Here is a 444616-nt window from a genome sequence, read left to right as displayed (position 1 = left end):
CAGCGGCGCCAGTTCGTAGCGGTAGCGCACCTGGAAGGCCAGGTTGCGCACGCTGAAGTCGGCGATGGCGTCGTCCACGGCGACGGCGTGCCCGGCCGGATCGAAGCGCCAGCCCTGGCGCAGGCGCGCGTCGATCGCGATCGCCTCCAGCTTCACGCGCAGCTCCTGGCGCGCATCGATCGCCCAGTCCAGGCCCGCGATCAGCTTGGCCTCCTTGCCGGAGAACGCGCCCACCAGGTCGCCACGGTCCGGGCCTTGCCAGATCAGCCAGTCCGGGCGGGTGGTCAGCACGCCGCCGAGGTCGAGGCTGAAGGCGTCGCTGACGAAATAGGTGACGCCGTACCAGCTGGCGCTGCCGAGCCTGTCGTTTCCGTCCAGGCCGCCGGTGAACACTTCCAGCTCCACGCCATGCGACCAGCGTCCCTTGCGCGGGCGCCGGTACTCGTAATAGGCGTTGAAGTTGGCCGGCAGGCGCACGTTGCCGCGTCCGCGCAGCAGGGTGTCGTTGACGCCGGCGCTGTTGAGGTTCACCTGCGCGTACTCGCTGCTGCCGTCGCGCAGCTGGCCGTCGCGGCTGATGCGCAGCTGGTCGTTGAGCAGGTCGCCGTGGTTGTTGCGGTTGGTGCTCACGCGCCAGCGCCAGTCGGTGGAGGCGTAGCGCGACGTGTCCGGCAGGTCGGTGGTGCGGTGCGAGGCCTGCCAGTGCAGGTAGTTCACGCTGTTGCGCGCCAGGTAGCCGGCATCGTTGATCTCGAGGTCGTTGCCGAAATGCATGGCGATCCACTGCTGGCGCCAGCCGCGGTCCATCTCGTAGTCCGCCCACACGCTGGCGCCGATGTCGCTCGTGCGTCCGCCGGCGTCGTCGATGCGGCTGCCGAACACGCGGCTGCGCAGGTTCCAGCGCGGCGTCGGCCGCCAGTTGTGGTCGACGCCCAGCACCGTCGCCTCGCGGCCGAGGAACGGCCTGTCGACGCGCGTCAGCATCAGGCCCAAGTCCTGCATCTCGAAATCGCGCACCAGGCGCAGCGCATGGAAGCTGCGCCCCGCTTCGCCCGCCTCGTCGGCGGAAAACAGCCCGTACTTCAGCCCGCCGACGCTGCCGTTGAGCTTGATCGCGGCGGCGATGTCGCTGGCGCCGCGGCCGTCGTCGGCCGGCCCGCCGACGCGGCGCGTGTACAGCAGCTGGCTGAAGTCCGACGGCGTGGTGTATTCGAAGATGCCCTGGTTCTCGGTGAAGAACGGGCGCTTGTCGCTGACGAAGGTCTCGGTGGCGCTGAAGTTCACCACCAGGTCGTCGCTCTCGACCTGGCCGAAATCCGGATTGACCGTGGCCGAGAGCTGGAAGCGGCCGTTCGGCTTCCAGAACAGGTCGGCGCCGGCGTTGCCGTGGCCCGCGTCGCCGACGTTGTCGTACAGCGCAGAGACGTAGGGCGTGACCGCCAGCAGCGACTGGTCGTACGCCGGCACCGTGACCGGCGCGAACTCGGACAGGAAGCGCGGGCGCTCGAAGCTGGCGACGGGCCAGGCCATGCGCTCGCCGGTCGATCCGACCACGCGCGCGAGGAAGATCCGCAGCTCGCGCTCGCCCCCGCCCGCGTCGGGCATCGGTGCGGTGTGCCAGGGGATCAGCAGCTCAACGCTCCAGCCCGTGTCGTCCTCCGACACGGCATGGCGCCAGAGACCGTCCCAGTCGTTGTTGAACTGGTTCTGGTTGGTGATGATCTCGTCGGCCACGCCGCCGCTGGAGGCGACGGTGAAGGCATAGCCGGTGCGGCCGCCGCCCTCGAAATCGACGAAGACGTTGACCCGGTCGACCTGCTCGTCGAAATCGCGGCGCACCTTCTGGCGCGTGCGCGGCACGCCCGGCGGCTGGGTATTGCGGAAGGCGACGGCCAGGCCCTCGGGGGTGGCCAGGATCCAGGCTTCGGTGCGCAGTGAACCGGGTTCGCCGGTCAGCGGCTGGACCTTGCGGAAATCGGCGACCTGGCGCGCGCCGGCCCATTCGTCCGGCTCGATGCGGCCGTCGATCTCGACCGCCGCCGCCGGCGCGCCGAACGCGGCCAGCACCAGGAGCCACCACCGCCAATCCCTGCGCCGCGCCATGCCACCCCCGCCCTTCTCCGTGGCGCACAGGCTAGGAATGCGCGCCGCCGCCGGCGCGTCCCATCGGTCATGGCAACCTTTTCGCTGCCGGCCGCATCCCGGCCCGGCGGATCAGCGCTTGCGCTTGGGCTGCAGCATCGTCCCGGTGCACTTCTTCGAGCCGCAGCGGCAGCCCCACAGCTTCTTCAGCTTCGGGGTGTGCGGCTCGTCCAGGGTGATGCCGTAGTTGTAGGTGAGTTCCTCGCCCGGCTTGATGTCGCGGATCGCGTGGATGAACACCTTGTCCTTCTCGCGCCGGTCTTTGGGATCCTCTTCCACCTCCGACTCGCAGTTCGGATCGCAGCTGTGGTTGATCCAGCGCGCGACGTTGCCGCGCTTGTTGGCATCGATCACGTACTCGTCGTTGAGCGTGAACAGGAAGGTGTGGCCGTCCTCGTCCTCCTCCCCATATTCCTCGTCCACCTCGGCATGGGTCCGCAGCGTGCCCTGGTAACGGATGATGCGCTCCCCCTTCCTGATCAGCTCGGTGGCGAATACGCCGTTGCCATGGATCGGGGAGAGGCGGGCTTCGATCTTCTTGTTGGGCATCTCGGGGACAGGGTCGTGGAGCGGTGGGACCGGCATTGTGGCACGAGCGGCACGGTGCACCCGTGCGCCCGCTCCGCCGCGGGTGCCGGAAGTCACCATGACCGATGGGCCGGCACGCGCCTGGCGCGTCCTGTCGGCGCGCCGCGCGTCGTTGGAATGCGCACATCCACAGCCCTGCCCGCCCATGCGCCCGTTTCCGATCCTGCTGCTTGCCCTGACCACCGCCATCGCCGCCAGCGGCTGCCAGGACAGCGCCGCCGCCCCCGCCGCTCCCGGGACGCCCGCCGCGGCGGTCGATCCCCTCGTCGCCGAAGGCGAATACCTGGTGCGCATCGGCGGCTGCAACGACTGCCACACCGCCGGCTACGTCGAGCGCGCCGGGGAGATGCCCCAGGCCGAATGGCTGACCGGTTCGCCGCTGGGCTACTCCGGCCCCTGGGGCACCACCTACCCCACCAACCTGCGGCTGAGCCTCGGCGCGCTCGGCGAGTCCGAGTGGCTCACCTACAGCGCCAACCTGCACACCCGCCCGCCGATGCCCGATTTCATGCTGCGGCAGATGCGCGAGCAGGACCGGCGCGCGATCTACCGCTTCATCCGCTCGCTCGGCCCTGCCGGCGAGCCCGCGACCGCCGCGCTGCCGCCCGGCCAGACGCCGCCGCCGCCCTACTTCGGACTCGTCCTGCCGGAGGGCTGAGCGCCAGCCGTCGGTTCACCACGGCCAGAGGCCGGTCCAGCGCGAAGCCAAGGCCAAGGCGAACGCGCTCCAGGCGGCGCCCTTGAGCCCGCGGGCCGCCCGCCACAGCAGGAACACCGCGCCAACCACCAGTGCCGCCCTGAACAGGCGGCCATCGTGCGCCGCCGTGGCGGCATGGCCCTGGATCGTCTGCATGTTTCCGTCTCCTTCGCGTCCCCGGCGGACAGCGCCAGCTTCGCGCAGGCAGGCCGGGCGCGGCAGTCGCGGCTGTCAGCGCCGGATCCTGACAGCCGTCACTCCTGAACATCCAGCAGTCCGGGGTTTGAGCCGGGCCGCGCCAAAGCGTACAATTTTGGTCCCCATTTCAGGGCCAGGACCGGAATGCTGCGCGTCACCAAGCTCACCGACTACGCCACCGTGGTGCTGACCGTGCTCGCCGCGCGGCCGGCCGACGTGCTGAGCGCGAGCGAGCTGGCCGAGCGCGCAGGCCTGGAGGTGCCCACGGTGAGCAAGCTGCTCAAGCCGCTGGCCCAGGCCGGCCTGGTCGAGGGCTTCCGCGGCGCCCGCGGCGGCTACCGGCTGGCGCGTCCGGCCTCGGCGATCAGCCTGGTCGAGATCGTCGAGGCGATGGAAGGCCCGTTGGCGATGACCGAGTGCAGCCTCGACCACGGCGAGTGCGGCATTTCCGGCCACTGCGGCGTGCGCGGCAACTGGCGCCGGATCAACGACGTGGTCCACGCCGCGCTGCGCGACGTCAGCCTGGCCCAGATGCTCGGCGACGGCCCGGTGCCCGCCCCCTCCCCCCAACCTTCCGGCCGGCGCATCGACGCGCGCCTGGCCAACGCATAACCGTACAGGCAGCCATATGGCCACCCAACTCGAAGACGCCCCCGTCGCCAACCGGGAAATCCACGAACAGCTCGGCCGTCGCTACGACGCCGGCTTCGTCACCGACATCGAGTCCGACTCGCTGCCGCCGGGCCTGGACGAGGACGTCGTCCGCGCCCTGTCGGCCAAGAAAGGCGAGCCGGCGTGGATGACCGAGTGGCGGCTGGCCGCCTACCGCCACTGGCTGACCATGCCGGTGCCGCACTGGGCCAAGCTGAAGATCGCGCCGATCGATTTCCAGGCGATCAGCTACTACTCGGCGCCCAAGGGCCCGAAGTACAAGTCCTTCGACGAAGTGCCGAAGGAACTGCTGGACACCTACGACAAGCTCGGCGTGCCGCTGCACGAGCGCGCCAGGCTCGCCGGCGTGGCGGTGGACGCCGTATTCGACTCGGTCTCGGTCGGCACCACCTTCCGCAAGGAGCTGGCCGAGAAGGGCATCATCTTCTGCTCGATGTCCGAGGCCATCCAGGACCATCCGGACCTGGTGCAGCGCTACCTCGGCACCGTGGTGCCGGTGGGCGACAACTACTTCGCCGCACTCAATTCGGCGGTGTTCTCCGACGGCTCGTTCGTGTTCATCCCCAGGGGCGTGCGCTGCCCGATGGAGCTGTCCACCTACTTCCGCATCAACGCCGGCCACACCGGCCAGTTCGAGCGCACCCTGATCGTCTGCGAGGAATCGGCCCAGGTGTCCTACCTGGAAGGCTGCACCGCGCCGATGCGCGACGAGAACCAGCTGCACGCGGCGGTGGTCGAGCTGGTGGCGCTGGACGACGCCGAGATCAAGTACTCGACCGTGCAGAACTGGTACCCGGGCGACGAAAACGGCGTCGGCGGCATCTACAACTTCGTGACCAAGCGGGCCGAGTGCCGCGGCGCGCGCAGCAAGGTCGTGTGGGCGCAGGTCGAGACCGGTTCGGCGATCACCTGGAAGTACCCCTCCTGCGTGCTGCTGGGCGACGATTCCTCGGGCGAGTTCCATTCGGTGGCGCTCACCCACCATCGCCAGCAGGCCGACACCGGCACCAAGATGATCCACGTCGGCAAGCGCACCAAGAGCAAGATCGTCAGCAAGGGCATCAGCGCCGGCCACGGCCAGAACACCTACCGCGGCCTGGTCAAGATCGCCGCGGGCGCCGAAGGCGCGCGCAACTACACCCAGTGCGACAGCCTGCTGATCGGCAAGAAGTGCGGTGCGCACACCTTCCCCTATATCGAGGTGAAGAACCCCGGCGCGACCGTCGAGCACGAGGCCACCACCTCGAAGATCAGCGACGACCAGATGTTCTACTGCCGCGCGCGCGGCATCTCCGAGGAGGACGCGGTGAGCCTGATCGTCGACGGCTTCTGCAAGCGGGTCTTCCGCGAGCTGCCGATGGAATTCGCGGTCGAGGCCAAGAAGCTGCTGGATGTGTCGCTGGAAGGCTCGGTCGGATGAGGTGGCTGGCCACCGTGGTGGCGTTCCTGCCTGCCGGATGCGCGTCGGTCGGCCCTCCGACCTGGACCGGCGCCCCGCCCGTGACCGGGACGCTCCACCACGCCGGCGCTCCCATCGCCGGCACGAGGGTACGTCTCGTGGGCGGCCTGGACGCAGCGACGGCCGAAGCCGTCACCGATGCCGAAGGCCGCTTTTCCATCGGGCCGCTCGGCAAGAAAGGGCACGCCGCCCACGTGGGATTTTCCGGTATCGGCGAATCGGTCGCCCGCTGGAAGATCGAGTTCCAGCGGGAAGGCCGATGGCTGACCGGCTGGGAATCCAGCGGCGGGATCGGCTACGCGCCACGGGACACCGTGGAGGCGGACTGCGATACCGCCCGCCCGGCGTCCGCTTCCGACATCGCCGGCCGCGGAACCGACGGAGCGGGCTTCTGCCGGCTCGCCCTGGCCGCACACTGATTCGAACCACACTCGCGGCGGGCCAAGACCTGCCCATGGACTCCTGAACATGCTCAAGATCGACAATCTCCACGCCACCGTGGGCGACCGCGAAATCCTCAAGGGCCTGTCGCTCGACGTGCGCCCCGGCCAGGTCCACGCCGTCATGGGCCCCAACGGGGCCGGCAAGTCCACGCTCGGCAACATCCTCGCCGGCCGCGACGGCTACGAGGTCACCGCAGGCAGCATCGAGTTCGACGGCAAGCCGCTGCTGGAACTGGAGCCGGAAGAGCGCGCCGCAGCCGGCGTGTTCCTCGCCTTCCAGTATCCGGTCGAGATCCCGGGGGTGAACAACACCTACTTCCTGCGCAGCGCGCTCAACGCGCAGCGCAAGGCGCGCGGCGAGGCCGAACTCGACTCGATGCAGTTCCTCAAGCTGGTGCGCGAGAAGCTCTCGGTGCTGCACCTGGACGACAAGCTGCTGCACCGCGGCGTCAACGAGGGCTTCTCCGGCGGCGAGAAGAAGCGCAACGAGATCTTCCAGCTGGCCGTGCTCGAGCCCAAGCTCGCGATCCTGGACGAGACCGATTCGGGCCTGGACATCGACGCGCTCAAGCACGTCGCCGACGGCGTCAACGCGCTGCGCTCGCCCGAGCGTTCGTTCGTGGTGATCACCCACTACCAGCGCCTGCTCGACTACATCAAGCCGGACGTGGTGCACGTGCTGGCCGACGGCCGCATCGTCGAGACCGGCGGTCCCGAACTGGCGCTCGAGCTGGAACAGCACGGCTACGCCTGGATCGCGGACCGCGTGGCCCCGGGAGCCGGCGCGTGACCAGCCCCCTGCTCGATTCCCTGGCCAGCGCCTTCGAGGGCGACGCCACCCGCCGCGAGGCGCTCGATGCGGTGCTGCGCGACGGCCTGCCCGGCCCGCGCAGTGAAAGCTGGAAGTACACCTCGCTGCGCGCGCTCGAGCGGCGCCATTTCGCGCCTGCCGCCACGCAAGCGGCCGCCATCGACGCTGCCGCGCTCGAGGCGATCCCGGGGCCGCGCCTGGTCTTCGTCAACGGCCGCCACGACGCGGCGCTGTCGCGCCTGGACGGCCTGCCCGGGGGCGTCGAGCTGGTGGCGGCCGAACGCGAAGCCGCCTACGAGGACGTGCCGCCGGCCGACGCCGTGTTCGCCCGCCTCAACGCGGCGCTGGCCCACGGCGGGCTGCGCCTGAAGGTCGCCGCCGGCGTGGACGTGCCCGCGCCCGTCCACCTGGTCTTCGTCGGCGCGCCTGCCGACGCGGACCTCGCCTGGCACCTGCGCCACCAGATCGTGCTCGCGGAGGGCGCGACCCTGCGCGTGCTCGAGCACCATCTCGCCGCGGGCGGCCACCGCCACCTCGACAACAGCGTGCTGGCGATCGACGTGGCCCCGCGCGCGACCCTGCTGCATGCGCGCGTCCAGCATGCCGGCGAGGGCGCGAGCCTGTTCCTGCGCACCGATGCGCGGCTGGCCGAGGAGGCGAAGTACCGCCGCATCGACCTCGAGCTCGGCGGCGCGCTGTCGCGCCACGAGCTCAACGTGCGCCTGGAGGGCGACCGTGCCGAACTGACCGCCAATGGCGTGCTGCTGGCCGCCGGCCGCAGCCACCTCGATACCCGCCTCGGCATCGAGCACGCCGCGCGCGACACCCGCTGCGAACTGCTGTGGCGCGGCGTCGGTGCAGGGCGCGGCCGCGCGGTGTTCCACGGCGGCATCACCATCGAAGCCGGTGCCGACGGCACCGACGCGCGGCTGTCGAACAAGAACCTGCTGCTCTCGTCCACCGCCGAGATCGACACCCAGCCGGTCCTGGTGATCCACGCCGACGAGGTACAGGCCGCGCATGGCGCCACCGTCGGCCAGCTCGACGCCAACGCCCTGTTCTACCTGCGCTCGCGCGGGCTGCCGGCCGGCGAGGCGCGCCAGCTGCTCACCGTGGCGTTCTGCCGCGAACCGCTGGCGGCGATCTCCGACGAGGCCGTGCGCGATGCGCTGGTGGCCCACATCGACCGTGCGCTGGACGCGCTGGGAGCCTGAGGTGGGCAGCGCCGTCACCCGACCCGACGCGGCCACGCCCGACTGGGCCCGCATCCGCGCCGACTTCCCGCTGCTGCAGCGGCAGGTGCACGGCAAGCCGCTGGTGTACCTCGACAACGCCAACACCGGGCAGAAGCCGGCCGGGGTGATCGAGGCGGTCGATGCGTTCTACCGGCGGCACAACGCCAACGTCAGCCGCGCCGTGCACGCGCTGGGCACCGAGGCCACCGAGGCCTACGAGGCCTCGCGCGCCGCGCTGGCGCGCTTCATCGGCACGCGTGGCGACGAGGTCGTGCTGTGCAGCGGCACCACATTCGCCATCAACCTGGTGGCCTATTCCTGGGCGCTGCCGCGGCTCAAGGCCGGCGACGTGATCCTGGTCTCGCGCATGGAGCACCACGCCAACATCGTGCCCTGGCAGCTCGTCGCCGAGCGCACCGGCGCGTCCGTGCGCGTGGCCGAGATCACCCCCGACGGCGCGCTCGACCTGGACGCGCTGCAGCGGGCGATGACGCCTGAGGTGAAGCTGCTGGCGGTGGCGCACGTGTCCAACGTGCTCGGCACGGTCAACCCGGTGCGCGAGATCTGCCGGGAGGCGCGCCGGCGCGGGATCGTCACCGTGGTCGACGGTTCGCAGGCGGTGCCGCACATGGCGGTGGACGTCGCGTCGATCGGCTGCGACTTCTACGCCTTCACCGGCCACAAGATGTGCGGGCCCACCGGCACCGGGGTGCTCTGGGGCCGGCGCGAACACCTGTTGGCGATGCCGCCGTTCCTGGGCGGCGGCGAGATGATCCGCGAGGTCAGTTTCGACGGCACCGTGTTCAACGACCCGCCGCACCGGTTCGAGGCGGGGACGCCCAACATCGCCGGCTTCGCCGGCCTGCGCGCGGCGGTGGACTACCTGCAGGGAATCGGCCTGGACGCGATCCAGGCCCGCGAGGCCGAACTGCTGGCGCACCTGACCTCGGTGCTCGACGCGGCCGGCGGCGTGCGCATCATCGGCCGGGCGCCGCACAAGGCGGCGGTGGTCTCGTTCCTGGTCGAGGGCGCGCACGCGCACGACCTGGCCACCCTGCTCGATCTGGAGGGCGTCGCGGTGCGTTCGGGCCAGCACTGCGCACACCCGCTGCTGCAGTTCTACGGCGTGGCCGCGACCTGCCGCGCTTCGGTCGCCTTCTACAACAGCCACGACGAGATCGACGCCTTCGCAGCGGCGCTGCACAAGGTCCGCCGGCTGCTGGGCTGATCGCGCCGCTTCTACAATGCGCGCATGACGCCCGACTTCCGCCCCGCCACCGAAGACGACATCCCCGCCCTGGTGGCCCTGGTGACTTCCGCCTACCGCGGCGAGGCCAGCCGCGCCGGCTGGACCACCGAGGCCGATCTGCTGGAAGGCGCTCGCATCGACCCCGAAGTGCTGCGCGCCGACATCGCCAGGCCGCGCAGCCTGGTCCTCGTGGCGCCCGACGCGGGCGGGCTGATCGCCTGCGCCCACGTGGCCGACGACGGCGACGCCGCCTACTTCGGCATGTTCGCCGTGCGCCCCGGCCTGCAGGGCAAGGGCCTGGGCGCGCGCCTGCTCGCCGAATGCGAGCGGGCGGCGCGGGAACAGTGGGGACTGCCGGCCATGCGCATGACCGTGATCGACGTGCGCGACGAGCTGATCGCCTGGTACCAGCGTCGCGGCTACCGCCGCACCGGCATCCTCAAGCCCTTCCCCTACGGCGACGAACGCTTCGGCATCCCGCTGCGCGACGACCTGCGCTTCGAGGTGCTGGAAAAGCCGCTGGCGGGAGCGGCCGCATGAGCGGCACCTGGACCTACGTCTGCGCCACGGCCGAGCTGTTGCCCGGCGAGATGCGCACCGCCTTCGACGAGGTGACCGGCGCCGGGATCGTGGTGTTCAACCTCGACGGCGACCTCTACGCGCTCGAGGACAAGTGCAGCCACGAGGACTTCGAACTCTCGTCCGGCGACTTCGATCCCGGCGAGGGCAGCGTGGTGTGCGTGCTGCACGGTGCCCGCTTCGACGTGCGCGAGGGACGTCCGCTGTGCGCTCCGGCCTACGAACCGGTGGCCAGGTTCCCGGTGAAGACCGAGGCCGGCGGGGTCTGGGCCCGCGACGACCGCGACTGAAGCCCTCGCCCGGACAGATTGTCCCGACCGGCCCGGCAGAACGCAGTTGAGATTGCGTTTGAGATCGATTCTCGTTTAACATTTTCACGTCGGGCGCCCTTGCCGCCCTCGTGGATCCGTCCGATGCGCCCCGCGCACTCCATCGCCCCTCCGTCATGCGATGCCGGCCCGCCGGGCCAGGCCCCGCCCCGCCGCTAGCCGCGATCCCCGCCCTTCCTCCCCGCGTCCGGCCCGGCCGCCAGCCAATCGCGCCCGCCCCGCCGTCCAGGTCGCCCCACGCCTGCACACGAGCCCCATGACCCCGAATTCCCTGCGCGCCCTGCTGCGCCGTTCGCCCCTCGCCTGCGCCCTCACCCTGGGCCTCGCCGCTCCCGCCCTGGCCGCCCCGGCGCCCGCCCCCGCGCCCGATCCGGTGGACTTCGACGCGGTGGTGGTCACCGCCGCCGGCTTCGAGCAGAAGGTCACCGACGCGCCCGCCAGCATCAGCGTGGTCACCCGGGAGGAACTGGCCAGGCGGCCCTACATGACCCTGCTCGACGCGGTGCGCGACCTGGAGGGCGTGGACATCGGCGAGACCCGCGACAAGACCGGCCAGGGCTCGATCTCGATGCGCGGCATGGGTTCGGATTACACCCTGATCCTGATCGACGGCCGCCGCCAGAACAACCACGGCGACATCTACCCCAACAACTTCGGCGGCAACCAGTTCAACCACATTCCGCCGCTGGACGCGATCGAGCGCATCGAAGTGATCCGCGGCCCGATGTCCACGCTCTACGGCGCCGATGCGATGGGCGGCGTGATCAACATCATCACCAAGCGCGTCCTCGATGCCTGGACGGGCTCGGCGACCGTCGGCCGCACCTTCGAGACCCGCAGCGAGTTCGGCGACGACGCCACCGCCGACGTGTTTGCGACCGGGCCGCTGGTGCCCGGCAGGCTGGGCCTGGCCGTCCGCGGCAGCTGGTACGAGCGCGACGCGTCCAACCCGCGCTACGACGACGTGGTCGACCCGGCCGGCGAATCGCATTCGCGCGCGCTCGGTTTCGGCGCCGGCGGCAAGACCGTGGACAACACCAACAAGGCCGCCGGCCTCACCCTGACCTGGACGCCGGACGACCGCCAGACGATCAGCTTCGCCTACGACGGCTCCCGCCAGGAGTACGACAACTCGATCAAGATCAACGACCAGGGCGTCGAGGAATACCCGGTTGGCACCGTCGACAACTACGGCGCGGTGCTGCGCGTGGGCAACAGCGGCCGCATCGAGCCGCGCGCCGGCTACGCCCCCAGCCAGGAATTCACCCGCGACGCGTGGTCGCTGACCCACGAGGGCGGCTGGGAGCGCGCCACCAGCTTCGTCTCGCTCTCGCGCGTGGAAACGCGCAACGAAGGCCGCACCCTGCCCTTCACCGTGGACGAGCGCCAGCAGCTGCAGCAGCTCTGGAACACCGCCTGCACCGGCCTCGGCGGCAGCGTGGGCGGGAACGGCTATTGCGCCCCTGGCAGCACCGGCGCCTTCCCCAACTCGAACGCGTGGAACAACCAGTCCGAAGCGGCCAAGCTCGCCCTGTTGCGCGAGTACCTGGACGATGCGCAGTACCAGCAGCTGCTGGGCTTCCTGCCGCGTCCGGCGCGCACCCTGGAAAGCGCGCAGTACACCCTCGATGCCAAGGTCGACATCCCGTTCGAGGCGGCCGGCCAGCACGTGGCGGTGGTCGGCGCGCAGCTGATCCGCGGCGAGCTCACCGACGGCGTGTTCGGCATGGAGTCCGGCCGGCCCGGCGGCGTGCAGGACCATGACATGTACTCGGTGTTCGTCGAGGACACGTGGACGGTGTTCGCGCCGCTGTCGATCACCGGTGGCCTGCGCTACGACGACCACAAGGTGTTCGGCAACCACGTCAGCCCGCGCCTGTACGGCGTGTACGACCTCGACGAGCGCTGGACGGTCAAGGGCGGCGTGAGCACCGGCTTCAAGACGCCCAAGACCACCCAGCTCTACGACGGCGTGGTCGGCTTCGGCGGCCAGGGCACGACCCCCATGTTCGGCAACCCCGACCTGCAGCCCGAGACCAGCACCAGCATGGAGCTGGCGGTGTACTGGCGCCATGCCGCCGGCCACGACTTCAACGCCACCCTGTTCCACAACACCTTCGACGACAAGATCACCTCGCAGCCCTGCGGCACGGGCACCGCCCAGGCCTGCAGCGCCAGCGGCGAGTACGCCGAGCTGGGCTACGCCAACAGCACGCGCACGGTGAACATCGACAAGGCGGTGATCCAGGGCGCCGAGGTCGCCTCGCGCTGGCAGCTGGCCGACAGCCTCGGCCTGCGCCTGAACTACACCTTCACCGACAGCGAGCAGAAGAGCGGCGTCGACGCCGGCCTGCCGCTTACCGACACCGCGCGGCACATGGCCAACGCCACCCTGGACTGGCGCGCCAGCGAGCGCTTCAACCTGTTCCTGACCGCGCAGGCGCATTCGAAGCGCTATGCCGACCAGCATCCGGTCACCGGCCAGTCGCGCTACTACCGCGACTTCGCCGTGCTGCACCTGGGCGCGTCCTGGGCGGTCGCCGGGTCGGTGACCCTCAACGCGCGCGTCAACAACCTGCTCGACCGCGACTTCACCACCTACGATACGGAGTTCAGCGACCTCAATGCCGACGGGGTCTACGAGGACGGCACCAACGAGGTGCTGTACTTCGACCACTACAACAACAAGGACAAGGCCCGCAGCGTCTGGCTGAGCGTCAACGTCGACTTCTGACCCGTCCCCGCACCGAAGCCCGCAGCATGTCGCCACGATCCGCTTCGACACCCGACCTGGGCCGCCAGCAGCGGCGCGGCTTCTGGCTGCGCACGCTGCACCAGTGGCACTGGATCAGCTCGGCCGTCTGCATGGTCGGGATGCTGCTGTTCGCGGTGACCGGCATCACCCTCAACCACGCCGCGAAGATCGAGGGCGAGCCGCGCGTGGACAACCGCGTCGCGACCCTGCCCGCGCCCCTGCTGCGGGCGCTGGCGGGCGGGCCGGACCAGGGCAGTGCGCCGCTGCAGCGCGAGGTGGCGGACTGGCTGTCGAACGCGCTCGACGCATCGATCGGCCGCCGCGAGGCCGAGTGGTCCGAGAGCGAGGTCTACCTGTCGATGCCCGGCCCGGGCCACGATGCCTGGCTGAGCATCGACCGCGGCAGCGGCGAGGTGGAGTACGAGCGCACCGACCGTGGCGCGATCTCCTACCTCAACGACCTGCACAAGGGTCGCAACACCGGGCCGGCCTGGGGCTGGTTCATCGATATCTTCGCCCTGGCCTGCGTGGTGTTCACCATCACCGGCCTGCTGCTGCTGCAGATGCACGCGCGCCAGCGCCCCACGACCTGGCCCTGGGTGGGCCTGGGCCTGCTGGTGCCGGTGCTGCTGGCGCTGCTGTTCATCCACTGATTCCGACACCACGAGGTTCGCCATGCGCATCCAGCTGACCGTCGCCCTGGGCAGCCTGCTCGCCCTTCCGGCCCAGGCCGCGGACGTCACCGTTTCGGTGCAGATCCCGCAGCTGAAGGTGGCCGAGTACCACCGTCCCTACGTCGCCGTGTTCGTCGAAGGCGCGGGCGGCCAGCACGCGGCCAACCTCGCCGTGTGGTACCTGAGCAAGGACACCAGCGAAGGCCACGGCACCAAGTGGCTGCCCGACCTGCGCCAGTGGTGGCGCAAGTCCGGACGCGCGCTGAAGGTGCCGGTGGATGGCGTGACCGGGCCCACCCGGCCTGCGGGCACGCACGAGCTGGGCTTCGACGATTCGCATCCGGAGCTGGCGAAGCTGGCGCCCGGGCAGTACACGCTGGTGGTCGAGGCGGTGCGCGAGGTCGGCGGGCGCGAACTGCTCAAGATCCCCTTCACCTGGCCGGTAACCGCGCCGCAAGCGGGCCGCGCCCAGGGCAGCAGCGAACTCGGCGCGGTGTCGCTGCGCCTCACGCCCTGAGCGTGGCCCCTTTCCGATTCCCCAGGAGCATTCCGATGAAGCGTCTCTCCCTGCTCGCCCTTGCCGCCGCTGCGCTGCTGCCGCTGGCCGCGTCCGCGCACAAGCAATGGATCATCCCCTCGCAGGCCGTGGTCAACGGCAACGACGTGTGGGTGACCTTCGACGCCGCGGTGTCCAACCAGCTGTTCTTCCCCGACCACGTGCCGATGCGCCTGGACAACGTCACCGCGACCGTGCCGGACGGCAGCAAGGTCGAGCTGAAGAACGGAAGCACCGGCAAGTACCGCAGCACCTTCGACGTGCAGCTGGCGCAGGCCGGCACCTACCGCATCGCCAACGTCAACGCCGGGTTGTCGGTGCGCTGGGACACGCCGGAGAGTCTCGCCGCCAAGGCGCGGGCGGAGGCCGAGGGCAAGCCGGCGAGCGGCCCCGGCGCGCCGCCGGAGACGCGCGGCGGCTTCCTGCGCAGCGCCACCGCCGAAGATCTCAAGACCAAGGTGCCTGCCAATGCGCAGAACCTCGAGGTCACCCAGACCGTGGGCCGGGTGGAAACCTTCGTCACCAACGGTGCGCCGGACGAGGGCGCGCTCGCACCGACCGGCCAGGGCATCGAGCTGGTCCCGGTGACCCATTTCAACGACCTGTTCGCGGGCGAGGAAGCCAGCTTCCGCGTGCTGGTCGATGGCCAGCCCGCCGGGGGCCTGGAGTTCGAAATCGTGCGCGGCGGCACCCGCTACCGCAACGCGCAGGACGAGATCATGGCGACCACCGGTGCCGACGGGCTGCTGCGCGTCACCTGGCCGGAGCCGGGCCTCTACTGGCTCGAAACCAGCGTGCAGGACGACAGGCCCTCGGCCGCCGAGGCGACGCGGCGACGGCTGTCCTACGTCGCCACCATGGAAGTCCTGCCGCAGTAATGCCTGCGGCGTTTCCCGCCGCGGCGTGCGCCGCGTGAGCGCGCCCTCCGCCGTGGATGGCGCGTCGGCGCCGCACACGCTGTACGGCGCGACCATGGGCACGCGCTGGCGCGTGGACCTGGTCGCGCCGCGCGCGTTCGCGCTCGATCCGCTGCATGCGGCGGTGCAGGCGCGCCTGGACGCGATCGTGGCGCAGATGAGCAGCTGGGAGCCGGATTCGGACCTCTCGCGGTTCAACCGCGCGGCGGCCGGCACCTGGCATCGGCTGCAGGACGACTTTTACCGGGTGATGGCCTGCGCGCTGCAGGTCGCGCAGGCCAGCGACGGCGCGTTCGATCCCGCGATCGGCCGGCTCGTTGCGGCCTGGGGGTTCGGCGCACAGGCAGGCGCACGACAGGCGCCCGGGCCAGGGGCAATGGCGCGGGCGCGCGAGGCTTCCGGTTGGCGCCGGTTGGCGCTGCGCCAGCAGGCGCGCGAGCTGCTGCAACCTGGCGGCGTCGCGCTGGACCTGTCGGCGATCGCCAAGGGCCACGGCGTCGATGCGATCGTCGAACTGCTGCAGGCGCGCGGGATCGACGCGGCGCTGGTCGAAGTCGGCGGCGAGCTGCGTGGCTTCGGCCGCAAGCCGGACGGAACGCCCTGGCGGGTGCTGGTCGAGAGCGGCCACGACGACGACGCCGAGCCTTGCGTGGTCACGCTGGATGACGCGGCGATCGCCACCTCGGGCCCGTACTGGCAGCACTACGCGGCGGGCGGGCGCATCGTGTCGCACACCATCGATCCGCGCAGCGGCCTGCCCGTGGCCGATCCGCCCGCCGCCACCAGCGTGCTGGCGCCCAGCGCGATGCTGGCCGATGCCTGGTCGACTGCGCTGGCGGTGATGGGCCTGGAGGGCGGCCTCGCCTTCGCTCAGGCTCAGGGCTTCGCGGTGCGCATGCTGCCCGCCGGCCGCGGCGCGCAGCCGCGCACCAGCGCCGCCTTCGATACGCGGCTCGCGACATGACGACGCCCGCGCATCCGCCGCGCTGGCGCGCCTGGCTGGGCAATGCCGCCGTCCTGGCGCTGCTGCTGGCCGGCGCGCTGGCGCTGCTGCCCCTGCACGGCGAGGCGTGGTGGCCCGCCGCGCCGCGGCCGCGCGAGTGGTGGACCGCCGCGGGCAGCCTCGTGGCCTATCTCGCCGGCTCGGGCTGGCTGCTGTGGCGCTACCGCACGCGTGCCACGGGGCCAGTGCAGGACCCCAGCGAAGCGCTGCCGTGGCTGGTGGTACATGCCAGCCAGACCGGCTTTGCCACGGAGCTGGCCGGGCAGACGGCGTCCTCGCTGCGGGCGGCAGGCGCGCGGGTCGCGCTGCTGCCGCTGTCGGCGGTCGACGATGCGCTGCTCGCGCGCACGGAGCGCGCCCTGTTCATCGTCAGCACGACCGGCGAAGGCGACGCGCCCGATCCCGCCGCTGCCTTCGTGCGCGCATCGATGTCGCGCCAGCCCGCGCTGGGCGCCCTCCGCTACGCCGTGCTCGCGCTGGGCGACCGCGGCTATGCACGGTTCTGCGCCTTCGGGCACCAGCTCGAGCAGTGGCTGCGAGGCTGCGGCGCGGGCGCGATGTTCGACCTCACCGAAGTCGACAACGGCGATCCGGGCGCGCTGCGCCACTGGCAGCACCATCTGGCCCTGGCTGCCGGCGCGGAGGCGATGCCGGACTGGACGCCGCCGCGCTACGATCGCTGGACGCTGGCCGCGCGCCAGCTGCTCAACCCCGGCAGCCTGGGCGGGCCTGCCTTCCATCTTGCGCTGCAGCCGCCCGCCGGCAGCATCCCGACCTGGGACGCCGGCGACATCGCCGAGATCGGGCCGCGCAACGCGGCGGGCGAGGTCGACGCCGTGCTGGCGGCCCTGGGCCTCGACGGCGCGGCCACGGTCCACGTGGACGACCAGGCGTTCCCGCTGCGCGAGGCGCTGGCGCGCAGCCATCTGCCGGCAGGCGACGCGCGCTTCGCCGGTCCGCAGGCACTCGCGGACACCCTGCGGCCGCTGCCGCACCGCGAATACTCCATCGCCTCCCTGCCCGGCGACGGCGTGCTGGAACTGCTGGTCCGGCAGATGCCGCGCGAAGACGGCCGTCCCGGCCTCGGCAGCGGCTGGCTGTGCCTGCACGCGGGCATCGGCGAGACGATCGACCTGCGCATCCGCGCCAATCCCAACTTCCATCCACCGGCTGGGGACATGCCGCTGCTGCTGGTCGGCAACGGGACCGGCATCGCCGGCCTGCGCGCCCATCTCAAGGCGCGCGAGCGCGCCGGTGCGCGCCGCAACTGGCTGCTGTTCGGCGAACGCCAGCCGCATTGCGACGGATTCTTCGCCGGCGACATCGCGCGCTGGCGCGAGTCCGCGCTGCTCGAGCGGGTCGACCTGGCCTGGTCGCGCGACGGCGCCGGTCCGCGCTACGTGCAGGACGCACTGCGCATGGCTGCGCCGGCGGTGCGCGACTGGGTCGAGGCCGGCGCAAGCATCCTGGTCTGCGGCAGCCTGGCCGGGATGGCGCCGGGCGTGGACGCGGCCCTGCGCGAGGCGCTGGGCGGGGACCGGCTGGAAGCGCTGCGCGTCGAGGGACGCTATCGCCGGGACGTGTACTGAGCGCGGCTGCAGGCGTTCCTGCGCGTCAGTCGGCCACCTCGTCGATCCGCACCAGCAGCACTTCACCGCCGCCCTCGATCACGTAGCGGCTGCGCGCACCGTCGCTGCCCAGCAGGGCGGTGTCGCCCTGGCCCAGGCTCGCGGCCGCATTGCCGCCATCGACATGCGCATGGCCACCGAGCACATGCACCACCCAGGTCGAGCCGGGATCGACGAAGCTGAGCATCGCGCCGGCCAGCGGGCGATGCCAGAGCTGCGCAGTGGCCACATCGCGGCGCCACATCAGGTTGAAGACCTCGCAGTGGCCCCGCGGTTCGCCCGAGACGTCGCGCGCGCCGTCGAAGCGCAGGCGCTGGTGCGGCGGCAGCAGCACCACGCTCTCGCCATCGTCGAAACGCAGGCGCAGGCCCTCGCCGCGCAGCAGCACCAGCTCGCGCTGCACACCGGGGAAGGTCGAGAACCCGGCATCCCCGTCGAGTTCGGCGATCGAGATGCGCCAGCGCCAGGCGTCGGCCCGTGGTTCGGCGTGGATCTCGCGGGTCCAGCCCAGCTGGTTCTTCCAGCGCAGGCGGCGGTACTCGTGGGCGGGGAGCAGGCGCAGGCATGGCGTCATGCCCGAAGTGTAGCGATGCCGCGCCGCAGCCTTGGGGCAGCGCAGGCGCGCCCGGGGTGTCGCAGGAGAGGCGGGCGACGCGGCTTGCGATCCGTCGCCAGACGACCCGTGTCGACCGCAGGCGACGCCGCCGCCATTTGCAGGGAAGTCGCCCGCCCGGGCCATCCTGGCGCGGAACGGGCGACGGGTACGTCCCTGTGGCGGCCTCCGGCCGGTCCCCGGAGCAATCCGTGCTCCCGTCGCCGGCACGCGTCCCTGCGCGCCGGCCGACTGGGGTCAGCGGGTCTGCGCGGTGGCCCGGCCCGCGGCGGCGCCGGCCGCCGGCTTGGACGCGGCAGGCGCGGAGACGACGATGCGGTCGCGGTTCTGCTCCACCGTGCGCAGGCCGATACCCTTCACCTCGGCCAACTGCTCGGGACTGCGGAACGGACCGTTGGCCTTGCGGTGGGCGACGATGGCCTCGGCCTTGGCGGCGCCGACGTTGTGCAGCACGCGGTCCAGCGTGGCCGCGTCGGCGGTATTGATGTTGACCTTCTCGGCGGCCAGCGCGGTGCCGGCCAGCAGCAGCGACAGCGCGAGCGTCGAGCACAGGGCCTTGAACTTGTTCATCTCGGATCTCCTGAAAGTGAAGTCGGTTTCCTTGCCGCCGGCGCGTCCTGCGCTGCCGGTGGTGACAGTCTCCCGATGCGCGGCCCGCGGGGTCATCGCCGCAGGCGCCGCGCGCGCGCAGGGCTATCCCGCGCGTCCGGGTGGGAAAACCCCTACACGCCGCGCGCGATAGAATTGGCGGTTTCCGCACACGGAACCCGCACGATGGACGCCAGCAGGATCGACCGCTACGTCGGCGCGAAGTGGGACGACGAGATCGTCCCGCAGCTCGTCGAATACATCCGCATCCCCAACAAGTCGCCGATGTTCGACGCCGACTGGGAGAAGAACGGCTACATGGCCGAGGCCGTGAAGCTGATGGAATCCTGGGCGCGCGCGCAGGCGATCCCGGGCATGCAGGTCGAGGTGGTGCAGCTGGAAGGCCGCACGCCGCTGATCTACATCGAGATCCCGGCCGCGAACGGCGGCAGCGACGACGACTGCGTGCTGCTCTACGGCCATCTCGACAAGCAGCCGGAGATGACCGGCTGGGACGACGACCTCGGCCCCTGGAAGCCGGTGCTGCGCGACGACAAGCTGTACGGCCGCGGCGGCGCCGACGACGGCTACGCGATCTACGGCTCGCTCACCGCCGTGATGGCGCTGCAGGAGCAGCAGCTGCCGCACGCGCGTTGCGTCGTGCTGATCGAGGCCTGCGAGGAGTCCGGCAGCTACGACCTGCCCGCCTACGTCGACCACCTGGCCGACCGCATCGGCCAGCCCTCGCTGGTGGTCTGCCTGGATTCGGGCTGCGGCAACTACGACCAGCTGTGGTGCACCACCTCGCTGCGCGGCCTGGCCGGCGGCAACCTCACGGTGAAGGTGCTGGAGGAAGGCGTGCACTCGGGCGACGCCTCGGGCGTGGTGCCGTCGAGCTTCCGCCTGCTGCGCCAGCTGCTGTCGCGCATCGAGGACCCGGAGACCGGCCGCATCCTGATCGAGGGCCTGCACGCCGAGATCCCCGCCGAACGCCTGCAGCAGGCGCGTCGCGCGGCCGAGGTGCTGGATACCGCGATCTACGACAAGTTCCCGCTGGTGCCCGGCCTGCGGCCGATGGCCGACGACCTGTCGGAGCTGGTGCTCAATCGCACCTGGCGCCCGGCGCTGTCGGTAACCGGCGTGGGCGGCATCCCGCCGCTGGATTCGGCCGGCAACGTGCTGCGCCCGCATTCGGCGGTCAAGCTGTCGCTGCGACTGCCGCCCACCGTGGACGGCAAGACCGCCGGCGACCTGCTGCAGGCCGAACTGCTGCGCGATCCGCCCAATGGCGCCGAGGTCACCCTGGCGCTGGAAAAGGCCGCGACCGGCTGGAACGCGCCGGCGCTGTCGCCCTGGCTGGAGCGCGCGATCGACGCGGCCAGCCGGGAGTTCTTCGGCCAGCCGGCGATGTACATGGGCGAAGGCGGCTCGATCCCGTTCATGGGCATGCTGGGCGAGAAGTTCCCCGGCGCGCAGTTCATGATCACCGGCGTTCTGGGCCCGCACTCCAACGCGCACGGCCCCAACGAGTTCCTGCACATCCCGATGGGCAAGAAGGTCACCGCCTCGGTGGCGCGGGTGATCGCCGAGCACCACCTCGCCAGCCAGCGCGGCGAGACCAGCGGCGCGGCCGTCGCTCCCGACAGCGGCACCCGCCACGGGGCCCACGGCTGCTGCTGAGCCGCGGCCACTCCCGAACCGGACGGCGCCCTCGCGGCGCCGTTTCCGTTTCCGGCGCCTGCATCGGGTCTTGGCAGGGCGGCGCGTGCCTGCGACATTGCGCGGCACACCTCGATCCCGGGATACGCGCATGGAACTGTTCGGCAGCAGCAACTGGCTCTACATCATCTTCATCGGCCTGATCGTCGGCCTGCTCGCGCGCCTGCTCAAGCCGGGCCGCGACCGCATGGGCATCATCCTGACGATCGTGCTGGGCATTGCCGGCGCACTGTTCGCGGGCTGGATCGGCCGGCTGCTGGGCTGGTATGCCGATGGCCAGGCGGCCGGCTTCATCGCCTCGACCCTTGGCGCGATCGTGCTGCTGGTGATCGTGGGCGCGCTGCGCAAGCGGCGCTGATCGCAAGCCCGTGCAGGTCGGCCGCGGCAATGCGGCCGGCCCGCGCACCCTGTGCAGACCTGCGGCCTGCAGGCCATCCGGAAGCATCGGGGCCGGGAGCGCAATCGCCGTCAAACCACGCCAATCGGCACCTGACGGTGGCGACGCTTCCGGCCAGCGTCAATCCAGCAGGCGCGCGATCACCTGTTCGGCCAGCGCCGCCGGCTCGGCCGACTGCGTGTCGAGCACCAGTTCCGGCGCTTCCGGGCGCTCGTAGGGCGAGTCGATCCCGGTGAAGTTCGGCAGCTCGCCGCGCCGCGCCTTGGCGTACAGCCCCTTCACGTCGCGCCGCTCGGCCTCGGCCAGCGGCGTATCGACGAACACCTCGAGGAACTCTCCTTCCGCGAACAGCGCGCGCGCGGCGCGGCGTTCGGCCCGGAACGGCGAGATGAAGCTCACCAGCACGATCAGGCCGGCATCGGTCATCAGCCTGGCCACTTCCGACACGCGGCGCAGGTTTTCCACCCGGTCCTCGTCGGTGAAGCCGAGGTCGCGGTTGAGGCCGTGGCGCACGTTGTCGCCGTCGAGCAGGTAGGTGTGCAGGCCGCGCGCGACCAGGCCGCGTTCGACCAGGTTGGCGATGGTCGACTTGCCGGCGCCCGACAGGCCGGTGAACCAGACGCAGCGCGGCTGCTGGCCCTTGAGCGCGGCGCGCGCCTTGCGGTCCACGTCCAGCGCCTGCCAGTGGATGTTGTCGGCGCGGCGCAGGCCGTGGCGGATCATGCCCGCGCCCACCGTCGCGCGGGTCAGCGCATCGACCAGGATGAAGCCACCCAGCGCGCGGTTCTCCGCATACGGCGCGTAGGCCACCACGGCGTCGAGCGACAGCACCAGCTCGCCGATCTCGTTGAACTCCAGCCGCTTGGCGGCCAGCGGCTGCAGGGTTTCGGGATCGTGGCGCGACTTGAGCTCGCTGACCCGCGTGCCGACCGTGCGCGTGCCGAGCTTGAGCTGGTAGCGGCGGCCCGGCAGTAGCGGCGCCTCGTCGAACCAGAGCACGTCGGCGACGAACTGGTCGCTGTGCGCCAGCGGAGCCTCGCCACCGGCGAGCACATGGCCGCGTCCGGCATCGACCTCGTCGGCCAGCTGCACCGCGACGGCCGCACCGGTCGCGGCGCTGTCGACGGGCACGCCGCCGAGACTGATCGCGGCGATGCGGCTGGACGTTCCCGCCGGCTCGACGCGCACGCTGTCGCCGACGCGCAACGTACCGGCGGCCAAGGTGCCCGCCAGCCAGCGCCCGCCCGCGGCATCGCGCAGCACCGACTGCAGCGGCAGGCGTGCCGGCTGCGCCGGGTCCGGCGCGGCGACCTGCACGCGTTGCAGATGCTCGAGCACGCTCGGCCCGGCATACCAGCCGATCGCCGGCGAGCGCGTGGTGACGTTGTCGCCCACCGCCGCCGCGACCGGGATCGCGACCACGTCCGGCACGTCCAGCCGCGCGGCATGGTCGCGGAAGCGCGCGGCGATGTCGTCGAACACCGACTGGTCGTAGCCGACCCGGTCCATCTTGTTCACCGCCAGCAGCACGTGGCGCACGCGGAACAGCGACAGGATGGCGAGGTGGCGGAAGGTCTGCGGCAGCAGGCCCTTGGTGGCATCGACCAGCACGATGGCGAGGTCCGCCACCGATGCACCGGTCGCCATGTTGCGGGTGTACTGGACGTGGCCGGGGCAGTCGGCGATGAGGAACCGCCGGCGCGCGGTCTGCAGGTGGCGCCAGGCCACGTCGATGGTGATGCCCTGCTCGCGTTCGGCGTCGAGGCCGTCAAGCAGCAGCGCGTAGTCGATCTCGCCGCCGCGGGTGCCGTGGGTGCTGCTGGCGCGGGCCAGCGCGGCGCGCTCGTCGTCGGGGACGCGGCCCGCCTCGTGCAGCAGTCGCCCGATCAGGGTGCTCTTGCCGTCGTCGACGCTGCCGCAGGCGATCAGGCGCAGGAAATCCGGCGCTTGCGCGGGTCCCTGCATGCCCTGCGCGGCCCGGGACGTGGCGGCGTCGGCGAACGCCTCGTCTCGCCGGTACAGGTCGCTGGCCACGCTGTTCATCGGATCTGTGTCTCCAGTGTTGCTGGCCGCTTGCGGGCCGGACCGGGCGCGTGCCGTGGGCCGCGCCGGTATCGGTCAGAAGTAGCCTTCGCGCTTCTTCTTTTCCATCGAGTCGCCATCGGCATGGTCGATCAGCCGGCCTGCGCGCTCGGACAGGGCGCTGGTTTCCATCTCCGCGATCACGGCGTCGAGATCGGCTGCGTCGGACTCCACCGCGCCGGTGAGCGGATAGCAGCCCAGCGTGCGGAAGCGCACGCGGCGCTGCTCCACGCGCTCGCCGTCGCGCAGCACGAAGCGCTCGTCGTCGACCATGATCCAGGTGCCGTCGCGCCGCACCACCGGACGTTCGGCGGCGAAGTACAGCGGCACCACGTCGATGCCCTCGCGGCGGATGTAATGCCACACGTCGAGTTCGGTCCAGTTCGACAGCGGGAACACCCGCACGCTTTCGCCTTCGCCGACGCGCGCGTTGTACAGGTTCCACAGCTCCGGTCGCTGGCGACGCGGGTCCCAGCGGTGCTTCGCGTCGCGGAAGGAGAACACGCGCTCCTTGGCGCGCGACTTCTCTTCGTCGCGGCGTGCGCCGCCGATCGCCGCGTCGTAGCCGCCGGCCTCCAGCGCCTGCTTGAGCGCGAGCGTTTTCATCACCTCGGTGTGGACGCTGGCGCCATGGCTGAACGGACCGACGCCGTCGCGAACACCGTCCGGATTGATATGCACCCGCAGCTCGATCCCGGTCTCGGCGGCGCGGCGGTCGCGGAAGGCGATCATCTCGCGGAACTTCCAGGTGGTGTCCACGTGCAGCAGCGGGATCGGCGGCAGCGCGGGCGCGAAGGCCTTCAGTAACAGGTGCAACAGCACCGAGCTGTCCTTGCCGATCGAGTACAGCAGCACCGGGTTGCGGCACTCGGCCGCCACCTCGCGGAGGATGTGCAGGCTCTCGGCCTCGAGCCGGTCGAGGTCGGCGGCGGCGGCGGGCGCTGGCTGGGGGAGTTCCATGTCGGCGCCGATTGTAGCCACGCACCTCCCCGCTGCCGTAAATCACCTCAGGGCATGACTGCATAACCGGCCATCCTTTCCGGGCGCGTGGACGCGCGCCTAGCCTTGGCGCACAGTCACCAGGAACCACGACGAGGATGTCCGCACCCGCCGCACTGCCTGCGCTGCCGTTCCCCCAGGAGACGGCCGATGCGCTGTTCCGCCTCACCCAGGGGCTGGAGCCGGCGGGGCTGTGGTGGCTGTCCGGCTATGCCGCCGGCCTGGCCAGCCGGGGGGCCGCCGCGTCCGCACCCGGTGCGGCCCCACGCGCCGAGGCCGCCGAAGGCGCACGCCTGACCATCCTCTACGGCAGCCAGACCGGCAATGCACGGCGCGCGGCCGAGGCTTTGCTCGCGCAGGTGCAGGCGGCGGGCCTGCCCGCGCGGCTGGTCCGCGCCGACGCCTATGCCACCCGCGAACTCGCCGGCGAGCGCCTGCTCTACGTGGTGATCAGCACCCAGGGCGAGGGCGATCCGCCGGACGATGCGATCGGTTTCGTCGAATTCCTGCAGGGCCGGCGTGCGCCAAAACTGCCCGAGCTGCGCTACGCCGTGCTCGGCCTGGGCGACACCAGCTATGCCGACTTCTGCGGGATCGCCCGCCGGATCGACGCGCGCCTGGCCGAACTCGGCGCCCAGCGCGTGGCCGAGCCGGCGCTGGCCGACCTCGACATCGACACCGTGGCGGCGCCGTGGCGCGAGTCCGCCCTGGCGCAGGCGCGCGAACACCTGAAGCCTGCCGCCTCCCCCGCCGCGCACGTGGCCACGGTGACGCCACTGCGCCCGGCCGCCAGCTGGTCGCACGAGCGCCCGTTCCCGGCCGAGGTGCTGGCCAACCAGGGCCTGTCCGGCCGCGAGTTCCGCGGCACCGGCTTCCGTCGCTATGGCGTGGTCGACAAGGACGTGCGCCACCTCGAGCTGTCGCTGGAAGGTTCCGCGCTGGCCTATGAGCCGGGCGACGCGCTCGGCATCCGCCATCGCAATCCCGAGGCACTGGTGGCGCCGGTACTGGAAGCCGCGCGGCTGGACGGCGACGCGCGCGTCGAACTCGAGGGCGAGACCCTGCCCCTGTCCGAATGGCTCGCCACGCGGCGCGAACTGACCCGCCTGTCGCGCCCGACCCTGGCGGCGCTCGCCGAACGGTCCGGCGCCGACGAACTGCGCCGCCTGCTCGAGCCCACCAGCCCGGACTTCGCCGCCCTGCTCGCCGACCACCAGCTGGTCGACGTGCTGCGCCGCTGGCCGGCGGACTGGGACGCGCAGGCGCTGCTGGCCGCGCTGCGTCCGCAGGCGCAGCGCCTGTACTCGATCGCCTCCAGCCGCAAGCGCGTGGGCGAGGAAGCGCACCTGACGCTGGACGTCGTGGCCTACCACGCGCACGGCCACCCCCACCTCGGCGCCGCCAGCGGCTTCCTGTCCGCGCTCGACGAGGGCGCGCAGGTACCGGTCTACATCGAGCCCAACGAGCGCTTCCGCGTCCCGGCCGACGGCGCGCGCGACATCATCATGATCGGCCCGGGCACCGGCGTCGCTCCGTTCCGCGGCTTCGTGCAGGAGCGGGCGGAGACCGGCGCCGGCGGCCGCAACTGGCTGTTCTTCGGCGCACGCCATTTCAACACGGGTTTCCTTTACCAGGTCGAGTGGCAGGACGCCCTGCAGCGCAAGGAACTGCATCGCCTCGACCTGGCCTTCTCCCGCGACCAGGAGCGCAAGGTCTACGTGCAGGACCGCCTGCGCGAGCAGGGCCGCGACCTGTACGACTGGCTCGAGGGCGGCGCGCACCTGTACGTCTGCGGCGCCATCGCGATGGGCAAGGACGTGCATGCGGCACTGCTGGACATCGTCGCCCGGCAGCGCGGCGGCGACGCCGACGCGGCCACCGAATACCTCGGCCGGCTGCAGGCCGAAGGCCGCTATGCGCGCGACGTGTACTGACGCGCCGGGCCGCTTCCGCCCTTCCGCCCAGGTCCGCGCGCCGGACCGGGCACCGACTTTCCCGGGTTGCACCAGACCATGAGCCATCCCTCCGTCGAAGACATCAAGACCGCCAGCCGCGGACTGCGCGGCACCCTGGTCGAGGGCCTGGCCGACCCGGTGACCGGGTCGCTGTCGTTCGAGGACCAGCGCCTGGTCAAGTTCCACGGCAGCTATCAGCAGGACGACCGCGACCTGCGCGACGAACGCCGCCGCCAGAAACTGGAGCCCGCGCACCAGTTCATGATCCGCATCCGCGCGCCGGGCGGCGTGTTCACGCCGGAGCAATGGCTCAAGCTCGACGCCATCGCCACCACCTGGGCCAACCACTCGCTGCGCGTCACCACCCGCCAGACATTCCAGTTCCATGGCGTGATCAAGCGCGAGCTCAAGGCCACGATGCAGGCGATCCATGGCGCGGCGCTCGACACGATCTCGGCCTGCGGCGACGTCAACCGCAACGTGCTGGCCGCCGCCAATCCGCTGCTCTCGCGCCTGCACGCGCAGGTGCACGAATGGGCGCAGCAGCTGTCCGAGGCGTTCCTGCCGCGCACCCGCGCCTACTACGAGATCTGGCTCGACCATGAGAAGCTGGCCGACAGCGGCCGGGAAGAGGATCCGCTTTACGGCACGGCCTACCTGCCGCGCAAGTTCAAGATGGCCGTCGCGGTGCCACCGCTCAACGACGTGGACGTGTTCGCCAACGATTTCGGACTGATCGCGATCGTCGACGAGGCCGGCGACCTGGCCGGCTTCAACGTCGCCATCGGCGGCGGCATGGGCGCCAGCCACGGGGATCCGAAAACGTATCCGCGCCTGGCCGACGTGATCGGCTTCGTGACGCCCGACCAGGCGATCGACATCGCGCGGGCCGCCATCACCGTGCAGCGCGACCTCGGCGACCGCGTCGAGCGCAAGCACGCGCGCTTCAAGTACACCATCGACGACCACGGGCTCGAGGCCATCGTCGCGCAGATGGAGCAGCGCGCGGGATTCCGGCTCGCGCCGGCGCGGCCGTTCCGCTTCGACCACAATGGCGACCGCTTCGGCTGGACCGCCGGCGAGGACGGGCGCTGGCACCTCACCCTGTCCCTGCCGGCCGGCCGCATCGCCGACCTGCCCGGCCAGCCGTTGCTCACCGGGCTGCGCGAGATCGCGCGCGTCCACCAGGGCGAGTTCCGGCTGACCGCCACCCAGAACCTGGTCATCGCCGGCGTGCCGGCCGCCGAGCGGCCGCGCATCGACGCGCTGGTGGCGGAGTACGCGCTCGATGCGGTCAACCGCGCGCCGACCGCGCTGGCCCGCACGGCGGTGGCCTGCGTGGCCCTGCCTACCTGCGCGCTGGCGATGGCCGAGGCCGAACGCTACCTTCCCGACCTCACCGCGAAGCTGCAGCCGCTGCTCGAGGCCCATGGCCTGGCGGAAGCGCCGATCCTGCTGCGCATTTCCGGCTGCCCCAACGGCTGCTCGCGTCCTTACCTGGGCGAAATCGCGCTCGTGGGCAAGGCGCCAGGCCGCTACAACCTGATGCTCGGCGCCGACCATCGCGGCCAGCGCCTGAACACGCTCTACCGCGAGAACATCACCGAGCCCGAGATCCTCGCCGCGCTCGATCCGCTGCTGGGCGCCTACGCCGCCTCGCGCCGCGAGGGCGAGGGTTTCGGCGATTTCCTGCTGCGCACGGGCGTGGTCGACATTCCCGGGAAGGATCGGCGGCACGCGCCGATCGACAGCCTGCTCATGGAAGAACCCGCATGAACCTGCCCACGCCCGCCAACGCGGCCGAATCCCCCGGGGCCCTGGCCGAACTCAACCGCTGGCTCGGCGCACGCCGCGCCGAGGAACGCCTGGAATGGGCGCTGCACACCCTGCCCGGCGAGCACGCCCTGTCCTCGAGCTTCGGCGCGCAGGCGGCGGTCTCGCTGCACATGGCCACCAGCCAGCGCGCCGACCTGCCGGTGATCGTGATCGACACCGGCTACCTGTTCCCGGAGACCTACCGCTTCATCGACCAACTGACCGAACGCCTGGCGCTCAACCTCAAGGTCTACCGCCCGCAGATCGGCATCGCCTGGATGGAAGCGCGCATGGGCCGCATCTGGGAAGAAGGCGTGGACGGCATCACCCGCTACAACCGCCTGCGCAAGGTCGAGCCCATGCAGCGGGCGCTGCAGGAACTGCGGGTGGGCACCTGGATCGCCGGCCTGCGCCGCAGCCAGAGCCGCAGCCGCGCCGGCATCGACTTCCTCGAACGCAAGGACGGGCGCTGGAAGCTGCATCCCATCGCCGACTGGAGCGACCGCGACGTCGGCCAGTACCTGTCCCGCCACGGCCTGCCCTACCACCCGCTGTGGGACCAGGGCTATGTCTCGATCGGCGACGTGCATACCACGCGCCCGCTTTCGGCCGTGGACAGCGTGGAGGACACCCGCTTTTTCGGGCTCAAGCGCGAGTGCGGACTCCATTTCGAGAGCGAACCCGCGCCTTCGAACTAGGGCGCGGACAGATCCAGCCCGCAAAAAAAAACGGACCGGGGCATGCCCCGGTCCGTCGCGTCGCTCGTTGCGCACCGCCCCCGTCAGGGGACGATCCGCCAGGCCAGGTCGGCGACGCGCGTCATCGCCTGCTGGGTGGCGCTGTTGCCGGACTTCCAGATCACGTTGCGACCATCGGTCGAATGCCGCCACAGGATGTCGGAGCGGCCGTCGCCATCGTAATCGCCCACTGCGGCCACGACCCAGCGTAGGTTCACGGACGTGACCGCCTGGCGGGTGGCGCTGTTGCCGCCGAGCCAGATGGTGTTGGCGCCCGAACCGGTGTTGCGCCAGAGGATGTCATCGACGCCGTCGCCGTTGAAGTCGCCGACGCCCACCACACGCCAGGTACGATCGGACACGGTGGCGATGTCCTGGCGGTTGCTGGCGCTGCCGCTACCGCTGCGCCAGATCGTGTTCTTGCCGGTTGTCGAGCTGCGCCACAGGATGTCGGCCCGGCCATCGCCGTTGAAGTCGCCAACGCCCACCACGTCCCAGCCCCCGCCGGTGACGGCGGTGACGTTGACCTGGGAGTTGCCGCGCCCGGCGAGCCAGATCACGTTCCTGCCGGTATCGTTGCGGCGCCACAGGATGTCCGACACGCCGTCGCCGTTGAAGTCGCCGACCCCTGCCACGCGCCAGTTGAGGTTGGTGACCGCGGTGACCGACTGCTGGTCCGAATACGAGGCCGAACGCCAGATCGTATTGGCGCCGGTGGAGGCGTTGCGCCAGAGCACGTCCGCCTTGCCGTCATTGTTGAAGTCGCCGACGCCCACGACGCGCCAGGCCTGGCTGGCGACGGCGGTCATGGCCTGCTGCGTGGCGTAGTTGGCGGACTTCCAGACCAGGTTGCGGCCGTTGCTGGAGTTGCGGAACAGCACGTCCGACTTGCCGTCCCCGTCCACGTCGCTCTTGACGCCGCGCAGCGGCACCACAGTGGCGCGGAACTGCGAAATGATCGGCATCGTCTGGTTCATGCTGCGTACGTTGTCGGCAGCCGAATTGCCCGTCGCCCGCCCACTGAAGCGGACCGCGGGGTTGGCGAAGTGCGGTGCCTCGATCTGGGTGCCGCTGGCCGGGTAGGCCATGATCGTGAAGAAACCGGTCGACGACGTCTCACGGTAGCCGTACGAATAGGGATGCACGCCGGCGTCGTCAGCATTCTCCTCGTCGTGCGCCTGGCCCATCAGGTGGCCCAGCTCATGCGCCAGGGAGTACTGGCTGCAGAAGTAGGTGTTGTTATCACTCTCGTCGCGGTCGGAGCCGTCGCTGACCACGGCATAGCCGAAGGCCTCGTCGTCCGCGTCGATCGCCGTGTTGTTCATGCCGAGCAGCCAGGCGATGCCGCAGCCGTCCTGCTCGGGCTCGCGGTAGCGGCGCACGAACGCGACCAGGTCCGCGCCGTACTCGTTGCGCGCGGCGCGCAGCGCGTTGAAGGCGGAGTTGGGCGTGATCGGCTGCTGCGTATCGACGTTGTAGCCGGTGAGTTGCTGGAGCGCGTCGCGGTTGCGGGTGGTATCGGCATAGTTGACCGACATGGCGTGGACCACGCGCAGGCGCATGTTCACGCCGCTGTTGACGTAGGCGGCGTTCGCCGCAGCGGCGAGGTTGCTGACCAGGGTGACCGCGGCCGCCTGGCTGCCGAGCTCGCTGGCGATGGTGCTCGAATATCCCAGCAGCACGTCGACCACGGCGAGCGCCTTGGCCGGCGGGGCATCGGCGGTGCCTGCCTTCGCCGCCAGCTGGCGCGATGCGGCCGCCGCGAGCGCACGGCTCTCGGGCGGCATCAGGACGTCGGTGCCCTCCTTCGGGCGACCGCCGTTGGCGGCCACCAGGCGCGGGTCGGTCTCCACCATCCACGCACCGCTGCGGTCGGTGCGCACGCGATACTGGGCATCGCCCCGCGCGATCGAACCGAACACCGCTTTCTCGCCGAAGGTCAGGACGGCACTGGCGCCGTCCTCGCTGCGTCCGATCCAGCTCCAGTTGCCGTCGGGCTGTTCCTCATGGCGCTCGTAGCGCAGGTCCAAAGCCTGGCCATCCGGCGTATTGACGACCATGCGGCCACCGCCGATCGCGTTGAGTGCGTGCTCTTCGCTGATCGAGACCGGATGCCATGTATATGCACCTTCCTTGCGTGCCTTGCGGACCCCGCCATAGGCCAGCAGTTCGCCGCGATCGGGCAGCGAAGCGAAGCTGGAGGTCGAGCCCCGGGTGGCGGCGAGCGACGCTGCGGTCGGCGCGGCGTCCGGGCCGTTCGCGGTGGTGTCCCCGGGGTTGTCCGCAGGAGCAACGCCCGACTCGGAGGTGCAGCCGGCCATGCCGGCAATCAGCATCAGGCCCAGCAGGTGTTTACGCATGTCGCGATTCCAAAGATGAGTGAGGCCCCGCCCCCTGCGGAGGGTTTTGCAGCATAAGCCAGCATCGGCCCGGACCGGAAGCCGACCGGCCGCTACGGGGACAAGGCAACCCCTGCCGACCCGGCCCGGGGCCAGCCCTCAAGTGTCTGAAATGCCTTGCCGCGCTACGCCCGCGCGTCGCAAATACGCCTGGAAAGCGGCTAAACAGCGACTGAAGCTGGATCAAGCGGCCAGCGGAACGCCCGTACGCCGCTGCAGATCGTCCCGCGTGACGCCCGGCGCGAGTTCATGAACGCGCAGGCCGGAGGCTGTGACGTCGAACACGCCCAGATCGGTAATGATGCGGCTGACCACGCCAACCCCGGTCAGTGGCAGGGTGCACTCCGGCAGGATCTTGTGCTCGCCATTCTTCGCCGTATGTTCCATCAGCACGACCACCCGCTTGACCCCGGCCACCAGGTCCATCGCTCCGCCCATGCCCTTGACCATCTTGCCGGGCACCATCCAGTTGGCCAGGTCGCCCTTGTCGGTGACCTGCATCGCGCCGAGGATGGCCAGGTCGATGTGGCCGCCCCGGATCATGGCGAAGGAGTCATGGCTGCCGAAGTAGCTGGCACCCTGGCGCGCGGTGACGGTCTGCTTGCCGGCGTTGATCAGGTCGGGATCGACCTCGTCCTCGGCCGGGAACGGGCCGATGCCCAGCAGGCCGTTCTCCGACTGCAGCCACACGTCCACGCCGTCGGGGATGTAGTTGGCCACCAGGGTCGGCAGGCCGATGCCGAGGTTGACGTAGGCGCCGTCGGTGAGTTCCTGCGCGGCGCGCTGCGCCATCTGGTCGCGGGTCCAGGCCATCACTTGTTCTCCTGACGCACGGTGCGCTGCTCGATGCGCTTCTCGGGGGTGGGGTTGAGCACGATGCGGTCGACGTAGATACCGGGCAGGTGCACGTGGTCGGGGTCGATGCTGCCGGTCGGCACGATCTCCTCCACCTCGACCACGCAGACCTTGCCGGCCATGGCGCAGGCCGGGTTGAAGTTGCGCGCGGTCCTGCGGAAAACCAGGTTGCCGGCCTCGTCCGCCTTCCAGGCCTTGACCAGCGAGACGTCGGCCACCAGCGCGGTCTCCATCACGTACCAGTGTTCGCCGAACTGGCGCGTCTCCTTGCCCTCGGCCACCACGGTGCCGTAGCCGGTGCGGGTGAAGAAGGCCGGGATGCCGGCGCCGCCGGCGCGCAGCCGCTCGGCCAGGGTGCCCTGCGGGTTGAACTCCAGCTCCAGTTCCCCGCCCAGGAACTGGCGCTCGAACTCCTTGTTCTCGCCCACGTAGGACGAGACCATCTTGCGGATCTGCCGGGTCTCCAGCAGCTGGCCGAGACCGAAGCCGTCCACGCCGGCATTGTTGGAAATCACGGTCAGGTCGCGTACGCCCGAATCGCGCAGCGCCGCGATCAGCGCCTCGGGGATACCGCACAGGCCGAACCCGCCGACCGCCAGGGTCTGGCCATCGGCCACCAGGCCGTGCAGGGCGGTGCGGGCATCGGGAAATCGCTTGGATGTGGCCATGTCTGCCTCGGATACGCGAATCCCGGGATTCTACCCAGCCCACCGATGCGTGGCGGCCTGTACCTTCGGGCAGGTCGCGGCGGACACCGAAGCAACGGCCGCACGGGCACTTGCGCGTCCCGCTCGCCGCACCGGAGCGGGACGGGTAAAATCCCGCTTCTGCGTCTCGCGCCTGCCATCAAGTTCCATTTTCCCGGGAGTTCCCTGCAAGATGAAGATCCTCGTCGCCTACAAGCGCGTGGTGGACTACAACGTCCGCATCCAGGTCAAGCCGGACGGGTCCGGCGTGGTCACCGAGGGCGTGAAGCTCTCCGCCAACCCGTTCGATGAAATCGCGCTCGAGGAAGCGCTGCGGCTGCGCGACAAGGGCATCGCCACCGAGGTTGTCGTGGCCACCATCGCTCCGGCCGACGCTGCCGCGCACCTGCGCAACGGCCTGGCCATGGGCGCCAACCGCGCCATCCACGTGGTCTGCGACCAGGCCATCCAGCCGCTGACCGCCGCCCGCACCCTGCTCAAGCTGGTCGAGAAGGAGCAGCCGGACCTGGTGATCCTCGGCAAGCAGGCGATCGACGACGACGCCAACCAGACCGGCCAGATGCTGGCCACGCTGTGGGGCCGCCCGCAGGCGACCTTCGCCTCCAAGCTCGACGTGGCCGACGGCAAGGCGACCGTGGTGCGCGAGGTCGATGCCGGCCTCGAGACGCTGGAGGTCGACCTGCCGGCGGTGGTGACCACCGACCTGCGCCTGAACGAGCCGCGCTTCATCAAGCTGCCCGACATCATGAAGGCCAAGAGCAAGCCGATGGAGACGGTCCAGTTCGCCGATCTCGGCGTGGAGTCGGGCGATTTCCTGGAGACCACCACCTACGCCCCGCCCGCCGGGCGCAGCAAGGGCGTGATGGTCAAGGACGCGGCCGAACTGGTCGCCGCACTCAAGCAGAAGGGGTTGCTGTAATGGCCAAGGTTCTCGTCATCGCCGAACACCTGGACGGCAGGCTCAACGCGTCCACCGCGCGCACGGTAAGCGCCGCGCAGGCGCTGTCCGCCGACGCCATCGACGTCGCCGTGCTCGCCGCCGATCCGGCCGCGGTGGCCGCCGAGGCCGCGAAGATCGCGGGCGTGGCCCGCGTGCTGGCGGTGGCCAACGCCGCCAACGCGCAGCCGGTCGCCCAGGTACTCGCGCCGCAGGTGGCGAAGCTGGCCGACGGCTACAGCCACGTGTTCGTGCCAAGCACTACCTTCGGCAAGGACCTGGCGCCCTGCGTCGCCGCGCTGCTCGGCGTCGCCCAGGTGTCGGACCTGATGACGGTCGAGGGCAGCCACGAGTTCAAGCGCCCGATCTACGCCGGCAACGCCATCGTCACCGTCCGCGCCCCGGCCGACCGCACCGTGGTGGCGACCGTGCGCACCGCCTCGTGGCCGGAAGCGGCGACTGGCGGCAGCGCCCCGGTCGAAACCGTGTCGGTGGACGTGGCCCTGCCGACCCATACCCGCCACCTCGGCCTGGCCGCCGCCAAGTCCGACCGCCCCGACCTGCAGAGCGCGCGTCGCGTGGTCTCCGGCGGCCGCGGCGTGGGGTCCAAGGAAAACTTCGAGGTCATCTACAAGCTCGCCGACCGCCTCGGCGCGGCAGTGGGCGCCTCGCGCGCGGCGGTCGACGCGGGCTATGTGCCGAACGAACTGCAGGTCGGCCAGACCGGCAAGATCATCGCCCCCGAGCTGTACGTCGCGGTGGGCATTTCCGGCGCGATCCAGCACCTGACCGGCATCAAGGACGCCGGCACGATCGTGGCAATCAACAAAGACGGCGACGCGCCGATTTTCGAGATCGCGGATATCGGGCTGGTCGGCGACCTGTTCACGCTGCTGCCGGAGATCGAGGCGGCGCTTGGCTAGGACGACGCGACCGGCGCCATTGCAATGACCCGCAAGGTGATGCTGGCGTTCGGCACCAGGCCGGAGGCCATCAAGATGGCCCCGGTCGTCTCGGCGCTGCGCGCGCAGCCCGGCCTGGAGGTGCAGGTCGCCGTGACCGCGCAGCACCGGCACATGCTCGACCAGGTCCTGGACCTGTTCGGCATCGTGCCGGACGAGGACCTGGACGTGATGACGCCGTCGCAGTCGCTGCCCGACCTGTTCGCCAGGATCCTGGTGGGCATGAGCGGCGTGCTCGCCCGCCGCCGGCCGGACATGGTGCTGGTCCATGGCGACACCAGCACCACGCTCGCCGCCGCGCTGGCCGCCTTCTACGCACGGATCCCCGTGGCACACGTCGAAGCCGGCCTGCGCACCGGCGACCTGCAGGCGCCCTGGCCTGAGGAGGCCAACCGGCGCCTGACCGCGCCGCTGGCCGCCCTGCACTTTCCGCCGACGCCACGCGCGCGCGACAACCTGCTCGGCGAAGGCATCCCCGCAGACCGGATCCACGTCACCGGCAATACCGTGATCGACGCGCTGCACGAGGTTGCGGCGCGGATCCGGGCCGACGCCGCCCTGCGCGACGCGCTGGATGCGCAGCTGCCCGTCCTGGATCCGGGCCGCCCGATGGTGCTGGTCACCGGCCACCGCCGCGAGAACTTCGGCACCGGCATGGAGGACATCTGCGGCGCGCTGGCCGAGATCGCCGACGCGCGAGATGTGCAGGTGGTCTATCCCGTGCACCTCAACCCCAGCGTGCAGGAGCCGGTGCGGCGCCTGCTGGGCGCCCACCCGCGCATCCACCTGGTCGAGCCGCTCGACTACCTGCCGTTCGTGCGGCTGATGGACCGCGCCCACCTGATCCTCACCGACTCGGGCGGCATCCAGGAGGAGGCGCCGTCGCTGGGCAAGCCGGTGCTGGTGATGCGCACCACCACCGAGCGTCCGGAAGCCGTCGACGCCGGCACCGTGCGACTGGTCGGCGCTGACCGCGGCAGGATCGTGGCCGAGACGCTGCGGCTGCTGGATGAACCGGGTGCGCACGCTGCCATGGCGGCGGCGCACAACCCGTATGGGGACGGGCGGGCAGCGTCGCGGATCGCGCAGGTCGTCGGCGCTCAGTTCAGCTGAAGGGTCCGTGCGCCGCCTCAACGGCGGCTGTCTGCACCGATTTGCATGCAAATCGTCGCCTGGACGCTTGTGCGAAAATCGCGCGTTTTCCCGACCCGATCCCCTTGGAGTGACCTGAATGAATACCTGGAGCCGCCTCGCCGGCATGGCTGTCCTTGGCGCGGCCCTGATCGCATGCTCCCACCAAGAGTCGCCAACAGCCGTCACCGAGCAGCCGGTCACCGGCACTCAGGAAGCTCCCGACGCTGCCGCCCGAGCCTCGCGACTGGAAAAGCCCTTGGCCAAGGGCGTTCGTCTTGGTTTCAGCCACCATCTGCGCCGCGACCGCATAGAGGAAACCAGGCCGGGCGTTTTCCGCCGTCGCGTACTGCTCGAGTATCTGGCGCTTGATCAGCAACAGGCGGCAAGCGCTCTCATCGCCGACATGTCCGAGGGAGGCTACAAAGTCGTGTCGGAGCGCGTGGACGACCAGGGCCGTATTCGCCTGACCTTCCAGAAGGGCAAACGGAAGATCTCTGCTCATGTGCGCAATGGCGGCAAGGTGGAGCACGAGGCCGCGAAGGGCACGATTCTCGTAAGCATTCCAGCGAAGGCCCCCAAGCCGAAGACCGCCTGAAGCCTTCCGCTCTGCATCGAGCGCATCCCTGATTGATTCCAAGGTTTCGAACCCACTGCCGGATCCGGCTGGCGGCACGGCTGCCCCGGGCTGCCGCTCGGGGTCGCCATGCTGGATTCCCCGGCTGCAGGCATCTGGCGGACACATCCGACCCGTGCGACATGCGCTCCGTCCTGTCCGAATGGGCGGAGAGCGACGACACGGGGCCATGTCGCAAGCGCCGCTCGCATATAATGCGCCGCCGCAATCCACGGAAAATCCGCCATGTCCCTGACCGTCCGCATCGACGATCGCGTCAGCGTCGCCAACGACGCGCCATTCGTGCTGTTCGGCGGCCTGAATGTCCTCGAGGATCTCGAGTCGACGCTCTCGGCAGCGGCCCACTACGTCGATGTCACCGACAGGCTCGGCATTCCGTTCGTGTTCAAGGCCTCGTTCGACAAGGCCAACCGTTCGTCGATCCACTCCTACCGCGGCGTCGGGCTCGAGGAAGGGCTGCGAATCTTCCAGGAGGTCAAGGGACGCTTCGGCGTGCCGGTGATCACTGACGTGCACGAGCCTGCACAGGCGGCGCCGGTGGCCGAGGTCGTGGACGTGCTGCAGCTTCCTGCCTTCCTTGCGCGGCAGACCGACCTGGTGGAGGCGATCGCGCGCACCGGGCGTGCGGTCAACGTCAAGAAGCCGCAGTTCCTCAGCCCGACGCAGATGAAGAACATCGCCGAGAAGATCCGCGAGGCCGGCAACGAGCGGATCATCCTGTGCGAGCGCGGCAGCCAGTTCGGCTACGACAACCTCACCGTCGACATGCTCGGCTTCCGCGAGATGATCGAGTGCACCGGCGGGCTGCCCGCGATCTTCGACGTCACCCACAGCCTGCAGCGCCGCGACGCCGGCGCCGAGGCATCCGGCGGCCGTCGCCGCCAGGTCGCCGAGCTGGCCCGCGCCGGCATGGCGGTCGGCCTGGCAGGACTGTTCCTGGAGGCGCATCCGGATCCCGACCGCGCGCGCTGCGATGGGCCCAGCGCCCTGCCGCTGGCGGCACTGGAACCGTTCCTGGCCCAGATCAAGGCGATCGACGACCTGGTGAAGGGCTTCGCCCCACTGCGGATCAGCTGAGGTGCCCAGCCAGTACGAGGGGCCGATCCGGCTTGTGCTGTTCGACGTCGACGGCGTCCTGACCGATGGCACGCTGCTGGTCGACGGGCAGGGCGAACTGGTCAAGCCCTTCAACGTGCGCGACGGCCTCGCGGTCGGATTGCTTCGCGCGCACGGCATCCTGAGCGGGGTGCTCTCGGGCAAGTCCAGCGCGCCGCTGGACTATCGCATCGCCCAGCTGCGCTTCGACGTCGCAGTCACCGGGCGCCTGGAGAAGCGCGAGGCCTATTCCGCGATCAAGCGCGAGCACGGGCTTGAGGACTCGCAGATCGCCTACGTCGGCGACGATGTCGTCGATCTCCCTTTGGCCGGGCTGGTGGGTCGGTTCTATGCTCCGGCCGATGCGCATCCGCTGGTGCTCGCGCGCGCGGACCACGTGGTCGCCGCCCGCGGTGGCCATGGCGTGGCCCGTGAGGTCGCCGAGCACCTGCTGCATGCCGGTGGCCTCGACCTGGAAGCGGCCTACCGTCCGCTGATCGGCCAGTGGGATCGCGTGCATGCCGCACAGTAGCCCCACCCTGCGGGTCGTCGTCCCCGCCCGCTTCGCCTCTTCGAGGCTGCCGGGCAAGCCGTTGCTCGACCTCGCCGGCAAGCCGATGGTCGTGCGGGTGCACGAGGCCGTGCGTTTCGCCCTGCCCGAAGCCGACGTCGTGGTGGCGGTGGATGACCAGCGCGTACTGGATGCATTGGCCGGACACGGCATCCAGGCGGCGATGACCGACCCGGGCCACGAGTCCGGCACCGATCGCGCCGCGGAGGTCGCGCGCACGCTCGGATGGGCCGGCACCGACACGATCTGCAACGTGCAGGGCGACGAGCCGCTGGTGCCCCGGGACATGCTGCGCGCCTTTGCCGGCTTCTGCGCTGCCCGGGCCAGCCTGTCGATGGCGACCATCGCGGTGCCGGTGGGCGCGGTCGCCGAGGTCCACGATCCCAACGTGGTGAAGCTGACGCTGGATGCGGACAACCGGGCGATCGCGTTCTCGCGTGCGCCGATGCCTTTCCACCGCGACCTGCCGCCTGCGCAGTGGCCGCCGGGCGACTACCTGCGCCACGTCGGCATCTACGCCTACCGCAACGACGTCCTCCAGCAGCTGACGGGCACCCCGCCCTGCTTTCTGGAGCGGATCGAGAAACTCGAGCAGCTGCGCGCGCTCTGGCTGGGAATCCCCATCCATGTGATGCGCTGGCACCAGTCGCCGCCCCACGGCGTCGACACGCCTGCCGACGCCGCCCGCGTCACGGCGCTGTTCGTAGGGATGACACAGTGAGTGCAGAAGCCAATCGCGCCATCGACCACCGCGCCTCTGCGCTGCGCGTATTCGCCATCGAGGCCGAGGCCATCCGCAACCTCGCAGACCAGATCGACGAGGACTTCGCCCGCTCGGTGGAACGGATCCTGCAATCGCACGGCCGCACCATCGTCTGCGGGATGGGCAAGTCCGGCATCATCGGCCGCAAGATCGCCGCCACCCTTGCCAGCACAGGCACGCCAAGCTTCTTCATGCACCCGGGCGAGGCCTACCACGGCGACCTGGGCATGGTCGCGGTCGACGACACGTTCGTGGCCATTTCCTTTTCCGGTGAGACCGACGAAGTCGTCAAGCTGTTGCCATTCCTCAAGGACAACGGCAACTTCATCGTCGCGATCACGGGGAACCCCGATTCTACATTGGCTACGTCGGCGGACTGCCACCTCAACGTACATGTCAACGAGGAGGCCTGCACCTTGCGCCTTGCACCGACCTCGTCCACGACCGCAACGCTGGCAATGGGCGACGCGCTCGCCGTGGCCCTGATGGATGCGCGTGGATTCAAGCCTGAGAATTTCGCCCGCTTCCATCCCGGCGGCTCTCTCGGTCGGCGACTGTTGAGTCGCGTGGAGCACGAGATGGCCACCGATCTTCCGGTCGCTCAATCGAATGCAACCGTAATGGAGATTATCGCCGCGATCACGCGGTCAAGACTCGGCCTCGTAGTGGTTTGCCACGAAGGGCGGTGGGCGATCATTACCGATGGAGATGTCCGCAGGGCCGTCGAACGCCATGGGCAGGGAGTATTCGCCTGCGTTGCCACCGACCTCATGTCTCGTGACCCAGCGCAAGTCGCCGTCGGCACCAGGGTCGAGGATGCGCTGCTGTTGATGGAAAGACGTCGCATCTCCGCCCTTCTCGTGTTCGACGCAGACAAGTTGGTAGGCATCTTCAAGAAATAGACCCATCCAGCAGGCATCCGCTGCCGCCATCCGCTGCCGCCCGCCCCTGCGTGGCGGCCGCCCGCGCGGCGATGCCGGGCAGTCGCCCAAGCTGCTCGTATTCGGACACGACCCATCGCATTCGTGCAGTCGCGAACGCGACCGGAGGAGTGCGACCAAGGCGGGATCAGCCCGGTCCCGCCGCTCGAGTCAGCCACAAGGCCATCTCGCGAACGCGCTCTTCGCTAGTACAATCGGGATCGTACTGTCTCGATATCGCGCCGATGAAATCGATCCACTTCAACCTCGATCCGACCATCAACTACGGCGACCTGCAGGACACGATAGTGTCGACCGTAACGGATAAGCTTGTCGAGGCCCCATGGTCTTCGAGCGTCGGCGAGGTCAAGTCGGATTCGGTGAACGTCAGTCTGTTCATCCGGAGCCCGGCCCAGGTGTTCCTGGGCCACAGCCTGGCGGACCGGAACTACCTGTGGGCGAGAGACGACGAAGGGAAGCGTCTGGTGAACCGCTTCCAGGCAGTGCTCGTCCCGGGCAGGTGGATGAAGAATCGCCTGCTGCACAGTCCCAGCATCCGGCTCAAGGCAGACCAGGTGATCTGCGTCGGCTCACCCCGAATCGACCGGCTCAGAGCCCTTTCCGCGACCATGGCTCGCGCTCCGAGTGGCGGGCAGCTCAAGGTCCTTTGGGCGCCCACCTACAGTAAGCGCAACGGCGCCTCCGTATCCAGCCACCCGGAGTTCGAATCCCATCTGGCTGCACTGGCCGAGGAGTTCGACGTCGCCTCACTCCTGCACCCACGCCAGAGGTCGGACAAGCGCGCGGCGGTCGACGAACTTCTCTGGGCCGATGTCGTGATCTCGGATACCAGTTCCATCATCTATGAGGCATGGGCGCTGGGCAAGCCGGTCGTCTTCCCCAGCTGGCTGACCTTCGATCGCGTGCTCGATCGTTACCCGAAATCAGCGGAGGCGCACATCTATGCGACGGGAATCGGCTACCACGCCGGCAGTTTCGAGGAGTTAAGGGACATTCTGAGAGGAGGACCGTCCATAGGCGATGACGTAGATCGCTTCATGGATGAGTACCTGGACAACTACCGGAGCGGCAACGCCAGCACCAAGGCCGCGAATGCCCTGCTGTCCCTGGCCGGCGTCGACTTGGCTCACCAGACCCTCAAGGCGCTCAAAGAGGCGATCGACTCGGTTGAGCAGGCCGACCCGGCAACTTCAACCAAGCTGACACCTGCTTCCGACAGGCAGGCCCTTGTAGACCGGTGTGATGACCTGATCCGCCGCCCGGGTTGCGATTCAGCAATGCTCGAGGAGCTGGGCGAGCTGCTGATTGGCCTCAAACAGTACGATGCGGCGGAGCGCGCATACCGCGAACTTCTCAATCGCGACTGGACGGCGGCGCGCGGGCACGTTCATCTCGCGAAGGTGCTCGGCTTGCAGTCCAAGTGGTGGCAGGCCGCCGACTCCCTCGTGGTCGCCACCACCCTGGATTCGACTCATGCCGACTGGTTCTTCCAGCTGGGCGATGCGCAGGAACGGATGGGTCGTTTCGAGGGGGCTATCGAGGCGTATCGCGCAGCGATAGCCATTGACCCGGGTGAGCCTCACTGGCATTACCGGCTGGGATACATGCTGGAGCGTGCCGGACGTACTGCGCAAGCCGACATCGCCTATGGCGAAGCGATCCGTCGCGATGGAAGCGCGGACGCCACCCAGTTCGGGATCGGGGTGTTCCATCAGAAGCGCGGACTGTGGGAAGCTGCGCTGCGCGCGTACGAGATGAAGCTGGAACAGTCGCCCCTCGTTGCCGCCTTGCACTATCGCACCGGCATGGCGAATGACCGGCTGTACCGTTGGCAGCAGGCGGCACAGCATTATCGGAACGCGATCGCGCTCGAAACGCGGAAGGCGAACCCGCAGTGGCATTATCGGCTGGGATTCGTCCTGGAGCGCCAGGGTTGCTGGCAGGACGCGGCGGACGCTTACCGCGCCGCGGTCGCGCTCAGCGCGAAGCACACCGCCTACTGGCACTATCGCCTGGGCTATGTGCTGGAGCAGGCGAAGGCATTCGAGGCCGCATGCGGCGCATATGTGCGGACCCGTCTTGAGCCGGGACTCCGCTCCGTACACGCCCTCACCTTGCCGAAGGTCGGGACGGGGAGCGCCGGATGGCTCAACGCGCAGGATGAGGAGCACGCCGCCATCCAGCGCTACCTCTCGGGATTCAGTGCATCAGGCCTGCTGGCAAGGATCATCGAGAAAGACGCCACCAGTGCGCTGGATCACTTCCGGCTGGCGGAAAGCCTCGAGCGCGAGGAAAAGTGGGAAGCGGCCGCTGACGCGTATCGGCATGGGTTGCTCCGATGCAGCGACCATGTTTCGAGCAGATACTTCCGCCTTGGCTATGTATTGTTCCGGGCAGGTCGCCATGAACAGGCCTGCGCAGCATTCAGAAGCACCAGAGTGCTGCAAAGGGCCCATGGCATGTCGGAGGAGCCTCTGCAGAAGGACGAGGGGCTGCGCCTGGCAGCAAGCTACGTCGAGTACAGCGAATGCCTGCCGGTCGACGACAAGGCAATCCTGTATGAAAGCTTCAACGGCAGCTCCATGTCCTGCAATCCCCTCGCCATCTTCAAGCGGCTTGTGGAGCACCCGGACTTCCGGGACTACCTGCACATCTGGGTGCTCAACGACACGTCGCGCATCCAGGAGAGTTACCGCCGGCTTCCGAACGTGGTGTTCGTCGCAAAGCCATCGGACGGATATCTGCGCCACCTCGCGACGGCGAAGCACCTGATCAACAACAGCGGGTTTCCCCCTTACTTCATTCGTCGACCCGAGCAGCGTTACCTCGCCACCTGGCACGGCACGCCACTGAAGACCCTGGGGAAAGAGCAGAAGTACAAGTTCTACGACCACAAGCGGACGCAGCGCAACTTCGTCCAGTCCACGCACATCATCAGCCCCAACAGGCACACCACCGATATTCAGCTGGACAGCTACGACATCCGCCCGCTTTTCACGGGCCTGTTCGCGGAGACCGGCTACCCTCGCGTGGACCTGACGCTCAACGCTGACGACGCGCAGAAGGCACGCATCATGAAGCGGATGGGCCTCTCGGCGGACCGCCCCGTGGTTCTGTACGCTCCAACGTGGCGTGGAACCCTGGATCAGGTTTCCTTCGACACCTCGCGCCTGGAACAGGACCTCGCCGAACTGTCCAAGCTCGATTGCCAGCTGGTCTTTCGCGGGCACAGCCTGCTAGAACGCGTGATGACGCATGACGACGTTCCTGGCCAGGTGGTGCCGGCCGATATCGACACCAATGAGCTCCTTTCGGTCGTCGACGTCCTGATCACCGATTACTCCAGCGTCTTCTTCGACTACCTCGCCACCGGGAAGCCGATCCTGTACTACATCTACGACCTCGAAGAGTACGAGGAAGAGCGGGGCCTCTACTTCGACATGGAGGAGATGCCTGGAGCCAAGTGCCGCACCATCGAGGACCTCTCCTCGGCACTGACCCTTGCCATTGCGGGCAAGGGCATGGACTCCGAGCACTTCCGGCGTAGCCAAGCCGCTTACAGCCCGCACGACGACGGCAATGCCACTTCCCGCGTCATCGACTTCTTCTTCAACGACGCGAGCACCCACCTCGTTGATTTCCGCGAGGCAGATCGCACGACGGTCGTGCTGAATGGCGGTTCTTTCCAGCCCAACGGGATCACGACGTCTTTCGTCAACCTGGTCAAGAGCATCGACCGGAGCAGATATGACGTCGTCCTCGGCTTTTCCCCGAACTCCGTCGAGGGTTCCAACGGCAACCTGGCCCAGTTCCGCAAGTTGCCCAAGGATATCTACGCCGTTCCCCGCTACGGCAACATGCCGATGACGCTCGAGGAGCGCTGGATCAGGAAGCATCACAACGACGGGAGCATCAGGCTCGAGCCAGAGATGCGGGCAATCCTGGAACGTTCATACGAACGCGAGTTCGTACGCATCTTCGGCCGCAAGCGCTACGACGTGGCGGCCGCCTTCTCGGGCTACGATGCCTTCTGGGCTTCCATTCTGCTGATGGGCCGAGGTGCCAAACGCAAGGTGATCTACTTGCATAACGACATGTATTCCGAACACACCGCCAAGTTCCCTGAGCTCCAGTTGATCTTCGACGCGTACAAGTACGCGGACGCGCTGGTTTCGGTCTCGGAACAGACGTGCACCCACAACCGGGAGCAGCTTGCAGACAGGTTCGCCCTGGACCGGGACAAATTTGTCCATTGCGACAACCTGATCAATCCGGAAGAGATCCTGGACAGATCGTCACTTCCGCTCGAGGTGGAAGGCGATGAGTCCCTGTTCGATGGCGCCAGCCCGGTTCTGGTCAACATCGCACGTCTTTCCGTGGAGAAAGATCACGAGAAACTGATCAGGGCATTTGCCGAGTTCCGTAAACAACAGCCCCATGCCCGACTGCTGATCCTCGGGTCGGGGCCGCTCGAACAGCATCTTCGGCGCGTAGTGATCGAGTGCGGGCTGGGAGACAGCGTGCGGCTGTTGGGTTACCGGATCAATCCGTATCCCTATCTTCGGCGGGCGCACTGTTTTGTCCTGTCGTCCAACCACGAGGGGCAGCCGATGACCCTGCTTGAGGCTTTGGTACTCGGCAAACCCATCATTGCTACGGACATCGTAGGCAACAGGAGCGTGTTGCATGGGCGACCCGGCATGCTGGTGGACAACTCGATCGAGGGCCTTGCGGACGGCATGCGCCGCCTGGCGACCGGCCCCGTGCAAACAGGTGGTTTCGACTGGTCCGGGTATCAGCAGAACGCGATCAATGCGTTCTATGAGAAGGTGACCGGGATCGGACCCGCGCCCGCGAGCATCTGATTGTCCTGTTGCCATGGAACCCACAGTAGGTCGGCCGACCGGCCCTGAAGCCCAACCACCGCCCGCCCATCCATCCGCCTGCCGCACACTCACTCCTTTGGTGACCATATGAATCGATTGATCTGGATCTCCCCCCTGGTGCTTCTCACGCTCGTCGCATGCCAGCCCGCGCCTCAAACGCCCGCAGAAGCTCCCGCGCAAACCCCCCAAGCCCAGACCGTCGACGCTCCACTCGAACAGCTGGCAACGCCATCCCACATCAGGAAGCTGGAGCGCGCGCTTCCGCTTCGCGTCGGGTTGGACATGCCGTTCGAGTTCCGCGGCAGCAGGAGCTACAAGGCCGAGGACGGGACGGCCAGGAAGAATGCTTCGATCGAGTTCTTCCGTGGTGATGCGTTGACGGTCCAGCAAGACATCAGGCGGGCACTGTTGCGGGCCGGCTACACGGCCGGCAGCGAGCCGACCGAGCTCAAGAAGAATCGCTACTCGACCACCTACACCGGCGACAACCTGCCCACCCTGGAGGTTGTCAGCAACTCCAACCGCACCGTGAAGCGGAAGAACAAGGATGCCGTCGGCGTCGTTCGCTTCGACTGGCCGGAATGACCAACCGGTGCCGCGCGCAGCCATGCGTCCGCCCAGGTCCCCAGCCATTACGCCTGCATCTGGGTTTTCCGTCTGGAGCAGGCAATGCTGGTGATTGCCCACCGCGGCGGCGGCGGACTGAGAGTCGAGAACACGCTCGCGGCATTCGGTAACGCAATACGCCTCGGAGCGGCGGGGGCCGAGCTGGATGTCAGGTTGAGCGCTGACGGTGAGGTTGTCGTCCACCACGATGCTTGCTTGAATCCAGCGTACTGCCGGTATCGCGGCAGGTGGGTATCAAGAACCGACCGGAAGCGGATTGCCGACCTTGCTTACGCCGAGCTCCGCGAGTGCGACATCGGGAGACGTCGGACAGGTACAAGGTACGCGGACAAGTTCGACCTTGTCCAAGACGTTGACGGGGAAAGGATTCCCCTGCTCCGGGACGTGGTCCGACTGGTCAAGTCGGAGTCGGACCGATTCTTTCTGGTCATCGAGATCAAGACGCCAGTGCTGCAGGCTGCCTCGCAACCATGGCGAACCCTCGTCGACAAGACACTTGCGATTGTCGAGACAGAGGGCCTCGGCGACCGGTTCACACTTTGTTCTTTCGACTGGGGCGCCCTTACGTACGCCATGGCCCAGCGTCCCGGCACAACCACCTGGTTCACGACGCAACCCCTTAGTTGGTACGGGGATGCGCCCGCGTCCGAAGTCGATCTTCAGCCGGTGACGGCCTCGCTCATCAAGCTGCGCACAAAGTACCGCATGGGCTCGGCCCCCTGGTTTGGTGGTTACGATCCTCGCGATTTCTCCGATGGATACGCAGAGGCCATCGCGGCCGCCGGAGGCCACGCCTGGTTCATGTACCACCGCGACTATTCCAGTGAGCATGCCTCCGCGCTGCTCCGGCATGGGATGGGAGGATGTGCATGGTCAGTCAACCTGCGGGACCCTGACGAGGTCCGAAGGGTGGCCTCCTTGGGAGCCGACGCCATCTGCCTGGATTATCCCGGGTCGTACACCGCCTGATCCTCCAGGCGCCTGTCCTACCATCGGCACACGACTGCAGCTCCGGCCCGCCCCGGATACTGGCTGGCAGGAGTGGACCAGGCAGCCAGGCGGAAGCCGCGCGGGTTCCTTCCGTGCCCGGCTCACCGGCGCAACAGGTTTCGCGCCGGCGCCTAGCTCCAGATCAGGTCGAGAACCCGCTCGCGGAACGCAATGTTGCGGTCCCGGGAGTCGCCAAGCGCCTCATCGAAGCGCACTGCCTTGCCGGACGCACCCTTCACGCCCTCGACGGTAGCTGGCCTGAACTTCAGGCTCATGAACTTGCTGCCGAACGGCACCATCGCGACCTTGCGGCCCAGAAGCGTTGCCCAGTAGGCGCCATGATACGAACTCGTCACGACGGTCGATCCTGATGCCAAGTGATCAAGGGCCCGGAAGAGATCGAGACCGCTCATGTTGTCTGCATAAGGCGCGCCCATCGCAGCCGCCTCGGCCGAGAGGTCTCCAAGCTTCCGATGCCCATAGACGACCAGCTCATGGACAGGCTCCGGTATGGAGTCGAAGTACGGATGCATACACGACACGCACGGGACATAGTCCAACCCGGAGCCCTTGACGTAATCGCGGCATCCATAGAGGGCGTACCCCGAACGCAGCCGGTAATGCACATCCGCAGGCACTGGCTTGATCTCCTTGCGGGTCGTATAACCCACCCCCCAGGCGACCAGTTTCGATTTGGGATAAAGCTTCCTGACGTCCGGCGCACGCCTCGAAACCGCACCGCCACCCAGCACGACGCAGTCAGGCTCCATATCCAGCGGCGGATCGGTCAGACTGGCCTTCCTCAGCGCGATATCCAGATCGCAACCGACGTTGAAGTAATCCAGGGGATGGCAGTAGTTGTCACCCAGGTTCGCATTGCCCCTGATATGCAAACCGAGAATTTCCTTCTTCATTGCTGGCAAGCCTGCTCTTTGGATTGGATGGCCGAAACATGCGTCCCCGGCATCAGGGCAACGCATGGCGCGCGGCCAGCTCAGAAACATACGCCTCGTTCGACAGCCCAAGCACGTTCCGCAATACGTCGTCGGCATCCACGGACCCGTTCTCCAGCAATCTTCGCAGGAAAGACAGGTTCGTGATCGCATCGTGATAGATGAACGTATGCGGGTCCAAACTGCTTCTTCGGGCGAGATACCTTTCCGAGTGCGGCGTGAGCCACAGGTTCATATTGAACAACTTCACGTGTCCCACCTCGAACCTCAGCATGTCCAGCAGCGCACGCTGCACCGCATTTCCGTGCGACTTGAAGAAGATTGAGTTGGATCTTCTGTACTGGTTTCGAAACAGGCACTCCCGGGACGAGCTGTCGAGCGGGAACTCTGCGCAGTCCTGGAGCACTGCCACCCGCGTGCCGCCCAGTCCGTCGCCTTTGGATTCGACGAGTTTACGGAAAGCGGGGTTCGTGTAGTACGAGACGTCAGTGCGCGAGCCGTGCTTCGAGGTGTCATACCGGGACGAAGAGGTATGGTTGAACCGGACCACCACATCAAAGCCGTCGATCTCCGGCCCACTGTCCAGATGACTGTCCACGGGGCCGACAATCGCCACCGACCTTCCATGAAGATAGCGCTGGAACTCCCCGTCGTTGCGGTCGTCAACGGTAGGCAGAGACACCTTGCGGTAGCGTTCACGCCCCGCATCGAGCAAGGCCAGGCCTCGCATAGCAGGCCTCACCGCTCTCGCGACGTCGCCGGGGAGCTGCTTGTATATCGAGCCAAGCCTGCCGACCAGGCCTTTGCTCCCGTCCTCCGCTACCGCGCCAGCCATGAGCAGGAAGCCGCCCTTGTCCAGCTTCCCTTCTGACGTAACGACCTTCGCCAAGACCCTGTCGGCCGCGATGCGCCTGCACCGGTGGGCGGTACGGAAGTGCATTCCCAGCAAGAGAAGGTTCTGAAGCACAAAACAATGCCAGCAATCCAGCCCGCCAGCGAAAGCAGAATCCTCCTGAGCTTCCACGAACCGGTCGAGCGCACCGACCGCATCAAGAAAGCCGGTGGATCGAACCGACTCCAGGTTCTTCGCTTTCGACCCGGGCGGCAGCACGGAGGTGATTGTCTCGAGCAAGGTCACCAGTTCGGACGCTGGCCCGCCGCCCTCCCGTACGACAGCCCTCAGGTCGGAGCACAGGTGCTCCACGTCCCCCCCTGTAACACAGTCTGCTCGAAACACTAGAAGGAACCTCGCACCAGATAGGACAGATGATTTCGCCCTTGCCGGGCACGGCGACGATCAGAGCCGAAGCGAGTGAAGCAGGAGCGCGACCACCGCGCTATTCAGGGCGAACCACACTTCACCGCCCCCCCGTGCACCACCGATGTCTACGGTCATGGATTCCCCGGATCTCTGGCAAGCCATTCATCAAGGGCATCTGAAACCTTCCACTCCATGACCACCAGATGCCTGGCGCGGGGGTTGGCGGGCTTCTTGCCCACGTCCGAACGGAACTCGACGGTGATGGTGGGATGGCCCTTTCTCCTGAACTTGAGCTTGGTGCCTTTCCTGCTCGCTTCCGGGTCCCCCGAAACCCTGTAGCCCCCGACGTGCATCAATCTCTCGATATCTTCGATGGCTTGGCCCTGCTCGCGATCCAGGACCTCGAGCGCCACCCTCCGTCGCAGGTGGCCCTTCCTCTTCGTCACGTGGAAGCGGTCTTCCCGCAGGTGGTAGTCCGGGGGCAGACGCAATCCTGCAGGGAGGGGGTTGTAGCCGGCTTCGCTCGAAGCGGCGCCTGGGAGGCCCGAGGCGTCCACCGGGCCATCCTGCACGGCACAAGCGGCAAGCGCCATAGCCAGGACGGATATCAGCATTCTAGACATTTCCGCACATTCCTCAGCGGTTCGACCAAACACCGGGCAAGAGGCAACTCATTCACCCGTCTCGACGCCAAAAACCCATTCGAAGTCCTTCCGGAAGACCTTGTAGATTCGCATGGCGCCGAAATCATTCACATGATCGTCATCCCGGTACACGATCACGCCATCCTGCAGCGGGCTGCAGACCCCTTCGTAGCAGAGTGCATTTCGGGGATCGATCAGCCGCACGTTGGGCCGATTGCCAATGGCAAGTTCAAGCCTGCGAACGTAGTCGGCGCTCCTGCGCTCGTAGTCGTACTGTCCGGAACCGCAGACCTTCGCCACGTCCTTGCGATAGCGCTGTGCCCGCATGACGCAGGCAGTGGGGTTCTCGACCGCCATCACCGGCACCGCCCCGATGACGAGGATGCGCTTGGCGCCGACCTTCTGGAGGTCGTCAAGGGTGCGGCGGAGGCTGCGGATGTAGAGCTCGGCCTGATTTTCCGGGATCGATCTTCTGTTGCTGGAGATGGTCGGGTAATTGCTCCAGAACGCGCTGACAATGGCAAAGTCGGGAGCGAGCTTCCCGTCCTCCAGAACCTGCCATGCCTTGCGCTTCTGCTTGCGGCAGGTCGTGTCCGTCGCCGTCTTGCCTACCCAGTGGCGTACCACGCCGCGCATCGGATTGCATCCAGCGCGGAAATAGGTCGCCAGATACGTGTCATGTTCCATGGCGGCACGCCGCACGAGCACGGCACGCATCGCGCGCGCATGGGAGTCGCCCAGCAGCACCCCGACCTGTCTGGGCTTTCCGCCCACCGCGCTGCGCATGTGCCGATCGCATGCAGCCTTCTTGAACGAGTGCAGGCTGCATGCGCCCCCCTTGCTCCCCTTGCCGCGCCAGTACGCCGCGGGAACCTTCTCGGCCGCCGACTTCGCCACGGTCCTGGATACCAGTGCGCCAGCCGCCACGATGGCGGCGCAGGCGAGCAATCCAGCCGCGATCACCCGCAGGCCCGCCACCCGGGTCAGCGGCTGCCAATGGATCCGGGCCGGCGTCTCGAGCCAGCGGTAGGTCAGGTACGCCAGTCCCAGCGAGCCGACGACCGCGACCATGCCCAGCGCCAGGGGGAGCTGGTCGAAGTTGTAGATGCGCGTGAAGACGATGGCAGGCCAATGCCACAGGTACCAGGAATAGGACAACAGTCCGATCCATACCATCGGCTTCACTGACAGCAGGCGCGCCGTCCCCATCTGCGGCGCGACGACTCCGGCACCGATCAGCAGCGCTGCGCCCACCACGGGCAACGCCGCGTTGTAGGAGGGGAAGCTGGTCTGGTGGCTGAATCCGAACACGGCGGCGAGGACCGCCGCCAGCCCCACCCAGCCGAGTGCTGCCACTAGGCGTGACGGCAGCCTGCGCAGCCAAGGCAGCGCGGCATAGGTCATGCCGCCGATCACGAATTCCCAGGCGCGCAGAGGCATGAGGTAGAAGGCGTAGTTCTTCTCGCCTCCGGACGTATATCGCACGCAGACATACAACGAACCTGCGAGGACCGCCGTACCCAGCAGCCAACCGGCCACCACCCGTATCCGGCCGGGACGCGCGACCATCCAGAACAGGCCCACCAGCAGCGGCGTGACGAGGTAGAACTGCTCCTCCACCGACAGCGACCACAGGTGCAGCAGCGGCTTGGATTCCGCGGCGGTGTCGAAATAGCCCTCGAGCGAGAGGAAATGATGGTTGACCAGCATCATCCCCGAGTACATCGCCTGCTCGCCGACCGCCTTGAACTCGTCGGACGTGACCAGGAAGTAGAGCGAGGCCAGCAGCGTGGTCGCGACCACGAGCAGGTACGGCGGCAGGATGCGGACCACACGCCGCGCCCAGAACTCTCGATACCGGAACGTGCCCCGGGTGCGTTGCTCGACGATGTGGCCGATGATCAGGAAGCCGGAGATGACGAAGAACACGTCGACGCCGACATAGCCTCCGGACAGCCACGACAGGCCGCCGTGGTACAGCACCACCGACAGCACCGCGATGGCCCGCAGGCCGTCGACGGCGGGGTGGTAATTGGAGACTCCTCGCGCGTTGACCATCACTGTTCCTGTAACGAAGCGACCTGCGCGACCTGCACGGACATGGAACGAACCTGGACAATTCAGCCAACCCCGACCCCCATGACAGCGTCGATCACACCTGCTTGTTTTTTCCCTTCCTGGCTGGCTTGCGCCGCTTGGGATCGGCCTGCAGCACGACCGCTTCCGGCTCGAAACGCTCGATCCCACCGCGCTCGATCATGCCGGCCAGCTCCTCGCAGAAGCGCGCGGGCCGGTCGAACCCCATGCGGGCGAGCGCGGCCGGCGAGTAGTTCCACCACTCCAGCCTCACCAACTCGCTCCCCACCTCCTCCGGCAACCGGTACTTCAGGATCCTCGCCGGATTCCCGCCGACCACGGCATAGGGCGGCACGTCCTTCGTGACCAGCGCACCGGCAGCAATGACCGCGCCGTGGCCGATGCGGATGCCCATCGCCAGCGTCGCATCCCGCCCGATCCACACATCGTGTCCGATGACGGGATACGGCTTTCCGCCGTGGGCCTTCCACGGGTACGGCGTTACGCCCTCGGCCATCATGAAGTCGCTGACCAGCGGATTCGTCGGCCGGAAGGTGATGATGGACGTGGTGACCAGGTCGAGCGGGTGGTGCGAGTCCAGCAGCGTCAGGCCGCTGGAGATCGAGCAATAGCGTCCGACCGTCATCGACTCGTGCAGGGGCGAGTAGGAATACGAGAACGCGCCGATGCTGTAGAGGCCCGACGACTTGCCTCCGCCGATGCTGCCCTTGAACCGGCCGCCGTACAGACCCGTGTACGCTTCGATCCGCACCTCGTGGCCAAGCGGATAGTCCTTGCCCAGGCGCGCCCAGCCGTACTTGCCCTTCTCGGGCGGCGGCGACCGGCGCTTGAACAGGATTTTCCGCCGCCACAATTCGGCGGCCAGCTCTTCGGTGATGATCATCGACGAACCGTCCCCGGACGGGTAGCCGCCGCGCAGGCAGACCGCTTGCCGCGGAGGGAGGGTCGGTTCGGGGAGGTGTCGGTCCCAGTCCTGCGGGTCATATCGGCCGGCGCCTGTGCAAAGGCGGCATTGTAACCAACGCCGCCACCCGGCCCGGCGAGGCCAGCGGCCGCGCGGTGGAATCAGCCCGCCTGCCCGCGATGAAGTCCCTCCAGCACGCGCGCCAGCTTCGCGCCGAGGGAGCGCCAGGAGTGCTGCTCGACGGCTTCGGGATCGAGCTCGAAGGACCGGGACAGCCCCCCCTCGCGCTTGCACTGCAACAGCGATTCGAGCGCGGCCGCGATCGCGGCTTGCTGGTTGGGAACGGTCAGCCCGCGCCGCTGGGCCTGGAGCAGTTCGGCCGCCGAATCGCCTTGCGCGTCACCCAGGTGCAGGATCGGGCGCCCGGCTCCAAGGTATTCGTAGAACTTCCCCGGGATGTGGACCGGGTCGCTGTTGGCCACATTGACGAGCACATCGGCGGCGCGCTGCATTGCGGCCGCCTGGGCCTGGGTCACGAAGCCCGCCAGTCTCAGGGCTTGCGGATGACGGGCCGCGGCCTCCAGCAGCCACTGCGGCGGCGTCCGGGTGGCAACCGTGAGTCTTGCACCTGGCAGGGACGCGACCGCTTCGACCACCGGCATGCCGTTGCGGAACGCGTAGAAGCTGCCGGTATAGACCAGTTCGAGCAGTGCGGGGTCGAAGGCCACCGGAAGCTCGACCTCGCCAGAGGCATTTCCCGGCGGATCGAAGCCCTGGCTCAGGACGCTTACGCGGGAGTCCGCCAGCGGATAGCGGGAGCGCAGCAGCGTGCGGGCCGCTTCGGTGGTGACCAGCACGTGGTCGGCATTGCGGCATGTCCACGACTCGATGCGGCCGGCAAGCCGCCGCCAGCGTGCGGGTGTATAGAACGACAGGACGGGATCGCCCATGTCGACCAGCCATGGGTAGCCGGCCTCCTTCGCAAGCCGCCCCAGGCGAAGCGTGGTCGCCGGTTCGTGCGAGCTGATCACGATGTCCGGCTGCAGTTGCGCCAGGAGTTCGCGGAGCCGGGACCGCGCTGGCAGCTCCCACTGCCCTTCCGCATCGGGAAAGGTGAAATTGCCCGCCAACCGGTCCAGCCGGGTCAGCACGCGGCCTGCCAGCCTGCCCTTCCAGTTGACCAGAGGCTCCAGCGAGGCGAGTCCGCCTTCGCCCAGGGCCAGCTGCCCGCTGGCGTCCGGAACGGGCATGGCCAGCTCCTGTCCCTGGCAGAGCGCCAGCGGCGCGCGGCGCAGGATGGAAAAGAACCCCGTCGCAGCCCCGCCCGGCGAACGGTACACACGCACGCCGGCAGGTACCGGAAGCGGTCGCGGCTCCTCGCCCCTGACCACCGAGAGCACGTCCACTTCGAACCCATGGCCGACCAGTTCCCGGGTCAATCGCGCCCAACGCAACGACTGGGGCGAGGGTGCCGGTGGAAACTCGTACGCGAGCAGCAGCACCTTCATGATCGACGCATTCAGCTGGCGGCAAGGGCGGCGATTCTCGCATCACCGGGGCGGCTCCGATAGCGGCGAGCGCGCCCTCAAGGCGCCCGTCGCCGTGGCGCTGGTCAGCGCCGGACGACCCGGCGCGACGCTGCCCGGTTGTCGGGGTGGCCGACCGCGACGGGGCGGGCCGGAAAGGCGTTTGCCCAGCCCGCCGCACCCCCACCCTGAACCCATCGCGGACCGGCACTGCGTGGCCGGATGCCCGGCCGGAACCCTCGGTTATGATCGGCCACTTCCTCCCCCACCAGGCCCTCGCGAATGACTGCCAAGCCCCTCCTCCTGGTTCCACTTGCCCTGCTCCTGGCTGCCTGCCAGGAGCGCCCAGCCACCGGGCAGCCGGCCCAGGACGCGCAGGCGGCCGCCGCGCCGTCCGAGCCGCCGGCACCGGCCACCCCCGCCAGGCCTTTCGAGGCGGCCCTGCCCGCGGGCGTCACCCTGAGCTTCCGGCACCACGCCCGCTCGACGAAGACGGTGCAGGACAAGGAGGGCGCGTCCTGGGAGAGATACACCATGGAATTCCTCGGCTCGACGCCGAAGGACGCCACCCTCGCGCTGATGGACGACATGCGCCGGGCCGGCTTCGAGGCGGGCAAGCCGAAGAAGCGCAAGGGCGGGTATCGCGTCCGGTTCTCCCGCGAAGGTTACGGCGAGGCCATTGCGATCGTGCGGCCGGCGGAGCGGGACAAGCTGCGGCACCCCGAAGCGGCCGGCGTGGTCCAGCTGGCGTTCCCGGCAGCGGCCGGGACCGTCGCGGCAGAGTAGATCCGGTAGCGCTGGTTCAACCACCCACAACAGGAGGTGCAGGTCGTGACACCAGATTCCGGTAATCCACTCGCCACCGCGGACGCAATCGGCGCCGCGCTCGACCAGTGGCTGGGCAGGTCCAAGGGCGGCTACGACTTCTGGAAGATCGCCAGGCTGATGTCTTCGGTCGATACGGCGAAGTACTTCGAGACGCACATGCTGACCACGCCGCTGTACGCCTCGCGTGCGAAGTTCCACGAAGCGATCTTCCCGAAGCGCACCATCCCCGGCCTCGTCCTCGAGTTCGGGGTCGCCGGCGGCCGCAGCATCAACCGCCTCGCCAAGCTGTTTCCGCAGGAAACCGTCTACGGATTCGACAGTTTCGAAGGCCTCCCCGAGGCGTGGCGCCCCGACTACCAGAAGTCGCACTTCGCGCAGGCCCTGCCGGCCGTCCGCGACAACGTGGAGCTGGTCGTGGGCTGGTTCAACGAGACCCTGCCCGCCTTCCTCGACGCACATCAGGGCGACATCTCCCTGCTCCACGTCGACTGCGACCTCTACTCCTCGACCAGGACGATCTTCGAGTTGCTCGCCCCGCGCATCAAGCCCGGCACCCTGATCGTGTTCGACGAATACTTCAATTACCCGGGCTGGCGCGAGCACGAGCACAAGGCGTTCATGGAGTTCCTGGCGGACAACGGACTGGAGCACGAATACCTGGGCGCGGTCCGCTGCAACAAGCAGGTCGCCGCGCGCATCCGGTAATCCCGATGCCCCGCCCCGGCGCCTTCCCGGGCGTCGGCGGGGTGCTTCCCGCCAGCGCCAGCATCGGACGAAGCCGTGGCTAGGCGCGTTGCGCGAGTTCGGTCAGGAGCTCCGCGGTCCGTTGCGCACTGCAGCCGGTGTACTCGGGCGCCAGGTAGTCCTGCAGGAACGACAGGGTGGCCGGACAGATGCCGGCACCGCCCGAAATCATGTCCATCAGCTCGCCGGGGGAAGACGGATGCAGCCCGATGCCCTCGCTGAAGATGTGCCGTTCCGCGCTGCCTGCCGGCAGGTAGGTCAGGATCGGGTCCCGGATCACCCAGTCGGGGAAAATCACCGGTTTGCCCAGCGCCCAGGCCTCGTACACCATCGTTCCGAAATCAGAGATGACGTAGTCGGCCCACAGCAGCTTGTCGACGGTCGGCACCTTGTCCCGCCGGTTGCGGGGGTGCAGCGACACCTGCACGTCGAACTCCTGCTCGAGCAGTGCGAGGTGCGGTTCGAAACCCGGAAAGGACGAGAGCGAGACCTGCTCGTCGCCCCGCCGCGCGTAGTCGTGCGTGGGCGCCCAGAGCACCCGCGGGCGGCGTCCGTCGCGGGGTTCCGGCGAGCGCTGCGCCTGCAACTCGAGCAGGGTGTCGAGGCGCGGCCAGCCAACGGCGTGCACCTGGTCGGCCGCCAGGTCCAGGCGCTTGCTCGCGACCAGGCGCCGCTTCAGCCACTGCCCCGGCACGAACACATGCTTGAGCCCGTTGGCGATGCGCTGCCCTCGCTCGTCCTTGCGGAAGAAATAGTTCTTGTCGGCGACGCCGTGCGACATCACCACATCCGCCGGCTGGTGGATGAACAGTGTGAAGTTGAGACTCCCGGTGCGCGCGACGCCTTCGGTCTGCGTGAAGCCGTCCGGCAGCCGCGCCTGGATCAGCCCCAGGATCTGGGACTGGACTTCGGCGTAGTTCCTGCTGGAGGTCCTGACGAAATTGATGGGCATGGGCGATCGGCTCGATGCGGCAGGACGTGGCTCAGCTGGAGCCAGCCAGCTTCACCCGGAAGCCGCCGTTGATCGCCTTCTCGCCGATCTGCTCCTTCAGCGAAGTGGTGCTGATGCCCTCCGTGCGCGGGAGGTACACCACCTGGCAGTGCTCCTCCAGGAAGTCGAAGCGCCCGCTCCAGTCGTGGCCCATGCCGAAGATCGCGATGCCGTGCGTGCGGATGTCGTCGACCTTCTGCTCCCAGGTTTCCTCGGGAATGACCGCATCGACGCAGCGCAGGGCGCTGACGATCCGGGCCCGATCCGCGAACGGCATCGAGCAGATCTTCTCCTTGCGCATGTTGAACTCGTCCGTCGATACGGCCACCGTCAGGTGGTCGCCGAGCTTGCGCAGGCGCTCGAGCAGGTTGAGGTGGCCGATGTGGAACAGGTCGAACGTTCCGTAGGTGATGACTCGCTTCACTGCAGTGGTTCTCCGTTGGCCTGCGCTGCGGGTTCGGGTGGCGGGAGGAGGCGGGCCATCCGGGCCTGCGCGGCTTCCACCGCCATCCTGAATTCGACCGAGACCGGGCCCAGGGCGGTGAGCCCGGACCAGACCTTCTCGAACAGCTCCACGCTGCCGGTGTGGTAATAGTCGAGCAGCATCCGGTAGTAGTACCAGAGCGTCTCGTTGCGGTCGGTGACCGACATGTTGGGAGTATCGCAGAAGGTCTCGAAGTCGGTGACCGGCGTGCGCCAGTCGCCGTAGTTCTCGGTCAGGTAGGTGTCCGTGTCGTGGGGCACCAGGAACCGCTCGCCGAGGAACTCGGTCTCCACCAGTTGGAAGGGGCTGTTCCACCACCGCGTCTTCTGCCCCTCGTGGTACAGCCGCCCGTCCTCCTCCCAGTGGAAGAACACGTCGATCATCACGCCGTTGCTGTGCTTCACCCGCAGGATCCGCTCGGTGATGATCGGCAGCAGCATGAAATGGCCGGTGCCGCTGAGCGCGCCACGGACGCGTTCGAAGTCGTAGTGGTCCATGACGCCCACGTCCACGTCCTTGTCGTGGCCGAGGATGCCGCCCTCGCGCACGCAGCCGAGCAGCGTGCCGCTGATGAGGAAGAACTCCACGCCGGCCGCGGACAGGTCTTCGCGCAGGTCCAGCAGCGCGCGGCGCGCCGCATCGGTCCAGTCCTCGCGAAACGGCTTCTTCCGCTCGGCGGGCTTGAGGATGCGCGAGCCGATGATGAAGCGGCGCTGGATCGCGTAGAGCGCCTCTTCGTGCTGGTCGAGGTCGCGCGCGGCGATCGAATAGTGGAACAGCGAATGCAGCGCGCGATAACCGTTGAACGCGAAGCTGGGCAGCAGCAGGTCCTTGAACTGCCGCAGCGCCTCGGGCCCATTTACCGTCTTGCGCAGGCTGGCGAGCTGGCGGTCGGTGAGTGGACGGGTCGGCCGGTCGGCCGGGAACAGGCGCAGGAAGAACTCGCGGGCCTCGTCGCAGCGTCCAGCCGCCGTCAGCAGGTCCACCTTCATCAGCGCCATCTCGGCCAGGTAGCTGTTGCGTCCCTTCCTGGCGGGCATGTGCAGCAGGGCCCGCTCGACGGCGGCCAGGGCGCCGGCATGGTCGGCGGTGAAGACGCCCAGTTGCGCGCGGCGGCGCAGGGTGCTCCAGCGCACCCCGTAGATCGCATCGAGTTCGTCCAGGTACGCCAGCGCCTCGCGTCCCCGGCCCAGCGCCACCAGGGCGTCGCACCGCGCCAGGCGCGCCCGGAAGACGGAGCGGTCGCGCGGCTCGCGCGCTTCCTCGGTCTCCTCGAGCGCCCCGACCTGGTCGAGGACGTCCTGGTAGCGCCGCTCGGCCAGCGCCATCGAGATCTCGACATAGGCCGCGGCGGTGGCTTCGGTTTCGCTGCCGATCGCCTCGACCTCCACCTCGGGCGCGACCGGCGGGCCGAACAGGCCGATCCGGACCGCCGCTTTCCTCAGCACCTGCTTGATCGGCTCCGGCAGTGGCCGCAGCAGCTGACCCAGCGAGATGATGAATCGTTCTTTGAGGCGCACCAGGCGGTTCTCCGTGACGTCCCGCGCCCACCGGCGCGGGACGGTGGGCAAAGCGGGTCATTATAGGGATGCCCGGACGGGCGGCGTGAGCCTCAGCCGGCGGGCGCGGCGCCCGTTTCGCCGGCGGCCAGCCGCCGCAGCGCAGCCGCGATGGCCGCGGCCGAGTTCCCGGCGCGGTAGTTGTCCACGTACGCCGCCATGAATTTCACCACGTCCGGGGTGATCACCGGCCCTGCCTCGAGGATGTCGAGCATGTCCTCGAGCGACTCGGGGTGGTAGCCGATCCGGTTGTCGAAAATGTGGGCCTCGGCCGACCGCGGCAGGTACTGCTGGATCCGGTCGCCCAGGATCCAGCGGGGGAACAGGACCGGCTTGCCCAGCGCCCAGGCCTCGTACACGAGCGTGCCGAAGTCCGACACCACGAAGTCGGCCTCCAGCAGCTTCTCCAAGGTCGGCCGCTTGTCCACGCGGTTGCGCGGATGCAGCGAGACCTCCACGTCGAACCGCTTCGACAGGGCCGGCAGGTGGCGGCCGAAGTCCGGGTAGGACGAGGTCGAGCGTTCCTCGGCACCACGCTTGACCGCGTCGTGCGTCGGCGCCCACAGCAGGACCTTGCGTCCGCGGGTCTGCGGCCGCGGCATCGCGCGCAGCTGGTCGATCCGCGGCCAGCCGACCGTGATCACCTGGTCCTCGCCCAACTCGAGCTTGCTGCTCTTGAGGATGCGCTTGCGCAGCCAGCGTCCCGGCACCAGGACCGCCTTGAGACGGTTTGCAAAGCGCTGCCCGTCCGGATCGCGGATCCAGAAGTAGTTCTTGTCCGCAACGCCGTGCGACATCACCACGTCGGCCCGGTCGCGGATGAACAGCGAGAAGTTCAGGGCGCCGTCCACGTAGCGTCCCCGGGAGTATTCCCCGGCATCCAGTTCGGCCTGGACCAGCGAGAACAGGCTCTCCTGGACCTCACTGTAGTTGGCCGACGTGTTGAGTACGAAATTGATCTTCATCGGGACTTGGACCAGATCGCCAGCATGCCGTTCCCCGCGCCTAGATCATCGCCTCGGCGTCGACGTCGGCGATTCCACCGACCCGGCGCGAACGCGAGCCGATCTCCTCGTCCGATACCTGCCAGGTGTGGAAACCTTCCTGCGCGCTGCGGAACCGCACGAAGTTGAAGCCATCCATCGCAAGCACGTCGATGCCTGCTTCGTAACAACGGCGGATGAAGTCGGAATCGGACCCGCCCCGGCGCTTCTCGGAAAACTCAACGCGGTCCAGCACCCGGGTACGACCGCCGATGGTCCCGCCCGCCACGAGGGCGGAGGCGGAGCGCGCCGCGTCGTGCACCACGTTCTGCAGGTCGCCCCAGATGGGATCCCACATCAGCGAGTCGCTGGACTCAAGGTAGTTGAACATGGGCGGCTTGCCGAACAGGTCGAAATCGCCGACCAGCTGGTAGGCCATCACATCGCTGAGGTAGCCGGGGCCGTACATGTCGTCGTCGTCCATCTTGGTCCAGTACGGCGCGTCGGTCCTGGACACGGCGAAGTTCAGGCACGCGCCCAGGCTGCGGTTCCGGGCCGCGGCGTGGATGCTGACCGTGTCTCCCCCGAGGGCGCGCCGGAGAGCCGAGACATCCGCGCGGTCGTCGTTTACCACGACGACCAGTTCCTTGTTCGGATAACGGTCGCGGTGGAACCGCGCGACGCAGGCCGGCAGCAGGTCGGGCCGCATGGTGACGAGCAGGCACGCGATCCGCGGCTGCCCGGGGAGGAAGGACGCAGGGAGCGACAGATCGTCGGCCATGCGCTGGAGACGATGGGCGTAGGTATGCGCAGCCATCAGTTCGCGCCACGCCCGGTGGCGGGCCTGGGCCGCGGCCAGCGGATCTCCGAGCAGCGCGGCCAGGTGCCCGAGCACGTTGCCCTCGGCCCCGGACAGGAACCCGAACACAGGTTCGCCGCCATCGGCCCAGGCCACTAGGCTCCCGCCGGCGGCCGCGCGCATCATCCTGGCGGTGGCGCGCCAATGCCCGGCCAGGGGCCGGCGCGCGAAGATCTCGCCTCCGACGAGCCGGTCGAGGATGCGCTTTTCCCGCTCGTCCAGGCAGCCGATGACCTGCTCTTCGAACTCCGCGCAATCGCCCAGGCGGACGTTGGTGAAATCCCATTCGGTTTCGCAGACCAGCAGGCCGGACTCCCGTGCGGCGCGGAGCGCGCCGAGCTCCGGCAGCGCGCCCTGGAGGTCCCACCATCCGTCGAACAGAAGCCGGTCGCCCAGTACCTTGCGGTAATCGAGCAGGTCCAGGGTGCGCACGGGGTGGTGCAGCCGGGGTTGGATCGCGGGCGGCAGCCATTGCGCGCGCGCTTCGGGCCAGCGTGCCGAGACCTGCCCGTGCATGTCCCGGTCGGCCACGTACACCGCATCGGCATGCCCGATCAGCCAGGCGAACCGGTCGAGGTTGCCCGGCACCTCCCTGATCCACAAGACGAGGGGGACGCCCATGCGCCGGCAGCGGTCGACCAGCGGCAGGAAGCGCTCTCGGTTGCCGGGGCTGTCCAGCAGCGGATAGCCCGCTGGGCCGGCTTCCGGGCGCCATGCCGTCTCGACCAGCAGGAACAGGATGCGCTCTGGCGTGACCAGCGCCTCGGCGTTCGACGGGTCGACGCACTCGACCCGCGCGTCGAAGGACAGCTCCTCGAGCAGCTCGCGGCTTCCGATATAGCCGATGGCGCGCGCCTCGCGCGTCCGGGGCACCGCCACCTCGCCGGCCGGAAGCCGGATCCCGTCCGGCAGCGCCTCGTCCGCGGGCAGGCGCAGGATCCTGCAGGGAGAGTTGAGCGCCTCGAGGGTATCCCCCCGCTCCCAACACATCCACGGCGGCAGCGGCTGTACGCCACTCGGCGCGGGCGGCACCTCGGGTTCCTCGGCGGCCGGTGGTTCCGGGGGCCGCGCGCCCTGCAGCCGCGCGGACATCCAGCGGATGGGAGCGGTGATCTTCCACGACCGGCTCTGCAGCAGCGCGTCGCGCTCGGCAGCCACCGCTTCGCAGCGCGAGGACACGGCGGCAAGCTCGGCCTCCAACCCTCGCACCCGGACACGCAGCTCTTCCGCAATGCCGGCCTCCCGGGATGCGCGCCGCTTCCGGCTCGCGTCATCGCCACGGCCACGCGCCGGCGCTCCGTCCCCAGCGGGCACGTCCCCGGTCACTGGGGCCGCCCCGACCCTTCCGCGAGCGGATCGCGACTGACTGCCGCCTTCCTGCGGCGGCGGACCGGCGCCGGCGCTTCCGTCGCGATCTCAGGCATCGCGGGGCCTTCCTCCCCCCGCGGGTCGTTCGCCTTCCCGGCCATGTCCAGCAGCGCCTTCCGCGCGTCCCGGGCGGCCAGCTTCGCGCGATGCCAGGCCTTGCGGGCCCGCTTGAATCGCGCCCTGGCCTCGCGAAGGCCTGCGTCCGGCGCGTCGGCCGATCCGGGCTCGCCGAATGCAGCGCCGTCGGCGGCTGCAACCAGTTCCGCCCGCGCCGCCAGCGCGGCGCGCTTGGCGCGCCAGCTCCGCTTGCGCGCGGCGCGGTACCGGGCCGCGGCGAGCGTCCGCGGGTCCGGCGTATCCGTTGCAGCGGTCTCGACCGCGATCCCGGTCGGCTGCGCGGCCAACGACTGGGCCGCCAGCCGCGCACGCCGCCTCTTCCTGCGCTCGGCTTTTTTCCTGCGCGCCTTCGTCCGCGCGCGTTCGCCCGCCTCCGAGCGCGGGTACAGCCGCTGGTACTCGGCCAGCACTTCCGACACGCTGCCGTCGAGCACGAGGCGCCCCTGGTCCACCAGCAGGGCGCGGTTGCACAACTTCTGAAGCAACGACTCGTTGTGGCTGGCGACCACCACGATCTTGCTACCGTCCACGCGATCGGTCATGCGCTGGCGCGCCTTGCGGACGAACTGCGCATCGCCGGCGCCGAACCATTCGTCGAGCAGGACGATGTCGGTCTGCACCGCCGTGGACAGCGCGAATCCAAGGCGGACACGCTGTCCGCTGGACAGCGTCAGGAGCCGGCGATTGGATACGCCGCGCAATCCGGAGAACTCGAGCACCGGCTCGATCAGGCCCTTGATGTCCGCCGACGGAATCCCCATCGCCGTCGCGCGCAGGAAGATGTTCTCCATGATCGTGGCCTCCGGATTGAAGCCCACGCCGATGCTCAGCAGCGCCTGCTTGGTGCCGACGCTCTCGACCGTGCCGCTGGTTGGTTCGAACGCGCCCGCCAGCACGCGCAGCAGGGTGCTCTTGCCTGCCCCGTTCCTGCCCACCAGCGCGATCCGCTCGCCTTCGTGGACGTCGAAGCTGACGTCGTCGAGGATTGTCGCGAACCGGCGCTTGGGCACCGACATCGCGGCCCCGAACAGCGTACCGAGCCACGACGAGGCCATCTTGTCCGGCTGGACGAAGTAGGGAACGACCAGCGAGAGGTTCCGGACCGAAATGGAGGCCGGCGCGCCGCCCGCGTCAAATCCAGATAGGGACATAGCGGGAATACTGCCGGCTGAGGAACATGGCGAACAACCACCCCACCACCGTCATGATCCCGACGTAAAGGAGGGAGTGGAGTCCGGGCATCTCGCCGTAAAGCGGTTGCCTGACGATTTCGAGGATATGGAACGCGGGGTTGAGGCGCACGATGATCCCGCCCACGCTGTCGGGCGGATACCGGTCGCCTTCCCAGATGATGGGCGTGAACAGGAATCCCACCATCAGGATGGTGTTCAGCACCTGGCCGACGTCCGGCGAGCGGGCGCCGAGGATGCCCAAGCTGTAGCCCACCCAGACCAGGTTGAGCAACACCAGCGGGATGGTCACCAGCAGGCTGAAGATCGCGTATGCGGGCACCGCCGGCGACCAGATCAGCACGCCGACCATGCCGATCATGGCGAAGGCGAAGTAGAACAGCGACTTCGCGATCGTGGTCAGGATGTAGTCGGTCAACCGGGTATTGCCATCGAGGATGAAGGCCTTGTTGCTCCGGTACACGCCCACGGTGTCGTTGAGCACCATCACCATCAGCCGCCATACCGCGTAGCCCATGCCCAGGTGGACCATGTAGCTGGCCAGGTCGCGGTTGAAGATGCGTGCGTAGAGCGGGCCGGTGATGAAGGTGAACATCATCACGGGCGCGAGCAGCCACAGCAGGCCAAGCCGCGTGCGCCGGTACCGGGTCACGATGTCGAGCCAACTGGAATAGGCCCAGAATTCCGGGCGCCTGAGGCTCTGGCCAAGCTGGGAAAGCAGGGAATTCTTCTTTCGTGCGAGCGCGGCCCGGGCCTGGGCTGCCGGCAGGCCGGTGCTCACGACAGTGCGCACCGGAGGTCGCTCCGCAGGTCGTCCAGGCTCTCCACCCCCACGCTCAACCGCACCAGGTCGTCCCCGATGCCAAGGCGCGCTCGCGTCTCCGCCGGCACCGAGGCATGCGTCATCACCGCGGGATGGTTGACCAGGCTTTCCACGCCGCCCAGCGACTCGGCCAGGGTGAACAGCTGCGTGCGCTCGCAGAAGCGCTTGGCCGCCTCGAAACCGCCCTTGAGGCGGAACGAAAGCATGCCGCCGAAGCCGTCCATCTGGCGGCTGGCCAGCGCGTGCTGCGGATGCGACGACAGCCCGGGATAGATCACGTCGCGAACCGCCTCATGGCCCTGCAGGAATTCCGCGATCGCCTGCGCGTTCCCGCAGTGCGCCTGCATGCGCAGGTGCAGGGTCTTGAGGCCGCGCAGGGCGAGGAAGCTGTCGAACGGCCCCTGCACCGCGCCGGCCGAGTTCTGCAGGAAGGCCACGCGTTCGGCAACGTCGGCGTCGTCGCCTACCACGACCATGCCGCCGACCATGTCGGAGTGGCCGTTGAGGTACTTGGTCGCCGAATGCATGACGATGTCGGCGCCGTGCTCGAGCGGACGCTGCAGGATCGGCGAGGCGAAGGTGTTGTCCACCACCACAAGCGCGCCGCGGCGATGCGCGATCTCCGCGATCGCCGAGATGTCGACGATCTTGAGCAGCGGGTTGGTCGGCGTCTCGATCCAGACCAGCTTCGTCTTCGGCGTGAGCGCGGCTTCGAAGGCAGCCGGGTCGGTCATGTCGACGAAGCTGAAGTCCAGCCCGGCGCTGCGCCGGCGCACGCGCTCGAACAGGCGGAAGCTGCCGCCGTAGAGGTCGTCCATCGCCACCACATGGTCGCCGCTGTCGAGCAGTTCCAGCAGGGTGGCCGTGGCGGCCATGCCCGAGGCGAAGGCGAAGCCGCGGCTGCCGCCTTCCAGCCCCGCCACGCAGCGCTCGTAGGCGAAGCGGGTCGGGTTGTGGGTGCGCGAGTACTCGAAGCCCTGGTGCACGCCCGGGCTGGACTGGGCGTAGGTGCTGGTGGCGTAGATCGGCGGCATCACCGCGCCGGTCGACGGGTCGGGCGCCTGGCCGGCGTGGATCGCCTTCGTGCCGAGCCCCCAGCCGGCTGCATCGACCGCCTCGTTGGGCTCCGTCATCCTGTCGTCCATCACAAATTCGGGCCGGCGATTCTAGCATCTGGCCCCGAGGCCCATCCGCCGCGACGGGCCTCCTGTTCAGTCCCGCCGTCGCCCCCGCGCGGTGCTTCTACCGTGTGGGCGTTCCGGCCCGTGAAGACCGGCCGGATCTCGCCCGGCGGGCGACGCGGTTACTGTACCCGCCGCCGCAGCCAGTTCAGCAGGTCGATCCGGGTGATCAGGCCGAGGAACTTCTCCCCGTCCACCACGATCGCCACGTGCCCGCGGTCGAACACCGGCAGCAGCGACTCCACCGGCGACTTCACGTCGAGGATGTCGAGCTTGCGCACCATCGCGGTGGACACCGGGTCGCGGAACCGAGACTCGTCGCCGTACACGTGCAGCAGCACGTCGGACTCGTCGAGGATGCCGACGATGCTGTCGCCGTCCATCACCGGCAGCTGCGAGATCTCGTACAGCTTCATCCGCTGGTAGGCGGTGACCAGCAGATCGTTCGGGGCCAGCACCACGGTGTCGCGCTGCGAGTACGGGCGCAGGATCAGGTCGCGCAGGTCGCCGTGCTGCTCGCGCTCGAGGAAGCCGTTGTCCAGCATCCAGTAGTCGTTGTAGAGCTTGGACAGGTACTTGTTGCCGGTGTCGCAGACGAACACCAGCACCTTCTTCGGGACGGTCTGCTCGCGGCAGTAGCGCAGCGCCGCCGCCAGCAGGGTGCCGGTGGAGGAGCCGCCGAAAATGCCCTCGGTGCGCAGCAGCTCGCGCGCGGCCAGGAAGCTTTCCTTGTCCGGGATGGCGTAGGCCTTCTTCACCCGGCTGAAATCGGAGATCGACGGCAGGAAGTCCTCGCCGATGCCCTCCACCATCCAGCTGCCCGACTTCTCGCTGAGCGTGCCCTCGTTGATGTATTCGGCCAGGATCGAACCCACCGGATCGGCCAGCACCATTTCCACGTCCGGGGCGTGCTCGGCGAAGCAGCGCGACAGCCCGCTCATGGTGCCGGAGCTGCCGCAGCCGAACACGATCGCGTCCAGCCCGCCGACCTCGGCCATCTGCCGCAGGATCTCCGGGCCGGTGCCGTGCTCGTGCGCCGCCGGGTTGTCGGGATTGCCGAACTGGTTGATGAAATAGGCCCCGGGCGTTTCCGCGGCGATGCGCGCGGCGAGGTCCTGGTAGTACTCCGGATGGCCCTTGGCCACGTCCGAGCGGGTCAGCACCACCTCGGCACCCATCGCCTTGAGGTTGAAGATCTTCTCGCGGCTCATCTTGTCCGGCACCACGAGGACCAGCCGGTAGCCCTTCTGCTGGGCCACCAGCGCCAGGCCGATGCCGGTGTTGCCGGCCGTGCCTTCCACCAGGGTGGCGCCCGGCTTGAGTTCCCCGCGCGCCTCGGCCGCCTCGATCATCTTCAGGCCGATCCGGTCCTTGATCGAACCGCCCGGATTCTGGCTTTCGAGCTTGAAGTAGAGCTCGCAGGGACCCGCATCCAGGCGCTGGGCCTTGACGATGGGGGTGTCGGCGATGAGTTCGAGTACGGAGGAGTGGATCGTCATGCGGATCGCTGTCCCGGGAAAGCAGCGATTATCGCATCGGCCGGCGCCGGCCGCCGGGGCGGCCGCGGGAGACAGTCCACGGGCGGCGGCGACCGACGAGGATGGCCGCCGCCGCCCGTGACTTCCAAAACGGATCAGTGCTTGAGCTGGTCGTAGAGCCGGGTCAGGCGGTCCTTCGCGGCAAGCTTCTCACGCTTCATCTGCGACAGGGTGGTCTCGTCGATCGGGAGCACGCCGAGTTCGGCATCGAGCACTTTCTTGTCCAGTTCCTTGTGGCGCTGGTAAAGCTGCTTGAACTCGGGGTGGCCCTTGATCAGCTTGTCGAGTTCCGCCTGCGGTTGCCCTTCGAACATGGAAATCCTCCTGCGAACATGCGAACGCCCCGGCCGGTCGGGCACGGGGCGTCGTCGGGGGTACGGACCGGACGCAGGGCGGATCCCGCCACCACGCCCCACCGGCGGCCTGCATTGCCGGGGGTGGGCGCCTGGTGCGGGATCGGCTCGGTCATCGGTCTGGCTCGGTCGCCAGACGGCGGGGAGAAAAAGCTGCCGTCTGGGTATCCGACCCTACTCCTCCCCGAAAGGGGGGACAAGAGCTGCCCGGGCTGCTGCCCACGGACGTCGTCACGAAATCGCGCGCCGGTCCCGGAAAGGTTCAGGGAAGTGGATGCATGGCGGCCAACACGGCTCACGCAGCGATTACAAATCCTTGATTTAAGACGAAATCCCGGCGCCAGCCGCGGCTACGGGGTGTCGCCCGACGACTCCAGGCTGCGCAGCAGTTCCTCTTCCTGGCGCTTGAGCTCGGCAGCGCGCTCGCGCGCCGCCCGCAGGCGCGCGGCTTCCCGCGAGGACACGCCCTGGAGGACGGTTTCGGCCTCCTGGCGGGCCAGGGCCTCGGCCTCGGCCGCCTCGCGCAGGCGGGCGGCCTCCTCGGCCTGGATCTGGGCTTCGATGCGCAGGCGCTCGGCCTCCTGCCGGGCCCGTGCGGCCTCGCGCCGGCTGGCCTCGAGCAGCAGGTCGGCGCGCTCGCGTTCGAGCCGCTCGATCTCGCGACGGGCCAGTTCGGTCTCCACCGCCACCTCGGCAGTCTCGACCCGCCAGCGCGCCACCTCGAGCGCGGCCGGGCGGGCGCGGCTGCGCGCCGTGGCCAGCTCCTGCAGCGCCTGGCGCGCCTGCAGGCGCTCGAGCGACGCCAGTGCGTTGCGCGACGGATCGGCGTCGATGGCGACCAGGCGCTGGCCGAGGCCGGCGGCCTCGGGATCCTCGGCGCCGCGGCTCTGGGCCTGCGCGACCGGCAGGGCCAGCAGCAACAGCGACAGGCAGGCGAAGCTGCGCAGGGGGGCGGTCACAGGCTGTCCTCCATGCCCAGCCGCTGCCGCAGCGTGGCGACCTCGGCCCGGCGCTGTTCGAGTTCGGCGCGCACGGTGGCCTCGCGGCTGCGCGCGGTGGCGAGATCGGCGAGCGCGGCCGAGCGCAGCGCCAGCTCGCGGGCGTCGGCTTCGCGGCGCGAGGCCATCGCGGCCTGCGCCTGGGTCAACAGGTCGCCGGCGCGCGCCAGTTCCTCCGCCGCGTACTGGTCGGCGTCGGCATCGGATGCGCGCGAGACGGCCTGCCGCGCGGCGGCCAGTTCGCCGGTCGGCGGCGGCGTCGACGCGCAAGCCGTGAGCGCCAGCACGCATCCGCACACCAGTGCCTGCGCCGTGGTCCTGAAGTATGCGAAGCTTGTCGCCATAAGGGGGGCCGTGCCGTCTACGGGGGTGCGCGGCCATTGTCGACAGCCTTCGCCCGATGCGCAACGGTCGGGCCAGGCCATTGGGGATCGGTACATGGACATCGGCTATTTCCTGAAGCTGATGGCGGAAAAGAACGCGTCTGACATGTTCCTCACCACCGGCGCGCCGGTGTACATCAAGGTCGAGGGCAAGCTCTATCCGCTGGGCAACACCGGCCTGCCCCCCGGCATGGTCAAGAAGATCGCCTACTCGCTGATGGACGAGGGCCAGGTCCCGCAGTTCGAGCGCGACCTCGAGCTCAACATGGCGATCTCGCTGCAGGACTCCGGGCGCTTCCGCGTCAACGTGTTCAAGCAGCGCGGCGAAGTGGGCATGGTGATCCGCGCGATCCGCAGCACGATCCCCACCATCGAGGAGCTGCAACTGCCGCAGGTGCTCAAGGACATCATCATGGCCCCGCGCGGCCTGGTGCTGATCGTGGGCTCCACCGGCTCGGGCAAGTCGACCTCGCTGGCCTCGATGATCGACTACCGCAACAGCACGACCTCGGGGCACATCCTCACCATCGAGGACCCGATCGAGTACCTGCACAAGCACAAGAAGTCGATCGTCAACCAGCGCGAGGTCGGGCTCGACACGCACGCCTTCCACAACGCGCTGAAGAACGCGATGCGCGAGGCGCCGGACGTCATCCTGATCGGCGAGATCCTGGACGCGACCACGATGGAGGCGGCGATCGCCTTCGCCGAGACCGGGCACCTGTGCCTGGCCACGCTGCACTCCAACAACGCCGACCAGACCATCGAGCGCATCCTCAACTTCTTCCCCGAGGCCGCGCACAAGAACGTGCTCATGAACCTCGCGCTCAACCTGCGCGCGGTGATCTCGCAGCGCCTGGTGGTGGGCGTCGACGGCCGCCGCCTGCCGGCGACCGAGGTGCTGATCAACACCCCGATGATCCGTGACCTGCTGCGCCGCGGCCAGGTGCACGAGATCAAGCAGGCGATGGAGGAGTCGCTCGAGGACGGCATCGAGAGCTTCGACCAGTGCCTGTTCCGGCTCTACAAGGAAGGCCGGATCGAGCGCGAGACCGCGCTGCGCGCCGCCGACTCGCGCGAGGGCCTGGACCTCAAGTTCCGCCTCTCCGAAGGCGGCACCGGCGAGCACGACCCCTACGCGGACGTGTTCGGCACCGGCTGAGGGCGGCGCGCCGTCAGGCCTGCAGCGGGGCGTCGGGCTGGCGGTCGGGCGCCGCGTCGCGGAACGCCGGCAGTTCCATGCAGGCCCGTTCGACGGCCACGATGGTCGGATAGCGCGCCATGTCCACGCCGAAACGGCGGGCGTTGTAGACCTGCGGCACCAGGCAGCAGTCGGCGATGGTCGGCAGGAAGCCGTCGCAGAAGGTGCCCGTGGCCGGGTGCCCGTCCAGCAGCGCCTCGAAGGCGTCGAAGCCTTCCATGATCCAGTGCCGCGTCCATGCGTCGCGCTCGGCCTGGGGCACGTTCCACTCGCCCTCGAAGTAGCGCATCACCCGCAGGTTGTTGAGCGGATGCACGTCGGTGGCCACCATCTGCGCCAAGGCGCGCACGCGCTGGCGCTCGCGCGAGGTCGCCGGCAGCAGCGGCGGCTCGGGCCACATCTCGTCGATGTATTCGAGAATCGCCAGCGACTGGCGGAACAGGCGCTGCCCGTGCTGCAGCACCGGCACGAGCTTCTGCGGGTTGGTCGCGGCGAAGGCCGGCGTGAGCTGCTCGCCGCCGTCGCGCAGCAGGTGCACCGGCATCGTCTCGTAGGCCAGGCCCTTCAGGTTGAGGCCGATGCGCACGCGATAGGCCGCGCTCGATCGCCAGTAGGAATACAGCCGCAGTTCTTCGCTCACCCAGCCCGCCCCCTGTCACAGTCCACGATGCACGCCGCCTGCGCCGCGCGCCGGCCATCGGCGCGGCTCCCCCGCACGGCCACCGCACGCATCATGCACGCACGGCGGGCATCGCGTCAGCCCCCGCGTCAGGCCGCGGCGTAGCGCTCGATGCGCTGCTCGATGGCGCCGAAGATGCTGCGCCCCTCCCGGTCGAGCATCTCGATGCGCACGCTGTCGCCGAACGACAGGAACGGGGTGACCGGCTTGCCCGTCTCGAGCGCTTCGACGGTCCGCTTTTCCGCGAAGCAGGACGCGCCGAGCGACGTGTCCTGGTTGGCGATGGTCCCCGAACCAACGAGAGTTCCGGCGGAAAGCGGACGCGTCTTCGCCGCGTGCGCCACCAGCTGGGCGAAGTCGAACTGCATGTCCACGCCCGCCTCCGGCGCGCCGAACCACTCGCCGTTGACATGGGTCAGCAGCGGCAGGTGCAGCTTGTTGCCGCGCCAGGCCTCGCCCAGCTCGTCCGGGGTGACGAACACCGGCGACAGCGCCGATCGCGGCTTGGACTGGAGGAAACCGAAGCCCTTGGCCAGTTCGGCCGGGACCAGGTTGCGCAGGCTGACGTCGTTGACCAGGCCCACCAGCTGGATATGGCCGGCGGCCTGCTCGGGCGTGGCGGCCATCGGCACGTCGCCGGTCACCACCACGATCTCGGCTTCGAGGTCGATGCCGTAGTCCTCGCTGGACACGCGTACGGGGTCGCGCGGCCCGAGGAAGCCGGCGCTCGTGGCCTGGTACATCAGCGGATCGGTGTAGAAGCTCTCCGGCACCTCGGCGCCCCGCGCGCGGCGCACGCGCTCGACGTGCGGCAGGTAGGCGCTGCCGTCGACGAACTCATAGGCGCGCGGCAGCGGCGCGGCCAGCGCGTTGGCGTCGAGGTCGAACACGCCGTCGGCATCGCCGCTCTCCAGCGACTGGGCCAGGGCGTTGAGCCGCGGCGCGGCGTTGTCCCAGTCTTCCAGTGCACGCTGCAGGGTCGGCGCGATGCCGGCGGCGCGGACCGCGCGCGTCAGGTCGCGGGAGACGACGACCAGGGTGCCGTCGCGGCCGCCTTCCTTGAGTGAACCGAGTTTCATGCCTGCTCCGGGCCGGGAATCATGATTTCAATTGTAACCAGCCGTCGGGCCGGATCGCGCGAGCCGCGCCATTTCAGTCGTCGCCCTGGAAGGCGCCGGCGCGGAAGGTCAGCACCAGGGTGTCGCGATGTCCGGGTGCGCCCTCGCTGGCGGGCTGGATGGGCGTGGACTCGTGGATCACCCGCGCATCGTCCAGGAACAGCATCGACCAGGGCTCGAGCAGGGTGAAGCGCTGGCCGTCCGGGCCATCGGCCTGGAACACGCGGGTCTCGCCGCCCTTGATGCGATGGCGGTCGACGAGGATCACGGCGACGAAGTCCACGCCGTCGCGGTGGGCGCCCTCCGGCGTCGGCCGGCCGATGCCGTCGCTGGTATCGATGCGGAACTGGTGGGCCTCGATGTACCAGGGTTGCGCGCCGCGCAGCGCCGAACACCATTGACCCAGTCCGCGCAGCAGCGGCGTCCAGGCGGGCGAGGCGATCGTCGCCGCGGCGATCGGTTCGAACATGCGCAGCATGCCGCCGTGCAGCGCGTTGTAGTCGAGGGATTGCCAGTGCGGCCGGTGCGGGGCCTGGCGCACCTGGTCGCCGTCGACCACGAAGCAGGAATGCCGGCGGCTGCGGTAGCGCCCGCCGTCGCGCAGGTAGGTGTCGGGCGGCAGGTCGTCCCAGCCCGGCGCGAGTGCCGCCAGGTCGTCCGGCCGCGCATGCGCCAGCGAAGCCAGCACGGCGGGAGGCAGCACCGCGAAGCCGCGGGCGCGCACGTCGTCCAGGGCGCCGCGCGCGTCGGACAGGGGCGGAAGGAAGGGGGGCGTCATCGGCGGATTCTAGCGTGCGGCAACCGCTGCCCCGCGGTCCGCCGCCGGCTCACGCGAGAACCCCGGCGCTGCAGCGCCGTCGCGCCTCGTCTCCCCCGCAGGGCGCACACCGCCGCCGGCATCCGCCACAAACGAAAAGACCCGCCTTGCGGCAGGTCTTTCGTGGAACTGGCAGCCCCGGATGGATTCGAACCACCGAATGCCTGAGTCAGAGTCAGGTGCCTTACCGCTTGGCGACGGGGCTATGGAGCGGATTGTAACGCCATCGCGGGGCGATGGCGTCACCAGTGCATTAACGCTTGGAGAACTGCGTGGCGCGGCGTGCCTTGTGCAGGCCGACCTTCTTGCGCTCGACCTCGCGGGCATCGCGGGTCACGAAGCCGGCCTTGCGCAGCTCGGTCTTGAGCGACGCGTCGTACTCGACCAGGGCGCGGGCAATGCCCAAGCGGATCGCACCGGCCTGGCCGGTGGTGCCGCCGCCGGTGGCGGTGACGAGGATGTCGAAGTTCTCGGTGTTCTTGGTCAGCTCCAGCGGCTGGCGCACGATCATGCGCGCGGTCTCGCGGCCGAAGAACTCGTCCAGCGGACGGCCGTTGACGGTGATGTTGCCGCTGCCCTTGCGCAGGAACACGCGGGCGGTGGAGGACTTGCGACGGCCGGTGCCGTAGTTCTGGGTGGTAGCCATCGTTTAGATATCCAGGGGCTGGGGCTGCTGGGCGGCGTGGGGGTGCTCGGCACCCTTGTACACCTTGAGCTTGCGGTACATGGTGCGGCCCAGGGGGCCCTTGGGCAGCATGCCCTTCACCGCGATCTCGATCACGCGCTCGGGATGGCGCTCCAGCGCCTGGGCCAGGGTCTCGGTCTTGAGGTTGCCGATGTGGCCGGTGAAGCGGTGATAGAGCTTGTCCGTCATCTTCTTGCCGGTCACGGCGATCTTCTCGGCGTTGATCACCACGAGGTAATCGCCGGTATCGACGTGCGGGGTGTAGACGGGCTTGTGCTTGCCGCGCAGGCGGCGCGCGAGTTCGGAACTCAGGCGGCCCAGCGTCTTGCCGGTGGCGTCGACGAGATACCAGTCGCGCTGGACGGTCTCGGACTTGGCGGTGAAGGTCTTCATCTAAAATGACTCCGGGCGGGTGCCTGGTCGGGCTGATTCCGGGAGCCGGAACTTCGCCTCGCGTTGTAGGGGATGAAACACAGAAGCGGAATTCTAGCCCGCTAACCGGCCACGCGCAAGCCGCCCCCCTCGCCTGCTGGCGCCGCGGCCGCCCAGGGGCCACCATGCAAGCCCCGCCCGGCCCCACCCGGAGACCCCATGCCCGACACGCTTCCCGCCGTCCTGCCCGCCCCGCCCCGCAGCGCGCCGCGCCGGCTCAATCCTCTCGACCGGGTCCTGGTCGAAGCCCAGCGCGCGCTCGAGACGGTCCTGGGCCAGCCCCCCGCCAGCCGCCCCAACCCCGCCGGCGATACGGCCGACGCCGCGCTTTCGCCCGGCGAACGCCGCCACGCCGCGGGCCTGATGCGGATCAACCACGTCGGCGAGGTCTGCGCACAGGGCCTGTACTTCGGCCAGGCCGCGGTGGCGCGCGAAGAATCCACCCGGGCGCACCTGCTGGAGGCCGCTCAGGAGGAAACCGACCACCTGGCCTGGTGCGCCGACCGCCTGCGCGAACTCGACAGCCGCCCCAGCGTGTTCAACCCGTTCTGGTACGGCGGCAGCTACGCGCTCGGCCTGCTGGCCGGGCTGCGCGGGGACGGCTGGAACCTGGGTTTCGTGGTCGAGACCGAGCGCCAGGTCGAGGCCCACCTGGACGAGCACCTGCAGGACCTGCCCGCGGCCGACCGCCGCAGCCGCGAGATCCTCGCCCAGATGAAGACCGACGAAGCGCGGCATGCGCTCGAGGCCGAGATGGCGGGCGCGCGGATCCTGCCGCCGCCGATCCCGACCCTGATGGCGGTTGCCTCGAAGCTGATGAAGACGGTGGCCTACCGGCTCTAGCCGGCCGGCACCGCCGGTATACGGGAAAGGCCCCGCGTTGCGGGGCCTTCCTGCATCGGCATCTGCCGCTTCCGCTGCCGCCGGCGCCGCTCAGTCGAGCAGGTTGCGGCCGTGGTAGAGCTCCTCGATCTCGCGCTTGAGCCGCGCCTCGATCTTCATCCGCTCCTTGAACGAGAGGTTGCGCGCCTTCTCCTCGAACAGGTACTGGTCGAGGTCGAAGTCCTTCAGGTGCATCTTCGTGTGGAAGATGTTTTCCTGGTAGACGTTGACGTCGAGCATCTCGTAGCGCGAGCGGATGTTCTTGGCCAGGTAGTCCTGGATCGAGTTGATCTTGTGGTCGATGAAGTGCTTCTTCCCCTTGATGTCGCGGGTGAAGCCGCGCACCCGGTAGTCCATCACCACGATGTCGGACTCGAGGCTCTCGATCAGGTAGTTCAGCGCCTTCAGCGGCGAGATCACGCCACAGGTCGACACGTCGATGTCGGCGCGGAAGGTCGCGATGCCGTTGTCCGGATGGGTTTCCGGATAGGTGTGCACCGTGATGTGGGACTTGTCCAGGTGCGCGACCACGGCGTCGGAGATCACGTCCCGGCCGGCGTCCTTCTTGTCGATCACCGGCTCCTCGGAAATGAGGATGGTCACCGACGCGCCCTGCGGATCGTAGTCCTGGCGGGCGATGTTGAGGATGTTGGCGCCGATGATCTCGGCCACATCCGTCAGGATCTGGGTCAGCCGGTCCGCATCGTACTGTTCGTCGATGTACTCGATATAGCGGCGGCGCTCGTCCTCCGACGCCGCGTAGCACACGTCATAGATGTTGAAGGACAGAGACTTGGTGAGGTTGTTGAAGCCCTGGAGCTTCAGGCGAGGCAGTGGTTTGACCACGTCGGACGGTCCCCGGTCGGGCGGACGAAGGGCGGAATTATGGGGCAAAGCGGGTGATCGTGGGGGCAAGGCGTTTGCTCGCCGGGCACGGACGGCCTAATCTCGGCGCTTCCCCCGTTCCCCCCTGCATGAACCCAAGCCCTGTGGCCCTCATCAGCAGCTATCGCCGCCCCGCCCACCCGATGGCGCCGTCCCCCGCGACCATCGAACGCTTCCTCGCCCATTGCCACCGGAGGCGCTATCCGCCGCGGACGGAGGTGTTCCGGCCGGGCGATCCGGCCGGGACGCTCTATTACGTCATCAGCGGCTCGGTCAGCATCATCACCGAGGAGGACGACGGCCGGGAGCTGGTGCTCGGTTACTTCGGCAACGGTGAATTCGTGGGCGAAATGGGCCTGTTCATCGAAACCGACGTACGCGAGGTGATCCTGCGCACCCGCGTGCCGACCGAACTGGCCGAGATCAGCTACGAGCGTCTGTACCAGCTGTTCGACGGCACCCTGGCCAACGACGCCACCTCGATCATGTACGCGATCGGGGCCCAGCTCTCGCGCCGGCTGCTGGACACCAGCCGCAAGGCCGGGCGGCTGGCCTTCCTCGACGTCACCGACCGCATCACCCGCACCCTGCACGACCTGACCCGCGAGCCGGAGGCCATGAGCCACCCCGAGGGCACCCAGCTGCGCGTGTCCCGGCAGGAGCTGGCGCGCCTGGTCGGCTGCTCGCGCGAGATGGCCGGACGGGTGCTCAAGAAGCTGCAGGCGGACGGCAAGCTGCACGCCCGCGGCAAGACCATCGTCCTCTACGGCACCCGATGAGCGGCGGCCCGTTCGCGCTCCGGGGCGACCTGCCGGACGCCGACCTGCGCAGCGCGGACCTGATCGACGCCGACGACGTCGCCGCCCTGCTGTGCGAGCTGGGCTATCCCTGCGACACCGACGATGCGCTGCGCCGGATCCGCGCGATCCTGGACAACGACCGGCAGGCGCTGGTGGTCGCGCGCGTGGACGGGGCAGTGGCCGGCCTGGTCGCGCTCGACTTCATGTACTACCTGCCGCTGGACACCATCACCTGCCGGATCACGGCCCTGGTGGTGAGCGCCACCGCACGCGGCCAGGGCCTCGGCCGCCAGCTGCTACGCGAGGCCGAGCGCCGCGCCCGTCGCGGCGGCGCGGCGCGGCTGGAGCTCACCAGCGGCTCGCAGCGCACCGAGGCGCACGCCTTCTACCGCGCCTGCGGCTTCAGCGACGGCACCGTCCGCTTCGTCAAGCGCCTGGGCGACGCCTGACCGCCGTCATGCGGCGGTGGCCACCGGCTCGCCGCCGCGATCGCGGCAGCCCCAGTTGAGGATCGGAGTCCCCGGCGCCAGCCGCTGCCGGAACATCGCCTCGCTGCCGCGCTTGGGATTGACCACCACCGGAGACTTCGCCGCCAGCAGCAGCGGCAGGTCGGCGCTGGAGTCCGAATAGGCGATGTCGATCTCGCCCAGGCCCTGCTCGCGCAGCATCCGCATCTTCTCCTCGGCATGGCAGTGGCGCACCGCCACGATCGCACCCAGGCGCGGACCGACCCGGGTGCCGATCACCGGCACCGCTTCGTGGGCGACGAAGGCCAGGATCGCGCGCGCCAGCTCCGGCGGCGCGCCGGTGGCGATCACCACGCGGTCGCCGGCCTCGCGATGCCGGTGCAGCACCGCCAGCGCCACCGGTAGCAGGCGCTGGCGGATCTGCGCCTCGTGTCCGGCCACGTACTGGTCGATGGCGCGGTCCAGCGTGCGCGGCCCGGGCATGCCGACCGTGCCGATCCAGACGTAACCCGAAATGCCGTAGCGGCGCGTGGGCAGCCAGGCCACCATCGGCCCCAGCACCGGCGTCGCCAGCAGCGCCAGCGCGGTGCGCCACCAGCTGCGGCGGATCAGCCAGGCGAACAGGTGGCTGCCCGAATCGCCGTCGTAAAGCGTGTGGTCGAAGTCGAAGACGACCAGCGGCCGCACGGGATCGGGCGCCGCGCTCATGCCGGAAAGAACAGGCCGCGCAGCGCCAGGCCCGGATCGGGCGCGCGCATGAAGGCCTCGCCCACCAGGAAAGCCTCCACGCCCGCGGCGCGCATGCGCGCGACGTCGGCGGCGGTGTGGATGCCGCTCTCGGTGACCAGGCGCCGGTCGCGCGGCACCGCGTCACGGAGCGACAGGGTGTTCTCGAGCGAGACCTCGAACGTGCGCAGGCTGCGGTTGTTGATGCCCAGCAGCGGCGCCGGCACCTGGATGGCACGCTCGAGTTCGTCGATGTCGTGCACCTCCACCAGCACGTCGAGGCCGACCGCCATCGCCGTGCCGCACAGCTCGGCCAGCTGGCCGTCGGAGAGCGCGGCCACGATCAGCAGGATGCAGTCGGCGCCCAGCGCGCGCGCCTCGTAGACCTGGTAGGGATCGATGGTGAAGTCCTTGCGCAGCACCGGCAGCGCGCAGGCGGCGCGGGCCTCCTGCAGGTAGGCGTCGGCGCCCTGGAAGAAGTCCACGTCGGTCAGCACCGACAGGCAGGCCGCGCCGCCGGCCTCGTAGCTGCGTGCGATCTGCGCGGGCTGGAAGTCGGGGCGGATCACGCCCTTGGACGGACTGGCCTTCTTGACCTCGGCGATCACGGCTGGCGCGCCGGCGGCGATCTTCGCCTCGACGGCGCCGGCAAATCCGCGCGCGGGCGGCATGTCCGCGGCCAGGGCACGCACCTGCGCCAGCGGGCGGGCCGCGGCGCGCGCAGCGACCTCCTCGGCCTTGCGTACCAGGATCTTCTGCAGGATGTCGTCGCGGCGCGGGAGCGCCGGGCGCAACAGGTGGTTCAAGACGTGGTTCCTCGTGTTCGCCGGCCGTGGCCGGCTCGCGCCGGCCTCCCGGCAGCAGGGACACATGATCGCAGGATCGCGCCACCTGGCGCGAATCCGCAGTGGTTCAGCGGGCCGGACCGGCCTCGCCGCCGTCGCGGTCCCAGCCGTAGGCGCGCTCCACGCGCGCCACCCGCAGCTCGAAGTGCCGGTACCACTCGGCACGTCCGCGCTCGCGGGCCGCGGCGTGCTCGGCATGCCGGCGCCAGGCCAGGATCGCCTCCTCGCTCTCCCAGTAGGCCACGGTAATGCCGAAGCCGCCGGCGCCGCGCGTGGACTCGACGCCGAGGAAACCCGGCTGCCTGCGCGCCAGCTCCACCATCCGTTCGGCGGTTTCGCCGTAGCCGTCGTCGACGCCGGTGCGCCGGGCGCTGAAGATCACCGCGTAGTACGGCGGTGGCGGCAGTCGGGCGAACATGGACTCCATCGCGGTCTCCTGGCTGCTGCGCGGAGGGTGCTCCGCGCGTGGACCTCAGGCCGTGGCGTCGGCCAGCCTCCGGGTGGCGGCGACGAAGGCCTCGAGCTTGCGCAAGGCCGCGCCGGAGGCGATCGCCGCGCGCGCCGCCCCGATGCCGTCGGCGATCGACTCCGCCACGCCGGCCACGTACAGCGCCGCGCCGGCATTGAGCGCCACAATCTCCAGCGGCAGCCCGGCTTCGCCGCGCAGCGCGCCGAGCAGCATCCGCTTCGACTCGGCGGCGTCGGCCACGCGCAGGTTGCGGCTGGCCGCCATCGAGATGCCGAAATCCTCCGGATGGATCTCGTACTCGCGCACCACGCCGTCGCGCAGCTCGCCCACCAGGGTGCCGGCGCCCAGCGAAATCTCGTCCATGCCGTCGCGGCCCCACACCACCAGCGCGCGCTTGGTGCCCAGCTCCTTCAGCACGCGCACCTGGATGCCGACCAGGTCGGGGTGGAACACGCCCATCAGCACACTGGGCGCGCCGGCGGGATTGGTGAGCGGGCCGAGGATGTTGAAGATCGTGCGCACGCCCATCTCGCGCCGCACCGGCGCGACCGCCTTCATCGCCGGGTGGTGGACGGGCGCGAACATGAAGCCGGCGCCGACCTCGTCGATGCAGCGCGCCACCTGCTCCGGCTGCAGTTCGATCGCCGCGCCCAGCGCCTCCAGCGCGTCGGCGCTGCCGGATTTCGAGGACACGCTGCGGTTGCCGTGCTTGGCCACGCGCGCGCCGGCGGCGGCGGCCACGAACATGCTGGCGGTGGAGATGTTGAAGGTATGCGAACCGTCGCCGCCGGTGCCGACGATGTCGACCAGGCGGCTGCGGTCGGGCACCTCGACCGCGCGCGAGAGCTCGCGCATCACCTTGGCGGCCGCGGCGATCTCGTCCACCGTCTCCTTCTTCACCCGCAGGCCGGTGAGGATGGCGGCCGTCATCACCGGCGAGACGTCGCCGCGCATGATCTGGCGCATCAGGTCGATCATCTCGTCGTGGAAGATCTCGCGGTGCTCGATCGTGCGCTGCAGGGCTTCCTGGGGGGTGATGGTCATGCGGGCGGATCCGTGTTCGTCGTGGCGGGAGCGCGGGCCTCAGCGCTCGAGGAAGTTCTTGAGCAGGGCGTGGCCGTGCTCGGTGAGGATCGATTCGGGGTGGAACTGCACGCCCTCGACCGGGTGCTCGCGGTGGCGCAGGCCCATGATCTCCTCGATCGTGCCGTCCTCGTGTTCGGTCCAGGCGGTGACCTCGAGGCAGGGGGGCAGCGAATCGCGCTCGACCACCAGCGAGTGGTAGCGCGTGGCCTCGTAGCCGTCGGGCAGGCAGGCGAACACGCCCTTGCCCGCGTGGCGGATCGGGGACGTCTTGCCGTGCATGATCCGGCCCGCGCGCACCACCTTCCCGCCATAGGCCTGGCCGATGCTCTGGTGGCCGAGGCAGACGCCAAGGATCGGAATACGCGGACCCAGCGCCTCGATCACGCCGACCGACACACCCGCCTCGTTGGGCGTGCAGGGACCGGGCGAAATCACGATGCGTTCCGGTGCCAGCGCATCGATCTGCGCCACGCTCAGCTCGTCGTTGCGCACCACCTTCACCTCCGCCCCCAGCGCCTGCAGGTACTGGACGAGGTTCCAGGTGAAGCTGTCGTAGTTGTCGATCATCAACAGCATGGGTCACTCCGCCAGCAGGAAGATGGCGTAAAGATGTTCGGCGAGATTGATGGTGCCGACCTCGATGGATTCGGGCGTGATCCGGCTGCCGGTCACGGTGATGCTGTCCACTGCCGACGGATCGTCGAAGACGACCGGTGGTTCGGCGGGGTCCGCAGGCACGCCCGCGACACGCCGATCCGCGCTGGGCCAGTGCCCGGCCTGGATGCCGTAGGCGAAGCTCGGCGCCACGTCGGAGACGCTGTACAGGCTGCGGATCCGGGTGCCGTAGCTCTTCGCCAGCAGTTCGCCGGTCTCCCGGGTCTGCCGCATCGCCTCGGCCTTGAGTTCGGCGCGCAGGGCGTCCGCACCCGAGTACGCCGGCACGATGCCGTCGAGCTGCACCGCTTCGCCCGCCGGCAGCTCGGCCAGGAACAGGCGCGTGCTGTCGGCATCGGGGAAGGTCACGCGCAACTGCCGCGAGGCACGCGTGCCCTTGAACACCTGCTTGTCGTCTTCGTACTCGTGGTGCGGCCCGAGCGAGAACACGGTCGCGTCGACCGAGCCTGCGATCGCCCGACTGCCCTTGAGCGAGGCCACGAGCCGGGCGAGATTGGCCTGCACCTGCTCGCGCGCAAGCTCCGGGCGCATGTCGGTCGCCGAAAGCGTGATCGTCACGGTGAAGCGGTCCGGCACCACGTCGCGGTTGGCCGAACCCTTGACCAGCAGGTGCGGCAGCGACGGGAGCGCATTGACCTGCGCCATCACGGGCACCGCCCACAGCAGTGACAGCAATGCGAACATCCTGATGCGCATCATGATCCTCCTTGAGACTTGGGCACGCCAGCCGCGACGGAGCGCATGGCCTACAACCCCTTCGCCGCCTGCGCCACCGCGCGGAACAGCGCGCGGCCCTTGTTCATGGTCTCGTCCCACTCCTTCGCGGGATCGGAGTCGAACACGATGCCGGCGCCGGCCTGCACGTGCAGGCGGCCGTCCTGGATCACGGCGGTGCGGATCGCGATCGCGGTGTCGGCGTCCCCATGCCAGCTGATGTAGCCGATGGCGCCGGCGTAGACGTTGCGCTTGATCGGCTCCAGCTCGCGGATGATCTCCAGCGCGCGGATCTTCGGCGCGCCGCTGACCGTGCCTGCCGGAAAGGTGGCGCGCAGCACGTCGGCATAGCTCAGCCCCGGCTTCAGCCGCCCGGTGACTTCGCTGACGATGTGCATCACGTGGCTGTAGCGCTCGATCACGAAGCGCTCGCCGACCTCGACGCTGCCCGGCTCGGACACATGGCCGACGTCGTTGCGGCCGAGGTCGATCAGCATCAGGTGCTCGGCGCGCTCCTTGGGATCGGCCAGCAGTTCGGCTTCCAGCGCCAGGTCTTCGTCGTGCGTGGCGCCGCGCGGACGGGTGCCGGCGATCGGGCGCACGGTGACCTCGCCGTCCTGCAGGCGCACCAGGATCTCGGGCGAGGAGCCGACCACCTGGGTGCCGCCGACATCGAGGAAATACATGTAGGGCGAGGGATTCATCGCCCGCAGCGCGCGGTACACGTCCACCGGGCGTGCGTCGAACGGCACGCTCATGCGCTGCGACAGCACGACCTGGAAGGCGTCGCCCGCGGCGATGTATTCCTGCGCCTTCGCCACCGCGGCGACGAAGCCCTCGCGGGTGAAGCCGGACTCGAAATGCGCCTCGTCCAGCGCTTCGGGCCGCAGCGTTTCCGGATAACCCGCGCCGCCGTGGCGCAGGCGGTGCGCGAGCGCGTCGAGGCGGCGATTGGCGCGCGCCCAGGCCCGCGGCTCGCGCGGATCGGCGTGCACGATCAGGTAGAGCCGGCCCTTGAGGTTGTCGAACACCGCGACTTCCTCGCTGAGCATCAGCAGGATGTCGGGCGTGCCGAGTTCGTCGCGGTTGCCGCCCTCGCGCAGGCGCGTCTCGATGTATTCGATGCACTCGAAGCCGAACCAGCCGACCAGGCCGCCGGTAAACACCGGCAGGCCCTGCAGGCGCGGCACCGAATGCTCGGCGCGCAGGCGCTCGACCTCGGCGAAGGGATCGGCGACCTCGCGCGTTTCCACCACCTCGCCATGCTCGCTGACCGAGAGCGTGTGGCCGCGGAAGGCGTACACGCGCGTGGCCGGCAGGCCGATGATCGAGTAACGGCCGAAGCGCTCGCCGCCCTCGACCGATTCGAACAGGTAGGTATGGGGCCCGTCGGCGAGCTTCAGGTAGACCGACAGCGGTGTATCGAGGTCGGACAGGACCTCGCGGACGACGGGGATGCGGGTATGGCCTTCAGCGGCCGACTGGCGGAATTCGTCTTGCGAGGTCACGCGGCATTTCCTCGGTGTGCATGCGGGCGGTTGCGACGGCGGCTGCAGGCCACCATCGCCAGCCTTCGCCGGCAGCAAGGAAATGCGGGAATGCGGACGCGCCCATGGGTCTAATGTAGCGGCTTTGCCGCTAGGGCGCGAGACGTGGTTGCGACAGCAACGGACAGTCGGCAGGCAGGTGCATGTCGAGCCGGCCGGGGACGCAGTCGATGCGGAAGGCGGTCGCCGCCAGCGGCTCGCCGTCGAGATTGAGCGCCATCGGCGCCGCCGCCTCGATCTCGACCCAGGGCAGGCGCGCCCGGCGCGCGACGCGGTCGAGTGCGGCGACCTTGCCGTCCTTGACCACGGTGCCGAGCGTGGCGGCCACCTCGCCCGAGAGCTCGGGCACGATGCTGAGGTCGAGCAGGCCGTCGTCGGCGATCGCGTCCGGGCACAGCAGCTGGCCGCCCCCGGCCTGGCGGCCGTTGCCGATGCCCAGCGCGATGAAGTCGCCCTCCCAGTCGAAGTCCGGACCCCGCACGCGTGCGCGGATCGGCTCGATCCGGCCGAGTTTCGCCAGCCCCGTCAGTACGTAGGCCAGGCCGCCGAGCAGCTTCTTCATGCCCTCGGGCGTTTCCACGGTGACCTGGGTACCGAAGCCGCCGCTGGCGAGGTTGGCGACCCAGTGGCTCCCGCCGCCCGCCTCGACGCGCAGCAGGTCCAGCGCGCGCGGCGGGACGGCCGCGACCAGGTCGAGTGCCGCCAGCGGATCGTCCGGAATGCCGGCCGCGGTGGAGAAGTCGTTGGCGGTCCCCATCGGCACCAGGCCGAGCGAGGGGCGGTTGCCTGCGGGAAGCTCGCGACGGGCGAGCGCGGTCGCGACCTCGCTCAGGGTGCCGTCTCCACCCGCCGCGATGAGCACGCCGACGCCGTCGTCCAGCGCCTCGGCCACGATGCGGTCGGCGTCACCGGCCTCCCAGGTCACGCGCACGTCGAGGCGCTGGCCGCGCTGGCGCAGCGCCTGCACCGCCTCGCGCAGGGGTTCGTCGCCGGCGGACTTGCCGTTGAGGATGAGGCGCCAGTGGGCTGGGGGCATCGGATGGATTCTCACGCAGGGAAGCCGCGCAGGCTGCGGATGATCGATGCGGGCCGTGGAGGGAGGCGTGAATGGACCGGGGCGCGGACGGCAGGTCCCGCTGTCACAGCCCGGTCACGCGCGAGCCGCAGGATGCGAGTCCATGGCAGGGAGGACGGGCGGGGGCAGGATGGCCCCCATGGCGGGGCGGCGGACCGGCCGCCACGAGGCGGGTCCGTCGCCGGATGGCGGCGTCAGGCCAGGGGGGCGTCCGAGAGGACCACGCCGTCTTCATCCGCGGACAGCCACTGGCCCGGCGCGATCACCAGGCCACCAAAGGCGACCGGCACGTCGCGCAGGCCCTGGCCGAGCTTGTCGGTCTTCATCGGGCAGGTGCCCAGCGCCTTGACCCCGAGGTCCAGCGTCGCGATCGCGGCGCTGTCGCGGATCGCGCCATGCACCAGCACCCCGCTCCAGCCGTTCGCCGCCGCTTTCCCGGCCAGCATGTCGCCCAGCATCGCGCGGCCCAGCGAGCCGCCGCCGTCGATCACCAGCACGCGGCCCTCGCCGGGCTCGGCCACCGCCACGCGCACCAGCGAGTTGTCCTCCAGCGCCTTGACCGTGCTGACGATGCCGGAGAAGGCGTGCCGCCCGCCGTAGTCGCGCAGCGGCAGCGCCAGCACCCGGACGCGGTCCTCGAACCGGTCGCAGAGGTCGCAGGTGTTCATGGGCGCGCCTTCGCGATCTCGTCGCGCATCTGCGCGACCACCGCCGCGTAGTCGGGCTTGCCGAAGATGGCGCTGCCGGCGACGAAGGTGTCGGCGCCGGCAGCGGCGATCTCGCGGATGTTGTCCGGCTTCACCCCGCCGTCGATCTCCAGCCGGATCGGCTTGCCGGTGGCGTCGATGCGCTCGCGCACGCGGCGCAGCTTGTCCAGCGCGGACGGGATGAAGGCCTGGCCGCCGAAGCCGGGGTTGACCGACATCAGCAGCACCAGGTCGAGTTCCTCGAGCACGTAGTCCAGCACGTCCACCGGCGTGGCCGGGTTGAGCACCAGGCCGGCCTGGCAGCCCTCGGCCTTGATCAGCTGGATGGTGCGGTGCACGTGTTTCGATGCTTCCGGGTGGAAGCTGATCAGGCTGGCGCCGGCCCTGGCGAAGTCCGGGACGATGCGGTCCACCGGCTCGACCATCAGGTGCACGTCGATCGGCGCGGTCACGCCGTGCCTGCGCAGCGCCTCGCACACCAGTGGCCCGATGGTGAGGTTGGGCACGTAATGGTTGTCCATCACGTCGAAATGCACCCAGTCCGCGCCGGCGGCGAGCACCGCATCGACCTCTTCGCCGAGGCGGGCGAAGTTGGCCGAGAGGATGGACGGGGCGATGACCGGAGACTGCATGGGGTAGTCCTGCTGTCGGCCGGAGCCTGCCCGCCGGCCGGATCGGGATGGGCTCAGCGCCGGCGGCGCCGCTGGCGGATGCGGTCGTAGGCGGCGTTGATCTCGCGCGAGCGGCGCTCGGCCTGCTCGCGCAGTTCAGGCGCCGCGCCGGCGAGCTTGTCGGGGTGGTACTGCGACATCAGCCGCCGGTAGGCCTGGTCGATCTCCTCGTCGCTGGCGTCCTGGTCCAGGCCCAGCGCGCGGTAGGCGGCCCCGCCACGGCGCCCGCCGATCCAGCCCGAGTCGAAGGCATGGCCGATCAGCAGCCCGATCAGCCCGCCCCCGGGGTGGCGCAGCAGCAGCCAGCCGGCGATGAAGCCGAGCAGTTTTCCGTACCAGCGGTTCATGCCCGCCAGTGTACCGCCCGGGAGTACACCGCCGGGGAATTGGCACTACACTTGCCGGCCCGCCCGAAGGCCACACCTCCTTGGCGACGACCCTGCTGCAAAGCGAACTGCCCGGCCTGACCCTCCGCCACCGCGGCAAGGTGCGCGACGTCTTCGACCTGCCCGACGACCGGCTGCTGATCGTGGCCACCGACCGCCTCAGCGCGTTCGACGTGGTCCTGCCCGACCCGATCCCCGGCAAGGGCGAGATGCTCTGCCAGATCAGCAATTTCTGGTTCGAGCAGACCGCCGGCCTGGTGCCCAACCACCTCACCGGCATCGACGTGGCCTCGGTGCTGCCCGCGGGCGTGGATCCAGCGCTGTACGCGCGTCGCGCCGTGGTGACGAAGAAGCTGCGGCCGGTGCCGATCGAGGCGATCGCGCGCGGCTACATCATCGGCAGCGGCTGGAAGGACTACCAGCGCACGGGCCGGGTCAGCGGCATCGCCCTGCCCGATGGCCTGCGCCAGGCCGAGCAGCTGCGCGAGCCGATCTTCACCCCCTCGACCAAGGCCGCGGTCGGCGACCACGACGAGAACATCGACTTCGACACCGCGGTCAAGCTGGCCGGCGCCGACCTTGCCGAGCAGGTGCGCGACGCCACCCTGCGCCTGTACAAGCACGCCGCGGCCTACGCGGCCGAGCGCGGCATCCTGCTGGCCGACACCAAGTTCGAGTTCGGCACCGACGCCGATGGCCGCCTGTACGTGATGGACGAGATGCTCACGCCCGACTCCTCGCGCTACTGGCCGGCCGACGAGTACGAGGTGGGTACCAGCCCGCCGAGCTACGACAAGCAGATCGTGCGCGACTACCTGGAGACGCTGGACTGGGGCAAGACCGCCCCCGGCCCGCGCCTGCCCCCGGAAGTGATCGAGCGCACCCGCGCGCGCTACGCCGAGGCGCTGCAGAAGCTGGCCGGCATCTCGATCGACTGATCGTAGCCGGCGGCGGGCGTATGCTCGCTCCGTCCGGACCGGATGCCGCCGGAGGAGACCCGCCATGCACATCCCCGCCGAAGACCAGGCCGCGCGCCCCATCGACCACTGGTTCGCCAGCTATTCGGCCGACCATCGCAACGATACCAACCAGCGCATCCACGTGTTCGCGGTGCCGCTGATCCTGTGGAGCGTGATCGCTCTGCTGTGGTGCATCCCGGTGCCGGTCGACAGCGGCTTCCGCGCCGGGCTGTGGGCGGGCCTGGCCTGCTTCGCCGCATGGATGTTCTATTTCCGTGCCTCGCGTCCGATCGGTTTCGGGATGCTCGCGGTATTCGTGGCGATGCTGTGGACGAGCTTCTGGATCGAACGCCTGCAGGGCACGCGCTTCCTGCTGGGCCTTGCGATCGTGGTGTTCGTGCTGGCGTGGATCGCGCAGTTCGTCGGCCACAGCAAGCTGTTCGAGGGAAAGAAGCCGAGCTTCTTCACCGATCTGCGCTACCTGCTGATCGGTCCGGCCTGGGTGCTGTCCAAGCTCTACCGCCGGATCGGCCTGCGCTGGTGATGCCGTGACCGCGGGCGCGGGCCTGCGCGGGCGCGACCTGGCGCTGGCGCTGCTGATCTGCCTGTGCTGGGCGGTCAACTTCCTGACCTCGGCGCACGCGCTGCAGGAGATCCCGCCGTTCCTGTTCACCGCGCTGCGCATGGGCATCGTGGTGCTGCTGCTGGCCGCGTTCATGCGCCCGCCGCCGCGCAGCCAGTGGCCGCGGCTGTGCGGCATCGCGCTGTTCACCGGCGTGCTGCACTTCGGCACCAGTTTCCTGGCGCTGCGGCTGGCGGGCAACCTGTCCTCGCCAGCCATCGTCACCCAGACCTACGTGCCGATGGCGATGCTGCTGGCCTGGTGGTGGCTGGGCGAGCGTTTCGCCTGGCGCACCGCGCTGGGCATCACCCTGAGCTTCGCCGGGGTGATGGTGCTGGGCTTCGACCCGATGGTGTTCGACCGGCCGCTGGCCCTGGTGGTGATGCTGTTCTCCTCGCTGATGGTCGCCATCGGCACGGTGCTGATGCGGCGGCTCAGCGGCATCGGCATGGTCGACCAGCAGGGCTGGACCGCGGCGCTGAGCCTGCCGCCGCTGCTGGTGGTGAGCGCCATTGCCGAACCGGGCGGGTTCGCCGCGCTGCGCGAGGCGAGCTGGATCGGCTGGGGCGGCGCGCTGTACGCGGCGGTGTTCGCTTCCCTGCTTGGCCACGGCCTGTTCTTCCGGCTGGTGCAGCGCCACCCGGTGGCCCAGGTCACGCCCTACCTGCTGATGACGCCGGTGCTGGCGGTGCTGCTGGGCATCGTGTTCTGGGGCGACCGCCCGGGCCCGGCCCTGTGGATCGGCGGCGCGATGGTGCTGGGCGGGGTGTTGATCATCGCGATCCGCAACCTGCAGAAAGCGCGCCCGGTGCCCGAAGTCACGCCGGAGGTGTGAGCATCGCGGCGTCGGGACGGAAGGCGCGCGGCGCGTAGCCGAAGTCGCGCCGCGCCGGCGCATCGTCGAACGCCAGGTCCTGACGCATGCGCGCGAGCGCGGCGTCGCTGAAGCCCGCAGCCAGGCCGGCCATCCGCGCTGGCGCAAGCAGGGCGCGGAACAGCGCCGGCGGCAGGGTCCACAACCGCGGGGTCCCGGGCAGCGCTGCCAGCACGCGCGCCACCATCTCGCGATAAGGCAGGGTCTCGCCGCCGGGCACGGCATAGGCGCGTCCGTGCGTGGCCGGCGCATCGAGGCAGGCCATGGCCGCGTCGGCCAGGTCGTCCACGTGCACCGGCTGGCGCAGGCCCCGCGCATCGCCCGGCAGCGCGAACCCGTGCAGTCGTCGCGCCAGCGCGGCGATGCGGGTGAGCGTGGCATCGCGCCCGGCGCCATACACCAGGGTCGGACGCAGCACCGTGGCGCCGACGCCGCGCGCCGCGGCCGCCGCGAACAGCTGCTCCTCGGCCGCCCGCAGACGCCCCGCCACGTCGCGCTCGGCGGGATCGGTCGAATCCTGCTTGACCTCGACGCTGGTCGAGCCGAACGCGACCACCCGACCGCATTGGGGGGCGGAACGCGCGAACCACTGCGCGAAGCCGTCGAGCGGGCCGCAGCTGAGGATCGTTTCCACCGCGGCGGGCAGCGGGCCCGTCGCGGCGAGTTCGCCGCGCCGCCACTCCACGCCGGGCAGTTCGGGCTGCGGTTCGCGCGACAGCGCCAGCACCCGCCAGCCGGCCGCGGGCAGCCGCGCCAGCAGCGGCCGGCCGATCTGGCCGCTGCCGCCGAACACCAGGGCAAGCGGCGGTTCGCCGGAGGAGCGGAGCGGCGGCATGGAGGGCGGCGAGGACATGCGGCAAGGATACGGGCCGCCGTCGATCGCGCGACGCCCTCGGCCTTCAGCGTTCCGCGGACACGTGGGGACCGCACCCGCCGGCTCGCCGGGAGCGTCGGTTAAACTCGGCGGCCGACCGCGGTTTTCACGCCGCGGCCGACCCGCCCATCCCGGATACCCGATGCTGCTACTGCTCCTGGCACTGCCCTTCGTGGCGGCGCTGGCCATCGCCATGGCCCGCGGCGCCTCCCGCCGTACCGTCGCCTGGCTCGCCGCCGCGGCGCCGGTGCTCGGGCTGGGCATGCTGGGATGGCTGACGCCGGCGGTGATGGCGGGCTCGGAGCTGCGCGAGATCGTGTCCTGGCTGCCCCAGGGCGGGCTGGCGCTGGGGCTGCACCTGGACGGCCTGGCCTGGATGTTCGCCGGCCTGGTGCTGGGCATCGGCGCGCTGATCGTGCTGTACGCGCACTACTACCTGGCCGAAGAAGACAGCGCGCGCCGCTTCTTCGGCTGCCTGATGCTGTTCATGGGCGCCATGCTGGGCGTGGTGCTGGCGCACAACCTGCTGGTGCTGGTGGTGTTCTGGGAACTGACCAGCATCAGCTCGTTCCTGCTGATCGGCTTCTGGACCGGCCGCCAGGACGCGCGCCAGGGCGCGCGCATGGCGCTGACCATCACCGGCATGGGCGGGCTGGCCCTGCTCGGCGGCGTGCTGCTGATCGGGCGCGTGGTGGGCAGCTACGAACTGGACGCGGTACTGGCCGGCGGCGACGCGATCCGCGCCAGCGCCCTGTACCCGGCGATCCTGGGCCTGGTGCTGGCCGGCGTTTTCACCAAGAGCGCGCAGTTCCCGCTGCACTTCTGGCTGCCGCAGGCGATGGCGGCGCCGACCCCGGTCTCGGCCTACCTGCATTCGGCGACGATGGTGAAGGCCGGCGTGTTCCTGCTCGCGCGCCTGCACCCGGCGCTGGCCGGGACCGACCTGTTCTTCTACGTGGTCACCACCGTCGGCGCGGTCACCCTGCTGATCGGCGCCTGGTACGCGATCTTCCAGCACGACCTCAAGGGCCTGCTGGCCTACTCGACCATCTCGCACCTGGGCCTGATCACCCTGCTGTTCGGCCTGTCCACGCCGATGGCGGTGGTCGCGGGCGTGTTCCACATCCTCAACCACGCCACGTTCAAGGCCTCGCTGTTCATGGCCGCGGGCATCATCGACCACGAATGCGGCACCCGCGACCTGCGGCGGCTGGGCAACCTGCGCAAATACATGCCCTACACCGCCGCGCTGGCGATCGTGGCCTCGCTGGCGATGGCCGGCATCCCGCTGCTCAACGGCTTCCTGTCCAAGGAGATGTTCTTCGCCGAGGCGCTGGAGGCCGGCGAACAGAGCGCATTCCGCGTCGCGATCAGCATCGCGGCGCTGCTGTACGGCGTGTTCGGCGTGGCCTACAGCCTGCGCTTCGTGCACGACGCCTTCCTCGGCCGCGGGCCGCGCGCGTTGCCGGTCGAGCCGCACGAACCGCCGGTGTGGATGCAGGTGCCGGTCGCGATCCTGGTGGCGCTGTGCCTGGCGGTGGGCATCCTGCCGGGGCTGGTGATCGAGCCGGTGCTGAAGACGGCCGTGGCCGGCACCCTGGGCGAGGCGGCGCCGGAGTTCTCGCTGGCGGTCTGGCACGGCTGGAACCTGCCGCTGGTGATGAGCATCGCCGGCGTGCTGGGCGGGCTGCTGTTCTACTTCGCGCTGCGGCGGCTGTTCGCCCTGCACGACGCGATGCTGCGCACCTGGGGCCGGCACCTGTACCACGTCAACGTCGAGAAGCTGTTCAACGCCGCCTGGGCATTCACCGCGCGTGTAGCCGCGGGTGGCATCCGCCGCAGCCTGTTCTGGATGATCGTGGTGGTGCTGGTGGTGGGCTCGGCGCCCTTCATCGGACAGGAGGCTTCGCTGCTCGGCGACCTGCCCGCGCCGCAGCCCATGCCGGCCCTGGGCTGGGTGCTGTGGGCGGTCCTGGTGGCCTCGACCCTGGCCACCGTGGCCTGGCACGGCAAGCGCCTGACCGCGTTGATCGTGATCGGCGCGACCGGGCTGATGGTCAGCGTCGCGTTCGCGATGCTGTCCGCGCCCGACCTGGCGCTGACCCAGCTGCTGGTCGAGATGGTGACCATCGCGCTGATGATGATGGCGCTCAACTACCTGCCCAAGCAGTCCAAGCAGGCGCGCACGCCGTTCCGTCGCTGGCGCGACGCACTGATCTCGATCGTCGCCGGCGTCGGCGTGGCCGGCCTGGCCTACGCGATGCTGGTGCGCACGCCCGACGGCGCGGTCTCGGCCGAGATGCTCGCGCGCTCGCTGCCCGAGGCCTACGGCGCCAACGTGGTCAACGTGATCCTGGTCGATTTCCGCGGGTTCGACACCTTCGGCGAGATCACCGTGTTCGCCGTCGCCGCGCTGGTGGTGCACGCGATGCTGCGCTTCGCGCGGATGCGGCCGGACGAGGTGATGCCCGGCCCGCCGGTGCAGCTGCCGATCCCGGCCGACCTGACCCAGCTGCTGTTCCCGCTGGCGCTGACGGTGTCGATCTACCTGTTCCTGCGCGGCCACAACGCGCCCGGCGGCGGCTTCATCGCCGGCCTGGCGATCGCGGTGCCGGTGCTGATCAAGTACGTGCTGCAGGGCGCGCGCGCGGTCGAGGCCACGTTCGGCTTCGACTACGTGCGCGGCATCTCGATCGGCCTGCTGCTCGCCGCCGCCGGCGGCCTGGGTTCGCTGCTGTTCGGCCTGCCGTTCCTGACCAGTGGCCACGTCGACCTGCACCTGCCGGTGATCGGCAGCCTGCCGCTGGCCAGCGCCCTGGTCTTCGACACCGGCGTGTACGTGGTGGTGTTCGCCGGCGCGCTGCTGATCCTCTCGACGATGGGCACGGTCCGGCGTCGCACCCTGGCCGCGGAGGAAGCTGCCTGATGGAATTCGCACTGGCCAGCGGCATCGGCGTCCTGGTCGCGGCCGGGGTGTACCTGCTGCTGCGCGCCCGTACCTTCGACGTGATCCTCGGCCTGACCCTGCTGTCCTATGCCACCAACCTGCTGATCTTCGCGTCCGGGCGGATGGTGGTCGGCAAGCCGCCGGTGCTGCGCGCGCTGGTCGAGCCGGTGCGCGCCAACTACGCCGACCCGCTGCCGCAGGCGCTGGTGCTGACCGCGATCGTGATCGCCTTCGCCATGACCGCGGTGGTCGTCGTGGTGGCGATGCGCAACCACGCCGACCTGCGCAGCGACCACGTCGACGGCCGTGAACCCGAGCGCAAGCCCGATGCCGGACCGGAAGACGAGCGGAGCCGCGACGCATGATCCAGCACCTGGTCCTGGCGCCGATCGTGCTGCCGCTGGTCACCGGCGCGATCCTGCTGATGCTCGAGCGCCGCCACGACGTGCGCGTGCTGCGCAGCGGTGCGTGGATCGGCCTGGCGCTGCTGCTGGCCGCGGCGGTGGCACTGGTCGCGCGCGCCGACGGCGGCGGCATCGAGGCGTACCTGCTCGGCGACTGGCCCTCGCGGCTGGGCATCGCGTTGATGCTCGACCGGCTCAGCGCGCTGATGGTGCTGACCACGACCCTGCTGGCGATTCCCGCGCTGCTGTACGCCTGCGCCGGCTGGGACCGGCGCGCGCTGCATTTCCACGCGCTGTTCCAGATCCAGCTGGCCGGGCTCAACGGCGCTTTCCTGACCGGCGATATCTTCAACCTGTTCGTGTTCTTCGAGGTGATGCTGATCGCCTCCTACGGCCTGCTGCTGTCGGGCGCGCGCGGCGAGCGGATCGCCGCCGGCATGCACTACGTGGTGTTCAACATCGCCGCCTCGACGCTGTTCCTGATCGCGCTGGGCCTGCTGTACGGCATGCTCGGCTCGCTCAACATGGCCGAGCTGGCGGTGCGCGTGGCCGCGGTGGCGCCGGAGGACGTCGCCCTGGTGCGGGTCACGCTGGGCCTGCTGCTGGTGGTGTTCTGCGCCAAGGCCGCCCTGCTGCCGATGTACCTGTGGCTGCCGGAAACCTACGCGCGTGCGCCGGCCGCGGTGGCCGCGCTGTTCGTGATCATGACCAAGGTGGGCCTGTACGCGCTGCTGCGCACCGGCTCGCTCTGGTTCGGCGACATGGCCGGCCCGTTCGAGGGCTTCGCCCGCGGGCCGCTGCTGGTGCTGGGCATGGCGACGATGCTGCTCGGCAGTCTCGGCGTGGTCGGCGCGCTGCGGCTGCGCATCGCCGCGGCCTACCTGGTGCTGATGTCGGCCGGCACGCTGTTCGTGGCGTTCGCGCTGGCGCAGCCGGGCACCATCGCCGCCGGCCTGTACTACCTGCCGCAGAGCTGCTTCGCCGCGGCGGCGCTGTTCCTGGTCGCGCACATCGTGCAGCGCCAGCGCGGCCGCGCCGGCGACCGCGTGCTGCCGACCGGCCTGGCGCTGCCGCTGCAGACCGGGCTGCTGTTCATGGTGACCGCGCTGGCGCTGGTCGGCCTGCCGCCGCTGTCGGGCTTCATCGGCAAGTTCCTGATGCTGGCCGCGGTGCCCGCCGGAGACATCGGCTGGGTTTATTTCAGCGTGCTGGCGAGCAGCCTGCTGGCGCTGGTGGGCCTGAGCCGAAGCGGTTCGCGCCTGTTCTGGCGTACCGTGGAGGACCAGCGCGACACCGACTCGGTCGACGGCCAGCCCCGCGTGACCCGGATGGAGTTCGCAGCGACCGCGCTGCTGCTGGCCTTGGTCGTGGCGATGAGCGTATTCCCCGCGCCGGTGCTGCGCTATACCACGGCCACCGCCGAACAGCTGCTCGCCCCCGCCGACTACGTGCGCGAGGTGCGCGCCACCACGCCGCAGGTGCGCGCGCCATGAGGAACCGGACATGATCGCCCGCATCTTCCCCTCGGTGCCGCAGAGCATCACGGTCTTCGTCTTCTGGCTGCTGATGGCCGAGGACGCCAGCCCGGGCACCCTGGTGCTGGCCGCATTCCTGGCCTGGCTGATGCCGCAGATCGCCGCGCGGCTGGAACGCGAGTTCGCGCGCATCGGCGAGGCGCGGATCCTGCTGCCCTTGGGCGCCAAGCTGCTGTGGGACGTGGTGGTGGCGAACATCACCGTCGCCCGCCAGGTGCTGGGTCCGGAAGACCGGCTGAAGCCGGGCTTCATCTGGATCCCGCTGGAGCTGACCAACATCCACGGCATCTCGGCCCTGACCAGCGTCATCACCCTCACGCCGGGCACGCTCACGGCCGAGCTGTCGGCCGACCGCAGTCACCTGCTGGTGCACTGCCTGCACGTGGAGGATCCGGAGCAGATGATTCGCGAGATCAAGCAACGCTACGAGGCGCCGCTGCGCCGGGTGTTCCCATGATCGACCTGATGAACCTGGTCATCAGCGGCGCGATGGTGGTGGTCGGCTGCGCCATGCTGCTGGCGCTGTGGCGGCTGGTGCGCGGGCCGACCGCCCCCGACCGCATCCTCGCGCTCGACACCCTGTACGTGGCCACCATCGCCGAGGTGGTGCTGCTGGGCATGCTCGACGAGACCGAAGTCTATTTCGAGATCGCGCTGATCATCGCCATGCTCGGCTTCTTCGGCACCGTGGTGCTGAGCAAGTACGTCATCCGCCGGGACATCGTCGAATGAGGCTCGCGGTCGACATCGCCACCCTGTTCCTGCTGGTGGTGGGCTGCTTCTTCGTGTTCCTGGGCAGCTTCGCCCTGGTCAAGCTGTCGAGCTTCTTCCACCGCATCCACGGCCCGACCAAGGCCAGCACCCTGGGCGTAGGCTGCATCCTGGCCGCCTCGGTGCTGCACCGTGCGATCCACGGCACCGGCCTGCATCCGCGGGAACTGCTGATCACCGTGTTCCTGTTCCTGACCGCGCCGGTCGCCGCGCACCTGATGTCGCGCGCGGCGCTGTCGCTGATGGACCGGCGGCCCGAGGCGCCGTGCAGCGGTACCGAACCGGAAGGCCACATCCGCGACGACGCCGACGAGCGCGCCGAGCAGCAGGCGCGCGAGCGCGCCGAAGGCCGCGACGACGGCTAGGCCAGCGCCAGCTCCAGCCCGGCCCAGCCCAGGAACGCCAGCAGCAGCACCGCGCCCTCGGCGCGGCTGACCTGCAGCCCGCCGCGCAGCATCGGCAGCAGCAGGGCGGCGAACACCAGCGCCGCCGGCAGCTCCAGCCGCAGGAACGAGGCCGGCACCGGCACGTCGCGCACCAGCGCCATGCCGCCCACGACCAGCATCAGGTTGACCAGGCTGGCGCCGATGACGTGGCCGGCGACGAGATCGCCCTGCCCGCGCCGGGCCGCCGCGATGGCGGCCGCGACCTCCGGCAGTGCCGTGCCGATCGCCACCGGCAGCAGGCCCACCAGGAGCGAGTCCATGCCCAGCGCCGGGCGCAGGTCGAGCGCGCCCTGCACCACCCAGCGCGCGCCGAACCACAGCAGCGCCACCGCCACCGCCAGCCGCGCCAGGTCGAGCGGCGCCGGCAGGCGGCTTTCGGCGAAGCCGGCGAATTCACCGCGCAGTTCGGGCTGGCGGCGGCCGAAGATCCAGGCGAAGACCAGCACCGCGACGAAGGCCAGCACGAGCACCGCACCGTCGAGTCGCGTGAGCCGGCCGTCCTGTGCCAGCAGGATGGTGGCCAGGGTGCCGACCACCAGGCACACCAGCAGCGAGGGCAGCGCCTTCCAGCGGATCAGCAGCGGCGCGCACAGCGCCGCGGCGCCGAGCGTCAGCCCGAGGTTGGCGATATTGCTGCCCACCGCGTTGCCCAGCGCCAGCGCGTGGTCGCCGACCGCCATCGCGCGCAGGTTGACCGCCAGTTCCGGCAGCGAGGTGGCGAAGGCCACCAGCACCAGGCCGGTGGTGAAGGGCGAGATGCCCGTCCGCCGCGCGAGGCCCGACGCGGCCTTGACCAGCGAGTCGCCGCCCAGGGCGAGCAGGACGATCCCTGCCGAGAAGTAGAACAGCGCACCGGTCATCGTCACGCCCCAGCCCGGGAAATCCCCGGATTATGCCGCAGCCGCGTGCGCGGTCAGGAACAGCCTTCCACGTAGTCCACCTGCGGCGGCAGGCCCACGCGCCATTCGTCCACGCGGCCGCTGCCGTCGAGCTCGAGCACCAGCACGCCGGGCGCGCCGTCGGGCGCGGTCACGCGCAGCACCCGCCCGTCGGGATCGTACTTGTGCGGCTGCTCCTCGATGCGACCGTCGTACAGCGCGCGCACTTGGCCGACGTCCATGCCCACGCGCGCGCCGCCGGGTGCGGCAACGTCGGCATCGCGCACGTCGATGCGCACGAAGCGGTCGCCCTCGATCATGAAGGCGGTGCGGTAGCCCCCCGGCCCCAGCGGCTGCGGGATCAGGTAATGGCAGCCACCGGGCTCCGACGGCTGCGCATCGCCGAGGTCGCCACCCCAGGCCTGGCGGACTGCTTCGGCGCTGGCGCCGAATGCGGCCGGGCCGAAGCCTGCGAAGCCGATCGTGCCGTCGGCGGGACGGTCGACCCGCAGCGAGCCGGTTGCCTGGCCGTCGCCCTGCACGGGCGCGGAGGCCGCGTCGCGGTTACTAGACGGCGGCGCCTGCGCCGCGGGCGGCGCCACATCCGCTGCGTCGGCGTCGGTGCCGTCGCGCGGCGCTCCGCAGGCGCACAGTGCGGTCGCGAGAACGGCCAGGAGGGCGGGCTGCAGCAGGTGCATGGCGGATTCCGGACATGGGACAGGCGCCGAGCCTGCCACGGCGTCCGTTAGCGCGATGCCGACATCGGCCTGGGTCCGCACGCTGCCGGCGGTCGCCTCAGGCGGGCGGAGTGAAGTGCTTCTGCAGCCCGGCCCAGCAGGCCTGGTAGTCGCGCTGGCGATGCGCGGCCTCGGCCGCCTGCCGGCTCGGCTTGAGCACCGAGCGCGTCTCGAACATGAAGGCCATGGTGTCGACGATCACGTCCGGCTTCGACAGGTCGGCGGCCGAGGCCTTCTCGAACGTCGCCGCATCCGGGCCGTGCCCGGTCATGCAGTTGTGCAGCGAGCAGCCGCCGGGCGCGAAGCCGTCGGCCTTGGCGTCGTATACGCCGTGGACCAGGCCCATGAACTCGCTGGCCACGTTGCGGTGGAACCACGGCGGGCGGAAGGTGTCCTGCTGCACCAGCCAGCGCGGCGGGAAGATCGCCAGGTCCATGTTGCCCACCCCCGGCGTATCGGTCGGCGAGGTCAGCACCAGGAAAATACTCGGGTCGGGATGGTCGAAGCTGATCGAACCGATCGTGTTGAAACGCCGCAGGTCGTACTTGTAGGGCGCGTAGTTGCCGTGCCAGGCCACCACGTCCAGCGGCGAATGGCCGATGGGCGCGTGCCAGAGATGGCCGTTGAACTTGGCGATCAGCTCGAAGCCGCCTTCCAGGTCCTCGTATGCGGCCACCGGCGAGAGGAAATCGCGCGGGTTGGCCAGGCCGTTGGAGCCGATCGGCCCCAGGTCGGGCAGGCGCAGCAACGCGCCGAAGTTCTCGCAGACGTAGCCGCGCGAAGGGCCGTCGGGCAGTTCGACGCGGAAGCGCACGCCGCGCGGCACCACCGCGATCTCCTGCGGTTCCACCGCCAGCAGACCGAGCTCGGTGGCGATGCGCAGGCGGCCCTGCTGCGGCACGATCAGCAGCTCGCCGTCGGCGCTGTAGAAGTAGCGCCCGCGCATCGAGGTGTTGGCCGCGTACAGGTGGATGCCCACGCCCGCATGCGCATCGCTGCCGCCGTTGCCGGCGACGGTGTACATGCCTTCGACGAAGTCGGTGGGCGCCTCCGGCAGCGGCAGCGGGTTCCAGCGCATCTGGTCGGGCGACACCGGCGCCTCGCCGAAGCGGTCGTGGAAGCGCGGCTGAGCGAAGGGCTCGAAGCGCCCGTGCATCGCCGCCGGGCGGATGCGGTACAGCCAGCTGCGGCGGTTTTCGCTGCGCGGCGCGGTGAACGCGGTGCCGGTCAGTTGCTCGGCATAGAGCCCGTGCGCCACCTTCTGCGGCGAATTGCGTCCGACCGGCAGGGTGCCGGGGATCGCCTCGGTGGCGAACTCGTTGCCGAAGCCCGACAGGTATCCGTCCACGATGGTCTCCCGGAAAAGGACTGGTGTCGCCGGCCCGGCGCGGTCGTCCACCGCGCCTGCCCCGCCATGATTGTCGCCTTGCGCGTGCGTTCGCGGCCAGCCGCCAAGACGATGCGTGGCGGCCGGTGCGCGGTCAGAGCACGCCGCGCTTCATCTGGTCGCGTTCGATGCTCTCGAACAGGGCCTGGAAGTTGCCCTCGCCGAAGCCCTCGTTGCCCTTGCGCTGGATGATCTCGAAGAAGATCGGGCCGAGCGCGTTCTGGGTGAAGATCTGCAGCAGCTTGCGCTGCTTGGTCTCCGGGTCGGCGTCGATCAGGATGCGGTTGCGGCGCAGGCGGTCGACGTCCTCGCCGTGGTCGGGGATGCGCTGGTCGATCACGTCGAAGTAGGTGTCGGGCGTGTCGAGGAACTCGATCCCCGCCTCGCGCATCTTCTCCACCGTCGCGTAGATGTCGTCGGTGAAGCAGGCGATGTGCTGGATGCCCTCGCCATGGTACGTGTCCAGGTACTCGTTGATCTGGCTCTTCGGGTCGCTCGACTCGTTGAGGGGGATGCGCACCATGCCGTCCGGCGCGGTCATCGCCTTGGACAGCAGGCCGGTCTTGGCGCCCTTGATGTCGAAGTAGCGGATCTCGCGGAAGTTGAACAGGCGCTCGTAGTAGTCCGACCACTTGGCCATGTTCCCCTGGTAGAGGTTGTGGGTCAGGTGGTCGATGAAGGTCAGGCCGAAGCCGCGCGGCATCAGCTCGGCGCCCGGCAGGATCTCGTAGTCCGGGTCGTGGATGGTGCCGTGCGCGTCGTAGCGGTCGACCAGGTACAGCATGCAGCCGCCGATGCCCTTGATCACCGGCGCGGCGACAGCCTTGGTGAGTTCGTCGGCCGGGTCGAATTCCTCGGCGCCGTTCTTCAGCGCCTGCACGCGCACCCATTCGGCCAGCTTGCTGAAGCGGATCGCGAAGCCGCAGGCGCTGGGCCCGTGCTGGGCGGCGAAGCGCGCGGCGAACGAGTCCGGATCCTCGTTGATCAGGAAGGTGCAGTCGCCCTGGCGGTAGGTGGTGATCGGGCGCCTGCGATGGCGCGCCACCTCGACGAAGCCCAGCTTGCGGAAGTAGTCGTGCAGGTGGCCCGCCTGCCCGGCGGGGGCGGCATACTCGACGAACTCGAACCCGTCGATTCCCATCGGGTTCTCGAACGTGGTCACCTGCATACCGGCCTGGGCCGGGGTTGCGGTTTGTGACTGCGCTGTCATTGTGATAATCCTCTCGCGGGGGGAGGGCACAGGGCCTGTGGGTCGGTCGCCCATCTTACAGTTTCAGGCGCAACCAACAGCAAGGTGCAGTGCATCATGTCCGACCAGCCCGTCTCACAGGAACATGCGAACCTCGATCTAGAGCGGTTCCTGCCCTACCGGCTCAGCGTGCTGTCCAACCGGGTCAGCAACGCCATCTCCAGCGAATACCACCGCCGCTTCGGCCTGGCGATCACCGAATGGCGGGTGATGGCGGTCCTGGGCCGTTTCCCCGGACTGTCGGCGCGCGAGGTCACCGAGCGCACCGCGATGGACAAGGTGGCCGTCAGCCGCGCGGTCGCACGCCTGCTCGAGCGCGAACTGGTGCGCCGCGAGATCCACGGCGACGACCGCCGCCGTTCGGTGCTGACCCTGTCCGAGGCCGGCTATTCGGTCTACGACGAAGTCGCGCCGATGACCCTGACCTGCGAGCGCCACCTGCTCGAACCGTTGTCCGAGGACGAGCGCGCCACCCTGTCGCGGCTGATCGACAAGCTGGCCGGCGACGGCATGGACGCGATGCTCCGTCACATCTGAGCGGAGCCTGCGGCAGGCCCCACCGGCCTGCCGCGATCCCGGTCGTTCCGCCCTACTCCGGCTTGCTGCCCGAGCGGTACTCCAGGCCGTGCGCGCCGGGCCCGGACTCGGCCCGCCACAGCAGCCACGAAAACAGCAGTCCCAGCGCCGCCAGCACGGTGTAGAACCACATGCCCGGCGCGTAACCGGCGGGATTCTCCGGACCCGCGGCAAACGCGGTGTTGAACCGCCCCACCGCCAGCGGCACCAGGGCCACGCCGATCTGCTGGCACAGGGTCATCATCGAATAGGCCGCGCCCAGCCGGCTCTCGCGCACGATGTAGGCCACCGCGGGCCACATCACCGCCGGGATCAGCGAGAACACGCCGCCCAGCAGCAGCATCACCAGCAGCAGGGTCAGCGGCACCTGGGCGCCGCCGGCGAACGGCAGCGCGATGTCCGGCCCCGGCGGCGCATAGGTCACCAGCAGGAACAGCGGCAGCATCACCAGCGAGCCCACCGCCATGAACAGCGAGCGCCGCCCCACCCGGTCCACCCACAGCCCGAACAGCGGCGTGACCACGATCGCCGCCACCGGCAGCAGGCTGCTGAGCATGCCGGCCGTCTCACGCGCCAGGCCGTGCGCCTGCTGGAAATAGTCGATCGCGAACGCGCGGAACGGGAACACCGTGGCGTAGAACACCACGCACAGGCCGACGATGTACCAGTACGAAGCGCTGAAGGCGTACATGCCCTTCAGCTCCAGCCTGTCGGTGGCATCGGCCTGGCCGAGGTTCACGCGCCCTTCCAGCCGCGACTCGGTCATCCAGTACAGCATCGCCGCGGTCACGCCGACCGCGGCCACGCCGGTGGCCAGCCACAGCGGGTCCTGCCAGTTGGCGTACAGCGGGCTGGCGAACGAGGTCGACCAGTCGGCCGAGGCCGAGCCCAGGCGCGCGATCGACAGGTTGATGCCGAAGGCGAACGACAGCTCCTTGCCCTTGAACCACTTGGCCAGCACCGCGGTCGCGGCCACGATCAGCGGCTCGGCGCCGATGCCCAGCAGGAAGCGCCCGGCCAGCATCGTCTCGAAGCGCGCGGTCGAGGCCATCAGCGCCGCCGCCGCCAGGCAGATCGCCGCGAACAGCGTGATCGCGCGCTTGGTACCCCAGCGGTCGATCACGTATCCGCCGATCAGCAGCACCACCACCGCGGCGACGCTGTAGGCGCTGAAGATCATGCTGATCTGGTCGTAGGTGAAGCCCTCCTGCTCGCGCAGCAGGTCCACCACCGGCCCGAAGGCGTCGTAGACGTAGTAATTGCCGAACATCGCCACGCTGACCAGGACCAGGGCCAGCCAGCGTTGTGCGGGCGACGGGCGCGGCAGCGCGCGGGAAACGGAGTCGGTCATCGGGACAGGCTCGGGGAAGGCGCGCGGCCGGCCCGGTCGGGCACGGCCGCTGCAGGGAAGGCCCGCGCGCGCGGCGCGGGCCGCGGCATCACTTCACGCCGTGCATCAGGCGCTGGATCAGCGGCGCGATCAGGAACAGCACCACGCCCGCGCCCAGCAGCGCCCAGAAGCCGAAGGTGTAGCCGGCGTGCGCGGATTCGACGGTCATGCCGCCCTCGCCGCTGACGCTGGAGGCGAAGATGCCCGACAGATTGTTGCCGATCGCGATCGACAGGAACCAGCCGCCCATCGCCAGGCCGGTGAGCTTGGCCGGGGCCAGCTTGGTGGTCATCGACAGGCCGATCGGCGACAGGCACAGCTCGCCCACCGACTGGATGACGTAGACCATGAACAGGGTCCAGAACGGGATCTTGAGCGAGGCAGGATCCACCAGGCTCGACAGCGCGAACATCAGCAGCAGGAACGCCAGGCCGTTGAAGATCAGGCCCAGGCCGAACTTGCGCGGGATCGACGGATTGGCGCTGCCCATCTTCACCCACAGCCAGGCGATGACCGGGGCCAGGGTGATGATCGCGATCGAGTTGACCGACTGGAACCAGCCCACCGGGAAGATCCAGCCGCCGAAATCGCGGTTGACGATGTTCTGCGCCAGGAAGTTGAACGAGCTGCCGGCCTGCTCGAAGAACATCCAGAACAGCACGTTGAAGCCGAAGATGATCAGCATCGCGATCACCATGTCGCGCTGCCTGGAGCCCTCGCGGATGCCCTCGACCAGCAGCATGATCGCCGGCACGATGAACAGCGCGAGCAGGATCCAGTTCAGCAGTCCGGCATCGATGGTCAGCAGGAAGTAAATCAGCGGGATCGCCACCACCGCGCCCGCGGCCACCATCAGCACGCGGCCGAGTCCGGGCGCATCGGCCGGCGCCGCGCCGATGCCCTTGAGCTGGGCGCGGCCGAACCAGAACCACACCAGGCTCAGCACCATGCCGATGCCGGCGGCGATGAACACGACCTTGTAGGCCGGCATGTCCGGGTTGCCGCCGAACATGCGCTCGGCCAGCCAGCCGGTCAGGATGGGCGCGATGAAGGCGCCCATGTTGATGCCCATGTAGAAGATGGTGAACCCGGAATCGCGGCGCGCGTCGCCGGTGGCGTAGAGCTTGCCGACCAGGGTCGAAATGATCGGCTTGAACAGGCCATTGCCGACGATCACCGTGGCCAGGCCGACCTTCAGCCAGGGCTCGCTGGGCACCATGATCATGAACAGGCCCGCGGCCATGAACACCGCGCCGAGCAGGATCGCGCGCTGGTAGCCGATCAGCTTGTCGGCCACGTAGCCGCCGAAGATGGCCGCCGCGTACACCAGCGCCAGGTAGGCGCCGTAGAGCTCGCTGGCCGGCGCCTCGCCGGCGGCGTCGCCGCCATAGAACTGGGCGACGATGTACAGCGCCAGCGCCCAGCGCATGCCGTAGAACGCGAAGCGCTCCCAGAACTCGGTCATGAACAGCATCCACAGCGGACGCGGGTGCCCCATCACCTGGGCGAACTCGGGGATGCCCGTGCCGGAACGCGGCTGCTCCATGCCCGGACCTGCGGGCTCGACGCGGTTGGAATTCATGCGGTGGGACTCCCCCGGATTGACTGGATGGATCGTTGCCCGCCCGCAGCCGCCGGCGCCGCGGCGCCTACGGCCACGCGCAGGCGGGTCGTTTCAGGCGCAACGTTAGCCGCTGGCGGCCCCCTTTGGGAACCCGCGGGAGCCTCGGGCCCCGGTCAGGCGCAGCCCGGCCGGGGCCGGACCCGGCCTCAGCCGGCCGGGTAGTCGTAGCTGGCGCCGATGCCCAGGGGAATGCCCAGCGCCCAGAAGCCCAGCAGGAATCCGCTCCAGACCACGAGCAGGGTGATGGAATACGGCAGCATCAGCGCCAGCAGCGTGCCGATGCCGCTGGACTTCACATAGCGCTGGCAGAACACCACGATCAGGGGGAAATACGGCAGCAGCGGGGTGATGATGTTGGTGCTCGAGTCGCCCACGCGATAGGCCGCCTGGGTCAGGTCGGGCGAGATGCCCAGCTGCATCAGCATCGGCACCATGATCGCGCCGATCAGCGCCCACTTCGCCGACGCCGACCCCACCAGCAGGTTGACCAGTCCCGACAGCAGCACGATGCCCACCAGGGTCACGCCAGTCGGCATGCCCAGCGCCTGCAGTGCGTTGGCTCCCTTGATCGCCAGCAGCGCGCCGAGATTGCTCTGCCCGAAGGCATAGATGAACTGCGCTGCGAAGAAGGCCATGACGATGTAGTACCCCATCCCGCTCATCGCCTTGCTCATCCCCTGGATGATGTCGCGATGGCTCTTCACGGAGCCCGCGGCATAGCCGTAGACCACGCCGGGCACCAGGAACAGGATGAAGATCAGCGGAACGATCGACTGCATCAGCGGCGCGGTTGCCACCAGCAGTTCGCCGGCGCCAGCCGGCGCTCCGGCCGGGGCACGCCACGCCGAACCCGGGGGGAGTGCAGTCAGCACGAGCAGCGTCGAGAGGACCAGCATGGAAGCCACCGCCAGCAGCAGTCCCCGGCGCTCGTTCGGCTGCAACGCTTCCATGGCCGGCATGTCCGCCGCGTCCCCGTCCACCGCGGTGCCGCGCAACCGCGGCTCGATCACGCGGTCGGTCAGGAACCAGCCGACCAGGATGATCAGGCCGGCCGATGCGGTGGTGAACACGTAGTTGTTGAGCGGATTGACCACCACGCCCGGATCGATCAGGCGTGCCGCCTCCTGGGTCAATCCGGACAGCAGCGGATCGAGGCTCGACGGAATGAAGGTGGCCGAGAAGCCGCCGGACACGCCGGCGAATGCGGCCGCGATGCCGGCCAGCGGATGGCGCCCCGCGGCATAGAAGATCACCGCACCGAGCGGGATCACCAGCACGTAGCCGGCATCCACCGCGACGTGGCTGAAGATGCCGACCGCGATCAGCATCGGCGTCAGCAGCATCCGCGGCGTGACGGACAGGATGGCGCGCAGCGCGGCGTTGATGAATCCGGTGTGCTCGGCCACCCCGAGGCCCAGCATCGCCACCAGCACCACGCCCAGCGGAGCGAAGTTGACGAAGGTGCGCACCATGTCGGCCATGAACATGGTGAAGCTCATGCCGGCCAGCAGGTTGCGGATCTGGATCGGGTCGCCGCTGCGCGGATCGAGCTCGCTGAAGCTGACGTTGGCCAGCAGCGCCGACACGCCCCAGACCGCCAGCATGAGCAGCAGGAACAGCACCGCCGGGTCGGGCAGGCGGTTGCCGACCCGTTCGACGGCGTCGAGGAACCGGGTCACGACGCTGCGTGTTCCGCTGGCGGGCGCGCTGCCTGGCTGGTTCATGCGATGGGGTCCCTGTCTGGATGGCTGCGGCGCATCCTAGTGCATTTCCGGCAGGCCGACCCGCCGCGGGCCCGCTACATGCGCCGTTCCGGCCACAGGTACGCGCGGTCGTCGAAGCTGCGGCACCAGTGCGGGCGATAGACCACCACCAGCGCCATCACCGTGCCGGCGAAGAAGGCCTCGGCGAACATCAGCATCGGCGTGGCCACGAGATACGCGGCCAGGGCCCGACCGCCCAGCAGCGCGGTCACCGCCGCCTTGGCCAGCATCGAGGCCGCCATGGCCAGGGCACCGGCGGCGAAGGCATTGAGCATGATGTAGGTGAACACGTTGCGCGGCAGCCAGGTTCGCGCCGCCCACGACACCAGCGCGGTCACCGCCACCGGCAACGCGCCGGTGGCGAGGAAATCCATCGCCCAGCCCTGCCAAGCCGCGCCCAGCAGCAGGCCGGCCAGGCTGACCAGGGCCATCGCCCAGCAGGCGGTGCTGGCGCCGAACATCAGCGTAGCGATGGTCGCGCCGAGGAAGTGCAGCATCACGCCCTGCAGCGCGGCGGTGTTGAACCAGCGCATCGCCGCCAGCGCCAGCGTGGCCAGCACCAGCACCCGCCGCCCTTCCTCGTCCAGGCTGGCGGCGTGGTGCCGCAGCGACGGCAGCGCGCGCGCCAGCACCAGCGTCGCCACCAGCCACGCCGGCCACAGCGTCCAGCCCGGCAGCGTGGCGTCCATGCTCCGCGCTCAGCGCCCCGGCCCGATGCTGGTGCGCACGTCGAACAGCTCGGGGAAGAAGGTCAGCTCCAGCGCCTGCTTCAGGAATCCCACGCCCGAGGAGCCGCCGGTGCCGCGCTTGAAGCCGATGATGCGCATCACCGTACGCATGTGGCGGAAGCGCCACAGCTGGAACTGCGTCTCCAGGTCCACCAGGTCCTCGCTCAGCGCGTACTCGCGCCAGTAGCGGCCGGTGTCCTCGTAGATCGCCTCGAACACCGGCAGCAGCGCCTCGTCGCGCACGTGCGGTCGCGCCCAGTCGCGCTGCAGGTGCTGGTGCGGCACCGCATGCCCCCAGCGCGCCAGGTACATCAGGAATTCGTCGTACAGGCCCGGCGCCTCCAGTGCCTCGCGCAGCCGCGCCTGGCCGGCCGGGTCGTGCGCGAACACCTTGAGCATCGAGGCGTTCTTGTTGCCCAGCAGGAACTCCACCATCCGGTACTGCAGCGACTGGAAGCCCGACGACGGCCCCAGCACGTCGCGGAACTCCATGTATTCCGAAGGCGTGAGCGTCTCCAGCACCGACCACTGCTCGGTCAGCTGGCGCAGCACCTGCTTGCAGCGTGCGATCACCTTCTGGCACTGCCAGACCTGGTCGCGGCGCAGGAAGCCGATCGCCGCGCCCAGCTCGTGGATGATCAGCTTCAGCCACAACTCCGAGACCTGGTGCTGGACGATGAACAGCATTTCGTCGTGGTGGGCCGGGTCGCTCAGCGGCTGCTGCGCGTCGAGCAGGCGGTCCAGGCGCAGGTATCCGCCGTAGGTGATCCTGCCGTCGAGGTCGGTGTGGATGCCGTCCTCCAGCGGGCGTTCGTTCTTGTCGATGGCCATCGGGCGAGGGTAACGCATCGCCGCTGCGGGGCGTCATGCAGCCGACACCGGGACGGTGCACAATCGGCGCCAGCCAGGGGGGCCGGCCACCCGTTCCGCGAGGGACGGACATCGAGGGAGTGAGTCCGTGGTCAATCGACTGCTTGCCCGGCTGTTGCCGGCGCTGGTCCTGTGCGGCGTGCTGTGCGCCCCTTCCCTGCACGCCCAGGTCGTGGTCAGCCAGGTCTATGGCGGCGGCGGCAACAGCGGTGCGCCCTACAACGCCGACTACGTCGAGCTGTTCAACCGCGGCAGCGAGGCCGTGCCGCTGGGCGGACTGTCCGTGCAGTACGCCAGCGCCACCGGCACCGGCAACCTCGGCGCCGGCAGCAGCCAGATCGTGGTCCTGCCCGCGGTCACGCTCGAGCCCGGGCGCTACTTCCTCGTCGGCATGGCCGGCGGCGCCAACGGCGCGCCCCTGCCCGCGCCCGATGCCGGCGGCACCATCAACATGTCCGGTAGCGCGGGCAAGGTCGCCCTCGTGGCGTCGACGTCGACGCTGGGCTGCAACGGCGGCAGCACGCCGTGCACGCCCGAGCAGCTGGCGCTGATCGTCGACCTGGTCGGCTTCGGCAACGCCAACTTCTTCGAAGGTGGCGGCGCCGCGCCCACGCTCAACAACGCCAGCGCGGCGTTCCGCGCCGACGGCGGCTGCACCGACAGCAACAGCAATGCCACCGACTTCGCGAGCGCCGCGCCCGCGCCGCGCAACGGCGCCACGCCGCCCGCGCCCTGCGGGGGCGGGGGCACGCCGTTCGCCAGCATCTCCGACACCAGCGCCGCGGAGGGCGACACCGGCACCACGCCGTTCTTCTTCACCATCAGCCTCAGCCAGCCGGCCGGGGAAGGCGGCGCCAGCATCGACTGGGCCACCGCCGACGGGGCCGCCACCGTCGCGGACGGGGACTACCAGGCCGCCTCCGGCACCGCCACGATCGCCGAGGGCGAGACCTCGGTGACGATCGGCGTCGCGGTCGCGGGCGACACCGCCAACGAACCGGACGAGAGCTTCAGCGTCGAGCTGTCCAACGCGGTCGGCGCCGAACTGGCCGACGCCCAGGGCATCGGCACCATCCTCAACGACGACGTCAGCACGGTCGCCATCTTCGCGATCCAGGGCAGCGGCCAGTTCTCGCCGTACAACGGCATGGCAGTCGCCACCACCGGCATCGTGACCGGCCGCAAGAACAACGGCTTCTTCCTGCAGAGCGCGCCGGGCGAGGACGACGGCGATCCGGCAACCTCGGAAGGCGTGTTCGTGTTCACCTCGACAACGCCGCCGGAATCCGCTGCCGTCGGCAACCGCGTGCTGGTGCAGGGCACGGTCGACGAGTACATCCCCGCGGCCGACCCGCACCAGCTGCCCCTGACCGAGCTCGTCGGCGCCAGCGTGGTGGCGCTGTCGGCAGGCAACGCCCTGCCGGCGCCCGTGGCCCTGACCCTGGACCTGCCCGCCGCCAACGGCGGACTCGACCAGCTCGAACACCTCGAGGGCATGCGCGTGATGGTGCCCAGCGCCACCGTGGTCGCGCCCACCGGCGGCAATGTCAACGAAACCCAGGCCACGGCGACCAGCAATGGCCGCTTCGCCGTGGTCGTCACCGGCACGCCGCGGCCGTTCCGCGAACCCGGCATCCCGGTGCCCAACCCAGACCCGCTCGGCAGTTCGGCCACCGACATCCCGCGCTGGGATTTCAATCCCGAACTGGTCGCGGTCAACAGCACCACCATTGGCGCGCCCCCCGCCGAGGTCGCCGCCGGCTGCCTGGTGATTGGCGGTTCGCTGGTCGGCCCGCTCGACTACACCTTCCGCCGCTACACGATCTATCCCGAAGGCGCGCTGGAGGTGGACTGCAGCGACGCCGGCCTGCCGCGTCCCGCGCCGCTCCCTGCGCCGGACGAGGCCAGCTTTGCCACCTGGAACCTCGAGCGCTTCTTCGACGCCGTCAACGATCCGGCCATCGGCGAGCCGGTCCTCACCGCCGCCGCGTTCGAGCGGCGCCTGGCCAAGGCCTCGCTGGCGATCCGCAACTACCTGCACGCGCCGGACGTGCTCGGCGTGACCGAGGTCGAGAACCTGTCCACGCTGCAGGCGCTGGCTGCGCGCATCAACGCCGACGCCGTCGCCGCCGGCGATCCGGACCCCGGCTACGACGCGCACCTGCTGGAAGGCAACGACGTCGGCGGCATCGATGTCGGCTTCCTGGTCAAGGGCGCGGAGGTAACCGCCGGCACGCCCCGCGTGGAGGTGCTGGACGTGGTCCAGCACGGCGCGACCGAGACGCTGCAAAACCCGGACGGGAGCAGCAGCCTGCTCAACGACCGCCCGCCGCTCTCGCTCGACGGCATCGTGCGCTTCGCCGACGGACGCAGCTGGCCATTCACCGCGGTCGTGGTGCACCAGCGCTCGCTCAACGACGTCGACAGCGACGAGGCGGGCAGCAGCGGCTGGCTCACCCTCGGCCAGCGCGTACGCGCCAAGCGGCAGGCCCAGGCCGATTCGCTGGCCGCGCTGGTGCAGGGCATGCAGGCGGCCGATCCGGCGCGCCGGATCATGGTGATGGGCGATTTCAACGCCTTCGAGTTCAACGACGGGCTGGTCGACGCGCTGGGCACGGTCACCGGCCTGCCCGCGCCCGACCCGACCACCGCGGTGGACGGCGACGGCAACGACCTGGTCGAGCCGGACCTGTACAACCTGACGCTGCTGGCCGATCCGGACCAGCGCTACTCGTTCGTGTTCGACTACCAGGCGCAGACGCTCGACCACGTGCTGGTGAATGCCGCGCTGGTGGACGCGCCCGACGTCGCCGGGCTCGAACTCGCGCACGCACGCATCGCGGCCGACTTCCCGGAAACCGCGCGCAACGACGACGCCTCGCCGGCGCGCCTGACCGACCACGACCCCACCCTGCTGCGGGTACGGCTGGCGGCGCTGCGCTTTGCCGACCTCGCACTCCAAGTCGAGGCGTTGGCGCCGACGGTCGATGCCGGCGCGGTGGCCGAATTCTCGGCCGTGCTCGCCAACGCAGGCCCGGACGCGGCGGAGTTCCCCGGGGTCGGCTTCGCCTTCGATGCCGCCCTGCCCGACCTTGCCGTGTCCGCGCCCGCGGGCTGGACCTGCGACGCGCCCGCCCTCGCCGGCGACAGCACCACCGTGGCCTGCAGCGCGCCGACGCTGGCGTCGCAGGACGAGGCGGTGTTCGCCCTGGCCGCCGCCGCGCCGGCGGCGCGGACCGGCGAAGCGCTGGCTGTCGCGGCCGCAGCCACGGCGCAGACCGAGGATCCGGATCCGGCCAACAACGACGCCGAGGCCGCCGTGCTGGTCGAGGACCCGCTGGCCGGCGTGCCGGAGCTGGTCAACGGCGCGGCCGTCGGCGGCCTGTCGGGCGCGGCAGGGGACGCGCGGGTGTACCGGATCGAGGTGCCTGCCGGCGCGCGCAACCTGCGCGTGCTCAGCTACGGCGGCAGCGGCGACGTCGCCCTGCTGATGGCGAACGGGCGGATCCCGACCGGCGACGACTTCGACGCCCGCTCGCAGCGCCCGGGCAACAACGAGACCATCGCGATCGCCGTGCCCGCGCCGGGCACCTGGTTCATCCGGGTGGAAGGCGTGCGTGCGTTCGCGAACGTCTCGCTGAGGGCCACGTTCAGCCCGTGAACCCCGCTCCCGGGCGCCGCCACCCGGCGGTGCCCGGGCCGCGGGCCGCGTGCGGCCGCGCATTGCCGCAATGCGCAACGGTTTCCTACGAAAGCACCTTTATCATCCCGTGTCCGACTGTTGACCGGATGGATTGAATGACCGTTGCCGCACGCTTCGAGATCGAGTACCTGCAATACCTCGACCCGGACGGACAGCTGGTCGCCGAACTGCCGCAGGACCTGCCTTCGAAGGATGAGCTGCTGGCGCTGTTCCGGCAGATGCTGTTCCTGCGCACCTTCGACGGCAAGGCCGTGGCGCTGCAGCGCACCGGCAAGCTGGGCACCTACGCACCCTGCCTGGGCCACGAGGCCACCCAGGTGGGGATCGGCGCGGCGATGCGCCCCGAGGACGTGCTGGCGCCGAGCTATCGCGAATACGGCGCGCAGATCATGCGCGGCGTGCAGCTGCGCGAGATCCTGCTGTACTGGGGCGGCGACGAGCGCGGCAACGACTACGCCAACGAGCCGGCGCGCCACGATTTCCCGTGGTGCGTGCCGATCGCCACGCAGTGCCTACACGCGGCCGGCGCCGCGCTGGCGTTCAAGCTGCGCGGCGAGAAGCGCGTGGCGGTGACCTGCTGCGGCGACGGCGGCAGCTCCAAGACCGATACCTACGCGGCGATCAACTCGGCCGGCGCCTACGCGCTGCCCTTCGTCCAGTGCATCATCAATAACGGCTGGGCGATCTCGGTCCCGCGCAGCGCCCAGACCGGCGCGGAGACGCTGGCGCAGAAGGGCCTGGCCGGCGGCCTGTACTGCCTGCAGGTGGACGGCAACGACCTGTTCGCCGTGCTCGAGGGCATGCGCCGGGTGATGGAGCGCGCGCGCAATGGCGAAGGCGGCAGCGTGATCGAGTTCCTCACCTACCGCCTGCACGACCACACCACCGCCGACGATGCGCGCCGCTACCGCGACGAGGCCGAGGTCAGGGACGCGTGGACGCGCGACCCGATGACCCGCCTGCGCAAGTGGCTCACCGCCCAGGGGCTGTGGGACGAGGCGCAGGAGAAGGACTGGATCGCCGAGTGCACGCAGCGCGTGGACGTGGAGATCAACGCCTACCTCGAAACGAAGACGCAGCCGCCCGAAGCCATGTTCGATTACCTGTACGCCGACCCGCCGCCCGACATCCTGGCGCAGCGCGCGCGGCTGCTGGCGCTGGAGGGACGGGCATGAAGGCCGAAGCCAGCCCCGTGATGACCGACGCCGCCGCCAATGCCAAGCCCATCACCCTGATCGAGGCGGTGACCCAGGCCCTGGCCTGGGAGATGCGCCACGACGACTCGGTGGTGGTGCTGGGCGAGGACGTGGGCGTGAACGGCGGCGTGTTCCGCGCCACCGCCGGGCTGCAGGCGCAGTTCGGCCCGGAGCGCGTGCTCGACACGCCGCTGGACGAGACCACCATCGCCGGCCTCACCGTCGGCATGGCGGCGATGGGCATGAAGCCGGTGGCCGAGGCGCAGTTCGACGGTTTCGTGTATCCGATGCTCGACCACGTCATCTGCCACGCCGCGCGCTTCCGCTACCGCACGCGCGGCCGGCTCACCTGCCCGATGGTGCTGCGCGTGCCCTGGGGCGGCGGCATCCGCGCGCCCGAGCACCACAGCGAGGCCAACGAAGCGCTGTTCACCAACGTCCCCGGCCTGCGCGTGGTGCTGCCGTCCTCGCCGGCGCGCGCCTACGGCATGCTGCTGGCGGCGATCCGCGAGCCGGACCCGGTGATCTACTTCGAACCCAAGCGCATCTACCGCCAGTACAAGGAGCTGGTCCCCGACGACGGCGAGGCGCTGCCGCTGGACGTGTGCTACGTGCTGCGCGACGGCAGCGACGTCACCCTGGTGACCTGGGGCGCGCAGGTGAAGGAGGCGCTGGAAGCGGCCGAGCAACTGGCCGCCGAAGGCATCAGCGCCGAGGTCATCGACGTGGCTACGCTCAAGCCGCTGGATTTCGCGACCATCGCCGAATCGGTGGCCAAGACGGGGCGTTGCGTGATCGTGCACGAGGCGCCGCGCACCGCGGGCTTCGGCGCCGAGATCGCGGCGCGGCTGGCGGAGGAGTCGATGTTCGACCTGGTCGCGCCGGTCGAGCGCGTTACCGGCTACGACACCCACATGCCGCTGTTCCGGCTGGAGATGAAGTACATGCCGGCAACCGCGCGCGTGGTCGAGGCGGCGAAGCGGACGCTGGCACACTCCTGAGTCGCGCCGGCCGACGGCGCACTCGCGGTCTGATGGGGCGGCGCGGTTGGCGCCGCCATCCACGTTGCACGGCGGGCCACGGCCCGCCCACAGGAAAGCGCACATGGGCGACAAGAAGGTATTCCAGCTCCCCGATCTCGGCGAAGGCCTGCCCGACGCCACCATCGTCGAGTGGTACGTGAAGGAAGGCGACACCATCCGCCTGGACGACAACCTGGTCTCGATGGAGACCGCCAAGGCGGTGGTCGACGTGCCTTCGCCCGTCTCGGGCAAGGTGCTGCGGCTGGCCGGCGGCGCCGGGGACGTGATCGTCACCGGCGCGATGCTGGCCGAGTTCGAGATCGATCCCTCGCAGCCGCAGCGCGCCGAAGGCCAGGACACCGGGCACCACCACGGCGCGCCGGCGGCCAGGGGCGTGGGCGCGGAAGATCCCGCCTCCGACGCGCGCGTGGTGGCTTCCAGCGATGGCGGCGCGATCCGCGACGACGGCGTGCCGCCGCCGGAGGACAAGTCCGAACCGGGTGGCGAACGCGCCGACAGCGGGACTGTCGTCGGCGCGATGCAAGCCTCCGACGCCGTGCTCAGCGAAGGGGCCGTGTCGGTGGGTGGGGTGAAGGCCATGCCGGCGGTGCGCGCGATGGCGCGCAAGCTGCAGGTCGACCTGTCGCGCGTGCGCGGCAGCGGGCCGGACGGCGTGGTGACGATGGCGGACGTGAAGCAGGCGGCGGCGGGTGGTTCCGCGGCGGCGGCGGGCCCCCATCCCAACCCTCCCCCGCCTGCGGGGGAGGGAGCCGGCCAGGCACGCCCACAGGCTTCTCCCCCTCTCCCGCCGGCGGGGGAGGGCCGGGGTGGCGGCCCTGCGGCAGCCGCGCAACGCGAAGCCGCAGAGCGCACGGCCATGTCGGCCTCGGGCCGCCCCATGCGCACCCGGCCGCCGTCGGTCTCCGCCAGCGGCCAGCCCGAGCAGCTCAAGGGCGTGCGCCGCAACATGGCCCGGGTCATGGCGGACGCCCACGCCAAGGTGGTCCCCACCACCCTGGTCGACGACGCCGACATCCACGCCTGGCAACCGGGCAACGACGTCACGGTGCGCCTGGTCCGCGCGATCTGCGCCGCGGCCCGCGCCGTGCCCGCGCTCAACGCCTGGTTCGACGGCGACAGGCTGGTGCGCACCCTGCATCCGCACGTCGACATCGGCATCGCGGTCGACACCGACGACGGCCTGTTCGTGCCCGCGCTGCGCAACGCCGACCTGCTCGACGCCGAGGGCGTGCGCGGCGGCATCAACCGCCTGCGCGGGCAGGTGGCCGACCGCAGCATCCCGGCCTCCGAGCTGTCGGGCTACACCATCTCGCTGTCGAACTTCGGCATGTTCGCCGGCCGCTACGCCACGCCGGTCGTGGTGCCGCCGTGCGTGGCGATCGTCGGCGCCGGCCGCGGCCGCCACCAGATCACGCCGGTGATCGGCGGCTTCGAGTCGCACCGGGTGATCCCGCTGTCGCTCACCTTCGACCATCGCGCCTGCACCGGCGGCGAGGCGGCACGCTTCCTCAAGGCCATGCTCGACGATCTCGCGCTGCCGGGCTGAGGCATCGGCACCACTGCCTCGCGCGACAGGAGGATCCATGCACCGCAGCCGCCTTGCCGGGTTCATGATCGACTGTCGCGAAGGCAGGCTGGAAGACGCCGCCGCGTTCTGGAGCAGTGCGCTCGACCTGCCGATCGTCGACCCCGACGAAGGGGGCGGCGGCCGCTATGCGGTGCTGGGCGCGGGCCCGGGTGGCCTGCACGTGGAAGTGCAGATGGTCGAGCACCCGCCGCGCGTGCACCTGGACATCGAAGCCGACGACATCGACGCCGAGGCCGCGCGGCTGGAAGCGCTGGGCGCGCGTCGCATCGAATGCGTACGCGGGCGCTGGTGGGTCATGGAGGCGCCCACCGGCCACCGCTTCTGCGTGGTGCCCCTGCGCGATCCCGAGCGTCGCGCCACGCCCACCACCTGGCATTGCCCGCCTCCGCCGCCCCCACCGGAGCCATCCGCATGAGCCACCACAGCCGCCTGAGCACCTTCGTGCTGGACTGCAACGCCGACGAACTCGCGCCGCACGTCGAGTTCTGGAGCCGAGCGCTGGGCAAGCCGGTCGACGTCCTCGACGAAGACGGAGACGGCAGGTACGCCCGGCTGCACACCGAAGAGGACGAGCCGGTCCTGCTGCTGCAGAAGGTCTCGCACCCGCCGCGCATCCACTTGGACATCGAGACCGACGACGTCGAGGCCGAGGTCGAGCGCCTGGTCGCGCTGGGCGCGCGCCGGATCGAGCAGGTCCACACCTGGGTGGTGATGGAAGCGCCCAGTGGCCACCGCTTCTGCGTGGTGCGCCAGCAGCGCAAGCCGTTCGGCCCGCACCTCAACCGCTGGGACTAGGGCCGCTTCGGCGCCGCCCCGGTCCGCGCGGCGTCGCTGCGCGCACGCACCTGCCCGAACTCCGAGTCCGCGTCCCACGTCGGCCAGTGCGTGCCGTCGGCGATCTCGCGGCCGAGCGCGTACAGCAGGTCGACGTCCTGCGCCTGGCCGCTCGCGTCCCAGTCCGGCGACCAGCGGTCGCAGGGACGGTGGTAGCAGTCGGCGAAATAGCGCTCGCGCAGGGCCTGGCCGCTGGCGACGCCGCCGTCGATGCGGTCCAGGCCGGCGCCGACGGTGACCGCCGGCACGCCCGCGCGCGCAAACGCGAAGTGGTCGGCGCGGTAGAAGAAGCCCGACTCCAGGTTGGGATCGGGCGAATAGGCGCGGCCGTTGGCCTCGGCCACGCGCCGCAGGTCGCGCTCCAGCGAGACGCGACCCCTGCCCCAGGCGGCGATATCGCGGGTCGGACCATCCGGGCTCAGCATCTCGATGTTCAGTACCGCGGCGGTGGTCTCGAGCGGCGCCAGCGGATTGGCCACGTAGTAGCTCGCCCCCTGGAGGCCCTTTTCCTCGGCGGTGAGCGCGACGAACATCAGGCTGCGCCGCGTGCGCGGCGCCTGCGCATGCATCCGCGCCAGCTCCAGCACCGCGGCCACGCCGGTGGCGTTGTCGATCGCGCCGTGGCGGACCGGATCCCCGCTCGAATCGGGCTCGCCGAGGCCGTAGGCGTCCCAGTGCGCCGAATAGATCACCGTCTCGTCCGGCGCACCCTCGCCATCGAGCCGGCCGATCACGTTGCGCGTGACCACCTCGTCGCGCACCACGTCGAACGACGCCGACAGCCGCGCGTCGCCCAGCGCCACCGGCGTGAAGTCGCGGGTCTGCGCACGCGACTTTTCGCGCTCGAAGTCGAGCCCGGCGGCGGCGAACAGCGATTCGGCCAGGCCGCGCTGCATCCAGCCGCGCAGCAGGGTGTGGTAGCTGGCCGCGTCCTCGCGCGGGATGTCGAACAGCGGCGAGAGTCCCGAACTGCGCACCGTGCCCCAGCCGTAGGCCGCCGGTGCGGTCTCGTGCACGATCAGCGCGCCGGTCGCGCCGCGGCGCGCGAGTTCCTCGTACTTGTAGGTCCAGCGGCCGTGGTAGGTCACCGCGCGGCCGTCGAAGGCGCCGGGTTCCTCGGTCTCGAAGTCCGGGTCGTTGACCAGCACCACCGCGATCCTGCCGGCCAGGTCCACGTCCTTGTAATCGTCCCAGCCGCGCTCGGGCGCGCTGATGCCGTAGCCGACGAAGACCAGCGGTGCCTGCTCCACCTCGACGCGATCCACCGGGCTCAGCGACTGCAGCGTGAGGTCGTCGCCGTTGACCAGCTCGCGCTCGGCCCCGGCGACGTGCAGGACCGCGCGCACCGGGCCATTCACCTGCGCGCGCACCAGCGGCACCGGCTGGATCCAGCCGCCATCCTCGCCGCCCGGCGCCACGCCCGCCTTGCGGAACTCCTCGACCAGGTACTCGACCGTGCGCTCTTCGCCCGGCGTTGCCGGCGCGCGGCCCTCGAAGGCATCCGAGGCCAGCACCTCGACGTGGCGCAGCAGCGCCTCGGCGCTGGCGGCCGGTGTCGCGGCCAGCGCGGGCAGCGCGGCGAGGGACAACGCAAAGGCGAGCACGCAATGCAGTGGCTTCATGCTGACGTCGCTCCGGACAAGAACCTGCCGCCAGTCTAGGCGAGCGGTGGCACGGACGCTCAGGCCTGGCGGGCAAGCCGGTCCAGCCACGCGCACAGGCCCTGCGCGTTGATCTCGATGTCGCCGCCCAGCACGGCATCCACGCGCGTCTCGGCGTCGTCCACGCCGTGCGCGATGGCGCGCTCGATGAACAGCGCGCGCATGCGCCCGGCGATGCGCGCATGGCGATCGGGCTGGCCGGCCGCGTCGCGCGCGATCTCCGCCAGCCGGTCGACCAGTTCCACCAGCGACTCGCCCAGGCGTGCGCAGTCCTCGACCACGGCGTAGTGGGCGATGCGGATGGCGGCCGGATCCTCGGCCACCAGGCGCCGGATCGAAGCCTTCATCTGCCCGGGATCGAACTGCACCGGCGAGGTGGTCGGCACGGCGAAAGCGCCATTGCCGTTGTCGAATTCCCGATAGGACAGGCCGAAGGCGTCGCCGGCGAACCAGCTGCGCGAGGCGGCGTCCCACACGCTGTAGTGATGCAAGGCGTGGCCCGGCGTGTCGGCGCAGCGCAGCGGCCGCCCGGCCAGATCCACAACGTGGCCATCGTCGGCCACCACCACGCGCTCGGCCTCCACCGGCAGCATGCCGGCATGGTCGCGCGCGAACATCGCCTCGCCGTACACCGCGCGTGCGCTGGCGATCAGCTTCGATGGATCGATCATGTGCTGCGCGCCGCGCGGATGCACCACCAGCCTGGCATTGGGCAACGCGCGCATCAGCGGCCCCGCGCCGCCGGCATGGTCCAGGTGCACGTGGGTGACCAGCAGCCAGTCCACCGCCTCCCGCGCCACGCCGGCCGCGTCGATGGCCTCGAGCACGCGCCCGGCGCAGGTCGCGGTACCGCAATCGACCAGGGCGGCGCGGCCGCCGTCGCCGTGCACCAGCCAGGCCGCACACAGTCCCGGCCGGATGTAGCCGGTGTCGATCAGGGTGATGCCATGCCGGTCCATCGCGGCCTGCCTCAGCGCCGGCGGCGGAACAGCAGGTGGCGCACCGCGAACGCGAGGCCCAGTGCGGCCAGGAACACGCCGTAGCCCAGCGCCGTGGCCAGGATTTGCGGCCACAGCCGACCGTAACTGGCGTCGGCGTTGTCGAGCGACCAGTACACGCTCCACAGGAACGCGCCGACCGACAGCAGCAGGGTCGCCAGGTCGTACAGCACGCGCGCCGCGTTGCGCGGCTGGCGCGGGAACAGCCAGTACAGCGTGGCCAGGATCGCGAACCAGGGCAGGAACAGGATCAGGGTGAGGTTGAGTTCGACCAGCGGGTTCATGCCTGCACCGCCTTGGCCGCGGCCTTTTCCGCGTCGGCGGCGGCCAGCGCGTCGAGCGCGGCCTGCACCACGTCGGCGTCCACGCCCTCGCCCAGGGTCGCCGGCGCCTGCGCCAGCGTCAGTTCGCCGCGGCGCAGGCCAGCGATGGCCTGCCCGGCGTCGCGCGGCGCGTCGAAGGCCTGGCTCTGCAGCAGCACGCGGTCGCCTTCCACCAGCTTGAAATAGAACTTGCCGTCGGCCTCGCGATACTGCTTGAACGCGGCCAGCGGCGGTTTCTCCACCGCCTCGACCTCCATCGCACCCAGCTGCACCTTCGACAGGTCGCGCAGGCCCACCGCCTCGCGCAGCTGCGACAGCAGCGGGGTGGCGTAGCGTTCGCGCAGGCGGCGCGCGCCATCGCGCAGGGTGTCCTCGATGTCGCCGGGACGCGCGACGAGGTCGAGATAGCGGTCGCGCAGCGGCGCGATCTCGCGCTCGACCAGGTCGAACAGGCGCTGCTTGGCGTCGCCCCAGCCGATCCCGTCGGCGAAGGCCTGCGCGAACGCGGCCGATTCCTCGGCGGTGGCGAAGGCCTGGTACAGCTGGAACAGCGCCGAGCCCTCGGTCTGTTTGGGCTCCCCCGGCGCGCGCGAATCGGTGACGATCGAGAACACCAGCTTCTTCAGTTCAGCCGGCGGCACGAACATCGGGATGGTGTTGCCGTAGCTCTTGCTCATCTTGCGGCCGTCCAGTCCGGGCAGCGTGGCCACGTGCTCCTCGATCGCGGCCTCGGGCAGGGTGAACCACTCGCGTCCGTAAACGTGGTTGAAGCGCTGGCCGAAGTCGCGCGCCATCTCGATGTGCTGCACCTGGTCGCGGCCCACCGGCACGCGGTGCGCGTTGAACAGCAGGATGTCGGCGGCCATCAGCACGGGGTACATGAACAGGCCCGCGGTCACGCCGGCGTCTTCGTCCTCGCCCTCCGCGCGGTTGCGGTCGACCGCCGCCTTGTAGGCGTGGGCGCGGTTGAGGATGCCCTTGCCGGCCACGCAGGTCAGGTACCAGGTCAGCTCGGTGATCTCGGGCACGTCGCTCTGGCGGTAGAACCACACGCTCGCCGGATCCAGCCCGCAGGCCAGCCAGGCGGCGGCGATTTCCAGCGTCGAACGCTGGGTGCGCGCGGGGTCCTGGGCCTTGATCAGGCTGTGCAGGTCGGCCAGGAAATAGAAACTCTCCACGCCCTGGGCGCGGCTCGCGGCGACCGCCGGGCGGATCGCGCCGACGTAGTTGCCCAGGTGGGGCGTCCCCGAAGTGGTGATGCCGGTAAGGACGCGGACGGAAGCTGGCGACATTGCGGGAGGCACGGCGGAAAACAGAATGCGAGTTTAACCGTTGCCGCGGCGATGCCCCCGCGCGTCACCCCGGAGCCGGCCTGCGGACGTTGATGTCTCCGGCAACCACGGAGAATCCGCCATGTCCCGCCACCTCGCCCTGCTCCTCCTCGCGTTCGTCGCCGCAGCCTGGGCCCTGCCGGCCGCCGCTTCGCCCCTGGTCCGTCTCGAGATCGTCGACCGCGACAGCGGCCGCTGGCTCGAGCAGTACCCGCGCCGGGACGACACCTGGGTCGCCGGCACGCCCGGGCACCGCTACGCGGTGCGCCTGACCAATACCAGCGGCGAGCGGGTGCTGGTGGTGCTGTCGGTCGATGGGGTCAACGCCGTGACCGGACAGACCGCCGATCCCTCGCAGGCCGGCTACGTGCTCGCGCCCTGGCAGAGCACGGAGATCGCCGGCTGGCGCAAGTCGCACCAGGACGTGGCGCAGTTCGTGTTCACAGCACTGCCCGACAGCTACGCCGCGCGCACCGGGCGGCCCGACCACGTCGGCACCATCGGCATCGCCGCCTTCCGCGAGCGCAGGCCGTACACCCCGCCATCGCCCCCGATCGCACGCGAGGCCGCCCAGGCGAAGTCGCGTGCGGCAGCGCCCGCTTCCGGGACGGCCGACGCCACGACCGCCATGGCGCAGCGCATCGGCACCGGACATGGCGAGCGCGAATGGTCGCCGGCCGGCCAGACCACGTTCGACCGGGATGCGCGCCCGGCGCAGGTCACGCAGCTGCGCTACGACGCACCGGCGGCACTGGCGGCGCGCGGCATCCTTCCGCCGCAGCCGCGCTGGAGCCAGCGTCGGCCGCAGGCGTTCCCGGGCCGCTTCGTCCCCGATCCGCCGGGCCGCTGGCGCTGATGCCCCATCGCGCAACGCAAAAGAAGAGGGCCGGCAGACGCCGGCCCTCCGGTTCGCGGCGTCGGGGAGGGACGGGCCGCGAAACTGCTGGCGGATGACTCAGCCCAGGGTGCGCTCGAAATCGCGCACTTCCTGCTCGGCGCGCTCGCGCTCCCAGCCGTAGCGCTCCTGCAGCTTGCCGGCAAGGTACTTGCTGTCGCCTTCGGCCACGTCGAAGACGTCGTCGGTCAGGTCACCCCACCGCGCCTGCGCCTGGCCCTTGAGCTGGGTCCACTTTCCGGAAATGATGTCCTTGTTCATCGCTTTGATCCTCTCGGTCTGACGGAAGATCGACGCATCGCGTCGACGGGATCGAGCATGCACGCCTGTCGATCACGGGCCGATCAAGGACCCGTCAATCGGGGTTCACAACGATGAGCACGACCTGCGCAGGCATTCAGCCGACGCCACCCGGGAAAGAAAAGGCCGGCGTTTCCGCCGGCCTCTCCATCCCCTCGACGCGCGGGTTCAGCGCGGATCGGTGGCGCCGGTGTCCTTGGCCGCATCCTCGATCTTGTCGCCGACCTTTTCGACGTCCTGGCCGAAGCCCTTGGTGGTGTTGCACGCCGACAGCGTGCCGACCGAGAACATGGCAATCAGCATGAGGGCCATCAAACGCTTCATCTGCAGTCTCCTGGAGTAGTGCGCGCGCGGCCTTCCGCGCTCGTCCACGCCATCACACCGCCGGAGCCGTGAAAGATGCGTTGAATGGCAGCCTGCGCGCCGTGCCCGTTCATCGAGGTGGATGCGGCGTCAAGCCGACTCAGTCGCGCATCAGCGTCGACTTGCCGAACAGGCTTTCGACCAGGTCCACCGCCAGCTCCGCGGTGCTGTTGCGGTCGTCCAGCGCCGGATTGACCTCGACCACGTCCAGCGAACCGAGGAACCCGGTGTCGGCGATCATCTCCATGATCAGCTGCGCCTCGCGGTAGTTCACCCCGCCCGGAATCGGCGTGCCGGTACCGGGCGCGATCGACGGATCGAGGATGTCGACGTCGAAGCTCACGTGCAGGTGGGTGCTCTCGTCCAGCCCCATCAGCACCTGCTGCATGGTCTGGCGCATCCCGACCTCGTCGATGTAGCGCATGTCGTAGATGTCCAGCCCGTGCTCCTTGACCAGGCGCTTCTCGTCCTGGTCCACCGAGCGGATGCCGATCTGGCGCACCTGGTCCGGCACCAGGGCCGGCACGTGGCCGCCCATGCGGACCAGCGGCTCGGGACCGATGCCGCACAGGCAGGCGACCGGCATGCCGTGGATGTTGCCCGAGGGGGTGATCGCGCTGGTGTTGAAGTCGGTATGCGCGTCGAGCCACAGCACCCGGAGGGACTTGCCGTTGCGACGGCAGTGGTCGGCCACCGCGGCGACCGAGCCCACCGCCAGGCAATGGTCCCCGCCGAGCATCAGCGGCATGCGACCCTCGGCGAGGATCGCGGACGAGGCGTCGAACACCGCCCGGTTCCATGCCACGACTTCGTCGAGGTGCCGGTAGCCGTCGCGGGGCGGCAGCCACGGGTTCTTCGGTCCGGCGACGTCGCCGGTGTCGCGCACGTCCACGCCTCGCGCGGCCAGGGCCTCCGCCAGGCGCGCCACGCGCAGGGCCTCTGGGCCCATCGAGGCGCCACGCGCGCCTGCGCCCACGTCGGTGGGCACGCCGAAGATCGAAACCGGGGGATAGTGTCGCGCCATGGCCGACGGTTGCTCCTGCAAGGGTCTGGCGGGAGTCTAGGGCACCGCGCGCGCCATGGGCGGGTCCGCACCGGCGGGGGGGATGGGCCGGGCCGGGAAAGTGGTGCCGCTTGTCCGAATCGAACGGACGACCTACGGTTTACAAGACCGTTGCTCTACCAACTGAGCTAAAGCGGCGAAGTCGGCGTCGGCGCGATCGCGCGACGCTGGCGGCATTCTAGCCTGCGCCCAGCCCCGCGCATTCCACCGTTTCGCTGCGCGCCGCGCCGCTGGCGCGCCGGGCTTCGGCGATGTCCGCGCCCGCGGGCAGTGCGGCGTCGACCCAGTAGCGGCTGGCGCCCGGGTCGCCCAGGGGCTCGGCCACCGCGGGGAAACCGGCGTCCGCGAGCGTCTGCCGATGGCGCCGCGCCGCGGCCTCGCTGCCGAACCTGCCCAGGGCGATGTCGACCCTGCCGTCGTCCGCGGCCGGCATCAGGTAGTGGTCGCGGAATCCGGCTTCGACCAGCCGCGCGAGCGTGGCGGACGCGGCGTCGCGGTCGGGCAGCGCGCGCAGCAGCACCTGCCAGCCGCGCGCCCCGGGCTGCACCTGGCGGATCGACAGCGCGCGCGCCAGCGGCGCGAGCCGTGCCCTCGCCTCCGCGACGGCGTCGGCATCGGCGAAGGGCCCGAAGCCGCGGCAGACCAGGGCCGTGCCGGCAGCGTCCGCCGCGGGAGCCTCCGCCACCGGAGCTTGCCCTGCGGCGCCGGGGACCGGTGCGGCCGGGGGCGACGTGTCCGGGGCCGGATCGGACGCAGCTGGCGCGACGGCAGCGTCGCGGGGATCCGGCACTGCCGCGGTCGGGGCCGGCTCGCCCAGCAGGCGCAGCGGTTCCGCGCCCGCGGGCAACGGCGCGGCGGGCGCCGGGGCCGGGTTGTCGCGCGTGGCCCACCACAGCGCCACGCCAAGGTTGAGGATCAGCAGCAGGACGATCAGCGGGCGCATGGGCATCGCCGGATTCTAGCGGCGCGCGCCGTCGGGCCGGGCCCAGCAGGCCAGCCCTTCGAGCACCAGCGCCGGCGCATGCACGGCATCGGCCAAGTGCGGCAGCAGCGCTTCGGCGCCGCCACCGTGCAGCAGCAGCGCCACTGGTCCGCCGCACGCGTCGACGGCAGCCTCGCGGCTCTGCCCCACCAGCGCCAGCGCCGCGCCCAGGCAGCCCGAGGCGAGGGCATCGCCGGTGTCCGCCGCGAAGACGCGATAGCCGCCGCCCACGGCCGGCAGCTGCGCGGCGCGCGCGTGCAGCGCCTCGCGCATCATGGTCGGCGATGGCGCGATGCGGCCGCCGTGGTGACGTCCCCCGGCATCGACCAGGTCGATGGTCAACGCCGTCCCCACGCCGACCAGCAGCGACGCCCCGCCGCGGCGACGCGCGGCCAGCAGGGTCAGGAACCGGTCCACGCCCAGCTTCGCCGGCTCCGCATAGGCGATGCGCAGCCCGGCCCATGCAGGCTGGGTGGACGCGAGGCTGATGCGCCCGGCGCGCGCAGCCAGCGCGTCGAGCAGCGCCACGCGCAGCGCCGGGGCGGCGACGCTGGCCACGTGCGCGGCGTCGATGCGCGGCGGCAGGACGCTGTCCCAGCCGGCTGCCAGCGCCATGCCGTCATGGGCGAACGCCAGTACGTCGCCCGGAAGGCCGTCCTCGCCGAGTGGCGCGGCCTTGAGCCGGGAATTGCCGAGGTCGAACAGCCATGCGCTCATGTCGCGGCTCCCGCGCGCAGGCTGACCTCGCCCGCGTGGAAGGCGCGCTCGCCCTCGCCGGTGCGCAGACGCAGCGCGCCGTCCGCCGCCACCCCCAGGGCGACGCCCTGGTGCTCGACCTCTCCGGCCAGGATCCGGACCGGCTGGCCCGACAACGCGTCGTGGGCGGCATAGGCCGGCAGGAACGGTGCCAGGCCCTCCGCGTCGAACCGGTCCAGCGCCGGCAGCAGCCGCGCCACCAGGGCGGCGGCGATGCGGTCGCGCGCCGGCACCTCGCCCAGCGTCTGGAGGTCGATCCAGGGCTGGTCGATGCCGCCGCCGGCGTCGGGCGGCATGCGCACGTTGAGTCCGATCCCGATCACCGCGCGCGCCGGCCCCGCGTATTCGCCACCGCCCTCGACCAGGATGCCGCCAAGCTTGCGCAGGCCGTCCTCGCCGGCCACCACCAGGTCGTTGGGCCACTTCAGCCGGGCCTGGGACACGCCCAGCGCGTGCAGCGCATCGGTCACGGCGATGCCGGCCACCAGGCTCAGCCCCCCCAGCCGCGCCAGGCCGGCCTCGAAGCGGCGCGCCACCGACAGGTACAGGTTGGCCGCCAGCGGCGAGGCCCAGGGTCGCCCGCGGCGGCCGCGACCGCCGGTCTGGCGCTCGGCCAACAGCACCCGCGCAAGCGGACCGGGATCGGCCCGGCGCAGCAACTCGGAGTTGGTCGAATCCAGCGACCACGCCACCTCCAGCCCGGCCAGGCCCCCGCGCACCGCCGCCGGCAGGGCCGCGAGGATGCGCCCGGCGTCGAGCAGGTCGACCGGCGCGGCCAGCGCGTAGCCGCGGCCGGGACGGGCTTCGATCCGCAGGCCCGCCCCGCGCAGGGCCTCGATCCGCTTCCAGACCGCGGCCCGGGTCAGCCCGGCCTCGCGCGCCAGCGCGTCGCCGGATACGGGCCCGTCGGCCAGGCGGCTGAGCAGGGCGCGGTCGGCGGCGGCGGTCATGGCGGGTCCGGACGGGTCACGGCGTCGATTATCGGGGATCGGCGCCCGACTCGACCGTTCGTCGACCGGCCGCCTCCCGGGCGCGACGAGCCGTGTTGCAACCTTCCGTCCCCCGGCCGCATCCGGGGTATAGTGCGTCGTTGCCGCCGCAACGACTCTGGCCAAAGGATGGTTGCCATGGCTTCCCGACTCCTGTTCTGCCTCATGCTGGCCTGTGCCGCGATTCCCGTGGCCGCCCGCCAGCCCGCGATGATGGACGCCAATGGCGCCAGTGCCGGCTGCGATGCCGCCGCGGAAGCGGACGCCGAGGACGAAGCCGCGCGCCCCACCGACAAGCGGGCCGCGCTGCCCGCCCGCGCCCGCGCGACCACGCCGCGCCGCGGCGAATCCGGATCGACCGCGCGCCCGCCGCGCTGGCACAGCTTCCTGCCGGGCATGATCCGCTGAGGGATCGCGGTTGCCCGCAGGCCTGATCCGGCGGCTGTTCGGCCGCACGCCCGATCCGATCGACGACGACACATGGTCGCGGGTGCGCGCCCGCGTACGATGGATCGGCGCGCTCGACGCGCCGCGAGAACAGCGCCTGCGCGCGCTGGGCGCGCTGTTCCTGCGGCAGAAGGCGATCACTCCGATCGAACCGCTCGCGCTCGACGACACGCAGCGCACCCTGCTGGCCGCCCTGTGCTGCCTGCCGCTGCTGGAGTTCGGCGAGGAAGGCCTTCACGGCTGGTCGCAGCTGATCGTGTATCCGGATGCGTTCCGCGTGAACCGCAGCCACGTCGACGCCGCCGGCGTGCTGCACCAGTGGGACGACGAACTCATCGGCGAGGCCTGGGAGGACGGGCCGCTGATCCTGTCCTGGGCCGATGTCGAGGCCGACCTCGACGATCCGCATGCCGGCTTCTGCGTGGCCGTGCACGAGATGGCGCACAAGCTCGACGTGCTCGACGGCGTGCTCGACGGCACCCCGCCGTTGCCGCGCGACTGGCAGCGCGCCTGGGCGCGCGATTTCCAGCAGGCCTACGACGCGCTGGTGCAGGCGGTCGATGCCGGCGGCGAGGTGGCGATCGATCCCTATGCGGCCGAGGCGCCGGAGGAATTCTTCGCCGTGTGCAGCGAATACCACTTCAGCGATCCGGCACTGCTGCGCGACAGCTTCCCCGCGGTGGCCGCGCATTTCGAACGCTTCTACGGGCCCTCGCCCTCGGCGTGACGGCCCCGCGCCGCCGGATGCATGCCCTGCAGGCGCGGGGGCGTCGCCGCTATAGCCCCGGCGGCAGGCGCACTTCGAAGCGGGCACCGCCGAGTTCGGTGGAGCGGCCCACGCGCAGCTCGCCGCGGTAGCTGCGGATGATGTCCTGCACGATCGACAGGCCGATGCCGTGCCCGTGCACGCGCTCGTCGCCGCGCACGCCGCGCTGGAGCACCAGCGGAATGCGGTCCTCGGGAATGCCCGGCCCGTCGTCGTCGACCGCCAGGAACAGGCCCGGGCGCCGGTTGGGCGCGGTGCCGCCGGGCTGGACCGTCAGCAGCACGCGCTTGCCGGCCCACTTGAACGCGTTCTCGATCAGGTTGCCCAGCAGCTCCTGCAGGTCGCCGGGTTCGCCATGGAAGCGCGCCGCCGGATCGATGTCGAATTCGCAGATCACGCCCTTGCCCGCGTAGATCTTCTCCAGGCTGCGCACCAGCGCCTCGGCGTGCGGCTCGATCTCCACCGGCGCGGCGAACAGCGTGTGCCCGGTGGAGGCGGCGCGGCCCAGCTGGTAGCTGACCAGGTCGGTCATGCGCTGCAGCTGGGTGGCCACGTCCTCGCGCAGCTCCTGCTCGCCCGCATCCGAATCCAGGCGCGCGCGCAGCACCGCCAGCGGCGTCTTCAGGCTGTGGGCCAGGTCGGACATGGTGTTGCGCTGCTGCTCGAGGTTCTCGCGCTCGCTCTCGATCAGCGCATTGATGCTGTCGGTCAGCGGCTCGAGTTCGCGCGGATGGCGCTCGCCCATGCGGTTGGCCTGGCCGCGCTGCACGCGGGTGAGTTCCTCGACCACCTTGCGCAGCGGCCACAGGCTCCAGCGCAGCACCAGGGTCTGCAGCAGCAGCAGGATCAGGCCGGCAATGCCGAGGTAGCCCCACAGCGCGGCGCGGAACACGCGCACCTGCCGCGGCACGGTACCGGCGTCCTCGATGACGTAGATCGTGTACGGGAACTCCGCCTCGGGCGCGCCTTCCTGCGGCGCCCACACCATGCCCAGTCCGTAGCGGTAGACCTGGCCGGGCGAACCGTCGCTGCGCACCATCGGCAGCGGGCCCTCGAACTTCTCCTCGCCGCCGGCCAGCGGCGTCGCCTCGGGCAGCTGCGGCCCGGACGCCGAGCGCGACACCCAGCTGCCGTTGGGCAGCACCACCTCGGCGTACAGGCCGCTGCCGGGGCGGTCGAAGCGGTCGTCGGGCCCGTTGTCGGGCACGTAGATGTCGCCGTTGCGCAGGAACTCGATGTCGCCCGCGTAGGCGAACACGTAGTTGCGCAGGCGGTCGCGCTGGCCTTCGCTGGCCACGTCGAGGAAGGCGCGGTCGAGCGCGTAGCCGGCCAGGGCCAGGAACGCGACCAGGCCCAGGCTGGCGGCCATCAGCTGCCGCGCCTGCAGCGAACGCGGCCGCCAGGGCAGGACGCGGGCGGACTTGCCGGTACTCATCGGATCGGGAGCGGCTCAGGCGGCACGGGCGGGCGCGTGGACGGGTCGCCCACACGATAGCCGATGCGGCGCTGCGCGGCCCCGTGGCGGGGCCGCGCCGGGCTCAGGATTCGCCGTTGCGCGGAATCGCGAAGCGGTAGCCGCGGCCGCGCACGGTCTCGATCGGCTTGAGCGTGCCTTCCGGGTCGAGCTTCTTGCGCAGGCGGCCGATGAAAACCTCGAGCACGTTGGAGTCGCGGTCGAAGTCCTGCTGGTAGATGTGTTCGGTCAGGTCGGCCTTCGAGACCAGCTCGCCGGCGTGCATCATCAGGTACTCGAGCACCTTGTACTCGTAGCTGGTCAGGTCCACGTTCTGGCCGTGCACGGTGACCGTCTGCGCGGCCAGGTCCAGCACCACCGCGCCGCACTCGAGCGTGGGCTTGCTCCAGCCCGCGGCGCGGCGCACCAGCGCATTGATGCGCGCCAGCAGTTCCTCGACGTGGAAGGGCTTGACCAGGTAGTCGTCGGCGCCCTGCTTGAGGCCGTCGACCTTGTCCTGCCAGCTCGAACGCGCGGTCAGGATCAGCACGGGGAACTGCTTGCCTTCGTCGCGCAGGGCCTTGATCAGCTCCATGCCCGACATCTTGGGCAGGCCGAGATCGATGATGCCGACGTCGAACGGGACCTCGCGGCCCATGTACAGGCCTTCTTCGCCGTCCTGCGCCGCATCCACCGCAAAGCCCTCGCGCTTGAGGCGAGCGGCCAGCGTTTCACGCAGGGGCGCTTCGTCTTCGACGAGCAGGATGCGCATGGGGGACAACTCCGTTCAGTAATGTGAGGGGGCCAGTGTGGCCGTCCTTTCCTGAACAGAATGCCGGGTCAGTCGTGGTCGTCGCGTGTAGGCTGGCGGCGCGCCGGAGGAGGCTGGCGGCGCTGCGGATCGTCGACGTAGACGCGTACGCGGCCGCGGTCGTCCATGGCCTTGATGCGGTTGACGTCGCGCCCGTCGGACTGGATGCGCTCGGCGCTCAGTACCCGGCTTCCGCGGTTGGACCGCTCGAAACGACGCACCGAATCCGACAGCGCTTCGCGATTCCGCACGCGCTGCTCCGGCCCCCGCTCGGCGCGCTCCGCGCCCCTGCGCTGGGGCGCCGGATCCTGCGCCCAGGCGACCGGCGCGCCGGTCGCCGCGACCAGCGCGGAGAGCAGGGCGATCCTCAGGCGGGACTGCAGGAAAGACATGGCGAAGCCCGGAAGTCCGGATGTCGGAACGGACCCGCATTCTTGGAAGATCGCGGTGAACCACCCCTTAACTTTTCCTTCACCAGTGCCCGCGGGTTCATCGCGGTGAAACCGGCTGCGGTTCGCGCGCGCGGCTTCCTCGAACATGCGTGGCAACCCGCACACTGACAGTGCGCGCGCCGGATCAGGCCGCGGCCGCGGCCCGCACGGTGGCCGCCATCGCCTGCTCCACCAGCGCCCATCCGGCGCCCGGCAGGTGCGCACCCTCGCTCAGGACCTGGCGGTAGGCCCGGCCTCCGGGCTGCCCGTGGTACAGCCCGAGGATGTGCCGGCTGATATGGCGCAGCGGCACGCCCTGGGCGAGTTGCGACTCGGCGTAGGGGCGAAGGGAGCCCAGCAACTGGTCTCGCGGCTGCAGCGGGACGCCGCGCAGGGCCGCGTCGATCCGGTGCAGCGTATAGGGGTCGTGGTAGGCCGCGCGTCCCAGCATCGCGCCATCGGCATGCGCCAGGTGCGACAGGGCGTCGTCCAGCGTCGCAATGCCGCCGTTGACCACGACCTGCAGCCCCGGGCGCTCGCGCTTGAGCCGCCAGGCCCAGTCGTAGCGCAGCGGCGGTACTTCGCGGTTCTCCTTCGGACTCAGGCCCTTGAGCCAGGCGTTGCGCGCGTGCACCACGAACGTGCCGCAGCCGGCGTCGGCGACCGCGTCGATGAAGGCGAGGAAGCGCTCGTACTCGTGGTCGTCGTCGACCCCCAGCCTGCACTTCACCGTGACCGGCACCGGTCGATCGAGCGTCGCCACGGCCGCGATCATCGCCGCGACCCCGTCGGCCACCAGCGTCGGCTCGCGCATCAGGCAGGCGCCGAAGCGGCCCGCCTGCACGCGGTCGGAGGGACAGCCGCAGTTGAGGTTGATCTCGTCGAAGCCGCGTTCGGCGCCGATGCGCGCGGCCTGCGCCAGCTGCGCCGGCTCGCTGCCGCCGAGCTGCAACGCCACCGGATGCTCCACCGGGTCCATCGCCAGCAGCTTCGTCCGGTCGCCGTGGATCACCGCATTGGCGTGCACCATTTCGCTGTACAGGCGCGCCGACGGGGCCAGCAGGCGATGGAAGACGCGGCAATGCGAATCCGTCCAGTCCATCATCGGGGCGACGGACAGGCGGATCGAAGCCGGGTCCGGCAGGGCGCCAGCGGGCGGGACGGCGGAAGGCATGGCAGCGGGATCGGGGAGCCGGCCGCTATTGTCGGCGCGCGTTGCGTGAAGGTCGAGGGCGACGGCCCGCGCGCGAAGGCGCGACAGTGCGCTCAGGCGCCGCGCGGGGCCTGGCGCAGGATCGCGGTCAGTTCATCCGCGGGCATCGGCCGGTGGAAGGCATAGCCCTGGATGGTATGGCAGCCCATCGCGGCGAGCAGGCGCACATCCTCCATCGCCTCCACGCCCTCGGCCACCACGTCCTTGCCCAGCTCGCGCGCCAGCCCGACAACCGCGCGCACGATCGCCGCCGCGGGCGTGGCGCCGTCGCCGAGGTCGAGCACGAAGGCGCGATCGATCTTGAGCGTGTCGAACGGCAGGCTGACCAGGTAGGACAACGAGGAATAGCCGGTACCGAAGTCGTCGATCGCAATCCCCACGCCCAGTTCGCCGATGCGCTGCAGCTGGGACTCACCGCCTTCGCGGTCGTGCACCAGCATGCTCTCGGTGATCTCGATCTCCAGCTGCGAGGGCGCGATGCCCGCATCGGCGATCGCCGCGCGCAGCGTCCCCGCCAGCTTCCACGAGCGCAGCTGGTGGCTCGATACGTTGACCGCCACCGACGGGATCGCCACGCCCGCCGCGGCCCACTCCGCCAGCTGGCGGCAGGCCTTGCGCATCACCTGTTCGCCGAGCTCGTCGATCAGGCCGGCGTCCTCGGCCAGGGCGATGAACTCCTGCGCGGGCACCGGGCCGCTGCCCGGACGCGTCCACCGCGCCAGCGCCTCGGCGCCGACGATGCGGCCGTCGCGGCTGTCCACGCGCGGCTGGTAGTGCACGTCGATCGCGCCCTCCGCGACCGCGCGGCGCAGGTCCTGTTCGAGCTGCAGGCGGAAGTGCGCCGCATCGTTCATGGCCGGCGCGAACACGCGCAGCGCGCGGCCACCCGCCCGCTTGCCGTGGTACATCGCCACGTCGGCATTGCGGATCAGGGTGCTGGCATCGGCGCCGTGCGCCGGATACAGCGCGATGCCCGCGCTGAAGCGCTGCGCGAACTCGCGGCCGGCGGCGTGGACCGGCGGCAGCAGTGCGTTGGCGATGCGCTGCACGGCGCGCTCGGCAAGCGCCTGCGTGGCCGCATCCGGCAGCAGCATGCAGAACTCGTCGCCACCGAAGCGTCCCACCAGTTCGCCGGGCGCCAGGTTGGCGCGGATGCGGTCGGCCACGGCCACCAGCAGGGCATCGCCCACGCCATGGCCCAGCGCGTCGTTGATCGCCTTGAAGCGGTCGAGATCGAGGAAGGTCACGGCGAAGCCCGTGCCTTCACGAGCCGCGCGCGCGATGGCGGCCTCCACCGCCTCGAGCGTGGCCGCGCGGTTGGGCAGGCGCGTGAGCGGGTCGTGCTCCGCCTGGAACACCAGCTGGCGCCTGCCCTCCTCCAGCGCCAGCGCCACCGGAACCGACTCGACCACCTTGGCCGCCTGGACCAGCGGGCCCTCGGCATCCTCGGGCACGGCATCGAAGCCGAGCACGACCTGGACATGGCCCGAGCGACCCTCCGCCTGCAGCACGAACGCGTGCCCTGCGCCGTCGGCGCAGCAGGCCTGCCCCATGCCGCCGTGCAGCGCTTCGACGCCGAGCCAGCCGCCTGCCGGAAGGGCCGGCCCGCATCCCGCGGCATCCTGGCGACGCAGTTCGCGGGCGCCGCTGGACAGCACGTACAGCGCGCGCTCCGGCGCCGGCCCGGCTGGCGCAACGACCACGCAGACCGTGCGGCATCCGCTCAGCTGGCGTACGCCCAGCGCGACCTGCTGCAGCAGGTCCTGCAGCGGCGCGCCGCGTGCGGTCAGGCGGTCGATGTCCGACAGGATCCGCAGGGTGTCCATCTGCCGGCCGATGCGCTGCTGCATGCGGCCGAAGGTGCGCGACAGCAGGTCGAACTCGTCTTCGCCGCGGCGCCGGTCGAGCCGTCCCTGGCTGCCTTCGAAGCGCTGGATCCTGCGCAGCAGGTCGGACAGCGGCACCAGCACGCGGCGGATCTGCACCGAACTGAGCAGCACCGCGAACAGCAGGACCGCGATGGTCGCGGGCACCAGCACGTCGCGGTAATGGACCAGGGCCTTCGCCGGGCCAGCCACCGCGACCACCGTCCACGGCCCGGCGCCGAAGCGCGCCTTGAGGAACAGCGGCCAGTGCGCCACCACCAGGCGGTCGCCCGGCTCGGTGCCGGGGTGACCACCGCAATACAGGCGCACCCGGCCTGCGTACATGCAGATGCGCATGTCCTGGCCCAGTTCGGTGGGATCGCCCCATAGAAAGTACGGGTCCAGCGTGGCCGTCACGACCTGGCCGGCGACGATCCGCCGCAGCGCCGGCGCCTGGCCGGGGCGCGACGGCGCCAGCAGGGTCACGCCGGCCCCCTCCGGCCCAGCCTCGCCGGCGTCGGCATTGGCCACCGGTGTCGGCGCCACCGCGAGATCGCTGAAGTACACCGACAGCAGCCGGTCGCCGGCGGCGCCCTGCAGGTCGTCCGCAGCGATCGCCGCCAGCACGCGGTCGGCCAGGTGCAGGCGGTCGTAGACCCCCAGCGCATAGTTCTTGCCGCCTTCGCGCAGCGCCGCGTGGCGCGCCTGCCGCGCGTCGTCCGTGGCGGCCCGGTAGGTCATCCAGAACACGATCGCGGTCGGCAGCAGCGCCGCGATGCAGAACATCACGAACAGCCGGCGTCCGAAGCGGCTGCGCAGGATCGCGGTCGGAAAGCGCAGGCTGTCGGGCATCGTCAGAAGTCGCGCGCGACGCCGATGTAGGCCCCGTCGAGTGCGCGGATCACATCGTCGAGGCTGTCCTTCTGGCTGACCTGCTTCTTGAACACGCCGTCCTTGCCGGCGCTGAACAGGTCGTAGTCCGAGTTGAGCGGGTTGAGCCTGCGATCCTTGCGCGCCGCGCCCTTGTTGGTCGTCCTGAGGTTGACGTAGTGGTAGGGCCGGCCCCACGGATCGAGGTGGGTGCCGCGCCCGATGTCGGCCAGGCTGGCCGGCAAAGGCCCATTGGGCAACTGCTGGAAGCGCGTGATCTCGAGCTGCATGGCCGCGATGTCCGCCGCCGCCGTGGCGACCCGGGCGCGCTCGATGAACGCCGAATACTGTCCGTGCGCGATGGTGGCCAGGATCGCCACCACCGCCGTGCCGATCAGCAGCTCGACCAGGGTGAAGCCCATGCCCGAGCGCACCAGGGCCGCATTGCGTCCGTGGCGGCAGCGTGCACGGCGATGGAGGCCGCGACCGGCGGCTGGCGGGAACCTCATCGATCACTCACCGCATTGGGCCCGGGCCAGGCCGTCACTCCGGGGTATCGGCCGCACGGCGCGGATCGTGAGCAGGCGGCGCCCGCCACTCCGTTCAGGCTTGTGATTCCCCGGCTCCCCCGCATGGCCTGCGTGCTACCCCTGTTTCGGCCGCAGGCATTGTCCCACGATGGCGGTGAGCAGGATGCAGCTGTTGGTGACGATGAACACCCAGTTGCCCAGCATCACGCTGTAGACGATGAAGCCGATCGACGCCAGGCTCTGGCCGATGAACAGCCAGCGCGAGACGCCTGCGCCGCCGTCGGCCCGCTGCTTCAGGATCTGCCGGACCAGGGTGGCGAGCAGGATGGCCGAGGCCAGCCAGCCGATGATATCGGGATTCATGCCGCCTCCGCCGCGCGCGGGGAGGCGGGCAGCTGGCCATGCGCATGGGTCGCGGCGGCAGCGGCCTGGCCGACCGCCACCGAGATCTGGTTGAGCCCGCCGACGATATCGCCGATCGCGTAGAGCCCCCGGGTGGCGGTCTGCTGGTGGCGGTCGACCACGATCTCGCCGCTGCGCGTCCGCTCCAGCGCCAGGCCGTCGACCGGGACCGAGGTCTCGAATCCCAGGAAGCAGTACACGGTGTCGAACGGGGTCGCCTTGCCGTTGCAGCGGAACACGCAGCGGCCATCGTCGAATTCGAGCGTGCCGCCGTCCATCCAGCGCACGCCCTCGGCGCGCGCCGCCGCGCCCTCCTCGCCGCCGTCGTCGCCGTCCAGCGGCAGCGCCGTCACGCTGGCCGAGAAGGTGCGCAGGAAGCGCGCGTGCGAGCCGATGTCAGCCCCGTGGCCGTACACCCCGATGTGGCGGTCGCTGACCTCGAACGCATCGCAGATCGGGCACAGCCGCAGCGCCCCGCAGGACATGGCCTGCTCGGCCCAGTCGCCGGGCAGGCGGTCGCGCAGGCCGGTGGCGATCATCACCATGCGCGCCCGCCAGCTGCGTTCGCCCGCGTGGACGACGAAGCCATCGCCATCGGACGCGCGAACGATCCGCTCCACGGTGGCGGTCTCGATCGGGACCTCGGCCGCGGCCGCCTGCCGGCGCAGGCGCGCGAGCAGTTCATCGCCCGAGACACCGCCCGGGAAACCGGGGCAGTTGTTGCTTTCAGGAATCCAGCGCGCGCGGCTCTTGCCGCTGTCGAGCACCAGGCAGGAGCGATGGAAGCGTCTCAGGTAGTTGGCCGCAGTCAGTCCCGCCGGACCGCCTCCCACGACTGCCACGTCGATCATGCCCGGGTCCGTTGTCCACTGTGGGGGCGGACACTGGGGGAGGACGCGTCAACGGCGCGAGAAGCCGGCCGCCGGCGGGACCGCAGGGCGTCGCCCCGGTCAGGCGGTGCCGAAGGCCAGCGTCGGCGCCACGGCCGGGGGCCGGGACGGTGCCGCGGCCGCGGGACCGTTGCGATGCTTCATCGAGGTCCAGCTCGGCATGCCGTGGAAGACCAGCACGTAGTCGGCGGCGTACTCGAAACGGGCGATCGATTCGGGCGTCATCCCGCGTTCGATCGCGGCGATGCCCTGTTCCAGGTAATTCCAGAAGCGCGTGTCGTCGTCGATGGACAGGGCACGGTGCAGCAGGTCGCGGAAAAGTTCGAGCGAAACGGGATCTTCGTCTTCGTAGGCAATGGGGAAGAGGCCGGTGTCCCCGCCGTCTCGCGAAAAGGTATGCGTGTCCATGAGGGGCCTTTGGTCTGTCTTGCTTCGATAGGCGGACCGGCAGGGCCGGCGCGGCCTGTTCTACGCGGGCCGGGGTGCAGGGGCCGTCAACGGCGCGCCCGGCCGGCTGAACGCGCCAGCCGCGCCGTTCATGCGCTGGCCTCGTCGCCCGCGTGTCCGCCCTCACCGGGCGCCGGCCGCGTACGCTGCTGCTGCTTGTACGCGCGCACCTTGTCGGCGGCGATCGCGCCGCGCGAACCGAGGATCATCTCGGTCATCCACGACAGCAGCAGGTCGCTGTACTGGCGCTGCGAGGGCTTGTCGTCGAACCCGTGCCCGGCCTCGGCCACCAGGCGCCGCGTCATCGAGCGCGCCTTCGGGAATGCGGCCGCGTAGTTGTCGATCACCTGCCGCGGAATGATCTCGTCGCGCCCGGCCTCGACCAGCAGCGCGTCGCCCTCGAACTGCCGGCAGGCGCGCAGCGCGCGGTTGGCCTCGGCCGGCACCGGGCTGTGGCGGTAGCGCTTGAGCTCCGGGTCGTCGTGCAGGCGGCGCTTGGGGAGTTCCCAGTCGCGGTCCAGGTACAGGGCGGGAGTCCGCAGCGCCAGCCAGCGCACCGGCCGCAGTGCGGACAGGATGGCGGCCAGGTAGCCGCCGTAGCTCACGCCTACGACCGCGATCGACTCTGCGTCCACGTCGGGCCGCGCCGCCAGCCAGTCATAGCAGGCGCGCAGGTCGTCGAGGTTCTGCGCGCGGCTGACGCTGTCGCGGTTGCCGGAGTCGGCGCGATGGCCGCGCAGGTCGAAGGTGAGGCAGACGCAGCCCAGCGCGGCCACCTCGCGGGCGCGGCTCAGGTCCTGGGTCTGGCTGCCGCCCCAGCCGTGCACGAACAGCACCGCCGGCAGCGCGCGCTGCGGCGCCAGCAGGGTGGCCTCGACCGATTCCCCCGGGACGACCTCGATGCCGAGCCGGCCCAGCTCAATATCCATCGTCCACGATCCTGGCGTACTTGCACGGCGATTCGCCGTCGCCGGGCCAGACCGGCACCGCGTCCGGCGGCGGCGGCCGTCCATCGTAGGTTTCCACCGTCTCGGCCACCATCCACTGCAGCGAGGGCTGGCGGGCGAAGCGTTCCATCGCCAGCAGCTCGGCCATGCTCGCCCCACCGAAGCGCCAGGACTGCTCGAGCACGCCGCAGTGGCGCCGGCCTTCGCGGTCGTGGCCGACGAAGACGTCGTAGTTGCAGCGCGAGGCGAGCACGGCGTAGGCCGCGCGCACGGCGCGGTCGTAGCGCATCGCCATGCCCACCGCCTCCCGCGCTTGACCAGGCGGCAGGGTATCGGCCAGCTGCGCCAGGCTGCCGCGGAACACGGTCAGGCGCGAGCCTCCGTAGACGTGCCTGCCGCCGTGGTCGCGGACCGTCCGCTGGGTACCGTAGTAGGCGATGGCGTGGCGGCCGATCCGCGCGCTGCCCACGCCCCAGGTGGCGGTCTCGGCGAGGTCGCGTTCGATCACCAGGCCATGCTCCAGGCCGATGGCCGCGTCCAGCCAGTCGCAGGCCTGCCGCATGCTGGCGAGGACCGCCTGGTCGTTGCCGCCGCGCGCATAGGGACTCTTGACCCGGATCGGCCCGTCGGCCAGCAGCGCTTCGCACGCGGCCTGCGCGGCTGGACGCGAAAAGGCCGACCAGCCCGGCAACGTACAGGCCTCGATGCCAGGCACGTCGCGCCACGCCTCCGGCGCACCCGTATCGCCCGGCCAGCAGGGATGGCTGACCAGCTTGGTGCCGACGAAGGCGTGCGGGACCACGCCGCCCCACAGCCCGGACTCGTCGTCGATTCCCAGCTGGTCGGCTTCCTCGCGCAGCAGGGTGCGGATCGGCAGCCAGTAGCGCGCAGGGTCGGCTGCGGCGGGCGCGCCGATGCCCAGCAGGCCGGCCACGCGATGCGCCGCCGCGTGCAGGCTGGCCAGTTCGTGCTGCGAATGGCCGCGGGCGTGGTCGATGAAGGGCGTGACCGTGACCGGCAGGCGCGGGGCGGCATGCGGCGCTGGCACGGCCACTGTGGCGAGGCTGGCGGGCATCGGCGGGATCCTGGTGGACGGGCAGGCCCGCAGCTTCGGCTGCCGCCGGTATGCGCGGCATGACGATGGCGCCTGCCTGGATCCACGCGCGGATAACGCCGCGGTCACGCGGCACGGAGCGGTCTCGATGCGACGGCCGTGGCCACGCCCAGCGCGGCCTTCGGCCTCAGCGCGGGGGCGGCGCCTGGACGTCGAGCGGACGCGCCCAGCGCCGGTAGCTGGCCGCGACGAGTTCGCGTACCCGCGGATGCAGGGTGGACCCGCTTTCGAGTTCGAGCCGCTCGGCGACGCCGCGCCAGCCGCCGCTGGCGTCGCGACGCCAGGCCTCGACCAGGCTGCGGCAGGAGCGCCCGCTGGCGCGGGCCAGCGCGCAGGCGTAGTAGACGTCGCCCGGACGGACGCCGGGGTCGGCCAGGGCCTCTTCCACCAGCGCACGCGGCGCCTCGAGGTAACGCACGATCTCGTCGACGAAGGCCGCACGATGGCGCGCCGCATAGCGATCCATGTCGTGCAGGCGCGCGTCGATCCAGGGATTGCCGGTGCCGGACTCCGCGGCGGCTTCCGGCGCGGGCGCGGGCGGGGTCTCCTGCGCGGCCAACCCGGCCGCGAGCGCGCAGCCCAGCAGCACCGCCAGCCCGGTATCGCGCGCCCGGCGCATTCAGCCCGCCAGTGCGGCCGGGGCCGCGGACGCCACCACCTCGCGCAAGGCCTGCGGAAGCGCGGCGGCCGTGTCCACCTGGCGCAGGCGCGGATGGCCGGCGACGTCCTCGGCCTCGGCCTCGTGGGCCCAGGTCAGGTGGTAAGGCACGTGCAGGCCCCAGCCGCCGAGGCGCAGCACGGGCACGATGTCCGAGCGCAGCGAATTGCCGACCATCGCGAAGCGGTCGGCGGGGATGCCGAATTCCTCGAACAGGCGCAGGTAGGTGGCCTGGTCCTTCTCGCTGACGATCTCGATGCGGCGGAACAGCGAGGACAGCCCGCTGTCGCGCACCTTGGCTTCCTGGTGGAACAGGTCGCCCTTGGTGATCAGCACCACCGGATGCTCGGCCGCGATCGCCTCGACGGCATCGCGCACGCCCGGCAGCAGTTCCACCGGATGGCGCAGCATGTCCTTGGCGATCTGCACGATACGGTGCAGGTCGCGCGCGGGAATGCGTCCGTCGGTGATCTCGACCGCGGCCTCGACCATGGACAGTGCCATGCCCTTCACGCCGTACCCGAACACCGCGATGTTGCCCTTCTCCACCGCGTAAAGCCGGTCGCGCACGCCGCGGTCGCCCAGGTCCACCGTGCGACCGACGATGCGCTCGTACTCCTGCTGCGCGGCGTGGAAGTAGTCCTCGCTGCGCCACAGGGTGTCGTCGGCGTCGAAGCCGACCATCTCGATCACGGCCATGCGTCGAGTATATGCCCCCCAAAGACATCGGCGGCCCGGAGGCCGCCGATGAAGTCGCCCATGCGGGGCGTTGGAACGTGGATGCAGTGGCGCGTCAGTCGTTGCCGCCCGAAGCCGGCTGCGGGCCGCTGTTGGCGGCGGCGAAGGTCTTGTACTCGTCCGGCGTCAGCTCGCCGTTGCCGTCGGCATCGGCCTGGCTGAACACCTGCGACAGGGCGGGCAGGGTCGCGGCCTCGGTCTGGCTGAGGGTGCCGTTGCCGTCGACGTCAAGGTCGGCCCAGGTCAGCGGCTTCTGCTCGGCGGTCGGCGCCGTGGGCGTCGGGGTGGTCGGCGTCGGCGCAGTCGTGGTGGTCGGATCGGTCGGCGGCGTCTGCGTGGTCGGGTCCTGCGCGAACGCGGCGGGAATGGCCAGGGCGGCGCCAAACGCGATCAGGGCGGACAAGGGCTTGCGTGCATTCTTCATTCGCTGTCTCCGTGGGGGAATCGTGGCGCGGCGCTGCACGTCCATGACGACCGCTTCCGCACGGGGCCCACCTTGCCCGCGCCCATGAAGATCCGTGCATGGACGGAGTTAAGAGGTCGTTCCGCGCCGAGCGTGCGTTCAGCTGCACGGATCGTGCGCCGGCATGCATTCACATGCAGCCCGGTTGCGGTTGAACGAAGGTCCTGATGCCCCTGAAAGTGCCGGCGCGCCCGGTGCGGGCGCTATCATCCACGGCGACCCAGATCAGGCCAGGAGCCTTCCGATGCACCGATCCGCACTGACGATCACCCTGCTGTCGCTCGCGCTCGCCGCCTGCGGCGATGGCAACGGCGCGGCCCCGGCAGCACAGTCCGGCGACCTCGAGGCGGCTGCGCCGGTGGCGGACGCCGCCGAGCGCGAAGTGCGCGAGATCGGCCCGTTCTCGGCCGAGACCATCGCCAGCTTCAACGAACCCTGGGCGCTGTCCTTCCTCCCCGATGGCCGGCTGCTGGTGAGCGAGCGCTCCGGCGCGCTGAAGCTGGTGGACGTGGCGACCGGTCGCGCCGGCGACGTCACCGGCGTGCCGGAGGTGGTGTATGGCGGCCAGGGCGGCTTCGGCGACGTGGTGCCGCATCCGCAGTTCGCCGACAACGGCCTGGTCTACGTGAGCTTCGCCGAAGCCGGCGACGGCGACACCGCGGGCGGCGCTGTCGCGCGTGCGCGCCTGGTGCTGGACGAGTCCGGCGGCGGCCGGCTCGAGGACCTGCAGGTGATCTGGCGCCAGGTACCCAAGGTGTCCGGCCGTGGCCACTACGCGCACCGCATCGCCTTCCACGACGGCAAGCTGTGGATCTCCTCGGGCGAGCGGCAGAAGTTCGACCCGGCGCAGGACATGCAGTCCAACCTCGGCAAGGTGCTGCGCCTCAACGAGGACGGCAGCGTGCCGTCCGACAATCCCTTCGCAGGCCAGGGCGAGGTCGCCGCGCAGGTCTGGTCGCTGGGTCACCGCAATCCGCTGGGCCTGGCCTTCGACGGCAGTGGCCAGCCCTGGGACATCGAGATGGGGCCGAAGGGCGGCGACGAACTCAACCGCGTCGAGCGCGGCGCCAACTACGGCTATCCGGTGGTCTCGAACGGCGACCACTACGACGGCCGCCCGATCCCCGACCACGACACGCGTCCGGAGTTCAAGGCGCCGGCCATCACCTGGACGCCGGTGATCTCGCCGTCCAGCCTGGTGTTCTATTCGGGCAGCCTGTTCCCGCAGTGGCAGGGCAATGCCTTCGCCGGCGGCCTGTCCTCGCAGTCGCTGGTGCGCATCGAGTTCGACGGCGACAGCGCGCGCGAAGCCGAGCGCTTCGGCATGGGCGCGCGCATCCGCGGCGTGCGCCAGGGACCGGACGGCGCTCTGTGGGTGATCGAGGACGGCAAGGACGGTCGGCTGCTGCGTCTGTCGCCCAAGGGCTGAGCCACCACCTGCGACGGACGGAGAAGGGGCGCACAGCGCCCTTCTCCCTGCCCGGCGTCAGCGCGCCGGACGCTCGGCGCGGATGCCCATGGCCTCGCGGTAGCGCGCGTGCAGGGCCTGCACCTTGGCGATGTAGGCCTGGGTTTCCGGATAGGGCGGCACGCCGCCATGGCGCTGCACGGCGCCGATGCCGGCGTTGTAGGCGGCCAGCGCGAGCACGCGGTCGCCGCGGTAGCGGCGCAGCAGCGCACGCAGGTGGCGTGCGCCCGCGCGGATCGACTGCGCAGGATCGAAAGGATCGCTGACGCCCTGCTCGGCGGCGACTTCCGGCATCAGCTGCATCACCCCCTGCGCCCCCTTGTCCGACACCGCCCGGCTGTCGAAGCCGCTTTCGGCATGGGCGATCGCGCGCAGCCAGGCATCTTCCAGGCCGGCCGCCTTCGCGGCGGCGCGGAATTCGCCGGCGAACGGCTTGAGCTGCGGCTGGCCCACCGCGCCGAGGCCCGCATGCGCCGGCTCGCCAGGCGGCGTGACCGCGGTGAAGCGCAGGTACACCCGCGAACCCGGCAGCTTGCGCGTGCTGTAGACGAGCCTGCCGTCCTGCTCGCGCTCGTACAGCGTGCCGCTGAACACGCCCATCGCGCCCCACAGGTTGGGCGTCTGCACCGCGTTGTCGTCGACCTCCCGCGCCTCGCACTTCGAACCCGGCTCGGGCGTCGTGGCGAGGCTGACCGTGCCGTCGCGCACGCAGCGGTAGACCGTGCGCGCCTGCACGGTGCCGGCCAGCAGCGACAGCGCGAGCAGTGCGCAGGGCCAGCGCGGCATCCTCCCCGGGCCCGCGCCGCGCCGCAGCTGCACTGGAGCCCTGGCGTCCATCGCGGCCTGCGGGCGGGACGGCCTCAGCCGGCCGCCGTGCTCCAGCGCCCCGCGACGCGCGACCTGCCTTCCACCGCCGGCAGGTATTCGTAGATCCACGCATCGACGCCGGCATCCGCCGCATGGACGACCCGGCGCGCGTACTCCGAGCGCGCCATGTCCTGCGGGAAGTACTCCTCGTATTCGTCCAGTTTCGCCAGCACGGACGGATCCCGGATCCGGAACAGCTCGCAGTGCGCCTCGCCCTCGCCGAACTTGAAGCCCGGATAGTCCGCCACCCGGTACACGCTGCCGGGGATCCGCGCCTCGCCGACGAACTCGAGCGCCTCGTCCAGCCCGAACCGGGCATGGGCCTCGTGCCCGCGCATCAGGCTGCCGTACATCAGCACGTGCTCGACCTTGCGCGCACTGCAGTACGCAGCCACGTGTTCGTAGCCGAACTGCAGCGCGTACTGGCGCAACGACGCATAACGCGGCTGCGACAGCAGGCCGAGCCAGTAGCCGAACATGGCGTCACGGTCCTGCGCCAGCAGGTGCTTGTCGCTCTCCAGGTAGAGCAGGTGCTCGAGGAAGTTCAGCACCACATCCACGTTGCGGATGCGGTCGATCTCGTCCTTGTCGAGTACCGGCGTGCCGACCGTCAGCACCCGGTCGACGAGGCGATCGGTCCCCGCGGCGAAGTCGTACTCGAAAGACAACAGCACCGGAGAGAACACCGGATTGAGGTAGAAGCGCTCGAACAGGCGGTCCAGCCACTCGGCCTCGCGGGTGCGCGTGGATTTGCGGTAGGTGTGCAGGCCGAAGACGCCGCCGACCACCGCACCCACGCCGAGCAGCACGTTGCCCAGCGCATCCCAGTGCGAAGGCCCCCATCCTGCGGGCGCCTGGGGCACGGTTGCCGCGACCATGGCCTGTTCCACGGCCATGGGCGCCGCGGTCGCCAGCGCCTGCAGCAGATGTCCGGCCCCGATGTCCACGCTCAGGACGCGACCTCGATGCCGTCGGCGGTGATGCGGTACTCCACCGGCGCGGCGACGCCACTGGCGCTGTCGGAGGCCAGATGTTCGACCTGCGCGGGCGTCAGCTGCTTGCGGGTCAGCACGCCGTGCACCACGGCGTTGCCGGTCGTGTCGCCGGGAATGGCGAAGTCGTGGTCGCCGAACATCACCCGCGCGGCCTTGCCGTCGTCCTCGAGCATCATCCAGCAGCCCTTGGCCTGGCAGACCTCGGTGATGCGCCCGCTGAACCGCATCGGGCGTCCGGCATGCGCTTGGAAATCGCCGAGCGCGGTCGAGACCGGCACCGCCTCTCCCGCGGGCATCGGCTTGCCGTAGGGGGTGGCCGCCTGGCTGGCGCCGGCGGCGAGGATCAGCAGCAGGGTGGGCGGCAGCAGGCGCATGCGGTTCGTTCCCGGTGTTGGCGTGGGGCGCCACGATAGCGCGAAGGCACCGGGCGCGGCAGCCGGGGTTAGCATGCCCTTCCCTGCCGCTGGAACCGCCCCGTGTCCGACTGGTCCGCCCTGATCCGCGACGTGCCCGACTTTCCCAAGCCCGGGATCATGTTCCGCGACATCACCCCGGTGCTGGCCGATCCGGCCGCCTTCGCCGCGGCGGTGGCGGCCATGGCCGCGCCCTGGCGCGCGACGCCACCCGATGCGGTGGCCGGCATCGAGTCGCGCGGCTTCATCCTCGGCGCGGCGCTTGCGCTGGAGCTGCGCTGCGGCTTCGTGCCGGTGCGCAAGCCGGGCAAGCTGCCCGGCCGGACGCTGTCGCAGGGCTACCGGCTCGAGTACGGCAGTGACCGGCTCGAAGTCCACGTCGACGCGGTGCCGGCCGGCGCGCGCGTGCTGGTGGTCGACGACGTGCTCGCCACCGGCGGCACCCTGCGCGCAGCCACCGAACTGCTGCGCCGCCAGGGCGCGCAGGTGATCGGCGCCGACGTGCTGGTGGAACTGGTGCCGCTGGGCGGACGCGACCGCTGGGACGATGCCGCGCCGCTGCGCGCGGCGCTGTTGATGTAGCGGCGCGATTCGCCAGCGTGCCCGCCCCGGCCGTTCCATCGATGGAACGGCACGCGGCCGTAGAATGGGCGCCCGCCGCGCCTTCCGCGCGGCCCTCCCCCCGGTTGCCGATGCGCGCTTCCCCTGCACCGGTCGGCCCCATGCCCGCATCCACGCTCGCCATCGCCCTGGCGCTGTCGGCGGTGTACCTGGTGTGGGGCTCGACCTATCTCGCGATCCGTTTCGCCCTCGAAGGCGGCTGGCCGCCGCTGCTGATGGGCGGCGTGCGCTTTATCGTCGCCGGCGCCTTCCTGTACACGGTGCTGCGCCTGCGCGGCACGTCCGCGCCCACGCGCCTGCAGTGGCGCAACACCGCCTTCGTCGGCCTGCTGCTGCTCGCGGTCGGCAACGGCCTGGTGTGCATCGCGGAACAGACGGTGTCCTCCGGCCTGGCCGCGGTGGCGGTGGCGTCGATGCCGCTGTGGATGGCGCTGTTCGCCGCGCTGCGCGGCGAGCGCCCGCGGCGCGTGGAATGGCTTGGTCTCGCCGTCGGCTTCGCCGGCGTGGCCTGGCTCAACGCCGGCAGCAGCCTGACCGCGACGCCGCTGGGCCTGGTCGCCCTGCTGGTGGCGGCGGTGTCCTGGGCCTACGGCTCGGTGTGGAGCCGCGGCCGCGACCTGCCCAGTCCGTTCATGGGCGCGGCCGCGCAGATGCTCTGCGGCGGCGTGGCGATGCTGGTGGTGGGCCTGGCGCTGGGCGAGCGCTTCGACGGCTGGCCCGACGCGCGCGGCCTGCTGTCGGTCGGCTACCTCGCCAGCATCGGGTCGCTGGTCGGCTTCAGCGCCTACATCTGGCTGCTGCACCACGTGCGGCCCGCGCTGGCCGGCAGCTATGCCTACGTCAACCCGGTAATCGCGGTGCTGCTCGGCGCCTGGCTGGCCGGCGAACGCTTCGGCATGCACGACATCGGCGCGATGGCGGTGGTGCTGTCCGGGGTGGTGGCGATCAGCCTGGCCAGGGCGAAACGCGCCCCGGCGCCGGTGCCGGCGGAAGAACGCGCATGAGCCCGGTCGCACTCGACCGCCGCGGCCTGTGGATCGCGGTCGGCGCCTTCGTGATCTGGGGGCTGATGCCGCTGTACTGGCACCTGCTGCGCGCGGTGCCGTCGCTGCAGATCGTCCTGCACCGCGCGATCTGGTGCGCGGTGCTGGTCGCGGCCTGGCTGACCCTGCGCGAGGGCCGCGGCTGGTTCCGCGCCGTGGTCGCGCAGCCGCGCCTGGCCGGCATGCTGGCGCTGTCGGGCACGCTGATCGCGTTCAACTGGGGCCTGTACGTGTGGGCGGTCAACGCCGGCCACGTGATCGAGGCCAGCCTGGGCTATTTCATCAACCCGCTGCTCAACGTGCTGATCGGCGTGGCGTTCCTGCACGAGCGCCTGTCGCGGCCGCAATGGGCGGCGGTGGCGCTGGCCGGCTGCGGCGTGGCGTGGCTGACCGCGCGCTACGGCAGCTTCCCGTGGATCGCGCTGTGCCTGGCCGGCTCGTTCGCGCTGTACGGGGTGATCCGCAAGTTCGCGGCGGTGGAAGCGGTGCGCGGGCTCGGGGTCGAGAACATGTTCATGTTCGTGCCGGCGCTGGCGCTGCTGGCGTGGATCGAACTCGGCGGCGACGGCGGATTCTTCTCGCTGCGCTGGGGCGGCTGGACCGACGTGCTGCTGGTGCTGGGGGGCGCGCTGACCGCGATCCCGCTGATCTTCTTCGCCTACGCGGTGCGGCGCGTGCCGCTGAGCGTGGTCGGGCTGCTGCAGTACCTGGGTCCGACGCTGCAGCTGCTGCTGGGCGTGTTCTTCTTCGGCGAACCCTTCGGCGCCGACCGCGCGGCCGGCTTCGCCTTCATCTGGGCGGGCCTGGCGATCTTCGCGCTCGACGGCGTGCGCGCCGCGCGGCGCCGGATCGTCGCGCAGCAGGCGTAGGCAGGCACCGGAACGGTTGCAAACGTCAGCGTCGAACAGCACGGCCCGCATCGGCATAATGCCGCGACTCCCCACGCACGCCTGGCCATGACGCCTTCCCCCGCCCTTCCGCGCGGCAGCATCGTCGCGCTCGTCACGCCCATGCACGAGGACGGCAGCGTCGACTACGACGCGCTGCGCGCCCTGGTCGACTGGCATGTCGCCGAAGGCACCGACTGCATCGGCGTGGTCGGCACCACCGGCGAATCGCCCACGGTCGATGTCGACGAGCACTGCGAAATCATCCGCGTCGCGGTCGAGCAGGCGGCCGGCCGCGTGCCGGTGATGGCCGGCTGCGGCGGCAATTCCACGCGCGAGGCGATCGCCCTGGCCGAGTACGCGCGCAAGGTCGGCGCCGACAGCCAGCTGCAGGTGGTGCCCTACTACAACAAGCCCGGCCAGGAAGGCATGTACCTGCACTTCCGCGCCATCGCCGAGTCCACGGGCGACCTGCCGATCGTGCTGTACAACGTGCCCGGACGCTCGGCCGCCGACCTGCAGCACGCCACCGTGCTGCGCCTGGCGCAGGTGCCGGGCGTCGCCGGCATCAAGGAGGCCACCGGCAATCTCGAGCGCGCGCAGTGGCTGCTGCGCGAACGTCCCGCGGGTTTCCGCGTGTACTCGGGCGACGATGCCACCGCGGTGGCCCTGATGCTGTGCGGCGGCGACGGCAACGTCAGCGTGACCGCCAACCTCGCGCCCAGGCAGATGCACGACCTCTGCGTCGCGGCGATGGCCGGCGACATCGCCACCGCGATGGCGATCCAGCTGCGGCTGCTGCCGCTGCACCGCGACCTGTTCGTCGAGGCCAATCCGATCCCGGTGAAATGGGCGCTGGCGCGGCTCGGCCGATGCCGCGGCACGCTGCGGCTGCCGCTGACCGGACTGGACGCGGCCAACCAGCCCGCAGTGGAAGCAGCGCTGCGCGAGGCGGGTTTGCTGGCGTAAGCCGCGCGGGATCCTTCGCGGCTCCGGCTCAATCAACGGAAGGCAGCGGAGCTGCGATGCGCCAAGGCTCCCCCCCGCTTGCGGGGGAGGGTTGGGGTGGGGGCAAACGGCGGCCTCGGTCCCTCCGCGCCTTCGGCGCGCCCCCATCCCGGCCTTCCCCCGCACGCGGGGGAAGGAGCAGAGCAGTGCGGGCCTCGTGCTCACTCCCCGCTTGCGAGTGAGGGATGAGTGGGGCCAGGCGGCGGCCTCGATCCTTCCGCGCCTTCCGCGCGCCCCCATCCCGGCCTTCCCCCGCACGCGGGGGAAGGAGCAGAGCGGGACAGGCCTTGTGCTCCCTCCCCTGCACGCCGGGAAGGAGCAGAGCAGTGCGGGCCCTGCGCTCCCTCTCCCGCTTGCGGGGGAGGGTTGGGGTGGGGGCAAGCGGCGGCTTCGATCCCTCCGCGCCTTCGGCGCGCCCCCATCCCGGCCTTCCCCCGCACCCGGGGGAAGGGGCAGAGCAGTGCTTGCCTCGTGCTCCCTCCCCTGCTTGCGGGGGAGGGTTGGGGTGGGGGCAAGCGGCGGCTTCGATCCCTCCGCGCCTTCGGCGCGCCCCCATCCCGACCTTCCCCCGCACGCGGGGGAAGGAGCAGAGCGATGCGGTCGGCTGGTACGTCGTCAGGCGTGGAGGCGGGCGTCCACGCGCCTCGGCCGGCCTACATCGCCCGCAGCGCGTCCGTCACCGGCAGCGTGGCCGCGCGCAGTGCCGGGAACAGGCCGCCGACGAAGCCGATCGCCAGCGCCCATTTCAGTCCCTCCCACAGCAGCTGCGGCGAGACGCGGAACTCGAAGCTCAGGCTCGCCACGCCGCCGGCCAGGGTGGAGGCGGTGTAGCCGTTGAAGATCAGCCAGGCCAGCAATCCGCCGACCAGGCCGCCGAGCAGGGCCAGCAGCATGGTCTCGAGCATCACCGCCACTACCACCGGCAGGCCGCGGAAACCGATCGCGCGCAGCGTGGCGATTTCGCGCGCGCGCGCGGCGACCGTGGCGAACATGGTGTTGAGCGCGCCGAACACCGCGCCGATCGCCATGATCGAACCGACCACGATGCCGATCCAGCGCAGCACCGTGGTCAGCTGCTCGGACTGCCTGCTGAAGTACTCCAGCGTCGTATTGGCCTCCACCTGCAGGCGCGGGTCGGCCGCCAGCGTGGCTTTGAAGGCGTTGAACGCGTCGGGCGAGGTCAGCCGGGCGAACACCGAGGCGCGGCTGCTGCCGCGACGGTAGGCCGCGGCCACCACTTCGGCGTCGGCCCACATCTCCGAGGCCACGGCGTCGCTGGATTCGAACACGCCGACCACGGTCCAGACCTGGTTGCCCAGGCGCAGCTCGCTGCCTACGTCCATGCCGGCGAACTGGCGGTGCGCGCCGCGGCCGACCACCAGTTCGCGGCGCCCGGTCTCGAAGCGGCGGCCTTCCACCAGGCGCAGGCCGGGCCGCACCGCCCAGGCCATGTCGCCGACGCCGCGCAGGGTGACGGCGCCCTCCTCGCCGTCGCGGCGGGTCACGTTGGCCGAGACCACGATCTCGGCCGAGGCCAGCGGCCGCCCCTCCGCGTCGCGGGCGATCTCCGGCGCGCGCTCGATGGTGGTGATCGCGTCGCGGGCCAGCACCGACATCAGTTCGGCCGAGGAACCGCCGCGCAGCACGATCGCGGTGTCCTCGCTGCCGCTGCTGGCCAGGGTGTGGCGATAGCCCTCGGCCATCGCCAGCAGCGCGACCAGCACGCCGACCACGCCGGCGATGCCGATCACCACCACCGACGACGCCCCCAGGCGCTGGCGCAGCGTGCCCACGCCCACCCAGGTCACCGAGGCGGCCTGGCGGCCGCCGCGGGTCAGCCCCATCCACAGCGCCAGTGCCAGCGCGACCGCCAGCAGCCCCTGCCAGGGCAGCATGATCCAGAGCGCGAGGAAGGCCACCAGCACCACGCACAGCAACAGGCCGCGCAGCAGTTTCTTCACAGCGTTCATCCGCATGTCCTCATCAGTCCGTGCGCGGCGCAGGTGCGCCGCGGGTTGCATCCGGTGCTAGCGGCCGGCCAGCGCATCGACGATGTTCAGGCGCATCGCGCGCAGCGCCGGCAGTGCGCCGACCAGCAGGCCGATCGCCGCCATCAGGCCCAGGCCCAGGACCCAGCTGCGCCAGCCGATCGGCGGCAGGCTGATCGCGCCACCGCTGACCGCGCCGACCACCGGGCCGAGCACCGCGGCCAGGCCGAGACCCAGCACGCCGCCGATCAGCACCAGCAGCACCGACTCGGCCAGCACCATCGCCAGCACGCTGTGGCTGGTGAATCCGATGGTCTTGAGCACCGCCAGTTCCGAGGTGCGCTCGCGCACGGCCTGGGCCATGGTGTTGCCGGTGAGCAGCAGCAGGGTGAAGAACACCGCGCCCATGATCGATCCGACGATCAGCCCGATGTCGGCCATCTGCTTGAGCTGCGCCGCCATCGCCGCCTGCTCGTTCATCGTCCGCGTCTCGTGCGGCGAGTTCTGCGACAGCGCATCGATGGCCTTGGCCGCCGCGTCGCTGCGGTTCACGTCGGACACGCGGCTGACGTACCAGCCCACGTTGTCGTCCACGTAGGGCGTGGCTTCCTCGAAGTAGGCGTAGTGCATCAGGATCAGCGCCTCGGTGAAGCCGGCGTTCTTGCCGTCGCGCGCGCGCAGCACGCCGGCGATCTCGAACGCCCAGTTCAGGGTGCCGTCGCTGTTGGGGAAGATGTTCGACTGCAGCGGGACCGTCTGCCCGACCTCCCAGCCGAAGCGCGTCATCATCTGCTGGCCGACGAGGATGCCGTTGCGGGTGGCCTTCCACTTCTCCAGCTGCGCCGGCTCGACCTCGATCTCGGGATACAGCTCGAGGTAGTTGGGCGCCACCGCGAAGGTGAACAGCTGGTTGCGCGGGTTCTGGTAGACGCCGCCGAACCAGTTCGCCCAGGTCACCGCCTCGATGTTGTCGACCTGGCGGATGCGCGGCTCCAGCGCCAGCGGCAGGGTCTCGACCATCGACAGGCGCGAAGTGGTCTGCAGGCGCTGCGCGCCGTCGGCGTTCTGGCCGAGCTCGGCGAAGGTCGAGCGGATGCCGTCGAGCATGCCGAACAGCAGGAACGCCGCCAGGATCGAGGCCAGGGTGAGGAAGGTGCGGGCCTTGCGCCGGAACAGCGCCGCCCAGATCAGGTGGAAGTATTTCATCGCGCGATGTCCTCTACACGTCTCGTGCCGGTGCCGCGCGCCGGGGCGGGCGCGGCGTCCATCGCCGGATCAGGCGGCGTGCGCCTGGCGTTCGACCAGGCTGCCCTTGTCCAGGTGCAGGGTGTGGCTGGCGTATTCGGCCGCCTTGGGATCGTGGGTGACCATCACGATGGTCTTGCCGTGCTCGCGGTTGAGCGTCTGCAGCAGGCCCAGGATGTCCTCGGCCGACTGGCGGTCGAGATCGCCGGTGGGTTCGTCGCAGATCAGCAGCTTGGGGTCGGAGACGATCGCGCGCGCGATCGCCACGCGCTGCTGCTGGCCGCCCGACAGTTCGGTGGGCTTGTGCGAGACGCGGTCGGCCAGGCCCACCAGCTGCAGCGCGATCTGCGCATTGCGCTTGCGCTGGGCCGCGCCGAGCCTGGTGAGCAGCAGCGGCAGCTCGACGTTCTTCTGCGCGGTGAGCGCCGGCATCAGGTTGTAGAACTGGAACACGTAGCCGACGTTCTGGCTGCGCCAGTGCGATAGCTGGCCGCCGCCGAGCTGGTCGATGCGCTGGCCGTCGACCTCGATGCTGCCCGAGGTCGGCGAGTCGAGTCCGCCGATCAGGTTGAGCAGGGTGGTCTTGCCCGAGCCCGACGGTCCCATCAGCGCGACGAAGTCGCCCTGCTCGATGTCCAGGTCGATGCCGTGCAGCACCTCCACCTTCTCGGGGCCGCGCTGGTAGGTCTTGGTCAGGCTGCGGATCGATACCAGGGATGCCATGGCTTGCCTCTGTGTGTGGTGGCCGGGAGGTCCCGGCGTCATGCGGCGGCACCTGTCCGCCGCGCCAGCCTGCCGCCCGCGGGCGGCAGGTCCTGCAATGCCTACTTCGTGGCGGTGGTCACCGTTGCGTCGTGGGCCAGCTCCGCCGGGGGATCGACCACCACGGTCTCGCCCGGCGCCAGGCCCGACAGCACCTCGCGGTCGTCGCCCAGCTTGCCGCCCGCCTCGACCTTGCGCAGTTCGGCCGTTTCGCCGGCGACCACGAACACCGCGTCGGCGCCGTCGCGCTGCACCACCGCGGCGGCCGGCACGCGCACCCCGCGCCTGGGCTCGGCACCCTGCGCCGGCGCCTTCTCCAGGAAGCTCACGGTCACGCCCATGTCCGGCACGATGCGCGCGTCCTTTTCCTTGAGCGCCACGCGCACCTTGACCGTGGCCTTGCCGCGGTCGGCGGTGGGGATGATCGCGATCACCTCGGCCGGGATCTTCCAGTCCGGATACGAATTGAGCGTGGCCTCGACCGGCATCTTCGGCTGCACGCGGCCGATGTAGGCCTCGCCGACGTCGACCTCGACCTCGAGCGAATCCATGTCGACGATGGTGCCGATGCCGGTGCGGGTGAACCCGCCGCCGGCCGACAGCGGCGAAACGATCTCGCCCGGCTGCGCGGCCTTGGCGATCACCACGCCGGAGAACGGCGCCCGCACCACGGTGTTGTCCACGCCGATATCGGAGATGCGCAGGCTGTCGCCGGCCACCTGGGCGTTGCGGCGCGCGCTTTCCAGCTGCGCGCGCAGCGCGTCGCGGGTGGCGACGGCCTGGTCGACCTGCGCCCTGGACACCAGCTGCTGGCCGACCAGCGCCTGCAGGCGCCGGGCATTGGCCTCGGCCTCGGCAAGCTGCGCCTGCACGCGCGCGATCTCGCTGCGCGCGGCCGCCAGCTGCGAGGCCGACAGCGCGCGCTGCGCATCGGCGTCGATCGGATCGAGCGTGGCCATGACCTGGCCTTCCTCCACCCGCATGCCTTCCTCGATGCGCACCTCGCGCACGCGGCCGGTGATCTTGGCCGAGACCGTGGCCATGCGTCGCGCCACCACGTAGCCGGAGGCATCGAGCACGGACGCCGGCGCATTGCCGGCCGCCAGCGACACTGCCGTTGCCGTGCGCACCGGTACGGCGCGGTCGCGGGCGAACAGCCACCAGCCGGCCAGCGCCAGCACGGCGACGGCGAAAATGACGCCCAGCGCGATCCACAGCCCCTTGCGCGAAGGCGGCGGGCCGGGCGAGCGGTCGATGCGGAGTTCCCTGAGCAGGTCGGCGTTTGTATTCATCGAAGGACAGGACGGGGACCGGCGGCCATTGTGACCCGGCAGCGCTGGCGACGTCGGACAGCCTAGCCGTTGCGCCCGCCGTCCACTGCTGACAGCTGTCATGCGCTTGGCCTGACGAGGCGCGGTACCGCAGGGGCGCACCGCCGACCAGACTCGCCATCGTCCCACCATGGAGTCCTGCGGATGGACCGACGCTTTCCCCTTGCCCAGCTGCGCGGCGCCAGCAAGCGCTACGGCGACCGGCTCGCGCTCGACCGGCTCGACCTCGGCCTGCATGCCGGCCAGGTGACGTCGCTGCTCGGCGCCAACGGCGCAGGCAAGAGCACCGCGGTCGGACTGCTGCTGGGCCTGCTGGCCGCCGACGCGGGCGAGGTCAGCGTGCTCGGCGGCGCGCCGGGCTCCGATGCCGTGCGCCGGCAGTGCGGGACGATGCTGCAGCAGGCCGGAATTCCCGAGCGGCTCACCGCCGGCGAGATGCTGGCGCTGGTGCGCAGCAACTACCCCGATCCGCTGGCGCTGGACGAATGCGTCGCGCTCGCCGGCCTGGACGGCCTGCTCGATCGTCGCTACGGCGCCTTGTCCGGCGGGCAGCAGCGCCGGCTGCAGTTCGCGCTGGCGATCTGCGGCCGCCCGCGCCTGCTGTTCCTGGACGAACCGACGACGGGCCTGGACGTCGCCGCGCGCCAGGCGCTGTGGGCCGCGGTGCGCAGCCGCGTGGCCGAGGGCTGCGCGGTGCTGCTGACCACGCACTACCTGGAAGAGGCCGAGGCGCTGTCGGACCGCGTGGCGGTGATCGACCGCGGCCGGCTGCTGGCCGAAGGCAGCGTCGACGAGATCCGCGCGCGCGTCTCGCTGCGGCGCATCCGCTGCGTGTCGAACGTGGCCGAGGCGGTCGTGGCGCAGTGGCCGGGGGTGCATGGAGCGACGCGCGAAGGCGGCACCCTGCGCATCGTCGCCGAGCCGGCCGAGCCGGTGCTGCGCCGCCTGCTCGAGGCCGACCCGCAGCTGTCGGACCTGGAGATCCATCGCGCGGGCCTGGCCGAGGCCTTTCTCGCGCTCACCAACGCATCCACCCGCGAGGCCGCCTGATGAACGCCAATGCCCTGCCCGCTTCGCGCGCCTGGCGCGCCTATGCCCTGGAAGCGCGCTGCGAATTGCTGCGCATGTTGCGCGAGCCGGCGTTCTGCATTCCGGTCATCGTGTTCCCGGCGCTGTTCTACGTGCTGTTCGGCGTGCTGCTCAATCGCGGCAATGCCGGCGCCGCGCAGTACCTGCTGGCCAGCTACGGCGTGTTCGGCGTGATCGGCGCGGCCATGTTCGGCTTCGGCGTCAGCATCGCGACCGACCGCGACCGCGGCTACCTGCGGCTGCGCCGTGCCCTGCCCACGCCGCCCGGTGCGCTGCTGCTGGCGCGCATGGCGATGGCGGCGCTGTTCGCCCTGCTGATTTCGCTGCTGCTGGCGGTGCTGGCGGCGGGCCTGGCCGGCGTGCGGCTGGCACCGGGGCAGTGGTTGGGCCTGCTGGCGGTCAACGTGGCCGGCGTGCTGCCTTTCGCGGCGATCGGCCTGTGGGTGGGCAGTACGGTCAGCGGCAACGCGGCGCCGGTCGTGCTCAACGTACTGTACCTGCCGATGGCCTTCCTGTCGGGGCTGTGGCTGCCGCTGTCGATGCTGCCCGACTGGCTCGCGCGCCTCGGTCCCGCATGGCCGGCCTACCACCTCGCGCAGCTCGCGCAGAAAGTGGTGGGCCACGACGACGGCGGACCGGCATGGCTGCACGCGCTGGTGCTGGCGGTGGTGGCCGGCGTGTTCTTCGTGCTCGCGCGGCGCCGGCTCGCGGCCGCCGACTGACGATCCCTGCCGGCGACAAGAAGGAGTTCCCATGAAATGGACCGCACCGGCCTGCCTGGCCGCGCTCGTCGCCACCGCCGGCCTGGCCGTGGCGCTGCAGCCGCATCCCGGCGATGCGGCGACTGCGGCGCCCGCCAGCGATGGCGTCCTGATTCACGGCGCGCGCGTGTTCGACGGCGAGCGCGACCTCGGCATCGCCGACGTGCTGGTACAGGACGGCCGCATCGCCGCGGTGGGCGCCGGGGTCGCGGCGCCGGCAGGGGTCGCCCGCATCGATGGCCGCGGCCACACCCTGCTGCCGGGCCTGGTCGACGCCCATGTCCACGCCTGGGGCGACGCCCAGCGCGACATGGCGCGGTTCGGCGTCACCAGCGCGCTGGACATGCACGGCGATGCCGCGCGACTGCCCGCGCTGCGCAGCGCACGCGAATCGGTCGCCGACAGCGGCCAGGCCGACCTGTGGGCCGCCGGCTTCGCGATCACCGCGCCCGGCGGCCACGGCACCCAGTACGGCTTTTCCGTGCCGACCGTGGACGCCGGCACCGACATCGATGCCTTCATCGCCGCGCGCGTCGCCGAGGGCGACGACTTCATCAAGCTCATCGTCGAGGACCTCAGCGCCTACGGCACGGCGCAGCGGCTGCCGACGCTGTCCGGACAGCAGGTTGCCGCGGTGGTCGCGGCGGCCCATGCGCGCGAGCGCCTCGCGGTTGCGCATGTCGCCACCCTGGCCGACGCACGGATGGTGGTGGATGCCGGGGCCGACGGCCTGGTGCACGTATTCACCGACACGGTCGCCGATGACGGCCTGGTCGAGGCCCTGCGCGCGCGCGATGCCTTCGTCACGCCGACCCTGTCCGTGGTCGCCTCGATGGCCGGCAGCGGCGAGGGCAAGGCGCTGGCGCAGGATCCGCGCCTGCAGCCATTGCTGACGGTCGAGCAGACGGGCACGCTGGAACGCGACTTCGGCCCCCCGCACCCCGCGCGGCTGGAGCAGGCGATCGAGAGCGTGCGCCGCATGCACGCCGCCGGCGTCGAGATCCTCGCCGGCAGCGATGCGCCCAACCCCGGCACCGCCCACGGCGCGAGCCTGCACCACGAACTCGAGTTGCTGGTCCGCGCCGGGCTCACGCCGGCGCAGGCGCTGGCCGCCGCCACCTCGCGCCCGGCGCAGCGCTTCGGCCTGGCCGAGCGCGGCCGCATCGCCCCCGGCATGCGCGCCGACCTGGTGCTGGTGGCGGGCAATCCGCTCGACGACATCCGCGCCACCCGCGCGATCGAGGCGGTCTGGAAGAACGGCCACCGCGTGGCGCGCGCGATCGAAGCAGCCGGGCCCGCACCGGCGCCGGCCCCCGAGGCCACCGTGGTCAGCGACTTCGACGGCGGGCGCATCGACGCGACCTTCGGCAACTGGCAGGCGACCACCGACCGCATGGCCGGTGGCGGGTCGGACGTGGAACACGCCCTCGTCGCCAGCGGGGCCGGCGGCTCGCCCGGTGCGCTGCGCGTGGCCGGCGAGGTGCGGCCGGGATTCGCCTTTCCCTGGGCGGGCGTGATGTTCTTCCCGGCCGCGCAGCCGATGCAGGCGGTGGACCTGTCCGGCCGCGGCGAGCTGGTGTTCCGGGTGCGCGGCGACGGGCGCAGCTACAACGCGATGCTGTTCTCCGGCGCATCGGCACAGGGCATGCCCAGCGTGCAGACCTTCGTCGCCGGTGCCGGTTGGCAGGAAGTGCGCCTGCCGCTGTCGGGATTCGCCGGGGGCGACCTCGCCCGCGTGCGCGGCATCGCCTTCACCGCCGGCCAGCCGCACGGCCGCTTCGAGTTCATCCTCGACCAGGTCGAACTGCGCTGATGTCGACACGGCGCGGCGCCCGCGTCCCCGTGCCATGATCGGCACGGGGGCGCTCCACGGAGTCCGGCAGGAGATCGCAGGGTGGCACTGAAACAGGCTTTGCACTGGATCCGGCCGGCACCGGGGTCGATCGCCGCGCAGGAACAGCGCGCGGGACGCTCGCCGTGGTTGCCGATGATCCACCTGGTGTGGTCGGTGTGGGTGTTCATCACCCCTGCCTTCGCAGGCGGCGTGTTCGGCTACTCCGCGCGCTACGCGCTGATCACCGCCCTCTCCTACCCGGTGTTCCTGGCGCTGTACACCGGCAGCGTGTTCTCCGCCCCGCGCCGGGCCTATGCCTGCGCGCTGGGCATGGTCGTGCTGTGCATGGTGCTGCTGCGCTGGTATCCCTCGGGCCTGAGCTACTTCGTGTTCGGCTGCGTGATGCTGCAGCCGCGGCGCGGCCGCGCCCTGCTCGGCTATCTCGGCGTCCTGGTGGTGCTCAACGCCCTGCTGCTCGGCTACGCGCTGTCCATCGGCTATCCCTGGCAGGCACTGGTGTGGATGCCCACCGTGACCGCGATCGTCGGGGTGCTGGTCACGGTCGACCGCCTCAACCAGGAGCGCGACGCGGCGCTGCGCCTGTCGCACGACGAGGTCCGCCGGCTGGCGTCGCTGGCCGAGCGCGAGCGCATCGGCCGCGACCTGCACGACCTGCTCGGCCACACCCTGTCGATGGTGGCGCTCAAATCCGACCTGGCCGGCCGCCTGGTCGAGCGCGACCCGGCCGCCGCGCGCCACGAGATCGACGAGGTCAGCCGCGTCGCGCGCGAGGCGCTGTCGCAGGTGCGCCGCGCGGTGAGCGGCATCCGTGCCGCAGGCATCGCCGCCGAACTGGCCTCGGCGCGCCTGCTGCTGGAGACCGACGGCATCGCCTTCGAGTACCGCTTCGAGGACGGCTTCAGCAGCGGCGTCCTGCCCGCCGGCGTGGAAAGCGCGCTGGCGATGACCGTGCGCGAGGCCGCCACCAACATCCAGCGTCACGCGCAGGCGCGCCGCGCCGAAGCCAGCTTCGGCATGGAGGACGGCGAGGCCGTGCTGCGCATCGCCGACGACGGCCGCGGCGGCGCGATCGTGCCGGGCAACGGGCTGTGCGGCATGCGCGAGCGCATCGAAGGCCTGCGCGGCCGGCTGCGCATCGCCGCCGGCGCAGGCGGCGGCACCACCCTCGAGGCGCGCGTGCCGCTGGCCGCGAACGACGACGCGCCTGCCTAGCGCGCGGGGCAGGCGTGCGACCTGCTACCGTTCCGCCATGCCCACGCGTTCCGCTGTCCCGTGATCCGCATCCTGCTCGCCGAGGACCAGGCCATGCTGCGCGGCGCGCTCGCCGCCCTGCTCGGCATGGAGCCGGACATCGAAGTGGTGGGCGGCGTCGGCGACGGCGAATCCGCCTGGCGCGAGCTGCAGCGGCTCGCGCCCGACATCCTGGTCACCGACATCGAGATGCCCGGCCTCACCGGCCTGGAGCTGGCGCAGCGCATCCAGCGCCAGGAGCTGCCCGTGCGGGTGGTGATCGTCACCACCTTCGCCCGCGGCGGCTTCCTGCGCCGTGCGCTCGACGCCGGCGTGTCGGGCTACCTGCTCAAGGACGCGCCGGCCGAGCAGCTGGCCGACGCGCTGCGCCAGGTCCATCGCGGCGGCCGCGCGATCGATCCGCAGCTGGCGCTCGAGGCCTGGAGCGAAGCCGATCCGCTCAGCGAACGCGAGCGCAAGGTGTTGCGGCTGGCGGGCGAAGGGATGAGCGCGACCGAGATCGCCGCCCAGCTCGGCCTTTCCCACGGCACGGTGCGCAACTACCTGTCCGAGGCGATCGGCAAGCTCGGCGTGGGCAACCGCATCGAGGCCTATCGCCTGGCGCGCGAGAAGGGCTGGCTGTAGCGCCCGGCTGCAGGGCACATGGCAGGCCCCGCGGCGCGGACCAGACTCCGCCCACCACCATCCGGAATCGCCGCCATGTCGCGTTCGGTCCCCCTCTCGTTCTGGATCGTTGCGGTGCTGGGCCTGCTGTGGAACCTCTATGGGGTGGCCATGTTCTGGCTCAACCTGACGATCACGCCCGAAGCGATCTCTGCCCTGCCCGAGGCCGAACGCGAGATCACCCGGGCGATGCCACGCTGGATCATGCTGCCGTTCGGAGTCGCGACCCTCGGCGGCGTCGCCGGCATGCTGGCGATGCTGCTGCGTCGCCGCGTCGCGGTGCCCCTGCTGCTGGTGTCGCTGCTGGCGCTGGTGGTGCAGTTCGTGGCGGTCTACCTCACCACCCCGGTCTGGGCGCTGACCGGCGCGTCCGGCGCCGTCCTGCCCCTGGTGCTGTGGGGGGTGGTGGCACTGGCCCTGTGGCTCTACGCACGGCGCGCCTCGGCGCGCGGCTGGCTGCGCTGATCGGCCGCCTTCGAAGGGACGGCACGGCTCGCGGCAGCGGCGCGCGGCCGTGTCTTGCCCGCTGGCGTACGACGATGCTACGGGCGCCCCGGCCGGCGGTGCCGCCGCCCTGGCGCGCGGCGATCAGCCGGCGTAGCGCGCGCGCAGCATCTCGAACGCCGCGCGCAGGCCCAGCGCCTCGCCGCCGGCGGGGCGGCCCGGGCGCGCGCTGTCGTTCCAGGCGTAGACGTCCAGATGCGCCCAGGGCGTGCCCTCGGGGACGAAGCGCTCCAGGTACAGCGCGGCGGTAACCGCGCCGGCCATGCGCGAGCCGGCGTTGGCCATGTCGGCGATGTGGCTGGTCAGGTAGCGCAGGTAGGGGCGCCACAGCGGCATGCGCCACACCGGATCGCGCATGCGCTCGCCCGCCGACAGCCAGTCGCCGGCCAGCGCGTCGTCGTTGGCGAACAGCGCCGGCAGGTCGGGGCCCAGCGCGATGCGGGCGGCACCGGTGAGCGTGGCGAAGTCGAGGATCAACGCCGGCGAGAGTTCACCGGCCAGCGCCAGCGCGTCGCACAGCACGATGCGGCCTTCGGCGTCGGTGTTGTCGATCTCCACGCTCACGCCCTTGCGCGTGGCGATCACTTCGCCGGGGCGGTAGGCGTTGGGGCCGATCGCGTTCTCCACCGCCGGCACCAGCAGGGTCAGGCGCAGCTTCAGCCCGCTGGCCATCAGCAGGCCCGCCAGCGCGATCGCGTGCGCGGCGCCGCCCATGTCCTTCTTCATGTTGCGCATGCCGTCGGCGGGCTTGATGTCGAGGCCGCCGGTGTCGAAGCACACGCCCTTGCCGACCACGACCAGGTGCGGATGCGCATCGTCGCCGTGGTCCAGGCGCAGCAGGCGCGGCGCGCGGTGCGAGGCGCGGCCCACTGCATGGATCGCGGGGAAGTTCTTCGCCAGCAGCTCGTCGCCGACGATGCTCTCGAAGCGCGCGCCATGCGCCTGCGCCAGCGCGCGCACCTCGGCTTCGAGCTGTTCCGGGCCCATGTCCTCGGTCGGCGTGTTGACCAGGTCGCGCACGCGCACGCAGGCCTCGAGCACGTGGCCCTGCAGCGGATCGAGCGCCGCCAGCGCCAGCCGCGCCGGTGCGCGCCCGCCGGACTTGTAGCGGGCGAAGCGGTAGGCGCCCAGGCCCCAGCCGAGCTGCAGCGTGGCGAGATGTTCGGCGGACAGGTCGCCGGCCGGCGCCCAGGCGCCTTCGGGCAGGGCCGTGGGAGCGTGCGCATAGGAATAGGCATCGAGCGGATCGCCGATGCCGATCGCCGCGCCGGCCACGCCGCCCTCGCCCGGCAGCAGCGCGTGCGTCCCGGCGCCGGCCTTGAACTGCTGCGCCTGCAGCCAGGCCCGCGTGGCCTCGGGCTGCGAGGCCAGCCAGGCCTCGTAGCCCGCGGCAGTGAGCACATGCAGCGGACGGGCGCCGCTGGCGTCCTCGGCGTACGCGGTGGGCAGGGAAGCGGTCATGGGAAACTCCGGAGCATGCGGGGAAGTCGGGCGCGGCGTCAGGCCAGCGCCTGCAGGAAGGCGTCGAGGCTGCCGTCGTGCAGCAGCCAGGCGAATGCGGCGATGTTGAGCGCCACCGTGCCCCAGAACACCGCCTGGAACGATGGCTTGCTCGACTTGTGGCGCAGCACCTGCTGCGCCAGCAGGCCGCCGGGCCAGCCGCCGGCCAGGTCGAGCAGGTGCAATATCCGCTCGGGCGTGCGCCAGCGGCCGCGCTCGGCCGACACCTTGTCGTGGCGGTAGGACAGGAAGCTCAGCAGGCTCGCCACCGCGAACCACAGCACCACCGCCCCGCCCCACTCGCCCATCAGCCAGCCGCCGGCGAGCAGGGCCGTGGCCGCCGCCAGCGCGCCGCGGCGCAGTGCGTTGCCGAGCCGCGCGGTCGCCTGCCGGCGGCGCGCGTCCGCGCGCGCGTCCCCGCGCGCCTCGGCCTGGCGGCGCATGGCGGTGGCGTTGACGAAGGACACGCGCACCGCATTGAGCCGGCCCTTGTCGTCGCGCTCGGTGGCATAGCGCACCAGGTCGCCGTCGGCCGGGCGGCGTCCGGCGCGCTCGATCGCGCGCACGTGCACGAAGGCGCGCGCCGCGTCGCCGGCCTGCGATTCGAGCGGGCGCACGAAGCCGTAGCCGCGCGCGTCGTTCCACTGCTCGATGCGGCCGAGCAGGCTCACGCCGCCGCCTGCGCGTCCAGCCAGTCGGCCAGCCCGGTCATGCTGTCGAACACCAGGTCGGGCTGGACATCCTCGTAGGGCCAGAGGCCATCGGGGTGGTCGTCGCGGCGGATCCAGCAGCTGCGCAGGCCGGCGCGCGCCGCGCCCGCCACGTCGGCGTCCACGTGGTCGCCCACGTGCAGCACCTCGCCGGGCGCGTGCCCGGCGCGCTCGCAGGCGGCCAGGAACAGGCTCGCCTCCGGCTTGGCGGCGCCGTGCTCGCGCGGGTGCAGCTGGAACGCGAAGTGCCGGGCGATGCCGATCCGGGCGAGGTCGGCATTGCCGTTGCTCAGCGCCACGACCGGCACGCGGGCGGCGATCCGCGCCAGCGCCTCGAGCGCGTCCGGATAGAACTCCACCCGGTTGCGTTCGTCGTAGAAGGCCTCGTAGGCGGCGCCGGCCAGGGCGATGTCGCCGCCGCTGTCGCGCAGGGCGATTTCCAGCGTCAGCCGGCGCAGTTCTGCGATGTTGTGCCACAGCTGCGGATTCTCGCGCCACACCCGTTCGCGCAGCGCGCGCATCTCCAGCAGCGGGAACCGGGCCGCCGTGACGGGGCTGTGCTTGCGCATCCACTCGTCGAGCACCCGCTCGATGCGGGCGCCGACCGGCGCGAACGGCCACAGCGTGTCGTCGAGGTCGAGGGTGATGGCGCGGACCGGAAAACTCACCCGCATATTGTAGGCGCGCCGGCCGCCGCGCGCCCGCAACAGGGCGTCCCGCGGGCCGGGGCCGGGACGGCGGCTATTCCAGCAGCCGCGACCAGCCTTCCATGCCCTCGATCCGGGCCAGCACCAGCTTCACGCAGACCAGCAGGGGAACGGCCAGCAGCAGCCCGACGATCCCCCACAGCCAGCCGAACAGCATCAGCGCCAGGATCAGCACCAGCGGCGAGAGCGCCATGCTTCTGCCCAGCACGATCGGGGTCACCACCTGGCCCTCGATGGTGTGCAGCACCAGGTACACCGCGGCCGGCATCAGCGCCATCCAGGCATCGTCGAAGGTCACGAAGCCGACCAGCAGCATCGCCAGCATCCCGATCAGCGGCCCGACGTAGGGGGCGAAATTGAGCAGCGCGACCATCGTGCCCCACAGCAGCGCTTCGGACAGGCGGATGTCCATCAGCACCAGGGCCACCGCGAACAGCAGCCCGACCACGGTGTTGATCAGGCTGATGGTGAGCACGTAGCGCGAGACCTCGCGTTCGATCGACTGCAGGATCTCGACCGTGAACTTCTTCTGCTGGCGCCCGGGCAGCAGCGCGATCGCGTTGCGCTGCAGGTTTACCCCGTAAACCATGAAGAAGAACGTCAGCAGCACCACCGCCAGCAGCGAGGCGAGCAGGCGCGGCGTTTCAGTGAGCATGCGGTAGGGATCGGGCGCGGTCTGCACCACCTGCGGCCGTCGACCGCTGTCGCCGCCCGCGGCGCGGGCGAAGGTTTCGGCGGCCTTGTTGGCTTCCAGCACCGGCTTGGTGAATTCGCGCAGCTTGGGCGCGAGGGCACGCAGCGCGCGTGGCGCCTCGCTCGCCCAGGCGATCGCCGAGGGCGCCATCTGGTAGGCCAGCGTGCCGGCGAAGGCCATGCCCCCCAGCAGCACGAGCAGCGCGGCCAGGAAGCGGGGCACCCACAGCCGGTGCAGCAGGCGGATCACCGGGTTGCCGACCAGGGCGAAGAACATCGCCAGCAGGATCGGCAGGATCACGTCCTGCGCCGCCCACAGCGTGTAGCCGACCGCCAGCGTCGCCAGCACCAGCAGCGCATTGGAGCCGCGCGGCCGGGGCGGCGATCCGTTCGATGCCTCGTCGGCGACAGACAGGGTCGGCGTGGCGTCCTGGGGCATGGCGGCCTGGCGTGCGGAGGTGCGTGATGATCCTGTGCCGGCCCGCACGGCAGCGTGATGGTGCGCCGGACGCGGCGGCTCGCTACGACCCGCGAATGTACGAACGGCGTGTCGCCGACCCGGTGCGGCGAGGTCGCCGGCAGCTGCGCTGCCCACGCACGACACGCCAGGCGCACGCCCGCCCGCGCTCGGAACCGGGGCTGTCGCGCAGGCGCCCTGCGCCGCCCGGCTAGCGTTCGGAAAGCTCCGTCGCCGCCTCGGCGGGACGCGGCTCGGTGTCCCAGCCCGTGTCCACGCGGCGGCGCGCATCGGAAGGCAGCGGCCGTGCCGGCGCGACCGGCGCCACCGCTTCGGCAGCGGGCGCGGCAGGGGCGGCGGCCGTGTCGGCCACGCCGGTCGCGGTCGCCGCGACTTCGGCGGTCTCCGCAGCGGTTTCCGCCACTGCGCCGGCCTCGCCGGCCGCGGCCTCGGCATGCGTCGCCGCCTCCTTCGCGCGGAACGACGCGGTCATGCTCCACAGGCTGGTGGCGATCTGCACCCAGCGCGACGCCGGCAGGCCGGTCACCCGGCGCACCGGGCGCGCCCAGCCGATCACGAAGCCGCCCAGCAATCCGCCCAGCACGATCCGCGTCGGCGTCCAGCCCTCGCGCCAGCGGCCGCGCAGGCCCTGCCACGAGGCGCTCGCCTGTGCATGGCGCTGCTCCAGCGCCAGCTCGCGTTCCCGCACCCGTTGCACCAGGTCGTGGAAGCCCATCAGTCCGCTCCCTGCACGGCAGGCGCCGGTGCTGGCGGTGGCGGTGGCGCCGCCGCCTCCCGCTCGCGCCGATGGCGCAGGCGCGAGAGCTGGCGGCGGGTGGCGCGCATGTCCATGTGTTCGAGGTAGCCCGACATCCGCCAGGCGCAGAAGCCGGCCACGGCCAGGTAGGCCAGCGCCACCAGCAGCAGCGCCCAGACCCAGTCCATCCCGAGTGCGTTGAGCCCCGCCACCAGCACCACGGTCAGCAGCAGCCAGGCCGAACTGGCCAGCAGCGCGGCGACCGCGCCCCAGGCCAGGCTGCGCACGAGGGCGCCGCGGGCCAGGGCGAAGTCGGCCGCCGCCAGTTCGCGCAGGGCCGACACCGTGCTGCGCGCACCGTGCAGCGTCTCGCGGCGGGCGGCATTGAGTTCGCGCAGGGTCTCGTCGATCCCCGGCGCCTTGCCGCCCTCGCCGCCGGGCTCGGGGCCCGGCCCGGGGGTCGCGTCCGCCACCACGTCGCAGGCTTAGTCGTTGCTGCGGGCGAGTTTGGCGATGATCCAGCCGGCCGCGAAGGCCACGCCGAACGACGCGATCGGGCGCTCGCGGATCAGGTCGGCGGCGCTGTCGATCAGGTCCTTGCCCTTGTCCATCAGCGCATCGACCTGCTCGCGGGCGACGCTGCCGCCCTGTTCCAGCGCGGCAATGCCGGCCAGCGCCGAATCGGCCAGGTCGGCCTTGACCGCGGAACCGCCTGCACGCAGTTCCTCGGCGGCGGCGGTGGCGGCGCTGCGCACCGAACCGCCGGCGTCGGTGGCGGCGGTCTTGAGATGGGCGCCGGCCTGGCCCAGGTTGTCCTTCATGGCGTCGGTCGAGGTGGGAGTCATCGGTGTCTCCTGGTATGGGTGGCGATGGCGCCATCGGGGGAAGGTCCGGCGCGTGGCCGGTCACTCCATGATCAGGTTCCCGACGCGTCCACCGCGTGAAATCCTGAGCACGAGCTGCTGCGGGCGCTCGGCCAATGTATCGCGGAAACCCGCCAGGTCCCGGAACTCGCCGCTGTTGGCGGCAAAAATGTAGTCGCCCTCGCGCAGGCCGTTGCGCCAGGCGCGGCTCCTTTCGTCCACCTTGTCGACCAGCACGCCACGCGCGTTCGGGTTCTGGCGGCGCAGCGCCTCGGGCAGGTCGGACAGCGTGGCGCCGGTGAGGCGGTCGTCGAAGCTGGCGCCGTCGCGCGGCATCGCCCGCAGGCGCGCGGTGATGGTGCGCGGCTCGCCGTCGCGCAGGATCTCCAGCGTCATCGGCGCGTCCAGCGGCTGCAGGCCCTGCAGGTTGCGCAGCGCCACCGGGTCGTCCATGCGCTGGCCGTTGGCCGAGACGATGACATCGCCGGTGCGCAGGCCCGCGGCGGCCGCGGACGAGCCGCCGTGCAGGCGCGTGACCACCACGCCGCGCGCCTCCGCCAGGCCCAGTCCCGCGGCCAGGCGCGCGTCCACCGCCTGGGTGTCGATGCCCAGGGTGCCGCGCTGCACGGTGCCGGTGCTGGCCAGCTGCTGCATCACGTTGCGCGCCAGGTCGACCGGGATCGCGAAGCCCAGGCCGATGTTGCCGGCCGCGCTGCCGCGCGGGTTGAAGCTGGCGGTGTTGATCCCCACCAGCTCCCCGCGCAGGTTGACCAGGGCGCCGCCGGAGTTGCCCGGGTTGATCGAGGCGTCGGTCTGGATGAAGTTCTGGTAGCCCGCGCCCGGCACGTTGCTGCGGCCCACCGCCGAGACGATCCCCGAGGTGACCGTCTGGCCCACGCCGAAGGGATTGCCCACCGCGACCACGAAATCGCCGACCGCCAGCTGGCCGCCGGCCGCCAGCGGAATCTCGGTCAGGCCCTCGGCGGGGATGCGCATCAGCGCCACGTCGGTATCGGGATCCGAGCCGATGAACTCGGCCTTGAGCGTGCGCCCGTCCGACAGCGTCACCGACACCTCGTCGGCGTTCTCGATCACGTGGTGGTTGGTCAGCACGTAGCCGTTGCGCGCATCGACCACCACGCCGGAACCGAGCGAACGCGCGATCTGCTCCTGGGTCAGCTCGGGGAACATGCGCCGGAAGAACGGATCCGCGCCGAACGGGCTCACCTGCCGGCGCTGCGCCGCGTGCACGCTCACCACCGAGGGCGTGACCCGCTTGAGCATCGGCGCCAGCGAGGGCATCGGCTGGCCGTCGACGGCGACCGGCAGCGCCGACACCACCGGCGCGGGGGCCGCGGCCTGGGGCGCGGCATGGGCGGGGGCCTGCACGGCCTCGCGGATGGCGGTGGCGGCGAATCCGCCGAACGCGGCGGCGGCGGCAAGCACGAGCAGGGTGGGAGCTGGGCGCATGGTCGGATCGCAGGCTGTCGGTGGACGGGGGCAAGATGGGCGCGCGTCCCGATCCGGGCAAGGCCCGGACCGGCGCAACCGGCACGCCGCACTGCACCAAGAACAGCCGTCGAGTGTCGTCCGCAGCGGCTCCATCGAAGCTGAACGCAGCCGTTTTCCGCGGCCCGCGGGCGTCTTGTCGCCGATGCCCTCGATTGCCCCCGAAACCTTGTTGACTTCGCCGGAGGCCGCGCGTAGCGTGGCCCGGCCCTCCACAACATATTGGGGTCCGGCCCGCAAGGCTGGCCCAAGGCGTGGGGTTTTCGGCAGAATGGCGGAACGGCCATCCGCTTTCACCAAGGGGGACTCGCGGATGCCTGCGACAGGCCCGCAAGGGCGCCAGAAACGAAAGATCCAGGGGGCGGGCGCGGCCGCAGACGCGCGTTCCGCTCCTTCCGTGTCGGTGTCGTCAGGCGCCGGCAGCGACCATAACAACGGTCCGGGCACGTACCCGGGCCAGCACCAGGAGACAGCACACGCATGAGCACGGTTCGTCTGGAAGCAGTCAAGACGCACGGTGAACGGGAGATCCCGATGCAGCCCGCCTCGCAGGACATCTGGGACAAGAAGTACCGGCTCAAGACCAAGCACGGCGTCCCGGTGGACGCCGACATCGACGCCACCTGCCAGCGCGTGGCGCGTGCGCTCTCGGACGCCGAGACCACGCCCGAGAAGCAGAAGTACTGGTACGACCGTTTCCTCTGGGCGCTGCGCCGCGGGGCGATCCCCGCCGGCCGCATCACCTCCAACGCCGGCGCGCAGGAGCACAAGCCCGCCACCAGCACGATCAACTGCACCGTCTCGGGCACGATCACCGACTCGATGGACGGCATCCTGGAGAAGGTCCACGAGGCCGGGCTGACGCTCAAGGCCGGCTGCGGCATCGGCTACGAGTTCAGCACCCTGCGCCCGCGCGGGGCCTTCGTCGCCGGCGCCGGCGCGCACACCTCCGGCCCGATGTCCTTCATGGATATCTACGACAAGATGTGCTTCACCGTCTCGTCGGCCGGCGGCCGCCGCGGCGCGCAGATGGGCACCTTCGACGTCAGCCACCCGGACGTGCGCGACTTCATCCGCGCCAAGCGCGAGGACGGGCGCCTGCGCCAGTTCAACCTGTCGCTGCTGATCACCGACGGCTTCATGCAGGCGGTGGAAAGCGACGCCGACTGGCCGCTGGTCTTCCCGGTGAGCGAGAAGGAGGCCGAGGACTTCGACCTGGCCGACGCCTCCAAGGTGGTCTGGCGCGACTGGCCGCACACCGACGGCTACATCGCCCGCGACGACGGCATGGTCGCCTGCAGGATCTACGGCCACATCAAGGCCCGGCACCTGTGGGACATGATCATGGTCTCGACGTACGACTACGCCGAGCCGGGGTTCATCCTGATCGACAAGGTCAACGAGATGAACAACAACTGGTGGTGCGAGACCATCCGCGCCACCAACCCCTGCGGCGAGCAGCCGCTGCCGCCCTACGGCGCCTGCCTGCTGGGTTCGGTCAACCTGACCAAGTTCGTGCGCGACCCGTTCACCGACAAGGCCTCCTTCGACTGGGAGGAGTACAAGGAAGTGGTGCGTGTGTTCACCCGCATGCTCGACAACGTGGTCGAGGTGAACGGCCTGCCGCTGCCGCAGCAGCAGGCCGAGATCCTGCGCAAGCGCCGCCACGGCATGGGCTTCCTGGGCCTGGGCAGCACCATGACCATGCTGCGCATGAAGTACGGCTCGGACGAGTCCTGCGAGTTCACCGGCCGCGTGGCGCGCGAGATGGCCGTGGCCGGCTGGGAAACCGGCCTGTCGCTGGCCCAGGAGAAGGGTCCGGCGCCGATCATGGGCGAGGAGTTCGAGGTCACCGCCGAGATGCTGCGCAAGCGCCCGGAAATGGCGAAGGACGGCTGGAAGCTGGGCCAGAAGATCACGGGCAAGGTGCTGCACGCGCGCTACAGCCGCTACATGCAGAAGATCGCCGAGGTGGCGCCGGAACTGGTCGACCAGCTGGCCGAGACCGGCGCGCGCTTCACCCACCACAGCTCGATCGCGCCCACCGGCACCATCTCGCTGTCGCTGGCCAACAACGCCTCCAACGGCATCGAGCCGAGCTTCGCACACCACTACAGCCGCAACGTGATCCGCGAAGGCAAGAAGTCCAAGGAGAAGGTGGACGTCTGGTCGTACGAGCTGCTGGCCTACCGCGAGCTGGTCAACCCCAAGGCCATGCCCTTCGCCGAGGACGCGGACGCGAAGCTGCCCGACTACTTCATCGCCGCCGACGACATCAGCCCCAAGGAACACGTGGACGTGCAGGCCGCCGCCCAGGTGTGGGTGGACTCGTCGATCTCCAAGACCGCGAACGTCCCGACGGACTATCCGTACGAGGACTTCAAGGACATCTACCGCTACGCCTACCAGAAGGGGCTGAAGGGCTGCACCACCTTCCGCTTCAACCCCGCCGCCTTCCAGGGCGTGCTGGTGAAGGAAGCCGACCTGGAGAACACCACCTACCGCTTCGAGCTCGAGGACGGCAGCGTGGTGGAGGTCAAGGGCAACGAGCAGATTGAATACGACGGCGAGACCCACACCGCCGCCAACCTGTTCGACGCCCTCAAGGAGGGTTATTACGGAAAGTTCTGAACTGCCGCCGTGGGAAGGCTCACGGCAAGTTCTGATCCGCCCCGCCCTCCCCGCCCGCGGGGCGCCTTCTCCCTCCCCCGCTTGCGGGGGAGGGTCGGGGTGGGGGCCACAGGTCGCCTGAGTCCCACCCCCGCTCCACCTTCGCACCACCTTCCCCGGGCCCTGCCCACCCCCGATTACCGAAGCAGCACCTGACGAGGACCAACCCATGAGCAAGCGCCAACGGGTCAACGGGACCCTGAGCAGTGCCGCCGGCGCCCTCGCCGACACGGCGAAGGACATCGGCAAGACCGTGGTCGAGCGCACCGGCAAGGTGGTGAAGACGGCGAAGCAGACGGCGGCCAGGGCCGAACAGGCCGTCAGCAAGGCCAAGGCCGCGGTGAGCAAGGGCATCGCCGCGACCAAGCAGTCGCTGGCCGAGACCAGCGCCAGGAACCGCAGCGCCGCGGAGGCCGCCAGGAAGCGTGCGGCCACCCGCAAGACCGCGGGCACCAAGGCCGTGGCGAAGAAGAGCCCGGCCACCAAGGCGCCCGCGACCAAGGCACTGGCCGCCCCCGCCAAGGCACCGGCGAAGCAGGCGACCCGCGGCACGGCCGCCGCCAAGGCCCCGGCGAAGAAGTCCGCCAATGCCCGCCCGGTGGCCAAGGCCGTGAAGAAGGCCGCCGCCAAGAAGGTGGCCGCGAAGAAGACCGCACCGCGCAAGACCGCCGGCAGCTAAGGCCGGCTCCGGCCGCCGCGCCCCGTGGTGCGGCGGCATTCCCGGGCCGCCGCATGGCGCCCGCCCCTCATTCCCCCGGCAACACGCAGCACCAGGAACCACAATGGCCGTCAAGATCCAGAAGAAAATCACCGGTTACGCCGTCGTCAGCCCCGAGGACAAGGACAAGGCCATCGCCGGCGCCTCCGTCGCGCGCGAGAAGGTCGAGGCCGAAACGCCCAAGAGCGCCGACGTGATCCAGATGCACGAGCGCATCGAGCGCCCCGAGGTGCTGATCGGCAGCACCTACAAGATCAAGTCGCCGCTGGTGGAGCACGCCATGTACGTGACCATCAACGACATCGTGCTCAACGCCGGCACCGAGCACGAGCACCGCCGCCCGTTCGAGATCTTCATCAACTCCAAGTCGATGGAGCACTTCCAGTGGATCGTCGCGCTCACCCGCATCATGAGCGCCGTGTTCCGCAAGGGCGGCGACGTGACCTTCCTGGTGGAAGAGATGAAGGCCGTGTTCGACCCCAAGGGCGGCTACTTCAAGGCCGGCGGGGTGTACATGCCCAGCCTGGTGGCCGAACTGGGCAGTATCGTCGAGGACCACCTCAAGTCGATCGGCATGCTGCACGACCCGGAGATGAGCGCCGCGCAGAAGGCGCTGATCGCGGAGAAGCGCAAGCAGTACGAAGAGCGCTCAAAAAAAAACAGTGACGTAAGCGACGGCCCTGCTCCTTCCCCCGCCAAGGCGGGGGAAGGCCGGGATGGGGGCGGCTCCGCCGCGACGTCCTCCCACCACGAAGAAGACATCGAAGTCACCGGCGACGGCACCAGCTTCCCGCCCAGCGCCACGATGTGCCACAAGTGCAGCACCAAGGCGCTGGTGATCATGGATGGGTGCGCGACTTGTTTGAATTGTGGGTATAGCAAGTGCGGGTGAGCGGCTGCGACATCGTTGAGTGAGAAAGAAGGGCTCGTGCTTACAGCGACCTAGCTTTCCCTGGGATCTCGGACCAACCAAGCGCCCCATGAGAATTGCAACTGGTCACGATCGCATCAGGCCAGTAACCAGCCGCGCGCACCGAACCGAACCAACACCATCTCTATTAGAAGCTCAGGCCCAAGGAAGAACATGGCGCGAATGAAGAAGGGCGTTCGGAAGGCGGTAGATTGGTACGAGCAGAACAAGCCCACCTACGACGATCTGGTCGCAAACACTAGAGAGCTACTTCGGTCGCTTCTCTCTGCGAACTCCATCTCCTTCGTGGACGTGCAGGGCAGGTCAAAATCGGTGAAAAGCTTCACCGACAAGATCAACAAAAAGCCCTATCAGGACCCATCAGTCGACGTTACAGACCTAGCAGGTCTGAGAGTGATTGTCCTTATCGAGTCTGACATTTCGAGAGCGAAGGATGTCATAAGCGACGCATTTCGAGTGCACGACAACGACTCAATCGACAAGTCCGAAGCACTGGGTGCTGACCGCGTTGGCTATCGATCCCTCCATCTGATCTGCGACCTTGGCGATGCACGCCTCAACCTCCCAGAGTTCAAACGCTTTGCAAACTGCAAGTTTGAAATACAAATTCGAACTGCGCTGCAGCACGCCTGGGCAGAGATTGAACACGATCGCGGCTACAAGCTACGTGGCACACTTCCTTCGCATTTGAAGCGCAAGTTCTCGCTGCTGGCAGGTCTACTTGAGCTTGCGGACACACAGTTTGACGAGCTATCACAAGCGGTCCAGCAGTACGCGGCAGAAGTCGCGAAGAAGGCGGGAAGCGGAGATCTCTCGATTGAACTAAATTCCTCCAGCGTCCGCGAACTTCTTTCTATCCGACTAGGCGCTGATCTTCAGGACCCAGCGGACCCTTCAATTTGGACGAAGCTTATCGAAGAACTGCAGAACTTCGGCATCGAAAATCTTCGAGAATTAGATGCGCTGATGACTCCCGAAGTCAGAGCCATGATGCTTAACTCCAATCCCGAGGGAGCCCTGCCGGGCGTCGTTCGAGACGTGATGCTCTTTAACGACCTCGACCAATACTTTGACAAAGCATGGAATGGAAACTGGGGTGCGCTGGACAGAGACTCTTACGACGCTCTCTGCGCGCATTACGGAGACGAGAAGGTGGATAACATTCTTGATGCACACGAGATCGAGAGAGAGTGGGAGTGGGAGCCGGATCACCTAGAAGTGGGCGATTTATGATCTAGCCAAGGATTAAGGTATCCCCACGTTTTTAATCTGGCGAGACCATTTGGCTAAGCATCGCCAAAGGGAAAAGGGGTCAGGTTCATTTTTAGGCCTGGACATGATTCCAGTGAGGACGGGGTCAGGGGGTTAAAAGGGTCAGGGTCATTTTTTTTTGACAGCAGCCAATGAACCAACCCTCTTCTGCGCGATTCGGTTGCCAGGAGCGCCGTTCTGACAACAAGGACGTGGATGCGTTCGGCCTCCTGGCTTCGTCATTCGGTGCGGGCGTCTGGAGCAGCGGAATAACGGGGGCAGGTTCATCTCCTGCATCGGTGCCCGACCGCTGACTGCTCGCAGTTGGCATGGGGCTATCCGGGGCTCGGTGTTCCGCTATCAGATTTCCCGAAATTCTGCGCCACCCCAAAGTGCATTTCTCGAGAAGGGCCAGCCCATGCAGGACCACGGTGACGGCTTGTTCTTCCGACTCTGTTCCATCAGCCTGCCCAGCCACTATTGTTCTTTGGGGGCCGGAACGAGGTGACGGGGGAATCCACAGGCATGCGCGTCAAGGTCGCATTGCTCACCTGCGTGGCGATGCTGGCGTTCGCCGGCAATTCGCTGCTGGCGCGGATGGCGATGGGGACGACGTCGATCGATGCGGCGTCGTTCACGGCGATCCGGATCGCGTCTGGCGCGCTGACGCTGCTGGCGATCCTGGGGTTCCGGCGGGAGCGACCCGGTCGGTTGCGGGACGGATGGCTGCCGGCGGCGATGCTGTTCACGTATGCGGCGGCGTATTCGTTCGCCTATCGCCACATGGATACCGGCGCAGGCGCGCTGGTGCTGTTCGCCGCGGTGCAGCTGCTGATGATCTCCTGGGGCATCGCCCGGGGCGAGCGCACGAGCTGGATCGGCCTGCTGGTGGCGTGCGCGGGACTGGTCGTGTTCCTGGCGCCCGGCGCCTCGGCGCCGCCGCTGGGCGCCGCGGCGCTGATGGCGCTGGCCGGATTCGCCTGGGGCGCATTCTCGCTTTCGGGGCGTCCGGGTGGGAACCCACTAGCGGGCACGGCGCTGAGCTTCCTGCTGGCCGTTCCCCTCACCGTGGTCCTGATGCTGTTACGGCACCGCAGCCTGCACCTGGACCCGACCGGCGTGGTGTACGCGCTGGTGTCGGGCGTGCTGACCTCGGGCATCGGCTACGTCATCTGGTACTGGGTGCGCGTGCGCCTGTCCGCGATCAGCGCCAGCTCGGTGCAGCTGTCGGTCCCGGTGATCAGCGCAGTCATGGGCGTGCTGGCCCTGGGCGAGCAGATCAGCGCCAGGTCGGCCGTCTCGGCGCTGTTCGTGCTGGGAGGGATCGGTGCGGTCCTGCTGACGGCCAGGCGAAGATAAGGCGCTCCTCTTCGCGGCGCCCTTCCGGCCGGTGGATGGACGCAGGTGGACTCACCTGCCGCCCAACCACCGGGAGCCATTCGCACCGCTGGCCGCACGGGACGGAACCGGGCCTTCAGGGCAGAAGGATCAGGGCGCAACACCCATGACGTCATACACCACCACGCGCTCCCACAGGTGTTCGCAGTCGGCAACGAACTGCTTGTGGATGGGATGGACCTGGTACGCGTCCTGCCCGGCCACGTCGTCGAAGAACAGGAGCTCCGAGACGCTGTAGCTGCCGTCGACCACGCCGCGCTGCTCGGTGTCCGCCGGCACGCCGATATGGATGCCGCGCACGGTGTCGATGCCCGCCAGGGTTCGCAGTCCTGCGAGGAGCTTCGCGCGATCCTCCGGGGAATCCGGATTCTTCAGCCAGAAGAACACGTGGTGCACGACCGGCGGGAACGATGCCTTGCTGGCGGGCGTCGGCGCGGCCGCGCGGGCGCCGGTGGCGGTCGCGCCGACCGCCAGGGCGGTGGCGGCGACGAGGAGATCCCGACGGCTGCGATCGGTCATGCTCGGTCCTTCGTTGATGGCTTGCCCGCGAGTATAGGGAGGTATCGCCGATTTCCCGGTACAGCGGGAAGTGGGGCAAATGGTTTCAGAACCATCCAAACCGGACCGGGCAAGCGTTCGATCCATTCTTCCGCCGGTTTCGCCACCCGGGCCCGACAGGCTAACGCTGGAACACCACCCGCTCAGGCCGATGCAGCAGGAAGCCCTGGGCGTAGTCGACGCCGAGTTCGCGCAGCACCGACAGCACGCTCTCCTCCTCCACCCACTCGGCCAGCACGAGCAACTTGCGCTCGTGGCCGATCCGGGTCACCGCATCGACGATGATGCGGCTCACCGGCTCGCGCCCCAGGTCGCGCACGAAGCTGCCGTCGATCTTGATGTTGTCCACCGGCAGGTTCTTCAGGTAACCGAACGAGGACATGCCGGCACCGAAGTCATCCAGCGCGATCCGGCACCCGGCCGCGCGCAGGCGCTCCATCACCTGCGCGACACGCCGCAGGTCGCGGACCGCCACGGTTTCGGTGATTTCGAAACACAGCCGCTGCGGCTGCACGCCGAAGGCGGCCACCGCATCGAGGATGAAATCCGCCAGGCCATCGTCCTCGACGCTGGCGCCGGAGAGGTTGATCGAACAGCTGCGCAGTTCGGAACCGCAGGGATGCAGCCGCGAGAAGTTCGCCAGCGCGGTGTGGATGACCCAACGGTCCACGGCGGGCATCAGGCCGTAGCGCTCGGCAGCGCCGATGAAGGCACCAGGCAGGATCACGCCGCCGGCGGGGTCGCGCATGCGCAGCAGCAGCTCCACGTGCACGCCCTCGCCTGGCGCCGGGTCCAGCGCCACCAGCTCCTGGTAGTCGAGCAGCAGATGGCCCTGCTCGAGTGCCCCGCGCAGCCGGTTGGCCCACTCCATCTCGCCGATGCGATGGGTGCTGGCGGCGTCTTCGCGATACGTGCAGACGCGGTTGCGTCCGCTTTCCTTGGCCTGGTAGCAGGCGCTGTCGGCCCAGGCCAGCAGGTCCTTGAGCGTGCTGCCCTTGCGCTCGACCATGACCAGGCCGATGCTGGCGCTGAGGGTATAGGTGCGTTCGCGCCAGCGGAAAATGTGCCGTTCGATGCTGCGGCGGATCCGCTCGGCCAGTGCCTCGGCCTGGGCCAGGTCCACGCCCGGGGCCAGCACCCCGAACTCGTCGCCACCCAGCCTGGCAAGCAGGCTGCCGGGACCGAGTTCGGCGCGCATGGCCCGCGCCAGCTGCACCAGCAGCTGGTCGCCGGCGGCGTGCCCGGACAGGTCGTTGACCAGCTTGAACTGGTCCAGGTCGAAGTAGAGCAGCGCGAACGGCATGGCCGCGGCCGCGTCGTCGCGTCCGGCCAGCGCTTCGCGCAGCAGCCGTTCGAACTCGCGGCGATTGAGCACGCCGGTCAGCTCGTCGTGGGTAGCCTGGTAATGCAGGCGCTCGGTCATCGCGCGCTGCGCGCTGGTGTCGGTGGCGATCATCAGCAGGTGCGGCACGCCCTCGACCTCGACTTGCGCCAGCGAGGCGTTGGTCCAGAACGGTTCACCGCGCGCCGGGGCCAGCATCGCCTCCTGGCTGCGCCAGCCGCTGTCGCCCGTCGCAGCGGCGATCGCATCCTCGCAGAAGCGGCTGTCGGCGAACAGCGCGCGCAGGGGCGAGTCGACCACGTCGCCCAGCAGCTCGCGGGCGGCCTGGTTGGCGTAGGTGATCCGGCTGCCATCGCCATTGGCCAGCAGCACCAGCGCCGGCAGCAGCTCGTTGAGGGTGCGGAAGCGCGCTTCGCTTTCGCCGAAACGCTCGCTCATCCGCCGCCCCAGCTCCACCGCACGGCGCCGGGTGGTCATCTGCGACCACAGCAGCAGCGCCAGCAGCACGCTGATCGCGGTGCCGGCGACGAGTATCGCGCGCAGCTGTCCCCATTCGGTGGTGTCCCGGCGCGGCCACAGGCGCATTTCCCAGCGGCGGCCGCCGAAATCCACCTGGCGCACCTGCGCTGGGAGGGTCGGCGCCGCCTCCGCCGAGGCGAAGACCAGCTCCTGGCCCGCGGCCGCATCCAGGTCGCGGATGTGCACGTGCATGTATTCCAGCACCCGGCCCTGCAGGGCCCTGGTGATCATCGGCTCCAGCCGAAGGCTGACCGCCAGCGCGCCGATCTCGCGGGCGCGGCGGTCGGCGACCGTCAGCGGCACCGTGCCGCGGGAATAGACCGGCAGGCGCACCGTGATCCCCCGCGCGCCCTCCGCGCCCTGGAACTGCATCAGCTGGAACGGTGCCGAGGCGGTCGGCAGGTCGCGGTCGCGCGCCAGCTGCAGCGCCCGCAGGTTCTCCGGCTGCCGGCTGATATCGAAGCCGAGCAGGACCTCGTTTCCTTCCAGCGGCGCCACGAACTGGTAGCGATACGTGCCCGCCCCGGATGGGTCCGGGCTGGCCTCGCGCTGCGCGAACGCGGTGAGCACGTACCCCTGCGACAACTGGTGCGGGCGCAGGTTCTGCTGGTAGTGGGCGAACTCCTGCTGGTCCATGCCCTCGCTTGCGAGGAACACGGTCTGCATCGAGCGCAGCACCATGGCCGCTCCGTCCAGCGGCTGGCGCATGCGGGCCTGCGCCGCATTGGCCAGGGCCTGCTGCAGCAGCCCCGATTGCCGCTGCTGCTGGATCCACTGGTGGCGCGCGGTCGCGGCGGTGGCCAGCAGGCCCAGCAGCAGCAACGCCAATGCCCACAGGGGAGAACTGGCCTGCCACCCGTGTGCGCCCAGCCGGTCCGCGTCCGCCCCGCCGTGCGCCTGTCCTGCTTCCCGTGCTGGCATGAGTCCGGCTCCCACGACGACAACGGCGACGATGCTGTCCCCCGCCCGCCGCCCAGTGAAAGCGCCCGCATGGGAGACCCGGCATCCCGGTCGCCGCAGCCGGCCGACCGTGGCCATGAATACATCCATCGGCCGGCGAAGGGAAATCTTGACCCCCGATCCTGCGGAACTGCCGATCAGGGCCCCGCCGCGAGTCCCGCGGCGGCCTCACCGGGTGTCGCTGCGGACCGGGGGCGCCGCCCCCCGCTCCCGCGGCCGCGAATGCCGCACGACCCGGCGCCGCCGGCTCCCTTCAGCGCTGCTCCGTCCGGATCAGCCTGGCAGTCTCGAATCCCATGCCCTTGGCCTTGTCGATCAGCGCGTCCAGCTCCGCCTCGGGGAACGCCTGTTCGCGGGTGAGGAACCACAGGTACTTCCGGTCCGGCGAGCCGACGATGGCCCAGCGGTACCCGGGGTCCAGGTCGAGGATCCAGTAGTCGCCCCAGACCGCCGGCAGGAACGACAGGAACGCGGGCGCGAACCGCACTTCCAGCTTCGAGGTGCTCTCGCCCACGCGGCGCGCGATGGCGGTCGCTTCGATGCGCTTGCCGTCCTTGTCGTCGCACTGGTTCACCACGTCGATGCGCCCGTCCTCGCGCAGGGCGTAGCGGGCCGTGGTGTTCGCCACGCAGTTGCGCTGGAAAAACAGCGGCAGGTGGGCCTGCTCGTACCAGGTGCCGACATAACGCTCCAGGTCCACCGAGGCGACGGCTTCGAGTTCCGGGGACTGGGCCTGGACGGAGAACGTGGCCGACAAGAGCAGCGCGGCGGCGGCTGCAGTGGAGCGGGCATGGCGCATGGAGGTATCCGGGATCGAAGGGTCCGGGTAGATCTCACAGCGGCCGTGTGGGGACCATGAAGGCCGGGCCCTCGCGGCTGCAAGCCACCGAGGCGGGAAACCCTGCCACCGCCTCGCCGGCCTGCCGATTGGAACCGCCTCGCCATTCCACCGCACCGCTGGCCGCAGCAGCAGCCCGGACACCACCGGGCTCATGGTGGAGAGCTCGCTGGACCGTCGCCGCAGGCGGCAGCGCAGGTCCAATCGGGCCCCGGGCGCCGGCGCCCTGCTGCGCGCTGATGATGAGGTTCGGCCTCGGCGTCGCCATGCATGACCGCGGCAAGGCCACATCCCGTCCGACGTCCCAGCGCGCGGGGCTGGTCGGGATGACGACCTTCGGCGTCATGGGTGCGCCGGCACTCCTGAGCCTGGGGGTTTGGCTGCGCTCCGGCCGCAAGCAAAGCGTGAGACCGGCCCACCCCTGTACGACAATGGGGCCGATGCCAACACGGATGGTCCCTTGAGCTGCCACGTCCTGTTCGTCTGTGGCAAGAACCGTTTGCGGAGCCCGACCGCGGAGCAGGTGTTCGCGGACTGGCCGGGCGTGGAGACGGCCTCCGCCGGTACCGGTCACGATGCGGACTGCCCGGTGTCTGCCGAGCTGCTCGACTGGGCGGACGTCGTGCTGGTCATGGAGGCGGCGCACCGAACGAAGATCGCCGCCCGGTTCCTGCCGCAGCTGCGTGGCAAGCGACTCGCGGTGCTTGGCATTCCGGATGTGTACGACTACATGGCGCCCGGGCTGGTGCAGCGTCTGCTGGAACGGGTGCCGCGCTACTTGCCAGCACGCGACAACGGCGACTAGGCTGGAGCGGGGAAGCGGGCCGCACCCGTGTGAACTCGCAAGCAAGGGAGTTGAGCGATGCAACGGACCTGCGCCACCTGCGCCTGCGGCAAGGTGACCGTCGAACTCGATGGCGCGCACATCTATTGCGCGGCGTGCCACTGCGACGACTGCCAGGCGGCAGCGCGCGCGCTCGATGCGCTGCCTGCCCCGGTATCGACGACAGATGCTTTCGGCGGGACCCACTACGTCCTGCATCGCAAGGACCGTTATGACGTCACAACAGGCAGTGGGCTGCTGAAGCCGTTTCGCCTGCGCCAGGACTCGCCAACCCGGCGCATGGTGGCGTCCTGCTGCAACAGCCCCATGTTCCTGGCCTTCGACAACGCGCAGCACTGGATCTCGGTCTATCGCGCCCGCATCGCGTCGGCGCCCGCGCTCCGGTCGCGTATCGCCATGCGGTTCGCAACCTGCACTCCCGGGCCGGACGACGTGCCTGCCTACAAGTCCTTCCCGATCGCGCTGGTCGGGAAGCTGCTGTTGAGCCGGGCAACGATGCTGCTCGGCCGATAGCGGCAGGGGGCCATGAGGCAGCCGGGTGCCGGGTTCCTCTGGTTCTACAGCACCAGGCTGGCGGTTCTGCCCTGCTGTCGCGGCGTCCCCGACGTGGCCTTGCCCGCGGGAGGAACTTGAGCCGCTAGTCGCGCCGCGACCCGCGATCCAGCAACGCATACAGTGCGATCGCACCAAAGGTCGCCGTGCCGATGCCGCCCAGGGCGAATTCGCCGAACTTCAGGGTGAACTCGCCGGTGCCCAGGATCAGGGTGATGCCCGCGACGATCAGGTTCTTCGTGTCGGCGAAGTCGACCCGGTTGTCGACCCAGATCTTCGCGCCGGCAATGGCGATCAGGCCGAAGACCACGATCGACACGCCGCCCATCACCGGCAGCGGGATCGCCTGGATCAGCGCGCCGAACTTCGGCGAGAAGCCCAGCAGGATCGCGATCGCCGCCGCGCACACAAATACCGCAGTGGAGTAGATGCGGGTGGCCGCCATCACGCCGATGTTTTCGGCATAGGTGGTCACCCCGGTGCCGCCGGCGGCGCCGGACACCATCGTGGCCACGCCATCGCCGATGAAGGCGCGGCCCATGTACCGGTCCAGGTTGCGGCCGGTCATCGCCGTCACCGCCTTGATGTGGCCCAGGTTCTCGGCCACCAGGATGATCACCACCGGCACGATCAGCAGCATCGCGCGGCCGTCGAACACCGGCGTGCGCAGCGACGGCAGGCCGAACCAGGGCGCGGCCAGCACCGCGCCCATGTCGATCGGCTTGCCGAGGCCCAGTCCATTGGTCAGCGCGGCATAGACCAGGCTGGCCACGACCAGGCCCACCAGGATCAGCAGTCGCTGCACCATGCCGCGGGTGAACACCGCCACCAGCGCCACGGACAGGAAGGTCACGACCTGCATCCAGGCGTCGAAGTTGTTCGCGGCCATGTTCCTGATGGGAATGGACGCGAGGTTGAGCCCGATCACGGCCACCACCGCGCCGGTCACCACCGGCGGCATCAGTCGCTCGATCCAGCCGGTGCCGGCCAGGTGCACCAGCACGCCAACCAGCGTGTAGACCAGCCCGCAGGCGATGATCCCGCCGAGGGCCAGGCCGATGTTGGCGTTGACGCCCTGGCTGGCGACGTAGCCGGTGGCCACGTTGACCACGCCGATGAAGGCGAACGACGAGCCCAGGTAGCTCGGCACCCTGCCGCCGGTGACGAGGAAGAAGATCAGCGTCCCGATACCGCTCATCAGGACCGCGAGGTTGGGGTCGAAGCCCATCAGGATCGGCGCCAGCACGGTCGAGCCGAACATCGCGATCACGTGCTGCACGCCCATCAGCCCGGTCTGGGCCCAGGGCAGCCGCTCGTCCGGGCCCACGACGCCGCCGCCGTCCAGCACCGCCGCCGGCTTTTCCGTCCACGCAAACATGCCCATGCCGCTTTCCTGTCGATTGTCCGGGCGATCTTAGGCGCTGGCCGGACGCGCCCCAAGGCTTGGCAACACAGTGGCGGGAAAGGATGCCGGTCCCGCGCGCAATCCAGGCCGCACGGTCGAGCGTGTCGCCCCGCCTGGGTCGTTCCCTACGGATCCCTGAGCTTGATTGTCACCGTGGTGCGCAGGTGGCCCAGGTCCAGCGTTCCCGCCGGGCTGACGTGGCAGATCTCGGAGCGGTGCGCGAACCACTCGCCATCCGGCCGCTGCCGGCTGTCGAACACCAGGCCCGTGTAGCGCGCCCAGCCGATCAGCACGGCATTGACCACGAGCAGGTCGTCGTAGGCGCCGGTGTATTCGATCTCGGCGTAGCGGCCGGCCGGCAGCATGCCGCTGGTGAATTCGCCGTCCGCCTCCACCGGCTGCGCCAGTGCGACGCCGAACTCCATTTCCAGGTCCGGCATGTCGACCACGTTGTGCTTGAAGAACACCGGACCCGTCGCCGGCAGCCCGTGCTGCGCCAGGTACGCAGACAGCCTGGCGAGGATGCCGGGGATCTCGTCGTCGAACGGCAGCGTGACGCGCTTCCTGAGCGCGACGTAGGGCGTGGCGCTGTGTTCGACGATGCATGGCAGGCTGAGCATGGGCGGTCTCCAGTCCGGTAGGGCGCGCGAGCCGCACCCTCACTGTCCCGACGAATGGACTGGGTGTGGATCGACCGACCATCCGCACATCCCATCGCCGCCCGTCCATGCCGTCGCACCGAGACAGGTTCTGCGTCGTTGCGCCGGCACGGGCCGGGAGCGCCACGATGGCCCCGGTCCCGGGACCCCTGACACCCTTCAGCGCTGCGGCGTTTCGACCAGGCGCGAGGTGTCGTAGCCGAGGGCCCGCGCGCGGGCGACCAGCGCGTCCTGGTCGGCCTTGGGGAAGGCCTTGTCGCGGGTGAGGATCCACAGGTACTTGAGGTCCGGCGAACCGACGATCGCCCAGCGATAGTCCGGGTCGAGGTCGACGATCCAGTAGTCGCCCCAGACGGCCGGCAGGAAGGACAGGAACGCCGGGGCGAATCGCACCTCGAGCTTCGACGTGCTCTCTCCCACCCTGCGCGCGATGGCGCGCGCCTCGATGCGCTCGCCCTTGTCGGTATCGCACTGGTTGACGACATCGATGCGCCCGTCGTCGCGCAGGGTGTAGCGCGCAGTGGTGTTGGCCATGCAGTTGCGCTGGAAGAACAGGGGCAGGTGCGCCTGCTCGTACCAGAGGCCTGCATAGCGTTCCAGGTCGACCGCGGATACCGCCTCGACCTGCTGCGCCTGTGCACGCCCCGCGAGCCCGGACAGTGCGATCGTCGCGACGAGGAGGAAACGGCAGGCACGCATGGGGACATCCAGATTCGGGAAGATGGCGCTGGATCTCACGGCGCGCGTGTCCGCGCAATGAAGGCGGACGAGGCGCCCCGCATCCGGGCTCTGCGACCAGCCGCCGCGTGGCCGTCCGCCAGTTCGTCGGGTCGCCATCTTTTTTCCGGGCGAGCCGCGGCGGAGGGCGCTTGCCGCTTTATGCTCGACGTCCAGACAAAGGGGGCCCGGGAGGCGCGCCTTCATCGCGCGCCCTCCCGTATTCGAAAGCGTTCGCCGGGCATCTGGGCGTGGGGGGGTCCGCGGGCCACCCACGGCGGGGCATCGATGCCGCGTGCTGGCGGGATAGGGAGAGGTGTTCATGCGAATCGTGCTGATCCTGATGCTGGCTTGCGCCGCCTATGGCGCGATCCAGCTGTGGCCGGAGCGGGATGCGCTGGCCGGGGTGGCCACCAGCGCGAACGGTTTCGTGCCGGTCGAGATGCCCGGCGGGATCGCGCCCGGTGCGGTGCTGGTGCTGGCGCCGCGCAACTGCCCGTCGGAGCAGGCACAGCGCACCGAGGCGCTTGCGGGCGAACTGGCCCGGCAGGGAATTCCGGTGGTCAGGGACGACGGGTTCGCGTTCGACGTGGCGGACCCGACGCCCGAGCAGATGGCCGGCATCGATCGCGCCGTCGAGGTGTTCAAGCGCGGTGCGCCGGCGGTGTTCGTCAATGGCATGGCGATGTCCAACCCCACCGCCGCGCAGACCATCGCCGAATACCGGGCGACGATGGGCGTACGATCGCCTGATTGACCCGGTACATATGGGCGGATGCGGCCGGGTCCGATCGATCGGACTGCTTCACCGGAGGTACTCATGCAGCGCGTCACCGGCATTGGCGGAATCTTCTTCAAGTCGCCCGACCCCAAGGCGCTGAGCGCTTGGTATCGCGACCACCTGGGGCTGGACACGGGCGACTGGGGCGGCGCGATGTTCCAGTGGGGCGGCGACGGCAGCCCGCCCGGGATGACGCTCTGGAGTCCGTTCGCACAGGACACCGGTTACATGGCGCCGGGCACCGCCAGCTTCATGGTCAATTTCCGGGTGGCGGACCTCGATGCGCTGCTGGTCGCGCTGCGCGCCGAAGGCTGCCAGGTGCTCGACCGGACCGAGGCGTCCGAACAGGGCAAGTTCGGCTGGGTGATCGACCCGGATGGCAACAAGGTGGAGCTGTGGGAGCCGTCTTCGGGGCAGTAGCGCGTCGCGCGGCGGCAGCAAGGATGGCAGGCCTGCACATGCGCATGACCGCAACCGGCGCAGGCTCGGCGCACATCCATCCACGGAGTACCCGCCATGGGCACGCCCCAGACACCCGACACCATGCGGAAGTCGCGCCAGGAGAAATCGCCGCCGCCCAAGCGCGAGCAGGCGCATCCGGGAAAGCTGTCCAACCCGAGGGCGGGAGACAAGGCCGAGAAGCGGCAGGGCGGCGCCTGAGGGGGCGTCCGCGACACCTGCACGCGTCCGTCAACTGCCTTAACGCGCAGGCTGGACGGTCACGCGTCGTGAACGGCGGCGTCCCCACACTTCCGCCCGTTCCCACCTGACGGAGTACGCCCATGAAGACTTCCCGCATTCCCCTCGCCATTGCCCTGTCGTCCGCGCTCGCCCTTGCCGTGGGCTGCTCGGCCGACCGTGACACCCAGGCCGCGACCGACGACGCCGACATGACCCCGGCCACCACGCCGGCGGATCCGGCCACCGCGCCGGCCGGTCCGGCCACCGCCGACACCATGACCCCGGCGCCGATGACCGACGCCACCGCCGATGCCGATGCCGGCCTGGGCGACGGCCAGAATTCCGACCAGCCGGTAGACGACACCTGGATCACCACCAAGGTGAAGTCGTCGCTGCTGGCCGACTCGGATGTCTCCGGCCTCGACATCAACGTCGACACGCTCAATGGCGTGGTGACGCTGCGTGGCCAGGTCGAAACCCAGGCGCAGGCCGACGAAGCCACCCGCATCGCGCGCGAGATCAAGGGCGTGACCAATGTCGACACCAGCGGCCTGACGGTCGGTGGCGCCGCCACCGAGTAAGTTCCTCGTACCATCGTCGACACAGGGAAAGGCGGGCTCCGGCCCGCCTTTCCTGCGTCTGGGCCCCGGCGCGTGCTTCGCGAAGCGCGGGGGCCGGCGTCTGCGCCCGGCGAAAGCGACGCCCGCGTGCGCGGCTCCAGTTCCGGATGCTGCGGCCGTTATCGTGCCGAGGCCGTCCCCGCGGGCGGCCGGCACGATGCCGCCACGGCCGGGACATCGTTCGCCGCAAGGATGCTTCGCCCACGTCCCGCTCCCGGACCGCAGCACCCGCACCGGCGATCGACGCATCGCCCCTATCGCCACGTCGACGTCGATGATCGCCAACCTTCTCGTAGGCATGCTCTGCGTCTACCTGCTGAGCTTCACGGTGATGTTCCTGCTCATCAGCCGGCGCCTGGGCGGGGAGAAGATGGGGACGGACGCGTTCGCCGTGGGCAACCTCGCGCTGGGTTCGGCGTACGTGCTGCAGCTGCTCGAAGGCCCGGCGGGCTGGAGCGCGATGAGCGTGGCGAACCATTCGCTCACCCTGTGCGCGCTGGCGGCCTACTCGGTGGGCGGTGCGCGGTTTTTCGGGCGCCGCACGCCCCTGCTGTGGCCACTTGTCGCGGTCGGGACCGGATATGCGCTGCTGCAGCTGGCGATGCACTGGGCCTGGGGCCCGGTGGCGCGCTACGCCCTGCTCTCGGCCACCTGCGCGCTGTGCTTCGCGGCGATGGTGGTCGTCCTGGTGGCGGGCATGCGGACGTTCGCGCGCGACCTGCGCGGCGAGATGCTGGTGTTCGCCGCGCTGATCGGCGGCATCTGCATATTGAACGCGATGAAGCTGGCCAAGCTGCTGGCCGGCGGCCTTCCGGCACTGGACATGGATGGCCGGTTCCAGATGATCTTCTACGTCTACATGTGCTCGCTGGCGACGATCATCCCGCCGTCCATCGTCTGGCTGGTACTGCGCCGGCTGACGGACACGCTCCGCGGCAACGCGGCGCGCGATCCGCTGACGCGGCTGCTCAACCGGCGCGGGCTGACCGAAGCCCTGGACGCACACTTCCGGCGCGCCGATGCGTGCGCGCGCCTGTTGCTGATCGACGTGGACCATTTCAAGCGCATCAACGACCGCCATGGACACCAGGCCGGCGACGCGGTGCTGTGCGCGGTCGCCGACGTACTGCGGGGCGCCGTGCGCAAGGACGACCTGGTCTGCCGCATGGGCGGCGAGGAGTTCGCTGCGGTCTGCCCGGGTGCCGACGACGCGACCGCATTGCAGGTGGCCGAACGCATACGTCACGCCATTGCATCGGCCGCCATGCTGCAGGTGGCGGGCGGCGAGACGGTGCGCTGCACGGTCACCGTCGGCGTTTCGGGCAGCTTCGACGACCAGGTCACGCTGGCGCGGGCGATGCAGGCGGCGGACGCCGCGCTGTACCGCGGCAAGCGCGGCGGGCGCAACCGCGTCGAACGCGACGCGTCGGCCCCGGAGTCGGACGGGGCGCCGATGGCCGGCGCCCGGATCCTGCTGGCGGCAGCGGATCCGCTTTCCTGACCGGTCCGACCCGCACGGCCGGCCGCCCCCGTTGTCCGTCAGGCGCCGCGCCGCAGTCTCAGGTCGACGCACTGGTGGTAGAGGTCGTCGGCGTTCTCCGCCGTCGGGTCGTACGGCGCCTTGTCCTGCTCGGTCATGACCTGGAGGATCTGCAGGGTGCACTGCTCGCATTCCACGTCCGGCAGCCTGACGTCGACCGAGTACTGCTTCCCATGCGGGCTGTCGTCGTGCCGGCCGAAGTCGTCGATCAGCACCGTCGCGTTGTTGTAGAAGTCGCCCGCGCCGCAGTTGGGCTCGCCCACGCCGCAGCTGCGTCCGGCCGGCCGGATGCTCGCCGGGTCGCGGAAATCGTCGTGCCCGTCGCTGTCGAAGGCGATGCGGTAATAGCCGGGGTGCCCGACGTATTCCACCCACGAGACCTTGATCGTCTCGCCCGGCGAGTACGTGTAGACATCGCTGCCGCGTTCGCCGTCGGGACGCCCGCAGGGCGCGCTCTTGATCTCGCCCGGTCCATAGCGCGACTTGTGGGTATCGGCCATGTCCACGCTGAAATGGGCGGGGACGCTGCTGGCGCACAGGCCGAGCACGACCAGCAGGCACGCGGAAACCCTGACGCGCATCGGGGAGTCCTTCCATCAGGGAGAGATGCGGACATTACACAAGCTGCGGGGGCGCGTGCAGAACGGTAACGGATGCAATCGAAGCGACGCGCAGACGACGACCGGAGCGATCCTCCTTGTTTCCCGCGTCGGGTCCGGCCGGCCGGTCGGCAGTGCGGCGCGATCCGTGGCGAAGCGCCCCCTTCTGCCGTGCATCGACGGGACGAACGCAGCGGACGTCGCACCGACCGGGCGCGGACCAGGCGGAACGGCGTTCCGGCATCCGGTTTCGCGATCTGCGCCGTGCGCTGGCTGTTCCCCCTGAGCGGCCGGATCGCATCGTTCCAGCCGCGTGCGGGGGACATCGCCAAAACTGCCCTCCGGCGGTGTATCGTCGCGCTCCCGACTGCGCAGGAGCCCCCATGGATCGCTGGATCAGCGCGCTGATGGCGATCGTCCTGGCGGCGACGGCCGCGCTGGCCCGGGCGCAGGGCACGGACGATCCACCGGCGCCGCGTCCCGAACTGGACCCGGCCCACCTGGTCTACACGCAGCCGCTGGGCGACGGCCTGTATTTCGACCAGTGGTATGCCTATCCGCTGACCGAATTCGACGAGCCCATGCCCAGCCTGTACACGGTGATCCGCGACGGCAAGAGCGGCGATTTCGCGGGAACGCTGTCGCTGGACTGCGCCGCACGCTCGGCGCGCTGGCAGGGAGGGGTGCTGCATGGCACGCAGCTCGTGGACGAAGCGTACTTCGCTACCCGGATGCCGCCGCAGGTGGCGGACAAGGTAGTCGCGCGCTACTGCAGCAGGTAGAGGCGCAGGGCGGTCCCGCGCCGGTCCGCGTGCGACCCCCGGGCGCCCGTGCCCCGGATCGTCGATGGATGTAGCGAAAGGCCTGCGGTTCCACGCTTCGACCCGCTTTGCGCCCGTTCGCACTCGCCGTCGCCGCGATCGGCTGCGCGGCCAAGGCCTGATGTTGGCTTGACGACCCGGGGGCTCCCTGCCGGGCGTTCCGCCCGACCCGTGCGCCGTATGCCGGCCGGCACTGTGGATGTTCCCGCCGCCCATCGGCCCCCGTCGCGACCGGCCCGGTGCGCTTTTGCCTGCTGGCGGCCCGCGCGTGGCGCGCCCGCGCAAGTCCGTCGCGGCGGATCTTGCCCGAGCGTGCCCCAGACGCAGAAAACCCCGGGCGTTTCCGCCCGGGGTTCCGGTACAAATGACGCGTTGCCGCGTCGCGCCGGAATTACTCGGCCTGGACTTCCTCAGCCTGCAGGCCCTTCTGGCCCTGCGCGACCTTGAAGGACACGCGCTGGCCTTCCTGCAGCGACTTGAAGCCGCTGCCCTGGATCGAACGGAAATGGACGAACAGGTCGTCGCCGCTCTGCGGGGTGATGAAGCCGAAGCCCTTGGCGTCGTTGAACCACTTGACGGTGCCGGTCTGACGATCGGACATGGTGTTACTCCTTGGATCAGTGAGGGAAACACGGCTCGCGACATGCGATGCCGGGACTGTATCGAGCAAGGGGTAACGCGCGAAGCGATGGAGCGGATCGCAGATAGAGGGCCGTTGCCGACCTTGAAGCCAGACCTACCGCATCGGAGCCACGATGTACCGTGATCCCGCCTTGAACAGTGCGCACACGATACACGAGTTGGCGGCGGATCCGGGGCAGCCGCCGTCACGGGGCTGAACTGCCGGGGCTGCCGTTCATGCTGGTGCACTGCACGCCGCTGGCCTCGGCCCAAAAAGAAAGGCCCGGTATTCCACCGGGCCTTTCCGATTGCCGCAACGCGATCAGGACTTGGGAATCCAGTTCTGGTCCGTGACCGAGACCACGCCGAGCTGGTTCTTGCTGTTCGCGCGCCGCCAAATGGTGTTCGCACCGCTGTAATGGTTGCGCCACAGGATGTCGGAGCGGCCATCGCCGTCGTAGTCGCCCGTGCCCAGCACCTGCCAGTCGTGGTTGGTGACGCCCGCCACCGACAGGCGCGAGCCGTTGAGGCCGGAACGCCAGATCAGGTTCTGGCCATTCACGCCGTTGCGCCACAGGATATCGTCCTTGCCGTCCCCATCGAAGTCGCCAAGGCCCACCACCTTCCAGGCGGTGCCCTTGACCGCGTCCACGGCCTGTTGCGACGCGTACTTGCCCTGCTTCCAGATGGTGCCCTTTCCGCTCGAGGTATCGCGCCACAGGATGTCGTCGCGGCTGTCGCCGTCGAAGTCGGCCACGCCTACGACCTCCCAGGCCAGGCCGGTGACGTTGGTGACCGAGATCTGGGTGTTGTAGTTGGCCGCGTTCCAGATCGCATTGGCGCCAGTGACGGCATTGCGCCACAGGATGTCGTCCTTGCCGTCGCCGTTGAAGTCGCCGGTCCCCACCACCTTCCAGTTGGTGTCGGTCACCGACGTCACGCCCATGGCGTTGGAGTAGTTGCCGCGGCGCCACACCGTGTTGGCGCCCGTCACCACGTGACGCCACAGGATGTCGTCGCGCCCGTCGCCGTCGAAGTCGCCGACGCCGACGATCTGCCAGTCGAGGTCGGTCACACGGGTGATGTCGCGCGCCTGCGAACGGACCGCCCCCGGCCAGATGCTGCCGGCGCCGGTGGCCTGGTTGCGCCACAGGAGGTCGCTGGTGCCGTTGCCATCGAAGTCGCCCGGCCAGGAGCGCAGCGACGCGTCGGTCAGGCGAGTCAGGTAGATATCCGGCACCCCGTCGTACTGCGGCGCCGGGCTGCCATGCGCCTTCTGGAAGGGCGCGTATAGCGGCAGGTCGGTCGAGGCCGTGTAGCCGGTGAGGTGGATCGTGCCGTCGCGGCCCAGCGCGATGCCCGAGCCGATCTCCCAGCCGCTGCCGCCGAACGAAGTGCTGCGCAGCAGCTTGCGGCCCGACGCGTCGAGTTGGACCAGGACCTGGTCCTGCGAACCGCCCATCTTCGGCTGCAGCGGGTTGAACAGCGGGAAGTCCGGCGAAGAGGTGTAGCCGGTCCAGTACACGTTGCCGGCCGGATCCAGCGCGATATGGCGCATGTCGTCCATGTCGCTGCCGCCGTAGTAGGTGGCGTAGGCCAGCGAGCCGTTGGACTTGAAGCGGGCCAGGAAGCCGTCCTGTCCACCCTTGTTGGCGGCCTGCAGCGCGTTGGACGTGGCCGGGAAATCCGTCGACGAGGTGATGCCCGCCAAGTGGATGTTGCCGGCGCGGTCGACCTGCACGCCGTAGCCCCATTCGGTGGCGCTGCCGCCGAGGTAGGTGCCGTAGCGAAGCTTGCCCGCCGCGTCGAGCTTGACCAGGAACGCATCGCCACCGCCGGCATGTGCGGCCTGGATGGCGCCGCGCGTCGGGAAGTCGGCGGAGTCGGTCATGCCGCTGACCCAGATGCCGCCGGCCGCGTCCAGCGCGATCCCGCGGCCCTGGTCGGCAGCGCCGCCGCCCAGGTAGGTACTGTAGGCGAGCGCGCCGGAGTCGAGGAACTTCGCGACGAAGGCGTCGACTCCGGCCGGGTCGGTCCTCTGCATCGCATCGGCGGTGACCGGGAAGCCCTCCCAGGAGTAGGTGTTGCCGGTGATATAGGCGCTGCCACGGGAGTCGACCACTACCCCACGGGCGACGTCGGAGTCGTTGCCGCCGTAATAGGTGCTGTATTCCAGGTCGTCGCCCCGGTTGTTGATCTTGAACAGGAACGCGTCGCCGTACGTGCCTGCGGCCCGCGACGGCTGGTTCGCCCTGAGCACCGGGAAGTCGAACGAATCGGTGTAGCCGGTGACGTAGGCGTTGCCGTTGGGCCCGACAGCCAGGCCCCACGCCGCATCGTCGCCGCTGCCGCCGACGTAGGCGCAGTAGGGCATGCTGCCCACTGCCTTGAAGCGGCAGACATAGGCGTCGTAGACGCCGCTGAACTCGCTGTCGTTGCCCATGTCCCAGGCGAACTCGATCGAGTTGGTGTTGCCGGCGACATAGGTGTTCCCCGCGCCGTCGACCGCGATGGCGGCGGTCGAATCCCAGCCATCGCCGCCCAGGAAGGTGCTGTAGGAGAGCACCGGGTCGATGACCAGCGGCAGGCGCACGTCGTAGTCGCCGAGCGAGAAGCCCACGCGGTTGCCGGCGAGCAGCGCGTATGCGCCTTCCACCGCGCGACGCGCCCCGTCGACCCATTGGTAGACGACCGGCTTGTGCTGCTTAAGATTGCCATGCTCGGTGCCCAGCACAAGGTTGCCGGCCTCGTCCAGGTCCAGCGAGGAGATGCCGGAGAACTCCAGCGCGATCCTGCCCGGATCCTTGCCAGGGGCGACCACGAAGTCGTACTCGAGCTGGCCCTGGTTGCCGTAGTAGACCAGGTCGATGCCGTCGTAGACGGACTTGTACTCGACCCTGCCGTAACGCGGCACGTTGCGCCGCCAGTTGGCCGGATCTGACCCGGTGAGGTAGTGGCTGGCGCCGGGCAGGCGCTCGGCCGCCACGTGGGGCGCGGCAGGGTTGCCGTCCACCAGGGACATCCGGAGCACGGTCGGCGCGGGACGTTCATTGCGCGCGCGACCCTCGCCTGGCGCGGGGGCCGCGGCGGCGGGACGCAGGCTGAAGACCGCCTCGGTCGGGCTCAGGAGCAGGCCGTAGCCCTCGCCGCGACTGACGTAGTCGACGTGCGGGCCGGTCTGGCCGTGGTTGGGTTCGAACGCCATCGACGGCGACGGTGCATTCATCTGCTCCAGGCTGGGCGCAACGGCCTCTACCTGCTGTGCCTGCTGGCTGGTTCCGCTGTTGCCGATACTCCAGGCGCCGGTGGCGAGCGCCAGAACCACTCCCACCGACAACACGTGTCGTGCTGGATACGTCATTGGATGTTCCCCTCGTGGATATGCACCGGACACGGCGATCGTGTCCACGCCCCTCCGCATATATACACCCGACGGAGGCCCTGCACTGCAGCAAGATGCGTGCCTGCATGACCCGCCGCCGGCGCGGCGCGCGCGGTCCGATCCGGGAGGCGCCACGCCAGTTCGGCGGGTGGTCTCTGCTGCTGTGCGGCATCTGGCGCGGCGGGCAATTGTCTGTTGGTACGCGAGCGGAGGCGGAGGCTGAAGCGAAGCTCCGTTCCCGCCAGCGCCTGCGGGGGCGCAGCCGAGGCGCGGATCAGACGGATGCGCGAAAGTGCGTGCCTGCACCCGGCGACCGCGCGCCCTCCCCCGACGGGACGGTGATAGGCCGCCGTCAATACGCTACAAACGGAACCCCGCCCCAGGCACCAACCGCCATGCTCCACTTCCAGGATGGACACTGCCCTTATTGCGGCGAGCCGGTCAGTCTGGCCGTCGACGCCAGTGCTGGTTCGCAGCGCTACATCGAGGATTGCCCGGTCTGCTGCAAGCCGATGACGGTGATGCTGGAGGTCGATCCGGACGGCGACGACCGGATGTATCTGCTCGCGCAGGACGACGCGTAGGTCGCGAATACGCCGAACCCCTCATTGGGCCCGGGGCGACCCGGTTGCCGTTGGCCCGTCGCCGTCGTCCGCCCCCAGATGCGCCAGCAGGCCGCCCAGCTGCGCGGCCTGCACGCGATCGACCACCGGCGCGAACTGGCCGATGTCGTCGGGGCTGTAGCCGCCGACGCGGTAATGCAGGGTGATCCGCGTCGCCGCTCCGTCGCCGCTGTCGGCCGGTTCCAGCCGGAACTCGAGGATCCCGTCCAGCCCCATGCCCTGCAGGGGACCAAGGCCGCCGGACATGCGCAGGCGGCGGCCGGGATCGACGAACACCACGCGCAGGTGTTCGGCCTGGCGGTCGCCGGCAACCTCGCAGAAGCAGCCCCCGACGCGGGGTTCGATCGACAGCCTGCCTTCCGCGCCCCACCAGCTGTGGTCCTTCGGCCACCACGCATCGACCTGTCCGACCAGCGCCGCCCACGCCGCGCCGGCGTCGACCGGCACCACGCCGCTGTTCTCCACGGTGAAGCCCGCGGGGGCGGCGTCGAGCACCTCCGCGCGCGCTGCGGGCGACAGAACCGCCAACCCCAGCGCCGAAACCAGGATGAACGCAGGCACGTACCGCATGGCGGCTCTCCGGATGGGTTGCCCACCGTGTACGCGCGGCGCGCCCCGGACGCAAGCGCGGCGCCCTCAGTCGTCGAGCGGATCGGCCTGCGATGGCTCGAGCCCGGCGAGGAAGGCGCGCATCTCCGCCAGCCGCGCGGGCGCATGCCCGGTCCAGTGCGCGAGTTCGCCCAGGATGCGCAAGGGATGGCGCGAGCGGAAGGATCGCGTGGGATTGCCGGGAAACCGCTTGTCGGTGAGGTTGGGATCGTCCTCGAACGGCCCGGTCGGCTCCACGATGTAGATGCGCTGCGCGCCGTCGCCCGCCGCGAGCTCGGCTCCCCAGATGGCGGCGTCGAGCGTGGCCGACATGTAGACGTGTCGAGCCGCCTTGCGGCTGCCGAAGTTGGAGGGGTGGCCGGGGACGATCAGGTCGCCGACGCCCAGGTCGGCGCGCGTGCCGTGGTACCAGGTGGTCTTCGCATCGTCCATCGCATCGCTCCTCGCATTGCACCAGGCGCGGATCCTGCAGCCCGCGGCGGGGCTTGCCGCAAGCCCCGTGGCGGGTTTGAATATGGGAACGGGAGGCCGCGCGGGCCTCCCTTCTTTTTTGCCGGGCGTCGTGTGCGTGCGGGCAACGATGGCGAAGTCCCGCGCGGGCGAGCGTCGTGTGCCGGCCGCTCCGGGCCTGTCGGCATCTTCCACGACCCGGCGGAGACGTCATGTCGAACGATCCGACGTCCACTGTCCGGCGGCGCCGGCTTTAGGCCATCGACCTGCAGAGAGCTGGCCCGGACGACCGGTCACTGGTCGCCGCGCGCGGTGGTCGGCATGGACGACGTCCGGTTCAAGCTCGCCCGCATCCAGGGCGAATTCGTCCGGCATGCGCACCAGGACACCGGCGAGGTCTTCATCGTGATCGACGCGGGATGGCCATCGAATTCCGGGACCGCACGGTGGCGCTGGCCGCGGGCCAGATGTGCGTCGTACCGCGCGGCGCCGAGCATCGGCCGGTCGCGCCGCGGAGCGCGGCATCATGCGGGTGGAGCCGCGGGTTGTTGAACACCGGCGATGCCGGCGGGGCCTGCACCGGGTCCCGCGACGCCGGGGTCAGCCACACGGCCGGCCTGTGCCGGCTGTTCTGCTCACGCGCCAAGCACGATCGGCTTGCTCCACTTCGCGCATGTCCGCCCTGCCCGATACCCCCGCCTCCGCCAGGGAGGCCGTCCCCGACCTCGTGACCCTCGCCGCGCGCGCGCGCGACTGCGTGCGCCGGGAAGGGGACTGGCCGCTGCCCGGACGCGGTCGCACCCTGGCGCGCTGGCAGGCGCTGGCCGCCATTGCCGCCCGCGACCTTGCCCTGGTGAAGGTGGTGGAGGCGCATTACGACGCGCTCGCCATCCTTGGCGATCTCGACGGGGAACCCACCAGTCCCGACGCGCTGCTGGCGGTCTGGGCCGCCGAGGGACCGCAATCGACCTTGGTACTGGACGACGGCCGCGGCGGGCCCCGGCTGACCGGGCGCAAGCCCTGGTGCTCGGGCGCGGGCTTCGTCGATGCCGCGCTGCTCACCGTGCAGGTTGGGGGCGTGTCGCAGCTGGTCCGCGTGGACATGCGCGGACCGGGCATTGAACGTCCTCCCTCGGTCTGGCAGGCCGTGGGCATGGCCGCGATCGAGAGCGGGCCCGTGGAGTTCCACCACGTCCCCTGCACCCGCGTCGGCGCGCCCGGCGCCTATCTCGAGCGGCCGGGCTTCTGGCATGGCGGCGCCGGGATCGCCGCCTGCTGGTACGGCGCGGCCGCCGAGATCGCGCGGCGCATGGCCGACCCCGAGCGGATCGCGCGCGATCCGCATGCAGCCGCGCTGCTGGGCCGCGTCGACATGGCGCTGGGTGCGGCCGCGGCGCTGCTGCGTGAGCTGGCCGAGCGCATCGATACCGCGCCATCGCTGCCGCACCAGCGCGAGGTGGTGCGCGTGCGCTCGCTGGTCGAACGGGCCTGCCATGAGGTGCTCGACGCTGCCGGTCGCGCGATGGGGCCCGGCCCGCTGTGCGGCGATCGCCAACACGCGCAGCGCTGCGCCGACCTGTCGGTGTTCGTGCGCCAGAGCCACGCCGACCGCGACTGGGCGGCGCTCGGCCTGGCGGTCGCGTCGATTGAGGAGGGGGCGCAATGGCCGCTGTAGCCGAAGCGCTGATCGTCGGCGACGGCCACGATGAATCGCGCTGGCAGCTCTCGCCCTGGCTGGCGTCGCTGCCGCATCGCGATGCGGCAGCTTTGCTGGCGACGCACGAGCGCGTCGTCGTGGTCTCGCCACATCCCGACGACGAAACCCTGGCCTGCGGCGGGCTGATGCGCGCGGCCGCACGCGCGGGCCGGACGCTCTCGGTAGTGTCGGTGACCGATGGCGAAGCCTGCTACCCCGGCAATGGCGCGTGGCCGCCGGAGCGCCTGCGCGTCGACCGCGCCAGCGAACTCGCCGGGGCGCTGCGGGCGCTGGACACCTGCGCCACCCTGCATCGCCTGCACCTGCCGGACGGCGGCGTGGCCGCGGCCGCCGCGACCCTGCGCACCGCGCTCGCGAAGCTGGTGCGACCAGGCGATCTGGTGCTGGCGCCCTGGGAGCACGATGGCCATCCCGACCACGACGCCGTCGGCGCTGCGGCGCTGTCCGTCGTGCCCGCGGCCGGTGCTACCCTGCTGCGCTATCCGGTCTGGGCCTGGCACTGGCTCGACCACGCGCGGCCCGCACCCCCTTTCCCCGCCGTGCGCATGCCGCTGGACGAGGGTGCCCGGCGGGCCAAGCGCGCCGCGATCGGCTGCTTCGCGTCGCAGCTGGGCACCGCCGCCCCGGCGGTGGCGGAACCGGTCTTGGCGCCGCACGTGGTCGCACGCTTCGAACGCCCGTTCGAGGTTTACCTGACTTGAGCCTGGATGCCCACCTCGATACGGTGTGGGCCGGCTCTGCCGACCCATGGGGGTACCACGAGCGCTGGTACGAGGCGCGCAAGCGCGCCCTGCTGATGGCGTCGCTCGACCGGCCGCGCTATGCGAAAGCCTGGGAGACCGGCTGCGCCAACGGCGTGCTGACGCGGGCGCTGGCCGGACGCTGCGGCGCCCTGTTGGCCACCGACCTGCACCCGCGGGCGGTCCGGGAGGCGCGCCGCCAATGCGGCGACCTGGCGCACGTGGAGATCGCGCAGATGGAGCATCCGCGGCAGTGGCCGCCCGGACGCTTCGACCTGGTGGTGGTCGGCGAGATCGGCTATTACCTCGCGCCGGACGGACTGCGGGAATTCGCGCGGCGGCTGCGCGGCAGCCTGGCGCCGCGCGCGCTGCTGGTGGCCTGCCACTGGTGCGCGGATTTCGACGGACGCCGCAGCAGCACGGACGAGGTCCATGCCTGCCTGGGAGCATTGCCCGGGATGGCGCGGGTCTTCATGCACGACGAGGCCGATTTCCTGCTCGAAGGCTGGAGCAACGATCCGCACACGCCCGCGCAACGCGAGGGCCTGCGGTGATCGGAGTGCTGGTGCCGGCGCACGACGAGGAGGCATTGATCGGCGACTGCCTGCATGCGATCCGGGCCGCCGCGCGCTGCCCGGCCCTGCGCGGCGAAGCGGTGCAGGTGGTCGTCGCGCTGGATGGCTGCAGCGACGGCACGGCGGCGATCTGCGCGGACATGGGCGTCGGCGTGGTGGAGCTGCAGGCGCGCAGCGTCGGTCGCGCCCGCGCGGCCGCGGCGGACTGGCTGCTTGCACGTGGTGCGCGCTGGCTGGCCTCCACCGATGCCGACAGCCGGGTGCCGGCGCACTGGCTTTCGGCGCAGCTCGCCACCGGCGCCGACGCGTTCTGCGGCACGGTGCGGGTGGGCGACTGGCTCGACTACGGCGAGCAGGTGCGCCGCGCGTTCCTCGCCGGCGAACGCCATGCAGACGGCCACGCGCACGTGCATGGGGCGAACCTGGGCGTCTCGGCCCGCGCCTACGAGGCGGTGGGCGGATTCCCGCCGCTGCCTGCGCACGAGGACCACGCGCTGGTGGAGGGGCTGGCGCGCGCGGGCTACGCGATCGCGCGCCGGGACCAGCCCTGCGTCACGACCAGCGCACGCCGCGACTGTCGCGCCCGGCACGGCTTCGGCGATTACCTGCGGAGGATCGAACTGGACATCCAGGGCGGGATGGGGGCCGCACCGGACGCGGTCGCCGCCTGAGCGCCCGGCAGGATGCGTGCGCCGGACTCAGACCGGCCGCGCCACCACCAGCACGAACGCGCCCAGCTGCGAGCCCATGCCGATCGCCAGGCTGCGTTCGCGGTCGGCCGCCAGGGTCGCGGCCGGGACGGTCGTATCGGGCGGCAGCGCGCGGTAGGCGGTGTCGTCCTCGGTCATCACGTCGCGCACCAGGTAGCCCATCACCACGTTGACCATCTCGCCCAGGGCATCGAGCGCGAGCGCGTCGTCGCAGCGCGCCGGTTCGATGTTGAGCAGCGCGCACGCGAGCGCGCGCGCGGTATCGAGGTCGGTGGCCAGGCCGATGCTCATCGGCTTGGCGCCCTGCACGCGCACGTGCGCCACGCAGGCCCAGTCGTCCAGGTCGCCCGGCGCCAGCGCTTCGGCCGGCAGGCACTGGCTGCCGAGCATGCGCGGGAACAGCCGCGCGCACACGCCGATGGCGCGGCTGGCCAGGCCGCCGAGCGGATGCGTGGCCAGTTCGGCGTCGAGCGCGTGGCGCGCCTGTTCCTGGTCGGCGCGGTGCTGCGCCAGTTCGGCCTCCAGTCGCGCCGGGTCGACCACGCCCTGTTCCAGCAGCACCTCGCCCAGCAGCTTGCGCCCGGCCTTCTGCGCGTCGAGCAGGATCGCCAGCTGCGCCTGGTCGAGCACGCCCATCTCCAGGGCGATGTCGCCGAAGCGGCGGTCCTCCACGCGCTGGCGCTGCTGGATGCGGCGCGCCTGCGCCTGGTCGAGCATGCCCTGGCGGACGGCCAGTTCGCCCAGCAGCGGATTGGAGGCGCGCTGCGCCTCGATCGCCGCCAGCAGCTGCGGCGCGGTGATCACGCCGCGCTCCAGCAGGAACTGGCCCAGGAATTTCGCTGCCATCTCGTGCCCTCTTGTTCGTCTGGTCTTGGCGCCGCCGCTCAGGCGAGCACCTGGTGGAGCACGCGCTCCATCGACTCGGGGTCGATGGGCTTCTGCAGGTAGGAGCGGGCGCCCAGCCGCAGGCATTCCTCGATGTCGCCCTGCGCGCCCAGCGAACTGAGGATGACCACGCGGCCCTGCGGGTCGAGTTCGAGGATCCGCGCCAGCGCCTGGCGGCCGTCGCATTCGGGCATCACCAGGTCCAGCAGCACGAGGTCGGGGCGCAGCGCCTGGTAGCGTTCGACCGCCTCCAGGCCATTGCCGGCTTCCCCCACCACCTCGAAACCCGCCTCGGCCAGCTGCCCCGCGGCCAGCATGCGCAATGCGCGCGAGTCGTCGCACAGCAACACGGTGGGTCGTGCGGTCATCGAAGGCTCCTGGCCGTGTCGCGGCGGGCTTGGGTTCTGTTGCGTTAGCGGCGCGACGGCCGTCACCTTGAGTAGCATCGTTGCTGCGACGCAGCAGTCCCGCCGGAGGGCCATGCCGCCGGGCCGTATCATCCGCGCAGCCAAGGGCGCGAAGCGGCGCACGGCTGTCACGCCGGCGCGCACTCGCCCGTCCCACGATCATGACCCCGCACGAGCAGACCTTCGAACTCCACCGCCCGCGCCTGCTGTCCCTGGCCTATCGCATGCTCGGCACGCGCGCCGACGCCGAGGACGCGGTGCAGGACGCATGGCTGCGCTGGCGCCAGGCCGATCCGGACGCGATCCGCGACGCCACCGGATGGCTGGTGGCCACGGTCACGCGGCTCGGCATCGACCGCCTGCGCCTGGCCCAGGTGGCGCGCACCGACTACGTCGGGCCGTGGCTGCCCGAGCCGCTGGTGGTCGACGACGCGCCCGGTCCCGCCGGTCGCGCGGAATTCGCCGAGCAGGTGTCGCTGGCCTTCCTCGCGCTGCTCGAGCGGCTCGGCCCGGAGCAGCGCGCGGCGTTCCTGCTGCGCGAAGCCTTCGACTACGACTACGCAAGCATCGCGACGATGCTGGGCCAGTCCGAGGCCAACTGCAGGCAGATGGTGCATCGTGCGCGCGAGCGGCTGCAGGCCGGTCGCGCACGTTTCCCGGCAGTCGCGCCGGAGCGCCACCGCCAGCTGCTGGAACGGTTCCTGGAAGCCTCGGGCAGCGGCGACCGGGCGGCGATCGAGCGCCTGCTGCACGCCGATGCGCGGCTGCTGTCGGACGGAGGCGGCAAGGCCACCGCGGCGCTGCGCCCGCTGCACGGCGCCGACCGGATCGCGCGCCTGTACTGGGCGGTCGCCCGACGTGCGCCGGCACGCCTGCAGCGTCGCATCGGCATCGCCAACGGCGAGCCAGCCGGGCTGCAGTTCCTGGATGGACGGCTGCAGACGGTCACCACCATCGTCTGCGACGGCGAGCGCATCGCCGAGATCCACAACCAGATGAATCCCGACAAGCTGCGCCTGCACTGAGCCGGTGTCACGGCGCGGGTCGCCCGCCCGTCCTTCGGTCGAGGCGGCCATGCCGGCCGCCATGACCGGAGCGTCCCATGTCGCAGCATCCCCGCATCCCCTATCCCAGGCTCGCCCCGAAAGCCTTCCAGGCCCTGCTTTCGCTCGACGCGGCCCTGCATCACGGCCGCATCGAACCGCGCCTGGCCGCGCTGGTGAAGCTGCGCGTCTCCCAGATCAACGGCTGCGCCTATTGCCTGGACATGCACTCTCACGAGGCGCGCGCGGCGGGCGAGGACCAGCGGCGGCTCGACACCCTGGCCGGCTGGCGCGAGAGCGGCCTGTTCGACGCGCGCGAACGCGCCGCGCTGCAGTGGGCCGAATCGCTCACCCGGATCGAGGCGACCGGCGCGGCCGACGCCGACTACGCACCGCTGGCCGGGCATTTCGACGAAACCGCCATTGCCGAGCTGAGCTTCCTGGTCGTCGAAATCAATGCCTGGAACCGGCTGGCGGTCGGCCTGCGCACGCCGCTGCCGCCGGCCCGCGCCTGACCGGCTGCACGGCGCCGTGACATCGGCCGGCGCAGCATCCGGCCCATGAAGGACAAGGCCGACATCGATGCCGCACTGGCGCGCCTGGCCGCGCGGCTGGACGCGCTGTGCAGGCAGCTGCCGCGGGAGCAGGTGCTCGAAGCGTTCTCGAACGAGACCGGGCCGGTCACCGAGCAGGTGCCGCCGGAGCACGAGGCGTACGTCGAAAGCCGCATCCACGCGCTGCTGGCCGACGCCGGGCTGATCCAGGACGACTCGCCCGGCGGTTGACGCCGGGCGGCACTCAGGCGGTCCGCCAGCTCCAGCGCAGGCGTGTGAACTCGCCAGGCTTCACCAGCGCAACGCCGGCCAGGCAGACCAGGCGTCCCTCGTCGAGGTCCTGCTGCGTCATTGTGGCGGCGTCGCAGCGGACGAACATCGCCTGATCAGGTTTGGCGCCCTGCAGCGCGCCGGCGCGCCACTGCGCGTGGAGGAAATCCCCGACCGCCGAGCGCACCCGCTGCCACAGCGCCGGTCCGTTGGGTTCGAATGCCACCCAGGGCAGTCCCGTCGCGACGCTCAGTTCGATCTGGTCGACGAACCGGCGCAGCGACACGTACTTCCATTCCGGACTGCTGGACAGCGTGCGGGCGCCATGCACGAGGATGCCCCTGCCCGGAAACTGGCGGATACAGTTCACCCTCCGGGGATTCAGCACCTCCTGCTGCGCCCTGTCGAGCGGATACGCCAGCCCGGCCGCGGTGTGCAGTCGTTCCGCAGGCGCCCTGTGCAGGCCGCGCTCGCGCTCGACGCGGGCGTACAGGCCGCAGACGAATCCCGAGGGCGGCAGCAGGCGGCGCACACCATCCGCGCCCGCCGACGCGACCCAGGGGTAGTAGAGTGCGGCGCGGCCGGCATCGAGTGCGTCGGCCAGCGCCGCGGCTTGCGCGGGGGTCGCGTCGGGTGGCGCGTCCAGCACCGCGAATCGTCGCGCGCGCGCCTCGTCCGCGGCATCGGCCAGCAGTCGATGCAGACCCCCGATGTCGCTGCACCACGCGCTGGCGCCGGGCGCGGCCAGCACGCCGACCTCGTCCGGGACCGCCGCCGTGGCCAGGGCGCGGGCATAGTCGGCCAGTTGGGGCGCTCCGCCCTCGGCGGCCGTCACCGGCAACACGTACAGCCGCTCGCCGCCTTCGGCGAAGTACGCGCGCACGGCGTGCGCCAGCAAGTGCGCCTTGACCGATCCACCGGACGCCGGCCCGGCGTCGCCCCCGTGAAGCGCCGCGAAGGCCCCGGCGCTGTCGAGCAGGGGCAGTGCGCCGCGCGGCGCAGCGGGATCGGCGCGCACCGGGCCCAGGAACAGGCAGGTGGACCGCGGGACCGCCGCGATGGCACGCGCGACCGGCGCTTCCTCGATGAACACGCCCGGCGCGCGGTAATCGGGCATCGCGGACTCCCCGGCGTGGTCGCCTGCACCATCAACGCCGCCACGCGTCCAACGCGGACAACGAAGCACCGATCGCCGCCCCCTTCGACCGCGCGACTAGACTATGCGCCCGCCCACCTGGATCGACACATGGCATTCACCACCACGGCCTCCGGCCTGCAGTTCGAAGAGACCCGCATCGGGGACGGCGCCGAGGCGCGCGCCGGGCACAACGTCACCGTGCACTACACCGGCTGGCTGTACGAGGACGGCGTGCAGGGCGCGAAGTTCGATTCCAGCAGGGACCGCGACGAGCCCTTCATCTTTCCGCTGGGCGCGGGCATGGTCATCCGCGGCTGGGACGAGGGCGTGCAGGGCATGAAGGTCGGCGGCCAGCGCACCCTGATCATTCCGGCCAGCCTCGGCTACGGTGCGCGCGGCGCCGGCGGGGTGATCCCGCCCAACGCCACGCTCAGGTTCGAGGTCGAGCTGCTGGGGACCTGACCCCGGCATGGCGCGCGGGCGACGTCCCGCGCGCCAGCAAGGAGGCGGCTCAGCCCAGGTCGACCTTGGCCACCTTGTCCTGGTAGTCCTTCTTCGGGTCGATGCCCATCAGCATCTTGACCCCGGCCAGCAGGTTGTTCTCGTTCAGCCACACCTCGCCCTGGTCGGGGTCGAGCCGCAGCAGCGCCAGCTTGGGATCGTCCTTGCCGGTGTACCAGGCCGCGACGAAGGGGTTCCACAGGCGCTCGACCACGGCGCGGTCGGTGTCCACCTGCAGGCTGCCGCCGATGCTGGCGAACAGCGAGTGGTTCTTGGCCGCGAACGCCGCCACCGCGCGGCGCGGCGTGTCCACGGCGCGCACCAGCGCATTGTCCACGGACGTGAAGAACCAGATCGGACCGTGCCCTTCGTCTTCGAGCTGCGCGGTCATCGGGCGGGTGTGGCCGTCCTCGTGGCCGTCGACGCCCAGCATGAGGGTCATGTCCGACTTGAGGGCCTTCCAGAATTTCCGTTCGAGCTCGGCAGGGTCGCTCATGGCGCGCTCCAGCGTGGGGAATGGGCCTGCAAGCTAGCCCGTGCCCCGGTGGCGGCGCCGTGAACAACGCGCGCACGACGCTGCCATGCCACGCTCCCTGGATGCGGCTGCCCGCCGCTACCCCGCCGACGAGATGCAGCGCGCCACGGTACCGGCATCCGCCACCGGCAGCGGCGGCAGTTCCGCGGCCAGCTCGCGATCGTCGATGCGGATACGCGCCTGCTCGCTGAGCATGCGCAGTTCGCCGGCGACGTCCCGCGCCAGCCAGCTCACCGATTCGTCGGGATGCGCGGCCAGCATCTCCACCATGCGCACGTGGCGCTGGTTGCCAGTGGCGCGCAGCGCGAGCAGCGCATCGAGCACCACGCCGGTGTCGCGATCGCGCAGGAGCGGTGCGACCCTGTCGGCGGCGGAGGCGTGGCGCGAGCGTGCCAGTTCCACCAGCGCCTGCTGGCGCTCCGCCGGCGTCGGGGCCTGCAGGCCAGTGGCGGCCTCGGCCACGTGCAGCTCGATCAGGCTGTTGTCGCCACGCGTGGACGCCACCTGGGCCAGCACGCGCCGGAAGGCGGGATCGGACTGCTCGAGGTAGAGCTGCGCGAGCGCGGAGTCGGGCAGCACCTGCGGGTTGTCGGCCAGGTCGAACACGCCTTTGCTGGCGACCGCGATGCCTTCGCTGCCCGGATGCGCGGCGACGAAGTCCTCGAGCTTCTCGCGCATGCTGCGGCGGTCGTTCCATGCCAGGGTGAGCAGCTCCTTGAGCTGCTGGTCGACGTCCGTCCGCTGCGGGGCCGGCGCTCGACCCGCTGCAGGCGGTGGCCGCGATCCGCTTGCGGCAACGGCGGTCGCGGCCGCCGGTCGGACCTGCGCCGGCGGCTGGAGCGCCGCCGGCCTGCGTGCGAGCTCGGCCTCCAACTCGGCAACCCGTGCAGCGAGGGCGTCGTCGCCTGGACCGTGCTGGCGGGCGTTGCCGCCCGCCAGCACGACGGCCATCGCGCCCGCCGCCAGTCCCAGCGTGGCCGCGATCGCGAGGCCTGGCAGGTGTGCGCGCGAGATGGCCATGGCGCGCACTCAGAGGTTGCCGAAGCCGATCGCGCCGTTGCAGTGCAGCCATTCGCTGCGGCCATTGCCGCCGCCGCACTGGCCGTTCTGGTAGACGCCGGTGTTGTAGGTCTGGTCCTCCGCCTGGCGGACCTGGCCGTCGACGCTGAGGTAGTCGACCTGCACGTCGCGGTTGCCGCCGTCGTTGGTGAATTCCACCACCGAACCGCCGGAAGCCGAGGTGGTGGCGGTGTAGTTGGCCATGCTGGTGGTGAGCGTCCAGCTGGCGACCGTGGCGTTGTTGACCTTCAGCGAGATGGCCTCGCCCCCGGCGGTGCCGCGCGCGCGCACGGTGATGGTCTTGCTGCCGCCACCGCCCCCGCCGCCTCCACCGGTGCCGGAACTGACCGTGATGTCGCTGCTGCCCTGGCTCTGGTAACCCTCGGTGGCGAACACCATGTAGTCGTGGTTGCCGAGGTTGAGGCCGCGGCTGGCCCAGTAGTTGAAATGGTTGGCGACGGTGATCGTGCCGGAGATGTTGCCGAATCCGCGCTTCGGATTGCGCACGCTGAAGTACTGGTAGAACGTGCTGTTGTTGCCTTCGATCGACGGCGCGTTCTGGCGCAGGCAGCGGCGCACGTTGTAGGTGGCGCCGTCGCTCTGGAAGCTGCCGAAGTCCTGTCCGCCCGCGCAGTTGGCCGGGTTGTAGGAGCCGTAGCTCTCGATTACGTAGTACTCGATCAGCGGGCCGCGGGTCCAGCCGTACAGCGCCAGGTAGGAGTTCTGGCTGTTGTTGACGCCGTAGTAACCCGAGTAGTTGACCACGCGCGGGCCACCCGGATTCCAGCCCTTGCCGCCGACCCAGTTGTTGGTGTTGCTGGTCCACTGGGAGCTGTAGCGCCCGCCGGAATGCAGGGTCATGGATGCGCTGCCCGAGTCCTTCCAGAACGTGTAGTAGTAACCGTCGTGCGTGCCGGTGGAATTGTTGTTGAGCGTCTGCGCCTGCGCGACGCCGGCCGCGAGCGCGAGCGCTCCGGCCAGTGCGGTGGCGGCCAGGCCGCGGCGATGGAACTTCATCATCTCGATTCTCCAAATGCAGTGGCGCCCTTGCGGCGACGCGTGCGCTGCCGTGGGCGTTTCGATGGGATTGCATGGATGATGGATGCCCTGCGGATGCAGGACCGGGGGCATTGCCGCGCCAACCGTGGAACGCGTCGACCGGGACGTCACCGGCCGGGCTGGATGGCGCCATGCCGGCAGGCATGGAATCGAATGCTTCAACACGACAGCCCCTCCCTGGGTACTGCGAGTGCGACTTCGCTGCTGCGTCCAAACCGGAATGGTAGCGCTACCATTTCGGCGGGGCGGAGTAATAGCAGGATGCCCGCACGCCTGAAGCGAACTGTGTCGCGTTTTCGCACGCGTGCGTCGTCCGCGCGATGCGAATCAAGCGCTAACGCTGCGTTTCCACCTCTCCATTCGCCACCGATCGTGCGGCGACCAGCGCTGTCATGTGCGCTGCAGCAAGAACATGGGCCGCTGACCGGTCCGCGTCGAGGACCCCGGTTGCGGCCCTGCAATCGTCGCGTCGATTGCGGCAACCCTCCCCGTTACCGGTACGGCCGCGGTCCCCGCCAGACCAGTTCACCGCGCCGGTACACCTGGTGCATGTTGATCACCTGCCGCGCGTCGCCGATCCGCTCCAGCTCCGGCGAATCCGGAGGCAGCAGGCGGCAGGGCCCCGACTCGCGGCGCAGCGCGGTTTCCAGCGGGCAGACCATGAGATCGCGCGTCCCCGGCAGCGGAATGAAGACCTCGGTCATGCCGCGGTCGCGCCATTCGCGCAGGCGGCGTTCGCTGGCCAGGTCGTAGTAGACCTGGTAGCCGCCCGCATCCACGCTCGGCTGGCTGGAGGGGTTGTCGCGACGGCGGCTGGGCTGGGTGCCGATGCCCATGTCGGGGCCCTGGTGCACCGGCGCGGTCTCGCGCGGCAGCATGCCCGGGGGCTGGCCATAGCGATGTCCCGGCCGCCGCGAGGCGGGCGCGGACGGACGGGGCGCCGCCGCAGCCTGCGGCTGCGGCGTGGGCGAGGGTCGCGCCGGGCGACGGGGCGACGGCGGGACCTGCACCGGGTCGGGTTGCGGCAGCGCGACCGGCGCCGCGGCCACCGGCACCGGCGTGGATTCCACGCGCGCGGCCGCGCGGGGCGCATCGGCGGGAGGTTCGGGCGTGGCCGGCGGCAGCGGCGAAGGGACGGGCTGCGGCGGCGCGTCGCCGATGAAATCCACCAGGGTCACGCTGCCGGCCGACGCGCCCTGCGGTCGGTCCATCGTCATCGGCGGCGCACGCCATGCCAGCACCAGGCAGGCCAGGTGGAACAGCACGCTGAGCAGCAGCGCGGCCCAGTGCTGCAGGCGATCGATGCGGGAGTGGATGCTGGCGCCGGCCGGACGCGGGGCCTCGTTCATGCCGCCGCGGACGTGTCGGGGGGAAAAGCGCGCATTGCGGGAATGGGCGAGGCCAGCGGCCGCACATCGTACCGCCTCGACCTTGAACGGACGCGGCGCCGCGCGGGCGGCCGGACAACCGCCTACATCGGCGGCTCGATGACCTCGTCCAGGCGATCGGAGGGCACCAGGTAGCCGCCATCCTCCACGGCCGCGCGCACGTCGAGCAGCTCGGCCTGCAGCTCCCCGAGCTCTTCCGGCAGCGCGGCGCCGACCAGGGCGATGCAGCGCTGGTTGAACCATTCCCAGAACTGGCGGAAGGTCTTGCCGTGCCAGTGGTGGTGGCCGATGCCGTGGTAGAGCTCGCCCACGGCGATGGTCAGTTCGTTGCGCATGGGCGGGGGCCTGGTCGGGCGGTTGGGGAGGGGATTGTGCGCCCGGACGGCGCCGGGCGCCGCCGACCTGCGATCATGGCGCATGAGCACAGCGCCTGCCTTCAGCACCCTCGCCCTGCCCGACACCCTGTTGCAGGGCGTCCACGCGCTCGGCTACGCGGCGATGACGCCGGTCCAGGCGCAGTCGCTGCCCGCGATCCTGGAGGGTCGCGACCTGGTCGCGCTGGCGCCCACCGGCAGCGGCAAGACCGCGGCGTTCGGCCTGGGCCTGCTGTCGCGGCTGGACGCCTCGCGGATCCAGACCCAGGCGCTGGTGCTGTGCCCGACGCGGGAACTGGCCGACCAGGTGGGCAAGCAGCTGCGCAGGCTGGCGGTGGGGATTCCCAATCTCAAGCTCTCGATCCTGTGCGGCGGCATTCCGCTCGGCCCGCAGCTCGCCTCGCTGGCGCATGCACCGCACGTGGTGGTGGGGACTCCGGGCCGTATCCAGGAGCTGGCGAAAAGGCGCGCGCTGGCGCTCGACGGCGTTCGCAGCTTCGTCCTCGACGAGGCCGACCGGATGCTCGACATGGGTTTCGAGGAGGCGATCCGCGACATCGTCAGGCGACTGCCCGCCTCGCGCCAGGGCCTGCTGTTTTCGGCGACCTTCCCCGACGAGATCCGCGCGCTTGGCGGCGCGATGCTGCGCGATCCGCTGGAAGTGAGCATCGACCAGGGCCGGCAGCCAACGACCATCGAGCAACTGTTCTTCGAGGTCGATCCCGCACGGCGCGCGCCGGCGCTGGCGGCGCTGCTGCTGCGCCATCGGCCGGAGTCGGCGGTCGTGTTCTGCAATACGCGCGCCGATACCGTCGAGGTGGTTGGCTCGCTGACGCATTACGGTTTCTCCGCGCTCGCCCTGCATGGCGACATGGAGCAGCGCGACCGCGACGAGGTGCTGGTCCAGTTCGCCAACCGCAGCTGCAGCGTGCTGGTGGCCAGCGACGTAGCCGCGCGCGGCCTGGACGTCGAAGACTTGGGCGCGGTGGTGAACTACGAACTGCCCAGCGATGCCGACACCTACCTGCACCGGATCGGGCGCACCGGCCGCGCCGGGCGCGATGGCCTGGCGCTGAGCCTGTGCGCGCCGCGCGAACTGCCGCGCGCGCGCGCGATCGAGGACCGGCAGGGTCGCGCACTGCGCTGGGAACCGCTGCAGCCGCTGTCGGGCAGGGCCACCGGCGTGGTCGCTGCGCGCATGGCCACGCTGCGCATCGACGCAGGCCGCGGCGACAAGCTTCGCGCCGGGGATATCGTCGGCGCGCTGACCGGCGATGCCGGCCTGCACAAGGACGAGATCGGACGGATCGATGTGTTCGCCACGCGCAGCTACGTGGCGATCACGCGCCGGCATGCGGCGCGGGCGCTGGCCGCGCTGCGCGCGGGCAGGATCAAGGGCCGCAGGTTCCGCATCGCCGCGCTCTAGCGCTGGCCCGCGGCGCCGAGCGTCAGCCCGACGTGGCATCGCCGGGTCGCCGCATGCGCGGCAATCCGGTCCGGGCGTCGAACGGTTCGCCGAGGAACAGCAGGCGCACGCCGGGCTCGTCCGCCAGCGCGGCCAGGTCGTCGGCCATCCGCTGCATGGCCAGCTGCAGTGCCTGCATCGCGTCCACGCCGCAGGCATTGCGGACGGAAACCGCTCCGCCCTCGCGCCAGCGGACGGGGCAGCGCCAGTCCATCCCGCCCACCGTCTCGACGTCCCGCACCGGCTCGCCGATCTCCAGCTGCAGGCACGCGGCGTCGCGCCCCGGTCGAAGCACGGTCAGCGCGCGCGTGGCCACGACACGGGTGAACTCCGACGGGATGCGGGCGTTGGCGGACATGGAGCCGGCGCGGGGGGCTTGCCGACATCATGCCAGCGCACGGGCCGCGGTTTGCCGGGCAGCCTCCGCATGCCTGCGACGTTCCGGCAGCCGCCTGCGCTATTCGATCGCCGCTTCGGGTCCCGAAGCCGCCGCCACGATCTCGCACATGTGGTTCATCACCGCCTTCTTGCCGGCCATCTGTCCGCCGGCGATGGTGAACTGCAGCGAGACGTTGACCCCGCCCGCGTCCAGCGGCTTGACGTAGACACGCAATGGCGCGGTGGCACCACCGCCCTGGCCGCCCTTCACCGGGTTGGCCGCACGGATGTAGCCGTTGCGCTCCTGCACCGCCAGCACTTCCAGCCCTTGCTCGACGATCCTGTCGCGCACGCGGTAGAGCGCGGGCAGGTAGGCCACGCCGGCCACGTCCGCTTCGGTCGCGTAGGTCTTGCCGCTGGTCCAGGAGCCGTCCACCGTGAAATTCTGCTGGCAGGCGGCGTCGGTCGGTGCCGCGGTCGCGGGAGCCGTGGCCGCCAGGCACACGGCGGCGGTCAGCACTGCATGCTTCATGCGTCGATATCCTTGTCGTCGAGGATCCATCCCTGTGGAGCGCTGCGCACCCTGCACGCGGGAATCCCCGGATCGTCCGCGTGCGGAGGCGAGTATAGGGCGGCGACGCGGGATGTCGCCAGCGCCCAGCCGCATGCCAGGATGGTGTCCGCACGCACACGCGCCTGCGACCGGCCAGCCCGCATGTCCTACCATCCGATCAGCTGCGATTTCCACGACGTGCTCGAGGCAATCGCTACCCGCCGCGGCAGGGTGCGCATCGAGTTCCGGTCGGACCAGGGACTGCAGGCGCGCGAGGCGCGCATCGTCGACCTGGGACACGGCTCCGACGGCGAGTACATGACGCTGGACACTGGCGAGTCGGTGCGACTTGACCGGATCGTCTCGGTCGACGGCATCACCCTGGCACCGCCCGGCCAGCTTGGGGGAGACGACGCGGCGGGCTGAGCGGCTGGCCGGCATCGCTGCCAACCCGAAAAAAGACTACTTCGCCGACTTCGTCGAGGACTTCCTGGTCGACCGCGTCGTCGGCTTCTTCGCCGGCTTGCTCGTGGCCTTTCGGGGAGCTTTCCTCGCCGGCCTTTTCGCGGCCTTCTTCGTGGCCTTCTTGGCGCCCTTCCTTGTCGCCTTCTTCGTTGCCTTCTTCGTTGCCTTCTTCGTTGCCTTCTTCGTTGCCTTCTTCGTCGCCTTCTTCGTCGCCTTCTTCGCCGCCTTCTTCGTTGTCTTCTTCGTGGCCTTCTTCGCCGTCCTTCCGCCCTTCTTGCCCCCGCCGTCCTGCTTGTTGACCGTGGCCCAGGCGATGCGCTCGGCCGCCTCCGTCGAGCGTCCCCGCTTCTTCTCGCTGTCCTCGATGTGCTCGGCCTGGCGCTTCTGCTTGTCGGTGTAGCTGGATTTGTCGCCGCGTGGCATCGCCGCATCTCCGTGGGGAAACGCGTGCGAGCCTCGCATCCGCGGCGTGAAGTGCACGGCAACCCCACGCGGCTGCGGGTTCAGTTGCCCTGCACCGGCGCGACGCTACACTCGCCCGTCCCGCAATCAGGCAGCTGCGCCGATGTCTTCCGCCGCGTTACCGATCCGCTCGATCGCGCTCGCCGTGGCCGTGGCCGCAGCGACGGTCGCCTGCGGCTCGAACCGGCTCCGGTCCCAGGCACCGCCCCTGGGCGAGGTGTTCGGCGCCGAAGATACCTACTCGCGCAACTACGCGGCCGCGCCCGACGTGGCCTGCGAGGCCACGCGCCGGGCGCTGCTCGGGCAGGGTTACATCATCCGCGCGATGGCCCCCGACTCGCTGGAGGCGACCAAGCATTTCCAGCCCGAGTCCGACATCCACACCCAGCTCAACGTTCGCGCCACCTGCGTCACCGAACTTGGCGGCAACTCGATCGTGTTCATCAATGCCGTGCAGGAACGCTACGCGCTCAAGAGCCAGTCCAGTTCGGCCAGCGTCGGCGTGAGCATGATCGGTTCGGTGTCGGTACCGGTGCCGATCGGCAGCGGCAACGCCAACCTGGTGCGCGTGGGCAGCAATACCGTGCAGAACCAGGAGTTCTACACCCGGCTGTTCGACCGGGTGGGCTTCTACCTGCCCGGCACCCCGGCCAGCCAGCCGCCGCCCGCGCCGGAGCCCGACACCCCGCCCGACCCGGTGGTCGAGGAACTGCCGCCGGAACCGTCGCTGGACCGGGTGCGCGAGCCGGACCTCCGCTAAGCCGCGCGGGCGCGTTGTCGATGGCCGTCGGGACGATGCTCTACCTGGTGTATCTCGATGGCGACCTCGACACCATCGCCGATCCCAGCCTCGTGCCGCTCGCGCCGGGCCTTTATCTCGCCGAGTCCACGCAGCCGCGCTCGCGGCTGTACCACGCGATCAAGCGCCGCCATGCACCGCGCCGGCTGCTGGTGGCGCCGCTGGCCGACGACCCCAAGTTCAAGGGCATGCAGCCCGGCGCCCTGTCCTGGCTGCGTGCGCGTCGCGCACGTTGAAGGCGGTTACGCGGCTTCGGAGGAAGCGGGCTGCGCGGCCGCCACCAGCAGGCTGACCGACATGCCGGCGCGGCGCGCGCGCTGGGCGCAGGCGCTGGCGTAGTCGTTGGCCGCGGCGATGTCGACGAAATAGCCGTCGATGATGCAGTCGCGCGTCACTGCCCAGCCGCCGTCGACATCGGGCCTGACTTCGATTCGGGTACTCACGCTGGTCACCGGCACACCTCTCGCGGATGCTTCCGCCGTCGCTACGGGCGGCGCATCGTAGGCGCGGCAACGTCAACACCGTGTTTCGGATTCGCGAACGTCTGGTGACAGCACGGGGCCGCGCCGGTCAGCGCGTTCGCCGGCCGATCCGCGAGCCGGCCACCGCGGCCATGGCCAGCACCGCGGCCACCAGCAGCAGCGCGACCGCCAGCGACGCGCCCTGCGCCACGAAGCCGATCAGCGCCGGACCGGCAAGCACGCCGGCGTAACCCATCGTGGTCACCGCGGGAATGGCGAGATGTTCGGGCATGCGCGTCTGTTCGCCGGCCAGGGTGAACATCACCGGCACGATGTTGGCGCAGCCGACCCCGAGCAGCACGAATCCGGCCAGCGCCGACACCAGGCCCGGCGACAGCACCGCCAGCGCAAGGCCGGCCGCCGCTACCAGCCCCCCGGCCAGCACCGTCCGCACGCGCCCGGCCGCGGCGACCACGCGATCGCCCACCAGGCGGGTGCCGGTCATGGCCAGGTTGAAGGCGACGAAGCCCCAGCCGGCGCGTTCGAGCTCGACCTGCCTGGCCTCGTGCAGGAACACCGCGCTCCAGTCGAGCATCGCACCTTCGGCCAGGAAGCTGACAAAACACACCAGCCCGATGCCCAGCACCACCCCGCGGGGCAGCGCGAACACCGGGGCGCCGCCCGGCGCCCGATCGCCGCGCCAGGCGCGCGCCGATGCGCCACCCAGCAGCAGCACCAGCGCCGAGACCGCCAGCGTCGCCGCCAGCACCGGCACGCCCGCGCCCAGCAGCGCCGTCACCAGCACCGCGCCGGCCAGGCTGCCCACGCTGTAGAAGGCGTGGAAACCCGACATCATCGGCCGCGCCGCCTCGCGCTCGACCACGACCGCCTGGATGTTCATGGTGCAGTCCATCGCGCCCATCGCCGCGCCAAGCAGCAGCAGCACGCCCGCCAGCAGCCAGGCGTCGGCGGCCAGCGCCAGCATCGGCAGCAGCACCAGCATCAGCGCGGTGGACGCCAGCATCACCCGCCGGCAGCCCTGGCGCGCGGCCAGCGCGCCGGCCAGCGGCATCGCCACCAGCGACCCCAGCCCCAGGCAGAGCAGCACCAGCCCGAGCTGGGCATCGTCGAGGCCGGCGCGCAGCTTGGCGAAGGGCACGATCGGCGCCCAGGTGGCGATGACGAAGCCGGGGATGAAGAAGGCGGCGCGGGTTGCGCGCTGCTGCGCGCGTGGATCGATGGACAAGGACGGAACCGGTGGACGAAAGCCCGGCACGATACCCGCACGCGCCGGCGCGCGGTACACCACCGGCGCGATTCCGCGATGCGCTGCGCGCGGCCGGCGACTTCGCGCCTTGCGTCCGGGCCCCTTCCTGCCCCGCAAACGCGGAAGGGGCGCGCAGGCGGGACCGGACTGCGGCACCATGCCATCGGGTTCCGATGGGAGGACGCGATGCGGGCGACATACCTGGGGATGGCGGCATGGGCCGCGCTGGCGGTGGCAGCCACCGCGAATGCGGACGATGCGCCCGCGTTTCCATGGCCGGACGGCCGGCGCGCGGCGGTCAGCCTGTCCTACGACGACACCCTGCCTTCGCAGCTGGACACCGCCATCCCCGCGCTCGACCGGCACGGGCTCAAGGGCAGCTTCTACCTCACCCTGGCCGCGGAACCGCTGCGCCAGCGGCTCGAGGAGTGGCGCGCGGCCGCGCGCAATGGCCACGAACTGGGCAACCACAGCCTGTTCCACCAGTGTTCGGCGCGCGGGCCGGGACGCGAATGGGTGCAGCCGGCGCAGGACCTGGACGCGACCAGCGTGGCGCAGATGCGCGCCCAGCTGGAGGTGGCCAACACCATGCTGCACGCCATCGACGGCAGCACCGAGTTCACCTTCACCGCGCCCTGCGGCGACCGCACCGCGCGCGACGGCGACTACATTGGCGAGGTGGCCGGCCTGTTCCTCGGCATCAAGCTGGTCGGCGGCACGGTGGTGCCGGACATGTGGGCGCTCGATCCGGCGGCGGTGCCGGTGACGGTCCCGGTCGACGCCAGCGGCGCCGACCTCATCGCGCTGGTCGAGGAAGCCGGACAGCGCGGCACCATGGTCAACTTCACCTTCCACGGCATCGGCGGCGACCACCTGGCCGTCGGCGCGCAGGCGCACGAGGAACTGCTGGCCTTCCTCGCCGCCAACCGCGACCGCTACTGGACCGCCACCTTCCGCGACCAGATGCGGTGGGTGCGCCGGCAGCAGGCGGCCGTCAGTCCGCGCTGATCCCGCGGCCGGTAGCCGCCCACCACAGCCCGCCGTAGAGATGCTGCAGGTAGGCCGCGTCGTCGTATGCGGCGGGCGGATGGCCGAGCGCGGTGACGAATACGCGCCCGCCGTCGTAGGCGTGGTACCAGGCCACCGGGTGGTCGACGCCCATGCCGCGTGCCTCCTGCCCCGGCCAGATGCGGGTCGGGTCGTAGCTCGACTCGTCCACCGACAGCACGGTGCGCAGGCCGTCGACCAGGGGTGGTCCGAACTCGTACCACTCGTCGCTCCAGATCCAGCGCGCCGGCAGCCCGAACGCCGCCGGGAATCCGGCGTCCTCCACCCTCACCGTGGCGGTCTGCACCATCGGATGGATGCGGAAGGCACGGCCGACCAGGCGCTCGAACCAGGGCCAGTCGCCCGCGGGACCGAAGATCAGCGCGCGGTGCACCGCGACCACGCCGCCGCCGGCGCGCACGAACGATTCCAGCGCGCCGCGCTGCCCGCGCGCCAGCGCATCGCCGGGCGTGTTGAGCAGCACGATCGCGGCATAGCCGGAGAGGTCGCCGTCGAACGGCGCGGTGTTCCAGGCCCAGTCGAGGTCGAAACCGTGCTGGCGCGCCATCTGCTCCAGTCGCGGCTTGGCCACCACCGTGTAGTCGTGGTGGTAGCGGTTGGGCTGGGCCACCACCAGCACCCGGAACTGGCCCTGCGCCGCGGCGGGCCGGATGGGCAGGAGCAGCAGCACGCACAGGAGCAGCAGGAGGGGTCTGGCCATCGGCCCATCATAGCCAGCGCCGCGACCTTCGCTCCGCCTTCGCGCCCGGCTGCGATGATCGACGCCCGATCCTGCAGCGAGCCGCCGCCAATGCCCCCTGCCCGCAAGCGCCGCAGCCGCAGCACGTCCGCGCGGCTGATGGAGATGACCCTGCTGGCGCCCACCGTCGCCGGCACGCGCCTGGCGCGGATGGGGCGCGAGGGCATGGCGCCATCGGCGCGTGGACGCGCGGAGATGGTCGCGATGGTGCTGGAGAAGCAGGTCGCGTTCTCGCTGGCGTGGACCGCGATGGCCACCGAGCTGTGGCGCATGCAGTTGCGCCTGGCTTCGTCCTGGATGGCGGGAGTCCCGTCGGCGGCGCAGACCACGCGGATGCTCGAGCAGGGACTGCGCCGCGCCACCGCGCAGGCGCTGGCGCCGGTCCACCGGCGCGTGCTTGCCAACGCCCGCGGCAGGCGCTGAGGCTCAGGCAATCTCGAGTCGGTCGCGTCCGCCGCGCTTGGCCGCATACAGCGCGCGATCGGCCCGCGCCAGCACGTCGGCCGGGCGATCGCCCGGCTGGACCGCCGCCAGTCCGGCGCTCACCGTCACCCGCCTGGCCTGCGGCATCGACGCCACCGCGGCGCGCATGCGCTCGCAGCAGGCCTGCGCGGCCTCGAGCGTGCCCTCGAACAGCCAGGCGAACTCCTCGCCGCCATAGCGCGAGAGCACGCCGTCGCCGGCGGCACCCGCCAGCGCGGTGGCCACCGCCACCAGCACCTCGTCGCCCACCACGTGGCCGTGGGTGTCGTTGATCGCCTTGAAGTGGTCGATGTCCAGCAGCGCCAGGCACCAGCGGCCACCGCCCGACAGCGCCCGCGCCAGCGCCGCGCCCAGCGCGCGCCGGTTGGCCAGCCGGGTCAGGGGATCGGTCCGCACCTGCTCGTCCAGCGCGGCATTGCGCAGCGCGAGCTCGGCGTTGAGGCTGCGCAGGCGCTCTTCGTACCAGCCGCGCTCCGCCAGCTGCAGCTGCAGCTCGGCGGTGACGCGGCGCAGCTCGAACTGCGCCGAGACCTGGCGCGACAGCGCTTCGAGCGCCTGCAGCTGGTACACCGCCAGGTGCCGGGGCACGCGATCCATCACGCACAGCGCGCCCACCGCCATGCCCTCGGGACCGAACAACGGCGCCGCGGCATAGAAGCGGATGCCGTCCTTGCCGGTGACGAGCGGGTTGTCGCGGAAGCGTTCGTCCTGCAACGCGTCGGGCACCACCAGCACGCCCTGCTGGAGGATCGCGTGGCCGCAGAACGCGAACTCGCGCGGTGCCTCGCTGGCCTGCAGCCCAAGCCGGGCCTTGAACCACTGCCGTTCGGCGTCGACCAGGGTCACCGCCCCCATCGGCACGCCGCACACCGCCGCCGCGATCGCGACCAGGTCGTCGAACCTGGCCTCGTTCTCGGTGTCGAGGATGCCCAGCGACTGCAGGGCCGCGAGCCGTTGCTCCTCGTTGTCCGGCGTGCCTGCCTGCTGCATGTCACATCCCACCGGGGCGACGCCGGCAGCCTACGCCATCCGGCGGCGACCAGGCGCATCGGCCCGGCGCGCCGCCGCCGGAGCCGGCCAGGGACGGCCGGACGGACACGCGGAACGGGCACCGCGGGCCGCTACAATACGACTCCGCATGGGGGCGTCCATGCGCCGCGACGGGGCAGCGCGCGGCACCAGGGGAACACAGTGCAGGCTGGCAAGCTCCATTGGGTGGTCACGCTCAACCGGCGCAACCGGTCGCTGTTCTTCGCGCTCGGCCTCTCGGCGCTGGGTGCGCATCTTGCCTACCTGCAGGCCGGCCCGCTGATGTGGACGCTGCTGCTGCTGCAGCTGCTGGTCTATCCGCAGCTGGTCTACTGGCGCGCCGCGCGCGCCGCCGATCCGCTGCGCGCCGAACTGCAGAACCTGCTGGTCGATGGCGTGCTGCTGGGGGCATGGAGCGCGGTGTGGGGCCTGCCGCTGTGGATCAGCTTCATGCTGTTCGTCGGCGTATGCATCAACGTGGTCATCTTCATGGGCATCCCGTCGCTGTGGAAGGGCGTGGTCGCGATGCTGGCCGGCGTGGGCCTCGTGGCGGCGGTGCATGGGCTGGAGTTCCGGCCGCACACCGAACTGCACACCTCGCTGCTGTGCATCGTGCTGCTGACCGCGTACCTGCTGATCGTCGCCAACGACGCCTACCAGCGCGGCGTCAAGCTGCGCGACAGCCGCCACGAACTCGGCCAGCGGCTTGCGCAGATCACCCGGCTGCAGTCGCAGCTGCAGGAACAGGCCGAGCGCGATCCGCTCACCGGCCTGCACAACCGCCGCTTCCTCGACGACGCCCTGGAGCGCGAACTCGCCGCCTGCGCGCAGACCGGCGCACCGCTGGCCCTGGTGCTGATCGACATCGACCGCTTCAAGCGGATCAACGACACCTACGGGCACCCGGCCGGCGACGAGATGATCCGGCGCCTGGCCGACCTGCTGCGCGACCGCGTGCGCGACGGCGGCCTGATCGCCTGCCGCTACGGCGGCGAGGAATTTCTGCTGATGCTGCCGGGCACCACCGTGGACGAGGCGATGGCGATGGCCGAGGAGCTGCGCACGACGTTCGCGTCGCTGGAAGTGGTCTCCGGCGGCCAGGCGATGCGGACCACGCTGTCGATCGGCGTGGCCGGCTGCCCCGAGCACGGCGACGCCGCGCAGCGCCTGGTGCTGCGCGCCGACCAGGCCCTGTACGAGGCCAAGCTGCGCGGCCGCAACCAGGTCGTGCGCGCCTCCGAGCTGCGCGAGGTGTCGCATCCGCTGGCCAGCCCGGCCTGATCGCGGCCTCGCCGCGACGGCGGCGGCGCGATGGTTTCAGCTGCATCGACGCTGCGCTGCAGCGGGAATCGCGACGACACGCGCAGGCATACTCGCGCGGCGTTCGCCGACGCGCGCGCCAACCTCATCAGGGAGTTCCGCATGAAGATCCGCATGGCGGCCGTCCTCGGCCTGCTGCTGGCCGCGTGCCAGCCCGCACAGGACGGCGGCAGCGCCGCATCCGCGCCCGCCACCGGGCCCGAGGCCACTGCGGTCGCGAAGCCGGTGGTCGATGCCGCACACATCGATGCGGTGCTGCGCGCCATCGTCGAGGAAGGCCGCGCAGTGGGCGTGTCGGCCCTGGTCCACGAACGCGGGCGCGAAGCCTACTTCGGCGCGTTCGGCATGGCCGACCGCGAGGCCGGCCGCGCGATGGCGCGCGACACCCTGGCCCAGGTCTATTCGATGACCAAGCCGGTGACCGGCGTCGTGCTGATGTCGCTCTACGACGAAGGCCTGTTCGAACTCGACGCGCCGCTCTCGGACTACCTGCCCGAGTACGCCGGCGTGCGCGTGCTGGCCGGCGAGGACGCCAGCGGCCAGCCGGTGCTGGTGCCGCCGCAGCGGCCGATCCTGGTGCGCGACATCCTGCGCCACACCGCCGGCTTCGCCGCCGCCTTCGAGGACAACGCCGCGGCCGCGCGCTACCGCGAGGCCGACATCGATTCGCGCGACATCACTCTGGCGCAGATGTCCGAGCGCCTGGCGGCCGTGCCGCTGGCCTACCAGCCGGGCACGCGCTGGCTGTACGGAATCTCGGTGGACGTGCAGGCGCGGCTGGCCGAGGTGCTGGCCGGCAAGCCCTTCGCCCAGCTGGTGCGCGAGCGCGTGCTCGATCCGCTGAAGATGGAGCAGACGACCTGGCACGTCGCCACCGGCCAGCGCGACCGCATGGCGGCCATGTACGAGCTCGCCGACGGTGGCTTCCGCCGCCTGCCCGACTCGCCGGCGCTCGACAACGCCTATCGCGAGTTCACGCTGGAGGCGCCCGGCGGCTACGGCCTGGTGTCCACGCTCGACGACTACATGCGCTTCGGCCGCATGCTGCTCGAAGACGGCAGCCTCGACGGCGTGCGCGTGCTCAAGCCCGAAACGGTGCGGCTGATGGGCACGGACATGCTGCCGCCCGAAGTCGGCGACGACCGTTCCTGGCTGCCCGGCAAGGGCCAGGTCGGCTTCGGCATCGACTTCGCCGTGCGCCATTCGCCGCCGGCGAGCGCGGAAGAGGCGTCCGGCGCGGTCGGCGAGTTCTTCTGGGACGGCTATGCCAACACCCTGTTCTGGGTGGACCCGGCCAACGAGATCGTCGCGGTGCTGTTCACCCAGTACATTCCGCCCGGCGGGACCGACCTGCACAAGCGCTTCCGCGACGCGGTGTACCACGGCCATCCCGAGGCCTCATCCGCAGGCCGCTGAACCACCATGCAAGGCGGCGGCGCCGATGTCGATCCGCGCCGCCGTCAATCGTCTTCACGGCATCCCACGCAGGAGCCGTCCCGATGATCCAGCCCCGTTCCGGCAGCTGCCACTGCGGCCGCATCCGCTTCCGCTGCGAAGTGGACCTGGCGCCGGCAGGCGCGCGCTCGCCGCAGCTGCGTCCCGGCCCGTGGTACGCCAGCACGCTGCGCTGCAACTGCAGCTACTGCCGCAAGACGCGCATCTGGAAGGCGCACGTGCCGGCCGAGGCCTTCACCGTGCTCGCCGGCGAGGACGCGCTGGGCCGCTACCGCTTCGGGGAATGCTCGATCGAGCACTGTTTCTGCCCCGACTGCGGCGTGAACACCTTCAGTCGCGCCGCGTTCGATGCGATGGGCGGCAGCTTCGCCTGCATCAATGTCGCCTGCCTGGACGATGCCGCGCCGGAGGAGCTGGCGGCCGCCCCGGTGCGCTACGAGGACGGCGCGCACGGGGACTGGCACTCGGCGCCGCCGATCGTGTCCTACCTGTAGCCGGACCCTGCGCGCCGCGCGTGACCGGCGGCGCTTAACGCATCGGCCCCGCTTTCTTCACGACGGCCTTCCGCTGCGGCGCTAGCGTGGAAGTCCACGTCGCCGGAGGTTCGTGCATGACCCAGACGCTCTACGCACAGGACGAGGCGGGCAACCGCCACAAGGTGATCCAGCGCCTGGAGGCGCCCGAAGGCGGGCAGGATGCCCCCGACCATCGCGCTTCCCGGTTGGTGTACACGCTCTCGGACGGCAGTCCGGTGCGCCGCGTGGACAACGACACCTTCCAGATCGTCAGCACCGGCGCCTACATCACCACGGTGCAGGAATAACCGCCGCCCGACGGGCCAGGCGCGAGTCCGCTAGATCGTGATCGCCTGGCTGAGTTCGCGCCAGCTCGGCGGGCGCGGCCAGTCGGGTTCGAGGTTGCCCTCGATCACGCGCCGCAGGTCGCGGCGGTCGAGCTGGGGCGCGACCCCGTGCAGCAGCGCCAGCGCGTACTCGCGCAGCACGCGTCCGCGCGGAATCACCGCCCAGGTGATGCACTCGGGGATTTCCGCCGGCGCCTCGAGGATGCGCAGGTCGTCGTCCTCGCGCGGGCCGGTCGCCATCTCCGCGAGCAGCCCGGCGCCGAGGCCGGCGCGCACGTAGGTCTTGATCAGGTTGGCGTCGCGCGCGGTCATCGCGATCTGCGGCTCGACCCCGGCGCTGGCGAAGGCGCGGCGCATCGAGGAGTCGCCGCGGGTGGAGGATTCGTAGCTGATCAGCGGATGCCGCGCCAGCTCGGCCAGGGTCGGCGCGCGCGACAGTTCCGCCAGCGGGTGCGAGGCCGGCACCAGCAGCACCCGCCGCCAGCGGTACAGCGGCACCGGCAGGCCGCCGGAGGGCGTGCTGCCTGCGGTGCTGATCAGGGCCAGGTCGGCGCCGTCGTGCAGCAGCTGCAGCACTTCGGGATCGCTGGCCGCCTGCAGGTCCACGTCCACGCGCGGGAACTCGCGGCGGATCGCGGCGATCACCGGCGGCAGCACGTAGCGCGCCTGGGTGTGGGTGGTGGCCAGCAGCAGGCGGCCGCTGTACTCGCCGCGCTCGTTGGCCGCGTAGCTGCGGATGTTGGCGGCCTCGGCCAGGATCCGGCGCGCGTGTTCGAGCACCCGCTCGCCGGCCGGGGCGATGGCGTCCAGGCTGCGGCCCTTGCGCACGAACAGCTGGAAGCCCAGTTCGTCCTCCAGTTGCTTGAGCTGCTTGGACAGCCCCGGCTGGGTGGCATGCACGCGCTCGGCGGCCAGGGTGATGTTGAGCCCCGAATCGGCGATCGCGACCAGGTAGCGCAGCTGGGTGAGGGTCATGGCCGGCGTCCGCGCGGCCCTGGTTTCGGCCGCAACATTATCCTTTCATCATGATGGAAAGATGGAATGGCGGAGCATAGACCCGTCATTCCCTGCTGTCCACGCCGCTCCAGACGGTGCTTATGCCGGCGAGGCATAAGCGCAGGACCGGTCGCCATTTCCTCGGACCGCCCGCCACTCGCTAGCGTCGCTCCACGCCAACGCGACCGCCCCGATGCCAGAGACCGCCTCCCCCCGGCTGTTCCCCCTGTTCGCCGACCTGCGCGGCCGTGCCGTGCTGGTGGTCGGCGGCGGCGCGGTGGCGGCCCGCAAGGTCGAGGCATTGGCCGGCACCGGCGCGCGCATCCGGGTCGGCGCCCCGGCGCTGGAGCCGGCGCTGGCCGCGGCCGCCGCGCGCGGCGAGCTCGAGCACCTGCCCGGCCGCTTCGTGCCGTCCTGGCTCGACGGCACCTGGCTGGCCATCGCCGCCACCGACGATGCAGCGGTCAACCGCGCGGTCGCCGAGGCGGGCGAGGCGCGCGGCGTCTGGGTCAACGTGGTCGACGACGCCGCGCTGGCGCGCGTGCAGCTGCCGGCGCGCGTGGAACGCGGACCGCTGCAGATCGCCATCTCCAGCGGCGGCGGCGCGCCGATGCTGGCGCGGCTGGTGCGCGAGCGCCTGGAGACGCAGTTCGACGAGTCCTTCGGCGCGCTGGCCGGCCTGCTCGCCCGCCATCGCCGGACGATCGTGGCGCGCTGGCCCGACACGGCCGCGCGTCGCCGCGCCTTCGAGCGCCTGCTCGCCGGCCCGCTGCAGGGCCTGCTGCGCCGGCGTCGCCATATCGAGGCCGAGCGGATGCTGGAGCGCGAACTCGCGCCTGCCGGCGACGCCGCGCCGGCACGCGGCTCGGTGGCGCTGGTCGGCGCCGGCCCGGGCGATGCCGGCCTGCTCACCCTGCGCGCGCTGCGCCTGCTGGGCGAGGCCGACGTGATCCTGCACGACCGCCTGGTCAGCAGCGAGGTGCTGCAGCTGGCGCGGCGCGATGCCGAACGCATCGAGGTGGGCAAGCAGGCCGGCCGCCACGCCGTGCCGCAGGAGGCGATCAACGCCCTGCTCGTCGAACACGCTGCCGCCGGACGCCGCGTGGTCCGGCTCAAGGGCGGCGACCCGTTCGTGTTCGGCCGCGGCGGCGAGGAGCTCGAAGCCCTGCGCGCGGCCGGCATCGACTACGAAGTGGTGCCCGGCATCACCGCCGCGGCGGCGTGCGCCGCCTACGCCGGCATTCCGCTCACCCACCGCGACCATGCCCAGTCGGTGCGCCTGGTCACCGCCCATGCGAAGGAAGGGCCGGACACCCTGGACTGGGCGGCGCTGGCGCAGGAGCGGCAGACCCTGGCCTTCTACATGGGCGTGGCGCGGCTGGAGGTGGTGCAGGCGCAGCTGATCGCCCACGGCCGCCCGCCCGAGACGCCCTTCGCCCTGGTCGAGAACGGGACCCGCGCCGACCAGCGCGTGGTCCAGGGCCGCCTAACCGATTTGTCACACCTCGCGCGGCACCACGCCGTACAGTCGCCTGCCCTGCTGATCGTCGGCGAAGTCGCCGCACTGGCCGGCGCGCTGCACTGGTTCGGCGCCCCCCCGCTCGGCGCTTCCGACGTTCCGCTCGCGAACGCCGCCTGACCCTCCACCCGCATCGAGACCCGACCATGGCCCTGTACGACAGCATCCTCGACACCATCGGCAACACCCCGATCGTCAAGCTGCACCGCATCGCGCCGGCGCACGTCACCCTGTACGCAAAGGTGGAATCCTTCAATCCAGGCGGATCGGTCAAGGACCGCCTCGCACTCGCGATCGTGCTCGACGCCGAGGCGCGCGGCGTGCTCAAGCCCGGCGACACCATCGTCGAGGCCACCTCCGGCAACACCGGCGTGGCGCTGGCGCAGGTGGCCGCCGCGCGCGGCTACCGCTTCGTCGCGGTGATGGTGGAGACATTCTCGATCGAGCGCCGCAAGCTGATGCGCGCCTATGGCGCCAAGGTGATCCTGACCCCCGCCGCCGAGCGCGGCACCGGCATGGTGAAGAAGGCGAAGGAACTGGCCGAGAAGCACGGCTGGTTCCTGGCCTCGCAGTTCACCAACCCGGCCAACCCCGCCTACCACCGCCAGACCACCGCGGCCGAGATCCTGCGCGATTTCGCCGGCCGCCGGCTCGATTACTTCGTCAGCGGCTGGGGCACGGGCGGCACGCTCACCGGCGTGGGCGAAGTGCTCAAGGTCGCGCGTCCCGAAGTGAAGATCATCGCCACCGAGCCGGCCGGCGCCTCGCTGCTGGGCGGCAAGGAATGGACGCCGCACAAGATCCAGGGCTGGACCCCGGACTTCCTGCCCGACGTGCTCAGCCGCACCGTGCACGACCAGCTGCTGCCGGTCACCGACGACGAGGCGCTGGACACCGCGCGACGCCTGGCCGCCGAGGAGGGCGTGTTTGTCGGCATCTCCGCCGGCGCCACCGTCGCCGCCGCGCTCAAGGTCGCCGCCGATGCGCCGCAGGGGTCGGTGCTGCTCGCCACCCTGCCAGACACCGGCGAGCGCTACTTCTCGACCCCGCTGTTCGCCAACCTGGTCGAAGGTTCCGACGACGAATGGCTGGCCGGGATCGAGGGTGCGCGCGACGCCGCCTGACCATTCCCACCAGGACATCGCCATGAGCCTGTCCCCCGTCCCCACGCGCCCCGCGGCGCCCGCGCCGGCCGATCCCCGCGAGCCGGCGCCGATCAGCGAGGCCGAGCGCGCCGTCCTCGACGCCGTCCGCGACCTGGCCTACGGGCAGGTCGAGGTGGTGGTGCACTCCTCGCGCATCGTGCAGATCACGCGCAGCCAGAAGCTGCGGCTCGGCGACTGACGCCGCCGTTCCCAACCCGTGCCGACCGGACGACCGGAGGCGCTTCCCGGACCCCACAGAGGAAACGCCATGCGATTGTTCGAACCCCCGTTCCCGCCGTTGCCGCTGCGGCCCCGCCGGATCGCGCTCGCGCTGGGCCTGTCGCTGCTCGCGACCGCCGCGGCGGCGCAGGATACCGCCCCCACGCCCGAACAGATCGCCGAGCGCCTTCGCATCGTCGAACGGCGACTGGGCATCGCGCCGGTCGAAGGTGCGGTGCAGGATCCACTGGCTGAACTCGACCGCCGCCTGCGCGCGATCGAGCAGGGCCTCGACGAGCGCGACCGCCAGGCCACGGCCGTCGCGCCGACGCCAGCGGAAAAGCCAGCCGGCCCCGAAATCACCCTCGCCGCCGACAAGGGCGCCTCGATCCGCAGCGCCGACGGCAGGACCCAGCTCAAGCTGGGCGTGCTGGCCCAGGCCGACGGCCGGTTCTACGTCGACGACAATGCGCTGACCCAGAACGACACCTTCCTGTGGCGCACCCTGCGCCCGACCCTGGAGGGCACCTGGGGCGACTGGATCGGCTTCCGCCTGACGCCCGAGTTCGCAGGCGACAGCGCCAGCATCGTGGATGCCTGGATCGACCTGAAGTTCAGCCCCGCCGCGACCCTGCGCGTCGGCAAGACCACCTTGCCGGTGGGCCTGGAGCGCCTGCAGAGCAGCGCCTCGCTGGGCTTCGCCGAGCGCGGCCTGCCGTCCGAGATCGCGCCCAACCGCGACATCGGCGTGCAGTTGCAGGGCACGGGCGCCAACGCGAAACTCGGCTACGTGCTGGGCGTGTACAACGGCGCCGTCGACGGGCGCGACGCGCCGGGCACCAATCCGGACGACGAGTTCGAGGTCGCCGGACGGCTGTTCTTCGAGCCGTGGAAGGGCAGCGACAGCGCCCTGGCCGGACTGGGCTTCGGCGTCGGCGCCAGCACCGGCGACAAGCAGGGCGGCGGCAACAGCTTCCTGCCGCGGTACCGCACGCCGGGCCAGGCCACCTTCTTCGGCTATCGCGCCAGCGCCGCGGCCGACGGCACCCACGCGCGCTGGTCGCCGCAGGCCTACTGGTACGCCGGCCCGGTGGGCCTGCTGGGCGAGTACATCCGCTCCAGCCAGGACGTGGTCGACACCGCCAGCGGCGCGCGCGCCGCGCTCGACAACAGCGCCTGGCAAGTGCTGGGCAGCTGGGTGCTGACCGGCGAGAAGGCCGCCTACCGCGGGGTGAAACCCAACCGCCCGTTCTCGCCGGGACAGGGCGGCTGGGGCGCGTTCGAGCTGACTGGCCGCTATGGCCGCCTCGACATCGACGACGCCGCGTTCCCGCTCTACGCCGACCCGTCCAGCGCCGCCGCGCGCATCACCGCCTGGACCATCGGCCTGAACTGGTATCTCACCGGCAGCCTCAAGCTGGTCGCCAACTACGCGCAGGCGGATTTCGAAGGCGGCGCCGCGGACGGCGACCGTCCCGACGAGAAGACCTTCTTCACGCGCGCGCAGTTCTCCTTCTGACCTTTCCCGGAATCAATCCCATGCACATTCCCGCAAAACGCATCCTCGCCGCGCTTGCCCTGGGCCTCGCCGGACTGGCGGCCAGCGCCCACGCGCAGGACCTGGAACTGCTCAACGTCTCCTACGACCCCACCCGCGAGCTCTATGCCGAGTTCAACGACGCGTTCGCGAAGAAGTGGAAGGCCGACACCGGCCAGAACGTGACCGTGCGCGCCTCGCACGGCGGCTCGGGCAAGCAGGCGCGCTCGGTGATCGACGGGCTGGAGGCCGACGTGGTCACGCTCGCCCTGTCGGGCGACATCGACGCGATCGTCGAGAACAGCAACCTGATCGCGAAGGACTGGCAGCAGCGCCTGCCCAACAACAGTTCGCCCTACACCTCGACCATCGTATTCCTGGTGCGCAAGGGCAACCCGAAGCAGATCCAGGACTGGGGCGACCTCGCCAAGCCGGGCATCGGCGTGGTCACGCCCAATCCCAAGACCTCGGGCGGCGCGCGCTGGAACTACCTGGCTGCGTGGGCCTGGGCCTCGCGCGAGTACCGCAAGGGCGAACTGGTGGTGGACTACCTGAAGAAGCTGTTCGCCAACGTCCCGGTGCTCGACACCGGTGCACGCGGCTCCACCACCACCTTCGTCGAGCGCGGCATCGGCGACGTGCTGCTGGCCTGGGAGAACGAGGCCCTGCTGACCCTGGCCGACGGCGACACCGCCTCGAAATTCGAGATCGTCTATCCCAGCCTCAGCATCAAGGCCGAACCGCCGGTGGCCGTGGTCGACGCCAACGTCGCCAAGCGCGGCACCCGCGAGGTGGCCGAGGCCTACCTGCAGCACCTGTACTCGGCCGAAGGCCAGCACCTGGCGGCCAAGCACCACTACCGTCCCTCGCGGCCGGAGTCGGTGCCGGCGAGCGCGATCGCGCACTTCAAGCCGATCCGCCTGGTCACCATCGACGACGCGTTCGGCGGCTGGGCCAAGGCGCAGCAGCTGCACTTCGCCGACGGCGGCTTCTTCGACCAGATCTACCGTCCGCGCTGATGCGTCGCTCGGCACCAGGCCGGCATGATGCGGCGGGAGCGCTCCCGCCGCAGCGGCGCATGCGCCACCCCGCCCCTCCTTCGACATCACGTTCCCGCCGATGAGCACGCTGGCCCTGCCCTCCCTGTCGCGCCCCCGCTGGCGCCGACCGCTGCCCGGCTTCGGCCTGAGCCTCGGGCTGGGCATGGCCTGGCTGGGCGTGGTGGTGCTGCTGCCGCTGGCCGCGCTCACGGTCCGCGCGGCGGGGCTGGGCAGCGCCGGCTGGCTGCGTGCGATCCAGGACGAGCGCGTGCGGGCGGCGCTGAAGGTGAGTTTCGGCGCCTCCTTCGCCGCCGCCCTCATCGCCTCGCTGGCCGGCATGCTGGTGGCCTGGGTCCTGGTGCGCTACCGCTTTCCCGGCCGGCGCCTGCTCGACGCCCTGGTCGACCTGCCGTTCGCGCTGCCCACGGCCGTGGCCGGCATTGCGCTGACGGCGATCTACTCGCCCAACGGCTGGATCGGGCAATTCCTCGAACCGCGCGGCATCCAGGTCGCGTACCAGATGACGGGGATCGTGATCGCGCTGGTGTTCATCGGCCTGCCGTTCGCGGTGCGCACGGTGCAGCCGATCCTCGAATCGCTGGGCCACGAGCAGGAGCAGGCGGCAGCCTCGCTGGGCGCATCGCGCCTCACCGCGCTGCGGCGGGTGGTGCTGCCGGAACTGCTGCCGGCGCTGCTGACCGGCTTCTCGCTCGCCTTCGCGCGCGCGCTGGGCGAATACGGCTCGGTGATCTTCATCGCCGGCAACAAGCCCTACCAGACCGAGATCGCGCCGCTGCTGATCACCATCCGCCTGGAGGAGTACGACTACAACGGCGCGATCGCGCTGGCGGCGCTGATGCTGGCCGCCTCGTTCGCCTGCCTGCTGGCGATCAACCTGATCCCGCTGCTGTTCCGCCACGAACGCAGGAGCCGCCGCGATGTCTGATCCGCACGCCGCGCACGGACTGGAGCCGCCGGCCTGGCTGCGGCGCCTGCTGATCGGCAGCGCCGTACTGGTGATGCTGCTGCTGGTGGTGCTGCCGCTGCTGATGGTGCTGCTGTCGGCCTTCGGCAAGGGCTTCGCCACGTGGTGGAACGCGCTGACCACGCCCGACGCGCTGTCGGCGCTGAAGCTGACCCTGTTCACCGCCGCCATCGTGATCCCGGTCAACGGCGTGTTCGGCGTGTTCGCGGCCTGGGCGCTGACCCGCTTCGAATTCCGCGGCAAGCGCGCGCTGCTGGCCCTGGTCGACCTGCCGTTCGCGGTCTCGCCGGTGGTGGCGGGCCTGTGCCTGGTGCTGCTGTTCGGCTCGCAGGGCTGGTTCGCCGACCTGCTGCGTGCCTGGGACGTCAAGATCCTGTTCGCGCGCCCCGGCATCGTGCTGGCCACGCTGTTCATCACCTTCCCCTTCGTGGTGCGCGAGCTGGTGCCGCTGATGCAGCAGCAGGGCAGCGAAGAGGAGGTGGTCGCGCGCTCGCTCGGCGCCGGCGCCTGGACCATGTTCTTCCGCGTGACCCTGCCCAACATCAAGTGGGGCCTGCTGTACGGCGTGCTGCTGTGCGGCGCGCGCGCGATGGGCGAGTTCGGCGCGGTGTCGGTGGTCTCGGGCCACATCCGCGGCCTGACCAACACCCTGCCGCTGCACATCGAGATCCTCTACAACGAGTTCGACAGCACGGGCGCGTTCGCCGTCTCTTCCCTGCTGGCGGGACTGGCGCTGGTGACCCTGGTGCTGAAGTTCTGGCTGGAGGCCAGGCACGGCGACGCACTGGCCAAGGCGCACCGCAGGCATGGATGACATGCACTGCATCGGCCCCTCGCCCGCGCCGCCCGTGGCGACGGTGCGGCATCCACGCCGCCCACGGTTCTTCGCCGCGCGGCCATGGCCTGCCCGGGCACCGGTGGCGCGGATGACGCCTGCGCGCCTTGCCAGCTGCCCGCACCACCCCCGCACCTCGTTGCCGACCTCCCTTCCCACCGGATCCACGACATGCTGCTGATCAACGACGAGCTTGCGCACGACCGCCGCCCGCCGCCGGATGCAGGCGGTCCGCATTCACGCCCAGGCGCGGGCGCGATCGGCGATCATGCCCCCATGCACGGCACCGGCCAGGGCGTGGACCTGCGGATCGAGGGCGTGGCCAAGCGCTACGGCGCCACGGCCGCGCTCGACCAGGTGCACCTGCATATCGCCGCGGGCGAGCTGGTGGCCCTGCTCGGGCCGTCGGGCTCGGGCAAGACCACCCTGCTGCGCGTGGTCGCGGGCCTGCTGCCGGCCGACGCCGGCCGCGTGCTGTTCGGCGAGACCGACGCCACCCAGCTGAGCCTGCGCGAGCGCAACGTCGGCTTCGTGTTCCAGCAGTACGCGCTGTTCCGGCACATGACCGTGGCCGAGAACATCGCCTTCGGCCTGCGCAGCCGCCCGCGCGCGCGGCGTCCCGACAAGGCCACCATCCGGCGTCGCGTCGACGAACTGCTGGCGCTGATCCAGCTGCCGGAGCACGGCCAGCGCTATCCCGAACAGCTCTCGGGCGGGCAGAAGCAGCGCGTGGCGCTGGCGCGCGCGCTGGCGATCGACCCCACCATGCTGCTGCTCGACGAGCCCTTCGGCGCACTCGATGCCAAGGTGCGCGTCGAACTGCGCCGCTGGCTGCGGCGCCTGCACGACCAGACCGGCCAGACCACGGTGTTCGTCACCCACGACCAGGACGAGGCGCTGGAGCTCGCCGACCGCGTGGTGGTACTGCGCGACGGCCGCATCGAACAGGTCGGCACGCCGCGCGAGATCTACGACCAGCCGGCCACCGCCTATGTGTTCGACTTCATCGGCCGCGCCAGCGCGATCGAGGGACGGGTGCAGGACCGGCGTTTCCACGCGGAAGGACAGGCCGTCACGTTCGATGCGGGCGAGGTGGCCGACGGCCCGGCCCAGCTCTACCTGCGTCCGCACGACGCCCTGGTCGGCCCAGCCGGTGAAGGTCTGCAGGCGCAGGTGGCCGCCGTGCATCATCATGCCGGGCGCATCACCCTGGAATTGGCATTGCCGCTACAGGCGCAGGCGCTGGAAGTCGACCTGGTGGCCGCACCGGACGCGAGCGTGCCCGCCGCTGGCGAGCAGGTAGGCGTGCGCCTGCCGCGCTATCGCGTCTATCCAGCCTGAGCGAACCCGCGCCAGGCCGTCTTCTGAGTCTTCTCCAATCGAGGGACTGCGTCCTGCAGGCCCTGCATTGGGACTTCGGGCGGACCTCCGATCATCGCCCGTCGCCCAGGTGGCGCCCTTGCGACCGAAGGTGTGTCCGCACTGCGGCCCCACCGAAGCAGCCCCTATCAACCGCTACGAGCGGCCGTACACATCCTCGTAGCGCACGATGTCGTCCTCGCCCAGGTAGCTGCCCGACTGCACCTCGATCAGTTCCAGCACCTCGGTGCCGGGATTCTCCAGCCGATGCTTCGCGCCCAGCGGGATGTAGGTCGACTGGTTGGCATACAGCTCGAACACGTCGTTGTCGCGGGTGATGCGCGCCGTGCCGCGCACCACGATCCAGTGCTCGGCGCGATGCCGGTGCGACTGCAGCGACAGCCGCGCGCCCGGCTTGACCTTGATCCGCTTGACCTGGAAGCAGCCGTCCTCCTGGTCGATGGAATCGTAGCTGCCCCAGGGGCGGTGCACCTCGCGGTGCAGCACCGCGTGGCTGCGCTGGCCGGCCTTGAGCTGCGCCACCACGTCCTTGACCTGCTGCACGCGGTCCTTGTGCGCCACCAGCACGGCGTCGTCGGTTTCCACCACCACCAGGTCGTCCACGCCCACCAGCGCCACCAGCCTCCGCGCGTAGGCGTAGCTGTTGCGCGAGTCGACCGCGATCACGTCGCCGTGGCGCGCGTTGCCGTGCTCGTCCTGCTCGCTCACCGCCCACAGCGCCGACCAGGAGCCGACGTCGTTCCAGCCGATGTCGACCGGCAGCACGCGTGCGTCCGCGGTCTTCTCCATCACCGCATAGTCGATCGAATCCGACGGACTGGCGGAGAATGCGTCGCGGTCGAGGCGGATGAAGTCGCCATCGCGCGTGGCCGCGTCGAAGGCGCGTCGCACGGCGGCGAGGATGTCCGGACGGAAGCGGCCCAGTTCGTCCAGGTAGCGCGAGGCGCGGAACAGGAACATGCCGCTGTTCCAGTAATAGCCGCCGGCTTGCAGATACGACGCCGCGGTGGCCGCGTCGGGCTTCTCGACGAAGCGCAGCACCGGCCGCACGCCTCCACCCTCGCCGGCCTGGATGTAGCCGAAGCCGGTCTCCGGCGCGTCCGGCACGATGCCGAAGGTCACCAGCGCGCCCTCCATCGCGGCCGGCGCGGCGGTGTGCACCGCGGCGCGGAAGCCGTCCTCGTCGCGGACCACGTGGTCGGAGGGCAGCACCAGCAGCAGCGGATCATCGCCGCCGGCCATCGCCTGCAGCGCCGCCGCGGCGATCGCCGGCGCGGTATTGCGCCCGGCCGGCTCCAGCAGGATGTCGGCGCGCTCGACGCCGAGCAGGCGCAGCTGCTCGGCGGCCAGGAAGCGGTGCTCCTCGTTGGCGACCACGATCGGCGCGCCGGCGGCCAGCGGCGCCACGCGCCGCCAGGTGTCCTGCAGCATGGTGCGGTCGCCGGCGAGGGCCAGGAACTGCTTGGGATAGGCCTCGCGCGAGAGCGGCCACAGCCGCGTCCCGGACCCGCCCGACAACAACACAGGCTGCAGTTTCATTCCATCTCTCGCCCGGACATGCGCGGCAGTTTACCCTTTGCCCGCCGGCGGCCCTCCCGGCAGGAGATTCCATGGTTCAGTCCCCCGTTCCGCAAGACCGCGAGCAGCAGCGCCTGGACTGGGTCCGCACGACCCTGGCCGAGCCCGGCACCGGTCTGGCCCGCGCCTCGTTCGACGCCGACTTCCGCAGCTACTGGCGCACCACCGGACGCAGCCCGAGCCTGGTCCTGATGGACGCGCCGCCGGAGCTGATGGACGTGCGTCCGTGGCTGGCCGTGCGCGAACTGCTCGAGTCCGGAGGACTGCGCGTGCCCGGCGTGGTGGCGCAGGACCTGGCCCTGGGCTTCCTGCTGCTCGAGGACCTGGGCGTGCAGACCTACCTGCACGCGATCGACGAGGCCAACGCCGACGCGCTGTTCGACACCGCGATGCGGCGCCTGGTCGGCCTGCAATCGATCGCGCCGCCCGCCGACCTGCCCGCCTACGACGAGGCGCTGCTGCTGCGCGAACTGTCGCTGTTCGACGAATGGTTCCTGGGCGTGCACCTCGGGATTTCGCTCGACGCCAGCGAACGCACGCAGCTCCAGAGCGTCTACCGCGTACTGGTGGACGCGGCGCTGGCGCAGCCGCAGGTGCTGGTGCACCGCGACTACATGCCGCGCAACCTGATGCCCTGCGGCGGGGACGTGGCCATCCTCGATTTCCAGGACGCGGTGCGGGGCCCGATCGCCTACGATCCCGCCTGCCTGTTCAAGGATGCTTTCCTGAGCTGGCCCGAGGAGCGCGTGGCCGGCTGGCACGCGCGCTACCACGCACTCGCGCTGGAGGCCGGGTTGCCGATGCCGCCGCTGGCGCAGTGGTGCCGCGACCTCGACCTGATCGGGGTGCACCGCCATCTCAAGGTGCTGGGCATCTTCGCGCGCCTGAAGCATCGCGACGCCAAGCCCAAGTACGTGGCGGATGCGCCGCGCTTCATCGGCTACCTCGACGCGGTGCTGCCGCGGCATCCGCAGCTGGCGCCGCTCGCCGCGCTGATCGATGCGCGCGTGCGCCCGGCGATGGCCGGGCTCGCCATCGCTCCGGCCTGACGCGCGCACCGTGAAGGCCCTGATCTTCGCCGCCGGCCTGGGCGAGCGCATGCGCCCGCTCACCGACACCACGCCCAAGCCGTTGCTGCGCGCCGGCGGCAAGCCGCTGATCGCCTGGCACCTGGAGCGGCTGGCCGCGGCCGGCGTGCGCGAAGTGGTGATCAACACCTCGTGGCTGGCCGCGCAGTTCCCCGTCGCGCTCGGCGACGGCGCCGGCTTCGGCCTGCGCATCTGCTATTCCGACGAGGGCCCGGTCCCGCGCGAGACCGGCGGCGGCATGCTGCAGGCCCTGGCCTGGCTGGGCGAGGCGCCCTTCCTCGCGGTCAACGGCGACGTCTGGACCGACGTCGACTTCGCCAGCCTCCCGCGCGAACCGCGCGGCGACGCGCACCTGGTGATGGTCGACAACCCGGGACACCATCCGCAGGGCGATTTCGTGCTGCTGCCCGACGGGCGCCTGCGCGAGGACGGCGGGCCGCGGCTGACCTTCTCCGGCATCGGCGTCTATCGCCCGGGGGTGCTGCAGGGCTGGCGCGAGGTGATCGGCGATGTGGCCGGCGTGGACGAGACGCCGCCGCGCTTCCGGCTGGCGCCGCTGCTGCGGGCGGCCATGCGCCGCGACGCGGCCAGCGGCGAACACCACCGCGGCGCCTGGACCGACGTCGGCACGCCCGAGCGCCTGCGCCAGCTGGACGACGCCCTCGCCTGACGACCGGCGCACGGCCGCTCAGTCCTGACCGGCCTCCAGCACCTTGCGCAGGAACGGCACCGTGATGCGCCGCTGCGCCGCCAGCGAGGCGCGGTCGAGGCGGTCGAGCAGGGCCGCCAGCCCGGACACTTCGCGGCCGGCATGGCGCAGCAGCCAGTCGATCGCCGCGTCGTCGACCTGCAGGCCGCGGCGCTGCGCGCGCAGGCGCAGCACCTGGCCACGGCCGTCGTCGTCGAGCCGCTCCAGCGGCAGCCGTGTGCACTGCGCCAGGCGCGAGCGCAGGTCGGGCAACAGCAGCGGCAGCGCATCGGGCGTGGCACGTGCGGCGTAGAGCACGCGCCGGCCGGCGTCGTGCATGCGATTGTGGAAGTGGAACAGCGCGACCTCGTCGTCGCGATCCCCGGCCACCGACTCGATCCCGTCCAGCGCGACCAGGTCGAGCGCGTGCATCGAATCGAGCGCGTCGGCAATGCGTCCGGCGGCGCTGGCCAGCGGCAGGTAGCCGGCGCGTGCGCCGGCCGCGTCGGCCTCGGCGCACACCGCCAGCGCCAGATGGGTCTTGCCGGTGCCGGCCGGGCCCACAAGCAGCAGGGTGCGCTCGCCGCTGGCATGCGTCGCGAAGGTGCGCAGCTGCGCGACCAGCGCGCCGTCGCCCGCATGGAACGTCTCCAGGCGCTGGTCGGGCGGATAGCGCAGCGCCAGCGGCAGCTGCGGAGGGACGGCCGGCGCGGTCACGGCTCAGGCGTCGCGGCCGTCGCGGCCGTCGGCGCTGCCGATGTCGTCCTCCAGGACGATCCCGCCGGCGCTGCGCTGCCCTTCCAGCACGATCTTCGGGCCCTCGCCCGCGTACAGGCGGCTGCGGGTGTAGCGCTCGTGGGCGTAGCGCAGCAACACGTTGCCCACCGCCGCCACCGGCAACGCGATCAGCATGCCGACGAAGCCGAACAGCTGGCCGCCGGCCATGATCGCGAAGATCACCGCCACCGGGTGCAGGCCGATGCGGTCGCCGACGATGCGCGGGGTGAGGATGTAGCTCTCGATCAGCTGGCCGACGGTGAACACAACGCCCACCAGCGCCAGCAGCTTCACATCGAAGCCCTGCGACTGCACCAGCGCCGCCAGTACCGCCAGCACGATGCCGGTGGCCGCGCCCAGGTAGGGCACGAAGCTGATCAGGCCGGCGACGATGCCGATCAGCAGGCCCAGGTTGAGGCCGACGATCGACAGGCCGATCGCGTAGATCGCGCCCAGCGCCAGCATCACGATGAACTGCCCGCGCAGGAACGCGCCCAGCACCTCGTCCGATTCTCGCGCCAGCCGCGACACCGTGCCGATGTGGTCGCGCGGAATCATGGTCGCCACGCGCTCGACCAGCACGTCCCAGTCGCGCAGGAAGTAGAAGGTCAGGATCGGCACCAGCACGATGTTGGCCATCCAGGTCAGGAAGGCGAAGCCGGAGCTGGACAGGTAGCCGAACACGGTGGTCGCCACGCCGCCGGCCTGGGCCCAGTGCGCGCGCACCAGCTCGAACAGGCGCTGCGGGTCGAGCCAGGACGTGATCTCGATACCGGTGCGCGCCTCCACCCACGGCAGCGCGGTTTCCATGAACCAGTCGCGGTACTGCGGCAGCGCCTCGACCAGGGTCACCACCTGGCGTTCGACCATCGGCACCAGGATCAGCACCACCAGGACCAGCAGCATCACCATCAGCACGAACACGAGGGTGACCGCGACCGGGCGCGAGCGGCCGGAGCGCTCGAGCCGGTCCACCAGCGGGTCGCCCAGCCAGCCCAGCAGGGCGGCCAGCACGAACGGAGTCAGGATCGGCGCGAGCAGGGCGATCAGCCACAGCGCGGCGAAGGCCACCAGGCCCCACTGCAGGCGCCGCAGGAAGCGCGCGATGTCCAGGGTCGCGGGCGTGTCGGGCATTGGCGCGGCTCCGTCGGTCAGCGCAGCAGGTAGACCGGCGCGGCCAGTTCGTCGCCGCCTTCGACTTCCATCAGCACCGATTCGTCGACCATGCGGCGGAAGCCCGCCATGCCGGTCAGCAGGTCCAATTCCACCTCGAGGCGGTCGCCGGCCGCCCGCTGCGGGCGGATCGCGCGCACCACCGACATGCGCTGCAGCGCCGCGGACAGGCGCAGGTAGTCGCCGCCGCCGCGCAACCCGGTGAACACCATGCGCTGGGTCACGGGCTCGGCAGGCGCGGTGGCCTTGGCATAGCGGGCGATCAGCGCGTCGGCCGCGCCGTCCGCCCCGGTGGCCATGGCGCGGCGCGCATCGCCATCGGTCTCCGACCAGCGCGACAGCACGCGGCCGTTGTCGACGAAGATCCAGTCGGCCTTCCAGCCGCCGTCGGCGCGGTAGAGCTTGCCGATCAGCTGCATCGGCGGGCTGTAGCGCGCCGACAGGCGCGCGATCGCCGCGGTGTCGCCGCGCCAGATCGCCGCCGCCGCCGCCTGCTCGGCGGCGCTGCCCGAGGGCAGGCCCAGCCGGTAGCCGCGCTCGATCGCGCGCTGCAGCACCGACCGCGCCGCGTTGTTCTGCTGCACGCTCACCAGGCGCGGCCCCTTGCCGTCGTCGATCGCCAGCCAGACCACCGGCTTGGGCCGCGGCTGCGGCCAGACCGGCAACCCGAGCGCGGCGGTGAGCGCATCGACCGATTCGGGCACGAAGCGCACCACCAGCATGGTGCGGAAGGTCGGCGCACCGGTCGGGCCGACGCTTTCGTCCTGGCGGTAGTCGAAGCCGTCGACGTAGTCGGCGGCGCGACGCAGTTCCTGGGCCACGCCGGGCCGGCTGGCGATGCCGCGGTCGCCGGAGAGCTTGGCGAACACCTGGGCCAGCGCGCGCGCATAGCCGGCGCTGCGCTCGGCCTCGGCCTGGGTGCGCACCGGCACCTCGGCCTCGTACAGGCCCTGCGCGGCGGCCCGGTCGCCTTCCACCCGCTGCGCAGCCGCGGGCGCGGCCAGCAGCAGCGCCACCAGGCCCCATCCGATCATCCAGGCACGTACCGCCGTTCGCATCCGCCGTCCTTTCCCGCTCCTGCAGTGGCGAAATGGTGCCACAAAGCCCCTGACCCGGTTTCCGGCCCCGCCGGGCGGGCCGGGGCGCGGGCGCGCGACTGCTAGAATCGCGGGCCGCCCGGCCCGAGCTGCGCATCGTGAACACCCCTCCCTCCGCCCCCACCGGCCTGACCTACCGCGACGCCGGCGTCGACATCGACGCGGGCAACGAAGTCGTCGAACGCATCAAGCCCCTGGTCAAGCGCAGCTTCCGGCCCGAGGTGATGGGCGGGCTGGGCGGCTTCGGCGCGCTGTTCGACCTGTCGGGCAAGTATCGCGAACCGGTGCTGGTCTCCGGGACCGACGGCGTGGGCACCAAGCTCAAGCTGGCCCAGCAGCTCGGCCGCCACGACACCATCGGCATCGACCTGGTCGGCATGTGCGTGAACGACGTGCTGGTGCAGGGCGCCGAACCGCTGTTCTTCCTCGACTATTTCGCCACCGGCAAGCTCGACGTGGACACCACCGTGGCCGTGGTCGGCGGCATCGCCAGGGGCTGCGAGCTGTCGGGCTGCGCGCTGATCGGCGGCGAGACGGCCGAGATGCCGGACATGTACCCGCCCGGCGAATACGACCTGGCCGGCTTCTGCGTGGCTGCGGTGGAGAAGTCCGAATTGCGCGACGGCGGCGCCGTGCGCGAGGGCGACGTGCTGGTCGGCATCGCCTCCAGCGGCCCGCATTCGAACGGCTATTCACTCATCCGCCGCATCTACGACCGCGCCGGCCGCCCGGACTCGCTGGACGTGGGCGGGGTGAGCCTGGCCGACGCGCTCATGGCCCCGACCCGGCTGTACGTCAAGCCGATCCTGGAGCTGCTGCGCGGCGCGCACGGGCCGGCGATCCACGCCATGGCCCACGTCACCGGCGGCGGCCTGACCGAGAACATCATCCGCGTGGTGCCCGACGGCCTCGGCCTCGACATCGACGCCTCGGCCTGGAGCCTGCCGCCGGTATTCGACTGGCTGCAGCGCGAGGGTGGCGTCGCCCGCGAGGAGATGTGGCGCACCTTCAACTGCGGCATCGGCTTCGTGCTGCTGGCCGATCGCGATTCGGTCGCGGCCCTGGGTGGCGAGCTGGCGCGGCTGGGGCTGGCGCACTGGCGCATCGGCGAAGTCGTCGCCGCGCGCGGCGACGGGCGCGTGCGGATCGGCTGAGCCGGCGATGGCGCCGCAGTCCGAACACGGCGGGGGCGCCGCCGGCGGGCCGCTGCGGCTGGCGGTGCTCGCCTCGGGTCGCGGCAGCAACCTGCAGGCGATCCTCGATGCGATCGACACCGGCGCGCTCCACGCGCGGGTGGTCGGCGTGTTCTCCGACCGCGCCCAGGCGCAGGCGCTGCAGCGCGCCCGCGACGCGGGCATTCCGGCGCAGGCGCTGTCGCCCGGATGCTTTGCCTCGCGCCCGGCGTTCGATGCCGCGCTGTTCGCCGCGGTCGATGCGGTGGCACCCGACCTGGTGGTCTGCGCGGGCTACATGCGCCTGATCGACGCGGACGCCATCGCGCCGCGCACCGGCCGCATCGTCAACATCCACCCTTCGCTGCTGCCGGCGTTCAAGGGACTGCACACGCATCGCCAGGCGCTGGCGGCCGGCGTGGCCGAACACGGCGCCAGCGTGCACTTCGTCACGGCCGAGCTCGATGGCGGTCCGGTCATCGCGCAGGCACGCGTGCCGGTGCTGGCCGGCGACGACGAAACCGCGCTCGCCGAGCGGGTGCTGGCGCGCGAACACCCGCTGCTGGTCGCAACCCTGCAGCTGTTCGCGCAGCGCAGGATCATGCTGCGTGAAGACGGCGTCCACGCCGACCATGAACAGGCCGTTCCGCTTCAGCTGTCGTGCAATGACCGCTTTGCATGATGACGGGCCAATGCGCCTGAGCCCTTCCATCGCCGTAATCGCCGCCACCGCGCTCGTCGCCGCGGCGACGGCGGCTGCCGCGCCGGCCAGCCAGCTTGCCGACGCCGCAGGCGACGCTGGCGCCGGGCGCCACTCGCTGGAGCCATTCACCGCCAGCTACGAGGCCTGGTATGACGGCAAGCCCGCGGGCACCGCCACCATGCGCCTGGTCCGCGGCGACGCGGCATCGCGCTGGCGGGTGGACCTCGGCATCCGTGGCGAGCGCGGCTTCGCCGGCGTGATGGGCCTCAACCTGGAGCAGAGCACGGTGTTCGACGAGGCCAACGGCATCTACCGTCCGCTGTCGCAAAGCACGGTGCGCAAGGCCGCGATCGTGTTCAACCGCAAGGTCACCGGCACCTACGACTGGCACGCCAACACTGCGCAGTGGACCGGCGACATCAAGAAGGAGCGCCGCGCCCCGGTGCCGATCCGCTACGGCGACATGAGCGGCCTGCTCATCAACCTCGCCGTGGTCCGCGATGCCGAGCCCGGCCGCGAGCTGGACTACCGCTTCGTGGACGGCGGGCGCGTGCGCGACTACGCGTATCGCGTGTCCGACCAGACCGAGGCGGTGACGGTTTCGGAACTGAGCTACGAAGCCATGCGCGTGGAGCGCACCAACGGCGGCAACGACGAAACCATTTTCTGGATCGCCGACGGCGTGCCGACGCCGGTACGCATCCTCCAGCGCGAGGATGGCGAGGACGCCATCGACCTGCGCCTGATCGAATACCAGGGACTGCAATGAGGACCATGACCATGAGCACCGCCTTCCGACGTCCGCTGCAGGCGCTGGCCTGCGCCGCCGCGCTGGCCGTGGCCGCCGCGCCGGCCATCGCGGCGTCGCTGGAGCCGTTCACCGCCAGCTACAGCGCCAACTACATGGGCATGCAGGGCGAGGGCCGCATGACCCTCGCGCAGGAAAGCGGCAACCGCTGGAAGTACAGCCTCGAAGTGACCGGTGCCGGCGCGCGACTGGCGCAGAGCACGACCTTCGAGGCGCAGGGCGAGCAGTGGCGCCCGCTCTCGGGCAACGACACCCAGGGCGGCGAGTCCGGCCTGGCGGCCATGCTGGTGAAGAAGCGTTCGGTCAACGCCACCTACGACTGGAACAACAGCCGCGCCACCTGGGACGGCGACGTCAAGGAGGACCGCCGCGGCCCCGTCCGGCTGCAGCGCGGCGACCTCGACGGCATGCTGCTCAACCTCGCCCTGGTCCGCGACTTCAAGGCCGGCAAGGAACTGAGCTATCGCCTGGTGGAAGACGGCCGCGTGCGCCGCCGCGTGTTCGAGCCGGCCGGCACCGAGCAGGTCTCGGTCGGTGGCCGCAACCTCAAGGCGACCAAGGTCAGCTGGAACGACGGCGACCGCAGCATCACCGCCTGGATTGCCGAAGACCTGCCGGTACCGGCGCGCATCCTGCAGCAGCGCGACGGCCGCGACCACATCGACCTGCGGCTGAAGTCGGTGCGCTGACGCTACTGACCCGGACGACCCATGCACTTGCGAATGATCGCCCTCTTCATTGCCGGACTGGTGGCTGCACCCATCGCCGTCGCGCAACCGCTCAAACCGTTCACTGCTCAGTACAGCGCCAAGTACATGAGCATCCCCGCCAGCGGAGTAATGGTGTTGACGCCGCGCGGGCGGCAATGGAGCCTAGCGCTGACGTTGGACAACGTCGCCGCGTCGATGAGCCAAGCGACGTTCTTCGCCGAGTCCACACGCGGCAACCTGCTAATGCCGCTGGGCGGTGCCGACCGGATGAGTTATGTCGGTCAGCGCAAGTCGATGTCTGCGCGCTACGACTGGTCGGCGATGCAAGCCAGCTGGGGTGGCGATGCCAAACCCTCGCGGCGTGGTCCCGTGCCAATCCGCGCCGGCGATATGGATGGCCTCCTGCTGCAGCTGGCGCTGGCGCGCGACGTGCCTGCGGGCCGTCCGCTCAACTACCGCGTGGTGGAGAACGGCAAAGCGCGCCCGATGTCCTTCCGCCCTGCCGGTACCGAAACCCTGAGCATCGGCGGTCGCCAGTGGCAGGCCACGAAGGTGACATCCACCGCTGACGGCAAGACCACGACTGCGTGGATCGCAGCCGGCGTGCCGGTTCCGCTGCGGCTGGTGCAGGCCGAAGGCGGCCGCGAGACGGTGAGTATGCGCCTGACCTCCTGGCGCCAGCTATGAGGTTTAAAGAGATTGTTCCCCTCTGAGCGGGGGAGGAAGCTGATGTCGCCAGACGTCATTTCCATCCCGGCGAGGGGAACAACATGCACAAGAATGCCCGCCGGACTCCGAAGTCGAGAGGTTGTGGTCCAGTGCCTGGAGGTCGGGCAACGGGTGGACGAGATTGCCCAGGCGCTGGGCATCTCCAGTACGACGGTGCGCAAGTGGTGGCGGCGCCACAGGCCGGCGAAGGCCTGCAGGATCGGCGGCAGCCGACCGCAGCGGTCGCCCCGCCAGACCCGCGCTAGGTGAGGACGCAGGTCGAGGCGCTGCGCCGCCAACGTCGTACCGGCCACCGGATCGCCCAGCAGACAGGCCTGTCGCCAGCGACCGTGTTGCGGCTGTCGCGCCGGGCCGGGATCAACTGCTGGCGCGAGCTGGATCCGCAAGCGCCGGCAAGACGCTACGAGTATGGTGCGCCTGGAGACCTGATCCATCTGGACGTCAAGAAACTGGGCCGGATCGGCGCACCGGGGCATCGGGTGACCGGCAACCGGTCGCACCGGCACCGGGGCGTCGGCTGGGACTACGTACACGTCGCCGTCGACGTCACTCGCGCGTGGCGGCGGCCACCATCGCGCCGGACGAATGCGGCGAGACGGTGGCGATCCTCCATCAGGTCGTGGCGGGCTACCGGGCCGGTGGCGTGACCGTGCGTCGGATCATGACCGACAACGGATCGCCCTACGTCTCGCGCGCGTTTGCCGGGACGTGCCGTACCCTGAAACTCAAGCACATCCGGACGAGGCCCTACACGCCGCGTACCAACGGCGAGGCCAAACGCTTCATCCAGACCGCCCTGCGCGAATGGGCCTATGCGACCTGCTTCGAGACTTCGGCCCAGCGCCAGGCGACCTTGGGCAGCCGGCTCCACCACACCAACTGGCATCGGCCTCACACCGCCGCCGGCGGCCTGGCCCGGATCCCCAGGTTGACGCTCAGCCAGAACAACCTATTGAAGTTCCACAGCTAGCGCGCCTCGGGCGCGCCAAACTCCACGCGGCATTCCACCCGGAACGGCGCCTCGCGGTCGCGCAGGCGTGCATAGTGGCGACAGGTGCGCGGCCCGTCGCGGGTCTCGCGCACCGCGACGATGGTATAGCCCTGGACGATTTCCTCGCGGGTGGCGACGCCGTCGTCGTTCCAGTCCATCGCGCGCGGCTCGGTGCCGTTGAAGCCGGCGATGCCCATCAGCCGCAGCGCGACCATCGCTGCCATCAGCAGCAGTACCGCGCCCAGCAGCACCTTGCGCCGGGGCGAGAAGCGGGTGCGCGCGGCCATGCTCAGGACACCCGGCGGATGCGCGCGCCCAGCCCGGAGAGCTTGCGCTCGATGTGCTCGTAGCCGCGGTCGAGGTGGTAGATGCGGTCGATCGTGGTCTCGCCGTCCGCCACCAGCCCGGCCAGGATCAGCGACGCGGAAGCGCGCAGGTCGGTCGCCATCACCGGCGCGCCGCTGAGGCGTTCGACGCCTTTCACGGTGGCGCGGTTGCCTTCGATGTGGATCTCGGCGCCGAGGCGCATCAGTTCGTTGACGTGCATGAAGCGGTTCTCGAAGATCCGCTCGTCGATGGTGCCGGTGCCTTCGGCCACGCAGTCCAGCGCCATGAACTGCGCCTGCATGTCGGTGGGGAAGCCCGGGTGCGGTTCGGTGACGATGTCGACCGCGCGCGGGCGGCGGCCGTGCATGTCGACGGTGATGCGGTCGCCGTCGGCCACCACCTCGGCGCCGGCCTCGCGAAGCTTGTCGAGTACCGCGACCAGCGTGTCGGGGCGTGCGTGCGTGGCGGTGACGCGGCCGCCGGTGATCGCGCCGGCGACCAGGAAGGTGCCGGTCTCGATTCGGTCGGCGATCACCGCGTGGCGCGCCCCATGCAGGCGGTCGACGCCCTGCACGGTGATGCGCGAGGTGCCGGCGCCCTCGATGCGCGCGCCCATCGCCACCAGGCAGTCCGCGAGGTCGACGATCTCGGGTTCGCGCGCGGCGTTGTCGATCACGGTGGTGCCGTCGGCGAGCGTGGCGGCCATCAGCACGTTCTCGGTGGCGCCGACGCTGACGATCTCGAAATCGACGTGGCCGCCGCGCAGCCGGCCGGCGCGTGCCTTGATGAAGCCGTGCTCGACCACGATCTCGGCGCCCAGCGCCTCCAGCGCCTTGATGTGCAGGTCGACCGGGCGCGAACCGATCGCGCAGCCGCCGGGCAGCGAGACCTCGGCCGCGCCGTGGCGCGCCAGCAGGGGGCCCAGCACCAGCACCGAGGCGCGCATGGTGCGCACCAGCTCGTACGGCGCCAGGTGGCTGTCGACGGTCGAGGGATCGACGCGGACGACGCTGGCGGCCTGGTCGTGGCCGATGCCCGCGCCCAGCCCGCCGAGCAGGCGCGCGGTGGTGCGCACGTCGTGCAGGTGCGGGACGTTGGCGATTTCCACCGGCTCGTCGGCCAGCAGGGTCGCGCACAGGATCGGCAGGACCGCGTTCTTGGCCCCGGAGATGCGCACCTCGCCCTGCAGCGCGGCACCGCCGGACACGATGATCTTGTCCATCAGGCGCGCGCCGCCTCGTCGGGGGTCAGGGTCTTGAGCGCGAGCGCGTGGATTTCCCCGCCCATGCGCTCGCCGAGGGTGGCGTAGACCATGCGGTGGCGGGCCAGCGGCAGCTTGCCGGCGAAGGCCTCGGAGACCACCAGGGCCTCGAAGTGCACGCCGTCGTCGCCGGACACTTCGACGCGGGCGCCGGGCAGGCCCTGCTGGATCAGATCGCGGATGAAATCGGGGGTCACGTGGGGATTCCTGACTGAAGCGCGCATGAGCCGGCCGCCTTCGTCGGCCGCGAGATGGGGCATTGGCCCCGGCTAGCGCCTAAAATGAACGGCTTAGGTTATCGGAAAGCCCGGCCACCGGATATGGCAAGCTCACCCACATCGCCGACCGAGGCGGTCGATTTCGCGCACAGCGGCCGCCGCGCCTTCGCGGTGGAGACGCGTGGCCTGGAGGCCGTCGCGGCCCGCATCGACGGCGCGTTCTCCAGCGCCTGCGCGCTGATCCTGGCCGGCACCGGGCGGGTGGTCTGCACCGGCATGGGCAAGTCCGGCCATGTCGCGCGGAAGATCGCCGCGACCCTCGCCTCCACCGGCACCCCCGCCTTCTACATGCACCCGGGCGAGGCCGGCCACGGCGACCTGGGCATGGTCACCGACGCGGACATCGTGCTGGCGATCTCCTACTCGGGCGAGTCCGACGAGATCCTGACCCTGCTGCCGGCGCTCAAGCGCCAGGGCAACCAGTTGCTGGCCATGACCGGGCGGCCCGGATCCACCCTCGCGGCCGCGGCGGACGTCCACCTGGACGTGAGCGTGCCCGAGGAAGCCTGCCCGCTGCACCTGGCGCCGACCGCCAGCACCACGGCCACCATGGCCATGGGCGACGCGCTGGCCGTGGCGCTGTTGGAGGCGCGCGGCTTCACCGCCGACGATTTCGCCCGTTCGCACCCGGCCGGCGCGCTCGGCCGCCGCCTGCTGCTGCACATCGGCGACGTGATGCATACCGGCGAGGAGGTGCCGCGCGTGTCCGGCGACGCCTCGCTCGGGGACGCCCTGCTGGAGATGAGCCGCAAGCGGCTCGGCGTCACCGCCGTGGTCGACGACGACGGCGTGCTGCTGGGCCTGTACACCGATGGCGACCTGCGCCGCACCCTGGGCGACCGCAGCGTCGACGTCCACGCCACCCCGATCGCCGATGTGATGACCCGCAACCCGGTCACGATCGACAGCGATGCGCTCGCGGTCGAGGCGGCGCGGCTGATGGAAACCCGCAAGATCAATGCCTTGCTGGTGCTGGATGCGGGGCGCCGCGTGGTCGGCGCGCTCAACGTCCACGATCTGTTGCGCGCCCGCGTGGTCTGATCGCGGTGTTCGCGGTTCGCGGCCGGTACAGGCCCGGACCGGTTTGCTGTCCCTGCTCCACCCCATCGAGGAACGACGTGCCCCACCACCGCCCAGAATATCCCGCCGACCTGGTCGAACGCGCCGCCCGCATCCGGCTGGCCTGTTTCGACGTGGACGGCACCCTGACCGACGGGCGGCTGTGGTTCGACGAGGACGGCCGCGAGTCCAAGGCCTTCAACGTGCTCGACGGCCAGGGCCTGGTGCAGCTGCGCAAGGCTGGGATCGCGGTGGCCTTCGTCACCGCCCGCAACAGCCTGGTGGCGGCCAACCGCGCGCGCGACCTCGGCGCCGAAGCGCACGTGGACGTGCGCGACAAAACGGCCTGCGTCGAGGAGATCCGCGAGCGCCTCGGGCTGTCGCGCGACCAGGTCGCCTTCATGGGCGACGACCTGCCCGACCTCGACGTGCTGCGCCTCGCCGGCTTGGCGGTCGCGCCGGCCAGCGTCCACCACTGGATCCGCGACCACGTGCACTGGGTGACGCCGTCGCGCGGCGGCGAGGGCGCGGCGCGCGAGCTGTGCGACCTGATCCTGCATGCGCAGGGCCGCATCGCCGCCCTGCTCGAGGATCGCGAAGGATGAACTGGCGGCTGTGGATCATCCTGGCGCTGCTGGCCGGCGCCCTGCTCAGCGGCTGGTTCGCCTGGCGCGACGGCGACGCGACCCCGGATGCCGACGGCGCCGCCGGCCTGCGCTCGGACTACATCCTGCGTGACTTCGAGGTCGTGACCCTGGACAGCGACGGCCAGGAGTCGTTCTCGCTGCGCGCTCCCGAACTCCACCAGACCCCCGGCGCGCGCACCCTGGAACTGGCCACGCCGCTGTTCCTGATGCCCGACCAGCACGGCAGCCGCTGGGAAGTGCGCGCCGAGACCGGCTGGGTGAACGAGAAGAGCACGCTGATCCAGCTGCGCGGCAACGTCGTCGCCGACAGCCCGATGGGCGCGACCCGCCCCACCGTGGTGCGCACCGAGCAGCTGGACGTGCATCCGGAGGACAACCGCGCCACCTCGCGCGCTGTCGTGACCATCACCACCCCCGGCACTACAATGCGCGGTACCGGGATGGAGGCCGATCTGGCCAGCAAGCGCATCCAGCTCCTGTCCAAGGTGAGCCTCAACAATGACCCCACACGCCGCTAAGCTGGTCCTGGGCCTGGCCGTCGTCGCCGTGTCCGGCGCCGCCCTGGGCAAGACCTCCGACCGCCAGCAGACCATGCAGGTGCAGGCCAACCGCAGCGACTGCACGGTGACCGAGTCCGGCCCCTGCGTGCTGACCGGCAACGTCCACATCGTCCAGGGTTCGCTGGTGATCGACGCCGCGCGCGCCGACCTGCGCCAGGCCGACGGCGAGATCCGCGCGGCCAAGCTCACCGGCTCGCCGGTGCGGCTCAAGCAGGACATGGACAACGGCGGCACGATGAACGCGACCGCCGCCCAGGTCGACTACGACCTGGCCCAGGACACGGTCGTGTTCACCGGCAAGGCAACGGTGCAGCAGCCCGGCCGCGGCAGCATCGCCGGCGAGCGCATCGTCTACAACATGCGCACCGGCCAGGTGCAGGGCGGTGGCGGCAGCGAAGGCGGCCGCGTGACCCTGCAGTTCGAGCCGCGCAACCGCGCGCAGCCGGGCGAGACCGCGCCGGCCGGCAACCGCAACGACCGGAACGACGACTGATGCTCGTCGCCGAGGGGCTGCGCAAGCGCTACCGCCAGCGCGAGGTCGTCCGCGACTTTGGCCTGACCCTGGACGCCGGCGAGGTGGTGGGACTGCTGGGCCCCAACGGCGCCGGCAAGACCACCTGCTTCTACATGATCGTGGGGCTGGTGCCGGCCGACGAAGGCCGGATCGTGCTCGACGGCCACGACATCACCGCCGAACCCATGCACCAGCGCGCGCGCCGCGGCGTCGGCTACCTGCCGCAGGAGCCCTCGGTCTTCCGCAAGCTCAGCGTGGCCGACAACATCATGCTGGTGCTGGAGCTGCGCGAGGACCTGGACCGCGCCGGCCGCAAAGGCGAACTGGAAAGCCTGCTCGACGAACTGCAGATCACCCACGTGGCCGACCAGATCGGCGCCAGCCTGTCGGGCGGCGAACGCCGCCGCGTCGAGATCGCGCGCGCCCTGGCCGCCAAGCCGCGCCTGATCCTGCTCGACGAGCCCTTCGCCGGCGTCGACCCGATTTCGGTCGGCGAGATCCAGCGCATCGTCGAGCACCTCAAGGACCGCGGCATCGGCGTGCTGATCACCGACCACAACGTGCGCGAGACCTTGGGCATTTGCGACCGGGCGTATATCCTCAACGAGGGGGGTGTGCTCGCGCAGGGGGCTCCGGACACGCTTCTCGCCAATCCAGACGTGCGCCGGGTCTACCTCGGGGAATCCTTCCGGCTGTAGCCGCGCGCGTCGTCCAGGGGATCCACGGACGATGAAGCCGCGCCTCCAGACATCGCTGGGCCAACACCTGGTCCTGACGCCACAGTTGCGGCAGGCCCTGCACCTGCTGCAGTTGCCGGTGATCGAGCTGGAGGCGGAGATCGCCGCGGCGGTGGAAAGCAATCCGCTGCTGGACTGGGCCGACGACGCGCCCCCGCTGTCCGCCCCGGGCAAGGACGATGCGGCCGGGCCGGCCAGCGACGGGCCCGCGGATGGCGACGGGGCCGGCGACTGGGACCAGGCGGCGGCCGACTGGGCCGACAGCGGCTTCGACTACGGCGCGGGCGGCGCCCGCGGCGGCGAGGACGACGAGGGCGACGCGGCCAGCCGCATGGTCCAGTCCGAGACCCTGCACGACCACCTGGCCTGGCAGCTGCACCTGAGCCACCTGTCGCCGCGCGACCTGCAGATCGGCGCCGCCCTGATCGACGCCATCGAGGACGACGGCTACCTGCGCGCGCCCTTCGCCGAGATCGCCGCGGCCCTGCATCCCGGGCCGCGCCCGGGCGACGACGAGATCCTGGCCGTGCTGCGCCAGATCCAGCGCTTCGACCCGGTCGGCGTCGGCGCCCGCGACCTCGCCGAATGCCTGTCCATCCAGCTCGAGACCCTGGCCGCCGACACGCCCGGGCGCGCCCTGGCGCAGCGCATCAGCGCCAGCCTCATCGACCGCCTGCCGCGGCTGGGGGTCCCGGGGGTGTGCGAGCAGCTGGGCTGCAGCGCCGGCGAGGCCGAGACCGCCCTCGCGCTGCTGCGGTCGCTCGACCCCAGGCCCGGCTCGCAGGTCGGCGACCTGCCCTCGGACAACTACGTGGTCCCGGACTGCGTGATCGTGCGCCGCAACGGCGTGTGGCAGGCGATGCTGGCCAACGGTTCGCTGCCGCGGCTGACCATCCACCAGGCCTACGAGCGCATGATCCGACACGCCAGCGGCGAGGACGCGGGCTACCTGCGCGGCCGCCTGCAGGAGGCGCGCTGGCTGCTCAAGAACCTCGAGGCGCGCGGCGAGACCCTGCTCAAGGTGGTGCGCTGCCTGATCCGCCAGCAGTCCGGCTTCCTGGAGTTCGGCGCGCGCGCCCTGCGCCCGCTGACCCTGCGCGCGGTGGCCGCAGAGATCGGCATGCACGAATCGACCGTGTCGCGCGCCGTGGCCCGCAAGTACGTGCACACTCCGCGCGGCACCATCGCCCTGCGCGACTTCTTCGCATCGGGCATCGAGACCGGCGGCGGCGGGGAGGCCTCCAGCGTGGCCATCCAGCAGATGATCCGCGGCCTGATCGAGGCCGAAGACCCGCGCAAGCCGCTGTCGGACGCGCGCCTGGCCGAGTCGCTCAAGGCCGCCGGGGTGCCGGTGGCGCGCCGGACCGTGGCCAAGTACCGCGAGGCCATGCACATCGGCGCCTCGCACGAACGCATAAGAATCAATTGAAACGCTTTCCCCGGCGCCTGTCCATGATCGCTCCGGTCGCCCCGGCCGGAACGCTGCGTTAACCTGTCTTCAACCCGCGGCAACCCGCTTTGGGCGATGCTGGGGTCCCCAGACAGGAGGTAGCCATGCAGATCCAGACCTACGGCCACGACATCGAAGTGACCCCGGCCCTGCGCGAGTACGTGGAGACCAAGCTCGAGCGGCTGGGACGCCACGTCGAACGCCCGTTCGAGGTGCGCGTGCAGCTCTGCATGGACAAGCCCAACCACAAGGCCGAAGCCAACCTCACCCTCGCCGGGAAGGCGCTGCACGCCGACGCCAGCGCGGTCGACATGTACGCCGCGATCGACCTGCTCGCCGACAAGCTCGACCGCCTGCTGCTCAAGCACCACAAGAAGCAGAGCGAACACCACCGCGGCGCCAGTGCCGTACGCGACGGCAGCTTCGGCTGAGCAGGGAGCGCGACCGCCATGCCCTGGACCGACCTGCTCGACGCGGGGCGCATCGTGGTGCTGGACGACGCCGGCACCCGCGCGCAGGTGCTCGACGCCGCCGCACGCCTGCTGTGCGGCGACGCGCCGTCGGCCCAGGCGCACGCGCTGTCCGAGGCGCTGCAGGAGCGCGAGGCCCTGGCCAGCACCGCGATCGGGCATGGCGTGGCCATCCCGCACGCGCGTGGCGAGGGCCTGGAAGTACGCGCGGCCTTCCTGCGCCTGGCCCGACCGGTCGATTTCGGCGCGCGCGACGGCGCGCCGGTCGACCTGGTCTTCGCGATGACCGCCAACCACGACCGCCCCGAACTGCATCTGGAGCACCTGGCCGGCGTGGCGGCGGGGCTGTCGGACCCGGACCTGCGCGAGCGCCTGCGCGCCGCGCGCACCCCGGCGCAGCTGCGCGCGCTGCTGCTGCCGCGGGCGGCGGCGGCACACGCCGCCTGAGGTCCCCGTGGAACAGAGCCTGACCGCCGCCGAACTGTTCGCGCAGCAGCACGATCGCCTCGGGCTGCGCTGGCTGGCCGGCCAGCCCGGCCAGTCGCGCACGCTCGAGTCGGTCGAGACCAATGCGCGGCGGCCGTCGCTGGCCGGCTATCTCAACATCATCTATCCCAACAAGGTGCAGATCCTCGGGACCGAGGAACTGGCCTGGCTCGACGGCCTCGACTCGCGCCTGCGCTGGGAAACCATCGAGCGGGTGATGCAGTACCGGCCGCTGGCGCTGGTGATCAGCAAGAACCAGGCATGTCCCGAGGACCTGCGCGTGGCGGCGGAGGAATCGCAGACCCCGCTGTGGATCTCGCCGCGCCGCGGCCACGAACTGCTCAACCACCTCCAGTACCACATGGCGCGCGCGCTGGCGCCGCGGGTGACGCTGCACGGGGTGTTCATGGAGGTCTACTCGATCGGCGTGCTGATCACCGGCGAGTCGGGCTCGGGCAAGAGCGAGCTGGCGCTGGAGCTGATCACACGCGGCCATCGCCTGGTGGCCGACGACGCGCCCGAGTTCACCCAGATCGCGCCGGACGTGCTCGACGGCACCTGCCCTGAGCTGCTGCAGGACCTGCTGGAGCTGCGCGGGCTGGGCGTGCTCAACATCCGCCAGATGTTCGGCGACACCGCGGTGAAGCGGAACAAATACCTGCGCCTGATCGTGCACCTGAGCCGGCCCAACGCCGAGCCGCAGCCGCACGAGGACGGCATGGTGCGCCTGACCGGCGACCTCGGCCTGCGCCGAGTGCTCGACCTGGACGTGCCGATGATCACCCTGCCGGTGATGCCCGGCCGCAACTTGGCGGTGCTGACCGAGGCCGCCACCCGCACCCATATCCTGCGCGCCAAGGGCATCGACCCGGCTGCCGCCTTCCTGGCGCGGCATTCGCAGTTCCTGGAAAACGGCGAGGAGCCGGTCCTGCCGTGAGCGACGCCCCGCAGACGGGCGCCGGCACGGCGCCGACGCGACCCACCACCTCGCTGCTGGTGGTCACCGGCATGTCCGGCGGCGGCAAGTCGGTCGCGCTCAAGACCCTGGAGGACCTGGGTTTCTACTGCGTGGACAACCTGCCGGCCGAACTGCTGCCGGAGTTCGTGCGTGCGGCGGCGCATCCGGAGCGCACCGAACAGAAGCTCGCGGTCGGCATCGACATGCGCAACCGCGGCGACCTGGCCAAGCTGCCGGACTGGCTGTCGGCGGTCGGCGCGATGGGGCTGGAACCGCAGCTGGTGTTCTTCGACGCCGCCGACGCGGCCCTGCTGCGCCGCTATGCCGAGACCCGCCGCCGCCACCCGCTGACCCACCTGGGCCTGGCCCTGGCCGACGCGATCTCGCTCGAGCGCCAGGCGCTCAAGCCGTTGCACGCGCTGGCCGACCTGGTGATCGACACCAGCGAGCTCAACGTGCACCAGCTGCGCCACCGGGTGATCACCGAGCTCGGGCTGACCCTGGATTCGTCGCTGTCGCTGCTGTTCGAATCGTTCGCCTACCGGCGCGGACTGCCGGCCGACGCCGACTTCGTGTTCGACGCCCGCAGCCTGCCCAACCCGCACTGGGACCCGCGCCTGAAGCCGCTGTCGGGCCGCGATCCCGAGGTCCAGGAATACTTCGAGGCGCAGCCGGACGTGGTCGAGTACCTGGCCCACGTGGCCGGATTCCTGGAGACCTGGCTGCCGCGGATGCAGTCCAACACGCGCAGCTATCTCACCGTGGCCATCGGCTGCAGCGGCGGCCGCCACCGCTCGGTCTACCTGGCCGAGGCCCTGGCCGCGCACGCACGCGAACGCGGATGGACCGACGTGGCCACCTTCCACCGGGAACTGGACTGAGTCTCGTTTCCGGGGCGCCGCGCGCGACCTGGACCTTCGACGCTATCGTGCGGTCACCGCCGTCTGCTAAGTTCCCGCGATGGCCGTCGGCATCCTCCTGATCTCCCACCCCGGCATCGGCAGCGCGCTCGCCGCGACCGTCGAGACCATGCTGCGCGGCAACCTGCCGCTGCGCCTGGCCGCGTTCGAAGTGCCATTCGACGCGGATCCCGAGGCGTTGTTGCCGCAGGCCAGCGCCGCCATGCGCCGCGTGGACGGGGGCGACGGCGTGCTGATCCTGAGCGACCTGTACGGCGCCAGCCCCAGCAATCTGGCCGCGCGACTGTCCAGACTGGGGACGCCGTCACGCCGGGTGTCCGCGCTGAACTTGCCGATGCTGCTGCGGGTGATGAATTATGCTGAGCTTCCACTGGAAGAACTCCCCGCCGTCGCTGCCGCAGGCGCGCGCAACGGGGTAGTCCTGGACGACGCCTGAGGCCGACGATGATCGAACGCGAACTGCTCATCGCCAACAAGCTCGGCCTGCACGCGCGCGCCACCGCCAAGCTGGTGCAGGTGCTGTCGGCCTACCGCAGCAACGCCACGCTCAACGCCAAGGGGCGCGAGGTCAACGCCAAGAGCATCATGGGGGTGATGCTGCTCGCCGCCGCCTATGGCACCAAGGTGGTGCTGCGCCTGGACGGCGAGGACGAGGCCGAGGCGATGGACGCCGCGGCCGCCCTGTTCGAGCGGAAATTCGACGAGGCCGGCTGATGCCCGGTCGCGCGACGAGGAGCGGTATGCGCGGAGCGGCGCGACCGCCGATCGTGGACCGCAGGCCCCCGACCGGCACCGCCACGGGGGCGCGGCGCCGCGCCGGCGGCCACTGATGCGCCAGGTCCTGTCCGGGCATGGCGCGTCCCGGGGCAGCGCGCTCGGTCGCGCGCGCGTGCGCCAGCCGCATGCGCTGGAGGTGGCCGAGGAACACATCGCGCCCGCCGCCGTCCCCGCCGAACTGCGCCGCCTGCACACCGCCATCGACGCGGTGCGGGTGGAGATGCGCAACATGCGCGACCGCCTGCACGGCGCGCTCGCGCATGAAGTGGGCGAGTTCCTCGACCTGCACAGCCTGCTGCTCGACGACCCGGAACTGCTGCAGGGCCTGGACGACCTGGTGGGCAAGGGCCTGTACGGCGCCGACTACGCGCTGCGCCTGCAGCGCGACCGGCTCGCGGCGGTGTTCGAGGCGATGGACGATGCCTATTTCCGCAGCCGCGTCGAGGACATCGACCACGTCATCGGGCGCGTGCACGCGATGCTGCACAGGCGCGACGCCGAGCTCAAGGGCGTGTCGGGCGAGATCCTGGTCGCCGATGGCGTCGCCCCGGCCGAGCTGAGCCAGCTGCAGTCGCAGGGCGTGCTGGCGGTGGTGACCGCCGGCGGCAGCGCGCTGGCCCACAGCGCGATCCTCGCGCGCAGCCTGCACCTGCCGCTGGTGGTGGGCGCGCCGCAGGCGCTGCACCAGGTCAACGATGGCGACGTGCTGCTGGTGGACGGCGCCAGCGGCACGATCATCATCGAGCCCAATGCGGCGGACCTGCGCGAGTACCGCGGCCGCCTGCGCGAGGAGAAGCGCGAGCGCAAGCAGCTGCACCGGCTGCGGCGCGAGCCGTCCCGCACATTGGACGAGGTCGACATCCGCCTCTGGGCCAACGCCGAGTCGCGTGAGGACGTGACCGGCGCGCATGCGCTCGGCGCCGCGGGCGTGGGCCTGTACCGCACCGAATTCCTGTTCCTGCAGCGCAGCGAACTGCCCGGCGAGGACGAGCAGTTCCGCGCCTATCGCGACGTGGTGCTGGCGATGACCGGCCGTACGGTGACCATCCGCACCATGGACATCGGCGCCGACAAGGCCGATCGCACCGGCTTGGCCCTGGCCGACGAACCCAATCCCGCGCTGGGCGTGCGCGGCGTGCGCCTGTCGCTGTCGCGCACGCCGGTGTTCGAGACCCAGCTGCGCGCGATCCTGCGCGCATCCGGCTACGGTCCGGTGCGCATCCTGGTGCCGATGGTCAGCAACCGCGAGGAAATGCTGGCCGTGGCCGGGATGATCCGCCGCCTGACCCGCGACCTGCGCGAGGAAGGCCACGAGCTCGCCGAGCACGTGCCGCTGGGCGCGATGATCGAGGTGCCGGCGGCGGCGCTCGCGCTGTCGTGCTTCATCGACACGGTCGACTTCGTCTCGATCGGCACCAACGACCTGACCCAGTACCTGCTGGCCGCCGACCGCGGCAACGACGCCCTGGGCGACCTGTACTCGCCCCTGCATCCGGCGATGCTCAAGCTGCTGCAGGGCGTGATCCGCACCGCGCGGGCGCGCGGCAAGCCGGTGGCGGTGTGCGGCGAGATGGCGGGCGACCCCGCCCTCACCCCGCTGCTGCTGGCGCTGGGGCTGGAGGAGTTCAGCCTGCATCCGGGCACGCTGCTGGAAGTGCGGCGGGCGATCCGCGCCCAGCGGCTGGATGCGCTGCGTGCCGCGGCGCCGGCGCTGCTGCGCTGCCGCGACCGCGACGCGATCCAGCGCTGGCTCGACCGGATGCGGGCGGCCTGAAGCCGGCGCGCGGAGCGCGACGCGCGAACGGCGCGCGCGATCGAGGCTGTGCAGTCTCCGCCGCAGGGGCGATAATGCGCGCATGAACGCCTGATCGGCCGCGTCTTCCGGCGCGGCAACGCCCTCGCACCTCCGGAGCCGCCGCGCATGGCCGAAGCCGTCCGCCACGACAAGACCGCGCGCCAGCTGCGCATGCTCTCGGACGCGCTCGACAGCGGCCGCCTGGGCCCGGTGCGGCGCATGGTCCACACGCTGGCGCCGGCCGAGATCGGCAACCTGCTCGAATCGCTGCCGCCGGACAAGCGCATGGTGGTCTGGGGCCTGGTCGATCCGGAGGACGACGGCGAGGTGCTGGTCCATGTCGGCGACGAGGTGCGCGAGAGCCTGATCGCGGACATGGACCAGGACGAACTGGTGGCGGCGGTCGAAGACCTGGACATCGACGACCTGGCCGACCTCGTCGAGGACCTGCCCGGCACGGTGATCGACCAGCTGCTGCACTCGATGGACCGCGAGAACCGCGAGCGCCTCGAGCAGGTGCTGTCGTATCCGGAAGACACCGCCGGCCGCTTGATGAATCCGGACGTGGTGACGGTGCGCGCCGACACCACGGTCGACGTGGTGCTGCGCTTCTTGCGCCTGCGCGGCGAGCTGCCCGAGCACACCGACCACCTGTACGTGGTCAACCGCCGCCACCAGCTGATCGGCTGGGTGGCGCTGCAGGACCTGGTGACCCGCGACCCGGGCACGCCGATCAACCAGCTGATCGACGACGAGCTCGAGTCGCTGCACGTGGACACCTCGGCCGAGCAGGTCGCGCGCCAGTTCTCGGACAACGACTGGGTGTCCGCGCCCGTGGTCGACGACGGCAACGTGCTGCTGGGCCGCATCACCATCGACGACGTGGTCGACATCATCCGCGAGCAGGCCGAGCACCAGGCCCTGGGCGCGGCCGGCCTGGACGAGGACGAAGACCTGTTCTCGCCGATCCGGCGCGCGGTGCGCGGCCGCGTGGTGTGGCTGGGCATCAACCTGCTCACCGCCTTCCTCGCCGCGGCGGTGATCGGCCAGTTCGACGCCACCATCGAGCAGATCGTCGCGCTGGCGGTGCTGATGCCGATCGTGGCGGGCATCGGCGGCAACGCCGCGGTGCAGGTGCTGACCCTGATGGTGCGCGGCATCGCCCTGGGCCAGGTCGGCGCCAGCAACGCCAGCATCCTGCTGTGGAAGGAACTGCGCGTGGCGCTGATCAACGGCCTGCTGATCGGCGCGCTGGTCGGCGCGGTCGCGCTGCTGTGGTTCGGTTCGTGGCCGCTGTCGCTGGTGATCGCCGCCGCGCTGGTGGTCAACTTCTGCTCGGCCGCGCTGGCCGGCGTGCTGCTGCCGCTGCTGCTCAAGCGCATGCGCATCGATCCGGCCGTGGCCGGCACCGTGGTGGTGACCGCGGTCACCGACGTGATGGGCTTCTTCAGCTTTCTGGGACTGGCGACGGTTATCCTCCTGCACTGATCGCGATGACGGGAGGACGGCCATGCGCCTGCGCAGCCTGGGAGCGGTACTGCTGGTGACGATCGTGCTGGCCGCCTGCGCGTCCTCGCCACGGCGCGCCGCGCAGGGCGAATTCGTCGAGCGAGAACTGCAGCTGGACGGGCGCACGCACCGTTACCAGGTGTTCGTGCCGGCCGGCTCCGAAGACGGCAAGCGCCCCGTGATCCTGTTCCTGCACGGCTCGGGCGAGCGCGGCGACGACAACCGCAGTCAGCTCGCCGTCGGCCTGGGCCCGCACGTGCGCGCGCATGCCGCCGACTTCCCGGCCATCGTGGTGTTCCCGCAGGCGCCGGCCGACAGCGAGTGGAACCAGCTGGTCGACGTGACCCTGGCCCAGCTCGACGCGGCCACGCGCGAGTTCGGCGGCGATCCCGACCGCACCTACCTCACCGGCCTGTCGATGGGCGGCTATGGCGTGTGGGAACTGGCCCTGCAGCAGGGGTACCGCTTCGCCGCGCTGGTGCCGGTCTGCGGCGGCCTGGTACATCCGCGGCGCCCGTCGATGGCAGTCGCCGCTGTGGCCGGCGAAGCGGATCCCTACACTGCGGCGGCGCAGCGCCTGCGCGGCACGCCGGTGTGGATCTTCCACGGCGCGCGCGATGCCTCGGTGCCGGTCGACTATTCGCGCCGCCTGCATGCGGCGCTGCAGGCCGCCGGCGCGCGCGATGCGCGCTACACCGAGTTCCCCGAGGCCGACCACAACAGCTGGGATCCGGCCTATGCGGTTCCCGAACTGTGGGACTGGCTGTTCGCGCAGCGCCAGGCGAACGCGTTCCGCCAGCAGTAGCGCGAGGCTGGACCGCCGGTTCACGCAGCAGCGGCGAGGATCTCCCCCTTCCGCCATGGAGGCCGTCCGATGCGCATCCCTCCCCTCCTCGTCCATGCCGCGGCCGTGCTGGCGCTGGCGTCCGCGACGCCCGCCGGACAGGCCGGCGATGCCGACGCGGCTTTCTTCCAGCGCGCGCGCGTCGCCCAGTACGCCGTCCAGGGCGCGCAGGCCCCCGGGCCCGGCCACGAGGCGCTCGGCTTCTGGGCAGACGCGGCCGGCGCCACGCGCGTGCGCTACGCCTGGGGCGCGCGGCCGCGCGAGATCCCGCTGGCGGTCACGGATGCCGGCGACGGCGATTTCGCGCTGCGCTTCCCCAATGGCCTCGTGCTGGACGTGACCGTGCAGGACGACGCGTTGCGCGTGCGCGACCGCAGCGGCGGCTACGACAAACGCTTCGAATGGAAGTACGAGGGCCCGGTCGCGGGCCGCGGCACTGCCTGCGGCGCGTGCGTGGACGAGCCGGACGCGGCGGACTTCGTGCGCCGCCACTTCGCGGGACGCTAGGCCTCAGCGCGGCCCGAGCAGGGTCTCCAGCACGGCAGCCCGCACCGCCACGCCGTTGGCGACCTGGCGCAGGATCAGCGATTGCGGACCGTCGGCCACCGCGTCGGTGATCTCCACGCCGCGGTTGATCGGCCCCGGATGCAGTACGACCGCACCGGCGGCCGCACGCGCCAGCCGCTCCGGGGTCAGGCCGTAGTCGCGGTGGTAATCCTCCAGCGAACCCACCAGGCCCTCCTCCATGCGCTCGCGCTGCAGGCGCAGCATCATCACCGCGTCCACGCCCTCCAGCGCCGCGTCGAAGTCGTGGACCACTTCGCAGCCGGCAAGGGTGCCGTCGTCGGGCAGCAGCGTGGCCGGCCCGCAGACCCGGATCGCGCGGGCACCCAGGGTGCGCAGCGCGTGCAGGTCCGAGCGCGCCACGCGCGAATGCTTGACGTCGCCCACGATCAGGAAGCGGCGCGCGCCGAAATCCGCGCCGAGCGCCTGGCGCAGGGTCAGCATGTCCAGCAGGCCCTGGGTGGGATGGGCGCTGCGTCCGTCGCCGGCGTTGACCAGGGCCGTGCCGGGGCCCGCCGCCATCGCCAGGTCGGCCACCGCGCCGTCGCCGGAGTGGCGCACGATGAAGCCGCGCACGCCCATCGCCTCGATGTTCTGCAGGGTGTCGCGCGCGGTCTCGCCCTTGGTGGTGGACGAGGTGGCGGCGTCGAAGCCGAGCACGTCCGCGCCCAGGCGCTGCGCCGCGCGCTGGAAGCTCAGGCGGGTGCGGGTGGACGGCTCGAAGAACAGTGTGCAGACCGCGACACCGGCCAGCGCGCCGCGCGCGTCGGCGCCGTCGGCGAAGGCCTGCGCGCGGTCGAGCAGCGCCTCCAGCGCCGGTCGCGGCAGGCCATCGAGCGTGAGGAGGTGGACGAGGCGGCCTGCGGCATCGGTCTGTGCGGTCATGCCGCTATTGTCACGCAAGCGCCGGCACGGGACGAGATGGCAGACCGTCCACGCCGGCAGTCGGCGCGGCTACACCTCGGTCGCATCCCCGGGCGCGGCGAACCAGCGCTCGACGATGACCGCCGCAGCCACGGCGTCGAGCGCCACGGCATCGCGCCGGCGGCGGCGGCCCTCGGCGCGGTCGAGGGCGAAGCGCTGCGCGGCCTCGATCGAGCTGGCGCGCTCGTCCACCATCACCACCGGCAGGCCATAGCGCGCCTTGATCTCGACGGCGAAGGCGCGCGCGCGCTCGCGGATCGGCTGGTCGCCGCCGTCCAGGGTCATGGGATCGCCGACCACCAGGCCGTCGGGACGCCACTCCTTGTGGATCCGGTCGACCGCGGCCCAGTCCACCTGGCCGCCGTGCACGTCGATCACCGCCAGCGCGCGGGCACCGTGGCCGAAGGCGCTGCCGATGGCCACGCCGATGCGGCGGGCGCCCACGTCGAAGCCCAGCACCGTGCCGTCGGTACGGATCGGCCCGCTCATGCGTGACCCACGTGCCCCGCCATGCGCATCAGGTCCACGCCGATCTGGCCGGCGGCGGCCTGCCAGCGCTGGTCCAGCGGCAGGTCGAACAGGATCCCGGGCTGCGCCGGCGCGGTCAGCCAGCTGTTCTCGGCCAGCTCCTGCTCGAGCTGGCCTGCTCCCCACCCGGCGCAGCCCAGTGCCACCAGGGTGTGTTCGGGCCCCTCGCCGCGCGCGATGGCCTCCAGGATGTCGCGCGAGGTGGTCACCGACAGGCCGTCGGCGACCACCAGGGTCGAATCCCAGCCGCGGCCACCGTCGTGGAGCACGAAGCCGCGCTCGGGATGCACCGGGCCGCCGGCCAGCACGCGCTGCTCCAGCAGCGCCGGGTCCGCGGCCTCGATCTCCATCTGCCGCAGGATCTCCCCAAGCGTGTAGTCCGAGCTGCGGTTGACCACCACGCCCATCGCGCCGTCCGCGTCGTGCTGGCAGATCAGCGTGACGCTGCGCGCGAAGTGCGGGTCGGCCAGCGTCGGCAGGGCGACCAGCAGCTGGTTGGCGAAGAAGGCGGGGGCGGCGGGCATGCCGCATTCTAGGCCGATCGGGGTGAGGATGGCCTTCGCCCCGCGGCCGGTCCCTCCTCCGGCTCGCGGCGGTCAGCCCAGTCCGAACTGCTGCTCGTGCGGGGTCGCCAGGCGCACGTCGAGCACCTCGACCCGCGCCTCCACCGTGCGACCGGCCAGGGGATGGTTGCCGTCGACCGTGACGCTGTCGCCGTCGATCGCGACCACCACCACCTCCAGCGGCCCCTTCGCCGTCTGCGCCGAGAGTTTGCTGCCGACGCCGACTTCGCCGCGGGCCTGCAGATGCCCGCGCGGCAGGGTCTGCACCAGCGCCTCGTGGCGCGGCCCGAACCCGGCTTCGGGGGGAATGGTCACGCTGAAGCTGTCGCCGGGCGAACGGCCGGCCAGCGCCTGCTCCAGCCCCGGCATGATGCTCCCGGTGCCGTGCATGTAGACCAGTGGCTCGTGGTCGCGCGTGCTGGTGATCGGCTGGCCGTGCTCGTCGTGCAGGCTGAAGTGGACGGTGGCGATGCGGCGGTCGGCGATGTCCATGGCGCCCTTCCTGGGGGAATGGCCCCATGTTGGCGCGATGCCGAGTGGACGGGCAACCCCGTGGCGGCCTCCGCCCGCCCGTACCGGCTATGCTGCGGCCATGTCCAGCTACTGCGACGTGGCTCCCGGCCACCCCGTCCACGGGCCCTACCACGACAGCGAGTACGGCTTCCCGCAGCGCGACGAGGCGGCGCTGTTCGAACGCCTGGTGCTGGAAATCAACCAGGCCGGGCTGAGCTGGGAGACGATCCTGCGCAAGCGGGAGGGCTTCCGTCGCGCCTATCACGGCTTCGACGTCGATACCGTGGCGGCCTACGGCGAGGCCGACGTGGCGCGCCTGCTGTCGGACGCGGGCATCATCCGCAACCGCCTCAAGGTGGCCGCCGCGATCCACAACGCCGGGGTGGTGCGCGGCATGCGCGCCTCCCACGGCGGGTTCGCCGCGTGGCTCGACGCGCATGTCCGCGACGACGACGGCCGGCCGCGCGACAAGGCGGGCTGGGTGAAGCTGTTCAAGCGCACGTTCCGCTTCACCGGCGGCGAGATCACCGGCGAGTTCCTGATGAGCCTGGGCTACCTGCCCGGCGCGCACCGCGCCGACTGCCCGGTGATGGCGAAGATCGCCCGCGCGCAGGCAGTCGTTCCGGCCCGAGGCAGGTCTGGCGCCGCGAATCGCGGCAAGCGATAGCGCAAGGGTTCCCGCGGCGCGCAGCCAAGCGGACACCCCAAAAACGCACCGGGCCGCTTGCGCGGCCCGGGCGGTATCGCAACGAAGGCGGAGGATCAGCCCTTCACGGCTTCTTGGTAGCGGCGCTCGACCTCGTTCCAGTCGATCACGTTGTAGAACGCGCCGATGTAGTCCGGGCGACGGTTCTGGTACTTCAGGTAGTAGGCGTGCTCCCACACGTCCAGGCCGAGGATCGGGGTGTTGCCCGAGCCGATGCCCTTCATGAGCGGGTTGTCCTGGTTGGCGCTGCTCTCGACCGCGAGCTTGCCGGCCTTGTCCACGCTCAGCCACGCCCAGCCGGAGCCGAAGCGGGTCAGCGCGGCCTTGGTGAAGGCGTCCTTGAAGGCGTCGAAGCCGCCGAGGTCGCCGTCGATGCGCTTGGCCACTTCCCCGACCGGGTTGCCGCCGCCGTTGGGCGACATGACCGTCCAGAACAGCGAGTGGTTGGCGTGGCCGCCGGCGTTGTTGCGCAGCGGGCCGCGCTTGTCCTCGGGCAGCGCGTCGAGGTTGGCGATGATCTCCTCGGCCGACTTGTCCGCCCACTCGGTGCCTTCCAGCGCCGCATTGGCGTTGTTGATGTAGGTCTGGTGGTGCTTGGTGTGATGGATTTCCATCGTCTGCGCGTCGATGTGCGGTTCGAGCGCGTCGTAGGCGTAGGGCAGCTTGGGCAGGGTGAAGGCCACGGCGATCTCCATTCGGGTCGGGGACCGGTCATTGTGCCGCGCCGGGGGTCAAAACTCGATCACCGGGGCGCGATGCTGCTTTCCGTGGACGCCATGCCGCGGCCGGCCCGGCGACGCCCGGCTACACTGTGGCCATGCCCTTTCTCGAACTCAGCCTGCGCTGCCGCCGCTCCGAGCAGCCGCGCTACGAACACGCGCTGGAGGATGTCGGCGCGCTCGCCGTGACCATGCTCGACGCCGATGCCGAGACGCCCGACGAGCGCGCGATCCTGGAACCCGGCGTGGGCGAAACGCCGCTGTGGGACGAACTCTCGCTGAGCGCGCTGTTCCCGCACGATGCCGACGCCCTGCTGCTGCTCGCCGCGCTGGAGGCCTTCGATCCGGCGCTGGACTGGAGCGGCGCGGGCTTCCGCCGGGTCGAGGACGAGGACTGGGAGCGCGCCTGGATGGACCAGTACGTGCCGCTGCGCTTCGGCGCGCGCACCTTCATCGTGCCCTGGAACCAGGACCTGCCGGACGAGGCCCGCGCCGGCGACGCCGCCGTCGTGCGCCTGGACCCGGGCCTGGCCTTCGGCTCGGGCACCCATCCGACCACCTCGCTGTGCCTGCAGTGGCTCGATGCGCTGGCCGGCGAGGGCGCGCTGGCGGGCGCGACCGTGCTCGATTTCGGCTGCGGCAGCGGCATCCTCGCCCTGGCCGCGCTCAAGCTTGGCGCCGCCCGCGCGGTCGGCATCGACAACGATCCGCAGGCGCTCATCGCCACCCGCGACAATGCGGAGCGCAACGGGGTGGGCGAGGCGCTGGCGGTGTTCGAGCCCGGCGAGGCCCCACGCGAGACCTGCCCGGTGGTGGTCGCCAACATCCTGGCCTCGGCGCTCGATGCGCTGGCGCCGGAACTGGCCGCGCGCACCGCGCCCGGCGGACGCATCGCCCTGTCGGGCATCCTCGACGGCCAGCAGCACGACCTGCTGGCGCGGTTCGGGGAGTGGTTCGATGCGCTGACGGTGGCGCAGGAAGGCGACTGGATCCGCATCGACGGCGTGCGCCGCTGACCCGCACCGCGGCCTTTGCCTGCATGCTTGAATAGCGCCATGTTCATCAACTGCCGGCACTGCAACGCCCTGGTCGCCACCGATCCGGCCACCGACCTGCCGCCGGAGCGCTGCCCGCGCTGCGCGGGCGTGCTGCTCCTGCCCGCGGCGGCGAACGGCGCGGCGGCGAAGGCGACGCGTCCCGTGGTCGCGCAGGCGGCTCCGGCACGTGGCGAACCGCCGGCCGCGGCAGCGCCTGCTGCAGGACAGGACAGGTCCGGCGAGGTTCCGCTCGCCGCCCGCCTGGTCGTGCACGACCACGTACCCGCCGCGGACATGGCGCGCCCACGCACAGCCGAGGCAGAAGTCGCCCGACCTGCGTCCGTTTCCATTGCAACAGCGTCGGTCGTGGCCGATGCCCCCGTGCCCCCCGCGGGCGGCATAGCAGGACCTGCCGCCCCCGCAGGCGCGGGTGGGGACACGGCGACCGCCGAATCGTCCGCCGAACCGGACACCGTCGTCCCTGCGGCGTCGCAGGCCAAGCTGGAGCGTCCGGGGACGCCGGCCTCGCTCTACGCCTCCGCCGCGCCCGGGACGGCTGCGGATCCCGTACCGCGTGCACCCGCTCCCACTCCCGCGCCGGAATCTCCGTCTGCGGGCGACGCCACCGCGGTCGCGACGACCTCGCCGTCGCCGGACACCAGTGAGGCGCCCGCAGACGCTGCCGCAGTCACGCCGGCGCCGGCGTTCGGCGGTCGCCGCGGCACGCGGGCCGCCCGCAACCTCCGCGCCTGGCGGCAACCGGCGGCGCTGGCCGGCCTGCTCGTCCTGCTCGGCGTGCAGATCGTGCTGGCCGATCGCGAGCGCCTGGCCGCGGATGCGCAGTGGCGACCGCTGGTCAGCGGCCTGTGCGGCGTGCTGGGCTGCAGCGTGCCGCCATGGCGCGAACCGCAGGCCTTCGTCCTGCTCGCACGCGAAGTGCGGCCGCATCCGCAGCGCGCCGGCGTCCTGCGCGCGAGCGCGTCGTTCCGCAACGACGCGCGCTGGCCACAGCCCTGGCCGGAGCTGGCGCTCACCCTGTCCGACCTCGACGGCCGCGCGGTCGCCGCGCGCGTGTTCACTCCGGACGAATACCTGGGCGCCGCACCCGCATCGCCGCTGCTTGGCGCAGGACAGTCGGTGGACATCGCGCTGGACATCCAGGAGCCGTCGTCCGGGACCGTGTCCTATGCCTGGGACCTGCGTTAGACCATCGGCGCATGCGTTCGCATTGTCGGCTGCGACCGCGAGGCGCTAGACTCGGTCGCCCCGCGACAGCGCCGGCACCGCGCCGCGCCGCCCGGCACCGAGCGCAGCATTGAATACCGCAGAGCACATCGACCCCTCCATCCGCAGTGCGCCGCGCGCGCCGCTGCGCGAACACGTCGCCAATTCGGTGCGGCGTTACCTGGGCGACCTCAACGGCAGCGACGCCGACAACCTCTACCAGATCGCACTGCGCGAACTTGAGATCCCGTTGTTCCTGGAAGTGCTCGAGCACTGCGACGGCAACCAGAGCCGCGCGGCGACCATGCTCGGCATCCACCGCGCAACGTTGCGCAAGAAACTGCGCGAGTACGGCATCGGCTGAGCCGCCGCAGCGCGGGCGGCGGCTATAATTCCGCCTCTTTCCGCGCCACCCCCCGCCATGACCCACGACCTCCTGCCCGTGCGCCGGGCACTGCTGTCCGTGTCCGACAAGACCGGGCTGATCGACCTCGCCACCGCCCTGTCCAGCCGCGGGGTGGAGCTGCTGTCCACCGGCGGCACCGCGAAGGCGATCCGCGAGGCCGGCCTGCCGGTCAAGGACGTGAGCGAGGCCACCGGCTTCCCGGAAATGATGGACGGCCGGGTCAAGACCCTGCATCCGGTGGTGCACGGCGGCCTGCTGGGCCGCGCCGGCACCGACGACGCGGTGATGGCCGGGCACGGCATCGCCCCGATCGACCTGCTGGTGCTCAACCTGTATCCGTTCGAGCAGGTGACGGCGAAGGCCGACTGCACGCTCGCCGACGCGGTGGAGAACATCGACATCGGCGGCCCGGCGATGCTGCGCTCGGCGGCGAAGAACTTCGCCCGCGTCGCGGTCGCGACCTCGCCCGACCAGTACGCGGGCCTCGTGGCCGAACTCGAGGCCAACGACGGCAAGCTGTCGGCCGCGACGCGCTTCGCGCTCTCGGTCGCCGCCTTCAACCGGGTCGCCCAGTACGACGCCGCGATCAGCAACTACCTGTCCGCCATCACCGACGCGTCCGGCGAGGTGCCGCAGCGCGCGCCGTTCGCGGGCCAGGCCAACGGCAGCTTCGTCAAGGTGATGGACCTGCGCTACGGCGAGAACCCGCACCAGCAGGCCGCCTTCTATCGCGACCTGTCCCCGGCGCCCGGCTCGCTCGCCACCTTTACCCAGCTGCAGGGCAAGGAGCTGAGCTACAACAACATCGCCGACTCCGACGCGGCCTGGGAATGCGTGCGCCAGTTCGACGCGCCGGCCTGCGTGATCGTCAAGCACGCCAATCCCTGCGGCGTGGCCGTGGGCGCCGGCCCGGGCGAGGCGTACGAGCTGGCCTACGCCACCGACCCCACCAGCGCCTTCGGCGGCATCATCGCCTTCAACCGCAGGCTCGACGCGGACACCGCGAAGGTGATCCTCGACCGCCAGTTCGTCGAGGTGCTGCTGGCGCCGGACTACGACGACGGCGCGCTCGAATACGCGAAGAAGAAGGCCAACGTGCGCGTGCTGCGCATCCCGATGGCGCCGGTGTCCCCGGGCTTCATCGACACCAAGCGCGTGGGCTCGGGCCTGCTGATGCAGACCGCCGACGACCGCGTGGTCGCGCGCAACGAACTGAAGGTGGTGACGAAGCTGGCGCCGACCGAGGCGCAGTTCGCCGACCTGCTGTTCGCCTGGAAGGTGGCCAAGTTCGTGAAATCGAACGCGATCGTCTATGCGAAGGACAACCGCACGATTGGCGTGGGCGCCGGGCAGATGAGCCGCGTGTACTCGGCGCGCATCGCCGGGATCAAGGCGGTGGACGCCGGCCTGGTCGTGCCCGGATCGGTGATGGCGTCCGACGCCTTCTTCCCGTTCCGCGACGGCATCGACGCCGCCGCCGAAGCGGGCATCCAGGCGGTGATCCAGCCCGGCGGTTCGATGCGCGACAGCGAGGTAATCGCCGCGGCCGACGAGCACGGCATCGCCATGGTGTTCACCGGCGTGCGCCACTTCCGCCACTGATCCGGAGACCGCCGCGATGCGAGCGCTGCGCCTGATCGCCTGCTGCCTGCCGCTGGCCGTGGCCGCCTGCGGCCAGGACGGCGCCGCCCTGCGCCAGGCGCGCGACGCGCTGGCCACCGGCCTGCCCGAGCCCTACTTCGAAGATCTTGTCATCGAGGCGGTGCTGGTGGAGGGCGACGCCCTGGTGCAGCTGGTGCGCAGCCCCGAGGGCAGGGCCGAGGCGACCCGCCAGCATCCGCGCTTCCAGGAGCTGCGCGAGGCCGAGCAGGAGGCGCTGGTCGACCTGTGCGCGGTGCCGGCCATCGCACCGCTGGTGGCCACGGATGCGCGCCTGGTCCGCCGCTTCGTCGATCGCGAGGGCGGCGTGTTCTTCGAAGTCGAGATGCCCGCCGGCGACTGCGCGGACGCATCCGCCGGCTGATCCGGCCTCGCGGCCGTCCAGAACAATGCGCGGCGACGCCGCGCCCGTACAGGAGTGCAGCATGAAGGTCCTCGTCATCGGTTCCGGCGGTCGCGAGCATGCGCTGGCGTGGAAGCTGGCGCAGTCGCCGCGGGTGTCGGAAGTGATCGTCGCCCCGGGCAATGCCGGTACCGCGCGCGAGCCGCGCTGTCGCAATGCCGCGGTCAAGGTGGCCGACGTCGACGGCCTGCTGCAGCTGGCGCAGGACGAGGACGTGGCGCTGACCGTGGTCGGCCCGGAGGTGCCGCTGGTGGCCGGCGTGGTCGACCGTTTCCGCGCCGCGGGCCTGCGCATCTTCGGCCCCAGCGCCGCCGCCGCGCAGCTCGAAGGCAGCAAGGCCTTCGCCAAGGATTTCCTCGCCCGCCACGGCATTCCCACCGCCTTCTACGCGGTGCATACCGAGGTGGAGCCGGCGCTCGCCTACCTGCGCGAGAAGGGCGCACCGATCGTCGTCAAGGCCGACGGCCTGGCCGCGGGCAAGGGCGTGATCGTGGCGATGACGCTGGACGAGGCCGAGGCCGCGGTGCGCGACATGCTCGCGGGCAACGCGTTCGGCGATGCCGGCGCGCGCGTGGTGATCGAGGAATTCCTCGACGGCGAGGAAGCCAGCTTCATCTCCATGGTCGATGGCCGCAGCGCGCTGCCGATGGCCACGAGCCAGGACCACAAGCGCGTGGGCGATGGCGATACCGGCCCCAACACCGGCGGCATGGGCGCGTATTCGCCGGCGCCGGTGGTCACGCCCGAGGTGCACGCGCGGGTGATGCGCGAGATCGTCGAGCCGACGGTCGCAGGCATGGCCGCGGACGGCACGCCGTTCACCGGCTTTCTGTATGCCGGACTGATGATCGACGCCAGCGGCGCGCCAAAGGTGATCGAGTTCAACGTGCGCTTCGGCGATCCGGAAACGCAGCCGGTGATGCTGCGCCTGCAGTCGGACCTGCTCGACCTGGTCGAGGCGGCGCTGGACGGACGGCTGGACGAGGCCGAGGTGGTCTGGGATCCGCGTCCCTCGCTGGGCGTGGTGATGGCGGCCAGGCCCTATCCGGACGCGCCGGTCACCGGCGATGCGATCGCCGGACTGGAGGAAGGCGAGGGCGCGGACGATGGCCCGGTCGCGAAGGTCTTCCACGCCGGCACTACCCTGGATGCCGAGGGCCGCGTGGTCACCGCCGGCGGCCGCGTGCTCTGCGTCACCGCCCTGGGCGACACCGTGGCCGAGGCCCAGCGCCATGCCTACGCAGGCGTGGCCGCGATCTCCTGGGCGAACGAGTTCCACCGCAGCGACATCGGCTGGCGCGCGATCGCGCGCGAGCGCGGCGAAGGCTGAGCGGCTGGCCGGGTCCGGCTGCGCCTCCCCGCGCCACGCCTGACCGCGATCGCGCTTATACGCGACCGCGTTGACCGGATTCAACGCGTTGCCGCGCGTGCTCCACTGCACAAGCGCCAGCATCGGTGTCGGCACGGCAGAACCATCGTCATCCCCGCGAAGGCGGGATGACGGCCTCCGCAACCGTCCTGGATCTCCGTATCCGCCGGGATGACTCGATCTGCGCGCGTGGCCGCGGACTCGTTTCCCCGGATGCCCGCATGCGCGGAGCTGACCGGCCGGGCGCGATGGGAGCGCGCGCCCGGCACACTGGATCGCCGCCTTCGCGGGAATGACGGACTTGCTGGATTGAAGAAGGACGCGCCGCCAGCCGCAAGTACTCCGGCGTGCCTACCCCGCAGTCCCCTCGCCCATCACCAGCGTCCGACCCAACCCGTGCGGCGCGCTGCGCAGATACTGCGGCGGCGCGACGGCCTGCGCGCCCAGCGCCGCCGCCGCGTGCCACGGCCAGCGCGGGTCGTAGAGCATGCCGCGCGCCAGCGCCACCGCATCGGCCTTGCCTTCGGCCAGGATCGCCTCGGCCTGCTGCGGCTGCGTGATCAGCCCGACGGCGATCACCGGCATCTCCACCTCGCGCCGGATCGCCTCCGCGAACGGCACCTGGTAGCCCGGCGCCAGCGCGATCTTCTGCGCCGGATGCAGCCCGCCGCTGGACACATCCATGAAATGGCAGCCGCGCGCATCCAGCGCGCGCGCCAGGGCAATGCTCTGCTCCAGATCCCAGCCGCCCTCGACCCAGTCGGTGGCCGAGATGCGGATCCCCAGCGCGATCGACGGCGGCAGCTCGGCCGCGACCGCGTCGAACACGCGCAGCACCAGCCGCATGCGGTTCTCGAGGCTGCCGCCGTAGTCGTCGCTGCGCCGGTTGGACAGCGGCGACAGGAACTGGTGCAGCAGATAGCCGTGCGCGGCATGGATCTCCACCAGGTCCAGGCCCAGGCGCGCGGCACGCCGGGCGCTGTCGACGAAGCGCTGCACGATGGCGTCGATGCCGGCCGCATCCAGGGCTTCGGGCTGCGGATCGCCGTCGGCATAAGGGAGCGCCGAGGGCGCCAGCGTCTGCCAGCCGCGCGGCTGCGCTGGCGCGATCGCGGCACCGCCGTGTTCCCAGGGCCGATGGGTCGAGGCCTTGCGCCCCGCGTGGGCCAGCTGCACGCCGATGCGCGCCGGCGACCAGCGTCGCACGGTCGCCAGCGCAGCGGCAAAGGCCTGCTCGGTGGCATCGTCCCAGAGGCCGAGGTCGGCCCAGCTGATGCGCCCGCGTGGCTCCACCGCGGTCGCCTCCACCATCACCAGGCCTGCGCCCGACAGCGCCAGGTTCGCCCAGTGCTGGACGTGCCAGTCGCTGGCGCGGCCCTCGTCGGCCGAGTACTGGCACATCGGTGCGACCACGATCCGGTTGGGCAGGTGCAGCGGGCCGAGGTCGATCGGCGAGAACAGCAGGCTCATTGCAGCGGGTTGCTCCAGGAAAGGCTCGATATGGGAACTGGCTTGACGGCGTCGTGCCGCGCAAGCGGGAACCCACGCCTCCGGCGCGCAAGACCGGTCCGCAGCCGCCGGGACGGCGGACCAGCGACTCGGGCTCAGACGTTGGCGTCCTCGGGCGGCAACTCGGTGGCGATCGGGGCGGCGCCCTCGCCGTTCGCCGAGGCGGGCGGGCACTGCGCATCCAGCGAGTAGGCGGTCATCGACAGCGAGCCGTAGGCATAGCCCTCGACCAGGGTGACCGTGGGCCGCTGCGCCGCCGCGGCGAGCCCGGCCACATACAGCAGGGGCAGGAAATGGTCGGTGATCGGCACCGCCATGCGGTAGTCCGGATGCGCGGCCAGCGACGGGATCTCGTGCGGCGCCTCGCTCATCAGCTGCCGTGCGCGCTCGTCGAAGCGATGCGCCCAGTCGAAACCGGCGTCGTCCTGCGTCCAGTCGATCGCGCGCAGGTTGTGCACCACGTTGCCGCTGGCCACCACCAGGATGCCGCGCTCGCGCAGCCCGACCAGCCTCGCGCCCAGCTCGAGATGCCAGTCCAGCGGCTTGCGCGTATCCAGCGACAGCTGCACCACCGGGATGTCGGCATCGGGGAACGCATGCACCAGCACCGACCAGGTGCCGTGGTCCAGGCCCCAGCTGTCGACATCGGCGCCGACCCGGTCCGGCCTGGCCAGATCGGCCACTTCCTCCACCAGCTCCGGCAGCCCCGGCGCCGGGTACTGCACGTCGAACAGCGCCTGCGGGAAACCGAAGAAGTCGTGGATGGTGCGCGGACGCGGCATCGCCGTGACCGCCAGCATCGGCACGTACCAGTGCGCCGACACCGCCAGGATCGCCCGCGGCCGCGGCACGCCCGCACCGAACGCGCGCCAGGCCTCGGTATAGCGGTTGCGCTCGAGCGCGTTCATTGGCGAGCCGTGGCCGAGGAAGGCGGCGGGCATCAGCGGCGGCGACATGGCGGCTCCAGCGCTCGGGACTTGCCGCACTCTAGCAACGGCGCGTTCACGCGGCGTGGTGCATTGCGAAACGGAGCGTCCGCTCCGGCACATTCCCTCGCATCACGGCACCGGCATCCGCCGGCATGGCCTGGCGGCTACACTCGCCGCCAGCCCCGGGAGGCCGCATGGCGCCAGACTCCGAACCTCAGACCCGCGACCGCCACAGCCAGTTCGCCCTGCTGCGCCAGCGCCGCTTCCTGCCCTACTTCTCGGTACAGGCGCTGGGCGCGTTCAACGACAACGTCTACCGGCAAGCGATCATCGGGTTGCTGATCTTCCTCGGCGCCAGCACCGAGCAGCGCGGGCTGTATGCCATCGTCGCGCCGGCGATCTTCATCCTGCCCTACTTCCTGTTCTCGGCCATCGCCGGCCAGATCGCGGAGAAGCTGGAAAAGCAGCGCCTGATCGTGATCACCACCGCGATGGAGATCGCGATCATGTCGCTGGCCGCGGTGGGCTTCCTGCTGCAGGCGATGCCGCTGCTGCTGGTGGCGCTGTTCTGCACCGGCGTGCAGTCCACCCTGTTCGGGCCGGTGAAGTATTCGGTGCTGCCCTCGATCCTGAAGCCGGAGGAGCTCACCGGCGGCAATGGCCTGGTCGAGATGGGCACCTCGATCTCGATCCTGTGCGGCATGATCGCGGGCGGCCTGATCTTCCAGTTGGCCGGGACGTACGGACCGCAGGCGGCGGCGATCGCCATCGTGCTGCTCGCCATCCTGGGCAACGTGCTGGCGCGCATGATCCCGCGCATGGACGCGGGCGCGCCGGAGCTGAGGATCCGCTGGAACCCGATCCCCGAATCGATCGCGGTGCTGCGCATGGCCAAGCAGCAGCTGGCGGTGCGCAACGCCATCCTCGGCGTGTCTTGGTTCTGGTTCTTCGGCACGCTGCTGACCTCGCAGCTGCCCACCTATGCCGAACGGCACCTCGGCGGCGCGGCCGAATCGGCCACGCTGTACGTGTTCGTGCTGGCGCTGTTCTCGATCGGCACCGGGGCAGGCTCGCTGCTGTGCGAGAAGCTGTCCGCACGCACGGTGGAGATCGGCCTGGTGCCGATGGGCGCACTGGGCATGAGCGCGTTCCTGCTGGACCTGTATTTCGCGCGCCCGGGCCTGGCGCCGGCAGGCGGACTGACCGTCGCGGAATTCCTGCGCCAGGACGGCAGCGTGCGCATCGTGATCGACCTGCTCGGCATCGGGTTGTCGACCGGCATCTTCGTGGTGCCGCTGTTCGCGCTGATCCAGAGCCGCACGCCGTCATCGCAGATGGCGCGCGTGTTCGCCGCGCTCAACATCCAGAATTCGGGCTTCATCGTGCTGGCCGCCGTGGCCGGCCTGGTGCTGCAGGGCTGGCTCGGATGGAGCGGCCCGCAGCTGTTCCTCGCGCTGGCGATCGCCAACGCGCTGGTGGCGATCTGGATCTTCAGCATCGTGCCCGAGTTCTTCATGCGCTTCGTCAGCTGGCTGATGGTGCGCGCCCTGTACCGGCTCGAGCTGCACGGTATCGAGCAGCACGTGCCCGACGAAGGCGCCGGGCTGATCGTGTGCAACCACGTCAGTTACATGGACGCACTGATCCTGTCGGCGACCATCCCGCGGCCGGTGCGCTTCGTCATGTACTGGAAGATCTTCGACATCCCGGTGATGCGCTGGATCTTCCGCAACGCGCGCGCGATCCCGATCGCCGGCGCGCGCGAGAACCCCGAGCTGATGCAGCGCGCCTTCGACGCGATCGACGCGGCGCTGGCCGAGGGCGAACTGGTCGGCATCTTCCCGGAAGGCGCGCTGACGAGCGACGGCGAGATCGCGGCCTTCAAGTCGGGCGTGGAGAAGATCCTCGCCCGCGCCGCAGCGCGCGGCCAGGTGGTGCCGGTGGTGCCGATGGCGCTGCGCGGCATGTGGGACAGCATGTGGAGCCGGCGCGATTCGCGGCTGGGGCGGATGCGCGTGCCGCGCCGGTTCCGCGCGCGGATCGCGGTGGCGGCCGAGGCACCGGTCCTCGATCCCGCGGTAACGGCCGGCACACTGGAGGCGAAGGTGCGGGCGCTGCGCGGCGATGCGGCCTGAAGCGACGGGGTCGACTGCGGCTAGCTGACCCAGCCGGCCACGACGAACAGCGCCAGCAGGGCCAGCCACAGCGCGAGCGCGCGCCACACCAGGCCCATGGCCTCGCGCAGCTCGGGCATCGGACCCAGCTCGCGCACCAGGGCGCTGCCACTGGCCACGCCGGCGCCGGCGAAATCCTCGGCCTCGTCGGCGACGCCGCCGCGCACGCTGGCGCGGCCCGCGGCGGCGAGGAAACCGGCATCGGCGCGCAGCGAAGCGCCGCCCGCCTCCTTCCATGCGTAGGCGACGTCCTCGAAGTTGCCGACCAGGGCCAGCGACAGCGTCATCAGCTGCGCGACCGGCCAGTCGACCACGCGCAGCAGCGCCTGCGCTCCCGCTACCAGGCGCGGCGGCAGGCTGGCGGCGAACTCGCCCTCGGCCAGGATCGCCAGCAGGCGGTAGCCCAGCGCGCCGAACGGCCCCAGCAGCAGGAACCAGAGCAGCACCGCGAACCAGCGCCGCAGCGCGCAAGCGAACACCGCGCCCACGAGGGCCGGCGCATCCAGCCGCACCTGTCCGCGCTGCAGCGGCGGCCACAGCCAAGCGGCGGCGGCGTGGCGCTCGTCGCCGCTGGTCGCGTCCAGCACCGCCTCGACGTCGTGGTCGAGGTTGCGCGGCCCCCAGGCGACGAACAGCACGGCGATGCCCAGCAGCAGCGAGGGCAGGCCCAGCCAATGTCCGTCCAGCAGCAGCTGCAGCGCGCCGATCGCGAGCAGCGGCGGCAGCAGCGCGATCGCGACCCCGGCGGCCCCGCGCCACAGGGCGGAATCGCCGAAGCGGCGGTCGAGCCATTGCAGCCAGCGCCCGAACCAGGCCTGTCCACGCAGCGACCCCGCGCCGTCGTGCACGAGATGGCCCAGCGCCAGCGCAACGACGACCGCGAGCAGGGTGGCGAACATGGGCCGATTCTAGGTGCCGCCGCGACCGGCGGCGAGCCATGTGTCGAGAGGCCGTCCGCGCGGCGGGGCGGCCGGCCGCAGGGGCTCAGCCGGTGGGAAGCGCCCGGCCCTGCCGCGCATACCAGTCCTCGACCAGCCAGCGCGAGATCGACAGGCGCGGCGACAGCAGCAGGCCGGACTCGCGGGTCTCGCCGCGCAGCGCGGCGCCGACCTCCTCGCGGGTGAACCAGCGCGCGTCCTCGAGTTCGTCGTCCGCGGGGACCGGCTCGTCGGGTTCGGCCTCGGCGCGGAAGCCGAGCATCAGCGACGACGGGAACGGCCATGGCTGGCAGCCCAGGTAGCGGCAGCTGCGCACCCGTACCGCCGATTCCTCGAACACCTCGCGCGCCACGGTCTGCTCGAGCGTCTCGCCCGGTTCGACGAAGCCGGCCAGCGTGGAATAGCGACGCGGCGGCCAGCCGGCCTGGCGCCCCAGCAACAGGCGCGCGCCGTCGCTCACCGCCACGATCACTGCAGGATCGGTGCGCGGGTAGTGCTCCAGGCCGCAGCCGTCGCAGTGCCCCAGCCAACCCGCGCGCCCGTAGCGCAGCGCGCCGCCGCAGGCGCCGCAGTAGCGGTGGCGCGCGCGCCAGTGCAGCACCGCGCGCGCTTGGGCGAACGCGGTGGCCTCCATCGCCGGCCAGGCCGCCGCCGCGGTGCGCAGGTCCACGCGCGGTCCGTCGCGGTCGTCGACCGCCGCGAACCAGGCCTGGCCCTCGCGCAGGCCCAGCAGCACCGCGTCGCCGCGCAGGTCCGGCCGCTGCGCGCCGTGCAGCGGCAGCGGCCCGCGCTCGGCGTCGCCCAGCGCGCGGCCTTCGCCGTCGAGCAGCAGCAGCCGCGCCGCGGGCCACAGCGCGGCCCGCCGGTCGGGCGCGTTTCGCAGGTGTTCGGCGCGGTCCAGGCCGCCGTCGATGAAGGCGAACGGCGACGCGCCGGCGTCCATGTTCAGACGGTGAACGAGGACCCGCAGCCGCAGGTCGACTTGGCGTTCGGATTGCGGATCGTGAACTGCGCGCCGTGCAGGCTCTCGGTGTAGTCCACCGAAGCGCCCATCAGGTACTGCAGGCTCAACGGATCAACCACCAGGGTCACGCCCTCGGTGGTGATCGCCAGGTCGTCCTCGGCCTGCTGCTCGTCGAACTCGAAGCCATACTGGAAGCCCGAGCAGCCGCCGCCCTGGATGTAGACGCGCAGCTTGAGCGCCGGATTGCCCTCCTCGGCGATCAGCTCGCGCACCTTGCCGGCCGCGGCCGGGGTGAAATCGAGCGGGCGTTGCAGCGAGAGGTAGTCGGGGGCGGCCTGTTCCATCCGGTCAGGATGGGGCGCGGGAGGGTCGACTTCAAGCGCGTGGCGCGGATGCAGCGTTCAGCCGGCTGCGGGGCGCGCCACCTCGTCCCAGGGCAGGGTCTGTTCGACCGCCGCGCCCGAGGAAGGCGCCAGCCGTGCGCGGATGCGCAGCGGCACGAAGCCCGGCGGCAGCACGATCTCGCCCTCCACCTGCTGGAAGTACTTGAACGAGTACTCGACGCCGGTGGCATCGGGATCCTGGCGCAGCGCCGCCCAGGGCAGCGTCTCCAGGCGGCCGTCGCGGGTGCCCTCGACCGACAGGCTGAGCCGGCCGCTGCTGACCGCGCCGCGGTTGAGGTTCTGGGTCAGGGTGGCGGTGTAGTGCCAGGCCTGGCCACCGCGCGGGGTCAGCGCCAGTTCGTGCACGGTCAGCCCGCGTCGCTGCGCGGTCGAGCCGACAAAGCGCTCGTAGAAGGCCACGTCCGCGCGCAGCGCCGCGATCTCCTCGTCGCGCTCGGCCAAGGTGGCCTGCAGGTCGCGGTTGGCCTCGCGGCTGATCTGGTCGGAGCGGCTCAGCGTGGTCACCTGCTGCTCCAGCGCCTCGACCTGGGCCTGGTCGGCCGGCGTGCCCGGCGCCGGGCCGATCACCACCTGCCAGACGCCCCACAGTCCGAACGCCAGCGCCGCCACGAACACGCCCAGCAGCGCGTAGGAAGCGCCGCGGACGTGCGCCGGCACCACCGCGGGCGCTGGCGTGCCCTCGCCCGGGCTGGAAGGGATTCCGCTCATCGGGTCCGGTATATCGGCGCCGCCGCCGCTGCGTCAAGGCGCGCCGCCCTATACTCGGCCGGCCGGGCGCCACGGCGCGCGGCGCCGTTCAGCCGCTCGCCGGCTTTGTCGCGAGGAGTCCGCCATGACCGAGGCCCACCTGTTCGCCGTCGGCGTCCTGCTGGCCTGGCTGGCCGGCATCCGCGCCTACCTCACCGTGTTCGGGGTCGGCGTGGCCGGCGCGCTGGGCTGGCTCGACCTGCCGCCCGCCCTGGAAGCCACCACCTCGCCCTGGGTGCTGGGGGTCTCCGGCGCGCTGGCGCTGGCCGAATTCCTGGCCGACAAGATCCCGGGCATCGATTCGGCTTGGGACCTGCTGCAGACCCTGGCTCGGGTGCCCGCCGGCGCGTTCCTGGCCGCGGCCACGCTCTCGTCCGATGGCGAGCTGGGCGCCGGCATGCTCGCCACGGGCGCCGGCGTCGCGCTCGCCAGCCATGCGGTGAAGGCCGGCTCGCGCGCCCTGCTCAACACCTCGCCCGAGCCGGTCAGCAACTGGACGGCTTCGGCGACCGAGGACGCGGTGGTGGTCGGCGCGCTGGCGCTGGCCTGGTCCTATCCGTGGCTGGTGCTGGCGGTGGTGGTCGGGATCGGCCTCGGGCTGGCGCTGCTGCTGTGGTGGGTCTGGCGCAGGCTGTTCCGGCGCGCGCCGCGCCCGGTGCCCGGCTGAGCCGACGGTCACGCTTCGGGCATCGGCCGCGCAACCGTCGCCCGCGCCTGCACGCGCAGGCCAGGAACGCATGGGATAGTCGCCGGGCCGGGCAGTGGCGATAATGCCGGCAACAGGGGGATTTCCGCATGGACCACGTGGCCGCGCCGACGCGCCCGTCGAAGCCGACGCCGCCGCCAGCGCCTGCGCGCGCTGCGTGCGCGTCCGCGGTTGCCCCTGCGCAGGCTTTGCGGCAAGGTTCCGGCGGTGTCTGACGCCGACAATCGCCAACGCGCGGAGTTTCCGCCGACCGGGTTCTGGCGCCGCTGGTGCGCCGATGCCGCGCCGGCGGAACTGCCGCGCGTGGATGCGCCCGCCACCGCAGTCGAACTGACCCCCGCGCCGGCGCAGGCGCCGGCCGTATCCGGTCGCGACGTCGCGCCGGCCTACCGCGTGCTGGTGGTCGAGGACGATCCCAGCCAGGCCCTGTTCGCCGAGAGCGTGCTCAACGGCGCCGGCATGGAGGCGCGCGTGGTCGCCGTCACCAGCGAGGTGATGGACGCGATGCAGTCGCTGCGCCCGGACCTGGTGCTGATGGACCTGCACATGCCCGGCCTCGACGGCGTGGAACTGACCACGCTGATCCGCCGCCATCCCGACTTCGCGATGACGCCGGTGGTGTTCCTCACCGGCGACGAGGACCCCGAGCGCCGCTTCGAGGTGCTGGACGTGGGCGCGGACGATTTCCTGCGCAAGCCGGTGCGCCCGCGCCACCTGGTCTCGGCGGTGCAGAGCCGGATCCTGCGCGCGCGCATGCTGCAGGCGGCGGGCAGCGGCGCCCGCCATCCGGCGACCGGCCTGCATACCCGCCCGCAGATGCTGCAGCTGCTGACCACGAGCGTCCCCGGGGCGACGTCGGGCGCGGCGCTGTTCGTGGAGATCGCCGGCACCGCCGCCCTGCGCGACCGCTTCGGCTACGCGGCGCTGGAGGAACTGCTGACCGAAGCGGGGCGCCGCCTGGCCGCGATCTGCGACGGCCACGCCGCCTCGCGGCTGAACGACAACACGTTCCTGGTCTTCGCCACCGGGGTTTCCGGCGCGGCCCTGCCGCCGCTGGCGCGGCAACTGCGCGACGGCTTCGGCGAGCACCCGTTCCAGGTCGGCGGCGAGCGCCTGCGGCTGCGCGCCGTGGTCGGCTACGCCGACCTGTCGCAGGGCTTCGAGGACGCGGGCGCGGCCCTGTCCGCCGCCGAGGAGGCGCTGCGCGCGGCGCGCGCGCATCCGCATGGCGTGGCGGCCTGGACGCGACCGGTCTCGGCCCAGGACCGCGAACTGGCGGCGGTCGAACAGGCGCTGCGCGACGCGCTCGCCTCGGGCAGCCTGCTGGCGGCGTTCCAGCCGATCGTGGCGGTGGCCGGCGGCGACGAGGCGCAATACCAGGTGCTGCTGCGCCTGCGCGGCGGCGGCGGCGAACTGCATCCGGCCGGTCGCGTGCTGCAGGCGGCCAGCCGCATCGGCGCCACCCTGCAGGTGGACCGGCGCATGGCCGAGATCGCGATCGGCGCGCTGCGCCGCCAGCGCGAGGAACAGCGCGCGCTGCGCCTGTTCGTCACCCAGTCGCCGTCCACCCTGGCCCACGACGGCCACGCGCAGTGGCTGCTGCAAACCCTGGCCGACGCGGGCGTGGACGGCGCGTCGCTGGTGATCGACGTGCGCCAGGAGGATGCGCTGGTGCATGCGCTGTCGCTGCAGGAGTTCTGCAGCGCGATGGTCTCGGCCGGCGTGCAGCTGTGCCTGAGCCAGTACTGCCACGGTCCCGAGGCCAATGCCCTGCTCGGCCAGCTGCCGCTGGGCTACGTGCGCCTGGATTCGCGCTACTCGCGCAACCTCGACGACACCGCGGTGCGCGACGAGATGCGCGCGGCCATCGATTACGCCCATCGCATGGGCCTGCAGGTGATCGGCCAGCAGGTCGAGGACGCGCAATCGGCGGCCACGCTGTGGATGACCGGCGTCGACTTCATCCAGGGCAACCTGGTGCAGCGCCCGGCCGGCGACCTGCAGTTCGATTTCCACACCTCGGTGCTGTAGGGGGACCGGGATGCCGCTGATCAGCAACGCCCGTCCTTCGACCGCCATGCTGCGCTGGTTCACCCTCGGCGCCGCCGGCGGCGCGGCCCTGAGCCTGGTCCTGCACGTGCTGGGCATGGAGGGTCCGTGGCAGGGATTCGCGCTGGTGCTGGCGCTGCTGGCGGTGTTCGCCTCGATCGCGGTGTTCTACAACCTGCGCACGCGCGACGCCGAGCTGCGCGAGGCCGCCGAGCGCACCCAGCGCGACGAGGCGGTGCTGGCCGAGCTGCACCGCGAGCTCGAACGCCACGCGCAGCTGGAACAGGAGCTGCGCCTGGCCAAGCAGGCGGCCGAATCGGCGGTGATGGCCAAGGGCGAGTTCCTGGCCACGATGAGCCACGAGATCCGCACGCCGCTCAACGGCATCGTGCCGATGCTGGACCTGCTGATGCACGCGCGGCTGGCGGCCGACCACGCCGAACTCGTGCGTACCGCCTACCTGTCCTCGCAGCAGATGCTGCGCATCGTCGACGACATCCTCGACTACTCCAAGCTCGAGGCCGACAAGCTCGAACTCGAGACCACCGCGTTCAACCTGCGCGAGGTGGCCGAAGGCGTGCTGCAGCTGATGGAGCGCCCGGCGCAGAGCAAGGGCCTGCGCATGCACATGCAGATCGAGCCGGGCGTGCGCCTGCCGGTGCGCGGCGACCCGGTTCGGCTGCGCCAGGTGCTGGGCAACCTGGTCAGCAACGCGGTCAAGTTCACCGAGCGCGGTTCGGTCACGCTCACGCTGCGCCGGCTGGGCGAGACGCCGAGCCAGCACCAGCTGCGCTTCGAGGTCCGCGATACCGGCGTGGGCATCTCGCAGGCCGCGCAGGGCCGGTTGTTCCAGGCTTTCAGCCAGGCCGACGCCTCGACCACGCGCCTGTACGGCGGCACCGGACTGGGCCTGGCGATTTCCAAGCGCATCGTGGACCTGATGGGAGGACGCATCGGCGTGGAGTCCGAACCGGGACTCGGCGCGACGTTCTGGTTCGAGATTCCGCTGCTCAAGGTGCAGGGCGACATGCAAGCCGAAGAGACCAATCCGCAGGGAGGCCGGTTGCTGCTGCTGAGCGGGGATCCGCGCCTGCGCCTGCGCCTGAGCATGCTGCTGCCCAACTGGGGCCTGCGCGTGACTTCGGTGGAAACCACGCAGGAAGCGCTGGACCGGTTGCGCAACGCCGCCAACCAGGGCCCGCCCTGGGCCTACTCCATCGTGCTGGCCGACCTCGCGGGCATGCGCAACACCGCGCTGGCGCTGCATCGCAACCTCGGCCGGCAGAGCGTGTACGGCGAGCTGCGCCTGGTCTGCCTGTACGGCGACGATCCGATTCCCGACGAACTGCAGCGCAGCACCACCCTGCTCAGCCGCCAGGCGCCCGACGCCAGCCTGCGTTCGGCCCTGCTCGAGGCGCCGTCCGACAGCGCGGCCCCGGCCGAAGCGCCCGCAGCGCCGGACAGCGCGCCGGCGCCCGTCGCCGCGAAGCCCGATCCGGACCGGCTGGCGCTGCGCAAGCCACGGGTCCTGCTGGTCGAGGACAACCCGGTCAACCTGATGGTCGGACAGCGCCTGCTCGGCGTGCTCGGCATCACCTGCGACACCGCCAGCAACGGCGAGGCCGCGCTGCTGCGCATGTCGGCCTCGCGCTACGACGTGGTGCTGATGGACTGCCAGATGCCGGTGATGGACGGCTACACCGCCACCCGCCGCTGGCGCGAGAACGAGGAAGCCAGCGGCGACGGCCGCCGCCTGCCGATCATCGCCATGACCGCGAACGCGATGGCCGGCGACCGCCAGAAGTGCCTGGACGCGGGCATGGACGACTACCTGCCCAAGCCGGTGACGCGCAGCGAGCTCGAACGCTGCCTGCATCGCTGGTGGGATCCGGAACACGTGGCGGTGCCGGCGGAGTTCGCCGGGATCGGCGAGCCCGACGCGATGCCCGAGGCGGTCGCGACCAGCCTGGATGCCCAGCTGCTGGGGCTGCCGACCGAAGACGCACCCGCGCAGGCGTCCGGGCCGGTCGCGACTCCGATTCAAACGCCCGCATCTGCGCCGCCGGTGGAGCCGCCGCCGCCCGCCGCCCCCGTGCCGGAAACCGCATCCGCCGCACCGGTCGCGGCAGCCGACCCGGTCGCCGCAGTTGCATCGGTCGCCACCCCGCCGCCTGCCCGTCCCGAGCCGGCGGCCGCCGCGGCGGCTCCGGCGCCGGCCGAGTCCGCGATGCCCGCCCCCCCGAAGCCGGCACGGGCGCTGGCGCCGGTGCTCGATCCGAGCATCCTCGACGACCTGCAGGCCATGCTCGGCGACGAGGTCGAGCGCCTGGTCGATGTGTTCCTGGACGACACGCCGCGCCTGGTCAGGGCGCTGGAACACGCGGCCGCGGGTCCGGACTACGACGCCCTGCGCGAGGCCGCGCATTCGCTGAAGTCGTCGGCCGCCAACCTCGGCGCGATGTCGCTGTCGGCCGCGGCCAAGCGCGTCGAACTGGCCGCGCGCGAACGCTCGCTCGAGCGGCCAGCCGTGGCGGTGGCGCTGATCGCCAACGAGTTCGCGCGCGCCCGCCAGCAGCTGCTGGCGCGGCGCACGACCCAGCAGGCCTGAGCCGCGAACGGGCGGCTCAGTCCTCGAGCTTGCTCTGCAGGTAGTTCTGCTCGCCGATCCGCTCGACCAGGTCGAGCTGGGTCTCCAGCCAGTCCACGTGCTCTTCCTCGTTGGCGAGGATGTCGGCGAACAGCTTGCGGCTGACGTAGTCGCCGACGCTCTCGCAGTGGGCGATCGCCTCGCGCAGCAGCGGGATGCCTTCCAGTTCGAGCGCCAGGTCGCAGCGCAGGATCTCGATCGGGTTCTCGCCGATCTTCAGCTTGCCCAGCGCCTGGAAGTTGGGCAGCCCCTCGAGGAACAGGATGCGCTCGGACAGCACGTCGGCGTGCTTCATCTCGTCGATCGATTCCTCGTACTCGTGCTTGGCCAGTTCCTCCAGGCCCCAGTTCTTCAGCATCTTGGCGTGCAGGAAGTACTGGTTGATCGCGGTCAGCTCGTTGTAGAGCGCCTTGTTGAGGTACTGGATGACCTGGGCGTCGCCTTTCATGGGCATGCTTCCTGCGGCGTGGACAGGCGCACTCTAGCGCCGCGGGCGAGGCGATGGCGGAACGGGAATAGTGTGCATTCCGATCCGCGACAGGGCGAGGCTCCCGCCGCGCCGACGCGCGGACGCCGGGTCGCTGGTACGGCGGTCGGGCCGCCGGGATCAGGCCGCGCGCGCGACCAGCGGCAGTTCGACCAGCGGGCCCCTGGCGGGGCGGGCCTCTTCGAGCAGGGCGCTCGCGGTTTCCACGCAGGTGCCGCAGCAGGCGCCGGCGCCGGTGCGCATCGTCAGTTCCGACATCGAACCGCAGCCCGCCTCGGCGGCGCGGCGGATGTCCTGGTCGGTGATGCCATTGCAGATGCAGACGTACACGGCGCGAACCCGCTGGAGCAGGCCGCCATTGCGCCACACATGAGAATGATTGTCAATGCCGCCAGCGCTCGTATTCAGACCGGTCCCTGGTCCCGGCCGCGCCCGGCGGGCTGCCGGTTCGCCGAGCCCCGCGGGCGCCGGCGACCTTCGTGGTGGCGCGTTTCGGGCAGCAGGTGCGGGATCGCCCCGGCTCCCGCGATCTGGCGGGCGAACGGGGCCAGGTGGCGCAGCGCGCTGGCATAGACCCCGCGCTTGAACATCACCACGTGGTCCACCGGATACCAGAAATCCACCCAGCGCCAGTGGTCGAATTCGGGCTTGGCGGTCAGGTCCAGCCGCAGGTCGCTTTCGCGGCCGGTGAACTGCAGCAGGAACCAGACCTGCTTCTGGCCGATGCACACCACCCGGTCGTTGCGGCGGATCGCGTTGCGCGGCAGGCGGTAGCGCAGCCAGCCGGGGGTGACCCCGAGCACGGCGACGTGGTCGGGCAGCAGCCCGGTTTCCTCCCGCAGCTCGCGGTACATCGCCTCGATGGGCGTCTCGTCGCTGTTCATCCCGCCCTGCGGGAACTGCCAGCCGTCGCGACGCACCCGTCGCGCCCAGAAGACGCGCCCGTCCGGATGCATCAGCACGATGCCGACATTGGGGCGATACCCGTCCGGATCGATCACGATGCGGACTCCAAAGATCTACTGCCCCCGACTCTGCCACGACTGCCTGCAAAGTGACAGTCCGGCGCCCGGCGTTGACGCAGGGGCCTTGCGCCCGGACAATACACGGCTCCCCGCGACGCGGGCGACGCTTGGCTACGTAGCTCAGCCGGTTAGAGCACAGCACTCATAATGCTGGGGTCGGTGGTTCGAGTCCACCCGTAGCCACCACTCTCTTTGCCAGAGTCCGCCGGTTCCATCGCAGCGGATTTTCCAGGCCGCCCGCATCCAACACGCCTGCGCGGTCCCGGCCGGCGCGGCCCTGCCCAGCTGGCGGAAGCCGTCGCGCCGCCAGCCGTGCGATGGCGCGCCATCCCGCCCGGGACGGTCCATGTTCCCGGCAGGAGCCCAGGCCCGGGGATTCAGGGCAGACCGGCTGTGCCCCCCATGTGGCGCATCTGGCCACGGGATCCGCAGCTGTTCCGCACGCAACGCGATGCGCCGGAAGGGACGACGTGGCCCGGCGGCGGCCCCTGATCGAGGGCATCGATTCGGCAGCGGCCACTGCGCGAGTCACCCCCGGCACCTCCGCCGTTTGTCCGCGAAACCCGGTTCCCGGCAGCCCGGTCCCGCACGTCGAACGCCCCGCCCGGCAGACCGCGGCGTCGTCGCGGGTGGCGATCCGGGACTGGCGTCGAACAAAGGCAGCGAGGCGCAGTAGGCACGCAGGCTGGCGCCGGTCAGGTGGCGCCGATCATGCGATGCGTCGGCTTTCCAGGTAATGCGCCTTCAGTGCGGGGTAGTAATCGTCGAACGACGGCAATGCTTTACCTTCCCGCGCAGCGACCAGCATGTCGAGGTAGTACTCCCACCCCGGCCCAATGTCGCCTGCGAGCGTCCAGTCGCCCAGGGGCTGAACAAGACGCAGTTCAGTCGCCGGGCCCGCCTGTCTCAACGTCAGCTCGATGCGCCACACGCCGGAGTCGTCCTGCATCCTGACGACCAGGCGGCGCGGCGGCTCGCATTCCTCGATCGCCAGATCCGTCCACGGCTGGCCGTTCTCGTGCACCAGTTGCAGCCGCACAACCTCGCCCGGACCAGCCCTTCCCTCCCAGGGACCGAACCAGAGGGCGGTCCGCTCCGCACGGGTCAGGCTCGCCCAGACGTCTTCGACAGGCGCCTGGACGGTGCGCACAAGGATCAGGTCATTGCCACGCACATAGCCGGTGGGCTTGGGGTTCATGCAGTTCCCTCGGCGTCCTGGGTGGGGTGATGGGCGGATGGGCACCGCAATCCGCGGACAGCACGGATTGCCCAAAGATTGCGTCGTCGCCGGGCGCTGCCCGCAGCGGGTGCGCGCCGAGCCGGCGCCGCGCCTCAGGCGGTCTGGCCGCCCGCCATCGCGTCCTGGATCAGCGCCACGATCTGCTCCACCGTCGGGTCCTTTGGCAGGGACATGCTCTTGAATGTGAAGTCCAGCTCACTTTCGAGATCGAGCATGATGTCGACTTGGATGATGGAATCGATGCCCAGCTCCTGCAGCCGCGTCTGTGCGGTAATCGGGATGTCCGTCGACCCGACCCGTTCTTGAAGCATCTCGGTCAAACGACGCAGAATGGCGGAGTTTTCCATGCAGGACACCTGTCAATGTCCTCGCTGGCCCGGTTCCTGCGTGCCGGAAGTCATGGATTCCGTCGGCGGAACGAACGCAGCAATGGGACGTTGAGGACATTGTAATGGACGCGGCCGGCAGTCACGAGGCGAACAGGAACGTCATCTCGCAGGCGAATTTCCGGCTGAGCTTCGGCGTGCTCGTCGCGGTCACGATCGCCTGCGTGCACTGGTTCGGCTCCTCGCGTCCCGACGTCGGCGACGGCCTGGTCGTGGGCATGCTCAGCGGCTACATCGGCTACGCCGCGTTCGCACGCTGGCTTGCGGCGCGCCCCGAGCGGCTCGCCAACCGCGACCTGGTGGTGATCACCGCGGTGATCGATCCGCTGATCCTGTCGGCGTGGATGTACTTCGCCGGCGGTTCGTCGATGGTGTTCGTGGCGTTCTACCTGTTCACCACGCTCGGCTTCGGCTTCCGCGTGGGCACGATGCCGATGCACATCTGCCAGGCGTTCTCGCTGGTGGGCTTCGGCATGGTGGTGATGACGTCTCCGCTGTGGCGGGACAACCTCCTGTTCGCCGCGTCGCACGCCCTGCTGCTGGTGGTGGTGCCGCTGTACGCGGCCAGCCTGGTCCGGCGCATCAACGCCGCGCGCGAGGCGGCCGAGTTCGACAGCCGCGCGAAATCGCAGCTGCTGGCGAAAGTGAGCCATGAACTGCGCACCCCGCTGACCGGCATCGTGGCCGACGCGCAGCTGCTGGAGGTGGAGGCGGTCGACGCCGGCACCGTCAACCGCGCACGCTCGATCCAGCGGCTGGCCACGACCCTGGACTCCGAGATCAAGCAGCTCCTCGACCTGTCCAAGATCGCGGTCCACGGCGGCGACAGCCGCCTCGCCCCGGAACCCTTCAGCCTGGCCTTCACCGCCACCCAGGTGGTCGGCTCGATCCGTTCGATCGTCGGCGCCAAGCCGCTGGCGGTGGAGCTGGACTTCGACGAGCGGATCAAGCTGCCGGTGGTCGGGCGCCACCAGGAGCTGGTGTCGATCCTGACCAACCTCGCCGGCAACGCGGTGAAGTTCACCGAACAGGGCGCGGTCACGCTGCAGATCGCCCTGGTCGAGACCAGCGAGGAGGGCTACCGCGTCCGCTTCGCGGTGTCCGACACCGGCATCGGCATCGATCCGGCCTACCACGAGAAGATCTTCCAACCCTTCTTCCAGGTCGAGAGCGGCCCGGCGCGCCGCTACGGCGGCACCGGGCTGGGCATCTCGATCGCCAGCGAGCTGGTCCGGCGCATGGGCGGCCGGCTGCAGGTCGACAGCAAGCCGGGCCAGGGCAGCACCTTTTTCTTCGAGCTGGTCCTGCCCGTGGACGCCAGCCCGGCCGCGGAGACGGCGCTGGCCGAGACCACGCCGTCCGCCGTGGCGGGCAAGCGCGTGCTGGTGGCGGACGACAATGCCACCAACCTGTCGCTGCTGCGCGAGATGCTGCTCAAGGACGGGCACCAGGTGACGGCGGTGGAGAGCGGGCACGAAGCGATCCTGATGCTCAGCGCCAACACCTACGACGTCATCTTCCTCGACTACAACATGGACGACGTCAACGGCGCCGTGGTCTACCAGACCTACGCCTACAGCCGCGTGCAGCTGGCGCCGACCTTCTTCATCACCGCCGACACCACGGCCATGACCACGCGCCTGCTCGAGGATCTCGGCGCCAACGGCGTGATCTACAAGCCGCTGACCTTCGAGAAGATCCGCGCCGCCATCGCCAGCGTGTTCCCGGACGAGGCGCGCCCGGTGGCCGAGCCGGCGCGGCCGCGCCCGGGCGGCCCGGTGGCGCTGAGCGGCGTGCCGGTGGAGTACCTGGACCCGACCGCGATCGAGGAACTGCGCGAGATCAAGGACAGCCCCGAGTTCCTGCACGCGGTGGTCGCCGACGGCATCGCCGACATCCACGCCCTGCACCAGGCGATGGCCGAGGCCATCGACGGCAGCGACCTGCCCGGCCTGCACAAGCACTCTCATGCGATGAAGGGCGTGGCGCTGAGCCTGGGCGCGGTGCGGCTGGCGCACCTGGCCGACCGGCTGATGACCATGACCCACGACACGCTGACCGGCAACGCCGACCGCTGGCACGAGGACCTGGACGTGTGCGTGGCCAAGAGCTGCCAGTCGCTGGACGACCTGCGCCTGGCGTTCGCCACGCAGGCGGCGGTCAACACCTAGGCAGGACTGCGATCGCGCTGCCCTGCAGCGCGCGGTCCTCCCCGCCCACGAGGAGGACCGCACTGCGGGCCGGGCGTTGCGCCCGGCCCGGCGTGGCTCAGGCCACCCGCGCCACCGGCACCGGAGCCTCGACCGCGACCGGACGGCCGGACTTCTGCTCGCCGGCCTGCATCAGGATCAGCATCTCCATCGCGCGGACTTCCTCGGCCGACAGCTGCATCGCCGCCTCCACCCAGTCGTCGACCACGCGGATACCTTCGGCGTAGTCGATGCCGGCGCTGCGGCGCACGGCCTGGCGCACCATCATCCGCGCCTTGCGGCGAGAAGCGTGCTCCCGGATGTAGCGCTCGACGGCCAGCTCGCCGGTACCCTGCGGCACCACCTCGTCGACCAGGCCCATCTCCAGCAGCTGCGCGGCGCTGTAGACCTTCTTGTTGGTCATCAGCTTCTCCGCCACCTTGGGCGCGACGCGCTCGCACAGCAGGCCCATCGCGCCGCTGCAGGGGAACAGGCCGAACATGATCTCGGGGAAGCCGAAGCTGCTCTGCTCCTCGGCGATGATGTGGTCGGCGGCCAGCGCCAGCTCGAAGCCACCGCCCAGGGCGCGGCCCTGCACCAGCGAGATCGTCGCCATGTTGCCCTTGAACTCGGTCGACCACGCGACGATCGCGTCGAGGCAGCGCATCGAGTACTCGCGCAGGCGCTGCGCGTCGCGGCGCTTGATGCAGTCCAGGAAGAAGCGCAGGTCGCCACCCTGGCTGAAATAGGTCGGGTCGCTGGACTGGATCACCGCGTACGGCGGCGGGTGGCCGATGGCGCCGGCGACGGCGGCCGGAATGCGCATCTGCCCGATCAGCCCGTGGAACTCCTCCACCAGCGCGGGGGTGAAGTTGTGGACGCCGTTGGCGTCGGGCGCGACGTTGACCCACAGCGTGCGCTCGGCGAGCTGGCGGATCTGGGTACTGACGCGGGCGGGAGCTGCGGTGTTCAGGGCGTGCTGCATGGGACTTCTCCTTGTGGGCGGGATGGCGATTGCCGGGGATTGCTGGAAATCACGAGTGCGGCATTGGTGCCGCCGAAACCGCAGGAGAAGGACAGCGCATGCGGGATCGGCATCTCGCGCGGAACCGGACCGACGTGGTTGACCGCGCAGGCCGGATCCGGCTCGCCGAGATGGGCGCTGGCCGGGGCGACGCCGATGCGCATCGCCAGCAGGGTGAGCACGAACTCCAGCGCGCTGGCCGCGCCGAGGAGGTGGCCGTGCACCGACTTGGTGGACGACACGAAGGCCGATGCCGGGCCGGCGCCGAAGACCTCGCGGATCGAGGCCGCCTCGATCTCGTCGCCGCCGCGCGTGGCGGTGGCATGGGCGTTGACGTAGGCGATGTCGGCAGCCTGCAGGCCGGCCGAGGCCACCGCTGCGCGCAGCGCCGCGATCTGCCCGCGCGAATCGGGCATGCCGATGTGATGGGCGTCGTTGTTGCAGGCGTAGCCGCTGAGGTAACCCAGCACCTGCGCCCCGCGTTCGCGCGCGAGCCTGGCGTTCTCCAGGATCACGAAAGCCGCTCCTTCGCCGAGCACCAGTCCGGTGCGCTGCTTCGAGAATGGACGGCAGGTGGTCGAGGGATCGTCAGGATCGGGCTCGGACATGGCCCGGGTGCCGTCGAAGGTGCCCAGCACCAGCGAGGTCAGCGAGCCTTCCGAGCCGCCGGCCACGGCGATGTCCAGGTCGCCGCGGGCGATCGCACGGCCGGCCTCGCCGATCGACACGCCCGAGGAGGCGCAGGCGCTGGCGCTGGTGATCACCGGGCCGGTGATGCGGTGGCGGATCGCGATCTGGGCGCCGCCGCCGTTGCCCATGATCGCCATCGAGGTCCAGGGCCGGGATCGCTGCTTGCCCTCCAGCAGGAGCTGCTGGAACCAGTCCAGCCCGGTGGCGGTGCCGCCGTTGACGTTGCCGTAATACAGGCCCGCCCGCTCGCCGTAGGCGGAAAACTCCTCCAGGCCTGCCTGGCCGATGGCCTGGCGCGCGGCGAGGATGGCCATCTGCTGGACCCGGTCCAGGAACGGCCGCTCCAGCTTGGGGAAATGCTCCTCGAACTGCTCCGGGATCGCCCCGGCGGCGAAGGGCTTGCGGATCGGCGGGGCTTCGTACATGCGTATGCCGGATTTCGCCCCCCGCAGCGCGGCCTCGGCTTCGCCCACGCCGATGCCGATGGGCGAGACGAGGCCCATGCCGGTAATCGCGACATCCTGCAACGTCATGCCCTTTTCATCCCGATCTTCGATCGGGACGCCCCTGGTTTCGTCCCTGTTCCCGGCGCGCCCGGATCACAAACTGACAATGCGCGTCAGGACGGTACCATCGTAGGGCAAATCCGTGTAGGGGAAGTGCCGCCCTGCGCCAGCGCCGCCGCGGCCGGGCACGGCAGCCGCCCGTTCTGGCGGAACCCGTCACAGATCGGCCGGACGTCCCGGCCGCTGTCCGGTTGACCCAGGTCATGGCCGCGCGGAGCCGCCCCCCACTAGGCTCGCGCCATGCCGCATGCCGCCGCCATCCCGCTCGCCGCCGTCACGGATCCGGCCGACAGCCGCCGCACGCTCGACGCCTGCTTCCTTGGCCCCTATGGGGAGAACGACACGCTGCTGGAGCGGCTGGTGGTCGAATTCCTGCGCGACCACGTGCACTGGCGCAGGAACTTCCATCCCGAGGATCCCCCGGCGATCCCCACTCGCGCCGCGCAGCATCCGGACTACCTGGCCTTCGAGGCCAGGATGCGGCGCGAGCTGCACCAGCTCTCCGCCGCGCTCAAGCGCTCGGTACCGTTCCACAGTCCGCGCTACATCGGCCACATGGTGTCGGACCTGCTGCTGCCGGGGCTGGCCGCGCAGATCCTGACCCTGCCCTACAACCCCAACAACATCAGCAGCGACGCCGCGCCGGTGACCCTGCAGCTGGAAATGCAGGTCGGCCTGCAGCTGGCGCGCATGTTCGGCTGGCCGGACGATCCGGCCCGCCCGGACTGCGCGTTCGGCCACCTGACCTCCGGCGGGACCCTGGCCAACTACCAGGGGCTGCGGCTGGCGCTGGCGGTGAAGGCGTTTCCGGTGGCGCTGCGCGCCGCAGCGGTGCCGGACCTGGAGCTTCCGGACGACGACTGGCAGGCATTCAACCTGTCGCCCAGCGCGGGCATCGCGCTGTCCTCGCGCTGGCGGCAGTGGCTGTCCGCGCAATCGTCCGCCGAGCGTGCGCGCTGGAGCGGGCGGGTGCAGACGCAGCGGATCGAGCAGCTCGGGCTGGTGGACTTCTTCGCCCGCCATCGCGCGCTGTGCGTGCCGCTGGTGCTGGCGCCGATCACCGCCCACTACTCCTGGAGCAAGGGCCTGAAGATGCTGGGCCTGGGGCGCGACCAGCTGCGCCTGCTGCCCACGCAGGGCATGCGCCTGGATGCCGACGCGCTCGAGTCCACGCTGGAACAGTGCCTGCGCCAGCGCCAGCCGGTCCTGGCCGCGGTTGCGGTGCTCGGCACCACTGAGTACGGCACGATCGATCCGGTCGATGCCGTGGTCGGCGCGCGCGAGCGCGCGGCGACGCAGGACTTCGGTTTCAGCGTGCACGTCGACGCCGCCTGGGGCGGCTACCTCACCACGCTGTTCCGGAATCCCGACGGCAGCCTGCGCGCGCTGGACGAGGTGCGGCAAGGCTTCGCCGCGTTCCCGCAGCCGGAAGTGCACGCCGCATTCGCGGCGCTGGCCGAGGTCGATTCGGTCACGGTCGACCCGCACAAGCTCGGCTACCTGCCCTACGGCGCCGGCGCCTTCGTCTGCCGCGACCAGCGCGCGATGCCGCTGCTGGCCGAGGCGGCCGACTACGTGTTCGGCGACGGCGAGGCCAGCGACTATGCCGCGCGCTACCGGCAACTCGGTCAGCTCGTCCCGGAAGGCTCGAAGTCCGGGGCCATGGCCGCGGCGGTGTACGTGAGCCATCGCGTGCTGCCGCTCGACCACGCAGGCTTCGGCATGCTGCCACGCCAGACCGTGCTGGCGGCGGAGGCGTTCCTGGCGCGCGCGCAGCGGTTTGCCCTGGAAATGGCGCAGGCCGCAGGCGTGGTCGTGCCGTTTGCCCCCGACAGCAACCTGGTCTGCCTGGCGCTCAATCCACGAGGCAACCGCACGCTCTCCCACGCCAATGCCTTCGTCCGCCGGCTGCACGACGAGCTGCGCTGCGACCCCGGACAGCCGCTGCAGCTCAAGCAGTTCTTCGCCTCGGTCACGACGCTGCGCCGCGACGTGGTCGGCGAAACGGACATGCGGCGCATCCTTGGCGCGCTCGGCATCGACCCGGACGGCCGCACCGAGGGGGAAGACGCCGACCGCCTGGTGATCCTGCGCCACACGCTGATGAACCCGTACCTGGTCGACCACGAGAACGGCATCAGCTACATCGACCGTTACTTCGAACACCTGCAGGCGCGGTTGCATGCGCTGCTGGCGGAGACGGCCCAAGGGCGGCCGCAGTGCGCCTGAGCGGACGGCACGGGCGCGCGCACGAACGGCATCGATGACGGGCAGGGTGAAGCCGCCGCTGGTGTACTCGTGCTCGGGCTGCTCCAGCGCCGCGCAGATGGCCAACCAACTGGCGCTGTGGCTCGACCGCGCGGGCGCGGCGGAGATGTCCTGCATCGCCGGCGTCGGCGGCGGCGTGGCCGGCCTGGTGCGCACCGCGCAGTCCGGACGCCCGATCCTCGCGCTGGATGGCTGCGTGTTGCACTGCGTGTCCGCCTGCCTGGCTCAGGCCGGCGTCCAGGCAGACGCGCACCTGACGCTGTCCGACTACGGCGTGGCCAAGCGCAGGCACGCCGACTTCGACCAGGCGCAGGCCCGCGCGGTATTCGAGGCGCAGGTGCTGCCCGCGGCGCGCGCGCTGCATCCCGCCGCCGGCGGCGACACGCTGGCAACGGCAGGGGCTTGACCTGGATCAGCGCGTGATCGCCGGCACGGCCGATAGGCTGCGCATCACCTGGCCGCGCGGGACCGCTGCGCACCGCACTGCGGCGCGCCGCACCAGGGCCGCAGGAACACGATCCCGTGCAGGAGCAGCCACCATCCGACAGCTTCCCACCCCTCCGCAGGCCCGGGCCGCGCCGCTGGCGTCGCACCTGCTGCTCGCCTGCGCGCGCCACGGCATCGACCGCGTCGACGACGGCATGCTCGGATTGCTGGCGCTGCGCCGGCTGATGTCGGCCACGGCCGGGCGCCAGAAGCGCGCACTGGGCAGGCCGCTGCGCGACCAGGCGCGCGAATCGCAGGTGCGGCTGCGCGCGCACCGCTGCGCGCAACGCCTGCATGTCTCCACCGAGACCGCCGATTCCCTGGCCTCCCTGCTGTTCGCCGACGCCCTGCGCCAGCAGTCGCTGCAGGACGCCCACGCCGCGGCGCGAACCGTCCGTTCCGAATCCCACCCCGCAAGCGACGCCGCCATGGACCGATCCCACGCCCTGCTGCGCCTGATTCCACCTCCCGCGCGCTGGCGCCCCCTGCTGCGGCTCGCGCCGACGCCGCTGCGCGACCGGCTGGTCGCTCGCGCGCTGTCGCAAGCCCTGTCGCCGGCGCATATCGGCAGCGCGCTCGACGACATCACGGGGCGCCGCCTGGGCATCGAGATCGCAGACCTTGGCCAGCGCTGCGTGCTGGAGTGGCGCGATGGCCACCTGCACGTGGTGGATGCCCCGGCCGAAGCCACCGTGCGCGGCACGGCGACCGACCTGCTGCTGCTCGCCGCCCGTCTGGAGGACGCCGACACCCTGTTCTTCCAGCGCCGCCTGGTGCTCACCGGCGATACCGAACTCGGCCTCACCGTCCGCAACCTGCTCGACCGCATGCCCTTCGACGCGATGCCGCTGGCGCTGCGCATCGTCCTGCACCGCGGCGCGCGCTTCGCCCGCGCGGCGCGCGAGGCCTTCCGCGCCTGAGGGCATCGCGTCCTGTCCATCTGCAGACGCAGGCGGCAGACACTCCAGCCTGTCGCTTCCCTGATCGTACAGACACGGGATGCGCGCGTGCCGGGCCCCGCGCGTGGGCGCACTGCGCCCTGCGGTCCCACCTCCTGCGAAGCGGGGATGGAGACGGCGCATCCGTTGCCGATCTGACGGGCGGATCGCCTGCCGCGACCCGCTCGCGACATGAGCCGGCACGCGGCGACTGCCGCAGACGCCCGGTTCGACGCCTTCAGGCGCGCGGCTGCGCCAGCGAAGCCTTCCCCGGCTGGCCATCCCAGTAGCCGTTGTGCGCGCCCGCTGGCGCGGGCGCTTCGGGTGCGGCCAGGCCGGCATGGAAGCGCCGCACCACCTCCGCCATGCCCTCGGCCTGCGGCGACAGCCGCAGGATGCCCGCGCCCAGCGCCGCCAGTTCGTCGCGCAGCGGCAGCATGTCCACCACCTCGGCGCCCTGCACCTGGATGCCGTTGATGGTCATGAACGGCTCGCCCTCGCGGGTGGAGAGCGGCAGGCCGTCGGGATGCGCGATGCAGCGGAATCCGCACTGGTCCTTGGGCACGTCCAGCGCGCGCGCGGTGAAGCAGCGGGCCGAGTACGCCAGCGGCAGCCGTCCCCAGGCCGCCATCTCCAGCTCCGGCATCGCGCCGCCTTCGGACTCCAGCGCTTCGCGCAGTTCCTGCAGCAGTTGGCGGCCCTGCTCGACGCCGGGCACCCAGCGGTACAACCCGTCGTCCATCAGCATCGCCAGGGCGCGGTGGTTGTACACGTTGAGCGTCGGCCCGCCGACGAAGGGCAACCGGCGTTCGCGGCAGACCTGCACCGCGGACAGGTCGTTGGCCTCGATCCGGTACGTGCCGTTGTCGACCTGGCGACGCAGAACGCCCAGCTCCGACTCGGCCTCGATCAGCGCCAGCGTCGAGAGCACCACCTCCTTGCCGGCGGCGACGAGTTCCTGCGCGATCGCCATCCAGTCCTGCAGGCGCAGCTCGCGGCGCTTGCTGCAGATGGTCTCGCCCAGGTAGACGATGTCCACAGGCCAGCCAGCAACGTCGCGATAGAAGGCGAGCGTGCGCTCGCGCGGCCAGAAATACTGCAGCGGCCCAAGACTGAGTTTCATCGGTGCGTTCTCCTGCCCACGCTCAATGCCAGGCGCGGTGGTAGGGACCGAGCGTGGTCTGCTGCCCTTCCGCGTGCGCGGTCAGCGCCTGCTGCCAGGCGGCCTCGGTGGTCCAGCGCTGCGGATCGGCACGGTAGCGGTCGATCGCGCGGCGCCAGGTGGAAGCCACCGCGCGCACGTAGGCCACGCCGCGCTGCCGCCCCTCGACCTTCAGCGCCACCACCCCTGCCTGCGCCAGCTGCGGCAGCAGCTCCAGCGTATTGAGGCTGGTCGGTTCCTCGAGCGCGTGGAAGATCTCGCCGCCCACCGCGTACCGCCCCTTGCAGACGGTGGGATAGCCAGCCGGCTCGGCATCGCCGAAACGATCGATCAGCATGCCGTTCAGGCGCACGCTGCGGCTGCTGTCGGCATGCTCTTCCCAGCGCACGAAGCTGGCCGGCGAGCAGACGCCATGGCGATTGGGCGAGACCCCGGTGACGTAGCTCGACAACTGGCAGCGGCCTTCGACCATGATGCACAGGCTGCCGAATGCGAACACTTCCAGCGGGACCGGCGAGGCCGCGCACAGGCGCTGCACCTGCTGCAGCGCCAGCACCCGCGGCAGCACCGCGCGGGCGATGCCGAAGTGTTCGTAGGCGTAGGTCAGCGCCGCGGCGGTGGTAGCCGAGCCCTGCACCGACAGGTGCCGCGCCAGCCCCGGATGGGCGCGGCAGGCGTAGTCCAGCACGCCCATTTCCGCGGCGATGATCGCGTCCACGCCCAGCTCCGCGGCATGGTCGACCGCGCCTTGCCAGTACGGCAGGCGCACGCTGTCGGGGTAGGTGTTGAGGGCAAGGTAGACCTTGCGCCCGCGCGCGTGCGCATAGGCGATGCCGCGGCGCAGTTCCTGTTCGTCGAAGTTCAGGCCGGGGAAGGCGCGCGCGTTGGTCTGGTCGCGGAACCCCGCGTAGACCGCGTCGGCGCCCGCATCGATCGCGGCCTGCAGCGCGGGCAGGTTGCCCGCAGGACATACCAGTTGCATCAGCGACTCCCTGTGTCGATCGTATCGGCCATCGGCGCCGATGGCGGCGCGCGCATCCCCTGCAGCTGCGCCCACAGCGCATCGACGCGGCGCTCCACCTGCGGGTCCGGCACGATCGGCCGGCCCCATTCGCGATCCGATTCGCCGGGCCACTTGCGGGTCGCGTCGAGCCCGAGCTTGGAGCCGAGGCCCGCCACCGGCGAGGCGAAGTCGAGGTAGTCGATCGGCGTGTTCTCGACCAGCAGCATGTCGCGCGCCGGGTCCACCCGGGTGGACAGCGCCCACAGCACCTGGCCCCAGTCGCGCACGTCGATGTCGTCATCGGCGACGATCACGAACTTGGTATAGGTGAACTGGCGCAGGTACGACCAGACCGACATCATCACGCGCCGCGCGTGGCCGGCATACTGCTTGCGGATCGACACCACCGCGATGCGGTACGAACACGCCTCCGGCGGCAGGTGGAAATCCACGATCTCCGGGAACACCCGCTGCAGGATCGGCACGAACACGTCGTTGAGCGCGGCCGACAGCACCGAGGGCTCGTCGAAGGGCGCGCGCCCCATGTAGCTGCCGTGGTAGATCGCGCCCTGGCGCAGGCGCATGCGCTCCACGGTCAGCACCGGGAACATGCCCTGTGCGTTGTAGTAGCCGGTGTGGTCGCCGAACGGCCCTTCCAGCGCGGTGTCGCCCGGATGGATGAAGCCTTCGAGCAGGATCTCGGCACCGGCGGGCGCATCCAGGCCGGTCGTCTCGCTGTGCCAGACGCGCGTGCGCTCGCCGCGCAGCAGTCCGGCGAACTCGTATTCGGACAGGGTATCGGGGATCGGTGCGACCGCGGCCAGCATCGTCGCCGGGTCCGCGCCGATCGCCACCAGTACCGGGAACGGCTGGTCCGGATGCTGCTGCCGCCAGGCAGCGTAGTCGAGTGCGCCACCGCGATGCGGCAGCCAGCGCATGATCAGGCGGTTGCGCGCGACCGGCTGCTGCCGGTAGATCGCCACGTTCTGGCGCTTGCGCTGCGGCCCGCGGGTGACGACCAGGCCGAAGGTGAGCAGGCGGTCGACATCCCCGGGCCAGCAATGCTGGATCGGCAGCCGCGACAGGTCGACATCCCCGCCTTCGAGCACGTGCTCGCAGAACGCGGCCTCGCGCACGCGCCGCGGCGCGGCATGCGCCAGCTGCGCCAGGCCGGGCCAGGCGCCCAGCGCCTCGCGCACCGATCCCGGCCAGTCGGGTTCCTTGAGCCGCGCCAGCAGTTCGCCCAGTTCGCGCAACGAGGACAGCGGCCGGTCGCCGAGCGCGAGCTCGATCCTGCGGCGATGGCCGAACAGGTTGCCCAGCAACGCGTGCTGGGAGCCGGCCGGACGACGCATCAGCAGCGCCGGGCCCTGTTCGCGCAGCGCACGCAGGCTCAGCGCGGTGCTCTCGAGCACGGGATCGACCGGGATCCCGATCTCCAGCAGTTCGCCGCGTGCCGACAGCCGCGACAGGAAGGCGCGCAGGTCATGGAAACTCATGCGCGTGCCGCCCGGCTGCGTGCGGCTGGCGGAGACGCCGGACGCGGCGACGCGAGGCACGCCCTGTCCCGCGCACGGAGCGCGGCGCCGGATCGACGCCACGCACACACCCGGTCCCCCATCACGCCTCCCGTCCGCCACTGCAGCGCGCGATGATGCCGGTGGACGGCGGCGCGCCACCTGACCTGGATCAAGTGCGCGCCGAACGCGCCGCGAGGTTGCGTTCGTGACGTCCACGGGCTTGCCGCGTGCCGCGCCGGTCGCGGTGGCTCGGGACGGCAGCGTGCCCGGGCAACGCCGGGGGGATGGTCCGTGGCCGCATTCCGTCCCGCGGCTGCCACATGGCGCAACCCGCCGCGCTCGCCGGAACGGGCGCGCAGGGTGGGCGACGTCCGCCGTCGCCGGTCACTCGCCCACGGCGCTGGACCGCCGCTGCGGGCCGTGCATGCGGGCCGCGGCGAAGCCGATGCCGCCGGCGGCTACCAGAACAGCGTGTACAGCGCCGCGAGGATCGCCAGCACCGCAACCGCACCGGCGTTGAACGCGCCGCTGGTGCGGTAGTCCACGTCGCGGGTCTGGATGATGTCCTTCTCCGGCGCATGCCGCGTCAGCAGCGACACCACCACCGCCAACGCCAGCGCCAGCAGGAACACCAGGCCGACCCGGTCGATGAACGGCAACGATGGCCAGGCCAGCTTGAGCACGATCGACAGCGCGAACGAGCCGATCGCCGCGGCCAGCGCGCCCGCCTCGTTGGCGCGCTTCCAGAACAGTCCCAGCACGAAGATCACCACGATGCCGGGGGTGAAGAAGCCGGTGTATTCCTGGATGTACTGGAAGGCCTGGTCGAAGCTGCCCAGCAAGGGCTTCGCGGTGAGGATGCCGAGCAGCACCGCGACCGCCGCGGCAATGCGGCCCACGCGCACCAGCCGCTGCTGGTCCGCATGGACGGCCCGCTTGGCGTAGAAGTCCAGGGTGAAGATCGTCGCCACCGAATTGATCTTGGACGCGAGCGAGGCCACGATCGCCGCCACCAGCGCCGCGAACACCAGGCCCAGGATGCCGGTGGGCAGCAGCCGCATCATCGTCGGATAGGCCTCGTCCGGGCGCGAGAGATCGGGCGCCAGCATCACCGCGGCGATGCCCGGCAGGACCACGATCACCGGCATCAGCAGCTTCAGGAACGCCGCGAACAGCACGCCCTTCTGCGCTTCGTTGATGTCCTTCGCCGCCAGCGCGCGCTGGATGATGTACTGGTTGAAGCCCCAGTAGCTGATGTTCATGATCCACATGCCGCCGACCAGCACGCTGATGCCCGGCAGGTCCCTGTAGAACGGGTTGTCGGGATGCAGGATCATCTCGAAGTGGCCCGGATGCTCGGCCCAGAGCCGGTTGAAGCCGGCCACGATCCCGTTGCCCTCGCCCAGCTGGTTGAGCGTGAGCCCGGCAACCAGCAGGCCGCCCAGCACCAGCAGGGTCACCTGCACGATGTCGGTCAGCGCCACCGCCTTGAGCCCGCCGTAGAGCTGGTAGGCCAGCGCGAACACGCCGATCAGCACCACCGCCAGCATCTGGTCCATGCCGGTGACCTGGCTGACCGCGATCGCGCCCAGCCACAGGATCGAGGTGATGTTGACGAACACGTACAGGCCCAGCCAGAACACCGCCATTACCGTGCGGATGCGGCTGCCGTAACGCTGTTCCAGGAACTGCGGCATGGTGTAGATGCCGTTGCGCAGGAACACCGGCAGGAACCATTTGCCCACGATGAGCAGGCTCGCCGCGGCCATCCATTCGTAGGAGGCGATGGCCAGGCCGATGGCGTAGCCCGAGCCGGACATGCCGATGATCTGTTCGGCCGAGATGTTGGCCGCGATCAGCGAGGCGCCGATGGCCCACCAGGGCAGGGCCTTGCCGGCAAGAAAGTAGTCTTTCGCGTCCTTGCTGTGTCCGGCCTTCTCGCGCGAAACCCATTGCGCCAGCACGAACACGCCGGCCAGGTAGGCCAGCACGATCCCGACATCCAGGTTCGACAGCTGCATCGCTTGCTCCGGGCGCGGGCGCGGCCGCCGGCCGCATCCGCTCGAGGTTGCCTGCCGGGCCGCCGCTCGCGCGACGGCATCGTGCCGCCTTCGGGAACGGTCCGGCCGCCGCGCGGGCGGCCGGACCGGGGGCTCAGCCTTCCATCTGCTCCAGTTCGCGGCCCTTGGTTTCGTGCACGAACTTGAGCACGAAGAACACCGAGACCACCGCCATCGCCGTGTAGATGCCATAGGCCGTGGCCAGGCCGATGCCGGCCAGCAGCATCGGGAAGGTCCAGGTGATCAGGAAGTTCGCCACCCACTGCGCCAGGCCGGCCACCGCCAGGCCCGAACCGCGGATCTGGTTGGGGAACATCTCGCCCAGCATCACCCACATCACCGGGCCCCAGGACATGTTGAAGAACACCACGTAGGCATTGGCCGCGATCAGCGCCAGCGTGCCCATCGAATCGGACAGCTGCAGCTTGCCGGCCGCGTCCACGCCGCCGGTGGCGAAGGCGAACGTCACCAGGCCCAGGGTGATCGCCATGCCCACCGAACCCAGCCACAGCAGCGGCTTGCGGCCGACCTTGTCGATCAGCAGCACGGTCACGATGCAGGCGCCGATGCTGAGCGCGCCGGAGATGACGTTGATCAGCAGCGCGTCGCTTTCGGAGAAGCCCACGGCCTGCCACAGCACCGCGCCGTAGTAGAACACCACGTTGATGCCGACCAGCTGCTGGAACGTGGCCAGGCCCACGCCCACCCAGACGATCGGGCGGATCCTGCCGGTGGCCTTGCTGACCAGGTCGGACAGGCGCGGGCGGTGGTGGTCCGTGGCCAGCGAGGCATCGATCTCGCCCAGCTTGCGCTCGCCTTGGATCGCGCCGTACAGCCGCGACAGCACGCCCTGCGCGCGCTCGCGCAGGCCGCGCGCCACCAAGTAGCGCGGGCTCTCGGGAATGAAGAACAGCAGGAACAGGAACAGGAAGGCAGGCACCAGCTCGGCCCAGAACATCCAGCGCCACGCCTCGTAGTCCCACCACAGCACGGCGGTCGAGGCGGTGGCCATGCGCGCGAGGACATAGTTGCTCAGGAACGAGGCGAACAGGCCGGAGATGATCGCGATCTGCTGCACCGTCGCCAGGCGCCCGCGATAGCGTGCCGGCGCGACCTCGCTGATGTAGGCCGGCGACATCACGCTGGCCGCGCCGACGGCGAAACCGCCCAGCACGCGGTAGATCACGAACTCCGCCGAGGAGGTGGCGATGCCCGACCCCCAGGCCGAGACGATGAAGAACACCGCCGCCCACAGCAGCATCGTGCGGCGCCCGTAGCGGTCGGCCAGCGTACCGGCGAACCAGGCGCCGATCGCGCAGCCCAGCAGCATCGAGGCCACGTTGAAACCCGTGACCGCGGCATCGGAATTGAAGGCGGCAGTGATACCGTCCACCGTGCCGTTGATCACGCCGCTGTCGTAGCCGAACAGGAAGCCGCCGATGGTGGCGACCAGGCTGATCAGGATGATGAAACGGGTGTTCTCACCTGATGCGTTGGGACTGCTCATTCGCTCCCTCCCCGGGAATTGCATTTCGTTCTCTGGAACCACTGCCGGCATCCCGCGAGGTGGGACGGGACAGCCTGGGGCCACCGGATGACTGCGCTGTCATCCGGCGCGACAGGGTAATCCGATTGCGTTCGGAGTGGCTTCTGCATTGCAGCAAACGCAGCCGTTGCGCCAGCAACTACCGGCCGGCCTGTCCCCTGCGCGTCACGCACGCAGCAGCCCGTCCCGTCCCGCGCGCAGGCGTGCGGTTTCGCCGGCCGCGAGCGACAGGCCGAGCTCGCGCCCGCGCCATTCCACCCGGTAATCGCCACCCCGCTCGCTGTGCAGCCGGGCTTCGACGAGCCGGCCGTCGCGCCACGCCAGGTCGACGCGCGCGGCATTGCGCACGCGTACGCCCCGCAGCGCGCCGCGGGACCAGTCGCCGGGCAGTGCGGGCAGCAGCCGGATGCGCCCGCCCCAGCTCTGCACCAGCATCTCGGTGATGCCCGCGGTGCCTCCGAAGTTGCCGTCGATCTGGAACGGCGGGTGGGCGTCGAACAGGTTGGGATAGGTGCGCGACGGACTCAGCAGCATGCGCAGGATCTTCATCGCGCGCTCGCCGTCGCCGAGGCGCGCCCACAGGTTGAGGCGCCAGCCGATGCCCCAGCCGGTGGCCTCGTCGCCGCGGATTTCCAGAGAGCGTCGCGCGGCGGCGGCGAGCCCCGGCGTATCGCGCACGTTGATCTGGCTGGACGGATGCAGCGCGTACAGGTGCGAGACATGGCGATGGTCGATCTCGGGCGCATCCATGTCCCAGTCCTCCTGCCATTCCTGCAGCTGGCCGGCACGCCCGATCCGGTGCCGCGGAAGCCGCTCGCGCAGCATGGACAGCTGCGCGGCGAAGTCGTGGTCCACGTCGAGCAGGGCCGCAGCCTCGATGCACTGGCCGAACAGGTCCCGCAGCAGCTGCGCGTCCATCGACGGCCCCGCGCACAGCGCCGCGCCGTGCGGATGCCGGTTCTCCGGCGAGATCGAGGGTGCGGTCACCAGCGCGCCGGTATTCGGATCCTCGACCAGGGTGGCGGCGAAGAACTCGGCCGCGCCCCTGAACAGCGGCCAGATGCGGCGCAGCGTCTGCGGATCGCGCCCGTAGTCCCAGCGGTCCCACAGATGCTGCAGCAGCCAGGGGCCGCCAAGCGGCCACAGGCCCCACTGGGCGCCGTCGATCGGCGCGGTCGCGCGCCACAGGTCGGTGTTGTGGTGCACCACCCAGCCTGGTGCGCCGTACATCGTGCGCGCCGTGTGGGCGCCGCGCTCGGCCAGCTCGGCCACCATGCGCTCCAGCGGCTCGACGCATTCGGGCAGCGCATTGGCCTCTGCCGGCCAATAGTTCATCTGGGTGTTGATGTTAAGCGTGTACTTGCTCTCCCAGGGCGGCTGCATCAGGTCGTTCCAGATGCCCTGCAGGTTGGCCGGCTGAGTCCCGGGACGCGAGCTCGCGATCAGCAGGTAGCGACCGAACTGGTGGTAGAGCGCGGCGAGCTGCGGATCGTCGCCCTGCGCGAAGCGCGCGACGCGTGTGTCGGTGGGCAGCGCGGCGATTTCCGCGGGCGTGGCGCCAAGGTCGATCGAGACGCGCCGGAACAGCGTGCGATGTGCGTCCAGGTGCGCCTTGAGCAGCGCCTGCCAGGAGCGGGCCGCGGCCGCGTCGAGCTGCGTGCGGGTGATCGCCAGCGGGTCCGCGGATACGTCGTCGTAGCGGCGGAACGCGGTCGCCGCCGTGAGCAGCAGCACGACCGCGTCGGCATCGCGCACCTCGAGGCGGTCGCCGACGCGGCGCAGGGTGCCGCCGGCCGGCACGACCCGCAGGCGCGCGGCGAAGGGCAGCGTGCCGGGGATGCCGAAAGCCGCGGCATTGCGCCCGCGCAGCAGCAGTCCCGCCTCGCCGTCCGGTTCCACTGCGATATCGGGCTGGTCGCTGGCCAGGCCGATACGCAGCGAGATGCGGCCGGGCTTGTCGCCCGACAGGCGCACGGCGACGCACTGGTCGGCCGGCGAGACGAAGACCTCGCGGCGGTGCTGCAGTCCACGCGCTTCGAAGCTCGACGTCGCAACCGCGGTGTCGAGGTCGAGTTCGCGGCGGTAGCCGTTGGTCTCGGCGATCTCGAAGAAGTCGAGTACGAGATCGCCCAGCGGCTGGTACGGCATCTGCTTGAGCGGCCGGGCCATCATCTTCGCGTTGGCCAGCGCTTCGGCCTCGGCGTAGCGGCCGGCGAACAGCAGGCGTCGCACGTCCGGCAGTGCGGACCGCGCCTCCGGCGGCGTCGGATCGTAGGGACCGCCGGCGTAGAGCGTGTCCTCGTTGAGCTGGATGCGCTCGTGCTTGCCGCCGCCCCAGACCATGGCCCCGAGGCGGCCGTTGCCGAGGGGCAGCGCCTCGACCCATTGCGTTGCAGGGCGCGGGTACCAGAGGCGCAGATCGGCCCATGCGTCGGCTGCCATGCCGTCACCGGTGGTTGCCGCGCCAGCCGCCTCACGCTGCGCTCGCGCCGATGCGCTCTCCGCGCCAGAGGAGCCGGGAGCAAGGCCGATGCCGCCGGCCATCGCGGCGAGGGCAGCGGCCTTGAGCGCGTCGCGGCGGCGCGGGTCGAAGCTCATGGCGTGGAGCTCCGGAATGCGGCATTGGATCTTTCAGGATGGTGGCTTCGGCCTCCCCCACCCCGGCCCTCCCCCGCGAGCGGGGGAGGGCAAAGCGCGCGTGCGGGGGAGGTCGGCACGCGTTCGGTCCCTGCGGCGCATACGCCCGCTGCCAGGCACCGCCGGCTCCCAAGATCGCCCAGTACGACCGAGGCGGGTACGCGCCCCGCGCGGCTGTACCTGTCGCGGCCGCCCTGCCCGCTCCCCCGCTCGCGCGGGAGGGTTGGGGTGGGGGCCGGGACGCCGCGCCTCATGCCTTCGGCCGCCGCACCGTCAGCGCGCCGCCGTCGTAGGTCACCGTGACATCGGCTGCCGGCTCGAGCGCGCCGTTGTCGCCGCGCGGGCCGTCGACGAAACGCACCCGGATCTCGCGGCTGGCGGCCATGCCCGGATACGCGCCTTCGCGCGCGCCGATCGACAGCTCACCCCTCTGCTCGTCCCAGGCCAGCGGGATCCGCGCCGACTCGCCACGCTCGTAGCCGTAACTGCGGCCGTTGTCCTCGTACAGCGAGAAGCTGCCGTCCGCGCCGGTGTAGACCTCGATGGTCAGCGGCGCGCCGGGCTGCTCGTCCACGTACTGCTGTACCACGGTGCGCGGCACGATCGATCCGGCGCGCACGAACAGCGGCATGCGCTGCAGCGGCGCGGCGGCAGTGACCGTCTGCCCGCCCTCATGCCGTTGGCCGGTCTCGAAATCGATCCACGACGCGCCCGCCGGCAGGTAGACCTCGCGGCTGGTCGCCCTGAACTGCGTGACCGGCGCGACCAGGAAGGCCGGCCCGAACAGGTACTGGTCGGCGATGTCGCGCGCCTTCGCATCGGAAGGAAAGTCCATCGCCAGCGCGCGCAGGATCGTGCCGTCGCGATGCCAGGTGTCGCCCGCCAGCGTGTAGATGTAGGGCAGCAGGGTGTAGCGCAGCTTGAGGTAGTGCACGAAGCTGTCGTAGTGGGGCGTGCCCTCGGGCGCGATTTCCCAGATCTCGCGGTACGGGAACTGGCCGTGCAGGCGGAACACCGGCACGAAGGCGCCGTGCTGGAACCAGCGCAGGCTCAGTTCCCGCCATTCGGGCAGGTGCGCCGGATCCTTCGTCTCGTAGCGGCGCTCGGGCGAGAAGCCGCCGATATCGAAGCTCACGTTGGGCGCGCCGGCCATCGAGGCATTGACCAGGCCGGAGATCTGCTCCCGGTAGTCGTCCCAGCGCGGGACGATGTCGCCGCTCCAGAACGCTGCACCGGCACGCTGCTGCCCGGCGAAATAGGCGCGCGACAGGATGAACACGCGCTTGTCCGGGTTGGCCTTGCGCGAGCCCTGGTAGACGCCCTCCGAATGCACCAGCGGGTAGGAGTTGAAGTACTCCACGGACGAACCCAGCGCGTTCGGCATCGTGCGCGCCTTGCGCTCGCCGGTGTCGAGGTTGCTGTGCAGGTCGGGCTCGGACGCATCCAGCCACCAGGCATCGAAGCCCTTCGTATCGAGCTTGTCGTGCATCTGCCGCCAGAAGATCTCGCGCCCCTTGGCCGAGTGCGCGTCGTAGAACGAATTGAGATAGCCCTCTCCGATCCAGTCGCGCTCGCCGACCTCGACATTGCGCGTGAACATGGCTCCGGCGGCGTCGAGCTCCCTGTAGTGCGCGGTGGTCGGGTAGAACTTCGGCCAGACCGAGATCATGATCTGCGCATTGCGGTCGTGGACGTGCTGCACCATGCCTTCCGGGTCGGGGAAGGTCCCGGGGTCGAAGTCGTGCGAACCCCAGGCGTCCTCGGGCCAGTACGACCAGTCGAGCACGATCGCGTCGATCGGCAGCTTGCGGCGGCGGTACTCGTCGAGCACAGCCGTCAGCTCGGCCTGGGTCTTGTAGCGCTCGCGGCTCTGCCAGAAGCCGTAGGACCACTTGGGCAGCAGCACCGCCTTGCCGGTGAGCTGGCGGTAGCCGGCGATGGCGCCGGCGATGTCGCTGCCTGCGACGGCGTAATAGTCGATCACCTGGGCGGCTTCCGACCAGATCGACAGGTCCTGCGCCTCGGCCGGCGGCAGCGGGTCGCGCCCCTGCAGGGCGAGGTAGGCCGGCTCGATGCGGTCCCACTCGATCCTGATGTCGTGCGGCTCACCCGCCTTCAGCTCCAGCGCGAACTCGTGGTGCCAGGGGTTCCAGTTCTGGCGCCAGCGGTCGATGACCAGCTTGCCGTCGACGTAGAGCTTCGCGTACTCGCTGTTGAACAGGGAGAAGGTGTGGCGGCCATCGCTGCGCGCGGCGATCCTGCCCTCCCAGACCACCTCGCTGCGCCCGCCCGGCGCGAGGTTCTTGCCTTCTTCGGGGAAATCCTCGAGACCGGCGATGAACTGGTAGTCGATCTTCTCCTCGCGACGGACCAGCTTGACCTCGCCGTCGATGGAATAGGTCGCGGTCAGCGCGCCTTCCACGCCGTCCTTGTCGTACAGCGCGACCACCTCGCCGATCTGGCGCAGCCCGCGCGGGTCGCCGTAGCGGGTGATCGAGTTGTTGTCCCAGAGGATGCCGTAGCCCCGGCTCGAGACCAGGTAGGGAATGCCGTTGTCGATGTTGTGCTGGAGCAGCTCGACATCGCGTCCCTTGAGGTCCATCCAGCCCTGCTGGTGCAGGCCGGTGCCGTAGAGCCCCTCGTCGGCGCTGGATTCGAAGCGCTGGCGGATCGAGGCATAGGGCCTGCCGTCGAACTCGACCGGTTCGAAGCTGCGCCCGCCGGCGACCTCGGCCAGCAGCGGCTTCCCGTCCACGTCGAAAAACGCGACCCTGCCGTCGGCCAGTCCGACTTCGGCCGAGATGCCGCGTGCGGTCACGCGCAGCTTGCCCTGGCCTTCGGTCACCTCGAACGCGGGGGCCGGCGCGGGCGCGTCCACGCGCATCAGGCTTTGCGAACGCTCGAAGCGAGCGGCCGGATCGGCGGTCACGCGGATGATGCCGTCGGACACCACCTGCAGACGCACGGCGGCCGCGCCCCCTGCGGTGGGGCGCACGATCACGTCGTCCCCGGCGCGCTCCCAGTGCGAGGCCTGTGCGGCGCAGCCGGCCAGGGACACCGCCAGCGGCAGCGCCAGCAGGCGCATGGAATTCGACAGTCGGGCCATGGGATCAACGCTCCTGTGCAGGGTCCGGGGTGGTGCGGTAGGTCGCGAGGCGCACGCGCAGCAGCTGCACGGCATCCGAGAAGTTGAGCCCGTAGTCGGTCTGGTCGCCATTCCAGTTGCGCTGGAACTGCCAGGCGCCGTCCACATACCGCCCCTCTTCCACGCGGTCGTGGATCAGCGCCTGGCCGGGCGTGGACGGATGCAGCGTCACCCGCGCATGCATGCCGGTGACCAGGAACTCGTCGGGACCGAGTTCGGCGATCAGCGCGCCGCCGATGGGCTCCGGGTTGCCCGGCACTGCGCCCTGGAACCAGAAATGCGGCAGGCCATAGGCGATCGTCGCGTTCCAGCGCTCGTTGAGGCGGATCGTCTGCTCCGGCACGCCCGGCTGCTCGGCCACGCCGTGCAGGCGGCCTTCCGACGCAGCCTTCGCGAACTCGCGCATGCCCTGGTTGACCAGGGCGAAGGCCAGCGCGAACGGCGCGACGGTCTCCGGCGTGGTGCGCTTCACGCCCAGCGGGAAATTTCCGTAGGGCGTGTAGTCCATGCCGAACGGCACCCAGCCGATGCCGTCGTGATCCAGCGCCGCGAACAGGTACCGCGCGTACTCCGGCGCGTTGCCGGTCTCGGCCACGAACAGCGGGTTGTCCGGACGCGCGTAGCGCTCGAGCACGGTGGTGTAGCTCATGTACTCGGGCATGTAGATGTCCGGCGCCAGCAGGTCGATGTCCGGCGCGGCGGCCTTGTACACGTCGAGCATGTTGTCGGTCGGGCCGCCGCTGGCGTACTGCCCGGGCTGTCCCGGGTTGAACGGCCCGCGCAGCGCCGCGTTGATGTACATCGGCAGCGGATACTCGGCCTTTCCGGCCTTCGCCACCTCGTTGACGTAATGGGCGATGTGCCAGGCGTGGAAGGTTTCGTCGGCGTCGGCGCCGAACACCTCGCGCCAGCTGCCGGGCTGCTTGCCGAGCCGGTCGAGCAGCGCCTGCGGCACCTGGCCCTCGAAGGCACGCTGCGCCAGCGGCGAGAAATCGCGTACGCCGCCATAGGTTCCCGGCTCGTTCTGCGGCTGCACCAGGATCACGGTGCGCTGCGGATCGTTGTCGCGCAGGTGCGCCATCAGCCGCGTGAACGCCTTGCGATCGGCCTCGAGCGTGGCCCCGGCGTGGGGCGAAAGCGAGTTGAGCACCCTGCCGTCCTCGCGGACCACGCGCGGGAAGCGGTCGTTGTCGAGCTTGACCCAGGCTGGCGCGTAGTTGGGCCCGTTGTTCTTCCAGGTCGCAAACCACAGCAGGACCAGGCGCTTGTCGTGCGCGCGCGCCTGTTCGAGCAGATGGTCGACGAAGGAGAAGTCGAACCTGCCCTCCTCCGGCTCGACCTGTTCCCAGGCGATCGAGATCGACAGGGTATTGGCGCCCAGGTCGTCCAGCGCGGGCCACACCTGCTTGAGCGGCTCGGGATAGTTGCTGGAGTTGTGCGCCTGACCGCCGAGGATCAGGAAGGGTGCGCCGTCGACGATCAGCGCGTGCTTGCCGTCCCTGCTTTCGAGCCGCGGAATTTCGCGCTCCTGCGTGGGGTTCGGCTTGCGGGCCTCCCCCTGCCCTGACGCGCGCGCCGATGCCGCCGGATCGTCCTGGGGCCGGGATGCGGGTCCGGGCTGGCAGCCCGTCAGCACCAGAAATGCCGCGGCCGTCAGCAGGCCCAAGGCGGGACAACCACGGGTTCGCGTCGCTCGCTCCTGCGTTCGACCTCGCCTCTGCGTAGGCGCTCGCCGTTGAGCTTCGAGCCGGAAAGCCAAGGTCACGGCAGGGGCAGGAGCATCCTGCCGCCACCCGGCCGCGACGCGCGGGCGCCCGCCTGTCACCAGTCATCGCTCCGGAACGGCGCTGCGGGCAGGCCCGTGGAACCGATGAGGTTCGCGTCCACCGGGGCGTCGCGCCATGCGTAGCGCACCGCCACCGGTGCCGGGACCGCATCGCTGCGCACCGTCAGCATCTGGCCATCCACGACCGTCGCCGTCGCCGGGTGGAACACCCGGTCCTCGCCCGCCAGCTGGAAGCCCCGCAGTGCGCCACCCCCGCGGACCGCCAGCCAGTCGCCCCGGAAACGCAGGCGCGCAAGATTGCCTTCGAAGCTGGCGCCCTCGAACACAGGCCCCGAATGGACCAGCGTCTCGCCATAGGCCACGTGGCGCGCCACCAGCGCCAGGCGCTTGCCGACGTCCTGCTTGTTCTTCGGATGGATGTCGGCGACATCGCCGATATCGATCGCCACCGCCTGCCCGGTGGCAGGCAGCGCCAGCGTCGCGGTCTGGGATTCGCGCAGCACCGCCCAGGGGCTGTCGTCTCCCTGGTCGCCGCCCGAATGCCAGCTCGCCAGCTGCACCCAGAGGAACGGCAGCTCCGGGACGTTCCACTGCGCGCGCCACTGCCGGATCATCGCCGGGAACTGCTCGCGGTAGCGCAGCGCCTGTTCGATGCTGCCGGCGTTGGACTCGCCCTGGTACCAGATCACCCCGCGTATCGGGAACGGCTGCAGCGGGGCGATCATCGCGTTGTACAGCAGGGTCGCCCGCTGGTTCTTGTTGTCGTCCAGCGAAAGCGCCGTCACTTCGGCCGGCCGGAATTTCCAGGTGCCGGCCAGGGTGCGGCGCATGCCACCGTCCGGCTGTGCGTACAGCTCCCCGGGCAGGCCGTGGATGCCGCCACCGCCGCCGACATCGGTCACCCGGACCGCGATCGCGTTGACGCCTTCGCGCAGCACGCCAGCCGGCACCGCGTAGACGCGCGGCGCGTCGTACTGCAGTTCGGTGCTGCCGACTTCGATTCCGTTGACCCAGGTGGTGTCGGTATCGTCGATGCGGCCCACGCCCAGGGCCATGCCGCGACGCGCTTCGTCGGCCGTCAGCGTGACGCTGGTGCGGTACCACGCCACGCCGTCCATCCCGTTCCAGCCGGCAGCCTCCCACAGCGTGGGCACGGCCATGTCGTCCCATTGCGTCGTGTCGAGGTCGGCGACATGCCAGCCGGTGTCGTCGGCGGGCAGCTGCCAGCGCGCGAGGTTGGCGCGCGCCTGGGCCAGCGCCTGCGCATCCTCGAGCTTCAGCCGGCGCGCCAGCTCGACCAGGCCATCGCCGTCGATCCCCTGCGTGCCCGCATCCATCCAGGCCTCGATGCTGCTGCCGCCCCAGGTGCTGTCGATGATGCCGATCGGCACATCGACGGATGCGCGCAGCTCGCGTGCGAAGAAGTGGGCCACGGCGGAGAACTGGCCCGCGACGTCCGGGGACGATGCCACCCAGTCGCCTCCGGCCAGCTGCCACTGCGGCAGCCCGGCCCAGGACTTCGGGATCTTGAAGTGGCGGATCAGCGGATCGTTGGCGCGCGCGACTTCGGCCTCGCCATCCGCCGACTGCGAAATCGGCCACTCCATGTTCGACTGGCCCGAGGCCAGCCACACGTCGCCCACGAGCACGTCGCGCAGCTCGCGCGGCGCCTTGCCGTCGTCGATGCGCAGTACCAGCGGCCCGCCCGACTCGCGCGCGGGCAGTTCCACCCGCCACGCGCCGTTGCCGTCGGCGCTCGCCTCAACGGTCGTGCCGTCGAACGACACCGCCACCCGGGCGCCCGGCTCCGCCATGCCCCAGACGGGAATCGCCGAGCCGCGCTGAAGCACCATGCCGTCTGAAAACATGCGGGGCAGTTCGACGGCGTGCGTGGCGCCGACCAGCAGGACCAGCGCTGCCGCGGACCGTGCCGCCGCGCGACGCAAGCGGACCCCCGTCTCCGAATCGCCGCGCTGCCCCTCGCCGCGCATCGCCGCGCGCTGTCCCGACCTGGATGCTCCAGCCACTCTTGGTCCCTCGCATGACCCGCGCGCCGATCGTCCGCAGAGCCCGGGCCGGCACGCTTCGCCCCGGGGAATGATGCCGTCAGGCCTGTCCCAAGGGACATCCCCGGATTCGGCGCGGTCCCGCCCAAGGATAGACGCCGCCCGTCTGGGCGACGACACCTGCGCATCGCGCCTTCCGAGCATAGGACGCGGACCAATTCCGGACCAATGAAGAAATCGTCCGCGTGTATAGCATCAGGGAATGCTGCGCTGCAGTGATGCCTGCATGCACGGCCGCGCCACGCGGCGAAACGCGCCAGTGGCAGCGATTTCGCAGAAAAAAGAAAGACGCCCGGTGGAGGCCACCGGGCGTCGATCGGTCTTTCGACGGGGGCGACGCTTACCAGCTCGCGCGCAGCACCGCCGAGTAGCGACGGTCGTTCTCGAACCAGGCGCGGTTGTACAGCGTCTCGTCGACGAATCCATCGCGACGGTAGCCGCGCGGGCCCATCAGCAGCTTGGTGGTGCTGTTGGTGATGTTGTTCACCTGCAGGCCCAGCTGGATGTTGTCGGTCAGGTTGTAGAAGAACGAGCCGTCGAGCTGGCCATAGTCGTCGTTCCACACCGGCTGGCGCATCGCCGGCATCACGTCGCTGCTGGTCAACAGGTAGCGCGAGCGCCAGTTGTAGGCCAGACGGAACGAGACCGGACCGCGCTCGAAGATGCCGATCAGGTTGTAGCTGCGGCGCGACAGGCCTTCCAGCGGCAGTTCCACGGCAACTTCCGGGACAATGGGCGACGCGGTGGGAATGCTCACGTCGACATTGGTGCCGCCCGAACTGTCCACGAAGGTGTAGTTCGCCTGCACGCCCAGACCCGGCAGGAAGTCGAAGAACTGGGAGTAGCCGAGCTCGAAGCCCTTGATCTTGCCTTCGTCCAGGTTGCGGGTACGGTTCATCTGGTAGGAGCGGCCGTCGATGATCTCCGTGCCAAGCGAGGTCGCGAAGTAATCCTTCACGTCCTTCTTGAACATCGTGATGTAGACGCTGTCCGCCGGGCCGAAGTACCACTCCAGCGCGGTGTCGAACTGGTTGGCGCGCATCGGCTTCAGCTCGGGGTTGCCACCGCTGCCGCTGTAGGCCAGGTCGTCGAAGCTGCACAGTTCTTCGCGCAGCCCGTCCTCGCGCGCCTGGGCGCAGCCCGCGGCATTGGCGCCCAGCGTGATCCAGTTCTGCATCAGACGGAACTCGGGGCGCGCGATGGCCTTCGACGCGGCGAAGCGCCACTGCAGGCCGTGGTCGAAGCGCACGCGCAGGTTCAGGCTGGGCAACACGTCGGTATAGGAAGTGTTGACCTGGCTGGTGAAGGCCTGGCCATAGAACGCGTCGCGCACCTCCTGGGCCACGTCCTCGACGTAGGCGCCGGTCATGTCCGGCATCAGGCCGCCGCCGATGGCCTTGACGCTGGTCTTGACCACGCGCACGCCGACGTTGCCGTCGACCGGATTGCGCAGTTCGTCGTTGCCGAAATACAGGATGCCGTAGCCGGCCTGGGTCGTCTCACGCTGCTGGTTGATCGCATCCGGGCTGTAGCTGATGGGAGACCACTGCGCGCCGGGGATCGTGGCGAGGGTGTCGCGCACGCGGGCGATATCGACGAAGCCGTCGCTCGCAGCCCAGAACTGGGTCGGAACGTTGGCCCTGCCGCCAAAGAAGTTGTCCATCGTGTACAGCGCCGACTCGTTCGAATAGAACTGGTCGAGCCAGGCCACCGGCGGACGGGTCGGATCGGGGTTGGTGATCCGGTTCCAGTCGTCGCTGATGGGCTGCCAGTTGTAGGTCGTATAGAAGCTGGTGTACTCCCGGTCGGCCACGCGCGCACCGAAGCGTGCCGTCCGCAGCCAGCTGTGGTTGTCGAAGTTGTATTCGAAATCCAGCCGACCCGCCCGCTCGTGGCCCTCGTTGTCGGCCAGGTGGTCCATCGCCGAGCGCCAGAAGTACGTCTCCTGCTGCAGCGCGCGCTCGGGATTGTCCAGCGTCACCGACGGGTACTTGCCGGTGAGGTCCAGGGTGATGCCCTCGAGCAGGGTCGAGGTGTGCACCGAGAAGTCGACCTGGTCGCTGGTGGCCTTCACGTACTGGAAGTCGCCGCGCACCAGGAAGTTGTCGCTGATGAAGTGCTTGAACCCGGCCGACCAGTCGGTGGTCTGCGAGGACTGCACGTTGTAGCGGTTGCCGACCGCGAACTGGATGCCCGGGCCCTGGTACATGCCGTTCGAATCGTCGCCCGGCTGCCCGCGCCAGCCGCCCAGACGGATGCTGCCGCGCAGGAACCGCCCGTTCTCGTCGTACTCGAACTGCGTGCCCGGCATCGGGATCAGGCGGTTGGTGCGATCGGCCAGGCCGTCGCCGCCGTCGTAGGCGTTGCCGTAGTAGTTGGGGTCGCCGGTCCAGTTGTCGGTGTTGTTGGCCTCGCCGGCGCCGGCGTACTCCATGAAGTGCTCGCGCCAGGTCATGTCGTACTTGGACGTGATGAACTGGGTATAGATCTCGGTGTCGTCGTTGGGACGCCACTGGAACGCGAAGGCGCCGCCCTGGCGCTTGCGGTCGAAATCGGTGCGCCGCCAGTTCACGCCGCCCGGCACGAAGACGTGGTCGCGGCCGCTGCCTTCCAGCAGCAGGTCGCGCTGGCTGTCGGAGGACACCCACGCCTCCTGCTCCCAGTCATATACCCAGCCCTCGCCGTTGGGCAGGCCCTCGGGCTGCTCGGCCGGCGTGCGGCCGCGGCGCGAGTACGGCTGGATCTGGATGCCGTCGGACTGCGTGGCCAGCTCGGAGTACGAGACGTTGGCCAGGAAGCCCATCTCGCCCACGCCGGTCTGCCAGCGGTCGCTGAACAGGAACGAGGCCGAGGGCCGCGTGTCCTTGGCCTTGTCGCCATAGTTGGCGTCGACGCTGCCGGCGATCTTGCGGCCCGGCTCGTCGAACGGCATGCGGGTGCGCAGGTTGATGGTGCCACCCAGGCCGCCTTCGATGATTTCGGCCGAGGGATTCTTGTAGACGTCCACTCCGGCCATCAGTTCGGCCGAGACCTCCTCGAAGCTGATGCCGCGGCCACCGTTGGCGGTGAACACGTCGCGGCCGTTGAGCTCGCCGCGGACGAAGGTCAGGCCGCGGATCATCACGCCGCTGCCTTCGGCCGAGAAGTGGTCGGTATCGTCGCGCGCCGCGAAGCCGGTGACGGTCAGGCCGCTGACGCGCTTGAGGGTCTCGGTAACGCTGCGATCGGGCAGCGCGCCGATGTCCTCGGCGGTCACCGAGTCCACGATCTGGGTAGCTTCCTGCTTGATGTCCTGGGCGCGCATCACCGCGCCGCGGACGCCCTTCACCACGACGGTGTCGAGGTCGACCGCCTCGGAGCCGGTGGACGGGGCCTCCTGCGCGTAAAGGGGGGCGGACAACAACGTGGCCACGCCGACGGCGAGGGCGCTGCGGCGGAACTGGCGCAGGACTGCAGGGCCGGCCATCCCGAATGCCGGATGGCGGTGCTTGGACGTACGCATGGACTTCCCTCCCGAGGAATTTGCGTCGATGACTTGAGTTTTCTGAACGGTGCCGCGGCGGCGCGTCCGGCCTTCGGCCGGCCACCACCGCGATGCAACTTCCCCCGCCGGCAATGCGTGCACCGTACCGGTGCCGCTGCGGCAATGATTACGGGCTGTCCCCGCCCCTGTTCTGCTTCCGCGATCTGGTGTCGCGGCCGGGATGTTAGCGTTAACTTTTCTGGACCGTCAATGCGGCGTCGAGCGATGGCGACCGCCCGGCAGATGCGATTGCAACGGTTTCGACGGCCACCGTCGGCCGTCGCGGAATCGGCGGGACGTCCTCGGGAGAGCGCGCCGTCCCGGAGTCCGGCCTCAGAAGGTCAGGCGCAGGGTCGCCGCGTAGCGGCGGTCGTTGACGTACCAGGAGGTGATGCGGCGGCCCGCGCCGTTCTGGTCCATGATCGTGCGCTGCTCGGCGTTGTTGAGGTTGTTCATCTCCAGGCCGAGCTGCACGTGGTCGGAGAAGCGGTAGAAGATCGAGCCGTCGAGCTGGCCGAAGCTGTCGCTGTAGACCGGCAGCTTCCAGGCGATGCCGCCATCGCCGCCGTTGTAGCCGTTCGGACCGACCGACAGCAGGTATTCGCTGCGCCAGTTGTAGGCCAGGCGCACCTGCCAGGGTCCCTTCTCGTAGAACACGGCCGCGTTGTACGCGTTCTTGGACAGGCCATCGGCCGGCAGGTCGTCGAACGGGGTGCCGTCGGTATCGAGCGGTACGGCATTGGACCCGGCCGGGATGCGCGTGGAGCTGTCGATGTAGGTGTAGTTGGCCGACATGCCCAGGCCGTCGAAGGGCGCGGGCAGGAAGTCGAAGAACTGGTTCCAGCCCAGCTCGGCGCCCTGGATCCTCGCCGTGCCGATATTGACCATGCGCGAGATCAGGTAGTCGTACTCGTTGCCATCCGCACCGGGATACGCCAGCAGCTCGGTCTGCTGGCGGAAGTAGTCCTTGACCTCCTTGTGGAAGAAGTTCACCCACGCCATGCCGCCGCGGTCCGGAGCGAAGTACCACTCCAGCGACAGGTCGAACTGGTTGGCCTTCATCGGCTCCAGGTAGGGGTTGTCGTTCGAGCTGCCGGTCAGGTCGAGCTGGTCGGGCGTGAGGATCTCTCCGGGCTGCGGTTCCACGCCCGAACGGACCCCGGCAGCAAGCTGCTGGAACGCCTGCATGTCGCTGAAGGCCGGGCGGGCGACCGCCTTGGACGCCGCGAAGCGCCCGATCAGGTTGGGCGCGAACTCCCAGCGCAGGTTGAGGCTGGGCAGCACGTCGGTGTACGAGTTGCGGGCCGAGATCGGCACCGACTCGCCGGCGCCGAGGTAAGGCGCGGCCGCCTGGCTGGGATAGACCAGGAAGCCATCCGCCTCGTTCTCGGTCCGGACCACGCGCACGCCGATGTTGCCGTCGAACAGCGCCTCGTCGTTGCCGAAGCTGAGCATGGCGTAGGCGGCCCTGGTCTTCTCGCCCTGCACGTTGCGCCATTGTGGATCGTCGAGGCTGCGCGGGGTGATCTGTCCGTAGGGCGCGCCCGGCAGGTAGTACGGCGTCGCCGCGCCATGGATGTCGAGATAACTCTGCGGAAAGCCCAGCGCGGTGGCCAGCACCGGTGCGTAGAACGCGCCGGGCGTGCGGGCGTCGCCGCGGTAGAAGTTCTCGAAGGTCGACAGGTTCACCCAACTCGAGTTGACCGTGTCGCCGATGTCCAGGCCCGGCAGGGGCTGGTCGCCGGGCAGGGCCCACCACTGCATCCAGGTCTGGAACACCGGCTGCCAGTCGTAACCGGTATCGATGCTGGTCGCGTCGCGGTCGGTCAGGCGCACGCCGAACTTGATCGACTGCAGGACGCCCGCATCGAAGCTGTGCTTGAGATCGGCCCGCCAGGCCACCTCCTCGGCTTCGTTATCGTCGCGGTGGTCCATGGTGAAACCCCAGTAGTAGTTGCCGGGGTTGGCCGTGAACTGCTCGTCCACGCCGATCATGGGGAGGCCCGAGGCCAGGTCCACGTCGATATAGGGCACGTTGAGCCCCAGCGAGACGGTGGAGTCCAGCGCGCGGGTATCGGCCTGGATGAACTGCAGGTCGGTGGAGAACTCGGTGCGCTCGCCGAAGGCCCACTTCAGGCCGACGGAATAGTCGGACGTCCTCGACTCGCGATGGGAGGCCCGGATATCCGTGCCCATCGGAATGTCGCCGTCGGAGCGCAATCGCCCGGACACGAACACGTCGCCGTCGAGCGTGTACGGCCGGCTGGCGTCGAGCCGCACCTGCAGCGGATCGTTGGACACGAAGATCGCGTCCTCGTACCAGAGCTCGTCGTACTTGCTCTGGAAGGCGGTCGCGAACACTTCCACGTCCTCGTTCGGCCGCCACTGCAGGGCGACGTAGGCGCCCTGGCGCTCGCGCTCGTATTCCAGCGTGCGCCAGTCGGCGCCACGCGGCAGCCACAGGCGCTCATTGGCGCCGTCGCCGTCGAGGTCGCTGTTGGCGGTGTTGAAGAACGGGCGCACGAACATGCCGTCGGTGCGCGTGGCCAGTTCCGAATGCGCGACGTCGACCAGGATGCCGAAGTCGCCTGCCCCGGTTTCCCAGCGGTTGCTGTAGAGGATCGAGCCGGACGGCTTGACCTCATCCGCGAAGTCGCCGCGGTTGGCGCTGAAGGACACGCCGAGACGGCTCGCTTCGAAGTCGAACGGCATGAACGTGCGCAGGTCGACGGTGCCACCCAGCCCGCCCTCGATCATCTCCGCGGTCTGGTTCTTGTACACGTCCACGCCGGCCATCAGCTCGGACGGCACGTCCTGGAAACTCAAGGCACGTCCGCCGGAGGCGGAGAAACTGTCGCGGCCATTGAGCTCCGAGCGCACCTGGGTCAGGCCGCGCACCTGCACGCCGCCGCCCTCGGCGGAAAAGTGTTCGGGGTCGCCCACGGACAGGAAGCGGTCGATGGTGACGCCCGGGATGCGCGACAGCGTCTCGGTGACGCTGCGGTCGGGCAACGCACCGATATCCAGCGCGGTCACCGAGTCGACGAAGGTGTCGGCGTCGCGCTTGATGTCCTGGGCGCGATACACCGAGCCGCGGATGCCGGACACCACCACGGCGTCGAGGGTCGTCGCCTCGTCCTGTGCGGCGCCCTGGGTTTCGGCCTGCTGCGCGTGCAATGGCGCGGCGAAGCAGGCGGCAACGGCGAGCGCGATGGCGCTGCGGCGGAGGGTACGGGCGGCGAGGTGTTCCGCGCGTCGGCAGGCGGCGCGGCAGTGGCGGTCGTGCATTGGCATGGTGTTCCCCTCCCACGGGCACATGACAAGCGGATCCGGGTGTTTGCGTGGCCTTTGTCGGCTCTTCGGGCGGCACCCCCGCCTGGCTCGGCGAGCGCGGGAGGCGGCGCTGCGGCGAGCATAGGAGCGCAAATCCATGCGCCACCAATGAATTTTTGGGGCTGAGCTAGGTTGATCCGGAATAGCTCGGATGGCGCGCCTGCCGCTCGACCGGCGCCGTCGCCGCGCGGCTGACCGGCGTCCGCTAGGCGCCGGCGCGCAGCTCCGGCAGCGGCGGATAGATGCGCCGCGCGGTCTCGCGCAGCGTCTGCAGCATGTGCGCCACGCCCGGCGCGGGCGCGCGGTCGCGACGGCGGATGATGCCGAAGTACTCCATGCGCACGTCCAGTTCGATCGGCAGCACCTGCATCTGCGCGGTCTGCAGGTAGGGCGCCACGCATTCGGTGGGCAGCGCTGCGAGCAGGTCGCTGTGGCGCAGCAGGTGGATGATCACCGGCAGCGAGGCGGTCTCGACCAGGTTCTGCGGCGAACGCAGGCCGTGCTGGTGGAATACCGCGTCGAGGCGCGTGCGCAGCACGCTGGCCGCCGGTGGCATGATCCAGCCGTGGTCCTGGAGGTCGGCGTGGGCCACGTGGTCGCGCCCGGCCAGCGGGTGCCCTGCGCGCACGATCACCGCATGCGGCTCGTCGGCCAGCGGTTCGAACTCGAGGTCGGCGGCGCCCTCCGGATCCATGATCCGGCCGATGACGATGTCGAGCTGGCCATCGAGCAGGCGCGCCACCAGCGGCCGGCTGTAGTCCATTTCCACTTCGACCAGGATGCCGGGGTAGGCGCGCTTCATCGCCGCCACCGCCTGCGGCACGAGGGTGGTGCCGGGATTGACCACGGTTCCGATCGCGACCTTGCCCAGCCGCCCTTCGCGCAGGGCGACGATCTCCTCGCCCGCGCGCTCGATCTCGGCCAGCGCCGCGCGCGCCCGGCGCACCATGGTCAGCCCGAAGGCGGTGGGCTCGACCCCGCGCGCATGCCGTTCGAACAGGGACACGCCCAGCAGCGATTCCATCTCCGCCAGCAGCTTGGACGCGGCGGGCTGGGTCATGTTGGCCGCCTCGGCGGCGCGCAGCACCGAGCCGTGGTCGTGCAGGTGGAGCAGCAGGGCAAGATGGCGCGTCTTGAGCCGGGAAGCGCCGGACCGGGGCGCGCTGGCGTGCATCATCCTGTGCCCAGCCTCACTATTCACGAGGGGAATAGCGTACGCCGAATATTTCATTTGTCGTACATACCCCCACCCGCCAGCCTATGCGCCAGCCGCAGGGACCCTGCGACACCCGCCGCCTGGAAACGCCGATCCCCGACGCCATGGACGATCCCCTCCCGTCTTTCCATCCACCCCTGGTCGCGATCCTGCGCGGGGTGACCGTGGATGACGTCGAGGCGCACGTCGACGCGCTGCTGGCGGAAGGGTTCGGCGCCATCGAGATCCCGACCAACTCGCCCGGCTGGGACCGCAGCGTGGCCCTGGCCGTGGCCGCGTGCGGCGACCGCGCGCGCGTCGGCGCCGGCACCGTGCTCGAGCCGGCGCACCTGGACGCACTGCAGGCGGCGGGCGGCGAGCTGGTGGTGACGCCCAACGTGCGTCCGGCGCTGATCCGCGCCGCGCGCGAACGCGGATTCACCATCGCCGCAGGCTGCGCCACCGCCAGCGAGGCGTTCGATGCGCTGGAGGCTGGCGCGCACATGCTCAAGCTGTTTCCCGCATCGGTGTACGGCCCTGCGCTGGCGCGGGCGCTGCGCAGCGTGCTGCCGCCGGCGCCGCTGCTGGCGGTGGGCGGCATCACCCCCGACAACCTCGGCGACTACCTGGCCGCCGGCTGCAGCGGTGCGGCCATCGGCGGCGAGCTGTACCGCGCGGGACAGTCGCCCGCGCGGACGCGATCGCAGGCGCGCCTGTTCCTCGACGCCTGGCGGGCAGCCGCATGAAGATCACCCGCCTCACCACCTGGCATGCGCCGCCTCGCTGGCTGTTCCTGAAGATCGAGACCGACGAAGGCATCAGCGGCTGGGGCGAGCCGGTGATCGAGGGCCGCGCGGCCACGGTCGAGAGCGCCGTGCACGAGCTGGGCGAACTGCTGGTCGGACGCGACCCGGGGCATATCAACGACCTGTGGCAGGCGATGTACCGCGGCGGCTTCTACCGCGGCGGCCCGATCCTGATGAGCGCGATCGCCGGCATCGACCAGGCGCTGTGGGACATCAAGGGCAAGGCCCTGGGCGTGCCGGTGTACCAGCTGCTCGGCGGCCGCGTGCGCGAGCGGATGAAGACCTACCGCTGGGTCGGCGGCGACCGCCCGGCCGACATCGTCGCGCAGATGCAGGCCTACCGCGCGCTCGGCTTCGACACCTTCAAGTTCAATGGCACCGAGGAACTGCGGCTGATCGACAGTCCGCGCGCGATCGACGCGGCGGTGGCGAAGGTCGCCGCGGTGCGCGAGGCGGTGGGTGACGCGATCGATTTCGGCATCGACTTCCACGGCCGCGTGAGCGCGCCGATGGCGCGCGTGCTGCTGCGTGAACTGGCGCCGTTCAAGCCGCTGTTCGTCGAGGAACCGGTCTTGCCCGAGCAGTGGGAGTACTACCGGCCGCTCTCGGAGGCCACCTCGATCCCGCTGGCGGCGGGCGAGCGCATGTATTCGCGCGCCGAGTTCAAGCCGGTGCTGGCCGCCGGCGGGCTGGCCCTGCTGCAGCCCGACCTCTCCCATGCCGGCGGCATCACCGAGTGCGTGAAGATCGCGGCGATGGCCGAGGCGCACGACGTCGGCCTGGCCCCGCACTGCCCGCTCGGCCCGGTGGCGCTGGCGGCCTGCCTGCAGGTGGATTTCGTGAGCTGGAATGCGATGCTGCAGGAACAGAGCATGGGCATCCACTACAACCATGGGGCGGACCTGCTCGACTACGTGCTCAACAAGGACGACTTCCGCTGCGACGCCGACGGCTGCATCGCCGCGTTGCCTGGTCCGGGTCTCGGCGTGGAGATCGACGAGGAAATGCTTGCGCGCGTCGGGCGCGAGCCTCCGCAGTGGCGCAATCCGCTGTGGCGGCATGGCGACGGCAGCGTGGCCGAATGGTGACCGATGAACGCAACGACACCTGAAATCGCGACCGCGGCGCTCGCGGTCGACAGCCGCTGCCGGCTGGGCGAGGGCATCGTCTGGGACGACCGCGCCGCCTGCCTGTACTGGACCGACATCCTGTCCGCGCGGCTGTGGCGGCACGCGCCCGCCACCGGGGAAACCCACTGCTGGGACCTGCCCGAACCGCTCGGCTGCCTGGCGCTGTGCGAAGACGGGCGCCTCCTGCTGGCGCTGGCGAAATCGATCCGCCTCGCCGCCCCGCCCATCCCCGGTACGCCACTGGCGCTGGAGACGCTGTGCGCGCTGGAGCTGGAGCTGGGCGCATCCACGCGCAGCAACGACGGCCGCTGCGACCGACACGGCAACTTCGTGTTCGGCACCAAGGACGAGACCGGCGCCAGCCCGCCGCTGGGCCGCTACTACCAGTTCTCCGCCGCGCACGGCCTGCGCCCGCTGCCGCTGCCGGCGGCGGCGGTTCCCAACTCGATCTGCTTCCCGCCCGATGGCGCCTCGCTGTACTACTGCGATTCGGCGCAGCCGCGCATCCTGCGCTGCGACTACGATCCGGTGGCGGCGCAGGTCTCGCCGCCGTCCGTTTTTGCCGAGATCGAGGGCGACGGCGCGCCCGACGGCTCCACCGTCGACGCACAGGGCCACCTGTGGAACGCGCAGTGGGGTGGCGGCCGCGCGGTGCGCTATGCGCCGGATGGCAGCATCTCGCGCGTGGTGGCCATTCCCGCCGGCATGCCCTCGTGCTGTGCGATCGGCGGCGCGGGCCTCGACACGCTGTTCGTGACCACCGCCCGCGAGGAGATGGCGGACGACGCGCTGGCGGCGGCGCCCACCGCCGGCGGCGTGTTCGCCCTTGCGCTGGGCGAGCGCCTTGGCCTGCCCGAAGCACGCTGGCGCCCCGCATGATCGCGGTCGACTGGGGCAGCACGCACCTGCGCATGTACCGGCGCGGCGTCGACGGCACCCTGCACAAGCGGGTGCGCAGCGGGCAGGGCACGCTGGCCAGCCGCGGCCGCTTTGGCGAAGTCCTGGCGGCCGAACTGGCCGGCTGGGAGGGTGGGCCGGTCGTGCTGTGCGGCATGATCGCCGCGCGCGGCGGCTGGCACGAGATGCCCTACCTCGAATGCCCGGCCGGCATCGACGAACTCGCCGCCGGCATGCAGCGCGTGCAGCTGCCCGACGCCGGGGGCCGAGAACTGTGGTTCGTGCCCGGCCTGCGCGACGCCTGCGCGGATGCGGTGCCCGACGTCATGCGCGGCGAGGAAAGCCAGCTCGCCGCACTGCTCGATACGCTGCCGCGCGGCGTTCATCACGCCTGCCTGCCCGGTACCCACAGCAAGTGGGTGGAGATCCGCGACGGCCGCATCGCGCGCATCCGTACCTACATGACCGGCGAGCTGTACGCGGTGCTGCGCGGGCACAGCATCCTCGGCGCGCTGATGGAAGGCGACGAGGAGCTTTTCGATCCGGACGCGTTCGCCGCCGGCCTGCGTCGCAGCGGCGAGGCGGGCGGCCTGTCCCACCACCTGTTCGGCGTTCGGACCAAGGGCCTGTCCGGGCAGCTCCGGCCCGAGGCGCTGGCGCCCTACCTGTCCGGCCTGCTGGTCGGCCATGAACTGCACGCGGGACTCTCGGACGCCGCGGTGCGGCCTGGGCAGGTGCATCTGGTCGGCAGCCCGCGCCTGCTCGATGTCTATGCGCGCGCGCTCACCGTCTTCGGCGTGGGCGTGCATCGCCATCCGGAGGACCTGGCCGCGCATGGCCTGCACGCGCTGTGGCAGCGGCGCATGCCGCTGGCGGCGAGCGCCTGAGCCTCGCAGAGGCGCGCCGATCGCGCGCCATGCGGCGTCCGCTGCCCGCAGGCGGGATTACATGCCCGCGTAGTTGGGGCCGCCGCCGCCCTGCGGCGCCACCCAGACGATGTTCTGCGTCGGATCCTTGATGTCGCAGGTCTTGCAGTGCACGCAGTTGGCGAAATTGATCTGCAGGCGCGTGTCCGCGCCCTCGCCCACGAACTCGTACACCGCCGCCGGGCAGTAGCGCGCTTCCGGCCCGGCGTAGGTGGCCAGGTTCACCTCCACCGGCACCGAGGGATCCTTCAGCGTCAGGTGCGAGGGCTGGTCCTCGTCGTGCGCGGTGCTCGACAGGAACACCGAGCTCAAGCGGTCGAAAGTCAGCACGCCATCCGGCTTCGGGTACTGGATGCGGGTGTGCTGCGCCGCAGGCTCCAGGCAGGCGTGGTCGGGCCTGTCGCGGTGCAGGGTCCAGGGCGGGTTGCGGATGCCGAGCCTGGGCAGCAACCACTGTTCGATGCCGGTCATCAGCGTGGCCAGGCTGCGGCCCTTCTTGAACCACTGCTTGAAGTTCTTCGACTGCAGCAGTTCCGCATGCAGCCAGCTCTGCTCGAAGGCCTGCGGGTAGGCCGAGAGCTCGTCGCCGCCGCGGCCCGCGCCCAGCGCATCGAACGCGGCTTCGGCGGCCAGCATGCCGGTCTTGATCGCGGCATGGCTGCCCTTGATCCGGCTGGCGTTGAGGAAACCGGCCTCGCAGCCGACCATCGCGCCGCCCGGGAACACGAGTTTGGGCAACGACAGCAGGCCGCCGGCGGTGATCGCGCGCGCACCGTAGCCGATGCGCTTGCCGCCTTCCAGGTGTTTGCGGATCGCCGGATGCGTCTTCCAGCGCTGGAACTCCTCGAACGGGCTCAGGTACGGATTGGCATAGTCCAGCCCGACCACGAAGCCGACCGCGATCTTGCCGTCTTCCGCGTGGTACAGGAACGAGCCGCCGTAGGTGTCGCCGTCCAGCGGCCAGCCGGCGGTGTGCACCACCAGGCCGGGCTGGTGCTTGCCAGGAGCGGCCTGCCACAGCTCCTTGATGCCGATGCCGTAGCTCTGCGGGTCGCGGCCCTCGTCGAGTTTGAACTTCGAGATCAGCTGTCGGCCGAGATGTCCGCGCGAGCCTTCGGCGAAGATCGTGTACTTCGCGTGCAGCTCCATGCCCAGCTGGAACTCGGCCGTGGGCTGGCCATCCCTGCCCAGGCCGAGGTTGCCCGTGGCGACACCGCGTACCGCCCCGGACTCGGCGCAGAGCACCTCGTCGGCGGCGAAGCCCGGAAAGATCTCCACGCCCAGGGCCTCGGCCTGCTGCGCCAGCCAGCGCGTCACCGCGCCCAGCGACACGATGTAGTTGCCGGCGTTGTGGAAGCACTCGGGCAGCAGCCACTCCGGCGTGGACTTCGCGCCGGTCTCGTCCAGGAACAGGAATTCGTCCTTCGCCACGGCCTGCTTCAGCGGGGCGCCGCGGTCGGCCCAGTCCGGGAACAGCTCGGTCAGCGCCTTCGGGTCCACGATCGCGCCCGACAGGATGTGCGCCCCCGGCTCCGAGCCCTTCTCCAGCACGCACACAGAGACTTCGCGCCCCTGTTCGGCCGCCAGCTGCTTGAGCCGGATCGCCGTCGCCAGGCCGGCCGGGCCGGCGCCCACCACCACTACGTCGTATTCCATGGCCTCGCGTGGGCCGTAGGTGGACAGGAGTTCTTCGGGCGTCATCGGCTGTGCTCGTCGCATGGCGGGGAGAAGGGTGCGCCGGCGGGGCGGACCGGGCATGGCCGCGCGCCGCCGGGGTCCGTACGCTACCGCACCGAAGCGGCAAACCCCAAGTTCCGCGATTGCCGCCCGTGCGGCGCGGGCGGACAATGACACGATGGACATCTTCAAGAGTTTCACCATCGAAGCCGCGCATCGGCTGCCCAACGTGCCGCCCGGGCACAAGTGCGCGCGCCTGCACGGGCACTCGTTCGGGGTGGAACTGCACGTCAGCGGGGAGCCCGGGGCCGACACCGGCTGGGTGATGGACTTCGCCGACATCAAGGCGGCCTTCAAGCCCTTGTACGAGCAGCTGGACCACCATTACCTCAACGATGTGCCCGGGCTGGAGAACCCGACCAGCGAGCGCCTGGCGGCCTGGATCTGGGACCGCCTCAAGCCGGCCCTGCCCCAGCTCGGCGCGGTGGTCGTGCGCGAAACCTGCACCTCCGGCTGCCGCTACACGGGTTGAGCCGTCTGGCGGCCGTTGTCCGCAGCCGCAAGCGCCTGATTTTACTGGAGCCTGAACGGATTCAGGCCGCTCGTCGGCGGAATGTTGCAACGCAACATGGACGGGTCTATGCTGCATCGCACAAACCGGCAATCCGCGCCGGCACTGTACGCAAGGAGATCCCATGAACTACCAGTACAACGAGCAGTTCGCCGCCGCGACGCGTCAGTTCGCCGACACCGCCGCGCGCATCGGCCAGCTCACCCTCGACAACGCGCAGAAGGCGTTCGGCCTGCAGCTGGCCACGCTGGAAGAGAACGCCGAGGCCACCTTCTCGTTCTTCGGCGAAGCTGCCGAGGTCCGCGATTTCGACGGCTTCAAGACCCTGCTGCCGAAGGGCGTGCAGATCGCCCGCGAGAACGTCGAGCGCGCCATCAGCGCCGGCCAGGAAGTCTTCGGCGCCACGGTCAAGACCAACGAGGCGATCGCGCAGATCGCCAAGGCACAGCTCGAGTCCGCCACGGCCAAGGCCCAGGCTGCCGCCGAGACCGCGACCGCGCAGGCGACCAAGCCCGCCAAGCGCCGCTGATCCGACGGGTCCCCAAGCCGGCGCGATCCCTCCCCTCTCGCGCCGACGCAACCCGGCAGCTCCGGCTGCCGGGTTTTTTATTGCTTCTTGGACGACCCGACACCGATCTCGATGTGAGAAAGAGGGGTTGCTTTCGGCGGCTCGGCTTGGCGCAGGTCGTACGAGCCAGGGATCGCTCACCGCGCTTCAGAGCGTCGCGCGGTCGGACCCACGGTACCCAGCGCGTTCGGGGAAGCGCGGCAGCGGCACAAGCAGTGCGCCGCACAGGTGGCGTCTCGTCTCGGCGAATCCATGCGGCGCTTGCTGCCCCCGGACCGGATCGACCGCGCTCATGTGACGTGGCTTCGACGCACCGATCAAAGCATCGAAGCCAGTCCGCGTTGCGCCGCGAACTGGCGCTCGGGGATCGCGACGCGCGGCAGAATGGATGTCTCGCGTGCGAGCCGGGGCAGAGAGAGCGTGGATGGCTTGCGCGGCATGCCGCGCTCTACGCGAACACCCGAGGGGCGCTGAGCCAGTCAGGATCGCGCAGCGGCCCTGACCGGGCGGAGAGCGATCCCCCGCCGACCGGGCGCGGCCCCGATCCGAACCCGTACAGATCACCTGTCGTGTGCGCCCTTCGATGAGCGGGAAGCCGGCGGCCTCGAGAAGAGGACACCGGCGCGCGATTGCCCCCGATCGTGTCGACCCCGCCCGATCAACGCAGGTCCGCGCGATAGCCGATCCGCTGCCCCGGCACTAGGCGATCGCTTTCGATCGTGATGCGCAGCGCGCCGGGCTGGTGCTGGCCGATGCAGGTTTCGGTCGCGAGGCTGGCGCCCGGCATCAGGCCCTTGAGCGAAGCCGCTGAGCGTCGGCCGTTCGTTGCCGGCCAGGCGTCGTGATAGATCGGCGCGATGCCTTCGTTGCGTACGCCGATGCGCACGCACTCGCCGTTGCTCGCCAGCTCGACGATGCGGAACGCATAGCCCGTGGCCATCGCTGCCTCGCGGATCCGCTCGGCAGGCTGGTAGCGCGGCTGGTCGTTGCCGATCATGTAGCTGATGCGGTACTGCGCCGCGAACGATTCGAAGCTGCGGCCCCAGGCGCCCTCCGGATCGAGCACATGGCGCTGGTCGTACTCGCTATAGTAGCTAAACTCGCCACCGGCGGGGCTGTGCTGCACGCGCGCATCGCCGAAGAACAGCCACGACGCGCGGTTGTACTCCTGGTCGCTGGCCGAATGCGTTTCATGCATGAACGAATCGTCGAACAGGCCAAAGCGCAGCTGGCGCAAGGCCTGCACGCTGGAGAACGGCGTGTAGGTCGGGTTGGCCGCATCGATCGACAGCGACCAAGGCGTGTGCGCGAAAGTCCGCTCGAGATGCTCGAGAAAACGCTGCTGGAACGCCTTGGACGGGAACGTGCGGCCCAGCTCCAGCGGCCCGTCCCAGAGGTGGTACTCGCCGTAGGAGCCGAAGCCTACCTGCAGGAAGGCCAGGCGTGGATCGCGGTCGTAGCGCTGCGCGAAGCGGGTGTAGAACTCCAGCACGAAGTCCTGCAGCGTGGTCGAGCGCCAGTCGGGGATGAAGGTCCGCCGGCCCTCCACGCTGTACCAGGCCAACGCATGGTCCGGCGAATCGGCGACATGGGCCGGAATCGTGATCCCGGTGTGGCCGGGATAGGTATCGTGGAAGCGCAGGATCATCTGGTGCCCGCGCGCGGACGCGCTGGCAAGCCGCTGCTCCACCGCGCCCCAGTCGTAGGCGCCGGCCTCGCCGACCACGTCGCTGTAGCGCAGGTACGCGAATTCCAGCTGCACATCGCCGCCCAGCGCCGCCAGCGCGCTGGCGTTGTCGTCCCACAGCACGATGCCGGTCATCGGCTGCACCGCATCGATGCTGGCCTGCAGCGGCACCGGCACGTACCCGGCCGCTGCACGCCGATGGCGATAACCGTTGCCGCCGGCGGCGCGGACCTGCGACTCTGCGCCAGGCTCAGCCACCGGAACGGATGCCGCGGCCTGCGCTTGCGCCACGGGCGCGGCGGACCGCGATTCCCATGCCCCGCGAGGCGGTCGCGCGAGGCCCGCGAACGGACCCGCAACGACGCGCGTGGTCCCGGCAAGCCGCCAGGCGCGATCAGCGAAGGGACCATCCAGCTCCGCCGCGTCGCGCCGGGACGTCACGGTGTCGGCGTGCCCGCCATCGAACGCCTGCGACGCGGCCACACCCGCGACCAGAGCCGCGGCAGCCGCGCCGCGCACGAACATGCGGATCGTGTCGATGGCGCCAACCTCCCTGTGTCGCGTCGGCGGGACCGGCTTCGCCGCCGCCCGGCGGGCGGCGGCGCGATACCTCAGAAGCGGTAGCTCAGGCCCAGCGTAATCGAGCGGCCGTAGCGGTAGTAGCCCTGCGACAGCAGGGGATTGCCGTTGATGCTGTACGTGTTCTCCTCGTCCAGCAGGTTGCTGCCTTCCAGCGAGATCGACAGCGCATCGTTGACGCTGTAGGACGCGTGCGCGGTGAGCCAGGTGATGGGATCTGCCTGCTCGTTGTAGCCGCCGCCCAGCACGTTGATCGCGGTGACGAAGCCGTCGGTGCGGTCGGCGGTGGCACCCAGCGACCACGGCCCCTTCTCGTACATCACGCCCAGCGAGTAGACCGAGGGCGCGATGCCTTCCAGCGGGCGCTCCTCGTCGGCCACCCAGCTGCTGGACCAGTTGCGGGTGTACTGCGCGCGGAAGCCGAAGCCGCTCTCCCAGAAGTGCTGCAGCCCGGCCTCGAAGCCGTACACCTTGGCGTAGTCGCCGTTGATCGGGCGCATCACGTTGAACAGGGTCGGGCCGCTGGTGACCGGATTGCCTTCGGTGTCGACGATCGGTCCCACGCCGATGTCCTGGCCCGGTTCCCAGCTGGTGGTGATCTGGTTCTCGATGCGCTTGTGGAACACCGCCAGGTTGGCGATCGAGTTCTCGGAGAAGTACCACTCCAGCGAGGCGTCCGCCTGCTCGGCGCTGTAGGGCTTGAGCTCGGCGTTGCCGCCGTAGATCTGGGTGAACTCACCCCAGGCCACGCTTTCGGTGGTGTTGGTGGGCGCCAGCTGGCTCACCGCCGGACGCGCCATGGTCTTGGCCGCGCCCAGGCGGAGCTGCAGGTCGTCGGTGAAGCGCCAGGTGAAGTTGGCCGTCGGCAGGGCGTAGGTGTACTCCGACTCCTGGTAGACCGAGCTGGGCTCGTCGTAGACCACGCTGTAGTTGAACGCGCCGAACTCGACGATGTCCAGGATCCGCGCGTCCCAGGCCTGGGCCGTGGTCTGCGTCTTGACCAGGCGCAGGCCGACGTTGGCGTCCCAGCGCTCGCCGGCGAGATCGAGTTCGATGTACGCGGCCGTGGTCTCCTCGCTGACCCGGTAGCTCTCCAGCGGATTCCAGACCGGCGCCGCCGCGGAGTAGTCGTAGGGCGTGCCGTCCGGACGCAGGTTGCCGTCGTAGCCGCGCAGCGCCTCGATGTAGCCGGGTACGTCGAAGGACAGGAACGAGCGCGGGAACACAGACGACACGCCGCTCATGAAGTTGGGCAGGTTGAAGGTGCGCGAGAGCACGTTGCCGCCGAGGTCGCCGACGTTGATCGCGTTGCCGCCCGAGTAGTAGTCCGCGCCGCCGGTGATGGCGTTGTTGACCAGGTCGCGCGCCTTGCGCCGGTCGGTGCGGGTGACGCCGAACTTCAGCCGGTCGATGCCCAGCTCGCCCACGAACAGTTCGCCATCCAGCGAGCCGCCGGTGATGCGATCCTCGATGTTGTCGCCCGCGAGCGAGAAATAGTGGGTATTGAAATCCTCGGCGCCGAACTGGCCGGCGGCCAGCCCACCGGCGAGGTCGCGACCGCCGGAGAAGGTGCCCTCGACGTTGGGCATGCCGCCATCGAGCCAGATGCGCGAAACGTTGGGCTGGTTCATGCGCAGCACGACGTAGGTGTCCAGGCCGCCGGACTGGCGGCTGGAGGTCGAGCGGTAGAAGTCCGCGCTCAGCTTGAAGTCGTCGTTGACCTGCCACTGGCCATTGATGCCGTAGAGATCGGTATCGACCACGCGGTGCTCGGTCTGGTTGAGCAGCTCGGGGTTGAGCCGCATCTCCGGATCCGGGTTGTCCATGGTGAAGTCGGTGACGATGCCGTCGCGGATGGTCATGTCCGACCAGCGGCCCGGCGCGTACAGCGGGTAATACGACTGCTGGAAGCCGACCTGCGGCGAATCCAGGCGCGTCTTCAGCCCGTCGACCGCGATCCGCACGTCATCGCTCGGCCGCCATTCGAACTTGGCCGAGAGCGCGGTACGCTTCTTCTCCTCGAGGATTGAGCCGACGCGGAACTGGCCGGGGCCGATCAGGCCGTACTCCTCGGGATCGAGTACGCCATTGCCGTTGGGGTCGATATGCCCGCCCCAGGTATTGCCCCACAGCCAGCTTTCGTCGGTGGGATCGGCGTTGCGGCTCCAGCCGCCGTCGTTGCCGGCCACGTCGGTGCGGTCCTTGCGCTTGCCGTAGACCACGCCCAGCAGCATGCCGAAGCGGTCGTCGGCGAAGGTGTTGCTGTAGGCCGCCGACAGCTTGCCGCCGTCGAATTCCGACATCAGATTGCGATCGCCCTCCAGGCGCACGATGCCGTGCTGGCCGGTGCGGTCGAAGGGACTGGCCGAGCGCAGGTTGATCAGGCCGCCGATCGCGCCTTCCGACAGCGAGGCCTGCGCGCCCTTGATCACGTCCGCGCCGCTGATCACGTCGGCCGGCAGCACGTCGTAGGCGAAATCGCGGCCGGCGCCGTCGGTGGCGAGGATGCGGCCGTTGAAGGTGGTCAGGGTGTACTCGGGGCCCAGGCCGCGCACGCTGACGCGCTGGCCCTCGCCGCCGGCCGTGCGCGAGATCGACACGCCGGTGATGTGGCTGAGCGAATCGGCGACGTTGTCGTCGGGGAACTTGCCCAGCTCGAGCGCGCTGATCGAGTCCTGCACCGTGGACGAGTCGCGCTTGAGCTCGGTGGCGCGCGCCAGGCTGCCGCGCACGCCGGTCACGACCACCGCGTCGAGGGCCTCGATCTCGCCTTCCGCCTGCTGCGCCGCCGGAGCCGCCTGTTCTGCCTGCTGCGCCAGAAGCACGCTGGGCGCGAGCGCCAGCGCGATACCGCAGAAAAGGGTGTTCCGGTGCAGTCGAGCGGTCTTCACGGCGCGTCTCCTCGTGGTGTAACAGGAATGTTGGCCTAACGAAACGAAACCGAGCCTAGCTTATGTTTCGTTTAGCATCAATAGCGAAATCAAACGAAATGTCCGATACTCGCGAAACGGAAGGAAGGGAGACCATGGCCGCCACCCGGGACACCAGCCAGAGACGGCTGCAGATCAGCGAACTCGTGCGCCAGCACGGCAGCGTGCAGGTGAATGCGCTGGCCACCCGCTTTGGCGTCAGCATGCAGACGGTGCGCAAGGACCTGCGCTACCTGGCCGAGCGCGGGGTGATGGCGCGGGCCTACGGCGGCGCCATCGACAGCAGCCTGGTCGGCAGCGCGACGATGGAACCGCCCTACGAGGTCAAGCGCACCGCGCGCCTGGACGAGAAGCGCCGCGTCGGCCAGCGCGCGGCCACCCTGGTCAAACCAGGCGACACCATCGCCATCGACTCGGGCACCACCGCCATCCAGCTGGCCGAGGCCCTGCCCAACGTCGGCCTGACCGTGGTCACCAACGACTTCGGCGTGCTCAGCGCGCTGGCGCCCAAGGGCAATATCGACATCGTGATGCTGGGCGGCCAGCTCCGCCGCAAGAACATGGCCTTCTATGGCGGCCTGACGGTGGAAGCGATCGACGCCCTGCACGTGGACATGCTGTTCCTGGGCGTGGACGGCTTCGATCTCGAGCGCGGGATCACCACCCATTACGAGCCCGAGGCGATGCTCAACCGCAGGATGGTCGAGGCCGCGCGCACGGTGGTGGCGATCACCGACAGCTCGAAGTTCGGCCGTGTCTGTCTGCACCGGATCATCCCGGTGTCCGAACTCGACGTGCTGGTCACCGACAGCGACGCGCCCGAGAGCATCCGCAGCGCGGCCGAGCAGCACGGCGTGCAGCTGCTGCTGGCCTGAGCGCACTCAGTCGGCGGCCGCGGCCGCCGCGTCGGCCAGGCCGAAGACGCGCGCGGCGTTGTTCCAGTAGATCCGGTCGATCACCTCGCGCGGCAGCGCCAGGCCCGGCACATCGGCGTCGATCGTGTCGATCCGCTGGGTCTGCCCGGTCGCGAGGTAGCGCCAGTCCGAGCGCCACACTTCGGCCGCCTGCGCGCGGAATTCGGCCGGATCCGCGTCCGGCCCCTGGGTCAGGTCGGTGCCGTAGAGCAGCCGGTCCTGGTAGCGGATGAAGAACTCGCGCACGCGCTCGTGGTCGCGCACCGACTGGTGCTGGACCTGCGCCATGCGCGCGGCCAGGTCGACGGTGGCGGTGGGGAAGCGGTCGAGGAAGGCCGCCAGGCGATCGACGTCCCATTCCAGGCTGGCCAGGTGCGCGCCCACCACCGGCAGCTGCGGATGCGCGGCCAGGAAGCGGTCGCGCGCGGCCATCAGCTCCTCGTAGCCGGGCATTTCCGGCTGCAGGTACATGTGGTACTCGGGGTGGTTGGCGAAGTACTGGCGGTCGTTCTCGGTGGTCATGTGCTCCAGCGGCAGCCAGCAGTTGTGCGGCTCGCCCTGGTGCACGATCAGCGGCACGCCCAGCGCCTGCACGTGCTCGGCCAGCGGCGCCAGGCCGGGATCGTCGATGCGCAGCAGGCGGCCGTCGGCGTCGCGCTCGACCATGCCGATGTTCTTCCACACCTTCACCGCCTTCGCGCCCTGCCCGACCGCCTGCGCCAGCTCGCTGCCGATGCGCGCGCTCCATGCCGGCGTGCCGTAGCCCTGCATGGTGAAGGTGGCGGCCCAGTGGAAGCGCGCCGGATCGGCTTCGGCGAGGGTCAGCGCCGCCGCGTGCTGCTCGGCGACCGGCGGGAAGGCCGGGTAGTCGACATTGATCGACAGCACCTCGAAGCCGTCGGCCTCGGCCTGGTCGAGCAGCGCGCGGTCGCTGGAGTTGGCGTGCACGTGCGCATCGAACTTGCGCAGCCGCGTGAAGTCTTCCATTGCATAGGTGGACGCTGCGGCCGGCTTGTCCGCAGCGACCCCGGTATCCGCCGGCACCGGATCGTTCGTGGCGGGGGAACAGGCCGACAGCCAGATCGCCAGCAGCGCCAGCGGCGCGCGGCGCCATGCCTTGGGGAAACGGTTCATCGCCACCTCCGGTACGGAAACGAAACTTTTCTAACACAAATCGAAACAAATGTGTTGCATCATCGAGCGATGCGTGGCCAGAATGGCCCCTCGCAACCGGAGGAAGCCGATGTCATCGATCGACCGTCGCACCGTCCTGAAGCTGGTCACTGGCGGTGCCGCAGCCGCGGCCATGCCGTGGAACGCGGCACGGGCAGGCAGCCGCATCGCCGCGGGCGCCGGCAAGGCCGTCGCCCAGGACGAGGAGCTGGCGATCGTCTTCGACCAGCGCCTGCACACGCGCCTGGCGCGGCGCGGCGAATTCGCCACCGGCTGGCAACCCAGCGAAAGCCTGCTACTGGGCGAGAGCGCGGTCGATGACTTCGCCTTTGCCGGCGCGCGCACGCGCGCCCTGCGCGATCCGCGCCACGGCAAGGGCCAGGCCACGATCGTCAGCGGGCTGGCCGCGAACGGCATCGAAAAGCAGGTCGAGGTGCAGTTCTTCCAGCGCTATCCGGGCCTGGCGGTGCTGAAGACGCGCTACCGCAACACCGGCGATGCGCCGCTGGAGGTCGCCGGCTGGCGCGCCGCCGCGCATGAGCTCGAGCAGCGTCCGGATGGCTTCTGGACCTTCTCCGGCGCCAGCCACACCGACCGCCGCGACTGGGTGCAGCCGCTGGCCGAGGGCTTCGAGCAGCGCAACTACCTGGGCATGGACAGCTCCGACTACGGCGGCGGCACGCCCGTGGCCAATATCTGGCGCCGCGACCTGGGCCTGGCCGTCGGCCACCTGGAAACCGTGCCGAAGATCATGTCGATGCCGGTGCGCCGCACGCCCGGCGGCGCGGCGATCGCGCTGGAGGCCGAGCGGCCGATGACGCTGGCGCCGGGGCAGTCGCTGGAAACCGAGCGCTGCTTCGTTCGCCTGCACAGCGGCGACCATTTCTCCACGCTGCAGGCCTACCGCACCTGGATGGCGGCCGAGGGCCTGGAGGGACCCGAGGTGCCGGATTCGGCGTTCGCGCCGGTGTGGTGCGCCTGGGGCTACGAGCGCGACTACACCGCCGAGCAGGTGCTCGGGACCCTGCCCAAGGTCAAGGAGCTCGGCTTCGAGTGGGTGGTGCTGGACGATGGCTGGCAGACCAACGAGGGCGACTGGGCGATCAACCTCGACAAGTATCCCGGCGGCGAGGACGACATGCGCGCCTTCACCGCCGAGATCCGCCGCCAGGGCCTGCGCCCGCGCCTGTGGATCGCGCCGCTGGCGGCCGACCCGGGCAGCGAGATCCTGTTCAAGCGCCCGGACATGCTGCTGCTCGACCAGGACGGCGGCTTTCAGAAGGTCACTTGGTGGAACTCGCTGACCCAGTGCCCGGCCTACCAGCCGGTGGTCGACTACTACGTCGCGCTGGTGAAGAAGATCATCGGCGACTGGGGTTTCGAGGGCCTGAAGATCGACGGCCACCACCTCAACGCGGTGGCGCCCTGCCACAACCCGGCGCACAACCATGCGTATCCGGAAGAGTCCTGCGAGCAGATGGGCGCGTTCTGGAGCGCGATCCATCGCGCCGCGCGCGAGGCCAATCCCGAGGCCGTGGTGGAACTCTGCCCCTGCGGCACCGCCTTCGCCTTCCACAGCCTGCCGGGCACCGACCAGTTCCCGTCGTCCGATCCGCTGTCGTCCTGGCAGATCCGCCACAAGGGCAAGACCTTCAAGGCCTTGGCCGGCGACCGCAGCAGCTACGCCGGCGACCACGTCGAGCTGAGCGACAACGGCGACGACTGGGCCACCACCGTCGGCATCGGCGCGGTGGTCTCGACCAAGTTCACCTGGCCGCGCGACATCGAGAACCCGAAGCTGACGCCGCCGCCCGGCGGACTGCTGCTGCAAGGCGCGCGCGAGACCGAGTGGCGCAAGTGGGTCGACCTCTACCGCGAGCACATGCTGCCGAAGGGCGAGTACCTGGGCGACCTGTACGACATCGGCTTCGACCGCCCCGAGGCGCACGCGATCCGCAAGGACGGCGCGCTCTACTACACGTTCTATGCCGACGAGTGGTCCGGCCCGGTGGAGCTGCGCGGCCTGCCCCGCGGCCGCCATCGCGTGCGCGATCTCTACAACGGCACCGAGCTTGGGGTGGTGGACGGCAGCGCCGCGCGCATCGATGTCGCGTTCAAGCGCTTCGTCTTCCTGCAGGTGACGCCGGAGGCGCGCGCATGAGCGCGGCGACAATGGCCGCCCCGCGCAGGGGCCGCGCCTGGCTCGCCTATGCCCTGGTGACTGTCACGCTGTGGGGCGCCTGGGGCGCACTGTCGCCGATCTCGGCGCAGCGCGGCTTCCCCGACACGCTCGTCTACTGCGTGTGGGCGCTGACCATGATCCCGCCGGCGCTGTTCGTGCTCTGGCGCAACGGCTGGCGGCTCGACCGCACGCCGCGCGCGGTGCTCTACGGCATGCTGATCGGCCTGCTCGGGGCCGGCGGGCAGATGGTGCTGTTCCATGCGCTGACGGTGGGACCGGCCTATTTCATCTTCCCGATCATCTCGCTGTCGCCGGTGGTCACCATCGCGCTGTCGTTCCTGCTGCTGCGCGAACGCACCGGCAAGGTCGGCACGCTCGGCATCGTGCTGGCGCTGGTCGCCCTGCCGATGCTCGATCTCTCCTTCGGCGGCGGCGCCGACGGGCTGGGCTGGTTCGCCTACGCGCTGCTGATCATGGCCGCCTGGGGCGTGCAGGCCTACTTCATGAAGCTGGCCAACCACACCGTCAGCGCCGAGAGCATCTTCTTCTACATGATGGTCGGGGCGCTGGTGCTGATGCCGGTGGCCTGGTCGATGACCGACTTCGACGCGCCGATCAACACCGGCTGGGACGGCCCCTGGCTGGCCGCCGCAATCCAGATGCTCAACGCCATCGGCGCGCTGTGCCTGGTGTTCGCCTTCCGCTACGGCAAGGCGATCGTGGTGGCGCCGATGACCAACGCCGGCGCGCCGCTGGTCACCGCGGTGCTGTCGCTGATTTTCGCCGGCGTCGTGCCTGGCCCGCTGAAGCTGGTCGGACTGTCGCTGGCCCTGGTGGCGTCGCTGCTGCTGGCCCTGGCGCCGGAGCAGGACGCACCGCCCACCTCCCCCTGACGGAAGAATTCCATGCACGTTCTGCAAGACCTGATCGCGCGCCACAAGCAGGGCACAGCCTGCGGCGTGACCTCGATCTGTTCGGCCCATCCCATCGTGATCGAGGCAGCACTGCGCCACGCGCAGCGGCGCGATCTGCCCTTCGTGCTGTTCGAGGCGACCTGCAACCAGGTCAACCAGGACGGCGGCTATACCGGGATGACGCCGGCGGATTTCGTGGAGTTCGTCCACGGCATCGCCGCGAAGATCGGCTTCGACCCGGCGCGCATCGTGCTTGGCGGCGACCACCTCGGGCCCAACCCATGGACGTCGCTGGCGCCGGAGGAGGCGATGGCCAAGGCCGAGGTGATGGTGGCCGCCTACGTGGCCGCGGGCTTCCGCAAGATCCACCTGGACTGCTCGATGGCCTGCGCCGGCGATCCGGAACCCTTGCCGGAGGCGGAGATCGTGCGCCGCGCGGTGCGCCTGTGCCGGGCTTCCGAAGGCGCCTGGCGTGAGGCCGGCGGCGAGGCGCCGGTGTATGTGATCGGCACCGAGGTGCCGGTGCCCGGCGGCGCGACCGAATCGATCGATGGCCTGGCGGTGACCACGCCGGACGCGGCGCTGGCGACGATCGAGGCGCATCGCCTGGCTTTCGCCGACGCGGGCCTGGACGAGGCCTGGCAGCGGGTGATCGCCTCGGTGGTGCAGCCGGGCGTAGAGTTCGACCATCACCAGGTGGTGGACTACGTGCCGGAAAAGGCGGGAGCGCTGAGCGAGGCGATCGCCGACGTGCCGGGCATGGTGTTCGAGGCGCATTCCACCGACTACCAGCGGCGCGAGGCGCTGGCGGCGCTGGTGCGCGACCACTTCGCCATCCTCAAGGTCGGCCCCGGCCTCACCTTCGCCCTGCGCGAGGCGCTCTGGGCGCTGGACGCGATCGAGCGCGAGTGGGTGGCGCCGGAGTCGCGTGCCGGCCTGCGTGCGACCGCGATCCGGCGCATGCGCGAGCAGCCGAAGTACTGGCAGCGCTACTACCACTCCGACGGACGCCAGCTCGGGATCGACCTGGACTTCAGCCTCAGCGACCGCATCCGCTACTACTGGCCCGATCCGCAGATCGAGGCCGCCTGCGCCAAGCTCTTCGCCAACCTGCGCGCCGACCCGCCGCCGATCTCGCTGATCAGCCAGTACCTGCCGCACGCGCTCAAGGCGCTGCGCGACGGCGTTGCCGACCACGATCCGCATTCCCTGGCCGCCGCGCACGTGGCCGCCGTCCTCGACGACTACCACTTCGCCTGCATCCCATCATGAGCATCGAGTTGCTCGGCATTGCCGAGTCCGAACTGGCCGCCTCCGGCGCCATCGCCACCGCGCGCGAGATCACCCAGCAGCCGCGCATGCTGGCCCAGACCCATGCGCTGGTGGCGCAGCTGCAGACAAGGCTGGATGGGTTCGCCGGCCATATCACCGGCAATGCCGCCGCCCGCGTGATCCTCACCGGCGCGGGCACCTCCGCCTACATCGGCGAATGCCTGGCGCCGCTGCTCGACCGCCGCCTGTCCGCGCGCGTGGACGCGGTGCCCACCACCGACCTTGTGAGCTCGCCGCTGCTCCATCTCGATCCGGGGCAGCCGCTGCTGCTGGTCTCGTTCGGCCGCTCGGGCAACAGCCCCGAAAGCCTTGCGGCCGTGGAACTTGCCGAGTCGCTGGTGCGCGAGGTGCGCCACCTGGTAGTGACCTGCAATCCGCAGGGCGGGCTGGCGAGGATCGCGGTGCGCGAGGCCATGGTGCTGCAGCTGCCGGAAGAGACGCACGACGCCAGCTTCGCCATGACCTCCAGCTTCACCTGCATGATGTACGCCACGCTCGCGGCGCTGGCGGGCAGCGGTTCCCTGGGCCCGCGCATCGCGGCGATCGCAGCGGCGATGGCGCAGGTGATCGATGCGGCACCGTCGCAGGTGTCCGCGCTTGTGAGCGGCGGGTTCACGCGCGTGGTCTACCTCGGCGCCGGCCCGTTCAAGGGCCTCGCCCGCGAAGCCTGCCTCAAGCTCGGCGAGCTGACAAATGGCGCGGTGGCCACCTGCTTCGACTCGCCGCTGGGCTTCCGCCACGGGCCCAAGACCTTCATCGACGCCGGCACGCTGGTGCTGGTGTTCGTCTCCAATGACCCGCATGCGCGCCGCTACGACCACGACCTGATCGATGAGCTGCGCCAGGATGCCTGCGCAGCGCGGGTGATCGAGATCGCGTCCCAACCGCGCGAAGCCGCGCTCCAGGACACGCTGGTCGTGCCGGGCGTGGCCGACGCGGCGGATGTCGAGTTGCTCTGGCCCTATGCCGCGATCGCCCAGGCCTACGCCTTCTACGCGTCGCGCGCGCTGGGGCTGACGCCGGACAACCCGAACGCCCAAGGCACCGTGAACCGCGTGGTGCAGGGCGTGCGCATCCATCCGTTCCCGGGCTGATGGCCATGGACTGTTACCTCGGCGTCGACGGCGGCGGGACCAAGACCCGCTTCGCCCTGGTCGACGGCGAGGCGCGGCTGCTGGCCGAAGCGCAGTGCGCGACCACCTACCATCCGCAGGTGGGACTGGACGGCGTGCGCGCGACCTTGCGCGAAGGCATCGATGCGGTCCTCGCCGGTGCCGGCGTCGATGCCGCGGATCTGCGCCATGCGTTCTTCGGCCTGCCGGCATTCGGCGAGGACAGCCGCATCGATCCGCTGCTCGATGCGATCCCGCGCGAGCTGCTGGGCCACGGGCGCTATGCCTGCGGCAACGACATGGTCTGCGGCTGGGCAGGATCGTTCGCCTGCGGCGACGGCATCAACATCGTCGCCGGCACCGGCTCGATCGGCTACGGCCAGCGCCGCGGCCATGCGGCGCGCGCGGGCGGCTGGGGCGAGGTGTTCTCGGACGAGGGCTCGGCGTACTGGATCGCGGTGCAAGGGCTCAACGCGTTCTCGCGCATGGCCGATGGCCGCCTGCCCAGGGGTCCACTGCACGCAATGCTGCGCGAGCACCTCGGCATCGGGCCGGACCTAGACCTGTGCGCGCACGTCTATGGCGAACGTGCGATGTCGCGTGGCGAGATCGCGCAGCTCTCGCGAGTGGTTGCGACGGCGGCGGAGCAGAACGACGCCGCTGCATGCGCGATCTTCCGGCAGGCTGGCCAGGAGCTGGCGACGATCGCCGACGCCCTGCGCGGCAGCCTTGGCTTCGAGGAAGGCGAACCGGTGCGCGTGTCCTGGTCCGGCGGCGCCTTCAGCGCAGGCGAACTGCTGCGCGCACCCTTCATTTCCGCGCTGCAGACGCGCAGCCCGGTCTTCGAGCCGCACACGCCGCTGCACCCGCCGCATCTGGGCGCGGCGCTCTACGCATTGGCGCTCGCGCAGACGGAAACTCCCCATACCCCGGCCTCGCCGCAAGCGCGAGCGACACCGGGTTGCTAACCACACCCCCCCCGGCGGCGCGATCCCTCAGCCGCGCCGACTGCCCCGGCAGTTCCCCGCCGGGTCTTTTTTTGTTTGCCGCGCACGTTTCAGCGCGTCTGCTGTGGCCTTGTCCGGCTTCGAATGGACGCCACGCCCTGTCGACCGGGAATCGCTTTTCGCTCGGTCGGGGCATCCTGCCCCGACTCGCGCGCAAAACATCCATGTTTTGCTTGTCGCGATCCCCGGTCGCCAGTGCGCGGCTCGCCGCGCCTGTTGTGCCGATGCTTCGTACAGCGCTCTTGAAGCGGGCATGGGTCGAACGTTCAGCCGTAGATCCAATGGCGCCGATTGCCGTCCGCAGCGCCTCGACTTGCCCCTGTTGTGCGCTTACTCGCGAGGGCAGCATCGAATCGCGAGCGGCCAGAACGGACCTTCGGCACGCGGTTCAACCCTGGGCCATTTCCCGCCGGTGGGCGGGTGTGATCCGCCGTCTACTCGCGCGACCGTGCGCTGGCGTCGGCAGCTGGTGCCCGTTCGCTGACGTTCGACTCGCCGCGCCTACGCATTCATACGCCCCCGCAACTTGAGGCCGGGGTGGTGATCGGCCGCCGACTGCGTGGGCAACGGGTAGCCAGCCAGTAGCCAGTAGCCGGAGCATCGCAGGACCAGCCGCAGCGAGCCGCGCACTGGCGACTGGGGACCGCGGAAAGCAAAACATGGATGTTTTGCGCGCGAGTCAAGGCAGGATGCCTTGACCGAGCGAAAAGCGGTTCCCAGTCGACAGGGCGCGGCGTCTACCCGGAGACCAGGACATCGTCAAAGCACGCCAAACACCCGCAGAAAGTTGCCTTGGATCCTCTCGCCTGCGGGGGCGTCACTACAATCCAGGGTGCGCTCGCTCGCGAAGACATTCGCGACCAAGGTCGCTCCCACAGGCAGGTCGCCGCGGTCTGCGGAGACAAAAAGCCCGCCCCTGTCGCCAGGGGCGGGTCTGTATCACAAGCCGGAACCATCAGCCGTGGGTTGGCGGCAGCTGCTTTCCGGGCAGCGGCTCGTCCATCCTGTCGCCCAGCATGCGCCGCACGGCGACGAAGAACACCGGGATCAGCAGCAGGCCCAGGAAAGTGGCGAACAGCATGCCGCCGATCACGCCGGTGCCGATCGCATGGCGCGCGTTGGCGCCGGCGCCGGTGGAGATCGCCATCGGCACCACGCCCATGATGAAGGCCAGCGAGGTCATCAGGATCGGGCGGAAGCGCAGGCGCGCGGCCTCGATGGTCGCCTCGCGCAGGGTCTTGCCGGCGGCGCGCTCGAGCACCGCGAACTCCACGATCAGGATCGCGTTCTTCGCCGCCAGGCCGATCACCGTCACCAGGCCGATCTTGAAGAAGATGTCGTTCGACAGCCCGCGCATCATCGTGAACACCACCGCGCCGAGGATGCCCAGCGGCACCACCAGCAAAACCGAGACCGGGATCGACCAGCTCTCGTAGAGCGCCGCCAGGCACAGGAACACCACCAGCACCGACAGCACCAGCAGCAGCGTGGCGGTATTGCCGGCGATGATTTCCTGGTAGGACATGCCGGTCCAGTCGAAGCCGATGCCGGCGGGCAGCTGCTCGGCCACGATCTCCTCCATCGCCCGCATCGCCTCGCCCGAACTGCGGCCCGGCGCCGGTGAACCGTTGATGTTCACCGCCGAGTAGCCGTTGTAGCGCGTGAGCGAGGGCGTGTTCATCGCCCACTCCGAGCGCACCACGTTGCTCAGCGGGATCATCGCCGGCGTGCCATCGGCCATCACCTCGCTGGACGGAGTGAAGAAGCGCGAGAACGCATCCGGCCCGGTGCGGTAGGGCGCGTCGGCGCGCATGATCACGCGCTTGATGCGGCCGTTGGAGAAGTAGTCGTTGACGTACACCGGCGCCAGCATCAGCTGGATCGCGTTGTACACATCGCCGGTCGACAGCCCCATGGCCTCGGCCTGCGCGCGATCCACCTCAAGCTGCAGCTGCGGTGCGTCGGCCAGGGTGTTGGGACGCACCGCGGCCAGCACGTCGGGCCGCTGCGCGGCCGCGCCCAGCAGGGTGCCCTGGGCCTGGGCGAGCGCCTGCCGGCCCAGTCCCGCGCGGTCCTGCAGGTACATGTCGAAGCCGCCGAACTGGCCCAGGCCCTGGATCGTGGGCAGGTTGACCACGAAGATCGAGGCGTCGCGGATGCCGTACAGCGCGCCATTGGCCTGCTGGATGAACTCGGGCACCGTGATGTCGCGCTCGTCCCAGTCCTTGAGCTTGATGAAGGCCATGCCGACGTTCTCGCCCTGGCCCACGAAGCTGAAGCCGGCGATCTGCATCATGCTCTCGTAGCCGTCCAGGCCTTCGAGCGTGCCACGGACCTGTTCGAACACCTTCTGCGTGCGCTGCAGCGTCGCCCCGGCGGGCAGCTGCACGATGGCCATGGCGTAGCCCTGGTCTTCCTCGGGCACGAAGCTGCCCGGCAGGCGCGTGAGCAGCACGCCGCAGGCCACCGCCAGCACCACGAACACCACCATCCAGCGCGGCGTGTGGCGCACGGCGCTGCCGATGTGGCCCACGTAGGTGTGGCTCACCCGGTCGTAGAGCCGGTTGAAGCCGCGCACGAAGCGGTTTTCCTTCTTCTCGCCCGGCGCCGCGTGCTGCTTGAGGAAGGTCGCGCACAGCGCCGGGGTGAAGCCCAGCGCGAGGAACGCGGAAAAGCCCATCGCGACGGCAATCGTGATCGCGAACTGTTTGTAGATCTCGCCCGAGGCGCCGCCCTGCAGCGCGCTGGGGATGAACACCGCCGCGAGCACCACGGTGATCGCCACCACCGCGCCGGTGATCTGGTCCATCGCCTTCTCGGTGGCCTCCACCGGCGGCAGATGTTCTTCGGCCATGATGCGTTCGACGTTCTCGATCACCACGATCGCGTCGTCGACCACGATGCCGATCGCCAGCACCATCGCGAACATGGTGAGCTGGTTGACGGTGAAGCCGATCAGGTTGAGCGCCAGGAAGGTGCCCAGCAGCGCCACCGGAATCACCAGGGTGGGGATGATCGTGGCGCGGATGTTCTGCAGGAACAGCAGCATCACCAGGAACACCAGGATCATGGCTTCGATCAGGGTCTTCACCACCTCGTTGATCGACAGGCGCACGAAGGTCGTGCTGTCGAACGGCGAGAACCATTCCACGCCCGGCGGGAACGAGGCCTGCAGCTCGTCCATGCGCGCGGTGACCGCCTCGGCCACGCCCAGCGCATTGGCGCCGGGCTGCAGCATGATCGCGACCGCGCCGGTCGGCTGGCCGTCGAACTGCGCATCGAAGCCGTAGCCCTGCGCACCCACCTCGACCCGTGCCACGTCGCGCAGGCGCACGATCGCGCCGTCCGCGTCCGAGCGCAGGATGATGTCGCGGAACTCTTCAGGCGAACTGAAGCGCCCTTCGGCGGCGACCGTGGCGGTGAAACCCTGGCCCTGCGGCGCGGGGTCGGAGCCGATCGAACCGGCGGCGAACTGCGCGTTCTGCGCGCGCACCGCCGCCAGTACCTGGCTGGCCGACATGCCGTAGCCCTGCAGCTTGCCCGGGTCGAGCCAGATGTTCATGGCGTACTCGGAGCCGAAGTGCTGGGTGTTGCCCACGCCGGGCACGCGCGCCAGCGGCTCGAGGATGCGCGAGGCGATCAGGTCGTTGAGCGCGTTGCGGTCCATGTCCGGATCGCTGGAGCGCAGGCCCACCACCATGAGGAAGCCGCTGTTGGCCTTGGCCACCACGACGCCCTGCTGCGTCACCTCGGTGGGCAGGCGCGGCGTGGCCAGCGAGACCTTGTTCTGCACCTGCACCTGGGCGATGTCCGGGTCGGTGCCGGTCTCGAAGGTCAGGGTGATCGACACGCGGCCGGAGGAGCTCGAGGTCGAGCTGAAGTAGAGCAGGTTGTCGATGCCGGTGAGCTGCTGCTCGATGACCTGGGTGACCGCCTGCTCCGCGGTCTGCGCATCGGCGCCGGGATAGGTGGCGCCCACGGTCACCTGCGGCGGGGCGACGTTGGGGTACGACTCCACGCCCATGTTGAGCACGGCGATCACGCCCGAAAGCGAGATCAGGATCGCGATGACCCAGGCGAAGACCGGGTGGTGGATGAAGAAACGTGACATGGAGGATCAGCCTTCGGAGTCGGTCGCGGCAGGCTCTGGCGCCGCATCGGGCTGCGGCTGCTGTTGCGGCGCCTCGCCGGCGGGCTGGGCCTGCTGGCCTTCGCCGCCCGGCTGGGCCTGCGGCGCCTGCTGACCCTCGCCTCCGGGCTGCGCGGCCGGCGCCTGCTGGCCGGCGGCGGCATTGCCGCCCGCGCCCGCCGGAGCGGCCGGCGACCACGGCACGGCCTTGGCCGGCGCGCCTTCCTGGACCTTCTGCAGGCCCGAGACGATCACCTGCTCGCCATCCTGCAGGCCGGCGCTGACGATCCAGTTGCCGGCTTCGGCACGCTCCAGGCTGACATCGCGGCGCATCACGCTGCCGTCGCCGCCCACCACCATCACGTAGGCGCTCTTGGCGTCGCGCTGCACTGCCGCCTGCGGAATGGCGAACACGCCCTGCAGCTGGCCCAGGCGCGCGCGCAGGGTCACGTAGGTGCCCGGCAGCAGGCGGCCGTCGGGGTTGGGAATCAGCGCACGCATGGAGATCGCGCCGGTGGCCGGATCGACGATGTCGCCGGAGAAGTCCAGGGTGCCGGCATGCTCGTACACGCTGCCGTCGGCCAGGACGACCTCGACCGTCGCCTCCTGCCCCTGCGCGGCGGCGCGGGCGCGGCGGATCTGCTCCAGCTCGCCCACCCCGATCGAGAAGTTCGCATACAGCGGATCGACCTGGTCGACCGTGGTCAACAGCGTGGCGGTGCCCTGCCCGACCAGCGCGCCCTCGGTGACCTGCTGCTTGCCGGCGCGGCCGCTGATGGGCGCGCGCACGGTGGCGTAGCCGAGGTTGATGCGCGCGCTCTCGACCGCGGCCTTTCCCGCCTGCACCGCGGCGGCGGCGCTGCGCTCGGCGGCCAGCGCGTTGTCCAGGTCGGCGCGGGAGATGAAGTCGGTCGGCGCCAGCTGGCGGGCGCGATCGGCATTGGCCTTGGCATTGGCGTAGTTGGCCTGGGCCTGCGCCAGCGATGCCTGGGCGGTGCCCAGCGCAGCCTGCAGCGGCGCCGGGTCGATCAGGAACAGCACGTCGCCTTCGCGCACGTCGCTGCCTTCCTCGTACACGCGCTTCTGCAACACGCCGGGCACGCGCGCGCGCACGTCGGCGCTGCGGAAGCCGGCCAGGCGGCCACCGATCTCGCGGGTCAGCGGCAGGTCGGCGGCGCGCGCCTGGACCACGCCCACCTCGGGCGGCGGCGGCTGGGCGGGGGCCTCTTCCCCGCCGCAGGCGGCGAGCAGGCACAGGGAAAGAACGAGCGGGAGGGCAGCTGCGGAACGGAAGCGCATCGGGAGGGACCTGGCTGGCCTGCGCGGAGCAGGAGGGGGCGACGTAATTTCTGAACTCGACAGTATACGAGAGCGCAGGATGAACGGAACCCTGCCATAGGTCAGGTTTGCGGACGGTGACACCGGCGCGGGATCCGGCGCTGCCCATGGCTCCATGGAGGACACTCCGGGAAGACTGGATCACGGAATGAATCCGGTTCACAATGCGTCTTCACGCAGCCTCCACGCCCCCGCATGGCCACCACCGACCGCCGCCAGCGCGAGTTCGCGCAGCGCGAGGCGCTGTTCCTGGACACCGCGCAGGCGCTGATCCAGCGCGACGGGCTGCTCAACCTGCAGATGTCGCGGATCGCGGAGGAATGCGAGTACGCGATCGGGACGCTGTACCGGCACTTCTCGAGCAAGGAAGACCTGCTCGTCGCGCTGGCCACGCGCAACTGCCTCGACCGGGTAGAACTGTTCGAACGCGCCGCGCGCTGGGCCGGCCCCACCCGCGACCGCATCGTCGCCCTGGCCCTGGCCGACCTGATCGTGCTGCGCGAGCAGCCTGAGCATTTCCGTCTGGCCCAGTTCGTCTGGACCGACGTGGTCTGGGGCGCGGCCTCCGAGCCGGTCCGCAGCCGCGCACTGCAGGCCTGCGAGCCCCTGGCCGCGCTGATCGAGGGGATCGCCGCCGAAGCGCGCGGCGTCGGCGACCTCCCGGCGCAGCTGTCCGTGACCGACGAGGGGCTGACCATCGGCCCATGGATCCTGTGCCTGGGCATGCATACTCTGGCCCAGCAGCAGGGCCTGCTGGATCCCGCCCTCGGCGATCCCTACCGACTGCTGTTCAGGCACCTGCACTACCTGCTCAACGGCTACGGCTGGCAACCCCTGTTCGACCCGGGCGACGACGACGCACTGGACCGGTCGATCGAGCGCCTGTGCCGAGACGTATTCGACGTGCCCTGCCCCTGGCCGCCGCGCTAGCCGTTTCCCCGTTCCCATGTTCTCCACGGAAAACTCCACCATGTCCACCGCCCCCAAGAAGCGCAAGCCGCGGTTCGCGCTGCGCCTGATCCTGATGCTGCTCGGCACCGCGCTGGTGTTCGGCGGCGTGTTCGCCATCAAGGCTGTGATCGGTGCGCAGACCAACAAGTTCTTCGACAACATGCCGCAGCCGGCCTCGGCGGTGAGCGCGGTCGAGGCCCGGACCGAACGCTGGAGCGACGACGGCGAGGCGGTCGGCACCTTCGTCGCGGTCAACGGCACCGACGTCACCACCGAGGCGGGCGGCGTGGTGCGCGCGATCGAGTTCGAACCGGGCCAGCCGGTGCAGGCAGGCGCGGTGCTGGTGCGCCTGAACACCGACAACGAACTGGCCACGCTCAAGGCGCTGGAAACCTCGGCGCGCCTGGCCGACGTGCAGGCCGACCGCTGGCAGCAGCTGGGCAAGGACCGCCTGGTCTCGCTGGACGAGGTGCAGCAGCGCGTGGCCGCGGCGGCGAGTTCGCGCGCCCAGGTCGAGGCGCAGCGCGCGCTGATCGCGCAGAAGACCATCCGCGCGCCCTTCAGCGGCGAACTGGGCATTCGCCGGGTCAACCTCGGCCAGTTCGTCTCGCCCGGCGATCCGATCGTGACCCTGCAGCAGCTCGACCCGATCCACCTGGACTTCAGCCTGCCCGAGCAGCGCATGGACATGCTCAAGCCGGGCACGCCGATCCGCGCCACCGTCGACGCGCTTCCGGGCAAGGCGTTCGAGGGCGAGGTCACCGCGGTGGAGCCGCGCATCGATCCGGCCACGCGCAACTTCACCGCCCAGGCCACCCTGTCCAACCCCGATGGCGCGCTGCGCCCGGGCGCCTTCGCCAGGGTGTCGTTCTCGCTCGGCGGCGAGCGCGAGGTGGTGGTGATCCCGCAGACCGCGGTCACCTTCAACCCCTACGGCAACGCGGTGTTCGTGATCAGCGAGGTGCCGCGCAAGGAAGGCGAGACCGACATGCAGGGCAACGCGCTCACCGGCAACAAGTTGGTCGTCACCCAGCGCTTCATCCGCACCGGCGCCACCCGCGGCGACCTGATCGCGGTGAACGACGGGCTCAAGCCCGGCGAGCGGGTCGCCACCAGCGGCCTGCTCAAGCTGCGCAACGAGGCCGAGGTGACGATCAACAACAACATCCAGCCGACCGCCGAAGCCGCGCCGCAGGCGCAGAACCGATAACGGCGGCAGCCCCGCGCCCCCACCCCGGCCCTCCCCCGCATGCGGGGGAGGGGGAGTCGAGCCATGAAATTCACCGACATCTTCATCAACAAGCCGGTGCTGGCGATGGTCGTCAGCCTGTTCATCCTGATTTTCGGGCTGCGCGCGTTCTCCGAACTCAACGTGCGCCAGTACCCGGAACTGCGCAACGCGGTGGTGAACGTCAGCACGGTGTACTACGGCGCCGACGCCGACCTGATCCAGGGCTTCATCACCACGCCGCTGGAGCGCGAGATCGCCAGCGCCGAGGGCATCGACTATCTGTCCTCCACCAGCGCCGCGGGCGTGAGCACCATCCAGGCCTACATCCGCCTGGACCAGGACCCCAACGAGGCGCTCACCCAGATCGCGGCCAAGGTCAACAAGATGCGCGGCCAGCTGCCGCCGGAGTCGGAAGACCCGGTGATCGACCTGCAGCAGGGCCAGCAGATCGCGGCCATGTACGTGTCCTTCGCCAGCGAGACGCTCGACAACAACCAGATCACCGACTACCTCACCCGCGTGGTCCAGCCCAAGCTGGTCACCGTGGCCGGCGTGCAGCGCGCCGACATCCTCGGCGCCGGCACGTTTGCGATGCGCGTATGGCTGAAACCTGATCGCATGGCCGCGCTGCAGGTCACCGCCAGCGATGTTTCCAATGCGCTGCAATCCAACAACGTGCTCTCGGCCGTGGGCTCGACCAAGGGGCAGATGGTCGCGATCGACATGACCGCGCGCACCGACCTGCGCAGCCCGGAGGAATTCCGCCAGCTGGTGATCCGCGAGGAGGGCGGCGCGATCGTGCGCCTGGGCGACGTGGCCGACGTGGTGCTGGGGTCGGAGAACTACGGTACCTCGGTGCGGATCAACGGCGAGGCGGCCACCTTCATGGGCATCTTCGTCTCGCCCGACGCCAACTCGCTGGACGTGATCGGCGAGGTCCGCAAGCTGTGGGACGGCGAGATCGTGCCGCAGCTGCCGGAGGGCATCATCGCCACGATCCCCTACGACAGCACCGAGGCGATCCAGGACGCGATCAACGAGGTGGTGAGCACGATCGTCGAGGCGGTGATCATCGTGATCGTGGTGATCTACCTGTTCCTGGGATCGCTGCGCAGCGTGCTGATCCCGGCGGTGACGGTGCCGCTGTCCCTGGTCGGCGCGCTGTTCCTGATGCTGCTGATGGGCTTCACCATCAACCTGCTGACGCTGCTGGCGATGGTGCTGGCGATCGGCATCGTGGTGGACGACGCGATCATCGTGTTGGAGAACATCCACCGCCACATCGAGGAAGGCATGACGCCTTACGCGGCGGCGATCAAGGGCGCGCGCGAGCTGGCCTGGCCGGTGGTGGCCATGACCACCACCCTGGTCGCCGTGTACCTGCCGATCGGCTTCCAGGGCGGCCTGACCGGCATCCTGTTCACCGAGTTCGCCTTCACCCTGGCGGGCAGCGTGCTGCTGTCGGGCGTGATCGCGCTGACGCTCACGCCGATGATGAGCTCCAGGATCCTCAAGCCCCACGGCGAGGGCAGCAAGGGCCGGCTGGAAGCCTGGCTGGACCGGCGCTTCGACAAGATCCAGAACGGCTACCAGCGGCGCCTGCACGGCGCGCTGGAGACCAGGTCGGTGATCGCGATCTTCGGCGGCATCGTGCTGGTCTCGTGCGTGTTCCTCTACATGACCGCGCCCAAGGAGCCGGCGCCGCTGGAGGACGAGGGCTTCATCTTCGCCATCTCGCAGGCCGATCCGACCGCCACGCTGGATTACGTGGAGAGCTATACCGAGGAAATGTCGGCCATCGCCCAGGCGATTCCCGAGGTGCAGGACTACTTCCTGTTCAACGGCGGCTTCGGCGGCAGCGGCGGTGGCGCCAGCCCGATGGCGATGGCCGGCTTCGTGCTCAAGCCCTGGGGCGAACGCGACCGTTCGACCAAGGCGGTGCTCGAGCAGGAACTGCAGCCGAAGATCGGCGAGGTCACCGGCCTGAACACCTTCGCCCTGGTCCCGCCGTCCCTGCCCAGCGCCGGCGGCGACGGCGGCGGCGGCGAGTTCATCATCGGCGGCGTGGGCGGGCTGGCGCAGCTGAGCGAGCTGGCCGACGCGATCCTCGAGCGGGCGATGGCCAGCCGCCGCTTCATCTTCCTCGACAAGGACCTGAAGATCGACAAGCCGCGCATCGAGGTGCAGATCGACCGCGACAAGGCGGCCTCGCTCGGCATCGACATGCGCACGCTGGCGGCCGACATGGCGGCGATGCTCTCGGGCGGCTACACCAACCGCTTCGCGATGCAGAACCGCTCCTACCTGGTGATCCCGCAGGTGCAGCGCAGTGACCGGCTCAACGCCGCGGACCTGCAGAATTACTACACCCGCACCCGCGGTGGCGAACTGATCCCGCTCTCGACCCTGGTGACGCTGCGCGAGAGCGCGCAGCCGCAGTCGCTCAAGCGCTTCCAGCAGCTCAACGCGGTGTCGATCACCTTCGCCCCGCGTCCAGGCGTGAGCAAGGGCGAGGCGCTGGCGATCCTCGACCAGGCTGCGCGCGAGGTGCTGCCGCAGGGCTACACGGTCGACTACGCCGGCGAATCGCGCCAGTTCAAGCAGGAGGGCTCGGCGATGCTGCTCACCCTGGCGCTGGCGCTGGTGGTGATCTTCCTGGTGCTGTCGGCGCAGTTCGAAAGCTTCCGCGATGCGCTGATCATGCTGCTCACCGTGCCGATGGCGATCTGCGGCGCCCTGCTGGTGCTCAACGTGCTGGCCATCGCCAGCGGCATCCTGGGTTTCGCCGGCATCGAGGCCTTCCCGGGGATGAGCATCAACATCTACACCCAGGTGGGCCTGGTGACCCTGGTGGGCGTGATCTCCAAGCACGGCATCCTGATCGTGGAGTTCGCCAACAAGCTCCAGGAGCAGGGCCTGTCCAAGCGCGAGGCGATCGAGGAAGCCACCGCGATCCGCCTGCGTCCGGTGCTGATGACCACCGCCGCGCTGGTGTTCGCGATGATCCCGCTGCTGATCGCCAAGGGCCCTGGCGCCGCCTCGCGCTTCTCGATGGGCACGGTGATCGCCTCGGGCATGACCATCGGCACGCTGTTCACCCTGTTCGTGCTGCCGGCCTTCTACCTGTACCTGGCGCGCGACCACTCGCACGACCTGGAACATGAGCAGGTCGACGATGGCGAGGCTCCGGTGGCGGCGCAGCCGCAGCACGGATGAATCCAGGCAGGTGGCCCGCAACGGGCCACCTCCTTCCGGCCGCGCGCGCCGCTAGCCGGTCGCGATCCCGGGCAGCCGCAGCGACGCCGCCGCCTCGTCGGCGGACACGCCATGGCCGATCACCCCCAGGCAGGGCGCCGGCAGGGCGGCCCCGAGCAGGCCCAGGTAGTCATCGACGCGGTCGAAGTCCGGATCGACGCGATTGCCGATCCAGCCGACCAGCCGGCAGCCGTCTTCCAGGACCGCGCGCGCGCTCAGCCGCGCGTGGCTCAGGCAGCCCAGGCGCAGCCCCACCACCAGGAGCACCTGCCCTCCGACGGCATGGGCCATCGCCGACTGTTCCAGGCCGTCGCCCATCGGCGCCAGCCAGCCGCCGGCGCCCTCCACCACCACCGCATCGGCGCTGGCGGCCAGCCGCGCGAACGCCGCGAGCAGGGGCGGCAGCGCGACCTCCACCCCCGCATCGCACGCCGCCAGCTGCGGCGCGGTCGCGGCCGGCAGCGCGAACGGATTGACGTCGGCATAGTCGGGTTGCGGCACGCTCGCGGCCCGCAGCGCCAGCGCGTCCTCGTTGCGCCAGCCATCGGCCGTGCGCTCGCAGCCGCTGGCGACCGGCTTCATGCCGACCGCGCGCAGGCCCCGCGCACGCAGCGCGTGCAGCAGGGCCACCGACGCGAAGGTCTTGCCCACGCCGGTGTCGGTACCGGTGATGAACCAGGCGGTGCTCACGGGCGGTCCCGTTGCAGCGCCAGCCGCTGGCGTTCGCGCCGCACGTGGTACCACGGCATCCACAGCCCGAGCGTGGCGTAGCACCACATCGGCAGTCCGGCCAGCACGCGCAGCGGGCCCCGCAGCGCCGGATCGCGCCAGTACAGCAGCAGTGCCAGCACCAGGGCGGCCAGCGACACACCGGCGAGGATCGCGTGCGAGCCTACCTCGGTGCGCAGCAGGTGGCGCTCGTTGGCGTCCAGGCCCAGCGCGTCCGCCAGCTGCAACGCATGCGCGTTGAGCCGCCACAGCAGCCAGGCCAGCATGCCGAAACCGAGGCTGTAGACCAGGAAGGTGGCCTGCAGGTCGCGCATCGCGCGCCGGGGGTCGAAACCGAGTTCGCTGGGCAGCCAGCCCCCGGTGAGCAGCGACAGGAAGCTCGAGGCCACCATCCGCAGCGGATACACGTACACCATCACCGCCAGCACCAGCGCCAGGCTGAGCACGGTGGCGGTGGCGTCTTCCAGCCCGAGCCGCCGGCTCCAGCGGTTGTGCGCGGCCCAGAACATCATCAGCACCGCGAAACAGGCGATGAAGGTGGGCACCCTGCGCAGCGCGTCGATCAGTTCTGCGGCGGTCTGCGGCAGGTCGCTGGTGACGATCACCAGCAGGGTGATCGAGAAGGCGAAGGCCGCGTCGACGAAGGTTTCCAGCCGCGTGACCTGCGCGCCGCGCAGCCGGAATCCGGCCGCATCGCGCGGGAGCTGCTGCATCTGGTCCATCCACCCTCCGGGAGCGCGCGGGGCGCGCTGCTACACTGCCCCGATGTTCACTGCAGCCAGTGTAAGCGGCGACAAGCCGCAGCAGTATGCCCAGCTCGCCGAACAGGCGCGTGCCCTGCTGCACGGCGAACCAGACCGCATCGCCAACGCCGCCAACCTGTCCGCGCTGGTCTACCACGCACTGCCGCGGCTTAACTGGGTGGGCTTCTACTTCTTCGACGGCACCGAACTGGTGGTCGGACCCTTCCAGGGCCTGCCCGCCTGCGTGCGGATCCCGCTGGACCGGGGCGTTTGCGGCGCGGCCGCCAGCAGCCGCCAGACCCAGCGCGTGGAGGACGTGCATGCCTTCCCCGGCCATATCGCCTGCGACGCCGCGTCCCGCTCGGAGCTGGTGGTGCCGCTGGTGAAGGACGGCGCGCTGGTCGGCGTGTTCGACCTGGACAGTCCGGACCCGGCGCGTTTCGACGTTCAGGACCAGGAGGGGCTGGAAGCCATCGCCCGCATCTACGTCCAATCGCTGCCATGAATGCACCGTTGAAGATGCGCAACATCGGTCCGAAATCCGCCGCCTGGCTGCGCCAGGTCGGCCTTCGAACCAGCGAGGACCTGATCGCCGCCGGGCCGGTGGACGCCTTCATGCGCGTCAAGCGCGCCGGCTTCAAGCCCAGCCTGAACATGCTCTACGCGCTGGAAGGCGCGATGCAGGACTGCCACTGGCAGGACGTGCCCGAGGCGCGGCGCGCCGAACTGGTGGCCGCGGTCGAAGCGGCCACCGCCGAGCTGCCCGCCCCGCGCGGCCGTCCGGCGGCGGCGCCGGTCACCACCACCCACCACCAGGACGAAGGCCCGGCCGCCTCGTTCGGCTTCCTCGACGAGCCCACGGGCGACGAGCGCGACTGACGCTTCGCGGGTTGGACAACCGGTCCACCCCCGCCTGCCCGCGCTCCCGTACAATGCCGCCTGCTCCAGGGTGGCCCGCGGACGTTCGTCCAAGGGCTGAAACGGGAAGCCGGTGACGCCGGCGTCGCTTGCGACGCGGCCATTCCGGCACTGCCCCCGCAACGGTAAGCGAGTACGACCGCCGCATCCGCCACTGTGCTCCGGCACGGGAAGGCGCGGCGGTCGAGGCCTAGGCCTCGGCTCGCGAGTCCGGAGACCGGCCCCGGGGTCCACAGGTTGCGATGCGGAGGGCGTCGCGGCGTGCCGTACGCCGCCGCGTGCCGTCCGCCTGCTCCCTCCCTCGCGACTCCACGCCAGCAAGGCGCGCGGGGCGCGCGATGGAGCTTCTTGAAATGTCGAACCCGAACCTGATCCGCCTGTCCGTGGCCGCCGTGCTGGCCGCGTCCCCGCCTGCCGTCGCGACGCCGCAGGCCACCGATCTCGACGAGGTGCTGGTGACCGGCACCCGCACCGAGGTGCGGCTGGCCGAAAGCCTGCTGCCGGCCGAGGTGCTCGACCGCGACCAGATCGAACGCAGCCAGGCGCGCGACCTGATCGAGCTGCTGCGCGGCCGTGCCGGCGTCGACGTGGGCAACACCGGCGGACGCGGCAAGCTCAGCAGCCTGTACCTGCGCGGCGCCGAATCCGACCACGTGCTGGTGCTGGTGGACGGCATCAAGATGAACTCCGCCACCGCCGGCATGGCTGCGTTCCAGGACCTGCCGCTGGCGCAGATCGAGCGCATCGAGATCATCCGCGGCCCGCGGTCGAGCCTGTACGGCTCCGAGGCGATCGGCGGCGTGGTGCAGGTGTTCACGCGCCGCGCGCAGGCGCGCGGGCTGTCGCCGCAGTTCACCGTGGGCGCGGGCAGCCACGGCGCGCGCGAGGCCAGCGCCGGCTTCGACCTGCGCGGCGAGCGCGGCTGGCTGGGCGTGCATGGCGCCTACGATTCCACCGATGGCTTCAATGCCTGCCGCGGCTCGGGCGCGCTGTTCCAGGGCTGTTTCGCCGACGAACCCGACGACGACGGCTACCGCAACGTGTCGATCGGCCTGCGCGGCGGCGCGCAGCTGGGCGAGGCGACGGAGCTCGACGGCAGTTTCCTGCAGGCCGATGGCGAGAACGCCTTCGACGGTTCCTGGACCAACCGCTCCCGCGTCCGCCAGCAGGTCTCGGGCCTGCGCCTGCGCCACGCCCCACGCCAGGGCCGGCTTGAGCTCAGCGCGGCGCTGGGGCGCAACCAGGACCGCTCCGACGACTACCAGGGCCAGGAACTGCGCAGCGCCTTCCTCACCCGTCGCGACAGCGCCTCCCTGCAGGCCGACCTGGAGTTGCGCGCCGGCCACCTGCTCACCACCGGCATCGACCACCAGCGCGACCGCGTCGACAGCCTCATGCCCTATACCGTCGACGCGCGCGACAACACCGGCGTCTTCGTCGGCTACGACGGCAAGCTCGGCGCGCAGCGGCTGCAGGCCAGCGTGCGCAACGACGACAACGCGCAGTTCGGCAACCACCTCACCGGCAGCCTGGGCTGGGGCACGACGCTGGCCAGCGGCCTGCGCCTGTCGGCCAACGCGGCCACCGGGTTCAAGGCGCCCACGTTCAACGATCTTTACTACCCCGGCTCGGAAAGCCCGTGGCTGCAGCCGGAGACCTCGCGCAGCCTCAACCTCGGCCTGTCGCGCGCCACCGCCAGCCACCGCTGGTCGCTGGACGTGTTCGAAAGCCGCATCGACGACCTGATTGTGTTCGTCTACCCGCCGCCGGACTTCCTCGGGGTGGGGAGCAATATCGACCAGGCGCGCATCCGCGGGGCCGAGTTCGGCTTCGATACCACGCTGGCCGGGATCGATGTGTCGCTGCAGCTCAGCCATGCGGATCCGCGCGACCGCAGCGGCGGCGCCAACCACGACCGGGTGCTCGCGCGGCGCGCGCGCAATACCGGCCGGATCGGGCTCGACCGCGAATTCGGCCCGCTGCGCGCCGGCATCACCGTCAACGGCGCCGGCGCGCGCTACGACGATGCCGCCAACAGCGTCCGCCTCGGCGGCCATGCCACCACCGACCTGCGCCTGGAGTACGCCTTCCACCGCGACTGGACCCTGCTCGCGCGCGCCAGCAACGTGTTCGACCGCGAATACGAGACCGTGGCCTGGTACTACCAGCCCGGCCGCGAGTACCAGCTGACGCTGCGCTGGCGGCCGGCAGTGCGCTGACCGCTCGCCGCGCACGGCAGGCGCGGACGCCTCTGGTGCGTCCGCGCTTTTCTTCAGTGCAACAGGCCCTGCACCGGCGGCAGCGCCGATGCCGCCGCGGTGCCGCGCACGCCGCGCAGCACCGAAACCAGGTCGCGATACGTCTCCGCCAGGCGCGCAAAAAGCCCGGCGTAGGCGTCGCGTCCGGCATCGGCCACGCCCTGGTAGGCGCCGCGCCCGAGGTCGACGAAGTACTCCACGCTCACCCGGCGTCGCTTCGCCAGGGCCGGGAACAGGCCGGCCACCAGCAGGCAGCGGTCGCCCACGTCGCGTAGTGCGTCGGCGCGCGCGCTGCCGGCCTGCTGCTGCGCGTCCAGCCATTCCAGCGCCTGGATGCGCGCCAGCAGGCGCGCGTCGCGCTGGTGGCGCAGCAGGACGAAGACCAGATAGCTCTCCTGCGCCTCGTCGAGTTCGGGCCAGCCGTTGCGGCAGGCCTCACGGATGGCCGATTGCCACAGCTCGGCTGCGGCCCCCTGTCGGATCGTGCCCATGCATCTCCTCCGGTGACACGCCTCGAGCCTAGCGCCGTCCCGGGTGGAGGTGTTGTCAGCAGGCGGCGGGCGCTGCTGCCAGCAGTTCGCGCAGGTCGCCGACCACGCGCCAGGCGCCGGCGCTGTCGAGATCGAAGTCGCGGCGGTAGCCGTAGTCCACCAGGGCCAGCGGCATGGTCGCCGCACGCGCGGCCTCGGCATCGGTGTGCGAGTCGCCCACCATCAGGCATTCGCGCGCGGACAGGCCGAATCCCTCGGCGATGTGCAGCAGCGGCCGCGCGTCGGGCTTGCGTTCGGGCAGGGTGTCGCCGCCGACGATCGCCTCGAAGCGCGCCTCCCAGCCCAGCGCGTGGAGCAGCGGATCGATGAACCGCGCCGGTTTGTTGGTGCACAGCGCGATTCGCACGCCACGCCCGTGCAGGCGCTCCAGCGCCTGTTCCACGCCCGGGTAGGCCACCGCCTGGCGCGGCAGGGAATCGCCGTAGTGGCGCATCAGCAGCGCGTAGGCCGACTCGAAACCATCGCCGTCGGGCAGGATGGCCCCGGCATGGTCCAGGGCGCGCCGCAGCAGCAGGCGCGCGCCATCGCCGATCCAGGCGCGCACCGTGGCCTCGTCCTGGGCGGCATGGCCGAGGTCGAGCAGGGTGCGGTTGACCGCCTCGGCGATGCCGCCGGCGCTGTCGATCAGGGTCCCGTCGAGGTCGAACAGGGCGGCGCGGTAGGGAAACGTCATCGGAAAACCATCGCAACGCGGCCGCCCAGTGTATCGGCCCGCGCGCGCCCGCTCAGGCGCAGGGGGCCTGCGCGAACAGCTGCGCCTGCACGGCCAGCTCCTCCGGGTCCTGGAAATTCGACAGCCCCACCCCCACCAGCCGGTAGCGCGTCGACCCGGGCAGGGCGACGCGCGACAGCAGCGACAGCGCGGTCGCAGTGAACTCCTCCTGCGAGCCCGGCGGCGCGTCCGGGGTGAGGCTGCGGGTGAGGATGCGGAACTGCGCGGTCTTGAGCTTCAGCACCACGGTGCGGCCGATGCGCGGCGTCTTGCGCGTCGCGGCCCAGGCCTTCTCCGCGATGCGGCGCACGTGCGGCGCCAGTTCGTGCAGCGGCAGGTCCTGGGCGAAGGTGTCCTCGGCCGAGATCGACTGTACCGGCTGGTCGGGCTGCACCGGTCGTTCGTCGATGCCGCGGGCACGCCGGTACAGCGAGGCCCCGAAGCTGCCGAAGCGCGCCTGCAGGGCCTCCAGCGGCAGGGTGCGCAACTCGCCCACGGTGCGCACGCCCAGTTCCTCGAGTTTGGCCTGCATCACCTTGCCGACTCCCGGGATGCGACCGACCGGCAGCGGGGTGAGGAAGCCGTCGACCTGGCCGGGGCGCACCACGAACAGGCCGTCGGGCTTGTTCCAGTCCGAGGCGATCTTGGCGATGAACTTGTTGGGGGCCACGCCGGCCGAGGCGGTCAGCGCGGTTTCCTCGCGGATGCGGGCGCGGATCGCCTGTGCGGTGGCGGTGGCGCTCGGGGATGCGATCTTCGGCGCGGTGACGTCCAGATAGGCCTCGTCCAGCGACAGCGGTTCGACCAGGTCGGTGTGCTCGAGGAAGATCGCCCGCACCTGGCGCGAGACCGCCTTGTAGCGCGGGAAGTCCGGCGGCACGAACACCGCCTCCGGACACAGCCGCTCGGCGCGCAGCGCCGGCATCGCCGAGCGCACCCCGTAACCTCGCGCCTCGTAGGAGGCCGCGCAGACCACCGAGCGCGCGCCGCGCCAGGCCACGACCACCGGGCGACCGCGCAGCGACGGATCGTCGCGTTGTTCCACCGACGCGTAGAACGCGTCCATGTCGATGTGGATGATCTTGCGCACGGCGCCCCATTCTAGCGGCGGGGCAGCGGGGTCATCGGGGCTGCGGCGGACTCGCAGCCACCACCGCTGCGTTACCTGCCCCGGGGAAGGTTGCAGCGGGAAAGCTGTACGGTCGATCGGCGAACCGCGACTTGCCGGATCTGCCGGCCGCATGGATCCGGGGCCCTGCCGGCCCGGAGAGCCGGGGCATAAAAAAGCCCCGCAGGCAGGGGGGGCCGGCGGGGCTCGGGGAACGGGACTCGGGGAGAAGTCTTACGTTCCGGATCTGCTCCAGGGGATGGGAGAAGATCAGCGACAGACCTTGCATCTGTCGCGAGCTATATGACCACCACCAACATTGAGAGTTCGTGAAGATAGCGCTAGCGCGCTGGACGAATTCAGCCCGCGTTTACTTGTTCCGACGAGCGGTCGTTGCATGCATCCGAGGCACGGGTCACGAAAATGCTCGAAGCATGACTTCCGGCGGTTCAGTGGGCCTCGTCCCAGTCCGCGCCGACCCCGGAATCGACCACCAGCGGAACACGGAGTTCCGCCGCTGCAGCCATTCTCCGGGGCACTTCGCGCAGCAGGGCCTCCACGAAACCCTCGTCGACTTCGAACACCAGTTCGTCGTGCACCTGCAGGATCATCTGCGCCGCGCCGCCCTGCCCGGCCAGCCAGCCGTCGATGTCGACCATGGCCCGCTTGATGATGTCCGCGGCCGTGCCCTGCATCGGCGCATTGATCGCCGCGCGCTCGGCGCCGGCGCGCTGGGCCTGGTTGCCGCGCTGGATGTATTCCAGGTACAGCCGTCGGCCGAACACCGTTTCCACGTAGCCCTGCTCGCGCGCCTGCTGGCGGGTGCGCTCCATGTAGTCGCGCACGCCCGGGTAGCGCGAGAAGTAGGTCGCGATGTACTCCTGGGCCTCGCCGCGCCCGATGCCCAGGTTGCGGGCCAGGCCGAAGGCGCCCATGCCGTAGATCAGGCCGAAGTTGATCGCCTTGGCCGCGCGGCGCTCGTTCGGGGTGACCTCCTCGAGGCGGCGGCCGAACACCTCGGCGGCGGTGGCCCGATGGATGTCGGCGCCGGCCGAGAACGCCTCCAGCAGCCCCGCGTCGCCCGACAGGTGGGCCATGATCCGCAGCTCGATCTGCGAATAGTCGCAGGCCACCAGGCGCCGCCCCGGCGGGGCGACGAAGGCCTTGCGGATCCGGCGGCCGTCCTCGGTGCGGATCGGGATGTTCTGCAGGTTCGGATCGCTGGAGGCCAGCCGGCCGGTGGCGGCGCCGGCCTGGTGGTAGCTGGTATGCACCCGGCCGGTGGCCGGATTGATCATCTCCGGCAGCTTCTCGGTATAGGTGCTGCGCAGCTTGGCCAGGCCGCGGTAGTCCAGGATCACCCGCGGCAACTCGTGCTGGTCGGCGATCGCCTCCAGCGCTTCCTCGTTGGTGCTGGGCTGACCCTTTGGCGTCTTCACCAGCGCCGGCAGGCCGAGTTCGTCGAACAGCAGCGCCTGCAGCTGCTTGGGCGAGTCCAGGTTGAAGCTGCGCCCGGCCAGCTCGGTCGCCTTCTGCTGGGCTGCGAGCATGCGCCGCGACAGGTCGGCGGTCTGGCGCCGCAGTTCGTCCGCATCGACCATGACGCCGTTGGCCTCGATCCGCGCCAGCACCTGCACCAGCGGCATCTCGATCTCGCGATACACCGCCTGCAGCGATGGCGTCGCCTGCAGCTGCGCGGACAGCTGCCCGTGCAGCCGCAGGGTGATGTCGGCATCCTCGGCCGCGTAGCGCGTCGCGTCGTCGATGGCGACCGCGTTGAACGGGATCTGCTTGGCACCCTTGCCCGCGACCGCCTCGTAGGCCACGGTGTCGTAGCCCAGCAGGCGTTTGGCCAGCGAGTCCATGTCGTGGCGCTGGCTGGAGTTGAGCACGAAGCTCTCGAGCATCGTGTCCTCGGCGTAGCCGCGCACCTCGATGCCCAGCCGGCGGAAGATGTGCAGGTCGTACTTGCCGTGCTGGCCGATCTTGCGCACCCCCGCGTCCTCGAGCAGCGGACGCAGCGCGTCCAGCGCGGACTGGCGGTCGAGCTGCGTGGGCACGCCGGGATAGTCGTGGCCAATCGGCACATAGGCGGCGCGGCCGGCCTCGGCCGAGAAGCTGATCCCCACCAGGTTGGCGCGCAGCGGATCGAGCGAATCGGTTTCGGTATCGAGCGCGAAGCAGCCGGCCTCGCGCAGCATGCCGATCCAAGCGGCCAGGCGGTCGGCGTCGAGCACGGTTTCGTATTCGCCGGGGGCGGACAGCGCGGGATCGGGCGGCGGCGCGTCCTCGGCCACCGGTGCGGCATAGCGGCCGCTGCCGCGGGCACGGCCCGGCTCCTTCTCGACGGCGTCGGCGGCACTGCCGCCATCGAGTTCCTTGAGGGCCTGGTTGAAGCCGTAGCGCGCGTACAGCTCGCGCAGCGACTCGATGTCGCGCTCGCGCAGCGCCAGCGTGCGCGGCGTGACCGGCAGCGGGACGTCAGTGCGGATCGTGGCGAGCTGGCGACTCAGCGGCAGCTGGCCCAGCGCCTCGCGCAGGCTTTCGCCGATCTTGCCCTTCACCGCGTCGGCAGCGGCGATCACCGCGTCCAGCGTGCCGTGTTCGGCCAGCCACTTCGCGGCGGTCTTCGGGCCGCACTTGGCCACGCCGGGAATGTTGTCCACGCTGTCGCCCATCAGCGCCAGCATGTCCACGATCTGGTCGGGCCGGACGCCGAACTTGGCCATCACGGCCTCGATGCTGTCCAGGCGGCTGCCGGTCATGGTGTTCACCAGTTCCACCAGGCCCTGGCCTGGCGCCGGTTCGCGCACCAGCTGCGCGAAATCCTTGTCGCTGGTGGAAATGGTGACGTCGATGCCTTCCGCCGCACCCTGCAGCGCCAGCGTGCCGATCACGTCGTCGGCCTCCACCCCCGGCTCGCGCAGGATGGTGAAGCCCAGCGCTTCCACGATCCGGCACATCGGCTCGACCTGCGCGCGCAGGTCGTCCGGCATCGGCGGGCGGTTGGCCTTGTACAACGGATACATCTGTTCGCGGAAGGTCGGGCCGCTGGCGTCGACCACGTAGGCCGCATAGTCGGGCCGCTCCTTGAGCGTGGCGCGCAACATGTTGACCACGCCGAACAGCGCGCCGGTGGGCTCGCCGTCCGCATTGGTCAGCGGCGGCAGCGCATGGAAGGCGCGGAACAGGTAGGAGGATCCGTCGATCAGCACGAGTCTTGGCATCGCACCGATTCTACGCGCCCGCGGCAGGCCCCGGTTCACGGCGCAGGGGCGCGTGCGGGCCGTGCATCCGCGCGGACGCCACCGCCGCCGCGCATAATGGACCTCCCGCCAAGCCGGACGACCGCCATGCACGCCAGCCGCCTGCCCACGCCCTTCCTGCTCGCCGCGCTGCTGGCGCTGGGCGCCTGTGCGAGCACCGGCGCACCGCCCGCGGTGGACATCCCGCCCGGTGCCGAGGAGAACGTCCGTACCGAAGCCAACGGCGACGTGATCACCGAATACCGCGTCGCCGGCGAACTGCGCGTGGTCCAGGTGCAGCCCGTGCGCGGTCCCGGCTACTACCTGTACGTGCGCGACGGGCAGGTGCTGTCGACCCGCGAGGGCGACAATCCGCCGCAGACCTATTTCAAGCTGTTCGGCTGGTGATCCACGCACGCCTGCGGGTGGAGGCACCATGACCGCGCCGCTGCAGGTCGCGCTGGTCGGCTACGGGTATGCCGGGCGCGTGTTCCACGCGCCGCTGATCGCGCATACGCCCGGCCTGGCGCTGCATACGGTGGTTTCCAGCGACCCTGGCCGCGTGCATGCCGACTTCCCGCAGGCCCGGGTGCTGGCCGACCCGGCCGAGGCCTTCGCCACGCCCGGGATCGATCTCGTGGTCATCGCCGCGCCCAACGCGGTGCATGCGCCGCTGGCGATCGCCGCGCTGCGCGCCGGGCGCCACGTGCTGGTGGACAAGCCCTTCGCCACCACGCTCGATGAGGCGCGCGAGGTGGCCGCGACGGCGACTGCCGCCGGACGCATCGCCAGCGTGTTCCAGAACCGGCGCTGGGACGCGGATTTCCTGGCGCTGCGCGCGCTCGTGGAGGCCGGCACGCTCGGCGAGGTCGCGGAACTGCACTCGCACTTCGACCGGTTCCGCCCGCAGGTGCCCGACCGCTGGCGCGAACGGCCGGGCCCCGGGGCGGGATTGTGGTTCGATCTGGGACCCCACCTGGTCGACCAGGTCCTGCAGCTGTTCGGGCTGCCGCTGTCGGTGCAGGCCGACATCGCGCCGCAGCGGGAAGGCGCGCAGGTCGACGACTTCTTCCACGTGGTGCTGCGCTATCCGCGCCTGCGCGCGTTCCTGCACGCCGGCGCGCTGGTGGCCGGGGGCTCGCTGCGCTTTGCGGTGCACGGCACCGCAGGCAGCTTCATCAAGCACGGCCTGGACGGGCAGGAGGCCGACCTGCGCGCCGGCCGCATCCCGGGCGCCCCCGGCTGGGGCGCCGATCCACGCCCGGGCACCCTGGTCCTGGTGGATGCGGACGGGCAGGCGCGCGAGCGCACAGCGCCGGCCCCGCCCGGCGACTATCGCGCCTGCTACGCGGCGATGCGCGATGCGATCACGGGCATCGCCGCAGCGCCGGTCACGCTGGCCGAGGCGCTGGACGTGATGCGCGTGCTGGAAGCCGGGCGCGAGAGCGCCGCCAGCGGCCGCGCGCTCGCGCTGGATCCGCGCGCCTAGCGCACCACCAGCACCGGCAGGTGGCCGCGGCTGACCACCGACTGGGTCTGGCTGCCCAGCAGCAGCTTGCGCAGGCCGCGATGGCCGTGCGAGGCCATCACGATAAGGTCGGCGCCGCAGGCCTGGGCGGTCTCGAGGATCGCCTCGTCCGCAAGCCGCTCGGGCACGTACACCGCCTCGAGCGCCACGCCGGCCCGTTCGGCCTTCGCACGCGCCCGGGAGATGATCGCCTGGGCCTGGGCCTCGCGTTCCCGGCGTTGCTCCTCGCGCAGTTCAGCGCCCAGCGCCATGCCCGAGGGTTCGGCGGCCATCACCGCCTGCCAAGGGTCCGACACGGTGACCAGCGTGGCGCTGGCGCCCAGGGCCGCGGCCAGCGCCAGTCCCGCATCCAGGCCCTTTCCGGCCAGTTCCGAACCGTCGCTCGCGATCAGGAGATGGGTGTACATGGATAACCTCCGCGCTCGGGGAAGGCTCCATGGAACCACCCCGGACAGACGCCTGCATTGATCCAGCGCAGGCCGGCGCCGCTCAGCCGCGCTTGACCCCGTGGCCGCCGGAGGCCCCCCGCATCGCCGCCAGCAGGCGGTCGGCGTAGGCGTTGTCCTGGCGCGAGCGCAGGCGCTCGATCAGCGACTGGGTGATCACCGGCGCGGGCACGTCCAGCGCGATCGCCTCGGCGACGGTCCAGCGGCCTTCGCCGGAGTCGGGCACCCAGGGCGCGATGCCCTCCAGCCCTGGATTGTCCTTCAGCGCCCCGGCGGTGAGGTCGAGGAGCCAGGAGCGCACCACGCTGCCGTGCCGCCACAGCTCGGCCAGGCCCGCGAGATCGGGGATCAGGTCCTGGCGGCGCTCGAGGATGGCGAAGCCTTCGGCATAGGCCTGCATCATTCCGTACTCGATGCCGTTGTGGATCATCTTGGCGTAATGGCCGGCACCACTGGGACCGACGTGAGCCCAGCCCGTGGTCGGCGTGGGCGCCAGCGCCTCGAACAGCGGCGAGAGCCGGGCCGCCGCTTCGACATCGCCGCCGACCATCAGGCTGTAGCCCTCCGCCAGTCCCCAGACGCCGCCGCTGGTGCCCACGTCCAGATAGCCGATTCCGAGCGCCTGCAGCGCCGCCGCGCGACGCTGGCTGTCGAGATAGTTGGAGTTGCCGCCGTCGACCAGCACGTCGCCGGCCGACAGCAACGGCTGCAGCGCCGCGATCGTCGCCTCGACCGGCTCGCCGGCGGGCACCATCATCCACAGCGCGCGTGGGACAGCGAGCGCAGCGACCAGCGCCTCGAGCGAGTCGGCCGTGCCGATGCCCATCCCGGCCAGCCCCTCGCGCGCCCCGGGCGATGGGTCGTAACCCACCACCGCGTGGCCGCCGCGCTGCAGGCGCTGCGCCATGTTGGCGCCCATGCGCCCGAGGCCGATCATTGCCACCTGCATCGCGTCCTCCTTGCCCTGTCTGGAATGGGGATGCGGTGCATGATGCCGCAGCTCGCGCCGGCACCCCTGGCAAGGAGTGTTGCAGATGGCGCGTGACTCCGGCGCGACCGCCATCCCGACGCCCGGACCGCAGTTGCGCGGCGCAACCTCGCATCCGGCTGCTTTCACACCGCGTGCAGCGCCTGGCACGCAGACTGCGCCCGCATGAAGCCGCTGATGTCCCCACGCGAACGTCGCGGACCACCGGTCGACGACCCACAGGTGCTGCGCGAGGGACTCACCCCGGCGCAGCTGGAAGCGCTGCGGACGCTGGAGTTCTTCGGCTGGACGCTGGGCTTCGTGCGCAGGCCGATCTTCCAGGACCCGGTGCCGGTGGTGTTCGACCGCGAAGGCAAGCGCCACGCCGTGCTGCGGGGCGACGGCACGCTGGACGAATCGCCGGGCTTCCGCCTGCGCGATTGACGCGCCGTCCGCGGTCGCCGCCGCGGACTACGCGGCGGTGAGGTTGGCGTAGGCCAGCACCAGCCACTTGCTGCCCGCGTCCTCGAAGTTCACCTGCACGCGCGCATGCGCGCCGCCACCCTCGAGGTCGGTAACGATGCCGGCGCCGAACTTCGCGTGCACCACCGACTGGCCGATCTTCAGGCCGGGCGACTGGTCGAGCGAGGCATGCCCCCAGTCCCGCCGCGGCTGCGGCGCGAAGGCCGGCCGCGACACCTGCACCCGGGGGCGGACCTCGTTGAGCAGGCCGGACGGAATCTCGCGCAGGAAGCGCGAGGGCACGCCGTACATGTCCTGTCCGTGCAGCCGACGCGACTCGGCATAGCTGAGCACCAGCTTCTGCCGCGCACGGGTGATGCCGACGTAGGCCAGGCGGCGTTCCTCCTCCAGCCGCCCGCTCTCCTCGATCGAGCGCGCGTTCGGGAACAGGCCTTCCTCCATGCCGGCCAGGAACACCAGCGGGAACTCGAGGCCCTTGGCGCTGTGCAGGGTCATCAGCTGCACGCCATCCTCGCCGGCCTGGGCCTGCCCTTCCCCGGCCTCGAGCGAGGCGTAGGCGAGGAAGGCGACCAGTTCGCTCAGCTGCGCCGCGTCGTCCTCGTCGCCCTTCACGAAGCGCGAGGCGACCGAGACCAGTTCGTCGAGGTTGTCCACGCGCGAATCCGCCGCACCCTTGGATTCGTTGGTGTAGTGCACGCGCAGCCCCGACCGCTGCAGCACGTGGTCGATCTTGTCCTTGAGCGGCAGGTCGGCGACCTCGGCCTCGAGCGTGTCGACCAGCGCGTGGAAACCGGCCAGCGCATTGCGCGCACGCGCCTGCAGCGCGCCGGCCTGCTGCACCCGCAGCGAGGCTTCCCACAGGGCGATGCCGCTGGCGCGCGCCTGCCGGCGCACTTCGTCGAGGGTGCGCTCGCCGATCCCGCGCGCGGGCGTGTTGACCGCCCGCTCGAACGCGGCGTCGTCCGCGCGATTGGCGACCAGGCGCAGGTAGGCGAGGGTGTCCTTGACCTCGGCGCGCTCGAAGAAGCGCACGCCGCCGTACACGCGGTAGGGGATCTGCTCGGCGAGCAGGGTCTCCTCGAACGCGCGCGACTGCGCGTTGCTGCGGTAGAGGATCGCGCAGTCGCCGTGGCTGCCGCCGTCCCGGACCCACTGCGTGATGCGCTCGATGACGAAGCGCGCCTCGTCGATCTCGTTGTAGGCCGCATACAGGTCGATCGGCTCGCCTTCGCCGCTGTCGGTCCACAGCTGCTTGCCCAGGCGCTCGGGGTTGTGCGCGATCACCGCGTTGGCCGCGCCGAGGATATTGGCGCTGGAGCGGTAGTTCTGCTCCAGGCGGATGGTTTGCGCGCCGGGATAGTCGCGCAGGAAGCGCTGCATGTTCTCGACCTTGGCCCCGCGCCAGCCGTAGATCGACTGGTCGTCGTCGCCGACGACGAACACCTGCCCGCGCTCGCCGGCCAGCAGGCGCACGAATCCGTACTGGATCGCGTTGGTGTCCTGGAACTCGTCCACCAGCAGTTGCCCGAAGCGTTGGCGGTAGTGCGCAAGCAGCGGCGGGTTGTCGCGCAGCAGCTCGTGCGCGCGCAGCAGGATCTCGGCGAAATCCACCAGGCCGGCGCGGTCGCAGCGCTCCTGGTAGAGCACGTAGCTCTTGAGCATCACCTCCGACCACTCGTCGCCGCCGGACTGGATGTGCTGCGGCCGGCGGCCTTCGTCCTTCTGCGCATTGATCCACCAGGCGATCTGCCGCGGCGGGAAGCGCGCCTCGTCGAACTCCAGCTGCTGGACCACCCGCTTGACCAGCCGCAGCTGGTCGTCGCTGTCGAGGATCTGGAAGCCTTCGGGCAGCTTCGCGTCGTGCCAGTGCAGGCGCAGCAGGCGATGGGCCAGCCCGTGGAAGGTGCCGATCCAGAGCCCGCGCGCGCCGTGGCGCAGCTGGGCGTCGATGCGGTGGCGCATCTCGGCGGCGGCCTTGTTGGTGAAGGTGACGGCGAAAATGCCGTGCACGGGCACGCCCACCACCTCGTGCAGCCAGGCGATGCGGTGGGTCAGGACGCGGGTCTTGCCGCTGCCGGCGCCCGCCAGGACCAGGTAATGGCCGGGCGGCGCGGACACGGCCTCGCGCTGGGCCGGGTTGAGCCCATCGAGCAGGTGGGAAACATCCATGCGCCTATTGTAGGCGAGCCCCCGTCGCAGGGCCGGATACGCGGCGCGACGGCGGTCGCAAGCCGGTTCAGCGCCGCGCGCCGGCGCCCGCCCCGTTCAGGCCGCGCGCTCGAACACGTCGATGAAACTGTTGATCGACAGCCGACCGGCAAGCGCGTCCGCCGGCGGCACCCGGGCGCTGTCGATGTTGCCCGAGTGCAGGGAGTTGCGCCGGTACACCACCAGCCGGTTGTACACCCCGTCCACGCTGTCGACCCGCTCGAACAGCGGCGAGTCGCCGTTGATATAACCCGGCCCGGTGGCGTCCTCGCGCGCAACCTCGTCCTGCAGGCGCGCGAAGTAGGCTTCGCTGCGGGAATCGTCGACCACTTCGAAGCAGGTACCGCGATGGCGGTAGAAGGCCGTGCCGCCCCAGTCGCCGCGGAACAGGTAGTGCACCGTGGCCAGGCCATTGGACTGCACCGAATCCACGTGCGGCACCCGCTGCAGGGGGTCGAGCCGCTCCGGTGGCGTGGTCACCAGCGAGTAATGGCACATCGGAAAGGCCAGCCGGCTGCGCGCGGACAGGCCGAAATGCGGTTCCAGCAGCGGCCGCAGCAGCCGCTCGAGGAACACCTCGTACGACAGCGGCGCGCGGATCCGCAGGCCGGGAAACATCGCGCCCTGCGGCGTGAAATGTCCGCGCGCGGCCTTGCGCACCAGGCGGTCGGGGTCGGCGACCGCCTGGTCGATGACCAGCAGCGGCGCGCCTTCGGCGCCGATGCGACGCGCTTGCAGCCGCAAGCCGGGATGCGGTTGGATCAGCATCGTGTCATCAGGTGGCCAGGTCGCCGCCAGTGCCTGCGATCCTGCCCGTGATCCGCGCGTGCGCCCGGGCCCGCTCGTACATCGTCTCCCACGCAGAGGGAGGCGCCTTGCAGTAGCTGTCCAGGAACTGCTGGTGGCTGGGCATCGCGGCCACGGCACGTTCGATCGGCTGGCGGATGCCGTCGAACAACCGCTGCATGGCGTCGTCGGGCAGCGCGCGGGTCAGCGGATGATGTGATTTCGGCACGACTCCCTGGCCCAGCATGCAGTGCGTCCAGGAATCGAGCCGGAACAGGTCGTCCTCGCCTTGCAGCGCGTGGGCCCGGTCGCGGAACATCTGGATGCGGTGGGCGAGGTTCGGCGGCAGTTCCATGTGCCGGACCTGTTGCCACATGGGCTCGTCGCGCTGGTTGAGATGGTAGTGCAGGATGATGAAGTCGCGCACATGCTCCATCTCCGCGCGACTGACCTCGTTGTAGCGTTGCACCATCGACTCGTCGATGCCTTCGGCCGGAAACAGCTTCAACAGCCTCGCCACTCCGCTGAGCGTAAGGTGGATACTCGTGGACTCCAGCGGCTCGATGAAGCCGCTGGCCAGTCCGAGCGCGATCACGTTCTTGTTCCAGGCCTTGCGCCGGCGGCCGGTACGGAACGGAATGATCCACGGCTCGCGCAATGGCTTGGCCGGGTTGGCCGCCAGCAGCTTCGCCGTGGCCTCGTCATCGGACAGGTGCGCGTCGGAGAACACGATTCCGCAGCCGATCCGGTGCTGAAGCGCGATCTTCCAGTGCCAGCCCGCCTCGTGCGCAATGGCCCGGGTGTAAGGTACCGCCGGGCCGTCGGCTTCGGTCTGCAGCGCTACGGCGCGGTTGCTCGGCAACCATTGGTTCCAGTCCTCGTAACCGGTGCCCAGCGCCTGTTCGCTGAGCACGGCCCGCCCGCCGGTGCAGTCGATGAACAGGTCGCCCTCCAGCACCGTGCCGTCCTCCAGCACCAACGCTTCGACGAAGCCGGTGTCCGGGTTCTGGCGGACCTGCCGGATCTTGCCCTCCACCCGCATCAGCCCCTGGCGCTCGGCGCGCTCGCGCATGTAGGCAGCGTACAGACCGGCGTCGAAATGGTAGGCGTAGTTGACCTCAAGCCGCTCGGGCGCCATCGCCCGCCTGTCCCAGCGCGTCGACCATTGCTGCGCATCCGCCTTCTGGTGTCCCGGCAGCGAGAACCGGTCCAGCCGCGAGGCCACCGTTTCCAGGCAAAAATCGCCGAGCTCCGAGCGCATGCCGCGGCGCAGACTCTCGAGCCAGAAGTGGTGGAACTCGCAGGCCCATGTTCCCAAGCCGGTGAGGCCGAAGGGATGGAAGTACCGCTGGCCCGGGCGCAGCCAGTTCTCGAACGAGATCGACAGCTTGAAGCTCGCCGCCACCGAGCTCATGAACTCGCGCTCGTCGATGCCGAGTAGCCGATGGAAGGTGGTGATGGTGGGGATGGTCGATTCGCCCACGCCGACTGTGCCGATCTGTTCGGACTCGACAAGGGTGACCTGGAGCAGCTCGCGAAACTGGTGCGTCAACGCGCACGCCGCCACCCAGCCCGCCGTGCCGCCGCCTGCAATGACTACCCTTCGGATCCCGCGCTTCGCTTCGTCCAACTCTGTCGCCCCCATGTCAGTGTTTCCCTGCTGTCGTACAACCCGGCGCGACCCCACTACCCGCCGGCAAGCCGCGCGACTCCAATGGCGCCCAGATCGAGGCGTCCGCCGGGCAATACTGCCGGACGAACTCCGAATGCGATGGCATCGCCTGTACCGCCGCGCGAATCGGATTGCGCACGGTCTCGAACAGGCGCCGCATCTCGGCCTCGGGCAGCGCGAGCGCCAATGGATGGAACTGGCGCGGCACGATGCCCTGCCCGAGCATCACGTGCAGCCAGGAGTCGGTGCGGAACAGGTCGTCCTCGTCCTGCCAGACGTACGCGCGTTCCCGGAACAGAGCAATGCGCTCGACCAGCGAGTCGGGAATGGCCATCTCGCGACACTCCCGCCACAGCCCCTCGTCGCGCGCGGTGGCGTGGTAATGCAGGATGATGAAGTCCCGCACGTCTTCCATTTCATGGCAGCTGATGGCGTTGTAGCGCGCGACCATCTCCGGGACGATGCCCTCCATCGGGAACATCTGCACCAGGCGCACCGCGGCGGAGGCCACCATGTGGATGCTGGTGGACTCGAGTGGCTCGACGAATCCGCTCGACAGCCCCATCGCCACCACGTTCCGGTTCCACGCAAGGCGCCGGCGGCCGGTGGTGAAGGGCACAACCACGGGATCGCGGATCGGCGTCCCGCTGGCTTCCCGCAGCAGGCGGCGGCGCGCTTCGTCGTCGGACATGTGTCGGCTGGAGTACACCCAGCCATTGCCGATGCGGTGTTGGAGCGGGATCTGCCAGCGCCATCCTGCCTCGTGGGCGATCGCGCGCGTGTACGGAACCGCGGGGCCTTCCAGCCGGGTCTGCAGCGCCACCGCGCGATCGCAGGGCAGCCAGTGCGTCCAATCCTCGTAACCGGTCTGCAGGGCCTGTTCGATCAGCAGTCCACGGAAACCGCTGCAGTCGATGAACAGGTCGCCGTCGATGCGGCGACCGTCGTCGAGCAGCAGCGATTGTACCCATCCCGACTCCGGGTGGAGGACCACCTCGCCGACCCGTCCCTCGATGCGCCGCAGCCCGTGGCCTTCGGCGAAACGCCGCAGGAATCGCGCGTAAAGCCCGGCGTCCAGGTGGTAGGCGTAGGTAAGTGCAGCGCGGCCGGGCGGCGCGGACACGGGCGCGATCCGCGTAGACCACGCGCCGGCGCTGGCGTCCTGCTGGCCGCCGATCAGGAAACGCCGCTCGCGGGAGGCCACCGCCTCCATGCAGAAGTCCGCCAGTGGGGCCTGCACGCCCCGGCTTTGCGCGGCCAGCCAGAACTGGTGGAACTCGCACGCCCAGGTCCCGATTCCGGTGTAGCCGAAAGGATGGAAGAATTGCCGCCCCGGACGCAGCCAGTCCTCGAAGGAGATCGAGAGCTTGAAGCTGGCCGAGGTGGCCTGCATGAACTCGCGTTCGTCGATCTGCAGCAACTGATGCAGGCGCCTGATCGGCGGGATGGTGGACTCCCCCACCCCGATCGTTCCGATCTGTTCCGATTCCACCAGAGTGATCTCGAGCAGATCGCGGAACTGGTGCGAGAGCACCGCGGCGGCCATCCAGCCCGCAGTTCCGCCCCCCACGATGACGACTTTGCGAACCCTCGCTGCGCCCATGCGCCCTCCCGGCACGTCGGTCACCGGTTGAGCCGCGCGATGAGCCAGGCGCGCATTCGCCGGGCCGCTGCCTCGTCGAACGGCGCCAGCACGCCGCGCGCCTCCCCTGGCAGGTGCTCCCCCGCGCGTCCGGCCGGGCCGAATACGTAGTACTCGAACACCTCGCGCCAGGCCTGCTTCTCGCGCTCGGGCCTGTCCCGGATCGACCATATCGCGTGGTGCAGCGCGTGCATGGGCGTGGGAATCCAGGCCGGCACGCTGTTCCACCAGTAGTTGACCAGGATGTTGAACGGTTCCAGCCCCTGCACGTGGTGCCACCACATGCTGGGGATGTAGATCGCATCGCCAGGCTCGAGCTCGACGCTCCGTGCATGCGCGAGCGCGTCGCGGAACCGCGGGAAGCGTTCGAAGTCGGGCGCGTCGAAGTCCACCAGGCTCACCGCCTGCCCGCCGGGCGTGGGTTCGAGCGGCCCGGGGTACAGGTTGTGGATCTGGTCCGGCGGGAACAGCGTGAACCGACGCCGGCCGACCGCGCAGCAGGCGATGTTGTCCGGCGCGTCGTAGTGGCAGGACGCCGTGGTGCGGTTGCCGATCCAGATCGCCGGCGGCGCCTCGATGCCATGCGAGCCGAAATCCAGGTCGTTCGCCGCGCGCAAGCCCGGCAGGACGCTATCGACCGGCACAGAGGCCACGTAGTGGGTCGGCGGCCGGGCGTCGGCCAGGTGCGCGTGGATCTCCTCCAGCACCTGGTCGAGCTGGCCCCGCCGCGCCTCGGTATTGAGCTGCGTGTAGCCGGCGTTGTAGAACGGCCGCCCCGCGGTCTCCGGAGGTCCCCACGAATAGGGCAGCGGGCGGCCGTTGTAGTGCGCCAGCAGGTGATCGATGGCCGCCCTGGGCGATTCGCGACCCGCCCCAACCAGGCTCCAGTCGTGCACCAATCCCCGAAGCAGCACGGGCTCGCCGCCGGCCAACAGTTCCGGCAGCGGCAGCGCGTCCGGCCTGCAGCCGTGGATCGTGCGCACGCTGTCGGGCGCAGCGTCCATCCTCAGGCGGTCTGCGCCGGTCCAGCTTCGGCGCGCAGACGTCGCTGCTTCTCCGCGATCAGGCGCCGCATGTTGTACAGCGAAGACAGCACCAGGTAGATCCCCTCGAGCAGCCCGGAGCGGTGCAGCCGGTGCAGTTGCTCGGAGTCGAGTGCAGCCAGGCGCTCTCGGTCGATCGCGTACAGGCCGGTCAGGCGCGCGCCGTGCTCGTCGTCGAACTGCACTTCGAGTTCGGTGGACTGGAACAGGCCGAGTGCGTCGAGTTCGGCATACATGGCGGTAGCCGCGCCGGTGCCGTCGTTGATGCCGCGAAGCACGGTAATCACGTGGTCAAGATAGGGGCTGTGGCCGCCCTTGGGCAGGAACACCGGCGCGCCGCGGCCGTCGCGCGACACGCGCGGGTGCTGGAGATCGACGTGGATGACCGGCTCGCGCCGCAACTCGCCGCCAACCCGCTCCTCCTGGAAGCCGATGAGGAACGGGCCGCGGGCAATGGCGCCGGGCAGGTAGGTGGCGTTCCAGCGCTCGCCCTCGATGTAGAGGTTCTCGCCCCCGTCGAAGCCGAGCAGGGCCACTGCCTGGAAAACGCCCTCCTCGTCCTTGCGGAAGAAGATCGGGTACTCGCGCTGCACCTCGGCGAACTCGGTCGGCCAGACCGGGACCAGCCCGGTGGGATCGCCGAGATCGGTGCCGAAGTGGGTCAGGACCCGCAAATCCTTGTGGGTCAGGTTATCGAGCAACTGGTACTGCGACATTTCAGCTCCGGGAGCGCCGCGCCCTCGCGCCGCGCCGCTTGATGGATGCGGCCGCACCGACACACGGCCCTCGTGCCAATCATGCCCCCGCCGCGCCCGGAAATCGAGACGCGTCGCAAGCAAAAAAAGGGGCCGTTGCACCAGGCAACGGCCCCACCGTTCACACCCTCTGGGCCTTGGAGAGGTTCGGCGTCAGAAGGTGTAGCGGATCGCCGCCATGTAGCGCGGGCTCTGGTCGAGCAGACGGACCATCTGCAGCTCGTTGCGCGAGCGCCAGCGGACATCCTCGCCCGTCAGGTTGATCGCTTCGAAGCCCACCGTCCAGTTGTCATCCAGCTGCTTGGTGACGCTCAGGTCCCACTGCTGGTACTCCTCGACGTAGAACGGGTTGGTCGCGGCCTGGTTGTTCGCCGAGATCAGGTACTCGTCGCGCCAGTTCCAGGCGAGTCGAGCGGTCCAGCCGAAGTTTTCGTACATGAACACGACGTTGGCGGTATCGCTCAGGCCGGTCAGCGCGAACTGGTTGACGCCAGGCGCCGCACCATCGTCGATGCCCACGTCACCATTGACCTTGGTGTAGTTGGCCTGGATGCCGAACCCGCTGTCGCCGAAGAAGTACTGGCTGCCCAGCTCGAAGCCGTCGATGTTGGCCTTCTGCTGGTTGAGCGGACGGTTGACGTTGAACATGTACAGCGGGTCGTCCGGCTCGCCGATGATCGCCCGGCCAGGCTGGCGGACCAGCTGCTCCATCGCCTCGAACTGGGCTTGGGTACCGGTGTAGGCCCCGAGGCCGCCGGTAACATCGGCGTTGCGCAGCAGCGCCACGGCGGTGAACAGCGCTACCGGGTTGGCGAGGCATGCGTTCACGCCACCGCCGCCGTTAGCCGCGATCTGCGCATCGCACTCCGGGCTGTTCAGGAAGGCGAGCGCGGCCTGGGCGTCCGGTCCTCCAGTGGGATCGCGCAGGCCATACAGGTTCTCCTGCACCTGGCTGTTGCCGATGAAGTTGTTGACCCGCTTGTCGAAGTACGTCAACGAGATATAGCTGGCCGGAGCGAAGTACCACTCCAGCGCCACGTCGATGTTGTCCGATTCCAGCGGCAGCAGGCGGGGGTTCTGCGCGTTGCCGCCCGCACGGAAGCCAAGCAGCACCGAACCGTTGGGAGCGTTCGCGGTCGGGCCGGAGTAGAGGTTGCCGTACGGCGCGCGCGCGATCGTCTGGCTGAGCGACACACGCCCCTTCAGCGAACTGGTGAAGTCCAGGCTGAAATCGAGGTTGGGCAGCCAGTAGCTGTACTCGGCCTCCTCCGCGAACGGCTGCTGTTCCGACGACGGCGTGATCGCGAAATCGTTGTCGCCGTTCCAGTTGATCGACTGCGGAACCTGGAGCGAGGAAACCGACCTGAGATCGGTCTGCTCGTAGCGCGCGCCCAGCACGAGATTGAACGGCATCGCGCCGAGCTCACCGTCGAACTCGTACTGCACGTAGGCGGCGCTGGTCTTCTCCTCGATCGTGTTGTCGTTGTTGTACTGGCCGTTGAAGTTCGACGGAGTGCCGTAGAAGCCGGTGGCCCACTGCGCCAGCTGGCTGGCATTGCCCCACCATGCGTTCTGCGGCGCGCCGTTGGTGCTGAAGTCGTCGAACAGGCCCGCGATGTTGATCGGACGGATCAGGTCCTGGAAGCCCGGCTCCTCGCCGACGTTGTTGACGCTCCAGTTGCCCAGCACCTGCTGGTTGTCGTTCGAGGTCAGCCGGCGCATCGTCACCTTGGACGAATCGACGCCGAACGACAGGCGGCCGTTGTCGAAGTCGAACGCGCCGTCGATCCGGCCCTGTTCGATCTTGCTGTCCTGGCGCGAGTACCAGATGCGCTGGATCTGGGTACCCACCTGCTCAGGCGGGAACTCCGGATTGACCACCCCGTTGACGTTGTTGAACGCGTCGTCCGAGTTGGGCGAAGCCGGGTACCAGGTCCGGGCCATGATCGGCAGCCCGGTGTTGAACCAGTACTCCTGCGCCCAGTTGCCGCCGCAGTACGGGCCGCCCGCGGACTGGCAGGCGCTGGTGCCGGCGAAGGAGAAGGCGGTCGAGCTGGCACCCGTGATGGGATCGTTGGGCAGGCTCTTGTTCTCGGTGCGATGCGCGTCGAACTCGAAGCTCAGGCGGTCGGTCGCCTGCCAGACGGCGTTGAAGCCGATCGAGTCGAGCTTGTACTTCTGCTCCTGGCGCTGCTGCTCGTAGCCGAAGTCCTTGGTTTCCACGATCTCGCGGATGTAGGTCGGCGTAGCGACCGGACCGTTCGTGTCGAACTCGATCCGCGTGAACGGCCCCTGCTGCAGCCACTGGGTCATTTCGCCGCGGTTCTCGGCGATCTCGTTGGTCGAGTGGGTGTAGTCGAGGGTCAGGGTGACCGCGTCGGTCGGGGCGAACTGCAGCACGCCCTGGGCGTTGATGCGCTGGCGCTCGAAATCAGAGAATGCATAGCGCAGGTCGGCCGGCATCGCGTAGAGCGAGCCTTCCGCCGGCGCGTTCACGACCTCGACCCGGTTGCCCCAGCCCGACGGAGCGCCGGTCCAGCGCTGGACGCGCCATTCGTTCTCGGTCGCCTGGATCTCACCGCCCTTGCGCTGCTGGAAGCTGGTGCTGAGGCTGGCGCCCCAGCGCTTGTCGGCGCTGGCGAAGCTGATGATCGAGGAAAGCTCCGGCGTGATGCTGTCGCCGAGGACCTGGGACTGGTCGGAGCCCGCCTTGAGACCGGCGTTGAACGTCAGCCCCGCAGGCAGGTTCAACGGACGGCTGGTCAGGATGTCGACCGTGGCGCCCATGCCGCCGCTCGGCACATCGGCGCGGCCGGTCTTGTAGACCGTGATGCCGCTGACCGCCTCGGACGCCAGCTGCGCGAAGTTGAAGCCGCGGGTGCCCGCGCCCGTACCGCCGGTGACGGCGTCACCGTTGCCGAACGCGTCCGCGCCCGGGATCTGGCGCCCGTTGAGCGTCACCATGTTGTAGCCCGGACCGAAGCCACGCGCGGTGATCTGCGCGCCTTCGCCGTTGCGGCGCTCGATCGAGATGCCGGTGATGCGCTGCAGCGATTCGGCCAGGTTGGTGTCGGGGAACTTGCCGATGTCCTCGGCGCTGATCGCGTCGACGACACCCGAGGTGTCGCGCTTGATCCCCATCGAATTCTCGAGGCTGTTGCGCAGGCCGGTCACCACGATCGTGTCGAGCGTGGAGGCGTCCTGGGCAGCGGCCTGGGTCTGCTGGGCCACCGGCTCGTTCTGTGCCGGGTCCTGCGCGAATACGGGATTGATGACGAGCACGCCACCCACGAAGGTGAACATGGCCTTCGACTTCAATCCCCTCAACTTCTTGTTGTTCATGGATATGTCCTCAGCACTGTTTTAGAGCGAAGAAAAGCGCGTCGCCGCACGCCGCGGCCGGGCGGCCACGCCAGTGCCGAAATTCCAGGTTCGATTCACCTTCATTCGACTGCCCTCCCCGTTGATCATGAATTCAGTAGGTGTTGCGACGTTGCGCCCTTCCTCCGGGCCGCGTGCCCCGCAAGCGCGGCACGCTTTCCAACAGACCCTCTTCATTCCCAACGCCCCGCCTTGCGACCCGCGTCCCGGTTCGGGACACCCGCCGCGTGTTGCACGAGGCTTCCAGCTTCCATGCCGTTACGGTTGTTATTATTGTTAGCGCTAACATGTGCGCGGCGATTTGATAACACGGCGTTACGCGGGGTGTCACTTTGCGGTGCAGCAATGTCCTGTGCACCGCATGACAGCGCAGTCGTTACCCGGGCAACGGTCGCGCAAAGACGCCGACTGCGCGGGGTTTTCGCGGCACGGCGCACCATGCGCCCTCGTATGTCCCACGGGGCAAGCCCGGTGGACGCCCCGGCAGGCGGACCGCGCCTGCCCTGTCAGTGAGCAGCGGGCTCAGTGCGCCGCGTGCTCGCGCTTGCGCTGCTGCCGGTCATCAGCTTGTCGGTGTAGGCGATGCCGATGGCCGAGAGGATGAAGGCGCCGTGGATGATGGACTGCCACATGACGCCGGCCGCGGTCACCCTGGTGCAGGCGGGCGCGGCCAGCGTCAGTCCGTCCGCGACCGCCCGCGCATGGGCGGCGAGCGCGTCGATGTACTCGCCCGACCCGCACAGCGGGCCGCCCACTTCGCCGGCGGCGATGAAAGTCTTGAGCAGGTGGATCGAGGAGATGCCGATGATCGCCATCGCCAGTTTCACCTTCAGCACGCTGGCGTTGACGTGGCTCAGCCATTCCGGCTGGTCTGGATGGCCCTGCAGCCCGAGCCGCGACACGAAGGTCTCGTAGCCACCGACGATCACCATCACCAGCAGGTTGGAGATCATCACCACGTCGATCAGCCCCAGCACCAGCAGCATGATCCCCTGCTCGGTCAGCGAGTTCGCGTCCTGCACCAGGTGCATGAGCTCCTTGATGAAGAGGAACACGTACACGCACTGCGCGACGATCAGGCCCAGGTACAGGGGCAGCTGCAGCCATCGCGAACCGAAGATCACCCAGGCAAGGGGACGCAGGCTGGGAGTGGACGTGGTGGGCAAGGACATGGGCGGGCGCACAGGAAAAGAGCGCGGAGGTTAGCGACGTGCCGCGCGGCTGCCAAGCGCCCCGCCGGGGACACCCGCGCGGGCATGTTGCAGCGCATCGGAATCGCCCCCGATCCAGGCGCCCGGGAAGGACCTGCGGTCGTTTCCGTGGAAAAGTTTGACAACGTTGTCACGAGCCCGTACAAGCGTTGCGTCGCCGTACCCGGCGCGGCAGTGCGAGGAGAGGCGCGCTGCGGCGACGGTACGCGGGACAGGCGGCGGCCGGATGGGGAGTCCGGCCGCCGCCATTTGCCTTCCGCCCACCCACCGCAACGGCAGGACCCCATGGCCACCCAACAGACCCGCTGGTCGCAGTTCGGCGTGCTCGTCACCGTGTTCTTCTTCTGGGGCTTCGTCGCCGCCAGCAACGAGATCCTGATTCCCGTCTTCAAGAACGCCTTCCACCTGTCCCAGGCGCAGAGCCAGTACGTGGCGGTCGCGTTCTACGTGGCCTATACGGTCGGCTCGATCATCTATTTCCTCGTCTCCCGCCTGATCGGCGCGGACGTGCTCAACCGCATCGGGTACAAGAACGGCATCTCGCTGGGCCTGCTGATCTCGGCGGTGGGAACGCTGCTGTTCTATCCGGCGGCCAACACCGCCTCGTTCGGGCTGATGCTCTCGGGCCTGTTCATCGTCGGCCTGGGCTTCTCGCTGCAGCAGATCGCGGCCAACCCGCTGGCGATCATGATGGGCGACCCGGCGACCGGGGCGCAGCGGCTGACCATGGCCGGCGGCGTCAACAACTTCGGCACCACCATCGGCCCGCTGCTGGTGAGCCTGGCGATCTTCGGCAGCGTCGCCGCGGGCGGCACCGAGGCGAGCATCGAATCGGTCAAGACGCCCTACCTGGTGCTCGGCGCGGCCTTCGTGCTGGTCGCGGTCTTCCTGAAGTTTTCTTCGGTCCCCAACCGCATCGACCTCGACGCGATCGCCGAGGACGAGGCCGCGGACCCGACCCGGCTGGCGCACCGCAGGTCCGCGATCGCCTACCCGCAGCTCGCGCTGGGCATGATCGCGATCTTCGTCTACGTCGGGGTCGAAGTGGCGACCATCGCCAACCTGCCGGCCTATCTCAAGCTGCCGGTCGAGCAGGGCGGCCTCGGGCTCAACACCTCGATGATCGCGCCCTTCGTCTCGCTGTACTGGGCCAGCCTGATGATCGGGCGCTGGGCGGGTGCCGCGGGCGCATTCAACGCCTCGCCCTCGGTGAAGCTGGTGCTGACCCTGCTGCTGCCCTACCTGGCGTTCGGCGTCTTCCTGGCGGTCAACACCATCGCCGGCTACTCGGTGATGCAGTTCCTGCTGTACGGGGCGGTGATCGTGCTGATGGTCGCGGCCACGTTCGCCAGCCGCGGCAACCCGGCACGGATGCTGCTCTACTTCTCGATCTGCGGCATCGCCGCGCTGCTGGTGGGCATGGCGACCACCGGCATGACCAGCGTCATCGCCTTCGTCAGCGTCGGCCTGTTCTGCAGCACCATGTGGCCATGCATCTTCGCCCTGGCGATCACCGGCCTGGGCCGCAACACCGGGCAGGGCAGCAGCCTGCTGGTGATGATGATCATGGGCGGCGGCCTGGTCAGCCTGCTGCAGGGCTGGCTGGCCGATACCGGCGGCATCCACATGAGCTTCCTCGTCGGCGTCGCCTGCTTCGCCTACCTCGCCTTCTACGCCGCACGCACGCCCGGCATCCTGCGGCGGCAGGGCATCGACCTCGACAAGCTCGTCGCGGGCGGGGGACACTGACCCCCCCTTTCCCCGCCGTGCGGCACGGATGAGCCACGCGATCACCACCACCGAGCTGTTCCTGATCGCGATGGCGGTGATCTTCGCGGTGCCCTACCTGGTCTGGCGGCTGCTGCGTACCGATTACTGGGCGCCGCTGGTGGTGGTGCAGATCATCGCCGGCATCCTGCTCGGCCCCGGCGTCCTGGGCCGCGCGATGCCGGACCTGCACGCCACCGTGTTCAACCCCGACGTGATCACCGCGCTCAACGGCCTGGCCTGGTGGGCGGTGATGCTGTTCGTGATGATCGCCGGCATCGAGCTGGACGTGCGCCAGGCCTGGGCCAACCGGCGCGAAACCGGCGTCACCGCCGGGCTGGCGCTGGGTGTTCCACTGGTGGCCGGGGCGCTGGTCGCCGCCGGCATGCTGGGCTTCGACGGCTGGGTCGGGCCGGGCGGGCATCCCTGGCAGTTCGTCATGGGTGTGGGCATGGCCTGCGCGGTGACCGCCCTGCCGATCCTGATTCTGCTGATGGAGAAGCTGCAGCTGCTGCGTTCGCACCTGGGCCAGCGGATCCTGCGCTACGCCAGCCTCGACGACATCGCCATCTGGGGCGTGCTGGCCCTGGTGCTGATGGACTGGGAGCGGATCGGCCGGCAGGTGGCCTTCCTGCTGACGTTCGCCCTGGCCTGCATCGCCTTCCGCCGCCTGATGCGCGCGATCCCGGCGCGCGACCGCTGGTTCGCCATGCTGATTTGGCTGGCCGTGTGCGCCTTCGGCGCCGACTGGGCCGGGCTGCATTACATGGTCGGCGCGTTCCTGGCCGGCGTGGTGATGGACGCGGACTGGTTCGAACAGGAGACCCTCGACCTGCTGCGCCACCACGTACTACTGGTGCTGATGCCGGTGTTCTTCCTGAGCACCGGACTGCGCACCTCCTGGGAGGTGGGCGGCGCGGCGGTGTTCGTCGCCGCGGGCGCCCTGCTCGTCGCCTCGGTCGCGGGCAAGCTCGCCGGCATCGGGCTGGCCGGCCGCCTGCTGGGCTGGAAGCCGGGCGAAGCCTCGATCATCGGCTGGCTCCTGCAGACCAAGGCCCTGATCATGATCATCTTCGCCAACATCCTCGTCGACAAGGCGATCATCACCAGCGCCACGTTCACCGCCCTGCTGCTGATGGCGGTGGCGAGCACGATGCTGACGATCCCGATGGTGGCGCCGCGGCTGCGTTCGCTGCAGGGCGCCGCCTCCGGCCTCGCGGAGGGCAGCCCGCGGCCGGGCTGACCGCCCGCGAGTGGGTTCAGCGCTGCAGGCGCTGCATCAGGCGGCGCCGGAGGTTGGCCGCGCGGGTCTCGTCCAGCGGCGCCAGCACGCCGCGCGCGGGTGCGGGGATATGCCCGGCGACGCCGTCCTCGTCGAACTCGAATACGTGGTGGCGGAACACTTCCTGCCAGATCGCCCGCTCGTGCGCCGGCAGCTGGCGGATTCCCAGGATGGCCGCCATCAGCGCATTCAACGGCGCATCCATCCACGCCGGCACGCGCCGCCACCAGTAGTTCACCAGGATGTTGAACGGCTCGAGCGCCTCGATGTGGTGCCACCACATGCCCGGCATGAAGATCGCATCGCCGGGCCCGAGTTCGGCCACCTGCGCATGCGCCCAGGCTTGGGCGAACCGGGGATAGCGCACCAGGTCGGGTGCCAGCGGATCGACCAGGCTGACCGGCTGGCCCGCCGGGGTAACGTCGAGCGGCCCGATGTAGAGATTCTGCAGCTGGTCCGGCGGAAACAGCAGGAAGCGGCGGCGCCCGGCGGCCACGCAGGCCAGGTTGTCCGGCATGTCCTGATGGGTCGGCACCCGCGACCGGTTGCCGACCCAGATGCTGGCGAGCGCGTCGCGGCCGCCCAGGTCGATGCCGTTTTCCGCGCCCAGCCCGGGCAGGCAGGTATCGAGCGTGGTCGCGCCCACGTAGACGAGGGGCGGCTCGGACTGCGTGCATGCGTCGAGCATGCGGTCCAGCGCCGATTGGAGGGCGACCTGCTCGCGGCGGAAATTGAATCCGCGCATCGTCGCGTCGTAGAAGATCCGGCCTTCCGCCTCCGGTGGCGCGATGGTGGCCACGACCGGCAGCGCCGGGTTGGCGAACCGCAGGAGATAGGCCACCGCGGCGGCATCCGAGGCTTGCGAAGCCTGCACCAGGGGCCACGCGCCCGCCAGTCCGCGGACGACGCGGGGCGCCTGCGCCTGCAGGACGTCCTGCAGCGCCTCCACCGGCGCTTCCGGAACGCGGGCCAGCGTATCGATGGATCGCACGGACGACGAGCTCCGGCGGTCGCCTGCCCGGCGGACCGGGCAGGCCTCTGGATGACGCCGTGCCGCCAGCGGGCACGGCCGGACTGCGTCAGAACCTGTAGCGCAGGCCAAGCATATAGCGCGGTCCGGTCTGCGTGGCATAGAACACCTGCCGCTCGTTGCGGCCATGCGAGCGCATGGTCTCGTCGGTCAGGTTGATCGCCTCCGCGTGCAGGGACAGCCGTTCGCTGACCTGGTAGCTGACGTTGACGTCCACCTGGCCGTAGGCCTCGACATAGACCGGATTCGGGCGCCAGCTGTCGAAGGTGCTGGACAGGAACTCGTCGCGCCAGTTGTAGGCCGCCCGGATCTGCCACGGACCCTGGTCGTAGAACGCCACCAGGTTGGCCGAGTCGCTGAGTCCGACCAGCGCGAACTGGTCGCCGAGGTTGTGGTCGTCGTAGGTCAGGTCCGAATCGACGATGGTGTAGTTGGCGGACATGCCGAAGCCGCTGTCGCCGAACATGTGCTGGACGTTGAGTTCCCAGCCGTCGAGCTGCGAGGACTCCTTGTTGACCGGCACCGTCACCCGGAACACCGCGAGCGGGTCGCCCGGCATGCCGGCGATCGTGCCCAGCGGCTGGCCATCGGTGCCCACACCGGTCTGCACCACGCCCGGCGTGCCGGCATAGTTCTCGAAGATGTAGCTGCGCACGCAGCCGCGGAAGTCGATCGACCCCTGCACGCAGCCGTTGGCGACGGCCTCGTTGAACCAGGCGCCGCCCACCGGGGTGCGCAGGTCGAACGGCGAGATCTCGACCACCGAGGTCCCGATGTAGTTGTCGATGTCCTTGCGGAACCAGCCGGCCGAGACGTAGCTGCCTTCGCCGTAGTACCACTCGAACGACAGGTCGAAATTCTTCGACTCCAGCGGCTTGAGGCCCGGGTCACCCTGCGAACCGGTCCCGCCCTCGTAGGCGGCGAACGAGTCGAGGGTCTGCCCGCCCTGGATGTGGTTCCACTGCGGCCGGCCGATGCTGTGCCCGTAGCTGGCGCGCAGGATCATCTCGTCGGTGATCTCGAGCCCCAGGTCGACGCTCGGCAGCCAGTAGTCGTACTCGCCGCGCAGCGTGGTGAAGTCCGGCTCGCCGAACTGCACCGAGAACTCGTTGTTGCCGGTCCACAGCAGGCCGGTGGCGATCGGCACCAGGGCGCTGGAGATCACCTCGGTTTCCTCGTAGCGCACGCCGACGGCGACGTTGAGCGGCATGCCCAGGTCGAAGGTGTTGCTCCACTGCACGAAAGCGCTCTTCGACTTCTCGGTGGTGCGGCGGTCGGTGCTGAAATCGTCCGGCGGCAGGTAGGCCGCCGCGTCTCCGCCGCGTGCCGCGATCGCCGCCTCGCGCAGGCGCGCGAAATCGAACAGGTAGAACGCCCCGAATGCGTTGCCGCTGCCGGGGAACTGGTCGAAGTAGCGGCTGATGTCGTCGCCGATCCAGATGTCGTCCGCGTAGTCGGCCGCGCCGCCGCCGAACCCGCCCCAGTCGTCGCGCTGGGTGAAGTTGTAGGCGGTGCGGTTCTGCACTTCCGTGTAGGCGACGCCGAAGTCGAGCTGCGAGTAGTTGTCGAAGCTGAAGCGACCGCGCACCTGGCCCTGGTCGACTTCCGACTTCATGTAGCTGTTGCGGAACGACGAGCCGGTCACCATCATCTGGTCGGCGCCGACCGAACTCATGCCTGGCGGCAGCAGTACCGACAGCACTGGGAAATCGCCGCTGAAATCGACGTTGGTCACGCCGCGCACGAAGGCGGCGGTCCCGATCACGTTGTTGGAGCCATACGGGCCGTCCGCGCCGGACTCGGCGCTCGAGCGGTGGTAGTCGAACTCCAGGTCGAGCTGGTCGCTCAGCTCCCAGGCCAGGTTGAAGCCCAGCGACTTGTTCTCGTTCTTCGTCGCGTTGAGCGAGCCGGCCATGGCCAGATCGCCCCAGCGCGGCTCGAATCCGGCGGGGCAGACGTTGTTGCGGTCGCTGGCGGTCCACTGTTCGGTGGCCGGATTGAAGCAGCCGGCGTACTCGGTATAGCTCGTCGGCCCGGCAACCGGGCCATCGGTCCATGCCGTCTCCGAAGCGGCCTGGTTGAACCAGGTCGACAGTTCGTGCCGCCGGGCCTGGATCCTGTTCTCGGCGTAGGTGTAGTCGAGCGTGGCGGTGACCCGGTCGGTCGGCGCCCACTGCAGGGTGGCCTGGCCGTTGGTGCGCTGGCGACTCACGCCGTTGACCGCGTAGATCAGGTTCTGCGGAATCGAATAGACGTCGCCTTCGCCGGGCGGATTGGTCGCGTTGCCGGCCACGGCGACCGGGCCGGTTCCGCCGGGGAACGCGTACCAGCCGCCGCCCACGGCGGCTTCGTTGTAGCCGAAGTCGCGATCCTGGTAGCTGCCGCTCAGTGCGATACCGACCCGACCATCCGCGAAGGTGTCGCTGAAAATGCCGGACAACTCGCCCGTCCAGCTGTCGCCACGCATCGGACCGGGCAGGTTGTCCACCGACGCGTCGTGCACCGCCTTGAGGCCGACACTGGCCAGCGGACCGCTGTCGAGTGGACGCGCGGTCTTGATGTTGATCGTGGCGCCGATGCCGCCGGTCGGCGTGGCCGCGCGGCTGGTCTTGTACACCTCGACGCCGGAGATCGACTCCGATGCGAGGTTGGCGAAGTCGAACGCACGCGAGTTCGAGGCATTGGTAGCCTCGATGCTCGACGCCGGCATCTGGCGTCCGTTGAGCAGCACCAGGTTGAAGTCCGGGCCGACGCCGCGCACGGTCACGCGCGAACCTTCGCCCATCGAGCGGTCGATCGACACGCCGCTGATGCGCTGGAGCGATTCGGCCAGGTTGGTGTCGGGGAACTTGCCGATGTCTTCGGCGACGATGCCGTCGACGATGCCCTGCGCGTCGCGCTTGAGGTTCATCGACGACTCCAGGCTCGCGCGGATGCCGGTGACGACGATGGCCTCCATCTCGGCGGGCTCTTCGCTCGCGGCCTGCGGGGCCGCAGTGGTGTCCTGGGCAACGGTCTGCGCCGCAAGCGGCGGGGCCAGCGCGATCAGCAGCGCCGACGTCAACAGGCGCCGCTTGGGCGCTGCTTTGATGGTTTTCATGAGCCTTCCCTCTCCCAAGGTCGTCACGAATCAGGTTGTGGTGCCGTCGGCGCATGCCGGTGCGGCGGCTGGATTAGGAAGGTGTCTGACAGCGTTGTCAACCCTTTAAAACAAGCGTTTTCCTGTGTTAGCGCTATCTTTGCTGATGAGCGCGGGCGCTTGTCTCCGCCTCGCCATGGACAGGACATGGCGCGACAGCAATGGCTGCGTCTGCAGTCATCGGATGGGGCGACATCGGCTCATGGACGACACGTCGGTCGTGCGAGCGGATGCCACTTTGAAGTTGCAGTCGCATCCTGCCGTCGAGACGTCCCGACGGCAGGATGGAAATCGGACCGGCTCTACGCGCGCGCCTCGCGGCAGGCGGCGCGCCCCGGGCTCAGGCCTTGCGCGGCCCCGTCGACCGTCGCAGCTGCAGCGTGTACGGCACGACCACCATGCCGCCCTGGCCGCGATCGCGAATCGCCTTGAGCAGTTCGACGCCGGCCAGCCGGCCCATCTCGCGCGTGGGTTGGCGCACGGTGGTGAGCGAGGGGTAGATGTGGCGCGCGATCGGCGTGTCGTCGAATCCGCAGATCGAGATGTCGCGCGGCACCGACAGCCCGCGCTCGCAGACCGCGCCGATCGCGCCGGCGGCCATGTCATCGTTGGCCGCGAAGATCGCGGTGGGCGGATCGGGCAGGTCGAGCAGTCCGTTGGTGGCCGCGAAGCCCGAGTCGTAGGAGAACTCGCCGTCGGCGATCAACGCCTCGTCCAGCGCCAGCCCGGCGCGCTGCATGCCCTCGCGGTAGCCGGCCAGCCGCCAGTGGCTGGCGCCGTGGGCGGGATGTCCCTTGATGTGGGCGATGCGACGATGGCCGAGCGAGGCGAGGTGCCCGATCATTTCCGCCACCGCGCTGGGCTCGTCGACGATCACGCCGATGCGGCGGTTGCGCTCGGTGGGCGACACGCTCGACCAGGGGATGTCGAGTTCGTCCAGGCGCGCCAGCAGGGCGGCGTCGTCGGTGATCGGCGGGGTCAGCACCACGCCGTCCAGCCGGGACTGCAGCACCAGCGACTCGACCTTGGACACGATGTCCTTGGCGTCGTACACCAGCGGCGCCAGCATCAGGTTGTAGTGCTGGGCCTGGCAGGCGTCGAGCACGCCCTGCTCGACCTCCATCAGGTAGTTGCTCGACGGGTTGTCGTAGAGCATCGCCACCAGGTACGACTTGCGCCCGGCCAGGACGCGCGCCGACGGATGGGGGCGGTACTGCAGGCGTTCGACGACTTCACGCACGCGTTCGCGGGTGCGCTCGGAGACGTTGGGTTCCTCGTTGAGCACGCGCGAGACGGTCTTCATCGACACGCCCGCCTCTGCCGCCACATCCTCGATCCGTACGCGCACCATCGGTCTGCAGGTTCCCTTCGCGAAGCCCGTGGATTCTGCCAGAGCGCCGGCGGCCTGCCGCGCGGGGCCGTCCTGGCCCTCCCTGTCGTTCGTCGTCATCGGCCCGTCCCCGTGGCAGGCGCGCGCTTGTGCTGTGCAGCAAGCATGATCCGCGCGAAGGAGGTATGGTGCGCGATCTGACAACGCTGTCATGTCGCGGCGCACCATCCAGCGCCCACGGGCCGCGGAATTCCGGTTCCAGGAACGCTTGGGGAAGCCTTCAATGAGCACAGTCCATACCCTCCGTGTCTCGCGCCTCGGCGCTGCACTCGCCGCCTCGCTGCTGGTGGCAGCGTGCTCCGGCGAGCGCTCGGGCGACGTCGCCGCCGCCAATCCGCAGGTGCCGGCGGACGGCGCCACGGTCGACCCCGCGAACTGGCCGCAGCCCGAATGGCCGTTCGCCGAGGACGCGGCGCTGGAGAAGAAGGTCGACGACCTGCTGGCCACGATGACGGTCGAGGAGAAGGTCGGCCAGATCGTGCAGGGCGACATCGCCAGCATCACGCCCGAGGACGTGCGCAAGTACCGGCTCGGCTCGATCCTCGCCGGCGGCGGCTCCGATCCCGGCGGCAAGTACAACGCCAAGCCCGAGGAATGGCTGGCGCTGGCCGACGCGTTCTGGGAAGCCTCGATGGACACCAGCGGCGGCGGCAAGGCGATCCCGGTGATCTGGGGCATCGACGCCATGCACGGCCAGAGCAACATCGTCGGCGCCACCCTGTTCCCGCACAACATCGGCCTGGGCGCGATGCGCAACCCGGAGCTGCTGCGCGAGATCGCGCGCATCACCGCGATCGAAACCCGCACCACCGGCATGGAGTGGACCTTCGCGCCCACCGTCGCGGTGCCGCAGGACGACCGCTGGGGCCGCGCCTACGAAGGCTATTCGGAAGATCCGAAGCTGGTGGCCAGCTATGCCGGCGTGTTCGTCGAAGGCCTGCAGGGCAAGCCCGGCACGCCCGAGTTCCTCGACGACCACCACGTGATGAGTTCGGTCAAGCACTTCCTCGGCGACGGTGGCACCGCCAACGGCAAGGACCAGGGCGACACCATCGTCAGCGAGGCGCAGCTGCGCGACATCCATGCCGCCGGCTACGTGCCTGCGATCGCGGCGGGCGCGCAGGCGGTGATGGCCTCGTTCAACAGCTTCCATGGCGAGAAGCTGCACGGCCACAAGCCGCTGCTGACCGACGTGCTCAAGGACCGGATGAACTTCGGCGGCTTCATCGTCGGCGACTGGAACGGCCATGGCCAGGTGCGCGGCTGCACCAATACCAACTGCGCGCAGACCTATATCGCCGGCCTGGACATGGCGATGGCCTCCGACAGCTGGAAGGGGATGTACGAGTCGACCCTGAAGCACGTGCAGGACGGCACGATCCCGATGGAGCGCCTGGACGACGCGGTGCGGCGCATCCTGCGGGTGAAGTTCCGGGCCAACCTGTTCGAGAAGCCCAAGCCCTCCGAGCGCGCGCTGGGCGGCAGGTTCGAACTGCTGGGCGCACCCGAGCACCGCGAGGTCGCGCGCCGCGCGGTACGCGAATCGCTGGTGCTGCTCAAGAACCAGAGCGGCATCCTGCCGCTCTCGCCGAAGCAGACCGTGCTCGTTGCCGGCGACGGCGCCGACAACCTCGCCAAGCAGGCTGGCGGCTGGACGCTGACCTGGCAGGGCGACGGCACAAAGCGCGAGGACTTCCCTAATGCCGATTCGATCTGGGATGGCCTGAAGGCGCAGATCGATGCGGCCGGCGGCCGCGCCGAACTCGCCGTCGACGGCAAGTACACGCGCAAGCCCGACGTGGCCGTCGTGGTATTCGGCGAGGAGCCCTATGCCGAGTTCCAGGGCGACCTGTCCAACCTGATGTTCAAGTCCGGCAAGTCGGGCGACCTGGAGCTGATCCAGAAGCTCAAGGCCGAGGGCATCCCGGTGGTGGCGGTATTCCTGAGCGGCCGCCCGCTGTGGCTCAACCGCGAGATCAACGCCGCCGACGCGTTCGTCGCCGCGTGGCTGCCGGGTTCGGAAGGCGGCGGCGTGGCCGACGTGCTGCTGCAGGGTGCGGACGGCAAGCCGCAGCACGACTTCAAGGGCAAGCTCAGCTTCTCCTGGCCGCGCCGCGCCGACCAGTACGCGAACAACGTCGGTCAGGAAGGCTACGACCCGCTGTTCGCCTTCGGCCACGGCCTGACCTACGCCGACAAGGGCGACCTCGCGCCGTTGCCCGAGGAGCCGGGCATCGATCCGGAGGCCGATGGCGGCAACACCTGGTTCGTGCGCGGCGCGCCGACCACCGGGCTGACCCTGCGCCTGGTCGGCGCCGACGGCGGTGCGATGGACGTGGTCCATCCGGCGGCGAAGACCAGCGATGGCTCCCTGCAGATGAGCGCGATCAACACCGATGTGCAGGAAGGCGCGCGCCTGTTCGACTGGAGCGGGCCCGGCGCGGTGCAGCTGCTGTCCTACCAGCCGATCGATCTGTCGCGCGAGACCAACGGCGACGTGCCGGTGGTACTGCAGCTGCGGGTCGACGCGCTGCCGGCCAGTCCGGATGCCACGCTGTCGGCCGCCTGCGGCGAAGGCTGCACGGGCGAGGTGGCGATCGGCGAGGCGCTGGCGAAGCTGCCGCGCGGCGAGTGGACCCGGCTGGGCGTGCCGCTCAAGTGCCTGCGCGCCGGCGGCGCCGATACCGGCCGGCTGGTGCTGCCGTTCGCGCTCCGCGCCGCCGCCGGCACCAGGCTGGCCCTGGCCAGCGTCTCGGTCAGCACCGAGTTCGACCACCTGGCCGACTGCAACAGGTAAACCTTCCTCCGCCGGGACGCGCCGATCGTCGATCGGCCGTCCCGGTCTTTTCTTCCCTGCGGGCCGGCAAGCGCGTCCGCAACGCTGCGGTGCACCGGGCATGCACGCCGCCGTGCCGTGCGGCGGCTAGACTCGTCGGCCCGCCTTCGCGAGCCTGCCCATGATCGACCTCCACTACTGGCCCACGCCGAACGGCCACAAGATCACCCTGCTGCTCGAGGAACTCGCCGAGGCCGGCGCCGGGCTGGAATACACCGTCCGGCCGGTCAACATCGGCCAGGGCGACCAGTTCCGCGCGGAGTTCCTCGAGATCTCGCCCAACAACAAGATGCCCGCCATCGTCGACCATGCACCGGCCGACGGCGGCGCGCCCCTGAGCGTGTTCGAGTCCGGCGCGATCCTGCTCTACCTGGCCGAGAAGACCGGCCGCTTCCTGCCGTCCGACCTGCGTGCGCGCAACACGACCCTGGAGTGGCTGTTCTGGCAGATGGCCGGGCTGGGGCCGATGACCGGCCAGTACGGCCACTTCCACGTCTACGCGCCCGAGCAGATCGATTACGCGAAGAAGCGCTATGCGGGCGAAGCCAATCGCCTGCTCGGCGTCCTCAACCATCGCCTCGAGGGCCGCCGCTTCATCGTCGGCGACGACTACACCATCGCCGACATGGCCGCGTATCCCTGGGTGGGCGCCTACGACAAGGCACCGATCGACCTGGCCCCCTACCCCGAGGTGATGCGCTGGAAGGCCTCGATCGCCGAGCGGCCCGCGACGCAGCGGGCCTATGCGCTGGCGCGCGAGGTCAATCCGGACCTGGGCAAGCCGATGAGCGAGGAACAGAAGCGCGTCCTGTTCGGTCCGCGCTGAGCGCCGGCGGGGCCGGCTGGCGCGGCTGGCTCCGCGGCACGCGCCTCCTACAATAGGGCGGATGAACCCTGGAAGCCGCCCATGCGCCTCACCGCCCTGCTCGCCATGACCCTGGCCGCCGCCACCGCCGCGCATGCCGCGCCCGGGACCGGCGCGCGCCGCCTCAGCCTGGAGGCGATCACCGGCGACGCGCCGCTGTCCGGGCCGACGCTGATGAAGCCGCAGGTCGCTCCGGACGGGTCGCGGGTGACCTTCCTGCGCGGCAAGGACAACGATCGCAACCAGCTCGACCTGTGGGAGTACGACGTTGCCAGCGGCCAGACCCGCATGCTGGTGGATTCGCGCGTGGTGCTGCCAGGCACCGAAACGCTGAGCGACGAGGAGAAGGCCCGCCGCGAGCGCCAGCGCATCGCTGGGCTGGGCGGCATCGTCGACTACCAGTGGGCGCCCGACTCGCGGCGGCTGCTGTTTCCGCTCGGCGGCGAGCTGTACCTGTACGACCTGGGACGCAGCGGCAGCGCCGCGGTGCGCAAGCTCACCGATGGCGAAGGCTTCGCGACCGATCCGCGCATCTCCCCGGCGGGCGGCTACGTCAGCTTCGTGCGCGCGCGCGACCTGTGGGTGATCGACCTGCGCGACGGACGCCAGCTGCGCCTGACCTCCGACGGCAGCGACACCGTCGCCAATGGCGTTGCAGAGTTCGTCGCCGACGAGGAGATGGACCGCCACACCGGCTACTGGTGGGCGCCGGACGACTCGGCCATCGCCTTCGCCCGCATCGACGAATCGCCGGTGCCGCTGGTGCGCCGCTACGAGCTGTACGCCGACCGCACCGAAGTGGTCGAGCAGCGTTACCCCGCCGCCGGCGAGCGCAACGTGCTGGTGCAGCTGGGCGTGGTCGCTCCGCGCGAAGGCGCGCAGCCGGCGTGGATCGACCTCGGGCCCGAGCGCGACATCTACCTGGCGCGGGTGGACTGGCGCGATCCGCAGCGGCTCACCTTCCAGCGCCAGTCGCGCGACCAGCAGCGCCTCGACCTCGTCGAGACCACGCTGGCCACCGGGGCGCAGCGCACGCTCGTCACCGAGACTTCGAAGACCTGGGTGCCCTTGCACAACAGCCTGCGCTTCCTTGCCGACGGCCGGTTCCTGTGGTCGTCCGAGCGCGACGGTTTCGAACACCTGTACCTGGCCTCGGAAGACGGCAGGCAGCTGATCCAGCTCACCCGCGGCGACTGGCCGGTCGACGCCCTGCTGGCGGTGGACCAGGACCAGGGCATCGCCTATTTCAGCGCGGGCATGCGCAGCGATGGCGGCCGGGCGGTCGCGTCGCCCACCGAGCGCCACGTCCATGCGGTGCGGCTGTCCGGCGGCGCGATCTCCACGCTCTCGCGCGAACCCGGGACCCACAACGCCAGCTTCGCGCGCAACGCCAGCGTCTACGTCGACAGCTGGTCGAGCACCACCACGCCGCCGCAGATCGAGCTGTTCGGCGCCGACGGAACGCGCATCGCCACCCTGCTGCCCAACGACCTGGCCGATCCCGGCCATCCCTACGCGCCCTATCGCGACGCCCACCGTCCGACCCGCTTCGGCACGCTCACCGCCGCTGATGGCAGCACGCGGCTGCACTACAGCCTGATCACGCCGCCGGACTTCGATCCGGCCCGGCGCTACCCGGTGGTGGTCCACGTCTATGGCGGTCCCGCCGCGCAGACGGTGACGAATGCCTGGCCGGGCCGAGCCGACGCCTTCTTCAACCAGTACCTGGCGCAGAACGGCTACGTGGTGTTCTCGCTCGACAACCGCGGCACGCCGCGCCGCGGTCGCGCATTCGGCGGCGCGCTGTACGGCGTGCAGGGCACGGTCGAGGTCGACGACCAGCGCAAGGGCGTGGAATGGCTGCGTGCTCAGCCCTGGGTCGACGGCGACCGCATCGGCGTGCACGGCTGGTCCAACGGGGGATACATGACCCTGATGCTGCTGGCGCGTGCGCCGCAGGATTACGCCTGCGGCGTGGCCGGCGCGCCGGTCACCGACTGGGCCCTGTACGACACCCACTACACCGAGCGCTACATGGGGCTGCCCGGCGCCAATCCCGAAGGCTATGCCGCCGCACGCGTGCTCGCGCACGCCGGCGGCATCCGCCCGGGCGCGCTGCTGCTGGTGCACGGCATGGCCGACGACAACGTGCTGTTCACCAATTCGACCGCGCTGATGAGCGACCTGCAGGCACGCGGCACGCCGTTCGAGCTGATGACCTATCCAGGCGCCAAGCACGGCCTGCGCGGCAAGGACGCGCTGCACCGCTACCGTCTGGCGGAGTCCTTCCTGGCGCGCTGCCTGCAGCCCTGAGGATTCAGCCCAGCCGGGCCAGCATGCGCCGGTGCCCGATCAGGCGCGCCCAGCGCGTGCCCAGGTCGACCCAGCACACGTAAGCCGCCTCGCCGGCCATGCGCCACAGCGCGCGCGGCCGCCACGACAGCGCCGGCTCGGCCGCGCACAGCTCCCAGCGCAGGCCCATCCGCCCGGCGAGCAGGGCGCAGCGCGCGAGGTGGTAGCGGCTGCTGAGCAGGGTCACCGGCTCCGGCGGCGCGGCGTCCTTCCACAGCGCACGCGCGTTGCGCAGGTTCTCCAGCGTGTCGCGCGAGCGGTCCTCGAGCACCAGCGGCGCGTCGGCCGGGATGCCGAGTTCGACCAGGCGGGCCTGGGCCAGCGCCGCCTCGGTCGGGCCGCCCGCCGGACCGCCGCCAAGCAGGAACATGCTGCGCGGCGGCCGCTGCTGCCAGAGGCTGGCGGCGCGCTGCAGGCGCGCCTGGAAGTCGGGGTCCGGGCGGCCACCGGGGGCGTGCTTGCCGAACAGCAGCACGGTCTCGCCGCGCGCCGGCTCGCAGGGCGCGTTGCGCGCGACCCGGACCACGTGCACCAGGTAGCCCACGTACACCATGCCCAGGCTCGCCGCGCAGGCCAGCGCGGCCACCGCCAGCGAGTGCAGGGCATCGCGATCGGTGAGCAGGGCGAGCCTGTGCGCGAGGCGCGAACGGGGCATCCGCGCGGTCTCCGGGGGCGGGAAATGCGAAGTTTATCCTCACCGGCCGGTCGCTATACTCGGGCGCCTTTTTGTCCACGAGCCGCCGTGCCCGCATCGTCCCTGCCCGCTCGCATGCCTCCGATCGCCCTGCGTGCATTCAGCGCGACCACGGCCCTGGGGACCGGCATCGAGGCCCAGGCCTCGGCACTCGCGGCCCGTCGTGGCGGCCTGCGCCGCAACGACTTCGGGACCGCGCCCCTGCCGACCTGGATCGGCCGCGTGGAAGGCCTCGAGGACGCCGCCCTGCCGGCACGGTTCGCCGGCTGGGAGTGCCGCAACAACCGCCTGGCCTGGCTGGCCCTGCAGCAGGACGGACTGCCGGACGCGCTGGCGCAGCTGGTGTCGCGCCATGGCGCCGACCGGGTCGCGCTGGTGGTCGGCACCTCCACCTCGAGCATCGGCGCCAGCGAGGAGGGCTACGCGCGTGCGCAGCCCGGCCCCGACGGCGTCCCGGCCTTTCCGCCGGACCTGCAGCGCCCGATCGTGCACACGCCGCATTCGCTCGGCGACTTCCTGCAGCACGCCACCGGCCTGCGCGGCCCCTGCGCGACCGTGGCCACCGCCTGCTCGTCGAGCGCCAAGGTCTTCGCGCAGGCGGCGCGGCTGATCCAGGCCGGGGTGGTCGACGCGGCCCTGGTCGGCGGCGTGGACACGCTGTGCGGCAGCGTGCTGTTCGGCTTCAATGCGCTGGGCCTGGTCTCGCAGGATCCCTGCCGGCCCTTCGACGCCGCCCGCGACGGCCTGTCGCTGGGCGAGGCCGGCGGCTTCGCCCTGCTCGAACGCGCTGGCGCCGGCGAAACCGGACTGCAGCTGCGCGGCTACGGCGAATCTAGCGACGCCCACCACATGTCCGCGCCCCATCCCGAGGGCCTGGGCGCCAGCCTCGCCATGCGCGACGCGCTGGCCCGCGCCGGCGTCGATCCGGCCCAGGTCGGCTACCTCAACCTGCACGGCACCTCGACCCCGGCCAACGACGCGATCGAGGCGCGCGCGGTGGCCGCGCTGTTCCCGGAAGGCCTGCATGCCAGCTCGACCAAGGGCTGGACCGGGCACACGCTGGGCGCCGCCGGCATCGTCGAGTCGGTGATCGCCCTGCTGGCCCTGCGCGACGGCGTGCTGCCGGGCATCCTCAACAGCGACACGCCCGATCCGGACTGCGGGCCGCAGATCCGTTTCGACAACGCGGTCCGCAGCATCGACTACGCGATGAACAATTCCTTCGGCTTCGGCGGCAACAACTGTTCGCTGGTGTTCGCGCGCGGGGTGGCGGCATGAGTGCGCTGGCCGCGCGGATCGCGGGCGTCGGCTTCTGGACCGACGGCCTTCCCGACTGGCCGGCCGCGCGCGCGTACGCGGCTTCGGGCGAACGGCCTGCGGACGCGCCCGCGAAGCCCGCGCCACAGCTGCTCGCGCCGAACGAGCGTCGCCGGGCGCCGCCCTCGGTGCTGGTCGCGCTGGAAGTGGCGCTGGCGGCCTGCCGCGACGCCGGCATGGCGCCCGACCGCCTGCCGTCGGTGTTCACCTCGACCCACGGCGACCTCGGCATCACCGATTACATGTGCGCCACGCTGGCGAGCGCGCCGACCGAAGTCTCGCCCACGCGCTTCCACAACTCCGTGCACAACGCCGCCGCAGGCTACTGGACCATCGGCGCCGGCTGCATGCACACGGCGACCGCCGTCAGCGCGCACCGCGCGAGCTTCGCCCAGGGCCTGGTCGAGGCGCTGGGGCAGCTGGCGACCGACGCGCCGGCGGTGCTGCTGGTGGCCTACGACACCGCCGCCACCGGCCTGCTCGGCACGGTGACGCGCAGCGAAGGCCTGCTCGGCGGCGCCCTGGTCCTGGTACGCGACGGCGGCGGGCCCCTGCTCCAGGCGCGGCTCGAAGACGGCGACGCAGCGGATGGCGAGGGGCCGCTGGCGCGGCACGGTCGCGCCAACGCGATGGCACCGATGCTGCCGCTGTTCGACGCGCTGGCCGCGGGCGCTGCCACGGTCGCGCTGCATGCGGGTCCGGGACGCCGGCTGCAGGTGGAGCTGCGGCATGGCTGAGCAGCCGCTCCTGCATCGCGGCAATGTCGCCGCGGTGATCCCCGCGCTCAACGAGGAACTGCGCATCGCCGAGGTGGTCGCCGGCGCGCTCGCGCAGTGCGATCTGGTGATCGTGGTCGACGACGGTTCCGACGACGCGACCGCCCGCATCGTCGCCGGGACGTCCGCGGTCCTGGTGCGCCACCCGCAGCGGATGGGCAAGGGCCAGGCGCTGCGCGACGGTTTCGCCGAGGCGCTGCGGCGCGGCATGTCCGCGGTCGTGACCATGGACGGCGACGGACAGCACGACGCGCGCGACATCCCGCGCCTGATCGCCGCGGCCAACGCGCACCCCCGCAACATCGTCAACGGTGCGCGCCTGCGCAAGCGCAGCAGCCAGCCCTGGTACCGGCGGCTGGGCAACGATTTCGGCGACTGGGGCATCGCCTGGGGCTGCGGCTTCCGGCTGGTCGACAGCCAGAGCGGCCAGCGCCTGTATCCGGCGCCGGTGCTGGCGTTGCGCGACGTGCCTGGCGAAGGCTTCGTATTCGAGGCCCAGATTTTGATCTCGGCCGCGCGCGAACTCGGCTTCGGCGTGGTCTCGGTGCCGGTGGAAACACGCTACGCCGAGGCCGGCAGCCCGCTGCAGTTCCGCAAGAGCCATTTCCGCCTGTTCCGTGACCTGTCGAACATCACCACGCATGTCGTGGGCCAGGTACTCTCGCGCGGCCGGCTGCTGGAGGCTTACCGCAGCAAGCGCCGGCGTCCGCCGGTGATCTTCGACCAGGCAGGCGCACCGGGCGGCCTGCCTGACCGGACCGGTCCGCAGTGAAGGCTTCCGGACGCGGCCTGCGCTAGTCTCGCAGTCCTCTCCTCCCCCTGCGCAGCCATGCCCCAGACCGACCAGCGCACCGACGTCATCATCCTCGGCGGCGGCCTCGCCGGCCTGACCCTGGCCCTGCAGCTGCGCCAGCGCGCACCGTCGCTGTCGATCGCCGTCGTCGAACGGCGCAACCACCCGGTGCGCGAGGGCGCGTTCAAGGTCGGCGAGTCCACGGTCGAGATCGGCGCCCACTATTTCGCCGACGTGCTGGGGCTGCACGAGCACCTGGAGACCGAGCAGATCCGCAAGTTCGGCTTCCGCTTCTTCTTCTCCGAAGGCAGCCACGCCATCGACCACTGCACCGAGGTCGGCGTCAGCCAGCTGCTGCCGACGCCTTCGTGGCAGATCGACCGCGGTCGCTTCGAGAATTTCCTCGGCGAGCGCGCCCGTGCGGCCGGCGTGGAATTCCGCGACGGCTGCACCGTGCGCAGCCTGGAACTGGCCGAGGGCGACGACGACCATGTCGTCGGCATCGAGCACGACGGCGCGCCGCAGCGGCTGCGCGCACGCTGGCTGCTCGACGCCAGCGGCCGCGCCGGCCTGCTCAAGCGCAAGCTCGACCTGGCCAGGCCCAACGACCACGACGCCAACGCGGTGTGGTGGCGGGTGGAAGGCATCATCGATCCCAATGGCTGGTCGCAGGACCCGGCCTGGCTGCAGCGCTGCGATCCGCCCGACCGCTGGCGCTCGACCAACCACATGTGCGGCCCGGGCTACTGGTTCTGGCTGATCCCGCTGTCCTCCGGCGCGCACTCGCTGGGCATCGTCTGCGACGCGAAGATGCATCCGCTCGAGACCATGAACACCCACGCCAAGGCGATGGAGTGGCTGCGCGTCCACCAGCCGCAGGTGGCCGCGTGCCTGGATCGTGGCGGCCACGCGGTGCAGGACTTCCTGTTCCTGCGCCATTTCTCCTACGGCGCGCGCCAGGTGTTTTCGACCCGGCGCTGGGCGCTGACCGGCGAGGCGGGCGTGTTCCTCGACCCCTTCTACTCGCCCGGCAGCGACTTCATCGCCATCGCCAACACCTACATCTGCGACCTGGTCGCGCGCGACGCGGCGGGCGAACCGTTCGAGCCCTACGTCGCCATGTACGAGCAGCTGTACTTCTCGTTCTACGAGAACACGCTGACGCTCTACCAGGACCAGTACCCGCTGTTCGGCGACGAGCGGGTCATGCCGGTCAAGGTGATCTGGGACTACACCTACTACTGGGCGCTGCTGGCGCCGCTGTTCTTCGGCCAGCGGCTGACCGACCTGCCGGTACTGGGGCGACTGCGCCCGCTGTTCGAGCAGGCCAGCGCGCTCAACCGCGCCATGCAGCCCCTGCTGCGCGAATGGGGCGAGCGCAACCAGGGCCGCGAGGCGCCCGCGGCGCGGCTGCTCGACCAGTTCCGGATCGACTGGTTCCGCGCGATGAACGGCCAGCTGGGCGACCGGCTCGACACGCCCGCGTTCCTGGCGCGCATCGCGGAGAACGTCGGGCGCATGCGCTGGCTGGCCAGCGAGATCCTGGAGCGGGCGCGCGGCGACCATCCGGACATCGACGACCACGGCCTGGCGGCGCAGCTGGACACCCAGGCGACCACCGCGCCTTCGCTGCCGCCTGCGTGGTATGCCGATGCGGCGGAACTCGCCGCCTGAAACGGTCCGCTCAGTCGCCGGGCGGCGGGTTCTCCACCCAGACCGCGATGCCGCTGGCATAGGTCTGGGTCGGCGAGATGTTCACGCCGACGCCCACGCTCGAGGCGCTGCGGCCGCCGAAGCGGCCCACGCCGCCGCCGACGCTGACCGCGCTCTGGTCCGGCCCCTGGCCGGTGCCCTGCAGCAGCACGCCGTTGGCGCCCAGCCGCGCCGCCTCCTTGCGCAGGTTGCGGATCACCGCGTTGGACTTGTTCTGCGCGCCATAGGTGAACGAGCCGCTGCGCACGTCCAGGCGCGCGATCTCCTCATAGCCGCCGGGCGGCGGACCGTAGTAGATGCGCACCTGCGATGGGTCGATCGGGGGACGCGGCGTGCCGGTCAGCACGTGCGAGCTGGCGCAGGCGGCCAGCAGCGCGGCGGCGACGCAGGCCAGCAGGAGGACGGGAAGTCGGGCCATGGCGGCGGGTTCGGTAGGGACCGAAGGCAGTCTCCGCCGCCGCCCGTGAACGCGGCGCGACCCGCGCTCAGCTCATGCCGCCGTCGATGCCGATCACCTGGCCGTTGATGTAGCCGGCATCCTCCGAGCACAGGAAGGCCACCAGCGCCGCCACTTCCGCAGGGCTGCCGGCGCGGGCGGCGGGCACCATCTGCCGGATCGCCGCCGGCTCGAACACGCCCTCGGTCATGCGCCCGGCGATCACGCCCGGCGCGACCACGTTGGCGGTGATCCCGCGCGATCCCATTTCGCGGGCCAGCGACTTGCTGGCCCCGTGCAGCGCGGCCTTGGCCGCGGCGTAGTTGGCCTGGCCGCGATTGCCCAGCACCGCCGCCACGCTGGAGACGCTGACGATGCGGCCCCAGCGCGTGCGCGCCATCGGCAGCAGCAGCGGCCGGGTGACGTGGAAGAAGCCGTGCAGCGAGACATCGACCACGCGCTTCCACTGCACGTCGGACATGCCCGCCATCGGCGCGTCGTCGTGGACGCCGGCGTTGTTGACCACGACCTGCACCGGACCGGCCTGCAGCAGCGCGTCGATCGCGGCGCCCGTGGCCTCGCCGTCGGCGACGTCGAAGGCGACCGCTTCGGCGCTGCCCCCGTCATCCGCGATCTGCGCGGCCACCGCCTGCGCGCGCGACAGGTTGCCGTTGGCGTGCACGACCACGTGCAGGCCGGCCGCGGCCAGCCGCGTGCAGATCGCGCCGCCGAGGTCGCCGCTGCCGCCGGTGACGAGTGCCCGTTTCATTGCAGGTCCTGCTGGTGGAGACCGTCGATTATGCGGCTGCGGACCTGGGCGCGCACGCACGCGCCCGCGGCGCTCAGGCTGTCGCCGGACCGAGCATCACGGTGGCGCGTCCTTCGGCCAGGACGTTGCCGTCGTGCACGATCCGGAAGCCGTAGAGCTGGCTGTCGTCGCCGGCGGCGACCAGCCGCGCCTCGCATTCCAGCGCGCCCGGCAGGTCGTCGATGCGCGCGACGTGCAGGACCACGTCGCGCAGGGCGACCAGCATGCCCGGGCGCGGCGCCGCACCCGGCGCGCGCGCCAGCAGCCCGCCGTGCACCGCCATCGCCTGCGCGCCGTATTCGCACAGGTGCAGCGCGCGCAGCCGCCCGCCGCTGCGCAGCGGATGGCCCGGGTCGCGGTGGCCGTCGCTGCGCAGCACGATGCGCTCCGCGTCCCACGCCAGCACCGCATCCCACAGGCACATCGCATGCTTGTGCGGGACCAGCGCCTCGATCGCCTCGCGGCCCAGCGTCATGCCCGCGTCTCCGTCATCGGGTCCGCCACTGCGCCCGTGCCTGCGGGCGCCCGGGAGACCAGCAGCGACAGCACGAAGTTGAACAGCACGCCCAACGCAACGGTGCTGCCGATCGCTCGCAGCACCGGGATGCTCGACAGCGCCAGCAGGCTGAACACCAGCAGCGTCATCAGGCTGCACACGAGCACCGCGTGCAGGGTGCGCAGCTGGTCGTCGCGCGAGTCGCCGGCGTGTTCGAAGAACAGCGCGTAATCCAGGCCCAGGCCGGCGGCGAGGATCAGCGAGATCAGGTGGAACAGGGTCAGCTCCACGCCGAGTGCGCGCAGCACCGCCAGCACCAGCAGCGTGGTCAGGGCCATCGGCAGCAGGACGCGCAGGGTGCGGCGCGGACTGCGCAGCGCGATCCACACCGTGGCCGCCAGCAACAGCGCGGCCAGCCCGAGCGCGGCCAGGATCCGCCCACGGTAGTCGGCGACCAGCGATTCGGAGGCCTGCTTCATGTCCAGCAGGCGCGCACCGCCTTCGTCGGCGACGCGCGCCACGGCCTCGACATCGCGCAGGCCGCTGAGCGAAACCAGCGCGGTCGCGCCCGCCTCGCCCTCGACCAGCAGGCCCTGCACGCTCGAAGCCAGCGGCGTGCCATCGAGGTCGTGCGGACCCAGCACCGGCGCCGCGCGCGCGCGTTCGACATCGTCCAGGAACTCCTCGAACGCGTCGCTGCGGAACGGCGAATCGGCCAGCGCGGACTCGAGCGCCGTGCGCAGCGACTCCGCGCCCGGCAGCGCCTGCTGGCGGACGCGCTGCAGCGCGGCGCTGGGCAGGTAGCGTGCAGCCATGTCGTAGGCGTCGAGCGCACCATCGGCGACCAGTGCATCGAGTGCGGGGCGCAGGCCTTCGCTGGCCTGCAGCGCGGACTCGGCGTCGGCCGCCTGCACGGTCAGTACGTAGCGCACGTCGGGCGCGCCCAGTTCGTCGCGCAGCTGCGCGTCGCGCTCGAGCAGGGGCGCGGGCACGGGCGTCAGCTTGGCCAGGTCGTTCTGCCAGAACGGGCCCGGCCGCCACGCGATCACCGCCAGCGCCAGCAGGGCCAGGGCGAGCAACGACCAGCGCGGACGCGGCAGCCGCTCGATCCGCTCCCAGATGCGGCGCAGCCGCGGCGACGTGGCGACGTCGCGCCGCGCCGGATCGATCAGCGCCGGCAGCAGGAAGCGCGTGCACAGGGCGGCGGTGGCCAGGGCGACGATGGTGAACACCGCAAGCTGGCGCAGGCCGTCGACGCCGGAGAACAGGAAGGTCAGGTAGGCGATGCAGGTCGCGGCCACGCCGGTGGCGAGCGTCGGCCACAGCGCGCGCACGCTGTGCCAGGGCGACAGGCCCGCGCGCTGCTGGCTGAAGAAGTGGATGGGGTAGTCCTGCACCACGCCGATCAGGGTGAAGCCGAAGGCGATGGTGATGCCGTGCACGCGGTCGCCGAACAGCAGCACCAGGCTGGCCAGGCCGGCGATGCCGGCGCTGGCCAGCGGCAGCGCGCCGAGCAGCGGAATCTTCCAGCTCCGATAGGCCAGCAGGAGCAGCAGCACCAGGCCGATACTGTCGACGGTGCCGATCCAGCCGGCCTCGCGCGCGGTGCGGCTGCCGATCTCGTCGGCGAAGGCGCCCGGGCCGCTGAGTTCGAGATCGCCCGGGGCTGCGCCGCGCGCCATGGCGTGCGCGTCCTGGATCGCCGCCACCGCTTCGCGCTGCCCGTCGGGATCGAAGCCGGCCGCGCGGGTTTCCACCAGCAGCAGCGCCTGCGTGCCGCCGCGGTCGAACCAGACCTCGTGCAGGGTCTGCGGCGCACGCGCCGGCAGCCAGGCTTCGGCCAGGCGCAGGGTTTCCAGGGTCGGGTCGGACGGCAGCAGCGGCTCGACCAGATCGCCCGCGGGCGATCCCAGGTCCTGCAGGCGCTGTTCGATCTCGGCCTGCAGGAAGTCCGCGTCGAGCGGCTGCGTATCGAGCGTGGACGAGAGCAGGTAGCGGTACGGACGCAGCCGCTCGGGGATCGCGTCGAGCCCGGCATTGGCGCCGTTGGCCACGAAGCCGAAGCGCGCGTCGGCCGACAGCGTCGCGGCGATCGCCTGCGACCGCGCCGCCAGCGTTTCGGCGTCCGCGCCCGACAGTGCGAGCAACAGCAGTCGCGCGCCCGGGCCCTCGCCCAGCTCGTCGATCAGCAGCTTCTGCTCGGGCGTGCGCGGGTCGGGCAGGAAGCGGCGCAGGTCGCCGCTGAACGACAGCGTCTGCGACAGCCATGCACCGACCGCGAGCAGCAGCGCCATCCAGCCCAGCGCCCCGGCCAGGCGTGCACGTGCGCTCATCCGGCGGCGTGTGCGCGGCACAGGGCCGCGATGTCGGCTGCCTCGCCCGCGGCGAGCGCCGCCTGCGCCGCGCCCGCCATCAGCGTGCGCTGCGCGGGGCCCTTGGCCGGCAGGGTTTCGATGCAGCGCAGCTCGCCGCCGTCGCCGTGGAGGACGATGCCCTGCAGGCGGTCGGCCAGCGCCCGGTCGCGCGGCACCAGGCGCAGCGCCCAGTGCGCGGGCGTGCCCTGCGCGTCGACCGTGTAGTGCCGGCGCAGCGCCTCGACGTCGCCCGACAGCAGCGCGCCGAAACTGGTCTGCAGCGCCGCCAGTTCCGGTGCGCGGGTCAGCGCGAAGCGGCGCTCCGGCCTGCCCTCGCGCGCCAGCACCGCGTGGCCGTCGCGGATCGTGGTGGTCTCGGCATAGGGCGCGCGCACCTCGCGCACCAGGGTGTCGGCATCCGGGCGCCGGTATTCGCCCGACAGCCGCAGCGGCGCCTTGAGCATCGGCGATTCGCGCACCTCGACGAACGGCGTGGCCGCCGGGACCGGGCGCGCCAGGCCGCGCAGGATCGCCGCGCTATCGGGGCCGGCCTGCGCCCAGGCCGGCGGCAGCGCCGCGAACAGGACCAGGCAGGCCGCCAGCCGGCGCTCCCGATGGGACACCCGCCGGCGCGGCGTGCGGAGCTTGCTCGTGTTCGTCGACATGCCAGAAATCGTAGAAGTTGAACCAGTTGTAGGGAGCGTGCCGCGCGTGATGTTCCAGCCTGCCCGCGTAACGCTCGATGAGCGTGGCCAGGGCCTCGTCGCGGCGGCCGCGCGGCAGGTCGATGCCGTCGCTGAACTCCTCGAAGGCCAGCCGGTAACGGTTGCCGCCAAGATACAGGCCGAACCCCAGCATCACCGGCAGCCGCAGCACCGCCGCCATCTGCCACGGGGCCAGCGGGAAACGGGCCGGCGCGCCGAAGAACGGCACGCGGACGGCGCGCTGCCCGGGCAGGGCGCGGTCGACCAGCAGCGCCACCAGCGCGCCCTCGCTGGCCGCCTGCTGGATCTGCAGCATCAGCGCGGGGCCGTCCTGGCCGGCGTCGATCACGCCGGCGGCGATCTCCGGCGCGAGCGCGTCGAGCACCTGGGTGACCGCCTTGCTGTGCGCCTTGTCCAGCACCACGCGCAGCTTGAGCCCGGGCCGCTTGCGCGACAGCACGCGCATGACCTCGAAGCTGCCCAGGTGGGAGCCGAACAGCAGCACGCCGCGACCCTCGTCCACCTTGGCCGCGAGCGCCTCCAGTCCGCTGACCTCGATGCGGAAGCGGCGCTCCTCGCCATCGAGCAGGAACACGCGGTCGAGGATGGTGGAGGCGAAGGCGTGCACGTGGCGCGCGCCGTCGAGCAGGGTCGCCGGCCGTCCCAGCGCACGCCCGAGGAAGTCGATCGAAGCGCGCCGCTCCGGGCCGCGCCGCAGCAGGAAATACAGGCTGATCGGGTACAGCAGCAGCCGGGCGAGCGGGCGCCCGCCGTAGCGGCCGACCATGCGCATCGTCCAGGCGCCGATCCGCCCGCCGCCTTCCGGCCGCTGTTTCCAGTCCACGCTCATGGCTGCGCCCGCGCCCCCCCGGCGGCGATGTCCCCGCTGGCGATTGTCGCCCCGCCGCGCAGCACGTGGAACCGCCAGCGCGCGTCCGGCGGGCCTGCCAGCGTCTCCAGTTCGATCCGCGCGGTCTCCCCCGGCAGCAGCGGCTGCAGGAACTTCACCCGCCCCAGGCGCAGGGCGCCCTGCAGGCCGTGGGCCTGTTCGATGGCCTCGACCACGCGGTCGAGCACCACCACGCCCGGCACCACCGGACGGCCCGGGAAGTGCCCGGGCAGGCAGGGATGCCCCGGGTCGATCACGAACTCCAGCACCAGCTACTCCCAGCCGTCGAGGATCGCCTGGACGCGCGCCTGCGCCTGCTCGGCCAGCAGCTGACGGGACACCGGACGGCCGTCCACGCGGGTCCGCAGCGGCGCGCCGAACCCGACCCGGATCGTACCGGGCCGCACCCGGAAGAAACCGTCGACGGGCAGCACGCGGCCGGCGCCGTGCAGGGCCACCGGCACCACGTCCACGCCCGCGTCGATCGCCGACTGCAGGGAGCCGGCCTTGAACGGCACCATCGTCCCGTCGCGGCTGCGGGTGCCTTCCGGGAACAGGCACAGGCTCTGCCCGTCGGCCAGCAGGGCGGCGGCCTGGCGCCGGAACAGCGCGCCGGCGCGGGCGCTGTCGCGCACGATGAACAGCATGCCGGTCGCGCAGGCATACCAGCCCACGAACGGCACCCGCTTCATTTCCTGCTTGAGCAGGAAGCGCAACGGCACCGGGATCGCGCGGAACAGCGCGCAGATGTCGATCACCGACTGGTGGTTGGCGACGAACAGGCAGGGCCGCGAGAAATCGATCCGCTCCCGGCCCTCGACCTGCAGCCGCGCGCCGGCGCCCCACAGCAGGCCGGGCGCCCAGCAGCGCGCGGCCATGCGCAGCGGCAACCGCGCGCCGGGGCCGGAGAACGGCCGCACCAGCAGCGCCAGGGTGATCCAGCCCGCCGTCCACGCCAGCGTGAAGGCGAACTGCACCGTGTTCCAGACACGCCAGGCCAGGCCGTCGCCGCGAGGTGCGGGAATGGCGCCCGCCCCGCCGTCGGCAGCGCCGTCCACCGCCTCCCCGGGCGGATCCGCCCGCAGCCCGTGCCCGGTCATGCCGTCCATCAGCGCAGGAAATCCCGCCAGAACGCGGGCCCGAGCCCGCCGAGGCGGCGCAGGAAGCCGAAGAAGCCCTGCTCGCGGTCGGGGAAACGGCGCCGCCGCCACTGGAACTCGAGCGCGAACAGCCCGCCCACCAGCCCGTAGTTGAGCAGGTTGGCGAACCAGGACCACTGCTCGTGGGTGATCGGATACGGCGACGCGACCCCGGCCTGGGCCAGCAGTCCGCCCGGCTCGGCCAGCAGGGCCAGCACCAGGTTGGCCAGGCCGAGCAGGATCAGCGCCCCGGTCCACAGCCCGGTGAGGCTGCGGGCGTAGGCGGCCACGTCCGGTCGCAGCTGCGCCGGCGGGACGCCATCCAGGCCGGACACGATGCGGGTGATCAGCGGCACTCGTCCCGGCGCCAGGCTGCGGCCGAACACCCAGGCCACGAGCGCGACGAAGGCGACCGGCGCGACCAGCAGCGGCAGCGTCGCCAGCCCGGCGCGGTACAGCCACCAGCTGCCGGCGGCCAATGCGACCGTCACCGGGAACGCCCAGGCGCGCAGCCGCGCCAGCGGCGCGATCATCACCAGCAGCACCAGCACCAGCAGCGCGGCCAGGGCCAGGCGCGCGTCGCCGCCGGCGCTGGCGCCATGCGCCAGCAGCGCGTAAGCCACCGCCAGGACGATCTGGATTGCGAGGATCAAGTCGTTCGGTGCTGCTGGACGTGTTCGGACAGGGCGCGCAGCGAAGCGAAGATGCGCCGGTTCTCGTCCGCATCCGAGCGCAGCTGGAAGCCGTAGCGCTTGCTGATCGCCAGCGCCAGCTCCAGCGCATCGATCGAGTCCAGGCCCAGCCCGGCGTTGAACAGGGGCGCCTCGGGGTCGATGTCCGCCGCTGTCACGCCGTCGAGGTTCAGGCTTTCGACCAGGAGTTCGGCGAGTTCGCGTTCGGCATCGGTTTGCACGGACATGGCAGGCAGGTTGGCGGACAGGCCCGCAACAATCGTGCATCGGGGCGCGCGGCGCAAGCGCGGAAGGCCCTGCCCGGCGGCGCGGCGGCCGCCGGACCCTTCAGGAAGCCCACGGGACCTCCGCTATCATGCGCACCCGTTCAGCAACCCGCAGCCCGCCCCGACAGGATGGCCAGCCCCGCATCGCCCGCCTCCGACCCAGCCGCGCCTGGGGACTGCGACGTCCTGGTGATCGGCGGTGGGCCGGCCGGCAGCACCGCCGCGGCCCTGCTGGCGCGCCGCGGCTGGCGGGTGGTGATGCTGGAGAAGGACGCGCACCCGCGCTTCCACATCGGCGAATCGCTGCTGCCGATGAACATGCCGATCCTGGCCGAACTGGGCGTGCTCGACCAGGTGCGCGCCATCGGCGTGCACAAACCCGGCGCCGACTTCCCGCTGCTGGAAATGGCCGGCAAGCGCTACGTGTTCCGCTTCAGCCGCGCGCTCGATCCGCGCCACGACTACGCGGTGCACGTGCGCCGCGACCAGTTCGACCAGCTGCTGTTCGAGCACGCGCGCGCCGCCGGGGTCGACGCGCGCCAGCGCACCCGGGTGGTGGACGTGGCCTTCGGCGCCGACGGCCGCCCGGCCGTGGTGGAAGCGCGCGACGCGGACGGCCGGTCGCTGCGCTGGGCGCCGCGCTACCTGCTCGACGCCAGCGGCCGCGACACCTTCCTGGCCTCGCGACGCAAGTACAAGCGCAAGGATCCGCGGCACCAGTCGGCGGCGCTGTTCAGCCATTTCCGCGGCGTCGCCCGCCACGCCGGCGAGGACGCGGGCAACATCACCGTGGCGCGGTTCGACCAAGGGTGGTTCTGGCTGATCCCGTTGCCCGACGACATCATGAGCGTCGGCGCGGTGTGCTTCCCGGACTATCTCAAGCAGCGCAGCGACGACGGCGGCCGCATCGACAACGAGGCGCTGCTGATGCGCACCCTGCAGGCCAATCCCGAGGTGTGGCGGCGCATGCAGGGCGCCACCCGGGTTGCGCCGGTGCACGCGACCGGCAACTACTCGTACGGCTCCACGCGCATGGCCGGGCCGGGCTGGATGCTGGTCGGCGATGCCTATGCCTTCGTCGACCCGATCTTTTCCTCCGGCGTGTACCTGGCCATGGACAGCGCGCGCCGGGCCAGCGACGTCGTCGATGCGTCGTTGCGCGACCCGGCGCGCGAAGCGGCCCTGCAGGCGGCCATGCAGTCGCGACTGCGGCGCGGCCTGCGCCACTTCACCTGGTTCATCCACCGCTTCAACACGCCGGTGATGCGGCGCCTGTTCTCGGCGCCGCGCAACGACTGGCAGCTGGAACAGGCGGTGATCTCGATGCTGGCCGGCGACGTGTTCGACAACGCCGCGGTGCGGCGGCGACTGCATGTCTTCCGGCTGATCTACGCCCTCAACGCCGTGGCGATCGCGCCGCGCGCGCTGCGCGGCTGGATGCAGCGCCGCCGCCAGGCGCGCTCCAGCTTCCGCGGCGACACCCTGCAGGAGGGCAACCCGTGAGCCGACCCGCCCCGATCCCCCCCGTCGCGCCGCACCTGCGCGTGGAGTACGTGGACGCCGCGCCGGCCGACGTGCTGGCCGCCGACGACGTGCTGGCGGTGCTGGGCTTCGGCGCGGGTGCGCCATGCCTGGACGACCCGCGCTACCTGCGCGTGCCGCTGCAGCCGCACGGCCGCGCGCCGCTGGAGGTCTGGCATGCGCTGGCGCCGGTGCGCAGCGGACGCACGGGCGAGATCGCCTGGTCGTGCGACGGCCAGCTGCTGTTCGGCGCGATCGAAGTCGACGAGCCCGAGGGCCATACCGGCCTGGGCGACAACAGCGGCATCCTGCTGGCCGCCGAGCATGCCTACCGGCAGATGACCGGCTTCGTCGGCGCCAGCGAATACCCGCACCTGCTGCGGGTCTGGAACTACCTCGACGCCATCACCCTGGGCGAAGGCGACGCCGAGCGCTACCGCCAGTTCTGCGTCGGCCGCGCGCGCGGGCTGGGCGATTTCGACGCCACTTCCCTGCCCGCCGCCACCGCCATCGGCCGCTGCGACGACGCGCGCACGGTGCAGGTGTACTGGCTGGCCGCGCGCGCACCGGGTGCGCCGGTGGAGAACCCGCGCCAGGTCAGCGCCTACCGCTACCCGCGCCAGTACGGCCCGCAGCCGCCGAGCTTCGCCCGCGCGATGCTGCCGCCGGCCGGCGGCCGCATGCCGCTGCTGCTCTCCGGCACGGCGGCCGTGGTCGGCCACGCCTCGAAGCACGCCGCCGACGAGCTGCTGGCCCAGCTGGACGAGACCTTCGCCAACTTCGACGCGTTGCTGGGCGCGGCCCGCGAGCGCGAGCGCGGCCTGCCCGCCCAGTTCGGCGCCGGCACCCGGCTCAAGGTCTACGTGCGCGACCGCGAGGACCTGCCGGTGGTCGAGCGTGCGCTCGAGGAGCGCTTCGGCGACCGCGTGCCGCGCATCCTGCTGCACGCGGCGATCTGCCGGCGCGAACTGGCCGTCGAGATCGACGGCGTGCACGACGCTGGCTGAGTCCTCACGCCGCGGCGGTCACACTCGGCCCCGGCCCGGCGTCCTGTCACCGGGCATCACGCCCGCACTCGTGGAGAAACGCACATGGGAATGATCAGCCTGGTCTGGGGCATCCTGGCCATGATCTGGATGGTCCTCGCGCTGGTTCCGGTCATCGGGATCACCAACTGGCTGCTGATCCCGTTCGCCGCGGTGGGCGCGATCATCGCCGCCGTCGGCCTGCTGTTCACCCGCAGCGGGCGCCGCGGCCGCGCCAAGGCCGGGCTGGTGATCAACGGCATCGTGATCTTCGTGGCGATCTGGCGCCTGGGCCTGGGCGGCGGCCTGATCTGACGCCGGCCCGGGACGTTCTGTCCCGGCCTCCGGCCATGGGCGGCGCGTAGAATGCCGCCCATGGCCTATCCCGATACCCGCATGCGGCGGATGCGCCGCGACGACTTCTCGCGCCGGCTGATGCGCGAGACCAGCCTCACCACCGACGACCTGATCTATCCGGTGTTCGTGCATGAGCCCTCGGGCCGCGCGCCGGTGCCCTCGATGCCGGGCGTAGAGCGGGTGTCGATCGACGAACTGCTGCGCGTGGCCGAGACCGCCAGCGAGCTGCGCGTCCCGGCGCTGGCCCTGTTCCCGGTGACCGCGCCGGAAGCCAAGTCGCTCGACGCCGCGGCGGCCTGGGACGACGAAGGCCTGTGCCAGCGCGCGGTGCGCGCGCTCAAGGCGCGCTTCCCGCAGCTGGGCGTGATCACCGATGTCGCGCTCGATCCCTACACCTCGCACGGCCAGGACGGCCTGGTCGACGCCGACGGCTACGTGGTGAACGACGACACGGTCGAGGCCCTGGTCCGGCAGGCGCTGTCGCACGCGCGCGCCGGCGCCGACGTGGTCGCGCCCAGCGACATGATGGACGGGCGCATCGGCGCGATCCGGGTGGCGCTCGAGGCCGAAGGCTTCGCCCACACCCGCATCCTCGCCTACGCCGCCAAATATGCCTCGGCCTTCTATGGCCCGTTCCGCGACGCGGTCGGCTCGGCCTCGGCCCTGGGCAAGGCCGACAAGAAGACCTACCAGATGGACCCGGCCAACAGCGACGAGGCGCTGCGCGAGGTCGCGCTCGATCTCGACGAGGGCGCCGACATGGTGATGGTCAAGCCCGGCCTGCCTTATCTGGACATCGTGCGCCGGGTGAAGGACCACTTCGGGGTGCCCACCTTCGCCTACCAGGTCAGCGGCGAGTACGCGATGCTCAAGGCAGCCGCCGCCAACGGCTGGCTGGACGAGCGCGCCTGCGCGCTGGAGGCGCTGCTGGCGTTCCGCCGCGCCGGCGCCGACGGCGTGCTGACCTACCACGCGCTCGACGCGGCGCGCTGGCTGCGCGGCAACTGAGCCAGCCGCCCGCGCCGCCCGATCGCCGGGCGGCGCGCCAGCCAGCGACTCCGTCCCGCGGCGCGCCGTGCAAACGCGCGGGCCGGCGTTCTATGCTGGCGCCGGACACGTGTCCCGGCACGCCGCGCGGCGGCCGACTCCTCCAGGAGGCTGCATGAGCAAGTTCGCCGTGTTCGGACACCCGGTCGCGCACTCCCTGTCGCCGCGGATCCACCTCGCGTTCGGTCGCCAGCTCGGCATCGGGCTGCAGTACGAGGCGATCGACGCCCCGCCGGAACTGTTCTTCGAGGCACTGGAGGCCTTCGCCGCGGCGGGCGGGGCCGGCGCCAACATCACCCTGCCGCTCAAGGAGTCGGCCTTCGGGCTCAGCGCCACCACCACCGAGCGCGCGCGCCGCGCCGGCGCGGTCAACACCCTGGCCCGGCTCGACGGCCAGTGGCACGGCGACAACACCGACGGCGCCGGGCTGGTGCGCGACCTCACCGGGCGCCACCAGCTGGACCTGCGCGGACGGCGCACCCTGCTGATCGGTGCCGGCGGCGCGGCGCGCGGTGTCGCACCGTCGCTGCTCGATGCCGGCATCGCCGACCTGTTCCTGGTCAACCGCACCCCGCAGCGCGCCGATGCGCTGGCCGATGCGCTGGGCGAACCCGCGCGCGTGCACCCGCGCCACATCGGCGACCTGCGCGAACTGGGGGAGTTCGACCTGGTGGTCAATGCCACCTCGGCCGGGCGCGGCGGGGAGCTGCCGCAGCTGCCGCGCTCGCTGCTGGGCATGCGCAGCGTGGCGGTGGACCTGAGCTACGGCGAGGCGGCAATCCCGTTCATGGCCTGGGCGCGCGCCCACGGCGCATACCGCGCCATCGACGGGCTGGGCATGCTGGTGGAGCAGGCCGCGGAAAGCTTCGCCCTGTGGCACGGGGAGCGGCCGCAGACCGACGAGGTGTACGCCGAACTCGACGCCCGCCACGCCGCGCTCGTCACCGCCGACTGAGTCCGGACCTACAGCAGGCCCTCGCGCTTGATCGCCAGGTACCGCTCGACCAGCGCCGCCGGCAGCTGCTCGGCGGTGACGTCGAGCACCTGCACGCGGTGCCGGCGCAATGCGTCGTGGGCCGCGGCGCGCTGGGCGAGGTAGCGCGCGGTCGCTCCGGCGCGCACCGCGGCGGCGACGTCCGCCACCTCCTCTTCCAGCACCTCGTCGAGGGCGCGCTCGCGCAGCGAGGCCACCACCACCAGGTGCCGCGACTGCAGCATCCGCACCGCGGCCAGCACGTCCTCGATGTCCTCGTCGCGCAGGTTGGTGACCAGCATCAGCAGCGCGCGCCGGCGCTGGCGCAGCGACAGTTCGGTGGCCGCGGCCAGGTAGTCGGTGGCGACGGGCTCGGGTTCCAGGTCGTAGCTGGCGCGCAGCAGGGTGTCGATCGCGGCCATGCCGCGCCGCGGCGGCACCCAGCGGCGCTCGCCGCCGATCGCCAGCATGCCGACCGCATCGCCCTGGCGCAGCGCCAGGTAGGCCACCAGCAGCGAGGCGTCCAGGGCGTGATCGAAGTGCGCCAGTGCCGCGCGCTGCTCGGTGGCGGGTTCGCGCGCGAGCATGCGCCGGCCGGTGTCGAGCACCACCACCAGCTGCTGGTTCTTCTCGTCCTGGTACTCGCGCGAGATGAGCTTGCGCGCGCGCGAGGTGGCCTTCCAGTCGATCTGGCGCAGGCTGTCGCCGACGCGGTATTCGCGCATCTGGTGGAAGTCGGTGCCCTCGCCGCGGCGGCGCCTGATGTGCGCGCCCATCATCCGCGAGGCCTGTTCGGCGCTGACCAGGGCGAACTTCGTCAGCGGCGCGAAGTTGGGGAACACGCGCACGCGCTGCGCGGCGCCGGCCAGCGCCAGCTGCCGCCACAGCCGCAGCGGCGAGTGCAGCAGCAGGTGCACGCCGGCGAAGCCGAAGCTGCCGCGCGCGTCGGGGCGCAGCCGGTAGTCGAAGGCGGCGACGGTGCCCGGCACCAGGCGCAGCCGCCGCGGCAGGCCCTCGACCTCCCAGCCGCCCGGATGCAGGTCGTGCACGTCCACCCGCGCGCCGCGGTGTCCGGGTTCGAGCTCCAGCCGCACCGCGCGCTCCACGCCCAGGGCCAGCGCCTCGGGCACGCGCCGCGCCACGTCGGGCAGCGGCGTGCGCAGCAGCAGCGCCAGGTCGAGCAGGGCCAGCGTCGCCAGCGCGCCGCCGGCCAGCGTCCATCCCCAGGCAGGCAGCCAGCCGAGGCTGGTCGCGGCGCCCAGCAGCCCCCAGGCCACCGCGGCGATCACCATGGCCGGCGCCGGCCGCGGCAGGTAGCGGCGGCGCACGGGACCGGCGTGGGCGGAAGCTTCGCTCACTTGCGCGGCGCGTCCACCTTGGCCAGCAGCGCGTGCAGCACCTGGTCGGCGTCCTGCCCTTCGATCTGCAGTTCCGGCGCCAGCGCGATGCGGTGGCGCAGCGCCGGCAGGGCCACGTCGCGCACGTCGTCGGGCGTGACGAAATCGCGCCCCGACAGCACCGCCTGCGCGCGCGCGGTGCGCACCAGCGCCAGGCTGCCGCGCGGTCCGGCGCCCAGCGCGATGCCCGGCCAGCCGCGGGTGGCCGCCACCAGGCGCACGGCGTAGTCGATCACCGCCGGGTCGAGCGTGGTCGCGGCGGTGCCCTGCTGCAGGGCGACGATGCCCTCGGCGTCGAGCACCTGCCGCACCTGCTCCAGGTCGAAGCCGGCCGCGACGCTGCCGTGGCTGATCGCGGTGACCATCGCCACCTCGTCGGCGTGCGCGGGATAGTCGATCAGCACCTTGAGCAGGAAGCGGTCGAGCTGCGCCTCGGGCAGCGGGTACGTGCCCTCCTGCTCGACCGGGTTCTGCGTGGCCAGGGTCATGAACGGCGGCGGCAGGGCGAAGCTCTGGCCCTCGATGGTCACCTGCTGCTCCTGCATCGCCTCGAGCAGCGCCGACTGGGTCTTGGCCGGCGCGCGGTTGATCTCGTCGGCCAGCAGCAGGTTGGTGAAGATCGGGCCGCGGCGCATGCTGAAGGTCTCGCTGCGCGCGTCCCACACCGCATGCCCGCTGACGTCGCTGGGCATCAGGTCCGGGGTGAACTGCACGCGCGCATGGCCGCAGCCCAGCGCGCGCGCCAGCGCGCGCACCAGCAGGGTCTTGCCCAGGCCCGGCACGCCCTCGATCAGCACGTGGCCGCCGGCCAGCAGCGCCACCAGGATCTGGTCGAGCACCTCGGCCTGGCCGATGAAGGCTTTCGACACTTCGTCGCGCACGCGCGCGACGCGTTCGACCAGGGCATCGCCGGTCACCGGCGCGGAGGGGGTAGCGGTGTCGCTCATAGTCGTTTTCTCATCTCGACGAGTCGGGCCACGCGCAGGCGGAAATCGCCGGCATCGCGCGGTCGCGGGGAACGCAGGGCGTGTTCGATCTCGGGCGCCGGCAGGCCGGTGCGCGCGGCGATGGCCTCGGCCTGGGCGACGCCCCCCAGCGCGGCCGCCAGGGGGTCGCGGCGACGCAGCCGCGCCAGGAAGTTCTCGCGCATGGCTGCGTGCAGCAGGGCGGTCAGCCCATGCCGGCGCAGGTGTTCGCCGCTGGCCTGGATGTGCTCGAGCAGCGAACGGCGCTCCTGCGGCGGCGGCGGCATCGCCGGGCCGACGCGCTGCAAGCGCATCCACAGCCAGGCCAGCAGCGCCAGCAGCAGCGGCAGCCAGGCCATCCACGCGCGATCGAGCAGCAGCCGCCACAGCGGCGGCATGTCCGCCGCGTAGACCAGGTGCATGCGCCCATGGCCGTAGTTGGGCGCGAGCAGCTGGCGCGCCAGCGCCAGGTGCGGCGTTTCGCGCAGGTTGCGGTTGTCGATGAAATCGGCGGAGGCGAGCACGTCGACCACCCCGTCGCCACGCGCCAGCCGCACGAACACGAAGCCCGCGTTGAAGTCGCCCCAGGACAACACCGGATTGGACTGCGGAGCGAAGCGCGTGCCGCCGCAGAATTCGACGTGCCGTTCCTGCCCGGGCACCAGCAGCTCCTCGCATTCGCCACGGCCGGGCCGCAGGCTCACTTCCAGGCGCGCCAGCAGGTCGCCGGGGCGCATCGCGTCCACGCGCTGGCCGCGCGGGGTGGTCACCAGCAGGTGTCCGCCTGCCTCCACCCACGCAAGCAGCCCATCGATGTCGCGCGCGGTCAGCGTGCGTGGATCGCCGAGCAGCAGCACGGTATCGCGCCGGCCCGGCAATGCCCGGGCGAAATCGAGCCGCTGCCGCGACTCGACCTCGAGCCCGTCGGCGCGCAGCGCCAGCTTGAGCGCGTAAAGCGGGTTGTAGGCGGCCTCGCCCGCCGGAGGCAGCACCTTGGTCTCCGTCACGCGCTCGTAGGTGCGGTGCCACCACCCCGCCAGCAGCCCCAGGCAGGCCAGTGCCAGCACCACCAGCGCGGGCGTGCGCCACCGGCTCACCCGGCCCACCCGAAGCGCAGCGACAGGTCCGACAGCAGCGATTCGAAGTCCGCCTCATCCGGCAGGCGCTGCGCATATGCCGCGAGCTGCCAGACGCGGACCATGCGCGCGAAACTCTCGCGGTCGGTGGCATCGGGCATGCGACGCGAGGCGCGCAGGCACTCGGCCTCGGTGGCGCCCGGCACCAGCGCGATGCCGATGCGCGCCGCCATCGCCTCGACGCTGCCGCGATACAGCAGCGCCAGGGCGCGTCGCGGCCGGCCCTCGTGCCACAGCCGGCGCGCTTCCGCCGCGAGGTTGCGGGGCAGGTGTTCGGGCTCGACCGCCTCGCCGACCTCAACCGGACTGTCCTGCGCGCGGCGGGCCGCCGCGCCGCGCATCCACGGCAGCCAGCGCTTCGCCGTCAGCGCGGCCCCCAGGGCGAGCAGGCCGACCAGGATCCACAGCCCGAACTCGCCCAGCACCGCCACCAGCTTGCCCAGCGTGCCCAGCCAGCCCGGGAGCTCGGCGGGGCTGGGCACGTCCGGGGTGCGCCGCGGTTGCCAACGCGTCTCGGTGCGGCTGCGGTTGAGCAGCGGATCCTCGTAGGCGCGCTTGACCGCCTGGCGGAACGGCGCGTCGTCGACCACTGCGTCCTGTCCGAACACGCGCGGCAGCGTCGGGGCCTTGCGCGCGCCGGGCACTTCGACCGTGGCCGCCTGCTGTGCCGCCTGCTCGCGCTGCTCCTGCAGTCGCTGTCCGACCTGTGCCGCGGCCGGCGGTGCGAGCAGCGGCAACGCCGCGAGCGCGAGCAGCAGCCCGGCGGCCTGCGACAGGCGTGCGCGCATGCGCCGCAGCACGATTTCGATGTCCCAGGCCTCGATCCTGACCCGGCGGTTGAGGTAGAGGCCGAAGCCCGCGCCGACGTGGAACGGTTCGACCGCCGAGATCGCCAGCCACAGCGCGCCGTTGAGCGCGAGCTGGGCGAGCCGCGGCGGCTCGCTGGTGAGCAGGGCCCACATCGCGCGTGCCGACTCGGACAGCAGTTGCTCGGGCACGAACATCAGCACCAGCGACAGCAGCGAGACGAACAGCACCAGGACGAACAGCAGGCACACGCCCGACAGCAGCAGCGCATGGCCCTGGATGCCGTCGACGATCACCGCGCGCCGCCGCGCCAGCGCCTCGCCGCTGACCCCCTCGAGCTGCTCCACCGGCAGCGCGATCGAACGCCATGGGCTGGGCCGGCGCCAGCCAAGCCGGCCCAGCGCACCGCGCCAGCCGCCCGCGCGCAGCGAGGACAGCGCCTGGCGCGTGTCCGGCGGGTCGCCGAAGACCGCGCGCGAGAGCACGGACAGCACGATGCGGTCGAACAGCGGCAGCAGCCACCACATCGCCAGCGTCGCCAGCCAGAGCGCGTCGAGCGCCCAGGCCGCGGCGTTGAGCAGGACGAACACGGGCAGGGTCGCTGCCGCCCAGGGCCGCCAGATCGCCCCGGCGTGGTGGCGCACCAGCGCATTGCCCAGCTCCATCGCTTCCCAGGGCGAACGCGGGCGCAGCTCGACCCGGACCTGGTCAAGGCGCATGCGGCGGTTCCTCGCTGCCTGCCTGCCGGCCTCCACGAAGGGCCACCGGCATCGCCGGATCCGCGCGCCCGCCGAACGCCAGCCAGCCCAGCACCAGCACCCACAGCACGGCGCCGACGCCGAACTTGACCGTTGCCGGGATCGAGCCGGTCGACGACCAGAACGCCTCGACGAATGCCGCGAACACCAGCATCGCCAGGATCCCCAGGCACAGCCGCGCGCCCACGCGCCCCGCTGCGGCCAGCGCATCGACGCGGCGCAGCCGCCCGGGCGCCAGCAGCGCCAGCCCGAGCCGCAGTCCGGCGGCGCCGGCGATCACGATCGCCACCAGCTCCGGAGCCGAATGCCCGGCCACGAAGCGCCAGAACGGATCGCCGTGGCCGATCGCCTGCAGGTGCCCGGCCACCGTGCCGAGCACCGCGCCGTTGAACAGCAGCACGAAGGCCGTGCCCACGCCGGCCAGCAGGCCCGAGGCGAACGTGCGGAAGCCGATGCTGACGTTGTTGTAGATGTAGTAGCCGAACATCGCCAGGTCGCTGCCGCTCTCGCGGCCCAGCTTGTGGCGCGCGTCGCCCGGGTCGTACATGGCCTCGAACTGGGCCAGCTGCTGCGGATTGAACACGCTGTGCGCCAGCTCGGGCCACTGCTGGACGGCGAGGAACAGCGCCACGCCCGGCACGGCGAACAGCACCGCCGCCAGCCACAGGCAGCCGCGCTGGGCACGGACCAGGCGCGGGAAGTCGGCCGCCAGGAAGCGCAGCGCGCGTCGCCACGGCGGCGGCGGCGCGCGGTAGAGCACGTCGTGGCCGCGCTGCATCAGCGCCTGCAGGCGCGCGGTCACCAGCGGGCTGTAGCCGCGCCGGCGCGCCAGCGCCAGCTGCTGGCACAGGCGCCGGTAGCGGGTCGGGATGTCCTCGTCGCGCGGCACGCCCTGGCCCCGGCGCGCCTGGCCGCGCGTGTCGAGCCACTGTTCGAACGCGCGCCATTCCGCTTCGTGGCGCGCGACGAAGGCCTCCTGCCTCATGCGCGCCGCCCCAGCAGCCACTGCGCGATGGCGAGCAGGCGGTCCACGCCCACCGGGCCCTGCCGTCCGGTCAACGGCGCGGCGATGCCGGCCAGTTCCTCCTGGCGCTGCGGCGTGAGCGTCCAGGCGCGCTCGGCGAACGCGATCAGCGCAGCCTGCTCGTCCGGCTGCAGCGGCACCGGCGGGGCCTGTGCCGGCGCCGGCGGCATGCCGGCGCCGTGGCCGCGGTCGGCCACGTGCACCACCATCGTCCGCGCCACCACGTCGCCCAGGCGCCGGCTCCAGGGATCGGCCAGGCTCGCCGCCAGGCCGAAGGCGTAGCCGAACGGCAGCATGTCCACGGTGCGCATCAGGTTGCGCAGGAACGAGGCCATCCAGCCCACCGGCGCGCCGTCGGCCGCGACCACCCGCAGGCCCAGCGCGCGCTTGCCCGGGGTCTGGCCGTGCCACAGCGCCTCGAACGCCACGGGGTAGCCCCACAGCACCAGGAACAGCAGGACCAGGTACAGGCCCATGCCCGCGCTGCCGAGCAGGCCGAACGCCATTGAAGCGATGAACACCAGCGCGAAGCGGATCGCCAGGTCGATCAGCCAGGCCAGCGCGCGCGGGACCGGGCCGGCGGCCGGCAGCCGCAGTGCGACGCCTTCGGGAGTGTGGATCTCGCGGACGGTATCGAGCATCAGCACGCCGCGCACGCGGCGGCGTCCGGCACGCGCGTCCCTGCGTCCCGCCCCCCGCACCCGCGTTGTGAGCGCTGGTCCCCGTGCACCGGGCTACTGTACGCGAGGCCCCCGGCTAGCGGGAGGCGTCGAGCAGGTATTCGTCCTTGAGCCGCACGTAGTGCTGCGCGCTGTAGTACAGCGCCTCGATCTGCGCGTCGTCGAGCTTGCGCACCAGCCGCGCCGGGTTGCCCAGCCACAGCTCGCCCTCGCCGACCACCTTGCCCGGCGAAACCAGCGCGTTGGCGCCGACGAAGCCGTGCTTCTTCACCACCGCCCCGTCCATCACCACCGCGCCCATGCCGATCAGGCAGGCGTCCTCGATGCGGCAGGCGTGGATGATGGCGCGGTGGCCGATGGTGACATCCTCGCCGATCACGGTGGCGAAGCCGCCGTCCTTCAGGTGCGGGCCGTCGTGGCTGACGTGCACCACCACCCCGTCCTGCAGGTTGCTGCGGGCGCCGATGCGGATGTAGTTGACGTCGCCGCGGATCACGGTCATCGGCCAGATCGACACGTCATCGGCCAGCACCACGTCGCCGATCACCTGGGCGGACGGGTCGATGAACACGCGCTCGCCCAGCTGCGGCACGCGGCCGCGGTAGGGGCGCAGGTTGGAAGGCCGGGACGTCATGGCCGCTATTGTAGGCCCCTCGCGCCCCCGGGGGCCCCGACTACACTGCGGCGCATGGAACCGGAGACCACGCTCGCCGAACTCGGCCCCACCCTGGCGCGGCTGCGCGCCGCCTGGCAGGCGCGCAAACCCGACCTGGCCCAGCGCCGCGACGACCTGGGGCGGCTGCGCGAGGCGCTGCGCGCGCGGCTGCCGGAGATGGCCGAGGCGATCGCGGCCGATTTCGGCCACCGCTCCCGGCACGAATCCCTGGTCGCCGACGGCATGACCGTGCTGGCCGGGATCGACCACCTGCAGCGCCACCTGCGCGGCTGGATGCGGCCGCGCCGGGTCGGTGCCGGCTGGCGGTTCTGGCCCGCGCGCGCGCAGTTGCGCAGCGAGCCGGTGGGCGTCGTGGGCGTCATCTCGCCCTGGAACTATCCGGTCAACCTGGCGCTTGCGCCGCTGGCCACGGCGGTCGCGGCCGGCAACCACGTCTTCCTCAAGCCCTCCGAACACACCCCGCGCAGCGCCGCCTTCCTGCGCGCGCTGCTGGCGCAGGTGTTTCCGCAGGACCGGGTGGCGGTGGCGACCGGCCAGTCCGAAGTGGGCGCGGCCTTCGCCGCGCTGCCGTTCGACCACCTGGTCTTCACCGGCTCGACGGCGGTGGGACGCAAGGTGATGGCGGCCGCGGCCGCCAATCTCACCCCGCTCACGCTGGAGCTGGGCGGCAAGTCGCCGGCGATCGTCTGCGCCGACATGCCCCCGGCGCGCGCCGCGGCGCGGCTGGCCACCGGCAAGTGGTTCAACGCCGGGCAGACCTGCATCGCTCCCGACTACGTGCTGGTGGTCGGCGATGCGGCCCGCCGCGACGCGCTGGCGCAGGCGCTGGCCGCCGAAGCGGCGGCGCGCTACCGCGACGGCGGCGACGACTACAGCCGCATCATCAACGACGCCCAGTTCGCGCGCCTGCAGGGCTGGCTCGACGAGGCGGCGGCCGCCGGCAGCCGGGTGCTCCGGCTTGCCGACCTGCACGACCCGGCGCGGCGCGTGTTCGCGCCGACCCTGGTGCTCGATCCCGCCCCCGACACCGCGCTGATGCGCGAGGAGATCTTCGGCCCGATCCTGCCGCTGCTGCGGGTGGACTCGCTCGAACAGGCCATCGCCTTCGTCAACGCACGCGACCGCCCCCTGGCCCTGTACCCGTTCAGCGACGATCGCGACAGCGTCGAGCGCATCCTCCGGAGCACCCTCGCCGGCGGCGTCACGGTCAACGACACCCTGGTGCATTTCGGCGTGGACGCGCTGCCCTTCGGCGGCGTCGGCGCCAGCGGCATGGGCGCCTACCACGGGCGCGCCGGTTTCGATGCGATGACCAAGCAGTTGCCCGTGCTGTGGCAGCCGCGCCGGGCCGCCACCGACCTGCTGCGTCCGCCGTACGCGCGGGTCTCGCGCCTGGTCGAGTGGCTGGCACGCTGAACGGGGAAGCGGCGTCGGTTCAAGGATGCGGGGCGCGGCGCCGATAGAGTGGCAAGACCTCCGGCCGAGCCCGACCATGTCCGTCGCCATCCAGCGTTGCCGCCGGGCTCCCGGCCCCCGGGTGCCGCCGGCCCGGCAGGGCCCGCGGTCCCGTACACGGGAGGCCGCGCGATGAACACGCAGCCCGGCGGGCAACCGCATCCGGTATCGGCGGCCGCGGCGGAGGCGATGGACCGGCTCTGGATCCGCAACCTGCTCGACGCCTCGGACGAGGTGATCTACTTCAAGGACCTGCAGAGCCGCTTCCTCCGCGTCAGCCTGGGCATGGCCAACCGCCATGGGCTGACCCAGGCGCAGCTGTCCGGCAAGACCGATTCGGACCTGTTCGCCGAGGCCCACGCCGCCAGCGCCCTGGCCGACGAGCGGGAGATCCTGCGCACCGGCCTGCCAATCGTGAACAAGGAGGAATGCGAGGGTTTCGCCGACGGCGCCGTGCGCTGGGTGTCGACCAGCAAGTTCCCGCTGCACGACATCGACGGCAGGATCGTCGGCACCTTCGGCGTCTCCCACGACATCACCCGGCGCGTGCTGGCCGAACAGGAGATGGTGCGCCTGGCCGAAGCTTCGGCCGCGGCCAGCGCCCGCCTGGCGCTGGTCGAGGCGCAGCTGCGTTCGGTGCTCAACGGTTCGGCCGACGCCATCGCCCAGTACGACCCCGACCTGCGCTACCGCTACATGAATCCGGCCGGCGAGCGCCTGCGCGGCCTGCCGCTGGCCGAACTCATCGGTCGCACCGATCGCGAGGTCCGGCCCGACCAGGCCGTGGAGTCGTGGGAGGCCGCGCTCCGGAACGTGCTGGACACCGGCAGCACCGGCGAACACGAATTCTCGATCACGATGCCCGACGGCAGCCAGGGCTGGTTCCACACCACGATCTCGCCGGAAACCGCCGTGGACGGCACGGTCATCGGGGTGCTCACCTCCACCCGCGACGTCACCGCGGCCAAGCGCGCCGAACGCGCGCTCGCGCACCAGGCCATGCACGATCCGGTGACCGGGCTGGCCAACCGCTACCTGCTGATGGACCGCCTGCAGCAGGCGCTGCTGCGGCTGGCGCGCAGCCCCGGGCGGGTGGTGCTGGTGTTCGTCGACCTCGACCAGTTCAAGGCGGTCAACGACGCCTACGGCCACGAGGTGGGGGACGAACTGCTGGTGCAGCTGGCGGCGCGGCTGTCGGCGATGCGCCGCCGCGAGGACACGGTGGCGCGCCTGGGTGGCGACGAGTTCGTGGTGCTGTGCGAACACGTGCAGTGCGACGCCAGCGTGCGCGAGATCGCATCGAAGATGGTGGATGCGCTGGCCGAACCGTTCGAGGTCGGCGCCGGGCTGCAGGTGCGGCTGTCGGCCAGCCTCGGCGTCGCCGTGGCCACCGATCCGGCCGCCAGCGCGTCCGACCTGCTGCGCAATGCGGACACGGCGATGTACCGGGTCAAGCAGCAGGGACGCAACGGCTTCCACGTGTTCGATGCGAGCGATGCGCTGTCCGACGGCACGCTCGAACTGGAGATCGACCTGCAGCATGCGCTCGCGCGCGGCCAGCTGGCCCTGGTCTACCAGCCGATGCATTCGCTCGAGGACCAGCGCCTGCTCGGCTTCGAGGCCCTGCTGCGCTGGCGGCACCCCACGCGCGGCACGCTGCTGCCGAAGGACTTCCTCGGCACCGCCGAACGCCTGGGACTGATGGGCCCGATCGGCGCCTGGGTACTCGACACCGCGTGCGCGCGCCTGTCCGCCTGGTCGCAGGACGCGCGGGACGCCGCGGCGCCCCTGCTGGTCGCGGTCAACGTGTCGGGCAACCAGCTGCGGGCGGCGGGCTTCGCCGACCAGGTGCGGCGCGCGCTCGCCGCCCATGCGCTCGCGCCGGCGCGGCTGCGGCTGGAGATCGGCGAACGCGACCTGATCCAGGACGACGTTCGCATCGAGGCCGCGCTGGTCGAACTGGGCGCGATCGGCGTGCAGCTGGCGGTCGACGACTTCGGCGCCTCGGTGACCTCGCTGGCGCGGCTGTCGAGCATCCCGGTCAGCGTGGTCAAGCTCGGCCGCTTCGCCGGCCTGCGCCAGCGCGAGATCATCGCGGCGGTCATCGCCACCGCGCACGGACTGGGCATGAGCGTGGTCGGCGCTGGCATCGAGGATGCCGGCCAGCTGGCCGAACTCAGCGACCTGGCCTGCGACGACGGGCAGGGCTTCCTGCTCGGACGGCCGCTGGAGGAAGCCGCGGTGCCGCGGCTGCTGCGCGAGGGTGGCGTCGAGCCGGCTGTGTCATAGTTCGCGGCCGATGGCGCGGCCAGCGCCGCCGCAGTACGACACCCGACCCATGCGCATCGCCAGCTGGAACGTCAACTCCCTCAACGTGCGCCTGCCGCACCTGACGCAATGGCTGCAGTCGTTCGCGCCGGACGTCGTGGGCCTGCAGGAAACCAAGCTCGAGGATCCGCGCTTTCCCGACGACGCACTGGCGGCGCTGGGCTATCGCAGCGTGTTCTGCGGGCAGAAGACCTACAACGGCGTGGCGATCCTGGCGCGCGAGCGCGCGATCGATCAGGTGCAGTACGGCATCCCCGGGTTCGAGGACGAGCAGAAGCGGGCGATCGCCGCCACCGTCGGCGACGTGCGCATCGTCAACCTGTACGTGGTCAACGGCCAGGACGTGGGCACCGAGAAATACGGCTACAAGCTGCGCTGGCTCGAGGCGGTGCGGGCCTGGCTGGCCGACGAACTGGTGCGCCATCCGCGCATGGTGGTGCTGGGCGATTTCAACATCGCGCCCGACGCGCGCGACGTGCACGATCCCACCGTCTGGAACGACGGGCACATCCTCACCTCCGCCGCAGAGCGGGAAGCGCTGCAGCGCCTGCTCGCGCTGGGGCTGCACGATGCGTTCCGCCTGCATCGCGAGGACGCCGGCATCTTCAGCTGGTGGGACTACCGGCAGGCGGCCTTCCGCCGCAACCTCGGCCTGCGCATCGACCTGACCCTGGTCTCGGACGCGCTGCGCGCGCACGCGGTGGAAGCCGACATCGACCGCGAACCGCGCACCTGGGACCGCCCCAGCGACCACGCGCCGGCCTGGGTGCGCCTGTCGGCCTGAGCGGGGCGCGTCCCGGACGCCACGCTGCCTTTCCGTACGTGCGGCGCGCCGACGCCGCCGGCAAGCTGCGCCACTCCCCGCCCTGCTTCCGCGGATGCGCCTGCCCTTCTCCCTCGGCGCCGCGCTGTGCCTGCTTCCACTGTTGGCTGAGGCCAGTCCCGGCCCGCCGAACTCCCTCCCTCGCAGTGCGACCTGTGACCGGCTACAACGTGCTGGTCGACGGCGGCGGGGTCTGGCTGTACCGCGCGCACGGCCTGCCGCGCGAGAACCGCATCCACGGCGGCGGGCTGAGCATCGACGGGCAGCTGCAGGCGGTCAGCGCAGCCGACGCGCTACGGCTGCGCGAACTGGAAGCGCAGGCGCGCGAGATGATGCCGCAGGCCACCGGGCTGGCACGCGAAGCCGTGGACCTGGGGTTCGATGCGCTGGCCGCCGTCGTCGACGGGCGGGGCGGCAGCCGGCGCAAGGCGCGGCAGGTCGATGGCATGCGCCAGCACGCCTTGGCCCATGTCGACCGCACCCTGGGCGCCGGCCGCTGGGACCAGGACGTGTTCGGCCCGGAGTTCGAGGCCGCGTCGAGCGCGCGGCCGAGCAGCTGGCCGCGAGCCTCGCGCGCAGCGTGCTGTTCGCCGTGTTCACGCGGAGCGGCTTGAGCGCCGCAGCGAGAAGATGGAAGCCGAAATCGAACGCCGCGTCGAGCCGCGGCGCGTTGCGCTGGAAGCACGCGCCGCGACACTGTGCGAGCAGGCCGCCCGCATCGACGAGCTGCAGCGCGCGCTCGAGTACCGGTTCGACGGCCGGCCGCTGCAGCTGCAGCTGCTGCGCCGCGAGGATCGCGCGCTCGCGCAGGCGGACGCCGACTGAAGGCTCAGCGCACCGTCGCGTCGCGCGACCCGGCCCGCCGCTGGAAGCAGTGGCGTCCGGCTGGATGCGCCCAGCCAGCGTCATCGCTGCCATCCGTCCGCCCACTGGCGGCGGCGAACACCGCGCACAGCCGGTAGCGATCGTCGCCCAGCACGGCATATCCGTAGGCCTGACCGGTCGCCGGATCGGCCAGCGACAGGACGTCGGCTCCCTCCAGCGCAGCGAGCGCGGCGGGCAGCGCGTCGTGCTGGCGGGCGTGCCGCTCGATCGCCGCCTCGAGCCGCATCAGTTCCTGCACGCGGCGTTCGTCGATCCGGGCCTGCCGCTGTTCGGCCGGCAGGCCGGTCAGCGCCAGGGCCACCGCCACCGTGGCGACGATCGCCGCTCCCGCGGCCACCACCAGGGCACGTCCGCCGACGCCGCCCGCGGGCTCGCGCTGCTCGTCGCGCAGGTCGGCCAGGTACCAGCCGAACACGGTGCCGGCGACCAGGCCCGCGATCGCCACCTTCAGCACGAAGCGCAGGCTCAGTTCGCCTCCCAGCACGTTGTAGACCAGCGCAACGAGGTCGCCGACCAGCACGCCGGCGGCGATGAACAGGGTCAGGTAAGTCAGCCAGCGGCGCACCGGCGACAGGCGCCGCGCGGGATCCCGCCGCAGCTCGCCGGCGATCCGGTGGGCCATGAAGGCGAACACCGGGTAGGCCACCAGCAGCGTCGCCACCGACCAGCGGACCGAACGCGGGAGTGCGAGTACGCGGTACTCGGGATCGGCGGGATCGGGCAGCAGGATCCCGACGATGTCGAACAACAGGCTGGCCAGGTGCCAGGCGGTCAGGTACAGCGTGGTGAACAGCACCAGGTAGTGGAACGCGTCGCGGGCGGACAGGTAGGGCCGGGGGCGCGGCACCGGCACCACGAACGGCTGGTCGGCCCACGCCGCCAGCGGGGCCCGGATCTGTTCCGGCCGCCAGCCCGCCTCGACCAGCGCCGCTTCGACCTCCTGGCGCGATGCACCCGCGGTGAGGGCATCGCGGACGAACTGTTCGACTTCCTGGGTGGCCGATGCCATGGCGGTGTTCCGGTCCTGCGAAGGCGGCCACGCTCGCGCGCGGCGAAGCAGCGGTCAAGTCGGGCGCCGAAAGTCTAGCGATCCTCGACCCGCAGTCGCACAGGGGCGCGCCCAGCCGGACGCGCCCCATCCATGCGACTTCGGCCGGCGACGCCGACGGCCGCTGCTCGATCAGTCGCGCTCGCTGCCGATCACCTTGCCGGTGGCCGGGTCGAGCCGGAGTTCGAGGTCCTTGCCCTGGGCGTCCTCGGCTTCGGCCTTCCAGACGCCCTCATCGAACTGCAGGTCGTGGATGTTCGAATAGCCCGCCGCGGCGAGGCGGGCCTTGACGTCGTCCTCGCTGAGCGTGGCTACCTGCTCGTCGGGGTAGACGTTTCCGGTGCGCGGGTCGATCGACAGGTCGACCCGGTTGCCGTCGGCGCTGCGCGCGTCGGCGGTCCACACGCCGTCCTCGAATTCCACGTCGTTGATATTGGTATAGCCCTGCGCCTCGAGCTTGGCGCGGACCTCGGCGGAGGTCAGCGACTTGTCCTGGGCGAGTGCGGCGCCACCGGCCAGCAGGGCGGTCGCGGCGATGGCGATAGCGGTATGGCGGAACATGCTGCGATTGGACATGGTGCGGCTCCTGCATCGGGGGAGTGCGCATGCTGGGAGCCACGCCTTCAACCACGGGTGAAACGCGCGGATGTCCGCGGGCTTGCGTTCATCGATGCATAGGCGGCGGCAACCGTGGGCGAAAACCCGGGCGAAAAAAAAAGGCCCGGCGCAGCCGGGCCTTCCCGCGTCCATGCATGACGTGGTCGCGTCAGCGGACACTCCCGCGGCGGAACAGGTTGACGATCGCGAGCAGGATCACCGCGCCGATCAGCGAGACGATGAAGCTCATGACCGTGATGCCGTCGTTGATCGAACCGGCACCGAGCATCGGGCCGATCAGCCAGCCGCCGATCATGGCGCCGATGATGCCCACGATGATGTTGAGCAGGATGCCCTGCTGCGCGTCGCGCCTCATGATGATGCTCGCCAGCCAGCCAACGATGCCGCCGACGATCAACCAGACGATGATGCCCATGCGCTGTCTCCCGGTGAATTGATGGTCGCACTCCCGTTCGGAGTGGGCGCCATGCTGGCAGCGGGATCGTGACGGCGATGTCAGCGCAGCAGCGGCTGCGCAGCGGGCTTGCAGTCCGCTCGAAGCGGCGGCGCGCGGGCGCTGCGGCCTGGCGCGGGCTCAGGACGCGGCGTCGCTGCCCTGCAGCATCCGCAGCAGTGCTTCGCGCGGCAGCTTGCCGGTCTCGTTGCGAGGCAGCGCCTGCACGCGGCGCAGCGGGCGCGGCAGGAACACCGGGTCGACGCTGCGGCGCAGCGCCTCGCGCACGTCGCGTTCGTCGATGCCATCGCCCACGAACAGCGCGGCGATGCGGCGCACGCCGCCGGCTTGCGCATCGAGCTGGACCATCGCGCCGTCGCGCACGCCCGGGATCGCCAGCAGGCGGCGGGTCAGGTCGGCCAGCGACGCGCGCTTGCCCGCGATCTCGAGCAGGTCGGCCTGGCGGCCGTGCAGGACGAAGCGGCCGTCGTCCTGCAGTCCGAACAGGTCGGCCAGCAGCACCGGCTGTGCCAGGTGCGGCGCCGACACCAGGGTCCCGTCGGGCCGGGGCTGCAGGCGCACGCCCGGGTACGGCGTCCAGGCGCTGTCCCGCGCGGTGCGGCGGAAGGCGAAGATGCAGGTCTCGGTCGACCCGAAGGTCTCGCGCACCTCGCAGCCGAAGCGCGCTTCGGCCTCGGCCGCGAGTTCGGCCGGCAGCGGTGCGGTCGCGGTGACGATGCCGGCCAGCGGCGGCAGCGCGACGCCCGATTCGAGCAGCGCGCGCAGGTGCACCGGCGTGCTCACCAGCAGGCGGGGCGTCGACGCCTCGGCCAGCGCGCGCGCGATGTCGTCGGGAAAGAACGGGCGCCCGCGGTGCACGGCGCCGCCGCCGAGCAGCGGCAGCATCACCGACAGCTCGACGCCGTACATGTGCTGCGGCGGCACGGTGGCCACCACGTCCGGCAGGCATGCCTCGGGCCACAGGCTGGCCAGCGCCGCCAGGTTCTGCGCGGTGCTGGTGCGGAACGATCCCAGCGTCTTCGCGTTGGCCGATGGCTTGCCGGTGCTGCCCGAGGTGAACCCGATCGCGACCACCGCCGCATCGTCGACATGCAGCGGCGCGCCCTCCAGCGCCGGCAGCTCATGCGGCAGGGCGATGAAATGGCCCTCGGGGCGCAGCCCGGCGTCGCAGCCGCAGGCATCGCCATCGCCGATGCAGTAGCTGTCCGGATACTGCGCGCGGACCTCGTCGATCGCCGCGCGCGTGCGGCTGGGCGGCAGCAGGTTGGACTGGCCACGCACGGCCACCGCGCAGAACGCCACCAGGAAGCGGTAGCGGTCCTCGCACAGGTTCACCGCGTGCGCGGCCTCGGGCAGGCGCGCGGCCAGCGCGCGCACGTGGGCCGCGAACTGCGCGCGCGTGGTGGCGCCGGTGGCATCGAAGGAAAAGCGCCCCGCCGGCGCGCCCGAAGGCAGCGCAGCCGATGCGGCAGGCGACTGTTGCGTGCTGTGCTGGATGACTGCCGACATGCGTCCCGACCGGCGGTCCGTTCGCGCCGCCACGCCGGCTAGCTTACGCTGGCGCGCCAGTACGACGAAGGATCCGCGCCGCGCCGATGTCCAGTTCCGAGCACAGCCTCGCCGTCGGTCCGGTGCGTTGCGCCTGGTTTCCCTACCGCCGCGGCGAACCGGCCGAGCCGCAGGCGCGGCGCTGGCTGTCGCAGGCGCTGGCCGTCCCGGAGGCCGCGCTGGGCCTGGAGCGCGATGCGCACGGACGACCGCACCTGGACCCCGGGCATGGCGACTGCGACGCCAACTGGAGCCACAGCGGCGAGCGCCTGCTGGTGGCGCTGGCGCGCGGCGCGCGCATCGGGGCCGACATCGAATGGCTGCGGCCGCGGCCCAATGCGATGACCCTGGCCCGGCGCTTCTTCACTCCGGGCGAGGCCCAGGCGCTGGCGGCGCTGCCGCACGATCTGGCCGAGCGCTGGTTCGTGCGGCTGTGGTGCGCCAAGGAGGCGGTGCTCAAGGCGCACGGCCGCGGGATCGCCTTCGGCCTGGAGCGGCTGGAGTTCACGCCCGACGGCGAAGGCTGGCGGCTGAGCGCCTGCGATCCGGCGCTGGGCGCACCCGCGGACTGGCGGCTGCACGCCTTCAGTCCCGGCCCCGGTTACCTCGCCACCCTGGCCTGGCGGCGCTGGCCCGCGGACGCGGCTGCCTGTCCGCGCTAGCGCTTGCGCACCCGCCGTGCAGGCGCCGCGGCTGCCTACAATGACGCCATGACCGACCCCGATCCCGCCCTGCGCGCCGACCTCGACGCCGGCCTCGATACGCTCGGCCTGGCCCCGGAACTGGCCCGGCCGCTGCTCGACTACCTGGCCTTGCTGCAGCGCTGGAACGCCACCTACAACCTCACCGCCATCCGCGATCCGAAGCAGATGGTGGTCCTGCACCTGCTCGACTCGCTGGCGATGCATCCCTACCTGGACGGCATCGCCACCCTGGCCGACCTGGGCACCGGCCCCGGCCTGCCCGGCATTCCGCTGGCGCTGGCGCGCCCGCAGCTGCAGGTGACCCTGGTCGAGTCGGCCGGCAAGAAGGCGCGGTTCCTGCGCGAAGCCGTCCGCAGCCTCGGCCTGCGCAACGCGCGCGTGGCCGAGCGCCGCGCCGAGGCGCTCGACGAGCCCGGCGCCTACGACGCGATCACCGCGCGCGCGCTGGCCACCCTGCCCGAGATCCTGGCCGTCGGCGGCCACCTGCCAGGTCCCGCCGGCCGCCTGCTGGCGATGAAGGGCGTGCGCCCGGACGAGGAGATCGCGGCCCTGCCGGCCGGCTGGCGGCTGCAGGCGGTGCATCCCCTGCAGGTGCCCGGTCTGGCTGCCGAGCGCCATCTGGTGGTGGTCGAACGCGCCGGCTGAGGGCGATGGACGGGCCGGATCGCGCCTCGACCGGCCCGATCGGCCATGATCCAAGCCGATTGGGCGAAGGCGCGGCATAATCCCCTGTCCGGGCCGCGCCCTGCGGCCAACCTCCGCCGCTACAAAAGGCTCCCGGACCCATGGCCCGCATCATCGCCATCGCCAACCAGAAGGGCGGCGTCGGCAAGACCACCACCGCCGTCAACCTGGCCGCCGCGCTCGCCGCCATTCCGAAGCGGGTGCTGCTGATCGATCTCGACGCCCAGGGCAACGCCACCATGGGCAGCGGCATCGACAAGCGCGACCTGCCCGCGTCCACCTGCGACGTGCTGCTCGAGGAAGTGCACGCCGAAGACGCGCTGATGGAGACGGCCGAGGGCTACGACCTGCTGCCGGGCAACACCGACCTGACCGCGGCCGAGATCGAGCTGATGGACGAGGCCGGCCGCGAACAGCGCCTCAAGCGCGCGCTCGAGCCGCTGCGCCCGCGCTACGACTACATCGTCATCGACTGCCCGCCGGCGCTGTCGCTGCTCACCCTCAACGCGCTCACCGCCGCCGACAGCGTGCTGGTGCCGATGCAGTGCGAGTACTACGCGCTCGAGGGCCTGACCGCGCTGCTGCAGACCATCGACGCGCTCAAGGCGCAGCTCAACCCGGGCCTGGAAATCGAAGGCGTGCTGCGCACCATGTTCGACGTGCGCAACAACCTGGCCAACGCGGTCTCGGCCGAACTGGTCGAGCATTTCGGCGACAAGGTGTTCCGCACCATCGTGCCGCGCAACGTGCGCCTGGCCGAGGCGCCCAGCCACGGCCAGAGCATCATCGGCTACGACCGCGCCTCGCGCGGCGGCATCGCCTACCTCGGCCTGGCCGGGGAGGTGGAGCGTCGCCGCCGCGAGCGCGAGCAGGCCGCACGCGAACCCCAGCAGAAGGAAGCCAACGTGACGGAGACCCCGGCATGACCACCGCCAAGTCCGCGCCCGCGAAGAAGCGCGGCCTCGGCCGTGGCCTGGAGGCCCTGCTCGGGCCGAAGGCCGCCGCGGAAGCCCCCCGCCTCGAGGCCGCGCCGGAGGACGCGCTGCGCAGCCTGCCGGTCGACGCGCTGCGCTCGGGCAAGTACCAGCCGCGCCGGCAGTGGGACGCGGCCAAGCTCACCGAACTGGCCGAGTCGATCAAGGCCCAGGGCGTGATCCAGCCGATCGTGGTGCGCGCACTGCCCGACCGCACCTACGAGATCATCGCCGGCGAGCGCCGCTGGCGCGCCTCGAAGGAAGCCGGCCTGGCCGAGGTACCGGTGGTGGTGCGCGAGGTCGACGACCGCACCGTCGTGGCGATGGCGCTGATCGAGAACATCCAGCGCGAGGACCTCAACCCGCTCGAGGAGGCGCAGGCCCTGCAGCGCCTGATCGACGAGTTCGACCTCACCCACGCCGCCGCCGCCGAGGCGGTGGGACGTTCGCGCGCCGCGGTGTCCAACCTGCTGCGCCTGCTGGAACTGCCGGCGCCGATCCGCGCCCTGGTCGAGGGGCGGCGACTGGAGATGGGCCATGCGCGCGCGCTGCTGACCCTGGCCCCGGAGCTGGCGGTCAAGCTGGCCAACGATGCCGCCGAACACGGCTGGTCGGTGCGCGAGGTGGAGCACCGCGCGGCGCAGTTCGCCGCCGGCAAGGTGCCCGGCTCGCCGAAGAAGAAGACCTCGGCCAAGGCACCCGTGCCGCCGGACATCGCCACGCTGGAAAACGAGCTGTCCGAATCGCTGGGCGCCAAGGTCAGCATCCACAACGGCCGCGCCAACAAGGGCAAGCTGGTGATCCACTACGCCAACCTCGACGCGCTGGACGGCGTGCTGGAGCGGCTGCGCAACCGCCAGGGCCGCTGACCTCGCAGCCTGCGGCGCCCACGCGGCCGCCACCGCATCGCGCGATACTGTGCCGCATGAGCACCTGGCGCCTGGATTCGGTGTTTGCGCCCGCCTCCATCGCGGTGGTGGGCGGCAGCCCGCGCGCGCGTTCGGCCGGGCGCGCGGTGATGCGCAACCTGCGCGCCTCGGGCTATGCCGGCCGCATCGGCTGGGTCACGCCCCGGCATCGCGAGATCGACGGCATCGCCACGGTGCGCCGCCTGCGCGAGCTGGGCTGGGTGCCGGAGCTGGCGGTGATCACCGCGCCGGCGGCCGTGGTCCCGGCCCTGGTCGAGGAGGCCGCCGCGCTCGGCGTCGCCGCGGCCGTCCTGCTCACCGCCGAGTTCGGACCCGGGCGCGACGACTTCCACGCGCGCATCGAACGCGCCGCGCGCCCGCGCGGCATGCGCATTCTCGGGCCGCACTGCCTGGGCATCGTCTCCCCGCACGCCGGGCTCAACGCCAGCATCGCCGCCGGCATGCCGCAGCCGGGCGAACTGGCGCTGGTGTCGGAGTCGAGCGCGATCGCCGCGGCCCTGATCGAATGGGGCATGTCGCGCTCGGTGGGGTTCTCCAAGGTGGTGTCGCTGGGCGACGCGCTGGACGTCGATTTCGCGGACCTGCTCGACTACCTCGCCACCGATCCGCGTACCCGCTCGATCCTGCTTTACGTCGAACGCATCGGCGATGCGCGCAAGTTCATGTCGGCCGCGCGCGCCGCGGCGCGCGCCAAGCCGGTGGTGGTGGTGAAGCCGGCGCGGCCGCAGCCGCCGCAGAGCATCGCCGAGATCGGACTGCGCGCGCTGGCGCCGCCGGACGCGGTGCACGCGGCGGCGTTCCGCCGCGCGGGCCTGCTGCAGGTGGACGCGCTGGACGACCTGTTCGCCGCCGCCGAGACGCTGGGTACGCTGCGGACCTTCCCGGGACGGCGTCTGGCGATCCTGGGCAACGGCGGCGGCGTGGGCATGCTCGCCGCGCAGCAGCTGCAGCGCCTGGGCGGCACCCTGGCGGCGCTGTCGCCCCAGACCCGCCAGGCGCTCGACGGCGTGCTGGGAGGCGGCTGGTCGCACGACAACCCGGTCGACATCGTGGTCGATGCGGATGGCGCGCGCTACGCGACCGCGGTCGAAGGGCTGCTGGCCGACCCCGACAACGACGCGCTGCTGGTGGTCAACGTGCCGACGGCGCTGTCGCCGCCCACCGAGTCGGCGCAGGCGCTGGCCGGGGCGCTGGCGCGGCGCCGGGGCGCGGCCGCGCGCAAGCCGGTGTTCGCGGTGTGGCTGTCGAACGATCCGCAAGCGCACGCCGCCCTGCATGCCGCGCAGCTGCCGGTGTACGCCACCGAGACCGAGGCGGTGAACGGCTTCATGCACCTGGTGCGCTACCGCGAAGCGCAGCAGGCACTGATGGAAACCCCGCCCAGCCTGCCGGCGGACTTCACCGTGGACGCGGCGGCCGCGCGCGCACTGGTGCAGGCCGCGGTGGCGCGCGGCGAGGTGCAGCTCGACCCGCAACTCACCGCGCGCATCCTCGCCGCCTACGGCCTGGCGTACGAGCCGCCGCTGGCGGCGGCCGGTCCCGACGCCGCCGTCGACGCGGCGACGCCGCTACTCGAGGCCGGCCGCCTGGTGGCGGTGAAGATCGACTCGCCCGATGTCGCCCACAAAAGCGCGATCGACGGCGTCCGGCTCAACCTGGCCAGCGCGCGGGCAGTGCGCGACGCGACCGCCGACGTGCTGCGCCTGGCGCGCGAGCGGCGTCCGGATGCCCGGATCCGCGGGGTCACGGTGCAGGCCATGGTCGACCGTCCGCATGCGCGCGAACTGATCGCGGCGATCGCCGACGACCCGGTGTTCGGCCCGGTGATCGTGTTCGGCCGCGGCGGCACCGCGGTGCGGGTGATCGACGACCTGGCGCTGGCGCTGCCGCCGCTGGACCTGCGCCTGGCCCACGAGCTGATCGGGCGCACCCGCGTGGCACGACGGCTCAAGGCCCACCGCAACCAGCCTGCGGCCGACGAGCGCGCGGTTGCGCTGGCGCTGGTGAAACTGGCCCAGCTGGCCGCCGACGTGCCCGAGATCCGGCAGATGAGCCTCAACCCGCTGCTGGCCGACGCCGGGGGAGCGGTGGCCGTGGATGCGCGCATCCTGGTCGGTCCGGTCCAGGCCCTGCACCGCGGCCGCGGCCATCCGCGCTTCGCCATCTTCCCCTACCCCAGCGAGTGGGAGCGCAGCATCACCCTGGCCTCGGGACGGCCGGCGCGCGTGCGCCCGGTGCGGCCGGAGGACGAGGCGCTGTTCCGCGAGTTCTTCAGCCACGTCACCGACGAGGACCTGCGCCTGCGCTTCTTCCAGTCGGTCAGGCATTTCAGCCACGAGTTCATCGCGCGCCTGACCCAGATGGACTACGCGCGCTCGATCGCGCTGCTGGCGCTGGACGAGGCCGGAACCATGCTCGGTGCGGTGCGCCTGCACGCCGACGCCAACTTCGAGACCGGCGAGTACGGGATCCTGGTGCGCTCCGACCTGAAGGGCCAGGGGCTGGGCTGGCAGCTGATGACGATCATGATCGAGGTGGCCGGCTGGCTGGGCCTGCGCGAGGTCGAGGGCCAGGTGCTGCGCCAGAACCGCGGCATGCTGGCGATGTGCGCCCAGCTGGGCTTCGCGATGCAGCCCGATCCGGACGATCCCGCGCTGATGCTCGTGCGCCTGCCGGTGGGGACCGGGGCGGTGCCGCCCGCCGGCTGAGCCGGTTCGGGGACCCGGACTTGTCCACAGGCCGTCGTCCGGGCATAATGCCCGGCTCGCTGCGCCCGGACGCCTTTCGTCCCGGGCATGGACCGGCCGGACACGCGCTTTCCGCCCGCCTCCCCGTGCAGCGCCTGACCCGCAACGCGTGGCAGGCACGGCCCCTTCGGCCGCGCCCGCCGGGGCCGCCGCCTCCCTGGCCAAGGGGGGCACCATGACACTTTCGAGGTGTGCAATGTCCCGAGTCTGCCAAGTCACCGGCAAGCGTACGACGACCGGCAACAACGTGTCGCACGCGATGAACAAAACCCGCCGCCGCTTCATGCCGAACCTGCACGAGCGCCGGTTCTGGGTCGCCAGCGAGAACCGCTGGGTGAAGCTGCGCGTTTCCACGGCTGCCCTGCGCACCATCGACAAGAACGGCATCGACGCCGTGCTCGCCGACCTGCGCAAGCGCGGCGAGAAGATCTGAGGAGCAGGACGTCATGGCATCCAAGCGCGACAAGATCCGTCTGATTTCGTCGGCCAACACCGGCCACTTCTACACGACGGACAAGAACAAGAAGAACACCCCCGGCAAGATGGAGATCAAGAAGTACGATCCCGTCGTGCGCAAGCACGTGATCTACAAGGAAGGCAAGATCAAGTGATTTGACGGCCACGCGGACGCGTGGCCGCCGGATGGTCCCCCGGTGCGAACCGGGGCCGCGAAACCCGCCGCAAGGCGGGTTTCTGCGTTGTGGGACTGCGGCGTGTGCCGGGTGAGGGCGGGACCGTCGTTGCGGCGCCCCCCCACCCCGGCCCTCCCCCGGGAGCGGGGGAGGGAGTCCACGGAGGGCCGCAACGTGACTCGTTCCCGGCCCTCTCCGCGAGCTGGGGAGGCGGCCGGCGCCGGGTCGGCCTTGCTGCCGCCGCTTCTCCGCGGCCGATGCGCGCGTGGACAGCATCAGCACTGGCAACCGTTTCGATGCGGCATACAAGTGCGTGATGCAGTGCTACTGCTCCGCGCTGGCCCCCGGGCCAGGGCGAGACCACCAGCCATGAGGCGCAGATGTCTGCCCATGCAGTCGACCCTGCGCCGCTCGCGGCGCAGACGGGCTTCGTAGCGCCACACCGCACCGCACCGGACCGGACCGGACCGGACCGGACCGGACCGGACCGGACCGCCACCGCCACCGCCACCGCCACCGCAACGCGCATGCTGGACCGCTCCCTCCCCCGCTTGCGGGGGAGGGCCGGGGTGGGGGCCACCGCCGCCGCGTCCGCAACCGTCCGCGATACACTCCGGGGCGCACTCTGGGGAGGGTCGGATGCTGCCGGGCTGGGTCCTGCTGCTGGTGTCGGTCGGCTACGCCGCGCTGCTGTTCGCGGTCGCGTGGATCGGCGACCGCTATCCGCTGTATCCACAGCGCCCCTGGCTGCGCCCGCTGGTCTACAGCCTGGCGCTGGCGGTGTACTGCTCGTCCTGGACCTTCTACGGCGCCGTGGGCACCGCGGTGCGGTCGGGCATCGGCTATGTGCCGATCTACCTGGGCCCGATGCTGTTGCTGCTGTTCGGCTGGCGCATCCTCGAGCGCATGGCCAAGGTGGCGCAGAGCCAGAACACGGTCTCGATCGCCGACTTCATCGCCTCGCGCTTCGGCCGTTCGCAGCCGCTGGCGGCCCTGGTTGCCACCATCGCGCTGATCGCCGCGGTGCCGTACCTCGCGCTGCAGTACAAGGCGGTGGCCATCAGCCTGGTGGTGCTGGCCGGGCAGGACCCCAACGGCCCGGCGCTGGGCGATCCGGCGCTGTACGTGGCGGCGCTGATGGCGCTGTTCGCGATCCTGTTCGGCACCCGCCAGGTCGATGCCACCGAGCACCGCCCCGGCATGATGCTGGCGGTCGCGCTCGAATCGCTGGTCAAGCTGGTGGCGCTGGTCGCCGTGGGCATGTTCGCCACCGGCTGGCTCGGCGCACGCGACGTCGACTACGTGGCCGCCACCCGGGCCCTGGTCGACGTGGCGCCGCCGGTCGGCTTCGCCGCGCAGTGCCTGCTCGCCTTTGCCGCGATCTTCTGCCTGCCGCGCCAGTTCCACGTGGCCATCGTCGAATGCGGCAACGTCGCCGACATCCGCCGCGCGCGCTGGATGTTCGGCGCCTACCTGGTGGTGGTCACGCTGATGGTGGTGCCGATCGCCAGCGCCGGCATGGTGCTGTTCGGCAATTCGCCGCACGTGGCGCCCGACAGCTTCGTGCTGGCGCTGCCGCTGGCCGAGCAGCGCGACACGCTGGCGCTGCTGGCCTACGTGGGCGGCTTTTCCGCCGCCACCGGCATGGTGATCGTGGCCAGCGTGGCGCTGGCGACCATGGTCAGCAACGACCTGGTGATGCCGCTGCTGCTGCGCCGCGGCTGGGCCGAGCGCCACGGCGGCGACGTCGCCGCGACCGTGCTGTGGATCCGCCGCATCGCCATCGTCTGCATCGCCGGCCTGGCCTGGGGCTACTACCGCGCCAGCGGCAGCGACGCCTCGCTGGCCTCGTTCGGCCTGATGTCCTTCGCCGCGGTGGCGCAGTTCGCGCCCGCGCTGATCGGAGGGCTGTACTGGCACGGCGCCAGCCGCCGCGGCGCCGAAGTGGGCCTGCTGGTCGGGTTCGGCGTGTGGCTGTACACGCTGCTGCTGCCCACGCTCACCGACGCCGGCTGGTTCGACCCGGCCTGGGTGCGCGACGGCCCGTTCGGCATCCACTGGCTCCGTCCCCGCCAGCTGTTCGGCCTGTGGGGCTGGGACCCGCTCACCCACGGCACCTTCTGGTCGCTGCTGGGCAACATCGGCGCGCTGCTGCTGGTCTCGGCGCGCTGGCGACCCAATCTCGACGAACGCCTGCGCGCGGCCCCCTTCCTCGATCCCTACGCCGAGCGCAGCGCGCTGTCGGCCGGCGAATGGAAGGGCAACGTCACCCTCGGCGACCTGCGCGTGCTCGCCGCCCGCATCGTCGGCGAGCGCACCGCGCAGCGCGCCTTCCAGCAGCGTGCCCGCGAACTGGGGCAGGAGCTGCAGCCGCACGCGCGCGCCGACCGCAACTGGGTCCAGTTCACCGAGCGCCTGCTGGCGGCCGCGGTCGGCGCGGCCTCGGCGCGCCTGGTGGTCACCAGCGTGCTCAAGGGCTCGGGCATGGAGGTGGGCGAGGTCGTGGCGGTGCTCGACGAGGCCGGCCAGGAGCTGCGCTTCAACCGCGAGATCCTGTCCAACACCCTGGAGAACATCGACCAGGGCGTGAGCGTGGTCGACGGCGACATGTGCCTGGTCGCCTGGAACCGCCGTTACCAGCAGCTGTTCGACTATCCCGACGGCATGCTCTACATCGGCCGCCCGGTCGCCGACCTGATCCGCTACAACGCCGAGCGCGGCGAACTCGGCCTGCTCGGGCCCGAGGAGATCGAGGCCGAGGTGGCCAAGCGCATCGAGTACATGCGCATGGGCTCGCCCCACGTGAGCGAGCGCGTGCGCGCCAGCGGACAGGTGCTGGAGCTGCGCGGCCAGCCGCTGCCGGGCGGCGGCTACGCCACCAGCTACAGCGACGTCACCGACTACAAGCGCGCCGAGCGCGAGCTGCGCGAGATCAACGAGCACCTCGAGCAGCGCGTGGCCGAACGCACGCGCGAGGCCGAGGACGCGCAGGAATCGCGCTCGCGCTTCCTCACCGCGGTCAGCCACGACGTGCTGCAGCCGCTCAATGCGGCGCGCCTGTTCACCTCGGCGCTGCGCGAAAGCACCGATCCGCAGGAACAGGCGCATCTGGCCGAACGCGTGGACACGGCCCTGCGCGCGGCCGAGGAACTGCTCGACGGCCTGCTCGACGTCTCGCGCCTGGACGCCGGCAAGCTGGAGCCGGAGATCGTCGACTTCGACGCCGGCGCGCTGCTGCGCGAGCTGGCCGCGCAGTACGCGCCGATGGCCGCCGCGCGCTCGATCGCGATCCGGGTGTATGCGCCGGCCCTGCCGGTACGCAGCGACCGCCGCCTGCTGCGGCGCGTGTTGCAGAACTTCATCGCCAACGCCCTGCGCTATACGCCGCGGGGCCGGGTCGTGCTCGCGGCGCGTCCGCGCGGGGACGGCATCGCGCTGCAGGTCTGGGATTCGGGTCCGGGCATCCCCGAGCACCACATGCGCCAGATCTACCAGGAATTCCACCGTTACGAGCAGCCCTTCGACTGGGACGGCCGCGGCCTGGGCCTGGGCCTGTCGATCTGCCAGCGCATCTCGCGCCTGCTCGGCCATGCGCTGGACGCGCGATCGGTGGTGGGCCGCGGCAGCATGTTCTCGATCCTGGTGCCGCGCGGGACGGCCCTGTCCGCGCAGGCCGGCACCGCGCCTCGCGTGCGCATCGACCAGGACCTGCACGGGCTGACCGTGCTGTGCGTGGACAACGACCGCGACATCCTCTCGGGGATGGAGGCACTGCTGTCGCGCTGGCAGGTGGCCACGGTGCTGGCCACGACCGTGGACGAAGCCCTGGCGAAGGTGGCCGGGCAGCCTCCCGACGTGCTGCTGGTGGACTACCACCTGCACGACCGGCTGGACGGCCTCGATACGCTCGACGCGCTGCGCGCGGCGGCAGGCCGGGAGATTCCCGGCGCGCTGCTCACCGCCGACGGCAGCGACACGCTCAAGCAGGCAGCGCGCAGGCGCGGCTACCGGGTGCTGACCAAGCCGGTGCGTCCGGCTTCGCTGCGCGCCTTCCTCACCGCGCAGCGGCAGGTGGACGCGCGGGCCTGACCGGCGCGCCGCGCCAGCTCAGTCCTCGTCGTCCAGGGGCACCACCTGCTCCGGGTCCACCGACAGGCGCCCGGCCATGAGCACCGCCTGGGTGCGGTTGGACGCGCCGAGCTTGCGCAGGATCGCGCTCATGTGCGCCTTGATCGTCGCTTCCGACACGCCCAGCTCGTAGCCGATCTGCTTGTTGAGCTTGCCCGAACCGAGCATCTGCAGCACCCGGAACTGCTGCGGCGTCAGCTCGCGGATGCGCGCGGCGATGTCGTGCTCGTCCTGCGCGGTCTGCGGCGCGGCGCCGGCGATATCCGGCACGAAGCGGTCGCCGTCGAGCACGCGCCGCAGCGCCGCACCCAGCGCGTCGGCGTTCGAGGACTTGGGAATGAAGCCCATCGCGCCGTGGTCGAGCGCGCGCCGGACCACGGCCGGCTCCTCGCGCGCGGACACCATCACCACCGGCAGCTGCGGGTGCAGCCCCCGCAGGTGGACCAGGGCGCTGAAGCCCTGGGCGCCGGGCATGTTGAGGTCCAGCAGCAGCAGGTCCGCGTCCGGGTGGGCGTCGGCCATCGCGTACAGGCCGTCGGCGTTGTCGGCCTCGTGCAGTTCGGCACCGGGGATGTTGCGGCCCACCACGCCGCGCAGGGCCTCGCGGAACAGGGGGTGGTCGTCGGCAACCAGGATCGTCGTCATCGGGGGAGTTCCGCCTCCTGCGGAACGGAATGCTGCGGCGCCGGCAAGCGGCCGGCGCCGTTGTCGCGGCCGGGCGTCAGGCGCCCTGGCGGTTCTTCACCAGCGAATCGACCACGGACGGATCGGCCAGGGTGCTGGTGTCGCCGAGCTGGTCGGGCGCGTTCTCGGCGATCTTGCGCAGGATGCGGCGCATGATCTTGCCCGAGCGCGTCTTCGGCAGGCCTGGCGCCCACTGCAGGAAGTCCGGCGACGCGATCGGCCCGATCTCCTTGCGCACGTGCGCCACCAGTTCCTTGAGCAGCTCGTCGCTCTCGGTTTCGCCCGCCACCAGGGTCACGTAGGCATAGATGCCCTGCCCCTTGACGTCGTGCGGGAAGCCGACCACCGCGGCCTCGGCCACCTTGGGGTGCAGCACCAGCGCGCTCTCGACCTCGGCCGTGCCGATGCGGTGGCCGGACACGTTGATCACGTCGTCGACGCGGCCGGTGATCCAGTAGTAGCCGTCCTCGTCGCGGCGCGCGCCATCGCCGGTGAAATACATGCCCGGGTAGGTGGAGAAGTAGGTGTCGAAGAATCGCTGGTCGTCGCCATAGACGGTGCGCATCTGCCCCGGCCAGGAATCGAGCAGGACCAGGTTGCCCTCGCACGCGCCCTCCTGGATGTTGCCGGCGGCATCGACGATGGCCGGGCGCACGCCGAAGAACGGCAGCGTGGCCGAGCCGGGCTTGGCATCGATGGCACCGGGCAGCGGCGTGATCAGGATGCCGCCGGTCTCGGTCTGCCACCAGGTATCCACGATCGGGCAGCGGCTGTCGCCCACCACCTCGTGGTACCAGCGCCAGGCCTCGGGATTGATCGGTTCGCCGACGCTGCCCAGCAGGCGCAGCGAGGCGCGCGAGGTCCTCTTCACCGGCTCGTCGCCGTCGCGCATCAGCGCGCGGATCGCGGTCGGGGCGGTGTAGAAGATCGTGACCTTGTGGCGGTCGACCACCTGCCAGAAGCGCGAGGCGTCCGGATAGCTCGGCACGCCCTCGAACATCAGCGCGGTGGCGCCATTGGCCAACGGCCCGTACACGATGTAGCTGTGGCCGGTGACCCAGCCGACGTCGGCGGTGCACCAGTAGACGTCGTCCTCCTTGAGGTCGAACACCGCCCAGTGCGTGTAGGCGGCGTACAGCAGGTAGCCGCCGGTGGTGTGCAGCACGCCCTTGGGCTTGCCGGTGGAGCCGGAGGTGTAGAGGATGAACAGCGGGTCCTCGGCGTTCATGCGCTCGGGCTCGCAGCTGTCGGGCTGGCCGTCGACGACCGCGTCGTACCAGCGGTCGCGCGGCATCTGCATGTCGACCGCGCCGCCGGTGTGGCGGACGACCAGCACCGTCTCCACCGAGGTGGTGCCCGGCAGCTTGAGCGCGGCGTCGACATTGGCCTTGAGCGGCACCTTCTTGCCGCCGCGCAGGCCCTCGTCGGCGGTGATGACCAGCTTCGAGCCGCTGTCGCGCACGCGGTCGGCGATCGAGTTGGCCGAGAAACCGCCGAATACCACGGTATGGACGGCGCCGATGCGGGCGCAGGCGAGCATCGCCACGGCGGCCTCGACGATCATCGGCAGGTAGATGGTGACCCGGTCGCCCTTGCCCACGCCGAGGCTGCGCAGCGCATTGGCCAGGCGGCAGACGCGGGCGTGCAGCTCGCGGTAAGTCACGTGGCGCGGCTCGGCCGCCGGATCGTCGGGCTCGAAGACCAGCGCGGTCTTGTCGCCGCGCGTGGCCAGGTGCCGGTCGAGGCAGTTCACACTGGCGTTGAGTTCGCCGTCGGCGAACCAGCGGATGCGGAAATCGCCGCGGTCGTAGCTGACGTCGCGGATCCGGGTCGGCGGCGTCATCCATTCCAGGCGCTGGGCCGCACGCGCCCAGAACGCGTTGGGATCGCGGACGGATTCGGCGTAATCGCGCTCGTAGTCGGCCTTGCCGACATTGGCCTGCGCGGCGAAGCCCTCGGGCACGGGATACAGATCGGACATGGCGGCACACCCTCCGGAACGTGGCTACGTCCAGTTTGCCGCATTGCCATGTGGCGCGGGTTAGACCTTGGTTAGACCTTGGTCTATTCACCGCGCGACGCGCACGCCGCACAATGCGCGCATGGATCCCGTCCCCGGCCTGGACCTCGACCAGCCGCCGTTCGACCTGCTCGACGAGGCGGGGCGCCAGCGGCTGCAGGCCGGCGTGGACATCGGCTTCCATCCCGGCGGCACCACGCTGATCGAGGCGGGAAAGCCGTCGCCGCACGCCTACGTCATCCTCAAGGGCCTGGTGCACGCCTTCCAGGTCGACGACCGCGGGCGCAGCGAGCGCTTCGCCGATTACGGCCCGGGCGACGTGATCGGCGCCTGGGCGGTGATGGCCGGGCGCGCGCGCCTGAGCTACCGCACCGAAGGCGACTGCCTGAGCCACCTGATCCCGGCGCCGCTGTTCCGCCAGCTGCTGGTGGACAACCCGCGCTTCGCCGCCTACTTCAACGAGGGCCTGGCGACCAAGGGCCGCCTGTCGGGCAGCGGCGACCGCCGCGAGACCGCCGAACTGATGCTGGTGCGCGTGGGCGAGGCCGACCTGGCGCCGGCCGAGCGCCTGGATGCCACGGCCAGCATCGCGCAGGCCAGCGCCCGCCTGCGCGAGCGGCGGGTGGATTGCCTGATCGTCGACGATCCCGCGCACCCGGCGCCCGGCATCGTCACCCGCACCGACCTGCTCGAGGCGCTGACCCGTCAGCGGCTGTCGCTGGATGCGCCGATCGGCCCGCTGGCGAACCGCCCGCTGGCCAGCATCGGCACCGGCGAGGTGCTGTTCCAGGCGCTGATCGACATGACCGAGCGCCAGATCGAACGCGTGGTGGTCACCGAGGGCGACCGCATCGCCGGCACCCTCGGCATGGCCGAGGTGCTGGCGCACTTCGCCAGTCATTCCCACCTGATCAGCCTGCGCCTGGCGCGCGCGCGCGACATCGACGCGATCGCCGAGGCGGCCGCCGGCATGACCCGGCTGCTGCGCAGCCTCAACGTCCACGGCGCGCGCATTCCCTACATGATGGAGCTGGTCAGCGCGCTCAACAGCCTGGTCATGGGGCGGATCTTCGAGCTGATGGTGCCCGCGGAGCTGCGCGACGGCATCTGCCTGCTGGTGATGGGCAGCGAGGGCCGCCGCGAACAGCTGCTCAAGACCGACCAGGACAACGCGCTGGTCCTGGCCGACGGGTTCGACTGGCCCGGCCTGCCCGACGCCATGGACCGCTTCAGCCGGGCGCTGGGCCAGGTCGGCTATCCGCCCTGCCCCGGCCGGGTGATGGTCAACAACCCGCACTGGCGGATGACCGAAGCCGGCTGGCGCGATCGCATCGGCCAGTGGAGACAGGTGCATGGCGGCCAGGGCGCGCTCGATCTGTCGATCGCGCTCGACGCGCGCCCGGTGGCCGGCAATGCCGCGCTGTTCGCGCCGGTCAAGGATACGCTGATGGCGCTCGGGAACGACGAGATCCTGCTCCACCACCTGGCCGGCGCAACGCTGGAGTTCGCCACGCCGCTGACCTTCTTCGGCCGCGTGCGGAGCGACGGCGACGGGACCGACATCAAGAAGGGCGGGATCTTCCCGGTCGTGCACGGGCTGCGCTGCCTCGCGCTGCGGCGCGGGGTCCGCGCCACCAGCAGCCGCGAGCGCTGCGCCGCACTGGTCGAATGCGGCGAGCTGTCGCCATCGCTCGGGCGCGACCTGCCGCAGGCGCTCAACGTGTTCCAGCACATGCGCCTGGATGCGCAGTTCGCGGCGATGGACGGCATGCGGCCGCCCGGCAACCACATCGATCCGGCGCGGCTGCGGCGGCTGGACCGCGAGCTGATGCGCGACGCACTGCACGTGGTCAAGGATTTCCGCGCGCACGTGCGCCAGAGCTTCCACCTGCGCGACTAGGATGCGATCGCTGCGGCGCTGGTGGCGGAGACGGACGATCGGCGACGGCGAATGGGCCGGCCTGCTGCAGCCGGCGCCGCCGGGCGAATGGGTGAGCCTGGACCTGGAGACCACCGGGCTCGACCCGAAGGTCGATCACATCCTCAGCCTCGCCGCGGTGCCCGTGCGCGACGGCCGGGTGCTCACTTCGGAGCGCTTCGAACGGCGGATCCGCGCCGAGCGCGAGTTCGGCATCGATTCCATCCGCCACCACCGCATCACGCCGGAGGAAGCGGCCTCGGGCGTCGCGGTGACCACGGCGGTGCGCGAATTCCTGCACTGGCTGCAGGGCCGCACCCTGCTCGGCTACCACCTGGGCTTCGACCTGGCGATGCTGTCGCCGCACGTGCGTGCGCTCACCGGCTTCGGCCTGCCCAATCCACGCGTCGACCTGGCCGACGCCTTCGCCGCGCGCGCGAGGCGCGCCAATCCCGCGGCGCCTCCGAACCTCGATTTCCAGCACATCGCCGACACGCTCGGCGTGCCCGTGCTCGGTCGCCACAGCGCGCTGGGAGACGCGGCCACGGTGGGCCTGTGCTGGCTGGCGCTGCAGTCGCAGCGGCGTGGCGCGGTGGAACGGAGACCATAGCACCGCTTCGTCGCGTGCTCGCGTCGTATTCGACCAATGGCGAATAGGCGTGGGGACGGTGCGCGGTCAGGCTCCCCGGGGACCGCGTACAGCGGCGCATCCTGTGGGAGGGAGCAATGACGACGAAACGACGCCATCCAAGGCGGTTGCTGGCAACCGCCGTGCTGGTCGCGCTGGCCGCGCCCGGCATGGCCTTCGCGCAGAGCGCGAAGGAAGCCGAGCTTGAGGCCCGCGTGGCCCAGCTCGAAGCGCAGATCCAGGCCTTGCTGCAGTCGCAGCAACAGCAGCAGGAAAGCATCACCCAGACGCAGACCAGGCTCGACCAGGTCCAGGTCGCGCAGCCGGCCGCCAAGCCGGTGCAGGCCAAGCCGATCCTGGCCAATCCCGATGCGGTGTTCACCTACGGCGGCTTCATCAAGCTCGACGCCATGGTCACCGACACCAGCGACGGACCGATCGCCGAAGGCTCGGCGGGGCGCATGTTCTACGTGCCCAGCACGATCCCGGTCGCGGCCAACGGCGCCGAGGTCGATTCGGATCCCTACACCGATGTCCACGCCGCGTTCTCGCGGTTCTGGTTCGCGGCCGACCACACCACCGAGGGCGGCGACAAGTTCCGCGCCTACATCGAAGCCGACATGTTCGGCGGCGGCTCGGCCAACCTCGGCAACGAGGTCTCGACCAACACCCACGGCATCACCATCCGCCAGGCCTTCGTGAGCTGGAACAACTGGCTGGCCGGCCAGACCTGGTCGAACTTCCAGGACGTGGCGGCGCTGCCGGAGGCGGTCGACTTCGTCGGCGTCACCGAAGGCACGACCTTCGTGCGCCAGGCGCAGGTCCGCTACACCAGCGGCCCGTTCTCGGTGGCGCTGGAGAACCCGCACACCACGGTCTCGACCATCGCCACCGCGGCGCGCAACAACGGCGGCGGCAGCGACTCGCTGCCCGACCTGACCGCGCGCTACGTGGCCAAGGGCGACTGGGGCCACTTCAGCGTCGCCGGCCTGCTGCGCCAGCTCAAGTCCGGCGACGAGAGCGACACCGGCGCGGCGGTGAGCCTGTCGGGCAAGTTCAACCTCGGCGCCAGCGACGACATCCGCTGGATGGCCAACTACGGCAGCGGCATCGGCCGTTACCTGGGCTTCGGCCTGGGCGCGGACGCGGTGGTGGACGCCAACGGCAACCTGCACGCGCAGGACGGCGCCGGCGGCTTCGTGGCCTGGCGCCATGCCTTCAGCCCCAAGCTGCGCAGCAACCTGATGTACTCGGTGGCCGAGTTCGACAACGACCGCAGCCTGGCCGGCTGGGGGCTGGCGAGCTTCGCGGCGACCGAGCGTGCGCAGTCGTTCCACGCCAACCTCATCTACTCCCCGTTCCCGAAGCTGGATATCGGCGCCGAGATCGGCTGGGGGCAGCGCGAACTCGAGGACGACCGCAAGGGCGACCTGAGGCGCATCCAGACGACCGTCAAGTACACCTTCTGACCCGAGGGAGCCAGACAGACATGTCCGAGAAAACACCAATCAACTACTGGAAGGCCAACGTCCGGATCATCACCATCTGCATGGTGATCTGGGCGCTGGTGTCCTACGGCTTCGGCATCATCCTCAGGCCCTTGCTGGCCGGGATCCGCATCGGCGGCACCGACCTGGGCTTCTGGTTCGCGCAGCAGGGTTCGATCCTGACCTTCATCGCGCTGATCTTCTACTACACCTGGTACATGAACCGGCTCGATCGCGAGTACGACGTGCACGAAGAAGAATAAGGGGCGCCCATGGACCAGTTCACTCTCAACCTGATCTTCGTCGGCGGCTCGTTCCTGCTCTACATCGCGATCGCGATCTGGGCGCGCGCCGCATCCACGTCCGAGTTCTACGCCGCCGGACGCAGCGTCAACCCGGTGATGAACGGCATGGCGACCGCCGCCGACTGGATGTCGGCAGCCTCGTTCATCTCGATGGCGGGCCTGATCGCCTTCGTCGGCTACGGCAACTCGGCCTACCTGATGGGCTGGACCGGCGGCTACGTGCTGCTGGCGATGCTGCTGGCGCCGTACCTGCGCAAGTTCGGCCGGTTCACGGTGCCGGACTTCATCGGCGACCGCTACTACAGCCGCACCGCGCGGCTGGTGGCCGTGGCGGCGCTGCTGATGATCTCGATCACCTACGTGATCGGGCAGATGACCGGCGCCGGCGTGGCCTTCTCGCGCTTCCTCGAGGTGGACACCAACACCGGCCTGCTGATCGCCTCGGCGGTGGTGTTCGTGTACGCGGTGCTGGGCGGCATGAAGGGCATCACCTACACCCAGGTGGCGCAGTACATCGTGCTGATCATCGCCTACACCATCCCGGCGGTGTTCATCTCGCTGCAGCTCACCGACAACCCGATCCCGCAGCTGGGCCTGTTCTCGACCCACACCGAGTCGGGCATGCCGCTGCTGGCGCGCCTGGACCAGATCCTGGTGGACCTGGGCTTCAACGACTACACCGGGCTGCACGATTCGACGCTGAACATGACCCTGTTCACGCTGTCGCTGATGGTCGGTACCGCGGGCCTGCCGCACGTGATCATCCGCTTCTTCACCGTGCCCAAGGTGTCCGATGCCCGCAAGTCGGCCGGCTGGGCGCTGGTGTTCATCGCCCTGCTCTACACCGTGGCGCCGGCGGTGGGTGCGATGGCGCGCCTGAACATCCTGACCACGATCTATCCGGAAGGCACCCGCGCCGAATCGCTGAGCTACGAGGCGCGTCCGGACTGGATGCGCACCTGGGAGCAGACCGGCCTGCTGAAGTTCGAGGACAAGAACGGCGACGGCCTGATCCAGTCCTACAACGAGGGCAGCACCGAGTTCGCCGCGGTCGCGGCCGAGCGCGGCTGGCAGGGCAACGAGATGGTCACCTTCAACCAGGACATCCTGGTGCTGGCCAACCCGGAAATCGCCGGCCTGCCCGGCTGGGTGATCGCCCTGATCGCGGCGGGCGGCCTGGCCGCGGCGCTCTCCACGGCGGCGGGCCTGCTGCTGGCGATCTCCTCGGCGGTGAGCCATGACCTGATCAAGCGCACGTTCAAGCCCGACATTTCCGAGAAGGGCGAACTGCTCGCCGCACGCGTGTCGATGGCCGCCGCGATCGTGGTGGCGACCTGGCTGGGCATGAATCCGCCCGGTTTCGCGGCCCAGACCGTGGCGTTCGCCTTCGGCCTGGCGGCAAGCTCGCTGTTCCCGGCGATCATGATGGGCATCTTCTCGACGAAGATGAACTCGGCCGGCGCGGTGGTCGGCATGCTGGTCGGCCTGATCTCCACCAGCGTGTACCTGTTCACCTACAAGGGCTGGTTCTTCATCGCGGGGACCAACATGCTGGCCGACAAGCCGGAGAACTGGCTGTTCGGCATCTCGCCGCTGGCCTTCGGTGCGGTCGGCGCGGTGCTCAACTTCATCGCGGCCTACATCACGATGAAGGTCACCAAGCCGGTGCCGGAGGAGATCAGGCACCTGGTGGAGGACATCCGCGTCCCGCGCGGCGCGGGCGCTGCCGTCGCCCACCACTGATCCAGCGCAGTCGCAACACGGCGGCCCGCTCCCGGCGACGGGGGCGGGCCGCCGCTTTTGGGCCGCCCGGGCTTGCGCCCGGCGGGCCCGAATACAATCGACCCCGGCCCTCCGCCCGACCTTGCACCCGGAGCCTCCATGCTGCTCGAGTTCATCGCCATCATCGCCGCTGGCTTCGGCCTGGCCGGCCTCGCGCTCAGCCTCAACATCGCCTTGCGCCGGCGCCTGCCGCAGTGGATCGTGCCGGCCTCCGCCGGCGCCGGGATGCTGCTGATGGCGATCTGGCTCGAGTATTCCTGGTTCGAACGCACCACCAGCACGTTCCCCGACGGGGTGGAGGTCGCCTCGACCAACCAGGCGCGCTCCTGGTACCGGCCTTGGACCTACGTGGTGCCGCTGACCAACCGCCTGATCGCGGTCGACCATCGCGCCGACCGGCGCCATCCCGATCGCCCCGACCAGGTGCTGACCCGCGTCATCCTGGCCGGGCGCTGGGAGCCGACCCGCCAGTTCGGCGTGGTCTACGACTGCCGCGCCCGCCGCCGCGCCGACCTGCTCGACGAGGTCGAGCTCGACGGAAGCGGCGAGCTGAAGAATGCGGACTGGCTGCAGCTGCCGGCCGACGACCGGGTCATGCGTGCCGCCTGCGGCGGCTGACCGGCCGCCGCGCTACATCCAGCGCAACGCGACGATCGCCACCAGGGTCGGCGGTAGCGCCGCGAGCAGCAGCCCCAGCGGATGCACCGATTCGTCGTTGAAGTAGCGGCGCACGATCGACATGCCGGCCGGGTTGGGCGCGTTGGCGATCACCGTCAGGCCGCCGCCGGCCACGGCGCCGGCCACCAGCATGTACTTGAACTCGTCGCTCAGCCCCTCCACCAGGGAGCCGAGGTAGGTGAGCGCGGCGTTGTCGGTCACCGCCGTCAGCGCGGCGGCGCCGAAGAACACCGCATCGCTGCTCATGCCCATCAGCAGCGGTTCGAGCCACCACGCCTGCATGCCGCCCAGCACCACCAGTCCGGCCAGGAAGAAGGCCACCAGCAGGCCCTCGCGCAGGATCAGGCGGTCCTGGTACTGGCGATAGGCGGTGGCCACGCCCAGGAACAGCAGGAAGATGCCCATGAACATCGCCGGATGGTGGGCGAACGCGACCACCCCGAGCAGGAACAGCAGGTGCACGATCACCAGCGGGATCGACATCGGCGATGTCGTGCCGGCCTCGGGTGCGGGCAGCTGCCCCAGCTCCTTGCGGAACACGAACACCACGGCCGCCGCGTTGAACACCACCGCGATGATCGCCTTCCAGCCGAAGGTCGTCATCATGAAGGCGAAATCCCAGTTCCACTTGGCCGCGACCATCAGCACCGGCGGCGCCGCGAACGGGGTGAGCACGCCGCCGATGGAGACATTGACGAACAGCGTCCCGAGCAGCGCGTACTTGGCCTTGTTCGAGATGTTCACCGCGTAGACGCGGCGGGCCAGCATCAGCGCCGCCAGGGTCATCGCCGCCGGCTCGGTGATGAACGAGCCCAGCAGCGGCACCAGCGCCAGCACGCTGAAGCAGAACTCCAGCCCGTTGCGCCAAGGCAGCATCCGGGCCAGGCCATCGACCAGGCGCGTGGCCGCCCACAGCACCGGCCGCGTCCCGGCGATCACCATGATCGCGAACACGAACATGGGTTCGGTGAAGTTGCGCGAGTCCACGTAGGCGGTGGCTTCGGACACGCCGCCCAGGAGCGCCATCGACAGCACCAGCACCATCGCCCAGATGCCGAACACCACTTCCACTTCGCCCAGCAGGTGCCAGCTGCCGGCATGTGCGGGCTGGCGATGGGCCAGGCGCAGGAAGAACTTGGTGCTGAACGTATGCAGGATCGCCAGCGCGAACAGGACTGTCGCGACGATCTCGATGGTCTGCGCACTCATGAACATGGTCCGGCTCCCCAAACCGGTCCGATACTACCAACCGCCCGCGCGCGGTGGGCGGCACGCGGGCGCAGCGGCAGGACGCTGCAGGCCGGCCGCGCGTGCCGGGCTGGCCGCGCCGCTGCAGGCAGCCGGCGGTCCCTGTCGCCTCCCCCTACCAAAGACGAATAGGCAAGCGGCCACCGGCGCGCGCAGCCTCGCCGCGTCAGAACACGTGTTCGGGGGAACTCAGATGACGACAGGCAGGGGACGGCGGTCCTTGGCGGCCGCGATGGCGCTCGCCCTGGCCGCGCCGGGCATGGCCTTCGCGCAGAGCGCGAAGGAAGCCGAGCTGGAGGCCCGCGTGGCCCAGCTCGAAGCGCAGATCCAGGCCTTGCTGCAGTCGCAGCAACAGCAGCAGGAAAGCATCACCCAGACGCAGACCAGGCTCGACCAGGTCCAGGTCGCGCAGCCGGCCGCCAAGCCGGTGCAGGCCAAGCCGATCCTGGCCAATCCCGATGCGGTGTTCACCTACGGCGGCTTCATCAAGCTCGACGCCATGGTCACCGACACCAGCGACGGGCCGATCGCCGAAGGCTCGGCCGGGCGCATGTTCTACGTGCCCAGCACGATCCCGGTCGCCGCCAACGGCGCCGAGGTCGATTCGGATCCCTATACCGATGTCCACGCCGCGTTCTCGCGGTTCTGGTTCGCGGCCGACCACACCACCGAGGGCGGCGACAAGTTCCGCGCCTACATCGAAGCCGACATGTTCGGCGGCGGCTCGGCCAACCTCGGCAACGAGGTCTCGACCAACACCCACGGCATCACCATCCGCCAGGCCTTCGTGAGCTGGAACAACTGGCTGGCCGGCCAGACCTGGTCGAACTTCCAGGACGTGGCGGCGCTGCCGGAGGCGGTCGACTTCGTCGGCGTCACCGAAGGCACGACCTTCGTGCGCCAGGCGCAGGTCCGCTACACCAGCGGCCCGTTCTCGGTGGCGCTGGAGAACCCGCACACCACGGTCTCGACCATCGCCACCGCGGCGCGCAACAACGGCGGCGGCAGCGACTCGCTGCCCGACCTGACCGCGCGCTACGTGGCCAAGGGCGACTGGGGCCACTTCAGCGTCGCCGGCCTGCTGCGCCAGCTCAAGTCCGGCGACGAGAGCGACACCGGCGCGGCGGTGAGCCTGTCGGGCAAGTTCAACCTCGGCGCCAGCGACGACATCCGCTGGATGGCCAACTACGGCAGCGGCATCGGCCGTTACCTGGGCTTCGGCCTGGGCGCGGACGCGGTGGTGGACGCCAACGGCAACCTGCACGCGCAGGACGGCGCCGGCGGCTTCGTGGCCTGGCGCCATGCCTTCAGCCCCAAGCTGCGCAGCAACCTGATGTACTCGGTGGCCGAGTTCGACAACGACCGCAGCCTGGCCGGCTGGGGGCTGGCGAGCTTCGCGGCGACCGAGCGTGCGCAGTCGTTCCACGCCAACCTCATCTACTCCCCGTTCCCGAAGCTGGATATCGGCGCCGAGATCGGCTGGGGGCAGCGCGAACTCGAGGACGACCGCAAGGGCGACCTGAGGCGCATCCAAACGACCGTCAAATACACCTTCTGAAGGAAGCGACGATGTCCACAACCGCAGCACGCAGTCCCGCCGTCCAGACCGGCGGCATGAGCAAGGAGCACCGCAAGGTGATCCTGGCCTCGAGCCTCGGCACCGTGTTCGAGTGGTACGACTTCTACCTCTACGGCTCGCTCGCGGCGGTCATCGCGGTGCACTTCTTCTCGTCCCTGGCCCCGGGACCGGCGTTCATCATGGCGCTGCTCACCTTCGCCGCCGGCTTCGCGGTCCGCCCCTTCGGCGCGCTCGTGTTCGGCCGCCTCGGCGACCTGATCGGACGCAAGTACACCTTCCTCATCACCATCGTGATCATGGGCATCTCGACCTTCCTGGTCGGCGTCCTGCCCACGTACGAGACCATCGGCATCGCGGCACCCATCATCCTGGTCGTCCTGCGATGCCTGCAGGGCCTGGCGCTGGGCGGCGAGTACGGCGGCGCGGCGACCTATGTGGCCGAGCACGCCCCGATGGGCAAGCGCGGCCTGTACACCAGCTTCATCCAGACCACCGCGACGGTGGGCCTGTTCCTGTCGCTGCTGGTGATCCTGGGCTGCCGCATGGTGCTGGGCAACGAGGCCTTCGCCGAGTGGGGCTGGCGCGTGCCGTTCCTGATCTCGTTCCTGCTGCTGATCATCTCGATCTGGATCCGCATGCAGCTCAACGAGTCGCCGCTGTTCCAGAAGATGAAGGAAGAAGGCACCCGCTCCAAGGCGCCGCTGACCGAGAGCTTCGGCACCTGGAGCAACGGCAAGATCGTGCTGCTGGCCCTGCTGGGCGCGACCGCCGGCCAGGCCGTGGTGTGGTACGCGGGCCAGTTCTACGCGCTGTTCTTCATGACCCAGACGCTGAAGGTCGATCCGATCACCGCCAACCTGTTCATCGCGGCGGCGCTGGCGATCGCCACCGGCGGCTTCATCCTGTTCGGCTGGCTGTCGGACAAGATCGGCCGCAAGCCGATCATCATGGCCGGCTGCCTGCTCGCGGCGCTGACCTACTTCCCGCTGTTCAAGGGCCTGATGTACTTCGGCAACCCGGCGCTGTACGCCGCGGCCAAGGAGAGCCCGGCGGTGGTGGTGGCGGACCCGAAGGACTGCTCGTTCCAGTTCGTGCCGGGTGAACTGAAGAGCCACGTCAAGTTCAGCAACTCCTGCGACATCGTGAAGAACCTGCTCAATGCGCGCAGCGTGACCTACACCAACGAGGAGGCCCCGGCCGGCTCGCTCGCGGCGGTGCGGATCGGCGACAACCTGATCCAGAGCGTCGACCTGAGCTCGCTGACCGGCGACGAAGCCGCGGCCGCGCAGGCCAAGCTGCAGGCCGACCTGACCGCGGCGATCGACGCCGCCGGCTATCCCAAGGCGGCCGACAACAGCCAGATGAACAAGCCGATGGTGCTGCTCATCCTGACCATCCTGGTGCTGTACGTCACCATGGTCTACGGCCCGATCGCGGCCTGGCTGGTCGAGCTGTTCCCGACCCGCATCCGCTACACCTCGATGTCGCTGCCCTACCACATCGGCAACGGCTGGTTCGGCGGCTTCCTGCCGACCACGGCCTTCGCCCTGGTGCTGCTGACCGGCAACATCTACGCCGGCCTGTGGTATCCGATCGTGGTGGCGGTGATGACCTTCGTCATCGGCACGCTGTTCCTGAAGGAAACCAAGGACGTCGACATCAGCAAGTAGCCATCCGGCTGCAGCGCGCGACCTGGACGCCGGCCTTCGGGCCGGCGTTTTTTGTGCCCGTCGCAATGCTCCGCCACCGGTACGCGGCCCCGGCGTCGCCCCGCGTCCTGCGCGGCCGCGCTGCGCGGCGGGGGACGCCAGCGCCGCGCATGCTAGGGTGTGCCGCCATGCCGCAGCCCCTGTCCTCCATCGCCGCCGCCCGCCATGCGCACGACGACGGCCAGAGCGCCGGCGTCAACAGCATGCGCCAGCTGGTCGAACTGCGCTGGATCGCCGTGGTGGGCCAGCTGCTGACCATCTCGCTGGTGCACTTCGGGCTCGACATCGCCCTGCCGCTGCTGCCGATGCTGGCGGTGCTGGCGATCCTTGCCGTGTTCAACCTGGCCTCGATGCTGCGCTGGCGCGGACGCGAGCGGGTCACCAATGCCGCGCTGATGTTCGGCCTGGTGGTCGACGTGGCGGCGCTGACCGTGCAGCTGTACCTCAGCGGCGGCATCACCAATCCCTTCGCGCCGCTCTACCTGCTGCAGGTCGGCGTCGCGGCGGTGCTGTTGCGCGGCTGGTCGAGCTGGATGATCGTCGGGCTGACCACCGCCTGCATCGTCGCGCTTGCGCTGTTCCCGGGGCCGGTCAGCCTGCCCGCGCGCGGCGGCCGCGACATGCCCGACCACTACGTGCTCGGCCTGCTGCTGTGCTTCGTCCTGATCGCGACCCTGCTGGTGGGCTTCGTCACCCGCATCGGCAGGATCGTGCGCGCGCGCGACGCCCGGCTGGCGGCGCTGCGCCAGCGCGCGGCCGAGGAGGAACACATCGTGCGCATGGGCCTGCTGGCCTCGGGCGCGGCGCACGAACTCGGCACGCCGCTGGCGACCATGGCGGTGATCCTGGGCGACTGGCGCCACCTGCCGCAGTTCCAGTCCGACCCCGAGCTGCTGCAGGACGTGTCGGAGATGCAGGCGCAGGTGCTGCGCTGCAAGGCCATCGTCTCGGGCATCCTCGCCTCGGCCGGCGAGACCCGCGCCGAAGCGCCGCGCGGCACCACGCTCCGCGCCTTCCTCGACGGCCTGGTCGCCGAATGGCAGGGCAGCCGCGTGGTCCGCGGCTTCGAGTACCGCGACCTGGTGGAGGACGAGTTCGCCATCGTCTCCGACGCGGGGCTGCAGCAGATGCTGTGGAACGTGCTCGACAACGCGCTCGAAGCCTCGCGCTCGCGCGTGACGCTGGAGGCGTCCACCGGCGACGGCCAGCTGCTGCTGCGCGTGGCCGACGACGGTCCCGGTTTCGCCCCCGCGATCCTGGAACGCCTGGGCAAGCCCTACAACTCCAGCAAGGACGCGCCCGGCCGCGGACTGGGGCTGTTCCTGGCCCTCAACGTGGCGCGTGCGCTCGGCGGTACCATTGTGGCCGACAACCCCCCCGCCGGCGGCGCCACGGTGACGGTCACCCTGCCGCTCCGGGCGCTGTCGCTGGAACAGGATGATGATGAACACTGAATCCCGCCGCCTGCTGGTCGTCGAGGACGACGCCGCGTTCGCGCGCACCCTGGTGCGTTCGTTCGAGCGCCGCGGCTACGAGGTGCGCAGCGCCACCAGCCTCGACGGCCTGGCGCGGGTGCTCAGGGAGTTCTCGCCCACCCATGCGGTGGTCGA

At 70.7% G+C, this 444616-nt stretch carries 412 protein-coding genes, 3 tRNA genes, 1 pseudogene and 1 riboswitch (2 of these 417 only partly in view); of the genes and pseudogenes, 207 read left to right on the top strand and 209 right to left on the bottom strand.

Annotated features, from left to right (window positions below):
• Both ACFQ2D_RS08020 and ACFQ2D_RS08015 read right to left on the bottom strand, forming a co-directional pair.
• A protein-coding gene (locus tag ACFQ2D_RS08020; protein ID WP_280943314.1) for a DUF5916 domain-containing protein crosses the window boundary here: on the bottom strand, positions 1–2103 show its 5' portion. 144 nt of this gene lie to the left of the window's left edge; 2103 of the gene's 2247 nt are visible here — the first part of the coding sequence; its start codon is at positions 2101–2103; its stop codon lies beyond the left edge, outside the window.
• 111 nt (positions 2104–2214) lie between these two features.
• Positions 2215–2691: an SET domain-containing protein gene (locus ACFQ2D_RS08015; protein WP_280943313.1), complete on the bottom strand. Its 477-nt coding sequence runs from the start codon at positions 2689–2691 to the stop codon at positions 2215–2217.
• A 184-nt stretch (positions 2692–2875) separates the two neighbouring features.
• Between ACFQ2D_RS08015 and ACFQ2D_RS08010 the strand changes: the two genes are divergently transcribed.
• On the top strand, positions 2876–3388 hold the full coding sequence (locus tag ACFQ2D_RS08010; protein ID WP_280943312.1) for a cytochrome C: 513 nt from the start codon (positions 2876–2878) through the stop codon (positions 3386–3388).
• 15 nt (positions 3389–3403) lie between these two features.
• On the opposite strand, the gene ACFQ2D_RS08005 is transcribed toward ACFQ2D_RS08010, so the two are convergent.
• Positions 3404–3583, bottom strand: coding sequence for a hypothetical protein (locus ACFQ2D_RS08005; protein WP_280943311.1), 180 nt, complete (start codon positions 3581–3583; stop codon positions 3404–3406).
• A 186-nt stretch (positions 3584–3769) separates the two neighbouring features.
• On the opposite strand from ACFQ2D_RS08005, the gene ACFQ2D_RS08000 reads away from it, so the two are divergent.
• The 14 genes from ACFQ2D_RS08000 (at position 3770) to ACFQ2D_RS07935 (ending at position 17896) form a co-directional block, all read left to right on the top strand.
• Positions 3770–4237, top strand: coding sequence for an SUF system Fe-S cluster assembly regulator (locus ACFQ2D_RS08000; protein WP_280943310.1), 468 nt, complete (start codon positions 3770–3772; stop codon positions 4235–4237).
• 16 nt (positions 4238–4253) lie between these two features.
• On the top strand, positions 4254–5717 hold the full coding sequence (gene sufB / locus ACFQ2D_RS07995; protein ID WP_280943309.1) for a Fe-S cluster assembly protein SufB: 1464 nt from the start codon (positions 4254–4256) through the stop codon (positions 5715–5717).
• Positions 5714–6175: a carboxypeptidase-like regulatory domain-containing protein gene (locus tag ACFQ2D_RS07990; RefSeq protein ID WP_280943308.1), complete on the top strand. Its 462-nt coding sequence runs from the start codon at positions 5714–5716 to the stop codon at positions 6173–6175. Before sufB ends, ACFQ2D_RS07990 begins: the two co-directional genes overlap by 4 nt.
• A gap of 49 nt (positions 6176–6224) precedes the next feature.
• A complete protein-coding gene (gene sufC, locus ACFQ2D_RS07985) occupies positions 6225–6989 on the top strand; it encodes a Fe-S cluster assembly ATPase SufC (RefSeq protein WP_280943307.1) in 765 nt (254 codons plus the stop codon).
• Positions 6986–8224 carry a Fe-S cluster assembly protein SufD gene (gene sufD, locus ACFQ2D_RS07980; protein ID WP_280943306.1) on the top strand — a complete coding sequence of 413 codons (1239 nt, stop codon included), beginning with the start codon at positions 6986–6988 and terminating at the stop codon, positions 8222–8224. The genes sufC and sufD overlap by 4 nt, the downstream gene beginning before the upstream one ends.
• Positions 8175–9473, top strand: coding sequence for a cysteine desulfurase (locus tag ACFQ2D_RS07975; RefSeq protein ID WP_386795579.1), 1299 nt, complete (start codon positions 8175–8177; stop codon positions 9471–9473). The genes sufD and ACFQ2D_RS07975 overlap by 50 nt, the downstream gene beginning before the upstream one ends.
• A gap of 24 nt (positions 9474–9497) precedes the next feature.
• A complete protein-coding gene (locus tag ACFQ2D_RS07970; RefSeq protein ID WP_280943304.1) occupies positions 9498–10034 on the top strand; it encodes a GNAT family N-acetyltransferase in 537 nt (178 codons plus the stop codon).
• The gene (locus ACFQ2D_RS07965; RefSeq protein ID WP_280943303.1) at positions 10031–10363 is read left to right on the top strand and encodes a non-heme iron oxygenase ferredoxin subunit; all 333 of its coding nucleotides are present in this window, start codon (positions 10031–10033) and stop codon (positions 10361–10363) included. Before ACFQ2D_RS07970 ends, ACFQ2D_RS07965 begins: the two co-directional genes overlap by 4 nt.
• Before the next feature lie 295 nt (positions 10364–10658).
• Positions 10659–13136, top strand: coding sequence for a TonB-dependent receptor domain-containing protein (locus ACFQ2D_RS07960; RefSeq protein ID WP_280943302.1), 2478 nt, complete (start codon positions 10659–10661; stop codon positions 13134–13136).
• Positions 13137–13162: 26 nt separating this feature from the next.
• Complete coding sequence (locus tag ACFQ2D_RS07955) at positions 13163–13810, top strand: PepSY-associated TM helix domain-containing protein (protein ID WP_280943301.1); 648 nt, start codon at positions 13163–13165, stop codon at positions 13808–13810.
• A gap of 22 nt (positions 13811–13832) precedes the next feature.
• Positions 13833–14348, top strand: coding sequence for a DUF2271 domain-containing protein (locus ACFQ2D_RS07950; protein ID WP_280943300.1), 516 nt, complete (start codon positions 13833–13835; stop codon positions 14346–14348).
• A gap of 35 nt (positions 14349–14383) precedes the next feature.
• Positions 14384–15265, top strand: coding sequence for a DUF4198 domain-containing protein (locus tag ACFQ2D_RS07945; protein WP_280943299.1), 882 nt, complete (start codon positions 14384–14386; stop codon positions 15263–15265).
• A gap of 34 nt (positions 15266–15299) precedes the next feature.
• On the top strand, positions 15300–16268 hold the full coding sequence (locus ACFQ2D_RS07940; RefSeq protein ID WP_280943298.1) for an FAD:protein FMN transferase: 969 nt from the start codon (positions 15300–15302) through the stop codon (positions 16266–16268).
• Positions 16265–17896, top strand: a complete 1632-nt coding sequence (locus ACFQ2D_RS07935) for a sulfite reductase subunit alpha (RefSeq protein WP_280943297.1) — start codon at positions 16265–16267, stop codon at positions 17894–17896. Before ACFQ2D_RS07940 ends, ACFQ2D_RS07935 begins: the two co-directional genes overlap by 4 nt.
• Positions 17897–17921: 25 nt before the next feature.
• Here ACFQ2D_RS07935 and ACFQ2D_RS07930 read toward each other — a convergent pair whose 3' ends face one another.
• Together ACFQ2D_RS07930 and ACFQ2D_RS07925 are read right to left on the bottom strand one after the other, a co-directional pair.
• Positions 17922–18509: a HutD/Ves family protein gene (locus ACFQ2D_RS07930; RefSeq protein WP_280943296.1), complete on the bottom strand. Its 588-nt coding sequence runs from the start codon at positions 18507–18509 to the stop codon at positions 17922–17924.
• 276 nt (positions 18510–18785) lie between these two features.
• Positions 18786–19118, bottom strand: coding sequence for a ComEA family DNA-binding protein (locus ACFQ2D_RS07925; protein ID WP_280943295.1), 333 nt, complete (start codon positions 19116–19118; stop codon positions 18786–18788).
• A gap of 204 nt (positions 19119–19322) precedes the next feature.
• Here ACFQ2D_RS07925 and ACFQ2D_RS07920 point away from each other — a divergent pair, with 204 nt between their 5' ends.
• A complete protein-coding gene (locus ACFQ2D_RS07920; RefSeq protein ID WP_280943294.1) occupies positions 19323–20816 on the top strand; it encodes a M20 family metallopeptidase in 1494 nt (497 codons plus the stop codon).
• A 130-nt stretch (positions 20817–20946) separates the two neighbouring features.
• The gene (locus ACFQ2D_RS07915; protein ID WP_280943293.1) at positions 20947–21213 is read left to right on the top strand and encodes a GlsB/YeaQ/YmgE family stress response membrane protein; all 267 of its coding nucleotides are present in this window, start codon (positions 20947–20949) and stop codon (positions 21211–21213) included.
• A gap of 159 nt (positions 21214–21372) precedes the next feature.
• Here the strand turns inward: ACFQ2D_RS07915 and cysC are convergent, their stop codons facing one another.
• Together cysC and cysD are read right to left on the bottom strand one after the other, a co-directional pair.
• On the bottom strand, positions 21373–23217 hold the full coding sequence (gene cysC, locus ACFQ2D_RS07910) for an adenylyl-sulfate kinase (protein WP_280943392.1): 1845 nt from the start codon (positions 23215–23217) through the stop codon (positions 21373–21375).
• Between the two features lie 153 nt (positions 23218–23370).
• On the bottom strand, positions 23371–24294 hold the full coding sequence (gene cysD / locus ACFQ2D_RS07905) for a sulfate adenylyltransferase subunit CysD (protein ID WP_280943292.1): 924 nt from the start codon (positions 24292–24294) through the stop codon (positions 23371–23373).
• A gap of 137 nt (positions 24295–24431) precedes the next feature.
• Here cysD and ACFQ2D_RS07900 point away from each other — a divergent pair, with 137 nt between their 5' ends.
• The 3 genes from ACFQ2D_RS07900 (at position 24432) to ACFQ2D_RS07890 (ending at position 28801) form a co-directional block, all read left to right on the top strand.
• Entirely contained in the window at positions 24432–26267 is a 1836-nt protein-coding gene (locus tag ACFQ2D_RS07900) for an assimilatory sulfite reductase (NADPH) flavoprotein subunit (RefSeq protein ID WP_280943291.1), read from the top strand.
• Between the two features lie 78 nt (positions 26268–26345).
• The gene (gene cysI / locus ACFQ2D_RS07895; RefSeq protein ID WP_280943290.1) at positions 26346–28064 is read left to right on the top strand and encodes an assimilatory sulfite reductase (NADPH) hemoprotein subunit; all 1719 of its coding nucleotides are present in this window, start codon (positions 26346–26348) and stop codon (positions 28062–28064) included.
• A complete protein-coding gene (locus tag ACFQ2D_RS07890) occupies positions 28061–28801 on the top strand; it encodes a phosphoadenylyl-sulfate reductase (protein ID WP_280943289.1) in 741 nt (246 codons plus the stop codon). Before cysI ends, ACFQ2D_RS07890 begins: the two co-directional genes overlap by 4 nt.
• An 83-nt stretch (positions 28802–28884) precedes the next feature.
• Here the strand turns inward: ACFQ2D_RS07890 and ACFQ2D_RS07885 are convergent, their stop codons facing one another.
• From ACFQ2D_RS07885 to ACFQ2D_RS07875, 3 genes are all read right to left on the bottom strand, one after another.
• Complete coding sequence (locus ACFQ2D_RS07885) at positions 28885–31200, bottom strand: FG-GAP-like repeat-containing protein (protein ID WP_280943288.1); 2316 nt, start codon at positions 31198–31200, stop codon at positions 28885–28887.
• Positions 31201–31422: 222 nt separating this feature from the next.
• On the bottom strand, positions 31423–32052 hold the full coding sequence (locus ACFQ2D_RS07880) for a CoA transferase subunit B (RefSeq protein WP_280943287.1): 630 nt from the start codon (positions 32050–32052) through the stop codon (positions 31423–31425).
• On the bottom strand, positions 32052–32762 hold the full coding sequence (locus tag ACFQ2D_RS07875) for a CoA transferase subunit A (RefSeq protein WP_280943286.1): 711 nt from the start codon (positions 32760–32762) through the stop codon (positions 32052–32054). Before ACFQ2D_RS07875 ends, ACFQ2D_RS07880 begins: the two co-directional genes overlap by 1 nt.
• A 211-nt stretch (positions 32763–32973) precedes the next feature.
• Here ACFQ2D_RS07875 and ACFQ2D_RS07870 point away from each other — a divergent pair, with 211 nt between their 5' ends.
• The 11 genes from ACFQ2D_RS07870 (at position 32974) to ACFQ2D_RS07820 (ending at position 46320) form a co-directional block, all read left to right on the top strand.
• Positions 32974–33720 carry an electron transfer flavoprotein subunit beta/FixA family protein gene (locus ACFQ2D_RS07870; RefSeq protein WP_280943285.1) on the top strand — a complete coding sequence of 249 codons (747 nt, stop codon included), beginning with the start codon at positions 32974–32976 and terminating at the stop codon, positions 33718–33720.
• Entirely contained in the window at positions 33720–34661 is a 942-nt protein-coding gene (locus tag ACFQ2D_RS07865) for an electron transfer flavoprotein subunit alpha/FixB family protein (protein ID WP_280943284.1), read from the top strand. The genes ACFQ2D_RS07870 and ACFQ2D_RS07865 overlap by 1 nt, the downstream gene beginning before the upstream one ends.
• A gap of 24 nt (positions 34662–34685) precedes the next feature.
• Complete coding sequence (wecB, locus tag ACFQ2D_RS07860; protein WP_280943283.1) at positions 34686–35813, top strand: non-hydrolyzing UDP-N-acetylglucosamine 2-epimerase; 1128 nt, start codon at positions 34686–34688, stop codon at positions 35811–35813.
• Positions 35814–35931: 118 nt separating this feature from the next.
• A complete protein-coding gene (locus ACFQ2D_RS07855) occupies positions 35932–36429 on the top strand; it encodes a hypothetical protein (protein ID WP_280943282.1) in 498 nt (165 codons plus the stop codon).
• 264 nt (positions 36430–36693) lie between these two features.
• On the top strand, positions 36694–37545 hold the full coding sequence (gene kdsA / locus ACFQ2D_RS07850; protein ID WP_280943281.1) for a 3-deoxy-8-phosphooctulonate synthase: 852 nt from the start codon (positions 36694–36696) through the stop codon (positions 37543–37545).
• A gap of 1 nt (position 37546) precedes the next feature.
• The gene (locus ACFQ2D_RS07845; RefSeq protein WP_280943280.1) at positions 37547–38095 is read left to right on the top strand and encodes a KdsC family phosphatase; all 549 of its coding nucleotides are present in this window, start codon (positions 37547–37549) and stop codon (positions 38093–38095) included.
• Positions 38082–38855 (top strand): 3-deoxy-manno-octulosonate cytidylyltransferase, encoded by a 774-nt coding sequence (gene kdsB / locus ACFQ2D_RS07840; protein WP_280943279.1) that lies wholly within the window; start codon positions 38082–38084, stop codon positions 38853–38855. Before ACFQ2D_RS07845 ends, kdsB begins: the two co-directional genes overlap by 14 nt.
• Entirely contained in the window at positions 38852–39799 is a 948-nt protein-coding gene (locus ACFQ2D_RS07835; RefSeq protein ID WP_280943278.1) for a KpsF/GutQ family sugar-phosphate isomerase, read from the top strand. The genes kdsB and ACFQ2D_RS07835 overlap by 4 nt, the downstream gene beginning before the upstream one ends.
• Positions 39800–40062: 263 nt before the next feature.
• Positions 40063–44703, top strand: a complete 4641-nt coding sequence (locus ACFQ2D_RS07830; protein ID WP_280943277.1) for a CDP-glycerol glycerophosphotransferase family protein — start codon at positions 40063–40065, stop codon at positions 44701–44703.
• 108 nt (positions 44704–44811) lie between these two features.
• Positions 44812–45309, top strand: coding sequence for a hypothetical protein (locus tag ACFQ2D_RS07825; RefSeq protein ID WP_280943276.1), 498 nt, complete (start codon positions 44812–44814; stop codon positions 45307–45309).
• A gap of 84 nt (positions 45310–45393) precedes the next feature.
• Complete coding sequence (locus ACFQ2D_RS07820; protein ID WP_280943275.1) at positions 45394–46320, top strand: glycerophosphodiester phosphodiesterase family protein; 927 nt, start codon at positions 45394–45396, stop codon at positions 46318–46320.
• 152 nt (positions 46321–46472) lie between these two features.
• On the opposite strand, the gene ACFQ2D_RS07815 is transcribed toward ACFQ2D_RS07820, so the two are convergent.
• The 6 genes from ACFQ2D_RS07815 to ACFQ2D_RS07790 all read right to left on the bottom strand — a co-directional run bounded on the left by ACFQ2D_RS07815 (position 46473) and on the right by ACFQ2D_RS07790 (position 53708).
• Positions 46473–47255 carry a hypothetical protein gene (locus tag ACFQ2D_RS07815; protein ID WP_280943274.1) on the bottom strand — a complete coding sequence of 261 codons (783 nt, stop codon included), beginning with the start codon at positions 47253–47255 and terminating at the stop codon, positions 46473–46475.
• Positions 47256–47307: 52 nt separating this feature from the next.
• The gene (locus ACFQ2D_RS07810; protein ID WP_386795578.1) at positions 47308–48432 is read right to left on the bottom strand and encodes a hypothetical protein; all 1125 of its coding nucleotides are present in this window, start codon (positions 48430–48432) and stop codon (positions 47308–47310) included.
• A gap of 254 nt (positions 48433–48686) precedes the next feature.
• Positions 48687–49178: a hypothetical protein gene (locus ACFQ2D_RS07805; RefSeq protein WP_280943272.1), complete on the bottom strand. Its 492-nt coding sequence runs from the start codon at positions 49176–49178 to the stop codon at positions 48687–48689.
• A gap of 48 nt (positions 49179–49226) precedes the next feature.
• On the bottom strand, positions 49227–51257 hold the full coding sequence (locus ACFQ2D_RS07800; protein WP_280943271.1) for an acyltransferase family protein: 2031 nt from the start codon (positions 51255–51257) through the stop codon (positions 49227–49229).
• A 94-nt stretch (positions 51258–51351) separates the two neighbouring features.
• Complete coding sequence (locus ACFQ2D_RS07795; RefSeq protein ID WP_280943270.1) at positions 51352–52179, bottom strand: CatB-related O-acetyltransferase; 828 nt, start codon at positions 52177–52179, stop codon at positions 51352–51354.
• A gap of 182 nt (positions 52180–52361) precedes the next feature.
• A complete protein-coding gene (locus ACFQ2D_RS07790) occupies positions 52362–53708 on the bottom strand; it encodes a glycosyltransferase (protein WP_280943269.1) in 1347 nt (448 codons plus the stop codon).
• 300 nt (positions 53709–54008) lie between these two features.
• On the opposite strand from ACFQ2D_RS07790, the gene ACFQ2D_RS07785 reads away from it, so the two are divergent.
• Both ACFQ2D_RS07785 and ACFQ2D_RS07780 read left to right on the top strand, forming a co-directional pair.
• Positions 54009–54512, top strand: a complete 504-nt coding sequence (locus tag ACFQ2D_RS07785) for a hypothetical protein (protein ID WP_280943268.1) — start codon at positions 54009–54011, stop codon at positions 54510–54512.
• Between the two features lie 45 nt (positions 54513–54557).
• Positions 54558–55259 carry a TylF/MycF/NovP-related O-methyltransferase gene (locus tag ACFQ2D_RS07780; protein ID WP_280943267.1) on the top strand — a complete coding sequence of 234 codons (702 nt, stop codon included), beginning with the start codon at positions 54558–54560 and terminating at the stop codon, positions 55257–55259.
• Between the two features lie 79 nt (positions 55260–55338).
• Here the strand turns inward: ACFQ2D_RS07780 and ACFQ2D_RS07775 are convergent, their stop codons facing one another.
• From ACFQ2D_RS07775 to ACFQ2D_RS07720, 12 genes are all read right to left on the bottom strand, one after another.
• Positions 55339–56250 (bottom strand): hypothetical protein, encoded by a 912-nt coding sequence (locus tag ACFQ2D_RS07775; RefSeq protein WP_280943266.1) that lies wholly within the window; start codon positions 56248–56250, stop codon positions 55339–55341.
• 31 nt (positions 56251–56281) lie between these two features.
• Positions 56282–56713 (bottom strand): adenylyltransferase/cytidyltransferase family protein, encoded by a 432-nt coding sequence (locus tag ACFQ2D_RS07770; RefSeq protein WP_280943265.1) that lies wholly within the window; start codon positions 56711–56713, stop codon positions 56282–56284.
• Positions 56710–58293 (bottom strand): tetratricopeptide repeat protein, encoded by a 1584-nt coding sequence (locus ACFQ2D_RS07765; RefSeq protein WP_280943264.1) that lies wholly within the window; start codon positions 58291–58293, stop codon positions 56710–56712. Before ACFQ2D_RS07765 ends, ACFQ2D_RS07770 begins: the two co-directional genes overlap by 4 nt.
• A 92-nt stretch (positions 58294–58385) precedes the next feature.
• The gene (locus tag ACFQ2D_RS07760) at positions 58386–59297 is read right to left on the bottom strand and encodes a hypothetical protein (protein WP_280943263.1); all 912 of its coding nucleotides are present in this window, start codon (positions 59295–59297) and stop codon (positions 58386–58388) included.
• Between the two features lie 40 nt (positions 59298–59337).
• A complete protein-coding gene (locus ACFQ2D_RS07755) occupies positions 59338–61500 on the bottom strand; it encodes a glycosyltransferase (protein ID WP_280943262.1) in 2163 nt (720 codons plus the stop codon).
• Positions 61497–62675, bottom strand: a complete 1179-nt coding sequence (locus ACFQ2D_RS07750) for an ABC transporter ATP-binding protein (protein WP_386795613.1) — start codon at positions 62673–62675, stop codon at positions 61497–61499. The genes ACFQ2D_RS07755 and ACFQ2D_RS07750 overlap by 4 nt, the downstream gene beginning before the upstream one ends.
• A 115-nt stretch (positions 62676–62790) precedes the next feature.
• Positions 62791–63642: an ABC transporter permease gene (locus ACFQ2D_RS07745; protein WP_280943260.1), complete on the bottom strand. Its 852-nt coding sequence runs from the start codon at positions 63640–63642 to the stop codon at positions 62791–62793.
• Positions 63627–64805: a cystathionine gamma-synthase gene (locus ACFQ2D_RS07740; RefSeq protein ID WP_280943259.1), complete on the bottom strand. Its 1179-nt coding sequence runs from the start codon at positions 64803–64805 to the stop codon at positions 63627–63629. The genes ACFQ2D_RS07745 and ACFQ2D_RS07740 overlap by 16 nt, the downstream gene beginning before the upstream one ends.
• A gap of 170 nt (positions 64806–64975) precedes the next feature.
• Positions 64976–66352, bottom strand: coding sequence for a pyridoxal-phosphate dependent enzyme (locus ACFQ2D_RS07735; protein WP_280943258.1), 1377 nt, complete (start codon positions 66350–66352; stop codon positions 64976–64978).
• 134 nt (positions 66353–66486) lie between these two features.
• Positions 66487–66705 (bottom strand): YdcH family protein, encoded by a 219-nt coding sequence (locus tag ACFQ2D_RS07730; protein ID WP_280943257.1) that lies wholly within the window; start codon positions 66703–66705, stop codon positions 66487–66489.
• A gap of 389 nt (positions 66706–67094) precedes the next feature.
• On the bottom strand, positions 67095–67703 hold the full coding sequence (locus ACFQ2D_RS07725; protein ID WP_280943256.1) for a hypothetical protein: 609 nt from the start codon (positions 67701–67703) through the stop codon (positions 67095–67097).
• Positions 67700–68086 (bottom strand): DUF4398 domain-containing protein, encoded by a 387-nt coding sequence (locus ACFQ2D_RS07720; RefSeq protein WP_280943255.1) that lies wholly within the window; start codon positions 68084–68086, stop codon positions 67700–67702. Before ACFQ2D_RS07720 ends, ACFQ2D_RS07725 begins: the two co-directional genes overlap by 4 nt.
• A 94-nt stretch (positions 68087–68180) precedes the next feature.
• Between ACFQ2D_RS07720 and ACFQ2D_RS07715 the strand changes: the two genes are divergently transcribed.
• The gene (locus ACFQ2D_RS07715) at positions 68181–69287 is read left to right on the top strand and encodes a PilT/PilU family type 4a pilus ATPase (protein WP_280943254.1); all 1107 of its coding nucleotides are present in this window, start codon (positions 68181–68183) and stop codon (positions 69285–69287) included.
• Between the two features lie 13 nt (positions 69288–69300).
• Here the strand turns inward: ACFQ2D_RS07715 and maiA are convergent, their stop codons facing one another.
• From maiA to rplM, 6 genes are all read right to left on the bottom strand, one after another.
• The gene (gene maiA / locus ACFQ2D_RS07710) at positions 69301–69966 is read right to left on the bottom strand and encodes a maleylacetoacetate isomerase (RefSeq protein WP_280943253.1); all 666 of its coding nucleotides are present in this window, start codon (positions 69964–69966) and stop codon (positions 69301–69303) included.
• A 128-nt stretch (positions 69967–70094) separates the two neighbouring features.
• Positions 70095–71084, bottom strand: coding sequence for a fumarylacetoacetate hydrolase family protein (locus ACFQ2D_RS07705; protein ID WP_280943252.1), 990 nt, complete (start codon positions 71082–71084; stop codon positions 70095–70097).
• Positions 71085–71157: 73 nt separating this feature from the next.
• Entirely contained in the window at positions 71158–71901 is a 744-nt protein-coding gene (locus ACFQ2D_RS07700) for a 2OG-Fe dioxygenase family protein (RefSeq protein WP_280943251.1), read from the bottom strand.
• A 169-nt stretch (positions 71902–72070) separates the two neighbouring features.
• Positions 72071–72145, bottom strand: a tRNA-Gln gene (locus ACFQ2D_RS07695).
• A gap of 48 nt (positions 72146–72193) precedes the next feature.
• Positions 72194–72586, bottom strand: a complete 393-nt coding sequence (gene rpsI, locus ACFQ2D_RS07690) for a 30S ribosomal protein S9 (protein WP_280943250.1) — start codon at positions 72584–72586, stop codon at positions 72194–72196.
• A gap of 3 nt (positions 72587–72589) precedes the next feature.
• Positions 72590–73018, bottom strand: a complete 429-nt coding sequence (rplM, locus tag ACFQ2D_RS07685; RefSeq protein ID WP_280943249.1) for a 50S ribosomal protein L13 — start codon at positions 73016–73018, stop codon at positions 72590–72592.
• 198 nt (positions 73019–73216) lie between these two features.
• On the opposite strand from rplM, the gene coq7 reads away from it, so the two are divergent.
• Complete coding sequence (gene coq7, locus ACFQ2D_RS07680; RefSeq protein WP_280943248.1) at positions 73217–73900, top strand: 2-polyprenyl-3-methyl-6-methoxy-1,4-benzoquinone monooxygenase; 684 nt, start codon at positions 73217–73219, stop codon at positions 73898–73900.
• 90 nt (positions 73901–73990) lie between these two features.
• Here coq7 and speD read toward each other — a convergent pair whose 3' ends face one another.
• Positions 73991–74785, bottom strand: a complete 795-nt coding sequence (gene speD, locus ACFQ2D_RS07675) for an adenosylmethionine decarboxylase (RefSeq protein WP_280943247.1) — start codon at positions 74783–74785, stop codon at positions 73991–73993.
• A gap of 182 nt (positions 74786–74967) precedes the next feature.
• Between speD and crp the strand changes: the two genes are divergently transcribed.
• A complete protein-coding gene (gene crp, locus ACFQ2D_RS07670; protein WP_386795577.1) occupies positions 74968–75603 on the top strand; it encodes a cAMP-activated global transcriptional regulator CRP in 636 nt (211 codons plus the stop codon).
• On the top strand, positions 75600–76073 hold the full coding sequence (locus tag ACFQ2D_RS07665; protein WP_280943245.1) for a GNAT family N-acetyltransferase: 474 nt from the start codon (positions 75600–75602) through the stop codon (positions 76071–76073). The genes crp and ACFQ2D_RS07665 overlap by 4 nt, the downstream gene beginning before the upstream one ends.
• Positions 76074–76079: 6 nt before the next feature.
• Here ACFQ2D_RS07665 and ACFQ2D_RS07660 read toward each other — a convergent pair whose 3' ends face one another.
• From ACFQ2D_RS07660 to ACFQ2D_RS07610, 11 genes are all read right to left on the bottom strand, one after another.
• Positions 76080–76799: a haloacid dehalogenase-like hydrolase gene (locus tag ACFQ2D_RS07660; RefSeq protein ID WP_280943244.1), complete on the bottom strand. Its 720-nt coding sequence runs from the start codon at positions 76797–76799 to the stop codon at positions 76080–76082.
• Entirely contained in the window at positions 76796–77614 is an 819-nt protein-coding gene (gene trpC / locus ACFQ2D_RS07655; protein ID WP_280943391.1) for an indole-3-glycerol phosphate synthase TrpC, read from the bottom strand. Before trpC ends, ACFQ2D_RS07660 begins: the two co-directional genes overlap by 4 nt.
• Before the next feature lie 115 nt (positions 77615–77729).
• Positions 77730–78089: an antibiotic biosynthesis monooxygenase family protein gene (locus ACFQ2D_RS07650; protein ID WP_280943243.1), complete on the bottom strand. Its 360-nt coding sequence runs from the start codon at positions 78087–78089 to the stop codon at positions 77730–77732.
• A 45-nt stretch (positions 78090–78134) separates the two neighbouring features.
• Positions 78135–79175 carry an anthranilate phosphoribosyltransferase gene (gene trpD / locus ACFQ2D_RS07645; protein WP_280943242.1) on the bottom strand — a complete coding sequence of 347 codons (1041 nt, stop codon included), beginning with the start codon at positions 79173–79175 and terminating at the stop codon, positions 78135–78137.
• Positions 79176–79214: 39 nt separating this feature from the next.
• Positions 79215–79793, bottom strand: coding sequence for an anthranilate synthase component II (locus ACFQ2D_RS07640; protein WP_280943241.1), 579 nt, complete (start codon positions 79791–79793; stop codon positions 79215–79217).
• A gap of 3 nt (positions 79794–79796) precedes the next feature.
• Positions 79797–80588 carry an SIMPL domain-containing protein gene (locus ACFQ2D_RS07635; RefSeq protein ID WP_280943240.1) on the bottom strand — a complete coding sequence of 264 codons (792 nt, stop codon included), beginning with the start codon at positions 80586–80588 and terminating at the stop codon, positions 79797–79799.
• A 50-nt stretch (positions 80589–80638) separates the two neighbouring features.
• A complete protein-coding gene (trpE, locus tag ACFQ2D_RS07630; protein WP_280943239.1) occupies positions 80639–82114 on the bottom strand; it encodes an anthranilate synthase component I in 1476 nt (491 codons plus the stop codon).
• A gap of 130 nt (positions 82115–82244) precedes the next feature.
• Positions 82245–83189: a lipid kinase YegS gene (gene yegS / locus ACFQ2D_RS07625; protein ID WP_280943237.1), complete on the bottom strand. Its 945-nt coding sequence runs from the start codon at positions 83187–83189 to the stop codon at positions 82245–82247.
• A 233-nt stretch (positions 83190–83422) separates the two neighbouring features.
• Positions 83423–83896, bottom strand: a complete 474-nt coding sequence (gene rraA, locus ACFQ2D_RS07620) for a ribonuclease E activity regulator RraA (RefSeq protein WP_280943236.1) — start codon at positions 83894–83896, stop codon at positions 83423–83425.
• A complete protein-coding gene (gene rpe / locus ACFQ2D_RS07615; protein WP_280943235.1) occupies positions 83893–84567 on the bottom strand; it encodes a ribulose-phosphate 3-epimerase in 675 nt (224 codons plus the stop codon). Before rpe ends, rraA begins: the two co-directional genes overlap by 4 nt.
• Positions 84568–84620: 53 nt before the next feature.
• Positions 84621–84953 (bottom strand): J domain-containing protein, encoded by a 333-nt coding sequence (locus ACFQ2D_RS07610; protein ID WP_280943234.1) that lies wholly within the window; start codon positions 84951–84953, stop codon positions 84621–84623.
• 80 nt (positions 84954–85033) lie between these two features.
• Between ACFQ2D_RS07610 and ACFQ2D_RS07605 the strand changes: the two genes are divergently transcribed.
• From ACFQ2D_RS07605 to ACFQ2D_RS07595, 3 genes are all read left to right on the top strand, one after another.
• Positions 85034–85930, top strand: a complete 897-nt coding sequence (locus tag ACFQ2D_RS07605) for a phosphoribosylaminoimidazolesuccinocarboxamide synthase (RefSeq protein WP_280943233.1) — start codon at positions 85034–85036, stop codon at positions 85928–85930.
• 70 nt (positions 85931–86000) lie between these two features.
• Positions 86001–86495: an Mpo1 family 2-hydroxy fatty acid dioxygenase gene (locus tag ACFQ2D_RS07600; protein ID WP_386795612.1), complete on the top strand. Its 495-nt coding sequence runs from the start codon at positions 86001–86003 to the stop codon at positions 86493–86495.
• Positions 86496–86499: 4 nt separating this feature from the next.
• A complete protein-coding gene (locus tag ACFQ2D_RS07595; RefSeq protein ID WP_280943231.1) occupies positions 86500–87408 on the top strand; it encodes a DMT family transporter in 909 nt (302 codons plus the stop codon).
• Here the strand turns inward: ACFQ2D_RS07595 and ACFQ2D_RS07590 are convergent.
• Positions 87392–88300: an NAD-dependent epimerase/dehydratase family protein gene (locus tag ACFQ2D_RS07590; protein ID WP_386795576.1), complete on the bottom strand. Its 909-nt coding sequence runs from the start codon at positions 88298–88300 to the stop codon at positions 87392–87394. The genes ACFQ2D_RS07595 and ACFQ2D_RS07590 overlap by 17 nt on opposite strands.
• Before the next feature lie 163 nt (positions 88301–88463).
• Here ACFQ2D_RS07590 and ACFQ2D_RS07585 point away from each other — a divergent pair, with 163 nt between their 5' ends.
• From ACFQ2D_RS07585 to mnhG, 6 genes are read left to right on the top strand one after another with little or no spacing between them, the layout of a single operon-like run.
• Positions 88464–91247 (top strand): monovalent cation/H+ antiporter subunit A, encoded by a 2784-nt coding sequence (locus tag ACFQ2D_RS07585; RefSeq protein ID WP_280943229.1) that lies wholly within the window; start codon positions 88464–88466, stop codon positions 91245–91247.
• Complete coding sequence (locus ACFQ2D_RS07580; RefSeq protein ID WP_280943227.1) at positions 91247–91633, top strand: Na+/H+ antiporter subunit C; 387 nt, start codon at positions 91247–91249, stop codon at positions 91631–91633. Before ACFQ2D_RS07585 ends, ACFQ2D_RS07580 begins: the two co-directional genes overlap by 1 nt.
• Positions 91633–93165: a monovalent cation/H+ antiporter subunit D gene (locus ACFQ2D_RS07575; RefSeq protein WP_280943390.1), complete on the top strand. Its 1533-nt coding sequence runs from the start codon at positions 91633–91635 to the stop codon at positions 93163–93165. Before ACFQ2D_RS07580 ends, ACFQ2D_RS07575 begins: the two co-directional genes overlap by 1 nt.
• Positions 93166–93175: 10 nt before the next feature.
• Complete coding sequence (locus ACFQ2D_RS07570; RefSeq protein ID WP_280943226.1) at positions 93176–93664, top strand: Na+/H+ antiporter subunit E; 489 nt, start codon at positions 93176–93178, stop codon at positions 93662–93664.
• Positions 93661–93939, top strand: coding sequence for a K+/H+ antiporter subunit F (locus ACFQ2D_RS07565; protein ID WP_280943225.1), 279 nt, complete (start codon positions 93661–93663; stop codon positions 93937–93939). Before ACFQ2D_RS07570 ends, ACFQ2D_RS07565 begins: the two co-directional genes overlap by 4 nt.
• Positions 93936–94343 carry a monovalent cation/H(+) antiporter subunit G gene (gene mnhG, locus ACFQ2D_RS07560; RefSeq protein ID WP_280943224.1) on the top strand — a complete coding sequence of 136 codons (408 nt, stop codon included), beginning with the start codon at positions 93936–93938 and terminating at the stop codon, positions 94341–94343. Before ACFQ2D_RS07565 ends, mnhG begins: the two co-directional genes overlap by 4 nt.
• Here mnhG and ACFQ2D_RS07555 read toward each other — a convergent pair.
• The 4 genes from ACFQ2D_RS07555 to hppD all read right to left on the bottom strand — a co-directional run bounded on the left by ACFQ2D_RS07555 (position 94340) and on the right by hppD (position 98636).
• On the bottom strand, positions 94340–95284 hold the full coding sequence (locus tag ACFQ2D_RS07555) for a sodium:calcium antiporter (RefSeq protein WP_280943223.1): 945 nt from the start codon (positions 95282–95284) through the stop codon (positions 94340–94342). The two genes, mnhG and ACFQ2D_RS07555, sit on opposite strands and share 4 nt — an antisense overlap.
• A gap of 53 nt (positions 95285–95337) precedes the next feature.
• Positions 95338–96000, bottom strand: coding sequence for a hypothetical protein (locus ACFQ2D_RS07550; RefSeq protein ID WP_280943222.1), 663 nt, complete (start codon positions 95998–96000; stop codon positions 95338–95340).
• Between the two features lie 97 nt (positions 96001–96097).
• On the bottom strand, positions 96098–97390 hold the full coding sequence (gene hmgA / locus ACFQ2D_RS07545) for a homogentisate 1,2-dioxygenase (RefSeq protein ID WP_386795610.1): 1293 nt from the start codon (positions 97388–97390) through the stop codon (positions 96098–96100).
• Between the two features lie 130 nt (positions 97391–97520).
• Complete coding sequence (hppD, locus tag ACFQ2D_RS07540) at positions 97521–98636, bottom strand: 4-hydroxyphenylpyruvate dioxygenase (RefSeq protein WP_280943220.1); 1116 nt, start codon at positions 98634–98636, stop codon at positions 97521–97523.
• 96 nt (positions 98637–98732) lie between these two features.
• Here hppD and ACFQ2D_RS07535 point away from each other — a divergent pair, with 96 nt between their 5' ends.
• Entirely contained in the window at positions 98733–99212 is a 480-nt protein-coding gene (locus ACFQ2D_RS07535) for a MarR family winged helix-turn-helix transcriptional regulator (RefSeq protein WP_280943219.1), read from the top strand.
• Between the two features lie 52 nt (positions 99213–99264).
• Here the strand turns inward: ACFQ2D_RS07535 and ACFQ2D_RS07530 are convergent, their stop codons facing one another.
• The 5 genes from ACFQ2D_RS07530 to ACFQ2D_RS07510 all read right to left on the bottom strand — a co-directional run bounded on the left by ACFQ2D_RS07530 (position 99265) and on the right by ACFQ2D_RS07510 (position 105587).
• A complete protein-coding gene (locus ACFQ2D_RS07530) occupies positions 99265–100602 on the bottom strand; it encodes an MFS transporter (protein WP_280943218.1) in 1338 nt (445 codons plus the stop codon).
• Between the two features lie 88 nt (positions 100603–100690).
• Positions 100691–102187: a peptide MFS transporter gene (locus ACFQ2D_RS07525; RefSeq protein ID WP_280943389.1), complete on the bottom strand. Its 1497-nt coding sequence runs from the start codon at positions 102185–102187 to the stop codon at positions 100691–100693.
• A 224-nt stretch (positions 102188–102411) separates the two neighbouring features.
• Positions 102412–103989 (bottom strand): AbgT family transporter, encoded by a 1578-nt coding sequence (locus ACFQ2D_RS07520; RefSeq protein ID WP_280943217.1) that lies wholly within the window; start codon positions 103987–103989, stop codon positions 102412–102414.
• A gap of 74 nt (positions 103990–104063) precedes the next feature.
• Entirely contained in the window at positions 104064–104717 is a 654-nt protein-coding gene (locus ACFQ2D_RS07515) for an energy-coupling factor ABC transporter permease (protein ID WP_280943216.1), read from the bottom strand.
• A gap of 9 nt (positions 104718–104726) precedes the next feature.
• Entirely contained in the window at positions 104727–105587 is an 861-nt protein-coding gene (locus ACFQ2D_RS07510) for a tryptophan 2,3-dioxygenase (protein ID WP_280943388.1), read from the bottom strand.
• A gap of 127 nt (positions 105588–105714) precedes the next feature.
• Between ACFQ2D_RS07510 and ACFQ2D_RS07505 the strand changes: the two genes are divergently transcribed.
• The 6 genes from ACFQ2D_RS07505 (at position 105715) to ACFQ2D_RS07480 (ending at position 113951) form a co-directional block, all read left to right on the top strand.
• The gene (locus tag ACFQ2D_RS07505; protein WP_280943214.1) at positions 105715–109287 is read left to right on the top strand and encodes a pre-peptidase C-terminal domain-containing protein; all 3573 of its coding nucleotides are present in this window, start codon (positions 105715–105717) and stop codon (positions 109285–109287) included.
• A 137-nt stretch (positions 109288–109424) separates the two neighbouring features.
• Positions 109425–110504, top strand: a complete 1080-nt coding sequence (gene pdhA / locus ACFQ2D_RS07500; RefSeq protein ID WP_280943213.1) for a pyruvate dehydrogenase (acetyl-transferring) E1 component subunit alpha — start codon at positions 109425–109427, stop codon at positions 110502–110504.
• Entirely contained in the window at positions 110501–111526 is a 1026-nt protein-coding gene (locus ACFQ2D_RS07495) for an alpha-ketoacid dehydrogenase subunit beta (RefSeq protein ID WP_280943212.1), read from the top strand. The genes pdhA and ACFQ2D_RS07495 overlap by 4 nt, the downstream gene beginning before the upstream one ends.
• A 103-nt stretch (positions 111527–111629) precedes the next feature.
• Entirely contained in the window at positions 111630–113114 is a 1485-nt protein-coding gene (locus ACFQ2D_RS07490; protein WP_280943211.1) for a dihydrolipoamide acetyltransferase family protein, read from the top strand.
• A gap of 37 nt (positions 113115–113151) precedes the next feature.
• Positions 113152–113571 carry a VOC family protein gene (locus tag ACFQ2D_RS07485; RefSeq protein ID WP_280943210.1) on the top strand — a complete coding sequence of 140 codons (420 nt, stop codon included), beginning with the start codon at positions 113152–113154 and terminating at the stop codon, positions 113569–113571.
• Positions 113568–113951, top strand: a complete 384-nt coding sequence (locus tag ACFQ2D_RS07480) for a VOC family protein (RefSeq protein ID WP_280943209.1) — start codon at positions 113568–113570, stop codon at positions 113949–113951. The genes ACFQ2D_RS07485 and ACFQ2D_RS07480 overlap by 4 nt, the downstream gene beginning before the upstream one ends.
• On the opposite strand, the gene ACFQ2D_RS07475 is transcribed toward ACFQ2D_RS07480, so the two are convergent.
• The 4 genes from ACFQ2D_RS07475 to ACFQ2D_RS07460 are packed head-to-tail and all read right to left on the bottom strand — an operon-like array spanning position 113948 to position 118264.
• Positions 113948–115612 (bottom strand): M28 family metallopeptidase, encoded by a 1665-nt coding sequence (locus ACFQ2D_RS07475; protein WP_280943208.1) that lies wholly within the window; start codon positions 115610–115612, stop codon positions 113948–113950. The two genes, ACFQ2D_RS07480 and ACFQ2D_RS07475, sit on opposite strands and share 4 nt — an antisense overlap.
• Before the next feature lie 59 nt (positions 115613–115671).
• Positions 115672–116610 (bottom strand): MBL fold metallo-hydrolase, encoded by a 939-nt coding sequence (locus ACFQ2D_RS07470; protein ID WP_280943207.1) that lies wholly within the window; start codon positions 116608–116610, stop codon positions 115672–115674.
• A gap of 11 nt (positions 116611–116621) precedes the next feature.
• The gene (locus ACFQ2D_RS07465; RefSeq protein ID WP_280943206.1) at positions 116622–116933 is read right to left on the bottom strand and encodes a hypothetical protein; all 312 of its coding nucleotides are present in this window, start codon (positions 116931–116933) and stop codon (positions 116622–116624) included.
• Positions 116930–118264 carry a tryptophan--tRNA ligase gene (locus tag ACFQ2D_RS07460; RefSeq protein WP_280943205.1) on the bottom strand — a complete coding sequence of 445 codons (1335 nt, stop codon included), beginning with the start codon at positions 118262–118264 and terminating at the stop codon, positions 116930–116932. Before ACFQ2D_RS07460 ends, ACFQ2D_RS07465 begins: the two co-directional genes overlap by 4 nt.
• A gap of 121 nt (positions 118265–118385) precedes the next feature.
• Here ACFQ2D_RS07460 and ACFQ2D_RS07455 point away from each other — a divergent pair, with 121 nt between their 5' ends.
• A complete protein-coding gene (locus ACFQ2D_RS07455) occupies positions 118386–119159 on the top strand; it encodes a hypothetical protein (protein ID WP_280943204.1) in 774 nt (257 codons plus the stop codon).
• A 99-nt stretch (positions 119160–119258) separates the two neighbouring features.
• Here the strand turns inward: ACFQ2D_RS07455 and ACFQ2D_RS07450 are convergent, their stop codons facing one another.
• From ACFQ2D_RS07450 to birA, 7 genes are all read right to left on the bottom strand, one after another.
• Positions 119259–119459 (bottom strand): CsbD family protein, encoded by a 201-nt coding sequence (locus tag ACFQ2D_RS07450; RefSeq protein WP_280943203.1) that lies wholly within the window; start codon positions 119457–119459, stop codon positions 119259–119261.
• A 207-nt stretch (positions 119460–119666) separates the two neighbouring features.
• Positions 119667–119822, bottom strand: a complete 156-nt coding sequence (locus ACFQ2D_RS07445) for an entericidin A/B family lipoprotein (RefSeq protein ID WP_280943202.1) — start codon at positions 119820–119822, stop codon at positions 119667–119669.
• A gap of 139 nt (positions 119823–119961) precedes the next feature.
• On the bottom strand, positions 119962–120885 hold the full coding sequence (gene rocF / locus ACFQ2D_RS07440) for an arginase (protein ID WP_280943201.1): 924 nt from the start codon (positions 120883–120885) through the stop codon (positions 119962–119964).
• 101 nt (positions 120886–120986) lie between these two features.
• Positions 120987–121062: transfer RNA gene (locus tag ACFQ2D_RS07435), tRNA-Thr, on the bottom strand.
• Between the two features lie 40 nt (positions 121063–121102).
• Positions 121103–121873, bottom strand: coding sequence for a hypothetical protein (locus ACFQ2D_RS07430; protein WP_280943200.1), 771 nt, complete (start codon positions 121871–121873; stop codon positions 121103–121105).
• Positions 121874–121882: 9 nt separating this feature from the next.
• Entirely contained in the window at positions 121883–122623 is a 741-nt protein-coding gene (locus tag ACFQ2D_RS07425) for a type III pantothenate kinase (RefSeq protein WP_280943199.1), read from the bottom strand.
• A complete protein-coding gene (gene birA / locus ACFQ2D_RS07420; protein ID WP_280943198.1) occupies positions 122620–123612 on the bottom strand; it encodes a bifunctional biotin--[acetyl-CoA-carboxylase] ligase/biotin operon repressor BirA in 993 nt (330 codons plus the stop codon). The genes ACFQ2D_RS07425 and birA overlap by 4 nt, the downstream gene beginning before the upstream one ends.
• A 177-nt stretch (positions 123613–123789) precedes the next feature.
• On the opposite strand from birA, the gene ACFQ2D_RS07415 reads away from it, so the two are divergent.
• Both ACFQ2D_RS07415 and ACFQ2D_RS07410 read left to right on the top strand, forming a co-directional pair.
• Positions 123790–124059 carry a hypothetical protein gene (locus tag ACFQ2D_RS07415; RefSeq protein WP_280943197.1) on the top strand — a complete coding sequence of 90 codons (270 nt, stop codon included), beginning with the start codon at positions 123790–123792 and terminating at the stop codon, positions 124057–124059.
• A gap of 10 nt (positions 124060–124069) precedes the next feature.
• The gene (locus tag ACFQ2D_RS07410) at positions 124070–124825 is read left to right on the top strand and encodes a M90 family metallopeptidase (protein WP_386795575.1); all 756 of its coding nucleotides are present in this window, start codon (positions 124070–124072) and stop codon (positions 124823–124825) included.
• A 49-nt stretch (positions 124826–124874) separates the two neighbouring features.
• On the opposite strand, the gene ACFQ2D_RS07405 is transcribed toward ACFQ2D_RS07410, so the two are convergent.
• The 14 genes from ACFQ2D_RS07405 to ACFQ2D_RS07340 form a co-directional block, all read right to left on the bottom strand.
• Positions 124875–126299: an ATP-binding protein gene (locus ACFQ2D_RS07405; protein ID WP_280943196.1), complete on the bottom strand. Its 1425-nt coding sequence runs from the start codon at positions 126297–126299 to the stop codon at positions 124875–124877.
• Positions 126300–126402: 103 nt separating this feature from the next.
• The gene (locus ACFQ2D_RS07400; protein ID WP_280943195.1) at positions 126403–127089 is read right to left on the bottom strand and encodes a response regulator transcription factor; all 687 of its coding nucleotides are present in this window, start codon (positions 127087–127089) and stop codon (positions 126403–126405) included.
• Between the two features lie 68 nt (positions 127090–127157).
• Positions 127158–127667, bottom strand: coding sequence for a hypothetical protein (locus tag ACFQ2D_RS07395; protein WP_280943194.1), 510 nt, complete (start codon positions 127665–127667; stop codon positions 127158–127160).
• A 37-nt stretch (positions 127668–127704) separates the two neighbouring features.
• Positions 127705–128733 (bottom strand): tRNA dihydrouridine(20/20a) synthase DusA, encoded by a 1029-nt coding sequence (gene dusA, locus ACFQ2D_RS07390; RefSeq protein WP_280943193.1) that lies wholly within the window; start codon positions 128731–128733, stop codon positions 127705–127707.
• Positions 128734–128825: 92 nt separating this feature from the next.
• A complete protein-coding gene (locus ACFQ2D_RS07385) occupies positions 128826–131489 on the bottom strand; it encodes a putative bifunctional diguanylate cyclase/phosphodiesterase (RefSeq protein ID WP_280943192.1) in 2664 nt (887 codons plus the stop codon).
• Between the two features lie 2 nt (positions 131490–131491).
• Positions 131492–132016 carry a prepilin-type N-terminal cleavage/methylation domain-containing protein gene (locus ACFQ2D_RS07380; protein WP_280943191.1) on the bottom strand — a complete coding sequence of 175 codons (525 nt, stop codon included), beginning with the start codon at positions 132014–132016 and terminating at the stop codon, positions 131492–131494.
• A 135-nt stretch (positions 132017–132151) separates the two neighbouring features.
• A complete protein-coding gene (locus tag ACFQ2D_RS07375) occupies positions 132152–132400 on the bottom strand; it encodes a hypothetical protein (RefSeq protein WP_280943190.1) in 249 nt (82 codons plus the stop codon).
• Positions 132397–133290, bottom strand: coding sequence for an NAD(P)/FAD-dependent oxidoreductase (locus tag ACFQ2D_RS07370; protein WP_280943189.1), 894 nt, complete (start codon positions 133288–133290; stop codon positions 132397–132399). Before ACFQ2D_RS07370 ends, ACFQ2D_RS07375 begins: the two co-directional genes overlap by 4 nt.
• A 99-nt stretch (positions 133291–133389) precedes the next feature.
• On the bottom strand, positions 133390–133737 hold the full coding sequence (locus ACFQ2D_RS07365) for a hypothetical protein (RefSeq protein WP_280943188.1): 348 nt from the start codon (positions 133735–133737) through the stop codon (positions 133390–133392).
• 128 nt (positions 133738–133865) lie between these two features.
• Positions 133866–134705: an alpha/beta hydrolase family protein gene (locus tag ACFQ2D_RS07360; protein WP_280943187.1), complete on the bottom strand. Its 840-nt coding sequence runs from the start codon at positions 134703–134705 to the stop codon at positions 133866–133868.
• A complete protein-coding gene (locus ACFQ2D_RS07355) occupies positions 134695–135798 on the bottom strand; it encodes a DUF3182 family protein (RefSeq protein ID WP_280943186.1) in 1104 nt (367 codons plus the stop codon). Before ACFQ2D_RS07355 ends, ACFQ2D_RS07360 begins: the two co-directional genes overlap by 11 nt.
• A gap of 166 nt (positions 135799–135964) precedes the next feature.
• Positions 135965–136456 carry a hypothetical protein gene (locus ACFQ2D_RS07350; protein WP_280943185.1) on the bottom strand — a complete coding sequence of 164 codons (492 nt, stop codon included), beginning with the start codon at positions 136454–136456 and terminating at the stop codon, positions 135965–135967.
• Positions 136457–137194 (bottom strand): HAD family hydrolase, encoded by a 738-nt coding sequence (locus ACFQ2D_RS07345; RefSeq protein WP_280943184.1) that lies wholly within the window; start codon positions 137192–137194, stop codon positions 136457–136459.
• Positions 137195–137288: 94 nt separating this feature from the next.
• A complete protein-coding gene (locus ACFQ2D_RS07340) occupies positions 137289–137657 on the bottom strand; it encodes an EF-hand domain-containing protein (protein ID WP_280943183.1) in 369 nt (122 codons plus the stop codon).
• A 283-nt stretch (positions 137658–137940) separates the two neighbouring features.
• Between ACFQ2D_RS07340 and ACFQ2D_RS07335 the strand changes: the two genes are divergently transcribed.
• A complete protein-coding gene (locus ACFQ2D_RS07335) occupies positions 137941–139125 on the top strand; it encodes a PQQ-dependent sugar dehydrogenase (RefSeq protein WP_280943182.1) in 1185 nt (394 codons plus the stop codon).
• Positions 139126–139182: 57 nt separating this feature from the next.
• Here ACFQ2D_RS07335 and ACFQ2D_RS07330 read toward each other — a convergent pair whose 3' ends face one another.
• The 3 genes from ACFQ2D_RS07330 to ACFQ2D_RS07320 form a co-directional block, all read right to left on the bottom strand.
• Positions 139183–139950: a lytic transglycosylase domain-containing protein gene (locus tag ACFQ2D_RS07330; RefSeq protein ID WP_280943181.1), complete on the bottom strand. Its 768-nt coding sequence runs from the start codon at positions 139948–139950 to the stop codon at positions 139183–139185.
• 74 nt (positions 139951–140024) lie between these two features.
• Complete coding sequence (locus tag ACFQ2D_RS07325; RefSeq protein WP_280943180.1) at positions 140025–140978, bottom strand: gamma-glutamylcyclotransferase family protein; 954 nt, start codon at positions 140976–140978, stop codon at positions 140025–140027.
• Positions 140979–140980: 2 nt separating this feature from the next.
• Positions 140981–141400, bottom strand: a complete 420-nt coding sequence (locus ACFQ2D_RS07320; protein WP_280943179.1) for a DUF4920 domain-containing protein — start codon at positions 141398–141400, stop codon at positions 140981–140983.
• 102 nt (positions 141401–141502) lie between these two features.
• Between ACFQ2D_RS07320 and ACFQ2D_RS07315 the strand changes: the two genes are divergently transcribed.
• From ACFQ2D_RS07315 to dapA, 4 genes are all read left to right on the top strand, one after another.
• The gene (locus tag ACFQ2D_RS07315; protein WP_280943178.1) at positions 141503–142021 is read left to right on the top strand and encodes an adenine phosphoribosyltransferase; all 519 of its coding nucleotides are present in this window, start codon (positions 141503–141505) and stop codon (positions 142019–142021) included.
• 110 nt (positions 142022–142131) lie between these two features.
• Complete coding sequence (gene yedA, locus ACFQ2D_RS07310) at positions 142132–143064, top strand: drug/metabolite exporter YedA (RefSeq protein WP_386795574.1); 933 nt, start codon at positions 142132–142134, stop codon at positions 143062–143064.
• A complete protein-coding gene (rarD, locus tag ACFQ2D_RS07305; RefSeq protein ID WP_280943176.1) occupies positions 143061–143972 on the top strand; it encodes an EamA family transporter RarD in 912 nt (303 codons plus the stop codon). Before yedA ends, rarD begins: the two co-directional genes overlap by 4 nt.
• Before the next feature lie 87 nt (positions 143973–144059).
• Positions 144060–144959: a 4-hydroxy-tetrahydrodipicolinate synthase gene (dapA, locus tag ACFQ2D_RS07300; RefSeq protein WP_280943175.1), complete on the top strand. Its 900-nt coding sequence runs from the start codon at positions 144060–144062 to the stop codon at positions 144957–144959.
• 692 nt (positions 144960–145651) lie between these two features.
• Here the strand turns inward: dapA and ACFQ2D_RS07295 are convergent.
• From ACFQ2D_RS07295 to ACFQ2D_RS07280, 4 genes are all read right to left on the bottom strand, one after another.
• A complete protein-coding gene (locus ACFQ2D_RS07295) occupies positions 145652–146968 on the bottom strand; it encodes an ABC transporter permease (protein ID WP_280943174.1) in 1317 nt (438 codons plus the stop codon).
• Between the two features lie 57 nt (positions 146969–147025).
• Positions 147026–148192, bottom strand: coding sequence for an ABC transporter permease (locus ACFQ2D_RS07290; RefSeq protein WP_280943173.1), 1167 nt, complete (start codon positions 148190–148192; stop codon positions 147026–147028).
• A gap of 69 nt (positions 148193–148261) precedes the next feature.
• Positions 148262–148954 (bottom strand): ABC transporter ATP-binding protein, encoded by a 693-nt coding sequence (locus tag ACFQ2D_RS07285; protein ID WP_280943172.1) that lies wholly within the window; start codon positions 148952–148954, stop codon positions 148262–148264.
• 101 nt (positions 148955–149055) lie between these two features.
• The gene (locus tag ACFQ2D_RS07280) at positions 149056–150285 is read right to left on the bottom strand and encodes an efflux RND transporter periplasmic adaptor subunit (RefSeq protein ID WP_280943171.1); all 1230 of its coding nucleotides are present in this window, start codon (positions 150283–150285) and stop codon (positions 149056–149058) included.
• A gap of 183 nt (positions 150286–150468) precedes the next feature.
• On the opposite strand from ACFQ2D_RS07280, the gene ACFQ2D_RS07275 reads away from it, so the two are divergent.
• The 6 genes from ACFQ2D_RS07275 (at position 150469) to ACFQ2D_RS07250 (ending at position 156408) form a co-directional block, all read left to right on the top strand.
• The gene (locus ACFQ2D_RS07275) at positions 150469–151374 is read left to right on the top strand and encodes an ABC transporter ATP-binding protein (RefSeq protein WP_280943170.1); all 906 of its coding nucleotides are present in this window, start codon (positions 150469–150471) and stop codon (positions 151372–151374) included.
• Positions 151374–152135: an ABC transporter permease gene (locus tag ACFQ2D_RS07270; protein WP_280943169.1), complete on the top strand. Its 762-nt coding sequence runs from the start codon at positions 151374–151376 to the stop codon at positions 152133–152135. Before ACFQ2D_RS07275 ends, ACFQ2D_RS07270 begins: the two co-directional genes overlap by 1 nt.
• A 31-nt stretch (positions 152136–152166) precedes the next feature.
• The gene (locus tag ACFQ2D_RS07265) at positions 152167–153987 is read left to right on the top strand and encodes a CIA30 family protein (protein ID WP_280943168.1); all 1821 of its coding nucleotides are present in this window, start codon (positions 152167–152169) and stop codon (positions 153985–153987) included.
• Positions 153988–154068: 81 nt separating this feature from the next.
• Positions 154069–155241, top strand: a complete 1173-nt coding sequence (locus ACFQ2D_RS07260; protein ID WP_280943167.1) for a sensor histidine kinase — start codon at positions 154069–154071, stop codon at positions 155239–155241.
• A gap of 60 nt (positions 155242–155301) precedes the next feature.
• Complete coding sequence (locus ACFQ2D_RS07255; RefSeq protein ID WP_280943166.1) at positions 155302–155904, top strand: response regulator transcription factor; 603 nt, start codon at positions 155302–155304, stop codon at positions 155902–155904.
• Between the two features lie 75 nt (positions 155905–155979).
• Positions 155980–156408, top strand: a complete 429-nt coding sequence (locus ACFQ2D_RS07250; protein ID WP_280943165.1) for a hypothetical protein — start codon at positions 155980–155982, stop codon at positions 156406–156408.
• A gap of 123 nt (positions 156409–156531) precedes the next feature.
• Here ACFQ2D_RS07250 and ACFQ2D_RS07245 read toward each other — a convergent pair whose 3' ends face one another.
• The 8 genes from ACFQ2D_RS07245 to ACFQ2D_RS07210 form a co-directional block, all read right to left on the bottom strand.
• Positions 156532–157908 carry a leucyl aminopeptidase family protein gene (locus tag ACFQ2D_RS07245; RefSeq protein ID WP_280943164.1) on the bottom strand — a complete coding sequence of 459 codons (1377 nt, stop codon included), beginning with the start codon at positions 157906–157908 and terminating at the stop codon, positions 156532–156534.
• Between the two features lie 38 nt (positions 157909–157946).
• Positions 157947–158618, bottom strand: a complete 672-nt coding sequence (locus ACFQ2D_RS07240) for a DUF1294 domain-containing protein (RefSeq protein ID WP_280943163.1) — start codon at positions 158616–158618, stop codon at positions 157947–157949.
• Complete coding sequence (locus tag ACFQ2D_RS07235) at positions 158615–159325, bottom strand: HAD family hydrolase (RefSeq protein ID WP_280943162.1); 711 nt, start codon at positions 159323–159325, stop codon at positions 158615–158617. The genes ACFQ2D_RS07240 and ACFQ2D_RS07235 overlap by 4 nt, the downstream gene beginning before the upstream one ends.
• A gap of 73 nt (positions 159326–159398) precedes the next feature.
• On the bottom strand, positions 159399–160496 hold the full coding sequence (locus ACFQ2D_RS07230; protein ID WP_280943161.1) for an AI-2E family transporter: 1098 nt from the start codon (positions 160494–160496) through the stop codon (positions 159399–159401).
• 229 nt (positions 160497–160725) lie between these two features.
• Positions 160726–161250, bottom strand: coding sequence for a protein sip-5 (locus ACFQ2D_RS07225; protein ID WP_280943160.1), 525 nt, complete (start codon positions 161248–161250; stop codon positions 160726–160728).
• Positions 161250–161744, bottom strand: a complete 495-nt coding sequence (locus ACFQ2D_RS07220; protein ID WP_280943159.1) for a phage holin family protein — start codon at positions 161742–161744, stop codon at positions 161250–161252. The genes ACFQ2D_RS07225 and ACFQ2D_RS07220 overlap by 1 nt, the downstream gene beginning before the upstream one ends.
• Positions 161745–161756: 12 nt before the next feature.
• Positions 161757–162116, bottom strand: coding sequence for a hypothetical protein (locus ACFQ2D_RS07215; RefSeq protein ID WP_280943158.1), 360 nt, complete (start codon positions 162114–162116; stop codon positions 161757–161759).
• Between the two features lie 60 nt (positions 162117–162176).
• Entirely contained in the window at positions 162177–163604 is a 1428-nt protein-coding gene (locus ACFQ2D_RS07210; RefSeq protein WP_280943157.1) for a Do family serine endopeptidase, read from the bottom strand.
• A 519-nt stretch (positions 163605–164123) separates the two neighbouring features.
• Between ACFQ2D_RS07210 and ACFQ2D_RS07205 the strand changes: the two genes are divergently transcribed.
• The 5 genes from ACFQ2D_RS07205 (at position 164124) to ACFQ2D_RS07185 (ending at position 170572) form a co-directional block, all read left to right on the top strand.
• Positions 164124–166274 carry an adenosylcobalamin-dependent ribonucleoside-diphosphate reductase gene (locus ACFQ2D_RS07205; protein WP_280943156.1) on the top strand — a complete coding sequence of 717 codons (2151 nt, stop codon included), beginning with the start codon at positions 164124–164126 and terminating at the stop codon, positions 166272–166274.
• 208 nt (positions 166275–166482) lie between these two features.
• On the top strand, positions 166483–166992 hold the full coding sequence (locus ACFQ2D_RS07200; RefSeq protein WP_280943155.1) for a hypothetical protein: 510 nt from the start codon (positions 166483–166485) through the stop codon (positions 166990–166992).
• A 103-nt stretch (positions 166993–167095) separates the two neighbouring features.
• The gene (locus tag ACFQ2D_RS07195) at positions 167096–167923 is read left to right on the top strand and encodes a TSCPD domain-containing protein (RefSeq protein ID WP_280943154.1); all 828 of its coding nucleotides are present in this window, start codon (positions 167096–167098) and stop codon (positions 167921–167923) included.
• A 201-nt stretch (positions 167924–168124) separates the two neighbouring features.
• Positions 168125–169195, top strand: coding sequence for a GTP pyrophosphokinase (locus tag ACFQ2D_RS07190; RefSeq protein WP_280943153.1), 1071 nt, complete (start codon positions 168125–168127; stop codon positions 169193–169195).
• A gap of 543 nt (positions 169196–169738) precedes the next feature.
• Positions 169739–170572 (top strand): DMT family transporter, encoded by an 834-nt coding sequence (locus tag ACFQ2D_RS07185; protein ID WP_280943152.1) that lies wholly within the window; start codon positions 169739–169741, stop codon positions 170570–170572.
• Positions 170573–170701: 129 nt separating this feature from the next.
• Here the strand turns inward: ACFQ2D_RS07185 and ACFQ2D_RS07180 are convergent, their stop codons facing one another.
• The 3 genes from ACFQ2D_RS07180 to ACFQ2D_RS07170 all read right to left on the bottom strand — a co-directional run bounded on the left by ACFQ2D_RS07180 (position 170702) and on the right by ACFQ2D_RS07170 (position 174789).
• Entirely contained in the window at positions 170702–171130 is a 429-nt protein-coding gene (locus ACFQ2D_RS07180) for a Dabb family protein (RefSeq protein ID WP_280943151.1), read from the bottom strand.
• 160 nt (positions 171131–171290) lie between these two features.
• Positions 171291–173858, bottom strand: a complete 2568-nt coding sequence (locus tag ACFQ2D_RS07175) for a bifunctional diguanylate cyclase/phosphodiesterase (RefSeq protein ID WP_386795573.1) — start codon at positions 173856–173858, stop codon at positions 171291–171293.
• 385 nt (positions 173859–174243) lie between these two features.
• On the bottom strand, positions 174244–174789 hold the full coding sequence (locus ACFQ2D_RS07170) for a lipocalin family protein (RefSeq protein ID WP_280943149.1): 546 nt from the start codon (positions 174787–174789) through the stop codon (positions 174244–174246).
• A gap of 499 nt (positions 174790–175288) precedes the next feature.
• Between ACFQ2D_RS07170 and ACFQ2D_RS07165 the strand changes: the two genes are divergently transcribed.
• Together ACFQ2D_RS07165 and ACFQ2D_RS07160 are read left to right on the top strand one after the other, a co-directional pair.
• The gene (locus ACFQ2D_RS07165; RefSeq protein WP_280943148.1) at positions 175289–175633 is read left to right on the top strand and encodes a low molecular weight protein tyrosine phosphatase family protein; all 345 of its coding nucleotides are present in this window, start codon (positions 175289–175291) and stop codon (positions 175631–175633) included.
• Positions 175634–175690: 57 nt separating this feature from the next.
• Positions 175691–176185, top strand: a complete 495-nt coding sequence (locus tag ACFQ2D_RS07160; RefSeq protein WP_280943147.1) for a GFA family protein — start codon at positions 175691–175693, stop codon at positions 176183–176185.
• Between the two features lie 124 nt (positions 176186–176309).
• Here the strand turns inward: ACFQ2D_RS07160 and ACFQ2D_RS07155 are convergent, their stop codons facing one another.
• The 3 genes from ACFQ2D_RS07155 to ACFQ2D_RS07145 all read right to left on the bottom strand — a co-directional run bounded on the left by ACFQ2D_RS07155 (position 176310) and on the right by ACFQ2D_RS07145 (position 178987).
• Positions 176310–177608: a solute carrier family 23 protein gene (locus ACFQ2D_RS07155; protein ID WP_280943146.1), complete on the bottom strand. Its 1299-nt coding sequence runs from the start codon at positions 177606–177608 to the stop codon at positions 176310–176312.
• A gap of 146 nt (positions 177609–177754) precedes the next feature.
• Complete coding sequence (locus ACFQ2D_RS07150; RefSeq protein ID WP_280943145.1) at positions 177755–178249, bottom strand: GyrI-like domain-containing protein; 495 nt, start codon at positions 178247–178249, stop codon at positions 177755–177757.
• Between the two features lie 198 nt (positions 178250–178447).
• Complete coding sequence (locus ACFQ2D_RS07145; RefSeq protein WP_280943144.1) at positions 178448–178987, bottom strand: lipocalin family protein; 540 nt, start codon at positions 178985–178987, stop codon at positions 178448–178450.
• A 340-nt stretch (positions 178988–179327) separates the two neighbouring features.
• On the opposite strand from ACFQ2D_RS07145, the gene ACFQ2D_RS07140 reads away from it, so the two are divergent.
• The 5 genes from ACFQ2D_RS07140 to ACFQ2D_RS07120 all read left to right on the top strand — a co-directional run bounded on the left by ACFQ2D_RS07140 (position 179328) and on the right by ACFQ2D_RS07120 (position 182588).
• Positions 179328–179762, top strand: a complete 435-nt coding sequence (locus tag ACFQ2D_RS07140) for a hypothetical protein (protein WP_280943143.1) — start codon at positions 179328–179330, stop codon at positions 179760–179762.
• Positions 179763–179825: 63 nt separating this feature from the next.
• On the top strand, positions 179826–180206 hold the full coding sequence (locus ACFQ2D_RS07135; protein ID WP_280943142.1) for a VOC family protein: 381 nt from the start codon (positions 179826–179828) through the stop codon (positions 180204–180206).
• 96 nt (positions 180207–180302) lie between these two features.
• Positions 180303–180446: a hypothetical protein gene (locus ACFQ2D_RS07130; protein WP_280943141.1), complete on the top strand. Its 144-nt coding sequence runs from the start codon at positions 180303–180305 to the stop codon at positions 180444–180446.
• Positions 180447–180568: 122 nt separating this feature from the next.
• Entirely contained in the window at positions 180569–181048 is a 480-nt protein-coding gene (locus ACFQ2D_RS07125) for a BON domain-containing protein (RefSeq protein ID WP_280943140.1), read from the top strand.
• 313 nt (positions 181049–181361) lie between these two features.
• Complete coding sequence (locus ACFQ2D_RS07120; RefSeq protein ID WP_280943139.1) at positions 181362–182588, top strand: GGDEF domain-containing protein; 1227 nt, start codon at positions 181362–181364, stop codon at positions 182586–182588.
• A 38-nt stretch (positions 182589–182626) separates the two neighbouring features.
• Here the strand turns inward: ACFQ2D_RS07120 and ACFQ2D_RS07115 are convergent, their stop codons facing one another.
• Entirely contained in the window at positions 182627–183208 is a 582-nt protein-coding gene (locus ACFQ2D_RS07115) for an SCE4755 family polysaccharide monooxygenase-like protein (RefSeq protein ID WP_280943138.1), read from the bottom strand.
• A gap of 401 nt (positions 183209–183609) precedes the next feature.
• Between ACFQ2D_RS07115 and ACFQ2D_RS07110 the strand changes: the two genes are divergently transcribed.
• Positions 183610–184008 (top strand): hypothetical protein, encoded by a 399-nt coding sequence (locus tag ACFQ2D_RS07110; RefSeq protein WP_280943137.1) that lies wholly within the window; start codon positions 183610–183612, stop codon positions 184006–184008.
• A gap of 430 nt (positions 184009–184438) precedes the next feature.
• Here ACFQ2D_RS07110 and ACFQ2D_RS07105 read toward each other — a convergent pair whose 3' ends face one another.
• Entirely contained in the window at positions 184439–184648 is a 210-nt protein-coding gene (locus ACFQ2D_RS07105) for a cold-shock protein (RefSeq protein WP_280943136.1), read from the bottom strand.
• A gap of 342 nt (positions 184649–184990) precedes the next feature.
• The gene (locus ACFQ2D_RS07100; RefSeq protein ID WP_280943135.1) at positions 184991–188029 is read right to left on the bottom strand and encodes a DUF7948 domain-containing protein; all 3039 of its coding nucleotides are present in this window, start codon (positions 188027–188029) and stop codon (positions 184991–184993) included.
• Between the two features lie 416 nt (positions 188030–188445).
• On the opposite strand from ACFQ2D_RS07100, the gene ACFQ2D_RS07095 reads away from it, so the two are divergent.
• Positions 188446–188634, top strand: a complete 189-nt coding sequence (locus ACFQ2D_RS07095; RefSeq protein WP_280943134.1) for a CPXCG motif-containing cysteine-rich protein — start codon at positions 188446–188448, stop codon at positions 188632–188634.
• 21 nt (positions 188635–188655) lie between these two features.
• Here the strand turns inward: ACFQ2D_RS07095 and ACFQ2D_RS07090 are convergent, their stop codons facing one another.
• Both ACFQ2D_RS07090 and arr read right to left on the bottom strand, forming a co-directional pair.
• Positions 188656–189243 carry an SRPBCC domain-containing protein gene (locus tag ACFQ2D_RS07090; protein WP_280943133.1) on the bottom strand — a complete coding sequence of 196 codons (588 nt, stop codon included), beginning with the start codon at positions 189241–189243 and terminating at the stop codon, positions 188656–188658.
• Between the two features lie 66 nt (positions 189244–189309).
• Positions 189310–189714: an NAD(+)--rifampin ADP-ribosyltransferase gene (arr, locus tag ACFQ2D_RS07085; RefSeq protein WP_280943132.1), complete on the bottom strand. Its 405-nt coding sequence runs from the start codon at positions 189712–189714 to the stop codon at positions 189310–189312.
• Between the two features lie 339 nt (positions 189715–190053).
• On the opposite strand from arr, the gene ACFQ2D_RS07080 reads away from it, so the two are divergent.
• From ACFQ2D_RS07080 to ACFQ2D_RS07060, 5 genes are all read left to right on the top strand, one after another.
• Complete coding sequence (locus ACFQ2D_RS07080) at positions 190054–190284, top strand: hypothetical protein (protein WP_386795572.1); 231 nt, start codon at positions 190054–190056, stop codon at positions 190282–190284.
• Positions 190285–190405: 121 nt separating this feature from the next.
• A complete protein-coding gene (locus ACFQ2D_RS07075; protein WP_280943130.1) occupies positions 190406–191407 on the top strand; it encodes an acyl-CoA dehydrogenase in 1002 nt (333 codons plus the stop codon).
• Positions 191395–192150: a PIG-L deacetylase family protein gene (locus ACFQ2D_RS07070; RefSeq protein WP_280943129.1), complete on the top strand. Its 756-nt coding sequence runs from the start codon at positions 191395–191397 to the stop codon at positions 192148–192150. Before ACFQ2D_RS07075 ends, ACFQ2D_RS07070 begins: the two co-directional genes overlap by 13 nt.
• Entirely contained in the window at positions 192147–192743 is a 597-nt protein-coding gene (locus ACFQ2D_RS07065; RefSeq protein WP_280943128.1) for an SAM-dependent methyltransferase, read from the top strand. Before ACFQ2D_RS07070 ends, ACFQ2D_RS07065 begins: the two co-directional genes overlap by 4 nt.
• Positions 192740–193435 carry a glycosyltransferase gene (locus ACFQ2D_RS07060; protein WP_280943127.1) on the top strand — a complete coding sequence of 232 codons (696 nt, stop codon included), beginning with the start codon at positions 192740–192742 and terminating at the stop codon, positions 193433–193435. The genes ACFQ2D_RS07065 and ACFQ2D_RS07060 overlap by 4 nt, the downstream gene beginning before the upstream one ends.
• Before the next feature lie 27 nt (positions 193436–193462).
• On the opposite strand, the gene ACFQ2D_RS07055 is transcribed toward ACFQ2D_RS07060, so the two are convergent.
• Both ACFQ2D_RS07055 and ACFQ2D_RS07050 read right to left on the bottom strand, forming a co-directional pair.
• Complete coding sequence (locus ACFQ2D_RS07055; protein ID WP_280943126.1) at positions 193463–194320, bottom strand: chemotaxis protein CheX; 858 nt, start codon at positions 194318–194320, stop codon at positions 193463–193465.
• A gap of 38 nt (positions 194321–194358) precedes the next feature.
• Positions 194359–194727 (bottom strand): response regulator, encoded by a 369-nt coding sequence (locus ACFQ2D_RS07050; protein WP_280943125.1) that lies wholly within the window; start codon positions 194725–194727, stop codon positions 194359–194361.
• 200 nt (positions 194728–194927) lie between these two features.
• Between ACFQ2D_RS07050 and ACFQ2D_RS07045 the strand changes: the two genes are divergently transcribed.
• The 3 genes from ACFQ2D_RS07045 to ACFQ2D_RS07035 all read left to right on the top strand — a co-directional run bounded on the left by ACFQ2D_RS07045 (position 194928) and on the right by ACFQ2D_RS07035 (position 196594).
• On the top strand, positions 194928–195791 hold the full coding sequence (locus ACFQ2D_RS07045) for an RNA polymerase sigma-70 factor (protein ID WP_280943124.1): 864 nt from the start codon (positions 194928–194930) through the stop codon (positions 195789–195791).
• Positions 195792–195868: 77 nt separating this feature from the next.
• Positions 195869–196324: a carboxymuconolactone decarboxylase family protein gene (locus ACFQ2D_RS07040; protein ID WP_280943123.1), complete on the top strand. Its 456-nt coding sequence runs from the start codon at positions 195869–195871 to the stop codon at positions 196322–196324.
• 45 nt (positions 196325–196369) lie between these two features.
• Positions 196370–196594: a hypothetical protein gene (locus tag ACFQ2D_RS07035; RefSeq protein WP_280943122.1), complete on the top strand. Its 225-nt coding sequence runs from the start codon at positions 196370–196372 to the stop codon at positions 196592–196594.
• A 13-nt stretch (positions 196595–196607) separates the two neighbouring features.
• Here ACFQ2D_RS07035 and ACFQ2D_RS07030 read toward each other — a convergent pair whose 3' ends face one another.
• Positions 196608–197750: a phage tail sheath family protein gene (locus tag ACFQ2D_RS07030; protein WP_280943121.1), complete on the bottom strand. Its 1143-nt coding sequence runs from the start codon at positions 197748–197750 to the stop codon at positions 196608–196610.
• Between the two features lie 129 nt (positions 197751–197879).
• Between ACFQ2D_RS07030 and ACFQ2D_RS07025 the strand changes: the two genes are divergently transcribed.
• Positions 197880–198233 (top strand): FKBP-type peptidyl-prolyl cis-trans isomerase, encoded by a 354-nt coding sequence (locus ACFQ2D_RS07025; RefSeq protein ID WP_280943120.1) that lies wholly within the window; start codon positions 197880–197882, stop codon positions 198231–198233.
• A gap of 49 nt (positions 198234–198282) precedes the next feature.
• On the opposite strand, the gene ACFQ2D_RS07020 is transcribed toward ACFQ2D_RS07025, so the two are convergent.
• The 5 genes from ACFQ2D_RS07020 to ACFQ2D_RS07000 form a co-directional block, all read right to left on the bottom strand.
• Positions 198283–198768 (bottom strand): pyridoxamine 5'-phosphate oxidase family protein, encoded by a 486-nt coding sequence (locus ACFQ2D_RS07020; protein ID WP_280943119.1) that lies wholly within the window; start codon positions 198766–198768, stop codon positions 198283–198285.
• Positions 198769–198885: 117 nt separating this feature from the next.
• Positions 198886–199827 (bottom strand): hypothetical protein, encoded by a 942-nt coding sequence (locus tag ACFQ2D_RS07015; RefSeq protein WP_386795571.1) that lies wholly within the window; start codon positions 199825–199827, stop codon positions 198886–198888.
• 9 nt (positions 199828–199836) lie between these two features.
• Positions 199837–200883 (bottom strand): glycoside hydrolase family 11 protein, encoded by a 1047-nt coding sequence (locus ACFQ2D_RS07010; protein WP_280943118.1) that lies wholly within the window; start codon positions 200881–200883, stop codon positions 199837–199839.
• Between the two features lie 533 nt (positions 200884–201416).
• The gene (locus tag ACFQ2D_RS07005) at positions 201417–202274 is read right to left on the bottom strand and encodes a type II toxin-antitoxin system RelE/ParE family toxin (RefSeq protein WP_280943117.1); all 858 of its coding nucleotides are present in this window, start codon (positions 202272–202274) and stop codon (positions 201417–201419) included.
• A gap of 122 nt (positions 202275–202396) precedes the next feature.
• A complete protein-coding gene (locus tag ACFQ2D_RS07000) occupies positions 202397–202648 on the bottom strand; it encodes a hypothetical protein (protein WP_280943116.1) in 252 nt (83 codons plus the stop codon).
• 82 nt (positions 202649–202730) lie between these two features.
• Here ACFQ2D_RS07000 and dbpA point away from each other — a divergent pair, with 82 nt between their 5' ends.
• Positions 202731–204113: an ATP-dependent RNA helicase DbpA gene (gene dbpA / locus ACFQ2D_RS06995; RefSeq protein ID WP_280943115.1), complete on the top strand. Its 1383-nt coding sequence runs from the start codon at positions 202731–202733 to the stop codon at positions 204111–204113.
• A gap of 22 nt (positions 204114–204135) precedes the next feature.
• Here the strand turns inward: dbpA and ACFQ2D_RS06990 are convergent, their stop codons facing one another.
• Positions 204136–204510, bottom strand: a complete 375-nt coding sequence (locus tag ACFQ2D_RS06990) for a DUF6968 family protein (protein ID WP_280943114.1) — start codon at positions 204508–204510, stop codon at positions 204136–204138.
• 99 nt (positions 204511–204609) lie between these two features.
• Positions 204610–205062, bottom strand: a complete 453-nt coding sequence (locus ACFQ2D_RS06985) for a hypothetical protein (protein WP_280943113.1) — start codon at positions 205060–205062, stop codon at positions 204610–204612.
• Positions 205063–205245: 183 nt separating this feature from the next.
• Between ACFQ2D_RS06985 and ACFQ2D_RS06980 the strand changes: the two genes are divergently transcribed.
• The 4 genes from ACFQ2D_RS06980 to ACFQ2D_RS06965 all read left to right on the top strand — a co-directional run bounded on the left by ACFQ2D_RS06980 (position 205246) and on the right by ACFQ2D_RS06965 (position 207045).
• Positions 205246–205509 carry a Rho-binding antiterminator gene (locus ACFQ2D_RS06980; RefSeq protein WP_280943112.1) on the top strand — a complete coding sequence of 88 codons (264 nt, stop codon included), beginning with the start codon at positions 205246–205248 and terminating at the stop codon, positions 205507–205509.
• The gene (locus tag ACFQ2D_RS06975) at positions 205484–205948 is read left to right on the top strand and encodes a hypothetical protein (RefSeq protein WP_342457136.1); all 465 of its coding nucleotides are present in this window, start codon (positions 205484–205486) and stop codon (positions 205946–205948) included. Before ACFQ2D_RS06980 ends, ACFQ2D_RS06975 begins: the two co-directional genes overlap by 26 nt.
• Positions 205949–206113: 165 nt before the next feature.
• A complete protein-coding gene (locus ACFQ2D_RS06970) occupies positions 206114–206770 on the top strand; it encodes a DUF2242 domain-containing protein (RefSeq protein ID WP_280943111.1) in 657 nt (218 codons plus the stop codon).
• Positions 206771–206790: 20 nt separating this feature from the next.
• A complete protein-coding gene (locus ACFQ2D_RS06965) occupies positions 206791–207045 on the top strand; it encodes a hypothetical protein (RefSeq protein WP_280943110.1) in 255 nt (84 codons plus the stop codon).
• A gap of 6 nt (positions 207046–207051) precedes the next feature.
• Here the strand turns inward: ACFQ2D_RS06965 and ACFQ2D_RS06960 are convergent, their stop codons facing one another.
• Both ACFQ2D_RS06960 and ACFQ2D_RS06955 read right to left on the bottom strand, forming a co-directional pair.
• Positions 207052–207252: a hypothetical protein gene (locus tag ACFQ2D_RS06960; RefSeq protein ID WP_280943109.1), complete on the bottom strand. Its 201-nt coding sequence runs from the start codon at positions 207250–207252 to the stop codon at positions 207052–207054.
• 127 nt (positions 207253–207379) lie between these two features.
• Positions 207380–208516, bottom strand: a complete 1137-nt coding sequence (locus ACFQ2D_RS06955) for an MFS transporter (RefSeq protein WP_280943108.1) — start codon at positions 208514–208516, stop codon at positions 207380–207382.
• 207 nt (positions 208517–208723) lie between these two features.
• On the opposite strand from ACFQ2D_RS06955, the gene ACFQ2D_RS06950 reads away from it, so the two are divergent.
• Positions 208724–209545: a polysaccharide deacetylase family protein gene (locus ACFQ2D_RS06950; protein WP_280943107.1), complete on the top strand. Its 822-nt coding sequence runs from the start codon at positions 208724–208726 to the stop codon at positions 209543–209545.
• Here ACFQ2D_RS06950 and ACFQ2D_RS06945 read toward each other — a convergent pair.
• Positions 209532–210305 (bottom strand): ThuA domain-containing protein, encoded by a 774-nt coding sequence (locus tag ACFQ2D_RS06945; protein WP_280943106.1) that lies wholly within the window; start codon positions 210303–210305, stop codon positions 209532–209534. The two genes, ACFQ2D_RS06950 and ACFQ2D_RS06945, sit on opposite strands and share 14 nt — an antisense overlap.
• Positions 210306–210395: 90 nt before the next feature.
• Here ACFQ2D_RS06945 and ACFQ2D_RS06940 point away from each other — a divergent pair, with 90 nt between their 5' ends.
• Positions 210396–210767: a hypothetical protein gene (locus ACFQ2D_RS06940; protein WP_280943105.1), complete on the top strand. Its 372-nt coding sequence runs from the start codon at positions 210396–210398 to the stop codon at positions 210765–210767.
• Positions 210768–210770: 3 nt separating this feature from the next.
• Here the strand turns inward: ACFQ2D_RS06940 and ACFQ2D_RS06935 are convergent, their stop codons facing one another.
• On the bottom strand, positions 210771–211817 hold the full coding sequence (locus tag ACFQ2D_RS06935) for a GGDEF domain-containing protein (protein ID WP_280943104.1): 1047 nt from the start codon (positions 211815–211817) through the stop codon (positions 210771–210773).
• 201 nt (positions 211818–212018) lie between these two features.
• Between ACFQ2D_RS06935 and ACFQ2D_RS06930 the strand changes: the two genes are divergently transcribed.
• The 4 genes from ACFQ2D_RS06930 to ACFQ2D_RS06915 all read left to right on the top strand — a co-directional run bounded on the left by ACFQ2D_RS06930 (position 212019) and on the right by ACFQ2D_RS06915 (position 215454).
• Positions 212019–213137 carry a sensor domain-containing diguanylate cyclase gene (locus tag ACFQ2D_RS06930; RefSeq protein WP_280943103.1) on the top strand — a complete coding sequence of 373 codons (1119 nt, stop codon included), beginning with the start codon at positions 212019–212021 and terminating at the stop codon, positions 213135–213137.
• A 141-nt stretch (positions 213138–213278) separates the two neighbouring features.
• Positions 213279–214592: a serine hydrolase domain-containing protein gene (locus ACFQ2D_RS06925; protein ID WP_280943102.1), complete on the top strand. Its 1314-nt coding sequence runs from the start codon at positions 213279–213281 to the stop codon at positions 214590–214592.
• A gap of 83 nt (positions 214593–214675) precedes the next feature.
• Positions 214676–215125: a GFA family protein gene (locus tag ACFQ2D_RS06920; protein ID WP_280943101.1), complete on the top strand. Its 450-nt coding sequence runs from the start codon at positions 214676–214678 to the stop codon at positions 215123–215125.
• Between the two features lie 116 nt (positions 215126–215241).
• On the top strand, positions 215242–215454 hold the full coding sequence (locus ACFQ2D_RS06915) for a hypothetical protein (protein WP_280943100.1): 213 nt from the start codon (positions 215242–215244) through the stop codon (positions 215452–215454).
• A 30-nt stretch (positions 215455–215484) separates the two neighbouring features.
• Here the strand turns inward: ACFQ2D_RS06915 and ACFQ2D_RS06910 are convergent, their stop codons facing one another.
• Positions 215485–216468, bottom strand: coding sequence for a LysR family transcriptional regulator (locus tag ACFQ2D_RS06910; protein ID WP_280943099.1), 984 nt, complete (start codon positions 216466–216468; stop codon positions 215485–215487).
• A gap of 214 nt (positions 216469–216682) precedes the next feature.
• Between ACFQ2D_RS06910 and cysG the strand changes: the two genes are divergently transcribed.
• From cysG to ACFQ2D_RS06870, 8 genes are all read left to right on the top strand, one after another.
• Positions 216683–218128, top strand: coding sequence for a siroheme synthase CysG (gene cysG / locus ACFQ2D_RS06905; protein ID WP_280943098.1), 1446 nt, complete (start codon positions 216683–216685; stop codon positions 218126–218128).
• A 26-nt stretch (positions 218129–218154) separates the two neighbouring features.
• The gene (gene cysK / locus ACFQ2D_RS06900) at positions 218155–219132 is read left to right on the top strand and encodes a cysteine synthase A (RefSeq protein ID WP_280943097.1); all 978 of its coding nucleotides are present in this window, start codon (positions 218155–218157) and stop codon (positions 219130–219132) included.
• Between the two features lie 22 nt (positions 219133–219154).
• Complete coding sequence (locus ACFQ2D_RS06895; protein WP_280943096.1) at positions 219155–219352, top strand: YezD family protein; 198 nt, start codon at positions 219155–219157, stop codon at positions 219350–219352.
• Positions 219353–219421: 69 nt separating this feature from the next.
• The gene (locus tag ACFQ2D_RS06890) at positions 219422–220891 is read left to right on the top strand and encodes an OprO/OprP family phosphate-selective porin (RefSeq protein ID WP_280943095.1); all 1470 of its coding nucleotides are present in this window, start codon (positions 219422–219424) and stop codon (positions 220889–220891) included.
• A 20-nt stretch (positions 220892–220911) separates the two neighbouring features.
• Positions 220912–221928, top strand: coding sequence for a sulfate ABC transporter substrate-binding protein (locus tag ACFQ2D_RS06885; RefSeq protein ID WP_280943094.1), 1017 nt, complete (start codon positions 220912–220914; stop codon positions 221926–221928).
• 100 nt (positions 221929–222028) lie between these two features.
• The gene (cysT, locus tag ACFQ2D_RS06880) at positions 222029–222895 is read left to right on the top strand and encodes a sulfate ABC transporter permease subunit CysT (protein ID WP_280943093.1); all 867 of its coding nucleotides are present in this window, start codon (positions 222029–222031) and stop codon (positions 222893–222895) included.
• Positions 222888–223748 carry a sulfate ABC transporter permease subunit CysW gene (gene cysW, locus ACFQ2D_RS06875; protein WP_280943092.1) on the top strand — a complete coding sequence of 287 codons (861 nt, stop codon included), beginning with the start codon at positions 222888–222890 and terminating at the stop codon, positions 223746–223748. The genes cysT and cysW overlap by 8 nt, the downstream gene beginning before the upstream one ends.
• A gap of 318 nt (positions 223749–224066) precedes the next feature.
• Positions 224067–225110 carry a sulfate/molybdate ABC transporter ATP-binding protein gene (locus ACFQ2D_RS06870; protein WP_280943386.1) on the top strand — a complete coding sequence of 348 codons (1044 nt, stop codon included), beginning with the start codon at positions 224067–224069 and terminating at the stop codon, positions 225108–225110.
• 174 nt (positions 225111–225284) lie between these two features.
• Here the strand turns inward: ACFQ2D_RS06870 and ACFQ2D_RS06865 are convergent, their stop codons facing one another.
• Positions 225285–226688 (bottom strand): mannose-1-phosphate guanylyltransferase/mannose-6-phosphate isomerase, encoded by a 1404-nt coding sequence (locus tag ACFQ2D_RS06865; protein ID WP_280943091.1) that lies wholly within the window; start codon positions 226686–226688, stop codon positions 225285–225287.
• Positions 226689–226759: 71 nt separating this feature from the next.
• Here ACFQ2D_RS06865 and ACFQ2D_RS06860 point away from each other — a divergent pair, with 71 nt between their 5' ends.
• Entirely contained in the window at positions 226760–227776 is a 1017-nt protein-coding gene (locus ACFQ2D_RS06860; RefSeq protein ID WP_280943090.1) for an aminoglycoside phosphotransferase family protein, read from the top strand.
• Between the two features lie 10 nt (positions 227777–227786).
• Positions 227787–228485, top strand: coding sequence for an N-acetylmuramate alpha-1-phosphate uridylyltransferase MurU (murU, locus tag ACFQ2D_RS06855; RefSeq protein ID WP_280943089.1), 699 nt, complete (start codon positions 227787–227789; stop codon positions 228483–228485).
• 18 nt (positions 228486–228503) lie between these two features.
• Here murU and hda read toward each other — a convergent pair whose 3' ends face one another.
• From hda to ACFQ2D_RS06840, 3 genes are read right to left on the bottom strand one after another with little or no spacing between them, the layout of a single operon-like run.
• The gene (gene hda, locus ACFQ2D_RS06850; RefSeq protein WP_280943088.1) at positions 228504–229220 is read right to left on the bottom strand and encodes a DnaA regulatory inactivator Hda; all 717 of its coding nucleotides are present in this window, start codon (positions 229218–229220) and stop codon (positions 228504–228506) included.
• 3 nt (positions 229221–229223) lie between these two features.
• A complete protein-coding gene (locus ACFQ2D_RS06845; protein ID WP_280943087.1) occupies positions 229224–230414 on the bottom strand; it encodes an AI-2E family transporter in 1191 nt (396 codons plus the stop codon).
• Between the two features lie 17 nt (positions 230415–230431).
• Positions 230432–231511, bottom strand: a complete 1080-nt coding sequence (locus ACFQ2D_RS06840) for a DUF2066 domain-containing protein (RefSeq protein WP_280943086.1) — start codon at positions 231509–231511, stop codon at positions 230432–230434.
• 128 nt (positions 231512–231639) lie between these two features.
• Here ACFQ2D_RS06840 and purM point away from each other — a divergent pair, with 128 nt between their 5' ends.
• From purM to ACFQ2D_RS06810, 6 genes and pseudogenes are all read left to right on the top strand, one after another.
• Positions 231640–232704: a phosphoribosylformylglycinamidine cyclo-ligase gene (gene purM, locus ACFQ2D_RS06835; RefSeq protein WP_386795609.1), complete on the top strand. Its 1065-nt coding sequence runs from the start codon at positions 231640–231642 to the stop codon at positions 232702–232704.
• A gap of 7 nt (positions 232705–232711) precedes the next feature.
• Complete coding sequence (purN, locus tag ACFQ2D_RS06830) at positions 232712–233404, top strand: phosphoribosylglycinamide formyltransferase (RefSeq protein ID WP_280943085.1); 693 nt, start codon at positions 232712–232714, stop codon at positions 233402–233404.
• Between the two features lie 10 nt (positions 233405–233414).
• Positions 233415–234194, top strand: a complete 780-nt coding sequence (locus tag ACFQ2D_RS06825; protein ID WP_280943084.1) for a DUF3108 domain-containing protein — start codon at positions 233415–233417, stop codon at positions 234192–234194.
• Positions 234195–234205: 11 nt separating this feature from the next.
• Positions 234206–234922, top strand: coding sequence for a DUF3108 domain-containing protein (locus ACFQ2D_RS06820; protein ID WP_280943083.1), 717 nt, complete (start codon positions 234206–234208; stop codon positions 234920–234922).
• Between the two features lie 33 nt (positions 234923–234955).
• The gene (locus tag ACFQ2D_RS06815; protein WP_280943082.1) at positions 234956–235630 is read left to right on the top strand and encodes a DUF3108 domain-containing protein; all 675 of its coding nucleotides are present in this window, start codon (positions 234956–234958) and stop codon (positions 235628–235630) included.
• An 83-nt stretch (positions 235631–235713) separates the two neighbouring features.
• Positions 235714–236642: pseudogene (locus ACFQ2D_RS06810) on the top strand (IS481 family transposase).
• Here ACFQ2D_RS06810 and ACFQ2D_RS06805 read toward each other — a convergent pair.
• The 3 genes from ACFQ2D_RS06805 to ACFQ2D_RS06795 are packed head-to-tail and all read right to left on the bottom strand — an operon-like array spanning position 236639 to position 238448.
• Positions 236639–236950, bottom strand: a complete 312-nt coding sequence (locus ACFQ2D_RS06805; RefSeq protein WP_280943081.1) for an EF-hand domain-containing protein — start codon at positions 236948–236950, stop codon at positions 236639–236641. The pseudogene ACFQ2D_RS06810 and the gene ACFQ2D_RS06805 overlap by 4 nt on opposite strands.
• Positions 236951–236952: 2 nt before the next feature.
• The gene (gene murA / locus ACFQ2D_RS06800) at positions 236953–238212 is read right to left on the bottom strand and encodes a UDP-N-acetylglucosamine 1-carboxyvinyltransferase (protein ID WP_280943080.1); all 1260 of its coding nucleotides are present in this window, start codon (positions 238210–238212) and stop codon (positions 236953–236955) included.
• Positions 238212–238448, bottom strand: coding sequence for a BolA family protein (locus ACFQ2D_RS06795; RefSeq protein ID WP_280943079.1), 237 nt, complete (start codon positions 238446–238448; stop codon positions 238212–238214). The genes murA and ACFQ2D_RS06795 overlap by 1 nt, the downstream gene beginning before the upstream one ends.
• 123 nt (positions 238449–238571) lie before the next feature.
• Between ACFQ2D_RS06795 and ACFQ2D_RS06790 the strand changes: the two genes are divergently transcribed.
• From ACFQ2D_RS06790 to ACFQ2D_RS06715, 16 genes are all read left to right on the top strand, one after another.
• Positions 238572–239570 carry a KpsF/GutQ family sugar-phosphate isomerase gene (locus ACFQ2D_RS06790; protein WP_280943078.1) on the top strand — a complete coding sequence of 333 codons (999 nt, stop codon included), beginning with the start codon at positions 238572–238574 and terminating at the stop codon, positions 239568–239570.
• 77 nt (positions 239571–239647) lie between these two features.
• Positions 239648–240193: a KdsC family phosphatase gene (locus ACFQ2D_RS06785; RefSeq protein ID WP_280943077.1), complete on the top strand. Its 546-nt coding sequence runs from the start codon at positions 239648–239650 to the stop codon at positions 240191–240193.
• Complete coding sequence (lptC, locus tag ACFQ2D_RS06780; RefSeq protein ID WP_280943076.1) at positions 240190–240753, top strand: LPS export ABC transporter periplasmic protein LptC; 564 nt, start codon at positions 240190–240192, stop codon at positions 240751–240753. Before ACFQ2D_RS06785 ends, lptC begins: the two co-directional genes overlap by 4 nt.
• Positions 240734–241288 carry a lipopolysaccharide transport periplasmic protein LptA gene (gene lptA, locus ACFQ2D_RS06775; RefSeq protein WP_280943075.1) on the top strand — a complete coding sequence of 185 codons (555 nt, stop codon included), beginning with the start codon at positions 240734–240736 and terminating at the stop codon, positions 241286–241288. The genes lptC and lptA overlap by 20 nt, the downstream gene beginning before the upstream one ends.
• A complete protein-coding gene (lptB, locus tag ACFQ2D_RS06770; RefSeq protein WP_280943074.1) occupies positions 241288–242007 on the top strand; it encodes an LPS export ABC transporter ATP-binding protein in 720 nt (239 codons plus the stop codon). Before lptA ends, lptB begins: the two co-directional genes overlap by 1 nt.
• A gap of 31 nt (positions 242008–242038) precedes the next feature.
• On the top strand, positions 242039–243475 hold the full coding sequence (locus tag ACFQ2D_RS06765) for an RNA polymerase factor sigma-54 (protein WP_280943073.1): 1437 nt from the start codon (positions 242039–242041) through the stop codon (positions 243473–243475).
• Between the two features lie 125 nt (positions 243476–243600).
• A complete protein-coding gene (gene hpf, locus ACFQ2D_RS06760; protein WP_280943072.1) occupies positions 243601–243927 on the top strand; it encodes a ribosome hibernation-promoting factor, HPF/YfiA family in 327 nt (108 codons plus the stop codon).
• An 18-nt stretch (positions 243928–243945) separates the two neighbouring features.
• Complete coding sequence (locus tag ACFQ2D_RS06755) at positions 243946–244413, top strand: PTS sugar transporter subunit IIA (RefSeq protein WP_280943071.1); 468 nt, start codon at positions 243946–243948, stop codon at positions 244411–244413.
• A 7-nt stretch (positions 244414–244420) separates the two neighbouring features.
• Complete coding sequence (gene hprK / locus ACFQ2D_RS06750; protein ID WP_280943070.1) at positions 244421–245389, top strand: HPr(Ser) kinase/phosphatase; 969 nt, start codon at positions 244421–244423, stop codon at positions 245387–245389.
• A gap of 56 nt (positions 245390–245445) precedes the next feature.
• Positions 245446–246291 carry an RNase adapter RapZ gene (rapZ, locus tag ACFQ2D_RS06745; RefSeq protein ID WP_280943384.1) on the top strand — a complete coding sequence of 282 codons (846 nt, stop codon included), beginning with the start codon at positions 245446–245448 and terminating at the stop codon, positions 246289–246291.
• A 79-nt stretch (positions 246292–246370) separates the two neighbouring features.
• Complete coding sequence (locus tag ACFQ2D_RS06740; protein WP_280943069.1) at positions 246371–246766, top strand: PTS sugar transporter subunit IIA; 396 nt, start codon at positions 246371–246373, stop codon at positions 246764–246766.
• 8 nt (positions 246767–246774) lie between these two features.
• Entirely contained in the window at positions 246775–247044 is a 270-nt protein-coding gene (locus ACFQ2D_RS06735) for an HPr family phosphocarrier protein (protein WP_280943068.1), read from the top strand.
• A gap of 115 nt (positions 247045–247159) precedes the next feature.
• Positions 247160–248881, top strand: coding sequence for a phosphoenolpyruvate--protein phosphotransferase (ptsP, locus tag ACFQ2D_RS06730; RefSeq protein ID WP_280943067.1), 1722 nt, complete (start codon positions 247160–247162; stop codon positions 248879–248881).
• 147 nt (positions 248882–249028) lie between these two features.
• Positions 249029–250390, top strand: coding sequence for a magnesium transporter (gene mgtE, locus ACFQ2D_RS06725; RefSeq protein ID WP_280943066.1), 1362 nt, complete (start codon positions 249029–249031; stop codon positions 250388–250390).
• Positions 250391–250412: 22 nt separating this feature from the next.
• Positions 250413–251216, top strand: a complete 804-nt coding sequence (locus ACFQ2D_RS06720; protein ID WP_280943065.1) for a carboxylesterase family protein — start codon at positions 250413–250415, stop codon at positions 251214–251216.
• Between the two features lie 69 nt (positions 251217–251285).
• Positions 251286–251762 carry a hypothetical protein gene (locus ACFQ2D_RS06715; RefSeq protein WP_280943064.1) on the top strand — a complete coding sequence of 159 codons (477 nt, stop codon included), beginning with the start codon at positions 251286–251288 and terminating at the stop codon, positions 251760–251762.
• A 3-nt stretch (positions 251763–251765) separates the two neighbouring features.
• Here the strand turns inward: ACFQ2D_RS06715 and ACFQ2D_RS06710 are convergent, their stop codons facing one another.
• From ACFQ2D_RS06710 to ACFQ2D_RS06695, 4 genes are all read right to left on the bottom strand, one after another.
• Positions 251766–252704 carry an aspartate carbamoyltransferase catalytic subunit gene (locus ACFQ2D_RS06710; RefSeq protein WP_280943063.1) on the bottom strand — a complete coding sequence of 313 codons (939 nt, stop codon included), beginning with the start codon at positions 252702–252704 and terminating at the stop codon, positions 251766–251768.
• Between the two features lie 69 nt (positions 252705–252773).
• Positions 252774–253232, bottom strand: coding sequence for a Holliday junction resolvase RuvX (ruvX, locus tag ACFQ2D_RS06705; RefSeq protein WP_280943062.1), 459 nt, complete (start codon positions 253230–253232; stop codon positions 252774–252776).
• Complete coding sequence (locus tag ACFQ2D_RS06700) at positions 253229–253795, bottom strand: YqgE/AlgH family protein (protein WP_280943061.1); 567 nt, start codon at positions 253793–253795, stop codon at positions 253229–253231. Before ACFQ2D_RS06700 ends, ruvX begins: the two co-directional genes overlap by 4 nt.
• A 72-nt stretch (positions 253796–253867) precedes the next feature.
• The gene (locus ACFQ2D_RS06695; RefSeq protein WP_280943060.1) at positions 253868–254326 is read right to left on the bottom strand and encodes an FKBP-type peptidyl-prolyl cis-trans isomerase; all 459 of its coding nucleotides are present in this window, start codon (positions 254324–254326) and stop codon (positions 253868–253870) included.
• A 100-nt stretch (positions 254327–254426) separates the two neighbouring features.
• Here ACFQ2D_RS06695 and ACFQ2D_RS06690 point away from each other — a divergent pair, with 100 nt between their 5' ends.
• Complete coding sequence (locus ACFQ2D_RS06690; protein WP_280943059.1) at positions 254427–255014, top strand: DNA-3-methyladenine glycosylase I; 588 nt, start codon at positions 254427–254429, stop codon at positions 255012–255014.
• Between the two features lie 95 nt (positions 255015–255109).
• Here ACFQ2D_RS06690 and ACFQ2D_RS06685 read toward each other — a convergent pair whose 3' ends face one another.
• Entirely contained in the window at positions 255110–255736 is a 627-nt protein-coding gene (locus ACFQ2D_RS06685; RefSeq protein WP_280943058.1) for a superoxide dismutase, read from the bottom strand.
• A 134-nt stretch (positions 255737–255870) separates the two neighbouring features.
• Between ACFQ2D_RS06685 and prmA the strand changes: the two genes are divergently transcribed.
• The 6 genes from prmA (at position 255871) to purD (ending at position 261831) form a co-directional block, all read left to right on the top strand.
• Entirely contained in the window at positions 255871–256788 is a 918-nt protein-coding gene (gene prmA, locus ACFQ2D_RS06680) for a 50S ribosomal protein L11 methyltransferase (RefSeq protein WP_280943057.1), read from the top strand.
• Positions 256789–256827: 39 nt separating this feature from the next.
• On the top strand, positions 256828–258015 hold the full coding sequence (locus ACFQ2D_RS06675) for a DUF3426 domain-containing protein (protein ID WP_280943056.1): 1188 nt from the start codon (positions 256828–256830) through the stop codon (positions 258013–258015).
• 109 nt (positions 258016–258124) lie between these two features.
• Positions 258125–258397, top strand: coding sequence for a DNA-binding transcriptional regulator Fis (fis, locus tag ACFQ2D_RS06670; protein WP_280943055.1), 273 nt, complete (start codon positions 258125–258127; stop codon positions 258395–258397).
• A 57-nt stretch (positions 258398–258454) separates the two neighbouring features.
• On the top strand, positions 258455–260041 hold the full coding sequence (gene purH, locus ACFQ2D_RS06665; RefSeq protein WP_280943054.1) for a bifunctional phosphoribosylaminoimidazolecarboxamide formyltransferase/IMP cyclohydrolase: 1587 nt from the start codon (positions 258455–258457) through the stop codon (positions 260039–260041).
• 16 nt (positions 260042–260057) lie between these two features.
• Positions 260058–260462 (top strand): hypothetical protein, encoded by a 405-nt coding sequence (locus ACFQ2D_RS06660; protein WP_280943053.1) that lies wholly within the window; start codon positions 260058–260060, stop codon positions 260460–260462.
• 61 nt (positions 260463–260523) lie between these two features.
• Positions 260524–261831 (top strand): phosphoribosylamine--glycine ligase, encoded by a 1308-nt coding sequence (gene purD / locus ACFQ2D_RS06655; RefSeq protein WP_280943052.1) that lies wholly within the window; start codon positions 260524–260526, stop codon positions 261829–261831.
• A 390-nt stretch (positions 261832–262221) separates the two neighbouring features.
• Here purD and ACFQ2D_RS06650 read toward each other — a convergent pair whose 3' ends face one another.
• The gene (locus ACFQ2D_RS06650) at positions 262222–263340 is read right to left on the bottom strand and encodes an NADH:flavin oxidoreductase/NADH oxidase (RefSeq protein WP_280943051.1); all 1119 of its coding nucleotides are present in this window, start codon (positions 263338–263340) and stop codon (positions 262222–262224) included.
• A 134-nt stretch (positions 263341–263474) separates the two neighbouring features.
• Positions 263475–264335: a 4,5-DOPA-extradiol-dioxygenase gene (gene ygiD / locus ACFQ2D_RS06645; RefSeq protein ID WP_280943050.1), complete on the bottom strand. Its 861-nt coding sequence runs from the start codon at positions 264333–264335 to the stop codon at positions 263475–263477.
• 167 nt (positions 264336–264502) lie between these two features.
• On the opposite strand from ygiD, the gene ACFQ2D_RS06640 reads away from it, so the two are divergent.
• Positions 264503–266443, top strand: a complete 1941-nt coding sequence (locus ACFQ2D_RS06640) for an MFS transporter (protein WP_280943049.1) — start codon at positions 264503–264505, stop codon at positions 266441–266443.
• Between the two features lie 20 nt (positions 266444–266463).
• Here ACFQ2D_RS06640 and ACFQ2D_RS06635 read toward each other — a convergent pair whose 3' ends face one another.
• The 4 genes from ACFQ2D_RS06635 to ACFQ2D_RS06620 form a co-directional block, all read right to left on the bottom strand.
• On the bottom strand, positions 266464–267381 hold the full coding sequence (locus ACFQ2D_RS06635) for a cobalamin biosynthesis protein (protein WP_280943048.1): 918 nt from the start codon (positions 267379–267381) through the stop codon (positions 266464–266466).
• An 85-nt stretch (positions 267382–267466) separates the two neighbouring features.
• Entirely contained in the window at positions 267467–268363 is an 897-nt protein-coding gene (gene nudC, locus ACFQ2D_RS06630) for an NAD(+) diphosphatase (RefSeq protein ID WP_280943047.1), read from the bottom strand.
• Positions 268364–268365: 2 nt separating this feature from the next.
• A complete protein-coding gene (gene erpA, locus ACFQ2D_RS06625; protein ID WP_280943046.1) occupies positions 268366–268728 on the bottom strand; it encodes an iron-sulfur cluster insertion protein ErpA in 363 nt (120 codons plus the stop codon).
• 57 nt (positions 268729–268785) lie between these two features.
• A complete protein-coding gene (locus tag ACFQ2D_RS06620) occupies positions 268786–269496 on the bottom strand; it encodes a DUF6776 family protein (protein ID WP_280943045.1) in 711 nt (236 codons plus the stop codon).
• 124 nt (positions 269497–269620) lie between these two features.
• On the opposite strand from ACFQ2D_RS06620, the gene ACFQ2D_RS06615 reads away from it, so the two are divergent.
• From ACFQ2D_RS06615 to ACFQ2D_RS06605, 3 genes are all read left to right on the top strand, one after another.
• A complete protein-coding gene (locus tag ACFQ2D_RS06615) occupies positions 269621–270202 on the top strand; it encodes a DUF4126 domain-containing protein (protein ID WP_280943044.1) in 582 nt (193 codons plus the stop codon).
• Between the two features lie 246 nt (positions 270203–270448).
• On the top strand, positions 270449–272272 hold the full coding sequence (locus ACFQ2D_RS06610) for an EAL domain-containing protein (protein WP_280943043.1): 1824 nt from the start codon (positions 270449–270451) through the stop codon (positions 272270–272272).
• Between the two features lie 10 nt (positions 272273–272282).
• On the top strand, positions 272283–274898 hold the full coding sequence (locus tag ACFQ2D_RS06605; protein WP_280943042.1) for a hybrid sensor histidine kinase/response regulator: 2616 nt from the start codon (positions 272283–272285) through the stop codon (positions 274896–274898).
• A gap of 16 nt (positions 274899–274914) precedes the next feature.
• On the opposite strand, the gene bfr is transcribed toward ACFQ2D_RS06605, so the two are convergent.
• The 3 genes from bfr to ACFQ2D_RS06590 form a co-directional block, all read right to left on the bottom strand.
• Positions 274915–275385 (bottom strand): bacterioferritin, encoded by a 471-nt coding sequence (bfr, locus tag ACFQ2D_RS06600; protein ID WP_280943041.1) that lies wholly within the window; start codon positions 275383–275385, stop codon positions 274915–274917.
• A 159-nt stretch (positions 275386–275544) separates the two neighbouring features.
• Positions 275545–275754: a bacterioferritin-associated ferredoxin gene (locus ACFQ2D_RS06595; protein WP_280943040.1), complete on the bottom strand. Its 210-nt coding sequence runs from the start codon at positions 275752–275754 to the stop codon at positions 275545–275547.
• 74 nt (positions 275755–275828) lie between these two features.
• Positions 275829–276425 (bottom strand): RNA pyrophosphohydrolase, encoded by a 597-nt coding sequence (locus tag ACFQ2D_RS06590; protein WP_386795570.1) that lies wholly within the window; start codon positions 276423–276425, stop codon positions 275829–275831.
• 133 nt (positions 276426–276558) lie between these two features.
• Between ACFQ2D_RS06590 and ACFQ2D_RS06585 the strand changes: the two genes are divergently transcribed.
• A tRNA-Met gene (locus ACFQ2D_RS06585) sits at positions 276559–276635 on the top strand.
• 523 nt (positions 276636–277158) lie between these two features.
• Here ACFQ2D_RS06585 and ACFQ2D_RS06580 read toward each other — a convergent pair.
• Together ACFQ2D_RS06580 and ACFQ2D_RS06575 are read right to left on the bottom strand one after the other, a co-directional pair.
• Positions 277159–277647 carry an SRPBCC family protein gene (locus ACFQ2D_RS06580; protein ID WP_280943039.1) on the bottom strand — a complete coding sequence of 163 codons (489 nt, stop codon included), beginning with the start codon at positions 277645–277647 and terminating at the stop codon, positions 277159–277161.
• A gap of 134 nt (positions 277648–277781) precedes the next feature.
• A complete protein-coding gene (locus ACFQ2D_RS06575) occupies positions 277782–278036 on the bottom strand; it encodes an acyl carrier protein (RefSeq protein ID WP_280943038.1) in 255 nt (84 codons plus the stop codon).
• A 104-nt stretch (positions 278037–278140) separates the two neighbouring features.
• On the opposite strand from ACFQ2D_RS06575, the gene ACFQ2D_RS06570 reads away from it, so the two are divergent.
• Positions 278141–280246: an ATP-binding protein gene (locus tag ACFQ2D_RS06570; protein ID WP_280943037.1), complete on the top strand. Its 2106-nt coding sequence runs from the start codon at positions 278141–278143 to the stop codon at positions 280244–280246.
• A 97-nt stretch (positions 280247–280343) separates the two neighbouring features.
• Here ACFQ2D_RS06570 and ACFQ2D_RS06565 read toward each other — a convergent pair whose 3' ends face one another.
• A complete protein-coding gene (locus ACFQ2D_RS06565; RefSeq protein WP_280943036.1) occupies positions 280344–281249 on the bottom strand; it encodes a crotonase/enoyl-CoA hydratase family protein in 906 nt (301 codons plus the stop codon).
• Positions 281234–282511 carry a beta-ketoacyl-[acyl-carrier-protein] synthase family protein gene (locus tag ACFQ2D_RS06560; RefSeq protein WP_280943035.1) on the bottom strand — a complete coding sequence of 426 codons (1278 nt, stop codon included), beginning with the start codon at positions 282509–282511 and terminating at the stop codon, positions 281234–281236. The genes ACFQ2D_RS06565 and ACFQ2D_RS06560 overlap by 16 nt, the downstream gene beginning before the upstream one ends.
• 273 nt (positions 282512–282784) lie before the next feature.
• Here ACFQ2D_RS06560 and ACFQ2D_RS06555 point away from each other — a divergent pair, with 273 nt between their 5' ends.
• From ACFQ2D_RS06555 to ubiT, 3 genes are all read left to right on the top strand, one after another.
• Complete coding sequence (locus tag ACFQ2D_RS06555; protein ID WP_280943034.1) at positions 282785–284773, top strand: pyridoxal phosphate-dependent decarboxylase family protein; 1989 nt, start codon at positions 282785–282787, stop codon at positions 284771–284773.
• 34 nt (positions 284774–284807) lie between these two features.
• Positions 284808–285218: a putative zinc-binding protein gene (locus ACFQ2D_RS06550; RefSeq protein ID WP_280943033.1), complete on the top strand. Its 411-nt coding sequence runs from the start codon at positions 284808–284810 to the stop codon at positions 285216–285218.
• A gap of 133 nt (positions 285219–285351) precedes the next feature.
• A complete protein-coding gene (gene ubiT / locus ACFQ2D_RS06545) occupies positions 285352–286218 on the top strand; it encodes a ubiquinone anaerobic biosynthesis accessory factor UbiT (protein WP_280943383.1) in 867 nt (288 codons plus the stop codon).
• Between the two features lie 256 nt (positions 286219–286474).
• Here the strand turns inward: ubiT and ACFQ2D_RS06540 are convergent, their stop codons facing one another.
• The 12 genes from ACFQ2D_RS06540 to ACFQ2D_RS06485 all read right to left on the bottom strand — a co-directional run bounded on the left by ACFQ2D_RS06540 (position 286475) and on the right by ACFQ2D_RS06485 (position 311194).
• Positions 286475–287359, bottom strand: a complete 885-nt coding sequence (locus ACFQ2D_RS06540) for a U32 family peptidase (RefSeq protein WP_280943032.1) — start codon at positions 287357–287359, stop codon at positions 286475–286477.
• Between the two features lie 22 nt (positions 287360–287381).
• Entirely contained in the window at positions 287382–288380 is a 999-nt protein-coding gene (ubiU, locus tag ACFQ2D_RS06535) for a ubiquinone anaerobic biosynthesis protein UbiU (protein WP_280943031.1), read from the bottom strand.
• Positions 288380–289900: a UbiD family decarboxylase gene (locus tag ACFQ2D_RS06530; RefSeq protein ID WP_280943030.1), complete on the bottom strand. Its 1521-nt coding sequence runs from the start codon at positions 289898–289900 to the stop codon at positions 288380–288382. The genes ubiU and ACFQ2D_RS06530 overlap by 1 nt, the downstream gene beginning before the upstream one ends.
• Before the next feature lie 479 nt (positions 289901–290379).
• The gene (locus ACFQ2D_RS06525; protein WP_280943029.1) at positions 290380–291942 is read right to left on the bottom strand and encodes a sodium/sugar symporter; all 1563 of its coding nucleotides are present in this window, start codon (positions 291940–291942) and stop codon (positions 290380–290382) included.
• A gap of 133 nt (positions 291943–292075) precedes the next feature.
• On the bottom strand, positions 292076–293488 hold the full coding sequence (locus tag ACFQ2D_RS06520) for a sugar porter family MFS transporter (protein ID WP_280943028.1): 1413 nt from the start codon (positions 293486–293488) through the stop codon (positions 292076–292078).
• 204 nt (positions 293489–293692) lie between these two features.
• A complete protein-coding gene (locus ACFQ2D_RS06515; RefSeq protein WP_280943027.1) occupies positions 293693–296125 on the bottom strand; it encodes a glycoside hydrolase family 95 protein in 2433 nt (810 codons plus the stop codon).
• Positions 296126–296414: 289 nt separating this feature from the next.
• Complete coding sequence (locus ACFQ2D_RS06510; RefSeq protein WP_280943026.1) at positions 296415–299270, bottom strand: TIM-barrel domain-containing protein; 2856 nt, start codon at positions 299268–299270, stop codon at positions 296415–296417.
• A 4-nt stretch (positions 299271–299274) separates the two neighbouring features.
• Positions 299275–300975: a DUF5597 domain-containing protein gene (locus tag ACFQ2D_RS06505; RefSeq protein ID WP_386795569.1), complete on the bottom strand. Its 1701-nt coding sequence runs from the start codon at positions 300973–300975 to the stop codon at positions 299275–299277.
• Between the two features lie 155 nt (positions 300976–301130).
• Positions 301131–302963 carry a sialate O-acetylesterase gene (locus ACFQ2D_RS06500; RefSeq protein ID WP_280943382.1) on the bottom strand — a complete coding sequence of 611 codons (1833 nt, stop codon included), beginning with the start codon at positions 302961–302963 and terminating at the stop codon, positions 301131–301133.
• 538 nt (positions 302964–303501) lie between these two features.
• Positions 303502–306663 carry a TonB-dependent receptor gene (locus ACFQ2D_RS06495; RefSeq protein ID WP_425603626.1) on the bottom strand — a complete coding sequence of 1054 codons (3162 nt, stop codon included), beginning with the start codon at positions 306661–306663 and terminating at the stop codon, positions 303502–303504.
• 354 nt (positions 306664–307017) lie between these two features.
• Positions 307018–309978: a TonB-dependent receptor gene (locus ACFQ2D_RS06490; RefSeq protein WP_280943025.1), complete on the bottom strand. Its 2961-nt coding sequence runs from the start codon at positions 309976–309978 to the stop codon at positions 307018–307020.
• A gap of 244 nt (positions 309979–310222) precedes the next feature.
• Complete coding sequence (locus ACFQ2D_RS06485; protein ID WP_386795568.1) at positions 310223–311194, bottom strand: LysR family transcriptional regulator; 972 nt, start codon at positions 311192–311194, stop codon at positions 310223–310225.
• 143 nt (positions 311195–311337) lie between these two features.
• On the opposite strand from ACFQ2D_RS06485, the gene ACFQ2D_RS06480 reads away from it, so the two are divergent.
• From ACFQ2D_RS06480 to ACFQ2D_RS06465, 4 genes are read left to right on the top strand one after another with little or no spacing between them, the layout of a single operon-like run.
• Positions 311338–311958: a 2-dehydro-3-deoxy-6-phosphogalactonate aldolase gene (locus tag ACFQ2D_RS06480; protein WP_280943024.1), complete on the top strand. Its 621-nt coding sequence runs from the start codon at positions 311338–311340 to the stop codon at positions 311956–311958.
• Positions 311955–313106 carry a galactonate dehydratase gene (dgoD, locus tag ACFQ2D_RS06475; protein ID WP_280943023.1) on the top strand — a complete coding sequence of 384 codons (1152 nt, stop codon included), beginning with the start codon at positions 311955–311957 and terminating at the stop codon, positions 313104–313106. Before ACFQ2D_RS06480 ends, dgoD begins: the two co-directional genes overlap by 4 nt.
• A 3-nt stretch (positions 313107–313109) precedes the next feature.
• The gene (locus ACFQ2D_RS06470; protein ID WP_280943022.1) at positions 313110–314027 is read left to right on the top strand and encodes an SMP-30/gluconolactonase/LRE family protein; all 918 of its coding nucleotides are present in this window, start codon (positions 313110–313112) and stop codon (positions 314025–314027) included.
• On the top strand, positions 314024–314932 hold the full coding sequence (locus ACFQ2D_RS06465) for a 2-dehydro-3-deoxygalactonokinase (RefSeq protein ID WP_280943021.1): 909 nt from the start codon (positions 314024–314026) through the stop codon (positions 314930–314932). The genes ACFQ2D_RS06470 and ACFQ2D_RS06465 overlap by 4 nt, the downstream gene beginning before the upstream one ends.
• A gap of 57 nt (positions 314933–314989) precedes the next feature.
• Here the strand turns inward: ACFQ2D_RS06465 and ACFQ2D_RS06460 are convergent, their stop codons facing one another.
• Positions 314990–316672: an electron transfer flavoprotein-ubiquinone oxidoreductase gene (locus tag ACFQ2D_RS06460; protein WP_280943020.1), complete on the bottom strand. Its 1683-nt coding sequence runs from the start codon at positions 316670–316672 to the stop codon at positions 314990–314992.
• 154 nt (positions 316673–316826) lie between these two features.
• On the opposite strand from ACFQ2D_RS06460, the gene queD reads away from it, so the two are divergent.
• Positions 316827–317180, top strand: coding sequence for a 6-carboxytetrahydropterin synthase QueD (queD, locus tag ACFQ2D_RS06455; protein WP_280943019.1), 354 nt, complete (start codon positions 316827–316829; stop codon positions 317178–317180).
• Positions 317181–317343: 163 nt separating this feature from the next.
• Positions 317344–317748: a phasin family protein gene (locus tag ACFQ2D_RS06450; RefSeq protein WP_280943018.1), complete on the top strand. Its 405-nt coding sequence runs from the start codon at positions 317344–317346 to the stop codon at positions 317746–317748.
• Positions 317749–318445: 697 nt separating this feature from the next.
• On the opposite strand, the gene ACFQ2D_RS06445 is transcribed toward ACFQ2D_RS06450, so the two are convergent.
• Entirely contained in the window at positions 318446–319732 is a 1287-nt protein-coding gene (locus ACFQ2D_RS06445) for a hypothetical protein (RefSeq protein WP_280943017.1), read from the bottom strand.
• Positions 319733–320085: 353 nt separating this feature from the next.
• Entirely contained in the window at positions 320086–322944 is a 2859-nt protein-coding gene (locus ACFQ2D_RS06440) for a TonB-dependent receptor (RefSeq protein WP_280943016.1), read from the bottom strand.
• Between the two features lie 134 nt (positions 322945–323078).
• On the opposite strand from ACFQ2D_RS06440, the gene agaR reads away from it, so the two are divergent.
• Positions 323079–323858 carry a transcriptional repressor AgaR gene (gene agaR / locus ACFQ2D_RS06435; RefSeq protein ID WP_280943015.1) on the top strand — a complete coding sequence of 260 codons (780 nt, stop codon included), beginning with the start codon at positions 323079–323081 and terminating at the stop codon, positions 323856–323858.
• Positions 323859–323864: 6 nt separating this feature from the next.
• On the opposite strand, the gene ACFQ2D_RS06430 is transcribed toward agaR, so the two are convergent.
• A complete protein-coding gene (locus tag ACFQ2D_RS06430; protein ID WP_280943014.1) occupies positions 323865–325031 on the bottom strand; it encodes an amidohydrolase family protein in 1167 nt (388 codons plus the stop codon).
• A 109-nt stretch (positions 325032–325140) separates the two neighbouring features.
• Here ACFQ2D_RS06430 and ACFQ2D_RS06425 point away from each other — a divergent pair, with 109 nt between their 5' ends.
• From ACFQ2D_RS06425 to ACFQ2D_RS06405, 5 genes are read left to right on the top strand one after another with little or no spacing between them, the layout of a single operon-like run.
• Positions 325141–327231 (top strand): glycoside hydrolase family 36 protein, encoded by a 2091-nt coding sequence (locus tag ACFQ2D_RS06425; protein WP_280943013.1) that lies wholly within the window; start codon positions 325141–325143, stop codon positions 327229–327231.
• The gene (locus ACFQ2D_RS06420; RefSeq protein ID WP_280943012.1) at positions 327228–328145 is read left to right on the top strand and encodes a DMT family transporter; all 918 of its coding nucleotides are present in this window, start codon (positions 327228–327230) and stop codon (positions 328143–328145) included. The genes ACFQ2D_RS06425 and ACFQ2D_RS06420 overlap by 4 nt, the downstream gene beginning before the upstream one ends.
• Positions 328146–328157: 12 nt before the next feature.
• Positions 328158–329438 (top strand): D-tagatose-bisphosphate aldolase, class II, non-catalytic subunit, encoded by a 1281-nt coding sequence (locus tag ACFQ2D_RS06415; protein ID WP_280943011.1) that lies wholly within the window; start codon positions 328158–328160, stop codon positions 329436–329438.
• Entirely contained in the window at positions 329435–330592 is a 1158-nt protein-coding gene (locus ACFQ2D_RS06410; RefSeq protein ID WP_280943010.1) for an SIS domain-containing protein, read from the top strand. Before ACFQ2D_RS06415 ends, ACFQ2D_RS06410 begins: the two co-directional genes overlap by 4 nt.
• Before the next feature lie 5 nt (positions 330593–330597).
• Positions 330598–331578 carry a BadF/BadG/BcrA/BcrD ATPase family protein gene (locus tag ACFQ2D_RS06405; protein ID WP_280943009.1) on the top strand — a complete coding sequence of 327 codons (981 nt, stop codon included), beginning with the start codon at positions 330598–330600 and terminating at the stop codon, positions 331576–331578.
• A 994-nt stretch (positions 331579–332572) separates the two neighbouring features.
• Here ACFQ2D_RS06405 and ACFQ2D_RS06400 read toward each other — a convergent pair.
• Together ACFQ2D_RS06400 and ACFQ2D_RS06395 are read right to left on the bottom strand one after the other, a co-directional pair.
• Positions 332573–335728: a multidrug efflux RND transporter permease subunit gene (locus ACFQ2D_RS06400; protein WP_280943008.1), complete on the bottom strand. Its 3156-nt coding sequence runs from the start codon at positions 335726–335728 to the stop codon at positions 332573–332575.
• A gap of 6 nt (positions 335729–335734) precedes the next feature.
• Positions 335735–337045 carry an efflux RND transporter periplasmic adaptor subunit gene (locus ACFQ2D_RS06395; protein ID WP_280943007.1) on the bottom strand — a complete coding sequence of 437 codons (1311 nt, stop codon included), beginning with the start codon at positions 337043–337045 and terminating at the stop codon, positions 335735–335737.
• Positions 337046–337279: 234 nt separating this feature from the next.
• On the opposite strand from ACFQ2D_RS06395, the gene ACFQ2D_RS06390 reads away from it, so the two are divergent.
• From ACFQ2D_RS06390 to ACFQ2D_RS06380, 3 genes are all read left to right on the top strand, one after another.
• Positions 337280–338014 carry a TetR/AcrR family transcriptional regulator gene (locus ACFQ2D_RS06390; protein WP_280943006.1) on the top strand — a complete coding sequence of 245 codons (735 nt, stop codon included), beginning with the start codon at positions 337280–337282 and terminating at the stop codon, positions 338012–338014.
• A gap of 40 nt (positions 338015–338054) precedes the next feature.
• Entirely contained in the window at positions 338055–339245 is a 1191-nt protein-coding gene (locus ACFQ2D_RS06385) for an efflux RND transporter periplasmic adaptor subunit (protein WP_280943005.1), read from the top strand.
• 63 nt (positions 339246–339308) lie between these two features.
• Positions 339309–342482: an efflux RND transporter permease subunit gene (locus ACFQ2D_RS06380; RefSeq protein ID WP_280943004.1), complete on the top strand. Its 3174-nt coding sequence runs from the start codon at positions 339309–339311 to the stop codon at positions 342480–342482.
• 51 nt (positions 342483–342533) lie between these two features.
• On the opposite strand, the gene bioD is transcribed toward ACFQ2D_RS06380, so the two are convergent.
• Together bioD and ACFQ2D_RS06370 are read right to left on the bottom strand one after the other, a co-directional pair.
• Positions 342534–343211, bottom strand: coding sequence for a dethiobiotin synthase (gene bioD / locus ACFQ2D_RS06375; RefSeq protein ID WP_280943003.1), 678 nt, complete (start codon positions 343209–343211; stop codon positions 342534–342536).
• A complete protein-coding gene (locus ACFQ2D_RS06370) occupies positions 343208–343972 on the bottom strand; it encodes a TMEM175 family protein (protein ID WP_386795567.1) in 765 nt (254 codons plus the stop codon). The genes bioD and ACFQ2D_RS06370 overlap by 4 nt, the downstream gene beginning before the upstream one ends.
• A gap of 43 nt (positions 343973–344015) precedes the next feature.
• Between ACFQ2D_RS06370 and ACFQ2D_RS06365 the strand changes: the two genes are divergently transcribed.
• From ACFQ2D_RS06365 to ACFQ2D_RS06355, 3 genes are all read left to right on the top strand, one after another.
• Positions 344016–344498, top strand: a complete 483-nt coding sequence (locus ACFQ2D_RS06365; protein ID WP_280943001.1) for a GAF domain-containing protein — start codon at positions 344016–344018, stop codon at positions 344496–344498.
• Entirely contained in the window at positions 344495–344872 is a 378-nt protein-coding gene (locus ACFQ2D_RS06360) for a TfoX/Sxy family protein (RefSeq protein ID WP_280943000.1), read from the top strand. The genes ACFQ2D_RS06365 and ACFQ2D_RS06360 overlap by 4 nt, the downstream gene beginning before the upstream one ends.
• Positions 344873–344923: 51 nt before the next feature.
• A riboswitch (cobalamin riboswitch) is annotated at positions 344924–345151 on the top strand.
• 113 nt (positions 345152–345264) lie between these two features.
• A complete protein-coding gene (locus ACFQ2D_RS06355; RefSeq protein ID WP_280942999.1) occupies positions 345265–347130 on the top strand; it encodes a TonB-dependent receptor domain-containing protein in 1866 nt (621 codons plus the stop codon).
• A 53-nt stretch (positions 347131–347183) separates the two neighbouring features.
• On the opposite strand, the gene ACFQ2D_RS06350 is transcribed toward ACFQ2D_RS06355, so the two are convergent.
• The 4 genes from ACFQ2D_RS06350 to polA form a co-directional block, all read right to left on the bottom strand.
• Positions 347184–347660 (bottom strand): hypothetical protein, encoded by a 477-nt coding sequence (locus ACFQ2D_RS06350; RefSeq protein WP_280942998.1) that lies wholly within the window; start codon positions 347658–347660, stop codon positions 347184–347186.
• Between the two features lie 55 nt (positions 347661–347715).
• A complete protein-coding gene (gph, locus tag ACFQ2D_RS06345; protein WP_280942997.1) occupies positions 347716–348393 on the bottom strand; it encodes a phosphoglycolate phosphatase in 678 nt (225 codons plus the stop codon).
• Between the two features lie 52 nt (positions 348394–348445).
• Positions 348446–349522, bottom strand: a complete 1077-nt coding sequence (gene dinB, locus ACFQ2D_RS06340) for a DNA polymerase IV (RefSeq protein WP_280942996.1) — start codon at positions 349520–349522, stop codon at positions 348446–348448.
• Positions 349523–349989: 467 nt separating this feature from the next.
• Positions 349990–352767, bottom strand: a complete 2778-nt coding sequence (polA, locus tag ACFQ2D_RS06335) for a DNA polymerase I (protein WP_280942995.1) — start codon at positions 352765–352767, stop codon at positions 349990–349992.
• A gap of 126 nt (positions 352768–352893) precedes the next feature.
• Between polA and ACFQ2D_RS06330 the strand changes: the two genes are divergently transcribed.
• Both ACFQ2D_RS06330 and ACFQ2D_RS06325 read left to right on the top strand, forming a co-directional pair.
• Positions 352894–353193: a DUF2782 domain-containing protein gene (locus ACFQ2D_RS06330; protein WP_280942994.1), complete on the top strand. Its 300-nt coding sequence runs from the start codon at positions 352894–352896 to the stop codon at positions 353191–353193.
• Positions 353194–353221: 28 nt separating this feature from the next.
• Entirely contained in the window at positions 353222–354274 is a 1053-nt protein-coding gene (locus tag ACFQ2D_RS06325; protein WP_280942993.1) for an oxidoreductase, read from the top strand.
• Here the strand turns inward: ACFQ2D_RS06325 and ACFQ2D_RS06320 are convergent.
• Together ACFQ2D_RS06320 and gnd are read right to left on the bottom strand one after the other, a co-directional pair.
• The gene (locus ACFQ2D_RS06320; protein ID WP_280942992.1) at positions 354271–354720 is read right to left on the bottom strand and encodes a universal stress protein; all 450 of its coding nucleotides are present in this window, start codon (positions 354718–354720) and stop codon (positions 354271–354273) included. The genes ACFQ2D_RS06325 and ACFQ2D_RS06320 overlap by 4 nt on opposite strands.
• Positions 354721–354802: 82 nt before the next feature.
• Positions 354803–355708, bottom strand: a complete 906-nt coding sequence (gene gnd / locus ACFQ2D_RS06315) for a phosphogluconate dehydrogenase (NAD(+)-dependent, decarboxylating) (protein WP_280942991.1) — start codon at positions 355706–355708, stop codon at positions 354803–354805.
• Between the two features lie 216 nt (positions 355709–355924).
• Here gnd and ACFQ2D_RS06310 point away from each other — a divergent pair, with 216 nt between their 5' ends.
• A complete protein-coding gene (locus ACFQ2D_RS06310; protein ID WP_280942990.1) occupies positions 355925–356170 on the top strand; it encodes a hypothetical protein in 246 nt (81 codons plus the stop codon).
• A gap of 27 nt (positions 356171–356197) precedes the next feature.
• On the opposite strand, the gene uvrD is transcribed toward ACFQ2D_RS06310, so the two are convergent.
• From uvrD to ACFQ2D_RS06270, 8 genes are all read right to left on the bottom strand, one after another.
• Positions 356198–358378: a DNA helicase II gene (uvrD, locus tag ACFQ2D_RS06305; protein ID WP_280942989.1), complete on the bottom strand. Its 2181-nt coding sequence runs from the start codon at positions 358376–358378 to the stop codon at positions 356198–356200.
• Between the two features lie 96 nt (positions 358379–358474).
• The gene (locus ACFQ2D_RS06300; RefSeq protein WP_280942988.1) at positions 358475–359185 is read right to left on the bottom strand and encodes a DUF6445 family protein; all 711 of its coding nucleotides are present in this window, start codon (positions 359183–359185) and stop codon (positions 358475–358477) included.
• A gap of 7 nt (positions 359186–359192) precedes the next feature.
• Positions 359193–360833, bottom strand: a complete 1641-nt coding sequence (locus tag ACFQ2D_RS06295; RefSeq protein WP_280942987.1) for a tryptophan halogenase family protein — start codon at positions 360831–360833, stop codon at positions 359193–359195.
• A 16-nt stretch (positions 360834–360849) separates the two neighbouring features.
• A complete protein-coding gene (locus ACFQ2D_RS06290) occupies positions 360850–362478 on the bottom strand; it encodes a tryptophan halogenase family protein (RefSeq protein ID WP_280942986.1) in 1629 nt (542 codons plus the stop codon).
• Between the two features lie 20 nt (positions 362479–362498).
• Positions 362499–363521 (bottom strand): cupin-like domain-containing protein, encoded by a 1023-nt coding sequence (locus ACFQ2D_RS06285; protein ID WP_280942985.1) that lies wholly within the window; start codon positions 363519–363521, stop codon positions 362499–362501.
• A 2-nt stretch (positions 363522–363523) separates the two neighbouring features.
• Positions 363524–364276, bottom strand: coding sequence for a SapC family protein (locus ACFQ2D_RS06280; protein ID WP_280942984.1), 753 nt, complete (start codon positions 364274–364276; stop codon positions 363524–363526).
• A 192-nt stretch (positions 364277–364468) separates the two neighbouring features.
• Positions 364469–367657: a TonB-dependent receptor gene (locus tag ACFQ2D_RS06275; protein WP_280942983.1), complete on the bottom strand. Its 3189-nt coding sequence runs from the start codon at positions 367655–367657 to the stop codon at positions 364469–364471.
• 545 nt (positions 367658–368202) lie between these two features.
• Complete coding sequence (locus ACFQ2D_RS06270; RefSeq protein WP_280942982.1) at positions 368203–368868, bottom strand: TIGR00645 family protein; 666 nt, start codon at positions 368866–368868, stop codon at positions 368203–368205.
• Between the two features lie 324 nt (positions 368869–369192).
• On the opposite strand from ACFQ2D_RS06270, the gene ACFQ2D_RS06265 reads away from it, so the two are divergent.
• Together ACFQ2D_RS06265 and ACFQ2D_RS06260 are read left to right on the top strand one after the other, a co-directional pair.
• On the top strand, positions 369193–370656 hold the full coding sequence (locus ACFQ2D_RS06265; protein WP_280942981.1) for an MFS transporter: 1464 nt from the start codon (positions 369193–369195) through the stop codon (positions 370654–370656).
• A gap of 28 nt (positions 370657–370684) precedes the next feature.
• Complete coding sequence (locus tag ACFQ2D_RS06260; protein ID WP_280942980.1) at positions 370685–371917, top strand: cation:proton antiporter; 1233 nt, start codon at positions 370685–370687, stop codon at positions 371915–371917.
• A gap of 16 nt (positions 371918–371933) precedes the next feature.
• On the opposite strand, the gene ACFQ2D_RS06255 is transcribed toward ACFQ2D_RS06260, so the two are convergent.
• From ACFQ2D_RS06255 to ACFQ2D_RS06245, 3 genes are all read right to left on the bottom strand, one after another.
• Complete coding sequence (locus tag ACFQ2D_RS06255; RefSeq protein WP_342457135.1) at positions 371934–372947, bottom strand: cupin-like domain-containing protein; 1014 nt, start codon at positions 372945–372947, stop codon at positions 371934–371936.
• A gap of 88 nt (positions 372948–373035) precedes the next feature.
• Entirely contained in the window at positions 373036–376086 is a 3051-nt protein-coding gene (locus ACFQ2D_RS06250) for a TonB-dependent receptor (protein WP_280942979.1), read from the bottom strand.
• 379 nt (positions 376087–376465) lie between these two features.
• The gene (locus ACFQ2D_RS06245) at positions 376466–377476 is read right to left on the bottom strand and encodes a LacI family DNA-binding transcriptional regulator (protein ID WP_280942978.1); all 1011 of its coding nucleotides are present in this window, start codon (positions 377474–377476) and stop codon (positions 376466–376468) included.
• A 262-nt stretch (positions 377477–377738) separates the two neighbouring features.
• Between ACFQ2D_RS06245 and ACFQ2D_RS06240 the strand changes: the two genes are divergently transcribed.
• From ACFQ2D_RS06240 to ACFQ2D_RS06230, 3 genes are all read left to right on the top strand, one after another.
• Positions 377739–380312, top strand: coding sequence for a glycoside hydrolase family 3 protein (locus ACFQ2D_RS06240; protein ID WP_280942977.1), 2574 nt, complete (start codon positions 377739–377741; stop codon positions 380310–380312).
• 160 nt (positions 380313–380472) lie between these two features.
• Positions 380473–381177, top strand: a complete 705-nt coding sequence (locus ACFQ2D_RS06235; protein ID WP_280942976.1) for a glutathione binding-like protein — start codon at positions 380473–380475, stop codon at positions 381175–381177.
• An 81-nt stretch (positions 381178–381258) separates the two neighbouring features.
• The gene (locus ACFQ2D_RS06230; RefSeq protein ID WP_280942975.1) at positions 381259–383529 is read left to right on the top strand and encodes a S9 family peptidase; all 2271 of its coding nucleotides are present in this window, start codon (positions 381259–381261) and stop codon (positions 383527–383529) included.
• Positions 383530–383533: 4 nt separating this feature from the next.
• Here the strand turns inward: ACFQ2D_RS06230 and ACFQ2D_RS06225 are convergent, their stop codons facing one another.
• On the bottom strand, positions 383534–384223 hold the full coding sequence (locus tag ACFQ2D_RS06225; protein ID WP_280942974.1) for a YdcF family protein: 690 nt from the start codon (positions 384221–384223) through the stop codon (positions 383534–383536).
• A 114-nt stretch (positions 384224–384337) separates the two neighbouring features.
• On the opposite strand from ACFQ2D_RS06225, the gene ACFQ2D_RS06220 reads away from it, so the two are divergent.
• The 4 genes from ACFQ2D_RS06220 to ACFQ2D_RS06205 are packed head-to-tail and all read left to right on the top strand — an operon-like array spanning position 384338 to position 388822.
• On the top strand, positions 384338–385540 hold the full coding sequence (locus tag ACFQ2D_RS06220) for a beta-ketoacyl-[acyl-carrier-protein] synthase family protein (protein WP_280942973.1): 1203 nt from the start codon (positions 384338–384340) through the stop codon (positions 385538–385540).
• Positions 385537–386316 carry a beta-ketoacyl synthase chain length factor gene (locus ACFQ2D_RS06215; protein WP_280942972.1) on the top strand — a complete coding sequence of 260 codons (780 nt, stop codon included), beginning with the start codon at positions 385537–385539 and terminating at the stop codon, positions 386314–386316. Before ACFQ2D_RS06220 ends, ACFQ2D_RS06215 begins: the two co-directional genes overlap by 4 nt.
• Entirely contained in the window at positions 386309–387127 is an 819-nt protein-coding gene (locus tag ACFQ2D_RS06210; protein WP_342457134.1) for a glycosyltransferase family 2 protein, read from the top strand. The genes ACFQ2D_RS06215 and ACFQ2D_RS06210 overlap by 8 nt, the downstream gene beginning before the upstream one ends.
• 57 nt (positions 387128–387184) lie before the next feature.
• The gene (locus ACFQ2D_RS06205; protein ID WP_280942971.1) at positions 387185–388822 is read left to right on the top strand and encodes an NAD(P)/FAD-dependent oxidoreductase; all 1638 of its coding nucleotides are present in this window, start codon (positions 387185–387187) and stop codon (positions 388820–388822) included.
• Positions 388823–388832: 10 nt separating this feature from the next.
• Here the strand turns inward: ACFQ2D_RS06205 and ACFQ2D_RS06200 are convergent, their stop codons facing one another.
• From ACFQ2D_RS06200 to ACFQ2D_RS06155, 10 genes are all read right to left on the bottom strand, one after another.
• Positions 388833–389279 carry a hypothetical protein gene (locus ACFQ2D_RS06200; RefSeq protein WP_280942970.1) on the bottom strand — a complete coding sequence of 149 codons (447 nt, stop codon included), beginning with the start codon at positions 389277–389279 and terminating at the stop codon, positions 388833–388835.
• A gap of 67 nt (positions 389280–389346) precedes the next feature.
• The gene (fabG, locus tag ACFQ2D_RS06195; RefSeq protein WP_280942969.1) at positions 389347–390066 is read right to left on the bottom strand and encodes a 3-oxoacyl-ACP reductase FabG; all 720 of its coding nucleotides are present in this window, start codon (positions 390064–390066) and stop codon (positions 389347–389349) included.
• 73 nt (positions 390067–390139) lie between these two features.
• Entirely contained in the window at positions 390140–390580 is a 441-nt protein-coding gene (locus tag ACFQ2D_RS06190; RefSeq protein WP_280942968.1) for a phosphotransferase, read from the bottom strand.
• On the bottom strand, positions 390577–392934 hold the full coding sequence (locus tag ACFQ2D_RS06185; RefSeq protein WP_280942967.1) for an MMPL family transporter: 2358 nt from the start codon (positions 392932–392934) through the stop codon (positions 390577–390579). Before ACFQ2D_RS06185 ends, ACFQ2D_RS06190 begins: the two co-directional genes overlap by 4 nt.
• The gene (locus ACFQ2D_RS06180) at positions 392931–393578 is read right to left on the bottom strand and encodes a LolA-related protein (protein ID WP_280942966.1); all 648 of its coding nucleotides are present in this window, start codon (positions 393576–393578) and stop codon (positions 392931–392933) included. The genes ACFQ2D_RS06185 and ACFQ2D_RS06180 overlap by 4 nt, the downstream gene beginning before the upstream one ends.
• Positions 393493–394509 carry an LpxL/LpxP family acyltransferase gene (locus ACFQ2D_RS06175; RefSeq protein ID WP_280942965.1) on the bottom strand — a complete coding sequence of 339 codons (1017 nt, stop codon included), beginning with the start codon at positions 394507–394509 and terminating at the stop codon, positions 393493–393495. The genes ACFQ2D_RS06180 and ACFQ2D_RS06175 overlap by 86 nt, the downstream gene beginning before the upstream one ends.
• On the bottom strand, positions 394506–394814 hold the full coding sequence (locus ACFQ2D_RS06170) for a polyketide synthase dehydratase domain-containing protein (protein WP_280943379.1): 309 nt from the start codon (positions 394812–394814) through the stop codon (positions 394506–394508). The genes ACFQ2D_RS06175 and ACFQ2D_RS06170 overlap by 4 nt, the downstream gene beginning before the upstream one ends.
• A gap of 6 nt (positions 394815–394820) precedes the next feature.
• Positions 394821–395657, bottom strand: coding sequence for a lysophospholipid acyltransferase family protein (locus ACFQ2D_RS06165; RefSeq protein WP_280942964.1), 837 nt, complete (start codon positions 395655–395657; stop codon positions 394821–394823).
• Complete coding sequence (locus ACFQ2D_RS06160; RefSeq protein WP_280942963.1) at positions 395657–396340, bottom strand: ketosynthase; 684 nt, start codon at positions 396338–396340, stop codon at positions 395657–395659. The genes ACFQ2D_RS06165 and ACFQ2D_RS06160 overlap by 1 nt, the downstream gene beginning before the upstream one ends.
• Entirely contained in the window at positions 396337–396606 is a 270-nt protein-coding gene (locus tag ACFQ2D_RS06155; RefSeq protein ID WP_280942962.1) for a phosphopantetheine-binding protein, read from the bottom strand. Before ACFQ2D_RS06155 ends, ACFQ2D_RS06160 begins: the two co-directional genes overlap by 4 nt.
• Positions 396607–396774: 168 nt before the next feature.
• Here ACFQ2D_RS06155 and ACFQ2D_RS06150 point away from each other — a divergent pair, with 168 nt between their 5' ends.
• From ACFQ2D_RS06150 to aroE, 5 genes are all read left to right on the top strand, one after another.
• Positions 396775–398148 carry an NAD(P)/FAD-dependent oxidoreductase gene (locus tag ACFQ2D_RS06150; protein ID WP_280942961.1) on the top strand — a complete coding sequence of 458 codons (1374 nt, stop codon included), beginning with the start codon at positions 396775–396777 and terminating at the stop codon, positions 398146–398148.
• Positions 398145–399173 (top strand): chorismate transformation enzyme, FkbO/Hyg5 family, encoded by a 1029-nt coding sequence (locus ACFQ2D_RS06145; protein ID WP_280942960.1) that lies wholly within the window; start codon positions 398145–398147, stop codon positions 399171–399173. Before ACFQ2D_RS06150 ends, ACFQ2D_RS06145 begins: the two co-directional genes overlap by 4 nt.
• Before the next feature lie 84 nt (positions 399174–399257).
• Positions 399258–399506, top strand: a complete 249-nt coding sequence (locus ACFQ2D_RS06140) for a hypothetical protein (protein WP_386795566.1) — start codon at positions 399258–399260, stop codon at positions 399504–399506.
• Between the two features lie 60 nt (positions 399507–399566).
• Positions 399567–400556 carry a porphobilinogen synthase gene (gene hemB, locus ACFQ2D_RS06135; RefSeq protein WP_280942959.1) on the top strand — a complete coding sequence of 330 codons (990 nt, stop codon included), beginning with the start codon at positions 399567–399569 and terminating at the stop codon, positions 400554–400556.
• A 154-nt stretch (positions 400557–400710) separates the two neighbouring features.
• Positions 400711–401550, top strand: coding sequence for a shikimate dehydrogenase (aroE, locus tag ACFQ2D_RS06130; RefSeq protein ID WP_280942958.1), 840 nt, complete (start codon positions 400711–400713; stop codon positions 401548–401550).
• An 8-nt stretch (positions 401551–401558) separates the two neighbouring features.
• On the opposite strand, the gene ACFQ2D_RS06125 is transcribed toward aroE, so the two are convergent.
• From ACFQ2D_RS06125 to ACFQ2D_RS06095, 7 genes are all read right to left on the bottom strand, one after another.
• The gene (locus ACFQ2D_RS06125; protein WP_280943377.1) at positions 401559–402860 is read right to left on the bottom strand and encodes a DUF58 domain-containing protein; all 1302 of its coding nucleotides are present in this window, start codon (positions 402858–402860) and stop codon (positions 401559–401561) included.
• Between the two features lie 62 nt (positions 402861–402922).
• Positions 402923–403912: an AAA family ATPase gene (locus ACFQ2D_RS06120; protein WP_280942957.1), complete on the bottom strand. Its 990-nt coding sequence runs from the start codon at positions 403910–403912 to the stop codon at positions 402923–402925.
• Positions 403909–405027 (bottom strand): DUF4350 domain-containing protein, encoded by a 1119-nt coding sequence (locus ACFQ2D_RS06115; RefSeq protein ID WP_280942956.1) that lies wholly within the window; start codon positions 405025–405027, stop codon positions 403909–403911. The genes ACFQ2D_RS06120 and ACFQ2D_RS06115 overlap by 4 nt, the downstream gene beginning before the upstream one ends.
• On the bottom strand, positions 405024–406592 hold the full coding sequence (locus tag ACFQ2D_RS06110; RefSeq protein ID WP_280942955.1) for a DUF4129 domain-containing protein: 1569 nt from the start codon (positions 406590–406592) through the stop codon (positions 405024–405026). Before ACFQ2D_RS06110 ends, ACFQ2D_RS06115 begins: the two co-directional genes overlap by 4 nt.
• Positions 406582–407616 (bottom strand): stage II sporulation protein M, encoded by a 1035-nt coding sequence (locus ACFQ2D_RS06105; RefSeq protein WP_280942954.1) that lies wholly within the window; start codon positions 407614–407616, stop codon positions 406582–406584. Before ACFQ2D_RS06105 ends, ACFQ2D_RS06110 begins: the two co-directional genes overlap by 11 nt.
• Positions 407613–408296, bottom strand: coding sequence for an RDD family protein (locus ACFQ2D_RS06100; RefSeq protein ID WP_280943376.1), 684 nt, complete (start codon positions 408294–408296; stop codon positions 407613–407615). Before ACFQ2D_RS06100 ends, ACFQ2D_RS06105 begins: the two co-directional genes overlap by 4 nt.
• A 115-nt stretch (positions 408297–408411) precedes the next feature.
• A complete protein-coding gene (locus ACFQ2D_RS06095) occupies positions 408412–408969 on the bottom strand; it encodes a gamma carbonic anhydrase family protein (RefSeq protein WP_280942953.1) in 558 nt (185 codons plus the stop codon).
• A gap of 54 nt (positions 408970–409023) precedes the next feature.
• Here ACFQ2D_RS06095 and ACFQ2D_RS06090 point away from each other — a divergent pair, with 54 nt between their 5' ends.
• The 5 genes from ACFQ2D_RS06090 (at position 409024) to ACFQ2D_RS06070 (ending at position 414442) form a co-directional block, all read left to right on the top strand.
• Positions 409024–410427 carry a coniferyl aldehyde dehydrogenase gene (locus ACFQ2D_RS06090; protein WP_280942952.1) on the top strand — a complete coding sequence of 468 codons (1404 nt, stop codon included), beginning with the start codon at positions 409024–409026 and terminating at the stop codon, positions 410425–410427.
• A gap of 171 nt (positions 410428–410598) precedes the next feature.
• On the top strand, positions 410599–412755 hold the full coding sequence (locus tag ACFQ2D_RS06085) for a sensor domain-containing protein (protein ID WP_280942951.1): 2157 nt from the start codon (positions 410599–410601) through the stop codon (positions 412753–412755).
• Positions 412756–412804: 49 nt separating this feature from the next.
• On the top strand, positions 412805–413578 hold the full coding sequence (gene xth / locus ACFQ2D_RS06080; protein ID WP_280942950.1) for an exodeoxyribonuclease III: 774 nt from the start codon (positions 412805–412807) through the stop codon (positions 413576–413578).
• A gap of 194 nt (positions 413579–413772) precedes the next feature.
• Positions 413773–414231, top strand: coding sequence for a DUF2884 family protein (locus tag ACFQ2D_RS06075; protein WP_280942949.1), 459 nt, complete (start codon positions 413773–413775; stop codon positions 414229–414231).
• A 16-nt stretch (positions 414232–414247) separates the two neighbouring features.
• Entirely contained in the window at positions 414248–414442 is a 195-nt protein-coding gene (locus ACFQ2D_RS06070; RefSeq protein ID WP_280942948.1) for a hypothetical protein, read from the top strand.
• Positions 414443–414446: 4 nt separating this feature from the next.
• Here the strand turns inward: ACFQ2D_RS06070 and ACFQ2D_RS06065 are convergent, their stop codons facing one another.
• From ACFQ2D_RS06065 to ACFQ2D_RS06050, 4 genes are all read right to left on the bottom strand, one after another.
• On the bottom strand, positions 414447–415511 hold the full coding sequence (locus ACFQ2D_RS06065; RefSeq protein ID WP_280942947.1) for a DUF5671 domain-containing protein: 1065 nt from the start codon (positions 415509–415511) through the stop codon (positions 414447–414449).
• Between the two features lie 171 nt (positions 415512–415682).
• Positions 415683–416126, bottom strand: coding sequence for a PepSY domain-containing protein (locus tag ACFQ2D_RS06060; RefSeq protein ID WP_280942946.1), 444 nt, complete (start codon positions 416124–416126; stop codon positions 415683–415685).
• A 190-nt stretch (positions 416127–416316) separates the two neighbouring features.
• Entirely contained in the window at positions 416317–416583 is a 267-nt protein-coding gene (locus ACFQ2D_RS06055; RefSeq protein ID WP_280942945.1) for a GlsB/YeaQ/YmgE family stress response membrane protein, read from the bottom strand.
• Between the two features lie 159 nt (positions 416584–416742).
• A complete protein-coding gene (locus tag ACFQ2D_RS06050; RefSeq protein WP_280942944.1) occupies positions 416743–418131 on the bottom strand; it encodes an AMP-binding protein in 1389 nt (462 codons plus the stop codon).
• 86 nt (positions 418132–418217) lie between these two features.
• Between ACFQ2D_RS06050 and ACFQ2D_RS06045 the strand changes: the two genes are divergently transcribed.
• The 8 genes from ACFQ2D_RS06045 to ACFQ2D_RS06010 all read left to right on the top strand — a co-directional run bounded on the left by ACFQ2D_RS06045 (position 418218) and on the right by ACFQ2D_RS06010 (position 428929).
• Positions 418218–418832 (top strand): 4'-phosphopantetheinyl transferase family protein, encoded by a 615-nt coding sequence (locus tag ACFQ2D_RS06045; protein ID WP_280942943.1) that lies wholly within the window; start codon positions 418218–418220, stop codon positions 418830–418832.
• 48 nt (positions 418833–418880) lie between these two features.
• Positions 418881–419519, top strand: a complete 639-nt coding sequence (gene rsmG / locus ACFQ2D_RS06040; RefSeq protein WP_280942942.1) for a 16S rRNA (guanine(527)-N(7))-methyltransferase RsmG — start codon at positions 418881–418883, stop codon at positions 419517–419519.
• A gap of 140 nt (positions 419520–419659) precedes the next feature.
• Positions 419660–420484, top strand: a complete 825-nt coding sequence (locus ACFQ2D_RS06035) for a ParA family protein (RefSeq protein WP_280942941.1) — start codon at positions 419660–419662, stop codon at positions 420482–420484.
• Positions 420481–421401 carry a ParB/RepB/Spo0J family partition protein gene (locus ACFQ2D_RS06030; RefSeq protein ID WP_280942940.1) on the top strand — a complete coding sequence of 307 codons (921 nt, stop codon included), beginning with the start codon at positions 420481–420483 and terminating at the stop codon, positions 421399–421401. Before ACFQ2D_RS06035 ends, ACFQ2D_RS06030 begins: the two co-directional genes overlap by 4 nt.
• Positions 421402–421457: 56 nt before the next feature.
• Positions 421458–424169: a bifunctional acetate--CoA ligase family protein/GNAT family N-acetyltransferase gene (locus ACFQ2D_RS06025; protein ID WP_280942939.1), complete on the top strand. Its 2712-nt coding sequence runs from the start codon at positions 421458–421460 to the stop codon at positions 424167–424169.
• Between the two features lie 235 nt (positions 424170–424404).
• Entirely contained in the window at positions 424405–424641 is a 237-nt protein-coding gene (rpmB, locus tag ACFQ2D_RS06020) for a 50S ribosomal protein L28 (RefSeq protein WP_280942938.1), read from the top strand.
• A gap of 13 nt (positions 424642–424654) precedes the next feature.
• Positions 424655–424819 (top strand): 50S ribosomal protein L33, encoded by a 165-nt coding sequence (gene rpmG / locus ACFQ2D_RS06015; protein WP_027070918.1) that lies wholly within the window; start codon positions 424655–424657, stop codon positions 424817–424819.
• Positions 424820–425479: 660 nt separating this feature from the next.
• Positions 425480–428929: a hybrid sensor histidine kinase/response regulator gene (locus tag ACFQ2D_RS06010; RefSeq protein WP_280942937.1), complete on the top strand. Its 3450-nt coding sequence runs from the start codon at positions 425480–425482 to the stop codon at positions 428927–428929.
• A gap of 18 nt (positions 428930–428947) precedes the next feature.
• Here ACFQ2D_RS06010 and ACFQ2D_RS06005 read toward each other — a convergent pair whose 3' ends face one another.
• Entirely contained in the window at positions 428948–429613 is a 666-nt protein-coding gene (locus ACFQ2D_RS06005) for a response regulator transcription factor (protein ID WP_280942936.1), read from the bottom strand.
• Between the two features lie 76 nt (positions 429614–429689).
• On the bottom strand, positions 429690–431633 hold the full coding sequence (gene acs, locus ACFQ2D_RS06000; protein WP_280942935.1) for an acetate--CoA ligase: 1944 nt from the start codon (positions 431631–431633) through the stop codon (positions 429690–429692).
• Positions 431634–431754: 121 nt separating this feature from the next.
• Between acs and ACFQ2D_RS05995 the strand changes: the two genes are divergently transcribed.
• From ACFQ2D_RS05995 to ACFQ2D_RS05970, 6 genes are all read left to right on the top strand, one after another.
• Positions 431755–433572: a putative nucleotidyltransferase substrate binding domain-containing protein gene (locus ACFQ2D_RS05995; RefSeq protein ID WP_280942934.1), complete on the top strand. Its 1818-nt coding sequence runs from the start codon at positions 431755–431757 to the stop codon at positions 433570–433572.
• Between the two features lies 1 nt (position 433573).
• The gene (locus ACFQ2D_RS05990) at positions 433574–434200 is read left to right on the top strand and encodes an exonuclease domain-containing protein (protein ID WP_280942933.1); all 627 of its coding nucleotides are present in this window, start codon (positions 433574–433576) and stop codon (positions 434198–434200) included.
• Positions 434201–434316: 116 nt separating this feature from the next.
• Entirely contained in the window at positions 434317–435687 is a 1371-nt protein-coding gene (locus tag ACFQ2D_RS05985) for a DcaP family trimeric outer membrane transporter (RefSeq protein ID WP_386795565.1), read from the top strand.
• Positions 435688–435707: 20 nt separating this feature from the next.
• Positions 435708–435968 (top strand): DUF4212 domain-containing protein, encoded by a 261-nt coding sequence (locus ACFQ2D_RS05980; RefSeq protein WP_280943397.1) that lies wholly within the window; start codon positions 435708–435710, stop codon positions 435966–435968.
• 9 nt (positions 435969–435977) lie between these two features.
• Positions 435978–437753, top strand: a complete 1776-nt coding sequence (locus tag ACFQ2D_RS05975; protein ID WP_280943398.1) for a sodium:solute symporter family protein — start codon at positions 435978–435980, stop codon at positions 437751–437753.
• A 138-nt stretch (positions 437754–437891) separates the two neighbouring features.
• Positions 437892–438410, top strand: coding sequence for a hypothetical protein (locus tag ACFQ2D_RS05970; RefSeq protein WP_280943399.1), 519 nt, complete (start codon positions 437892–437894; stop codon positions 438408–438410).
• Positions 438411–438422: 12 nt separating this feature from the next.
• Here ACFQ2D_RS05970 and ACFQ2D_RS05965 read toward each other — a convergent pair whose 3' ends face one another.
• Positions 438423–439679 carry a putative Na+/H+ antiporter gene (locus ACFQ2D_RS05965; RefSeq protein WP_280943401.1) on the bottom strand — a complete coding sequence of 419 codons (1257 nt, stop codon included), beginning with the start codon at positions 439677–439679 and terminating at the stop codon, positions 438423–438425.
• A 271-nt stretch (positions 439680–439950) separates the two neighbouring features.
• On the opposite strand from ACFQ2D_RS05965, the gene ACFQ2D_RS05960 reads away from it, so the two are divergent.
• From ACFQ2D_RS05960 to ACFQ2D_RS05945, 4 genes are all read left to right on the top strand, one after another.
• On the top strand, positions 439951–441276 hold the full coding sequence (locus ACFQ2D_RS05960; protein ID WP_386795564.1) for a DcaP family trimeric outer membrane transporter: 1326 nt from the start codon (positions 439951–439953) through the stop codon (positions 441274–441276).
• Between the two features lie 11 nt (positions 441277–441287).
• The gene (locus tag ACFQ2D_RS05955) at positions 441288–442967 is read left to right on the top strand and encodes an MFS transporter (protein WP_280943845.1); all 1680 of its coding nucleotides are present in this window, start codon (positions 441288–441290) and stop codon (positions 442965–442967) included.
• A 167-nt stretch (positions 442968–443134) separates the two neighbouring features.
• A complete protein-coding gene (locus tag ACFQ2D_RS05950; RefSeq protein ID WP_280943844.1) occupies positions 443135–444460 on the top strand; it encodes an ATP-binding protein in 1326 nt (441 codons plus the stop codon).
• Positions 444450–444616, top strand: partial view of a response regulator transcription factor gene (locus tag ACFQ2D_RS05945; RefSeq protein ID WP_280943843.1) — the beginning only. 373 nt of this gene lie beyond the right edge of the window; the window shows 167 of its 540 coding nt (coding positions 1–167); the start codon lies at positions 444450–444452; the stop codon falls past the right edge of the window. The genes ACFQ2D_RS05950 and ACFQ2D_RS05945 overlap by 11 nt, the downstream gene beginning before the upstream one ends.

The sequence above is a fragment of the Luteimonas composti genome, assembly GCF_042678665.1.
Classification (GTDB): Bacteria; Pseudomonadota; Gammaproteobacteria; order Xanthomonadales; family Xanthomonadaceae; genus Luteimonas; species Luteimonas composti.
The sequence above is the reverse complement of the archived record's forward strand: the minus strand, read 5'-3'. Positions and strand labels throughout refer to the sequence as shown.

Excerpts from the sequence above, each read along its gene's own strand:
- ACFQ2D_RS06280 (WP_280942984.1), bottom strand. The coding sequence starts at position 364,276 with ATGTCGCAGTACCAGTTGCTCGATAACCTGACCCACAAGGATTTGCGG.
- ACFQ2D_RS07610 (WP_280943234.1), bottom strand. The coding sequence starts at position 84,953 with ATGAACCGCTGGTACGGAAAACTGCTCGGCTTCATCGCCGGCTGGCTG.
- ruvX (WP_280943062.1), bottom strand. The coding sequence starts at position 253,232 with ATGAGCGGGCCGATCCGTACCGACGGCACGGTGCTGGGCTTCGACGTG.
- ACFQ2D_RS07520 (WP_280943217.1), bottom strand. The coding sequence starts at position 103,989 with ATGAACCAGCCAGGCAGCGCGCCCGCCAGCGGAACACGCAGCGTCGTG.
- ACFQ2D_RS06825 (WP_280943084.1), top strand. The coding sequence starts at position 233,415 with ATGCGCCTGAGCCCTTCCATCGCCGTAATCGCCGCCACCGCGCTCGTC.
- ACFQ2D_RS06695 (WP_280943060.1), bottom strand. The coding sequence starts at position 254,326 with ATGGACATCGCCGACCGCCGCATCGCCACCGTCCACTTCAGCCTGCAC.
- purH (WP_280943054.1), top strand. The coding sequence starts at position 258,455 with ATGACCCACGACCTCCTGCCCGTGCGCCGGGCACTGCTGTCCGTGTCC.
- ACFQ2D_RS06300 (WP_280942988.1), bottom strand. The coding sequence starts at position 359,185 with ATGCTGATCCAACCGCATCCCGGCTTGCGGCTGCAAGCGCGTCGCATC.
- ACFQ2D_RS05950 (WP_280943844.1), top strand. The coding sequence starts at position 443,135 with ATGCCGCAGCCCCTGTCCTCCATCGCCGCCGCCCGCCATGCGCACGAC.
- ACFQ2D_RS07385 (WP_280943192.1), bottom strand. The coding sequence starts at position 131,489 with ATGCCCGACAGCCTGCGCTTTCCGACCGCGATCCTGCGCAGCCGCTTC.
- ACFQ2D_RS07000 (WP_280943116.1), bottom strand. The coding sequence starts at position 202,648 with ATGCGCAACGAACTGACCATCGCCGTGGGCGAGCTCTACCACGGCATC.
- ACFQ2D_RS07960 (WP_280943302.1), top strand. The coding sequence starts at position 10,659 with ATGACCCCGAATTCCCTGCGCGCCCTGCTGCGCCGTTCGCCCCTCGCC.
- ACFQ2D_RS06060 (WP_280942946.1), bottom strand. The coding sequence starts at position 416,126 with ATGTCCAATCGCAGCATGTTCCGCCATACCGCTATCGCCATCGCCGCG.
- ACFQ2D_RS05965 (WP_280943401.1), bottom strand. The coding sequence starts at position 439,679 with ATGAGTGCGCAGACCATCGAGATCGTCGCGACAGTCCTGTTCGCGCTG.
- ACFQ2D_RS07295 (WP_280943174.1), bottom strand. The coding sequence starts at position 146,968 with ATGAACGCTGTGAAGAAACTGCTGCGCGGCCTGTTGCTGTGCGTGGTG.
- ACFQ2D_RS07795 (WP_280943270.1), bottom strand. The coding sequence starts at position 52,179 with ATGATCATCACCGAAGAGCTGGCCGCCGAATTGTGGCGGCGGAAAATC.
- ACFQ2D_RS06360 (WP_280943000.1), top strand. The coding sequence starts at position 344,495 with ATGAATGCACCGTTGAAGATGCGCAACATCGGTCCGAAATCCGCCGCC.
- ACFQ2D_RS07330 (WP_280943181.1), bottom strand. The coding sequence starts at position 139,950 with ATGCCGCGCTGGCCCTGCGCACTGCTCGCGCTGTCGCTGCTGGCCGGC.
- ACFQ2D_RS06215 (WP_280942972.1), top strand. The coding sequence starts at position 385,537 with ATGAGTGCGCTGGCCGCGCGGATCGCGGGCGTCGGCTTCTGGACCGAC.
- pdhA (WP_280943213.1), top strand. The coding sequence starts at position 109,425 with ATGACCGTTGCCGCACGCTTCGAGATCGAGTACCTGCAATACCTCGAC.
- ACFQ2D_RS06910 (WP_280943099.1), bottom strand. The coding sequence starts at position 216,468 with ATGACCCTCACCCAGCTGCGCTACCTGGTCGCGATCGCCGATTCGGGG.
- ACFQ2D_RS07735 (WP_280943258.1), bottom strand. The coding sequence starts at position 66,352 with ATGACGATCCACTCCTCCGTACTCGAACTCATCGCCGACACCCCCATC.
- ACFQ2D_RS06025 (WP_280942939.1), top strand. The coding sequence starts at position 421,458 with ATGAGCACCTGGCGCCTGGATTCGGTGTTTGCGCCCGCCTCCATCGCG.
- ACFQ2D_RS07915 (WP_280943293.1), top strand. The coding sequence starts at position 20,947 with ATGGAACTGTTCGGCAGCAGCAACTGGCTCTACATCATCTTCATCGGC.
- ACFQ2D_RS07010 (WP_280943118.1), bottom strand. The coding sequence starts at position 200,883 with ATGAAGTTCCATCGCCGCGGCCTGGCCGCCACCGCACTGGCCGGAGCG.
- ACFQ2D_RS06310 (WP_280942990.1), top strand. The coding sequence starts at position 355,925 with ATGTCCCCACGCGAACGTCGCGGACCACCGGTCGACGACCCACAGGTG.
- ACFQ2D_RS07205 (WP_280943156.1), top strand. The coding sequence starts at position 164,124 with ATGAGCACGGTTCGTCTGGAAGCAGTCAAGACGCACGGTGAACGGGAG.
- ACFQ2D_RS06105 (WP_280942954.1), bottom strand. The coding sequence starts at position 407,616 with ATGAGGCAGGAGGCCTTCGTCGCGCGCCACGAAGCGGAATGGCGCGCG.
- ACFQ2D_RS06620 (WP_280943045.1), bottom strand. The coding sequence starts at position 269,496 with ATGAGCGGAATCCCTTCCAGCCCGGGCGAGGGCACGCCAGCGCCCGCG.
- ACFQ2D_RS07530 (WP_280943218.1), bottom strand. The coding sequence starts at position 100,602 with ATGACCGACTCCGTTTCCCGCGCGCTGCCGCGCCCGTCGCCCGCACAA.
- rocF (WP_280943201.1), bottom strand. The coding sequence starts at position 120,885 with ATGGCGCGACACTATCCCCCGGTTTCGATCTTCGGCGTGCCCACCGAC.
- gph (WP_280942997.1), bottom strand. The coding sequence starts at position 348,393 with ATGACGTTTCCCTACCGCGCCGCCCTGTTCGACCTCGACGGGACCCTG.
- ACFQ2D_RS07050 (WP_280943125.1), bottom strand. The coding sequence starts at position 194,727 with ATGACCGCACGACCCACCGTGTTGCTGTGCGACGACTCGCGCGCATTG.
- ACFQ2D_RS07045 (WP_280943124.1), top strand. The coding sequence starts at position 194,928 with ATGACCCCGCACGAGCAGACCTTCGAACTCCACCGCCCGCGCCTGCTG.
- ACFQ2D_RS07965 (WP_280943303.1), top strand. The coding sequence starts at position 10,031 with ATGAGCGGCACCTGGACCTACGTCTGCGCCACGGCCGAGCTGTTGCCC.
- ACFQ2D_RS07660 (WP_280943244.1), bottom strand. The coding sequence starts at position 76,799 with ATGAGCGCGGCGCCCGATCCCGTGCGGCCGCTGGTCGTCTTCGACTTC.
- ACFQ2D_RS06120 (WP_280942957.1), bottom strand. The coding sequence starts at position 403,912 with ATGAGCGACACCGCTACCCCCTCCGCGCCGGTGACCGGCGATGCCCTG.
- ACFQ2D_RS06945 (WP_280943106.1), bottom strand. The coding sequence starts at position 210,305 with ATGGCCAGACCCCTCCTGCTGCTCCTGTGCGTGCTGCTGCTCCTGCCC.
- ACFQ2D_RS06555 (WP_280943034.1), top strand. The coding sequence starts at position 282,785 with ATGCCGCATGCCGCCGCCATCCCGCTCGCCGCCGTCACGGATCCGGCC.
- ACFQ2D_RS07395 (WP_280943194.1), bottom strand. The coding sequence starts at position 127,667 with ATGTTCGAGGAAGCCGCGCGCGCGAACCGCAGCCGGTTTCACCGCGAT.
- ACFQ2D_RS08005 (WP_280943311.1), bottom strand. The coding sequence starts at position 3,583 with ATGCAGACGATCCAGGGCCATGCCGCCACGGCGGCGCACGATGGCCGC.
- ACFQ2D_RS06005 (WP_280942936.1), bottom strand. The coding sequence starts at position 429,613 with ATGACGACGATCCTGGTTGCCGACGACCACCCCCTGTTCCGCGAGGCC.
- ACFQ2D_RS07775 (WP_280943266.1), bottom strand. The coding sequence starts at position 56,250 with ATGCCCATCAATTTCGTCAGGACCTCCAGCAGGAACTACGCCGAAGTC.
- ACFQ2D_RS06920 (WP_280943101.1), top strand. The coding sequence starts at position 214,676 with ATGATCCAGCCCCGTTCCGGCAGCTGCCACTGCGGCCGCATCCGCTTC.
- ACFQ2D_RS06185 (WP_280942967.1), bottom strand. The coding sequence starts at position 392,934 with ATGAGCGCACGTGCACGCCTGGCCGGGGCGCTGGGCTGGATGGCGCTG.
- ACFQ2D_RS06110 (WP_280942955.1), bottom strand. The coding sequence starts at position 406,592 with ATGCGCCTTGACCAGGTCCGGGTCGAGCTGCGCCCGCGTTCGCCCTGG.
- purN (WP_280943085.1), top strand. The coding sequence starts at position 232,712 with ATGGCGCCGCAGTCCGAACACGGCGGGGGCGCCGCCGGCGGGCCGCTG.
- ACFQ2D_RS07135 (WP_280943142.1), top strand. The coding sequence starts at position 179,826 with ATGCAGCGCGTCACCGGCATTGGCGGAATCTTCTTCAAGTCGCCCGAC.
- ACFQ2D_RS06035 (WP_280942941.1), top strand. The coding sequence starts at position 419,660 with ATGGCCCGCATCATCGCCATCGCCAACCAGAAGGGCGGCGTCGGCAAG.
- ACFQ2D_RS05990 (WP_280942933.1), top strand. The coding sequence starts at position 433,574 with ATGCGATCGCTGCGGCGCTGGTGGCGGAGACGGACGATCGGCGACGGC.
- ACFQ2D_RS07130 (WP_280943141.1), top strand. The coding sequence starts at position 180,303 with ATGGGCACGCCCCAGACACCCGACACCATGCGGAAGTCGCGCCAGGAG.
- ACFQ2D_RS07460 (WP_280943205.1), bottom strand. The coding sequence starts at position 118,264 with ATGTCGCCAGCTTCCGTCCGCGTCCTTACCGGCATCACCACTTCGGGG.
- ACFQ2D_RS07880 (WP_280943287.1), bottom strand. The coding sequence starts at position 32,052 with ATGGCCTGGACCCGCGACCAGATGGCGCAGCGCGCCGCGCAGGAACTC.
- ACFQ2D_RS07465 (WP_280943206.1), bottom strand. The coding sequence starts at position 116,933 with ATGAACCCGCTGGTCGAACTCAACCTCACCCTGATCCTGTTCCTGCCC.
- queD (WP_280943019.1), top strand. The coding sequence starts at position 316,827 with ATGGACATCTTCAAGAGTTTCACCATCGAAGCCGCGCATCGGCTGCCC.
- ACFQ2D_RS07455 (WP_280943204.1), top strand. The coding sequence starts at position 118,386 with ATGTCCCGCCACCTCGCCCTGCTCCTCCTCGCGTTCGTCGCCGCAGCC.
- sufB (WP_280943309.1), top strand. The coding sequence starts at position 4,254 with ATGGCCACCCAACTCGAAGACGCCCCCGTCGCCAACCGGGAAATCCAC.
- ACFQ2D_RS06570 (WP_280943037.1), top strand. The coding sequence starts at position 278,141 with ATGGACGCGGCCGGCAGTCACGAGGCGAACAGGAACGTCATCTCGCAG.
- ACFQ2D_RS07285 (WP_280943172.1), bottom strand. The coding sequence starts at position 148,954 with ATGGCATCCCTGGTATCGATCCGCAGCCTGACCAAGACCTACCAGCGC.
- ACFQ2D_RS07800 (WP_280943271.1), bottom strand. The coding sequence starts at position 51,257 with ATGGTCAACGCGCGAGGAGTCTCCAATTACCACCCCGCCGTCGACGGC.
- ACFQ2D_RS07360 (WP_280943187.1), bottom strand. The coding sequence starts at position 134,705 with ATGGATATTGAGCTGGGCCGGCTCGGCATCGAGGTCGTCCCGGGGGAA.
- ACFQ2D_RS07320 (WP_280943179.1), bottom strand. The coding sequence starts at position 141,400 with ATGCGCCTGCTGCCGCCCACCCTGCTGCTGATCCTCGCCGCCGGCGCC.
- ACFQ2D_RS05985 (WP_386795565.1), top strand. The coding sequence starts at position 434,317 with ATGACGACGAAACGACGCCATCCAAGGCGGTTGCTGGCAACCGCCGTG.
- ACFQ2D_RS06860 (WP_280943090.1), top strand. The coding sequence starts at position 226,760 with ATGGTTCAGTCCCCCGTTCCGCAAGACCGCGAGCAGCAGCGCCTGGAC.
- birA (WP_280943198.1), bottom strand. The coding sequence starts at position 123,612 with ATGACCGCCGCCGCCGACCGCGCCCTGCTCAGCCGCCTGGCCGACGGG.
- ACFQ2D_RS07160 (WP_280943147.1), top strand. The coding sequence starts at position 175,691 with ATGCAACGGACCTGCGCCACCTGCGCCTGCGGCAAGGTGACCGTCGAA.
- cysD (WP_280943292.1), bottom strand. The coding sequence starts at position 24,294 with ATGGAACTCCCCCAGCCAGCGCCCGCCGCCGCCGCCGACCTCGACCGG.
- ACFQ2D_RS07650 (WP_280943243.1), bottom strand. The coding sequence starts at position 78,089 with ATGGAGTCCATGTTCGCCCGACTGCCGCCACCGCCGTACTACGCGGTG.
- mgtE (WP_280943066.1), top strand. The coding sequence starts at position 249,029 with ATGGCCGAAGCCGTCCGCCACGACAAGACCGCGCGCCAGCTGCGCATG.
- ACFQ2D_RS07195 (WP_280943154.1), top strand. The coding sequence starts at position 167,096 with ATGGCCGTCAAGATCCAGAAGAAAATCACCGGTTACGCCGTCGTCAGC.
- ACFQ2D_RS06640 (WP_280943049.1), top strand. The coding sequence starts at position 264,503 with ATGGCGCCAGACTCCGAACCTCAGACCCGCGACCGCCACAGCCAGTTC.
- ACFQ2D_RS06985 (WP_280943113.1), bottom strand. The coding sequence starts at position 205,062 with ATGAAGCATGCAGTGCTGACCGCCGCCGTGTGCCTGGCGGCCACGGCT.
- ACFQ2D_RS07470 (WP_280943207.1), bottom strand. The coding sequence starts at position 116,610 with ATGGACCGGCATGGCATCACCCTGATCGACACCGGCTACATCCGGCCG.
- ACFQ2D_RS06155 (WP_280942962.1), bottom strand. The coding sequence starts at position 396,606 with ATGTCCGTGCAAACCGATGCCGAACGCGAACTCGCCGAACTCCTGGTC.
- ACFQ2D_RS06560 (WP_280943035.1), bottom strand. The coding sequence starts at position 282,511 with ATGACGTTGCAGGATGTCGCGATTACCGGCATGGGCCTCGTCTCGCCC.
- ACFQ2D_RS06095 (WP_280942953.1), bottom strand. The coding sequence starts at position 408,969 with ATGACGTCCCGGCCTTCCAACCTGCGCCCCTACCGCGGCCGCGTGCCG.
- ACFQ2D_RS07405 (WP_280943196.1), bottom strand. The coding sequence starts at position 126,299 with ATGAGTACCGGCAAGTCCGCCCGCGTCCTGCCCTGGCGGCCGCGTTCG.
- ACFQ2D_RS06735 (WP_280943068.1), top strand. The coding sequence starts at position 246,775 with ATGATCGAACGCGAACTGCTCATCGCCAACAAGCTCGGCCTGCACGCG.
- ACFQ2D_RS06245 (WP_280942978.1), bottom strand. The coding sequence starts at position 377,476 with ATGGTGCGCGTACGGATCGAGGATGTGGCGGCAGAGGCGGGCGTGTCG.
- ACFQ2D_RS06790 (WP_280943078.1), top strand. The coding sequence starts at position 238,572 with ATGGCAAGCTCACCCACATCGCCGACCGAGGCGGTCGATTTCGCGCAC.
- ACFQ2D_RS06635 (WP_280943048.1), bottom strand. The coding sequence starts at position 267,381 with ATGTTCGCCACCCTGCTCGCGGTCGTCGTTGCGCTGGCGCTGGGCCAT.
- ACFQ2D_RS07345 (WP_280943184.1), bottom strand. The coding sequence starts at position 137,194 with ATGGCCGTGATCGAGATGGTCGGCTTCGACGCCGACGACACCCTGTGG.
- yedA (WP_386795574.1), top strand. The coding sequence starts at position 142,132 with ATGCGCGCTTCCCCTGCACCGGTCGGCCCCATGCCCGCATCCACGCTC.
- lptC (WP_280943076.1), top strand. The coding sequence starts at position 240,190 with ATGAACTGGCGGCTGTGGATCATCCTGGCGCTGCTGGCCGGCGCCCTG.
- rpmB (WP_280942938.1), top strand. The coding sequence starts at position 424,405 with ATGTCCCGAGTCTGCCAAGTCACCGGCAAGCGTACGACGACCGGCAAC.
- coq7 (WP_280943248.1), top strand. The coding sequence starts at position 73,217 with ATGCCCGACACGCTTCCCGCCGTCCTGCCCGCCCCGCCCCGCAGCGCG.
- ACFQ2D_RS07095 (WP_280943134.1), top strand. The coding sequence starts at position 188,446 with ATGCTCCACTTCCAGGATGGACACTGCCCTTATTGCGGCGAGCCGGTC.
- ACFQ2D_RS06970 (WP_280943111.1), top strand. The coding sequence starts at position 206,114 with ATGTCTTCCGCCGCGTTACCGATCCGCTCGATCGCGCTCGCCGTGGCC.
- aroE (WP_280942958.1), top strand. The coding sequence starts at position 400,711 with ATGAGCAAGTTCGCCGTGTTCGGACACCCGGTCGCGCACTCCCTGTCG.
- agaR (WP_280943015.1), top strand. The coding sequence starts at position 323,079 with ATGGCCGCCACCCGGGACACCAGCCAGAGACGGCTGCAGATCAGCGAA.
- ACFQ2D_RS05970 (WP_280943399.1), top strand. The coding sequence starts at position 437,892 with ATGCTGCTCGAGTTCATCGCCATCATCGCCGCTGGCTTCGGCCTGGCC.
- ACFQ2D_RS07945 (WP_280943299.1), top strand. The coding sequence starts at position 14,384 with ATGAAGCGTCTCTCCCTGCTCGCCCTTGCCGCCGCTGCGCTGCTGCCG.
- ACFQ2D_RS07190 (WP_280943153.1), top strand. The coding sequence starts at position 168,125 with ATGAAGAAGGGCGTTCGGAAGGCGGTAGATTGGTACGAGCAGAACAAG.
- ACFQ2D_RS07805 (WP_280943272.1), bottom strand. The coding sequence starts at position 49,178 with ATGTCTAGAATGCTGATATCCGTCCTGGCTATGGCGCTTGCCGCTTGT.
- ACFQ2D_RS06265 (WP_280942981.1), top strand. The coding sequence starts at position 369,193 with ATGGCCACCCAACAGACCCGCTGGTCGCAGTTCGGCGTGCTCGTCACC.
- ACFQ2D_RS07110 (WP_280943137.1), top strand. The coding sequence starts at position 183,610 with ATGGATCGCTGGATCAGCGCGCTGATGGCGATCGTCCTGGCGGCGACG.
- ACFQ2D_RS07870 (WP_280943285.1), top strand. The coding sequence starts at position 32,974 with ATGAAGATCCTCGTCGCCTACAAGCGCGTGGTGGACTACAACGTCCGC.
- ACFQ2D_RS06050 (WP_280942944.1), bottom strand. The coding sequence starts at position 418,131 with ATGTCGGCAGTCATCCAGCACAGCACGCAACAGTCGCCTGCCGCATCG.
- dbpA (WP_280943115.1), top strand. The coding sequence starts at position 202,731 with ATGAGCACAGCGCCTGCCTTCAGCACCCTCGCCCTGCCCGACACCCTG.
- ACFQ2D_RS07700 (WP_280943251.1), bottom strand. The coding sequence starts at position 71,901 with ATGACGCCCCCCTTCCTTCCGCCCCTGTCCGACGCGCGCGGCGCCCTG.
- ACFQ2D_RS06260 (WP_280942980.1), top strand. The coding sequence starts at position 370,685 with ATGAGCCACGCGATCACCACCACCGAGCTGTTCCTGATCGCGATGGCG.
- ACFQ2D_RS06540 (WP_280943032.1), bottom strand. The coding sequence starts at position 287,359 with ATGAAACTCAGTCTTGGGCCGCTGCAGTATTTCTGGCCGCGCGAGCGC.
- hpf (WP_280943072.1), top strand. The coding sequence starts at position 243,601 with ATGCAGATCCAGACCTACGGCCACGACATCGAAGTGACCCCGGCCCTG.
- ACFQ2D_RS07145 (WP_280943144.1), bottom strand. The coding sequence starts at position 178,987 with ATGCGTGCCTGCCGTTTCCTCCTCGTCGCGACGATCGCACTGTCCGGG.
- ACFQ2D_RS06325 (WP_280942993.1), top strand. The coding sequence starts at position 353,222 with ATGACCGCGCCGCTGCAGGTCGCGCTGGTCGGCTACGGGTATGCCGGG.
- ACFQ2D_RS07150 (WP_280943145.1), bottom strand. The coding sequence starts at position 178,249 with ATGCTCAGCCTGCCATGCATCGTCGAACACAGCGCCACGCCCTACGTC.
- ACFQ2D_RS06580 (WP_280943039.1), bottom strand. The coding sequence starts at position 277,647 with ATGAACCCCAAGCCCACCGGCTATGTGCGTGGCAATGACCTGATCCTT.
- ACFQ2D_RS07030 (WP_280943121.1), bottom strand. The coding sequence starts at position 197,750 with ATGCCCGATTACCGCGCGCCGGGCGTGTTCATCGAGGAAGCGCCGGTC.
- ACFQ2D_RS06575 (WP_280943038.1), bottom strand. The coding sequence starts at position 278,036 with ATGGAAAACTCCGCCATTCTGCGTCGTTTGACCGAGATGCTTCAAGAA.
- ACFQ2D_RS06410 (WP_280943010.1), top strand. The coding sequence starts at position 329,435 with ATGAGCATCGAGTTGCTCGGCATTGCCGAGTCCGAACTGGCCGCCTCC.
- ACFQ2D_RS07720 (WP_280943255.1), bottom strand. The coding sequence starts at position 68,086 with ATGGCGACAAGCTTCGCATACTTCAGGACCACGGCGCAGGCACTGGTG.
- ACFQ2D_RS07590 (WP_386795576.1), bottom strand. The coding sequence starts at position 88,300 with ATGTCCTCGCCGCCCTCCATGCCGCCGCTCCGCTCCTCCGGCGAACCG.
- ACFQ2D_RS06395 (WP_280943007.1), bottom strand. The coding sequence starts at position 337,045 with ATGCGCTTCCGTTCCGCAGCTGCCCTCCCGCTCGTTCTTTCCCTGTGC.
- ACFQ2D_RS06365 (WP_280943001.1), top strand. The coding sequence starts at position 344,016 with ATGTTCACTGCAGCCAGTGTAAGCGGCGACAAGCCGCAGCAGTATGCC.
- ACFQ2D_RS07495 (WP_280943212.1), top strand. The coding sequence starts at position 110,501 with ATGAAGGCCGAAGCCAGCCCCGTGATGACCGACGCCGCCGCCAATGCC.
- hemB (WP_280942959.1), top strand. The coding sequence starts at position 399,567 with ATGGCCTATCCCGATACCCGCATGCGGCGGATGCGCCGCGACGACTTC.
- ACFQ2D_RS06845 (WP_280943087.1), bottom strand. The coding sequence starts at position 230,414 with ATGCCCGACACGCCCGCGACCCTGGACATCGCGCGCTTCCTGCGGCGC.
- ACFQ2D_RS06430 (WP_280943014.1), bottom strand. The coding sequence starts at position 325,031 with ATGAACCGTTTCCCCAAGGCATGGCGCCGCGCGCCGCTGGCGCTGCTG.
- ACFQ2D_RS06615 (WP_280943044.1), top strand. The coding sequence starts at position 269,621 with ATGACCGAGGCCCACCTGTTCGCCGTCGGCGTCCTGCTGGCCTGGCTG.
- ACFQ2D_RS06350 (WP_280942998.1), bottom strand. The coding sequence starts at position 347,660 with ATGGGCACGATCCGACAGGGGGCCGCAGCCGAGCTGTGGCAATCGGCC.
- ACFQ2D_RS06465 (WP_280943021.1), top strand. The coding sequence starts at position 314,024 with ATGATCGCGGTCGACTGGGGCAGCACGCACCTGCGCATGTACCGGCGC.
- ACFQ2D_RS07280 (WP_280943171.1), bottom strand. The coding sequence starts at position 150,285 with ATGAATACAAACGCCGACCTGCTCAGGGAACTCCGCATCGACCGCTCG.
- ACFQ2D_RS06815 (WP_280943082.1), top strand. The coding sequence starts at position 234,956 with ATGATCGCCCTCTTCATTGCCGGACTGGTGGCTGCACCCATCGCCGTC.
- ACFQ2D_RS07020 (WP_280943119.1), bottom strand. The coding sequence starts at position 198,768 with ATGAGCGACCCTGCCGAGCTCGAACGGAAATTCTGGAAGGCCCTCAAG.
- ACFQ2D_RS05960 (WP_386795564.1), top strand. The coding sequence starts at position 439,951 with ATGGCGCTCGCCCTGGCCGCGCCGGGCATGGCCTTCGCGCAGAGCGCG.
- ACFQ2D_RS07335 (WP_280943182.1), top strand. The coding sequence starts at position 137,941 with ATGCACCGATCCGCACTGACGATCACCCTGCTGTCGCTCGCGCTCGCC.
- gnd (WP_280942991.1), bottom strand. The coding sequence starts at position 355,708 with ATGCAGGTGGCAATGATCGGCCTCGGGCGCATGGGCGCCAACATGGCG.
- ACFQ2D_RS06660 (WP_280943053.1), top strand. The coding sequence starts at position 260,058 with ATGCGAGCGCTGCGCCTGATCGCCTGCTGCCTGCCGCTGGCCGTGGCC.
- ACFQ2D_RS07635 (WP_280943240.1), bottom strand. The coding sequence starts at position 80,588 with ATGCGCATCAGGATGTTCGCATTGCTGTCACTGCTGTGGGCGGTGCCC.
- ACFQ2D_RS06605 (WP_280943042.1), top strand. The coding sequence starts at position 272,283 with ATGCCGCTGATCAGCAACGCCCGTCCTTCGACCGCCATGCTGCGCTGG.
- ACFQ2D_RS07055 (WP_280943126.1), bottom strand. The coding sequence starts at position 194,320 with ATGGCAGCGAAATTCCTGGGCCAGTTCCTGCTGGAGCGCGGCGTGATC.
- ACFQ2D_RS06390 (WP_280943006.1), top strand. The coding sequence starts at position 337,280 with ATGGCCACCACCGACCGCCGCCAGCGCGAGTTCGCGCAGCGCGAGGCG.
- ACFQ2D_RS07930 (WP_280943296.1), bottom strand. The coding sequence starts at position 18,509 with ATGACGCCATGCCTGCGCCTGCTCCCCGCCCACGAGTACCGCCGCCTG.
- ACFQ2D_RS06650 (WP_280943051.1), bottom strand. The coding sequence starts at position 263,340 with ATGAGCCTGCTGTTCTCGCCGATCGACCTCGGCCCGCTGCACCTGCCC.
- ACFQ2D_RS07025 (WP_280943120.1), top strand. The coding sequence starts at position 197,880 with ATGGCATTCACCACCACGGCCTCCGGCCTGCAGTTCGAAGAGACCCGC.
- ACFQ2D_RS07005 (WP_280943117.1), bottom strand. The coding sequence starts at position 202,274 with ATGAACGAGGCCCCGCGTCCGGCCGGCGCCAGCATCCACTCCCGCATC.
- rpmG (WP_027070918.1), top strand. The coding sequence starts at position 424,655 with ATGGCATCCAAGCGCGACAAGATCCGTCTGATTTCGTCGGCCAACACC.
- kdsA (WP_280943281.1), top strand. The coding sequence starts at position 36,694 with ATGTCCCTGACCGTCCGCATCGACGATCGCGTCAGCGTCGCCAACGAC.
- wecB (WP_280943283.1), top strand. The coding sequence starts at position 34,686 with ATGACCCGCAAGGTGATGCTGGCGTTCGGCACCAGGCCGGAGGCCATC.
- ACFQ2D_RS06055 (WP_280942945.1), bottom strand. The coding sequence starts at position 416,583 with ATGGGCATCATCGTCTGGTTGATCGTCGGCGGCATCGTTGGCTGGCTG.
- rpe (WP_280943235.1), bottom strand. The coding sequence starts at position 84,567 with ATGCAGTCTCCGGTCATCGCCCCGTCCATCCTCTCGGCCAACTTCGCC.
- ACFQ2D_RS06380 (WP_280943004.1), top strand. The coding sequence starts at position 339,309 with ATGAAATTCACCGACATCTTCATCAACAAGCCGGTGCTGGCGATGGTC.
- ACFQ2D_RS06370 (WP_386795567.1), bottom strand. The coding sequence starts at position 343,972 with ATGGACCAGATGCAGCAGCTCCCGCGCGATGCGGCCGGATTCCGGCTG.
- ACFQ2D_RS07040 (WP_280943123.1), top strand. The coding sequence starts at position 195,869 with ATGTCGCAGCATCCCCGCATCCCCTATCCCAGGCTCGCCCCGAAAGCC.
- ACFQ2D_RS07265 (WP_280943168.1), top strand. The coding sequence starts at position 152,167 with ATGAAATGGACCGCACCGGCCTGCCTGGCCGCGCTCGTCGCCACCGCC.
- ACFQ2D_RS06895 (WP_280943096.1), top strand. The coding sequence starts at position 219,155 with ATGAGCCTGTCCCCCGTCCCCACGCGCCCCGCGGCGCCCGCGCCGGCC.
- ACFQ2D_RS06980 (WP_280943112.1), top strand. The coding sequence starts at position 205,246 with ATGTCCTACCATCCGATCAGCTGCGATTTCCACGACGTGCTCGAGGCA.
- prmA (WP_280943057.1), top strand. The coding sequence starts at position 255,871 with ATGCCCTTTCTCGAACTCAGCCTGCGCTGCCGCCGCTCCGAGCAGCCG.
- ACFQ2D_RS06925 (WP_280943102.1), top strand. The coding sequence starts at position 213,279 with ATGAAGATCCGCATGGCGGCCGTCCTCGGCCTGCTGCTGGCCGCGTGC.
- ACFQ2D_RS07270 (WP_280943169.1), top strand. The coding sequence starts at position 151,374 with ATGAACGCCAATGCCCTGCCCGCTTCGCGCGCCTGGCGCGCCTATGCC.
- ACFQ2D_RS06190 (WP_280942968.1), bottom strand. The coding sequence starts at position 390,580 with ATGACGCTGGGCCGCGAGGCGATCGAGGCGCTGGTCCCGCACAAGCAT.
- ACFQ2D_RS06885 (WP_280943094.1), top strand. The coding sequence starts at position 220,912 with ATGCACATTCCCGCAAAACGCATCCTCGCCGCGCTTGCCCTGGGCCTC.
- ACFQ2D_RS06405 (WP_280943009.1), top strand. The coding sequence starts at position 330,598 with ATGGACTGTTACCTCGGCGTCGACGGCGGCGGGACCAAGACCCGCTTC.
- ACFQ2D_RS07080 (WP_386795572.1), top strand. The coding sequence starts at position 190,054 with ATGGACGACGTCCGGTTCAAGCTCGCCCGCATCCAGGGCGAATTCGTC.
- ACFQ2D_RS07185 (WP_280943152.1), top strand. The coding sequence starts at position 169,739 with ATGCGCGTCAAGGTCGCATTGCTCACCTGCGTGGCGATGCTGGCGTTC.
- ACFQ2D_RS06940 (WP_280943105.1), top strand. The coding sequence starts at position 210,396 with ATGCCCCCTGCCCGCAAGCGCCGCAGCCGCAGCACGTCCGCGCGGCTG.
- ACFQ2D_RS06200 (WP_280942970.1), bottom strand. The coding sequence starts at position 389,279 with ATGGCCCGACTTCCCGTCCTCCTGCTGGCCTGCGTCGCCGCCGCGCTG.
- ACFQ2D_RS07830 (WP_280943277.1), top strand. The coding sequence starts at position 40,063 with ATGAAATCGATCCACTTCAACCTCGATCCGACCATCAACTACGGCGAC.
- ACFQ2D_RS06385 (WP_280943005.1), top strand. The coding sequence starts at position 338,055 with ATGTCCACCGCCCCCAAGAAGCGCAAGCCGCGGTTCGCGCTGCGCCTG.
- ACFQ2D_RS07480 (WP_280943209.1), top strand. The coding sequence starts at position 113,568 with ATGAGCCACCACAGCCGCCTGAGCACCTTCGTGCTGGACTGCAACGCC.
- nudC (WP_280943047.1), bottom strand. The coding sequence starts at position 268,363 with ATGGACGCCGGCGCGTCGCCGTTCGCCTTCATCGACGGCGGCCTGGAC.
- ACFQ2D_RS05975 (WP_280943398.1), top strand. The coding sequence starts at position 435,978 with ATGGACCAGTTCACTCTCAACCTGATCTTCGTCGGCGGCTCGTTCCTG.
- cysC (WP_280943392.1), bottom strand. The coding sequence starts at position 23,217 with ATGCAGGGACCCGCGCAAGCGCCGGATTTCCTGCGCCTGATCGCCTGC.
- ACFQ2D_RS06740 (WP_280943069.1), top strand. The coding sequence starts at position 246,371 with ATGGCCGTCGGCATCCTCCTGATCTCCCACCCCGGCATCGGCAGCGCG.
- ACFQ2D_RS07570 (WP_280943226.1), top strand. The coding sequence starts at position 93,176 with ATGATCGCCCGCATCTTCCCCTCGGTGCCGCAGAGCATCACGGTCTTC.
- ACFQ2D_RS07750 (WP_386795613.1), bottom strand. The coding sequence starts at position 62,675 with ATGTCGGTGCCCAAGCGCCGGTTCGCGACAATCCTCGACGACGTCAGC.
- ACFQ2D_RS07155 (WP_280943146.1), bottom strand. The coding sequence starts at position 177,608 with ATGGGCATGTTTGCGTGGACGGAAAAGCCGGCGGCGGTGCTGGACGGC.
- ACFQ2D_RS07730 (WP_280943257.1), bottom strand. The coding sequence starts at position 66,705 with ATGTTCGAAGGGCAACCGCAGGCGGAACTCGACAAGCTGATCAAGGGC.
- ACFQ2D_RS07015 (WP_386795571.1), bottom strand. The coding sequence starts at position 199,827 with ATGGCCATCTCGCGCGCACACCTGCCAGGCCTCGCGATCGCGGCCACG.
- cysT (WP_280943093.1), top strand. The coding sequence starts at position 222,029 with ATGAGCACGCTGGCCCTGCCCTCCCTGTCGCGCCCCCGCTGGCGCCGA.
- ACFQ2D_RS05955 (WP_280943845.1), top strand. The coding sequence starts at position 441,288 with ATGTCCACAACCGCAGCACGCAGTCCCGCCGTCCAGACCGGCGGCATG.
- ygiD (WP_280943050.1), bottom strand. The coding sequence starts at position 264,335 with ATGTCGCCGCCGCTGATGCCCGCCGCCTTCCTCGGCCACGGCTCGCCA.
- yegS (WP_280943237.1), bottom strand. The coding sequence starts at position 83,189 with ATGCCCCCAGCCCACTGGCGCCTCATCCTCAACGGCAAGTCCGCCGGC.
- ACFQ2D_RS06510 (WP_280943026.1), bottom strand. The coding sequence starts at position 299,270 with ATGGCCCGACTGTCGAATTCCATGCGCCTGCTGGCGCTGCCGCTGGCG.
- ACFQ2D_RS06355 (WP_280942999.1), top strand. The coding sequence starts at position 345,265 with ATGTCGAACCCGAACCTGATCCGCCTGTCCGTGGCCGCCGTGCTGGCC.
- ACFQ2D_RS06965 (WP_280943110.1), top strand. The coding sequence starts at position 206,791 with ATGGCCGTCGGGACGATGCTCTACCTGGTGTATCTCGATGGCGACCTC.
- ACFQ2D_RS06270 (WP_280942982.1), bottom strand. The coding sequence starts at position 368,868 with ATGTCCTTGCCCACCACGTCCACTCCCAGCCTGCGTCCCCTTGCCTGG.
- ACFQ2D_RS06550 (WP_280943033.1), top strand. The coding sequence starts at position 284,808 with ATGACGGGCAGGGTGAAGCCGCCGCTGGTGTACTCGTGCTCGGGCTGC.
- cysG (WP_280943098.1), top strand. The coding sequence starts at position 216,683 with ATGCCAGAGACCGCCTCCCCCCGGCTGTTCCCCCTGTTCGCCGACCTG.
- ACFQ2D_RS06485 (WP_386795568.1), bottom strand. The coding sequence starts at position 311,194 with ATGATGCACGCCAGCGCGCCCCGGTCCGGCGCTTCCCGGCTCAAGACG.
- ACFQ2D_RS06865 (WP_280943091.1), bottom strand. The coding sequence starts at position 226,688 with ATGAAACTGCAGCCTGTGTTGTTGTCGGGCGGGTCCGGGACGCGGCTG.
- ACFQ2D_RS07950 (WP_280943300.1), top strand. The coding sequence starts at position 13,833 with ATGCGCATCCAGCTGACCGTCGCCCTGGGCAGCCTGCTCGCCCTTCCG.
- ACFQ2D_RS06175 (WP_280942965.1), bottom strand. The coding sequence starts at position 394,509 with ATGAGCGTGGACTGGAAACAGCGGCCGGAAGGCGGCGGGCGGATCGGC.
- ACFQ2D_RS06690 (WP_280943059.1), top strand. The coding sequence starts at position 254,427 with ATGTCCAGCTACTGCGACGTGGCTCCCGGCCACCCCGTCCACGGGCCC.
- ACFQ2D_RS07825 (WP_280943276.1), top strand. The coding sequence starts at position 44,812 with ATGAATCGATTGATCTGGATCTCCCCCCTGGTGCTTCTCACGCTCGTC.
- ACFQ2D_RS07475 (WP_280943208.1), bottom strand. The coding sequence starts at position 115,612 with ATGAAGCCACTGCATTGCGTGCTCGCCTTTGCGTTGTCCCTCGCCGCG.
- ACFQ2D_RS06165 (WP_280942964.1), bottom strand. The coding sequence starts at position 395,657 with ATGGACGGCATGACCGGGCACGGGCTGCGGGCGGATCCGCCCGGGGAG.
- ACFQ2D_RS06470 (WP_280943022.1), top strand. The coding sequence starts at position 313,110 with ATGAACGCAACGACACCTGAAATCGCGACCGCGGCGCTCGCGGTCGAC.
- erpA (WP_280943046.1), bottom strand. The coding sequence starts at position 268,728 with ATGGAACAGGCCGCCCCCGACTACCTCTCGCTGCAACGCCCGCTCGAT.
- ACFQ2D_RS06520 (WP_280943028.1), bottom strand. The coding sequence starts at position 293,488 with ATGAGCAGTCCCAACGCATCAGGTGAGAACACCCGTTTCATCATCCTG.
- ACFQ2D_RS06565 (WP_280943036.1), bottom strand. The coding sequence starts at position 281,249 with ATGCAGCACGCCCTGAACACCGCAGCTCCCGCCCGCGTCAGTACCCAG.
- ACFQ2D_RS08000 (WP_280943310.1), top strand. The coding sequence starts at position 3,770 with ATGCTGCGCGTCACCAAGCTCACCGACTACGCCACCGTGGTGCTGACC.
- ACFQ2D_RS07970 (WP_280943304.1), top strand. The coding sequence starts at position 9,498 with ATGACGCCCGACTTCCGCCCCGCCACCGAAGACGACATCCCCGCCCTG.
- ACFQ2D_RS06890 (WP_280943095.1), top strand. The coding sequence starts at position 219,422 with ATGCGATTGTTCGAACCCCCGTTCCCGCCGTTGCCGCTGCGGCCCCGC.
- ACFQ2D_RS06085 (WP_280942951.1), top strand. The coding sequence starts at position 410,599 with ATGAACACGCAGCCCGGCGGGCAACCGCATCCGGTATCGGCGGCCGCG.
- ACFQ2D_RS06205 (WP_280942971.1), top strand. The coding sequence starts at position 387,185 with ATGCCCCAGACCGACCAGCGCACCGACGTCATCATCCTCGGCGGCGGC.
- ACFQ2D_RS07515 (WP_280943216.1), bottom strand. The coding sequence starts at position 104,717 with ATGGACGCCACGCTGCCGGGCTGGACGCTGTGGCCGGCGTGGCTGGTG.
- ACFQ2D_RS08015 (WP_280943313.1), bottom strand. The coding sequence starts at position 2,691 with ATGCCCAACAAGAAGATCGAAGCCCGCCTCTCCCCGATCCATGGCAAC.
- ACFQ2D_RS06490 (WP_280943025.1), bottom strand. The coding sequence starts at position 309,978 with ATGCCAATGCACGACCGCCACTGCCGCGCCGCCTGCCGACGCGCGGAA.
- trpD (WP_280943242.1), bottom strand. The coding sequence starts at position 79,175 with ATGACCATCACCCCCCAGGAAGCCCTGCAGCGCACGATCGAGCACCGC.
- ACFQ2D_RS06420 (WP_280943012.1), top strand. The coding sequence starts at position 327,228 with ATGAGCGCGGCGACAATGGCCGCCCCGCGCAGGGGCCGCGCCTGGCTC.
- ACFQ2D_RS06935 (WP_280943104.1), bottom strand. The coding sequence starts at position 211,817 with ATGCAGCAGGCAGGCACGCCGGACAACGAGGAGCAACGGCTCGCGGCC.
- ACFQ2D_RS07425 (WP_280943199.1), bottom strand. The coding sequence starts at position 122,623 with ATGAGCGCATGGCTGTTCGACCTCGGCAATTCCCGGCTCAAGGCCGCG.
- ACFQ2D_RS06755 (WP_280943071.1), top strand. The coding sequence starts at position 243,946 with ATGCCCTGGACCGACCTGCTCGACGCGGGGCGCATCGTGGTGCTGGAC.
- ACFQ2D_RS07125 (WP_280943140.1), top strand. The coding sequence starts at position 180,569 with ATGAAGACTTCCCGCATTCCCCTCGCCATTGCCCTGTCGTCCGCGCTC.
- ACFQ2D_RS06530 (WP_280943030.1), bottom strand. The coding sequence starts at position 289,900 with ATGAGTTTCCATGACCTGCGCGCCTTCCTGTCGCGGCTGTCGGCACGC.
- ACFQ2D_RS07790 (WP_280943269.1), bottom strand. The coding sequence starts at position 53,708 with ATGAAGGTGCTGCTGCTCGCGTACGAGTTTCCACCGGCACCCTCGCCC.
- ACFQ2D_RS07275 (WP_280943170.1), top strand. The coding sequence starts at position 150,469 with ATGGACCGACGCTTTCCCCTTGCCCAGCTGCGCGGCGCCAGCAAGCGC.
- ACFQ2D_RS07585 (WP_280943229.1), top strand. The coding sequence starts at position 88,464 with ATGCTGCTACTGCTCCTGGCACTGCCCTTCGTGGCGGCGCTGGCCATC.
- ACFQ2D_RS06990 (WP_280943114.1), bottom strand. The coding sequence starts at position 204,510 with ATGTCCGCCAACGCCCGCATCCCGTCGGAGTTCACCCGTGTCGTGGCC.
- ACFQ2D_RS06715 (WP_280943064.1), top strand. The coding sequence starts at position 251,286 with ATGCGCATCCCTCCCCTCCTCGTCCATGCCGCGGCCGTGCTGGCGCTG.
- crp (WP_386795577.1), top strand. The coding sequence starts at position 74,968 with ATGGCGCCGTCCCCCGCGACCATCGAACGCTTCCTCGCCCATTGCCAC.
- ACFQ2D_RS07815 (WP_280943274.1), bottom strand. The coding sequence starts at position 47,255 with ATGAAGAAGGAAATTCTCGGTTTGCATATCAGGGGCAATGCGAACCTG.
- ACFQ2D_RS06515 (WP_280943027.1), bottom strand. The coding sequence starts at position 296,125 with ATGAGCTTCGACCCGCGCCGCCGCGACGCGCTCAAGGCCGCTGCCCTC.
- ACFQ2D_RS07350 (WP_280943185.1), bottom strand. The coding sequence starts at position 136,456 with ATGCGCCGGGCGCGCGATACCGGGCTGGCGGTGCTGCTGGGCTGCGCG.
- ACFQ2D_RS07975 (WP_386795579.1), top strand. The coding sequence starts at position 8,175 with ATGCGCTGGTGGCCCACATCGACCGTGCGCTGGACGCGCTGGGAGCCT.
- ACFQ2D_RS07070 (WP_280943129.1), top strand. The coding sequence starts at position 191,395 with ATGGCCGCTGTAGCCGAAGCGCTGATCGTCGGCGACGGCCACGATGAA.
- ACFQ2D_RS06450 (WP_280943018.1), top strand. The coding sequence starts at position 317,344 with ATGAACTACCAGTACAACGAGCAGTTCGCCGCCGCGACGCGTCAGTTC.
- murA (WP_280943080.1), bottom strand. The coding sequence starts at position 238,212 with ATGGACAAGATCATCGTGTCCGGCGGTGCCGCGCTGCAGGGCGAGGTG.
- ACFQ2D_RS06225 (WP_280942974.1), bottom strand. The coding sequence starts at position 384,223 with ATGCCCCGTTCGCGCCTCGCGCACAGGCTCGCCCTGCTCACCGATCGC.
- ACFQ2D_RS06290 (WP_280942986.1), bottom strand. The coding sequence starts at position 362,478 with ATGGGCGCAGCGAGGGTTCGCAAAGTCGTCATCGTGGGGGGCGGAACT.
- ubiU (WP_280943031.1), bottom strand. The coding sequence starts at position 288,380 with ATGCAACTGGTATGTCCTGCGGGCAACCTGCCCGCGCTGCAGGCCGCG.
- ACFQ2D_RS07715 (WP_280943254.1), top strand. The coding sequence starts at position 68,181 with ATGGACATCGGCTATTTCCTGAAGCTGATGGCGGAAAAGAACGCGTCT.
- mnhG (WP_280943224.1), top strand. The coding sequence starts at position 93,936 with ATGAGGCTCGCGGTCGACATCGCCACCCTGTTCCTGCTGGTGGTGGGC.
- ACFQ2D_RS07565 (WP_280943225.1), top strand. The coding sequence starts at position 93,661 with ATGATCGACCTGATGAACCTGGTCATCAGCGGCGCGATGGTGGTGGTC.
- ACFQ2D_RS07855 (WP_280943282.1), top strand. The coding sequence starts at position 35,932 with ATGAATACCTGGAGCCGCCTCGCCGGCATGGCTGTCCTTGGCGCGGCC.
- ACFQ2D_RS07580 (WP_280943227.1), top strand. The coding sequence starts at position 91,247 with ATGGAATTCGCACTGGCCAGCGGCATCGGCGTCCTGGTCGCGGCCGGG.
- uvrD (WP_280942989.1), bottom strand. The coding sequence starts at position 358,378 with ATGGATGTTTCCCACCTGCTCGATGGGCTCAACCCGGCCCAGCGCGAG.
- ACFQ2D_RS07535 (WP_280943219.1), top strand. The coding sequence starts at position 98,733 with ATGTCCGACCAGCCCGTCTCACAGGAACATGCGAACCTCGATCTAGAG.
- ACFQ2D_RS06425 (WP_280943013.1), top strand. The coding sequence starts at position 325,141 with ATGTCATCGATCGACCGTCGCACCGTCCTGAAGCTGGTCACTGGCGGT.
- lptA (WP_280943075.1), top strand. The coding sequence starts at position 240,734 with ATGACCCCACACGCCGCTAAGCTGGTCCTGGGCCTGGCCGTCGTCGCC.
- dusA (WP_280943193.1), bottom strand. The coding sequence starts at position 128,733 with ATGCCTTCCGCCGTCCCGCCCGCTGGCGCCCTGCCGGACCCGGCTTCG.
- ACFQ2D_RS07900 (WP_280943291.1), top strand. The coding sequence starts at position 24,432 with ATGTCCGCACCCGCCGCACTGCCTGCGCTGCCGTTCCCCCAGGAGACG.
- ptsP (WP_280943067.1), top strand. The coding sequence starts at position 247,160 with ATGCGCCAGGTCCTGTCCGGGCATGGCGCGTCCCGGGGCAGCGCGCTC.
- ACFQ2D_RS07115 (WP_280943138.1), bottom strand. The coding sequence starts at position 183,208 with ATGCGCGTCAGGGTTTCCGCGTGCCTGCTGGTCGTGCTCGGCCTGTGC.
- ACFQ2D_RS07430 (WP_280943200.1), bottom strand. The coding sequence starts at position 121,873 with ATGCCCATGCGCCCGCTGATCGTCCTGCTGCTGATCCTCAACCTTGGC.
- ACFQ2D_RS06070 (WP_280942948.1), top strand. The coding sequence starts at position 414,248 with ATGGAAGCCGAAATCGAACGCCGCGTCGAGCCGCGGCGCGTTGCGCTG.
- ACFQ2D_RS06675 (WP_280943056.1), top strand. The coding sequence starts at position 256,828 with ATGTTCATCAACTGCCGGCACTGCAACGCCCTGGTCGCCACCGATCCG.
- ACFQ2D_RS06915 (WP_280943100.1), top strand. The coding sequence starts at position 215,242 with ATGACCCAGACGCTCTACGCACAGGACGAGGCGGGCAACCGCCACAAG.
- ACFQ2D_RS07210 (WP_280943157.1), bottom strand. The coding sequence starts at position 163,604 with ATGCGCCCAGCTCCCACCCTGCTCGTGCTTGCCGCCGCCGCCGCGTTC.
- hppD (WP_280943220.1), bottom strand. The coding sequence starts at position 98,636 with ATGACAGCGCAGTCACAAACCGCAACCCCGGCCCAGGCCGGTATGCAG.
- ACFQ2D_RS07820 (WP_280943275.1), top strand. The coding sequence starts at position 45,394 with ATGCTGGTGATTGCCCACCGCGGCGGCGGCGGACTGAGAGTCGAGAAC.
- ACFQ2D_RS06250 (WP_280942979.1), bottom strand. The coding sequence starts at position 376,086 with ATGAAAACCATCAAAGCAGCGCCCAAGCGGCGCCTGTTGACGTCGGCG.
- ACFQ2D_RS07370 (WP_280943189.1), bottom strand. The coding sequence starts at position 133,290 with ATGATCGACGTGGCAGTCGTGGGAGGCGGTCCGGCGGGACTGACTGCG.
- ACFQ2D_RS07935 (WP_280943297.1), top strand. The coding sequence starts at position 16,265 with ATGACGACGCCCGCGCATCCGCCGCGCTGGCGCGCCTGGCTGGGCAAT.
- ACFQ2D_RS07035 (WP_280943122.1), top strand. The coding sequence starts at position 196,370 with ATGAAGGACAAGGCCGACATCGATGCCGCACTGGCGCGCCTGGCCGCG.
- bfr (WP_280943041.1), bottom strand. The coding sequence starts at position 275,385 with ATGAAAGGCGACGCCCAGGTCATCCAGTACCTCAACAAGGCGCTCTAC.
- xth (WP_280942950.1), top strand. The coding sequence starts at position 412,805 with ATGCGCATCGCCAGCTGGAACGTCAACTCCCTCAACGTGCGCCTGCCG.
- ACFQ2D_RS07100 (WP_280943135.1), bottom strand. The coding sequence starts at position 188,029 with ATGACGTATCCAGCACGACACGTGTTGTCGGTGGGAGTGGTTCTGGCG.
- ACFQ2D_RS06220 (WP_280942973.1), top strand. The coding sequence starts at position 384,338 with ATGCCTCCGATCGCCCTGCGTGCATTCAGCGCGACCACGGCCCTGGGG.
- ACFQ2D_RS06210 (WP_342457134.1), top strand. The coding sequence starts at position 386,309 with ATGGCTGAGCAGCCGCTCCTGCATCGCGGCAATGTCGCCGCGGTGATC.
- ACFQ2D_RS08010 (WP_280943312.1), top strand. The coding sequence starts at position 2,876 with ATGCGCCCGTTTCCGATCCTGCTGCTTGCCCTGACCACCGCCATCGCC.
- ACFQ2D_RS07665 (WP_280943245.1), top strand. The coding sequence starts at position 75,600 with ATGAGCGGCGGCCCGTTCGCGCTCCGGGGCGACCTGCCGGACGCCGAC.
- lptB (WP_280943074.1), top strand. The coding sequence starts at position 241,288 with ATGCTCGTCGCCGAGGGGCTGCGCAAGCGCTACCGCCAGCGCGAGGTC.
- cysK (WP_280943097.1), top strand. The coding sequence starts at position 218,155 with ATGGCCCTGTACGACAGCATCCTCGACACCATCGGCAACACCCCGATC.
- ACFQ2D_RS07140 (WP_280943143.1), top strand. The coding sequence starts at position 179,328 with ATGCGAATCGTGCTGATCCTGATGCTGGCTTGCGCCGCCTATGGCGCG.
- ACFQ2D_RS06065 (WP_280942947.1), bottom strand. The coding sequence starts at position 415,511 with ATGGCATCGGCCACCCAGGAAGTCGAACAGTTCGTCCGCGATGCCCTC.
- ACFQ2D_RS06235 (WP_280942976.1), top strand. The coding sequence starts at position 380,473 with ATGATCGACCTCCACTACTGGCCCACGCCGAACGGCCACAAGATCACC.
- ACFQ2D_RS07785 (WP_280943268.1), top strand. The coding sequence starts at position 54,009 with ATGACTGCCAAGCCCCTCCTCCTGGTTCCACTTGCCCTGCTCCTGGCT.
- ACFQ2D_RS06480 (WP_280943024.1), top strand. The coding sequence starts at position 311,338 with ATGGACGATCCCCTCCCGTCTTTCCATCCACCCCTGGTCGCGATCCTG.
- ACFQ2D_RS07250 (WP_280943165.1), top strand. The coding sequence starts at position 155,980 with ATGTCGCGTTCGGTCCCCCTCTCGTTCTGGATCGTTGCGGTGCTGGGC.
- ACFQ2D_RS06820 (WP_280943083.1), top strand. The coding sequence starts at position 234,206 with ATGAGCACCGCCTTCCGACGTCCGCTGCAGGCGCTGGCCTGCGCCGCC.
- ACFQ2D_RS06400 (WP_280943008.1), bottom strand. The coding sequence starts at position 335,728 with ATGTCACGTTTCTTCATCCACCACCCGGTCTTCGCCTGGGTCATCGCG.
- ACFQ2D_RS06840 (WP_280943086.1), bottom strand. The coding sequence starts at position 231,511 with ATGCGAACGGCGGTACGTGCCTGGATGATCGGATGGGGCCTGGTGGCG.
- ACFQ2D_RS06805 (WP_280943081.1), bottom strand. The coding sequence starts at position 236,950 with ATGGCCGCGCGCACCCGCTTCTCGCCCCGGCGCAAGGTGCTGCTGGGC.
- ACFQ2D_RS06495 (WP_425603626.1), bottom strand. The coding sequence starts at position 306,663 with ATGCGTACGTCCAAGCACCGCCATCCGGCATTCGGGATGGCCGGCCCT.
- ACFQ2D_RS07170 (WP_280943149.1), bottom strand. The coding sequence starts at position 174,789 with ATGCGCCATGCCCGCTCCACTGCAGCCGCCGCCGCGCTGCTCTTGTCG.
- ACFQ2D_RS07890 (WP_280943289.1), top strand. The coding sequence starts at position 28,061 with ATGAACCTGCCCACGCCCGCCAACGCGGCCGAATCCCCCGGGGCCCTG.
- ACFQ2D_RS07180 (WP_280943151.1), bottom strand. The coding sequence starts at position 171,130 with ATGACCGATCGCAGCCGTCGGGATCTCCTCGTCGCCGCCACCGCCCTG.
- ACFQ2D_RS06150 (WP_280942961.1), top strand. The coding sequence starts at position 396,775 with ATGGCCAGCCCCGCATCGCCCGCCTCCGACCCAGCCGCGCCTGGGGAC.
- ACFQ2D_RS06275 (WP_280942983.1), bottom strand. The coding sequence starts at position 367,657 with ATGAACAACAAGAAGTTGAGGGGATTGAAGTCGAAGGCCATGTTCACC.
- ACFQ2D_RS07760 (WP_280943263.1), bottom strand. The coding sequence starts at position 59,297 with ATGAAGATCAATTTCGTACTCAACACGTCGGCCAACTACAGTGAGGTC.
- dgoD (WP_280943023.1), top strand. The coding sequence starts at position 311,955 with ATGAAGATCACCCGCCTCACCACCTGGCATGCGCCGCCTCGCTGGCTG.
- ACFQ2D_RS07355 (WP_280943186.1), bottom strand. The coding sequence starts at position 135,798 with ATGCCCGCCAGCCTCGCCACAGTGGCCGTGCCAGCGCCGCATGCCGCC.
- ACFQ2D_RS07075 (WP_280943130.1), top strand. The coding sequence starts at position 190,406 with ATGTCCGCCCTGCCCGATACCCCCGCCTCCGCCAGGGAGGCCGTCCCC.
- ACFQ2D_RS06010 (WP_280942937.1), top strand. The coding sequence starts at position 425,480 with ATGCTGCCGGGCTGGGTCCTGCTGCTGGTGTCGGTCGGCTACGCCGCG.
- ACFQ2D_RS07105 (WP_280943136.1), bottom strand. The coding sequence starts at position 184,648 with ATGTCCGATCGTCAGACCGGCACCGTCAAGTGGTTCAACGACGCCAAG.
- ACFQ2D_RS07340 (WP_280943183.1), bottom strand. The coding sequence starts at position 137,657 with ATGAAGAATGCACGCAAGCCCTTGTCCGCCCTGATCGCGTTTGGCGCC.
- ACFQ2D_RS05980 (WP_280943397.1), top strand. The coding sequence starts at position 435,708 with ATGTCCGAGAAAACACCAATCAACTACTGGAAGGCCAACGTCCGGATC.
- ACFQ2D_RS07215 (WP_280943158.1), bottom strand. The coding sequence starts at position 162,116 with ATGACTCCCACCTCGACCGACGCCATGAAGGACAACCTGGGCCAGGCC.
- ACFQ2D_RS06700 (WP_280943061.1), bottom strand. The coding sequence starts at position 253,795 with ATGCCCGCCGCCCCCGCCTTCTTCGCCAACCAGCTGCTGGTCGCCCTG.
- ACFQ2D_RS07705 (WP_280943252.1), bottom strand. The coding sequence starts at position 71,084 with ATGAAACTCGGTTCACTCAAGGAAGGCGGCCGCGACGGCACCCTGGTC.
- arr (WP_280943132.1), bottom strand. The coding sequence starts at position 189,714 with ATGGACGATGCGAAGACCACCTGGTACCACGGCACGCGCGCCGACCTG.
- ACFQ2D_RS07365 (WP_280943188.1), bottom strand. The coding sequence starts at position 133,737 with ATGGACACGCATACCTTTTCGCGAGACGGCGGGGACACCGGCCTCTTC.
- ACFQ2D_RS07200 (WP_280943155.1), top strand. The coding sequence starts at position 166,483 with ATGAGCAAGCGCCAACGGGTCAACGGGACCCTGAGCAGTGCCGCCGGC.
- sufC (WP_280943307.1), top strand. The coding sequence starts at position 6,225 with ATGCTCAAGATCGACAATCTCCACGCCACCGTGGGCGACCGCGAAATC.
- ACFQ2D_RS06950 (WP_280943107.1), top strand. The coding sequence starts at position 208,724 with ATGCGGGCGACATACCTGGGGATGGCGGCATGGGCCGCGCTGGCGGTG.
- ACFQ2D_RS07990 (WP_280943308.1), top strand. The coding sequence starts at position 5,714 with ATGAGGTGGCTGGCCACCGTGGTGGCGTTCCTGCCTGCCGGATGCGCG.
- cysW (WP_280943092.1), top strand. The coding sequence starts at position 222,888 with ATGTCTGATCCGCACGCCGCGCACGGACTGGAGCCGCCGGCCTGGCTG.
- ACFQ2D_RS07415 (WP_280943197.1), top strand. The coding sequence starts at position 123,790 with ATGGCTTCCCGACTCCTGTTCTGCCTCATGCTGGCCTGTGCCGCGATT.
- ACFQ2D_RS06525 (WP_280943029.1), bottom strand. The coding sequence starts at position 291,942 with ATGCAGCTGTCGAACCTGGATGTCGGGATCGTGCTGGCCTACCTGGCC.
- rraA (WP_280943236.1), bottom strand. The coding sequence starts at position 83,896 with ATGAACACCTGCGACCTCTGCGACCGGTTCGAGGACCGCGTCCGGGTG.
- ACFQ2D_RS07225 (WP_280943160.1), bottom strand. The coding sequence starts at position 161,250 with ATGGGCTTCCACGACCTGGTGCAACGGGTGCGGGAACGCGAGCTGGCG.
- ACFQ2D_RS07550 (WP_280943222.1), bottom strand. The coding sequence starts at position 96,000 with ATGCACCTGCTGCAGCCCGCCCTCCTGGCCGTTCTCGCGACCGCACTG.
- ACFQ2D_RS06765 (WP_280943073.1), top strand. The coding sequence starts at position 242,039 with ATGAAGCCGCGCCTCCAGACATCGCTGGGCCAACACCTGGTCCTGACG.
- ACFQ2D_RS07445 (WP_280943202.1), bottom strand. The coding sequence starts at position 119,822 with ATGAAGCGTTTGATGGCCCTCATGCTGATTGCCATGTTCTCGGTCGGC.
- ACFQ2D_RS07885 (WP_280943288.1), bottom strand. The coding sequence starts at position 31,200 with ATGCGTAAACACCTGCTGGGCCTGATGCTGATTGCCGGCATGGCCGGC.
- ACFQ2D_RS06045 (WP_280942943.1), top strand. The coding sequence starts at position 418,218 with ATGTCCAGTTCCGAGCACAGCCTCGCCGTCGGTCCGGTGCGTTGCGCC.
- purD (WP_280943052.1), top strand. The coding sequence starts at position 260,524 with ATGAAGGTCCTCGTCATCGGTTCCGGCGGTCGCGAGCATGCGCTGGCG.
- polA (WP_280942995.1), bottom strand. The coding sequence starts at position 352,767 with ATGCCAAGACTCGTGCTGATCGACGGATCCTCCTACCTGTTCCGCGCC.
- ACFQ2D_RS06030 (WP_280942940.1), top strand. The coding sequence starts at position 420,481 with ATGACCACCGCCAAGTCCGCGCCCGCGAAGAAGCGCGGCCTCGGCCGT.
- ACFQ2D_RS06230 (WP_280942975.1), top strand. The coding sequence starts at position 381,259 with ATGCGCCTCACCGCCCTGCTCGCCATGACCCTGGCCGCCGCCACCGCC.
- ACFQ2D_RS07740 (WP_280943259.1), bottom strand. The coding sequence starts at position 64,805 with ATGACGGAGCCCAACGAGGCGGTCGATGCAGCCGGCTGGGGGCTCGGC.
- ACFQ2D_RS06415 (WP_280943011.1), top strand. The coding sequence starts at position 328,158 with ATGCACGTTCTGCAAGACCTGATCGCGCGCCACAAGCAGGGCACAGCC.
- ACFQ2D_RS06140 (WP_386795566.1), top strand. The coding sequence starts at position 399,258 with ATGGGAATGATCAGCCTGGTCTGGGGCATCCTGGCCATGATCTGGATG.
- ACFQ2D_RS06330 (WP_280942994.1), top strand. The coding sequence starts at position 352,894 with ATGCACGCCAGCCGCCTGCCCACGCCCTTCCTGCTCGCCGCGCTGCTG.
- rpsI (WP_280943250.1), bottom strand. The coding sequence starts at position 72,586 with ATGGCTACCACCCAGAACTACGGCACCGGCCGTCGCAAGTCCTCCACC.
- ACFQ2D_RS06710 (WP_280943063.1), bottom strand. The coding sequence starts at position 252,704 with ATGACCGCACAGACCGATGCCGCAGGCCGCCTCGTCCACCTCCTCACG.
- ACFQ2D_RS07450 (WP_280943203.1), bottom strand. The coding sequence starts at position 119,459 with ATGAACAAGGACATCATTTCCGGAAAGTGGACCCAGCTCAAGGGCCAG.
- ACFQ2D_RS07955 (WP_280943301.1), top strand. The coding sequence starts at position 13,163 with ATGTCGCCACGATCCGCTTCGACACCCGACCTGGGCCGCCAGCAGCGG.
- ACFQ2D_RS07510 (WP_280943388.1), bottom strand. The coding sequence starts at position 105,587 with ATGGCCATCGACAAGAACGAACGCCCGCTGGAGGACGGCATCCACACC.
- ACFQ2D_RS07375 (WP_280943190.1), bottom strand. The coding sequence starts at position 132,400 with ATGAATCCCGATATCATCGGCTGGCTGGCCTCGGCCATCCTGCTCGCC.
- ACFQ2D_RS06090 (WP_280942952.1), top strand. The coding sequence starts at position 409,024 with ATGGAACCGGAGACCACGCTCGCCGAACTCGGCCCCACCCTGGCGCGG.
- ACFQ2D_RS06320 (WP_280942992.1), bottom strand. The coding sequence starts at position 354,720 with ATGTACACCCATCTCCTGATCGCGAGCGACGGTTCGGAACTGGCCGGA.
- ACFQ2D_RS07490 (WP_280943211.1), top strand. The coding sequence starts at position 111,630 with ATGGGCGACAAGAAGGTATTCCAGCTCCCCGATCTCGGCGAAGGCCTG.
- ACFQ2D_RS05995 (WP_280942934.1), top strand. The coding sequence starts at position 431,755 with ATGGATCCCGTCCCCGGCCTGGACCTCGACCAGCCGCCGTTCGACCTG.
- ACFQ2D_RS07865 (WP_280943284.1), top strand. The coding sequence starts at position 33,720 with ATGGCCAAGGTTCTCGTCATCGCCGAACACCTGGACGGCAGGCTCAAC.
- ACFQ2D_RS06125 (WP_280943377.1), bottom strand. The coding sequence starts at position 402,860 with ATGGTGATCGCCGCGGTGGCCTGGGGGCTGCTGGGCGCCGCGACCAGC.
- ACFQ2D_RS07640 (WP_280943241.1), bottom strand. The coding sequence starts at position 79,793 with ATGCTGTTGATGATCGACAACTACGACAGCTTCACCTGGAACCTCGTC.
- ACFQ2D_RS06500 (WP_280943382.1), bottom strand. The coding sequence starts at position 302,963 with ATGTTTTCAGACGGCATGGTGCTTCAGCGCGGCTCGGCGATTCCCGTC.
- ACFQ2D_RS07555 (WP_280943223.1), bottom strand. The coding sequence starts at position 95,284 with ATGACCGGTGCGCTGTTCTACTTCTCGGCAGGGATCGTCCTGCTCGCC.
- ACFQ2D_RS06100 (WP_280943376.1), bottom strand. The coding sequence starts at position 408,296 with ATGCTCGATACCGTCCGCGAGATCCACACTCCCGAAGGCGTCGCACTG.
- ACFQ2D_RS07380 (WP_280943191.1), bottom strand. The coding sequence starts at position 132,016 with ATGAGGTTCCCGCCAGCCGCCGGTCGCGGCCTCCATCGCCGTGCACGC.
- ACFQ2D_RS06285 (WP_280942985.1), bottom strand. The coding sequence starts at position 363,521 with ATGGACGCTGCGCCCGACAGCGTGCGCACGATCCACGGCTGCAGGCCG.
- ACFQ2D_RS07290 (WP_280943173.1), bottom strand. The coding sequence starts at position 148,192 with ATGAAATACTTCCACCTGATCTGGGCGGCGCTGTTCCGGCGCAAGGCC.
- ACFQ2D_RS07400 (WP_280943195.1), bottom strand. The coding sequence starts at position 127,089 with ATGCGCATCCTGCTCGTCGAAGACGAAGCGCCCCTGCGTGAAACGCTG.
- ACFQ2D_RS06720 (WP_280943065.1), top strand. The coding sequence starts at position 250,413 with ATGCGCCTGCGCAGCCTGGGAGCGGTACTGCTGGTGACGATCGTGCTG.
- kdsB (WP_280943279.1), top strand. The coding sequence starts at position 38,082 with ATGCCGCACAGTAGCCCCACCCTGCGGGTCGTCGTCCCCGCCCGCTTC.
- fabG (WP_280942969.1), bottom strand. The coding sequence starts at position 390,066 with ATGAAACGGGCACTCGTCACCGGCGGCAGCGGCGACCTCGGCGGCGCG.
- ACFQ2D_RS07120 (WP_280943139.1), top strand. The coding sequence starts at position 181,362 with ATGATCGCCAACCTTCTCGTAGGCATGCTCTGCGTCTACCTGCTGAGC.
- cysI (WP_280943290.1), top strand. The coding sequence starts at position 26,346 with ATGAGCCATCCCTCCGTCGAAGACATCAAGACCGCCAGCCGCGGACTG.
- ACFQ2D_RS07875 (WP_280943286.1), bottom strand. The coding sequence starts at position 32,762 with ATGGCCACATCCAAGCGATTTCCCGATGCCCGCACCGCCCTGCACGGC.
- ACFQ2D_RS07245 (WP_280943164.1), bottom strand. The coding sequence starts at position 157,908 with ATGACCGCTTCCCTGCCCACCGCGTACGCCGAGGACGCCAGCGGCGCC.
- rarD (WP_280943176.1), top strand. The coding sequence starts at position 143,061 with ATGAGCCCGGTCGCACTCGACCGCCGCGGCCTGTGGATCGCGGTCGGC.
- rplM (WP_280943249.1), bottom strand. The coding sequence starts at position 73,018 with ATGAAGACCTTCACCGCCAAGTCCGAGACCGTCCAGCGCGACTGGTAT.
- acs (WP_280942935.1), bottom strand. The coding sequence starts at position 431,633 with ATGTCCGATCTGTATCCCGTGCCCGAGGGCTTCGCCGCGCAGGCCAAT.
- ACFQ2D_RS06460 (WP_280943020.1), bottom strand. The coding sequence starts at position 316,672 with ATGACGCCCGAAGAACTCCTGTCCACCTACGGCCCACGCGAGGCCATG.
- dapA (WP_280943175.1), top strand. The coding sequence starts at position 144,060 with ATGACGCCTTCCCCCGCCCTTCCGCGCGGCAGCATCGTCGCGCTCGTC.
- ACFQ2D_RS07485 (WP_280943210.1), top strand. The coding sequence starts at position 113,152 with ATGCACCGCAGCCGCCTTGCCGGGTTCATGATCGACTGTCGCGAAGGC.
- ACFQ2D_RS07525 (WP_280943389.1), bottom strand. The coding sequence starts at position 102,187 with ATGGAGCAGCCGCGTTCCGGCACGGGCATCCCCGAGTTCGCCCAGGTG.
- ACFQ2D_RS07920 (WP_280943294.1), top strand. The coding sequence starts at position 19,323 with ATGGACGCCAGCAGGATCGACCGCTACGTCGGCGCGAAGTGGGACGAC.
- ACFQ2D_RS07090 (WP_280943133.1), bottom strand. The coding sequence starts at position 189,243 with ATGCGGTACGTGCCTGCGTTCATCCTGGTTTCGGCGCTGGGGTTGGCG.
- ACFQ2D_RS06240 (WP_280942977.1), top strand. The coding sequence starts at position 377,739 with ATGAGCACAGTCCATACCCTCCGTGTCTCGCGCCTCGGCGCTGCACTC.
- rsmG (WP_280942942.1), top strand. The coding sequence starts at position 418,881 with ATGACCGACCCCGATCCCGCCCTGCGCGCCGACCTCGACGCCGGCCTC.
- ACFQ2D_RS07230 (WP_280943161.1), bottom strand. The coding sequence starts at position 160,496 with ATGCCCCAGGACGCCACGCCGACCCTGTCTGTCGCCGACGAGGCATCG.
- ACFQ2D_RS07925 (WP_280943295.1), bottom strand. The coding sequence starts at position 19,118 with ATGAACAAGTTCAAGGCCCTGTGCTCGACGCTCGCGCTGTCGCTGCTG.